A 457,620-nucleotide genomic window follows, 5' to 3' on the forward strand; every position below is an offset into this window, starting at 1 on the left:
CGCCTACAAGATCATCGACCATACTTATGACGCCGTCGTCGTCGGCGCGGGCGGATCGGGCCTGCGCGCGACGATGGGCATTGCCGAAGCGGGCCTTAAGACCGCCTGCATCACCAAGGTGTTCCCGACCCGCAGCCATACCGTGGCGGCGCAGGGCGGCATCGCCGCGTCGCTCGGCAATATGGGGCCGGATCACTGGACCTGGCACATGTACGATACCGTGAAGGGTTCGGACTGGCTGGGCGATCAGGACGCGATCGAATATCTGTGCCGCGAAGCACCGCAGGCGGTGTACGAACTGGAACATGCCGGCGTGCCGTTCAGCCGCACCCAGGAAGGCAAGATCTACCAGCGCCCGTTCGGCGGAATGATGCAGAATATGGGCGAAGGGCCGCCCGCGCAGCGCACCTGCGCCGCTGCCGACCGAACCGGCCACGCGATGCTCCACGCGCTCTATCAACAGAGCCTGAAATACGACGCCGATTTCTTCATCGAATATTTCGCGCTCGATCTGATCATGGAAAATGGTCAGTGCCGCGGCGTCATCGCCTTGTGCATGGAAGACGGGTCGATCCACCGTTTCCGTTCGCACTCGGTGGTGCTGGCGACCGGCGGCTATGGACGCGTCTATCAGTCGGCGACTTCGGCGCACACCTGCACCGGCGACGGCAACGCGATGGTGCTGCGCGCGGGCCTGCCCTTGCAGGACATGGAATTCGTTCAGTTTCACCCGACCGGCATCTATGGCGCAGGCGTGCTGATTACCGAAGGTGCACGCGGCGAAGGCGGTTACCTGACCAATTCCGAGGGCGAGCGGTTCATGGAACGCTACGCCCCGTCGGCCAAGGATCTCGCCAGCCGCGACGTCGTGTCGCGTTCGATGGCGATGGAAATCCGCGAAGGCCGCGGCGTCGGCAAGGAATCCGACCACATCTACCTCCACCTCGATCATATCGATCCCAAGGTGCTGGCAGAGCGGCTTCCGGGCATTACCGAGACCGGCAAGGTGTTCGCAGGCGTCGATCTGACGCGCCAGCCGTTACCCGTCGTCCCCACCGTCCACTATAATATGGGCGGCATCCCGACCAATTATCACGGCGAAGTCGTCCATCTGAAGGACGGCAATCCCGATACCGTCGTCCCCGGTCTCTACGCGGTCGGCGAAGCGGCGTGCGTGAGCGTCCATGGCGCCAACCGCTTGGGCTCGAACAGCCTGATCGATCTGGTGGTATTCGGCCGCGCAACGGGTCTGCGAATCAAGGAAACGTTGAAACCCGGCACCAGCCACAACCCGCTGCCCAAGGGCTCGGAAGAATTGTCGCTGGATCGCCTCGACCATTTCCGCAATGCCAATGGCGCAACGCCGACCGCGCAACTGCGTGACCGCATGCAGAAGACGATGCAGAAGCACGCTGCCGTGTTCCGCACCGACGAGCTGATGCAGGAGGGCATCCGCCAGATGGACGCCACCTACGCGGGGCTCCAAGACGTTCACGTCACCGACAAATCGCTGATCTGGAACACCGATTTGGTCGAGACGCTCGAACTCGACAATCTGATGGGCCAGGCGTTGGTGACGATCCGTTCGGCTGCCAACCGCAAGGAATCGCGCGGCGCACACATGCACGAGGATTTCCCCGATCGTCACGACGACGAATGGATGAAGCACACCATTTCGACCTTCGACGGCTGGGGCGGCAAGGGCGGCACGACCAAGATCGACTATCGCCCGGTGCATGAATACACGCTCACCGACGATATCGACTATATCAAGCCGAAGAAGCGGGTTTACTGAGCCGAGGGGGCGTTCGCCGACGCCGCGTTCTGCCCCACGGGTGCGCCTCGACACTCGGCTGGCGGTGTTCGTTGCGGGTGGGTTGCGGCACAACATGCCCTCCGCCCGCCGCGAACCACTGGCAGCCGCGATAAATCCTGCTAAACACCGACCGTTATGGCCGATGTCGATGCGTCTTCGTATAATCTCAAACTGCAACGCGGACTGAGCGGATGGGGTGCCCGCTGGGCAACCGTCGAGCAGCGCTTTGCCGTCCTCAACACGCGCTGGTGGTTCCGCACCTTCGCCTGGTTGGCGCTCATCGCGGGGGTCGGCTTCGTCGTCACCTACACGCTGCTGACGCGTGACTTGCCTTCGGCCGAGGCGCTCAAGGAATATGAGCCGCCGCTGCCGACCAATGTGCGCGCCGCGGACGGCATGCCGATCTACAGCTATGCGCGCGAGCGGCGGGTCGAACTCTCTTACGACGAATATCCTCAGGTCATGATCGATGCGATCTTGGCGGCCGAGGATCGTAATTTCTTCGAGCATTCGGGTGTCGATTACCTGTCGATCGTCGGCGCGGTCATCAACAATATGCGCAGTGATGGGCGTCCGGTGGGCGCCTCCACCATCACGCAGCAGGTGGCGAAGAATCTGCTGCTGACCAACGAGGTCAGCTATATCCGCAAGGCCCGCGAGGCGATCCTGGCGTTCAGGATCGAGGATTCGCTGACCAAGCAGCAGATTCTGGAACTCTACCTCAATCAGATCGCGCTCGGGCGGAACGCGTTCGGCGTCGAATCGGCGGCGCAGGCCTATTTCGGGAAGAGCGTGCGCGATCTCGCGCTGCATGAGGCTGCCTATCTGGCGATCCTGCCCAAGGGGCCGTCCAACTACATGCCCGAGCGCCACAACGCGCGCGCGATCGAGCGGCGCAACTGGGTGCTGGGCCAGATGCTGCGCAACGAATTCATTTCGCAAGGCGAGCATGACGCCGCGGTGCGGATGCCGCTGGGGGCGATCCCCCGCCAGACGCCGCGACAGGAAAGCCTGGGCGGCTATTTTATCGAGGAAGTCCGGCGCGAATTGATGGAGCGCTTTGGCGAAACCGACGAAGCGGGACCGCATAGCGTCTATGCGGGTGGGCTATGGGTGCGCACATCGCTGGTGCCCGAAGTTCAGCGCCATACCACCAAGGCGCTGCGTGACGGGCTGCTCCGGTTTGACCGCGCGCGTGGTTGGTCAGGGCCAATCCGCGAAGCCGAGTTCGAAGGCGATGGCTGGGAGAGCGCGCTGCTCAACACCAACATCGCGCTGGATTACGAGGATTGGCGCGCGGCGATCGTGATTTCCAAGGATAGCGGCGATGCGGCGATCGGCTTTTCCGACGGTTCGCAATCGACGCTGCCGCGTGGGTCCGCCCAGATGCCAGTACGCGGCGAGGGGGGCAATGCGTTCGCGAAACTGAAGCCAGGCGACATCATCGCGGTCGCACCCGATGGCAGCGATTACGCGCTGCGATCCATTCCACGCGTGTCGGGCGGTATGGTGGTGCAGGATCCGCGCACCGGTCGCGTGCTGGCGATGCAGGGCGGCTTCGACGCCAGCGTTCAGGCGTTCAACCGCGCGACGCAAGCCCAGCGCCAGCCGGGATCGACGATCAAACCGATCGTCTATACCGCCGCACTCGAGCGCGGGATGACGCCCGCCAGCCTGATCAACGACGGCACCTTCTGCGTCGATCAGGGGGCCGGGCTGGGGCGCAAATGCTTCCAGAATTTCAACAACCAGCGCGGTGCCGGGATGCGCACGATGCGCTGGGGCATCGAACAGTCGCGCAACTTGATGACCATTCAGGCGGCGAACACGACGGGTATGAACCACGTCACCGACCTAATGCACGAAATCGGCGCGAGTGCGGAGAATTTTCCGAATTACCTCAGCTATGCGCTGGGTGCGGGTGAATCGACCGTGCTGCGGATGACCAACGCCTATTCGGTACTGGTCAATCATGGCCGCGCGCTGAATCCGACATTGGTCGATTTCGTTCAGAACCGGCACGGCAAGGTGATCTGGCCGGAAAACTGGCGCGCGTGCGAGCGCTGCAATATGCGCGACTATGACGGTCAGGCGATGCCGCGTCCGAAATCGCGAAGCCGCCAGGTCGTCGATCCGATGAGCGCCTATCAGATGGTCCATGTCCTGGAAGGAGTCGTGCAGCGCGGCACCGCGACGACGTTGCGCGACCTGAAACGCCCGATCATGGGCAAGACCGGCACGTCGTCCGGCCCGCGCGACGTGTGGTTCATCGGCGGCACGCCGCAAATGATCGCCGGGCTCTATCTGGGCCATGACACCCCCACAAACCTGGGCAATGCGCAGGGCGGGACGATCGCCGCGCCGATCTTCAAACAATTTGCGACCGCCGCCTATGAAGGGATGGAGGTGCTGCCGTTCCGTGCGCCCGCGGGCACGCGGATGGTGCGGATCGACCGGATGTCGGGACGTCCGGTCTATGGCACATGGCCGACCGACGATCCGCGTGCCAGCGTGATCTGGGAAGCGTTTAAACCCGAAAGCGAACCCCGCCGCACGGCCCAAACCACCGGCAACGAGCGCGAGGAAGCGCCCAAGGTCGAGGCCAAGGCCGTGACGCGACAGGTCGAAGCGCAGCCCCGCGACAGCGATTTCTTGCAAAGACAGGGCGGAATCTACTAGCCGCTGTTCAAGTGGTTCGTCCTTCCCGCGGAGGCGGGAATCCATAACCTCGAACGCATGAGAATATGGGTTCCCGCCTCCGCGGGAAGGACGTCTTTAATACCGGAGTCAATTATGCGCGCCGAAGCGCAATCTCACGTCGATACGATCAAGGAAGCGCTCGCGCTGCTGCGCCGTTCGCTCGATTGGGACCGGGCGCTGCGCCGCCTCGACGAACTGAACGCGCGTGTCGAAGACCCGAGCTTGTGGAACGACGCCAAGGCCGCGCAGGACGTGATGCGCGAACGCCGTCGTCTGGACGAGGCGATCACCGCGACCCGTTCGATCGAGCAGGAACTCTCCGATACCGCCGAACTGATCGAAATGGCCGAAGCCGAAGGCGACGAAGCGATGGCGGTCGAGGGGACGCAGGCGCTCGGCGAACTGGCCGCGCGCGCGGATCGCGACAAGGTGATGGCGCTGCTGTCGGGCGAGGCGGATGCCAACGACACCTATATCGAGATCAATTCGGGCGCGGGCGGCACCGAATCGAACGACTGGGCAGGCATGTTGCTGCGCATGTACACCCGCTGGGCCGAGCGCGGCGGGATGAAGGTCGAATTGATCGACCATCATTCGGGCGAGCAGGCCGGGATCAAATCGGCGACTCTGCTGGTCAAGGGCGAGAATGCATACGGCTATGCCAAGACCGAAAGCGGCGTCCACCGGCTGGTTCGTATTTCGCCCTATGACAGCGCGGCCCGGCGGCACACCAGCTTTTCCAGCGTCTGGGTCTATCCGGTCATCGACGACAATATTGAGATCGAGATCAACGAGAGCGAACTGCGCATCGACACCTATCGCGCATCCGGCGCGGGCGGACAGCACATCAATACGACCGATTCCGCGGTCCGCATCACCCACATCCCGACCAACATCGTCGTTCAGTGTCAGAACCAGCGTTCGCAGCACAAGAACAAGGCGGAGGCGATGAACCAGCTTCGCGCCCGCCTGTACGAACGCGAACTGGCCGAGCGCGAAGCAGTGGCAGACGCGGAGAACGCGACCAAGACCGATATCGGCTGGGGTCACCAGATCCGCTCCTATGTCCTTCAGCCCTATCAGATGGTGAAGGATCTTCGCACCGGTGTGACCTCGACCGCGCCCGGCGATGTGCTAGACGGTGATCTCGAAGCTTTTATGGCCGCTGCCCTGTCGCAGCGCGTGACCGGCGAAAGCGTCGAGGTGGAGGACGTCGATTGAGCCTGACGCGCGTTGCACTGTTGACCCTGCCGATCGCGCTGACGCTGTCGGCGTGCGAGGTCAATCCGCCGCGCGCGCAAGGCAATAACGAGAGCGAGGATGTCGGCACCTTCCCCCCCGCCGACCGGCCCGTCGCCACCATCGTCTCCAGCCGCTGGTCGACGGAGGAAGCGCGCGACCGGCTGAACGAGGCCGAAACCGTCATGGACCGCGCCGGCATCCGCCCCGGCATGACCGTCGCCGATATCGGCGCGGGCGAAGGCTATTACACAACGCGCCTCGCGGCCCGCGTCGGCGAGGATGGCCGCGTGCTGGCGCAGGACATCATTCCCGAAGTCCGCGATACGCTCGCCCAGCGCGTGGCGCGCGAACGGCTCGACAATGTCAGCGTGCGCCTGGGCGTACCCGAAGACCCGCGCCTGCCCGAGGCGAGCTTCGACCGTGTGTTCATGGTCCATATGTACCACGAGATCGCCGAACCCTATGAATTCCTGTGGCGGATGCGCCCGTCTCTGCGCCCGAACGGCGAAGTCATCGTCGTCGACGCCGACCGGCTGACCCAGAATCACGGGACGCCGCCCGATCTGCTCGAATGCGAATTCGCGGCGGTCGGGTATCGGCTCGTCTCGACCCAATCGATGCCCTCGGCGGGTGGCTATATGGCGGTTTTCCGTGCGGTAGGTCCGCGGCCCGAGCCGTCCGATATCGCGTCGTGCCGCTACACGCCCAATGCCGAACGGCTGGAGCGCGAACAACCCGGCCGCGACGCGCGCCTTACATCAGACCGAGCGCGCGTAGGCTGACCCACCGGTCGCGGGTGACGATCCAGTGATCGACCAGCCGCACGTCGAACATCGCCAGTGCCCGCGACAGTCGCCGCGTCGTGTCGATGTCGGCGCGCGACGGTGCCGCGATCCCGCTGGGGTGATTATGCGCCATCACCAGCCGGTCGGCGTCGAGCAGGATCGCATGACGCACGATTTGCCGAATCGGCAGCGCGACCAGATCGGGCAGCGATGATCCGATCGTTCGCGTACCGAGCAGCGTTCCGGTGCGCGATAGATAGGCGAAGGCGGCAATTTCGTGCGGCGCATCCGCCAGCGCGTCGCCCAGCGGCATGGGCAGATTGGCCGACAAAGCGGCTGCGTCCATCGCAAAGGCTGCGGTCACCCCCATGATAAGGCAAGAGTTTTTCGGCTAACGACCGCCCCGTCGATCCCCAGACTGGTCGGCTTTGGCGGCAAAAACATCCACATCGGATGCATTGCACCCGCTTGGCGACCCGCCGCGCACGCGCTACGCCGTCACCCATGCGGCAATATCTCGACCTGATGCAGCGTGCGCTCGACGACGGCGCGATCCAGCATGACCGGACCGGCGTCGGCACGCGCAGCGTGTTCGGGGCGCAGATGCGTTTCGACCTGTCGAAGGGCTTCCCGGTGCTGACCACCAAGAAATTGCACCTCAGGTCGATCATCGTCGAATTGCTGTGGTTCCTGCGCGGCGACACCAATGTCGGCTGGCTGCGCGACCGCAAGGTCAGCATCTGGGACGAATGGGCCGACGAAAATGGCGATCTCGGGCCGGTTTACGGCAAGCAATGGCGTGCTTGGGAAACCGCCGACGGCCGCCATATCGATCAGATCGCCGACTTGCTGGAGACAATCCGCAGCCAGCCCGCCTCGCGGCGCCAGATCGTCACCGCGTGGAACCCCGGCGAACTCCACGCCATGGCGCTCTCTCCGTGCCATTGCCTGTTCCAGACGCATGTCGCGAATGGCAAACTGTCGTTGCAACTCTATCAGCGCTCGGCGGACATTTTTCTCGGCGTGCCGTTCAACATCGCCAGCTATGCGCTGCTGACGCATATGCTTGCGCAGCAGGCTGGGCTGGAAGTCGGCGACTTCATCTGGACCGGCGGCGACTGCCACCTGTACGAGAACCATCTGGAACAGGCGCAGACTCAGTTGGCGCGCGAACCGGGACCGCTCCCGCGGCTCGTTATCAAGCGCAAGCCGTTGTCCATCGACGCCTATGACTATGAAGATTTCGCACTGACCGACTATGTCGCGCAGGCGCATATCAAGGCGCCGGTCGCGATATGATCGTCTTCGTCCTCGCCCGCGCGCGCAACGGCGTGATCGGCGTCGACGGCAAACTTCCCTGGCATCTGCCCGCCGATCTCAAACGGTTCAAGGCACTGACGATGGGCAAGCCGATGATGATGGGTCGCAGGACCTTCGACAGCTTTCCCAGTCCCCTGCCCGGCCGCCGCCACATCGTCCTTACCCGCGACCGCGACTGGTCTGCGCCGGGTGCCGAAGTCGCGCACACCCCCGATGACGCACTCGCGCTGGCCGGTAACGGCGAGATCGCAGTCATCGGCGGAGCGGAAATCTTTTTGCTCTTTCTGGACCGCGCCGACCGGATCGAGCTGACCGAGATCGACCTCACCCCGGACGGCGATGCGACCGTTCCCGAATTTGGGGCCGAATGGCGCGAAGTGGCGCGAGAGGATCATGCGGCGGAGGGCGTCCGGCCGGCCTACAGCTTCGTCACACTGGCGCGAGCCAGCGGTTAGACGGGTCGGTCTGCCATCGCTTCCGCCGCGATCGTCAGACTGCGCTTGCGGGCGTCATGGTCATAGATCGAACTGACGAGGACGATTTCATCGACACCGGTACGATCGATGAAGCGCGAAAGACCTTCCCTCACCTTGGCAGGGCCACCGATCGCGGAACAGGACAGGACGCCGTCGAGCATCATCCGCGCCTGCGCAGGTAGCGTATCGAGATAACCGCGAATGGGTGGCTTCATCTTGCCGGGCTGGCCGGTGCGCAGCGCGACGAAGCTTTGCTGCATCGACGTGGCGAGCAGCTCGCCCTGCTCGTCGGTGTCGGCGGCGAAGACGTTGAACCCGGCCATCGCATAGGGCTTGTCGAGCGCCGCGCTGGGACGGAAGTCGCGACGGTAGATGGCCAGCGCATCGTCGAGCATCTGTGGCGCAAAATGTGAGGCGAAGGCATAAGGCAGGCCGAGCGCCGCCGCGAGTTGCGCGCCGAACGTGCTGGAACCCAGAATGTAGAGCGGCACATTCGCCCCTGCCCCCGGTGTGGCGCGGATGCCGGTCTGGCCGTCATCCGCAAAATAGCTCTGCAACTCCATCACGTCGCGCGGGAAGGCGTTGGGATCGGTGTCGAGATTACGGCGCATCGCCTGCGCCACGCGTTGATCCGATCCGGGGGCGCGACCCAGCCCCAAGTCGATCCGTCCCGGATAGAGCGCGTCCAGCGTTCCGAACTGTTCGGCGATCGTCAGTGGTGCGTGGTTGGGCAGCATGATTCCGCCCGCCCCGACGCGGATCGTCGACGTCCTGCCTGCGACATGGCCGATCACGACAGCGGTTGCGGCACTCGCAATCCCCTCCATCCCGTGATGTTCGGCCATCCAGTAGCGGGTGTAGCCCAAGCTTTCCGCATGGGCGGCAAGATCGGCGGCGCGCGCCATTGCGTCGGGGACGTCCGATCCTTCGAGGACGGGAACCAAGTCGAGCAGGGAATATGCTGTCATGATCTAAAGATAGGAAGTCGGTTTCGGATCGAAACCCTGTTGCTCACCTACCCCTCCGTTTGTTTCGAGCAAAGTTGAGAAACGTGATCTTGGCGCTTCGGTCGGGTTTCTCGACTTCGCTCGAAACAAACGGGCGGGGGCGTCGTTAGACCCGCTCGACCCACACTTGCTGGTTGACGAATTCCGACGTGCCGTAAGCGGTCATGAACGCGACGTCCGCGGCGTCGCGCCCTACGCCGATCTTGGCGATGGTATCGGGACTGGCCATGCCGGTTGCATCGACGAGGTTCCACTGCCCGCCCAGGAACACTTCGGCCACCGCATGGAAATCCTGCGGGGTCACGTCGGGCGCATAAACGCTGGCAATGCGCGCGGGGATGCCGCACGCGCGGGTCAGCGTCACCACGACATGCGCGAAATCGCGGCACACGCCTTTGCGCTGAACGAAGGTTTCGAGCGCGGTGGTGGACCCGGTGCTGGAGCCAGAGACATAGGCGATGTTGTCGGCAACGAATTGGCGGATTGCCTCTACCCGGTGCCCGCCTTCCAACCCGGCGAATTCGGTTTCGACGAAGCTTTCGAAGAAATCGCTGGGGCAGTAGCGCGACGGCATCAGATATTCGATCGTCTCGCCGGGCAGCAGATGCGGCTCGACCCGCGCCAGATCGGTCAGGTCGGCCAGCACGCGGCACACCTCGACTGTTGCCTGGTAATCCACCGTCAGACGGTCGGCGACGCGCAGCCAGATACGGTCGCCGATCTGGTCATGCCCCGCCACGCGCGCGAACGACTGATTGACCGATAGATCGATATGCGCCGATTCGACCCGCTGTTCGGGGATCATCGCCGCCTCAACCTGAAGCAGGACGTCGGTCGGCTGGTCGAACTTGTAATCGAGCCGGGTGTGGATGCTGAGTTTCATCGCCCCCGAACGAAGCCGGATACCGCGGGGTCCATGGTGAAGAAAAGAAAGATCGGGCTTGTCCCGACCTCCACATAATCGCCATCCTAGCGCGGAACCTCGCGCGCTTAACAAGGGTTAGCCTTTCATGACCGACAGCCTGCCGATCGCCCCGCCCAACCGCCCGATTCCCGATCCTACTCGCGGCTCGTCGCGAGAAGGACCGGCCAAACCGATGCGAGGCGATTCCAACCCAACCGACAGCGACAGCACCGATCCACGCGCCTATCCCTTGCTCGCCAACCCGCATGTCGTCCTGTCGGGAACGGTCGATTACGCGATGTACCAGAGTTTTCGCGATCAGCTTCGCGATGCACCTGAGGAAGGAACGCTGGTTCTGACCCTCTCGTCGTTGGGTGGCGATCCGGAAGTCGCACGGCTGATGGGTGACGAGGTGCGATTGCTCGCCGAATATGACGGGCGCGAGATTTTGTTCTTGGGCAAGGCCGTCATCTATTCTGCCGCCGCGACCTTCATGGCCAATTTCCCCGCCGACAAACGCTTCCTGACGCGCGGGACGCGCATCATGATTCACGAGCGTCAGATGACGAAGACGATCAACTTGTCGGGGCCGCTCAAAACCCTAACCGCCACCCTCAAAGCGACGCTTCACGAGATCGAACATTCCATCAAGATCGAGGAAGAAGGGTTCGCCAAGCTGGTCGAGGGAACCCGCATCGACTTGGACGAGGTTCGCCGCCGCGCGCCGGAAAACTGGTATATCGATGCCGAGGAAGCCCGAGATCTGGGGTTGGTGCTGGACGTAATTTGACACCCGCACGCTTGCGACGACCGGCCAACCGTGTAACTGGCCTTTGCAAAGCTTGACTGGCAGCGGAATCGCGCCAAATCGGCTGTACGACGAAGGACGGAACCCAAAAAATGGCCGAATTCACCCTGCCGAAGAACAGCGTCATCAAGAAGGGCAAGGCGCATGCCGCCCCCGCCGACGCCAAGCGGGTGAAGAAGTTCAAAATCTATCGCTACGATCCCGATACCGGCGAGAACCCTCGCTACGACAATTTCGAGGTCGATCTCGACGATTGCGGGCCGATGGTGCTCGACGCGCTCATCAAGATCAAATCGGACGTCGACCCCTCGCTGACCTTTCGCCGCTCGTGCCGCGAAGGGATTTGCGGATCGTGCTCGATGAACATGGGCGGCAAGAACGGTCTGGCCTGCACCACCGCGATCGAGGATATCTCGGGCGAGGTTCAGGTGACCCCGCTGCCGCACATGGCGGTGGTCAAGGATCTGGTCCCCGACTTCACCCATTTCTACGCGCAATATTCGTCGATCCAGCCCTGGCTGAAGACCGAGACGCCGACCCCGTCGGGCAAGGAACGGCTGCAATCGCCCGAGGATCGCGCCAAGCTCGACGGTCTCTACGAATGCATTCTGTGCGCCTGCTGCTCGACCTCGTGCCCCAGCTATTGGTGGAACAGCGACAAGTTTCTCGGCCCCGCGATCCTGCTCCAGGCGTATCGCTGGCTCGCCGACAGCCGTGACGAACATACCGGCGAGCGGCTTGACGAGCTGGAGGATCCCTTTCGCCTCTATCGCTGCCACACGATCATGAACTGTGCGAACGCATGCCCCAAGGGCCTGAACCCGGCCAAGGCAATCGCCGAGACCAAGAAGATGATGGTCGAGCGCCAGGGTTGAGCGGCAAGGCGTTGAGCGACGACAGCACGCCCAAGCGGTTTCGCTTCGCCGCGGATCCCGACCTCCCCGGCTGGAACCGCTGGCAATTTGCGGACGAAACGCGGTTCAATGAATTCCTTGGGCCGCTGCACGTCAAGGTGGAGGGCGGCATCGCGCGAGTGCGAATGGTCCCGCAGCGCATTCATTCGAACCTGGCCGACAACGTCCATGGCGGTGCGATATTGGGATTCATCGACGTCGCGTTGTTCGGTGCCGCGCGCGGATTGGGCGTGCTGGTCGCGGGCGGCGCGCAGACGCTCGACCTGTCCACCCAGTTCATCGCCGGTGCGCGGTTCGATGCGCCGATTGAGGCCCATGTCGAGCTGCTCCGCGAGACCGGCCGGTTCCTCTTCATGCGCGGACTGGTGAAGCAGAACGAGACGGTGATCGCGAGCTTCACCGCGACCGTGCGGAAACCTTCCAGGCCATGACCTCGATACCGCTCGCGCGGATCCGATGAGTAGTATCGCCACCACCTACGACGCGCTGGTCGCCGCCGGCGAACTGCGTCCCGACCCCGAGCAAATGGCGGCCGCCACCCGCCTTGATCAACTCGCCGCTCAACTGGAGGCGACGCCCAAGCGTGGTTCGGTCCTGTGGCGGATGCTCGGCAAGGCACCCGACGTACCACGCGGCCTGTATCTGTGGGGCGATGTCGGGCGCGGCAAATCGATGCTGATGGATCTGTTCTACGACCAAGTTCAGGTCCGCCGAAAACGGCGGGTCCATTTCCACGCCTTCATGCTCGAGGTGCATCAACGCATCGCCGAGGAGCGGTCGAAGGAAGTCGGCAACCCGATCCCCCCGGTCGCCGAGGCAATGGTCGAGGATGCACGGCTGCTCGCGTTCGACGAACTCGTCGTCAATAACATGGCCGATGCGGCAATCCTGTCGCGCCTGTTCGCCGAACTGTTCGACCGCGGCGTGACGATCGTCGCGACATCGAACCGGCCGCCGGTCGATCTCTATAAGGACGGATTGAACCGCGCGCTGTTCCTGCCGTTCATCGATCTGTTGGCCGAAAAGATGGACGTGCTCGCGCTGAACGGCCCGGTCGATTACCGGCTCGATCGGCTGGGGCGGATGGACACCTGGCTCGTACCCAATGGACCGGAGGCGACTGCCGAGCTGTCCGCCGCCTTCTTCCGCCTGACCGATTATCCGCCCGAAGACCGCGCGCACGTCCCATCATTGGAACTGGAAGTTGGCAAGGCACGTACGCTCACCGTGCCAAAGGCGCTGAAGGGCGTGGCGGTGTTCAGCTTCAAGAAATTGTGCGGAGAGGCGCGGGGCGCGCCGGATTACCTTGCCATCGCGAGGCGGTTCCACACCGTCATCCTCGTCGGCATCCCCAAGCTAGGCCCCGAAAACCGAAACGAAGCCGCGCGGTTCGTGACGCTGATCGACGCACTGTACGAACATAAAGTCAAATTGCTGGCGGCTGCCGACGCCCCACCGGAGACGCTGTACGAAGCAGGCGACGGCCGCTTCGAATTTCAACGGACCGTAAGCCGGTTGAACGAAATGCGCTCCGAAGGCTATCTGGCGAAGGGACACGGGGCGATCTGACCAACCCTAAACGCACTTGCGAATTAGTTGCAAAGATAAAGTTTAACCCCTCCCCTTCTACGGTTGTCTCCGGACGCGAAAACGCTTAAGTCGCGGCCCGAACGCGGTGGCCGCGCCCGGCAATGCCGCTCTTGTGCGCGCACGAATTGCGCAGTTGAGGAGACATGATGGCCCGCAAGAAGATTGCCCTTATCGGTTCCGGGATGATCGGCGGCACGCTCGCCCACCTCGCCGCCATTCGCGAACTAGGCGACATCGTCCTGTTCGACATCGCCGAGGGCATCCCGCAGGGCAAGGCGCTCGATCTGGCGCAATCGGGTCCGGTCGAAGGCTTCGACGTCGAGCTGAAGGGCGCGAACTCCTACAAAGATATTGCGCGCGCGGACGTGTGCATCGTCACCGCCGGCATCCCGCGCAAGCCAGGCATGAGCCGCGACGACCTGCTCAAGACCAATCTCAACGTCATGAAGGCGGTCGGCGAAGGCATTGCGCAGCATGCGCCCGACGCCTTCGTGATCTGCATCACCAATCCGCTCGACGCGATGGTTTGGGCGCTGCGCGAATTCTCCGGCCTGCCCCACCAGAAGGTGGTCGGCATGGCGGGTGTGCTCGACAGCGCGCGTTTCCAGCATTTCCTGGCCGAGGAATTCGACGTTTCGGTGCAGGACGTGACGGCCTTCGTGCTCGGCGGCCACGGCGACACGATGGTCCCGGTGATCGAATATTCGACCGTTGCGGGCATCCCGGTACCCGACCTGATCAAGATGGGCTGGTCGACGCAGGAGCGCATCGACGCGATCGTCCAGCGCACCCGTTCGGGCGGCGGCGAAATCGTCGGACTGCTCAAGACCGGTTCGGCCTTCTACGCACCCGCGACCAGCGCAATCGCGATGGCCGAGAGCTATCTCAAGGACAAGAAGCGCCTGTTGCCCTGCGCGGCGCATCTGACCGGCCAGTACGGCGTCGATGACCTCTATGTCGGCGTCCCGATCGTGATCGGCGCACAAGGCGTCGAGCGCATCGTCGAAATCGAGCTGAACGACGCAGCAAGCGCGAATTTCAAAACCTCGGTCGACGCGGTCAAGGAACTGGTCAAGGCCTGCAAGGACATCGACAACTCGCTGGCATAACTGCTTGTACCCCGGCGAAGGCCGGGGTCCAGTTGGGATAGGCCGTCGATGGATCGCACCGCTTATGTCTATCTCGTCGCAAGCGGACGCAACGGCACGACCTACATCGGCTCGACGACCAATCTGGTGAAGCGCATCTGGGAGCATCGCAACGCGGTAGTCGATGGCTTCACCAAGGAACGGAACTGCCACCGCCTCGTCTGGTACGAGGTGCATAACGATCTCGAGGCCGCCCGCACCCGCGAACGGCAAATGAAGGAATGGAAGCGAGGCTGGAGACTGCGGGAAATCGAAGGGCCGAACCCGGAATGGGACGACCTTTTCGATCGTATCGCAAGACCATGATCGCCTCCCCAACTGGACCCCGGCTTTCGCCGGGGTACGATGGAGCGAATAACGGATGAGCATTCTCGTCAACAAGAACACCAAGGTCATCACCCAGGGGATGACGGGTGAAACCGGCAGCTTCCACACTCAGGCGGCGCTCGATTACGGCACGCAGATGGTCGGCGGCGTCACGCCGGGCAAGGGCGGGACGACGCATCTTAGCCTGCCGGTGTACAATACCGTTGCCGAAGCCAAGTCGAAGACTGGCGCGGATGCGTCGGTGATCTATGTGCCGCCGCCCTTCGCCGCGGACTCGATCCTGGAAGCGATCGACGCGGAAATCCCGCTGATCGTCTGCATCACCGAAGGCATTCCGGTGCTCGACATGGTCAAGGTGAAGCGCGCGCTTTCGGGTTCGAAGTCGCGGCTGATCGGGCCGAACTGCCCCGGCGTGCTAACGCCCGGCGAGTGCAAGATCGGCATCATGCCGGGATCGATCTTTTCCAAGGGTTCGGTCGGCGTCGTGTCGCGTTCAGGCACTTTGACCTATGAGGCGGTGTTCCAGACCACGAATGCGGGCCTGGGTCAGACGACGGCGGTCGGCATCGGCGGCGATCCGGTCAACGGCACCAACTTCATCGACGTGCTTGAACTGTTCCTGGCCGACGACGCAACCGAATCGATCATCATGATCGGCGAAATCGGCGGCGACGCCGAGGAACAGGCTGCACAGTTCCTGATCGACGAAGCCAAGCGCGGTCGCAAGAAGCCGATGGCCGGCTTCATCGCAGGCCGCACCGCGCCTCCGGGTCGCCGCATGGGCCATGCCGGCGCGATCGTTTCTGGCGGCAAGGGCGATGCGGAAAGCAAGATCGCGGCGATGGAAGCGGCAGGCATCAAGGTGTCGGAATCGCCGAGCCTGTTGGGCGAGACGCTGGTGAGCGTGTTGAAGGGTTAAAAGCCCTAACAAGCCGTCGCCCCAGCGACCCGAAAGGGCGACCGAAAGGTCAACGCTGGGGCATTATGCGGCTTGATATCCCAGCTTGCGGGCGCCCATCAAAGTAATACTTTGATGGGACCCGTCACGGGGATGACGGAGTAGTCAGATGGGTTACGAAGGCCAGGATTTTGCCGAGATCGCAGGCGGGGTGAGCCCCGCCTTCGTCGAGACGCTGTACGCACGCTACAAGGCCGATCCGTCCTCGGTCGAGGCGGGTTGGCGCGAGTGGTTCGACGGGCTGGAGGGCGCGGTCACCGGTCCGAGCTGGGCGAACAAGCACTGGCCGCTGACCGATACCGATGCGCTGACCGCCGCACTCGACCCAACCCAGATGGAGCCCGCGCCCAAGCCTGCGAAGCCCGGCGCTCCGGCGAAGGCGACGGCCCCTGCCCCATCAACCGATGACATCGCCAAGGCAGCGGGCGATTCGATCCGCGCGATGATGCTGATCCGCACCTACCGTGTGCGTGGGCATCTGGCGGCCAATCTCGATCCGCTGGGCCTGTCCAAGCGGGAGATGCCAGAGGATCTGAAGACCGAATATCACGGCTTTCCCGACAGCGATATCGACCGCCCGGTCTATCTGGGCGGCGCGATGGGCCTCCAGACCGCGACGATACGCGAGCTCGTCAACATCCTGCGCAAGAATTACTGCGGCAATGTCGGCCTGGAATATATGCACATCGCCGATGTCGATGAGCGGCGGTTCCTGCAGGACCGGATCGAGGGGCAAGACAAGGCCATCGACTTCACGCCCGAGGGCAAGAAGGCGATCCTGAACAAGGTCATCGAAGCCGAGCAGTGGGAAAAATTCCTCGGCAAGAAATTCGTCGGTACCAAGCGGTTCGGCCTGGACGGCGGCGAAGCGATGATCCCCGCGCTCGAAGCCGTCATTAAATATGGCGGCGCGATGGGCGTGCGAGAGATCGTGTACGGCATGGCGCATCGCGGTCGCCTGAACGTGCTGGCAAACGTGATGGCCAAACCGTTCAAGGTCATCTTCCACGAATTCGCGGGCGGCTCTGCCAACCCGGACGATATCGGAGGGTCGGGCGACGTCAAATATCATCTCGGCACCAGTACCGACCGTGAGTTCGACGGCGTCAACGTCCACATGTCGCTGGTCGCCAACCCCTCGCACCTTGAAGCCGTCAACCCGGTGGTGCTCGGCAAGGTCCGCGCGATCCAGACGTTCCGCGACGATTTGAAGGATCACGATCAGGCGCTGCCCGTGCTGATCCACGGCGACGCTGCGTTCGCAGGACAAGGCATCGTGTGGGAATGCCTCGGCTTCTCGGGCATCCGCGGCTATAATACCGGCGGCTGCATCCATTTCGTCATCAACAACCAGGTCGGCTTCACCACCTCGCCCCAATTCGCGCGCTCCTCGCCCTATCCGTCGGACGTGGCAAAGGGGGTTCAGGCGCCGATCCTGCACGTCAATGGCGACGATCCCGAAGCGGTGACCTTTGCCTGCAAGATGGCGATCGAATTCCGCCAGAAATTCCACCGCGACATCGTCATCGACATGTGGTGTTACCGCCGCTTCGGCCATAACGAAGGCGACGAACCGAGCTTCACCCAGCCGCTGATGTACAAGGCGATCCGTCAGCATCCGCCGGTCAGCGCGGTCTATGGCAAGACTCTCGTCGAGAAGGGTGTGATCGACGACAGCTTTGTCGCCGCGCACGAAAAAGCGTTCAACGAGACTCTGGAGGCCGATTTCAAGGCAGCCGAAAGCTACAAGGCGAACAAAGCGGACTGGTTCGCCGGGCGCTGGTCAGGGCTGTCGGCGCCGATGGAAGACGAAACCGCGCGCCGCAACATGGAAACCGGGATCGAACGCAAGCTGTTCGATTCGCTCGGTCGCACGCTGACGACGGTTCCCGACGACCTGAACATCCACAAGACTCTGGGCCGGGTGATCGACGCCAAGCGGGCGATGTTTGAAACGGGCGAGAATTTCGACTGGGCGACCGGGGAGGCACTCGCCTTTGGTTCGCTGCTGTCCGAAGGGTACGGCGTCCGTTTGTCGGGGCAGGATTCGGGTCGCGGTACGTTCAGCCAGCGCCACGCGGTCTGGGTCGATCAGGAAAGCGAGCGCAAATATGTGCCGCTCAATGAAATCCCGCATGGCCGGTTCGAGGTGCTCGATTCGCCCCTGAGCGAATATGGCGTGCTCGGGTTCGAATATGGCTATGCCCTCGCCGACCCCAAGGCGCTGATATTGTGGGAAGCGCAGTTCGGCGATTTCGTCAACGGCGCGCAGATCATGATCGACCAGTTCATCGCCAGCGGCGAAGCCAAATGGCTGCGCGCCAACGGCCTCGTCATGCTGCTGCCCCACGGATATGAGGGGCAAGGGCCAGAGCATAGCTCTGCGCGGCCCGAACGGATGCTGCAATTGTGCGCGCAGGACAATATGCAGGTCGCCAACTGCACCACGCCCGCCAATTTCTTCCACCTGTTGCGCCGCCAGATGCACCGCAATTTCCGCAAACCCCTGGTGGTAATGACGCCCAAATCGCTGCTGCGGCACAAGATGGCGGTGTCGAAGGCGGCGGATTTCACGGGCGACAGCCATTTCATGCGCATCCTGTCGGACACCAATGGTGCCGCCGACGCCGACACGAAGCGGCTGGTGCTGTGTTCGGGCAAAGTCGCGTACGACCTGATCGAAGCGCGCAATGCGGCGGGCGACCGGCATACCCAGATCGTCCGCCTCGAACAGCTTTATCCCTTCCCCGGCGATCCGTTGACCGTGCGTCTGAAGCGCATGCCCAACCTCGAGGAAGTGGTATGGGCTCAGGAAGAGCCGAAGAATAACGGCGCGTGGTTCTTCGTCGAGCCACTGATCGAGGAATCGCTGACCGACGCGGGCGGCGCGGTGAAGCGCGCGCGCTATGCGGGCCGCGCGGCGTCCGCGTCGCCCGCGACCGGCCTGATGAAGCGCCACCAGGCCGAACAGGGCGCGCTGATCGCCGATGCGCTGGGCCATAATGTGCGCGAGGAAATCCGCCGCGCGCGCCATACCGAAGACAATAAGACCGCAGGCAAGACGTCAGCCTGACAGGAGCACAATAATGGCAACCGAAGTCAAAGTCCCCGTATTGGGCGAATCGATCACCGAAGCGACGCTGGGCGAATGGCTCAAGCAGCCGGGCGACGCGGTCGCGGCCGACGAGCCGATCGCGAGCCTCGAGACCGACAAGGTTGCGGTCGAAGTCCCCTCGCCCGTTGCGGGCGTGATGGGCGCGCACGCGGTCCAGCCGGGCGACACGGTGTCGGTCGGCGCGATGATCGCGACGATCGAGGAAGGGGATGGTGCCACCGCTTCGCCAGCGCCTGCTCCCGCCGCTGCACCCGCCGAAGCAGAAAAGCCCGCCGACACGGCACAACAGGCCCCGGCTCAACCCGCCGACTCGGGCAGCAGCAACGAACCCGCCGCGCTGTCGCCGTCGGTTCGCCGCGCGATCCTCGAGCACGGCGTCGATCCGGCGACGATCAAGGGTTCGGGCAAGGATGGCCGCATCACGCGCGAGGATGTCGTCGCCGCCGCCTCGACCAAATCGAGCGCACCCGCGCCCGCCCCGGCCCCCAGCGCCGCACCTGCCGCCGCTGCGACCGGCGATGGTCGCAGCGAGGAGCGCGTCCGCATGACGCGCCTGCGCCAGACGATCGCGCGTCGCCTGAAGGAAGCGCAGGACACGGCCGCGCTGCTCACCACATTCAACGATGTCGACATGACCGCGGTCATCGAAGCGCGGACCAAGTACAAGGACTTGTTCGAAAAGAAGCATGGCGTGCGCCTCGGCTTCATGGGCTTTTTCGTGAAGGCCGCGACGATGGCGTTGAAGGACATTCCGTCCGTCAACGCGCAGATCGACCGCGACGAAATCGTCTATCACGACTATGCCGACATCTCCGTCGCGGTCAGCGCGCCGCAAGGCCTGGTCGTCCCCGTCATCCGCAACGCCGACAAATTGTCGGTAGCAGAGGTCGAAAAGACGATCGGCGATTTCGGCAAGCGCGCCAAGGACGGCACGCTGAAGATGGACGAGATGAAGGGCGGCACCTTCACCATTTCGAACGGCGGCGTGTTCGGCTCGCTGATGTCGACCCCGATCATCAACCCACCGCAGTCGGCAGTGCTGGGCCTTCACCGCATCGAGGATCGCGCGGTCGTGCGCGATGGTCAGATCGTGATCCGTCCGATGATGTATCTGGCGCTCAGCTACGACCACCGCCTGATCGACGGTCGCGAAGCGGTGACCTTCCTGGTCGCGCTGAAGAATGCGATCGAAGACCCGACGCGAATTTTGATCGACCTTTGAGCTGACAGTAACCGTTTGTCCTGAGTAGCCATTGAGCGAAGCCGAAATGGCGTATCGAAGGATGCTTCGATACGGGTCTTCGACAAGCTCAGCCCCTACTCAGCACGAACGGATCGGGTAGAATATCCCGCCTGGGAGAGAGTAAGATGGCTGACTACGACTTCGACGTTCTGGTAATCGGTGCAGGCCCCGGCGGCTATGTCGCGGCGATCCGCGCGGCTCAACTGGGTCTCAACGTCGCGTGCGCCGAAAGCCGCGAAACGCTGGGTGGCACCTGCCTCAACGTTGGCTGCATTCCGTCCAAGGCCATGCTCCACGCGTCGGAATATTTCGATGCAGCCGCGAACGGCGCGATGGCCAAGATGGGGATCAAGGTCACGCCCGAACTCGATCTGGACGCGATGCATGCGCAGCGGCTCGACGCGGTCAAGGGACTGACCGGCGGCATCGAATTCCTGTTCAAGAAGAACAAGGTCGAATGGCTGAAGGGCCGCGCGGCGTTCGTCGATGCGACGACGGTTCAAGTCGGCGACCGCACGGTCACCGCCAAGGACATCGTCATCGCCACCGGTTCGTCGGTGACCCCACTACCGAGCGTCGAGATCGACCAGAAGGTCGTCGTCGATTCGACCGGCGCGCTCGAGCTGCCAAAGGTGCCCGAACATCTCGTCGTCATCGGCGGCGGCGTGATCGGGCTTGAGATGGGCAGCATCTGGCGGCGGCTTGGCGCGAAGGTGACCGTGGTCGAGTATCTCGACCAGATCCTCCCCGGCTTCGACGGCGACGTCCGCAAGGAAGCGGCCAAGATCTTCAAAAAGCAGGGCATCGAATTCAAGACCGGCATGAAGGTTACCGGCGTCGCGGTCAGCGGCGACAAGGCGACCATCACGCTGGAACCCGCCAAGGGCGGCGAAGCGCAGACGATCGAGGCGGACAATGTCCTCGTCTCGATCGGTCGGCGTCCGAACACCGACGGGCTGGCGCTCGACAAGGCGGGGCTGAAGACCAACGACCGTGGCCAGATCGAAACCGATCATGATTTCGCGACCTCGGTCGACGGCATCTGGGCGATCGGCGACGTGGTTCCCGGCCCGATGCTTGCGCACAAGGCCGAGGACGAAGGCATCGCGGTCGCCGAAAATATCGCCGGGCAAACCGGCATCGTGAACCACGACCTGATCCCGTCGGTCGTCTATACCTTCCCCGAAATCGCGGGCGTCGGACTGACCGAAGAAGCCGCCAAGGAGCGCGGCGAAATCAATGTCGGCAAGTTCCCGATGGCGGGCAACAGCCGCGCCAAGACCAATCACGAGGATGGCGGCTTCGTGAAGATCATCTCCGACGCGAAAACCGACCGCGTGCTGGGCGTGTGGGCGATCGCATCGGTCGCAGGCACGATGATCGCGCAGGCGACCCAGGCGATGGAATTCGGCGCGACGAGCGAAGACATCGCCTATACCTGCCACGCGCATCCGACGCACAGCGAGGCGATCAAGGAAGCGGCGATGGCGGTCCGGGGCAAGCCGATCCACGTCTGAGCCGGCGACGGGATTAGCGAACGCTAATCCCGAGCGATCGAGGCTCAGACCGGCCAGCGGCGCTACTGCGCCGACCGACGACACGGGCTTGGCCCGTGTCGGGCAAGACAGGTTATGATCCGATTTTCGATGTCGGTCTATTCTTGACGCTTCAGCGAAATCACATCATCCACAATCATCGCGTGGTCGAAAACGCCAAGGTGACCGTGGTGTCCCGGTCGCAACGTGCGGCGCCCGATAAACTCCACCGCATATACCGCACCCGCGCGAGTGCTTGTTGGGGCTGCCACATCTCGATTGAAAGTGATCCAAACCCGTTCGCCGGGCGTGTCGAAAGAGCACTCATTCGCGGGCGAAGGGCAAAAACGCTGTTCTTCGAATTCATCATGCCACAATCCAACCCAGCGGCGAGAAGGCATCATCTGAAAGCACTTATCGGTTTCAATAGGCACCGCGTCGATGCCGCCCATTCGAATGATATCCAGGCATTTTTCAGTGATGCCGGGCAATTCTTTCCGGAATTCCGCTATCTCCTGCTCTGACATAACTGGCTCTGGCTGATCGCATGCCACTAGCAAAATCGACATGGCGATAACGGCGACGCTGGAAGAGCCACTTTTCATTGCACGATTATGCGAGCCGAAGCTCGGGTAGGCAATTCTCCTCTGCTCATCACCCCCCCTTTCCCCCGCCCCTACCCTCGCCTATCCCCACTCCCATGCAACCCGCCTGGCAATTCGGTCCCTTCCTTCCCTGGCTCGACTGGTTCGGGATCGGGGTGTTCGCCGTCACCGGCGCGCTGGCGGCGGTGCGGCGGCAGCAGACGTTCGTGACCGCGGCGTTCTTCGCGCTCGTCACGGGGGTCGGCGGCGGCACGATCCGTGACCTGCTCATCGATGCGCCGGTGTTCTGGGTACAGGATCGCAATTTCGCGGCGATCTGTCTCGGCGCCGCGCTGCTTGTCTGGATGACGCCCGAACGCTGGTGGTCGGACAAGGTGTTCGACTGGCTCGATGCGTTCGGGCTCGCCGCTTATGCGGTGTTCGGCGCGGCCAAGTCGTACAGCTACGGCATCCCGCCCGTGCCCGCCGCGATGATGGGCGTCATCACCGCGTGTGCAGGCGGGATCATCCGCGACATGATGGCGAACGAACCGTCAATCCTGATGCGGCCCGAACTGTACGTGACGGCGGCGGCGCTGGCCGCGTTCAGCTATATCGGGCTGCGCGAACTGGGCGTCGCAGCGCTCTATGCGGGGCCGATTGCGGCGGTGGCGGGGTTCGCGCTACGCGGGACCGCGATCCATTACCGGTTGGCGCTCCCCGCCTATCGCGGGCGGCGGGATGAGGAGGAGCCAACTCTCTAACTCCGTTTGTTTCGAGCGGGCGTAACGCTTAACCCCGCACCACACCAACCGCGCTGAACGGCTTGGGCTCGACCGGCGGCACCTTGCTGTCGTTCAGTTCGCACTGCCAAAAGCCGACATCGATCCAGCGGCCCTGTTTGTACCCGATTTCGCGGTACACGCCCGCGCGCCGAAACCCGACCGATTCATGCAGCGAAATCGACGCATCATTGGGTAGCGTGATCGCACCGATCGCCTGGGTGAAGCCCTGCGCACGGAGCGTGTCGATCAGCGCTTCGTAGAGCAGCCGCCCCACCCCGCCACGCTGTTGGTCGCCCGCGACATAGATCGAGGTTTCGACCACATATTTATACGCCGGACGGTCGCGGAACTTGGTGGCATAGGCATAGCCGACCACACCGCCCTCCTCGCCACCATTGGTAACGACCATCCACGGATAGAGCCCTTCGCTCGCCGCCATCCGTCCGCGCATCGCCCGTGCGTCCGGCGGGTCGATCTCGAACGAGACCGTCCCGCCGATCACGAACGGGGCATAGATCGCGGCGATGCGCGCCGCATCATCGGGCGTCGCCGCGCGGATACCGATCACTGCCATTGCCTCATAGGGCGAACCGGGCGATCAGCGCGTCCATGATCCGGTAATCTTCCGCGCTTGCCTGTGCCGGACCGAACCCGCCGCATTCGAGGCAGCGGACCTGAACCGACGTGCCGCGCGTCAAGCGGCGCATGTCGCCCACCGCCTGGGCGAACGTCGCCCGGCGCGTTTCACCCATCTTCGCGAACAGGTCGGCGGCGGGTTCGGACGCGTCGTCCTCGCCACTCGACGCCATCGACGCGATGAACTGGGCGAACGCGCTCGGCTCCTTTTCGAGATAGACCGCGCGGACCGTTGCGGGGTCGAGGTTGGCGCGGCGCGCGGCCTCCGCCATCGCATCGTCGATGCCGCCCAGCCGGTCGACCAGCCCCAGCTGGCGCGCGGTGCCGCCGTCCCAGACGCGACCCTGGCCGATCTGATCGACGCGTTCGCGGCTAAGCCCGCGGCTGTTCGCGACCAGCCCGACGAAGCGGCGATAGCCATTTTCGATATTGGCCTGGAGGATCGCATCGACCTCTGCATTGGTGCCGCCCAATATGTCGGGCTGGCCCGACAGCGGCGTCGTCTGGATGCCGTCGGTGGTGACCCCGATCTTGGCCAGCGTGCCCTCGAACGTCGGGATCAAACCGAAAATACCGATCGACCCAGTGATGGTGTTGGGTTCGGCAAAGATCACGTCGCCCGGTGCCGACACCCAATAGCCACCCGATGCAGCAAGCCCGCCCATCGACACGACCACGGGCAGTCCGCGACGCTTGGCCTCCAGGATCGCCTGACGGATGCGCTCGGACGCAGTGACCGATCCGCCGGGTGAATCGACGCGGACGACCAGCGCCTTCAACTCATGCTTGGCCATGCCCTCAAGCAGTGCGTTGGCGATGGTGTCGCCCGCGGCCACGCCCGGCCCCGCATTGCCGTCGACGATTTCGCCCGCGACCGTCAGCACGCCGATCTTGTCGCCGGTGGTCGGCAACGGATTGGCGGCGATGTAGCGGCTGAGCGCAATCTCCTTGAAACTGCCCGCTGGCTTGCGGCGCTCGACGCCCGCGATCTCCGCGACGCGCTTTCCGAACGCGACACGGTCGCCGATCCGGTCGATCAGCCCGGCGTTCAGATTGGCCTGGGCAATGTTGCCCTGGGTCGCGGCGATCACCTGCGCAGGCTGGGTCAGATAGGGGCCGACCTGTGCCTTGGGCCGCGCGGCGGCGACATTGGTGCGCCAGGTTTCGAAGATCGAACCGTAGAGCGCCTGATTGGCTTCGCGTGCCTCGGGCGACTGGTCTTCGCGGGTGAAGGGCTCGACCGCCGCCTTGTAGGTGCCGACGCGGTAGACATGCGCGTTGACGCCGAGCCGGTCGATCAGCCCCTTGTAATAAAGCTGGCTGCCGCCCGGCCCGGCGATCAGCACGCCGCCGAACGGATTGGTCCAGATTTCGCTGGCATTGGCCGCCAGCGTATAGGCGCTGTCCGAATAGGCGGTGGCATAGGCCAGCACCGGCTTGTCGGCATCGCGCACCCGCTTGATCGCTTCGCCCACCACCGCGACATCGGCGGGGTAGCCGCCCATGAACCGGTCGAGATCGAGCACTACCGCTTTTACGCGGGTATCGGTTGCAGCCTTGTCGAGCGCGCGAACGACGTCGCGGACACGGTATTGCTGGGGCACATCGCCGCCCGCGAGCGATGCGAACGGGTCGGCCTCGGCAGGCTGTTCGGACAGCGTGCCGTTGAGCGCGATAACCAGCGCGCCGTCCTTGATCGTGGTATTGGGACGCGCCGAAAGCGCCGCGAAGATCAGTCCGAAAAACAACAGCATGAAGATCAGGACCAACCCATCCTTGATCCCCACCAGCAATTTCCAAGCGCCTTTGACCAGCTTCACGTCATGCTCCTTCGTGTCGCGCGTCGTTTGCCCTCGACGTGCTTCATGAACGGGTTAGCCGATCTGTGTTATCGCGGCAATACAGTTGTGCGGCCTGTCCTCATCACGCCTTGTCGAAAAAGACTCGCTTACACCGCTTGACGGTGGTTGGCCTCCTCCACATATGCGCCCTGCTGGCACTCGCCTCGGGTGAGTGCCAAGAGCATTCGACATCTGGGAGAGCATCATGAACTTTCGTCCCTTGCACGACCGCGTACTGGTCCGCCGCGTAGAAGCCGAAGAAAAGACGGCTGGCGGGATCATCATCCCCGACACCGCCAAGGAAAAGCCGCAAGAAGGCGAAGTCGTCGCCGCAGGTGCCGGCGCCAAGAACGACAAGGGCGAAGTGTCGCCTTTGGACGTCAAGGCGGGCGACAAGATCCTGTTCGGCAAATGGTCGGGCACCGAGGTCAAGGTCAACGGCGAAGACCTGTTGATCATGAAGGAATCGGACATCCTCGGCATCGTCGAGGCGTAAATCCCATTACCGTCACCCCAGCGAAAGCTGGGGTATCAAGCCAATCGAGCGGCACGCCTGCCGCACCATATCCCGGCCTTCGCCGGGATGACGGACAGATAGAGGAATTAGCCACATGGCATCCAAAGACGTAAAATTCGGCCGCGACGCGCGTGAGCGCATCCTCAAGGGCGTCGACATCCTGGCCGACGCGGTCAAGGTCACGCTTGGCCCCAAGGGTCGCAACGTCGTCATCGACAAGTCGTTCGGCGCACCGCGCATCACCAAGGACGGCGTCACCGTCGCCAAGGAAATCGAACTGAAGGACAAGTTCGAGAATATGGGCGCGCAGATGGTCCGCGAAGTCGCTTCGAAGACCAACGACATCGCAGGCGACGGCACCACCACCGCGACCGTGCTGGCTCAGGCCATCGTTCGCGAAGGCATGAAGTCGGTTGCAGCGGGCATGAACCCGATGGATCTGAAGCGCGGTGTCGATCTGGCGGTGACCAAGGTCGTTGCTGATCTCCAGTCGCGTTCGAAGCCCGTCTCGGGCTCGAGCGAAATCGCTCAGGTCGGCATCATTTCGGCAAACGGCGACAAGGAAGTCGGCGAAAAGATTGCCGAAGCGATGGAAAAGGTCGGCAAGGAAGGCGTCATCACCGTCGAGGAAGCCAAGGGACTCGAGTTCGAACTCGACGTCGTCGAAGGCATGCAGTTCGACCGTGGTTACCTGTCGCCCTACTTCATCACCAATCCTGAAAAGATGGCGGTCGAACTCAACGATCCGTACATCCTGATCCACGAAAAGAAGCTGTCGAACCTGCAGGCGATGCTCCCGATCCTGGAAGCCGTCGTTCAGTCGGGCCGTCCGCTGCTGATCATCGCCGAAGACATCGAAGGCGAAGCGCTCGCGACGCTCGTCGTCAACAAGCTCCGCGGCGGCCTGAAGGTCGCAGCGGTCAAGGCACCGGGCTTTGGCGATCGTCGCAAGGCGATGCTCGAAGACATCGCCGTCCTGACCAAGGGCGAAGTGATCTCGGAAGACCTCGGCATCAAGCTGGAAACCGTGACGCTCGGTATGCTCGGCACTGCCAAGCGCGTGTCGATCGACAAGGACAACACCACGATTGTCGACGGTGCGGGCGAGCATGACGCGATCAAGGGTCGCACCGATGCGATCCGTCAGCAGATCGAAGTCACCACCAGCGATTACGACCGCGAGAAGCTCCAGGAACGCCTGGCCAAGCTTGCAGGCGGCGTCGCGGTGATCAAGGTCGGCGGCGCTTCGGAAGTCGAAGTGAAGGAACGCAAGGACCGCGTCGACGATGCCCTGCACGCAACCCGCGCAGCCGTCGAAGAAGGCATCGTCCCCGGTGGCGGCACCGCGCTCCTCTATGCGACCAAGGCACTTGAGGGCATCAACGGCGAAAACGAAGACCAGACGCGCGGCGTGGACATCGTCCGCAAGGCGCTGACCTCGCTGGTTCGCCAGATCGCAGCGAATGCGGGCCATGACGGCGCGGTCGTATCGGGCAAGCTGCTCGACCAGAGCGACACGTCGTTCGGCTTCAACGCGGCAACCGACACCTATGAAAACCTGGTGTCGGCAGGCGTGATCGATCCGACCAAGGTCGTTCGCACCGCGCTTCAGAACGCAGCCTCGGTCGCGGGTCTGCTCATCACCACCGAAGCGGCGGTGAGCGAGCTTCCCGAAGACAAGCCCGCCATGCCCATGGGCGGCGGCGGCATGGGCGGCATGGGCGGTATGGACTTCTAATCGGCACGCAGTCGGCGACGACCGACTGCACCAGTGCCGGTTCGGACGGCGGACGGTCGGGAAACCGACCGATCCGACCGACGGCGGCGGCTTTGCCGTCGCCGATCCAGACCGATCAGGTTACCCAAAAAAGATCAGGGCCGGTGGGACACCCCACCGGCCCTTTTCTTATGCGCAGTCGATCCACACCGTAATGCCATGAGCCGAAACGCCTTTACGACGGGGCGAAGGACGTTACGTTCACACACAATCGATCGAGACAAAGGATGAGGCCGTTGCGTAATTTCCGTCAATCCCCTGTGCGTTTCATGTTGCATTGCTCCACCGTGATCGGCCTTGCCGCGCTTCCCGCGATCGCGTCCGCCCAGAATGTGACGATCGTCCAGCCGGGCGCCCCGGGCGAAGCGCCGCGCGCGCTGACCCCGCAACAGGCCTCGCAGATCGCCGACACGCGCTATGCGGCGGCCGACGTCCAGTTCATGCAGGACATGATCGTCCACCACGGCCAGGCGGTCGAGATGGTCGCGCTGATCGACGGGCGAACCAACACCAAGGCGATCCGTGACATCGGCGGGCGCATCACGGCATCGCAGGCCGACGAAATGAAGTTCATGCGCGGGTGGCTGACCGAACGTCGCCAGCCGGTCGCCAATCCGCATGCCGGGCATCAGGGCATGGACCATGGTGGCATGGGCGGTCACATGGGCATGGCCGGCATGGCGACGCCCGAACAGATGAAGGCACTGGCCGCTGCCAAGGGTGCGGCGTTCGACCGGATGTTCCTGGAACTGATGATAGCGCATCACGAAGGTGCTGTGACCATGGTCGATCAATTGCTGGCCCAGCCCGGCTCCGCCTATGACCCCGTCCTCTACGAATTCACCAGCGAAGTGACCAACGAGCAACAGGGCGAGATCAAGCGGATGAGCGCCCTGCTCGCCACGCAATCGACCGATCCGCGCTCGACGCTCAAGGCCGGGTTGCGCGATGCGGGGGTGGCGATCAGCAACATGCGGCTGATTGCGGCGATGCCAAAGCCGACCGGCTTTTTCGATCCCGCCAATCCGGGCAGCCTTCCCCTCGAATTGCCTGCCGACGAAAAAGCCGCCGCAGCACCACAGGACGGCGAAAGCACCACGCGCTTTGCCGAGCGTTCGCCGCTGCTCAGCTTTGCCCAGACCGATATGGCCTTTTCGGGCGATCTGCTCGCGACCGGCAATTATCACGGGTTCAACCTGTACCGCGTCGATCCGGCGGGCGGCGCGCCGACCCTGGTCAGTTCGGTCGTGTGTCCCGGTGGTCAGGGTGACGTGTCGATCGTCGGCGACCTGCTCATCATGTCGGTCGAACAGACCCGCGCGCGGGTCGATTGCGGGCGTCAGGGCGTGAGCGAGGATGTCAGCGCCGAGCGGTTCCGCGGCATCCGCATCTTCAACATTTCCAACCCCGCGCAACCGCGTCAGGTCGGCGCGGTACAGACCTGTCGCGGATCGCATACCCATTCGGTGGTGTCGGGCGACGGGCGCACCGGCAGCGTCATCGTCTATAATTCGGGCACGGCAGGTATTCGCGACGCGCGCGAACTCGAAGGATGCGTGGGGGCGATCGCAGGCGATAATCGCACCGCACTGTTCCGCATCGATGTCATCGAAATCCCCACCGCCGATCCGTCCAAATCGCGGATCATCGACCGCCCGACGGTGTTCGCCGACGAGAGCACGGGCAATATTTCGGGGCTGTGGCAGGGCGGCGACCATGGGCGCGGGACGCAGGACACCAACCGCACCGACCATTGCCATGACATCACCGTGTTCCCAACCGCAAAGATCGCGGCGGGCGCGTGTTCAGGCAACGGCGTGATCTTCGACATCAGCAACCCGCGCAAGCCGCAGCGGATCGACGCGGTGGTCGATCCGACCTTTGCCTATTGGCATTCGGCAACGTTCAACAATGACGGCACCAAAGTCCTGTTCACCGACGAATGGGGCGGTGGCGGTCGTCCGCGTTGCCGGACGCAGGATCCGCGTAACTGGGGTGCCAATGCGGTCTATGATATCGTCGACAAGAAGCTGAAATTCCGCAGTCATTACAAGCTGCCTGCCGCTCAGACCGACCTGGAAAACTGTGTCGCCCACAATGGATCGATCGTGCCGGTGCCGGGGCGCGATATCTTCGTCCAGGCCTGGTATCAGGGGGGCATGTCGGTGATCGATTTCACCGACAGCGCCAATCCGGTCGAAATCGCCTATTTCGATCGCGGGCCGGTCGATCCGCGAACGATGGTGATGGGCGGTTACTGGTCGGCCTATTATTATAACGGGCGCATTTATGGGACCGAGATTGCGCGCGGGCTCGACGTCCTGGCGCTAGCGCCGAGCGCACACTTGAGCGAAGCCGAAATCGCCGCCGCCGCACTCGCCGATCAAGGTCAAAGGTTTAACCCGCAACAGCAGTTCCCGGTCAGTTGGCCCGCGCACCCGACGATCGCGCGCGCCTATGTCGACCAGTTGCGGCGGAGCAATACGCTGACCCCCGCGGTCGCGACCGAACTGACGCAGGCGCTGAGCCAAGCGGCGGGACCGATCGAAGCGAATGCCAAGGATACGGCGCTTGCCGGGCGATTGCAGGCGTTGTCCAGGAACCTCGGCAATGCTCGCGTGGATGCAGTGGCGAGCAAGCGCAGGACCGCGCTTCAGGAAAGCTTGAAGGCGATCGCGCAGCGGCTGCGGTAAACGCCCTGTCCTCTCACCGCTCATGTTGAGCTTGTCGAAACATTATCCTTTTCTTCCGAAGGAAGAAGGACAGTGCTTCGACAAGCTCAGCACGAACGGGCTTAGGGTTAAGGCACGATCCGCACCGGCACCGACTTCCCCGCCGGCACATGGCTTTCCTCGGCATGATGCTCGACCGGCATCAGCACGTTCGCTTCCGGATAATAGGCACCCAGGCAGCCGCGCGGAATGTTGTAGGGGGTGACGATCAGCCCCTCGCGCCGCCGTCGCCGATTGTCGTCGGCATCGCTTTCGAGCGCGACGCGCTGGCCTTGGCTCAGCCCCGCCGTTTCCATGTCCGCGCGGTTGATGAACAGGACGTCGCGCGTGCCCTTCACGCCGCGAAACCGGTCGTGATAGCCATAGATGGTGGTGTTGAACTGGTCGTTTGAGCGCAGCGTCATCAACCGATATCGCCCGTCGCGATCGTCGAACCCGGTCGTCGACAGGGTTTTGGGCACCAGAAACTCCGCCTTGCCGCTAGGCGTCTGCCAGATGCGTTCCGATGCCTTGTTGCCCTTCCAAAATCCACCGGGGGTGAACAGCCGCTTGTTGAAATCACCGAAGAAGTGCGGATAGGTCGCCTCGATCGCATCGCGGACCCGGCCATAATCGGCGACCCATTCGTCCCAGGGGACACGCGGGTTGGGCGGCGTAATGCGCTTGGCGATTTCCGCGATGATCGCGGGCTCGGATTTGAGGAACGGGCTGGCGGGCGTCGCCTTCCCCCGCGATCCGTGAATACAACTCGACGAGTCCTCGACCGAGACGGCTTGCGGTCCCGTCGCCTGCACGTCGCGCTCGATCCGACCAAGACAGGGCAGCAGGTAGGTGACCTTGCCTGCGAACAGGTGATTGCGGTTCAGCTTGGTCGCGATCTGCACCGACAGTTCGAGCCGCGGCCAAGCCTCTTCCATCGCCTCGGTCTCCGGCACCGCGCGCAGGAAATTGCCGCCCAGTGCGACGACTGCCTTCACTTGCCCATCGATGACGCCGCGGCAGGTCTCGACCGTATCCAGCCCCTTTTCGGTCGGCGGATCGAAACCATAGAGTTCGCGCAGCTTGTCGACGGGCGCGAGTTCGGTCTTTTCGGTGATCCCCACCGTTCGCTGGCCCTGGACATTGGAATGCCCGCGCACCGGGCACAGCCCCGCGCCGGGCTTGCCGATATTGCCGCGCAGCAACAGCAGGTTGACGATCATGCGGACATTGTCGACGCCCTTCACATGCTGGGTCAGGCCCATGCCGTAAATCGCCATCACCGCGTTGGATTTGACATAGACTCGCGCCGCCGCCTCAAGATCGCGGCGCTTCAGGCCGGATTCACGTTCGATCGCGTCCCAGTCGGTGCCGCGCACTGCCGCCAGAAAAGCGTCGGCGTCGTGGCAATGCTGATCGAGGAAGTCGTGATCGAGGGCGACGACTGCACCATCCGCCAGCGCTGCATCGTCCCATTCGACCAGCCATTTGGCGATGCCCATCATCGCAGCGATGTCGCCACCCGCCTTCACCTGATGATATTGGGTGGCGATGCGCGTTTCGCCGCCGGTTGCCATTTCGACCGGGTTCTGGGGATTGGTGAACCGCTCCAGCCCGCGTTCGCGCAGCGGGTTGAACACCACGATCTCGGCCCCGCGCTTGCGACATTTCTTGAGGTCGTGGAGCATCCGCGGCGCGTTCGACCCTGGATTCTGGCCAAAGAAGAAGATCGCGTCGGTATGGTCGAAATCGCTAAGGCGCGTTGTGCCGACGGGCACCCCGATCGCCGCCTTCAGCCCGACCGAGGTCGATTCATGGCACATGTTCGAACTGTCGGGCAGGTTCTGGTTGCCGTACATCCGCGCCATCAATGCCCACATGTACGAGGATTCGAGGCTCGCGCGCCCTGAGGCATAGAACACCGCGGCCTTGGGCTCGATTGCGTTCAGCGATGCGCCAATCTCGTCGAATGCCACATCCCAATCCACCGCCTCATATTTATCCGTCGCGGGGTCGTAGCGCATCGGGTGCGTCAGTCGACCATGTTCCTCCAGCCGGTAATCGGTCCACCCGCGCAATTCGGTGAGCGTGTGGGTCGCGAAGAATTCAGGCGTCGTTCGGTGCGCGGTCAGTTCCCAAGCGGTCGCCTTTGCGCCCTCTTCGCAGAATTCGACCGGGTGGTGGTCGGCGGGCTTGGGCCAGGCGCAACTGACGCAGGCAAAGCCGTCGGGCTTGTTCTGGCGGGTGAGTTCGCGAAGCCCCTCCGGTCCGATCTTTTCACGCGGCAGGATGTCGGCAAGCGATTTGACCGACCCCCAGCCACCGGCAGGGCCGGGATAGGGCGTAACCTCTGGCCGGTCGTCATGCTGTTTCGCCATGGTCATCGCCTCTCAACCGGGATCGCATGCCATCATGCGCGTGTCGAACCAACGGGTCGATCCCCGATTGGTTCAGCCGCAAGCACACCCGTTTGCCCGGAGCACCACCGCCGCGCTATGTCCGACCGCGATGGACTCCCCTGCCCCCAGCATCGCTATCGCGTTCCGGTCGATTTCGCCCGATGGGAGCGCGCGCGTAGTCGAGCGCGGCGTCGCGGTCGAACGACCGTTGGCGATCGAGTTCAACGGCATCGGCTATGCGGTGATGATGGCGACCCCTGCTGACCTTCAGGATTTCGCGACCGGGTTCGCGCTCAGCGAACGATTGATCGAAGCCACAGGCGACCTCGTCGATTTCGAATCCATCGCCACGCCCCATGGCGATTTGCTCCGCGTGACGCTTTCCGCGCCGTGCGTGCCACTGATGCATCAGCGCGTTCGGCATCGTGTTTCGGAATCCTCGTGCGGCATGTGCGGCATCGAGAATCTCGATCAAGCGCTGCGCCCGCTGCCGCAAGTGCCGCGTGCAGGCGCATTGGAACCCGACGCGGTCTTTCGCGCGCTGGGCGCACTCCGCGATCACCAGCCGCTCAACCGCGCAACCGGTGCGGTTCACGCCGCGGCGCTGTGCGACGTCGATGGCGGCATCCGGCTGGTGCGCGAAGATGTCGGGCGGCACAATGCGTTCGACAAGCTGATCGGAGCGATGGCGCGCGCCGGGCTCGGCTGGGATGGCGGGTTTGCATTGCTCAGTTCGCGCTGCTCCTACGAACTGGTCGAAAAGGCGGCCTTGGCGGGCTGTTCGCGGCTGGTGACGATCTCGGCACCCACCGATCTAGCGCTGGCGCGGGCGGCAGACGCGGGAATCGACCTGATCGTCCTTGCGCGCAGCGACGCGGTGCTGGCCGCGATAACCGAATGAGCCTGGTCGGCGTGGTATTGGCGGGCGGCGCGGCACGTCGGTTCGGCAGCGACAAGGCATTGGCCATATGGCGCGGCCGGACGCTGATCGACCATAGCGCCACCGCGCTGCGCCCCTTCGTCGATCGCATCGTCGTGGCGGGGCGCGACGGCGGACCGCTGGGGATGGAGGGGGTTGCCGATTGGCCGCGCACCGGGTTGGGACCGCTTGGCGGGTTGTGCGGTGCGCTGCGTCTGGCAGTCGCAGAAGGACATCGCGGGGTACTGAGCATCCCCTGCGACATGCCATTGGTCCCCGAAGAGGTGATTGCCGAACTCGCGGCGGGGCATGGCGCGTTCTATCTCGATCAGGCGCCGGTGCTGGGGTTCTGGCCAGCTGCTTTGGCGGATGCACTGACGACATTTCTGGAGCAATCGGACGATCGATCGATCGTCGCATGGGCGCGTAGTGTGGGTGCGCGGTTGCTGCGTGGGGTCAGTGCCATTCCCAACATCAACCGTCCGGGCGACCTCGACGCGCTGGATCGCTAGCGACGGCGGTGGCGCAAGGGTCAGGCGAGAATGGCCAGCCCTTGCGCGTGGGTGCCGAGGATCAGCAGGATCGTGGTCGAAAAGGATCCGATACCGATCAGGACAGGGCGAAGCGCGGTGCGCGCCGCCGGGTTACGGAGCTTCACCGGGTTACGCCAGCGGCAGGCCGGGTGCCGATGCAGCGACGAGGATCGCGGTGAAGAAGACCGAGCCGACCAGAGCGACGGCATTGCGCGAGACGTTTTCGATACGGACGAACATAGTGGAAACTCCCTGAGTATCGGCGGTGTCGGACCATCCGTCCGCCGTTGCTGAGGGATTTGCAGGGAGCGTGCCAGTTTTGCCGTAACGCCGAAATCCCGGGCCTTTTGACCGTTGCTCGAAGGTCATTTGGTTATTTACACCAGATGAACGGAGCGAAATCTGCCGTTCACCTGGTGTATTTTGCGAAATCGGTCATGATTGCGGGCTTAGTTCGCCGTCGCGGCGCGAGCCTGTCGTGGGCCGCTGACCCGCCAGATGACGTTGCCGACATCGTCCGCGACGAGCAGCGCCCCCAATTGATCGGTGATGACGCCAACCGGACGCCCCATCGCCTGCCCATCTTCGTTCAGAAAGCCGCTGAGGACGTCGATCGGCAATTGCCCGCGAACCGGAAAGCCATTGTCACCGAACGGCACGAACACGACCTTGTAGCCAGAGGGCGGCACGCGGTTCCAAGATCCGTGCTGGCCGATAAAGGCGCCGCGCGCGAACGGCCCACCCAGCCGCGCATCGCCCGCGAACGTCAGGCCAAGCGATGCGGTATGCGGCCCCAGCGCATAATCGGGACGCGCGGCATATTCGCGCAGGTCAGGGCGCTTGGGCTCCACCCGCTCATCGACATAACCGCCGAAATAGCTGTGCGGCCATCCGTAATAATTGCCGAACTGAACCCGCGTCAGATAATCGGGCGGCCCGTCCGACCCCAGCATGTCGCGTTCGTTGACGACGGTCCAGATCGCCCCCGTCTGCGGTTCGATTGCCATGCCGACGGGGTTGCGGATGCCGGTGACATAGGGGCGGAAGCGTTTGGCGGCGATATCGACTTCGAGGATCGCGGCGCGGTTGGTTTCGCGGTCCATGCCCTTTTCACCGATGTTCGAATCCGATCCGACCGCGACATAGATGAAGCGGCCATCTTCGCTGGCGAGGATGTTGCGCGTCCAGTGATTGCCCGCCGCGGGCAGATCGACGATCTTTTCCGCAGGCGCAGTGATCCGGGTCTGGCCGACCTGAAACGGGAAACGCACCAGCGCGTCGGTGTTGCCGACATAGAGGTGCTCTCCGACGAGTGCCATGCCGAAGGGCGAGTTCAGCCCGTCGAGTAGCACCGACCGCGCCTCCGCCACGCCGTCGCCATTCGCGTCGCGCAGCAGCGTGATGCGGTTGGCCGACGCCACGCCTGCGCCTGCGCGGCCCATCAGCTTCTTCATTACCCAGTTCTGGATACCGCCTTCTTCTCGCGGCGGGCTGTTGGTTTCCGCGACCAGCACATCGCCATTGGGCAAACGGTACATCCAGCGCGGATGATCAAGCCCGGAAGCGAAGGGCTGAACGGTCAGCCCCTGTGCGGCGCTCGGCATCCGCCCTGCGGGCCAGCCGATCGCCTCTGCCACCTGGACCGTCGGAATGGTCTGGGTGCGAGGCGCGGCGATCTTGGGCGCCTGCCCCATCACCGCTTCCACCTCGTAACGGGCGCGGTCGGGGCGAGTCATGTAGAACAGGATGGCGGCGGCGATCAGGACAAGGATGCCGCCGAAGATCAGGATATGTTTGCGCATATCGTCCACGTTAGGCGGGGAGCGTCACCGCGCCAAGCCGGAAATGGCCTCCGGTGAAGCAGGCTCAGCGCGCGGTAGGGGCCTGTGCGATCTGGACCGGGGCGGCGGTATCGGCCTCTCCACTATCGGGCAGGACGACGATGCCGAGCAGTACGACCATGCCGATCGCCGCCATGACCCCTGCGCCGCGCCAATGCACCTTGGCACCGGTCAGGCGGCTCCGTTCGAAAGGAAGATTGGCGGACGCACGATGGCTACAGCTACGGATACAACGCATTTCTGATGGCTGCGACGGCGAAGCTGACTGCCAGATGTACGGAACAGTGGCTGTGCGACAGTCCGGGCGGCAATGACGCCATGTCGTTCCAGCGCGCTGTTCTGCCAAAAAAAACATGGCCGCCGACGAAAGGGTAAGTCGGCGACCACGAGTGACGCTTCAACCTTGTGACCGGGCGCAAAGGGGGCTGGCGTCCGGTCTCGGCGCTTCGGTCAGCACGGAAGCGACCATCCCGTGCATTTGCCTTGCGCGACATGCCGGGCGCGTTCCTTGAAGCAGGAAGGACATCGCATATCGCGCCAGGGGCGGTTCGGATCGATGCCCGATACGGCATCGCTCTCAAACCGCGTTCCGAAAACTCTCACGGATGCACGCCGGGGTCCAACGCATCGCGTCACTTTCCGTGATCGCTTCGGTCGATGGTCCATCAGTCCTCTGCGATTTCCAACTTCTTCGGCGGATGCAGCCGCAACCGCGATACGCGCTTGGCGTCGGCGGCAAGCACTTCCAGCCGCCAACCCGACGGATGGTCGAGGATGTCGCCCACGCTCGGTACTTCGCCTGCCAAGACGAAGGCGAGACCACCCAGCGTGTCGATATCTTCCTCGACCTCGGCCAGTCGCGGGTCGATCGCCTCGGCCACGTCTTCCAATTCGGCGCGGGCATCGGCGTCCCAGCCGCCGCCGTCCAGGGGCACGAACAAAGCGGTGGGCGCATCGTCATGCTCATCGTCGATTTCGCCGACGATTTCTTCGATCAGATCCTCGATCGTCACCAGTCCCTCGGTGCCCGAATATTCGTCGAACACCACCGCGAGGTGCGTGCGTTTCGCCTGCATCGTCGCAAGCAAATCGAGCGTCCCCATCGATTGCGGCACGAAAATCGGCTGACGGACCAGTGAGGTCAGATTTTCGGGCGGGGTCTGGCCGGTCGCCAGGATGTTGAACACATCCTTGATGTGGATCATGCCGGTGATCGTATCAAGCTTTTCGCGAAACACCGGAATGCGGCTGTGCCCGGCCTCGGCAAACAGCGCGACCAGATCGGCGAAGGGCGACGATTCTTCGATCGCAATGATGTCCGCGCGCGGCACCCCGACATCGCCCGCATCTCGCTCGCCGAAATGAAGCAGGTTTTTGAGCATCTTGCGCTCGATCGGCGACAGATCGCCCTTGACCGCATTGTGCCCATCCTCGCGCGCTTCGCTTTCGTGATCGGAAATCGCTTCCTCGATCCGGTTGCGCAGCGTGTCCGCGCTTTCGTCGCCGAAGATCAGGGTGCGCAACCCCCGCCATATGCCGCCGCCGTCGGGCGGCGTGCTACTGTCGCCCCCCCCGGCGCTGCTGCCGTTGTTACCGTTGCTACTCGGGCCGTCGGCCATTGTCGTCTTCGTCCTCTAAAATGGGGTACGGATCGGCAATGCCGAGGCTGGCGAGCGCATCGCGCTCGATTGCCTCCATGCCTTCCGCTTCCGCATCCCCCTGATGATCATATCCTAGCAAGTGCAGCACGCCATGCACAATCAGGTGCTGGGCATGATGTTCCACCGAAATCTTTCGCTCCGCCGCTTCGCGCATGCAAACGCCATGCGCGAGGACGATATCGCCGAGCAGCACTTCGCCATCGTCGCTGTTCGCGGTCACGGTATCGATCAGGTCAGGCTGGATCATGGGGAACGACAGCACGTTGGTCGGCTTGTCCTTTTGCCGGTAATCGCGGTTGAGCACCCGCACTTCGTCGTCGTCGGTCATCCGCACCGCGATTTCGATCGACGCAGCGGTGGTTGCGAGGGCCGCATAGGGCGTGCGCGCGATCGCCGCCGCTGCGCAAGCACTAGCCAGCGCTTCCCAATCGGCATCGGGCCAACCGGCTTGGGTCTGCACGGCGACGTCGATCATGCGAGGTCCGTCAGGGCGAAATCATCGCCCTTGTACAGTAATGCCGCATCGTTGGTGCGGGCACAGGCATAGGCAAAGCAATCGCCCATGTTGAGGCGCGCAGGGTGGCGGCCTTTGCCGAAACGATGATAGGCATCAAGCGCGATCCGCCGTTCCTGCTCGTCAATCGACACCAGTCGAAAGGGTCGTGACCTTGCGAATGCCTCCACTTCAGTGCGGGCTTCGTCGAGCGAGTAGAGCTTCGCGTGTCGCAACCCTGCAATGGCTTCCCAGCAAGACATCGCCGACCATATCGGGTCAGGGCTGGCGATTACGCGCTCGGCTAGCGCCGGCCCATCCGCTTCGCCTGCGATAATTGCAACCAAGGCGGATGCATCGACGAACAGGGTCAATCCTCGCCCCAAAGTTCATCGAAGAACGCTTTGTCGGCAAGCTTGCCGGTCGGCGGTGGTAACGGATGTTCGGCGCGATAACGCCTCATCCAGACCAGCCAGTCTTCTTTTGGCTCGCTCGCCACGAGTTCGGCTTTCCGGCGCAACAGGCTGTCACGGACTGCCTCGGTCTTGGTGGTGCCGAGCCGCGCGGCGAGTTCTGCCGCCAGCGCTGCGGTTTCACTGTCCTTGATGTAGAGCGACGCCATATCGGCCTCCTAGGGGATATCCCGATATAGCGCGGGATATCCCCGTTCACAATCAAGTCCAAAGGATTCAAGCATTGTCGCCCTCATACGCCTGGACGATGCGGCCAACGATCGGGTGGCGCACGACGTCGGCGGTGGTGAACCGGACGACCGAGAGCGATTCGATCCCCTCCAGCTTGCCGACCGCGTCGTTCAGGCCTGATGCGGTCACGCCGCCGGGAAGATCGGTCTGGTTGGGATCGCCGCAGATCACCATCCTGCTGTTCTGGCCGAAGCGCGTCAGGAACATCTTCATCTGCATCGGCGTGGTGTTCTGCGCTTCGTCGAGGATGATGAACGAGTCCGCCAGCGTGCGGCCGCGCATGAAGGCGATTGGCGCAATCTCTATCTCGCCCGACGCCAGCCGCCGCTCGACCTGTTCGGGCGGCATGCAGTCGTAAAGCGCGTCGTACAGGGGACGCAGATAGGGATCGACCTTTTCCTTCATGTCGCCGGGCAGGAAGCCGAGCTTTTCCCCCGCCTCGACCGCGGGGCGCGACAGGATCAGGCGCTGGACGCTGCCGGTGATGAGCTGCGCGACGGCCTGGGCAACCGCGAGATAGGTCTTGCCCGTGCCTGCTGGCCCCAGCGCGAAGATCATGTCGTTCGACACCAGTTGCCGCATGTAATGCGCCTGATTGAGCGAGCGCGGCACAATCGTTTTGCGTCTGGTACGGATCATGATCGGCGGTGCGCCGTCGCTTTCCTGGCGGACGATGCCGTCGAGCGTTGGTTCGCTGGACATCGCGATCACCGCGTCGATGAGCCCGGTGTCGATGTCCTCACCGCGGATGACGCGCGCGTGAAGGTCGTTCAGCACTTCGCGGGCATGAGCCACGGCCTCTGCCGTCCCCTCCACCTGAACCCGGTCGCCGCGGGCGGTGATGTACACGCCCAGCCGCTCTTCAAGCGCTAGCAGGTTCGAATCGAATTCGCCGAACAGGCGCGGCAGGAGCTGGGGCTTGTCGAAGCTGAGTTCGGCACGGGAACGCTCGCCCGGACGGGCGGGGACAGGCTTGCGGCTCATGCAGTCCTTTCGGGGGTGCGAAGATGAACAAGTTGACAAGGTTTACACGATCGCACGGTTCGGGCGCGGACAGCCGCCAACCGAAGGGCGTGCTGGAGGTCGGCAAGAATCGCGGCGCGGCGCATCGTGCGAGGATGGCAGATGGCAGGGGTGTAGGACAGGGGGAAAGTGGGTGGCGTCGTCGCTCGATTTGCGAGTGTTGAGTTTTTAGGCACGGTGGACCCCGGCACTTCGGCCGGGGTGACGGTTGTCACATCCAAATCGTCATGCCGGGCTTGTCCCGGCATCCACCACGCGGCAATCTCCACCCGGATGCGAATGCGCGAACCCTGCGTCTATATATTGGCCAGCGGCTTCAACGGCACGCTTTACACGGGCGTCACATCGAACCTTGTGCAGCGGCTACATCAGCATCGAAGCGGCGATGTGTCGGGCTTCACCTCCACAAAAGGCATCAAGCGGCTGATGTGGTTCGAAATGCATGAAACCATGGAAACTGCGATCCAGCGCGAAAAGTCGATCAAGCGTTGGAAGCGGGAGTATAAGATGAACCTTATCGAGCGGGACAATTCGCGGTGGGACGATTTGGCGATCGGGCTGGGGTTTGACGCGTTGGACGACCGATCGCGGTGATGTTTCCAACGATCGCTGAGTGAAGGAGCGGCTGCACGGTGGACCCCGGCACTTCGGCCGGGGTGACGGTTGTTGAATCCGCTCTCTGCTGTCCCGATGCCGGAAAATGCTGTATAAATCGCATGTCCGTGCGCGACTCGAGGAGATACGCGATGGGTGATTTTACCGATGGTTCGACTCATGAAGCCTGGCTGGATGGCCGGGGTGGCGTGCGCATTTTTGCGCGACTTTGGGAAGCGCGAGGCATCCCGCGCGCTTCGCTGGTCATCTGTCACGGGGTCAATTCGCATAGCGGCCAATATATCCGCGCAGCCGAGGAATTCGCGGCGCATGGGTATGCGGTCACCGCGCTCGACCTGCGTGGACGCGGACGGTCCGAGGGCGAGCGCTTCTATGTCGAGAGCATAGACGATTACGTGTCCGACCTGTCGCAGACGATCGAGCTGGCGCGGTCGCGGCACCCCGATCTGCCGCTCTACCTGTTGGGGCACAGTGCGGGCGGGGTCGTGTCCTGTACCTATGCGCTGGACCATCAACACCTGTTGTCGGGGCTGATCTGCGAGAGTTTCGCGCTGCATGTCTATGCCCCCGACGTCGCGCTAAAACTGGTCGAGGGCGCCAGCCACGTCATCCCGCACATCCATATGCTGAAGCTGAAAAACCGCGACTTTTCACGTGATCCCGACTGGGTGGCGACGCTCGATGCCGATCCGCTGACGCAGGGCGAGGTCCAGCCGGTGCAGACCGTCGCCGCACTGGCGCGCGCGGGCGAGCGGCTGGAGCGCGAATTCGTGCGGTTGATCCTACCGCTGCTGATCCTGCACGGCACCGCGGACAAGGCGACGCGCCCCGACGGCAGCCAGCTGATGGTCGATAGCGTCGGATCACCCGATCGCGCATTGAAGCTGTACGAGGGATATTATCACGACCTGCTCAACGATCTGGGACGCGAGCAGGTGATGGCGGACATCATCGACTGGATCGATGCGCGGCTGCCCCAGGCGCAGCGGATGGAAATGCCGGTCGCGACCTGACGGGTTTAGCGGCTCGGCTTACGCCGCGACCTTGACACGCTCGACTCCCGACAGGCTGTTGGGGCCTGCCTCGACCACCTCGACCTCGACCAGAGCGCCGATCGGGGCGTCCGTCATCAGGTGGATCGATTGCAGCCAGGGGGATTTGCCGAGCATCTGGCCGGGACGCTTGCCCTTGCGTTCGATCAGCACGGCGCAGGTTCGGCCAACGGTCGCGGCGTTGAACGCGGCCTGGTCGCGGTTGAGGTGCGCTTGCAGGCGCTGGAGGCGCTCGTCCATCACATCGTCGGGGATCGCGACGTCCATTTCGGCTGCCGGGGTGCCGGGGCGCGGTGAGTATTTGAAGCTGAAGCACTGGGCATAGCCGACCGCATCGACCAGGCTGAGCGTGTCCTCGAACTCGGCGTCACTCTCGCCGGGAAAGCCGACGATGAAATCGCCCGACAGCGCGATGTCGGGGCGCACCGCGCGAACGCGGTCGAGGATGCGGAGATAGCTGTCGCGGCTGTGGCTGCGGTTCATCGCCTTCAGCACGCGGTCGCTGCCCGCCTGCACCGGCAGATGGAGGAACGGCATCAGCTTTTCGACGTCGCGGTGCGCCTGGATCAGGCCTTCGCGCATGTCGTTGGGGTGGCTGGTGGTGTAGCGGATGCGGGCTAGATCGGGGATTTTGTCGAGCGTCACGATCAGGTCGTGCAGACCGCGACCGTCGCCATCGACGCTGTCGCCCCAGGCATTGACGTTCTGGCCCAGCAGCGTGATCTCGCGTGCGCCTGCATCGACCAGCGCCTTTGCCTCATCGACGATCGCATCGAACGGACGGCTGATTTCCGCGCCGCGGGTATAGGGCACCACGCAATAGGTGCAGAATTTGTCGCAGCCTTCCTGCACCGTCAGGAACGCCGATGGCGCGACGCGGCGGCGCGCGGGGAGCGCACCGAATTTGGAAAGCACCGGCATGTCGGTGTCGAGTGCGGGCGTACCCGACGCGGCCTTCGCCACGAGATCGGGGAGGTTGTGATAGGCCTGCGGGCCGACCACGACATCGACCTTGGCACGGCGCGCGATCTCATCGCCCTCGGCCTGGGCGACGCAGCCTGCGACCGCGATCATCGGCGCGCGGCCCTGCTTTCCGGCATGTTTGCGCACGCGACCGATTTCGGAATAGACCTTCTCGGTCGCTTTCTCGCGAATGTGGCAGGTGTTTAGGATCACCAGATCGGCATCCGCGGCGTCGGCGGCAATCATGCCCTCAGCCGCCATCAACTCGCTCATCCGATCGCCGTCATAGACGTTCATCTGGCAGCCGAATGATTTGACGTGGAAGGTCTTGGGATTGGGCTTGGTCATGGCGGGGCGGGCTATAGGGGAATTGGCTGGGGGATGCCACCGTGGAGCAGGGGAGCCGCAGTTGACCTTGTGAGTGGTCCAAAGTTAGGCTTCGCAGCAAGGGGACACATTATGTCATTGCTTTCGATCGCGCTTTTGATGCTTGGCCAATCCGCCACCGCGAGCGAACCGCTCAAGCCTTCGGCGCAATGGGTGGTCGACTATGCGGAGAGCATGTGCACGCTCGGTCGCGAGTTCGGACCTGGGGCGGTCACCTTCGGCATACGACCGAGCGGACTCAGCACTGGCGGGGGGCTGGCCATCGCGATGATTCCGGGGGCTCAGGCGATTCGCAACCACAGAACGCCAGCGACGTTCGTTCTTGATGACGGCAGCGCGATTGAAGTCGACGCAAACGTCTATTGGTTGCCGGAAAAGAAAATGCGCGTCGTGACTGCGGGCCTGGATGCCGAAGCGATGGCGAAGGTCATGTCAGGTCGCCCGTTCGGTTTTCCTACCAATAGACGCGAGCACATCTGGTTTGAACCCGAGGGCGTCGCCAGCGCGCTAAAGGTTCTGAAGAATTGCGAAGACGATCTGCTGGTGTCCTTCGGCGTGCCCGCCAACGAACTTGCACAGATCGTCGAAGGGCCGAGGGGCGACGTGTCACGCTATTTCGGCAGTGCAGCCTATCCGTCCAACGCGTTGTTTGTCGGAAAAGGCGGACAGACCTCTGCCCTGCTGGAAATCAACGCTCTGGGCAACGTCACCGATTGCAGGATCACCGCCAACTCGGGACATGAGGCATTTCGCAAGAGCACTTGCGATTCCCTGATGCGAGCGCAGTTCGAACCGGCGAAGAACGCGGCAGGCGAGCCGGTTCGGTCCTGGTACCCGGTCAGGGTTACTTGGCAGGTCGACTAAATCCCGGGAGGCGAAGAATTCGGGCCGGGAATTACGTGGAGCATTCGCGCCCTAGCCTCCGCCGCGATCGCCTTGCGGTCGCCTACGTCGCCTGGCGCGAAGGGTTCGAGGAAGTGTAGCGTCACATCCATCGTTCCAGGGTTGGACAGGATGCGGAGCGCGTTTTCCTTGCCGTGTTCGGTGCCCCAGAACACCGTGTCAGCATGGCGACCGTAATCGATCCACACCGGCTGGACCATGAGGCCGGGCGGCGGCGGATCGAGGACGGCGAGGAGCGGTGCTTTGAACGGGAGCAGCGATTTGCCGTCGCCCGTCGTGCCTTCGGGAAAGATCGCGAGGCTCCAGCCGTCGGCCAGGGCCTGCGCGACGCGCGCGATCTGGACCGCGATCGACTTGCGGTCGCCGCGCGCGACATAGACCGTGTTGTTGAGCCCGCACATCCAGCCGACGAACGGGACGTGTTCCAGATCGTCCTTGGCGATGAACGCGGTGCCGGTCGCGCCTGCCAGCAACGGAATGTCGAGCCAACTTACGTGATTGGCGACGAAGAACGCGTTCTTTTTGAGCGGCGTCCCCACTGTTCGCCGCCGCGCCCCTGCGATGCGACCGAGCGCGCTTAGGAACAGTCGCGGCCACGGCGATGGCAGGCGGAACAGTCGCCACAAGCCATGCAACGGCACGGCAACAACGACGGCCAGCATAAATCCGGCAATCCGGGCATAGGCGCGGGGATGAACCGTTTGGCTAGCCGACATGACGCTCACATCGTCCCTGGCCGGTTGCGGATCAATCTTTCCGCATGATGGAGACGCCGTACAGCTCCATCCGGTGATCGACGAGGCGGAAGCCCAGGCGTTCGGCGATCTGCTTTTGCAGCAGTTCAAGCTCGGGATCGACGAATTCGATGACCTTGCCGGTCTCGACATCGATCAAATGATCGTGATGCGCCTCGGGCGCGGGTTCGTAGCGGGCGCGGCCATCGCCGAAATCGTGACGGTCGAGGATGCCCGCTTCTTCGAACAGGCGCACGGTGCGATAGACGGTGGCGATCGATATGCCGGGGTCGATCGCGGAGGCGCGGGCATAGACCTTTTCCACATCGGGATGGTCTTCGGCCTCGGAAAGCACGCGGGCGATCACGCGGCGCTGCTCGGTGATGCGCAGGCCCTTTTCGTGGCAGAGTGCTTCGAGGTCGATCTTGCGGGCCATCACGTCTCCTTAGGGGTGCCTTTCGCGGACCTTTATGTAGGGCGCGATGCACGCGAAAGGAAGCCCGAACGGCGGTGCGACACGACCTTGCCCGCTCACCGGATACGCGCGTGAGCGGGCGATACAGATCGTCGTTATTTTTTGGCGCGGTTCCGCGGCTTGGTGCCGAGGCCGATCTTCTTGGCCAGCGTCCGGCGCTGTTCGGCGTAATTCGGCGCGACCATCGGATAATCGGCAGGCAGGTTCCACTTGGCGCGGTAATCGTCCGGCGTCATCTGGTAATGTGTCATCAGATGGCGCTTGAGCATTTTCAGCTTCTTGCCGTCTTCCAGACAGACCACGTAATCGGGTTTGATCGACGAACGGATCGAAACTGCTGGTTCCTGTTTTACTTCGGGTTCGGCGACCGGGGTGCCCAAACCGGTTAGCGCAGAATGTACGTTTTGAATGATCAGCGGCAAATCGGACACGGCAACGCTGTTGTTGCTGACATGTGCCGCGACGATATCCGCGGTAAGCGTGATCAGCGTTTCCGCCATCTCGTTCTGGTTATCCATTTCCATCCCTTCGACCCAATGGAAGCGGACGAATACCTGTCCGCACGCGCGCTATCGCTAAAGATCATACTTAGCGCAAGTCCCGCAGTCACGGCTTTACGTAAACTTACGGAATTATTTTCTGGATGGTCACCGCATCGAACAGTTCGTCGCAAGAACCGCGATAATAGTCGCGTCGCTCTCCAACCTTTGTAAATCCTTCGGAAAGGTAGAGATTCATCGCGGGATTGTTGCTGCGTACTTCCAGGTTGAAGCGACGTACGCCGCGGGCATGGGCCTGAGCCACGACCGCACGCAGAAGCGCCCGCCCCGCGCCCGTTCCGCGATGGGGCGGGTCGATGGCGATCAGCAGCAGCTCGCCTTCGTCGAGCGTCGCGCGGGCGAGCGCGAAGCCGATCGGGGCACCGCCGCGCTCGGCGATGGTGAGCCACGACCCCGGCAGCGCGAGCATTCCCATGCACTGCGCCGAGGTCCACGCCTCACCATAACGCGGGTCGAAGCTAGTCTGCATCAACGGCGCGATGCGCGGCAAATCGGCTGGTCCACCGTCGCGAATGTCGGTGGTGCGCAGCCTGCGCGTCATGCCGGTACGATCCCGCCGGGCAGCTTGGCATCGGGCGCGCGCAGATAAAGCGGGTGGGGCTCAAGCGAACGAAGCGCAGGCGGCAAGCGCATGATGTGGCGCGCATCGGGAAGCGCGTCGTGCACCGCCACATCGGCCAGCCGCCGCGCGGCGTTGCCGACGATCGGACGCCCTGCGATGCGCGCGAGCGCCGCGTCGGGCGGAAGCGAGATGGGATCGCTGAGAATCGCGAACGGGTTTCGTCCGAAAAGCTGGACGAACACTTCGCCATGCCCGCCTTCGATTGCAACCGCGAGTTCGGGGGCGTCGATCCGGTCCCCCTGCCCGACCGCGATCAGGGGCAGCGACGAAAAACCACGTACTGTCACGCCCCACCCGATCCCCAGTCCGATGGCGGCGGCGATCCCGACCCTAAGCCCGGTAAAACTTCCCGGCCCGACATCGACGAGGATCTGTTCGGCGCGCCCGTGATCGGGCAGTTCCCCGATCATCGGCACCAGCAACTCGGCATGGCCGCGCCCGACGACTTGATGCCGCGTGTCGATCAGCGTGTCGCCGTCGAACAGCGCGACCGAGCAGGCGGCGGTTGCCGTTTCGATCACCAGCGTTCGTATCGGGGCGGCATCGTTCATTCCCTCCGCCGCTAACGCCCGCGTCCGTGCAAGTCGAGTAGGCTAATCGGTCTGCGCCGCCATAGCCTGGACACGGGCATGGTGTTCGTCCTTGCCGAAGGGAAACCGGCCGAACAGCCACGCGCCAAGCGACGCGACAGTCAGATAGATGCCGATATAGATCGTCGTCAGCCGGTCGATCACTTCTACCGGGACTTCGGCCGGGTTGGCGCCAGTCGGGAAGGACGCGAACGCCAGGATCGATCCGGCGATGAAGATACCGACGCCGCTGGTGCATTTCTGGACGAAGAACGCGCCCGAATAAAAGACGCCTTCGCTGCGCCTGCCGGTCTGCTCCTCCGAATGTTCGACGACATCGGCCATCATCGACGCTGACAACATGAAGGTCGAGACGAGGAACCCCGTCTGGAGCGTGAAGATCGCGAACAGCACGTAAAGGATCATCGGATCGTCATAGGCCGGGAACAGGCCCAGCAGCCGGAGCGCGTAGGGCGAGCACATCAGGATTGCGCCGATGACGATGAACAGCCGCGCAGTCAGTGGCTTGCCGATGCGCTTGGCGACGCGCGGGGCGATCAGGAACGAGATGATGACGCCCAGGAACAGGCTGATGGGCAGAATCGCGAAGGTCGCGCCTTCGAACCGCCAGACATAGGAATAGAGGTAATTGGACAGTGCGTAGCTGATCCCCTGACACGTATAGGCGCACAGACCCGCGAGCATGAGGATCGCGAACGCGCGGTTGTTGACCGATTCCGTGAGCTCGCGCAGTGCCTGGGCGAGCGTCGATTTTTCCAACGGCACTTTGGGCAACCGCTCGATCTCGTGATGGGTGCCGATCGCCGAGGTCAGGATGGCGACGAACATCAACGCCGCGCCTGCAATCCCGAACCAGACATAACCATCCGCATTGAGCAGACCGTTGGGCTGTTCGGGCGTCGGCGTCAGGAACAAGGTATAGGCAGCCCCCAGCATCAGCAGCCCCCCTGCCCAGCCGAACAGATAGCGATACGCGGTGATCCGCGTGCGCTCGTCATAATCAGCGGTCAGTTCGGGGGTCAGCGCCTGGCTGGGGACTTCATAGGCGGATACCGCCGTGCGGACGAGCACCGCGCTCAGAAATAACCAGACCAGGGTCCAGGTCTGCGACATGGCGGGGGGATTCCATAGTGCGATCCAGCCCAGCGCGATCGGCAACGCAGCGGCGTACATCCACGGATGTCGCCTGCCCCAGCGGCTGCGCGTCCGATCCGACGCCACCCCGATGCCCAGATCGAAGAACGCGTCGAGCACCAGCGCGCACATGATGACAAGGCCGACGGTGCTGGCGGGAATCCCCACGACCTGATTGTAATAGAGCAGCAGGAACGTGCCGAAGCCCGAATCCTTTACCCCGTACGCAGCAGCGCCAAAGCCGTAAGCCATGGTCGTGCGCCGCGAAACACGTGCTTCGGGCGGGACGACATGCGTTTCGCTTACGGTCATGCGCGCGCCTGACTTTCCTTCGTGATCCCTGCGTCAAGCATAGGTGCGGGCGACGCTGCGTCAATCGCGGCCGCATTGCGAGTTCGAATATCGAGTATGGCATTCAGCCCCTTGTCGCGTCAGCGTCCGTGGCTATAGCGAGGGGATCGGCTAAAAGACGGGCACGCGGTTCGAAATCGCGGGACGGCGACCGATAAAGAACAACCGACAATAGGTGAGGATATGGCACTCGATCCCGAAACCTTCGATGCACTGATCGACATGGTGCGACGCTTCGTGACCGAACGGCTGCGCCCGCTGGAAGGCGACGTCGAGGCGGCGGACGCGATTCCCGACGATGTGGTGCGCGAGATGCGCGAGATGGGGTTGTTCGGGCTGTCGATCGCGGAAGAATATGGCGGGCTGGGCCTCACCATGGCCGAGGAATGCCGCGTCGCGATCGAACTGGGACGGACGACCCCTGCGTTTCGGTCGACATTCGGAACCAATGTCGGGATCGGGTCGCAAGGCCTGGTGATGGCCGGGTCCGATGCGCAGAAGGCCGAGTGGCTGCCGCGGATCGCCAGCGGCGAGATCGTCACCAGCTTTGCCCTGACCGAGCCGGACGTCGGATCGGATTCGGGTGCGGTAAAGACGCGGGCGGTGAAGGACGGCGATACGTACCGGCTGTCGGGGACCAAACGCTACATCACCAATGCCGACAAGGCCGATCTGTTTACGGTCATGGCGCGCACCGGCGACGAGCCGGGCGGGCGCGGTGTCTCCGCCTTCCTGGTTCCGCGCGACTTGCCCGGCGTGTCGGTCGGCGAGCCCGAAAAGAAGATGGGGCAAAAGGGCGCGAAGGTCGCTGATCTCAATCTCGACGACGTGCCCGTTCCCGCCGCCAACCGGCTGGGCGAAGAGGGTCAGGGGTTCAAGATCGCGATGCAGGTGCTCGATCGCGGGCGATTGCACATTTCGGCGGTGTGCGTGGGCGTGGCGGAGCGGCTGATCGCGGATTGCGTCGCCTATGCCAGTGAGCGAAAGCAGTTCGGCAAGCCCATCGCCGAGCATCAGTTGATCCAAGCGATGATCGCCGATTCCAAGACCGAGGCGCTGGCGGCGCGCGCGCTGGTGCTGGAGACGGCGGGACGAAAAGATGCGGGCGATAACGTGGTGATGGAATCGGCGGCGGCAAAATATTTCGCGAGCGAGATGGTCGGGCGGGTCGCCGATCGCGCGGTGCAGATCTTCGGCGGCGCGGGTTATATCAGCGATTACGGGATCGAACGGCTGTACCGCGATGTGCGGCTGTTCCGCATCTACGAAGGCACGAGCCAGATCCAGCAACTCATCATCGCGCGCGAGACGTTGAAACGCGGGGGATGACCTGTTCCCCTCCCGCTTGCGGGAGGGGTTAGGGGAGGGCATGTCGGCGAGCGCGACGCCCTCCATGACACGCCCTCCCCCGCCCCTCCCGCAAGCGGGAGGGGAGAAATAGAAGGAGCACTCACATGGACACCACCAATCTCTTCCGCCTCGACGGTCGCGTCGCCCTCGTCACCGGGGGGTCGCGCGGGATCGGCAAGATGATTGCGGCGGGCTTCATCGCGCAGGGGGCAAAGGTCTATATCTCGTCGCGCAAGGCCGATGCGTGCTTCGCCACCGCTGAGGAACTGGGCGAGAATTGCATCGCACTGCCCCAGGACGTGTCATCCGTCGCGGGCTGCAAGGCGCTGGCGGCGCAGTTCGCCGAACAGGAAAGCAAGCTCGATATCCTGGTCAACAACGCGGGCGCGGCGTGGGGCGAGCCGTTCGAAGTCTTCCCGGAAATCGGCTGGGACAAGGTGATGGACCTGAACGTCAAATCGCCGTTCTTCCTGACCCAATCCCTGTTCGAGCCGTTGAAGGCCGCAGCCTCTCGGACACGCCCCGCCAAGGTCATCAACATCACCTCGATCGACGGCCAGCGGCTGAATCCGTGGGACACCTATAGCTATCACGCGTCGAAATCGGCGCTGATCTATCTGACCAAGCGGATGGCGGCGCGGCTGATCCGCGACAGCATCAACGTCACCTCGATCGCTCCGGGCGCGTTCGGCAGCGAAATGAACCGCGCCGCGCGCGATCACGGCGACGCAGTGGCGCAGGCGATCCCGGCGAAACGCATCGGCATGGACGAGGACATGGCGGGTGCCGCGATCTATCTCGCCAGCCGCGCGGGGGATTATGTGGTGGGCGACACGATCACCGTCGATGGCGGACTGGTCAATGCTTCGCTGGGGTCGAGCATCGACGGTTGACGCGGTCCGTTACAGAACCGTGCTATCCTCATACCGGGAAATCCGTTTCATTTGGACATCCCCACCCGTGGATTGCTCGTCGATCCAGACATCCTTGTTGGTCCAACTATTGGATGCCGGTTCAAACACCGACACGGTAAGGCGCAATCCCTGGCGGGTGATCTTGCCCGTTCTGAGCGCGACAAGCGCAACCGCGTTTCGCCCGCCGACGTCCGTCGCCCCGAGCACAGTCGGTAAATCGACCGCTTCCGTCTGGCCGCCATCGAGTGCATCGGCGGTCACGCATGCGCCAGACGTCTTGCAGCTAGCCTCTGCGTCGGCAAGATCTGCAATTACGAACGGGCCGCCGAGCCGGTAGCGCAGTCCTGTCAGAAGCGCCCAGCGATCCTCGCTGGTCAGTGTAATCTCTGCGGGTGGTGCTTGCGGCGAGGCTACCGAAGCGAGCGTGAGGGCGAGCGCGGAAAGAAACATCGAACGTCTCCTGTCAGGCATCCATGCCGACAAAGTCCGTCATCATTCGCCCGCTGTCAAACTGGCGGCGATACCGGCGTGGATGATTCCGAGCATTCAGGGACAAAGATTTCGCGCCCAACCCATCACCTCACGCCGCGTCACGATCACCGCCAACACCGCTGCTGCGCCGATATGCGCTGCGTTCGCCGCTGCGCGGAGCCCCCATCGGCGGCGCGACATGCTCATTCCGACCGGTCCTGCCGCCAGCAGCGCCCATCGCGCCCAGAACCAGCGACGCGGTCCGAGCAGCGCGAACAGCAGGATCGGATAGGCTAAGAGGCTGAAGGTGAACGGCGTCACCACATCGCGGAACGGCCAACCGCTGTGATCGACGCGCAGCACATGGTCGATGTGGTGGAGAATGCCGAGCACGAAGGCCGCCAGAAGCAGCCCCCGCGTATCCTGCTTAGCCCGCGATCATCGGCCCGTCGTGCCATCTGCACGCTCTCCTGCAACAGGATTACCGCGCAATCCCCCCCGCTGCGAACACCGCCAGCGTCACCAGATCCCCCGCCGTGCTGGTCATCGGAGCAATCTGGACTGGCTTTTCCATGCTCCCTTAACGGGCGCGTTGATCGTCTATTTCAACGTTGTCGAGCTTTGCTTCGGCGTTCCACGCCGCCTGTGTCAGACATCGACGTTTAGGGTTGAGGCGCGATTCGGTGCGGAATTGGGTTTTGCAGATTAGTCGCTCCTTCTTCGGCTTCGCTTCGCTGGATGCATCACCGACATCCTGGGCCGGGGCCGGGGCCGGGGCCGGGGTCGGGGCTGGGACCGAAAGCGCGAGAGCAATGGCGACGCTCGACAAACTGTTCAACATGGAGATCTCCTTACAGGAAATGCTTGCACATTAATGGGTTGGACTCAATAGCGGCTGGCACAACGAAAGCTTCGTCAACGCGCAATCCCCCCCGCCGCCAATACCGCGAGCGTCACAAGATCCCCGGCCGTGCTCGTCATCGGCGCGATCTGGACGGGCTTTTCCATACCGATCAGCATCGGGCCGATCATCGTGTCGCCGCCCAGTTCGCGCAGCAATTTGGCCGAGATGTTGGCTGATTGCAGGCCGGGCATGATCAGCACATTGGCCGGACCGGACAGGCGCGCGAACGGGAATTTCGCCATCTGCTTCGGGTTGAGCGCGACGTCGGGGGCCATTTCGCCTTCATATTCGAAGCCGACCTGACGCCCATCGAGCACCTCCACCGCGCCGCGCAGATTGTCGAGCCAGCGGCCTTCGGGGTTGCCGAAGGTCGAATAGGACAGGAACGCGACGCGCGGTTCGTGGCCCATGCGCTTGGCGACCTGAGCGGTCTGTTCGGCGATGTCGGCAAGTTCCTCTGCCGTGGGGCGTTCGTTGACCGTGGTGTCGGCGATGAAAACCGTGTGGCTTTGCCCGACCATGACATGGATACCGAACGGTGTGCGGCCCGCCGCCGGATCGATCACCCGGCGCACTTCGCGCAGCGTCTGGGCATAGGTGCGGGTGATGCCGGTGATCATCGTATCGGCTTCGCCAAGCTGAAGCATCAGCCCGGCGAAGATGTTGCGATCCTGATTGACCATGCGTTCGCAATCGCGGCGCAGATAGCCGCGCCGCTGAAGCCGCGAGTAGAGGAAATCGACCATTTTCGGCACCAGCGGCGAGACGCGGCTGTTGTGAACCTCGAAACTTTCGGGATCGTCGACCCCCAGCGCCCGCAGCCGGTCATGCACGTCGTCGCGCCCGACCAGCACCGGGATGCCGTAGCCGCCGTCGCGGAACTGGATCGCGGCGCGCAGCACGACTTCTTCTTCGCCCTCGGCAAACACCACGCGCTTGGGATGCGCGCGTGCGCCTTCATGCGCGAGGGTGAGGATCGAAGTGGTGGGGTTGAGGCGAGCGCGCAAGGACTGGCGATAGGCCGCCATGTCGAGGATCGGTTTGGTCGCAACGCCCGAATCCATCGCGGCTTGCGCGACCGCGGCCGACACCAGTTCCATCAACCGCGGGTCGAACGGTGCGGGGATGATATAGTCGGGGCCGAAGCTGTGCTGGACGCCGTACGCCAACGCCACTTCCTCGGGCACGCGTTCGCGCGCCAGGTCGGCGATGGCGTTGGCGGCCGCGATCTTCATCTCGTCGTTGATGCCGGTCGCGCGCACGTCGAGCGCGCCGCGGAAGATGAAGGGGAAGCCCAGCACGTTGTTGACCTGGTTCGGATAGTCCGAACGGCCCGTGGCGATGATCGCATCCGGGCGCGCGGCCTTTGCCAGTTCGGGGCGGATTTCGGGTTCGGGATTGGCCATCGCGAAGATGATCGGCGCAGGGGCCATGTCCTTGACCATTTCGGGCTTCAGCGCACCCGCCGCAGACAGGCCCAGGAACACGTCGGCCCCGACCAGCGCATCGGTCAATTCACGGCGATCGGTCTTGACCGCGTGCGCCGATTGCCACTGATTCACCTTTTCGCGGCCCTGATAAATCACGCCCGACCGGTCGCAGATCAGGACGTTGTCGTGGCGCACGCCCATCGCCTTGATCAGTTCGGTGCACGCGATCGCCGCCGCGCCCGCACCGTTGACCACGACCTTGATCTCCTCAAGCTTGCGGCCCGTCAGGCGGCAGGCATTGATGAGGCCCGCGGCAGTGATGATCGCAGTGCCGTGCTGGTCGTCGTGGAACACCGGGATGTTCATCCGCTCGCGCAGCGTCTGTTCGATGATGAAGCATTCGGGCGCCTTGATATCTTCAAGGTTGATGCCGCCGAAGGTCGGCTCCATCAGTTCGACCGCGTCGATGAAGCGATCCACATCCTCGGTCTTCAATTCGATATCGATCGAATCGACGTCGGCGAAGCGTTTGAACAGCACCGCCTTGCCCTCCATCACCGGCTTCGACGCCAGCGCGCCGAGATTACCCATGCCGAGGATGGCGGTACCGTTGGAGATGACCGCGACCAGATTGCCCTTGGCGGTATAGTCATATGCGGTGGCCGGATCGTCGTAGATCGCCTTGACCGGGACCGCGACGCCGGGGGAGTAGGCGAGCGCCAGGTCGCGCTGGGTGGCCATTGGTTTCGACGCGATGATCTCGATCTTGCCGGGGCGACCTTCGGAATGGAACAGCAGCGCTTCGCGTTCGGAAAACTGGTTGTTCGGTTCATCGGTCATGGGGAGTTCCGGCGCTGTTGATCGGTGATGGTCAAAGTCCTTACGCGGCGTGTGCCGACTCGTCACCCCGTGACGCGAACGTCAACCAACGGGAGTTGATCGCGCCTGCCGATCCGCTAGGCATCGCGCGATGAGCGCGTCCGCCCCCACCCCGATGATGCAGCAATATCTGGTGCTGAAGGCAGAGGCCGAGGATTGCCTGCTCTTCTACCGGATGGGCGATTTCTTCGAACTGTTCTTCGACGATGCCAAGGTGGCGAGCGCGGTGCTGGACATCGCGCTGACCGCGCGGGGGAGCCATGACGGCGACCGCATCCCGATGTGCGGCGTGCCGGTGCATTCCTCCACCGCCTATCTCGAACGGCTGATCAAGGCCGGACACCGCGTCGCGATTGCCGAACAGACGGAGAGCCCGGAGGAGGCGAAGAAGGCGCGTGGGTCCAAGGCGCTGGTCAATCGCGCGATCGTGCGGGTGGTGACGGCAGGGACGCTGACAGAGGAAGCGCTGCTGGATGCGCGCGCGGCCAATTGGTGCGCGGCGATCGGCGAGGCGGGCGGCGGCGTGGCGATTGCCGCCGCCGACGTATCGACGGGACGTTTCGAGGTGATCGAGTGCGACGCGGCCTCGCTGGGGGCGGAACTCGCGCGGTTGAACCCGGCAGAGGTGGTCGCGGCGGAAGGGTCGAGCCAGGCGCTTGCTGCCTCTGTCGAGCGACCCAAGGCCGGGTTCGACAGCGCGAAGGGCGAGGAAGGGCTGAAGGCGTTGTTCGGGGTCGCGACGCTGGACGGGTTCGGATCGTTCAGCCGCGCGGCGCTGTCGGCGGCGGGCGGGCTGGTCGCCTATCTCGATCATACGGCCAAGGGGTCGTTGCCATTCCTGCGCCCGCCCCGCGTGCGGCATTCGGGCGCAACGATGGCGATCGATGCAGCGACGCGCGAGAGTTTGGAGCTGACGGTTTCGCAAGCGGGCACTCGCAAGGGAAGCCTGCTCGATGCGGTCGATCGCACGGTGACCGGCGCGGGCGCGCGGTTGCTTGGCCAGGATATCGCCGCGCCGTTGATGGACCGCGCGGCAATCGATGCGCGATTGGAATGCGTGCGCTTTTTCCACGACGATGCGAAGTTGCGTGAGGGGCTGCGCGGCTCGTTGCGCACGCTGCCCGATATCGGGCGGGCGATCGGGCGTATCGCGGCGGGTCGGGGAAGCCCGCGCGATCTGGGGCAGTTGCGCGACGGGCTGGACGCGGCATGGATGTTGGGCGACCGAATCGACAAGCTGGCGGACGCGCCCGAGTTGCTCGAGCGCCTCGCGCCGCGACTGCGCGGGCATGGCAGCCTGATCGACCTGCTCAAACGCGCGCTGGTGCCCGAGCCGCCGATCGATGCCGACAAGGGCGGGTACATCGCCGAGGGGTTTGATGCCGCGCTCGATGATCTGCGCGTGACCGGGGCGGGCGGGCGCAAGTCGATCGCAGCGCTGGAGGCGCGGTATCGCGACGAGACGAAAACGCCTGCGCTCAAGATCCGGCACAATAATGTGCTTGGTTACCATATCGAGGTGCCCGCCAAACATGGCGACGCGCTGATGAAGCCCGAGAGCGGGTTCACGCATCGCCAGACATTGGCAGGCGTCGTGCGGTTCAACGCGCCGGAATTGCACGAGCTGGCGCTGCGCGTCGGGCAAGCGGGGGCACACTCGCTGGCGGCAGAAGCCGCACATCTGGAGGAACTCACCGAAACCGCGCTTGCCAGCCGCGAACCGATTGCGGCGACCGCCGATGCGCTCGCGCGTATCGACGTGGCCGCCGGGCTGGCCGAGCGGGCGGCCGAAGGCGGCTGGGCGCGGCCTTCGTTGGTCGAACATCCCTGCTTCGAAATCGTCGGCGGGCGGCATCCGGTGGTCGAGGATGCGCTGGCGAAACGCGGCGAGCGCTTCGTGGCGAACGATTGCGGATTGTCGGAATCGAACCGGCTGTGGCTGGTGACAGGGCCGAACATGGGCGGCAAATCGACCTTTTTGCGCCAGAATGCGCTGATCGCGGTGTTGGCGCAGGCGGGAAGCTATGTCCCCGCGACTAGCGCCAAACTCGGGCTGGTCGATCGGCTGTTCAGCCGCGTCGGCGCGTCGGACAATCTGGCGCGCGGGCGATCGACCTTCATGGTCGAGATGGTGGAAACAGCCGCGATCCTGGCAGCAGCGACGCCGCGAAGCTTCGTCATCCTGGACGAAGTTGGGCGCGGGACCAGCACCTATGATGGCCTCGCCATCGCCTGGGCCGTGGTCGAGGCGATCCATGAGGATAATCGCTGCCGCTGCCTGTTCGCCACGCATTATCACGAGCTGACGCGGCTGGCCGAACGCTGCGACGCGCTGAGCCTCCACCATGTCCGCGCGCGCGAATGGAAGGGTGATCTGGTGCTGCTGCATGAAGTGTCGGAAGGCCCGGCGGATCGCAGCTATGGTCTGGCCGTGGCGCGGCTGGCGGGGCTTCCCCCGGCGACCATCGCACGCGCCAAATCGGTGCTGGCGAAGCTGGAGGCGGGGCGTGCCAAGACCGGCGGGATCGCGGCGGGGCTGGACGACCTGCCGCTGTTCGCCGCCGCGCAGGAAGCCGAGGTCGAGGCGGTCGATGCATTGCGCGCCGAACTCGCCACCCTGGATATCGACGCGCTTTCCCCCCGTGATGCGCTCGACGCCTTGTATCGATTGAAGAGTCTGTCCGATGGCTGACATCCGCGTCGCCGCCCTTTACCGCTTCACCCGGTTTGACGATCCCGCGGCGTTGCAAAAGCCGCTGCTGGCGGCGTGCAATGCGAACGGTGTGCGCGGGACTGTATTGCTCGCGCAAGAGGGTATCAACGGCACCATCGCCGGGCCGCCCGAGGGGATTGAGGCGGTGCTGGCGCACATCCGCGCCCTGCCCGGCTGCGCCGAACTCGACGTCAAATTCTCACACGGCGAAGCGATGCCGTTCCACCGCACCAAGGTCCGGCTGAAGCGCGAGATCGTGACGATGGGGGTCGATGGGATCGACCCCACGCGCGAGGTGGGCAGCTATGTCGCGCCCGCCGACTGGAACGCGCTGATCGACGATCCCGACACCGTCGTCATCGACACGCGCAACGATTACGAAGTGGCGATCGGGAGTTTCGCGGGCGCGGTCGATCCACGTACCCAGAGCTTCCGCGACTTTCCCGCCTGGTTTCGCGACCACCGCGACGAGGTGCTGGCGGGCAAGAAAAAGGTCGCGATGTTCTGCACCGGCGGCATCCGCTGCGAGAAATCGACCGCGTTCCTGAAATCCGAAGGGGTTGAGGACGTCTATCACCTCGACGGCGGCATCCTGCGCTATCTGGAGGAAGTGCCCGCCGAGGACAGCCGTTGGCAAGGCGAATGCTTCGTGTTCGACGAGCGGGTGGCGGTGACGCACGGGCTCGACCTGGGCAGCCACAGCCTATGCCGCGCGTGCCGGATGCCGTTGTCGGAGGCCGACCGCGCGTCGGACCGGTTCGAGGAGGGCGTGGCGTGTCCGCATTGCCACGACGCGCGCACCGACGAACAACGTGCGAATTACGCCGAGCGGCACCGGCAGGCGTCGCTCGCGGAGAAGCGGGGGAAGACGCATATCGGGGCGGTGCTGGGGGATAAGGGCGGCGACACCCCGTAGACTTACGAACGACCGCTTTCGGCATTAGGGTTGGACGGCTGCAACTGGGTGGGTAGCGGACGCGATCACTTCCTGCGCGCTGCCTCGGGCAGCAGCATGAGTATGCAGCTTCCAAAAACAATAATTGGCAGGAACAATGACAGGATACCCCACCCGATGTTAGCGCCTCCACCAGGGTCAACCGCTTCGGGAAGGTATAGCCATGCCCAGAAGAACAACGTCACGACTACTCCCGCGATCCACGCCCTGACCACTTGAATGCCGCACAACGCGAGGACAAGAAACGGCGCTGCAACCTGCGCAATCTGCGCAAGGCTGTAGTCATTCCATGCTCCGAAAGGTCGAAGGCCTTGCCCCGCCTCGATAGCAGCGTTGCATCCTCCGACAACGGCAAGTCCTATAAATACCACTGCCGACATGCCGACTACGGCATTCTCGATATAACGGCGCAGCAATATTCTCATGATCCGAAAATAACCGCCAATCGATGGCATGCAATGGGGTAGGTCGCCGCCCGACCGGTTCCAGTACGTCGAAGCGGCTTGTCCTACGCCTCGAACTGGGTGGGAAGCTGCATGCTGAAAGTCAGCAGGGTCCGTGCCAGTAGACATTATATTCCAAGTGCGACCAACACTCTGGAAGCATTGTCAGGCTCTGCTTGTCAGCAACAAAGCCATATCCCCACCCGCCGTCAAAATGGTTCTTGGTAGTGATTTCGAGCATGTCACTCCGGACAGTTACGGAATACGGTTCGAGACTGGCTATCGCCGAAGGCCAATTATCCTTCGCTATCTCGACTGCCTGTGTGCCCGGACCAATTGGGTTGGTCGCTATCAATCGCTGCGCTTCGATTGCTACGGCTCGGAGCGTGGCACGATCATGGCTCGGATGGGGGTAAGCGCAAAATATACCGGTCGCGATCAAGATCGCGATTGGTGGCGCAACACGTAGCCATTCTCGCATGTTAGTTTCTCCAGCACCTTCTCGCGAATGCTGGACAGGTTAAACCTACTTTCAGTGTCCGCAACGGATCGATGTCGGCACAGCAGCTATCGGGATTGTCGACCTACCGCCCTATGCCTCGAACTGGGTGGTTTCCGGACTTGGGCACAAGATCAGTCCAATGCCTCTACGTCTTGCCCAATCTCCTGCCATTCCAACGCCGAAAGGTTTAGCCCACATGCCGATTGCAGGGCTGAGTTGGCTTTTTCCATTGCCCGTAACGCTGGCGGAAAAGACGCTTGGGGTAGCTCCGCACCTATCCCGGTGAACTCGTGCGAAACCCGAACCTCGTCGCCTACGGCGCCGACATGGAACTTGACCCGCCCAACTCCACCATCCCACTTCTGATAGGCCATCTGCGCAACGGCTGTCCCGGCGGGAAACATACCTCCGTCACTAACGTAGTCCCATCGTTCCAAGCTGCCAAAGGTCGAGCGTAAGGTCTGGTCAACGCATGCCACGTCAACTTGCGAAGCCAAGTCTCTGCTGGCCCGAATGCCACGCTCCGGTTCACATCCAGCCAGCAGCGGCAGGCAAAGCAACATACACGGCGAGGTGCGCATCGCAGACATTGTATCGCCAGTTTCCAACGTTCGCTATGGGGTCGATTGCCGACGGGCTGCTTTCCCTCAGTTGGCACCTTCGTCACCGCAGAAGGCTAGCAACACAGCGTCAGGCGTGACGCGCGGCACCCGCTTGCGTTAAGCCCTCCCCATGACCGACGAATTCGCCTTTATCGACCGGCTCCGCGCGCTGGCGACGCATGACGCCGCGCGTGGTCTAGCCGACGATGCGGCGGTGTTGGCGGTGGGGGGTGCGAAGCTCGTCCTTACCAGCGACACGCTAGTCGAGGGGGTGCATTTTCGTCGTGACGATCCCGCCGACAGCGTGGGGTGGAAGCTGGCGGCGGTGAACCTGTCGGACCTGGCCGCCAAGGGCTCCAAGCCGGTCGCTTGCCTGATGAATTACGCGCTGTCGGGCGATGATGGGTGGGACGCGCGGTTCGTCGAGGGGTTGGGCGCGATCTTGGGCGAGAACGGATGCGCGCTGATCGGCGGCGATACGGTGCGGATGCCAGCGGGAGCCCCACGCAGTTTCACGCTGACCGCGATCGGCGAGGCGAGCGCCCGTGTGCCTGCGCGCAGCGGGATGTTTTCGGGTGATGTGCTGTGGGTGACGGGCGCGGTCGGCGATGCGGGTGCCGGGCTGGCGTTGTTGGACGAAGGCCGGACAAGCCCGGCGGTTCTGATCGACGCCTATCGCCGTCCGCAGCCGCTGCTGGCGCTGGGTCAGGCACTCGCCCCTGTGGTTGCGGCGATGATGGACGTGTCCGACGGTTTGCTGATTGATGCCGAGCGGATGGCAAAGGCGAGCCGGGTGGCGATCGAGATCGACCTCGAGCGGGTGCCGTTGTCGAGCACGTTCGTCTCGGTGCGCGGGGATGGCGAAGCGGCGCGGTTGTTCGCGGCGACGGCGGGGGACGACTATCAATTGCTGTTCACGTTACCTGCCGGCGTGAAGCCGCCGGTCGCCGCCACCGCGATCGGGACGTGCCGGGCGGGTAGCGGGTTGACGGTGGCCGCGGGGGGACGGCAGGTCGCGCTTCCCGCTTCGCTAGGATGGAAGCACTAACCCCGCCCGTTTGTTTCGAGCGAAGTCGAGAAACTTGAGCTTGGCGCGCGTGGGCGTTTCTCCACTTCGCTCGAAACGAACGGGATCTGAAGGGGCAGTGATCTCCCACCTATCACGCCGCTTGCGCTTTCCTGCCAGCCCGATAGGTTCGCCCGCCTAACGTGTTGCGACCGGTGAACAGGGCGCACAGACCCTGACCGGTCCCGCACCAACGGGGAGGACCGAAGGGGTATGGAGATCGTTTATCTCGCCTTGATCTGCGGCGTATTGGCCGTGGTCTATGGCATCGTCACCAGTCAGCAAATCCTGGCGAAGCCCGCGGGCAACGCAAAGATGCAGGATATCGCCGCCGCAATTCAGGAAGGGGCAAAGGCCTATCTGACGCGGCAATATACCGCGATCGCAGTCGTCGGCGCGGTCGTCGCGGTCGTGCTGGCACTGACGCTGGGGACGGTTTCCACCGTCAGCTTTCTGATCGGCGCGGTGCTATCGGGCGTCGCCGGGTTCGTCGGCATGAACATCTCGGTTCGCGCCAACGTCCGCACCGCAGAGGCCGCACGCACCTCGCTTCAGGGTGGCCTGACCATCGCGTTCCGATCGGGTGCGGTCACCGGCATGCTGGTCGCCGGGCTGGGCCTGATGTCGATGGCGCTGATCTTCTGGTATCTGGTCGGTATCAAGGGCGATCCGGCGAGCAGCCGCGAAGTGATCGAGGCGCTGACTTCGCTCGCGTTCGGCGCGTCACTGATTTCGATCTTCGCGCGGCTGGGCGGCGGTATCTTTACCAAGGCAGCGGACGTCGGCGCCGATCTGGTGGGCAAGGTCGAAGCGGGCATTCCCGAGGACGATCCCCGCAACCCTGCGGTCATTGCCGATAACGTCGGCGACAATGTCGGCGACTGTGCGGGCATGGCAGCCGATCTGTTCGAAACCTATGTCGTCACCATTGGCCTGACGATGGTGTCGATTGCGCTGCTGGTGTCGGGAAGCGATGCCGAACTGACCGCGCTTATGTCGCTCCCGCTTCTCATTGGGGGCGTGTGCATCATCACCTCGATCATTGGCACCTACATGGTCCGGCTCGGCAAGGGCAGCATCATGGGAGCGCTGTACAAGGGGTTCTGGACCACCGCGATCCTGTCGGTACCCGCCATCTATCTTGCCAGCCAATATGTGCTGGGCGACATGAATGCGGTGATCGGCGGGGCGGGTTTCCTCGATCCGATGACCGACACCGTGTTGTCGAGCGCAGAAGGCTCTCCGTCAGCGGGCGAAAGCTTCACCGGCATGGACCTGTTCTGGTGCATGTTGATCGGCCTCGGCCTGACCGGCGCGCTGGTGTGGATCACCGAATATTATACCGGCACCAATTATCGCCCGGTGAAGTCCATTGCCAAGGCCAGCGTCACCGGCCACGGTACCAACGTCATCCAGGGTCTGGCGATCAGCCTGGAGGCAACCGCGCTTCCCACCATCGTCATCCTGATCGCGTTCGTCGGCGCGTATCAGCTCGCCGGGATCATCGGCATTGCCTTTGCCGCCACCTCGCTGATCGCACTCACCGGCATGGTCGTGGCGCTCGATGCTTACGGCCCGGTCACGGACAATGCCGGGGGCATTGCCGAGATGGCGGGGCTTCCCGACGAAGTCCGCGAGCGCACCGACGCGCTCGACGCGGTGGGCAACACCACCAAGGCGGTGACCAAGGGCTATGCGATCGGATCGGCGGGTCTGGCGGCACTCGTGCTGTTCGGGGCGTACACCACCGACCTGACCGAGTTCTTCCCCGACATCACCGTCGATTTCAGCCTGTCCAATCCGTATGTCGTCGTCGGGCTGCTGCTCGGCGCGCTGCTCCCCTATCTGTTCGGGGCGTTCGGCATGACTGCGGTGGGCCGCGCGGCAGGGCATGTGGTGCAGGACGTGCGCGATCAGTTCGCCAACGATCCCGGCATCATGGCGGGGACCAGCCGTCCCAACTATGCCCGCACGGTCGACATCGTGACCAAGGCGGCGATCAAGGAGATGATTATCCCGTCGCTGCTACCGGTGGTGACGCCGATTGCGGTCTATTTCCTGATCACCGCAGTGGCGGGTCAGGCCAACGGCTTTGCGGCACTGGGCGCGTTGCTATTGGGCGTGATCGTCTCGGGGCTGTTCGTCGCGATTTCGATGACGAGCGGCGGCGGCGCATGGGACAATGCCAAGAAATATATCGAAGACGGCAATCACGGCGGCAAGGGGTCCGAGGCGCACAAGGCCGCAGTGACTGGCGACACCGTTGGCGATCCGTACAAGGATACGGCAGGCCCGGCGGTCAATCCGATGATCAAGATCACCAATATCGTGGCGCTGCTGCTGTTGTCGGCATTGGCGGTCGCGTAAGCATTAACTTAGTAAGAAATCGCCTTCGTCCGGTGTCGGGCGGAGGCGATTTCGGGTTGCGCACCGCCGGTCGAGCATGAACAATAACGCGCGACAATCACCTGTCCCGGGGGACGTTTACCGTGCTTTCACAACGCTTTCTGCTAGGTTTTGCTGCTGTCGCGACGATGGCAGTAGCCGGACCGGCTGCAAATGCCCAGCCCGCCCCCTTTGGCGGTTGGGAGAGCAAAGTGGTTCCGCTGGAACAATTTGCCAAGTTCCCAACCCTGTCCGAGCCGCAATTGTCGCCGAATGGCCGGATCCTCGCGGTCAAGGTCGGCGCGGATAATGTCCAGGCACTGGCGCTGGTGTCGATCGGCGACCCCCAGGCTAAGGCGCGGATCATCGCGCGCGATGCCGATTTCGGCGATCCCAAGCTCGGCGATCGCGAAATCTATGCCTGGCGCTGGATCGACGACGACAACCTCATCATCAACATCCGTTCGCGCGACAATCAGTTCGGCCAGTGGTTTGATGTCACGCGGGTCGCCGCCTACAATCTCGAAAGCGGCAAGATCAGACCGCTGGGCTGGGACAATGCCGCCGCGTCGGCGGGCAACATCCTGTGGATGTCGCCTCCCGGTGACCCCCGTCCCCGGGTCATGATCGGACGACAAAGCAACCGCGATGGGACCGAACGGTGGTTCAACCAGGAGGTGATCGAGGTCGATGTCGCCACCGGTAGAATTTCGCTGGTTCAGGGCACCAACCCGCTCGTAACAAGCTGGATCGCCGATAATGACGGGGTGGTTCGAATGGGGTCCAGCCGGGATCGCAGAACCGGCAAGGTCCGCGTGCTGTACCGCGCCGACGCGCGTTCGAATTTTGCGACCATCTCCAACGAAGCAGTCAATCTGTACGATGACATGACGCTGCCTTCGATGATTCTGGCGGGATCGAACAAGGCGTATTCGTTGTCGAACCACGAAGGATATCGCGCGCTTTACGAATATGATCTCGACGCAATGAAGGTCGGCGCAAAGATATTCGGCGCCCCCGGCTACGACCTGAGGAGCGCTAGCCTGACCCCGGATCGGACGGCGTTGCAGGGATATCACTGGACCGACACGCGTCAGCGCACCCATTATGTCGAACCACGAATGCGCGAAATTCAGGAATTGCTCGACCAAAGCTTCGGCAAGGGCAATGTCCTGATCACGAGCACCGATCTCAAGCGGGAGAAAATTCTCTTCACGGTGGCCGAACTTGGTCAGGTCCCCGCCTATCATCTGTTCGACACGGTGACCGGCAATATCGGGCGCGTCGCATGGGTGAACGACGCGCTGCAAAATGCGCGACTGAACCCGGTTTCGACCATCCGGTACAAGGCCAGTGACGGCAAGGAGATCGAAGCGATCCTGACTCTGCCGCGCCACAAGAAGGGCGAGAAGAACCTGCCGGCGGTCGTCATGCCGCATGGTGGCCCCTGGGCGCGCGACGACGCCGACTGGGATCCGACCAACTGGGCTCAGGCAATGGCCGAGAACGGCTATGTCGTGATTCAGCCCAATTATCGCGGATCGACGGGATATGGTGCGGAGTTCGGCAGGGCGGCCGACGGAAACTGGGGCGAGCGCATGCAGGACGACCTGAACGACGCGGTTGCGTGGATGGCGTCGCGCGGGATCGCCGATGCCAAACGTGTATGCATGATGGGCTGGTCCTATGGCGGCTATGCCGCCAGCCGCGCGGCGCAACGCGACGGCGACAAATATCGGTGTGCGATCTCGGGCGCGGGCGTCCATGACCTGCCCGCAATGGTGCGCTACGACCGGAGTTATCTGGGTCCCTATATGGCACGAACCGCACTCGGTGCGGCCGGCGCAGATTTAGGAGCGATTTCCCCCGCGCATCACGCCGCGGATTTCTCGACCCCAATTCTGATCGTCCACGGTGCCAAGGACCAGCGTGTGCCCGTCGCGCAATCGCGCAGTCTGGTGTCACGCCTGAAAAGTGCAGGAAAAGTCGAGGGCCGGGATTTCCGGTATGTCGAGCAGCCGCTCAACACCCATCACTTATTGCGCGAAAAGGACCGGCTCGAATATCTGACCGAGACGCTCGAGTGGCTGAAAAAGCATAACCCCGCCTGATCGGTCGACGGAGCCGTGAGAAGCCCTGTCCGGTGTGATCCGGACGAGGGTTTTCGTTGCCTTCTTCTCTACGCGCGCTAGAGGCTCGGCCCATGCGGGGCGGCATCGAGACGAACGGACTGGGCAGGCGCGTTGCGCTGGCGTTGATCGCGTGCGCGCTGTTGCTGCGGATCGCGGTGCCCGGCGGATGGATGCCGTCCGATCAGGGACGCTGGATCGAGCTGTGTACCGGCGACGGCATGGTCACCGCGTTCGTCGATGCCAACAACCGGCTGCACCACAGCGATCCGGGTGAGGCCCATGCCGCCAAACAGCATTGCGCCTTTGCCGGGCTGACCGCGCCGTTCGATCCGCCGATCGCGATCAAACCCGAATTGCTGTCCTTAGCCAGCGAACCAGCACCCGCTTCGCACCAGTTCTCGGTCGCCATCGGCCAGGGACTGGCCGCACCCCCGCCGCCGTCCACCGGCCCGCCCACCTTCACGATCGCCTGAATTTCATTTGCCGCGCGCAACAAGCGCGGTGCGATCGATGCTGTCGCGTGCTGCCTGAAGGCCACGCGGCTATGAAGGGTTTTCCATGTCCAGTTTCACGCTGCGGGCCGCATTGTCGGTCGGCATTTCCGCATCCGCGCTTCTTTGCGCGTTCCCCGCCCTTGCTCGCGATGACGAGCTGCCACGTGACGAACAGCAGGTCACCGTCATTGGCCAGCGCGCTACCGATCCCGAACAGCGCCGCGGCGGGGCCGACCGGGTCGAGGCCGGGCAATTCGAAGACAAGGTCGCGGTCTCGCTCGCCGATGCGCTTGCTTTCTCGCCCGGCGTCTATGCCCAGCCCCGCTTCGGTCAGGAAACCCGGCTGTCGATTCGCGGGTCGGGGATCAGCCGCGGCTTTCACATGCGTGGGCTGACGCTGCTCCAGGACGGCATCCCCATCAACATGGCCGACGACAATGGCGATTTTCAAGAACTGGACCCGCAAGTGTTCGAGGCGATCGAAGTGTATCGCGGCGCCAATGCGCTGCGGTTCGGCGGATCGACATTGGGCGGCGCGATCAACGCGATCACGCCGACCGGGCGGAGCGCACCGGGCATCGAATTACGCGCCGATGGCGGCAGTTTCGACACGCTGCGCGGCAAGATCGCTTACGGCACGTCGGATGCGGTGGGCGATGTGTTCGTGGCGTTGACCGGCGATACGTCGTCGGGCGATCGCCAGCAATCGGATCGCCGGTCGCTGCGGCTGAATGGCAATGTCGGGCTGAGGCTGGGCGTGGGGGCGGAAACGCGCTTCTATGCGTCGATCAACCATATCCGTCAGGAGTCGCCCGGCAACCTCAACCTGACCGACACGCTGGACAATCCGGGCAAGGCGCGCGCGGTATTGATCGCCAATAATTATGGCCGCGACATCGATTCGATCCGGTTGCAGAACCGCACGCGCTTCGCGATCGGCAGCGGGGAAGCGAGCGTCGGCGCGTTCTACAGCACCAAGCAGCTCTACCACCCGATCTTTCAGGTCATCGACCACAAGTCGGACACCTATGGCGCGTTCGCCAGTCTGGATTATGCCGGGCGCGTGAACGACGCGATCGGCTGGGAACTCACGCTGGGCAGCCAGGCGCGGTTCGGCACGACCGATGCCAAACAGTTCGTCAATGTCGCGGGCAAGCGCGGCGCGTTGACCGCCAGCATCGTCCAGCGGGCACATACCATTAACAGCCATGTCGAGGGTCGCCTGCTGCTCGGCGACACGCTCAGCCTGATCGCGGGCGGGGTCCACACGCTGGGCGAGCGCGAGGTCGACAATCTGATCGCCCCCGCCAACAGCGACGGCGGCCGTTTCAACGGATTCTCGCCCAAATTCGGGGTCCTGTGGACGCCGGTGCCGGGGGTGCAGCTTTACGCCCACCGGTCGCGCAGCCTTGAACTGCCTGGCTTCTCCGAACTGGTGCAGGCCCCAACGGTGGGCTTCGTCGCGGTCTATCCGCAGCGCGCCTGGACGACCGAGATCGGCACGCGCGGACAGCTGGGCATCGCAAGCTGGGACATCAGCCTCTACCGCGCCGGCCTTCGCGGGGAGATTCTGCAATTCGTGGTCGGTCCGGACATTCCGGCATCCACCTTCAACGCCGATCGCACCTTGCATCAGGGGGTCGAGGCGGGGCTGACGCTGGCCATCGCGCCTTGGCTGGCGCTGACCCAGGTTTATCAATTCAACGATTTCCGCTTCGTCGATGATGCGCGTTATGGCGACAACCGGCTGCCGGTGGTGCCCGAGCATCTCTACCGTGCCGAACTGCGGCTGGGGACGGAAGCGATGAGCGTTTCACCGCGGGTCGAATGGATTCCGCAGGGCGCGTGGGCGGATTATCGCAACACGCTGCGGGTGGAGGGCTATGCGACGATCGGTCTGGGCGCCAAGGCGCGACTGTCCGAATCGCTCAGCGTCTTCCTCGATGCACGCAACCTGACCGCGAAAAAGGCGGTGGGCGACATCTCCGCCGTCGTCGCGGCGACGCCTGCGTCGGAGATCTTCTATCCGATCGAACGGCGCGGCATTTACGGCGGCGTGCGCGCGAATTTTTGACGTTGTTTGGGGATGCGCCGCAAAGCGGCGCATCCCGGCGGCACCCGCCCACTCCCCCACCCGACCTCCCATAGAATATGCTGACTGGGAGGTCGGGTGGGGGAGTGGGCCGGTGCCGCAATCCAAAGCTCTCGCGCCCCGCTTCCCTTTTGTCGCCGCCCGGAGTAAGGAGCCGCGACTTTCGCTCATATAAAGAGGCATTTTTTGGCCAAGGAAGAACTGCTTGAGATGCGCGGACAGGTGGTTGAGCTGTTGCCCAACGCCATGTTCCGTGTCCGGTTAGAGAATGACCACGAGATTCTCGGCCACACCGCCGGCAAGATGCGTAAGAACCGCATCCGCGTGCTGGTGGGCGACGAAGTGCTCGTCGAACTGACGCCCTACGACCTGACCAAGGGTCGGATCACCTATCGCTTCAAATAAGGCGTGGCCGGGGAGCCGGACACGGATGTCCGCATGAACCTCGTCCTCGCCTCCACCTCGCCGCGGCGGCTATCGCTGGTCGAGCGGCTTGGGGTGACGCCTGCCCGCGTCGCCGCGCCCGACATCGATGAAAACCCGCTGAAGGACGAAAGCCCCCGCGCCTATGCGCTGCGGCTTGCCGAGCAAAAGGCGCGTGCGGTGTCGCGCAATGCCGGCGAGATCATATTGGCGGGCGACACCACGATCGCGCTGGGCCGCCGCATCCTGCCACCCGCCGATACGCCCGATATCCAGCGCGACTTGCTGAACAAGCTTTCAGGAAGACGCCACCATTGTCTGTCTGCGGTGTGTGTGATCAACGCGGCGGGCAACGCGCGGGTCAAGCTGGCCGACACGGTCGTCGCATTCAAGCGCCTGCACCCGGACGAAATCGAAGCCTACATCGCGTGCGGAGAGGGCCTGGGCAAAGCGGGCGGCTATGCCATTCAGGGCCGTGCCGAGGCGTTCGTGCGCTTCCTGTCGGGCAGCCATTCGGGCGTCATCGGACTACCGCTGTTCGAGACCCGCGCGCTGCTGAAATCCGCCGGACTAGACCTTGTCTGAATGGCTCTACGAAGCCGGGATCGGTGAAAACCGCGCCGCGCTGATCGAGGGTGGCGAGATCGTGGAGGCGTATATCGAGCCCGACGATGGCGGGCTGTCGCTGGGCACCGTCGCCGAAGCGCGGTTGATCGAGCGCCCCGGTGCCGCCCGCGCCGCCCGCATCGCCTTTGCCGACGGCAGCGAAGCCCTGCTCGACGCGATTCCCACGGGGTTGAGCGAAGGCCGCAGCCTGAGGGTCGAAATCGTCCGCGAAGCCATTCCCGAGGCCGGACGCCCCAAAGCGCCGCGCGCGCGGATCGCCGCCGAAGGCGCGACAATCGCGCCCGGCCCCGATCTGCTCGCGCGCATCGCCGCGACCGGCATCGCCGTCCGGCACGGCCATCCGCACCAGCCCGACGATCTGGAAGCCGCTGGCTGGTCCGAACTACTGGAAGAGGCGGCAAGCGGAGAGATCGGCTTTTCCGGCGGCCAGCTCCGCATGAGCGTGACACCCGCGATGACCCTGTTCGACATCGACGGCACGCCACCGCTGGAACCGCTGGCAATCGCGGGCGCGCGGGCCGCCGCGCATGCAATCCGGCGGTTCGGCATCGGTGGGTCGACCGGCGTGGATTTCCCTACCCTGCCCGACAAGTCCGCCCGCAACCGCGTGGTCGAGGCCTTTGACGCCGCCATGCCCCAACCGTTCGAGCGTACTGCGATCAACGGGTTCGGGTTCCTGCACGTCGTGCGCCGTCGCCCGCGCGCATCGCTGCCCGAATGGCTCGCGCTTGCGCCCGATGCCGCCGAACTGCGCGCGCTGCTTCGCCGAATCGAACGCGAGGGTCCAACCGATCCGACCGATCACCGTATTTCGTTGCAGCTGATGGCGGCGCTCGACCAGCGCCCCGATTGGCTGACGACCCTTCACCGCCGCACCGGTCGACCCCATCTGTTCAGGACCGTCTGAAGGAAACCCATGCCCCGCCGCAAACCTTGCCCGATCTGTGCCAACCCCGTCGATCCTGCCTACAGCCCGTTTTGCAGCCGCGGCTGCCGCGACCGCGATCTGCTCAAATGGCTGGGCGACGGATACCGCATTCCGGCCGGCCCGGCAGACATCGATCCAGAAGGCGAAACTGGCGCTGCGGGGCTGGACACGCCCGTGCGCGCCGACTAATGAGCGCCCTCCCCGGTCGTTCGACCGGTGTGCCCGGATAGCTCAGTTGGTAGAGCATGCGACTGAAAATCGCAGTGTCGGCGGTTCGAATCCGTCTCCGGGCACCACTTCCTCGATAATGTGATTAATCGGACCCGTTAGATATGTCGGCTTGCCCCGCTAACGTGCCTGCAGATGCTATTAAGACAATAAAGTCTCATTTCGCCGATCGCCTGTCGTTTCTCGAAAATGTGGTCGGTGCCGTAAGTCTTTGAGCGGCAGAATCACGCTGCGAAAGATTTGACCTGACTAAGCAACGCCTTCGCTGAACGAAGCTCGTTGCACGGGGTATCAGCGAATGCGTCGCGCCCGATCCTAGCCCGGCAGCAATCAACAGATTTATCGTCGCTCTACTCAGTGCGTCAGGGGTGGTGTTCGACGGTATATGCCGCGAGCGGTCAGAGCGCTAGCGCGGGCCCGCTCCGCGCCGCAGTGACCACTGTGCCCTATGCAAAGCTCCTGGCGCAGCGGTTGCTGGGATGGTGCACCCATGAAAAATCAACCGGAACGAGCGCGACGTCGACGCCCCGCCCGACGGCGGCCCGGGCCTGCCTCCGGTACCGCAGGACTTTCACAGCACCGGACCGTTCAACCGGTTGTCCGGTGGCTGTCGGGTCAACGTGGCAAACGCGAGCTTCTAGGCAGTTTGAAGTGAAGCACCACGACGTAAGGTTCTAAGTTCCTTGGCAACTGCCCCGACGAGCGCAATACAGTCGGCAGTAAGAATATCGCGGTGCAGGGGGTACGATGACCACGACCTACCACATGGTTCACTATCGCCGCTTTGAGGCGGATGGCAAACAGTTGAAGGGCAAAACCTTGGAGGTCCTTTGTCGCGAGGCTTTGAATAGCCAAAAGGACACCTCAGCGTTGTGGGCGCGACCCGAGGATCGTGTGTTCGACGTCACCAACGGCGACGGGCGGAAGATTTTTCTAAACAAGGTCGCGGACCTCTCCAGCGCGGTTTTTGGGGAGATGTGCTTGGCACAGGCGAAAGATTTGCAGGCGCTCCTCAAAATGGAGCCCTCTGAGGTCGAGCTTTCGGACCTGACCACCGCAACCGTTTATGATCTCAACGAGCGCGAGGCCCCCGCGGGCTCGCAGTTCATTCGTGGGCTCGCGTACTGGATAGCCATAGGGAACCACGTGCTGTTTGTTAAGACGCACTCTATGACCCCCGAGCTGGTCAGGCTCTACCTTGATTGGCTCCTCAAGAAGGGCGGCGCGGTCGTCGACCCATCGCTTGCGTTCGCGCTGAATGCTGAGTTCGACAACACAATGACAGCGGGCGACATTGGCGAAATCCGCAACCTTCGTGTGACGGGTAAGTCTGCCCCCCAGGCCGTGTCAGTCCCGGTGGAACCGAAGGAGCGCGAGGTTAAAACTTCACGGCGCATCGCCGACAAGTTCGCGGAGATGCAACAGGCGGTTCCCATCGTTGAGGCTATCTTCGGCAAGCCGAAGACGGCGTCCCTTGTTGATAGTCTCGGCCCGGAGGAGTATCTAGCTGTCGAGGCGTCGGTTAAGGTTCGGGGACGCAGGACCGAAAAATCGCGTAAGCAGTTCCAGGCCATCGCAAACGATCTAGCCGACGCTTCGGACGCGAAGGTCGAGATCGAGGGCAAGGACGGCAAGGTCGTCGATGGGGACGCCATTTTGCGGACCCGGATGCCATTTATCGTGCCGCACGAGGGCAGCAATCTGTTGGAGTTCGACAATGTCGCGGACCAGCTCCAAGAGGTATATTCTCGGTTCGTGAAGGATGGGAAGATCAAGGCCTGATGGCCCGAACGATTGCCATCGTTGTTACCGCGGTAGCGGCCGGGCTCTTCGCTTGGGCGGTTCCGCTGGCGCGCCTGTTCGATGCGTTTACACCGTTGATTACGGCCCTTTCGATCATGGTTGCCGCGGTTTTCGTCCGTCTCAATCGCGGGATGCCGTCCTTGGAGTGGAAAAGCCTTGATCCTGGGGAGCGGCAGGGCCTCACTACGGCGATATTGCACGTAACGACCGAGTACGGCTGGATTATCGGCATTATCGCCACCGTGCTTGTCGGGTTGGTCACGCTCACAGTGATCGGCAAGGCCGACGCTGCCATCTGGCCCGAATGGATCCGTCGGACAACCTCAGGGGCAGTGGGCAGCTTTATCAGTCTCTGCGCAGCGCGGATGGGCTACGTCGTCTGGCGGGATATCGACGTCGTGCGGCTGCAGAAGCGGCTCATAGATGGCGCAGGTTCGCGCGAGTCATTTGAGCAGCAGGAGAATTTGGCGGATGGTAAAGTGGCGAACATCCGGGCCGCGAACGTGCGAGCAGTGGCGGTGCAGCCGCCGAAGGCTTGGGGCGAATAGGAAGTGGCCGAATCTCGCCGACCCCATAGGACATCCGTGAACGGAGCCCAACTGTCCTGGTTCGCGATTACCTTTACCTTGAATGCCGCTTAACAGTCACATGCCACTTGAAACGCCACGTGTGATCGGTGCCCCCAGACCTCAGCGTCCGGTAGCACAGTCCGCAGGCGTCTGGTCGGCTTGTTTGATATGTCTTGCGGATCCGCTCATCTGGGTCTCGAAAGACAAGAAGATGAGTGCGGACACGCAACGTTACCAAGGTGGCGCTTTGATCGGTCCAACTCTCAAGTGACCAATTTGGAGACCGGCACGCGGCTGTCAGTCCAACAAAAGCCTTCATCCGCCACGGCGCGCAACGAGCAATCTAGCAAAAAAGAGCAGACCCATCGGTCGATATGGTCGGAACGACTAGCGCACGGTCGAGGTACAGGTTGCGTTGCTCGCAACTTGTTTCGGCTACCAAAAGGCAACTATGGCAGGCCGCGCCAGCGAGCCCGCGCTCGTCAGTGTGACTGGCGGGGCGATGTTCGGCGCAAATCGGGTCGCTTGAGCACAGACCAAGTTTGTCGAGCGCTGCATTGATAATTGCACTCAGCCGCGGCAAAACGGCAAGTAGGCCGCCGAGGGTACCCTGCGCACCAGCAGTCGCCGTATAGATCAGCAGTCCGAATCGACCTCGCCCCGCCTCGTCGTAAAGCGGATATATCCGCTCTTTAAGTGCGGTGGACGGGTAACCGCACTCGAGCGCGATTTCGTTCATGAGAGCATGGCTCAGGCTATGGATCATATAATAAGGGCTGCCCGGAAAGCGCAATCGGTCGGCATGGGCGTGCTGGGCGCGCCATCCGTCATGACCTGCAGCCAATTCGTGCTCACGTTCGCGAACGCCATCTAGATCGAGCCAAGCGGCGATCGCGGCATCGTCGAACCGTAGGAAGATGCCCTCGCCAAGCTGCTCAATAGCCGGCAGCCATTCCAGCTCGCTAGCCAACGCGGCACCTTCGACTGCGATATACAGCTCTTCTAGATCCCCATCGATAGCCGTCGGCGCTGCTTCGAATCGAGTGAACCCGTAGAGCGTGGCGACTTCCCGCAGCCGATGAACCGCGACTACGGAAGCAATCGGCGCCAGTCGCGAACCTTGGCCACCCCAAGCCTCGCGCGACAATGTTTCGGCGAATAGTTTGGAATTCGGCGTATTGGCACCAATCGTGGGGAGACCGGAAGCCAGCAAGTCGAATTCGGCTACCTTCGGTGTTTTTGCCAAATTTTGCTGCTGAACCGTCTGCAACTGCTGCACGCGTGCGAAGACCTCTTCGTCGGAATAACCTTCCAGCGCGGCGCGAACCCCGTCGTTGTATTTTCGCGCCATCGCCACGTCCGCTGCGCTATCCGCTTGGGCAAGCGTCGCGAGATGTGCTTCGACCAGACGCGTCAGTTCATCTTCGGCTGCCGGCAGCGAGATGACCGTCAAAACCTGTGGAAAATATGCGTTAGTCGCAGTGCGAGTAAGAAAGCGCAGTTGTTCGTCGCATCCCTCTGGCTCACGTTCGTCGAGCCAGGGCCTCGCGCCACGACAACGACCGAAACGACCAGGCGCCTGCGCATCGTGAAGCGAAAGCGAAGCGCCGCATCCGCAGACGATTCGGGTCGATCGGGGATCGCCGGAGGTGCCGCGTTCTTCCAGCGACAACGCCTCGGTGCACGTTTTGCCCGCACCATGCACGGCATGAGTCCAATCGATGTCTTGAATATGACCTTTCTTGCAGGCGGCCACGAAGCGGATCGGAGTGATTGCGGTCTTCTTGCCATCGTCTCCGGTAAAGTCAGCGCGACCACCCTTCGGGTTGAGATCCCGCCAGCGGACGAGCCGACGCCGCCGCGCCCCGCCACCTGCATCGACCGAATCGCGCGTTACGAACCAGGCCGGAAAAATCTTCGCCTCTATCCCAGGCGGTTCACGATGATCGTTGCGCCCCCAATCAACGGGCGGCGAACGCAGCGACAGGTGCACACCTTCTTTCAACCTGCCGTTCTCGGCTAACAGCTTTTCGAGAATTGCCACGGCACGCGGTTCCTGGATCGTCTGCCAGCTACCCTTCTCTCGCATATGCCAAAGGTCGAGACCGCCGATGATAACTGAACGAGTTGGCAGATCGACCATCGCGCCGGGGCCGAAGGTGGTGATGAGCTGCGACTGGCGCAGGGTGACACGTTTGGATGTGGCCTTCACAGGTCTGCTGCTCCGCTGATCGGGTGTCCGTAAGGATCGCGCGGCTTAACCAGCACTCCGGGCTCGACATCGCGCATGCTCCACCCGGCCTGGAAGCGATCATGCGGCGAAATCAGATTTTCGATCGCTGGATCCAGTGGCGCGTGGAGCAATTTTTGCGCACCGATGTCGTAGGTAAAGCTGCCACCAGCCGTGGTCTGCTCGGCGGCTATGCTAATCCAATCATCAAAGAGGCCTGCGATCAAAGCCGCCAAAGCTTGCTTCCCGCCAACAACATCGTTCGGCGCGCGGGCGACGAGGTACTCGATCACGGTGGCACGCACATCCGGACAGCTGCCGAGCTGAGCAACTGCGGCCGACGGCGTTAGCGCTGGGTCGAGGTGGCGCGCAATTGCTACTACGACTGCGGCGAGAGCGCGGTCGAGGGCGCGCGACGACCAGGGAGTTACGCTCGTCGCCTCAACGGCACGATAGAACGTCGTGTGGAAATGGCAGAACTGCTCATAATGCAGACGGTCGCGCGGCTTGTGAACATTTAGAACGGCCACGACGAGACCGGGTCGTTCATGATCACGGCCGACGCGGCTCGTCGCCTGAATATATTCGGCTGCCGTCTTCGGCTGTCCCTGAACCAGCATCAGCCCCAGCCGCGTAATGTCGAGGCCGACTGAGATCATGTTGGTTGCCAACGCCACGTCGACCGGCTCACCGTCTGCGTCGCGGAACAGCGTCTCGAGCCGGGCCTTGGCGGCGGCCACCGCGTCGGTGGAAACGCGCGATGTAAGTTCGATCGGCTCACCGATCGAGCGGTCCCCGAAAGGTGCGTCGCTGGGGTCGCTGCGTCGCCGCTCGCTGCCATAGCTCGTCACGCGGGTCGCAACCTCGTCCTCGACAATGCGCCGAGCGCCGCCGAGTTCGCGCAGCGCGTTAAAATAGCACAGTGCGGTCAGGTATGGGTCGGCCGCGCCACCCTCATTCGCCAGACCTTGCGCTCCGGACAGCAGCGTGACCAGCGCCTGGAGGAAGACGAGCTTCGGACCGCGCCCACCTGCGGCGAGGCCGACATACCACCGCGCGGCACTTTTGGACTCAGGCTCGGTCAGCGCGAAGAAACTATCTCGCCGATCGATGCCGGGTGCCGGGAAGATGTCCGTCCGGGCGCGATCGAATAGCGCCTGTATCTGCTTGTCTGCGCGGCGCACGGTGGCGGTCGAGGCGACAATTTTAGGGCGAACGCGAACACCGTTGGCCTCGCGGCTGGCGAGGCGGTCGATCGCGGCTTCGTAAAGCCCTGCGACCGTGCCGAGCGGTCCGGAGATCAGATGAAGCTCGTCTTGAATGATGAGATCCGGCGGGTCGAGCCGGTGGCCGTTGTCGAGCGGGCGCCCATCGCGCGGCCGACTCGCACCGTAAAAGCCAGTCTCATCGCTACGGTCGACGTGACCAAAAAACGCGCCCGCATCGCCGCGCCACGGTAGTGAGGCAAACTTGTCGACCGTCGCAATCATGAAGGCGGGCAACCGGCGATAGATCGCTTCGTCCACGGTAATGATCGGAAGCGGCCGGTCGCCGGTGAAGGCGCAATCGATGTTGACGCAGCGCAGTTCGAGGTTGGTCGGCGCTGCGGTATTGGGCACGCAGCGAAAGCTTTGCGGTGCAAAGGCGTGTCCGCACCACGGGCAATTTTTAATGGGCGCGGGCGCGCGACTGTCTCGACCGCTCTGATATTTTCGCACTCGCGTGACGGCGGTGTCGTCGCCAGTATTACCCGTTCCGCCTAGCCGGTTAGGCGAAGCATCCGATCCAACCCACAACCCAATCTCGATCGGCCAGTCGCCGAGCATCCTGCGACCGTTTGCGCCGATATACCGCTCGCCGGTACGCAGCAGTTCGAGCGCGCAAACTACACCAGCCGCACGACCGAGCTGGTCGAGCGTCAGCAGACGCAGCGTATAACGCATGATTACCGACACCCCCGCGCCGAGCAGGCCCGACGCCCCAAGCCGACGGTGCGCGATGGTGAACGCAGCAAGGCCGAGATAGGCCTCGGTCTTGCCACCGCCAGTGGGGAAGAAAAGTAGATCAACGATCTCGCGATCAGCGTGCGTCTTGTCGGCCTGACCGACGAGGTTGAGCAGGATGAACGCTAGCTGGAACGGCCGCCACTTTGGAAGCACATCCTCCGGTCGGCGCGCGCGCGCCGCCTCGGCGATAGCGTGGTTGGCAATCTCGAAGGCGCGGCGCGCTCTGTCATCGTTGGCAAGCAGATCTATCGCGGCGGCAATTCGGCGACGCGCCTCCGCCTGTCCAGCTATCAGCGTTGCGGCCGTGGCCCGGCGTTGCGGGGCATCGGCTATACCAGCGACACCCGCATCCTTTTCCTGTGCCGCGCTCCAGTTTTCATAGGCGTCAACCAGTCCGTGCAAGCGCGCCGCCAGTGCCGCGCCACCGGTCGCGGCGAGCTCAGCTAGCGCTTCGATGCCGAGTTCGACATCACCGACCGCTGTTGACGCGACGGTCCGTTCGACGCTGGCGCGCGGCATTGCGGTGGTGTGGACCAGCCGCACAACTTCATCTTCATCGGCTCGATGCCCGGTCGCGCAGCCCAGGCCTACCGCATAAGCGGCGGCATCACGGTAATGGAGATCGGCGAGTTGATCGTCCCAGTCGGTGCGGTCGACGCGCGAGAGGTCATGCTGTGGTTCGAAGCCGGTCGGGCAATGCAGGTCAAGCCGCACTTGATACGCGTAGGTCAGATCCTGATAGCGCCGCCCAGTACCGGTGTCGCGCTTGTTGACGAGGAACACGGTGACGACGCGCACCGTCTTTCGCCCGCCGTTTGGCAACGTCATAGTAAAAGGCCGCGCCCGAATACCCAGCTCGAGCGCGCCGCCGCGCCGCGCGGTCGCTCCGCTCGATGGCACAAGTACCTTTGACATCCCCGCGTTCTGGTCCGGTATGTCCAGCGTCACCCGTTCTGCGCGTGGCACGCGTCGCCATTCAACCGACTGCTTCGTGTCGACATCCCCGGACAGAACCTCGGGGGGCAGCGGCGGTTCAGGATTGTAATCCCCCCAGCGGATTTCCACGTCGATCGTGGTGACGGCCGGATCGAGCATAGTGGTGATGCCGATCGACGAGGGCAGGAAACGGCGCTTGGCAACCGGCGGCTCGGGATCCGCGTCGTCGCCCGCAGCTCCGCCGGCGCCCTGGCCGCCGGGTTCGAGCTGGAGCTGTTCCTCCTCTTCCTCCGCATCTTCCTGCGGATGCGCGACCTCGTCACCCATCGGCGCGATGAAACCGGTGAGGTACCATCGCGATGGGCTTTCCCCGGCGGGAAGCTTTTCGGTCGCGAGATCGTCGTCGTGCGGGAAATCGCTCGGCCCGACGAGATTGCGGCGCAGGCGGTGGACGAGCTCGGCGCGCACCTCGATGGCGTTGCGTGCTGCAACGGAGCCCTCTGCGACGTGAACGGGAAGGCCGGTTTCGTCCTTACTCATGCAATTCCCTCTAGGCGCTCCTCGGCCGCGCGTTCTTCGTTGAGCTTGAGCAACCGCGCGAGCACTTCGTCGCGGAACGCTGCAGGCCAGAAAAGGCGACCCTGATAAGTGTGATCGTCTTCAGTGTCTTCGGTTAGGAAGGCTGGCGCCGCCCGATCGGCGAGGTCGTCCCAGCCGTAGGCCCGCAGCACCGCATCGTCCATTGCGGCATGAAGGTCCCGCAATTCGACAATGTCTTCGGAGGCGTCGCGTGAGTTATGAAAACGGTTGTAGGTGGGAGTCATGCCCTGATCGCGGGTCTGCATTAGCGCACCGCGCCGATCGTGATAGCACCGTCCCTTCGCTTCTAGACCTTCTGCGTCGTCATAGTGGGGAGGCATCGGGAAAGTCTCAAAACAGTCCGAGGGGGTATAGCGTAGATCATCCTTCATCGACGAGCCAAAGAACCGCGCCCATACCTCATGTACCCGACACTGCAGGGTAGCGAACGCGCCAAAACTATGAAATGCAAATACAGCTGCCGTATGAGAAAAAACGGAACTGTTCTCCAACATTGCGAGCGACATGTGCGGCGTAGCTCCGCAATTAATCGCTATAACTCGAGGTAAATTCTCAATTGTACGATATAGGCCGGGTCGTTTTTCTGCAAATTGCCACCAACGATCACGTAACGCATCGCGAGTTTGCGAGTCCCGCTCAGGCTTTACTTTCGTACGTACAATGTCGATAAGCTCCGGCCAATCTTCTGCAACTTCGCCCCGGTAGTCATGCGCGACTACGCCGACGCGTAATTTTGCGCGTCGGCTTTCTTCGCTTAACGAAGCCCATTCCACGCCTTCGTGCTCACGCCGGAGAGGTCGATCGAAAAAGTCGATGGTATAGCGATGGTGCGAAAACGTAGGTGAGTTATTAATTTCTTCTCCACCTAGGAACGGCTTAATTATTTCCGCATTGTGTGGGTCCGTCTCAATCAACCTAGACATCTCAGCGAGAGGCGTCGCCTTACCTTTCGCGGCATGAACTTCGTCAAATGTGAAACCCATGCCGAGCAAGAACGAACCGATGAAAGACTTATTGGAATTGGAATCGAGCCTCTCAGGCGAGCTATCTAGATCGCCCTCTACCAAATAAGCTGAGATTCGACGTGCAGGCCTGCCATCCAATACTGCTCGTTCTCGTGCGTCTTTGACGACAAACACCATCGCGACAACGACCGCGGCTTCACCTTCCCATTTGTGCCGCCGGACCGCGCGGTATATCGAGCCGCCTGACTCAATTATTCGGCGTAGGCCGCTGTCACGCGTGTCCCCTTGCCGAATTGTGTTGGTCGCGATCAGTCCGAAGGCGCCACTCTCCCTCAGCGCCGCGAACGCCCGCCGATAAAAATGAGCCGAAAGATCCGCATTGCCGTGTGCGTCGCTGTGGAGAGCATGCAGCCAATCCAGATAACGCTCGCGGTTTCCTGCGATGATCGTGTTTTTGCCCGCGAACGGCGGATTCCCGACAATGCTATCGAACCCGGGATTATCGCGCGCGAACACCTCGGGAAATTCTATCTCCCAGTGGAACGGGCGCACCGGGTGCACTCCTCCAGCGAGGCCCAGCGCACGCTGACGCAGCCAGGCCCAATCGCCGCTGCCTGCCCGGTCACCCACTTCGGCAAGCGCATCGCGGCGCGCCTTGGCTTTGCCGTGCGCGAAGAAGGTCGCGATCACTGCGTCGCCGATCAGCCGCACATTGGCCAAGCCGCGCTCAACGCGTTCATGCTGCGCCTCCTGCATCGCCAGCGCGACTTCGTCGGGCGCGTTCCGGATCGCGTCGCGATGCGCCAGCGCCTCCGACACGTCCTGCCGCACGCGGGTGCGCCACAGGCCGGGCGCGGCGTTGATCTCCCAGCTCGCGCCCTCGATCTGATCTCGCGTCAACCCGACAAGGCTGTCACCGCTCTTCAGGGCGTGATCGAGGAAGCTAAACTCGTGATCGCGCGCCAGCGTCACGAGCCACAGCGACAGCTTGGCAAGATCGAGGGCCATCGGATTGCGATCGACTCCGTAGAGACAGCGCTGTGCGACGAGACGTCTGGCGTGGAGCTCGTCATCCTCATCGGGCGGGATAGGTGGCTTGAGCTGGGGGTGCGCTTCCCATGCCTCTACAAGCCGGGCGCCAAGCTGTCGGCATGCCTCGACTAAGAACGCACCCGACCCGACAGCTGGGTCGCACAGCTTGAGATCGAGAACGGATTGGGGAGTGGCATCGATCCCGATCCGCTCGAAGGCCGGCTCCAACGCGTGGGTAACGATCGGGGCGGTCAACGAACGCGGGGTATAGTGACTGCCGGTCCGGCGGCGCTCATCGGTCGGCTGCAGGATCGGCGTGCCTTCACCCGCCGCCTCCGAACGTGGACTGCCCCGGGGATCGATCGCGGTGCTGCGCGCTGCACCCGCACCGTCGAACGCAGCAACCAGATCCGCAATTGTCTCGGCATCGCGAATGGCCTGTTCGGCCGCGCGACCGAACTTGTCGCGATCAGCCGCCGCTTTCAAAAACTTAAGGCGATCGCCCGGCGCCGTGGCGAGCAGCACGGCGAGGTTCACAAACACTGGCACCTTGTTGTTCTTGCCCGCGCGGATCGCCAGCACGGGACCCGTCGCGACGTCGACGGTGAACCCCATCACCGTTTCATAAACCGAGCCAATCTGCTCTACGTCGAGCGTGCGATACGACAGCCGCTCGCGCTCATGCGTACGCGCGTTGGGCAGAGTCATGAGCGCCCCAAGCACGCGCTGGATGCAGCCGTCTGATACGTTCAACACGCGTTCGGCGTCGTCAGCGCCATGCTTACCAAGCATGAAGGGGAAAGCTGCCTCGTCGAACAATTTGCCGCCACGTGCTTGCATGAAGCCCGATGGATGGCCGCGCTCGATCAGCCGGAAGAGCGCAAGCAGACGGCCCCATGCACCGCGTCGCTCATCCATCGTGTCGGGATAGAGTGCCTCATCGTCACTCAGCTTCACAAACAACCCTCCGACCGAATAGCCTCGCTCATAAAGCTCGGCGCCACCATGCGCGGTTACCGACGGCATCAGGCCGCGATCCTCGGCATAGAGGATGAAGATCAGCCGCATCAGGATCGTCAGCAGCCCCTCATAGAGCTGATGTGGATCGCGATCGGCGAGCGCCCGGACTAGTGCGGGATCGGAGGCATCAAACCCACGAAGCAATTCGTGCAGCGCGGCGAGCACCTGCCCAGATAAGCGGGTTGAAACATCGGCCTGTGCGGCGCGACTTTCTGCCAGCACGTTAGGCAAGCGCAACTGCGGTGCGCCGGTCCACAACGCGTCGCGATCGAGCAGCATTTTGAGGCCGCCCAGCATCCCCCGCCCGGCGACAGTGGCGAGGCTGGCGATCGGCCAAGCGATCCAGCCCGACGTCTCGCCCTTAGGCGCTACGATTAGCCGCAGTTCTGGTTCAGTGGGGTCGTCGTCCTGTCGCCCGGTAGCGCGCGCGCCGATCAAGACCCCGGCTCCGACGCCGGTTTCCCGCAGCAAACGTTCGAAACGCTGATGGGGCGTTGCTTCCCAGCCATCGAGCGCACCACGTTTATCCAGCACCACGTCGGCTGCCTCGACACGGACGAGCAATTGCCACCCCTCGCCATTTGGGGTTGGCACCGCGTGTGTCGCCGCGAGCACCGTCTCGCCGTCCCGAAGCGAGATCGTAAGGTCCTCGGGCAGTTCGAGGCCGCCCGGTGCTCCGGCCACGCGGTCAGCAGGCCAGCCTAACACGCAGTGAAGAAACGCCCACGCGTCCGCCAGCGTCCGCTCGTCCTCGCCGAGCAGCGCTTTGACCGCGTCACTATCGCTCTGATGTTGCGGAAGCGGGGCAAGGCCGAGCTCGTCTAGCTTCGCCGTCGCCACCACCAAACCAGTCGGCTGGACATGGCCTAGCCAGTCATGCCGGTCGTCGCTCACGCCGCAATGTCCGATGATGAATGGTCTGGCCAAAGATAGACAATACCAACGGGTTCGATGCGTTGCGCTTTCACGGCATAAGAGGCGCGAAGACGTGCAGGTTCGCGCACAAGTTCGTCGTCGAGAAGGGTTGCGGCTTTCTCCCATGACCGCCTATCGGCGATGCGTTGACGCCGCTCGTTGTCGTCGAAATCGAGGGCAAGCTGGCGATCGTCCTTACCAACCTCCTGGCGGATGCGGTCGATACGCTTCTGGAGTAGTTGTTCGAGGCTCCGAGCTTCCCCTTCGCCCCGCTTAAGCAGCTCAACAGCGACACGTTCACCTCGGGCGGCGGCGCGTTGATCGAGGACCGAACGCAGGTCACCGACGTCGGCCGAAGTTCCCGGGCCGACGCGCTCGAGAATGGATGCGTCGGCATTCGACGCATCGCTCAGATTGGCGAATAACTGGTCGAGGATGCGCGCATCGGCGTCGCCACTTTCGGCAAGTGGGCGCAGGGAACCCGGCGAGCGAGTTCGATCGCGCCAGTCAGCGGTGACGGTCACAAGCTCTTCGTGCAGTCGTTGTGCTCCCTCCGCATAAAGCGCTAACCGACCGATCAGCACTACGCGTGGCGGACCGGGCGTACGCGTCTTCAAGATGCAGGCTCGGGTCAGTCCCTGCTGAAAGCCAACCGACAGGAACCGTGACAACAGCCGCCGCACCAAACGGTGCTCGAGATGCACCTGAACAACATCGGCTGCATCTCGACCGTCGGACAGAATGGCGGGCGCGAAACTGATCCTACGTACCTTCGCGTCGCCTGCGGCGCGCCATTGCGCCGGGCGCTCACCGCGCTTCGCTGGCCGAGCACGCAATTCATCGAGCAAAGGTCGCCAACTTGGCTCCTGCGCGAAAGCCGGATCATCCGGATCGAGCGCGAGGACCGGCACGTCGCCGATCAATTCCTGACCGTCCCAGTGGCCTCCCGCGCGCTGAAGCGCGAGACTGACGACCTCCATCAGCTCGTCCGGGGCAACTCCAACCCGTGCACGGGCCCGTTCCAAGGCTTGTGTCAGCTCTTCTTGTTCGCGCCTCAAACGTGCGAAGCGTTTTTCTTCGCCATCGTCGAGGTCGCGCACCGCAGCACGTACGCGCTCATCAGCTTCTTCGTCGCGGATCCGGTCCGCCATGGCAGAAATATCTTCGCGCGCGATGCCTTTCCGCCCGAGCCGCTCAGCGATCCTCTTTTCGAGCACTTGGCCGGCGGAGCCGAGCTGGCGATGTATCCGATCGGTTTTTCGCACCAGTGCATCGAGGACGACATCTTCAGGGCGCTGAGCATAAATAAAATAACGGCACGTGACGACAGGACTAGGCTGAAGCTTGCGATCGATGCGTCCGTTTCGCTGTTCGAGGCGCGAGGGGTTCCAGGGGAGATCGATATGAAAGAGGTCATGGCATTGCGCTTGGAGGTTGATGCCCTCGCGCGCAGCATCCGTACAGATCAGAATGCGGAGCGGCGAAGTGGCATCGTTAAATGCGCGTTTAATCGCTTCACGACGCTCTGCGGACGTAATCCCAGTGAAACTATCGATCCGGTTGTCACCGTCCGGGTCGCGATCCAGCACCTCGCCAAGCAGCGCCGACAGCTGACGCTCGACGTAGCGGCGGGTGTCTTCATATTCTGTGAAAAGCAGTAACCGTCGGCCGCCCCATTGGCCGTCCGTTGTAAGAAGGTTGTCACGGATCCAGCGGTGTAGCCAGGTGATACGCGCGTCAGACTTCCCCCGCGCTGCCTCGGCGATCGCGAGCATTTCTACGGCAGCGGTCCGTTCTACGCGCAATTGTTCTAGTGCGCCGCGCTCCAAGCTGAGCGTTGCTGCTGCTTCTGTGGCACGATCATCCTCTTCATTGATAATCGTGAGTACAGCTTCTTCCTCCTCCGCGGAGACCGGGGAGAGATCACGCTCCTCCGGCTCGATCGCAGCCGTCGCCGCGGCATGGCCGGCGATAAAGCGATCGAGCGAGGCAAGATGCACGGCAAGGGTGCGCGCGAACGCCGGAATCGAAGAGAGCAAGCGTTGCTGCAAACCCACAAATGCCAGTCGCGCCTGCGCTGCTTTGCCACGGGTGAGTGTACCGATGCGTTGCTCCCGCAGGTGACCATAGTTGGCCAGCATCTCCGCTAGCCGAAGCTCAGGCGCTGTTGCCTCGAGCTCATCGAGTGTTACCGGCTCAATGATGCGCTCTGGAAAAGCTTCACCGAGCGCGCGAAGATCCGACTTAAGACGTCGGACCATGACCGGATCGAGGTCATCCGGTCGAATATCCATTCCGCGTGTAAAACGTTGGGGGTCGAGCAATTCCAGCAGCGTGGCGAAACTGTTGGAGTGCCCGTTATGGGGCGTGGCTGACAGGAACAAGCGATGCTCGAACCGACCTGCGAGGTCGCGCAAATCTTTGGTGAACTGACTCTCGATAGCGTAACGCCCCCCTCCTGCAGGGGCCGCGTGATGTGCCTCGTCAAGAATCAGAAGCGAGCGTGCGCGGAAATCCTCCAGCACATCGCGCAGTCCCCCAACGTAACTCTCATCGCTGATCAAGCTGTGGGAGAGGATGAAGCGCGAGCCCGTTGCCCAGGGATTAGCGCCAAAACCTCGGCGGCGTCTCAGTTCCTCGAGGAAGCCACGATCAACGATTTCGAACGCCAGCCCGAACTTCGAAGCCAGTTCTTCTTTCCATTGCTGCGTCATGGCCGCCGGAGCCACCACAACAGCGAGATCGACGCGGCGCCGAAGAAGAAGTTCTCGCAAAATCAGGCCGGCCTCGACGGTCTTGCCCAGACCAACGTCATCCGCGATGAGCAAATTGACCCGCGGCAGCCGCAATGCCTTGCGTAGCGGCAACAGTTGATAGGCATCCAGACGAATGCCTGCGCGAAATGGGGCCTGAAAAAGGTCCCGATCAGCAGCGGTTGCCGTTCTCCAACCAATGGTACGCAGGTACGCGGCAAAAGCGGCCGCGTCGTCGCTTCCGCGCGCGCCGAGGTTCGCCCAGCTTTCCTCATCTCGAAGAGTTGCATCGATCTCGGCCCCCCACAAAAGGTCAACCGTCTCGCCCTGCGCATCGTCATCGACACACGATAGCCGGTAGCGCCCCAATGGGCTCTGCGCCGCGGGCACTTCATCCACCAACCAAGTGCGTCCGCGCGCAGCCACGAAGCTGCCGATTTGTGGAAACTCATTTTTCATTGATGGTCTAACAGCTTGGAGCTCGTAACTGATTGAGAGACGTCAGCATTCCCATGCCCCTCCACATTTCGGGTGGCTCTGGTACCCCATATATCGCGTAGCTTTCATATCGCCTGTTTGAGGCAGAGCCCGCGATCATTCAATGGCAACATACGTGCGAGGCATCGCCACGCCGGTGATGCAGCAATGGGCTTGGCAAGCGTATGGCGCATAATAAACTAATGTTGGAGCCAAGGATGCCCCGCACCTTCACACGTGAACAATTCCATGATCTTGTATGGTCCAAACCATTGACGCACCTTGCGAAGGAATTCGCGCTGTCCGACGTCGCACTCCATAAAATCTGCAAGAAGCACGGCATCCCTAATCCTCCGCTGGGCTGGTGGGCCAAAAAGGCGGCAGGCAAGGCAGTCAAGCAGACGCCGCTGCCCAAAACGAGGGACGGCGGCGCCGACCGCATTACAATAGCAAGTGGAGAGTTACGGGCCGAGTCGGAGCTGATCGCGGAGGCTCGCGAGAAAGCTCGTGTGCTGGCCTCGACAATCGAAGGAATCGATAAGCCTTTCTCCAACCCGATTGTTGACCGCACAATTGCCAAGCTTCGGAAAGAGAAACCCGCACCCATCACGGGCCTGGTTGCCGTCGCTCAGTCGGGCCTGATTAAAGTTGAGGTTGCTCCAGATTCTGTCGAGCGTCTTCAACTGATTTTGAACCGTATCGCGGCTGCGGCCGCGGTAATGGACATCAGGATTATAAAGACTGAGAGATCGACGGCGTTCGAATGCGACGGTGAGACCATCGGATTCTCTATCACCGAGACTACCAAGCGAGAAAAGCACGCCCTAACTGAAAAAGAAAAAGCCGAAGAACTAACCCACCAAAAAAAGCGGGAAAGATATTGGAGCAAACCTCGTTCCTGGGGGGATGACAATTTTGATATCTTCCCGCTCCGGTTTCCTGAGTGGGATTATGTCCCGACTGGCCAGCTCTCGTTTGAACTCGAGCAGTTCTATCTTAGCGGCAGCAGTCCACGACGATCTTACCGAGACGCCAAGGTGCAACGTCTGGAGAAGATGGCAGTTGATATCGCAGTTGGCATTAAGGTGCTCACGGCCGCCCGAAGGGACGATCGTTTACGGCGAGAGGATGATGCGCGTCGCCGAGAAGAAGAGCGCCTACGTCGCGAAATCGTTATGCGCCGGAAGCATATTGAGGAGCGCCGCTCCGAGGCTCTTGACACCTTACTGAAGGAGGTCGCCGATCTCGACCGGCTGAGGCGCCTCGTTTCTTCGTTACGTAGTGAACTGGATACTGGTCAGCTTGGAAGGGTCGCGGGACTTATCAGTTTTGCCGAGGAAACCCTTTCACGACGTCAGGACGCACTATCCGCAGGTCCGCTCGAACAGCGATTGGCAAGTGATCGACTTTTTTCCGACGATGATGATTACGGTTTCAGACCGTCTTCATTCTAATAAGCCGTCGGCGATCTGCTATTTCGACCATCGTGATGCTTAGGACAAAACGCTGCGACGACAGCCTTCTGCTGATTTAGTTACAAGGTCTCCCCGGGCGGGTGTAGTTTAGCCCAATCATCAGATCATTCCGTTAGCATCAAAAAATCAGCGACTCTAACTTAGCTTGTCGTGATTTTCCGCTCTAGTTTCCGGGAGGAGATGATGTTCCGCAAAGTCGGAATTGCGATGCCGGCATTCGCCGCAACAATCGCAAGAGATGAACGACCTTCTAAAAGCGAATGCGAAATAAATTCGATCAGTTCTGCTCGGCTATTAAATCGGCCTTTCACGGACATAGATTCTCGATAATACGCCTTTTGTGCAATCAGCAGCTCGGCAACGATCTCCTTGGCGGGCGGTTGGGGACGAACTTCGATTAGTTTGAGACGGCCCGGATCGTCCCTGAGACGCTGTAACTTGGCATTCATACGTAGTATTTTCTCCGTTGCTCTCGCTGGCACGTTGTCATGATCAAAGTGACCCCGCCTCCACCAAAACGACAGCTAGCTTCCGATTATGAACAGGGGATCAGGCGAATAGGCGCGGATCTGGTTTGCAAGGGCCGAAGCACTGATGATTAACAGAGCCGCTGCGTCGTCGCGGCCGAGGACCTCCGCAACGTCATCGCAAGCGAATGGAACCTTCGCGCCCTTGAGAACGAGAAACCGGTGGGCCGTGCGCTCTTGAATGCCCAACAGCTCTTGCACCCGGCGCCTGAAGGCTGGTCCTTCCACTTTGGTCATCCACTCGCGAAACTGCAGATTATCGTCCGCCGCCCCCGAAATGCGCCAGCGCAGAGGATCAGATCCTAGGATTGTGAGTCCCTCATTCACAAGCGGGCTAAGGTGCTTTATGACTATTTGAGTCGGAAATCCGGCTTTCAAGCATTCCGAAAGTGCAAGAGTTCCGAAGACTGCGTTGAGATCAAGATCGCGTCCGGGTTTTGTGCGTACAAAATTGTACAGGCTGTGCAACTTTCGGTGTTCGCTCGGCGGTAGACCAGTGAGTTTTGTAACGCCAGCTACGGTAAATTGCATCATATTTACTTCATAATTATTCATTTGTTAACCCTTATTTTTAGAATACTTCAGTAACAAATTGGATCCGGTGAACTGCAAGGAGAACCTCGCAAGGTTCAGCCTGCGCCTCCATCTCGACAAGCCTTCCGAGAATGAAACGGGATCGTTTCATTAATTCAGATAGCATGTGCAAATCGCTAGCTTCGACCTCTAGCACTGGCGTCTGCGAAGCGCCGATCATGTTAAATTGAAATTGTGCCAAATCACTCCTCCTGAACGCAACCAGTTACCTCGCTCTGTTGAGCGCCGGGTGGCCGATAGTTATGGAAATTGGGAGCGTCAAGTACATAATGCTGCCTGCGCAAGTTAATGACGGACAGTAAAAGAGTACATATAGTCTAGTTTAGGTAACAGTCAGGTTGATTTTTCAGAAAGTTCCATCTCTATTTTCTGAAAGACTTGACGCGTACAAGGGTTTGAGCGATATGGCCGCTATCCGGGCTGCCAGAATGCACTGACCGAGTTGCTAGCTTAGCAGGTTATTGCGTCGCCACCGACAATGAGGCCCCAATCTAATTGACTGCGATATGGCATCGCAGAAAAGCGATCGGAGATACTTAGTGAAGCAGAGTTTTAACCGGGACCTAGCCACTACTTCGGCGAGTGTTGCCACCTTCAGCGCAGCTAATGTGCGCCGGGCGCGTTTACGCCACCCCGGCCTTCCGATTCACAAGGTCGTGATCGTACGCTCAACGGACCGCGATCAACTACGCGATCAGATCACCGGCAGGAAGGCCATCCGCACTGGTGCTTATCCCTCAAGGAAGATGCAACGCGGTCGTTTCGGCGAGGCTGCGGCCGAACTCGCCCGCATCATACAGGAGGAGGTCGATGTTGGTGTGGTCGATGCGATCGCTCAGCCATGTCGTGGCGAGGTGCTGCTCGACGACGGGTGGCATGTTCACCTGCCAGACTTCGCTAACCTACGTTCAGATGGGCGCCGCGTACTGATTGATGCAAAGCGGGACTGGAGCGATTTTCGGACTGCAAATGGCCGGCGCCAGACGTTCCTTGGTCAGATTATCGCTGAGGCGATGGGCTACGACTATGAGCACTACGTCCTTGCGCACGCCGGTACGGCTCGGCGCCGAGAAAATGTCGATACAGTCCAGGCCGCTCGTTTTGTCAGCGTCCCTGACCATCTCGTGGCGCTTGCCGCAGCTACTGTTGGCAAAGGTCCGATCGCACTTCGCAATCTCGCGGCCATCCTACACCCCGTTTACGGCCGGTCGATGGCATACGCGCTCATGGTGCGGCGCGTTGTCGAGATCGACCTTGACGGAAAGCTCGGCGATCACAGCGAATGCCGCGCTGTTCCGCCCCTACCAGTGGCGATGCCGAGCATCCGCCAGTGATGATTGAGCGATCTCTAAGATAGGGAGGGTTCGCCGATCCCAAAATCGCCGGACGTCGTATGTATTCTCTCCAGCCCCTTCGGCACAGCAATACCTTGCCTTTTAAAACTCTGCCAAGCGCGACCGTAACAGACTGATACCTTTATGAAGAACTTCAGACGCTCAGAAATAAACGGTGTCCTTGGATCTACCTTCATTACCTCAGGCGGCGTAAAACTGCTGATCGAGCGTGATCTGGGGGACGACCTGCTACACGTTATTACGCTACCCGGGGGTGCCACCTATCGCGTCGAAGATCCCCAGACCGGCGAGATGACGCTGCCAGATAAGGGATGGTTGGAGCGCGAGCTTGCTGAAGGAATGCGGAAGGTTGGCGACGCCAATGGGCCGGTCGCTCCTGTTCGAGCGGCCGCCGCCCTGCACGATCCTGAGGAGATCCTTTCCAAGGACCCTTATGCTGCTGCCCGCCTGCGCCTGATGCTTACGCTTCTGGAGCACGGGGTGGATGCCAGCGACCCACGCCTAAGCCAAGCCATCGACAGCATTTGGGACGCCAGCATGGTCGAGAAGTTCGGAAGGCGACCTCCCACGTCAACCGTACGTACTTGGTTTAGCCGCTGTCGCGAGGAGTCGGTGGAGCTAGCCGATATGATGAGCATGTCCGGCCGTGTGCCGCGGCGGACCCGCCTTAACCCGTTTGTCGAAGAGATTATTGAGCAAGAACGCCCGCGCTATTGGGCCAACCGCGGCACCAAGCAAGTGGACGTGCTGGCGGCTGTTGTCGCGCGCCTTGTTGCAGAGAACCTTCGCCGGAAAGTAGCCGGCGAGTCTGAGTTGGACATGCCCGGTAAGGAGACAGTCCGCCGCCGCATCACTGAGATGGAATGCCGCGAAACCTACGCCGAGAAGTTCGGAGAGAAGGCAGCACGCCGCAAATATGACGGTTCCGGCCGCGGGCTCCATACCTCGCGCATTCTTCAAGTCGCGCTGATGGATGACACGGTCGTCGACATGGTGACCTGCTTGGATGCGGACCGCGCGATGGTGGCCGGGCGACCCCACCTGTGCGTCATTATGGACGCACACAGCCGGGTTATCCTTGGGCTGGTGGCAGGGTTCGAGCCGCCTACTGTCCACACCGCAGCACAATGCCTGCGCCTGGCAAACGCGCCCAAGCTCGATGTGCGCCCCGATCGCCGCGCCCGCTATCCCGCTCTTTGCACGATTAATGGTAAGCCGGCGAAGATCGTCACAGACAATGGGGCAAATTATGCGGCGCCAGGCTTTACTGAGATGTTGCTTGACCTCGGCATCGCGCACGAACTCACGCCCGTCGGCGCTCCTCGCCACAAGGCGACCATTGAGCGCTTCTTCCGCACCTTCAACACCTTTCTCATCGACAAGCTGCCTGGAGCAACGCTCGACCCCAGCGTCCTGCGCAAGCTCGGCATTGATCCCACTTCCGAAGCCGTGGTCACCATTACCGAGCTGAAGGAGCTGATTGGCGAATTCCTGTATTTATATCATATCACCCACCATTCGGGTATCGACGCCGCCCCACTTGATAAGTGGCACCGCGGCACGCTCGCGCATGGTCGCGACCTGATCCTGGACACTCGCAAACTCGAAATCGTCACCGGTGTGACTGTGCACAGAAAGCGTGTGACGGCTAACGGTGGCGTCCGCATGTTCGGAATGCAGTGGAAGGGCGAGAACCTGCCCGATGTGGTCAACAAACTCGTGGCAAAAGAACCACACTCAACGCGTCTGGACGCTACTGTCGCGGTGACAACCAAGGTGAAATACAACCCTGAAGACATGCTTTATGTCCACGTTTTCGTGGGCGACGATTGGCTGCGTCTCGAAAATACCCAGCCTGACTATTCCGCCGGACTTAGCCTTTGGCAGCATCGCCAGATCAAGGAGTGGGCCCAGCGCCAATCGATGCAGTTTAGCACGGTTGCCGAACGCCTCGTGGCGCGCGACGAGCTCAATCGCACGATCCGGGAGACCTTCCCAGACATGAACAACCGCGAGCGTCGCGCGATGGCACGCATGGTCGGCGCTGATCCGACCGCCCGGCCTGCCTTCGACGTGAGCTGGGCCGAAGCCGAACATCGCCATGATGGTCTTGGCCCCGTCATCGAGCACCAGGTGCCGGCCGAGGATCGCCCAGACGCTTACCGCGTTCCGAGCCGTCCGGGATTCGCGAAGTCTGTAATAGACGACGAGCACGACGAAGATCTGGATGCTGACGATGGCGACGCAGATACAGCGGCATCCGTCTTTCGACCTGCCCGCCCCATTATCGAGCCCTCGCAGATCGACGACGACGAATTTGGCGACGAGGAGTACCGCTGATGCCCCCGAAGATCACATCTTCGGGGGCATTCGCGCCTGAAGAGCTTCTCCCGCGATCGGGCAGCCCTATGCAGCGGGAAACCCCCGAAAAACTAACAGCGTTGCATCAGCGGCACGCTGCAATCAGGTCCATCTTCATTCACAACCCCAACCACGTTGGCGTCTTCAAGTCCCTAGATATGGTTATCGCTCTTGGCTCCAAAGGCATTTACCAGACGGGCGTCAGGAATGCCGCGGAGAGCTACGCTGGCAAGAGTTCCTCTGCAGATGAATTTGCCCGCATCATCGGTCGGCGGGGTACCTATCCTGCTGAAGCACGACCGATCGTGCGTGTGGAGCTGGAGCAGGCCTGTACACCAAAGCGTTTCTGGCTGGCCATTCTTGCGGCTTACGGGGACGGTTTCGCCTCGTCGAAGGACGAGGAGCAGCTACGTCGAAGTGCCTATGAGGCGTTCGAGAAGCATAGCACCGTCCTGCTCATCATCGACGAGGTCCAGCACTCAGGTTACCGTTCAAAAGGGTTCTCCGCCCCCACGGATGTTATCAAGCGCTTTATCTCTGACGCGCAGGTCGGGCTCGGCTTGTTTGGAAATGAAAAGGCTAAGGAGCTTCTCGAGTCCAACAACCAGCTCAGTCACCGCCTTCTGCCGCCTTGTGATATCCAGCCGCTGGACTTGGCCGACCCCGCCGAGCAGGAGCGCTTCCGCAGTTTCGTACGGAAATACGACAAGGCGTTGGAGGATCAAAAACTGTTTACCACCTCAGCCGACTTGCACGACGAGCGTGCGTTGAATTGTCTGATGGCGGTTTCTAGAGGATATCTCGGTCGTTTTGTGACGCTGGCGCAAGTCGCGGCACGCCATGCATTCCTGCGTGATGCGGATGCCATCGAGTTCTGCGACTTGTCGTTCGCTTGTACGACCTGGGCCGTCGGGCAGAAGCTTACATCGCACGATCCCTTCCGCTTTGGCGTAGGAGGGATCAATGCCTGATCAGGCAGCCGCGCGCTCCACGCAGCAGGCCGAACTCGATCGTCTCGCCGACGCCTGTGAATGTCAGACGTGTCGCGCAAGTGCAGCGGATAGGAAGGGTCCGCGGGTCATGTCCGCAATTGCCGGTAAGCCCGGCGAAAGCCTCATCGGGCTCGTCGGTCGCGCAGCGCGGCGCAATCACTTACCGCGGCTCCGTGCACTCCTTGGGGCTTGCACTCCGACGTGGCACGCGCACTTAAATCTCGCCTCGCGCGACGATATTGATTTCAACCAATTGGCGCATGCTGCTCGTTTAGCGCCGCACGAGCTCGAAGACCGTCGGTATCGATCGGTAGCACTGACGCCAGATCTGCCGGGCGTCGAGTACCATGGTGCAGCCATCCCAGCCTATGATCTGCAACTCCGGCCCCGGCGCCTCGCCACATCATGGCTTGTCGACGAGCCAATTCACTGTGCGCTGGGGCATCACGCGCTCGCAACACATTGCCCGATCAGCGGGAACCTGCTCATCGATCGCTGCGCGCGCTGCAAGGCCAGGTTGAACTGGTCTGGACTCGACCTGGTGCACTGCAGTCAGTGCGGCTTTGACCTCAGGACCGCCGAGGTTCAGCGGGTCACAGAGCGCGAGCTACGTGCGACCCGCCCGATGCTTGACCTCATTCATCCCGACCCTGCTCGGAATCGGGCCGCTGCAAATCGCCTGCCCCACCTCCTCTCCGGATTGAATCGCGGAACCTTATTTGAACTCGGCTGGCGTTGTGGAAATCTAATGTCTGACGGGAGTAACGGTCCCAGGATTGCCGCGAGGCACCTCTCGGTTGCGACCCGTCTCCGCATCCTCGAGATCGGTTCGACAGTCCTGGCATCTTGGCCCGAAAGTGTTCGATCGGCGATGCAAGGGCGTGCCCCCGGTCGCGCCGGCATCGACCCAAAATTGCCGAACGCAGTGCGATCTGTCGCTAAGGCGAGGAATGCGTGGCCAGCGATTCGGGAAGCCATTTTTGCGGGGGTTCCGGGACTAGCGACTTCGGCGCGGACGGGTGTCAGATCAGTGCTGACGAACGCCGCAAATGGTGCCGAGCTCACCCGCAGCCTTGGAGTCAGCCAGCGCGTATTTGAACGCATGCGCGCTGCCGACACGTTCACGCCAGTGTCCTCCACCGGTGCCGAAAACATCCATCAGATATTCGACGCCAATCAGGCAGAGCACTTTCGCTCGCTCCTATCAGATCGTATCCCTCTGGCGTCCGCGTCGGAACGTCTCGACATCAGTGCGCACGGCGCCGAGCAGCTTTGTTGCCTCGGCGAACTCCATCTGCTGAACGACGACGCCGTGCTCGCCGCATTGAAGTGGCGGCAGATCACAAAGTCTAGCTTGGAAACGCTGTGCAATCGACTGGAGGAGATGGGCACCAGCCCGGATGAGATGCTCGAAACCGACTTACTGCCGATCCGTCGCGCGTTGCGCTCCTTTGGCGGGCAGGAGAAGCCGTGGGGTCCGATTGTTGCGGCAATGCTCGCTGGGAAACTGCCCTTCATGATCCGTGCTGACAAGACGGGGCGGCTCATGGATCGTGTGTCGATCCCGGCGAGCGACGTTCACCTTCTTGCAGCGATGCGCTTTGATGCGGAGGCCTTTCCGGCCTTCAACTTCCATCCTCGTATCAATCGTCGCGATGCCGAAGAATTGCTCAACATCGACGCGCCGACTTTTTCTCGGGCCATCAAAAATTCTGACGCTCCGGCGAGTGACGGCCTGACGTACGATCGCCAGGAGGTGCTCAAGATTGCGTCCAAGACCCTTTCAGTAAGCGAGGCTCTGGTGCGATGGGGCTGTGGGGGGAAGGCTTTGCCCACTCCCCTGAAGGGACGACATGCGCCCATCCGTATCGGCAAACTTGGCTGGAACCGCGCAGAGGCGGAGCGGGCAATGGCACAATATGGAGCTACGGACCCAGCTAGGATCAAAGCACGACGAGTACGTCTCTTGTCATGAACCGGTCAGATGGTCTTCAACCTTAGGCATTGAAATCAACTGCGTCAGTTGCTGGATGACTCCAACATCGCCCAACAAGAGATCCAAACTGGCAATCCTTAGCCGTTCTTTGCCCTCGATAATCGTATAGCCTGCCTGCAGCGGCTCAGCACCGAGAGCCATATGATGAGGGTAAAGCAAAACGAGCTCCTGACACCTGTAAAGACGCGCGTACGCCATCATTTGATAAACGTCGGATTGCGAGACCCCTCGCTTCTTATCCTCCGGGTTTTTGCCAATCAGCTTCCATTTGGTGTCGATTATGAAAGCAACGTCGTCACCTCGTTTCACGAGAATATCGGGTGTTGTCTGGAAGCGCTTTTTGCCGTCGCTGCCATCTTCTTGCAGGCAGTAGCGTAAACCACCTTGGGCACGGACCGACAGATTCCCACCTCGAACGGCCCGTTTGGCGAGGCCTGCAACATACGCTTCAAACAGATCGTTCATTGCGAACAAAAGGGTGATGCCCTGGCTCGCTTTGGCATCGTGATCAGTTCGCTGCCATTCTCGTTTCAAGAACAGCTTGGCCAGTTGATAGAGTGACTCCCAACGCTGATTGGTTCGATCGATACGAACCTCAGACCATGGCAACAACTGAAGAGGCAAATCACTTACATCGGCAAAGTGAAACCGTAGCTCGTCGAGGCGACGCTGCGTTTCAAGAGCACGCGCATGACGGCGCAAGAACGACACGCAAGCCTTCATGATGCGAAGCAATGGAATATCGGACATTAACGTGTCGAAGCGGCAGGCCAGCCGGTCCGGACGAACGGCGTGATGAGTGAACTGCCGCACGATATTTAATCGCCCACGCAACGCAGAGAGATCCTCGTCTTGGGCACGATAAGTACGGGGTAACCCGCGACGAACTTCAGCAAGCAGACGATCGGCAAAAATACGGATCAGTATGTCGAGCAGCGTTTGCTTCTGGCGCGCCATCGCCAGTATTTGCCCCTCCCCAAGTTTCAGTCCCAACGCCACGTCGAGCATGGAGACTAGGCGCGAACGGATTTCCTCGTCGGATTCGACCACGGCGGCATCAATTTTAGGTAGAATCTCGAGGCTACACCCTGGGGCAGCAATGACGCCGACGACCTGTTGCGCGATGATCTCGCTATGCCGATCGACGAGAATATTGGTCCCCGAGCGGTTCGCCAAAGGATGAGACCTCGCTGCTAGCAGTAAGGAGTTTGCCTCGGAACGAGTGAAAGTCTTCTCGGGCTTTTGGCCAACGCCGTTGTAGACCCCACGTCGTCCCCATTCGTGGACAGTCAAATCGGTCACGGGCGAGCCGACCCGATCATGCGCCCGCAACCTCGACATCGGGCGCAACTTTGCCAGTCAACCGATCATACGCATTATCGGCAAAGGGTTTGCGCACGGACCAGGACGACAGCTGGTCGCCGTCGATGCCCGGCGGCGGATCGAGTTTGTCTTCTCGAATGAACCCGGCGCCGAGCACGGCGTGAATGCGGCTCCAATCTTCGAAGAAATACTCCTGCAAGAGCGGAATGACCTTGTCGCGCATGGCCGCATGAACCTCCTCGTCAGTCTCACATCCAATGAAAAATGCGTGGCCGATACGGTGTTCCCGGTCGATCAGGTATTCAATGCGCCGGTTGATCGTATCCAGAGCGCGGACGAGGTCGATTCCCGTTCGATGGGTAGCTTCCTCGAGTAAGCCAGAATCGGGAGCCATCTCCCGAAATTTGAACCGACGCCGCAACGCAGTGTCCAGCAGCGCAATCGACCGGTCGGCTGTGTTCATTGTGCCGATAATGTGCAGGTTCGCTGGAACCCCAAAATCCCTCTTCTTCGAATACGGCAACGTTAGGGTCAGCTCATTCGGCATCCCGAGCCGCTTATCGGGTTCAATAAGCGTTATGAGTTCGCCGAAAACCTTGGAGATATTGGCGCGGTTTATCTCGTCGATAATCAGGACAAATTGGTCGGTCGGTCCTTTAGCGGGGCCCTCGGAACCGCTGCTTTTACCAGCGATCAGACGACCGAGCGCAGGCAGATTCACCCGCCTTGCCTGAAGCGGATAAAGCGTACGCATCGTGAAATTGCCGTCGAGAATGGTATCGAGCGGCAGCGGCTCATCCAGTGTCAGGAGCCAGCGGACATCTCGGCGATGAGCGTAATAGCCTTCTGCCGACGGCTCAAAACGATAGTCGCCCGTCACTTCGGCGATCGCCCGGAAGGCAGTATTGCCATAGGGCACGATCACAATATCGCCGACCTTCATCTCGCTTCGGAACGGCCAGGTCTGCGTCCAATTGCTCGGTGTTGTGTCGTCTGGATTCTGCTTGAGCCATTCAGCTTTGATCGCGTCAAACGTAGAGAACTGCGTCGGGCTCCAGTCGATCGTCCCACCCCATCCCAGCGTTATGTAGCTGTTTGCAACCGCAGCCTCGTAGACATCGTCTTCGGTACCAATCGCTCCTTGCCCCATCTTCCAGAAGCGACGACCGGTGAAGTCGTAGCCGGGAGAGGTAGCCGAAGGCGAGATCCGCGTGCGCGCCTGATCGGCCAAGGCACAAATCTCACGAAAGATTCCGGCGCGCGCCTCGAGCCTAAAACCTGCTGAGCTGCTTTCGCCTTCGCCCGTTTCAGGCCGCAAGCCTTCGACGAACGTCTCGTAGTCGTAGTTCTGATGAAACGTGACAAAACCGATCCGCTTCTCAACCACAAGTTCGTTGTAGCGCTTCATCAGGTCCAGCCGACCCTCCCGCGTAGGCGGATAGTCAGCGTTGCCATCACAGAGGGAAACTGCTTCCAAAGCCGTATTGTAGGTCTTTCCGGTTCCTGGCGGTCCGTAGAGTATAAGATTGGTCGGCATGGTCATGGCATCATTCCCGCTGTGTGCTGTATCGCCTCGACCATATTCATCCGGCCATTTCCCGAGGCGGTGGGAAGAGTTGGGCTGCCAATCCTTGATCGCTTCGATAGCCCCGGCGATTGCGGCTTCGAACTGATCGGCTTGCTGCTCAACGAAAGCGTAATTCCCCGCCAGACCGAGGTTCTCGCTCTGATGGCTGAACGTAAGGAATGGCCCACTTGCTCTGAACTGCAACGAGCCCAAGGTGCCTTCTGCTCGGCTGAGTAGTGATGATTTCCGTCCGAACCGGATCTGGGGAATGTCGGTGTGGTACCAGTCAAGGCCAGCGGCGTGAACAGCACGTGCCATCTTGCAAAAGGCCGCGCGCTGGTAGCCTGTCCATTCAGAACGCCGCGATCGAAAGTCAGGATTGCCCTCAAACCGCTTCAGAACTTGCTCATCGTTGAGCGAGTCAGAGTTGATAACAAACCGGTAAACCACATTGCTGCCACGCCCGCTCGCCGGACCCGAAACGACCTCAGGCTTGTCCAGTCCGGCTACCTCGCGAAGCTTTTCACCTTCGATCGCTTGGCACACATTTGGTAGCTGAGCTGACAGCCCCAATTCCTTATGTACGTCTCCCGCCCGGATCGTAACCGTTGCGTCCCCGCGAGATTTGGCGGGTTCGATATAGTGCGCAAGCACGTACTCTCGGATGCGATTGGCCACGATTTCTTTGCCAGCATTCCGACGATTTTCGATCAAATAACCGAGCCGGCGAAGCTCGGTATGGATTGGACCACCCTCCGCATCCCGAAACGTGTCGCGCTGCCCTTTAGCCGCTATGTCAGGATTGCCAGGGATCGAGCTGTAGGCGACCAGGAACACGGCCTTGGCCGGATACTGTTGCGCTTGACCAGGACGGCAGACAACATAATCGAAGTTCGTGGCGAAGCCATATTTTCGCGCGAATCCGGATGCGCCCTTATCATATTCCTGCATGACAGCTTCAACCGCGTCTTTCGTCAAACCAAGCGCGTCGTCGCTCTCAGGCAGATCGTCGCTAGAACCATAGTTCGGATCGCGGCCGTCGAGAAAATACCCATACTGCAATGTTGCAGCGACCAAGTTGCCAAGTTGGCTCGCCGGATCCTTTGCCTCAGGCACAACAGCGCGAGCGGCGGCGGAATCTGCACCAGGATTTTCTCGCAGTGCCTTCAGGCGCAGCAGCAGATCCTCCCACTGGCCAGCGTCAAACAGGGCTTCGAGTGTTTGCTGAAAAAAGCCCAGGCCCGGGAGCCCGCGCTCCACCCGCTGCATCCGGCGAAAGCGACCGTCCTTTGCCTTCTTCGTCAGCGGAACTCCGCGCCAAATACGCTGGTCCAACCACGATCGAAACTCCGCCTCACGCACTCAATCACGCTCCCTCCGACCATGTTACGCTACTAAGCAGCTCTCGCGAGCCATTTATTTCCGATGTCTAGCCGCTTGGCTATGTCTAATGACGACATCATTCTGGGTGGCACGACAAGAAAAAAAGCGAAGGTAGACTCGACTCATGAGGGGGCAGAAGAGAAAGCATCGCGACGGGTATCCTCCCGTAAAATATTACGGCGTCGTCGAGGAAGTCGTCGAAGCTGATCCGCAGAACGGTCGTACGCGCTCCTTCATCTTGATCGATGCTGTCCGTGCCGATCGTTTCGACGAATTTGGACAGGCGGTTCTTGAGGATCGCAGTGCCTTGGCGCTTGTTCGCGCGATGTCGACGCCGAAGCGCTGGGAAGATCAGTTCGGTCTCGGTAATGTCAGCAAGGGCGACTGGCTAGCCTTCACGCTCGACGATAGTGGTAGCGTCCCCCGGGCGTGGGAACTCAGCGCCGAGAACAATTATGGGTCCGGCCCGTCGCGTTCGATCCGATCGATGCGCCGAATTAGCGGGCCGCCGGCGCTAACTCAACCTGGCGACACCGCATTGGTGATGAAACTGATGGCAACTAGCAGTGGTGCGCTGAAACAGCAGCGGCGCGTTAGCGCAAATGTCGCGGCTAGGCGCCTAGGAGCCGGCGGCAAGATCGAGATTATTGTTCTCGACGTCGGCCAAGCGTCTGCGGCGCTAATCAAGCGTGATGGCAAGCCGATCGGGTTCTTCGACATCGGCGCGCCAATCTGGTTCAATAAGGGCTCGCTTCCGAAACCCATGTTTGTCCCGTCGATTTCAAAGGGATTTGTCATCCTTTCGCACTGGGACTTCGATCATTTTGATCTCGGTCGCAGGCACAAACCTTATCAAGGATTGGATTGGTATGCACCTGACCAACCTGTCGGTCCGAACACCGCACGTTTCCAAGCAGATCTTGGAAACGCCCTCACTTTTATCGATGGCGCCGCAACAAACGGAGGATTCTCTCTCGCTCGCGGCACTTCGGCTAAGGCCAATGACCGCAATGGCTCAGGCTATCAGCTACGTTATGAAGAAGGCGGCCAAGCAGTTATTCTGACGGGCGATACGGGCTATGAGTTTATCCAGCCTCACATGCTTCTCGCCCTCGGAGCTCTCTCGGTTCCTCACCACGCCGGACGTTCGGACGCAAATCCGCCGGTCTCCAATCCTCCGGGGCGAGCGATCGCATCCTACGGCATCCCGAACTCGTACCGCCATCCCCACGGAAAGACTCTCAGTGACCATATCACGCAAGGCTGGAAGATCGCTCCGACCGCGGCCACGCCGGTGTATAAGCGCGGCCACCGAAGGCTTTTTCCATGAAACCCGACCATGACGCTGACGAACAGGGTGATAGGGAGTGAAACGGTTCTTAAAATCGCAATGGCCGATGTAGCGTAACCGAGTGAGTTTATGGCGAGGCTACTGAAATTTGTTGACCCTCGTGCAACCGAAGGGATCATATAGGATCTCGCAGTTCGAACTAGTTTATAACTCCGAACGCAAGTTTCGAAACGAAAAACCTGGAAATGATGGTGGTAGGCGCACCGTTTGAACCAGGAGCGGGTATTAGCTGCACGCGTCGCACGTGCCAGATGGGTTGGTCATTGTCCGAAGTTGCTATTGTAAAGTTGGGTAAAGTTGGGTGTTGCAGAGCGTAAATCGCTGATGGCGATGGACAAGTTGCGCTCGCCCATGCTCAATGCCGGCATTGGGGGGAGTATGCGTTGTCTATGAAGAAGTTGCCTTTCATCTCGTCTGTAAACCTGGTCCCAATTGACGGACGGAATGTTGTACCGACGACCATGTTCTACGATTCCGAAAAGCGCGCCCACATTGGCTTCGACGCTCGCGAGAAATGCACCTCTCCAGAGCAACTGCTCGAGGATTTTAAAGTTCAACTCGGCCAACACGATCCAGACGCCGTGACGAAGCGATCCTCCGGAACGGCTCATGCCCCTCGAACCACTGTAGCTGGGATTACGCAGGACTTTTTTCGTGGTCTGTTAGCAAAAGTTAATGCCGCCCTGGAGCGCCAGGGCCGCCCGCTACCGAAAAGTCTTCTTGTAGCCGAACCGCTCGCGCTTAGCGGCATCAACATGGCGGAGGAAAACTGGCTTTCGAACTATCGCCGCGCGATCCGAAGAATATTACACGGTCGCTTTGAGCAGATCGACTTTCTTCCTGAACCCTTCGCAGTATTTCAGTATTATCGCTACGGTCTGCGGCATCCAATCATTGCGGAGAACCGAAAACACGTCGCTCTCGTCCTCGATTTTGGCGGCGGTACATTCGACATTTCAGTCATTGAAACGACCAAGACCGGAGATGTGAGTCAGTCTGGCGTGAACAGTCGCCCTCTCAGTGCAAAATCAGTTCAAGTGGGCGGCTTCGCTATAAACCGGCTAATCGCAGCAGACTTAATGATGCAGGCTGTCGAGAAGGACATCCGGGCAGACGTCAGGAAGTCGATCGAACGGGCAGACCGAGTTAAGACGCCAGACGACTTGGCGGAATTGGCTGACAGGCAGCAGACATTTTATAGACATTACCGACGCCTCCTCCAGACAGTGGAATCGGCAAAGTTATCGGTTTGCAATTTGATCGCGAACTGGAATCTCCATGCTGATCTCTCCGGCGTCACTCCATTTCCGATGCAAGTTGCCGTTGACCCGTACGATCCAGCATCTCGGATGGCGACGCTTAAGTTTGATGCCAGCATGCTGCGCCACGCCTTCGAGGAGAATGTTTGGAAAGCGAAGTTGCGGGATGCTGTGAAGAAAACGCTTGAACGCGCATCAAAGGAGCTGAAGGGTCAGGAGATCTCAGTTGTCCTCCTATCGGGCGGGTCTTCGAACATCCGCTGGCTCTCCAAGCTGCTCGAAAGGGACCTGGGAAAAGCCGAACTGGCGCACGCAGAAATTCTGCAACTCAGCGAGAACTTCCAGGAGATTGTTGCGAAGGGTCTTGCGACAGAGTGCGCCCGGCGCTTCTATACGGAGGGACGAGGCGATTTTCGTGCCGTCACCTACAATAGACTTTGCCTTGCCTTGCGCCCGGACGACGGCGAACTCGAGATCCGGCGGGCCAGGCCGCTTGCTTCAGAACTCGCAGGGGGCGCGGCCGACGGGTTTGACGCGGGTGTGCTTCTACCTTCTGCGAGCAGCCTGCGCGGTCTTGTCGGCACGCCCCTTCTTTGGAAAGTCCGATTAAACAGCCCGCCGAAACGCCTTCTCGAATATTTTTTCATGAGGTCGTCCTTTGATCCAGAGGATCTTGAGGCACGTCACAACATCGTCGAAACGCGAGCGTATACGCCCAAGAATGCGCGTTTTGCTGGTTCTATCGAGGTCGAACTGACCGTAAGGGAGGACGGAACGGCTATCCCGAGGTTCATATACGGTCGTAACGATCGCTTTGAAGGTTTCATCGCGGATGGAAGACCTTTCCACATCGACATGACCTTTGCTTCCGATGAGGATGGCGGCTCGACTTATCTCGGCCTTGATTTCGGCACTAGCGCGTCTGCCTGCTCGATTGTTGACAGCTCCGACGTCCAGATGATTCAAGAAAGGGCGCGCTCTCCCGGGTGGCGCGAACTCTCCGAGCTACTTTCGGAATTGCCATATCCAGTGGCGGCACCGCTGGCACGCTTCGTGTCCGAACGTGATGCCGACAAACGCGTTCAGAAGGGCCGCGACGCCGCGGACTCGCTTCTGACTTTAGCAGCGTTTCTAGCTTATACGGATCTGTGCGCCACAAAGGTAGGCGGGAACGTGTTCAAGGGTTTCGCTCAACGATCCGCCGGACCGTTGTGGGGTCTCTTGAAGAACGTCGTCGGCGGCAATCATGCTAAGCTCGACTTCGCGACTCCGCTTGCCGCTCTCGTTAAACCGGAAAACATGGAGCAGATCGACGGCTGGATTTCAGGCCTAAATGCAGAAAAGCACGGTCGGCGCCAGGCCGTTGATTGGATCGGCTTTCTCAGTCTCCTTGGCAACCATGTTGCGCGAGCGTTCGAAACGAACCGACTAGGAATCTTTGAAGGTGTGGTTCCCAAGCGGTTCCACCCCGGCTGCTACGTGGGGGTTTTCCGAGTATTGCACGGCTCCTCCCAGACGTTTGTAGATGTGCTGGATTACGAAGGTACTGAACCGTTCTCTGACGAGCTTGTCTACCTGGTTGATCCTGTCCGTGGTCGCGCTCTGCCCCTTAGTCCGCTCTACTTGTGGGGTCTTGAGCGTGAGGCACTCGATCCGGGGGCAGTCGACATGTACGAGTACGACACGGAGCGACGCGGCGATTTCAGTTTCAAAACCACCCAACCGTCGGCCGGGCTTCAGGTTGGGTCGGGCGGCGAATGGGCCGGCCTTCATGCGCAGTTAACGGCAATGCGCGCTAACGATCAGCGCTGCGCCGTTGTCGAGGGGCTGTCGCTGACTCAATACGAGAGTTAACCTCGACCAGTAGCAACTGCCAAAGTTCACGCTTTGCCGGGTGCTACCTACCGTAGCCATTCCGCGAGATCGGGCCGGTTATCGAGTATCTACCGGGAAGATGCGGTCGTAAGCGGGTTTCGCGCTACGGGTTTTTTTCGGAGTCGCCTTGGTTTCACGAGCGGAGCGGGCAAGACTTTTAGTGGGTCCGATTAGTGATCCCACACATTAAAGCGGGGCCATACGCGCGCTAAGGGCGGTCCAAACCACACTAAGGCGGCTCCAAGGCCAGAGTCGGCTCGTGGATAAGCGCCTGCGCCTCTTGAACGCTTTGTTCAAAATAAATGCTTGATCTGCTTCGGGTGCGACCCACGGCGGCTTTGCGCCCTCTAATCGGCTGTTCGAGACGCTTCGCATGGATCCCGAAAGCTGCCGCTCAAACATGACGCTTTTCGTGAGAGCCGACGCACCGGGCCCGCTAGGAAAAAGGGTATCGACGATGGTTGGGGCCAAGGGTGAGACCGCCCCAGCCCCAGATTGAGTGACGATTGCCAACAGCGGTGAATTAGAAACACATCGATCAACGCTTGTTTTTGACGATGGTCGCCGTGAAATCCGGATCCTTGCTCGCTACCCAATCGACGAATTTGCGCACCTTCGGATCGGCCAGCAATCCCGCCACATCCGTGCCATGACGTTGTAGTTCGGAGTTGGTGAAATTGGCGGTCAGCGTTTGTTGGCAAATGGGGTGCATGGGCACGACGTCGCGCCCGCCGCGGCTTTTGGGTATGGGATGGTGCCAGACAATGGTCTTGCCAGTGGGCCGGCTACAGAGCCAGCATATCACTGCCTCTACCGGAGTATCTTCCTGGACGGGTAGGTGTCCGTAGGGGTCACGTTTCGATTGTTTGCGGGCCATGCGTGTATCTGAATGCCTAAATTGCGCTGCCCCGCCTATAGCCACGCGGTTGGCATTAACCCATCAGCATCTCCTTTGGACGTCATGGAAAGCGGCTCTATCCGCCAATGTAGCGAAAGCGGACAGGGTTCGTCGTACGGGAAAAGCGCTTGTCGGCTCGGAGAGAACGACGCAACTGAGGCCGTATGAACCCTGATGATGCGACACTGGAAGAACTTGGCTGGAATTCACATTTCGGCGATCAGATTTCGGTTGAGGAAGCTCGGCAATGCCGCCCCGTCCGGGTAATGGCAGTTCATCGCGGTGAGATTGCGGTCGCGGGCGAAGGATCGCACCATTCGATCACTCCTTATATTCCGGGCGCCCTCCCGTCTGACGATCACCCCACGGTCGGCGACTGGGTGCTGATCGACCAGGGTACGCTGCTACCGACGCGGGTCCTTCGCCGTCGCAACCTGTTCAAACGGCGTGCACCAGGCGATCCGCGCAAGGAACAAATGATCGCCGCAAATATCGACACGGTGTTCATCGTCGCCTCCTGCAACCAGGATTTCAGCGTTGCGCGGCTGGAGCGCTATCTTGTGCTGGCGCGTGAGGTGGGGGTGAATGCGGTCGTGGTCCTTACCAAGACCGACCTTACGGACACACCGGATGTTTTCGCTGCCGCGGTGCGCGCGATCGAGCCCGGATTGCACGTCGAAACCGTCGACGGGCGCGATCCCGAAAGCGTAGCCCACCTCGCCAAATGGTGCGGCAAAGGAAAAACCGTGGCGCTGATGGGTTCCTCTGGCGTCGGCAAATCGACGCTCGTCAATACGATGCGCAGCTCGGACAGCATCGCAACCCAAGAAGTCCGCACAAGCGACGATACGGGGCGCCACACGACCACCGTGCGCCAGATGCACAGGCTCGACCGGGGCGGATGGCTGCTCGACATGCCGGGTATGCGCGAATTGCAACTGCCAGACGCGACCACGGGGATATCCGAGGTATTCGACGACTTTATCTTGGCGGCACAGCGTTGCCGCTTTTCGGACTGCGCACATGGGGTTGAGCCCGGCTGCGCGGTTCAGGCAGCGCTCGCGGACGGCACGCTGACGTCGGCGCGTTTCGATCGTTGGCGGCGACTGGAGGCAGAGGGCATCGTCGCGCCGGCACATCTGGGAAGGCGCCGACGGTAACGAGGTGGGTGGGTGACTTGGTAGCCGCGATCGGACCGCGCGCCCTGTGCCTTAAACCCGCAAGAGACTTTGTTTCCGCGGATCGTCGCCCCGCGCCACAGCCGATGGGCAATTACGAGCCGCATCCCTGCGATCAAGCTACACGCGCGGTTTGGGCATTTGGCCCGACGCATGCGGATAGGTGCTTTCGCGCAACTTGGCGGCATAGCCCCGTGCCAGTCCCGCATGCGCAATACGCGCTTCTATGCTCCGGGCAGACTTGGCACGCAGAAGCGAGACTTGCTCCCGCTTGAGCAGATAATTAATGTCCACGACCAACCCTTTCGCATAGCGAGGGTGCAATGCCCCTCAGTCACAAGATGCTCGAGCGGGCCTGGTGATGACCCGCTCATAACACAGATGACGTTGGATTGCGCGACGTCTCGCGCCCTATCGTCTCGGGCTCGCGCAAGTCGCTTAGTTCCACTTGCACCGGGACGACGCGCCTTAGTCGTGCTTTTCTTCCTCGAATGTCACCGCAACGTCTCCGTTTGCCGATAAGCGGACGCGGTCGCCTTCGATTGTGGCGACGAGCCCCGTCGAGATATAATGGTGATGTCCGGCATGATGGCCTTCGCCGCTGTCCTTCTTGGTCAGTTTGATCCGATCGCCCTTCACCTTGTCGACCGTGCCGACATGCACGCCGTCGGCGCCGATGACTTCCATATGCTCGCGGATTTTCGTGAGGTCGGTCATGATAAGCTCCTGCTGTTGAACTGTTCGGGGATTAAACGCTTCAAGTGGTTAATCAGGCTCGCTTGCGCCTAGAAATGGCGAAAGCCGGCTCATGCATTCATCCGGATATCGGTGGCGTGGTCCGGATACGCTGCAGCGAGCGCTTGATCGACAGGATCGCCATTGAGCTTGCTGGCGTATCCATGATTGACGTCGCGATGGTGCGCCTCGTCCGCCCGAACCAACAGGACCACATCGCGTAGCGTCGCATTGTCGGCCATCTTCCAATAATGCTTGGCGATCGCGGGTGCAGGCACGTTGAGCGAACGGCCTTCGTCGATCTCCTGAAGGTATAGCGTGTAGCTAGTCACCGCCTCCTCCTCGAAATAACCGACGACGCGGTGGGCAGTGCGTGGCGAGAACAGATAGAGCAGCGAAAAGCCGATGAGGAAAATTCCCTGGACAAGCAGAATCGTCATGCGCTCGAACCAGGTCGGCTTGGCGATCTCGATGAAGGTCATGAGATGCATCCGCTCGTTTTCGGCTTCCTCCATCAAAGTGCGGATCCAGCCTTCATCGCCTTTCATCCAACGCAGACAATTGAGGTGGGTGAACATCGCGCCGACCATGCCCGGCACCGCCGCCACGGTTTCAAGAACGATCGCGCGGTGTCCGTACCGCTTGGCGAAAAAGGTATCGGCACTGAACCGCAGCAGCTTCGTAAAACCAAGCGCGAAATGGTCCGAGAAACCCTGTGGATCATGGTGAACCGCGGGCTGTGCTTCGCGTTCGTCGGCGAGTGCGCGTTCATCGGGGACAAGAATCGAATTTGTCATAGTGGCCCTTTCAGGAATGGATCGATAAAGCGGCAGAAACCGCCGATCAGGCGTCGACGGGCAAGGGCAGTTTGCGTTCGACCAGCATCAGCGTGGGATCGTCCGGATAGCTGCGCACGGTGAACCCCATGTCGCGCTCCAGTTCGATCGCGGCGTGGTTCGCGTAGCTTTCGATCGATTGCAGCGTCTTGACGCCCACAGCCTCGGCAAAATGCGCGATATGCTCGAGCAATTCCCAGCTGACGCCGCGTCCCTTGTGATCGGAGCGGATACTGATCGCGACCTCGCCGACGTCCATTGCCGCGTCGCACGCGAGCATCGCGGCAGCGATGATCGTGGTGCCGTCCGCAGCGATTGCCAGAAAACTCTCCTTCTGGCGGTGATCGACGTCGATCATGGCGGCGATCCGATCGTGGCCGACGACGTTCAGCCCGGTCAGAAAACGGAACCTCAGGTCGTCGAGCGACACGTTGGAGAAGAATTCGGCAAGCGCCGGTTTGTCGTCAAGACGTACGGCACGAACATGGAAGCTGAACCCTGTCCGGGTCGTCAAATCGCGGCTCCAGTTGTCGGTCATACTCTCGCATCCTTTCGATGCGGATCGGCTGGTTGCCGGTTGCATCATGGGCCTTTTGAACTGGAGCGGGAGAACGCCGTATCCGTAGATGTCCTTATTCCGCGCACCGACGTGGCGGTCGATGACCGTGGCAGCCATCCGATGAGGAAGACGCCATGTTCGCAACGACCAGTTCAAATACAGGCTTCACACTCGTCGAGCGCGCGCGCCTGAAAATCGGGTCTGCGCTGCTCGCGCTGGTCATCCTGGGGATGACGAGTATAGCCATTACCAATGGCCAGCTTTCTGGACTCCAGTGACATTGACGGTTCCGAGCCCTCCGGCGCTCAATCGATAGCCGGGATGCGTGACGAACTGGCGCTGCTGATCGATGGCGCGACCAACTATGCGATCTATCTGCTTGATCCCGACGGGCGCGTAACCATCTGGAATCGCGGTGCCGAGCGGATAAAGGGCTGGACTGCCGCGGAGATCGTTGGTCACGACTTCGCAATCTTCTATCCAGCCGACGAGGTGGCGGCCGGGAAGCCCCAAAGCGATCTCGCACGCGCCACTGCGCTCGGCCGGTTCGAAGAGGAGAGCTGGCGGCTACGCAAGGACGGCTCGGAATTTCTCGCCAGCGTCACGATGACGGCCTTGCGAGACGAAGCCGGGGCGCTACGCGGTTTCGGCAAGGTCGTGCGCGACATCACAGACCAGAAGGCAGCCGAAGCGGCACTCGAACGCCGGGAAAGTCATCTCCGCTCGATCCTGGAGACCGTACCCGACGCGATGGTCGTCATTGCCGATGACGGAACGATCTGTTCGTTCAGCGCGGCGGCAGAGCGGCTATTCGGCTTTGCCGAGGCCGACGTGATGGGGCGTAACGTCAGCATGCTGATGCCCGAACCCGACCGGGGACGGCATGACGGATATCTGACCCGTTACCTGACAACGGGCGAACGCCGGGTGATCGGGCATACCCGATTGGTGACGGGCCTGAAGCAAGACGGCACGACTTTCCCGATGGAGCTGGCGGTTGGGGAGACCGTCAGCGGCGGCCAGCGGCTGTTTACCGGCTTTGTCCGCGACCTCACCGATCGCCGCCTCACCGAGTTGCGTTTGCAGGAACTTCAATCCGAACTCATCCATGTATCCCGCCTGAGCGCGATGGGGACGATGGCATCGACACTTGCACATGAACTCAATCAGCCGTTGACCGCGATCGCCAATTATCTGGAGGCGACGCGCGACATGCTTGCCGATCCCGATCCACAGACGCTGGCGCTGGTACGCGAAGCGCTGGACGATGCTGCCGGGCAATCGCTGCGCGCGGGACAGATTGTGCGGCGCCTGCGCGCATTCGTCGCGCGCGGCGATGTCGATCGCCAAGTCACCAGCTTGCGGCAAGTGATCGAAGAAGCCGTCGCGCTCGGGCTGGTGGGCGCGGCACAAAAGGGAATCCGCGCGACGTTCGCCCTCGATCCCGCGACGGACTGGGTGCTGGTCGAGAATGTCCAGATTCAGCAAGTCCTGATCAACTTGATCCACAATGCGGTGCACGCCATGGCGGACGGCCCGCGGCGCGAACTGCACATCTCAAGCGCACCCGAAGAGGCTAACCTAGTTCGGGTAACCGTTGCCGATACCGGTACAGGAATTGCCCCCGATATGCTGCCCCGGCTGTTTCAGGCTTTCGAAACGAGCAAGGAGGAAGGGCTTGGCCTGGGTCTTTCGATCTGCCGCACCATCATCGAGGCGCATAGTGGGCGGATCTGGGCAAACCCTCGACCGGACGGCGGTACGGCCTTCCACTTCACCTTGATGCTGGCCGAACCGGAGGAGACCGCAAGTGACTGAGCGTACCGTCCATCTGGTCGATGACGACGACGCGATCCGCAGGTCGGCGGGATTCCTGTTGAAGACTTCGGGCTTTCTGGTCGTCCCTTACGCATCTGGCGACGCATTTCTGGCGCAGGCCAAATCGGCGGTGCCGGGCTGCGTCCTGCTCGACATCCGAATGCCTGGCATGGACGGGTTGGAGGTTCAGCAGGCGATGATCGATCGCGGCATTGCCCTGCCTGTCGTTATGCTCACGGGTCACGGCGACATTACCCTCGCTGTCCGGGCGATGAAGGCGGGTGCGGTCGATTTTCTGGAAAAGCCATTCGAAAAGACGGCGTTGCTCGGCGCCGTCGATAAAGCGTTCAATCGGCTACGGCAGGGGGACCGGCTGCAAATGAGCGCGGCAGACGCGACCCTTCAGTTGGCGTCGCTGACCGGGCGAGAGCGGGACGTGGTTGCCGGGCTGATTCAAGGCCATCCCAACAAGACGATTGCTTTCGATCTGGGAATCTCGTCGCGCACGGTCGAGATCCACCGCGCCAATCTGATGCGCAAGCTGGGAGCGACGAGCCTGTCCGATGTGCTGCAAATTGCGTTTGCGGCGAAACTGGGCGCTGACGACTGATCCCCATTTATGGGAACACTACCTAACGACGTGGTCTGCTGACTGGTCGATCCTCGGGAATGGACTTCAACGAGGATATGCTGATGTCGGCCCAAGCCGCGCCGAATTCCAACCAACGAATTCCAATCTCACTTGTCGACGACGACATGATAGTGCGGCGGAAGCTGCAACTCTTGCTTCATGCCAGCGATTACGACGTTCGTGCTTACGCCCATCCCGATATGCTGCTCGCCGATCCCGCATCGCAGATCAGCGCATGCCTGGTATCCGATCTCAACATGCCGGCGATGGACGGGTTCGCGTTGCTGCGCCGGTTGCGGTCGGGCGGGTGGTCGGGGCCAGCGATCTTGATTACGTCGTCCACGGATCACGATCTCGCAGCACGAGCGGCGGACGAGGGGTTTCACGCAGTGCTTAAAAAGCCGCTGGCAGATCGGGTCGTACTGGCTGTGGTTCGGGATGCGCTGGCGGCGCGATAATCGAGAGCGCCCCATAGACGATCGGCAAATACCGGGAGCGTCCGATCTCAGTCTCCATCCGCCAGGATCACGATCGGCGCGCCGGTGCTTCCTGCGCTCAGCGTATCCGGCGTGATGACCACGGTGGTGCCCGGCGATAGAAGCTTAACCAGTCCCTGCTTGAACGCGTCGTCCACGACGATGCGGTCTTTCGGAGGTACTTCATCGGGCACGGCGGCAGTGGATTTGTCCCACGGCAATGCGACCGACAGCCAGTGCAATCCCGCCTCATCCACCGCGCGCACCATATAGGCTGCCGGCCGCAGTACGGCGTGTCGCAATGCGATGGGGGCGGACCCGATCTGTTTGCCGTTGCGCAGCACGACCAACCGCTGATCGGCAGCGCTGATGATGATGGAGATCGGGCCCGCAGGCGCCAACTCGGGCTGCCAGAGTACCGCCTCTGCCCGCGATGGCGGATCCTCATTCGCGGTCAACATGCCAGGCGATGGGGCGACCCTTGGCACCGGCGCATCGTCGCTGATGATGACTGTCATGCCCCGCACCGTGACGCCGTACAGCATCTTGGCGAATTCGGTTGGCAGGCGAATACAGCCGTGTGAGGCCGGAAAGCCCGGAACCTTGCCCGCGTGCATCGCGATGCCGTCCCAGGTCAGCCGTTGCATGAACGGCATCGGCGCGTCGTCATACAGGTTCGACTTATGGTCGATATCCTTTTGCAGAACGGTGAAGATGCCGGTCGGCGTTTCGCGCCCCTCGCTGCCTGTCGACACGGTGGACACGCCGATGATCACCCCGTTGCGATAGACATAAGCGCGTTGCCGTTGAAGGCTGACGACGATCATCATCGGCCCTTCTGGCGCGACTTGCGGCGCCCAAATGAATTCGCCCGGTTTCAGTTTTTCCACGGCGTCGGACACTGTGATTGGCGGAGCCGACGATTGGGCGAGCGCTGAAATCGGCACTGCGACGCTCCCGACCATCAATAAGACGGCGAGGACGCTGCTCATGTTCTGACGAGCGGCGATGGTGGTGCGGAATGGAGCCGGCGGGCGTGGGATCAAGATGTTCATGAGCCGGAAGCTAGCAGCGACGCGGGGTGTGCGAATTACGCGCTTGTGCGTAGTCCGCGATCGCGGCCGTTGCCCAACATATCGGTAGTATCCCTTATTATATCTCGCTCTCGCCGCCGATAACTTTGCCCGATGGCGAAGACGGAAATTGCGAACGGCACGGCGATCTGGCACGCGATGCCGTCGGCGGAAGCGCTTGTACGCCTCGATGCGTCGATGGCCGGACTAACCAGCACAACCGCCAGCAAGCGGTCGGCCAAGTACGGCGCGAACAGACTCCCCCGTGCGAAACCAATCCGGGCTTCGGCGCTGTTTATCGGTCAGTTTCGGAGCCCATTAATCTACCTGCTGCTCGTCGCCAGCGTGATCGCAATGGCGATGCGGGATTGGGTGGACGCCGGCTTCATCCTGGGCGTGCTCTTGCTCAATGCGGTGATTGGGACGACGCAGGAAGCCAAGGCGGGTTCGAGCGCCGATGCCCTGCACCAGATGATTCAACATATCGCACATGTTCGCCGCGACGGCACGCTAACCCAGATATCTGCGGACGCCATCGTGCCGGGCGATATCGTCGAGTTGGAAAGCGGGATGCAGGTTCCCGCCGACATTCGACTGGTCGAGAGCAATGTGCTGACTGTGGACGAAAGCCTGCTGACCGGAGAGGCGGCTGCCGTCGGCAAGGATAGCGGCGCAACCGTGGCGTCGGATGCGCCCACGGGTGACCGGTCGACGCTTGCGCACGCCGGAACCACGATCACCAGCGGACGTGGCGTCGGCGTGGTCGTAGCGATTGGTAAGGACACCGCACTTGGTGCCGTCGCAGGGTCTCTGTCGGCCGCCCCTGCAACCGCCTCTCCACTGGTGCTGCAAATGAAGCGGCTCAGCCGCCAAATCGCGATCGGCGCTGTGGTGGTGATCCTAATGTTCGGACTGGCGCTGGCCTGGCGGGGCGCACCGCCCCAGGACATCTTCCTGCTCGCGGTCGCGCTGGCGGTGTCGGCGATCCCCGAAGGACTGCCGATCGCAGTTACCGTCGCGCTCGCCGCCGCGAGCTGGCGCATGGCGCAGCGCCACGTGATCGTGCGGTCGCTACCCGCGGTCGAGGGGCTGGGCGCCTGTACCATCATTGCAACCGACAAGACCGGGACGCTTACCCTCAATCGCCTTTCGGTCGAGCATGTTCTGTTGCCCGATGGCCGAAATCTCGATGCTCCCGCTTGGCGCGGTATCGCCGCCGATGATGCGATGACTGCCCTGGCTCGATCTGGAGCGCTGGGTAATGAGGCAACCGAGACCCCGGATGGCGCAGTTGGCGACGCAGTCGACGTCGCCCTGCTGGCCTTTGCGCGTGAGATCGGCATCGACGTCGGCAAGCTGCGCGAGGAGTCGCAGTTGCTGGCACGCCAGCCCTACGAGCCCGCGCTTAAATTTGCTGCGGCACTAGTTCGCCGCGCCGGGTGTGACGTTCTGCACGCAAAGGGCGCGGTCGAGACCATCTTGCCGATGTGCGTTGACGTGCCGTCTGGTATCGCCGCCGAAGCAATCCGACTGGCAGCAGCGGGATATCGTGTGCTTGCGGTCGCGAGCGGAAGCGCATCTCCCGATCCTGCGCACCCGGTAAAGCTTACGCTCCGCGGCCTCATATGCCTGTCCGATCCGGTGCGCTCCGAAGTTCCGGCTGCAATCGCCGCGTGCCGCGATGCCGGGATCGGCGTACGAATGGTGACTGGCGACCATCCTGCCACTGCGCTCGCCATCGCTCGAACCCTCGGCATCGCGGATCGTGAAGATCAGGTCGCAACTGGGGCGCAGATCGCGGCGCTGTCAGGTGGCGATCTTCGCGATCGTCTGGCAACGGCAAGGGTGCTCGCCCGGTTCGAACCCGCGCAGAAACTGGCGTTGGTCCAGGCGCTTCAAGCGAACGGGCATCTCGTCGCGGTGACGGGCGACGGGGTGAACGACGCACCGGCGCTGAAGGCTGCCCATATCGGCGTTGCGATGGGCAAGGGTGGCACCGATGTCGCGCGTGGGGTCGCGGATCTAGTGCTTACCGACGACAATTTCGCATCGATCGTCAGTGGCATCGGGGAAGGGCGTACGACCTACGACAATGTCCGCAGGATCGTGATCGTGCTGGTCAGCACTGGATTGAGCGAAGTTGTGATGTTCGCTGCGGCGCTGATGCTTGGGCTACCGATGCCGCTCGCAGCCGTGCAACTGTTGTGGTTAAATGTCGTCACCAACGGCATGCAGGACGTGACGCTCGGCTTCGAACGCGGCACCGGAGATTCCCTGAAACGACCGCCTCGCCCACCAAGTCAACCGCTGATCGATCGTACGGCGTTGATGATGATCGTTCCGCCCGCACTTTACATGGCGGCGACGGCGATTGCGCTGTTCGCGTGGCAACTGGAACGGGGCGCCTCGGTCGAGGCTGCACGAAACTTCGTCCTGTTTACCACCGTGCTGTTCCAGAACGCTTATGTGCTGGGCATGCGATCGGAGCGGACCGCGCTGTTCCGGCTCCCACTGTTCGGCAATCCGTGGTTGCTGGTCGGTGTTGGAAGTGCGCTTATGTTGCAGCTCGTCGTTCAATATCTGCCGATCGCGGGCAGCGTACTTGGAACCGCGCCGATGGAGGGGGCGGACTATCTGCGCGCGATAGCAGCAGCAGGCGGATTGCTCGTCGTCACGGAGATCACAAAGGTTTTCGTTTCTCGACAAGGAAAAGCTCGCGAAGTCAGTTATGCCCCGTTGATCCATGCGGAGTTGACCGCATGACCGTCGGCAAACGGCATCTGGAAGGACATCGGGTCGCTCGTGTCGGCTGGCTGCGTGCTGCCGTCCTCGGTGCCAATGACGGCATCGTATCGACCGCCAGCCTGGTCCTTGGCATCGCGGCAGCATCGGGGGGACGCGGCGATATTCTGCTTGCTGGTTCGGCGGGCCTGGTCGCCGGCGCGATGTCGATGGCGGCGGGCGAATATGTCTCGGTAAGTTCCCAATCCGATACCGAACGCGGAGAACTGGCGCGCGAAAGGATCGAACTCGCCGGCGATATTGACGCTGAACGTGCCGAGCTTGCGGCCATCTACATGCGGCGGGGCGTCGATCGCGATACCGCGCAAAAGGTCGCAGTCCAGATGATGGCGCAGGATGCGTTGGGCGCACATGCGCGCGACGAGCTTGGCATTTCGGAACTGACGACAGCGCGTCCGCTTCAGGCGGCATTGACCTCGGCGGCCACCTTTACCGGGGGGGCTGCACTGCCGCTGATGACGGTCATACTGACGCCGGTTGCTCAGCTCATACCAATTGTCGCCATCGCCTCGTTGTTGTTTCTTGCCCTTCTTGGCACGCTCGGCGCTGTAGCGGGGGGAGCGAATATTGGCCGCGCGACTGGCCGAGTTGCGTTTTGGGGTGCGCTCGCAATGGCGCTCACTGCAGGGATCGGTCGGATCGTCGGGACTTCGGTCTGATGCGCGCGCGTGGCAGCATGGACATCGTCCGCATCACCCTGATCGTGGTCGGTGTGGTGTGCTCGATATTGATTGTTTGGCAACTACGCTCGTTCATCCTCATGGTGTTTGCAGCGGTTCTGTTCGCGGTGATATTTCAGGCGGCGGCGGCCCCGGTATCCCGGTGGACGAAGCTTCCTCATGGGGTCAGTCTCACGCTTGCCGTGGCATTGCTGCTCGCAGCTGTCGGCTTCATCCTGCTCCTGTTCGGCAGCCAGTTCAGCGTCCAGATGCAAAGCCTCTTCTCGCAACTGCCTGCGGCATGGTCACTGTTCAAAACTCGAACCGGATTGCTGGATCTGGACCGCCAGATCCTGGTGCAGTTGCAAGAGATGGCACCGAACGGCGGCGCCGTATTGAGCGCGGTCGGGAGCCTGCTCGGCGGGATTGGCGCTGCGCTTTCCGGTCTTTTGCTTTCACTGGTGGCCGGGATTTACATCGCGGCTCAGCCGCAGCGTTATCTCGATGGGCTGGTGGCGTCATTCCCCTATCGCCATCGTGCCAATGTCCGCGAAGCGTTGATCGCTGCCGGAACCGCGTTGCGCAAGTGGCTGGTCGGACAGTTGGTAGCGATGACCCTTGTCGGGTTACTGGCCGGGGTCGGGCTCTGGCTGCTGGATGTCCCCTCGCCGCTGGCGCTGGGGCTTATCGCCGGACTTCTCGAATTCGTGCCGGTCGCGGGGCCATTCGCATCGGCAGTGCCGGCCATCCTGCTGGCACTTGCGGTGGGATGGGAGAAGGCCGCGATGGTCGCGCTGCTGTACTTCGGCATCCAGCAGATTGAGGGGAATTTGATAACCACGCTCGTGCAACAGCAATCAGTCGATCTACCGCCGGCGCTCACGCTGTTTGCGCTGGTGGCGTTCGGATTGCTGTTCGGATTACTGGGGGTGTTGCTGGCAGCGCCGCTGACCGTGTGTCTCTATGTCTGGGTCAAGAAGCTTTACGCACGCGATACGCTCGCTTCCTCGACAGCCTGAAAGCGCGCACGCTAATCGATCCGTCGAATGGTTTCGCTGAGTGTGGCCACCCGGACGCCCAACCGCTTGAACGTCATATGGTTGGCGATCGAGCCGTCGGCTTGCTTGGTCAACCACTGCTCGGCCGTCGTTCCCCCGGACTTCAGGGTGTAGCGGATCTGGAGACGGTCGCCTCGGATATCGAGCAACACTGGCCCGGCTGCATCGGTTAGGGTTCCAGCATAATGACCGGGCGCCACTTCATTGATCCGCCATGTACGTAGTACGCTTCGCTTGCCTGCTTGCTCGACCAATTGTTGTAGGACGAGCGTGCCGTCGTCTTCCAGCCGGCCTTGTCCGCGAACGTGCATTGAGCGTCTAGGAGCGAACATTATTTTAAGGGAGCCGACCCCCTCCGTTCGCCCCAGGAAGGCTGCTTCGACATCGAAGGTTTCATTGTGTGGAACCAGTGAGATCTGGCCCCGAAGTGGTGTGCAGCCGACAGTCAATAAAGCTGCCAGGATCAGGGTGGTGCGCGAATTGCGGGTCGCCCTGCTAATCATCAATTCGCATTCTCCAATTCGCGTTCGAGCAGCTTCATCCGATCCACGACGGCGAAGAAGAACGCGGTGGACCATCCGAGCAAAATGATTCCATTCGCGCCCTCAATGGCACCGATAAGTCGACTGTTGGCCGGAAGGACCAGGTCTCCGTACCCGATCGTCGCATATGTAGAGGTGGAGAAGTAGAGCGCCGCTTCGAAGGTCTGGATGGCCGAGGTGCTCCAGTACAGCAGCGCATAGCTCCAGATCTCAATTCCGTGCAGTGCGAACAAGCCGAAAGCCGCAGCGAGAATTGCCGCTGCATCGCTCATGATGCTCCGCGTGCGACCGGCGCTGGGGCGATATCGACCGATCAGCGCGAGCAATCCGGATAGCCCGATGAAATGGACCAGCACGGTCACCGAAACCATCAAGGTCGCAATTGCAAGCTGCTTCAGGACGTCCATGAAGGCGGCCACTGTGGAGAAGCCACTCTGCGCAAGTGTCTGTGCGCCATCTCAATTATGATTTTCATTGTCGTGTCCCGCAACGTTGCAACCGGGATTTGGGCGCGATGGAGCGCGGCGCCTATCAGGGATGATACGGATGTCGGGCGGCTCACCACCAGCGCATTGGATGGAGCAATCACGTTCCAGATCAAGGAAGCATCATTGAGCCAACTCCATCGTATTGCGATCATCGGGGCCGGTCACGTCGGAGCCACGGCGGCTTACGCGCTTATGTTACGCGCATTGGTTCACGAAATCGTCTTGCTGGACGAAGACATGGCACTCGCGTCAGCCGAGGCGGCTGATTTGTCGGATGCCAACGCACTCGCCCGGCCCGCGCGCATCTGGGCAGGAACCTACGAAGATGCCGCCAGAGCGCAGGTCGTCGTCGTCACCGCTGGCGCAGCAACCCATGGTAGCGAGACCAGATTGTCGGTCGCTGCGCGGAGCGCTGAGATCATGACAGCATGCATTGGTTCTCTCATGGATGCCGGTTTTTCTGGTGTATTGGTGATTGCTGCCAACCCGGTGGATTTGATGGCGCAAATCGCGCTGCGTGCATCGGGGCTGAAGTCGGCACAGGTGATTGGAACCGGAACACTGTTGGATTCTGCCCGTATGCGACAGGCGCTAGCCGCGCTGGTGAATGTGGCACCCGTTTCGATCGATGGCTTCGTGCTGGGCGAACACGGAGATAGCGAGGTAGCTGCGCTATCGACGGTACGCATTGGCGGCTTGCCGCTTGCCACTTTTGCGAGTGCAGGGACTGAGCCGGATTTTGCGACACTCGCTACCGACGTGCGGGACGCTGGCTATACGATCATTGCAGGCAAGGGTTACACGTCGTTTGGCATCGCGACCGCGATCGTGCGCATCTGCGAGGCGATCGTGCGCGATGAACAGGCGGTCTTGCCCGTTTCCACCCTGATGACGGGAGAACTCGGGATTTCCGACGTATATCTAAGCTTGCCGTGCGTCATCGGTGCCAGCGGCGTGGAACGAATTTTACCGCTGGATCTGCCGCCAATGGAATTGGCTGCGCTTCGGGGATCTGCTGAGGTGCTGCGCGAGGCGTTCACGCAGATCGCACCTACCGCGTACCCGCCTTCCTGATGTTTTCGTGGGGTCAGACGATCTGACGAAGCGGCTGCGGCATCGCACCCAAGCGGAATAACCGGTCCACTTCCTCGCGGTGGCACAAATCGGTGCCCGGCGTCTGGACCGCGGCCGCGCCCGCCGCCATACCGTATCGAAATGCTGCTAGTGGGTCTTCACGCGCCGCAAAGGCGTGGACCATCGCCCCCAGGAAGCTGTCGCCTGCGCCGACCGCGCTTTTCGCCTCCACAGCCAGTGCGGGAGCGAAGAAAACGCCTGATTGCCCCGCAAACAGAGCGCCTTCATGCCCCATCGTGACGGCGACATATTCACTTTTGCGGCTGCGGACGATTTCCATTGCAGTGTGGGCGATCGCGTCGATGCCATCGAGGGGAAGCCCAACCAGTTTCCGAAGCTCTCCAAGACTGGGCTTGATCAAGAAAATGCTGCCGCCGTCCAAGCCATGTTTAAAGGCGGAACCCGACGTATCGAGCACGAATTTGATCTCGCGCTGCCGCGCGACGGCACATGCCTGACGATAGAAATCGTCTGGCGCACCCAGCGGTAATGAACCGCTGGCGACTAGATAGCCGCACGATAATCGGTTCAGACGATCGATGACCTTGCGGCACTCGTCAGGCGTCACGGTAGGCCCTGAAGGCACGAATCGATATTTCTGGCCGCTTTCGCGCTCGTAAACCGATGTGCTGATCCGCGTGTTGCCGACGATATCGATGCGAGAGCGTTCCATCGGGTGAAGATCGAGCAATCCATCGAGCGCGTCACCGGTGGCTCCGCCGGCGAGATAATACGCGTGGACCTTGCCACCCAACCGACCGATGACGCGGGCAACATTGATACCGCCGCCGCCCGGATCATAATGTTCTTCGTGGGAGCGGACCTTATGCATGGGCATCACGCGGTCCGCCTCATAAGCTACATCGATTGCCGGGTTCATCGTAAGCGTCGCGATTGATGTCATCGCTGTCCGTACCGCGCCGCACCGAGACGTCGGAATAGGTAGTTGTCACGGGGGTAAGGACGATCCTCAGTCCCGCTTGCCCATCCGGGCGGCAACCACTGCTCTGGTGAACTTGGCGTGTCTTGCGCGCGACGCTTCGGCTGCGATGGCATAGGCTTTCTCGCGCACGCGCGCGAGTGCTTCGTTGACGAAGCGCCCGGATAAGGCGGGCACGATGGCATCGAAGTGGACGTGTTCGGTCCCGGCTAACGTGAATATGTCGGTCAGATAATTGTCGAACGCCTGTGTCAGCGCGCTCCACTGACCCTTCTCTTCCAGCCAGGGCCGGGTGGTGGCCGACGACGAGAAGAGAACCATGCGCTTGCCCGCCAGGAACGGATTGGCGGTAGCGTCCTTGATGTTGCGTGCACTGAACCCGGCACCCAGTACGCGATCGACATAGCCTTTGACGATGGCCGGTGGCATCCCGAACCAGATGGGATAGACCATCGTGACGATGTCGGCATCCGTCACATACTCTAGCTCGGGTTGCAGGTCGGGCGAAGCCACATAGTCGCTGCCCGGGCGTTCAGATGCCTTCAATAACGGATCGAAGCCGAGCGCGTAGAGGTCGCGAATTATGCAATCATGCCCGCATTCGGCGACCGTGTCGGCATAAGCCCGAGCGACCGCATGGTTGAAGCTCCCGGGGGCCGGGTGACCCAGGATGACGAGGTGCCGTGGCTGACTGGCGGTTTCATGCACGGCAACGCTCCCGCGAAAGACGATGGGTCAACGCCGATGCACGATGCGGATCGACTGGCCATTACCGGACTTATTGCAGCGCGCGGGTAGCGAATATCAGGGACTCTACGGATGTCGGAATGCTGCCCAGGGTCCCACTGATCACGAGTCGAGGTGCTGCGCGGGCCGCAGGGAACGCTGTGGGGACGCAACGCCACCGGCGGGGTGATTTCATGGATCACCCGGCGACCGACAAGCGATTTCGAAGGTCGTCTGACGGCAAGCTATGGCACTTGGGACGATGTGAAGGTGCAGGACATCCTGTCGGGACCGCTGACCAAAGGTTTGCGCGCCCGCGTCGCCGCCTCGTTCAACCGGCGCGGGGGCACCACCGACAATCTGTTCGCGGCCGGTCGCGACGAGTATGGCGACATTCAAGAAAATACGGTGCTGCGCGCGACGGTCGAGGCCGATGTCTCGCCCAGCTTCCTGGTCACCGCCAATGTCCATTACGGCCGATATCTGGCGCAGAGCCCGCCGCGCGGCTTCTTCGGAGCGCTTGATGCGACGGGCGCGCGCTGTCCGGTCGATCGGATTTTCGCGGGCGAATGCCAGGGCGGTCCCGGTGCGGGCAATTTCCGCAATCCCGACCCCAATCCGCACGAAGCCTATTCGGAATTGGGCTCGGCCGAGATCGACAACAAGAACTGGGGCGGCTGGCTGCGCGGCGAGTGGGACATGGGCGATGGCTGGTCCTTGTTATCGCTGACCAGCCATGACGAGGTCCGCCGCATCCAGAATATCGACGTCGATGGCTCCGGCACGCCAGGACAGCACGTCCAGTTCTTCATCGAACACAAACAGACGACGCAGGAACTGCGCGCCGCCTATAGCTCGGACAAGTTCGACGGGACGATCGGCGCCTATTACTACAAGGACGATCGGATTTTCACGGTCACCATCCCGACGCTTCGTATCGGCAGCTATGCCGAGCGCGACGGCGAAAGCTATGCGGTGTTCGGTCAGGGCACCTATGCCATCACGCCGGCGATCAACCTGACTGCGGGTCTGCGCTACACCAAGGACGATATCCAGTATCCCAACATCGCGTTCGGGCAAAATGGTCGCCCGCGCGAGGATTTCGCCACCCCGGTATTCCGCACCTCGCGCAGCACGCGCGGATCGAAGCTGACCTGGCGCGCCGCCGCCGACTGGCATTTCGATCCCGACCATATGGTGTTCGGCAGCATATCGACCGGATACAAGAGCGCCGCGGTCAACAGCGCGCTACCGACCAGCAACGCCGCGGTCACCACCACCGAGCCCGAAAATCTGACCGCCTACGAACTTGGATTGAAAGGCTCGTTCGGCGCGCCCAGCGGGTTGCGCTATTCGATCACCGCGTTCCACAACGACTATAAAAACATCCAAGTGGGTGCGACGTCGAGTTCGGCGACGGTCATCGTCACCCAGTTGCTCAACATCGATTCGGCGAAGATCAGCGGGTTCGAAGCAGAATTGTCGGCGACCCCGATCCGCGGCCTGTCGCTTGACCTCGGGCTCGGCTATCTCGACGGCGAATATTCGGCCCCGGCAACACTGCGGATCGGCAACGTGCCGTTGGACGGCAAGCGCCCCGTGCTGATGCCGCAATTCACCATCAGTGGCGCGGTACGCTACGAACACGATCTGGGCGGTAGCGCGATCTATGTCGGTGCCGATGGCCGCTGGCAGGACCAGGTATTTTTCGGTCCCGACAATCTGCCGACCGAATCTCAGGACGCCTACGCCCTTTTCAACGCGCGCATCGGATGGAAATTGGCGGACGACAGCTTGTCGGTCGAAGCGTACGTCAAGAACCTGACCGATAAGGAATATTTCGCGCACATCGTCGACAATGGCGCGTTGGGGACGGTCAACGTCACCTGGGGCCAGCCGCGCACCTTCGGCGTACAATTGACGAAGCGCTTCTGAAGCCGGGAAAAGAAGAAGGGGGAGCGACGGTTCGACACCGTCGCTCCCCCTATTCGTTACTGCAAGATCATCGCGTTTATGGCCCCATGTAAAGCCCGCCATGCACATCGATCGTCGTACCGGTGACGTAATCGGCGGCATCGGACACCAGATAACGTACGGCACCCGCGATGTCGTCGGGCACCCCGGAACGTCGGCGCGGAATGCGGTCGAGATATTCGCTCGACCGCTTGACCGCCGCTCCGGTCGGTGTCTCGATCCGGCCGGGTGCCACCGCATTGACGGTGATGCCATGTGGCCCCAGATCGCTGGCCATGCCCCAGGTCAGTGCGGCCACACCGGCCTTGGTCGCCGAATAGGCACCCGAGGCGAGCGGGACGAACGTCCGCCCGGCCGCCGACGAAATGTTGACGATCCGCCCCCAGCCCTGATCGATCATTCCCGGCGCAAAGGCGCGCGCCATGTAGAACGGTCCGGAAAGGTTGATCGCGACGCAGCGTTCCCATTCGACCTGTGTGGTTTCGTGAAGCGGCACCTTCGCTCCGTCGCGCAATCCTGAAATCGCCGCGTTGTTGACGAGGATATCGACCACCCCGGCTTCCCGCCGCGACCAGCCCAGCAGATCATCCACCTCGTGCGGGTCGCCGATGTCCAGACACCGGAAATGAACTTTGGTGCCGGTCGCACGCAACGCATCGGCGCGCTCTGCCAGCAAATCGCGTTGGATGTCCGCAAGAATGATCGCGGTCACATCGCCTGCCAATGCCTGGGCGATGCCCCAGCCGATGCCCTGCGCCGCACCGGTTACGAGCGCGATTTTATCCATGGCTTCATCCCTTGTTTGCGGCATCGACGTGCGGTGCACGGGGCCATGCCGAACCTGAAGGCCCATGGCGTTGCGGACAACTATCGATTTGGTATCGTCGCATTCGCGATCGGTTATCGTCGCGCTTCAATCGATCGCGATCGTGCGTCCGCCCTCTGCCTTTTCCATTGCCCGGCGATAGGCAGGACGGGCGCCGATCCGCGCTAGATATTCGCGCGTGGCGGGCATGTCGCTGAGCGAACCGCCGGTAAAGCCGCGCATCGTCGTCAGGCAGAATAGCATCATGATATCCGCGGTACTCAGCGCGCTTCCGCCGAAATACGGCGCGCCGCTCGGCCGATTTTCGATCAACATCTGGCTCCGTCGAACCCGATCGACGATAAAGGCCGGTGCCGAGCCCCCCGTCATCGCCAGCACACGCTCAATCGACAGCGCCGCCATGTATGACGCGTTGCTCCAATGAAACCAAAACAGGTGGTCGGGATAATCGGCATGGGAAGCATTCGGAGCAAGGGCACCGCCGCCGTAACGGTAATTCAAATAGTCGCAGATCGCACCGCTTTCCGCGATGACGAACCCATCGTCAACGACGACCGGCGCCGTACCAACACCGTGCAAGGCCTTGTAGTCATTGGGCGCCAAGCGGTTGTCTGACCGACGCTCGTGGATTTTTAGCCTGTAATCGAGATTCAACTCCTCACACAGCCAGACCACGCGTTCGGACTGGGAATTTCTGAGATGGTGGACGGTGATCACGCGTGCAGCCTAACCGAGATGCTGGACCAGAGAATTCAGAAAATGCGCTAATCGCTATAGGCTTCTCGAATGGCTTCGGTCAGCGACCGTGAAGACTTTGTCTATCAAGCGATCGGCTAACGGTTCAGGGCGAGCCGCACGCCATCGATATTCTCCGCACACATCCCATGGTGATCATCGGGGGCGTGCTGGTCGAAAACAGCTTCTTCACCCGCCCGCAGGAATTCATACGCGAGGTCCAGTCTCGAACCGGGCCGACCCAACCATATCGGGGATAGCTGGAACGGAGCGCCAGGCTGTGCTTGGTTCGGTACGTTCATAGGTCAGTTCTTTTACGGTCCCTTTAAGCCTTCGAGGTGGCCTAATGAGCCCCCGTGTACATTTGAGCGCCGCGATTCTCACGCCGCCGATCCAGGACCGGCTGAGATTTGATCCGGCACGTCCTGCCGATCATCGGCACACATCGCGCGCCGCCACGTCAGAAAATTCCTCGAAAGCGCCGGACAATTCCGGCTTCCTCGGGCTAGCCTGTTCCAGTCAGACCGATTGACCAGTTCGAATTGAATCGTTATTTCTGGATATATGGAATCGAATCTCGCGATCGACGCATTGTCCGCGCTGGCCCAAACGACGCGGCTGGAAGCGTTTCGCCTCTTGGTGCGCCACGAGCCCGGCGGGCTACCCGCAGGCGATGTAGCCGAGGCACTCGAGACCCCGCAGAATACGATGTCCGCGCATCTCGCGATCCTGGCGCGTGCCGGGTTGGTACGGGGCGAGCGTCGGGGACGTTCGATCATCTACCGCGCCGACCTCGACGGATTTCGCGCGCTCAATCTGTTTTTGTTGAAAGACTGCTGCGCCGGTTCGCCAGCGGTCTGCGCGCCACTGATCGCCGAACTCGCGCCCTGCTGCTGAAAGCCGTCCCCATGCCGACCGATATCGTCATCTATCACAATCCCGAATGCGGCACGTCGCGCAACGCGCTGGCGATGATCCGCAATGCCGGAATCGAACCGCATGTGGTCGAGTATCTGAAGACGCCACCGTCGCGCGCGATGCTGATCGGCCTGATCGAACGCGCAGGCATCACCCCGCGCGCTCTGCTCCGCGAAAAGGGGACGCCGTTCGCCGAACTCCGCCTCGACGACGCCACATTGTCCGATGACGCGCTGGTCGATGCGATGATGGCCCACCCGATGCTGATCAACCGGCCGCTGGTGGTATCGCCGCTGGGCGTAAAGCTGTGTCGTCCGTCGGAAGCGGTACTCGACCTGATCCCCGCTGCGCAACGTGGCGGCTTTGTGAAGGAAGATGGTGAAAAGGTGATCGACGCCGATGGCCAGCGCGTCTCGGGATGAGCAGCGCCGCTTCGCCCGGACGACTGTCCTTCCTCGACCGCTATCTGACGCTGTGGATTTTCGCGGCGATGGCGTTGGGCGTGCTGCTCGGCACGATCTTCACCGGCCTGCCCGACGCGCTCGACGCGATGTCGGTGGGCACGACCAACATCCCCATCGCCATTGGCCTGATCCTGATGATGTATCCGCCGCTCGCGCGCGTTCGTTATGCCGAATTGCCGCGCCTATTCGACGATCGGCGCGTGCTGGCGCTTTCGCTCGTCCAGAACTGGCTGATCGGCCCGGTGCTGATGTTCGCGCTGGCGGTGATCTTCCTGCGCGATACGCCGGAATACATGACCGGGGTGATCCTGATCGGGCTGGCGCGCTGCATCGCGATGGTGCTGGTGTGGAACCAGCTCGCACGGGGCGACAATCAGTATGTTGCGGGTCTGGTCGCCTTCAATTCGGTATTCCAGCTGCTGTTCTTCAGCGTCTATGCCTGGTTCTTCCTGGCCTATCTGCCGCCGCTGTTCGGGCTTGAGGGCAGCGTACTCGACGTCGATTTCTGGACGATTGCGCAGGCCGTCCTGATCTATCTCGGCATTCCGTTTCTGGCCGGTTACCTGACGCGCCGTCTTCTCGTCGCGCGGCGGGGAGAGGCGTGGTACGAGCAAATATTCCTGCCGCGCATCGGCCCGCTGACGCTCGCTGCGCTCCTGTTCACCATCGTCGCGATGTTCGGCCTGAAGGGTGGCGATGTGGTGCGGCTGCCGCTCGACGCATTGCGTATCGCGATCCCGCTCGGCATCTATTTCCTGATCATGTTTCTGGTCAGTTTCTGGATGGGCAAGATATGCGTCGGCGATTATCCGCGCACCACCGCCATCGCCTTCACCGCATCGGGCAATAATTTCGAGCTTGCCATCGCGGTCGCGATTGCCGCGTTCGGGCTTGCATCCCCGGTCGCGTTCGCCGCGGTCATCGGTCCCTTGGTAGAGGTGCCGGTGCTCATTCTGCTGGTCCATGTCGCGCTTCGCCTGGGCAAGCGCTGGTTTCCTGAAAACGCACCCGCATGACGATGATCCTCATCCACGCCGCCGATCTCGTCACGACGCAGGACACCTGATGCCGCTACGCACCCTTGCCGATCCCGACCATCTCCCCGCATTGACCCTCGATCACGCGCATCGACGTCCCGCAACCGGGCTCGGCAACGATCACGCGCCGCCGCGTATCCTGCTGCTCTACGGGTCGCTACGCGAGCGGTCCTTCTCTCGCCTGTGTGTCGAGGAAGCCGCGCGGTTGCTCCACTATTTCGGAGCGGAGACGCGGATTTTCGACCCTTCGAACCTGCCTTTGCCGGACCAGGTCGCAGGCGACGACCACCCCGCCGTCCACGAACTGCGCGAATTGTCGCTGTGGTCCGAGGGACAAGTGTGGTGCAGCCCCGAACGCCACGGCCAGATCACCGGGATCATGAAAACCCAGATCGACCATCTGCCGCTCAACATCGGCGGGATGCGCCCGACCCAGGGCCGCACGTTGGCGGTCATGCAGGTATCGGCGGGATCGCAGTCGTTCAATAGCGTCAACACGCTGCGCCTGCTGGGTCGCTGGATGCGGATGTTCACCATCCCCAACCAGTCGAGCGTCGCCAAAGCCTATCAGGAGTTCGACGAGGCGGGACGGATGAAGCCGTCGGCCTATTACGACCGGATCGTCGATGTCATGGAGGAACTGGTGCGCTTTACGGTGTTGATGCGTCCGCACGCCGCGGCGCTGGTCGATCGTTATTCGGAGCGGAAGGAGCGCGGCACCCCCGTTCGAATGGCGGCTTCGCTGGCGAGCATCGGCCAGACGACCAACCCACCGTCCGATTGAGCACGGTCAGTCCCTAAAAGCGGAACCACGTTTCGAAATTACCACGCGGGTCGCGATCCCTGTCGATCGGCACGCCCAATTCCAGCCCGAACCCGAACCGGCGCGTCACCCGCGCGCGCAGGCCCGCGCCTGCGGTCGCCAGATCGTGGGTTTCGCCACCGCGCAGGTTCCACAACCGCGCGGCGTCGCCATACCCATAAACCTGGAACCCCTCCAGCAGACTGCCGACCCGCGGTCCATCGACGCGCAGTTCGACTGCACCGGCCACGACATTGTCACCCGATTCCTCGCGGAAATAATAGCCGCGCCCGAAATTCGGGCCACCAAAGCCCAGTTCGTCGCCGGCCAATAGCGGACGCGAGGCGAATTGCGCCTTCGCGTCGGTACGGACGCTCAATGGCCCGGCGAGCGGCGTGATGACCGATCCCGACAGTTCGACCAGGGTGAAGCGGGCATCGCCGTCGTCGCGCGATGCCTCTGCATCGCCCTGACGTGTCGATCCAAACCAGCCGGTGCCGTGTGTCAGCTCGATGCGCCCGAAGCTGCGCGTATCGTCTAGCCGGAACGATCCGTTGAGCCGCGCGGTCAGTGCCGCCACGCGTTCGTCGCGCGACAAATCGCCGTCCGCGAACTGGCGGGTATCGCGAAACGAGAAACCGACCGCCGCACCGATTGTGGCATCCGGTGTCAACACCACCGGATGTTCCACCCATAATTTGGCCCGTTCGCCTTCGCCTTCGAGGTTGCGACCGGTATTGGCACCGATCGCATCGATCCGCGCGACGCTGCCTGAAAATCCGACCCGCGTCCCGTTGGCATCGACGGGCACGCTATAGCCCAGCGAGGCATAGACATATTCCGCCGGATCGGCTGGCGTGGTCACGGCATAGGCACGGACTTCGTCGCCGTCGGTCAGTGCGCCGCGATGTTCGACGCGGCCACGCAGTTTGACGGGGCCGATCGTATCGCTGCCCCAATTGTCGACTTCGACCCGGCCTTCGGTTTTCGTTTCGCGCAACCGGACGACCAATATGTTGAGCGCGCCCTGTTGCTCCAGTTGCGCACGAACGACGCGGACGCCCGGCACGACTTCGGCCAGCAGGATGGCGCGCTCGAGCGCATTCCCTCGCACCGGACGCCCCGTCGCCAGCGGCGCGAACATACGGTCGACCAGCGCGTTTTCGTCGCCTTCGACGCGTACGGCATCGATCCGCCCTTCATCGACGCGGATACCGAGGATACCGGCGGACAGTGATTGCGGCTCGATCACCGCATTGCCGAGCGGATAGCCCAGGGCATGGAGCCGCGCCGCGACGCTGCGAACCAGATCGCGCTGTCCCGCGGCATCGAGCGTCGTGCCCAACACCGGTTCGATCACGGGCATGAAATCGGCCTGCGACAGGGTTTCGAGTCCCAGCAGCCGAACCGCCCCCACCTGAACCGCTTCATTGGCCGATGCCGCCACCGGAGCAGCAGGCGGTGTCGCGATTGCCTCGCCGCTCGGGGGCTCGGGATCGTCGCGTTCGGTCGTCTCCGATTCGACGATCAGCGGGTCGGCACGGTCGAGCGCATCCTGCGCGGATGCGGTTCCGGCGGCGAGAACGACGATTGCAGCGGCGGCGCTGCTCAAGAACAAGGAACTCTTCATGGCTCAAAGCCTAGGCCGCGATGCCTAAAAACCTGTTAACCCTGGGAACTTAACCCTTCGGAAACAGCAATTTGCGATTTTCATGGTGGGGATGTGCCGCCGAGGTTCGGCGAGTCGCGTGCCCACGATGAAAAGGACGCGACATGACGAAGTGGACCGCGATCAAGGCCGCCGCCATCCTGATGCTCTCGGGCAGCAGCGAAATGGCGCTGGCGGCGAGCGAAGGCTGGCGGATCAGCGAAGCGAGCGGCAAGGTGAGCGTGCTGCGCGGCGGGCGACAAACGGTTGCCGCACGCGGCGGCGCGCTGATGGCCGGCGATATCGTTCAGACGGGTGCCGGTGGGCGCGCGGTGATGGCCCGCGACGAAGAATTCGTCGTGGTCGCCCCCAATTCACGGCTTCAAATCCCCGGCGAGGATCGCACGGGCTTCACGCGCTTCGTCCAGGAAGTCGGCAACGCGATCTTCAAAGTGCGCAAACGCGCGACCCAGCATTTCTCGGTCCAGACGCCCTATCTGGCCGCCGTGGTCAAAGGGACCACGTTCAGCGTCACCGTCGACGAGAACGGCTCAAGCGTCCAGGTCGTCGAAGGCATGGTCGAGGTCTCGACCCTGGACGGTGCATCGCGCGAGCTGCTTGGCGCGGGCGATATCGCCGCGGTTGACGGCGGCGACATGGGCCGATTGATGACCGACGACATCGTGCAATCGAACGTGCCCGCATCGGTGGATACGCCGCAGATCGTCAATGCGGTCGCGGTCGATATGGCACCGCTCGAGGATCGTACCGGCGGGCTGGTCAGCGGCGAACTCAACACGCTGGCGCTGCTCGCCATCGCCGATGTCGAGGAAGAGGACGAACCTCGGCCGGCTTCGCCTCCCGAACAGCCGGCTCTACCGAACGAAGACCCGGAGCCAGAACCCACGCCCGAGCCCGAACCTACGCCGGAGCCCGAGCCAGCACCTGAGCCCGAACCTGAGCCGGAGCCTGAGCCTGAGCCTGAGCCTGAGCCTGAGCCTGAGCCGGAACCCGAGCCCGAGCCGGAACCCGAGCCTGAGCCCGAACCGGAACCCGAGCCTGAGCCTGAACCCGAGCCTGAGCCTGAGCCCGAACCGGAACCCGAGCCTGAGCCCGAACCGGAACCGGAACCGGAACCCGAGCCCGAACCCGATCCTGAGGATCCGGGTGACGATGATGACGACGACGACGATGATGATGACGACGATGACGACGATGACGACGATGACGACGATGACGACGATGACGATGACGACGATGACGACGATGACGATGACGATGACGATGATGACGATGATGACGACGATGACGACGATGACGATGATGACGACTGATCTTCTGTCGCTGATCGGCGGGTGATCCGTTGGTGGCGAGGACATCTTCCCCGGCGGTTCGACCGCGAACGGGTCGGGGAATCGTCCTCGTCATCGCTGCTGCGATCGGTGCGCTGGGCCTGGTCGGCGCGCTGGCCCCGGTCGAACATGGCCTGCGCACGATGCGCGACGCGGTGCGCGACAAGCCTGCGAGTGGCGAGCTTCACATCGTCGAAATCGATGCGCGCAGCCTGAAATCGGTCGATCGCTGGCCGTGGCCGCGTAGTGAACACGCGCGGCTGATCGATGCGCTGACCCATGCCGGCGCGCGAACCATCGCATTCGACGTCGATTTTTCGAGCCGATCGACACCCGCTGAGGACACAGCGCTTGCCAAGGCGCTGGCGCGTGCAGGCGGGGGCGTGATCCTTCCGACGCTTCGTCAGGCAGGCAGCGCGCGACGCAGCGACCTGATCGAATCGCTTCCCATCGCTCCCTTGCGAGAACATAGTTTTCTGGGTGCCGTCAGTATCCTGCCCGACGCGGACGGCTATGTGCGTAGCGCACCACTGGGCATCATTACGGCCGGCACGCCACGCCCGTCACTTTCCACCATGCTCGCCAATCGCGCAGGCACGGCCTTCGTTGATTTCCCGATCGATTTCGCCATCGACCCCGCCACCATTCCTCGCTACAGCTTCGTCGACGTCAGCCGCGGCGGTCAGGCATCGGCATTGGCCGGCAAGGACGTGCTGATTGGCGCAACCGCAGTCGAAATGGGCGATCGTTATGCCGTGCCGCGCTATGGCGTGATCCCCGGCGTGGTGATCCAGGCACTGGCCGCCGAAACGCTGAGGAACGGCATTCCGCGTCGCATCCCCGCCCTGCTGTTTCTGATCGTCGGACTGATCGGTGCGTGGTGGGCGATTGGTGCGGCCCGACTGCGTCAGATCGCCCTGCGCGCCGCGACCGTGACCATCGTCGGCCTGGCGACGCTGACCGCGCTTGAAGAATTTGCGGCACTGACCGGGGCGATCACGCCTGCGCTGCTCGCCTTGTGGTCGGCGGCAATGTTGCGGATGATGGTCGTGCTGCTGGCCGACCGACGTGCCGCAGCACGGATCGACGCCGAAAGCGGCCTTGCCAACCGCGTGGCACTGCGCGAGGCGGAACGGGGCGCCGCAGTCATCGCCGGCGTCATCGATCGCTATGACGAAATCGCAGCGACGCTGGGGTCGGACCGGATGGGCGGTTTCATGGCGCGCCTGGGCGAACGATTGGCCCCCGCAGTCGGTGCTACCATTCACCGGATCGAGGAACGGGTGATCGCCTGGTCTTCGGCGGATGGCCCCGGCGAAGAGGCGATGGACCGGCTGCGCACGCTGTTGCTGCACCCCATCGAAATCGACGGTCGGCGGATCGACGTTCGTATCGCACTCGGGGTCGCACGCCACGATACCGGGGGTTCGACCACGGCGATCGATGCCGCCGCCGCGGCCGCCAGCAAGGCATTGGAACGCGGCGTGTTCTGGGCCGATGCAATGGTCGATGCCGACGATGGCGGGCTCGACACCCTGTCGCTGATGGGCGAACTCGACACCGCGATCGACCGCGGCGACATCGCGGTTCATTACCAACCCAAATTGGCGCTGGCGAGCGGACGCATCGAAAGCGCGGAGGCGCTGGTGCGCTGGACGCACCCGTTGCGGGGGCCGATCCGTCCCGACCTGTTCATTCCGCTGGCCGAACGCCACGATCGCATCGACCGCCTGACGCTGGCGGTCACGCGCGCCGCGCTCGACACGCTGCAAAAGGCGACCGCGGTGTCGATCGCGGTCAACCTGTCGGCGAAACTGCTCGCCGATGCCCGCTTCAATCGCGCGCTCGACGATTTGCTCGGCGACTATGGGCCGCAGGTCGATCGGCTGATCTTCGAGGTGACCGAATCGGCAGCAATGGCCGATATGGACGCCGCCGTCGCCGCGCTTGAGGCGTATCGCGCCCGCGGGATCACGATTTCGATGGACGATTACGGCACCGGGCAATCGACGCTCAGCTATCTGCGCCGACTTCCGATCGCCGAGTTGAAGATCGACCGGATGTTCGTCCAGCACGCGCATGTCAACGCCGACGATGCAGTGCTGGTCCGATCGACCATCGAACTGGCGCATCAACTCGGCATCCGCGTCGTTGCCGAAGGCGTCGAAGACCAGGGCTGCCTGGATTTCCTGCGCGATTGCGGCTGCGACTATGTTCAGGGATGGCTGGTCGGCAAACCCGTGCCCCAGGCCGATTTCCTGGCCGCGATCCCGCCCGCACAACAGGCTGCCTGATACGCCCAAGCGGCATCGCCGTTCGATTATTGGGGCGCGTCCGGCGCGTCGGCTGATTGGCTCCAATCTTCTACGACTTGACTCTTGCCCTGCGGATGCAAGATTAGAACATATGATGAACATTCTCCCGCTCGAGTCGGTGGATGCGCTGCGCGTCTTGCGAAGGAAAGCCGCTTGGATCGACGAACACAGGATGACGAGGGCGTCAGCGTCGCTTGGCCATGCGCCGCTCGACGCCGTGATGGGCGGCGGGTTGATGCGCGGGCGGCTGCACGAATTGTTCGCAGCGGAGCCGACCGACAATGGCAGTGCGGCAGGCTTCACCGCGATGCTGGCATGCCTCGCCAGCCAGCCGGGTGCCCCGTTATTCTGGCTGCGCGAGGAAACGGTGGAACGGCAGGGGCATCTTCATGCGCCGGGATTGGCGGAAATCGGGATCGATCCGGCACGACTGGTGCTGATCGTGCTGCCCGATCCGGTGGCGCTGCTTCGCGCGGCGGTGGACGTGGTTCGCTGTACGTCTGTCGGCGCAGCGGTGATCGAGCTGTGGCGCAACCCCCGCGCGCTCGATCTGACCGCGAGCAGGCGGCTGGCGCTGGCGGCGGAGACGTCGGGCGTAACCCCCTTGCTACTGCGTGCCGATGCACAGCCCGGCCCCAGCGCCGCCCAGACACGCTGGAGCATTCACGCCGCACCCTCCACTGCGCTGGAGGCGGGTGCTCCTGGCGGGCCAGCCTTCATGGTCGAGTTGTTGCGCCAACGCGGTCGCCCCGGCGGCGGATGCTGGCATCTGGAATGGGATCGTGACCGGGGGTGCTTCCGCGAACCGCCGCTATCTGGCGCTGTGGTTTCCGATGCTGACCAGCGATCGCTGGCACGCGAGGCACAGCGCAGCGCCGGATGACGCGCCGCTCGGCTTTGTCGAGAAACAGGGTGGCGCGGTACGGATCGTGGCCCTCGATCCACACGCGTTGCGGCTTGGCCTGACCCCCGGCCTGACGCTGGCCGATGCGCGCGCGCGGGTTCCCGAACTCGCCGCAGTCGAGCATGATCCGCATGCCGACCGCCTCTGGCTGGAGCGGATTGCCGATGGCTGCGACCGCTGGACGCCGATGGTCGCGCTCGACCCGCCCGACGGGGTGACGCTCGACATTACCGGCTGCGCGCATCTGGCCGGTGGCGAAACGGCGCTGGCAGCACAGATCGAGCAGCGGTTGGGCGCGGGCCGACTTCACCTGCGCCATGCCCTGGCTGGAACGCCAGAAGCCGGCCAGGCGCTGGCGCGTTTCCAAACTGCGCCTGCCGCCGACGAACATCACGCCGTCCGCCGTCTTTCCATCGCCGCACTGCGGCTGGAAGTGGAGGTTGAAACGGCGCTCCGCCGCGCAGGGCTCAAAACGCTCGGTGATCTCGCGGCGCGACCCACGGCTCCGCTCGCCGCGCGGTTCGGGGCAGAAATGGTCGCCACGCTCCACCGGGTGCTGGGCCATGCCGACAGCCGCATCTCCCCTCGCCGGGCCCCCCCTGCATTGGTGTTCGAGCGACGTTTTGCCGAACCGATCGCGCGAACCGAGGATGCGCTGGCGGTGCTCGACGCACTCGTCCTTGAAGCGGCGCAGAGGCTGGAAGAACGGCACGAAGGGGGCCGGCGCTTTATCGGATGCTTCTATCGCAGCGACGGCGCAGTGCGAGAGGTTGCCGTGGAGACAGGGCTGCCGACGCGCGATTTTGCAGTGACGTCACGCCTGTTCCGGGAACGGATCGACGCATTGTCCGATCCGATCGACCCCGGTTTCGGCTTTGACCTGGTGCGGCTGGCAGTGCCGGTGGCCGAGCCGGTCGGCCCCTCTCAACTCCGGCTGGAAGGCGGTCGCCTGAACGAGGAAGCAACCGCGGCCCTTGTCGACCGGCTGAGCACGAGGCTGGGGCGCGGTCGCGTTCGCCGTTTCGCACCGCGCGACACGCATATTCCCGAACAACAGGTGCTGACCCTGCCCGCGGTCGATGCGGCAGATCCCCTGCCCTGGCCACCGCGACGCGCAGGCGAACCACCATTGCGTCCGCTCCATCTGTTCGATCCGCCCCAACCGGTCGAGGTACTGGCCGAAGTCCCCGACGGACCGCCCCGGCGCTTTCGCTGGCAGCGCGCGATGCACGAAGTGACGCGCTTCGAAGGACCGGAGCGGATCGCCGGCGAATGGTGGCGCGTGGCCATCGAACGCCTGCCCGATCCCGAACCCTCCGTCGCGCACCGGCGTCCCGACGAAGAGGCTCACTCGCTCGCCCCCCTTCCCGCCCGTCCGCTGCTCACACGCGATTATTTCCGGGTGGAGGATGCACGCGGTCGCCGGTTCTGGCTGTTTCGGCAAGGGCTTTACGAGCGCGAAACGAACCGCCCCGCCTGGTATGTCCACGGCCTGTTCGCATGACCGACACCCCTTCTCTGCCCTTTGCCGAATTGGTGACGGCAACCAGCTATTCCTTCCTGCACGGCGCATCGCATCCCGCCGACATGGTGCTGAAGGCGATCGAGCTCGGGCATAGTGGCATCGGCATCGCCGATCGCAACACCGTGGCGGGGGTGGTACGCGCCTATGCCACGCTCAAGGACTTCCGCGTTCAGATGCAGCAGAACGGGTGCGAGGCTCCCGATTTCCGGCTGGTGGTCGGCGCGCGGCTGGTGTTCGCCGACGGCACGCCGGACATCATCGCCTATCCGGTCGATCGTGCAGCCTGGGGTCGGCTCACGCGCCTACTGACGCTCGGCAATCGTCGGGCCGACAAGGGTGAATGCACGCTATATCTCGCCGATCTCATCGAACATGCCAACGGGCTGTTGCTGATCGCGATTGCCGATGAGGCACAGGAATTCGTGCTGCGTCGTCTTGCCCGATGCGCGCCCTTGTGGATTGCCGCGACCATGACGCGGCGGGGCGACGATCAGCGCCGCCTCGCTCGCCTTCAGGCATTATCGCAGCGCACCGGCATCCCGTTGCTCGCCACCTGCGACGCGCTCTACGCAATGCCCGAACATCGCCCGCTCCATGATGTGATGACGTGTATCCGTGAAGGCACCACATTGGCCGAGGCCGGAACGCGCCTGCTCGCCAATGCCGAGCGCCATCTGAAATCCGGCGACGAAATGGCACGCCTGTTCCACGGAGCGCCGCAAGCGATCGGCGCATCCACCGACATCCTGTCGCGCATCCGCTTCACGCTCGACGACCTCAAATATGAATATCCACACGAACCGGTACCCATGGGGTGGGAACCGCAGGCGTGGCTGGAACACGAGACCTGGCGCCTGACGCAGGAGAAATATCCGGACGGCATACCCGACAAGATCAGGCGTACGCTGGAGGACGAGTTCCGGATCATCGCCGATCGGAACTACGCCTGTTATTTCCTGACCGTTTACGAACTGGTACAATTCGCCCGCTCGCTCGACCCGCCGATATTGTGTCAGGGGCGGGGTTCGGCGGCCAATTCGGCGGTCTGCTATTTCCTGGGCATCACCTCTGTCGATCCGGGCCAGTTCAACCTGCTCTTCTCGCGCTTCGTGTCGGCCGAGCGCGACGAGCCGCCCGACATCGATGTCGATTTCGAGCATGAACGCCGCGAAGAGGTGATCCAGCACATCTACGAACGCTATGGCCGCAGCCGGGCAGGGATCGCCGCCACCGTCATCCATTATCGCCCGCGAAGCGCGGTGCGCGAGGTGGGCAAGGTGCTGGGCCTGTCGGAAGATGTCACCGCGCGGCTGAACAGCACGGTCTGGGGCAGTTTTTCGCGGACCATGGAAGCAGAACGCATCGCCAATGCCGGGTTCGATCCGCACGCGCCCGATCTCGCGCGGTTGCGGTGGATCGTCGATCAGTTGCTCGATACGCCGCGCCACTTGTCGCAGCATGTCGGCGGCTTCGTGCTGACGCAGGGGCGGCTGGACGATCTGGTGCCGATCCACAATGCGGCGATGCCGGACCGCACCTTCATCGAGTGGGACAAGGACGATATCGACACTCTCGGCCTGATGAAGGTCGATGTCCTGGCGCTCGGCATGCTGAGCTGCATCCGCAAGGCGTTCGAGACGATGCGCACGCACGGGCTAGGCGATCTGACCCTCGCCAGCGTGCCGCAGGAGGCCCCCGCTGTGTACGATATGCTGTGCACGGGCGACAGCATCGGCACCTTCCAGGTGGAAAGCCGCGCCCAGATCAACATGCTGCCGCGCCTGAAACCGCGGAAATTCTACGACCTTGCCGTGCAGGTGGCGATCGTGCGTCCCGGCCCGATCGAGGGCGACATGGTCCACCCCTATCTCAAGCGGCGAGCGGGGAAGGAGGCGGTGGACTATCCCTCGCCCGCACCGCCGCACGATCCCGACGAACTGCGCGGCGTGCTGGGGGAAACCTTCGGTGTTCCGCTGTTCCAGGAACAGGTGATGAAGCTTGCCATCACCGCAGCGGATTTCTCACCCGATGAAGCCAACAAACTGCGCCGTGCGATGGCGACGTTCCGCAATGTCGGGACGATGCACAATTTCGAGGCCAAGATGGTCGAGGGGATGGTCCGGCGCGGATATGAGCGCGACTTCGCCCAGCGCTGCTACAATCAGATCAAGGGGTTCGGCAGTTACGGCTTTCCCGAAAGCCATGCGATTTCCTTCGCGCTGCTGGTCTATGTCTCGTCCTGGCTCAAATGCACGCACCCTGCGGTGTTCGCCGCCGCTTTGCTCAATTCGCAGCCGATGGGCTTTTATGCGCCGGCGCAGATCGTCCGCGATGCGCAGGAACATGGCGTCGATGTTCGTGCGGCCGATATCAACCACAGCGACTGGGACAATCATCTGGAGCCCGGCGCGACCGATGGCACAGTGCATCCACGCTGGGGTTGGGACGTTGCCGGGAATCGACTGGACAAGCGTCATGCGCTGCGGATCGGTTTTCGCCAGATCGACGGGTTTCGACAGGCATGGGGCCACGCCATCGCCGCCGAGCGCGAGAGGGGCGGACCGTTTGCCAGCATCGAGGAACTGGCGCGGCGGGTACGCGTGCCGCAGGCCGATGACGACGCCCAACATCGTGCCGCGCCGCTTCCGCCGCGGGCGCTGCGCTTGCTGGCGGATGCCGATGCTTGCCGGTCGATCGGCCTAGAACGGCGCCCTGCGGCCTGGGAAGTAAGGCGGATGCCGGGCGGCGGCGAGCTTCCGCTATTTGCCGCCGCGGACGCCCGCGAACTGGCCGCCGAACCCGATTCCGCGCTGCCCGCCATGCCGTTGTCGGAGGAAGTGACGGCCGATTACCAGACCATCCGGCTTTCGCTGAAAGAACATCCGATGCATTTCCTGCGCAAGACGCTGCGGGCCGAAGGCATCTTGTCCAGCACAGAAATGCTCAGCCTGCCCGATGGCCGCCGGGCGAAGGTCGCCGGACTGGTGCTGGTCCGCCAGCGTCCGGGCAAGGGCAACGCCATCTTCGCCACACTGGAGGACGAAAGCGGCATCGTGAACATCCTGCTCTGGGCGCGACTGTTCGAACAATATCGCCGCCCGCTCATGGCCTCACGCTTGATGGAGGTGCATGGGAAAGTGCAAAGGAGCGCGGAGGACGTCGTTCACCTGATGGCCGATCGCATCGTCGATCGTACCACCTTGCTCGACCGGCTGGGCGAAGCGGACGTGCCCCCGCCTCGCCCCAATTCATCCCATGCCCGCCATCCCCGCGACGTGCGCATTATTCCGAAATCCCGCGATTTCCATTGATCGCTTCAGCGGGCAGCAAGGCCCGCATCCATGCCCCTTGCAGACCGCACTATGCAATATGGCGCCGGGACACACGGTCGCGCTGCGCATCGGCCTCTGCCTGGGCGCGCTCTATCAGGTCCAGCCGGGTCGCTTCCAGCAAATCCGCCGTGACGCGCGACAGATGCGCGCGCATCGCGTCGCGCGCGGCGGGCGCATCGCCATCGCGCAGCGCATCGACGATCCGGCGATGCTCGTCGACCCGCGGGGTGACGCCTTCGCGCCGCGCACGCGCGAACATGTTGACGCATAATGGCGACCGTTCTCTCACGTCCCACAGCGTCTCGATCGTCGATCGGATCAGGCTGTTCCCGGTTGCCTCGGCGATCGTCAGGTGGAAGTCGCGATCGGCAGCGAACGCCGTGTCCGATGTCGCATCGTGCATGCGTTCAAGCAGATCGTCGAGCGTCCGGAGCGTCGCCATGTCGATCGTCGTCGCAGCCAGGGCGGCGGCTTCGCCTTCGAACAGCGTCCGCGCCTCGATCAACTCGAACGCGCCGACATCCAGCTCGGGCGCGATGTCCGCCGCGCGCGGCGCGTGGATGACATAGACGCCGGACCCGTGGCGTGCCTCAACCAGCCCGCGAATTTCGAGCGCGATCATCGCCTCGCGGATCGTTGGGCGGCTGACCGCATGCTCCTCGGCAAGCTCGCGCTCGCTGGGCAGCCGCGCACCGGGCGGATATCGCCCGTCGGCGATCGTCGCCGCGATCCGTTCGGCGATGGATTGGTAGAGTTTGCGCGGTGTCGCTTCGATCACGATCATATCCGTGGGAAAAAATGGCCTGACCATCCGAGCCCAGCCTTCGCCGCTCGACAAGCCGTTCGTCAACCCCATCCCGATCAAAATCCGCCCGATAAGCCAATTGGCTTGACAGAGGCGCTCAAAGTGGGCGACCACTTCGTCCCATTGATCCTTATGTTCATCATGTGAGATTTCATGTCGAAGATCGTCGATGCCCGCGTGATCGTCACCTGTCCGGGGCGGAACTTCGTCACGCTCAGGATCGAAACCGAGGACGGCGTCCACGGCGTCGGCGACGCGACGCTCAACGGTCGCGAACTCGCGGTTGCCAGCTATTTGAGCGATCATGTCGTCCCGCTGCTGATCGGGCGCGACGCGCACCGGATCGAGGATATCTGGCAGTATCTCTATCGCGGCGCGTACTGGCGTCGCGGACCCGTCACCATGACCGCCAGCGCGGCGGTGGACATGGCGCTGTGGGACATCAAGGGAAAGGTCGCCGGGCTGCCGGTCTATCAGTTGCTCGGCGGCGCAGCGCGCGAAGGGTGCATGGTGTACGGCCATGCCAACGGCACGACGATCGAGGAAACGATCGAAGCGGCACTGGATTACCAGCAGCAGGGATATCGCGCGATCCGACTGCAATCGGGCGTGCCCGGCCTTCCATCGACCTATGGCGTGTCGAAAGACCGTTATTTCTACGAGCCCGCCGATGCCGACCTGCCGACCGAGAATCTCTGGTCGACCGAGAAATATCTGCGCTCGGTCCCGCCACTGTTCGAAGCGGGACGCGAGGCGCTGGGCTGGGACGTGCATCTGCTCCATGACGTCCACCACCGGCTGACCCCGATCGAGGCCGGTCGGCTGGGCAAGGATCTGGAACCATACCGCCTGTTCTGGCTCGAGGACGCGACACCTGCCGAAAACCAGGAAGCGTTCCGCCTCATCCGTCAGCACACCACCACACCACTGGCGGTCGGCGAGATCTTCTCATCGGTCCATGACTGCCGAGAGCTGATCCAGAACCAGCTGATCGATTATATCCGCGCAACCGTGGTGCATGCCGGCGGCATTACCCATCTGCGCCGGATCGCCGCGCTCGCCGATCTGTATCAGGTCCGCACCGGGTGCCACGGGGCGACGGACCTGTCGCCCGTCAGCATGGCGGCCGCGCTCCATTTCGGCCTGTCGATCCCCAATTTCGGGGTCCAGGAATATATGCGCCACACGGCCGAGACCGACGCCGTGTTCCCGCATCATTACAGCCTGACCGACGGGTTGATGCACCCCGGCCACGCGCCCGGACTGGGCGTCGATATCGATGAAAAACTGGCGGCGGGATACGAATATAGCCGCGCCTATCTGCCCGTAAATCGGCTGGAGGACGGCACGCTCTACAACTGGTGATCGACCGCGACAGACGGTTCGACCCAATCATTCTCAGGGAAAGACGAGGGGATTTTGCGATGCGGATACTGGCTCTGCTGATGGCGACGGCTGCGAGTATCGGGGCGACCGCCACGCCCGTCGCGGCGCACGACGCCTCTACCATCGTCGCGTCGCCGCGCACGACCTACAACCTCAACCCCGGCTGGCGCATGACCAGCGGCGAGCAGGCAGGCGCCGAACAACCCGGCTTCGACGATGCGAAATGGCAAACGGTAACGCTGCCCAACGCATTCAACGAGCGCGAGGCGTTTGCCCGCGACATTCGCGAACTGTCCACCGGCATCACTTGGTATCGCAAGAACATCACGCTGCCGCGCGGCCATGATGGCAAGGCGTTCCTGGAATTCGAAGGCGTGCGCCAGGCGGCCGAAGTCTGGGTCAATGGGACATCGGTGGCACTGTCGGAAAGCGGCGCGATGGCGTTGGGCGCGGACATCACCGCGTATCTTCGGCGCGGCGAAAACGTGATCGCGGTGCGCGTCGACAACGACTGGCGCTACAAGGAGCGCGCGACCGGCAGCGGCTATCAATGGAACGACCGCAACTTCAACGTCAATTACGGCGGCATCACCAAGAATGTCCGGCTGCATCTGACCGACAAGCTGCACCAGACGTTACCGCTCTACGCGGGGCTGGGCACCACTGGCCAATATGTCTGGGCAGGCGATTTCGACCTGCCCACCCGCGCCGCGACGATCCACGCCGAGACGCAGGTCCGAAACGACGACATTGTGCCGCGGCGCATCGGCCTTCGCGTCGAGGTTCGCGACCGCGAGGGTAAGGTAGTCGGCCAGTTCGATGCCACACCCACCACTGTCCATCCCGGCAGCTTCGCGACGCTGAGCGCCGCCGAACGACTGTCCGGCCTCAATTTCTGGAGCTGGGGTTACGGCTATCTCTACACCGTCACCACTAGCCTGATCGAAGACGGGAAGGCGATCGACAGCGTCGATACCGTCACCGGATTCCGCCAGACCAAATTCGCCGACGGGATGATCGAACTCAATGGCCGCGTCATTCAGGTCCACGGCTATGCCCAACGCACCTCGAACGAATGGCCCGCGATCGGGGTTTCGATGCCGCCCTGGCTCAGCGATTTCTCCAACGCGATGATGGTGGAGTCCGGCGGCAATCTGGTGCGCTGGATGCACATCACCCCGTCGAAACAGGACGTCGAATCCGCCGACCGCGTCGGTTTGATCCAGGCGATGCCCGCGGGCGACGCGGAGCATGATGTGGATGGCCGCCGCTGGGAACAGCGGGTGGAATTGATGCGTCAGGCGATCATCTACAACCGCAACAATCCGTCGATCCTGTTCTACGAAGGCGGCAACGAAAGCATCAGCGAAGCGCATATGGCCGAGCTGAAGGCGATCCGCGACGTGTACGATCCGGACGGCGGTCGCGCGATCGGATCGCGCGAGATGCTCGACGGCAACACCGCCGAATATGGTGGAGAAATGCTCTACATCAACAAGAGTTCGGACATCCCGCTCTGGTCGATGGAATATTCTCGCGATGAGGGTGCGCGGGCCTATTGGGATCAATTCTCGCCGCCCTTCCACAAGGACGCACCCGCCTATAACCGCAACCAGGACAGTCACGCGGTGGAAAATGTTCGCGCCTGGTGGGATTATTACCGCGTCCGCCCGGGGACCGGAGAACGCGTGTCGTCGGGCGGCGTCAACATCATCTGGTCCGACAGCAACACGCATTTCCGCGGCGACAACAACTACCGCCGGTCGGGCGAAGTCGACGCGATGCGACTGCCCAAGGACGGGTTTTTCGCGCACAAGGTGATGTGGAACGGCTGGGTCGAACCAGAGGCCGCCGCCAGCCACATCGTCGGCCACTGGAACTACCCCGCTGGCACGGTGAAGGACCAGATGGTCGTGTCGAACGGCGAGCGGGTCGAGCTGTTCCTGAACGACCGGTCGCTGGGCGAGGGAAAGCGCGACTATGGCTTCCTATTCACCTGGCCGAAGGTCGCCTACGAGCCCGGCACACTGCGCGCGGTCGCCACCCATGCCGATGGCAGCCGCTCCGAATATAAGCTTGAGACCACCGGCGAGCCCGCCGCGATCCGTCTGACCCCGCGAACTTCCCCGCGCGGCTTCGTGATGGACGGCGCCGACGTTGCGTTGGTCGATGTCGAAGTGGTTGATGCGCAGGGCCGCCGCGTGCCCGTCGCTAGCGATAAGATCTCTTTCGACCTGAGTGGTCCCGCCGAATGGCGCGGCGGCATCGCACAGGGAGATTCGACCGGCAAGGCACGCGCCGACGCGCCGGTCGCTCAGCAATCGATCCCCGGCACCACCAGCTACGCCGGAACCGCGCGACATCAGGACAATTACGTCCTCTCCCGCAACCTTCCGGTCGAAAACGGCGTCAACCGCGTGCTGCTGCGCGCGGGCACCAAGGCAGGCCGGGTCCGCGTCACCGCAACCGCACCCGGTCTTCGCCGCGCCAGCGTGACCATCCCAGCGGTGATGCCGAGGCGGGTTGTAAACGGCCTGTCGTCGGACTTCCCGGAACAGCATCAGCCCGGATTGCTGACGCGCGGCCCCACCCCGGCCACGCCGTCCTATCGCATAACCCGCACGACGTTGCTTCCGTCGAAGATCGTCACCGCCGTCAATCAGGGCGATGCGTGGAAAAGCGTCGACAGCAACGAACTGTCCCGCTGGATGAACGACGGCAAGCAAGCGACCGCCTGGATCGAATATCATTTCGATTCCCCCGTCACGCTCAGCGAGGTCGAACTCAAACTCGCGGGCTGGCGCACCCGCGCGTACCCCTTGCGCCTGACGCTCGACGGCAAGACGATCTGGGAAGGCACGACCGAGCGTAACCTCGGCTATGTCGGTCTGCCTTTCGCGCCCGCACGCGGGCGCGTGCTCCGCATCGCCCAGACCGGTCCGGTCGCCGATCGCGACGCGTTCGGCAACATCGTCGAACTCAGCACTTCGCGGCAGGCGGGCGATACCGGCGCAAACGAAATCCCCACCGGATGGGGCATCGGCGTCGTCGAGGCCGATTTCCACGGGCCGGTGACCACCGACTGACACGACCAGAGTGGCGACGCGGAACAACCGCGCGCCCGAAACGAGAGGATGTAACGATGGCGACCAGCGTTCCGGGTGCAGGCGAAACGATGACGCGCAACCGCTGGACGGTGTGCGCGCTGCTCTTCTTCGCGACGACGATCAATTATATCGATCGTCAGGTCATCGGCATTCTGAAACCCGTGCTGGAGACCGAATTCGGGTGGAGCGAACTCGATTATGCCGACATCGTCTTCTGGTTTCAGGCGGCCTATGCGATCGGGCTGCTGACGGTCGGGCGACTGATCGATTGGGTCGGGGTCCGCTGGGGCTATGCCATCGCCGTGATCGTGTGGAGCATCGCAGGGATGGCCCATGCCGGTGCGCGAACGGTTGCGGGCTTCGCCATCGCCCGCTTCGCACTGGGACTGGGGGAAGCCGGGAATTTCCCCGCCGCGGTCAAGGCGACGGGTGAGTGGTTCCCCAAGAAGGAGCGCGCCTTTGCAACCGGCATCTTCAATGCAGGGTCCAATGTCGGCGCGATCATCACCCCGCTTGCAGTGCCGCCGATCGTCATGGCCTGGGGCTGGGAAGCGGCGTTCCTGATCACCGGCTCGCTTGGCTTCGTCTGGCTGATCGCCTGGCTGTTGGTCTATCGCACGCCCGAGGAGCATCCCAAGGTTTCGGCGTCTGAACTCGCGCATATCCGCAGCGATCCGGCAGAGAGCACTGCGAAAATTCCGTGGCTGACGCTGCTGCGCTATCGCCAGACCTGGGTGTTTGCGGTCGCCAAACTCATGACCGACCCGATCTGGTGGTTCTTCCTGTTCTGGCTGCCGGATTTCTTCGCCAAGACCTATGACCTCAACCTCGTCACGTTCGGACCGCCGTTGATCGCGGTCTATCTGCTCGCCGATGTCGGCAGCGTCGGCGGGGGCTGGCTGTCCTCGCGGCTCATCGCACGCGGCTGGACCGTCAATGCGGGGCGAAAGACCGCGATGCTGGTCTGCGCGCTCTGCGTGGTGCCCGTCAGCCTGGCGATCTATGTCGACAACCTGATCTTCGCGGTCGCGATCATCGGGCTGGCGGCGGCGGGACATCAGGGGTGGTCGGCCAATGTCTTCACGCTTGCCTCGGACCTCATGCCGCGGCGCGCGACCGCATCGGTGGTCGGGATCGGCGGCATGGCGGGCGCGATCGGCGGCATGTTGATGGCAAAATATGTCGGCGGCGTGCTCGAAGAGGTCGGGAATTACACGCCGATCTTCGTACTGATCGGGTCGATCTACCTCATCGCGCTGCTAATCGTGCACCTGATCTCGCCCCGACTCGAACCGGCAGATATCGGCTAGCGACGAAGGGGCGCCGCACCCCAGCAATAGGGCGCGCCTGTTCGATAACGGCACGATCTTCAAGATTCTTGCAATGTTATGACGCCTATTGCGTCGCTTCAAAAATATGATAATACTATAAGTTGATAGAGCGTCCCAAATAATGGGAGTTCTTGACCGGGGTTAGGAAGCAGGGGGTGAAGTTCCCCTTTGCAAGATTCCCGGATGAAAACAGGAGGGGGAATTATGCTGAAGGAATCCGCCGGGCGCGCTCGGATCATGACCACCGCCTCATGGGGTGTGATGGGTCTGCTGCTGGCATTCGGGGGCGAAGCCGCAGCGCAAACTACCACTGGCCAGAATGCCGAAATCCCTCAGACTTCGCAGGTCGAGGATCTGGGTCAGGAAGAGGGCGAAGTCGTCGTCACCGGATCGCGCGCCAGCCAGCAATCGTCGAACAACCGCAAGCGCAACGCGCGCACCGCAACCGATTCGATCGTCGCCGACGATATCGGCTCTTTCCCCGATCGCAACGTTAACGAAGCGATCTCTCGCATTCCCGGCGTCGCCCTGGGTCGCAACGAATTCGGCGAAGGCGAAAGCGTCGCGGTGCGCGGCAACGGACCCGACCTGACACGCGTCGAGTTGGACGGCATCGGCGTGCAGAGCACGACCGCGCTGGCGCTGGGCACCGACGGCGCGCGCAGCGCCGACCTTCGCGAACTCCCCGCCGAACTCATCAAGAGCGTCGATGTGGTCAAGGGTTCGACCGCCGACATGACCGAAGGGTCGCTGGGCGGCACCATCAAGATCCAGACCCGCACCGGCCTCGATTTCGCCAAGCCCTATTTCTCGTTCCGCGCAGGCGCACAGCAAAATTCGCTGGGACGCGACTGGACGCCCGATTTCAACGCTGTCGCGTCGCGCAAATTCTTTGGCGACCGGTTGGGCGTGATCGTCAGCGGCAATTACAGCAAGATCCAGAACGACGGCCACGGCTACGAAAACACCACCAGCGGCAACCGCGGCTATTCGCGTTTGTTCGATTTCGACCAGTCGCCGGACAAGACTTTCCAGTATAATCTCGACACGCTGAATGGCGATCTGGCCGATGTGCTTTATGCCAACAGCGCGGAGACTCCGCGCACCCTACTGACCAAGGCGGCAGGGGCGCAGACCAAAGCACAATGTTTCGACCTGTTTCCGCACAATCCGACGGCATCGACCGCGCAGCGCGGCCAGCGCATCCTGGAACAGCAAAGCTGCCTCAACCAGTGGAACGACTACACGCCGTCGCTGATCCGCAATTTCATGAACACCCAGACCGACGAGCGTTATTCGGGCGACATCCGCTTCGATTACCGCCTGACCGATCAGATCACGCTGTTCGCGAAGGGCGCATTCGCCAATCGGTACGTGCAAGACCAGAACCGCAGCCGCACGCCGATCACCTTGTTCAGCCAGAATGCAGCCGGAACGTTCGTCGACAGCCTGGCACCCGAATATCCCCGGCGTCGCACCGTCGCGCCTAACTCACCCGCTGGCTATTTCCTGTTCGATCCAAATTTCGGTCTGAACAATGTCGGCAACAATGCAACGCTGGGCAACGTGTTGAACGTGGTACCGGGCAGCGTCGTCGTCGATGCCGCGCACAATGTGACGGCGATGACGCTGACCAACAACTCGGTCAGCATCGACCAGATCGAGAACATCATCGATTCGAAGACCTATTATCTTCAGGGCGGTGGCGAATATCGCGGTGACCGTATCGATATCGATGCGATGGTCGGCATGACGCGGGCGACGTCGACCCGCGGCGACATGCGTACCTCGCGCACCTATAATTATGGGAACGCCGATCTGGTGCTGCAGCCTAATGGGCTGTGGGACATTCAGTTGCCCGACAACTACGACGATTCAAATCCCGACAACTTCGTCCAATTGACCGCCCCGCGGTGCCTCGACGCGCGGCTGTCGCCGCCAACCTGTATCGGCCAAAATGCGGTGCTTGCGGGTCCGAACGGGCCGGCAACGCCCGCCTATACCGTTGGCCAGATGCCACTGACGACCCCGACCGTGGCGGTGCAATATTCCCCCCGCGCCGGCGAATCGTCGGAACGCCTTGCCAAGCTCGACTTCACTTATCGCACCGACGACTTGTTGCCCTTTATCACGCGGGTGAAGGTCGGCGCGCAGTATCGCAATGCCAAGACCGCATCCTGGGGTGCAGGCGGTTACACCGTCAGCGGCGCGGTGGGCACATTTGGTCAGCCCGGTTACATCCCGGCAGTGATCGTCCCGACTGCAAACGTCCGGGGGTCGCTGCGCGCGTGCCAACCAACCGCAGGATCGTCGGCACCTGGTGGTCTAAGCTGTAACTATGGGTTCGTCCCCAGCACCAACCCGCTAAACGCGCGTTCCGGGGTCGATACGCTGACACCTGAAGAGCTTCGTGCTCTGCTGGCGAAAACGATTGAACCCAGCCAGTCCGAATATTTTGGCGATCTTCCCAATCGCGGGTCGCTGCCTCCGGCGTGGAACGGCATCCGCACCGACCAATTGTTCGCGGAACTCGGCGCGTCGCAATTCATGAATTTCGACTGTCTGAAAACCTGCGTCGGCAGCGATGGTCAGACCTACGACCAGCCGGTGGGGCGGACCAACGAGACGATCTTCAACCTCTACGGCATGGTCGATTTCGAACAGCAACTGCCCTACGGCCTGTTGTTTAACGGCAATGCGGGCGTGCGTGCAGTACACACCAAGGTCGATGCCAGCGCGCTGCTGACGATCACCAACATCCGCACGACTGCGACCTTCAACCCGCTCGATCCCAACAACCCTTCTGGCATTTCGTCTCAAGCGTTCAGCGACAACACTTCGGTCAAGGCTGATTCGACCGATTTCCTCCCCAGCGTGAACCTGAACTTGTGGGCATTCGACGAAGCGGTCGTGCTGCGCCTTTATGGCGCAAAGACTGTCGCACGGCCTCGCGTCACTCAGTTGATCCCGGCCGGCAGTTGCACGATCGACGAACGCGATCTGCTGGATGGCGGCGAAGAAAATTTCGGCTGCGGTGGGCGCGTCGGCAATCCCGGTCTCGATCCCTATACGGCGTGGAGCTACAACGCGAGTTTGGAATGGTATCCGAACCCGGACACCGTTTTCTCTGCGGCTTATGGCAAGCTAGACGTGAAGATCGGTGCACCGATCGGGGTGACGATCACCGGCACGCCGTTTGGCGGCAGCGACCGAACCGATCCACTCACCGGACGCCCGTTGTCGGAACTTGAGTTTAACTATCCAACATTTGAAAACGGTCCCGGCTACAAGCGCGACATCTTCGAATTCCAAGCCAAGACCGCGTTCACCTTCCTGCCTTCGTTTCTCCAATATACCGGCATCGACGGCAATCTTTCGGTAATCCAGTCGTCGGCCACTCAAGGAACGCAAGATCCGTTGACCGGCGACGTAATGCTGCCACCCGACGAGTCGAAATATTATATGAACGCCTCGCTCTGGTACGATGACGGCAAGCTTAACATGCGCGTTGCCTATCAAAAGCGAACCGCGACCTTCAACTGCATCACGCCGTGCGGGGGCAATACGACCGACATCAACTATCCAAGCGAAGGACTGACTAACGTTCGCCTCGTCGGTCCAGGCTATAATCCTGGCGTTCCGCGCTTTACCGATGGCTCGACCTTCATCGACGCGAAAATCTCGTACAACATCAACCGCAATTTCCAGGTCTATGTCGAAGGGCGCAATGTGAGGCGCGAATTCCAGACGGCATCGACCGGGGGTTACACCGACTTCGCCGATGGCACGCCCAAGATCATGCGCCTGAACTATGGCGGTCGCCGCATCCTGGTCGGCGCGCGGGTCCAGTTCGGCGGTACGCGCTGATCGGATAAGGGCTGCCCCTTCCCATCGGAGGGGGCAGCCGGTTAGACTGCGGGGCGAAAGGAGACGTGCGATGCATCAGACCGGATGGACGCTACTCCCGCTTGCCCTGCTGGCCGCTTGCACGAGCGAGCTGCCCGCAGCGGGCGTAGCGGGCGCGCAGCAATGTTTCTGGAACAGCCAGGTCACCGGCTTCAGCGATGCCGGTGCCGACCGCGCGATCGTCAATATCGGTTCGCGCGAAAGCTGGGAACTGGAACTCTCGCCCGGTTGCCCCGACGTCGATTACGCGCAGCGGATTGGCATCGTCTCGCGCGGCGGCAGCCGCATCTGCACCGGTGCCAATGTCGAACTGGTGGTGCCGGATGCGAGCGGCAGCAACACGCGACGCTGCCTGGTTCGTGGCGTCCGGCAGCTGTCACCGGAAGAAGCAGCGGCGGTGCGCGGACGGGTGCCGCCGCGCTGATGCCTCGGGCAAGCCACCCGGCGCCCGCTGCGTGACCGACGCCTCAAGAATAGAAACGGTCGCGATCGAGGGCGGCGGGGCTGCCGCCCGCAGCGCACTCGACCATTCGCCGCTCGGCACGATCCAGATCGCTCGACCGCCGGTCGCGGAATTGGCTTATCGCACGTTGGTCAAAGCGTTGCTCGGCGTTCGCGGGTTCCGGCTCGACTTCAACCGAATGCCGCCTGACGCCGCGATCGATCTTGTCGCCGACCGGCTATTCGGACCCGATGCCTACCGCGCGGAACGCGCCGGGCTTTCCGCCGACATCACCGCGCTGGCCGATTTTGCGGGGGATTTGACGGGTGGTGCGCCGTCGATCTCGCTGCGCAGCTATTTCGCGCCGGGCGATCTCGTCTGGCATGTCGATCGCGTGTTGGAGGGGCCAGCGTTTCGCCTGCTCTGGCCGATCGGTCGGGTCGCGGGGATGCGGGTGACGCCCGCCGACACGATCGATGCAGGGCTCTACCGCGCCTATATGCAGCGCGAATATCCGCTGCTCGGCCAACTCGACAGCCGCGTGCTGCACCAGGGCGGCGATGTCGCGGCGCTATGGGCACACCGGCCAGTGCAGCTCGCGGCGATGCAGACGGGCGAATATCCGTTCGTGATCGATCGCACGCGCGAGGTTCAGGTCGCGGCGGGCGCGGCGAGCATCCACCGGGTCGAGACACCAGCGCAGACGGGCGTCTTCCACCGATCCGACTGGGCCAATCGCACCGCGCCCGGATTGCAGGTGGTCGTCAATGTGGCCGACCCGCAATGATGCGCCGACGCCTGGGTCGTACCGGCCTGTCGGTATCCGAGCTGAGCTTCGGGACCGGCGCGATGGCAGGTGCGGCAATCGACGGGGCGGCGCTGTCGGACGCCTTTGCCGCCGCGTTTTCGCTCGGGATCGACACTGTCGAGTTGGAAGCGGGCGACAGACCGGTGGTCGACATCCTGGCCGCTGCGTTGAAGCGCGCCCCGCTGACGACTGGCGTCCAAATCCTGTGCCGAATTTCCCCGCTGATCCCGCTGGATTTGCCTGCGCCGCATCTGCCCATCGACCGTGTTTATCCGGGTGCCCATATCCGCGCGCAAGTCGAAGACTTGCTTGCGCGGTTGGGGATCGAACGCCTCGCGCTGGTGCATTTGCCAGTCTGGGCATCCGAATGGCTGAACGAAGGCGATTGGCGCCAGACGCTCATCGCGTTGCAGGACGAAGGCAAGATCGCCGGGTTCGGGATCGCATTGTTCGACCATGACGTCGATGCCGCGAGCGATGCGATCATGAGCGGGCTGATCGCATCGGTGCAGGCGATGTACAATGTGTTCGACCGCGGGGCCGAGCGACGGTTGCTGGCGCTCTGTGCCAAGCACGACGTAGCGATGATCGCGCGATCATCGCTCTATTATGGAGCGCTGGCCGGGCAGACGGCGTGGACCGACTGGCGCAACGCCTATTTCTATCCGCAGCACCGGGCCGAGACGGTGGCGAGAGTGGCGGCGTTCGAACAGGACTGCGAAGGTGATCCGCGTGCAATTGCATTGCGCCTCTGCCTGACACCCGCCGCAGTCTGTTCGGTCGCGGTCGGGATGCGCAATCGCGCGCAGGTCGTGGCGAATGTCGCGGCGGCGGAAGTCGGGCCACTGGACGCAGAACGCTTTAAGGCACTGGCGAAGCATCGCTGGCTGTGCTGATTATCGATCCACTATGTGGATCGCCCTTCCAATAGTCGGGATTGATCGCTATGGTCGGGTGATCGAGTTTCAGGAGAGCCCGCATGTACGACCGCACTTATTACGCCACGCATCCGGACATGATGGAGGTGGTGTCGAACGAGGAGTTGCGGGATCGCTATCTGATCCAGGGTTTGTTTCGCGAGGGCGAGTGCGTGCTGAACTACACCCATGCCGACCGCTTCGTGATCGGCGGGGTAGCGGTGGCGGGGGCGGACGTGGCCTTGCCCGCGCAGGAAGAGCCGGCCTCGGCCAAGGGTCATCCGTTTCTGGAGCGCCGCGAGATGGCGGTGGTGAACGTGGGCTCGGTCGAGGGTGTGGTGACCGTCGATGGCGAGGCGTTTACGCTGGGTAACAAGGACTGCCTGTACGTGACGATGGGTGCGAAGGACGTTGTGTTCTCCGGTGAGGGCGCGCGCTTCTATCTGGCGTCGTGTCCGGCGCATCAGGGGTTCAAGACCAGGAAGCTCGGTATCTCCGACGCCAATGCGCTCGAGCGCGGCAGTCTTGAAGAAAGCAACGAGCGGACGATCTTTCAGCTCGTCATTCCCGGCGTGTGCGACAGCGCGCAGTTGGTGATGGGCCTGACCGTGCTCAAGCCCGGAAGCGTGTGGAACACCATGCCGCCGCATATCCATGAGCGGCGCTCGGAAATTTATTTCTACTTNCGGGGTGACGAGTTGGGTTACTCAAACCCCCGCGGCGCTGGCGACACCGTAACCGTGCTGCCGCCGCGAATCTCATGCACCTCCAGCGCGCGTTCGGCGATACCGTTGCGTCCGAACCGGAATGCGCCGTCCAGTCCCACGAACCCGTCGCTCGCGCGCAGGCGGCTTTGGGGGAAGGTCGTTCCCACGCGCCAGTCCTGCGCGATGCGCACCGTCAGCAGCACCGAATCATATCCCATGCTCGACAGGCGGAACGGCGCGCGTCCGAACCGCGCGCGATATTTGGTCGCGTACTGGCGGTAAAAACCATTGGGCACGCTGGCGAACCACGCGCCGTTCAGCGCCGCATTGCCGCCCACCGACGAATCGGTGTTCCACAATTCGGTCCCCAGAATCTTGGCGTTGGCACCGCCCGCGCGCCGAACGGCAGGCACCGCGATCGTCGCGGTTCCGGCGCTGTCGGCGATCAGCAGCGCTTGATAGGAACTTGAGGACTTCAACCGCGCGACCGCGCTAGTGATCGACGCGTTGCTGCGGTCGAAGGTCTGGATGCCGGTGACTTGCCCCCCCGCCTGTTTGACCGCACCCAGAAACGCCGCCGATGCGCGGTCGCCATACACGCCGCGCGGGACGAGGCCGGCAAAGCTGCGCATTCCGGCCCGCGCAGCGTGCGCGACGACGCGCTCGATCGACTGGTCGGGCTGGTAACCCAGCAGATAGATACCATTGCCAGCAACCGACGAATCGTTCGAAAAGCTGATGACCGGCACATCGGCACGGCGCGCGATCGGCCCGACGGCGCGGGCATCCTCCGCGAGCAGCGGCCCCAGGATGAGCTGATTGCCATCGGCGATAGCGCGGTTGGCGGCGGCAGCGGCCCCTTGCGCGGTATCGTAATTGGTGATGCGGATGCGTTCCGACTTGGTGTCGAGCAGCGCCAGCATCGTCGCATTGGCGATCGACTGGCCCACGCCTGCATTCTGGCCCGACATCGGCACCAGCAGCGCGACGCGGTGGCGTTCGCTGTCCTGCGGGATGCCGGGGCCGATCGGGCCGGGACGATCGACGGGGCGTTCGGGCGGACGCTCCGAGGGCGCAGGCCCGCGCGGAACCAGCGTGGCGCACCCGCTCATCAGCAGCGCGAGCGTCGCGGCCGTGCCGATCCGCATCCAGCCACGCTTCGTTTGCGGTTCCGCTCGAACTTCTGCCATGACTGCTCCCGTGAATAACGCCCAACTACAACCCGGTCTCTACATCGTCGCGACGCCGATCGGCAATCTCGGTGATTTGTCCGCGCGCGCCGCCCATATTCTCTCCCACGCGGACGTCATCGCGGTGGAGGACAGCCGGGTGACCGCCAAGCTGCTGCACCATATCGGCGTTAAGCGGCCGATGGTCCCTTATCACGACCATTCGACCGAATCGGTGCGCGCGGGGTTGATTGCACGGATGGCGACCGAGGCGGTGGCTTTGGTATCTGATGCGGGCACGCCGCTGATTTCGGACCCAGGGTACAAGCTGGTGCGCGATGCGCGGGCGGCGGGTCATGTGGTGGTCACCATCCCCGGTCCCAGCGCTGCGATCTCCGCACTGACTTTGGCAGGGCTGCCGACCGACCGCTTCCTGTTCATGGGATTCCTGCCGTCCAAGGCTCAGGCGCGCGCCACGACAATTGCGGAGGTCGCGGGCATCCGCGCGACCCTGGTGTTCTACGAATCCGGCCCTCGGCTGTCGGCAGCACTCGCCGCGCTAGCCGAAGGACTGGGCGACCGCGAGGCGGCGGTGGCACGCGAGCTGACCAAGAAATTCGAGGAATGCGTGACGGGAACGCTGACCGCCCTCTCCACCCGCTATGCCGATGCGCCCCCCAAGGGCGAAATCGTCATCGTCGTCGCGCCGCCCGGCGACGCCCCGCTCCCCAGCGAGGAGGACGCCGACGCGGCGCTGACCGAAGCCCTGACCCGCCTCCCCGTGTCGAAAGCCGCAGGCGAAGTGGCCAAGCGATTCGGTCTCGACCGAAAGCTGCTTTATGCGCGCGCGATGGAGATGAAGCGATGATCGGCCTGATCCTTGGCCTGCTGATGCAAACCGTCAGTCTCGAAAAGCCCGATCCCGTTGCCACCGCCCCCACTGCCGATTGGCTCGCTGGCGTCTGGCTGCTCTCTGCTGATCGCACCGATCTGGACAGATCCGCCTGCAACAGCGGGACGCCCCTTACCTATCTTGCCGATGGCACCACCAGCGCATGGGGGGAGTCGGGACGGTGGTCGCTGGTCGATGATGCGCCCACCGAAACCTTGATCGAAGTGTTGCCCGATACAGGCGATCCTGATCGACTGCCGATGGTCGGCAAACAAATTACGCAACAGTTGGTCCGAATGGGCCCCGACGAGGGCGTTCTGGTGGATGATGCCGGAGCGCGAATGCAAATGCTGCGTTGTCGCGCCCATGACTTCGCCCAATAGGCGCCGGGTCGCCGAGGCGTCCGGCCGCACAGGCGAGACGATTGCCGCCTGGTATCTGCGCATCAAAGGCTGGCGGATACTCGCAACGCGCGTCCGAACGTCGGCGGGCGAAGTCGATCTGGTCGCCAAACGCGGAAAGCTGATCGCGTTCGTCGAGGTCAAATCGCGCGCGACCGCAGGAGAACTCGACTTCGCGATCGACGAGCGACGGTTGGCGCGAGTCGCGGCTGCGGCCGAAATCCTCGGTACGCGCTATGCGACCGCTGGCGAGGATATTCGGATCGACGTGATCCTGATCTCACCCGGCATGAGACCGCGCCATATCGAGAATGCGTGGATCGGGTGACTTTCAACACGCGCGTCCCTAAATCCACCTCACCTCCACCGTCATGCCAGCACAGGCTGGCATCTCAGGCGGCAGGCGCGCGTCCGATGCGGCATGAGACCCTTGCTTTCGCAGGGGTGACGCAATTGGGGCAAAGGGAGCCGCGAAACTAAATGATCCTGACCGTCGCCGTCCAGATGGACCCGCTCGCCACCATCAACATCGCTGGCGATTCGAGCTTCGCGCTGATGCTGACCGCCCAGGATCGCGGCCACCGGCTGTTCCATTACGCCCCCGAAGACCTGAACTATGCGAACGGCCGCGTCTGGGCGAAGGCGCATCCGGTGACGGTCCAGCGCGTCGAGGGCGATCATTTCAGCTTCGGCCCGCCCATCCCGCTCGACCTTGGGAATGAGGCCGATGTCGTGCTGATGCGCCAGGATCCGCCGTTCGATCTGGGCTATATCACCGCGACGCATCTGCTGGAGCGGATCGCAGACCGCACGTTGGTCGTGAACGACCCCCGCGAAGTCCGCAACGCGCCCGAGAAAGTCTGGGTGCTCGACTATGCCCGCTACATGCCCCCAACGCTAATCACCCGTTCGATCGACGAGGCGCGCGCATTCCTGGCCGAACACGGATCGATCGTGGTCAAACCGCTGCACGGCAATGGCGGCAAGGCGATCTTCAAGGTCGATACGGGCGGGCAAAATCTGTCCTCGCTGATCGAGGTGTTCAACACCGCTTATCGCGAACCCCACATGGTCCAGGCGTTCCTTCCCGAAATCGCGCAAGGCGACAAGCGCATCGTGCTGGTCGATGGCGAAGTCGCGGGCGCGATCAACCGGTTGCCGGGTGAAGGCGAAATCCGGTCAAACCTGGCCGTCGGCGGCCGCGCGGAAAAGACCGAACTGACGCCGCGCGAACTCGAAATCTGCGCAGCGCTTGCCCCCGAACTCAAACGCCGCGGGCTGATCTTTGTCGGTATCGACGTGATCGGCGGCCAGTGGCTGACCGAAATCAACGTCACCTCCCCCACCGGCATAGTCGCGATCGACACGCTCAACGGCACCGATACCGCGGCGAAAATCTGGGACGCGATCGACGTGCGCCTTGCCGCCCGTGCGCCACGCGCGTAACCGGCGCGCGACATGACCGAATTCATCCTCGATCTCATCGAAGCCTGGGGTTACCTGGGCATCGCCATTCTCATGCTTCTCGAAAACGTGTTCCCGCCAATCCCGTCTGAGGTGATCATGGGGCTGGGCGGCATCATGGTCGCGCAGGGGCGCTTCGAATTTTGGCCGCTGGTTGCGGTCGCGGTCGCGGGCACCACGCTAGGCAACTGGGTCTGGTACGGCATCGGGCGCTGGTTCGGATACCAGCGCCTGAAACCGTTGATCGACCGCCATGGCCGCTGGCTGACGCTCGACTGGGACGAGGTCGAAAAACTCCACCGCTGGTTCGTCAAATATGGCTCTGGCATCGTGTTCTTCATGCGCTTCATGCCGATCGCGCGCACGATGGTCTCGCTGCCTGCGGGCATGGTTCAGATGTCGCAGATCAAATTCCTGATTTGGACTGCCGCAGGCTCGACGATCTGGATCACGGCACTGGCGGGGGCAGGTAGCTGGTTCGGCAAGCAGTTCGAAAATCTCGACCGGTTCGTCGGGCCGCTCGCGCTGGTCGCGATCGGATCGATCGTGCTGCTTTATTTGTACCGCGTCTTTACGTGGAAGCCGAAAGCGACCGAGGATGTTTAGGCCCGCGGATGGGCGTTGCGGTACACGTCCATAAGATGCGCCGCATCGACCGCGGTATAGACTTGGGTCGATGAAAGGCTGGCATGGCCAAGCAATTCCTGAAGCGAGCGCAGGTCCGCACCACGTCCCAACAAATGTGTCGCGAAACTATGGCGCAACGCATGTGGTGTGGTGCGGTCGCCCAACCCCAGTTGCGCACGCGCCTTGCGGACGTTGGCACGGATCACCGACGCTGCGACCGGCCCGCCCTTCGCACCGCGAAACAACGGTTCGGAGCGCGATATCCCCCAGGGATTCTGGGCGACATAGGCCTCTATCGCGTCGCGCACCTGCGGCAACAGCGGGACGATCCGGGTCTTGTCGCGCTTGCCGGTAACGACCAGCGTTTCACCCAGCGGCAGGATCGCGCCCGTCAGGCCCGCCGCTTCGCCAATGCGCAGCCCCGCGCCATACAGCAGCAGCAGCACCGCCCAGTCGCGCGCGCCGATCCACGGCTCGCACGCGTCCTCCGCCACCGTTTCGGCCAGTGCGATGACTTCATCCGGCGCGATCGGGCGCGGCACACCCTTTTTGACGCGCGGCCCTTTCAGGCGTGGCACCCGAGCCCCCTCGCCGCCCGACCAGATCAGGAACGAACGCACCGCGGACAATTCGCGTGCGGCCGACGCATTGGTCAATCCATGCGAGCGCCGATCAGCCAGAAAGGCGCGCAGATCGGTCGCCGATACCCCCGACAGCGCGGGCCGATCGACCGCACCGCCCCAATGATCCTGAAGAAACGCGATCAACCGTTCCGCCGTCGCCTGATAGGCGCGTACCGTGTGCACCGACCGCCGCCGGTCGCGGGTCAGATGCTGGGCGTAGAGCAGGGGAAGCGGCGGCGCGGTCACGCCAGCGATGCTAGCCCATCGCCCGCTCGTCGCCAATCTTCCCGATGCGTGTCGAGGGCGATCGGCTGGACGCGGCGGCGGGCGTCCCTATGATCGCACGCGACCGGGAGAAGTTTGCCATGCCGCTGTACGAAATCGACGGAAACCAGCCAATGATTGGCACCGACGCCTGGGTCGCGCCCGATGCGTCGCTGATCGGCGACGTGCGGCTGGGGGATCAGGCGAGTTTCTGGTTCGGTGCGGTCGCGCGTGGAGACAACACCCCGATCCTGGTGGGTGCGCGCAGCAATGTGCAGGAGGGGTCGATGCTCCACAGCGATCCCGGCGCACCGCTGACCATCGGCGCGGACTGCACGATCGGCCACCACGCGGTCCTGCACGGCTGCACATTGGGCGACCGCGTGCTGATCGGCATGGGCGCGATCATCCTCAACCGCGCGGTGATCGGCGATGATTGCGTGGTCGGCGCAGGCGCGCTGGTGACAGAGGGTAAGGAATTTCCCGCCGGATCGTTGATCGTCGGTTCCCCTGCGCGCGCTATCCGGCAACTCGACGACGCGGCAAAGGCGGGGCTAAAATGGTCGGCCACGCACTATGTCGAGCGCGCCAAGCAGTTCGCCAGCGGGCTGAAACGGGTGGGCGATTAGCGGTCAGACATAGGGTTCGACCACGCCTGAGACGATCAGAAAACCACAGATCGCTACCAGCATCGCCACGTTCCAACGTCGTGACTTGACGGCCATCAAGGCAATGAACAGGCCAAGGATCGAAAATCCGCTGATCAGGTAAAGTGCATCGATCGTTGGATTGACCGCGCCTGCTGCCGCCTCCGGCGAAGGGTGCATCGCTTCCAATATACCCAGTCCGATCCAGCTTGTGACGTTGGCCGTCAGCAGCCCGCCGATCACCAGCCGGTGCTGCCGGTCGTACCAATCGTCGAAATCGGGCCATTCCTCTGGCGTGTCGGGAAAGATGAGGGTGGCCGCGAGGTAATAGATACCGACCATCACAAGCACGCCAACCAGCGTCGCGTAATTGGCGCCGATCTGTTCTCGCGCATCCCAAGCAACCAGCCAGAAATTGGACAGATCGAGCGTCACCAAAAGGCCGAGCAAGGGTGTCAGCCAGCCGATCCGCACCGCGCGCGTGCCGCGCTTCAGCTTGAGGGCGCGCGAGAATCCGCCCAACACTTCCGAAATCGCCAGCCCCAGCAACAGGCCATAGACCGCGAACACCAGCTCGAACGGGCTCATTGCGCTTCCCCCTTGTCAGCACCGATGACGCGCCCCCGCACATCGACGGATTTTCAAAGTCGGCCAACAGCGCGGCCTTGGTCAAGCCGCAATGCGGAGGCACTTGCCCTCCATTTCGGTTGCGCTATGAAACTAACATGGCGCTTCCCCCTCTTTTCGATCGTTTGCGGCTTCCGGTCATCGGCTCGCCGCTGTTCATCATCTCGTGCCCCGAGCTGGTCATCGCCCAGTGCAAGGCAGGGATTGTGGGGTCGTTCCCGGCGCTGAACGCGCGTCCGCAGAGCCAGCTCGACGAATGGCTGCATCAGATCACCGAGGAATTGTCGGCCTGGAATCGCGACAATCCGGACGCACCCGCCGCGCCCTATGCGGTCAATCAGATCGTCCACAAATCGAACGAGCGGCTGGAGGCGGACCTTCACACCTGCGCCAAATGGCAGGTGCCGATCACCATCACGTCGCTGGGCGCGCGAGAGGAACTGAACACCGCGGTCCATTCATGGGGCGGGATCACGCTGCACGACGTGATCGACGACCGCTATGCACACAAGGCGATCGAAAAGGGCGCGGACGGCCTGATCCTGGTGTGCGCGGGCGCGGGCGGCCATGCAGGGAAACTCAACCCCTTCGCCTTCACCCAGGAAGTGCGCCAGTGGTTCGACGGTCCCGTCGCGCTGTCGGGAGCGATCGCCAATGGTGGCGCGGTGCTGGCAGCACAAGCGGCGGGTGCTGACCTCGCCTATATCGGATCACCCTTCATCGCCACCGTCGAGGGCAAGGCGGATGACGCCTACAAGGCGGGGATCGTCGAGGGTCGCGCGTCGGACATCATCTACACCAATTTGTTCACCGGGGTTCACGGCAACTATCTGCGCGCCTCGATCGAGGCGGCCGGGCTGGATGCCGATGCGCTCCCCGAAAGCGACCCGTCCAAAATGAACTTCGGGTCGGGCGGCAATTCCAAGGCAAAGGCGTGGAAGGACATCTGGGGATCGGGCCAGGGCATCGGCGCGGTGTCCAAGGTGGAGCCCGCCGCCGACCTGATCGCGCGATTGGACGCGGAATATGCGGCGGCAAAGGCGAGGTTGCTGGGGTAAGCGCCCCTCCCCGTTCGTTTCGAGCGAAGTCGAGAAACGCTTCGGAAAACGCCGCGTAGCACGTTTCTCGACTTCGCTCGAAGCAAGCGGGCTAAGGAGAACTCGCTTAAATCAAAAAGCGTAGGCGAGCCGGGCCTGTAAACCCGCCACCGGGTTGGCGCGGGGTCGCGCTTCCGCATTGGCATTGTCGATCAATGCCACCCGCCGATGCAAATCGATGCTCGCGTCCACCAGCGCACGTGCCGGTTTGGGAAGTTTCGCGACTCCATCGCCATCGCTGACCGGCTGATCCCCCAACCGCCGCGACGGATCGAGCGCATCGCGCGGGCGCAACTCGCCGGCATCCACCGCACGCTGGGTCAGCAGCCAGGCGACGACATGCATCAGCCGTGTCGTGACCTTTAGCGACTCGCAGGCGAACAGCACGCGTTGGAGCGGATCAAGCGAGGCGCGCTCGTCGCTGCATTCGAGGTCGAAATAACCGCGCGCATCGTCGGCAAGCAGCATTGCTTCGACATAGAGCTGGTCGATCAGACGACGATGTAGTTCGGGCGCGGTGCGATCCATCGGTCGTTACGATGCCAGAAGCGAATCGCGATGTGAATCGGCAATTGCGCGATTCGTCGCATTGTTTCGGGGCAGTCTGCCGTAAATTCGCTCAAGCGATGATATCGGGCACCAACTCATCTTCGACGAGGGCGATTTCGTCGCGCAGTTTCAGCTTCCGGCGCTTAAGGCGGGCAAGCTGCAACTGGTCGGCCTGGATACCCTGGCCAAGTGCCTGAATCGCATCGTCAAGGTCGCGATGTTCGAGGCGGAGGATTTCCAGCCGCGCACGCAATTCGCCGTCATCGCCCATGTCGATCGTCACCTTCGCGTCCGCACCGCTCGTCGCCGCAATCTGCCCGATGATCGATTGCACCGAATCCAAATGGCGACAAGCGCGTTGATGTGTGATCTATTCATTTTCCCCCAAACTTCAGTCAGGAGGAATGCTTCCATGTACAGCGCGCATCAGACCGCTCTGGAGACAAAGCACGCCAATCTCGATCAACGGATTTCGGACGAGCTGCATCGCCCGCTCCCGAACCAGACGGTTCTGGCCGAACTGAAGAAACAAAAGCTTCGTGTGAAAGAGGAGCTGACCACGGCCTGATGCCGTGCCCGTCCGACCCGGTGTCGCTTAGCGCCGGGTCTGGATGGGTTTGACAAACGACGGGGTTTTTGCGCCCCCACCCACCGGTTTACGCGCAGCCATCGGATCGACTTCGCGGTCGAACGCAACGCCCAGCCGCCCATCGGTCGCCCAGGCGATCCGCCCCTTCACCCAACCGATATTGCGCACATCGACTTGAATGCGGGCACCGATTTCGACGTCCTCGGCGAATTCCGCCATCAAGCCGCCCGACGACAAGTTGCGCACGCGGACCTGATGGATTTCTGGATCACCGTCGAAGCGCAACTGCGCTGCCAGCAACAAACTGTCGCGCGACCCGTGACGCCCTGCGGCCGCGGCTTCGTCCTCTTCGGACACCGCGCTGTTTGGAAATTGCTCCATGTGACGATATTACCCGAATTGCGATCCAAGTCGAATAAAAGCAGCATAGCCTGACGAAAGCGTTAAGCGGCCTTTGATGTCGGCGCCGCCATCGCAAGGCACGCGGCGCGGTAACCGTAAAACATCAGCGGCTTGGCGATCGAAAGCGATCAGTCCTCGCGAGAAACTTTCTCGTTACGCTCGTGCTTTTCCTGCGCCTCGACGGTCATCGTCGCAATCGGGCGCGCTTCCAGCCGGGCCAAGCTGATCGGCTCGCCGGTCACTTCGCAATAGCCATATTCGCCCTCGTCGATTCGGCGCAGCGCCGCGTCGATCTTGGCGATCAGCTTGCGCTGACGATCGCGGGTGCGCAGTTCGATCGACCAGTCGGTTTCGCTCGATGCCCGATCGGTCAAGTCCGCCTCGCGCAGCGAATCGCTTTGCAGCTGGGACAACGTCCCCTTCGCCTCGCGGTGGATCGCTTCCTTCCACGCGTGCAGCTTGGCACCGAAATAGGCCTGCTGCCTGTCGTTCATAAAGGGTTCGTCCGCGCTGGGACGATAGTCGCCTAACGCGTCGTTCGCGGCGCCGGGCCGCAGATTTTCCGGTTCGTCCAGATGGTTCAAGACCGTCGCCATCCTACTCTCCACTCGACCCTTCCGCCGGTCTGATGCCGGTCGGTGGTCGCCCCACAAGGGCGCCTATAGGGCCGCTTTACGCATCAAACAAGCGCACAGATGCACGCCTAAGCCCAAGTGACATGTGGGGAATTTACGTGCGGTGAACCGATTCGCGGCAACGACGAACCGAAGTGAGGTCGAAATCGGCGGACGGTGGAGAATCGTTAACGCAAACCGTCCCACGATCGGACGTTAACCATGAACCCGCGCATCGGAATCCCGAAATTCCAAATCGGGACGGCAGATATGTGGTTAAGCCGATTGCACTTAATCCTTTGTTTCGCACTTTAGATGACAGGAAGAAGCCGACGCTGCCACGGGGGCAGTCGAGGTTTCGGTCCCGCAAACTCGAAAGTGTGAGCCTATGTCGGTTCGAATGGCCCTAGCAAAACTCGCAGCCTGCACCGCCGGTGGCGCGGTGATGGGTGGCGGCGCGGTATATGCCGTCGAGCAGAACAACCAGCGCCCCGGGATTGAGCGCAAGCTGGTGCAGAAGCAGCGCGCGGTGAAACGCACCGCAGGCGGCAAGGACAAACTGGCGACGAAGCAGATCGTGCGCCGAACCGTGACCGAAAAGGGCATGGTGTGCGAACCCAAGGTGGTGACCGTCACCACGCAGGGCGCACCCATCCCGCTTCCCCCGGCCTATGGCGGTGGCGAAATGCCGATCATCTCGTCCAGCGGGGGCTCGGGCGGTATATTGGTCGGCGGGTCGGGCGGCTTCGGCGGCGGCGGATTCTTCGCCGGCGGCTTCTTCGGCGGATCGGGCGGCGGGTCGAGCGGGATCGTGATCTCGTCCACCTCATCGGGCGGATCGACTTCGACGTCGAGCGGGGGCTCGGGCGGGTCGTCGACATCGACCTCGTCGGGCGGCAGCTCGGGTGACGTGTCGTCCTCGACCTCGACCGGCGGCAGCTCGACTTCGACCGGCGGTAGTTCGACCTCGACCTCCACCGGGGGGTCGTCGACCAGTTCGTCGGGGGACGTGTCGTCGTCCTCGTCGGGCGATGTGTCTTCGTCCACGTCGACCTCGTCCTCGGGCGACGTATCCTCTTCGACCTCGACCAGCTCGTCGGGGGACGTGTCTTCGTCAACCTCGACATCCAGTTCGACCAGCACGTCTTCCTCGACGTCGAGCGGCTGGTCCACCTCGTCGGGCTGGAAGCCACCTTCGAGCTCGGGCAGCTCGGGATCGAGCGGCACGCCGCCGACGCCGGTCCCCGCCCCGCCGATGCTGCTGCTGTTCGGCGCGGCCGCGGGCGCGCTGGTGGTGCGCAAGCGGTTCATGAAGAAAAAGACGGACTGAACCCAGCCCGTCTCCTTCGGTTTCGAAATCGTCTAGCGGCCCGCCGGTTATTCCCTTCCGGCGGGCCGTTTCTTGTCAGGCCGCCTGAAGCGCGCTTTCGATATCCTCGACCGAATGACCGGTCAGCGTCTTGTCGATCTCACCGATCAGGCGGCTTTCGACTTCCTTGTGATAATGTTTGCGCAGCTCGCCCAGCGTCTTGGGCGGGGCGACGATGATCAGCTTTTCGAAATCGTTGTTCAGCGCGCGTTTCTTGAGCAAATCCGCAGTCTCCGCCGCGAAGCGATCCTCTTCCAACTGGTGGAAATCGGTTTCCTCGTACGCGCTCCGCCCTGCGCCGACGCTGGAAAAGCTGCGTCCCGGCGCGTCGGTCCGCTGATCGATATTGTCGGGATTGTCCTGCACCCGCTTGCGCTCGACCACCAGATTGGGGTTCTGCGCGTCGCCGTCGTTGCGGAAAAACAGCATCTTGCGGCCATCGGCGACGACGACGAAGGCATCGTTGGGGATCAGCATGGGGATTGGTTCCTCTCTTTGGTTGGGGTTGCGGGCTGAACGCGGGGGGCATCGCCAAGGTTGCGCCTTGCGCCGCGAAACCGCGCTGGGCATAGCCTGACGACATGCACGACATCCGCCTGATCCGGGAAAACCCGACCGCCTTCGACGCCGCCCTTGCCCGCCGTGGAAGCCCGGCTTGCGCATCGGAACTGGTCGCGCTCGACGAACGTCGCCGCGCGGTCGCGACCGAGGCACAGACCGCACAGGCACGCCGAAACGAGGCGTCGAAAGCGATCGGCGCGGCCAAGGCGTCGAAGGACGAGGCGACCGCGACCGCGCTGATGGCCGAAGTCGGGGCGCTCAAGGAAAGGCTGCCCGCGCTGGAGGCGGAGGAACGCAGCCTGACCGAGCAGCTCGACACGCTTCTCGCGGGCATCCCCAACCTGCCCGCCGACGACGTGCCCGAAGGCACCGACGAAAGCGGCAATGTCGAGGAGAAGCGGTGGGGCACACCGCGCGCCTTCGATTTCGAGGCGAGGGAGCATGCCGATTTCGGCCCCGCGATCGGCATGGATTTCGCCGCCGCCGCCGCGATTTCCGGCGCGCGCTTTACCGCGCTTAAAGGCTCGATGGCGCGCCTCCACCGCGCGCTCGGCCAATATATGATCGACCGGCAAACCAGCATCGGCGGCTATACCGAAGTTATGCCGCCGCTGCTGGTCCGCGACGAGGCGATATTCGGCACCGGACAATTGCCCAAATTCGCGGAAGACCTGTTTCAGACCACCGATGGGCGCTGGCTCATCCCGACCGCCGAGGTCAGCCTCACCAATCTGGTGCGCGATCAAATCCTCGACCCGAGCGACCTCCCTATTCGCTTCACCGCGCTGACCCCGTGCTTCCGCTCCGAAGCCGGATCGGCGGGCCGCGACACGCGCGGCTTCATCCGCCAGCACCAGTTCGAAAAGGTCGAGCTGGTCGCGATCGTCGCGCCCGAGGACTCCGAAGCCGAGCATATCAAGATGCTCGAGGATGCCGAGGCGATTTTGGAAGCGCTAGAGATTCCCTATCGCCGGATGTTGCTCTGCACGGGCGACATGGGCTTTGGCGCGCGCAAGACCTGGGATCTGGAAGTCTGGCTGCCCGGCCAGAACGCCTATCGTGAAATCTCCAGCATTTCGAACACCGGCGACTTCCAGGCGCGCCGCATGAACGCGCGCTATCGGCCCGAGGGGGAGAAGGGCACGCGGTTCGTGCATACGCTGAACGGATCGGGCCTCGCGGTCGGGCGGACGTTGGTGGCCGTGCTGGAGAATTACCAGCAGGCCGACGGTTCGGTCACCGTGCCTGAGGTGCTGAAGCCGTATATGGCTGGGATCAAACGGCTGGAGGTGGTGTCGTGATCCTCCCCGGCACGGGGAGGTGGCAGTGCCAAGCACTGACGGAGGGGGCAGGCCACGAAGCGCAGCATTGCGAGGCACCCCCCCTCCACCGCTTCGCGGTCCCCCTCCCCGTGCCGGGGAGGATTTGAGAAATGCGCATCCTCGTCACCAACGACGATGGCTATCACGCGCCGGGGCTCAAAATCCTGGAGGCGATCGCCGCGCGATTCTCCGACGACGTCTGGGTGGTCGCGCCGACTGAAGAGCAATCGGGCGCGGGCCATTCGCTGACCCTGACGCGCCCCTTGCGAATCCGCCGCCACGGCGAAAAACGGTTCGCCGTTTCCGGCACGCCGACCGACGCCGTGATGATGGCGTTGGCCAAGATCATGAAGGTTTGCCCGCCCGACCTGATCCTGTCGGGCGTCAATCGCGGGGCCAATCTGGCCGAGGACGTGACCTATTCGGGCACCGTATCCGCGGCGATGGAAGGCGCGCTGGCCAGCGTCCGTTCGATTGCGTTCAGTCAGGTCTATGCCCGGCAGGGCATGGGCGACGCCGTCCCGTTCGAGGCGGCGAGCGCCTGGGGAGAACGCGTGCTGCGTCCGTTGATCGACCTCGAATGGACGCCACGCACCCTCATCAACATCAACTTTCCAGCGCTGCCAGCCGACGAGGTAAAGGGTGTGCGCGTCGTGACGCAGGGGCTGCGCGATTATGGCCGGCTTCAGATCGTCGCCAATCGCGATCCGCGCGGTTACGAGTATTTCTGGTTCGGCCTTGGCCCCACGGTAGAGACACCGGCGCATTCGACCGACTTGGAAGCGATCCGGGACGGCTATATTTCGGTCACCCCGCTGCATCTGGACCTGACGCACCGCGAATCCCTCGATATGCTGAGTGCAGCTTATCGTTAAGGGGGACGAGCGGATGGGGGCACGGGCGCGCTACGCAGCGAGGATCGGACTCGTGGGATTGGGGGGCGCAAGCCTTGCCGCCTGTATTCCGCAAGGTGCCGGGCCACGCGCGGTCGAGCCGCGTTACGCCGCGCCAGCTGCGCAGCCGGGCGGACCGGATCAGGTTCGCGAAGTCGCCGCCCCGCCCCCCGCCTGGGAAGCGCGCCGCGTCAGCGCAGCGGCGCGCACGATCGCAAGCACCCGTTACACCGTCCAGCCGGGTGATACGCTCGCGCGCATCGCCGAGCGCAATGGTGCCAGCGCTCGGGCGATTGCGCGGGCCAATGCCATGGTATCGCCCTTCATGGTGCATCCCGGTCAGCAATTGACCATTCCCGGCGGACGCTATCATCTGGTGCGTGGTGGAGAGACCGGCATCGCCATCGCCCGCGCCTACGGCGTGCCGTGGCAACAGGTGTTGGCCGCCAATGCGCTCACCGATCCCTATATTCTTCGCACCGGCCAGCGCATCCTGATCCCCGGCGACCCCGCGCCGGTGACCTACGCATCGGGCGGCCCCAGCAACGCTGCGACCCGCGCCGCGCGTTTCAGCTTGAATATCGAAGATATCGTCACTGGCGGCGAACCCGCCGTCGCCGCGAACGCGCAGCCCGCCCGCACGCAGCCGACGCCGACCCGTCCGCTCGCGTCGACCGCTGCGGTTGCCGCCCCGCCCCCGGTTCGCGGTGGGTTCCAGTGGCCCGCGACCGGCAATCTGCTCGCGCGCTTCGGCAAGGGGCAAAGCGGCGAGCGCAATGACGGGATCAAGATCGCGCTGCCCATGGGCACCCCGGTCCTCGCCGCAAATGACGGCGTCGTCATCTATGCGGGCAGCGAAGTTCCTGCGCTTGGCGGGCTCGTCATGTTGCGCCACTCGAACGGCCTCATCACCGTGTATGGCCATGCCAGCGAATTGCTGGTCCAGCGCGGCCAAACGGTGAAGCGCGGTCAGGCGGTGGCCTTTTCGGGCGATAGCGGTTTCGCCCCGCGTCCCCAGCTTCATTTCGAAATGCGCCAGGGCCGTGACCCGATCGACCCGCTCACGCGTTTACCCCAGATCTGATGGCCCGCCGACCCGTTCTCACCCATGCGACGATCAGCCGCAAATCCGGAATCCCGCCCTGGGTTTCGATCAGTTGGCGCGTGGGTGCGGTGCTGGGCCTCTATGCCTTTGCCGTCGCCTTTCACTGGTTCGATCGCGAAGGGCTGCGTGACAATCTCGACGATCAGATCAGCTTTCTCGACGTCATCTATTTCACGATGATTTCGATCACGACGACGGGTTATGGCGACATCGTGCCGGTATCGACGGGCGCGCGTATGTTCGACGCGCTGGTGGTAACCCCGATCCGTATCTTCGTGATCCTGCTGTTCATCGGTACCACCTATCAATTCATCCTCAAACGCAGTTGGGACAAGTGGCGCATGGCGCAGATCCAGAAAACGCTGACCGATCACATCGTCGTGGCGGGATTCGGTAAAACAGGGTCGGATGCGGTCAACGAACTGATCGCACGCGGCACCGATCCGGCCTGTATCGTCGTCGTTGATGGTGGTGCAGAGGCATTGAAACGTGCCGAGGATTTGGGCTGCAATATCCTGGTCGGCGATGCCACCCGCGACCAGACGTTGAAGGATGTGCGCGTCGAACGTGCGCGGACGATCATCGTCGCGACCGGGCGCGACGACACGTCAATCCTGGTGACGCTGACCGCCCGCCACCTGGCCGCCGACGTGCCGATTTCGATCATCATCAAGGCCGACGACAACGAATTTCCGGCGCGCGCGGCAGGGGCCAATACCGTCATCAATCCGGTCAGTTTCGCCGGCCTGTTGCTCGCCGGATCGGTAGAGGGCGCGCATGTCGCCGATTACATGCTCGATCTGGCCTCGGTCGATGGCCGCGTCCATCTCGCCGAACGAAAAATCACGATCGCAGAGGTGAACCAGCCACTGTCCGAAGTGACAACGGGACTGGGCGTCCGCCTTTACCGCGATGGCAAACCCTACGGCTTTTTCGAGCCCGAAGCGCTGTCGCTCCACGAAGGCGACGTGATCGTCGAGATCGTACCCGGCAACGGCAAGGATGCGCACCGCTAGCTTTTCCCGCGAAAATCGCTATGTGCGCGCATCAATCATGGCAACCAAACTCCCCGAACCACCGCGCATCGGCATGGTGTCGCTCGGCTGTCCCAAGAATCTGGTCGACAGCGAACGCATCCTGACGAAACTGCGCTCCGACGGTTACGAAATGTCCCCCGATTATGCGGGCGCGGACGTCGTGCTGGTCAACACCTGCGGCTTTCTCGATTCGGCGAAGGAAGAATCGCTGGAGGCGATCGGTGAGGCGATCAGCGAGAATGGCCGCGTGATCGTGACCGGCTGCATGGGCAAGGAAGCCGATGTCATCCGCGCGCGCTTCCCCAACGTCTTGGCCGTCACCGGCGCGCATCAGTACGAAGAAGTCGTCGGCGCCGTGCATGACGCCGCTCCGATGCCGCCCAGCGCGTTCCTCAACCTTGTCCCCGAAAGCGGGCTGAAACTGACGCCGCGGCATTACAGCTATCTGAAGATTTCAGAAGGCTGCAACCATCGCTGCGCCTTCTGCATCATTCCTTCGCTGCGCGGCGATCTGGTCAGCCGCCGTCCCGACGCGATTCTGCGCGAGGCGGAAAAGCTGATCGCGGCGGGCACGAAGGAATTGCTGGTCATCAGCCAGGACACCTCGGCCTATGGCGTCGATATCCGCAAGGAACCGCGTGCCTGGAAAGGGCGTGAGGTCGTACCGCACATGACCGATCTGGCGCGCGAACTGGGCCAGTTAGGCGGGTGGGTGCGGCTGCATTATGTGTACCCCTATCCGCATGTCGATCAGGTCATTCCGCTGATGGCAGAGGGGTTGATCCTCCCCTATCTCGACATCCCGTTCCAGCATGCCAGCCGCAGTGTGCTGCGCGCGATGCGGCGCCCTGCGAACGAGGCCAAGGTGCTCGAGCGCATCAAGGGCTGGCGCGAGATCGCACCCGACATCGCCATCCGATCGACCTTCGTCGTCGGCTTCCCCGGCGAAACCGAGGATGATTTCGAATATCTGATGGATTGGCTCCAGGAAGCGCAGCTTGACCGCGTCGGCGCATTCCGGTTCGAGCCCGTCGAGGGCGCAGCGGCGAACGATCTTCCCAATCCGGTGCCGGAGGCGGTCAAGGAAGAACGCTACGCCCGCCTGATGGAACTGACCGCGCGCATCTCCGCTGAAAAGCTCGGCGCCAAGGTGGGTCGCACGCTCGACGTCATCATCGACGCGGTGGACGCGGAGAGCGGCGGCGCGACCGGTCGATCGAAAGCCGACGCGCCAGAGATCGACGGCGAAGTCCATCTGCGCGACGCGGGGCATCTGGCACAGGGCGACATCGTCCGCGTCGAAATCGAGGACGCCGACGAGCATGACCTGTTCGGGGTGCCCCATGGCCTCCCCGGCGACCGACAGCAGCCCCGCCCTCCCCGTCTCCATCGACGATGTGTATGCGGCGGCGATGCGGATTGAGGGCGCGGTGGTCCGCACGCCGACGCTGATCTCGAAGACGCTGTCCGACCTGACCGGCGCCACCGTTTATCTGAAGTTCGAAAACCTTCAGTTCACCGCGGCGTACAAGGAACGCGGCGCGCTCAACACCCTGCTCCAGCTCGACGAGGCCGCACGCAGCAAGGGCGTCATCGCGGCTTCGGCGGGCAATCATGCCCAGGGCCTGGCCTATCACGCGACCCGGCTCGGCATTCCTTCGACAATCGTGATGCCGACCCACACACCAACGATCAAAGTTACCCAGACCGAAGGCCATGGTGCCAACGTCGTGCTGTTCGGCGAGACCTTCGACGACGCCTATGCCCATGCCCGCAAGCTTGAGGGCGAGTGCGGTTACACGTTCGTTCATCCCTTCGACGATCCCCGCGTCGTCGCAGGCCAGGGTACGGTCGCGCTCGAAATGCTCGAAGACGTGCCCGAAATCGACACCTTGGTCGTACCGCTGGGCGGCGGCGGGCTGATCTCGGGCATAGCCACTGTCGCCAAGGCGCAGGGCCGCCCAATCGAGGTGATCGGGGTCGAGGCCGAGCTTTATCCGTCGATGTACAACCGCATTAACGGCACCGACCTGCCGTGTCAGGGCGATACGCTGGCAGAGGGGATCGCGGTCAAGGAACCAGGCGTCATCACTGCAGAGATCGTCCGCGCGCTGGTTGACGACATCGTGCTGGTCAGCGAGCGCCGACTAGAGGAAGCGGTCAGTCTGCTCCTCCAGATCGAAAAGACCGTAGTCGAAGGCGCCGGATCGGCAGGGCTCGCCGCGCTGCTTGCCCATCCGGAGAAGTTCAGGGGCAAGATCGTCGGCACCGTGCTGTGCGGCGGCAATATCGACACCCGCCTGCTCGCCAACGTGCTGCTGCGCGACCTCGCGCGTTCGGGCCGCCTCGCCCGCCTCCGCATCCGGCTTCAGGACCGCCCCGGCGCGCTGTTCAACGTCGCCAAAATCTTCCACGAACAGGGCGTCAACATCATCGAGGTTTATCACCAGCGCGTCTTCACCACGCTGCCTGCCAAGGGCCTGATCACCGACATCGAATGCGAAACCCGCGACCGCAATCACCTCGACCGCCTGATCGCGGCTCTGAAGGACGCGCATTACGAAGTCGGATTGGTGGAACTGGCGTAAGAAATTCCTCCCCCCGGAGGGGGAGGGGGACCATCCGAAGGATGGTGGAGGGGTACCCACACCATCGATAGCGCAATACCCCTCCATCAGTCGCTACGCGACCGCCACCTCCCCTCCGAGGGGAGGAATTTCGATGGCCCCACCCCACCCAATCACAAATCCTTACCCGTTAACTTTCTTTGTTGGTAAACGCCCTTTTCACGACGGACCCAGTGATTCATAGTCGGCGTTAAGAAATTGACGCCGCGTCTGAAAAGGACCACCTCCAGGTGACCGCACCGTTCCGCTTTCCCCGCTTCTTCGTGACCTCGCCGTCACCCTGCCCCTATTTGCCGGGACGGCAGGAGCGGAAGGTCTTTACCGAACTGAACGGCCCGCACGCGGGCGAACTGAATGACGCACTCGGTCGCATCGGTTTCCGTCGCAGCCAGTCGGTCGCCTATCGCCCCAGCTGCGCGGGCTGCAACGCGTGCATGTCGGTGCGCGTCGTCACCGACGAATTCAAACCCAATGCCAGCCAGCGTAAATTGCTCAAACGCTATGCCGATATCGAGGTCACCGCGTGCCGCCCCTGGGCGACCGACGAGCAATACCGCCTGCTGCGCCGCTATCTCTCGACCCGGCACCCCACCGGCGGCATGTCGAACATGGACGATGCCGATTATGCCGACATGGTCGAACAGTCGCCGGTATCCTCTTACGTCATCGAATATCGCGAACCCCGTAACGCCGACGGCAAGCTCGGCAAGCTGATCGGTGCGTGCATCACCGATCAACAGCTCGACGGCCTGTCGATGATCTACAGCTTCTTTGCAGCCGACGACGAAACCCGCCCCGGCCTCGGGAATTTCATCATCCTCGACCATATCCAGCGCGCCCACTGCGCGGGGCTTCCCTATGTCTATCTCGGCTATTGGGTGAAGGGGTCGGCGCGGATGGAATACAAGATTCGCTACCGCCCGATTGAAGCGCTCGGCCCCAACGGCTGGATGCGCCTGGGCGATGATGACGAGCCGACGGTGGTCATGGCCCCGCGCGAAACGGTTCAGGCCTGATCGAGCTTCCCCTCCCGTTCGTTTCGAGCGAAGTCGAGAAACGTTAGCTAGGCGCTTGGAGGGGTTTCTCGACTTCGCTCGAAACGGACGGTGGTGATGCGGAACCGCAACAGCCGCTTCCCTTCGCCGACCACCCCCGCTAATCCCGCGCGCAAATGGGGACGCTCCGCACCTTCATCACCAGTCACAGCGCATCGATCGCGCTGCTATTGGCGTGCGTACTCGCGCTCAAACTGCTCATCCCCACGGGATACATGCCCGCGCCCGGCCAATTGGCGATCCAGCTCTGCACCGGCGAAGACGTCCGCACCGTCCTGATCGATCGGGACGGCCAGCGCATTCCGGATGGCCAACCGCATCAGGCCTCGGCCGCGATGCCCTGCGCCTATGCCGGACTCGTCGCGCCGCTGCTGTCGGCCACGCCGCCCGCGCTGCTGGTCGTCGCCATCCTGTTCATGCTGGCGACCGGGATCCGTCTAGCCAGCGTGCCGACAAGGCAACGTGCCGTCCCGCCGCGCCCGCCCGGTCGTGCGCCACCGCTTACAATCCTGACCTGATCCGACGGACGCGCCCACGCGCGTCCCCGTTTCCCGGCGTGCAGCCTCGCGCGCCCACAGGATGAACCGTTCGACATGCATGCACCCTCGACCGGAGGCGGTACTCAGCGCGCCTCGCTTCTGCATCGCGCCGTGTGGCGCTGGCACTTCTTTGCCGGATTGGTGATCCTGCCCTTTCTCGCCTGGCTGGCGATCACCGGCGGGCTTTATCTCTACAAGCCTGAGATCGAGCGTGCGGTCTATGCCGACTGGATCGCGGCCTCGCCTGGCGAGACGCTTGCGCCAACTCGACTTATTGCCGAGGCCCAACGCCAGACGGGCGGTCGCGTCGTCGATCTGACCAGCGCACCGCGGGGCGATAGCTGGCGCATGACCATCGACCGGTCGGGTGAGCGCCGTACCGCGTTCGTCGATCCCGCCACTGGCCGCGTGCTCGGCACCACGGCGCAAGGCGGCGTGATGGAGACGATCAAGACCCTTCACAGCCTGTCGATCACCGGTCCGATCGGCAACGCGATGATCGAAATCGTTGCGGGATGGGCAATCGCGCTGGTGCTGACCGGGTTCGTCCTGTGGTGGCCACGCCGCGAAACGGCTGCGTTCCGGACTGGCGGGGCGCGCGGCAAATGGCGGCGTGTCCACGCCTGGACCGGGGCGACCGTTGGCGTGGTCCTGCTGTTCCAGGCGGCAAGCGGCATGTCCTGGTCGGTCGTCTGGGGCTCTCTCATGCAAACCGTCATCGCCAAGACCGAAAGCGGCCGCCCGCGCCCAGGCGGCGTAGCGCCAGCCGACCACCACGCCCCCGCTCGCGCAGCAGGGACGGACGACCCCGCTCTCCCCTGGTCGATGCAGCGCGCCGCCGTGCCGCACGCCGCCCACCATCAGCGCATCGACGCGGACGACGCGCTCGCCATCGCCAATGCGCGCGGCATCGGTGCGCCGTTCACGCTCCGCCCGCCGGGCGAGCCGGGCCAGCCCTGGCTCGCCTCGGCAGCCGTTACCAATTCGCGTGACGCCCATGTCGTCTATATCGATCCGCAGGACGGCGCGGTGCTGCTGGACGCCAAATCGAAGGATTTCGGCCTCGGTGCGCGGACATTCGAATGGGGGCTCTATACCCATATGGGTCAACAATATGGCGAGGCGAACCGGCTGCTCATGCTGGCGGGTGCGATGGGCACGCTGCTGTTATGCGTCACGGCACCGATCCTCTGGTGGAAACGCCGCGGTGGGCGCCGCTTCGCACCTGCGCCGATCGCCGATCCTGCAACGTCGCGGCGCGTGGCGGCGGTGATGCTGATCGTGGGAATGGCGCTACCGCTAACCGGTTTGACGATGCTCGCCGCGCTCGCAGGCGAATGGCTGTGGGGGAAGCGCTAAGCTAGGCCGACCGACGGCGCATCATGGCGCGCGGTAACCCCAGCCGCGCTCCATGACAAAAGCCACCAGAAGCGAAATGGGCAGGGAGAAGAACGAATACAGTGCCGCCGCGCCCACCAGGACGATCTGCCATCCGGCCTCAGTAGGTGGCTCGCCGAGCCACGGCGACGTCTGGATTGCGAATATCGCAATAATCGGAAACAACATGGTCGCTACGAAGCGTCCCGGCACTTGTCGCCGTACGACAAACGCGCCGAACAGCCACCCCAGAATTGCGGTGGCTAGCGACACGATGATCAATCCGCCCAACGTCATCCGCCGATGCTATCCGATCACGCGCCCTCGACATACCCCGCGGCGACCACCAGTCGCTCGGCATTCCATTCCGGAACCGCCTCAGCGCGCATCGGCACCATGAAACGCTTGCCGCCTTTTCCGTTTTCGGACGGTGGGCGTTCGATCTCGATCACGTCGCCCGCACCGAAATTCTCGATGGCAACGACCTGGCCGATCGCCACGCCTGTGTCGTCGACCACCGGCAATCCGATCAGGTCGGCATGATAATATTCGCCGTCGTCCAGCGCAGGCAATTCCGAACGCGGCACCGACAATTCGGTCCCCCGCATCGCCTCTGCCGCGTTGCGATCCGCAATTTCGGCAAAGCGCGCAATCGCGCCGTTATTCCCGGCGCGTAGCGATTTGAGGGTTAGTTTGCCGCCGTTGAACGACCGATAGTTCGCCAGCCCGTCGGCAAAGCTCTTCAGACGCACTTCGCCCGCCACGCCATGCGCGCCGATGATGACGGCAAGGGTGACGGCAGAGTCTCCCCTCCCACTTGTGGGAGGGGTCGGGGGAGGGCTTGTTTCTTCGGTCATCTTGGCCGCACAGGCCCTCCCCTAGCCCCTCGCGCAAACGGGAGGGGAGTTTTGGCTTACTCGGCCTTGGCTTCTTCGGTCGAAGCTTCGTCGGCCTTGGCTTCTTCCGTCGGTGCTTCGGCAGCGGCTTCTTCGGCTGCCGGTGCTTCTTCAACGGGTGCTTCTTCAGCCACGGGCTCTTCCTTCGGCGCTGCTGCTGCTGCCTTGGCTTCCGCTTCGGCTTCTTCCGCAGCCTTCAGCTTCTCGGCACGCTCTTCTGCGCGTTCGGTAGCCTTTTCGCCGGGCTTCGCCTTGTTCGGGTTGCTGCGGGCCGCACGCTCGCGCACGCCTGCTGCGTCCAGGAAGCGAGCAACGCGGTCGGTCGGCTGCGCGCCGACGCTCAGCCAATGCTTGGCGCGATCGCCATCCAGCACGACGCGCTTTTCGTCGTCCTTGCCGAGTAGCGGGTTGTACGTGCCGATCTTCTCGATGAACTTGCCGTCACGCGGTGCGCGCGCGTCAGCGACGACGATACGGTAATAAGGGCGCTTCTTCGAGCCGCCACGCGACAGGCGAATGCTGGTTGCCATGTTAATCTAGTCCTTCTTCTCAAATATCGTCATCCCAGCGAAAGCTGGGATATCTCGGTTATCGTTCCGCTCCCTCACCCCGATGCCCCTGCTTTCGCAGCGGCGACGAAGAGGGGAAGCGTCTCACTTCTTCTTCAACATATTCTCGAACCCCGGCGGCAGTTGCGGCATCCCGCCCTTGCCACCCGGTCCGCCAAGTCCGGGGAGCCCGCCCCCGGCCTGCTTCATCATCTCGCCCATTTGCGGGCCGCCCAACGCATTGCCCAGGCCACCCATGCCGCCCTTGCCAAGCATTCCGAGCATGCCTTTCAGGCCGCCCATCTTCTTGATCTTCTTCATGGCGTTCTGCATTTCCTGATGCATCTTCATCAGCTTGTTGACGTCCTGAACGGTCGTTCCGCTGCCCTTGGCCACCCGGATCTTGCGCTTGGCGTTCAGCAGCGCGGGGTTGGCGCGCTCCTTGGGGGTCATCGACGTGATCATCGCGTCCATGCGCAGCAGGATGCGTTCATCGACATTGCCCGATGCCATCGCGGCCTGCGCCTTCTTCATGCCCGGCATCATGCCGGCCAGCGCGCCGATGCCGCCCATGCGGCGCATCTGAGCCAACTGCCCGCGCAGATCGTTCATGTCGAACTTGCCCTTGGCCAGCCGCTCGGCCATGCGCTCGGCATCGTCGGCCTCGATCGCCTGCGCGGCCTTTTCGACCAGCGAGACGACGTCGCCCATACCCAGGATGCGCCCCGCGACGCGTTTGGGATGGAACGGCTCGATCGCGTCGAGTTTCTCGCCCATGCCGGCGAACTTGATCGGCTTGCCGGTCACCGCGCGCATCGACAGCGCCGCACCACCGCGGGCATCGCCGTCCATCCGGGTCAGGATCACACCCGTCAGCGGCACCTGATCCGAGAAGTTCTGTGCGACGTTGACCGCGTCCTGACCGGTCAGCGAGTCGACCACGAGCAGGATTTCCTGCGGAGTGGCGATGTCGGCGACCGCCTTCATCTCGTCCATCAACGCCTGATCGACGTGGAGGCGACCCGCGGTGTCGAGCATCAGGACATCATGGCCCTGCAACTTCGCCGATTGCAGCGCACGCCGCGCAATATCGACCGGCGCCTGACCCTTGACGATCGGCAGCGTCGCGACTTCGGTCTGGGTGCCCAGCACCGCGAGCTGTTCCTGCGCAGCCGGGCGATTGACGTCGAGCGACGCCATCATCACCTTCTTGCCCTGCTTCTTTAGGAGCTTGGCGAGCTTGGCGGTGGTCGTCGTCTTGCCCGAGCCCTGAAGGCCGACCAGCATGATGACCGCAGGCGGCGTCGTGTCGATCTCAAGCTCGGCCGTATCCGGCCCCAGCATATCGACCAGCGCGTCGTGGACGATCTTGACGACTTGCTGCCCCGGCGTGATCGACCGCAGCACTTCATGCCCGACCGCCCGCTCGGTGACCTTTTCGACGAATTCGCGCGCGACGGGCAGCGCGACATCGGCCTCCAGCAGCGCGATCCGCACTTCGCGCATCGCGGTCCGCACATCGGCTTCGGTCAGCGCACCGCGACCGCGCAGACGGTCGAATACGCCGCCCAACCGATCGCTAAGACTCTCGAACATCGTCACTCCAATCCCGTATCCAGACCCCAAACGCAAAACGAGCCGGCGGACGAAACCTCGTCGGCCGGCCTACCCCATGGGGCTTCGCCTTGTCGTTCGTCTGGAACGAATATGGGTGCCCGTTACCCGCGATGCACCGCAATGGCAAGAGTTTCGCGCCTTAACCGATCGGCAACCCCCCGCATGCGACGATGCTCGCCCAGCCCTGATCGGACGTAACGGGCGAGCGAAAGGCGCATCATGCCAGCGGACCTACTCAAAGATTTGCCGGAACAGGGCAGCATCGCACCCCGCAGCCTGTTGACCGCAGGGATCAGCGCGGCGGCGATCATCCTGTTCGTCGGCACCGGTGGCGCCGTGCTGGTCGGTGTTTCCGACTGGTGGCGATATGGCGGGACGCCGGTCGAACCGTTGCTGGTCACGGCATTGCTTCTGAATATCGCGCTCATCCTGCTTGGCTGGCGCCGTCATCAGGCTTTGCGCCATGAAATCACCGTCCGCACCGCCGCCGAGCAGCGCGCGCACCTGCTCGCCAGTCGCGATTCGCTCACCGGCTTTCTCAATCGTCGCTCGATCGCCGACGAAGGGGCGGCGATGTACGTCCATGCCGAACGCCGGGGCAAGGCGATGGCGTTGATGCTGATCGACCTGGATCATTTCAAGACCGTCAACGACATGCACGGCCATGCGGTGGGTGACGCCCTGCTGCGCGCCGCCGCTGACAAGATCGCCGCGGCATTGCCCGACAATGCCGTCGTCGCACGGCTGGGCGGAGACGAATTCGCGTGCGGCATGGTCTTCGACCCGTCGCATCCGGAAGCCGTCGAATGGGTCGCACAGGCGCTCGTCTCCCACCTCGCCCAACCCCTCGATGCCGAAGGGGTTCGCTGCCACGTCAGCGCGTCGATCGGCATCGCACGATCGGACTTCGAATGCCCGTCGATGGACGCGCTGCTGCGTTCCGCCGACATCGCGATGTATGCCGCCAAGAAAGCGGGCAAGAATCGCTATGCCTGGTTCGACGCGTCGATGGAGCGTGAACTGAAGGCGCGCAACGACCTCGAACTCGGCCTTCGCACCGCGATTCCCAAGGGCCAGATCGTCCCCTATTTCGAACAACAGGTCGATCTCGACACCGGCAAGCTGACTGGCTTCGAAGTGCTGGCACGCTGGGAACATCCCTTGCGCGGACTGATCCAGCCCGACGCCTTCATCGGGATTGCGGAGGAAACCGGCATGATCGGCGACCTGTCGCTGTCGATCATGCGCCAGTCCTTTGCCGCTGCGCGCGACTGGGACCCGTCGCTGTCGCTTTCGGTCAATATCTCGCCTACCCAGCTTCGCGATCCCTGGCTCGCGCAAAAGATCATCAAAGCGCTGGTCGAGACCGGCTTCCCTGCCAACCGGCTGGAAATCGAGATTACCGAAAGCGCGCTTTTCGAAAATCTCGCGCTCGCACAATCGATCGTCGGCAGCCTCAAGAATCAGGGCATCGCCGTCGCGCTCGACGATTTCGGCACCGGCTATTCCAGCCTCGCGCATCTGCGCGCGTTGCCGTTCGACCGGATCAAGGTCGACAAGAGCTTCATCACCTCGATCAACGACAGCGCCGACTCGGCCGCGATCGTCACCGCCATCGTCCGCCTGGGCGAGAGCCTGAACCTTCCCGTCACCGCAGAGGGCGTCGAGGATGCAGAGGTTCAGGAGCGGCTACGCTCGATCGGCTGCATGAAGGGTCAGGGTTGGTATTACGGCAAGCCCGTATCGGTCGCAGGCGCACGCCGTCTGCTCGCCGAACGCGGGTTGATCCGCGTCGGCGCGCCGGATGCGCCGCGCCCACAGACCGACGACGTCACCAGCCAGCGTCAGGTCGGCTGAGATATTCCTTTTCGGCTGGGGTGCTCTTGCGCCCGAGCGCCTTGTTGCGTGACGGGAACCGGCCATGGTCCGCGATGACGGCGGCATGGTCGCGCGCGAATTTGACCTGCACGTCGAGCCCCGCCTCGGCAAACAGCGCGATCGCATAGTTTTGCAGCCCCATATTCTCGGCGTGCATCAACGGCATGTAGAAAAAGGCGCGCTTCTCCGGCGTCACCTCCAGGTCGAACCCGGCGCGAATGCCCTCCAGCGTCAACTGCACGGCCAGCGGATCGGCGGCATAGGCTTCCGCCGATCCCCGGTTCAAATTGCGCGAAAACTGGTCGAGTACGATGATCGCCGCCAGCATCCGTTCGGCATCGCCGCGCCACCCATCGGCATCGGTCGCCAACAGATGATCGCGCAAGGCACCGAAGCGCTTGGCGATCTTGGCGTCCAATTTGTCGTCCTTGGCGAATTGCTGTTCGGTGGTCAGCGCGAACCAGAATTCGATCACCTCGCGTGCGCTCGCCACCGGGCTTGCGTGGACTTCGCGCTCGCTCGCCCCTAAGTCAGCCGCCATGTCGTCCCCCTCTTCGTCATTGCCAGCGGCCGAAATCGTCAGCCTGGGCTGTCGATTGAACATCGCCGAAAGCGAAACGATCCGTGCGCTGGTTGGACACCGCGACATGGTGGTCGTCAATAGCTGTGCGGTGACCAACGAAGCGGTGCGCTCGACACGCCAGGCAATCCGCCGCGCCAAGCGCGCGCGTCCGGGCGCAGAGATCGTCGTGACCGGCTGCGCAGCGCAGATCGATCCCGCCAGCTTCGCGGCGATGCCAGAGGTTGCGCGTGTCGTCGGCAATGCCGAAAAGCTCGACCCCGCCGTTTGGGCCGCGAACGACCGGATGGCAGTCAGCGACATCATGGCCGTCCGCGAAACCGCCCCGCACCTCGCCCATGCCTTTACCGGACATGCCCGCGCATTCGTCGAAGTCCAGAATGGCTGCGACCATCGCTGCACTTTTTGCGCGATTCCCTATGGCCGCGGCAACAGCCGCTCGGTCCCGGCTGGCGCAGTCATCGACCATATCGCGGCGGTTGTGGCGCAGGGCCATAGCGAGGTCGTCCTCACCGGCGTCGATCTCACCAGCTACGGCCATGATCTGCCCGGCAAACCCGATCTCGGCGCACTCGTCGAACGTATCCTGCGCCACATCCCCGCAATCCAACGCCTGCGCCTGTCCTCGCTCGATTCGATCGAGATCGACGACCGCCTGTTCGCGCTGCTGACGCAGGAACCCCGCGTCATGCCGCACGTCCATCTCTCGCTTCAGGCAGGCGACGACATGATCCTCAAGCGTATGAAACGCCGCCACTCGCGTGCAGAAGCAGTGGCATTGGTGGAACGCCTGAAAACGGCTCGCCCCGAAATCGCGATCGGCGCCGACATCATTGCTGGCTTCCCGACGGAAACGCCCGAAATGTTCGCCAACAGCCTCTCGCTGATCGCCGATTGCGACATCGTCCACGCCCACATTTTCCCCTTCAGCCCCCGCACCGGCACGCCTGCCGCCCGAATGCCGCAGGTCGCCCCGCCAGAGGTAAAGGCCCGCGCCGCCACCTTGCGCGCCCGTGCCGCCGAACATCGCGCCGCGTGGCTCCGCTCGCTGATCGGGACCGAACAGGACGTGCTTGTCGAACGCCCCGGCGACCGCGGCCATGCAGGCAACTTCGCCGAGGTCCGATTGACCGAGACCCATCCCGTCGGCAGCGTCATCCGCACCACCATCACCAGATTAGAAGGCACCACCCTCACCGCCCGCTCAACCCATACCCGGGCGAAGGCCGGGGCCCAGTTGGGCGGCGCCCGTGATCTTCCCCAATCTCCCCCAACTGGACCCCGGCCTTCGCCGGGGTACGGCGCGACGTTCAACGAGAAAATCCCCGCATGAACTCCTGGCACGACCGCCTCCTCGGCGGCTTCAAGAAGACCTCCGACCGCCTGATCGGCAACCTCGCCGGGCTCGGCGCGGCACGGCTCGACGACGATCAGCTCGACGAGATCGAAGAAGCGTTGATCGCCTCCGATCTCGGCCCCGACACCGCCGCGCGTGTCCGCAAACGGCTGTCCGAGGGACAATATGAGCGCAATATGGAGGAGCTCGGCATCCGCCTGGTGGTCGCCGAGGAAATCGAGAAAAGCCTGGCCAAAGTCGCCAAACCGCTCGAGATCGAGGCCTTTCCCCGCCCCCAGGTCATCCTGGTCATCGGCGTCAACGGATCGGGCAAGACCACCACGATCGCCAAGCTCGCCCACAGCCTGGTGGAGCAGGATTACGGCGTGATGCTGGCGGCAGGCGACACCTTCCGCGCCGCTGCCATCGGTCAGCTGAAGACCTGGGCCGACCGCATCGGCGTACCCATCGTCTCCGGTCCCGAAGGCGGCGACGCGGCGGGTATTGTCTATGAAGCGGTGAAACAGGCGACCGCAACCGGCATCGACGTCCTCATCGTCGACACCGCCGGGCGGCTTCAGAACAAGCGCGAGTTGATGGACGAGCTGGCGAAGATCCGCCGCGTCCTCGGCCGCATCAACCCGGCCAGCCCGCACGACGTCGTCCTCGTCCTCGACGCCACCACCGGCCAGAATGCGCTGTCTCAGATCGAGGTGTTCAAGGAAGTGGCTGGCGTCACCGGCCTCGTCATGACCAAGCTCGACGGCACAGCCCGTGGCGGCGTGCTGGTCGCGGCCGCCGAGAAATTCGGCCTACCCATCCACGCGATCGGCGTCGGCGAGACGATCGACGACCTGCGCGGCTTCGACGCTAGCGAAGTGTCCCGCATCATCGCTGGCGTGGAAAGCGCTCGGAAATAACAGGCTCCTGCCCCCCAAACCGTTTGTCCCGAGTAGCCGTCGAGCTTGTCGAGAAGGCGTATCGAGGGAGGCTCAACCCAAACGCATCTCGATACGGGTTCTCGACTTCGCTCGAACCCTACTCGATACCAACGTTTGAGATGCGCTGGGACTGAAGCAAATTTGGAAATGAAATGACCGACGCCACCACCCCACCAACCAACACCCCCAAAACCGGCCCGGGTTTCCGAATGCTGGTCGATTTCGGCCCGCTCGCCGTCTTCTTCCTCGTCAACACCTTCGCCCCTGGCCCGCAGCTAAGCCGCGTGCTCGCCGCGACCGCCGCCTTCATGGTCGCCATTGCCGTCGCGATGATCGCCTCGCGGGTAAAGACCGGCCATATCTCTCCGATGCTGTGGGTGTCGGGCGTGCTCGTCCTCCTGTTCGGTGCGCTGACGCTCTATTTCCACAACGACACCTTCATCAAGGTGAAGCCGACCATCGTCTATTCGATGTTCGCCGCGGTGCTCGCGTTCGGCCTAATCACCAAACGCCCGATGCTGCAAATGGTGCTGGAGACTGCTTATCCCGGCCTGTCCCCACGCGGCTGGCACCTGCTGACCATCAACTGGACGATCTTCTTCGTCGTGATGGCGGTCATCAACGAAGCGGTCTGGCGCACCCAGACCTGGGACTTCTGGGTCGGGTTCAAGCTTTGGGGCGTGGTGCCGCTGACCTTCGTCTTTGCGATGCTCAACGTGCCGATGCTAATGAAGCACGGCCTAAACGCTGAAAAACCCATTGACGCGCCGTTGCCGCCGGAGGGCTGACACGAAAAAGGGCGCCGGGATCATTCCCGACGCCCTTTCGATTCTCATAAGGTCACTCAGCCTTGATCAGCCCGGCTAACGCCTTCACCGTCCAGGTTCTGCGCGACAAAATCCCAGTTGATAAGGTTCGCCGTCACCGCATCCAGATAGTTCGGACGTGAGTTACGATAATCGATGTAGTAGGCGTGCTCCCACACGTCGATCGTCAGCAGCGGGCGCATGCCCTCGTACACCACCGGCGTGTCGGCATCGTGCAGCGACGTCACCTTAAGCTTGCTGCCGTCGAGCACCAGCCAGCCCCAACCGTTGGAGAAATGCGCGGTCGATTCCTCGACGATCTTCTTCACCAGCGCATCGGCCGATCCGAATTCTTCGGTAATCATATCGCCCAGCTTGCCAGTCGGCTTCTGGCCATCGGGTGAGAGGCCCTGCCAGAAAAAGCTGTGGTTCCAGATCTGGGCCGAGTTGTTGAACAGCCCCTTGTCGCCCTTATCCTTCGCCGCCTGAATGACTTCGGTCAGCTTGCGCCCCTCAAGCCCCTTGTCGCCAAGCATTCCATTTGTCTTGTCGACATAAGCCTTGTGGTGCTTGCCATGATGGAATTCGAGCGTCTCTGCCGACATGTGCGGCGCGAGCGCGTTCTTGTCGAAAGGAAGGGCGGGAAGTTCGAAAGCCATGTCGGCGTCCTCCTGTTTGGATGATCGGATACGCTTCGCCTAACGCATCACCCGCCGAAAAGCGCCATGAGAATCGTTCGCGTAACGAGTTCGGCAACAGCGATCAGCGCGTCTTGAGCGTCGCCCCGAACAGCAGCACTTCGCTATCGGCGGGCGAGACCTGCAACGATCCACCCCCCTGCGCGACCAGCGCATGGACCAGATGTGCCGCCGCCGCGCGCGGGGTCATGCCTGCATCGCCACGCGCGCCAGACAGCGCGTCGCGTAGCTCGGAATCAAGCACGATCCGCGGCCCGTCTGCGCGGATGACGATTTCGATCGCATCGCCGACCTGTTCCGCACCGATATCGAGCTGCCCGCCGCGCACCAGCGCATCGCCGCCGATCAGCGCCAGGTTGAGCAGGACCTTGATCGCCTGTTTTGGCAGCACCGACTCGGCAACCATCCAACCGATGGTCAGCCGGCTATTGTCCGAAAACAGCCCTTCGATCGCATTCTTCGCTTCGCGGGTGTCAACCGTTTCGCCGAAACCGCCCGCCGCACCGAATGCCAGGCGAAAGAATTTCAGCTTGTTTGCCGATGCACGTGCGCTGTCCGCCAGCAATTCCAGGCAGCGTTTGCGCATTTCCGGATCCTGCTCATCGGCCAGCAATTCCAGCCCATTGTTCAGCGCGCCCACCGGGCTCAACAGGTCATGGCACAGGCGCGAGCATAGCAGGCTGGCGAAATCGGTCGGTTCAATCGTCAAAAGTCAGGCTCCAGGATTCCGCGCGCAACGGGTCGTTGTTTCGGGCCAGCGACACGGTACGAACGCCGGATTCCAATCGATTACCAGTGATACAGTCGAAAGCAACCGCATCGAACCGCCCATGCACGCCTCCATGCGGCACAGCGCGCCACAGGCGTGCCCGGGCGCGCGTCACGATCAGCCACAGCGATCCGTCTGGCACCGCATCCGCGGCGTCCGCCCGCGATGGGTCGGGATCGCCGCTGGGATGCGAGTGATAATGCCCGATTATTGCCTGCCCCCCCTCGCGTACCGCCCGGTGCGCAGCGATCAACGCAACGGGATCGATCTCGAAAAAACGCGTGGGATCGGCGGCGACATTGTTGGTGGGGCGCGACATCATCTCTCCCTCTCCTGCCAGCAACAGCCCGCAAATCTCCGCATCCGGCGATGCATTCGCGGCTGCAAAAAGATCAATCAGGGTCTCGCTTGAAAGCCGGGGCGTCATCCCCATTTCTGTTAGCCAATGAACCGGGGGGTTTCCACCATAGTGGCGCAGGTTGCCGACACCGCCAAGGGCTGGCGGCTGGACCGTGCGCTCGCCGACGCCGTGCCGACCATGTCGCGCGAGCGGTTAAAGGCATTGATCTCCACCGGCCAGGTTACCGGGCCGGACGGCCTGATCCGCGATCCGTCGAAGAAGCTGGCAGGCGGCGGCACTTATCATGTGCTCGTCCCCGACCCCACGCCTGCGCATAATGTGCCGCAAGATATCCCACTGGTCATCGCTTATGAGGACGAGCATCTGATCGTGATCGACAAGCCGGCCGGGCTGGTCGTTCATCCCGCTGCGGGCAATCTGGACGGGACGCTGGTCAATGCGCTGCTGCATCATTGCCAGGGATCGCTGTCGGGGATTGGCGGGGTTGCGCGCCCCGGCATCGTTCACCGGATCGACAAGGATACGTCGGGCCTGCTGGTGGTCGCAAAGACCGACCGCGCGCATGAAGGGCTCGCCCGACAGTTCAAGGCGCATAGTGTGGACAGACGCTATCAGGCGATCGTGTCTGGCCGCGTCTTGATTGGCGGCGGCAGCATCGATGCGCCACTCGCGCGAAGCCCGCACAATCGCAAGAAAGTGGCGATCGTCGCATCCGGCAAGCGTGCGGTAACGCACTGGACACTGACCAAAGTGTTGAAGGACGCAGCGCTCGTCGAATGTCGGCTGGAAACCGGGCGCACGCATCAGGTGCGCGTACATATGGCGTCGATCGGGCATCCTTTGGTCGGCGACCCGGTTTACGGCAAAGTCCGCCCGTCCCACCGCCAGATGCTGGAAACGATCGGTTTCCGGCGCCAGGCCTTGCACGCGGCGCGGCTGGGGTTCATTCATCCGATCCAAAGTAACGCTTTGTCGTTCGATAGCGAAATGCCCGACGACATGCAGGAACTGTTCAAGCAGCTTAACGGTTAAATTATCGGTGCTGCGACCGCGAAGGGCGCGCATCCAATCAAGGGAGACACGATCATGGCCAGCGGCAACGTCCCCGCAACAATCCCCGCCCTCGGTAACGAGGCGAGCCTCAACCGCTATCTGGCGGAGATCAAGAAATTCCCGATCCTGGCGCCCGAGCAGGAATATATGCTCGCAAAGCGGTTTCAGGAGCATGGCGATCCCGATGCGGCCGCGCAGTTGGTGACGTCGCATCTGCGGCTCGTGGCAAAGATCGCGATGGGCTATCGCGGCTACGGCCTTCCCGTCAGCGAGCTGATTTCGGAAGGCAATATCGGCCTGATGCAGGGCGTGAAGAAGTTCGAGCCCGATCGGGGTTTCCGTCTTGCCACTTACGCGATGTGGTGGATCCGCGCGTCGATCCAGGAATTCATCCTGCGCTCGTGGAGCCTGGTGAAGATGGGCACCACCGCTGCGCAGAAGAAGCTGTTCTTCAACCTGCGCCGGATGAAGGCCAAACTCGACGCGTTCGAGGATGGCGATCTGCGTCCCGAGCATCTCTCCAAGATCGCAACCGACCTGGGCGTGACCGAGGCCGAAGTCACCAGCATGAACCGTCGAATGGCGATGGGTGGCGACACGTCGCTCAACGTATCCGTGCGCGAGGATGGCGAAGGACAGTGGCAGGACTGGTTGCAGGACGATGCGCCCCTGCAAGATCAGGTCGTCGCCGAGGAACAGGAAGCCGATGTCCGCCACGGGATGCTGGTCGAGGCGATGGACGATCTGAACGATCGCGAACGCCATATCCTGACCGAGCGCCGGTTGACCGACGATCCCAAAACGCTTGAGGAACTGTCGCAGGTCTATGGTGTCTCGCGCGAGCGTGTCCGCCAGATCGAGGTGCGGGCGTTCGAGAAGCTGCAAAAGGCGATGATGCGTCTGGCAGGCGACCGGCGGTTGCTTCCGGCCTAAGCAGCCCGTCTCTACGGCATTGGGTTGGGCATGATCGAGACCGGCGAAACCGTCTCCACGCTGCTGGCCAGGCCCGGGGTACGCGTCGAACGCATCGAGTCTCGCGGGCACGTAACCCCGGACGGTGAAACTTACGACCAATCCGAGGATGAGTGGGTCTACATCGCTGCGGGCGCCGCGCGATTATGGTTGGAGGATGGCGGAGAAATCTCGCTGAACGCGGGCGATCACCTGCTCATCCCCGCGCATTGCCGTCACCGGGTGGTCTGGACCGATCCCGATGTCGCCACCGTGTGGATCGCGCTGTTCCTCAGTAAATAAGCGCGATTCGACCCGTCATCGCGAGCGTAGCGAAGCAAACCAGTTACACGCTCGACTCTGGATTGCTTCGCTACGCTCGCACTGACGGTGGAATTCCAAACTTTACCCGCTGACTGGTCCACGCCCGCGCAGTGCCATCAGCACCGCCTTCACTAATGTTTTCAGCCGTTCCCCACCCTGACCGTTGCGAGACAGGTCGTCGAGGTCCATTTCCGCCGACAGGTCCAGCATCAATCGCGTAATGTCCGCATCCAGCGTGTCGTGGTTGTCCGCATCGAACGTCTGGGCGAGGATCTGGGCGATCCTTGCCGTGTCCTCATCCTGCCCGGTCGGGGCGGTTTCTAATGCCGGTTCGTCGGTCATGCCATTGGAGTAACGACCGAAATGGTTATGAAGACTGAACCCGATTGGCAGGCTGCGTTCAGCCGCGCGGAGAACGCGTCAGGCGGACGATAATTCGGAGCCTCGCTTTAGCACCTTCATGCCGTCGTCCTGCTCGATCAGATAGGCGGGATTGTCGGCGGTGCCGTTCTTGACCACCTTTGCGCCCTTCAACGTGCGTTGGACGCGGCGATCGAACCGCTCTTCCACCTTCCCCGTGGCGGTTCCGCTGCCCCAGTTCCACGATACGTTCGATCCCTTGCGATAACTGTTCGACATCGGACCCGGCTTCCTTTCGATTCGGTGCTGCGCTCAATGCCGCCCCGCGCGCTTCGTTCCGATGGCGTTTCGCGAACGCGTCGGCTATGGCCGCGCCCCATGAAGCCGACCGACCTCCGCGTAGCCATGTTCAGCGGCAACTATAATTACGTCCGTGACGGCGCGAACCAGGCGCTCAACATGTTGGCGCGGCACCTGCTCGACGCGGGCGTGACCTTGCGCGTCTATTCGCCGACGATCGCCGAGCCCGCGTTCGAGCCGACCGGCGACTTGGTCGATGTACCCGCATTCGCCCTGCCCGCCGGACGCGGCGAATATCGGCTGGGCAAGGGCCTTCCCCGGATCGTTCGCGACGACCTTGCGGCGTACAAGCCCAACCTCATCCATGTCTCCGCCCCCGATGTGACTGGCCACCGCGCGGTCAGCTACGCCCGCGATAATGGCATTCCCTGCCTGGCATCGCTCCACACGCGGTTCGAAACCTATCCGCGCTATTACGGGATCGGCTTTCTGGAGCCGCTGGCAGTCTATCTGTCGAAGCGCTTCTACAACCGCGTCGATCACGTCGTCGTGCCGGGACGCGGGATGAAGGAATTGGTACGCGAATGGGGGGTCGAGACCCCGATCAGCATCTGGTCGCGCGGCGTGAATCACGACCGATTCACGCCCGCGCGCCGCAGCCTGGAATGGCGACGCTCGCTGGGCATCGCCGACGACGAGGTCGCGGTGTCGTTCCTGGGTCGGCTGGTGCTGGAAAAGGGGCTCGATATCTTTTCCGAAGTCGCCGCCGAATTGAAGGCGCGCGGCGTTCGCCACAAAATCCTGGTGATCGGTGACGGCCCTGCGCGCGACTGGTTTGCCGAGCGCGTGCCCGATGCGGTGTTCGCGGGCTTCCAGACCGGCGACCATCTGGGCCGTGCCGTCGCGTCGATGGATATCTTCTTCAACCCATCGGTGACCGAAACCTTCGGCAACGTCACGCTGGAGGCGATGGCGTGCGGCGTGCCCGTGGTCGCGGCCCACGCAAGCGGTGCGGTGGGCCTTGTCGATGAAGGCGAAACCGGTTTCCTGGTCGGTCCGCGCGACGTGAAGGCTTATGCCGACGCGATCCAGAAATTGTGCGAGAACGACGAGGTGCGCCACCGGCTCGGCACGAACGGCCATGCCAAGGCGAAAGGCTTTGTATGGGACCGCATCAATCAGGCGGTGCTTGACGCGTATTTGGGGATCGCGAAGCCCTGAGAGGAATCGTCACCCCAGCAAAAACTGGGGTCTCAGGCCGCTTGAGATGCCAGCCTGCGCTGGCAAGACGCTTTGTAATGAAGTCACCGCCAATCGAACGTGAGCGGTGCTTCACGAAACGCAAACCGGTCAAGATGGCGTTCGAGCACGCCCTTCAATCCGTCTAACTGCTCCGCAGACGTCGCATCGATCCGCACCGTCAGCGTATCGCCGTCTGAGGTCATCGTTGCGACGCCGTCGCCTGAATAATCCGCCCCGCGGGCATCTTTCGGAAACACCACCCGGCCTTGCTCCGTATCGAACTCCACGCTCAGAGTGTGCGCCCAATGCTTGCAGAGTTGCTGGAGATACCGGCTGCCGTTGGCCGTCGGCACCGCCGCAGTCGCGGTGAAACCGCTCACAGACGCTCGATCCGCTGCGCCGCCTCGTCGAGGATCGCCGCAATCTGGTGCAACCGCTCGGCGTCGTCGCCGTCCTCGCCCATGCGGTGATGGAGCACGGTCTTCAGATTATGCATCGCGCGGCGGACGGGGCGCGCTTCGTGACGATCGCGATGCGCGCCCAATGAGGCGAGCCGGGCCATCAGCGCCTCGACTTCCTCGACCCTTTCGGCGAGATGCGCCGTTCCGTCGGGGGTGATGCCATAGACTTTCTTGGCACCGTCAGCCTGTGTTTCCGCGATCAGGCCCATATCGTCGAGCAACGTCAGCGTTGGATAGACGACGCCCGGCGACGGCGCATAACCGCCGCTGGTCCGCGTTTCAATCTCGCGAATCAGATCATATCCGTGACGCGGGGCGTCCTCGATCAGCTTCAGTAGCACCAGCCGCAATTCTCCGCCGTCGAACATCCGCCGCCGCCCACGACCGCGCGGACCGGATGCCGCGTCGCCGTCGATTTCCCAGCGCACCTCGAACGGTCCCCAGCGCCGCGAACCGCTGGTCGCGCCAAAGTGCCGATGCCCGCGGCCATTGCCATGCATTCCGAACATAAATCTCATCCTGTGCGAGTCGTGATGGCTCTAAGATATATCTAGGAAGGTTTTGGCAAGGGTGGGGCGACCGACCCTGTCGGCATTTACCTCGTCACCCCGGCCAAGGTGCCGGGTAAACGGGTGAGGATTTGGCACCGGCCCGAACGCCCCCTATCTACCGTCGCATGGCCGATCTCTTCGCGGGACACGAACCGCCGCCCACCCCCGACACGCCGATCGATGGCCCGCTCGCCGATCAACTGCGTCCGCGCGTGCTGGGGGAAGTTGTCGGTCAGGAGCACCTGACCGGTGCCGAAGGCGCGATCGGGCGGATGGTTGCGGCGGGCAAGCTGACCTCGATCATCCTGTGGGGACCGCCGGGCACGGGCAAGACCACGATCGCGCGGTTGCTCGCCGACGCGGTGGGGTTACGCTATGCCCAGATTTCAGCGGTGTTCTCGGGCGTCGCCGACCTCAAGAAAGTGTTCGCCGAAGCCAAGGAACACGCGCGGACCGGCAAGAAGACCTTGCTGTTCGTGGACGAGATCCACCGCTTCAATCGCGCGCAGCAGGACGGATTCCTGCCCTTCGTCGAGGATGGCACGGTGACCTTGGTCGGCGCGACGACCGAGAATCCGTCGTTCGAGTTGAACGCTGCGTTGCTCAGCCGCGCGCAGGTATTGATCCTCCACCGGCTCGATGCGACGGCGCTCGAAACGCTGATCGCACGGGGGGAGCAAGCGGAAGGCCGTCCGCTCCCGCTCGACGGCCCTGCGCGCGCCGCGCTGATCGCCAGTGCCGATGGCGACGGAAGGTTCTTGCTCAACCAGGCCGAGACGTTGTTTTCAGTCGGGCTCGACGCGCCGCTCGATCCCGCGGGCCTGTCCGCGCTGCTCCAGCGCCGCGTCGCGGTGTACGACAAGGATCGCGAGGGGCATTACAACCTGATCTCCGCGCTGCACAAATCGCTGCGTGGATCGGACCCGCAGGCGTCGCTCTACTACCTCGCAAGGATGCTGACCGCGGGCGAACAGCCGCTTTACGTGCTGCGTCGGTTGGTGCGGTTCGCGAGCGAAGATATCGGCCTGGCCGATCCGCAGGCGCTGGTCCAGTGCCTCGCCGCGAAGGACGCCTATGATTTCCTGGGGTCGCCGGAGGGCGAACTGGCGATCGTGCAAGCCTGCCTCTACCTTGCCACCGCCCCCAAATCGAATGCCGCGTACAAGGCGCAGAAGGCCGCATTCCGGACCGCGAAGGAAACCGGATCGCTGATGCCGCCGCAAAACATCCTCAACGCGCCGACCAAGCTGATGAAGGAGATCGGCTATGGCAGCGGCTATACATATGACCACGACACCGAGGGCGGGTTCAGCGGCGACAATTACTGGCCGGAGGAAATGACGCCGCAGAGCTTCTACGTCCCCACCGATCGCGGGATGGAGAAACGCATCGCCGAGCGCATGGCGTGGTGGGACGAACGGCGGGGAGAGGGGGAGTAAACATTGCACTTGGTCACCCCGGCCGGAGTGCCGGGGTCCACCAAGCCGCGCATATTCCGCTTGAGGTTCAAGCCGTAAACCATGCCTCCCGGTGGCCCCCGGCACTTCGGCCGGGGTGACGAAGGGGGGTGGCAAAGCGGAGTAATGATTTGATGAGGCCTTATCCGGTCGTCACGCCCGGTTTCGTTTTGTCCGCTCGCCGTTGCTCCTGCAAAAGCAGTAGCCCTGGCCACAAGCGGTGGACGCGCCTGCCAACGCTCCTGCTTGCGCAGGAGCACATGCCCCCCTTCCCATCCCACGGCCCGTCTGCTTAGCTTCGCCCATGCCAAGCACCCACCCCGTCGCCGCGCTCGCCGCCGCATTGTTCGCCCTCGCCCTCCCCGCCTCCGCGCAAACCCCCACGCCGCGCGAGCCGACGGCCCACGACCGCGCGATCGCTGCGGGGTACAAGGCGTTGATGCTGTGCGGCGCGCTCAACAGTGCAGAGGTCGCGGGCGGCAAGCGCAGCGTTGCCAGCGTCGAGGCGAACGAGCTTCGCGGCACCTATCCCGATTACGACGCGCTGCTGCCGGCGTTGAAGGCGGAAGTGAGCGATGCCAGGGTCGCGGTTCCCTACGACCCTGCCATGCCGCCGCGTTTTGCGCGCGATGCGGCCGCGGACGGCTGCGTACTCGCCCCGATCGGCACCGCAACCATGCCACGCAGCAACGTCGGAGCGGGCACCGGGCCGCTGCGCGAGCGCCCCTGGCCGGTCGGCAATCCGGAGCGCATCATGCCCTCGTCACGCGTGTTGGCCCCCGTTACCGATGCGGCGTTCGACGGCAGCTACGGCCAGGGCAGCAACACGACCGCCGTCCTGGTCCTTGACGCAAACGGCGCGATCGTGTCGGAACGCTATGCCGACGGCTTCGGTCCCGATGTCCCCAATCGCACTTGGTCGGTCGCCAAAAGTATCGCGGGCACGATGATCGGTGCCGCCGTTTACAAGGGACTGCTCGATCCTCAAGCACCCGCGCCCGTCCCGGAATGGCAGACACCGGGCGATCCGCGCGCGGGGATTACGCTCGACCAGTTGCTGCGAATGGCGAGCGGGCTGCACAGCGACACCGCGGGCAACCGCACCGACGCGATCTATTTCGGCGGCACTGCGGTGACGGAGGAAACCGTCGCGTGGCCGCTGGCGGTCAAACCCGGCAGCCGGTTTCGCTATGCCAACAACGACACGCTTCTCGCGATCCGCGCGTTGAGGTCGAAGGTCGGGAAGGACGATTTCGCGCGCGAATTACTGTTCGGGCCAATCGGCATGCGATCGACAATCGCCGAGCAGGATTGGCAGGGCAATTACATTCTCTCCAGTCAGGTGTGGTCGACACCGCGTGACTTCGCCCGGCTGGGGTTGCTGTGGCTGGACGACGGCGTGTGGCAGGGCAAGCGACTGCTGCCCGAAGGCTGGATGCGCTACATGACGACGCCCAGCGGACCTCAGCCCGCCAGCGGTCCCGGCTATGGCGCGACATTGTGGTTGTTCGGACCCGAACAGGGCCTGCCCGCGGGCAGCTATGCCGCTCAGGGCAATCGTGGCCAGTATATCATGGTGATCCCGTCGCGCCGGATCGTCGTGGTTCGCCGGGGCGAAGACCCGACAGGCGCGCGGTTCGACATCGCGAAGTTTGCGAGCGACGTGTTGAAAGCGATGCCGTGATATTGCCCCGTCGGGGGAGGGATTAGTGCCGCGCTTCGCCCATTACGCGGCCATCGATTGGTCCGGCGCAAAGGGCGAGCGCCACCGCGGCCTCGCGCTCGCCCTGTGCGCGCCCGGCGCCGCCGCACCAGAACTCGTTCGCCCCGCCCACCGCTGGTCGCGCGCCGAGGTCCTCGACTGGCTGCGCAGCGACATGCCCCCCGACACGCTCGTCGGCCTCGACCTCGGCACCGCGCTCCCCTTCGTCGATCGCGGCGCGTTCTTCCCCGGCTGGTCCGAGAGCCCTGCCGACGCCCGCGCGTTGTGGGCGCTGGTCGATGCAATGTGCGACGCCAATCCGCATCTCTCCACCTGCGATTTCGTCGATCACCCTCCAGCCGCAGAGCATTTTCGTCGCCACGGCAACCGCAAGGGCGCGCAGTTCGAGGGGCGCGGGCGGCTGCGCGTAACCGAACAGGCGCAGCGCGAACAGGGCCTCAACCCCTATAGCAACCTCAACCTCGTGGGCGCGGCACAGGTCGGAAAATCGAGCCTGACGGGAATGCGCGTTCTCCACCGGCTGGGCGGGCATGTGCCGGTCTGGCCATTCGATCCGCTGTCCGATCGCGGATCGGTGATCGTCGAAATCTACACCAGCCTGGCCGCCATCGCCGCGGGCCGCGCGAAGGGCCGCACCAAGATTCGTACCCATGTCGAACTCGATATCGCGCTGGCACAACTCGGCAGCGCGGCGATCGGTGGCTCAGGCCCGATCGACGATCACCGGAGCGACGCGATCCTGACCGCCGCCTGGCTACGCGCCAATGCCGACCGCCCCGATTTATGGAACCCCCGCGCGCTCACCCCCGAAATCGCCGCAACCGAGGGCTGGACCTTTGGCATCGTCTGACGCAATAGGCGCACCCAGTGCCGGTTTAGCTCAGTTGGTAGAGCAGCGGTTTTGTAAACCGAAGGTCGCGGGTTCGACTCCTGCAACCGGCACCACAGGTTCCCGATGCACGACCGCCAGACCCTGACCGCGCAACTGAAGGCGCTGAACCTGCCCAGCGATCGACCGCTAATGGTCCATGCCGGGTTGCGATCGATCGGCGCGATCGACGGTGGCGCGGATACGCTGATCGACGCGCTGCTGGACGCGATTGCGCCCGGCGGCACGATGCTGATGATGGTCGCGGAAATGGGCGACGTGCCGTTCGACCCGCTGACTACGCCTGCCGATCCCGAAAACGGCATGCTTGCCGAAATCTTTCGCCGCCGCGCAGGAAATGGCGTCAGCGATCATCCCGCGTCGCGTTTCGCGGCCATCGGGCCGGATGCCCCTGCCCTGCTGTCGCCGGTGCCTCTGCACGATTATTACGGGCCGGGATCACCGCTGGAGCGGTTCGTGGCGAAGCGCGGTCAGGTGCTGCGACTGGGCGCGTCGCCCGATACGGTGACGGTGACGCATTATGCCGAGTATCTGGCCGACCTGCCGGTAAAACGTCGCGTGCGCCGCGATTACTTCCGCGCCGACACCGGGCCGTTGACGATCGACAGCCTGGACGACAGCGATGGCATCGCGGTCTGGCCGGGCGGCGACTATTTCGCGCAGATTCTGCGCGATTTCGTGGGCAACGGCCATGCGCGGACCGGCCCGGTCGGCAATTGCACGGCGGAACTGCTCGACGGCCCCGGCTTCGTCGCCTTTGCCACCGAATGGATGGAAAGGGAGCTGGGTTGAGCTTGCCAGCCCCGCCCGCGCGCGCCATCGTCCGGCGCATGATCCTTCCCATCCCGAGCACGACCCGATGATCGACCGCCTGTTCCGCAAGCACCCCCGCAGCATCGGCGAAACCTATGTCGAGCACGCCACCACCGCTGGGCGATTCGGCGCGGAAATGCTGGTCGGCGGCCTCGCTTGCGTCGTTCATGCCGTCGTCCCCGCACTTTTCGAACGCACCGCGAGCGAGACGGTCAAGCGCCTCTACGGACGCATGAAGGCTCGCCAGCCCGCATTCTCGCAGCAACGCCCGGCGTTTGAGGAGCCGCAATGGCAGCTCGAATATGAAATCTGAGTTCGTAGCGACTGCATGACCCATCATGTCGCGATCGTGGGGGCGGGCTTTTCGGGCACACTTCAGGCGATCAACCTGCTCCGCCACGACGGCCCGCGCGCGACGCTGATCGAGCGCGCCGAAACGCCGGGCTTGGGCCTGGCCTACGGCGCGGCGCGGCCCGACCATATTCTGAACGTGCGCGCCGGGAACATGAGCGCGCTGCCAGACGATCCCGGCCATTTCGTCCGCTGGTTGGAGAAGGAAGGCGTTGCCGATGCCGCACGACAATTCGCGCCGCGCAAGACGTTCGGACGCTATCTGAAAGCAATGCTCGACGACGCGGTGGCGAATTGTGGCGGGCGGCTGAACATCGTGCGCGGCGAGGTGACGCAAGTCGATCACAGCGGCGGCGGTGCGCGGATTTCGCTGGCTGACGGACAATCGATCGATGCCGACGCAGCGGTGTTGGCAGTGGGCAATTTGCCACCGCACACGCCTCCGGGGATCGATCCCGATGCGCTCACGCCGCCGCGTTATTTCGGCGATCCCTGGGCAGCCGATGTCACCGATGGTCTATCGGATGAAGACGCCGTGCTCATAATCGGCACCGGGCTGACGATGATCGATTCCGCGCTTAGCCTGGACGCCGCAGGGTTTCGCGGACGAATCATCGCCTTGTCGCGGCGGGGACTGCTGCCACGCGCGCACGAAGCACCGGGCGCAAGCTGGGAGCGGATCGCCGAGCGACCGGAGACGGTGGCGTCCGAACTGGTCGGCTCGCTTCGCCAGCGCTCCGCCGCCATCGGCTGGCGCAATGCGGTCGATGAACTCCGCCCCTTCACCCAATTCATGTGGGGCAATGCCAGCGAAGCCGAGCGCAGCCGCTTTCTGCGTCACCTGCGCCCGTGGTGGGACGTGCATCGCCACCGGCTTGCGCCGGAAGTGGCGGCCCGGATCGAAGCGTTGCGCGCGAACGGACGGCTGACCATCGTGTCGGGCAAGACGATGGATGCGCGCGAGCACGACGATGGCGTGGCGGTCGAATGGCGTCCGCGCGGGCACGACAAGGCCGAAACGCTGGTCGTCCAGAGGATCATCAACTGTACCGGGCCGCTCGGCGACCTGGACCGCACGACCGATCCACTGCTTCGCGACCTGACCGCACGCGGGCTGATCCGCGCCGACGCGCACCGGATCGGGATCGACGTCGACAATCAGGCGCGGACGATTGCTGCGACTGGCCAGCCCAATGACTGGCTCTATGCGCTGGGGCCGATGACACGCGGCGCGTTCTGGGAAATCGTCGCGGTGCCCGATATCCGGCAACAGACCTGGGCGCTCGCCCGCCGCTTGTCGAACGCGCATTGGGTGGGCGGCGAAGGACTGTGATTGCACGGACACGCGGTTTGCGCGAAGGCGCGATCCCGAACTGAGGAACTCATCGATGTCGATTGCGCGTTCGCCACTGGCCCCCGAGCATTTTCCTGCCCTGCCGCGAGTCGATGGCGTCACGCTGAGGATCGCGCGGGCGGCTTACAAGCAATGGGACCGCTGCGACCTCACCTATGTCGAGCTGTCGCCGGGAACGACGGTTGCGGGCGTGACGACGCAGAGCAAATGCGCATCCCCCGAAGTCGAATGGTGCCGCAAGGCATTGGTTCTGGGCGAAGCGCGCGCGTTGGTGGTCAATGCGGGGAATTCCAACGCTTTCACCGGCGATCGCGGGCGCGAGGCGGTAGAGGGGCTGGTCGCCGGGGTGGCACGCCACCTCGATTGCAAGCCGTCAGATGTGTTCGTCGCCTCGACCGGGGTGATCGGCGTCCCTCTCCCCCTCGACAAATCGGTTGCCGGGCTGAACGCCGCCTTTGCCGCCGATCCGTGTGGGTGGGAAGAAGCGGCGGCGGCGATCACGACCACCGATACCTTCGCCAAGGCCGCGGTGACGACTGCGGTGGTCGACGGGCGCACCGTGCAACTTGTCGGCATCGTCAAGGGTTCGGGCATGATCGCGCCCGACATGGCGACGATGCTGGGGTTCGTCTTCACCGATTGCGCCGTCGATCCGACGATCCTGCACGGCGCGCTGGCCGATGCCAACCGCGCCAGCTTTTCGTGCATCACGGTCGATAGCGACACATCGACCAGCGACACGGTGCTGGCGTTCGCGACGGGCAAAGCAGGGAACGCGCCGATCGTCGATGCCGACAGCATCGGCGCGGATGCGTTTCGCGCAGCGATGGCCGATTTGTGCCTGCAACTCGCGCATCTGGTGGTGCGCGACGGCGAAGGCGCGACCAAATTCATCCGCATCGACGTCGAGGGCGCGGAGGATGACGGAAGCGCACGGCGGATTGGCCTGTCGATCGCCAATTCACCACTGGTGAAGACCGCGATCGCTGGCGAAGACGCCAATTGGGGGCGCGTGGTAATGGCCGTCGGCAAGGCAGGCGAGCCCGCCGACCGCGACAAATTGTGTATCCGCTTCGGCGCGACGCAGGTCGCGAGGAACGGCTTGGCGGTCGAGGGATATGACGAAGCGCCAGTCGCCGCGCATCTGAAAGGCAGCGAGATCGACATCGGCGTCGATCTCGGCCTGGGAGAGGGTCGCGCGACAGTCTGGACTTGCGACCTGACCCACGGCTACATCTCGATCAACGCCGATTACCGAAGCTGATCGAAGCGAAAGTCGCGGTCGCCCCCTTGCGCCCGCCACCCCCCATCCGGCACAGGCTCACCCGATGACGGTGCAAGTGGACATGGGGGTCGATTCCGCCGGGCGGATGGTGGCGATGGACCTGGAGGAATTGCTCGCGACCCGCTTGCTCGTCCAGGGCAATTCAGGGTCGGGCAAATCGCATCTGCTGCGCCGCCTGCTGGAGAAAAGCGCCGGCCGCGTGCAGCAAGTGATTATCGACCCAGAAGGTGATTTCGTCACGCTGTCGGATGCCTACGGCCATGTCTCGATCGACGCGGTCGATTATTCCGAGCGTGAGATCGTCGCCTTCGCGCGCCGCATCCGCGAGCATCGCGCATCGGTCGTGCTCAGTCTCGAGGGGCTCGAAGCCGAGGGCCAGATGCGCTGTGCGGCGGTGTTCCTGTCGGCGCTGTTCGATGCGCCGCGCGAGCATTGGTATCCGGCGCTGGTGGTGGTGGACGAGGCGCAATTGTTCGCCCCTGCATCGGGCGGCGAAGTTGCGGAAGAGGTGCGCCGCGCATCGCTGTCTGCGATGACCAATCTGATGTGCCGCGGCCGCAAGCGCGGGCTGGCGGGCGTGATCGCCACGCAGCGTCTGGCGAAGCTGGCGAAGAATGTCGCGGCGGAGGCGTCCAACTTCCTGATGGGGCGCACCTTCCTTGACATCGACATGGCACGCGCCGCCGATCTGCTGGGCATGGAGCGGCGGCAGGCCGAACAAATCCGCGATTTGCAGAGGGGCACGTTCCTCGCGCTCGGCCCCGCCGTGTCGCGCCGACCGATCGGCGTGACGATCGGCACGGTGGAGACGTCAGCGCGTAGCGGCAGCCCCAAGCTAGTGCCGCTTCCTCAAGCCCCCGACGGCGACTTCAAGGATATGCTGCTCGCGCCGATCGCCGACACCACGCCGCTGTACGTGCCGCCCCCGCCGCCGCCGAAACCGGTGGAGGAGTTGCTGTCCGACATCCGACCGCCCGAAGACGCGACGGCGCCGCCACCGGAATTGTTCGATGCGATGGACGCCGAACCGATCGTCGCCGACGTGATGCGCGCGATCGTCGAGGAACCGGATTCGGCGATGCGGCAGAGCGCGGTTCTGTTTCAGGATTTCCAGGTCCGCTGCCGGATGCAGGGCCTCGCCCGCCCACCCCTGGACCTCGCCAAGTTCGTGCGGCGTCTGTCGGCGGCGCGTGCCGGCATCATCGACGGGATCGACGACGAATGGGCGCCTGCATTCGATGTGGCCAAGGAATTGCCCGACGACATGCTCGGCCCCTTCTTGCTGGTCGCGCGCGCTGCCAAGGAATGCGAGCCGACGCCGACCGATGCGGAGATCGCAGCGGTGTACGGAACGAGTTCGCTGGGCCGCGCGCGGCGACTGATCAGCTATATCGAAGGCCGCGAGTTGATCGTCACGCGGACTGATCTGGCGGGCAAGCGGTCGATAGCGATCCCAAGACTGGGGTGGACGACCCGGCCAGCCGAAGCGAGCTAGAAAAATCCTCCCCGGCACGGGGACGAACTTGAGCTTTGCTTCACCCAAAACACCCCTTGCTTGCTTGTGCGCCGCATCGCGCCTAGCGCCACCCTCAAATCACATCGGAGCGCATCATGGGTTATCGGGTCGTCGTCGCGGGTGCCACGGGCAATGTCGGGCGCGAAATGCTCAACATTCTGGCCGAGCGCGAATTTCCGATTGCTGAACTGGCGGTGCTCGCGTCTTCGCGCTCGACCGGCGAGGAAGTCGATTTCGGCGAAACCGGCCGCAAGTATAAAATCCAGAATATCGAGCATTTCGATCCCACCGGATGGGACATGGCGCTGTTCGCAATCGGGTCAGAGGCGACCAAGGTCCACGCGCCGCGCTTCGCCGCTGCGGGCTGCACGGTGATCGACAATTCGTCGCTCTACCGGATGGACCCGGACGTGCCGCTGATCGTGCCTGAGGTGAATCCGGAAGCGATCGACGGGTACAAGGCGCGCAACATCATCGCCAACCCCAATTGCTCGACCGCGCAGATGGTGGTCGCGCTGAAGCCCATCCACGACGCCGCGACGATCAAACGCGTCGTCGTCGCGACCTATCAATCGGTGTCCGGCGCAGGCAAGCAGGGGATGGACGAACTGTTCGAACAGTCGCGCAACATCTTCGTGGGCGACCCCGCGCTCCCTACCAAATTCACCAAGCAGATCGCATTCAACGTGATCCCGCACATCGACAGCTTCCTGGACGACGGATCGACCAAGGAAGAATGGAAGATGGTGGTCGAAACGAAGAAAATCCTGGGTGCGAAGATCAAGGTCGTCGCGACCTGCGTCCGCGTGCCGGTGTTCGTCGGGCATTCGGAAGCGATCAACATCGAAATGGAAAACGAGCTGTCGGCTGAGGACGCACAGAAGATCCTGCGCGAGGCCCCCGGCATCATGCTGATCGATAAGCGCGAGGATGGCGGTTACGTCACGCCCGTCGAGTGCGTCGGCGAATATGCGACTTTCGTCAGCCGGGTTCGCGACGATTCGACCGTGGAGAACGGGCTAGCACTATGGTGCGTGTCCGACAATCTGCGGAAAGGCGCGGCGCTGAACGCGGTGCAGATCGCCGAATTGCTTGGACGACGGCACCTCAAAAAAGCGGATTGATGGTCATGCTCACCCCGGACCGCTCCGGGGTGAGTGCCTCATCCGGCCTTAAAGCTCGCTCTCAAGCCATGCCTTGAGCTGGCTCTTGGGCGCGGCCCCGACCTTGGTCGCGGCGGGCTGGCCGTTCTTGAACAAGATCATCGTCGGAATACCGCGCACGCCGTATTTGCCGGGTGCGTCGGGATTTTCGTCGATATTGATCTTGGTGATCGTCACCCGTTCGCCCAATTCCTCGGACAATTCCTCAAGGCTCGGGCCGATCATCTTGCACGGGCCGCACCATTCCGCCCAGAAATCGACGAGCACGGGCTTGTCGGCATTGATGACGTCGGTGTCGAAGCTCGTATCGCTGATCGCCTTGGTGGCCATGGGGTAATCTCCTGGAATAAGGGGTTGGAATATATCTATGGAGCGCGGTCGCCGGTCTCAACCATTATCGGGCAAGCTTTGCTCCACGGGCGCGAAGCCCGGCTTCGCGGCGGTGAGGCGGTCGGAGGGGATCACGAACAGGCTGGGGCCAGCGGTGTAGAGCAACGCGGCCTCCACCACCCGCCCCGGAAACACCACCTGCAACGCCGCGACATAGGCCGCCATCTGGCGAATATGCGCGTCGGGCACCGCGTCCTGCGAAGACGGTGCGCGGCGCATCGTCTTGAAATCGACCACGCGGACGCGAGCGTCTTCGACCAACAGGCGATCGACCGTGCCGGCCACGACCAGCCCGTCGACCACCGCGGCGATCGGCGCTTCGGCCAACGCATCGGGGCCGAACAGATCGGCGAAACGCGGGTCTTCAATCACAGCCAGCGCATCATTGGCCAGTGCGCTTCGGACAACCGCATCCTCCACCCCGCACGCGCGCTCCAGCCAGCGGACCGCGACATCGCGACGGTCGGGGGCGGACACGGCCGGTAGCCGCTCGAACAAGCGGTGGAGCAAGCGTCCGCGCTCCGCCGCCGCGCGCATCGCGGGGCCGGGGGGCGGATCGCTGACCATGTCTTCGGTTATCGCCGAGGGTGCCAGCGGCCGCGGCGGGCGAGCTTCCTGCGGCGCAGCCTGACGCAGCCAGTCGGGCAACGCGGAGGCATCGATCTGCGCCGGCCTTTCCGCCAAACGTCGCGACATAGCCGGTTGGGGTGCCGTCCCTTCGAAAGTCCGGGTGTCGGGTTCCTCGGGCTTCGTAATGCCAAGCCCGTCGAAGCCCGCCGCCGCCACGGCGTACCAGCTTCGCTCGGGAATCTTGCCGTCCTGCCTCGGAGTAAGCCATCCACTGACAACAAGCTGCTCTTCAGCCCGAGTGGTTGCCACATAAAATAGCCGCCAGTGTTCCTCTAACTCGCGTCGTTCGGCCTCGGCTACCAGCACTTCCAGCGCCTCGGATTTCTCTCCACCGCGCGGGCGAAAAATCGGGAAAGCTGGCCCCTCAAAATCCGCGGGCTTCCAAGCAAGGACAGCGCGCTCCGTATTGTCCGGATCAATAGTCGCGTCGGCCAGGATGACGAGCGGCGCCTGCAATCCCTTTGCCCCATGCGCGGTCATCACCCGCACCGCGTCGGCCCCTTGCGAAGGATCGCGCTTGATCTCCACCTCACCGCGGTCGAACCAGTCGAGGAAGCGTTGCAGCGAAGGCGTCGCCAGCTTTTCGAAATTCAGCGCGGCGCTCAGCAATTCCTCGATCGGATCGCGTGCTTCCTCGCCCAGCCGTTCGAGCAATTTGCGCCGTCCATCAAGATCGCCCGACAACATCGCCTCGAGAAAAACATAGGGCGTGTCGAAATCGGCGCGGTTGAGGATGGCGTGCAAGGGTGCGAGCCGTTCGGGCGGCTGCGTCTGGCGCAAATGCCGCCAGAGACTTCCGCGCGCGCGTGGTGCGGCCAGCATCAGTTCGTCCTGCGTCCAGCCGATCAGCGGGGAGACCAGCAGGCTCGCAAGGCTCAGGTCATCCTCTGGCTGGAGCGCAAAGCGTACCGCCGCCAGCAGATCCTGCACCGCGAGCGGCGCGTTCAATCGCAACCGATCGACCCCTGCGACCGGCACACCCTCCGCATAGAGCCGCGCGACGATCAGCGAGGCGAGTTCGCCGCGCCGTTTGACCAGCACCATGATATCGCCCGGCGCCAGTGCCCTGCCCTTCGCGCCCAGCACCGCGCCGCCATCGATCAGGCCGCGGATATGCCGCGCGATGCGTTTGGCATGCGCGCGAACGGCATCGTCGACCCAGCCCTCTTCGTCCTCCGGATCAGCCGCGATCGGCATGGTCGGCGTCCAGAGCGTCACACTGCCCGGCCCCTTCACCTCGCTCGCGTGGACCTGGGCGTCCGAATAGCTGCCCATCCCGCCCTCGGGCATCGCCGCGACGGCGGCATCCACGAATTCGAGGATCGGGCGAGTCGAACGAAAGCTGTGCGTCAGCGACAGCGTAGAAAGCCGCGGCATCTCCGCCTCGATCGGCACCGCCTCCGACATCCGCACGAACCTCTGGTGCGCGGCGTCGTAAAAGAGCGGGTCGGTGCCCTGAAAGCCGAAGATCGCCTGTTTGTAATCGCCCACCGTAAACAGCGTACGGTGGCGATCACCACGCGCGCCCTCGCCTGCGAAATACTCATCGGCCATGGCCGCCACGATCATCCACTGGTCGAGATTGGTGTCCTGCGCTTCGTCGATCAGGACATGGTCGGTGACCTGATCAAGCTTGAACCGCACCCATTCGCCGATGCCGGGCTGCGTGAGCAGTTTCACCGCTTCACGGATCAGGTCGCCGAAATCGACCGCGCCTGCGCGGCGTTTGGCCTGGCCATAGCTGTCGGCATAGGCACGCCCCGCCGCCAGCGCCTGCGCGAGCAGGTCAGCGAACCCCGCGCGGGCGCGGATCGAGGCCAGCTTGGCACAGGCGTCGCCCAGATCGCCCGCAAGTTCGGCATAGTCGGGATCGGCGGCGACCAGTTTCGGCGAATATTTGCGCGCTTCGCCTTTTGCCGTGTGAGCGATGCCGCGCACGTCGTCGATCATCACGGCACGGTCTTCCGACGAGGCGGCGAACCAGCGCGCCGCGATCTCGGCATGGGCTGCTCCCGTCGCAGTGCCCCAAATGTGGTTGGCATCGGCAATCCGCCGTAGCGACGCCGTATCGAACACATCGTCTGCGCACGCCGCCGCGAGCGCCGCCTCGACATCGCCGGATGGCAAGTCGAGCGCGCGGCGAAGGAATGGCCGGATACCGCTCGGCAGCGCGGCCATCGCGTCGGGGGCACGGGCGCAAGCCAGCAGGAAGGCTTCTGCCGCCCCCTCCCCCAATCGCAGGCTCAGCGCGCCGATCGCGTCGGCATTGGTCGTGCGTCCGATCGCCGCTTCATCGACCAGCATCGCGGCCAGCGCCTCGCGCGCCATCACCGCTTCCTCGCGCGCCTCAAGCGGGCGGAAACCGGGGACAAGCCCCGCCTCCATCGGGAAGGACGAAAGCAGCGTCTGACAAAAGCCATGGATCGTCTGGATGCGGATGCCCCCGCCCGGTGCGTCCAGCACCCTCGCGAACAGCGTCCGCGCGCGTGCCAGCATCGCGGGTTCGGGGTCTTCGCCCAGCGCGATCAGATCGGCCTTCAAATCGCGCTCGGCCATCCTTACCCAGCGCGCCAGCCGGTCGTTGATCCGGTCGGCCATTTCCGCCGCGCCCGCTTTGGTGAAGGTCACGCACAGGATCGCACCCGGATCCACCCCGCGCAGGAGCAGGCGATAGACGCGCGCCGACAGCACCTGCGTCTTGCCCGTACCCGCCGAAGCCGCGAGCCAGACGTGCGACGCGGGATCGCTGGCGGCGGCCTGATTGCCGATCAGCGTGGGGAGCGGCCTTGTCGGCTTATGGGCGTCAGTCACGGCCATACCATTCGTCGCGGCGCATCAACTGGTCGTAGTCGGACCAGGGCGCATATTCGGGCTTCAGCTTGGCGGTGAACGCTTCGCTGCCCGTCAACCAGCGACCGACCGCGTCGGCGAAATGCTCGGTCGCGGTGGGAATGAATTCGTGCGGCAGCAGCTTGTCGTATTTGCCCGCGGGATCGACCGGAGAGACGATCCTTCCGAAACCGTCCTTGTGCTTGGCAAGCGACCAATATTCGAACGCGGCCACTTTTCCGGTGACGGGCACAAACCCGCCGCGCTCGGCAATCAGTCCGAGCAGCCCGAGCTGCAGCGTGAATCCCGCCTTTGCGGCCTTTGGCGACGGCGCTTGTCCAGTCTTGTAATCGACGACGGCGAGCGTGCCGTCGGGCATCCGGTCGATCCGGTCATACTTCCCGCGCAGTTCCACGCCCGCGATCGGGATCACGCCTTCGCGCTCGACATCCAGCACGACGCGCCCCTCGCCTTCCTGTTCGACGATCCTGGTCGCGATCCAGTCGATCGCCTCGAACAGGCGCGGTGCCCATAACGCCCGCAGCATCGGGTGAGTGCGCTCATCATGCAGCATTGCCAGCGCGCGGGGACGCAGCTTGGCCGGATCGCAGCCATCTTCGCGCGCCCAATGCTCCAGTACGTCATGCACCGCCGTCCCGCGCCACGCCGGGCTGGGATCGGCGTCGACGGGATCAAGCGACATCAGGCCAAGGATGCGGCGGGCGTAGAAGGCGTAGGGATCGGCCTTCAACCGATCGACTTCGGTCACCGAAATCTTTTTGGGGCGCAACATCGCAGGCGGCACCGGCGCGGGGCGGTCGGCGGGGATATGCTCCGCCGCGCGATCGATCGCCGCCGCCCAGTTTTCGACATCGCCTGCCCGTTTCAATCCGCCCGATAGCGCGGTCAGCCGCAACAAGAAGCGCGACGCAATCGTCGGCGCGGTCGAATCGCGGCGCGCCCGCGTCAGCATCACTTCGGGTGCGCCAAGCGCGCCCGCAAAATCATGCGCCGACAGCCCGATGCGCCGCTCAAGCCCCGGCAAGCCAAGCTCGCTGCGGATGCGCGGTGCAAGCCAGGGATCGGGCGCGGCGAGCGGCGGCCACACCCCTTCGTTCAATCCGCCCAGGATCATCCGGTCGGCGGTCTGCAACCGTGCTTCGAGCAAACCATAGATGGCCAGCCGGGGATGCCCACCTTGCGGCGGGCGCACCGCGAGCTCGTCCATCAGGGTTCGCAACATCGAGGGCAGGCTGGCGGGATCGACCAACGACGGGCCATGTGCCCCCTCGGTCTCGAGCGCGTCGATCAGTTCCGCCGCCGACCGTCCTTCGGGTCGCGCCCAGACCGCATCCCCGGCCAGCGCACTCGCCGCCTCGCGCAGCATCGCGATCAGATCGGGGAGCGGTTGCGGCCCCCGCGCGACTGCCGCCTCGATCGGCGCCAGCAATTCGCGCGCATCGCGCCACCAGCCCGACGCCGCCTGTCGCAACCCCAGCGTACGCGCATCGCCCTCCGCCAGATGCCGGTCGATCGCGCGCAAGCCCGCTGCCGGACGCGGCCCGCGCAATACGCGGTCTAGTGCGCGGACCCCTTCCAACCACGCAGGGCGTCGCTCGCCCGCCATGACCAGTGGGTGTTTGAGCAACGTCAGCAACGCGAGGGGCGAAAATCGCTGCGCTGCTGCCTCGGCGATGGCCAGCAACAGCGTGCCCGGCGGCAATGCCGATAGCGGCTGCCCTGCGGAATCGTCGATCGTCAGTCCCCAGCGCGCGCAGTGGGCCGCCACCCGCCTTGCGAGCGCCCGGTCGGGCGTCACCAGCGCCGCGGTTCGCCCGGGCGTCTCCAATGCCTCGCGAAGCGCGATGGCAATCGTCTGGGCTTCGGCGGCAGGCGTCGGCGCCTCGACCACCGATACGTCCTTCAACTGACGCTCACCCGATGGCAGGTCGGTCCAATGATGGGTGAATTCGGCGGGTGCCAGTGCATTGGCGATGGCCCGCCCACGCGCAGGCGGCGCGTCATGCTCGCTGCCGTCGCGCCAGCGTTTGAACTCGCCCCGCGCCACGCCCATCCGGTCGAGCAGCAGCTTCATATGGAACTGTGCGTGCGTTTCGATCGACCGCTTGGCAAACCCTGAAACCGGGTCCGGCGCGTGTGGCCCCAGCGCCTCCCATTGATCGTCGGGCATCTCGATCGACAGACCGGGCAGCATGACCATGCCGTCGCGCAGCTCTGAAATGCTGCGCAGCAATTTGGCCACTGCAGGCGAAGAGGTTGCGATCCCTGCGGCGCAGACGAAACCCGCAGGCGGTGTCTCACGCCAACGCTGCGCGACCTTTGCCAGCAACCGCGAGCGCCGGGTGGCGAGATCGATCCGTCCCAGCCGCTTGAGTTCGCGCGGCCACGCATCCAGCACGATACCGAACAACTCTAGCGCACGCTGCCAATGTTCGGACAATTCCGGGGTCAGCTCGATCTCACGCAGTCGGTCAGGCGCGACTTCCTCGGCCAGCAACTGGTCGAGCGTGCGCGCCAGGTCGCCCGCCAGCCGCACCGCTTCGCCCGCATCGACCGGGGTGCCCGATCGCACACGCGCTTCGCTCACCAGCCGCGCCAGGATCATCCGTCGCTGAAGCGGATCGACCGCGGGCGGCACCGGGTCGACATCGTCCGCCGCATCGAGCAAAGAGCCGACGCTTTCATCCAGTTCGGGATCGCCGATCGCCACCAGCCGCGGCAGCAACAACCCACCCCCGCTCGCACGCACGAACGCATCGCTGATGCTGCGCCGCGCGCGGTTGTTGGGCAGCAGTACCAGACCGCGGGCCAGCGCCATCGGGTCGCTGCCGAAGCGTCGGATCAGGCCGTTCGCCAGCGCGTCGCCGAACGCCCGGTGGCTCGGAATGGTGTAGAGCGCAGGATGCCTGCGTTCACCCATCGGCCAGCATCGCCTCGGTCGCTTTGATCGCGGGCGGCGACCCGACGTCGAACCACAGGCCGCTATGCGCGACGCCGTATGCGCGGCCGGCGTCGATCGCGCGCTGCCAGAACAAATTGGTGGAGAACGGCCCCTCTGGCCAGTCCGCGATCACCCGCGGCGACAATATCTGAACGCCGGTGAACACGAATGGCGCGAGCCGTCCGGGCGCGCGGCGCTTGACGATCCGGCCATGCGCGTCGAGGTGGAAATCGCCCTGCCCGCCATGACAATGCGCGCGCGCGTGGGGCACCAACAGCAACAGCGCGTCCATCGCCTGATCGTCCCAATGCTGCGCCAGTTGCACGATCGCGTCGATCGGTCCGTCCACCCACAAATTGTCGCTGTTGACGCACAGGAACGGCCGGTCGCCGATCATCTCGCGTGCCTGGACCAGTCCGCCGCCCGTTTCCATCAATTGCGCGCGTTCGTCGGAGACGACGACATCGATGTCCTTCACCCGCGCCTTCAGATGCGCTTCCATCGCGTCGGCCAGATAATGGACGTTGACGATCGCACGTTTCACCCCCGCACCGCGCAGCCGGTCGAACACATGGTCGATCAGCGCCTTGCCCGCCACTTCGACCAGCGGCTTGGGCCGGGTCGCGGTCAGCGGGCGCATCCGCTTGCCCAGCCCCGCCGCCATCACCATCGCGGTTTCGGGCACCGGGACCTTCGGATTGGGGCGCAGGCGACGGATCATTTCGCGGCAATCGCCATCGGATCGCCGCGCATGTCGGCGGGAATATTGGCGTCGAACCAGGCCTTTACGCGACCGAGCGCCGGATGCGCCAGATCGCGTTCCAGATATCCCCAGACGCGCGGGCACAGGGTCGGATAGCGCGGCTTGCCGTCGCGCCGCCAAAGCCGGGTGAAGATACCGATGATCTTCGCATTCCGCTGCGCGCCCAGCACATGATAGGCGGCGGTAAACGCGTCCCCCTCTCCGGTCGCGGTGCGATAGCGATCCAGCATCGCCGTCTCGACGCCCTCGGGCACATCGCGCCGCGCGTCCTGCAACAGCGACACCAGGTCGTAAGCGGGATGCCCCGCCAGCGCGTCCTGAAAATCGAGCAGACCGATCGCACCATCGTCCAGCAGCATGATGTTTTCCGCATGATAATCACGCAGCACCATCACATCGCGCACGCTGTCCACGCCTTCGAGGACCGCGTCCCACGCCGCCTCATAACCTGCGAGATCGACGTCGAGTCCGATCGCCGGACAATACCATTCGGTCATGAGCCCGGCCTCGCGCTGGCAGGTCGCACGGTCATACGGATCGACCGCCGCGGCGGGATGCGCGCGGAGCGCCACCAGCAGGTCGATCGCCTGCGCATAGAGCGCATCCTCTCGCGCCGGTTCGGCATCGACGGTCTCGCGCATCCGCGCATCGCCAAAGTCCTCGATCAGGACCAAGCCATGCGACAAGTCTTCGGCATGGATCGTCGGCGCGCGAAAGCCCCGCTCGCCCAACCAGCGCGCGATCGAGATGTACGGACGCGGGTCTTCGTGCGGCGGCGGCGCGTCCATCAGGATCGCCACGCGCTCGCCATCGCGCACCCGAAAATAGCGGCGGAACGACGCATCGCCCGCGACCGGCTCGATCAGAGCGTCGTGCCAACCATTTTCATCGAGGAAATCGTACGCCGCATCGGGCGGAATCATGTCAAAGGCCATCGGTCCTTCCATGACGCGGGCACTTGCGCTGTCAAGCCACGCCCCCCGTCTTCGCGTAGCGCCAGCGACAGGATGAGCGCTTCGGGCCACCGGTCGACGCCGCCCAATTCGGGCCATTCGACGATCAGCAGCGAGTCCTCGCGCGCCTCGTCCAGTCCCAGTTCGGCCAGTTCCGACACATCCTCGATCCGGTAGAGATCGACGTGCAGCACTGGGAAGGCGACTTCCGGCGGTGCATAGGGCTGCACGATCGCGAACGACGGCGACGGCGCTTCTTCTTCGAGGCCCAGCGCCGCGAGCAGCCCGCGCGCAATGCTGGTCTTGCCCGCGCCCAATGGCCCCGAAAGCGCGATCAGGTCGCCGGGTCGCGCAACCGACGCCAGTGCCGCGCCGAAGTCATGCGACGCCTGTCCATCCACAAGCGTCAGCGCGCTCATCCGCGCGGCACCGTGATCGACACCATCGTCCCCTGTCCCGGTTCGGACAGCATCTCGATGCGCCCGCCATGCGCCTCGACGAAGCGTCGCGCGAGCGGCAGTCCCAACCCCAGAGGTCGTTCGTCGTCGCGCGCGATGTCGTGCCGCGCGAACCGGTCGAACGCGCGATCGACCTCGGTCTTCGACAGGCCGGGGCCGTTGTCCGACACGATGATCCGCGCCTCCGCATCGGTGCCGTCGATGTGAAGCAATACCCGGCCGCCAAACGGCGTACCGATCACCGCATGGCTGACGACATGCTCGACAGCCTGGCGCAACCGGCGCTGATCGCCCGCCACTGCACCCGCACTGCCGTCGATCTCGACCGCCAGGTCGATCCGCTTGGCCTTGATCCGTTCGGCCACCGGTTCGATCGCGGCATGGGCCAGCCGTTCCAGATCGACCGGGCGTTTGTCGGGGATCGAATCCTCGTTCTGGGTCAGATCGAGCACGTCGTCTATCAACGCCGCCAGCCGGATGACCGAATTCAGGATCGCCTCGATATAGTCGCGTCCGCTCTCGCTCAGCGTGCCCGCATAGCCGCCATGGATCATCTCGGCGAACCCCTGGATCGAGGTGAGCGGCGTGCGCAATTCATAGCTCATATTGGCGACGAATGCGGTTTTGACCTGATCTGCGGCTTCCAGCGCCTCGTTGCGGTCGCGCAGCGCGCGCTCCATCCGACGGCTGTCGGTGACGTCGAGCATCGTGAACAGCGCGTTGCCGTCGGGAAGTGGCACTGCGGCGAAATCGAAATGGCGGCCATCGCCGAACTGTACACGCCCACCGCGCTGCATCCGTTCGGCGGTCGCAAAGCGCACCAGCTCGCCGATCAGCGTCGATCGCCGCGGATCGGCCAATTGCCGCGCCGCCTTCTTTGCCAGCGTATCGACATGCGGATGCCCGGCCAGAAACTCTTCCTCGAATCCCCAAACGGTGCGGAATTTGTTGTTCCAGATCAACAAGCGCCCATCGGCCCCGAACACCCCGATCGACTCGTTCAGATTGTCGAAAGTCGCGCTCCGCGTTCGCAGCAATGTGTCACGCGCGGAGGCAAGCTGGACCTGCTCAGTCCGGTCCTCGAAAATCAGCAACAAACCACCTTCGGGAAGCGGCTGCGCGACGACGCGCAAATGAATGCCGCCGGGCAAATGCCACGCCTCTTCGATCGCGCCCTCGCCCGCCAGGAACCATTGACGGCGTTCTTCCTTCCACCCTGGAAAATCACGCACCTCCGGCACGCGCTTGGCTTCGCGCATCCGTTCCAGCACCCGGTCGAATTCGGGGCGATCCGCCAACCACTCGGTCCGCATCGCGAACATCCGCCGAAACGGCTGATTGCAAAAGGTCAGCGTGCGATCGGGACTGAACTGCGCCACGCCCGACGACAACAGGTCGAGCATCGATCGCTGCGCCTTCGCGAACCGTTTCAGCCCGCCCATCGCCTGTTCGAGTTCGTCGATATCGACCGCGAAGCCCGCCGTACCGCCACCGGGCAATGGCACGTCATGGATGCGCATCATCCGGCGCGCGCCGTCGATCGTCGCGGGCATATGGCTGACCAGCGGCTGGCTGGCTTCGCGTGCCTTTGACGGCTGGGCCAGCGGCCCGCCCACCCCTTCGCCTTCGATCAGTTCGAGTTGACGGCGCACCACATCACCCGCGCTTTCCGCCTCGACCGCGCGGACATAAGCGGAATTGACCATCGCCAGTTTCAGGTCGCGGTCCCGATACCACATCGGCAGCGGCGCGACCTCGATCAGTCCGGCGAGCGCGTCGAACGCCGAATGAAGATCGCGCAATTCGCCATCGAGGCGGATCACTTCTCCCTGCACCTCGGTCGCATCGAAGAACCAGACGAGCACCCCGCCCGGCGCATTCAACGCCGATGGCGCACGGTCACCGACCGCGAGCAAGGCACGCTTAGCCCCCTGCACCCGAACCTGACGCCGGAACGGCCGCGCCGCCCGTTGCGCGGCGGCAACATCGCTCGTCAATGCAGCGATGTCGTCGCGTTCGATGCCATCGTCGTCGCGTGAAAGATCGCTCAACGTCTCAGGTGGAAACGGCAGCCCCAGCCATCCGACCAGCGCCGATCCCGCATCGATGCGCCCATCGGCACGCACCAGCATTGCCCGCGCAGGCGACGCATCGCTTTGTACCTTCAGCCGGAGCGCGGTGTCGCGAATTTCGGCCGCATCACGCCGCGCGCGCAGGCCCTTGGCGAGCGCGACGACGGACACCGCCACAAGCAGTGCGAGCACGATCCCTGCGCCCAACGCGACACTGGTCGATACCGCGATCACCGCCGTCTCTCGTCCGTCCGTTCAGGCACCCATGCTGGTCGCAACATCGCTTCGCTCTAGGCGAAAGATCGGGATGGCGGAATGGGATGGACAAAAAAAGCGCGCGGGAAGTTCGCCTTCCCGCGCGCCGTTTTTGAATGGCCGATTGCGGCTTATTTGAAGCTGACGCGTGCGCCTGCGTAGAAATAGCGACCGATCGCACCGAAGGGATAGGCGGCAGAGCCGATATCACCCTGTTCGTTGGTGAAGTTGTTGACGCCACCATAGAAGCGGAACTGCTCGTTCACGTCGATCGCCGCCTGGAAATCATGCTCGAACCGCTCGCGGAAGAACAGGAACTCGGGGTCGGAGATATCCGGGTTCGCGCGCACCTGATCCGCCGTGAAGCGACGCGTCTTGCTGAAATAGTTGAGACCATAATTCAGCGACAACGTTCCATTCGACCAAGCCAGATCGAGCTGACCCGAATATTCGGGCGAGAGCCGTTCCAGCTTGTCGCTTTCGGCCTCCGCACCGGGCGTCGGCACGAAAGTCAGCTTGTCGAGATAATTGCCCTTCAGCGAGAAGCTGAAGTCTCCGACGTTATCGACATTGAACAGGTAATTGACCTGGACGTCGAGACCGGCGGTTTCGAACGCGGCAACGTTTTGAGGACCGACAAGATAATCGCTGACATAGCCGGTCGTCGAACTACGTGTGATGCTGTCGCAGAACACATTGTTCAGGTCGGGCTGATCAACGCAGAGATCAACGATTTCCTGAGCGGTTGCGGTGCGAACCGCATCCTCCAGCTTGATGTCGTACCAGTCCGCCGTGATGGTCAGTCCTGGAACAAAGCGCGGCTGGAGCACCGCCCCCACCGTCCAGGTCCGTGCGGTTTCCTCATTCAGGTCACGGTTGCCGCCAACACGACCTGGCAGGCTGACCGTTGCGGTCGGATCGCTTGTGGGACTGAACGTTGTCGGATTGATGCCGAGCGCCGTCAGAGCTGCAGTGCAGTTGGCCTGACGGAACTGTGTGCCTTCGGGGATGTTCACCGGGTCACACGGATCGTCAATGAACGAGAAGGTGCCGTTAGTCGGCGAGAACAGTTCCGAGATGTTGGGTGCGCGGACTGCCTGCGAATAGGTACCACGAACGCGGAAGTCCCGCACCGGCGCATAGACACCGCCAAAGGCATATGTCGTTGTGCCACCCACTGTCGAATAATCGGACAGGCGCAGCGCAGCGTTGAATTCGAGCAGTTCGGCGAAGGGCTGATTGCGGAACAGCGGCACGCGCAATTCGGCAAAGCCTTCGATTACGTCAAATTCGCCGCTTTCGGGCGCGATCTGCGCGATATCGAGCAACGCGCCCTGCTGAAGGAAGGGATCGGAGACATAGTCGCTGATCTCTTTGCGATATTCACCGCCTAGCGCAAAGGCGATCGGGCCACCCGGCAATTCGAAGAACTGACCGAAATCGCCCGAGATCGAGCCCGACACGACATGCTGCTGAACCTTCACCCGGTTGAGCAGATCGACGTTGATGAAATCAAGCGCCGCTTGGCTGCGGACGTTTTCACCCAGGATGTTGAGCGGCACGCATTCGCCGGGATTGAACGTAGTCGGCGGCGCGTCCCAGTTGTTTGGATCGATATTCGCCGTCGGATCGAGGGCAATGCGGCACACGATCTGACCTGTCGCCGGATCGCGCACTGCGTCCAGCGCCGCGAAATAACGATCCCCAAGACGATAGTTGGTGCTGAAGAACGTGCTATCTGTCACGCCATAGGTGTAGGACAGGTCATAGCGCGCATTTTCGCTGATCTCACCATCTGCACCGATCACGCCGCGCCAGGTTTCGCGAGTCGTGGTTTCGCCGCGTACGCCCAGATCGAAGTTATCGCGGGAAATGAAGGCACCGTCCGTCGTGTTCGCAGCGCCGAATCGATCCTGCAGATATGCATTGTCGGATGCCAGATAAGTGTAAAAATCGAAGCTTGGCTGAGCGACGGTGAAGCTTTCGATATTCGTGTATTTGCCCTGCGCGTAAATACGCAGAGCCGGGGAAACTTCGAAGCTGCTCAAGACATTAATATTGTGGATGCGGTTTTGGGGCTGAAGGTCACCTTGATAACCTGCCAATGGCGTGCTGCTGCCGCCCTGGGTTAAGCCTCCGGAACTCGGAAGCAACCGCCCCCGGTCGTACACGCCGCCGGAACCCGTGAAATCAGGTGCGAAATCCAAATCTAGATCGACGGCACCATCACGCGAACTATCGGCGTAACGCAGGTTGTTGAGCAGGATCCGATCGAACACGCTGGGGTTGTCGGCACCTGGCAAGTCATCCGGATTCTGGACGAAGCCGAACGTGCGAAGCGGATCGCCGGTGCGCGCGCGATTGAACGAATTGACGCGGTCGTCTTCGGTGAATTCATAGTTGATTGCGACGTTGCCGCGGTCGCCCGCGAAATTCTGACCCGCCGTGATCGACACGAACCGGTTGCCTGCGTCACCCTCTTCCGAGATGCCCGCCTGACCGCTGGCTTCGATGCCTTCGAAGTTGCGCTTCAGGATGAAATTGACAACGCCCGACACGCCATCGGCACCGTAGACGGCCGAAGCACCGCCGGTCTGAACGTCGATCCGCTCAACGAGCGCCTTCGGGATCGTATTGATGTCGACCGATGCCGAACCCGGCAAGCCCGCGACATGACGACGCCCATCGACCAGTACCAGCGTACGCGCCGTACCCAGATTGCGAAGGTTGAGCAGGTTGACGCCGGTCGCGCCGAAATCGCCGGTAGAACCGGATTGATCCGCACTGGTGCTCGATCCAAGAAGCGCCGGATTCTGAACCAGGAAATCGGTCAGGTTGGTCCGGCCCGACTGGGCCAGCGATTCAGCGCCATAGGATACGACAGGATTGGGGTTGTCGATTTCGGGACGCGGAATGCGCGAACCAGTAACGACAATCTCGCCGCCACTGGTCTGATCATCGGCTTCCTGATCGGGCAGCGCGGTTTCGGTCTGCGACGTCGAATCCTGCGCCATAGCCGCCGACGTCAGGCCAACCGATCCCAGCGCCATGGCGGACAACGCAACGCCAACACGCAAACGCGACGAGAAAAGCAACATAACAACCCTTTGCAATTAGACTTTGGTCTGAATGCTTCCAAAGCACCGCGCGCGCACACGCGCAACCAAGCCCCATCGTTTTATTCAACGCCTGTTGACTTTATGCCACACGAAACGGGCCGCGCTCGCCGGATGGCGGGCGCGGCCCGGATGACGTTACGGAAACGCTACGAAAATCAGTAGCGATAATGATCCGGCTTAAACGGCCCTTCGACCGGCACGCCGATATAGCCGGCCTGCTTCGGCGTCAGCTTGGACAGCTGCACGCCCAGCTTTTCGAGGTGGAGCGCCGCAACCTTTTCATCGAGGTGCTTCGGCAGGACATACACTTCGTTCTTGTATGCATCGCCATTGGTCCACAGCTCGATCTGCGCCAGCGTCTGGTTGGTGAACGATGCCGACATCACGAACGACGGGTGACCGGTCGCGCAGCCCAGGTTCACCAGGCGGCCCTTGGCGAGGATGATGATCTGCTTGCCGTCGGGGAATTTCACCAGGTCGGTGCCGGGTTTCACTTCGTCCCACTCATAGTTGCTGAGCGCCGCGATCTGAATTTCGCTGTCGAAATGGCCGATGTTGCAGACGATCGCCATGGGCTTCATCGCCTTCATGTGATCGGCGGTGATGACATCGGCATTGCCGGTCGCGGTGCAGAAAATGTCGGCGCGCTTCACGCCCTCTTCCATCGTCACGACTTCGAAGCCTTCCATCGCCGCCTGCAACGCGCAGATCGGATCGACTTCGGTGACCATCACGCGCGCGCCGCCATTGCGCAGCGACTGGGCCGAACCCTTGCCGACATCGCCAAAGCCCGCGACGAGCGCGACCTTGCCTGCCAGCATCACGTCGGTTGCGCGACGGATGGCGTCGACCAGCGATTCCTTACAGCCATAAAGATTGTCGAACTTCGACTTGGTGACGCTGTCGTTGACGTTGATCGCGGGGAAAGGCAGCTCGCCCTTCTTAGAGATTTCGTACAGGCGGTGGACGCCGGTCGTCGTTTCTTCCGACACGCCCTTCAGATTCTTGACGGTTTCGGTCAGATAGCCGGGCTTCCTGGCGATGAACGCCTTCAACGCGCGCTGCATTTCGACTTCTTCTTCGTTTTCGGGCTCGGGCATGGTGTGCCCTGCTTCGAGTTTCGCGCCCCACAGCGCGAACATCGTGGCGTCGCCGCCATCGTCGAGGATGATGTTGGCGGTCTGGCCGTCCACGTCATGATCCCAGGAGAAGATGTCGCCGACATAGTTCCAATACTCGGCCAGGCTCTCACCCTTTACCGCGAACACCGGCACGCCGGTCGCAGCGATCGCGGCGGCGGCGTGATCCTGGGTCGAGAAGATGTTGCAGGTCGCCCAGCGCACATCGGCACCCAGTGCCGTCAGCGTTTCGATCAAAACCGCGGTCTGGATCGTCATATGCAGCGAACCGGTGATGCGTGCGCCCTTTAACGGCTGCTTCGCGCCATATTCCTCGCGCAGCGCCATCAGGCCCGGCATTTCGGTTTCGGCGATGTCGATTTCCTTGCGGCCGAATTCGGCGAGGCTGATGTCACGGATGACATAGTCCTGCGTGTCGATGGCGGGTGCGGTTGCCACGGGCAAACTCCTGAAGCTTTTGAATGTTGGCGGCGGGCCGTATGCCCAGCCGAATGACCGGCGCTTTACAGAAGCAAGGTGCGGATTGCAAATTCGATATAAAGATATCTTTATATCTCCCTTTCAATTCCTCCCCCCTCGGGGGAGGTGGCAGTCGCGAAGCGGCTGACGGAGGGGGTGCCACGCAAGATAGCGCTCGCGGCGGGCCCCCTCCGTCAGCGCTGCGCGCTGCCACCTCCCCCGGTGGGAGGAGGAATTTAGGCCGTGCCCGCGCTTACCGCCAGCAACCTCGGATCGATTCCTGCGCCTTCGAACCCGGCTTCCCACCGCGCCGCCACGGCAATATCGAATATCAGGCTCTCCGCACCGTGCACATTGAACCAGCCATGCCGGGTCATTTCCTCATCGAGCTGCGCCTCTCCCCAGCCGGTATAGCCGAGCGCGACCAGCNTCACCCCTCCCCCTCAGGGGAGGGGCCGGGGGTGGGGCGGTCCCGCGATGCGCGGCTGGTGGAGAAGCCCCACCCCAACCCCTCCCCTGAAGGGGAGGGGCTTAGGAAGGAACTAAAATGAACACCCCCCGTCAGACCCTGCTCGCCGAGGCGGCCAAGCGCATCCTGATCACCGACGGCGCATTCGGCACCGAAATCCAGAACTGGAAGCTGGCCGAGGCCGATTATGCGGGCGATCTGGGCCTGGGCCACGACCAGAAAGGCAACAACGACATTCTGGCGCTGACCAAGCCTGAGGTGCCTGAGACGATCACCCGCGCCTATCTCGACGCCGGTTCGGATATCGTGTCGACCAACACATTCAGCGCGAACCTCATCAGCCAGGCCGATTATGGTGCCGAACATCTCGTGCGCGATATCAACATCGCCTCGGCCCAGATTGCGCGGCGGCTGGCGGACGAATACGCTGCGAAGGACGGGCGTCCACGCTTCGTCGCAGGCGCGATCGGGCCGACCAACAAGACGCTGTCGCTGTCGCCCGACGTCAACGATCCCGGTTTTCGCGAGATCGATTTCGATTACCTGAAGAACGTGTACCGCGAGCAGGCCGATGCGCTGCTGGAGGGGGGCGCCGACTTCATCCTCATCGAAACCGTGTTCGACACGCTGAATGCCAAGGCGGGCGTGATGGCGGTGATCGAGGCCGCCGAAGCGCTGGGCCGCGACGTGCCGATCATGATGTCGATGACGCTGACCGACCTGTCGGGCCGCAACCTGTCGGGGCATACGGTTGAGGCGTTCTGGCATGCGGTGCGCCACGCCAAGCCGATAACGATCGGGCTCAACTGCTCGTTCGGGGCCGAACAGCTTCGTCCGCATGTGAAGGTGTTGTCGGCGATCTGCGATACCCTCATCATGGTCTATCCCAATGCCGGGCTGCCCAACGAACTGGGTGAGTATGACGAGGAGCCGCACACGACCGCCGGGCTTGTGCGCGAATGGGCGGATCAGGGGCAGGTCAATGTGCTGGGCGGATGCTGTGGATCGACGCCTGCGCATATCAAGGCAATTGCCGATGCCGTGAACGGGCTTTCCCCGCGCGCGCTGCCCAAGCCGCCGGTTCAGACGCGGCTGGCCGGGTTGGAGCCGTTCACGATGGCGGCCTAAATTCCCCTCACGCTTGCGGGAGGGGCTAGGGGAGGGCCTGTTATCCTCTCCAGAAACTTTTTCGATTGCTGACACGCCCTCCCCCGACCCCTCCCGCAAGCGGGAGGGGAGAAGGACTGAAATGACCACCAATTCCTCGACCAATTTCGTCAATATCGGTGAGCGCACCAACGTCACCGGCTCGGCGCGCTTCAAGAAACTCGTGATGGCCGACGACTATGCCGCCGCGGTCGAGGTCGCGCGACAGCAGGTCGAAAACGGCGCTCAGGTGATCGACGTCAACATGGACGAAGGGCTGCTCGACGCGCATCACGCGATGACGACGTTCCTCAAATTGATCGCGGCCGAACCCGATATCGCGCGCGTGCCAGTAATGATCGACAGTTCCAAATGGGACGTAATCGAGGCGGGCCTCAAATGCGTGTCCGGCAAGCCGATCGTCAATTCGATCAGCATGAAGGAAGGCGAGGCGCCGTTCCTCAACCAGGCCCGCAAGTGCATGGCGTACGGCGCGGCGGTCGTCGTCATGGCGTTCGACGAAGTGGGTCAGGCGGACACTCAGGCGCGCAAGGTCGAGATTTGCGAACGCGCCTACAAGCTGCTGACCGGCATCGGCTTTCCGCCCGAAGACATCATCTTCGACCCCAACGTCTTCGCAGTCGCGACGGGGATCGAGGAGCATAATAATTACGGCGTCGATTTCATCGAGGCGGTGAAGGAGATCAAGGCGCGCTGCCCGCACGTCCACATCTCGGGCGGGCTGTCCAACCTGTCGTTCAGTTTTCGCGGCAACGAACCCGTCCGCCGCGCGATGCACTCCGTTTTTCTGTATCACGCCATCCCGGCGGGGATGGACATGGCGATCGTCAATGCCGGGCAGCTCGACGTGTACGATACGATCGACCCCGAACTGCGTCAGGCGTGCGAGGACGTCATCCTCAACCGCGATGCGGACGCGGGCGAGCGGCTGGTGGCGCTGGCCGAGAAATATCGCGGTACCGACGCGGTTGCCGAAAAAGCCGCCGAGGAATGGCGCGGCTGGCCGGTCGCGCGGCGGCTGGAACACGCCCTCGTCAAGGGTATCGACGCGCATGTCGTCGACGATACCGAGGAAGCGCGGCTGCAATTCGCCAAGCCGATCGAAGTGATCGAAGGCCCGCTGATGGACGGGATGAACGTCGTCGGCGACCTGTTCGGATCGGGCAAGATGTTCCTGCCGCAAGTCGTCAAATCGGCGCGCGTGATGAAGAAAGCGGTCGCCCATCTGCTCCCCTATATCGAGGCGGCAAAGGAGCCGGGATCGAAGGGCAAGGGCAAGATCATCATGGCGACGGTCAAGGGCGACGTCCACGACATCGGCAAGAACATCGTCGGCGTCGTGCTCCAGTGCAACGGGTTCGAGGTCGTCGATCTGGGCGTGATGGTGCCGTGGTCGAAAATCCTGGAAGCCGCGAACGAGAACGACGCCGACATGATCGGGCTGTCGGGCCTGATCACACCGTCGCTCGACGAGATGGTGACGGTGGCAGAGGAGATGAAGCGGGCGGGGATGACGATGCCGCTGCTGATCGGCGGGGCGACCACATCGAAAGTCCACACCGCGCTGCGTATCTCACCCGCTTATGACGGGCCGATCGTCCATGTCCTCGACGCGAGCCGCGCGGTCGGGGTGGCGACGACGCTCGTCTCCACCACGATCCGCAACGATTATGTCGCGAAGATCGCGGACGAGTACGAAGCCGTTCGCGTTGCGCGCGCCAACAAGGGGCAGTCGGCGCTGGTCCCGCTGGAACGCGCGCGCGACAATGCGTTCGATGCGAAGATGAGCCAGAAGCCGCCGATGCCCAACGAGCCCGGCGTGCATATCTATCGCGACTGGGATCTGGCTGAACTGCGCGACTATATCGACTGGACGCCGTTTTTCCGCGCTTGGGAGTTGGCGGGCAATTACCCTGCGATCCTCGACGATGCGGTGGTGGGCGAAAGCGCGCGGTCGCTGTTCGCCGACGCTCAGGCGATGCTCGACAAGATCGTGGCGGAGAAGTGGCTGACCGCGCGTGGTGTGGTGGGCCTGTGGCCGTGCCGACGCGAAGGCGACGATGTCGTCGTGCATATCGACCGCAAGGCCGAACCGCGTCAGGGCCGCGACCCCGCATTCGATTGCGACCTCAACGACGAGCAGCGCCACGACCTCGAAGTGCGCGGGCGCGAGAACGAGAATTACGAGCACATCCGCATCCCATTCCTGCGCCAACAGATTCAAAAGCGCGAGGGACGGGCGAATATGTGCCTGGCCGATTTCATCGACCATCAGGGCGACTGGATCGGCGGCTTCGCCGTGTCGATCCACGGGATCGAACCGCATCTCGCGCGGTTCAAGGCGGGGATCGACGATTATTCGGACATCCTGCTGAAGGCGCTCGCCGACCGTTTCGCCGAAGCCTTCGCCGAACGCCTTCACCAGCATGTCCGCACGACATTGTGGGGCTATGCAGAAGGCGAGCAACTGACCAACGAGGCGCTGGTGAAGGAGCAATATCGGGGTATCCGCCCCGCGCCGGGCTATCCGGCGTGTCCCGACCACAGCCTGAAGCCGATCCTGTTCGACCTGCTCGACGCGCACCACGCGACCGGGATTTCGCTGACCGAAAGCTTCGCGATGCTCCCGACCGCGGCGGTCAGCGGTTTCTATTTCGGGCACCCCGACAGCGAATATTTCGGCGTTGCGCGCGTCGGTCGCGATCAGGTCGAGGAATATGCGGCGCGGCGCGGGGTAGATTTGCCGAACACCGAACGCTGGCTGCGGCCCAACCTGGATTGAACCCATGCCGTCGGGCGATGTGCTGGCGCACGGATCGGACTACCCGGCGCGCGCGCGATGGGGTAGCGGGCGGAGGTGACCTATCTGCCGCCCGCTCCGCTCCGCCTGCGTCTCGATGGGGATGCGCTTGTCGCCAATTGGCGGATGCTGGACCACGCGAGCGGCGCGGCGGCGTGCGGTGCTGCAGTCAAGGCCGACGGCTATGGTTTAGGTGCGCGCGGTGTCGTTACCCGACTGAGCGAGGCGGGCTGCCGCGATTTCTTTGTCTCCAACTGGGCGGAAGCCAAGGCGATTGCCGATCTGGGTGTGACCGTCAGCGTATTGCACGGTGTTCGGTCCGAAGATATGGGCTTGGCCAAGAGCGGCATCGCACGCCCGGTCCTGAATACCGCGCGCCAGGTCCAGCGCTGGCGCGAGGCGGGTGGAGGCATATGCGACGTGATGGTCGATACCGGCATGAACCGGCTGGGTCTGAGCATTGAAGAGGCGCGATCGGGTCTGCTCGACGGGCTGGAAATTCAGACGTTGATGAGCCATCTGGCTTGCGCAGACGAGGTCCATCCCCTCAACCGGCTCCAACTCAATCGGTTTGCGCTGGTCAAAGAACGTGTAAACGCATGCCGGTATAGCCTGGCGAACAGCGCTGGGGTTCTGCTTGGCCGCGACTATGCCTTCGATCTCACTAGACCCGGGCTGGCGCTATATGGCGGCGTGCCGTCGCCTGCGGCCGAAGAACGAGTTCGCCAAGTCGTGTTTCCAGAAGCTCAGGTGATCCAGCGCCGACGACTGCATGCGGGCGACGTCGTCGGCTACAACGCGACCTGGAGCGCCGTCGAAGACACAGAGTTGGCTGTGCTCAATATTGGTTACGCCGATGGGTATCTGCGCGGGTTTTCGGGCGTCGGCTGCGCGCGGTCGGGCGACAATGTCTTTCCAGTGCGTGGGCGAGTATCAATGGACTTGCTTATCGTCGATGTCGGGACGACATCAGCGGTGGCGGAAGGTGACTGGTTGAGGGTCGAATATTCTCTGTATGATTCTGCTTTGCGCTCTGGAGTGTCTCAATATGAGCTTCTTACCGGTCTCGGGAAGCGGTTCAGCCGAATGTGGCAATAGGCGCCGATCACCGCCGTCCGTCGTAGTTGAATGTTTCAATAATCGATCGGGGCGGCGGAAACTTAAACGCATTCGCCCTTATCCATCGGCTAGCAATCAGCTTCGTTCCGTTGCTCACCGGCGCGCCCGCATGAAGAGCCATGTTGTCGGCCCGCCCGTCCGCGTCAACATTGTCGAACATCAGCGCGTCGCCTGTCTTGCCAGCCCAGCTTAGGTCGACTTTGGGAAAGCGCGTTTCGCCACCCCGATAATCTTGATTGAGATAAAGAATGACCGTTTTAATGCGTTGGTTTGGCTCGCCTGGGAGGGCGTCGAGATGCGGCCGATATTCGCCACCGCGGTGGTAGCGGAGCAATTGCAATGGCTCGCCCTGTTCGTATTGCGTGTCCGTTAGGCGAGCAACGCGACGATTGATCGCGGCCACAACCAGGTCTTCCAAGAAAACGCCGAACGCAGCGCCGTCAGACAAGCGAATAGGGTGGGGGATTGCCCTGCCGTTAGAAGGATCGACTACAACCGATGGCTGGAGAAATGGTCCACCCAAGTCGGAGAGATAGTTGCATTCGGCGGGTTGTAGAAATTCTCGACATAGCTGAATGGCGGGTCGCCCGCACAACGGGAGAGCGGCGTAACCACCCGCTGGAAAGCCGTTGCTGTCGAGATTCATCCGGTCAACGATGTTGAGCTGCGCGCGCGCACGCGCCGAGCGATGTTCCAGCTGCCTTAGTTGAGCGACAGCGGAGGGCCAATCAGCCGGTCCGCCAGTTCCGCTGGCCAGAAATGATGCATGAAGCAGCCCCGCTGCCTCGTCGCCGCCATTTCCCGCCTGAGCAAGCAGGCTCCGGGCTGCACCCAAGTTCCGTGGAATGATATTACCCGCGATAGACCAACTGGCCAGCTCTACGATTGCCGCGAGGTCACCCTGTTGCGATGCATCGGCAAGCATAAATGCTGCGTCCGCATACCGCTTGCTTTCGAGCTTCTGACGAACATTATCGATTATCGAACTCATCGAAATCTAACTATATGAATGCCATTCTAAAAAGAAGGGTGCAGAATCGCCCATATCGCCCATATCGCCCATATCGCCCATATCGCGCTTAGAGCACGCACGCCTTCGGGCTCTTGCAACCGGCGCAAACCCATCCTAACCGCGTAGGATGCAGGTTATCGGTAATTACGACGAAAACGGGTATGCGCATGTGCAGGGTCTGATCCCGCAGGAGATTGCACAGGCGTTTATTCAAAGCGTCAAAGAGGATTTGGCAAACGCTCCCATTCCATTGAGTGGAGTGAGACAGCATCCAAATTTACTGAAGCGTGCTGCCTTCGAAGTCTACGGTCATCATTATAAACCGATGCTCTTCTTTCTGTGGGGTATAACCCCATTAATTTCGAGTATTGTTGGCCGTGATTTGCTTCCAACCTATGACTATTTGAGGTTGTATCGGGAAGGCGATGTCTGCCGGGTTCATCACGATCGCCTCTCGTGCGAACACAGCTTGTCACTTGTTCTCGATTATAGTGATGGCGAGATTTGGGATTTGCAGGTTGGCTCGGTCGCAACGGAACCTTCCGCGCGGGTCGAGGAAGACTTCGGTTCCGAACCATTTGCTTCGATTGCAATGAGGGTGGGGGACGCGGTGCTGTATCGGGGAGTTAATCATCGCCATGGCCGAATGGCCCCCAACCCAAACGCGTGGTCCGCCCACCTATTTCTTCATTGGGTTGATAAAGACGGGCCGCACCGCGACCACGCATTTGACGGAAAACTGGTGCCCAGACCGGTCAATTTCAGCTTCACTTAGTTATCTCGATCGAGATTTGCTCCGAGGCGAATAGCGCACCGATCTCCTGCTTGTCCTGCTCGCTCAATTCCGGGCGCCAGATGTCGAAGATTAGCACGACCCGATCTCGGTCGCTGTTGTTCCAAGCTTCATGTTCGATCGTATCGTCAAAGATCAGCAACTTGCCTTCCTGCCATTGTCGAACCTCGCTGCCGACGCGAAAGAAGCAATCGGGCGGCACGATCAACGGCAGATGGCAGGTGAGGCGGGTGTTGTGCGTTCCGGTGTGGGGAGTGATATGTGCGCCTGCACGCAAAAGCGAAAACATGACCGTTGGTGAGTTTGCAATGATCGGAAGAGGGGCGTTTTGAACAGCATTCCATGTGTTTGGGCACCGCGCTATGGTGTCCTCGAACCGCCGCCCATTCTCACAAAGGAAAAGCGCGCTCCAATCGCGATTATCGAGCAGTATGTTGTCGTCGAGCCTTGGCAAATTAGGGTCGGATCTGATGTAAGGTAAGAAATCATCCGTCCCTTTGTTCAACAATACCTGGATCTCTTTACGAATTTCATTGGCTGCCGCCTCGACTTGGGCCGCCCAGCGGAAAGAGGTCGGATCGAAATATGGGATCTGCGGCAATTCAGGATAATAGTAGGCCGTAGGTTCCTGAACAAAGATTTGTTCGCGACCTGAAAGGATGTTGAGCGACCTTTGGAACCGCGAACTGCGATTGCCGCGGTCCAATCCCTGCGCATTCAGGGCAATTTCTCGTTGTGCCTCGAAATGTGCGGCTAACTCCGTCGATGCGGTGTCCACACGCCGTAGCTCGGCAGCCAGTTCGTTGGGGAGATTCTGGCCGGCCGCAATTCGCAACGCACTTTTGTACAGGCCCAATGCGGCACTCTTGTCCCCGGCGTCGTTGCGGCAGTCTCCTTTCATGATGTGCCCGCGAATCGCACGTGGTTCCAACGCGAGCAAAGAATCCACAGCGCGTTCCTCAGCATCGCGATCCCCGATCGCTCGACAGGCTGTCGCTAACAGGAGCCAAATCTGACTGTTCGCTCTTCCAGTCGCGGTCACCCGCTCGAAACGCTCCCGCGCTTCGGCCGCCCGACCCTGGCCGAGCGCTTCAACGCCGTCCCGGACAAGCCGTTCTGCCTCTTGGTTACTCAGTTGCATCACGTCCCCCGTTTACCGTGCCCTCAAAGGCCAATCGATGTCGAACTCGAGATGGTGGCTCATCCCGACCTATTTTCGCTCTGGGAAGCACTTCGGCGAACTCCGTTGTTCGATACCAAGCGTGTCGGATAAAAAAAGGGGGCCGGGACATGGTCCCGACCCCCCCAAAGAATTCCAGGCTCGCTTTAGAAGCGTGCGCGGAAGCCGCTGTAATATGCGCGGCCACGGTAATCGAAAATTGCAGTCCCGCCACCGGTTGCTGTCGTACCAAGAGGAGGCAGCTTGTTGAAGACGTTATCGACGCCGACGTAGAACTGCAGCTCTTTGCCAAGGCCTGCCGCATCCTCGATGTCCCATTCGAAACGAAGGTCCGAATAGGTGATGTCAGGATATTTGGTTGGCGAGAACGCATCCAAGTTACCTGCGGGTTGCCCGTTCAATTCGTTGAAGCTCTCATACGTCGTGAGCAACTGCGAACCAATGTAACGCAGGCGATAGCCAAGCGTGAACTCACGGAAACCGACGTCGATATCAAGTCGGAATTCATCAGTTGGGAACCCGGTTTCACCAAGAATGCGGTTTTCGAAGTTCGGGTCGGTCGCGCTCTCGAAATTGCTGTTCTTGAGGTTGTGCGTGTAAACCAAGTTGGCGCCCAAACGAACATCATCCGAGATGTTTGTGCGGTACGCTGCGTTAACGTCGATACCCTCGCGTTCGCGCTTTGCAAAGTTGAGCGGTGCCTGGATCAACGTGTTACCAAGGATATCGCCCGCGACTTCATTGTTCGGTCCAGGTCCGGTGCCACGATAGCGCTGGAACTGCGTACAGAACACGTTGTTGAGGGTCGGCTGGTCGTAGCAGCTATTTGCGATGGTCTGTGCTGCGAGCGACACGATGACGCCATTCACGGTGATGTTGTAGTAATCGACCGAAAGCGACAGGCCAGGAATGGCTGCCGGGGTGAACACCGCACCAACCGTGTACGAATCCGACGTTTCGGCTTCGAGGTTCGGGTTGCTGCCGCTCAGGACCGGCAGAGAGTAGGTGACCTGGTCGATGTTGGCCAGAAGCCCGCCAAGGTCTGCCTGACAGTTCGCCGCGCGATTTGCGCTGGTGTTGATCTGGTTCGGTGCGCAGGGATCGGTGAACCCTGGCGCGAAGTTTGGAACCAGCGACGACCCGGTTTCGGCGACCGTCGGCGCGCGCACGGCGCGACCGTAATTGCCGCGAAGGCGCAGACCGCGGATCGGCGACCAGATAACGCCTGCGTTGTATGCCCACACCGTGCCGGTGCTTCCCGAATAGTCGGAAACGCGCGCCGCGCCGCTGAGGGTCAGCTCTTCAAAGAACGGCGTGTTGGCGAGAAGCGGGATTTGCAATTCGCCATAAGCTTCCTTCACGTCGAACCCGACAGGGCCGATCTGTGGGATCGACACACCGTTGGTGAAGCCGTCGACGACGAACTGGTCCTGTTTGTAGAAAGCTTCTTCTTCCCGATATTCTGCACCGACCGAGAAGCGGATTGGACCACCCGGCAGCTCGAACAGACGACCAAGGCTGCCCGACACGAAGCCTTGCACAACCTTCTGTTCGATCGAAGCGTTCGCGGTGAACGAGTTCGCGAAATAGTTGACCGATGCCGAGTTATCCGCCTGACCGAACGGGTTGTAGGGAACACAGGCTGCGATATCGGCGGCGAGACGTGCTTGGTTGGCCGCTGCGGGAGCCGCGAAGCCATTCAAACGTACTGCCGATGCCGGGTCGAACTGCGACCGGCACTGGATCTGGCCGGTAACGGGATTGCGGCCTGCATCCATTGCCAATGCGAAGCGCTGGCGATCGATGAACCCGTCGGTGATCGTTTCCTGTTCAAACTTGCCGTAGTTGCCGGAGATTTCGTAGCTGAAATCGTCCCAGAACGTGCCGCGCAAGCCAGCCACCACACGATAGGTATCGCGCTGGAAACGTTCGTCGCGGATACCGACGTCGAGCAGGCTGCGCGCGACAGAGAAACGATAGCTTCCGTCGGCGATTGCCGCGCGATCAGCAGCCGTCAGCGGCGTCGATCCGACAAGTACGGCTGTTTGGCCCGAAGCGAGGATCGCCTGGGTCAGGACACCGCGTGCCTGTGCGCTAAGGAACGGGTTGTCGAGGCGGGCGCGTTCACGAATGTCGGTCGTACCCAGTGTGCCCTGAATGAAGGACGGACCGGCATTGTTGCCAAGCGCGTTCACGCGGGCAAACTTCGCCTCGACGAACGCTTCGGCGGCTTCGCTGAATTCGAAACGGCCAAGCAAATTGGCATTGTAACGCTCGAGGAAAGGCAGGACCGAGAGGGTCTGGCCTTCACGTCCGGTCGTGCCGTTGCCGCCGAGGAAGGTGCCCAGCGGACCCGAACCCACGCGGGTGCCGGTCTGGGGGACCAACGTGCCGTCCGGGTTGAAGACAAAATTACAGTTGAAGGCGGCGCCGGCATTGTTCGGTGCACCGGCATTGGGTGTCGTGCCGCGTCCGCAAGCCGCGTTTGCTGTCGATTGTCCGACAGCAACCAGACCGAAGGGGCTGATTGTGCCCTGACGAATGTCGCGCAGGAAGATAGCGTCGGGAAACCCGTCGCTGTTATTGGCAAGTCCCCCGGAATCGGCATCGACCGTGACGAATCCATCATTACGACGGAACCACGGAACGTCCGAGGCGAACACGCGATCCTGCCGGTTGTACTCGCCGTGCACGGTGATGTTGCCACGACCGTCGGCGAAATTCTTGCCGAACATTGCCGAAACATACTGGTTACCGCCAAATCCGGCTTCCGCAATGTTTGCGGTGCCGCGAACCTGGAGGCCTTCGAAATCCGTACGAAGCACGAAATTGACCACGCCGGCGATGGCGTCCGAACCGTAAACGGCCGAGTTGCCGCCGGTTACGATGTCGACGCTCTGGATGAGATCGTTCGGGATGGTCGAGATGTCGGGCGAAGACGCGTTGTTCAGGATGTCGGCGGGGACGTGACGACGCCCGTTAACCAGCACCAGGGTGCGAACGGTGCCAAGGCCACGCAGGTCGAGCAGGTTGAGACCCGCGATACCAATGCCGAGACCAGGATTCTGTTGCGAGAACGTGCTGGACAGCTGCGGCAGATCGTTCAGCGTGTCACCGATGTTGGTGCCCGCTGACTGGAAGATGGTTTCGCCACCGATCGACGTGATCGGGTTGACCGAGGTCAGGTTGGGCGCGCGAATGCGGCTGCCGGTAACAACGATCGAACCAGCCGAGTCCTGTTCATCAGGTTCACCCGACTGAATCTCGGTTTCTGTGGTTAGTTCTTCGGTATTCTGCGCGTCCGTCGTGGTTTGCGCCCAAGCGACTTGCGGCAGTGCGAAAGCCGCGCTCGCCAGCGCGGTTGCCGATAGCAACTTCGAAATTCTCATTGGAGTGCCCCATTTTACGCCGGCGTCTTGCACGGCTTAAGGGCAGGAGAGCCCATTTCTGGGGAAACAGGCAAGGTGAAGCGGTGGGTTTGAGCGATTTACTGCGGTCGCTGTGGCGAGAATGTCACGATTTTGCAACGCAGCAAATCACTTCGTTCTTCGGAGGGCAGTTTGGGGTAATATTGTTACTATCGGTCGCGTAATTAAATATTAGTCACCGCTCCACACATATCGCGATCCCCATTCCACCGCCGATGCAAAGAGTCGCCAGCCCCTTCTTCGCATTGCGGCGCCCCATTTCGTAGATCAGCGTGGTCAGCACCCGCGCCCCCGATGCGCCTATAGGGTGGCCGATAGCGATGGCACCGCCGTTGACGTTGACCTTGTCCGCGTCCCAGCCGAGTTCCTTGCCGACGGCCAGCGCCTGTGCGGCGAAGGCCTCATTGGCTTCGATCAGGTCGAGATCGGCGATGGTCCAGCCGGCTTTTTCCAGCGCCTTTTTCGATGCGGGGACCGGGCCGATGCCCATGATCGACGGGTCGACACCAGCCGAGGCCCAGCTCTTGATCGTGGCGAGCGGCTTGATACCGCGCTTGGCGGCTTCTTCGGCGCTCATCAACACCAGCGCGGCGGCACCGTCGTTCAGGCCGCTGGCGTTGGCTGCCGTCACCGTGCCGTCTTTCTTGAACGCGGGACGCAGGCCGTTGACGCCGTCGATGGTGGCCCCGGCGCGGATATATTCGTCCTGATCGACTACAGTATCGCCCTTGCGTCCTTTGATCGTCACGGGTGCGATCTCGTCCTTGAATCTGCCCGCGGTGCGCGCGGCTTCGGCCTTGTTTTGCGACGCGACGGCGAATTCGTCCTGTTCGACGCGGGCGATCTGATATTGCTCGGCCAGGTTCTCGGCGGTGATCCCCATGTGATAGCCGTTGAACACGTCGGTCAGGCCATCCTTGATCATCGTGTCGACCAGGGACACGTCGCCCATTTTGGTGCCGGGACGCATCGACTGGGCGTGCGCGGACATCGACATCGATTCCTGACCGCCTGCAACGACAATGGTCGCGTCGCCATTCGCGATCGCCTGCATGCCCAGCGCGACGGTGCGCAGGCCCGATCCGCAGACCTGATTGACGCCCCAAGCGGGGACTTCCTTTGGAATGCCGGCTGCCATCGACGCCTGGCGCGCGGGGTTCTGACCCTGCGCAGCGGTCAACACCTGACCCAGGATGACTTCAGACACGTCCTCGCCCTTGACGCCTGCCTGTTCGAGCGCGGCTTCGATCGCGATGCGACCCAGTTCGTGCGCGGGCACGCTGGCAAACGCGCCGAGGAAGCTTCCGACGGGGGTGCGCTTGGCGGCGACGATGACGATGTCGGTCATGAGGTGCTCTCTCCTAAAGGGCGTAGATTCGACGTTGCGGGCTATTTAGGGGCTGGGAGCGCGGTTAGCCAGTCCGCGAGCGGTTGCCACAGCGCATCGCGTGCCCGGCTGCCCACGATCATCCCGACATGGCCCAGCGTCAGCGGGCGCAGATCGGCGAGCCCCGCGGCGCTGGCGGCGGGGACGATGCGGTCGGTGGTTGAGACGAATTCGACCGCCGGGCAGAGCAGGTCGGCGGGGCGCACGCGCTCCGCCCCCACCCACCATTCGCCGCGTCCGGTCAGGTCGTCCCCGAAGAAGTCCTCGAACATCTGGCGGCCGGCGGCGTAGGTCAGCGGCGCGCCCGCATTGGCCCAATCCTCCAGCGCGACGAAAGCGGCAAAGGCGGGGCTGGCGGGATCGGTGTCTGCCAGTCGCTCGAACTTGGCGACGGTGCGCGCAGGGTCCATCCGCCAAAAGCCCGACTGCAGCACCTCCATCGGAACGAGGCCCAGTGTCTCGCAGGCAGGCTGCGCCGACTGCCACAAGTCGGCGATCTCTGCGCGCGCGACATCGGGAAAGCCGCCGAAATGCCATGGCGCGGCAATGGTGGCGACCGCGGGGCTGTCCACCGTGCGCGCGGCGGCCAGCGCGATCGTGCCGCCCAGGCAATAGCCGACCAGTACCGGCGCCGGGTCGAGCGTTTGCAACAGCGGCAGCAGCAATTGGTCGATATGCGCGGTCACGTCCTGGTCGCGATCGTCGGGTATGGGCGTTCCCCAATCGACCAGCAGCGGACGGACGCCTTGTCCGCTCAACCATTCGAGCAGCGAATTGCCCTCTGCCAGATCGAGCACGAAGGGCGGATTGATGAGCGAGGGGACGAACGCGACCGGGCGACCGTCGCCGCCATAATCGCGCAGGGCCGCACGGCCTGCGGTGGCGACGACTGGTCTGGGCGTGCGCGCAGTAGGTCGCGGTGCGACCTGATAGCGCTTAAGTCCCGCCAGTGCACGCGCGCGGGCATCGGGATTTGCTGCGGTGCTTTCGCGCAACAAGGTGAGGAAAAGCGGGAGTGGCCGCGGTCCGTGTTGCGGTGCGTCAAGAAAGGGTGTTAGGGTCGGGTCGATCATTTCAGGGGGCACCCATGCGCAAGACTGCGACCACCGACGGTCCCGTTATCATTAAGAAATACGCCAATCGTCGGCTCTATAATACCGAAAGCTCGTCTTACATCACGCTCGAACATCTTGCCGCGATGACGCGCGAGGGGCGCGATTTCAAGGTTATCGACGCAAAGAGCGAAGACGACATCACCCACACGGTGCTGACCCAGATCATCATGGATGAGGAAGCGCGGGGCGGCCACAATATGCTTCCCGTCAATTTTCTGCGTCAGTTGATCAGCCTCTATGGCGATTCGATGCAGACGATGGTGCCGGGTTATCTGGAGGCGTCGATGGACAGTTTTCGCCGCAACCACGAACAGTTCAAGACCGCCGTCGAGGGCGCGTTCGCCAACACGCCGTTCGCGGAAATCGCCAAGCGCAACATGGCGATGTTCGAGGCCGCAGCCCAGGCGTTCAAGCCGGGCGAGGGCGGGGCTGCTGCGCCGCTCAACGGCAGCAAGGACGACGAGATCGCTGCGCTGAGGGCGGAATTGTCGAAATTGCAGGACAAGGTCGAAAAGCTGGGGAAGTGAGTGGAGGGTGCAATCACCTCGCTCTTTGTCTCCGATCGCCCCGCACCTCCGTTCGTTTCGAGCGAAAACGAGAAACGCTGGCTAAGCGCTCGGATCAGGTTTCTCGACTTCGCTCGAAGCAAACGGGGTAGGTGAGGGTCAGAGCGGTCTAACCGAGCAGGCGCGTTAGCGTTTTTCGGTAACGCGCCTCGACCGCCCCGCGCGCGCGGTGCCTGCCGCTTTCGACGACACTGGCACCATGCCGCCACACCCGATCAATCGCGGCGCGTCCTCCTGCAAAGATCAGCGCGTCGATCCAGCCGTCGCGGGTGCGACCCGTCATCGCGATGTGATCGGGGTCCAAGCTTATCAGGTCGGCGCTGGCACCGACCGAAATGCCGCCTGCGACGCCCAACGCCTGTGCGCCTCCCGATACGCTCGCGCCGAACAGGGTCGTGCCGGTCGACGCACCGCTCGCCGCGAGAATGTTGCGCCCGTGCTGCGTCAGCCGCTGGCCATATTCGAGCAGTCGTAATTCCTCCGCCATGTCGATCAGGACGTTGGAGTCCGATCCCACGCCGAACTGCCCGCCCGCGTCCCAAAACGCGCGCGCAGGAAAGATGCCGTCGCCCAGATTGGCTTCCGTGATTGGGCATAGGCCGACGACTGCACCGCTGGCAGCGATACCTGCCAACTCTCCGGGTTCGACATGGGTAGCGTGGACCAAGCACCAGCGCCGATCGACATCGTTGTGGTCGAACAGCCATTCGACCGGGCGCTGGCCGCTCCACGCGACGCAATCCTCTACCTCACGCAATTGCTCGGCGATGTGGATGTGGATCGGGGCGGCAGGGCGCATCGCAGCGAGCGTGCTCAACGCTTCGGGTGTGACGGCACGCAAGCTATGCGGAGCAACGCCGACTACGGCATCCGGCAGCGACGCGACAGCGCGTTCGCTGGCGTCGAGCAGGTGCGCAAAGCCGTCCAGATCGGTGACGAAGCGGCGTTGGCCTTCGCCCGGCGCGCTGCCGCCGAACCCGGAATGCGCGTAGAAGACGGGAAGCAAGGTCAGGCCGATGCCGGTTTCATCCGCCGCGCGCGCCAGCGCCGCACCCATCTCCGCCGGGTCGGCATAGGCACTGCCGTCGGGCGCATGGTGAAGGTAATGGAACTCGCCGACGCGGGTGAAGCCCGATTCCAGCATCTCGACCTGCGCCATGGCCGCGATCGCGGTCAGGTCCTCGGGGGTGATACGCTCGACGAAGCGGTACATCGCCTCCCGCCACGTCCAGAAAGTGTCGTCGCTTGTCCCGCGCACCTCGGCCAACCCCGCCATTGCGCGTTGGAATGCATGGCTGTGGAGATTGGGCATGCCGGGAAGCGCGACTGCGTGTCGCGCGTCGCGGTGGTTCGATGAAACGCCGGTCTCGACCGAAGCAATCCGACCGCTTGTGATGGTCAACCGCACGTCTGCCGCCCAGCCGGTGGGCAACAGCGCGTGATCGAAATGGAGCGTCGTGTCGGCCATGCGTTTCGTCCGGCGAGGGGATGCCTGACCCTACACATCGACGTCCATCCGTGCCAACAAGTACCTTACAAGATTTCAGGGAGTCGAACTTATCTTGCGCTGCGATACGCTGTGGACCGATGCACGACTGGCAACCCTGACGGGTGACGGATTGGGTGTCGTCGAGCGCGGGTGCGTCGCGGCGACGGACGGTGCGATCGTCTATGCCGGGCCGGTCGCGGATGCGCCTGCGTTCGATGCGGCGGACACGGTGCAATGCGATGGGCGCTGGATCACGCCTGGGCTGATCGATTGCCACACTCACCTGATCCACGGCGGCGACCGCGCGCATGAATTCGAACTGCGGCTGGCGGGCGCTTCCTATGAGGAAATCGCACGCGCAGGCGGCGGGATCGTATCGACGATGAAGGCGACACGGGAAGCGGACGAGGCGGGGCTGGTCGCCAGCGCGCTCCCCCGGCTCGACGTGCTGATTGCCGAAGGGGGGACGACGATCGAGGTCAAGTCGGGATATGGCCTTGCGCTCGATCACGAGGCCAAAATGCTGCGCGCGGGCAGGGCGCTGGGGCAGGAGCGCGCGGTGCGGGTCGCGACGACGTTCCTCGGTGCGCACGCCTTGCCCCCCGAATATGCCGACAACGCCGATGGCTATATCGACCTGGTCTGCGACACGATGCTGCCTGCCATTGCCGCCGAAGGGCTGGCCGATGCGGTCGATGCCTTTTGCGAGGGGATCGGGTTCACGCCTGAGCAGACCGAGCGGGTGTTCCAGGCGGCGGTGAAACACGGCCTGCCGGTGAAGCTCCATGCCGAGCAATTGTCCAACCAACACGGATCGGCGCTTGCCGCGCGATATGGGGCACTGTCGGCGGATCACCTCGAATATCTCGATGACGAAGGCATCGCGGCGATGGCGGCGACGGGGACGGTCGCGACCCTGTTGCCCGGCGCCTATTATTTCGTACGCGAGACGAAGCTGCCGCCGGTGGACGCCTTGCGCGCGTCGGGCGTCCCCATCGCGCTGGCGACCGATTGCAATCCGGGGACGTCGCCGCTGACCTCTCTGTTGCTGGTCATGAACATGGGCGCGACGCTGTTCCGGTTGACCGTGGACGAATGCATTGCGGGCGTTACGTGCGAGGCGGCGCGCGCGCTGGGGATGCAGGACCGCATCGGCACGCTTGAGGCGGGCAAGGCGTGCGACCTCGCCATCTGGGACATCGAGCGACCGGCGGAACTCGTCTATCGCATGGGGTTCAACCCGCTCCATCAACGGATATTCGGAGGACAGACAGCGTGATCGTGTTGGAGCCGAGCGCAGTTAGCTTGGGGGATTGGCGGAGTATCTGGCGCGGTGCGCCCGCACGCCTGGCGGACGGCGCGCACGCCGCGATTGCCGAGAGCGCTGCGGCGGTCGAACGCATCATCGCGCGCGGCGAGCCAGTGTACGGGATCAACACCGGCTTCGGGAAACTCGCCAGCGTGCGGATCGACGATGCCGACCTCGCGACGCTCCAGCGCAACATCGTGTTGAGCCACGCCGCAGGCGTCGGCGCGCCGTCGCCTGCGGGTGTCGTCCGGCTGATGATGGCGCTGAAGCTCGCCAGTTTGGGGCAGGGCGCATCGGGGGTGAAGCCCGCGACGATCGCGCTGCTCGAAGCGATGCTGGGCCAAGGGCTGGTGCCGGTGATACCATGTCAGGGATCGGTCGGTGCATCGGGCGACCTCGCGCCGCTATCGCACCTTGCCGCGACGATGATCGGGGTGGGGGAGATCGTGCTGGACGGCGAGACGTTGCCCGCCGCCGATGCGCTCGCGAAAGCCGGATTGGGGCCGCTGACGCTGGGCGCGAAGGAAGGGCTCGCGCTGCTCAACGGCACGCAATTCTCGTGCGCCAATGCACTGGCCGGGCTGTTCCAGGCAGAGGATTTGTTCCGCGCGGCGCTCGTCACCGGCGCGTTGTCGGTGGAGGCGGCAAAGGGTTCGGATACGCCGTTCGATCCGCGCATCCACGCGCTGCGTCGCCACGCCGGTCAGATCGCGGTGGCCGATGCCTTGCGTGGCCTGATGGCGGGCAGCGCGATCCGCGCCAGCCACGCGGTCGATGATCCGCGCGTCCAAGACCCCTATTGCCTGCGTTGCCAGCCTCAGGTGATGGGCGCGTGCCTCGATCTGCTGCGCCAGGCGGCGACGACGCTTTCGACCGAGGCGAACTGCGTCAGCGACAACCCGCTGATCTTTCCTGGGGCGAATGGCGCTGACGATGAAGCATTGTCGGGCGGCAATTTCCACGCCGAACCCGTCGCCTTCGCCGCCGACATGATCGCGATGGCAATTTGCGAGATCGGGTCGATTTCCGAACGCCGGATCGCGATGCTGGTCGATCCGGCATTGTCCGGGCTGCCCGCATTTCTGACGCCCAAGCCCGGCCTCAATTCGGGCTTCATGATCCCGCAGGTGACCGCAGCGGCGCTCGTGTCCGAAAACAAGCAGCGCGCCTATCCCGCCAGCGTCGATTCGATCCCGACCAGCGCCAATCAGGAGGATCATGTGTCGATGGCCGCGCATGGTGCCCGCCGCCTGCTCGACATGGCCGAAAACCTGCGCGGGGTGATCGCGATCGAATGGCTGGCGGCGGCGCAGGGCTGCGATTTCCACGCACCGCTCACATCGTCCGCCGCGCTTGAGGCTGCACGCGCGATGCTGCGGGCCAAGGTGCCCACCCTGACCGACGACCGCCATTTTCATCCCGACATCGCTGCTGCTGCTGCACTAGTCGACCGGCTGGGTGAGGGGCGGGGGCTGCCGGGGGTCGAGGCATGAACGACTGGCTCCACGTCCGGCGCGGCGACGCGCCACTGATCGTCAGCGTGCCGCACGCCGGGACAACCATCCCCGACGATCTGGTGCCGCACCTGCGATCGTCCTGGCTGGCGAAACGCGATGCCGACTGGTGGGTGGACCGGCTTTACGACTTCGCTGGCCAGATGGGCGCGACGACGATCCGCACCGACATCTCGCGCACGGTGATCGACATGAACCGTGATCCGAGCGGCGCTTCGCTTTATCCGGGGCAGGCGACGACGGGATTGTGCCCGACCGAGACGTTCGACGACGATCCGTTGTGGTTGGAGGGGCACGTGCCCGATGCCGCCGAGATCGACCGTCGCCGCATCACATATTTCGATCCCTATCACGCCGCGATCCGCGCCGAGATCGACCGGTTGAGTAGGGAGCATCCGACGGTCGTCCTCTATGACGCGCATTCGATCCGCAGCATCGTGCCGCGCCTGTTCGACGGCGAATTGCCGGTGTTCAATATCGGCACCGATGGCGGGCGGACCTGCGCGGTGGCGTTGGCGTCCGCGGTGGAGCAGCTTTGTACCGCGACCGGCCTGCCGACAACCAGCAACGGGCGGTTCCGAGGCGGCTGGATCACGCGGCATTATGGGGCACCGGAACAGGGCGTCCACGCGATCCAGATGGAGTTGGCGATGCGCGGCTATCTGCGCGAGCCTGCGGGAGCGTCCACGCCTGAGAATTGGCCGGTGGCGTATGATCCCGATATCGCAAAGCCGATGCGCGGGCATTTGCGTGGCGTGCTGGAGGCTTGCCTGGACTTCGCCTCTTCCACCCCCGTTGGTGTCGAGTAGGGTTCGAGCTTGTCGAGAACCCGTATCGAGACCGCCTGTTTTGCGGAACACTCCCTCGATACGCCTTCTCGACTTCGCTCGAAGGCTACTCGGGACAAACGGTGTAGAGTGAAAGAAAGACCCTTATGAACCGCCGCGACAACAGCCGTATCATCCGCAGCCCAACTGGCACTGACCTCTCCGCCAGAAGCTGGCTGACCGAAGCGCCGTTGCGGATGCTGATGAACAATCTCGACCCCGACGTGGCGGAGAACCCGCAGGAACTCGTCGTCTATGGCGGCATAGGTCGCGCCGCGCGTGACTGGAACGCCTATGACCGGATTATCGAAACCCTCAAACGGCTCGAGGACGACCAGACCCTCCTGATCCAGTCGGGAAAGCCCGTCGGCGTGTTCACCACCCATGTAGACGCGCCGCGTGTGCTCCTCGCCAATTCGAACCTCGTGCCGCACTGGGCGACATGGGAGCATTTCGCCGAACTTGATGCGAAAGGACTGGCCATGTACGGCCAGATGACTGCCGGATCGTGGATCTATATCGGCAGCCAGGGCATCATTCAGGGCACGTACGAAACCTTCGTCGAAATGGGCCGCCAGCACTATGGCAGCAGCCTGGCCGGGCGGTGGCTGCTGACCGCGGGCCTTGGCGGGATGGGCGGCGCGCAGCCTTTGGCGAGCGTTATGGCGGGCGCGTCCTGCCTGGCGATCGAATGCCAGCCGAGCCGGATCGAGATGCGGTTGAAGACTGGTTACCTCGATCACGCCGCGACGACGGTTGACGAAGCGATGGCGATTATCGACGCCGCGACCAAAGACCAGCGCGCGGTATCGGTCGGCTTGCTTGGCAACGCTGCCGAATTGCTACCCGACATGTTCGCACGCGGCATCCGCCCCGACATGCTGACCGACCAGACCAGTGCGCACGACCCGGTCAACGGATATCTGCCCTCCGGGTGGACCCTTGGAGAATGGGCGGAGCGTCGCGAGCGTGACCCGGCCAGTGTCGCTGCGGCTGCCAAGGCGTCGATGGCCACGCATGTCCGCGCGATGCTCGATTTCCAGAGCGCGGGCGTGCCGACCGTCGATTACGGCAACAACATCCGCCAGGTCGCGCTGGACGAGGGCGTCGCGAACGCGTTCGACTTCCCCGGCTTCGTTCCCGCCTATATCCGCCCGCTCTTCTGCCGCGGCGTTGGGCCGTTTCGCTGGGTCGCGCTGTCGGGCGATCCCGAGGATATCGCGAAAACCGATGCCAAGGTGAAGGAACTGATCCCCGACGACGCGCACCTCCACAACTGGCTCGACATGGCCGCCGCGCGCGTCCACTTCCAGGGGCTGCCCGCACGCATCTGCTGGGTCGGGCTGGGTGATCGCCACCGTCTGGGCCTGGCGTTCAACGAGATGGTCGCGAGCGGCGAATTGAGGGCCCCGATCGTCATCGGTCGCGACCATCTCGATTCAGGCTCCGTCGCCTCTCCCAACCGCGAGACGGAGGCGATGGCGGACGGCAGCGACGCGGTAAGCGACTGGCCGCTGCTCAATGCCCTCCTCAACACCGCCAGCGGCGCGACCTGGGTCTCGCTCCACCACGGCGGCGGCGTCGGCATGGGCTATTCGCAGCATTCGGGCATGGTGATCGTCGCCGACGGCACGCCCGCCGCGGCAAAACGCCTCGCCCGCGTGTTGTGGAACGACCCAGCGACCGGGGTAATGCGCCACGCCGATGCGGGGTATGCAATCGCGCAAGATTGGGCGCGGGAGAAAGGGCTGGATTTGCCGGGAATTTGATCCGGTTCCAATACCGCCGCACAGTAAAATTCCCCAGACAGCGTCGCAGCGTACGCGGTCAAAATTGTCACGGAATCAGTGCAACGGTGACAATATCCTAGTTCGTGCGACGAACCCGAATTGCGGTTTGGCCATTCACATTTGCCAAAAACGACCCGAGTGCCGCGCTTCGGATTTGAATTTTGTGGCCAGCACGGGGATAGATTGCGAGCTTTCGGTCGTCGATCTGGGTCCAAGTCGCCCCATCCTCCAGAACGATCAACCACCGACCGCGGGGCAATTGGCGAGCCGATTTAATCACGCTGTCGATCCGGTCGACCTGCTCCTGCTCGGCATCGGGCCGATCTTTGCGACCCGAAAACAGACGAACGGCCGGCAACGAAAATCCGAACAACGATCGCTTGGTCTTGCTGACTTCTTCACGGTCGAGTGCGACAAGATCTCCCGAGGCGATGGCCTGTTCGATCGCAGCAGCTTCGCGGTCGTAGCAGATCAGTCGTTCCTGCGCCGTGGCAATCTCGCGACAGGCCGCCAGCGCGCGAAGCCCTTGTCCGTCCGACTGCGGCGTAACCGCTTGTCCGCTTGCCGGCGAAGACGCGCTTGCAAGCACCAAGGCAATCGTAGCGATCATCAACATGTCTCCCTCAACTGCGTTTATGCACATGCATGTTTCCAATGGGCAAATTGGATTCGGGAGCCGTTCGCCATGCAACAGTATTGTGGCAATTTTGCTACATTGGAGGTGTGAAACGCCGCGGTTCTGCCGCCGTGCATTGCGGGAACGAAGCTAGTTTGGCAATCAAGCCGCCAGAGCGGCCGGTCCAGAGCTGCCAAATTTTTATGCCGTCGCGCAAATGCGTTCGGATACAAGGGGATAGATTGATCATGCGGTCCACTTTACGCTACAAGCTGCTGGCGTCTGCAGTTCTGCTTGGCACCACAGTCGCAACGCCCGCACTCGCGCAAGATACGCCAGCGACGAGCGGTACGGTTCTCGCTGATGAGCAAGACGTAGCTCAGGACGAAGGCTCCATCGTGGTTACCGGTTCGCGCATCCGTCGCGCTGACATCACGTCGACGAGCCCGCTGGCCGTTGTCGCCAGCGAAGAGTTCGAGCTTTCGGGTACGGTCAACGTCGAGAACGTGATCAACACCTTGCCCCAGGTTATTCCGGGCTCCACGTCCTTCTCGAACAACCCGGGTGGCGGCGTATCGACGCTAAACCTGCGCGGTCTCGGCGATCAGCGCACCCTGGTTCTCGTCAACGACCGCCGTTACATGTTCTACAGCACCGATCAGGTGGTCGATCTCAACACCATCCCCAGCTTCCTGCTGAGCGGTGTCGAAGTCGTAACCGGCGGCGGTTCGGCTGTTTACGGTTCGGACGCACTCGCCGGCGTTGTCAACTTCCGTCTGCGCGACGACCTTGAAGGTTTGCAGGTTGGCGCGCAGTATAACATCACCGAACGTGGTGATGGCCGCCGCTTCAACGTAAATATGGCGATGGGCACGCAATTTGCCGATAACCGCGGTCACATCACGGTTTACGGCGAATACTATAACCGCGGGTCGGTTTTTGCCGGTCAGCGCGACTTTTCGCGCTTCGCCCTTGGTGATGGTGCGAATGGCTTGGTTCCGCAAGGCTCGGCAGGCGTTCCCCAGGGTCGTTTCGTTGCCTCTTCCACCATCAACGTCGCAGGCGTAACGCGGCCGATCGGTCAGGGTACCAACTACGCCGGCGCGGGCGCGTTTTTCGGCAATCCCGGCACCAGCACGCCGTACAATGCCGCAACGGACAGCTACAACTTTGCTCCGGTGAACTATCTGATGGTTCCTCAAGAGCGCTGGATGCTCGGCGGCTACGGCGAATATGAAGTTAGCGACAACGTTACGGCCTACACCGAAGTCAGCTTCATCAATAACCGCGTTCAGAACGAATTGGCAGCGACGCCAATCACACAGAACGTGGATTTCCAACTTGGAGCAATCCAGGGCCTGGTTTCGGCAGCTGATTTCGCCCAGCTTCAGACCATCGCCGGACGTCAGCAGGCTGCGATCGCAGCCGCAGCCGCAGCAGGCGTTGCCAATCCGTTCGGCGCGTTCACGGCGGGCACTGGTCAGTTCGGTGCGCTGCAGCCCGGATCGGTCCGTCTGCAGGTCAATACCCGCACCACGGCGATCAACGCACGTAACGTCGAAGATGACCGCAATGCATATCGCGTTTTGGGTGGCCTGCGCGGTAACATCACCGGGGACATCAACTACGACGCATATTATATGTATTCGCGTACGCGGAACTCGTCGATCCAGCTCGGTAACGTATCGCGCAGCGCCTTCACGCGTCTCGCCGCGAATGGCACCTGCAACGTCTTCGGCGAGAATCAGCTGAGCGACAATTGTATCAACCAGATCTCGATCCTTGCCCAAAACGGCAACGTTTCGGAGCTGGAAGTTGCGCAGGCGAGCGTCAACGGCCCGCTGTTCACGCTGCCGACCTCGGACGTCCCGGTCCAGTTCGCAGCTGGTGTCGAATGGCGTCGCATGGGTAGCCGGTTCATTCCGGACACCGCGCTCTCGTCGGGCGACGTGGTTGGCTTCAATGCCGGTCAGCCGACAGAAGGATCGTACACCGCACGCGAAGTGTTCGGCGAATTGAACGTGCCGCTGGTTCGCGACAACTTCATCCATAGCCTGGAACTCGACGGGTCGTTCCGTTACTCGGATTACTCGCTCGACGCGGTTGGTGGGGTTTGGGCCTATGCAGGCGGTGTCCGCTTTGCACCGATCCAGGACATCACGTTCCGCGGTCAGTATCAGCGTGCAATTCGCGCACCGAACGTCGGTGAATTGTTCGGTGGTCAGTCGGTGGGCTTCCCGCCAGCGACCGATCCCTGCGCCACGCCGGCGGCCGCTGCTGGTGGCACGCTGCGAGATCTCTGTCTCGCAACGGGCGTTCCGGCGTCGAACGTTGGCCAGGCCTTCCTTCAGCCTAACGCTCAGATCCAGGGCTCATTTGGCGGCAACCCGAACCTGACCGAAGAAACGGCTGATACATGGACCGCAGGCGTAATCCTGCAGCCACGCTTCATTCCCGGACTGACGGTTCAGGTCGATTACTATAACATCCAGATCGACGACGCGATTGCCGTCGCCGGTGGCGGTGTCGATAACATTCTGAACCTCTGCTATAACACCATTCAGGACGCCAATAGCGCGCTCTGCGGTCTGATCTCGCGCGATACGCAGGGGATCATCTCAGGCCCGCCGTTCGTTGTTCAGGCAACCAACGCCAACCTCGCCTCGCTCGAAGTCGAAGGCATCGACTTCACGGTCGACTATTCGCGGCAGCTTGGTTTCGGCCTGATGGGCGAAGACTCGCGGGTGAGCTTCAACTTCCTCGGTACCTACACGATGAAGAACAACTTCACGCCGCTGGTGGACCTGCCGGACGATGTGGTCGAGTGCGCCGGGCTGTATGGCCTGACCTGTGGGAACCCGACGCCTGAATGGAAGTGGACGAGCCGCTTGTCCTGGTTGGATGGCCCGCTGACGACTAGCATCCGCTGGCGCCATGTTGGGGCGGTCGAAGCCGACGGAAACTACTTCATCAGTGAACTTGACTCCTATGACCTGTTCGATCTTACCTTTGGCTTTAATGTCACTGACAATTTCAGCATGAATGTGGGTGTCAACAACATCTTCGACAAGCAGCCGTTCATCATTGGTGCGGGTGCAGAACAGAGCAATACTTACCCAGGCACGTATGATGTGCTGGGCCGTGATTTCTTCGTATCGGCACAGCTGCGTTTCTGATCGAAACAGTTAGAATGAAAATCGAAACGGCGGGTCGAAAGGCCCGCCGTTTTCATGTGTACCCCGGGGAAATTGGATCGTTGCCGCAGCGCCGCAATTCAAATGCGGGACGATCAGGACCGGCGCGCCGCCCTCTCAGGCTAGGGCGACATCGAATGCCAAGCTCAATCGCTTTCCACCGTCGAAACGCTGCGTGCCATGGTAAAGCGTGCTGGGAAAAAACACGCAATGCCCTGGGGTTGGCACGATACGGGCCATCGGCGGAAGGTCGAGACGAAGGTCCGGTGGCGAACGGCCAAGTTCCAGCACACCGGCAGAAGGATTGCTGGCGTCATGTCGCGGCACAATCAGATGGGCCGCCGAGGACACAAGGCCAAGGGGATGGATGTGTTCGGTATGGCGTCCGTGACCCGTCAATCGGATCGACCAACTTCCCACCACGCGCCAAAGGTCATCGCGATGTCGAAGCAGAGGGTGGGCGATGTCGGTCGGCGGGAGCGCAGTGCGATAGCGCGCGATTGCTGCCTCGATGCTTTTGGAAAGCAATGCGATTTGGCGTTCGGTGCGATCGAACAAGCCGCCCCAGGTCTGTGTCCCGTCGCGCACCGATTGCCCCACCGGCAGGTTGGCATGGTCGTGCAACCGGTCCAGCAGCCCGACAATGTCATTATAATCCGCTGCATCGATCGATAAGGGCTGGATGCCGATCAAGCCCTGTTGCCCATGCAACCATGTATGACGCGGGTCTTCCAGCAGTCGCCAGGTCAAGTCACGAAGTGCCCATGCCGAGATATTGCCAGGCTGGCTTCTCAACACGGTGTCGAGGAGCGCGTCGGCATCGGCAGGCTGTCGAAGCCGTAATCGGTGCCGCGCTTCTTGCAGGCGACGATGATCCGTATCGAGCGACAGGGTAGCAAAAATGGCATCGGCGCGCTCGTCGTCGCCTGCTTCACCTGCGTGGACAGCTTCGATCAATGCGAAGTCCGGATTCTCTGGAAATCTTAGCCGGGCCGCAGCCGCTATTTGGGCGGCATCGATGAATCGATCGACACCGGCCAGCATGCGGCACCAGGATCGGTATATTTCAGGCTCACCGCTTTGTCGGCGGACGGATTCGGTATAATGGTCGCAGAACGTCGCTCGTTCGCCTGCCGACCATCGTTGTTGTGCCAATAGTTCCAGAGCGGCAACCCAGCCAGGCACCTGATCAACCAATGATTGAGTAATGGATCTGGCTCCCGCCGCATCCCCCTCGATCTCCATGGCTTGCGACTGACCTAGCCAGATCTCTGCGTTGTTTGCTTCGACCGATAGCGCGTGTCGATATCGTGCGACCGTTCCAGGCTCGCCACGTTCAAGCGCCATTCGAGCGCGCCCATGCAGGGCTCGGGAATGCTGAGGCTGGATCGCGAGACAGCGATCGTAGCTCTGGGCTGCAGCGGCCAGATTTCCACTATCGCGTTCGATCCCCGCACGTGTCGACCAGTAGCGGGCATCCTTGGACAGCAGCGTCTCGCTCGATTGCAGCGACTTGAGCGCCTCCGAGCCACGACCAAGCGCAGACAGGCTGACCGCCCGGTTGACGATCGCTTCGCCGTAGGCTTGCGACTGTCCAACGGCGCGATCGAAATAGCCAAGTGCGACGATATGATCGCGCCGACGGGCATGGAAACTGCCCGCGCTGTTCGAAAGCGCTGCATCGTTCGGATGCGCATCGACCGCGTTACGAAAAAGCGCCGCCGCATCATCGAAGCGACTCGCACGTTCCGCTGCAATCGCTGCCTCCCGCATGGTTGCAGCCGACATCGTCACCGATCGCGAAACCAGCCGGTGATCGCAAACCGGCCCATCGGTGCGAACGGGGGAACGTAGCTGACATTGTGAAGCTGGGGTACGCGCAACAGGTTGAGCGCGTTGAACCGCGGACGCCAGCCCTGAACGATGTCGCCATCCTGATCGAAGAAATTGAGGTAGCCTCCCCAGTCGGGCTTCCATTCGGGATCGGCGAAGTTGAGGACATAGGCGACCTGCCACCCTTCTGCGACATGGCTGTCGTTATGGATGGACAGGAAGTCGCCTGGCGCGAAGCAGGTGGCCTGCGCATCCGCCTTGATCAGGTTCGGCAACCCCGTGATACCTCGCACTAGATCCAGAAACGGCTCGGCATTGATATATTCGAGCAGCAGGTCGTGCGGGCCATCGGGTGCCCAGCGTTCGAGATAGGCGTCGAGGATCGGATACTGACTGAAACGCACGCCATACTCCCCGGCTGCGGCCGTGCGGTGTATCTCGGTCGCTATATCGCGGCGCTGGTCGAGGGGGGCGATCCGCAATGCCTCTTGTCGCATTTTGACGGGTGATTGACCTTCGACCTTATAGGCAAAACCCCACGGGGTTTCGCGTTGCAGGATTCCACGGATGGTGTTTGCGGTTTCGTTGGTCAGCACGTCGCGCACCTGCACGCGACCGTAGCGTGCGAAACCCGCGGCCAAGGTAGGACGATCGAGTGCCGGATTGATCTCGAAAAGTTTCTGGCTCATCCGTCGAACTCGATCCGCAGTGATTAGGCGTGCTCTTTCGCAGCATAACGAAAAGTGCAATGGGTGAACGCTGTGAAGCGAACCGACTTTGCCCTGAATCCATCACTCGATGCAAATGCGCTGGCCCGGCGATATGCCGAAAATGGCCGCGTCCGGATTGCCGATTTTCTGTGCGCGGACGTCGTCACTCGGCTCGCGTGCAATCTTCGGGAGCGCACCGACTGGCATTGGGTGATGAACAGCGGCGACAAGGTGTTCGAAGTGACGCGCGATGCGCGGGCGGCCCTTTCGGGCGATCAGCTCCGCGCGCTCGACGATGCAACCTATGCGACGGCGCGGTCGGGGTTCCAGTATCGGTTCGAGACGCTTCGCGTGCCCGATGATGATGCCGAGCGGGCGACGAGCGATGACATGCTGGCCGCGTTCGCCGCTTGGCTGTCTTCACCCGAACCGCTGGCGTTGTTGAGACGAATCACGGGCGCCGACGCGATTGATTTCGCCGATATGCAGGCGACGGCCTACGGCCCCGGCGATTTCCTGACCGCGCATGACGACGCGGTGGCGGGCAAGCGGCGTCATGCCGCTTATGTGCTGGGCCTCAATTCGACCTGGCGGACCGAATGGGGTGGGTTGCTGCTGTTCCACGAGCCAGATGACAGCATTCAGGGCCGGGTGCCCGCGTTCAACACGCTCGACCTGTTTTCAGTGCCCCAGTTGCATAGCGTGTCCGAGGTGACGCGCGCCGCCGCCAACCGGCGATATTCGATCACCGGATGGTTGCGGTCGCGCTGACGTTGGTCAGGTGACAGCGAACGCCAACGCCCCGTCGCCTTCATCCACATTGACCACCGCGCCGTCCTTTACCTCGCCGCGCAGGATCAAATCCGCCAGCGGGTCCTGGAGATAGCGCTGCACCGCGCGCTTTAACGGACGCGCGCCATAGACCGGATCATAACCGACGCGGCCTAGCCATGCCTTTGCGGCGTCCGACAATTCGACGCTGATCTTGCGATCTGCCAGCAATTTGCCCAGCCGTGCGACCTGGATGTCGACGATCGGGGCCATGTGATCCGCCGCGAGGCGGTGGAAGAGGATGATTTCGTCGAGGCGGTTGAGGAATTCGGGGCGGAAATGGCCACGGACGATCTCCATGACCTGGGGCTCGACGCTCTCCACGCTTTCGCCGTCGGACAGGTTGGCGAGATATTGGCTGCCGAGGTTGCTCGTCAGGATGACCAGCGTGTTCGAGAAATCGACCGTGCGGCCCTGGCCATCGGTCAGGCGACCGTCGTCGAGCATCTGGAGCAGGACGTTGAATACGTCCGGATGTGCCTTTTCAACCTCGTCGAACAGGATGACCTGATAGGGACGGCGGCGGACGGCTTCGGTCAGGACGCCGCCCTCCTCATAACCGACATAGCCCGGAGGCGCGCCGAGCAGGCGGGCGACCGAATGCTTCTCCATGAACTCGCTCATGTCGATACGCACCATCGCGGACGCGTCGTCGAACAGGAATTCGGCGAGTGCCTTGGTCAGCTCGGTCTTGCCGACGCCGGTTGGGCCCAAAAACAGGAATGAGCCGAGCGGGCGTCCGGGGTCTTGCAATCCGGCGCGTGCGCGGCGGACGGCGGTGGCGACGGCCTTGACCGCCTGGGCCTGGCCGATGACGCGCTTGCCGATCGCTTCTTCCATGTTGAGCAGTTTCTGGCGCTCGCCCTCCAGCATCCGGTCGACCGGAATACCGGTCCAGCGGCTGACGACGCCGGCGATATCGTCGGCGGTAACCTCCTCGCGTAGCATCGCGCCTTCGGAGGCGTTGGCGGCTTCGGATAGCTGCTTTTCGAGCGTCGGGATGGTGCCGTAGGTCAGCTCAGACATTTTCGCGAGATCGCCGGAGCGCTGGGCCTGTTCGAGCTCGAGGCGCGCGGCGTCGAGCTGTTCCTTCAATCGCGATTCGGCGTTGATCTTGTCCTTCTCACCCTGCCAGCGTGCGGTAAGCGTCGCCGACTGTTCCTCCAGATTGCCGAGTTCCGCCGTGATCCGTTGCAGTCGGTCGCGCGACCCCTCGTCGCTTTCCTTTTTCAGCGCTTCCGCCTCGATCTTCATCTGGATGATGCGGCGGTCAAGCGCCTCGATCTCCTCGGGCTTGGACTCCACTTCCATGCGGATGCGGCTGGCGGCCTCATCCATCAGGTCGATCGCCTTGTCGGGGAGGAAGCGGTCGGTGATGTAGCGATGCGAGAGGGTGGAGGCCGCGACCAGCGCGCCGTCGGTGATGCGGATGCCGTGATGGAGTTCGTATTTCTCCTTCAATCCGCGCAGGATCGAAATCGTGTCCTCGACCGTCGGTTCGCCGACGAACACCGGCTGAAATCGCCGCTGGAGCGCGGGGTCTTTTTCGACATGCTTCCTGTATTCATCCAGCGTGGTCGCGCCGATGCAATGGAGTTCGCCGCGAGCGAGCGCGGGTTTCAGCAAGTTCGACGCATCCATCGCGCCCTCCGATTTGCCCGCGCCGATCAGCGTGTGCATCTCGTCGATGAACAGGACGATCTGGCCTTCCGCGCCCTTCACCTCGTCGAGCACGCCTTTCAGCCGCTCCTCGAACTCGCCGCGATATTTCGCGCCCGCAATCAGGCTGCCCATGTCGAGCGCCATCAGGGTGCGGTCCTTGAGCGTGTCGGGCACGTCGCCATTGGCGATGCGTAGCGCCAGTCCCTCTGCGATCGCCGTCTTGCCGACGCCTGGTTCGCCGATCAGCACGGGGTTGTTCTTGGTGCGGCGTGCGAGGATTTGCATCGTGCGGCGGATTTCCTCGTCGCGGCCGATTACGGGATCAAGCTTGCCGTCGCGCGCTGCCTGGGTCAGGTCGCGCGCGAATTTCTTGAGCGCATCGTAGCGATCTTCGGCCCCCGCTGTGTCAGCGGTACGACCACCGCGCAGCGAATTGATCGCGGCGTTCAGCCCTTCCGCGGTGACGCCCGCAGCCGCCAGTGCCTTGCCCGCCGAGGTGGTGGACGAGAGTGCGAGCGCAAGCAGCATCCGTTCGACGGTGACGAAGCTGTCACCCGCCTTTTTCGCAACCTGCTCGGCGGTGTCGAGCACCCGCACCGCATCATTGTCGAGGCCGGGGGTCGCTTGCGCGCCGCCGCCCGATACGGCAGCGATCTTCGCCAGTGCCACGTCGGTATCGGCCAGCGCGCGGGCCGGGTCGCCGCCCGCGGTGCGGATCAGGCCCGACGCCATGCCCTCCTTGTCCTCGAGCAACGCCTTCAACAGATGCTCTGGCGCGATACGCTGGTGGCTGTTGCGAATGGCGACCGTCTGCGCGGCCTGAAGGAAGCCCTTGGCGCGGTCGGTGAATTGTTCGAGGTTCATGATCCACCCTGTTTGAGAGCGACTGCATTTAATGTTGCAATCCTGCAACACAAGTGCGGCAGAGATGTTCAGATTCGCAGCCGGCGAACGACCGCTTCGATGGGGGGCAGATTGTCGCGCGGCACCGCTCCGTCAAGCGCCAGTCTGGCATAGCCGTGAACGATCGACCAGGCGGCAACGATGTCGGTCGGATCGGGCGGCGTGCCGGTGATGCGACCCACTGCCTGCGCCAGGGGATCGAACGCGCGATCGGCAACGGCTAGAAATCCGGGTGCTTCGCGGTCCAGCATGGGGCGCCGCCACATCAGGTCGAACAACGCCGGACGGGCAAAGGCGAACGCGACATAGGCCGCGCCCATCGCCTGAAGGTCGGCGACCGGGTCGTCGCTGGGGGCTAGGTGTTCCATCGCCTCTGCCAGCCCGGCAAAGCCCCGCGCGGCTAGCGCCGTCAATAGTCCGCGCGCATCGCCGAAATGATGGGCGGGTGCCGCCGGAGAAACGCCTGCCCGCCGCGCGCATTCGCGTAATGAAAAGCCGTCCAGTCCGCGCTCGCCGATCACTGCTTCGGCTGCGTCGAGCAATGCGTCGCGTAGCGCCCCATGATGATAGCGCGGCTTCGTCTTGACACTGTTTAGATCGTCGTTCATCTTCAATCTATACATCGTCAAGATGAGAGTAGAAAGATGGATATGTGGTTTTCGATCGCCAACTTGGCCACGCTGTGCGGCTGGGCGTTGCTGATCGCGACGGTGTTTTCCGAACGCCTGCGCGCGCCAGGCTGGGCGATTGCCGGTCGCTGGTTGCCCGCCGCCTTTGCTGTCACCTATCTGGCGCTGATCGCGACGAGCCTGTGGGGTGGGGACGGCGACGGTGGCGGCGGGTTCGATTCGCTAGGATCGGTTCGCGCCCTGTTTGGCGACGACCGGGCGTTGATGGCGGGCTGGCTCCATTACCTAGCCTTCGATCTCTTTGTCGGACGCTGGATCGCCGAGCGCGGCGTGGCGCGGGGTCGGTCGCCCGTCCTGCTGATCCCGGCGATGCTGCTGACCTTTTTGCTCGGCCCGGTCGGGCTGCTCGCGGCCTTGCTGCTGGGACTGTTCAAGCGTGGGGAGGCAGGGTGATGATTGGCGCGTCGCTTGCGGCGTTGGATCGACGCCAGCCGTTGCTTACGCGGTTCGGGCTGCTCCTGCTCGGCCTGTCGCTGGTCACCGCGATGCTCCAATGGGTCGATCCGCGGTTGTTCATGGGACAGCCGACTTGGGCAAAGCCGACGCGCTTCCTTCTTTCGGTGGGCTTCTTCGCGTCGACTGCGGCTTGGTTCATTGGCGATGTGTGCGAAGACTTGCGGCAGGGGCGATTGCTGCGCGCGACCGCATGGGCGCTGGTGGCAACGGGCGCGTACGAAGTCTTCTACATCGCCTATCGCGCTGCGCTTGGGCAGGCGTCGCATTTCAATTTCGACACGCCCTGGACGGCGCTGGGCTATGCGCTGATGGGGATCGGCGCGGTGGTGCTGGTCGCAACGTCGCTGCCGATCGCGTGGCGCGTCTGGCACCAGCCACGCCCCGGCCTGTCACCGCATTATCGCCTGGCGGTGGTGATGGGGCTGGTACTGACGGTTTTGCTGGGGGGCGTGCTCGGTGGCTATATGAGCGCGACCGGCGCGCATGACGTCGGCGCGCGTGGGGGGACTCTGGCGATGACGGGCTGGAACCGGACGGGCGGCGATCTGCGCGTCGCCCATTTTCTGGGGTTGCACGCGTCGCAGATCCTGCCCGTCGCCGCGATCGTGATCGGGGTGGTTCTGCCGCGCGGGCGACAAATGGCGGTGGCGGTCGTCGCCGCGCTGGTCGTCGCGGCGACGCTGTTCGCCTTCACGCAGGCCGTGTCCGGCCGCCCGTTCCTGCCGTCAATCGGCTGAGTCGGGCCGCGCCGCGGTCGGCATGTCCGGTGCCGTCTTTGCGAACGGGCTGTCGGCGTACCAGCGCGGGGCCTGGTCCACGTCCGCCATTTCCCTCGCGATCGCGTAATTCACCCGCGCGAACTTGGCCGCGGCGTTCCAGTCGAAGGCCAGGTCGGTCTGGTCGCTCGGCTGGTGGTAATGCGTCTTCAGGAAGTCGCGGAACTTGGCCTCTCCGCCATTGGCGAAACCGGTCATCAGGAACACCGAGGGTACGCCTGCCTGGACGAAGCTGTAATGGTCCGATCGCATGAACAGCCCTTCCTCCGGCATCGGATCGGGGGACAGTTTGACGCCTTCGGTCGCCGCTGCGCTCGCGACGATCGGCCCCATCGTCGAATGTTCGGCACCGAACGCGACGACATCGGTGAAGTCGTAGAGCAGGACCGGCATATCGAGATTGACCACCGACACGATTTTCTGCCCAGCGATCACCGGGGTCTTTGCCAGCCATTGCGAGCCGAGCAGCCCGTGTTCCTCGCCCGTCACGGCCGCGATCAAGATGGTACGGCGGGGCGGTTTGCCCGATTGCTGGAAGGCACGTGCGACCTCCAGCATCGACGCGATGCCGCTGGCATTGTCCATCGCGCCGTTGAAGATCTTGTCGTCCCCCTCGGCCGATTGCTTGATTCCGACATGATCGAGATGCGCCATCAGCAGCACCGCTTCGCCCTTCAGCGCGGGGTCGCTGCCGGGGATCATGCCGATGACGTTGGGGCTGCTGAAGTCGCGCGCCTGAACCGCGCCGTCGAATGCGACGCGTTGCTCAAGTGCGAACGGCTTTACCGCGCGGCTGCGGTCGATGTCGCGCAATACGCTGGCGAAATCGCGTGACGATCCGGCAAACAGCGCGGCGGCACCATCATGGTTGATCAGCGCGAGCGGGATGGTTTCGCCCGGCGTCGGTTCCTTCTTTTCGCCCAATACAATCTGTCCGCCCGACAATTGGTTGCGCACCGCGGCGAAGGGAATCTGCTCGGTCTGTTCGCTGTCGAACAGGTTGACGACCGCCACCGCGCCGCGATCGATCGCAGCCTTGGACTTGCCCATCATCAATTCCTGCGCGCGGTTCTCTGCGATGCCATCGGGCAGGCCATAGAACATGACGACGGTCTTGCCGCGCACATCGACGCCCGCATAATCGTCGCGCTTGGTTGCAGGATCGACCAAGCCGTGGCCGACGAAAACCGCATCACTCGCCACCGGTTTGGCGGCAGCGGGCATCCGGACGATGGTATTGTCGCCAAGTGCAGCGCCACCTGGCAGTGTCATGCGTGGAGCATTGTCGGCAGCCGCCAGCGTCTGGCTAAACGGCACCTGCTGATACCAGCCGCCATCGACCGCGGGTTCGAGCCCGAGCGCGCGATACTGGGTCGCGACATAGCGCGCGGCGATCTCGTAGCCGGGCGTGCCGGTATCGCGTCCCTCCAACAGGTCGTCCGACAGGAAAGTGACGTGCGCCTCCATCGCTGCGGGCGTAATGACGCTGCGCGCTGGATCGACAGTCTGCGCAGAGGCGACCGTGGCGGTGGAGAGAAGCAGGGCAGTCGCGAAAGTCAGGGCGCGCATTAGGTCTGGGCTTTCCAATCGGTTGCGAGTTGCCCATGGTCTAACGCAACCGCGCGCTGTCGCAAGCGCATAACACACCGGGTAAAAACCGGAGCGATTGGGGGACGGCGTGATCCTACTAGTATTAATATTGCTGCAGACGTCCAGTCCGCCAGTCATGCACCTCCAACTCTCGGCTGTCGAAGGGAGTTGTGCATATCGTTTGGCAGGTTCCCGCATTTCCGCGGAACAGTTGGAAGCGGTGATCAGAAAGGTTGAACCGGCAACCGTGCTGATGCTGAGCAACGTCTCAGATGTGCCATATCGCTGCGTCGGTGGGGTCATCTACCAAGCACAAACGCGAAAGCTCGCAATTAAGCTCGTGACCGAGGCGGCACCGCAATGAAGTGGCTGCGGCGTGTCGGGATCGGGCTAGTCCTGTTGGTGGTGGTCGTCGCGATCAGCCTGGCGGTGTGGGAGCCGCTGGCATCGCAATCGGCAGAGGCACCGCCGCCGCGCGACTATGACGTGGTGATCGTCCGCGACGATTTCGGCGTCCCCTATATCTATGGCGCGACCGATGCCGATGTCGCGCACGGTATCGCCTATGCCCATTCGGAGGATGATTTCGCGACCCTGCAGGAAGCGATCGCGATGACGCGCGGGCGGCTTGGGGCGATGACCGGTGCGGACGGGGCAAAGACCGATTATGCGCTCCACCTGCTGCGCGCGCGCGATACGGTTGCGCGCGATTACGATGCCCAGCCTGCCGACGTGAGGGCGTTGCTTGATGGGTATGCTGCAGGGCTCAACCTTTATGCTGCGCGGCATCCGGGCGATGTCCGTCTGGCTAAACTGTTCCCGGTCAACGGGCGCGATGTGGCTGCCGGGTTCGTGTTGCGATCGCCATTCTTCTTCGGGCTGGACAGCGTGCTGGGGGCACTGACCGCGAACGAGGCACTGCCGCTGGAGGCCAGCGGGCGGCTGCCCAATGCGCCCAACGTCACGCCCGCCGGACCGAGCGAAATCGAGAAGGGGTCGAACGCCTTTGCCGTTGCGCCGTCGCGATCGACCGACGGCGCGACGCGGCTGGTGTCCAATTCGCACCAGCCGTGGCGCGGCGGAGTGGCGTGGTACGAGCTCGTCGTGAAATCGGGCGAAGGCTGGCATTTTGCGGGCGCGACTTTTCCCGGCGTGCCCTATCCGTTGCTGGGGCATAACCGCACGCTGGGGTGGACCAACACGGTCAACCGGCCCGATCTGATCGATATCTACAAGCTCGAACTGGACGAGAGCGGCGACCGCTATCGGCTGGATGGTCAGTGGCGGACGCTGGAGAAGCATCGCGTGTGGCTGCGTGCCAAGGTCGGGCCGTTCGTGCTGCCGGTGCCGCAGACGCTGTATCGGTCGGTGCATGGTCCGGTGATCGTCAACGATCAGGGCGCGTTCGCGGTGCGCTATGCGGGCATCGACCAGATGCGGATGGTCGAGCAATATTACCGGCTGAACAAGGCGCGCGACTGGGCCGAATGGGAAGCGGCGATGCGCATACGCGGCGTGCCTGCGACCAATTTCATCTATGCCGACGATAGCGGGCGGATCGCCATGATCTATAACGCGATGTTCCCCGACCGACGGCCCGGTTTCGATTATTCGAAGGTGTTGCCGGGCAACACCTCCCGCGCGATCTGGCCACGTGAGGTGCCGTGGAAGCGAACGCCGATGGTAATGGCCCCGGCGTCCGGCTTCGTCATCAACGCCAATCATACGCCCTTCTGGGCAGCGGGGCCGGGGTCGGAGATGAACCCGGCGGATTACTCGCCGTTACTGGGGATCGAGCGCAACGTCACCAATCGCGGCACACGATCAATCGAGTTGATGGCGGCGGACTCGTCGATCAGCCGCGCGGAGTTGGAGGCAATCAAGTACGACACCGCGGTCAGCCGCCAGAGCTGGGCGGGCGGCTGGTTCGACAACCTGTTGAAGGTCGACGATCAGGGTGACGATCAGGTCCGCGCGGCCAAGGCGTTGCTGGCGCGCTGGGACTGGAATTACGACGGGCAGGGGCCAGCCGATGCGATTGCGGTGCTGCTGCTGCGCGAAGGGAATCGCTGCCATTACCGCAACAAGGAATGCGTGCTGCCCTTCGACGGATTGAAGCGCTCCGCCGAGCATTTGGCCGAGCATTTCGGGCGGCTCGATCCGCCGCTGGGCGAGGTGCTTCGGTTGCGGCAGGGGGATGTGGACTTGCCGCTGGACGGTGGGCCGGACGTGCTGCGGGCCATGGCATTGTGGGACGTGCATGACGACGGGCGGCTCGCGGTGCGGCATGGCGACAGCTATCTGATGTTCGCAGAATGGGACCGGGCGGGGCGAGTGTCGTCGCAGTCGATCCAACCGTTCGGTGCCGCCACGACGCGGCCTGCATCCCCGCATTATGCGGACCAAGCGCCTTTGTTCGTGCGCAAGGAATTGAAGCCGGTGCATTTCTGGCCGAGCGATCTACGGACCAATGCGAAGCGAGCGTATCGGCCTTAGTTGAAGCCGTCATCCCAGCTTTCGCTGGGGTGACGATTATAGGGGGAGCCAGCTTTTCTCACGCAGGTTGAGGTGGGTCAGCTTGCGGCGCGCCAGCCTCGGGCCGAGGAAGCGATAGAAATACCAGTCCTTCAGCGCGAACGGCGTGGCGTGGTAAAGCAGCCGCTCGGCGAGCGTCCAGCGCACCCGGCGGCGGTCGGAACGGCGTGGCGAGGGGATGCACCAGAAGTCATAGGGATAGACCGCGCGACCGAGTTTCAGCAGCCGCTGCATCACCTCGTGATCCATCAGCACATAGGGCCAGTGCTTTTCCGAATAGCCGCCGGCGCGGACCAACGCATCGGTGCGAAAACTCTGGCCGAAGCCGCCGGTGTGGGTCTGGCGCGGCCATAGCCGACTGGCGATCCGCGACCGGATGAAGCGCTTTTGCCGCGCCTCCGGGCCATTGGGCGGGGCGGGAACATCGACTGCCATCACGGCCACTACTCCCGAGCCGCCCGCATCAAATGCAGCTTGCGCGGTGGCGAGATAATCGGGCGGGTAGAAGGTGTCGGCATCGCCGAACGCGACCAGTTCGGTCGTGATGTGCGGCATGGCGGCTTCCAGCGCGTGAACCTTGCCGGGACGCTGCTCGGATAGGTGGACCGTCTCGACTCCCGTCATCTCGGCGGTGGCCTCACGCGCCAGCGCGGCGGAGGTGTCGGTCGATCCATTATCGACCAGCACCAGCCGGAACGGTCGCGCGGTCTGTGCGGCGAGCGACGCCAGGGTGGCCGGCAGGTAATCGGCTTCGTTGAAATAGGCGATGACGAAGGTCCAGCGGGGTGCGGTCACCGGCTTGCCTCGATGGGCTGGGCGACTTCGATCAGTTTGCGGCACGCGGCTTCGCTCGATCGCGGGCCGTGGGTGGCGACGACGTGCTCGCGTGCCGACCGCGCCTTTGCGGCCAGCGTGCCGGGCGCGCCGAGCAACTGCGCGACTTCGGCGCGGAAATTGCTATCGTTCACCAATATGCCGGTCGAGGGCGGCACGACATCGGCACCGATGCGGTCGTCGAGCGCTGCGACCGGCAGCCCGCATGCCATCGCCTCGGGAATGGCGCGCGGGAACCAGTCCTTGCGCCCCGCATGAAAGAACAACCGCGCCTTGACCAGCGTCGCGGGCAGGTCGGTATGGGCGACATGGCCCAGCCAGTCGATCCGCGGAAAGCGCCGCCGCAGGTCGAACCGCATCGGACCGTCGCCCGCGACCGCGACGCGGTGCGTTTGCGAGAGGGCTCCGATCTCGTCGAAAGATTTGTAAGGGATCAGGCGGCTGACCGCGATCACATCCCAGCGGTTGCGCACAGTCGGAATCGGCGCGAAGCGGTCGGTGTCGATCGTCTTGGGAAGCCGAACCATGCGCTCAAGCGCGATCGGTTTGCGCCAGAAGCGCCATTCGGGCTGCATCAACAGCATCTCCTGTCGCGAGGATTCGGTCAGGATCAGATGTGCGTCGGTCAGAATGGCGTTCCACACCGTGCCGCCGATGATGACGGCATAGCCGCGTTCGTCGGGGGCCAGCACGCGTGCGTGCAGGTCGAGCCCAGCCGCGCCGTCGCTACCGATCAGCACGAACAGGTCCGCGCGGTCCTTCCGCGTTGCCTCGCACATCGCATCGCTGATCTGCGCGCGGGGAGGCGCTTCGGGGTTGCTCGCCGCGAACAATCTTACTTTCAGCGTGCCGATATCCGCGACCGCGATTTCGGTATCGAGCGCTGCGTCGCGGACGCCCCACAACTCGACATCGACTCCCATCGCCTTTAACAGCGCAGGCATACGGCGATCGCGATTGTCCCAGGCCAGCCATTCCGACAGGTCGGGCGTCGCATAATGCGTTGGATAGGTCAGCACGAACACGATGCGCATGTCGTCCGCTAACAAGAAGCCCTTGGACTGGCTAGCCGCATGATCTGGTCCGATGTCGGTGCACGCATCTCGTGCGTGATGGTCACTGCCAACCGCGCGGCCATGGCGCGCCGTGCAGTGCGCTGTTTCCTCGACCAGAGCTGGTCGAACCGAGAACTGGTGATCGTAGATGACGGAGCGGAGGATTATTCGGCCATCCTGTCGGCGATCCCCGCCGACCGGCTGATCTATCATCGAATCGCAAAGAGCACCGACAACAATCTGGGAAGGCTCAGAAACCTGTCGCTTGATCTGGCGCGGGGCGATTTGGTCGCACAATGGGACGATGACGATTGGTATCATCCCGAACGGCTTAAGCGTCAGGCAGGTGCAATCACGGGCGATAAGCGGGCCTGCGTGCTGGCCGCGACGCTGATGCATCTCGACGCGCCCGAATGGATGGACCGACCCTATATCGGCAGCCTCAATCCCGGCGTGCCCGGCACGATCCTCCACCGCGCTGATCCCAGCGCGCGTTACCCCGAAGAGCGTCGCGGCGAGGACACCGTCTTTCTCGATCATTGGCCGCGCGATCAACTGGCGGTGCTCGATGCGTCGCATCTGTTCCTGCGCGCCTTTCACGGATCGAACACCTGGGAACGCGCGCATTTCGAACGCCGCGTCCGCAACAGTGTGGCAAGCGCGATCGAATATGCCCTGCGCAAGGCGACCGGTATGTTGTCGGGCCATAGTCGCTTCCGGCTGCCGCCCGACGCGCAGCGCGCATTCGAAGCCTATCGCGGGCAATCGCGCGCTCTGGGACTGCTGCCGTGAATGCCCGGCTGGAAGCGCTTCAGGCGTGGACCGAAACGCCCGCGGGCAAATGGACGGGGCGCGGGTTTCGCTGGGCTTTCTTTGCGGGCGTGATCGGTTGGCTGGTGCTGAAGGTCAGCGCGATCGGCTGGCGAGAGGTGCTGGGGTCGCTGCCAACCACGCCCTGGTTCTACATCCTGTTCGTCGTGATGTTCGTCGCGCTACCCGTCACCGAGACGCTGATCTTTCGGCTGCTGCTCGACCGGCGCATCGGCATTCGCGACGTAGGCGTGTTCATTCGAAAGCGTGTCTTCAATTCGGCATTCGTGGGCTATTCGGGCGAGCTTTACCTGTTCGTCTGGGCGAAGCGGCATCTGGGGCTGCCTGCCAAGCGCGCTGCACACGGGGTGAAGGACAATGCGGTGCTGTCGGCGCTGGCGTCGGCGGCGGTAACGGCAGGGTTGCTCGCGGCATTCTGGATGACGGGGCAGGCGGCGCTGGTCGCGAGTTGGCTCGATTCGGGGGCGGGAAAGTTCGCGGCGACGGCGTTGGCGCTCGCCTTCCTCCTCCCCGTGCTGCTGCGCTTTCGAAAGAGCATCATCGCGGTCCCCGGTCGAATCGCCGCGACGGTGTGGGGCATCCATATGGTGCGCATCACCGGCGTGCTGCTGCTCCAGGCGGTGCAATGGTGGGTGGTGCTGCCGAACCAGAGCTGGACAACCTGGCTGATCTTCCTGACTGCCCAGATGGTCATTTCGCGCCTGCCCTTCATTCCCAATCGCGACCTGCTGTTCCTGTCGGCAGGGCTGGAGATGAGCAACGTGATCGACGGTCCCCGCGCGGCTATGGCGGCGGTGTTGCTGGCGGGTGGCGCGCTGACCCAGGGGGCAAACCTGTTGTTTTTCATCGCGACTTCTTTTGGTCAACGCGCCCCCGCGGAACTGGCTGAGGGCGATGGAATGACATCCAACGACGACGAAGCGACTGAATCGGTTGCGAAAGAGGATGGTGTCGTATAGCCCTATGGCACTTACCTCGGGGAGAGAGATTACATCATGTTCGCACGGATCGCGCTTGCCCTAGCCAGCACCACCGCCCTTGCCGGTGGCGCACTGGCCCCCGCTTATGCCCAGACCGCCGCACCCGCGCCTGCCCAGGCCGCGCCGCTGTCCGAACTCGTCACCGCCATCGACATTCCGTACGAGGAATTCACGTTGTCGAACGGCTTGCGCGTGATCGTGCATACCGATCGCAAGGCACCGATCGTCGGCACCTCGATCTGGTACGATGTCGGCTCTAAGCACGAGCCCAAAGGCAAGACGGGATTCGCGCATCTGTTCGAACATCTGATGTTCAACGGATCGGAAAACGCGCCTGGCGACTTTTTCGAACCGCTGCGTTCGATCGGCGCGACCGACCTGAACGGCACCACCAATTTCGACCGCACCAATTATTTCCAGACGGTGCCCAAAGCGGCACTCGACCGGTTGCTGTTCCTCGAATCGGATCGCATGGGCTATCTGCTCGGTGCCATCACCCAGGGTGTGCTCGACGAGCAGCGCGGCGTGGTTCAGAACGAAAAGCGCCAGGGCGACAACCGTCCTTATGGCTTGCTCTATTACAGCGTCCTCGAAGGACTTTATGGAGAAGGCCACCCCTATTCGCACTCGCCGATCGGATCGATGGCCGACCTTCAGGCCGCCAGCCTTGAGGATGTAAAGACCTGGTTCCGCTCCTATTACGGCCCCAACAACGCAGTGCTGGTGCTTGCGGGCGACATCGACGCCCGCGAAGCGCGGCCCTTGGTCGAGAAATATTTCGGCAAGATTCCGCGTGGCCCCGAAACCGTCACGCCCGCTATCAATGTTCCGACGCTTTCGGCCCCCAAAACCGATACGCTGAAGGACACGGTTGCCGCCACGCTCATCTATCGCGCGTGGAGCGGCCCCGGCCTTAACGATCCAGAATCCACCGCGCTTGAGGTCGCAGCGTCGGTGCTGGGCGGCTTGGCCAGTTCGCGGATGAACAATATCCTGGTGCGCGACGAAAAGCTGGCGGTGCAGGTCAGCGCGTCCATGCAGACGCTGGCCAACGGCAGCATCTTCGGCGTTCAGGCAGTCGCACGCCCCGGCGTCGATCCCAAGGTGTTGAGCGCGCGGATCGATGCGATCGTCGCCGATTTCCTGGCAAAGGGGCCGACCGCTGACGAGGTCGCGCGTGTCGCGACCAACACGGTGTCGGGTCGCCTGTCGGGACTGGAGGCGGTCGGCGGATTCGGCGGCAAAGCGGTGACGCTGGCGTCGGGCGCGCTCTATTCGGACAATCCCGCATTCTACAAAACGCAGCTCGAGCGGCTGGCCAAGGTGACCCCCGATCAGGTGCGCGCGGCATCCAACAAATGGTTGAAACGCCCCGCCTATACCGCGATCGTCGAACCCGGTGAACGCGAAGCTTACGTCGAGGCCCAATCGGTTGCGGCCGCGGGCGGTGGGGCGGCTCCCGCTGCGGTTGCCGCTCCGGCGGCACCGACGCAGGCGGCGGCCACCGGTCCGGTTCAGGGCACGCGCGGCGCGCTGCCTGCGGTCGGCGACGTCAGCGACATCGACTTCCCTGAAGTCGAGCGGACGAAGCTGTCGAACGGGATCGAGGTGATCTATGCCCAGCGCGACGCGGTGCCGATCACCCAGATGGTGGTAAGCTTCGATGCCGGACAGGTCGCCGACCCCGCCAACCGCCTGGGCACCCAGAGCCTGGCACTGCAAGTGATGAGCGAAGCGACCACCAGCTTGGACGCCAATGCGCTGTCGCAGGCCAAGGAGCGGCTGGGCGCGCGGATCGGTGGCGGATCGAGTTCGGATCGCACCTTCACGACGCTCTACACCCCCAGCGCCAATCTGGCGGGCTCCACCCAGTTGCTGGCGGACGTGACGCGCAATCCGGCATTCTCGGCGACCGAAGTCGATCGCATCCGCGTCCAGTTGCTGACCGCCATCCAGCAGGAACTGCGCGACCCCCAGGGCCTCGCTAACCGCGCGGTGCTCAAATCGCTCTATCCCGCCAATTCGCCCTATGCGAAACTGGCGGCGGGTGCCGGCGACCCGGCGGTGGTCCAGACGCTGACCCGCGACGAACTGGCGGCGTTCCACCAGGCATGGATTCGCCCCGAAAAGGCGAAGATCTTCGTCGTCTCGGATCGGCCGCTGGCCGAAATCCGAAACGCGCTCGACGCCAATTTCGGCAATTGGCGCGCGCAGGGCACGGCTGGCACCAAGCAGTTCGGACCGCTGGCGCCCACCGCCCAGTCGAAAATCATTCTGGTCGATCGTCCCAATTCGCCGCAATCGGTGATCGTCGGTGCGCAGATCACCGAACTCGCGCCGAAGGGCGAATTGCTGGCGGAATTGACGGCCAACGAAGTGCTGGGGTCGGGCTTCCTCAGCCGCATCAACATGGACTTGCGCGAGGCCAAGGGCTGGTCATACGGCGCGCGAGGCGGCTTCAACCGGCTCGAAAACGCAGTGTCCTATGTGATTTCGGCACCGGTTCAAGCGGACCGGACCGGAGAGGCGATTGCATCGACCCGGGAACAGGTCGACCAGTTCCTGTCCACTAACGGCGTGACCCAGGTCGAGTTCGATCGCACCGTGACCGGCAACATTCGCGGGCTGGCGGGCAATTTCGAGACCGCGGGCAACGTGCTCAGCGCGATGCAAGCGAACGACCTGTACGGGCGTCCCGACGATTATCAGGACACGATCGCACAAAAATATCGTGCGTTGGATGCAGCGCAGCTTGACGCTGCGGCACGCGGGGCGCTCGACCCCGAAAACTTCGTCTGGGTGGTTGTGGGCGACGCGAAACAGGTCCGCCCACAGCTTGACAGCCTTGGGCTCCCGGTGGAGGTCATGACCCTGACGCCGACTGCTCCGGCCGCGCCTGCGGCCGCTGCGACCGGCGCGGAATGACGATTTCAGATCAGGAGAGACAGAACATGGCCAATGTGGATGGAAGCTGGGAAACGGTCACCAAGTCGCCGATGGGCGACCAGACGGCGACGCTGACCGTGAACAGCGCGGGCGACAGCTTCACCGGCACCCAGTCGGGCGCGATGGGCACGACCGAGATCAAGAATGGCAAGGTCGATGGCGACACGCTGTCCTGGCAGATCGACATGACCATCCCGATGCCGATGACGCTGACCTGCGAAGCGACCGTCGATGGCGATGCCATCAACGGCACCGTGACCGCGGGCGCATTCGGCAGTTTCCCGATGTCGGGTACGCGCAAGGGCTGATCCTTATTCGGGGTTGAAATGACGGGGCCGGGTCCGGTGAGCGCCAGACCCGGCCCTTGTCATGTCTTGTACGTCCGACGGGACGTTGTGGCAGGCGGGTCGGACCGGGACCGTAAGGGAACCAAGCAGCGGGTGAAGCGTCCACGCATCTGACGAACACGCCGCCCGACAGGCGGGATGCGAGAGGAAGCGACATGGCCAAGAAGTCCAGCGATCAGGCAGCCGATGCCGCCAAGCAGTCGGGTGAAGCGATGACCGACCAGATGCGCGCGGCCGCCGAACGGATGCAGGCAACCGGGAGCGCCGTCGCCGACAGCTCTTCCCAGCTCGGAACCAAGATGCTCGACCAGGCCGAGGCCAACACCCAGGAAGCGTTTCGGGCGATGCGCGCCGCCGCCCAGGCCAATGACGTGTCCGAGGTGATGCGCATTCAGGCCGAATATCTGCGCGATCAAGGCAGCCGATCGGTCACTCAGGCGCGTGAGATCGGAGAGCTGATCGCCAGTTTCGGGCGCAACGCGATCGGATCAATGACCAGGAAGGACTGACTTGTACCCGGCACGGACGGGGCGGCTTACAGTTTGAGACGTTTACCGCCACATCCGTTTCGCGCATGACGGGCCGATGAGACGGATAACGATCGGTCTGATGGCGGCATTGCTGATCACCGGCCTTGGATGGTGGTTGGCGAGCGAGCGCGATCCCATGCCGCAAGGCCCGCTGGTGCTTGCGGCGGCGAGTATGCAGAGCGCGCTGGACGAGGTCGCGGCCATCTGGACCGCACAGGGTCATCCGCCGCCGGTTCTGTCCTATGCCGCATCCTCCGCGATCGCGCGTCAGGCGATGGCGGGTGCGCGTGCCGATTTGCTCATCACTGCCGACCGCGACTGGATGGACCGGGCTGAAGCGGCAGGCGTCGTGATCGAGGGCAGTCGCGCCGATCTCGTCGCCAACCGCATCGTGCTGGTCGCGCCGCGTGGATCCACGATCGCGCTCGACCTCGTGCCGGGTGCCCCGTTGGCATCGGCGTTGGGGGAGGGGAGATTGGCGATGGCCGATCCCGACGCGGTGCCCGCCGGACGCTATGGCAAGGCGGCGTTGACGCGGCTCAATCTGTGGCAGGCGGTGGAACTGCGTGTTGCACGTGCCGAAAATGTCCGAGCGGCGCTGGCGCTGGTCGAACGCGGCGCCGCGCCGCTCGGGGTCGTCTATGCCACCGATGCCGCGCAGTCGGATGCCGTGCGCGTGGTCGCGACGTTCGACGCATCGTTGCATCCTCCCATCCGCTATCCAGTCGCGCTGCTGACCGCGGGCGAGCGTGAAGGGGCGGCCTTCCGCAAATTTCTGACCGAGCCGCAAGCGCAGGCGGTCTTTGCACGTCACGGTTTCGCACGACCATGATTTCCGACGCTGAATGGCAGGTCGTCGCCTTATCGTTGCGCGTCGGGCTGGTCGCGGTCGGGGCGACGCTGCCGTTGGCCTATGCGCTGGCCTGGCTGCTCGCGCGACGCGAGTTTCCGGGCAAGCTGCTGCTCGACGGGGCGATCCATTTGCCGCTGGTGGTGCCACCCGTCGTGACCGGCTGGCTGTTGTTGCTGGCCTTCGCGCCCGCCGGTCCCCTGGGGCGCATCATCGAGGCGATAACGGGGGGCACCGTGTTGTTCCGCTGGACCGGAGCGGCGATCGCGGCGGGCGTCATGGCGCTACCGCTGATGGTACGCGCCATGCGGCTGGGGATCGAAGCCGTCGACGTGCGGATGGAGGGAGTGGCGCGGACGCTGGGAGCAGGGCGCTGGCGCAGCTTTTCCCGCGTCACATTGCCGCTTAGCCTGCCTGGCATCCTTGCGGGTGTCGTTCTTGGCTTTGCGCGGGCGCTTGGCGAATTCGGCGCGACGATCACCTTCGTCTCGAACGTACCGGGAGAAACCCGGACGCTGCCGATCGCCATCTATTCGCTGCTCCAGACGCCGGGTGGAGAGGGGGCGGTCTTGCGATTGGCGATTATTTCGGTGGTGCTGTCACTGGGGGCGCTGGTGATGAGCGAATGGATCGCGCGGCGCGGGTCCCGAAACCGCAATGCCGCGATGCAACGAACCGGCTCCGTTACGGGTTGATCCTTGCGACAGCGCAATCACGGAGCTTACCCCATGACTATTTCAACCCGCGTCATCGCCATGACCGGTGCCGCCCTGCTCGTCACCGCGTGCAACAACGACGAACCCACTCCGCCGCCTGCCAACGACATGGCCACCCAGGCCAGCATGGGCACGACCCCCGGCGATACCAACATGATGGTCGCAGCACCGGTCGATGCCGTCGCGTTCGGTTTGACCGAGCAGCAACTGCTCGACGCCGATTTCAAGGATTGGCGCGGCGACGATCTTGGCGACGTAGAGGCGCTGGAGCGCGACACCGGCGGCACCGTCACGCACCTGATCGTCGAGATCGAGGAGACCGATCCCGACCGCTACGTGCGCGTGCCGGTGGACGGGTTGCAGCGCGTCGCCGACGGAGACGATTGGGACGTGCGCGGCCAATACACGCACGACCAGTTGATGGCACTGCCCCAGATACCCGCCCAACCGGGCTGGTAACGCACGAAGCTGACGGAGTCGTCTGGCGAGCGGCAGGGCAGTGTCGCCTTGATCCAAACCGGGCGCACGCAAGCAATTTGTCGTTACGTTGGCTCGGTTCGTCGCGAATGAGGGCAGATTTTGCTGGCATTCAGGCGTGAATGGCTCGTTGAGGGTGGCGATGCCCATTTCCCGATCCGTTCGATTCCCCGTGTTGCGTGCCGTCCTCATGACGATGGCGTCGGTGCTCGCCTTGGCGAGTGACCCCGCGCTTGCCCAGAACACCCAGGAAAGCTTCGTCCCCCCGATGGGGAACTGGTCGCTGCCGCCCTCTGGTCAGCAGGCACCCGAGCCGACACCGACACCCGCACCGCAGCAAACCCAAACGCCGGCTCAGCCGCCGGTCGTGGTCCCGACGATCACCCCGCGGCCTGCGCCCGCCACCCAACCTCGAGCGACGACCCCGCAATCGACTCCGACGCCCGCGCCGCGACAGGCGACACCCGCGCCGACCCCTGCGATCGAGACGCAGCCACAGGGTCAGGCACCCACCGACACCATCCCGGTGCCGCTGCCCGACGTTGCCGAGCCGACCCCGCAACCGCTGCCCGATGCGACTCCGGTGCCCGGCACGATCGACCAGCCATCGGGCGGATTGCCGCGCTGGCTGGTCGCGCTCGTCGCGCTGGCACTGGCGGGCGGGGCCGGTTGGTTCCTGTTCCGTCGCCGCCGTCGCACCGCCGATGAGGCCTATGCGGACGAGACGCACGAGGTTCTGCAACCGGTAGCCGATGTCGAGCCCGTCGTGCCGCGCGCAGAACCGCGTGCGCCAATTGCGCCGGTCCCTGTACGTCGCGTGCCGGGCGAAGTCACGAGTCCGGCAGTCCGCCGCGCGGTGCCCGGTGCGCCGACGCCGCCCAAGCCCGCCGCAGCCTCAATTCCGGTCCCTGCTCCGGCGGCGAGCGATGCTACGCTGCCAAAGGGGTTGATCACCACGCGCATCCCTGCACTCGGTCGTGCCAGCCCGCCCCCTTCGCCTGATCCGTTGGCGACCAAGCCGACCGCCGCACCCGTGGTGCCGCTGCCGCCGCCGATGCCACGTCCACGCGCCAATGGCGGCGGGCTGGGTTTCATCCTCAATGCCCAGCGCATCACGATCAGCATGACGCAGTTGATGCTCGAATTCGAACTGATCGCGGAAAACCATACCGACTTTGCGGTTTCCTCGCTCGACGTCGCGACCGCGATGCTCACCGCGCATGCCGATCAGGACGCCCAGATCGCGCGTTTCTTTGCCGAACGCCCGGAGTCGCCCGCGACCGCGCTGGACGTCGGCCCGCAAATGGCACGCGGCCTGAATGGAAAGCTGTCGATGCCACTCGGCCAAGTGAATCCGGTCGAAACGGGCGGGCGCAGCTATTGCGTACCGATCATGATGATCGATGCGCGCTACACATGGGCGGACGGGCGCGAAGAACGTAAATCGGTCGCGTTCGTGCTGGGGAAGGGCGCACAGGATGCAAACAAGCTAGGCCCGATCTTCCTCGACCGCGGCCCCGGCGTAACGCGAGAGGTTGGCGCGCGCCTTCACACGCCTCTGCGCAAGGCGAGTTGAGGCCGACCGCTTCCGCTTGCAACTTTGCCTGGCACCGTCATGCTGCGCATATTCGATCGGGAGAGTGGCGTTGAGAATTCCGGCAGTACTGGTTGCGGCGGCGCTTGCGGCTCCGCTCCCTGCGGCGGCGCAGGAAATATGGGGCGGCATCGCCGCGCATGGCGTGGAGACTCCTTTCACAAAGGATATCGGCGAGCGCGGGATCGACCTTCAGGCTGGATACCGGTTCGCGCCGGTGGAGGCCTTGTCGGCGATCGGTTCGCCTGAGCCCTATGTCGTCGCCGTCGTGAATCTCGACGGTGAGACCAAGCTGCTTGCTGCCGGGCTAAGCTGGAAGCTGGGCGACCGCGTCTATGTCCGCCCCGGCATCGGTATCGCCATTCACGACGGCCCCGATTTCCGAGTCGATCCGGCGACCAACCTGCGTACCGACCTGGGCAGCCGCGTGCTGTTCGAACCCGAACTCGCGGTCGGCTTTCAGGCAAGCGAACGCCTGTCGATCGAGGCGAGCTGGATCCATGTCAGCCACGCACAATTGTTCGGCGGCCAGAATCCGGGGCTGGATATCATCGGCGTGCGTGCGAACTTGCGGCTTTGAGGAAGCATGTGCGATTGTTGAAATGCGAAAAGTGTCTCTGACATCCAGTTGCCGGGGGTTGCAATACGGCTTCAGTTTGATTTTCGTTGACCTTGCGTCAACGACGCCAACCAAAAAAAAGCGAGATCGCTGTAAGGCCCGCCCCCCGGTCGTGTCGCCGCAGCGCGGAACGTGGCTTCGGCCTCTGCTTTCCGACCAGCGCGCAACTCCGACATGCCCAGTCTAATTTGTGTCCCGACATTGTCCGGCGTCGCCGATCTTGTCGGTGATACACTTCGGATCGACATCGCCCGGTCCACTTCGGCGATTATCTCGCGTGTCGGCGATTTTCCTGCATCCAGCAGGCCCCGCGTTATGCCCTCGTCGAGCACCGCCTTTGCCTCGCTCGGCTCCCCAGATTGGTTGAGAAGTTGGGCCATACGCTGATATTCGGCCGCTTGAGCAAACGCGTTTACATGGCGGGTAAGGCGTAGCAGATCGATTTCCAGCGCACCCTCAGGCGCGGTCAATTCCCGGTAAACGACCAATGCGGCGCGCCAGTTGGCTGGCGTCGGATAAGCGGTGACGAGCGTCCGTGCGGCGTCGATGCCCGGTGTTTCCAGACTGGCTTGCTGAGCAATGCTAAGTTGCTGTCGATACCATCCCTCCGGTGCTGCCTGACCGAGGCCTTTGCGCGTGACGATGGCGCGCTGCAGCAAATCGATTGCACCAAGCGCGTCCTTCTGCGCCAGCCGGACCTGCGCTAGATTGGCGAACACATCGGGGTCGGACGGCGTCAATTCGGCCAATCGTGCCCAGTGTTTTCCCGCCGTGTCAAAATCGCCTGTTTGATATGCGATTTGCCCGCGCGCCGCCAAGTGACCGGGCAGCCTGTCGGGCCTGGTGAGTTGGCTTGCGACCAGCACGTCAAGCGCTTGCGCGCGCATCGCATCGTCGTCGCGCCGCCTGCCGATCTCCAGCTCATAAAGCGCCAGGGCATAGCGCGCGTCACGACCGCTCGCGACACGACGCGCCTCTGCCAACGCACGCTCCTGAGAAGCACTCTGCCCGCTGCGGACTAAATTGCCCAGTTTTGACAGCGCCTTCATTTCCTGAGGCGAGACTGCAATCTTGCTCCCGCCGATCTCCATGACGGCGCTGACCTGCTGGCGCGTGGCGGCGACCGAACAGGCTGTGCCGCCGACACCGGCGACGACCATCGTAACGACAGCTAATCGGTTGAACGCCACTCCCCACATCAGGTTCATGGGCCGAGCGTGTTCGTGACCTAGTTTGCCAAGCTTCCCGGCTGGCCTGTTCGGAGCTGCCACCTGCGGGCCTTTCTTCGCATATTCAAGCTTTCTTCGGCATGTCTAGCGTCGTAATCTTTTGCTACCGAGGGGCTTTGCATGTTCAGACTGCCTGCCCCTCGGCAGCGCCGCAATGGGCGAGTGCGGTGCCGTTACGTTCAAAACCAAAAGAGGGGCGGCTCATTGCTGGACCGCCCCTCTTTTGGTTTTGAACGTAGCCAACTCGCCACGGCCGTCACGGGAGTGAATCCCGTGCCGTCGGACAGCTTCGCTGCCGGCCGGCCTTGGCGGGGGCGGACCCTTGGGTCCGCGTCCCGCCTGCGGCTTACTTGACTTCGACGGTGCCGCCGGCTGCTTCGATCTGAGCCTTGATCTTGTCGGCTTCGTCCTTGTTGACGCCTTCCTTGATCGGCTTCGGCGCGCCTTCGACGAGCGCCTTTGCTTCGGTCAGACCCAGGCCGGTCAGGGCGCGGACTTCCTTGATGACGTTGATCTTCTTGCCACCATCGCCGGTCAAGATCACGTCGAATTCGGTCTTTTCTTCGGCTGCGGGTGCTGCTGCACCGCCGCCTGCTGCAGGTGCTGCAACCGCTGCTGCGGCCGAGACGCCCCACTTTTCTTCGAGCAGCTTCGAAAGCTCTGCTGCTTCGAGGACGGTCAGTTCGGAAAGCTGGTCAACCAGCTTGTTCAGGTCTGCCATGGTATAAATCCTATCAAATCAATCGGTTGATAAAGTATCTGGTGTTCCGCAAGCCGCTTATGCGGCTTCCTTCTCGCTGTACGCCGCCAAAACGCGGGCAAGCTGTGCCGCCGGTGCCTGAGTGATCGTCGCGATCTTGGTTGCAGGTGCAACCAGCAGACCCACGAGCTTCGCACGCAGTTCGTCCAGCGATGGCAGCGATGCCAGCGCCTTCACACCGTCCGCGTCGAGTACGGTCTTGCCCATCGCGCCGCCGACGATCTCGATACGATCGTTGGTCTTGGCGAATTCGACCACTGCCTTGGCGGCAGCCACCGGATCGGTCGAGGTGGCAAGCGCCGTGGGACCGGTCAGCAGGTCGGCGAGCGACCCGTAATCGGTTCCTTCGAGCGCGATGATGGCAAGGCGGTTCTTTGCGACCTTATAGCTCGCACCGGCGTCGCGCATCTTGTTGCGGAGGTCCGTCGATTGCTTGACGGTCATCCCGAGGTTGCGGGTGACGACCACCACGCCGACCTCATTGAAGGTGCGGTTCAGCTCGGCGACGGCGTCGGTCTTCTGGGAACGATCCATGCCGGTCTCCTTACGAATGAACCGGCTCCCCATGAGCCGGCTCGGGTAACGCCGAACGGCCAGGCGCAAGGCCCGGTCGATCGGTAGTTGTCCAAGGGGGCATGGTCGTCGCGGCCAGGATAGTGGCACATGACCCGAACGCTCAGGGGTAACCCGGCATCGGAAAAAACGCATTCCCCGTCTAGGCGAGAGATCAAGGCTGGCAAATCCAGCCACTCGCTGTCTCGGACGGCGTCGCGAGCGGGCGAACCCGAACACGACAAGCCGCGCGCAATAGCGGGATGGGCGGGGGAGTCAAGGGCGGTGGCTCATTAGACGCATGCCCGCGCACTCACCGTCACCCCGGCCGAAGTGCCGGGGTCCACCGGGCGGCAAGCGTGAACGCCGCAGACGATGCGGTGCGCAAGTGGCTTAGTGGACCCCGGCACTTCGGCCGGGGTGACGGTTGATGGTGGCGAACTCCGTTAACCAAAATACCCTTTACGCCCACCAAACCTGTTCCATTCACGGACAGTCGAAATCAGCCCCTGCCCGAATCGCTGCAAGATGCGTTATGAAGCGTATCAGAACAGGAGGCAGGGGCGATGCAGTTGGTTAATGCGAAGGGGTTGTTTGAAAGCGGATGGAAACTGGCGATTGCGCTGTTTCTGTTGTCGTTCTCGCCTCAGGTTTCCGCAAACACTGCCGCCACCAGCGCGAACAACGTCCGCGTGGTGATGGAATTGCCGTCGCCGCTGGAGCCCGGCGAGTTCGCCTGGGATACCGAAGGCGCCACCAGCGGGCCTCTCTGGGTCGTCGTCGATCTGGAGGTGTCGCGCATCTATGTGTATCGCGGCGGGGTCGAGATCGGGCGCGCGGCGGTCAACCTCGGCACCGATCGCAAGCCGACGCCCACCGGCACTTTTCCGATCTTGCAGAAGAAGGTCGATCACACCTCGAACATCTATGTCGGCGCACCAATGCCCTACATGATGCGCCTGACCTGGACCGGCATCGCCATCCACGGCAGCAATGTCGATCCCGGCGCAGTGACGCGCGGATGCGTTGGCGTGCCGGTCGATTTCGCCGAGAAGCTCTATCCGCTGGCCGGGTTGGGAACAAAGGTCACTGTGACGCGCAACTGGATGCCGCATATCTATCGCCGGGCATGAGGCGTCGCGCTGCGAGTTCAGGCAGCGACGAAAGTGAGCGCTTCGATCTTGTTGCCGTCCGGATCGCGGACGAACGCGGCGTAGTAGTTCGCATCATATTCGGGACGCAGGCCCGGTTCGCCGTCGCTTATCCCGCCATGTTCGATCGCGGTGCGATAGAAGGCGTCGACCGCCACGCGCTTTTCCACCTCGAACGCGATATGGACACCGTTTCCCGGCGTCGCGGGCGCGCCGTCTGTCGGCAGATTGAGGCTAAAGACCGTTATCCCCGCGCCATAGCCAACCGCCTCTTCGGCGTCGAAGGTGCGTCGCATCCCCAGTTCGCCCATTACCGCGTCATAGAAGGCGCGTGCGCGCGACATGTTACTTGTGCCGAGGGAGACATGGTGGATCATAACCTTAAAAACGTGCTGACTTGACGTCAGGTTCCGGCCTCTTACGGCCTACGCGCGTCAATCGACGGTCGCGGCGCCCGTGAGCGGGCCGGGTCCATCGCGCGGTCCGGGGGCGGGCGAAGCCGTGGCCAGCCCGTCGTCGTCCGAACGCCCAGGACGGTTCGGCGGCGGCAGTCCGAGACGCCGGTAAATTGCCGAAATCAACGCCCGCTCATCTCCGGTGGGCTTTGGCCGGCCGAGCAGGTCTTTGACGGGCATGACCGATGTCACCCTTGCTCAGGCCGTCGCCAAGCGTTCGCGGCGCTAATCCTGAACCGGCTCCACCGGCGCATCCTCGGGCGGTGCATTGCGATCGACCCGTGCGGTCATCCCCGCTGCCTCCGCATCGAATTGGATCTGCGCCTCGTCTGGCAGAGGTTCGGGTGTCGGGGTGGGCGTGGGGGTCGGCGTTTCGATCGGCAGGGGAGCCGGCTCGATCATTGGATCGGGACCGTTGAGAACCGGCTCCTCGATTTCGAACTCGGCGATATTCTCCTCGACCGGCGCGGGCTCGGGCTCATCCGAACAGGCGACCAGCATCAGTGCGGGGAGGGCGAGGGCGACAAGCGCGCGGGTGTTCAAGGTCATCTCTCCTGATATCAGCGGGCAGCGATCTGGCGGGCCTGGCGCGCCTCGATCTTGTCGGCCAGCTTGGTGTCCCAATTATAGGGATCGGCCCGGAAATTGATGTCGCCATTACCGCTGGCGAATGCGGTCCAATACAACAGATACACCTCGGCAGGTGTGGTCAGCTGCGCTCGCACGGTCTTGCCGCTGTCGAGCGTTTCCTGCACCTTGGTATCGTCCCATTCACTCGAGGTGCGAAGCAGGTAATTGGCAAGTTCGTGCGGCTTTTCCAAACGGATACAGCCATGACTTGCCAGCCGGTCGAAGCGGCTGAACCCGGCCTTGGCGGGGGTATCGTGCAGATAGACCGCGAACGGATTGTCGAAATCGAACTTGAAGCGCCCAAGCGCCGCCTTTGGTCCGGCAATCTGCTGCAACCGCCGGTTAGGACCTTCGCCGATGATACGGAAATCATTGGCCTTCAGATACGCATTGCCCTTGGGAAACAGTTCCTCGCGCGCAATGCTGGCGGGGACGTTCCACGGCGGGTTGAGCACGATGGAATGGATGGTCGATGACAGCATCGGCGTCTCGTCGCCGGGCTTGCCCGTGACGCCACGCATCGACATTACTGGTTTGTCACCTTCGAAGACGGTGACGACCGCGGCGGCGATGTTTACCTGGATTCGGTTGGCGGGCAGTTCGTGCGGCATCCAGCGCCAGCGTTCCATGTTCGCCATGATCTGGCGCACGCGGGCCTGTGCGGGCACGTTGAGCGCGGCGAGCGTCTGGGTCGATACTAGGCCGCTGGGGTTGAGGCCGTAGCGGCGCTGCGCGCGGATCACCGCGTCCTTGAGCGCAGCGTCGAAGCCGTCGCCGTCGGCCGATACCGTCGAATCCTCGACCGCCAGCCGCTTGCGCAGTGCCGCGACGCGCGCACCCTTGCTGCCAACGGTCAGGTCCGGCCCGGCGGGGACGCTGCTCCAGCCGCCATCGGCGACGATCTGGCGGTACCGGGTCAAGCCGGATTTCAGGCCGTCATAGCCCGCCCAGGGCGGTGGCAGGGTGGCGAACCACTGGCCGATCCGGTTTTCCTGCACGGCCTTGGCAAAGCCGGGGCGCGGGTCGAAATAGGCGGGGCGTAGCGCCCAATCCTCCTGAAAATCCTCTTCGGCCAACCGTCCGGCGTGAACCGCGCGGGCATGGTCAAGCGCGGCCGAAACCAGTGCGTCCTGCGCCGTGGAAATCGGCTGCAACCGCGTTTCGTTCGCCGCCCGCAATCCTTCGGCACGGGCATTGTTCGCGAGCAATTCGCGAAGCTCGGTCGCCTGCGCATCCGACAGCGGCGGGATCTGAACGGGGGCGGGGACGGCCTGCACCATTCGCGGCTGGTTCGTGGGCGCAGTGGCGCGCGGTGCCTGCACCTGCGGCGCGGCCTGTTGTGCAAATGCAGGGCCAGCCAGACCCGCAACCGAAACCAACCAGAGCGCCTTTGAACCGATCATCAAACTCTTTCCCTTGTCACGTCGCCCCGTTACGCCGGACGACGCTTCGTCCGTCCCTACATAGCGGGTTGTCGTCGCCAGCACAAAAGGCGGAGCAACAACATTTCATTTCTCCGGTCGTTTCGAGCCAACTCTAGAAACGCGACCGGCGTACCCAGCCCGCGTTTCTAGAGTTGGCTCGAAACGAACGGGGTGTGTGAGGCGTCAACACCCAACCCAGGCTGAACGCACAAAAAAGGGCCGGGAGACTGGCTCCCGACCCTTTGATGGTTCTGCGCGAATGGCGTCAGGTTCAGGCGATCGCGACTTCCGCGGTATCGACCTTCACGCCCGGGCCCATCGAGCTCGAAAGCGCGATCTTGCGGACATACTTGCCCTTGGCGCCCGATGGCTTGGCCTTGACCACTGCATCGACCAGCGCGTCGAAGTTCGCGCGCAGGTCTTCCGCCGGGAACGACGCCTTGCCGATGCCCGAATGGATGATCCCGGCCTTTTCGACGCGATATTCGACCTGGCCGCCCTTGGCAGCCTTGACCGCTTCGGCGACGTTCATGGTGACGGTGCCGAGCTTGGGGTTTGGCATCAGGCCCTTGGGACCCAGCACCTTACCCAGACGACCAACGACACCCATCATGTCCGGGGTCGCGATGCAGCGATCGAACTCGATCTTGCCACCCTGAATGGTTTCCATCAGGTCTTCGGCACCGACCACGTCCGCACCCGCTTCGCGTGCTTCGTCGGCCTTTGCGCCCTTGGCGAATACGCCAACGCGAACGGTCTTGCCCGTACCCTTGGGCAGGGTGACGACGCCGCGGACCATCTGGTCTGCGTGGCGGGGATCGACGCCAAGGTTCAGGGCGATTTCGACGGTTTCGTCGAATTTCGACGTCGCGTTGTCCTTCACCAGTTTGATGGCTTCGTCGATGCCGTGCAGCTTTTCGCCGTCGATCGACCAGTTCTTCTGCTTCTTGCTAATCTTGGCCATGATCTCAGCCCTCCACCACTTCGAGGCCCATTGCGCGGGCGGAGCCTTCGATGATCTTGGTCGCAGCCTCGATGTCGTTGGCGTTCAGGTCCTTCATCTTGGTCTCGGCGATCTGGGTCAGCGCCGAACGCTTGATCTTGCCAGCCGAAATCTTGCCCGGCTCCTTCGAGCCCGACTTCAGGTTCGCGGCCTTTTTGATCAGGAAGGATGCCGGCGGCGTCTTCGTTTCGAACGAGAAGGAACGGTCGGCATAGACGGTGATGACGGTCGGGATCGGCGAACCCTTTTCAAGATCGCCGGTCGACGCGTTGAACGCCTTACAGAATTCCATGATGTTGACGCCGCGCTGACCCAGCGCAGGGCCGATCGGGGGCGACGGATTTGCAGCGCCCGCGGGCACCTGCAGCTTGATATAGCCGGTAATCTTTTTTGCCATGTTTCTCACTCTGTTACGGGGTATACCGCCTGAAAGGCCGCGCCCGGTGCAAGTTTAGCGGTTCAGTCGGGTCCGTCTGGCGACGCGCCCTCCCGCAAGGTTTCCATTGAACGATCGCTGGAAGCGCGGGCTCTTATGATAAAAAGTGGTAGTCTGCAACCTGTCGTGACGGCGCGCGCGATCATCGCTTGCCTCCGTCCCGCAAACGCCCGAGCATTGCCGCCGACAAGTCGCGCGCGAATGGCGCGGGCGGCGGGAGGTTGATTGCCATGATTGCGTTGATGATGCTGACCGCCGCGCTGATGCCCGTTCAGGCCGTGGCCGCGACGACGCCCACCGCTGCGCCGGTGCCGGTTCAGTGCGCTGCGGTGCCGACGCCGGGGACGGTGACGGTCGAGCCGCTGGCCGAGGATGCCGGACCCGCCGAGGTGCGGACGGTGTTTGCCGAAGCGGTCGAACGCGCGCTGATCGATGCGAACTTCATAGCGCTGCCGGGGGCGGCGGGACAGGCGCGCTATATCGCGCGGATTGCGGTGTCGCGGCGCGCACAGGGCGAGGTGGCGGCCGATGGGCAGGAAGCGGGTGCGGCGACGCAGTTTGGCAATTAGGGCGCGGGGTTGCGGGTCACCTTGCCCTCTACCAAGTCGCAGCTTCGTGCGCTGGTGATGACCGAACTGACGATCGAACTGGTGTCGCGCGCCGAGGGCCGCGTGGTGTGGCGCGGCAGCGCGCTGACGGCGCAGGCGGATGGCACGCCGGACGATGCACCGGGGGCAGTGGCGGCAAAGCTGGCCGGGGCGGTGATGCGGGGGTTTCCGGAAGTGCGGGAGGGGGCGGTTTCGGTGCCTTGAGGGGTGCTGCGTTGACTAGCCCTTATGGTGGGCACATATTCGAACTTCGTTGAACCCCTTGGAAGGGAGGAACTCATGGCAACCGTGCGAATCCCGCTGGAGGATCAGCCTAGCTTCAAAGCGAAGCCGCAGCCCGACCTCGATCGAAAGGAACTGCGCAAGGCGCTCAACAAACAGTATAAGAACAGCCTGACCTATCTTGGTCGCTGAGCCGATCTGGCTGAGCGCGGACGATGTTCGCGAAATTCATGACGATCAAATCGCGGTGTTCGGCGGGTTGCCGGGCGAGAAGGATTTCGGGCTGATCGAAAGCGCAGTCCATGCGCCGGTCAATCTTTATCTCTATCAGGGCGAAAGTGACGTGCTGCGACTTGGCGTGCATCTCTGTCACGCGCTGGTGCGCAATCACGGGTTTCTGGATGGGAACAAGCGGACGGCGGCGGTCGCGATGATCGAATTCGTCGCGATCAACGGCTATTTGCTGATGGTGCCTGACGATGACGCCGAACAGCCAATTTTGGGGCGGTGGGTTGAGGCGATTACGGCTGGCGATTTAAGTGAGGCGCAGCTTTATGCGCGGCTGGCTGGATTTATGCGGGCGATTGCGGGGTGAATTACAGAACCGTCACGTAAGCTAAAGCCCTGCATCCAGTTGACGATCGTCCAGCCTTCTTAACAGCACTGACGCAAACGAAAGGTGATCTAAGCAGCGACCAATGGGGTCGATGTTAATCTCGTGTCCGCGTGGATTACGGATAGCCGACATGGCACCGGCGAAGATAAAGCGATATCCACCCTGTTCATCAATTTCACTAGCAGTAACTAGCCGCGTCAATTTTATCTTTGGGTTGCTGTCGGAAAACGCAGCCATCATGAGTTTATGGCCACTTTCGTTGACACCCGAAACTCGTTTTACCTCCAAGTCTATAAATTTAAACGCTTCGAACGTTGCTTGAGAATAGTGTCCGTCATCGAAGAGCTTCATCGATACACTTGCGATCTCAGGATGAATGTTTCGCTCTTCGAAGGGGTGCGCTTCGGCATCATTGACGTCCGAAGCGACACACAAATCCGAGGCTATGCGAACTAACCTTTCGAAATGTGCGAATGACTTACTCATCAATGAGATTCGCGCGGATGCTCTTGAAGATGGCGTCATAGGTTTCTTGAGAGCCGTTAGCCGGAAGGTTGATCTCGATCCTAACCGTCATGGCCATATCTCGACGACTGGGCCCCGCCGCCTCTTGGATTAGTGGTTTATCAATTTTAACTTTTGTTTCCGCATTTTTCTTTGGTGAGGCTGCGCGGGGCTTCGTTTGTCGAGGTTTAGATGAACTATTTTTAGTCGGGTTCTCATTTGCCTGAGCGTACCCCGCCAATGAACGGAATGCTTGAAAAAGCCCGGCCTGTCTTCCGCCAATGACTTCGCTGGTTTTATCGGTGGTACGAAAGTAGGAAATTAGCTCACCCCGACTGAGGGTCCACGCATCATCGCCCCGAATCTCGAAGAGATCGCTGTAAGAATCTTTGATAAGCCCTTCGAAAGACTTAGGGAAAGCATCATCACCGAGAACAAATATATCATGGCCGGTTTTGGTCCGTTTGCCCTCCCCGTCGAGCACACCGATGAACTGTAATGCGTTTATTACATAGCTCTCATTATTTGGAGCAAGAGAGAACTTTTTGACTGTTTCTGAAGTGACAGAGGATGGAAAATTTTTCCGAAGATAACCGATCATTTGGATGACGCTGCCCGGACCGGAAATATATGGGTGTGATGCCAACTCGATGCCCCCTCAAATCTCGCGCGACCCCCGTCGCTGGAACATAAGGAGTAGCTCTAATTGCTCAAACTCGCGATAAGTGCTCCGATAGCGCTTTGATCATCATGACATCTTTGAGGAAGATGCTGAACGACCAGCATTCATCTCTGTAAAATTCTATCTACCCGGCACAGGGAGCCACAACGCGATTTTACTCACCACGGGATTTCAGATCATACCGACGGTCAAGATTAGCGGCGTTGCCCTGTCGACTTTAAAGGCTCGATAAATAACATAGCAGAAGGGCAGACATTGGCCGTGGGAGTAAATCCCGCGCCGTCGGCCGGGTCGGTGCGACGCACCACCCGCCGTCCGCGCGTTCGCGTCGCCGTTGGCGAGCGGCGATTAGCTGGCGCTAATCGCCTCGCTCACTTCGACCGTTCGACCTGTTCGAAATCCAGCTCGACCGGCGTAGCGCGCCCGAAGATCGACACCGACACCTTCACCTTCGACTTGTCGAAGTCCAGTTCCTCGACCACGCCGTTGAACGACGCGAACGGGCCGTCCAGCACCTTGACCGAATCGCCGATTTCGTAATCGACCTTGATCTGCTGCTTGGGCGCGGCGGCGGCTTCTTCCTTGGTGTTCAGGATGCGCGCGGCTTCGGCTTCGGTGATCGGCTGGGGCTTGCCCGACGATCCGAGGAAGCCGGTGACCTTGGGCGTATTTTTGACGAGGTGATAGACGTCGTCGTTCATCTCAAGCTTTGCCAGCACATAGCCGGGGAAGAACTTGCGCTCCGACTGAACCTTCTTGCCGCGGCGGACTTCGGTGATGGTTTCGGTGGGCACTTCCACGCTTTCGACCAGGGCATCGAGGCCCATGCGGGTCGCGTCGGCGAGGATCTGTTCCCGCACCTTGTTCTCGAAGCCCGAATAGGCGTGAATGATGTACCAGCGCGCCATGTGATCCCGTTTCGTCTGTTCGTGTGCGTGTGAAGGCAGTGCGTGTCGGCGGGGTTTAGCCCGCGAGGCTCAGCAGATACTGAACGATCGCGTCGAAGATCGAATCCACCCCGAAGAAGAAGATGCCGAGCAGACTGGCCATGATGACGACCATCACCGCGGTCATCACCGTTTCCTTGCGGGTCGGCCAGACGACCTTTGCGGTCTCAGCCTTTACCTGGTTGATGAATTCGACGGGAGAGGTCTTTGCCACCGCAGCTGTCCTTCGCGAAATTGCGTGTCGTTCACCGGGCATAAGGCCGCTGCCCGTTTCTTCGTTGGAAGAAGTCGGTGCGGCCCATCCACGATGTCGGATTGGGGCCGGTATCTAGCGATGTGCGGGGGGAGTGACAAGGCAAAAAGGCGGCGCGCCGGTCCGGGTAAGGGGGAGGGGACCGGGCGCGCCGCCTTTATATCGTTGCCGGTTCGACCCGCGGCAGGCGGAAAAGGGGGGACAAAGCCGCCCGCCGCGGGGAACCGGTGGTATGCGTGCTCGGGCTTATTGTGCCGGAGCGGGGGCAGGCGCCGCGGTTGCGGGCGCAGGTGCCTTTGCCTGAATCGCAGCTCCGACCTTTGCCTGAAGCGCGGAATCGGCGTTCATGGCGGTGGCGATCGAATTGAAGCGTTCCGGCGTCAGGCCCGATGCGGTGACGGCGGAGGCCATCTGCGTCTGCTTCGCATCGGCGGCGACGGTCGTGTCCTTGTTGATCTTGTCGACCGCGACGACGGCGGTCGCGAACTGATCGACTTCGGCGTCGCTGACGGTTGCGCTGGTCTGTGCGGTCGCGCCAGCCGAGGGGGCTGCGGGGGCTGCGTCCTGAGCGGGGGCCGTGGTGGTGGCTTCCTGCGCCAGCGCAGGCGTTGCGGCCAGCGCCGCGGCAGTTGCGAAGATCGAGAGCGTGGTTGCTCGCATGGGATATTCTCCAAATATTGCCCTGTTGGGAGCGCGGAACATTGGGATTCGATCCCTCAGCGCAACGAAAAGGGTGACGCGCCGTGGTTTTCGCACGACGACTTGTCGGCAATATTGGATTTTTCTACGCGGCGGGGCGGAGCGTGGCGGTGCTTTCGCGCAGGATTCGGGCGCGGGTCGCGGCCCAATCGGGGATCGCGAGGCGCTCGGCATATTCGACCGCGATGATCGATTTTCCCGCGCGATCGATACGCAAGGGGGTCAGCGCACGCTTGCTGCCAGCATCCATGAACACCATCACCGGCGGGTCGAGCGGATCGCCTTGCCCCGCATCGAGGACAATGCCCAGCCGGTCGCCGGCGACACGCACCAACGATCCGCAGGGAAAGGCACCGACGGTCTTGGCAAAGGCGTTCATCACCGCGCGGTCGAAATGCCCCTCGGTCCCGCGCATCCATTCCAGCGCTTCGCCGGGCGACCAGGCGGCCTTGTAGCTGCGGGCGGAGGTGACGGCGTCATATACGTCGCACACCGCGCCCATGCGGGCGTGGATCGATAGCGCGGTGCCGGGCTTCCTGGCGGGATAGCCGCGGCCGTCGATCCGCTCGTGATGGTTGAGCACGACGTCGAGCACGAGGTCGGAGACGCCGCCTGCGTCGCACAGGATTTCGTGCCCGCGCACGGTGTGTTCGCGGATCAGCGCGAATTCCTTGTCGTCGAGTGGGCCGGGCTTGTTGAGCAGGGCGTTGGGGATGCGCGCCTTGCCGATGTCGTGGAGCAGCCCGGCCAACCCGATCTGGTGCATTTCGGCTTCGTCGAGGCGCAGGACGCGCGCGAGACCGACCATCAGGCCGCAAACCGCGACCGAGTGGTAGAAGGTGTATTCGTGACGCAGCTTCAGCCGGGTGACACTGGGGATTGCGGTCGGATCGCGTTGGATCGACGCGGAAATCGCCTCGACCACCGGATCGAGTGACCGTGGATCGATCCGCTCGCCGTTCGCGACGCCTTCGTGAATGCCCTTCACCAGCCCGCGGGCTTCGGTCATGATGGCGCGCGCACGCACGCATTCCTGGGCGTGATTGCCCGCTTTGGCGCGAATCAGCCATTTGGCGGCGTCCGACACCGCACGGCGCACGGGTGCGTCGGGCTTTGGAACGAGGTGCTGAGTCGCACGCCAGTCCTTCGCCTCGAACCCTGTCCCGAATCTCTCCTGCAAGCCCCCCGGCCCGCTCACTTCCGACATGCAACGCCCCATTCTTCACGCGCAATATCGACCCGGCGACGTTGTGCACCCGGAATGACTTAGATTTCGTAAAGGGAGAGGCGGCTGGCACGAGTGCACGGACTCGAACCGTGGGCCCTCGGTTTTGGAGACCGATGCTCTACCAACTGAGCTACACTCGTATGCCGTGCGAATTTCCCTAGCGTCGCGGGTTGGCGCGCGCAAGCGGGTGTTTCGCGGACGTTAGCCGACTGCCCAGGCACCGGGGCGGCGGGTGACGGCCAGCGTACGCGCTTCCTCGACGGGCAGCGGACGCCCGAAATAATAGCCCTGAACCTTGGTACAGCCGAGTTCGCGGACCATCTGATGTTCCTGCTCGGTCTCGACGCCTTCCGCCGTGGTCGCCATGCCCAGCGACTGTGCCAGCGCCACGACGGCGCGGATGATCGCGACCGCCTCTCGTTCACCCTTCGACGCGCTTTGGACGAACGAGCGGTCGATCTTGATCGAAGAGAAGCGCGTGCGCGACAGATAACCGAGCGAGGAATAGCCGGTGCCGAAATCGTCGAGGCTGAGGCGGACGCCCAGATCCAGCAATTTTTCGAGCACGCCGACCGCGCTGGTGCCTTCGCGCAGAAACACGCTTTCGGTGACTTCGAGTTCCAACCGGCTGGGATGCAGCCCGCTATGCGCCAGTGCCTGCGTCACGAGCGTCACAAAGCTGGCGCTGTGAAGCTGTTCGGCGCTGACGTTGACCGCGATGCGTATATGATCGTCCCAGGTCGCAGCTTCTGCACAGGCATTGCGCAGCACCCATTCGCCGATCGGCGCGATCAGCCGCGCATCCTCTGCCAGCGGCACGAATTTCGCCGGAGAGATCGCTCCCAGCTCGGGATGCGTCCAGCGGAGCAGCGTTTCGAACCCGGTAAGCGCGCCGGTATCGGCATCGACCACCGGCTGATAGGTCAGGTGCAGTTCGTCGTTTTCGAGTGCCCCGCGCAGCGCAATCTCCAGCACGCGGCGCTCTTCGGCTTCGACGTGGAGTTGCGGTTCATACATGTGGACATGCCCGCCGCCCGCATCCTTTGAGCGATAAAGCGCGAGGTCGGCCGATCGGATCAGCATTTCGGCGGTTCGCCCGTCGCGCGGGCCGAAGGCGATGCCGATGCTGGCGCCGATATACAGCGTGTGGTGATCGATTTCGTAGGGCCGCGACAGCGTATCGACGATGGTCTGCGCCAGCCGCACGACGCGGTGCTGGTCGCCGCCGTCGCGCACCACGACCGCGAATTCGTCACCGCCCAGCCGGCCGATCATCTCGTTCTCGGTCATCAGTTGCGCGAGCCGTTCGGACACGCGCCCGAGCAGGCGGTCGCCGATCGGATGGCCGAGCGTATCGTTCACCGCCTTGAACCGGTCGAGGTCGATCATCATGAACGCGCAGCGCGCCGCCCATTTTTCGGCATCGGCCATGGCCCGCGCCAGCGATTCGTTGATCAGCAGGCGGTTGGGCAGCCCGGTCAACGTGTCGTAGCGCGCCATCCGGCTGATCTTGTCCGCCGATTGCCGCGCTTCCGTCACGTCCGATCCGACCCCACGAAAGCCCAGGAATTTGCCGTCGTCGCCGAAGCGCGGCGATGCGGTCATTTCCCACCAGCGTTCCTCGCCATCGACGTAAACGGGCAGCAACAGGTCGCGAAACGCCTCGCGGCGCTTCAGGTGGTCGGCCAGCCCGCGCAACGCGGTTGAAAAATTGCCATCGGCCCAGGTCGGTCCCGCGAGGATTTCGAGGAAACCCATGCCGTTGATCGATTTGGGGTCGACCCCCATCGACGTCGCGAATTTGGGCGAGGCACGCACCACGCGGCGCTGCGCATCGATTTCCCACAGCCAGTCGCCATCATCCTCTTCGAATTCGCGCAGCAGCATCGATACCGTTTCGTCGCGTTCGGCCAGCGCGATGCGGTTGGCGCGGATCATCACCAGTGCGCGACCGCGAGAATAGCAGACGTTGACCAGCAGCGCGGTGTAGAGCAGCGCGGCGGCGGCGAGCGCCGGCACGCCCATCACGAAGATCGTGGAAGAAACCGCAAATCCGAGCAGCACCAGAAAGGTGATGGTGGCAAGTGGCAGCGCCGCCATCGAAACTGCGGCAGCCAGCATCAGCGTCGACACCGTCACCCAGAAGGCGAGCCCCGACTCGGCATTGGAATGGATGGCAAAGGCGACGCATGCGATCGCCCAGACGGATGCGAGCGCGACTCCGTCGATCGCGGTGCCGCGCACTTCGGCGACGCTGGCGGTGATTGCTTCGCGATGCCGTTTGTGAAGGCGGCGAAATGCGACCCCAGTTGCGGTGACGCCGACCAATATACCCCAGGCGATCAGTTGCCAGGTCGGCATGACCGCGCGAAACGTCATCACGACGAATGCCGCGCCCATCAGATTGGTGGCGAGCAGGAACAGTGCGAACTGGCTGCCCGCGTTCAGTTGCGCGGCGCGAATCGGTCCCCAGTCGGACGTATCCGCAGGATCGTACAGCCCCAGCAGGGCGCGCGTGTCTACGCGGTGCTGCGTAAATTGGGTTTTGGTGTCGCTGGTCACCGGTCGATCATATCCGCCGTTGGTTACCGATCGGTTGATATGCCGGGGGGTGGGGAACGAAAAGATGCCGTAAAAAGAGATGGTTCGCGTTGAGGCGCAGAGGCGCGAAGACAGCGGAAAAAAGGGTTGTTCGCGCACCGGCACACAGAACGCGAAGTAGGTGCGAAGGCGTACATTTCGACTCGTCGGGCGGTGCCAGCAATGGTGACGCCCGCTCCGAGAGCTCGTCTCCCCGGCCGAAGCGCCGGGGTCCACCCGGCGGCAGTCGAATCCCTCAAAGCTCGACCGATCGCAATCGGCTCAGTGGACCCCGGTACTTCGGCCGGGGTGACGGGGTGATCGTGGTGAGGGCTTGGCCGGGACGGCGACAGCGCTTCAGACGCCAACTCGGCCCATAACTGTTATGCCGCCATCGGATAGGGTTTGATGTCGCCGCTGAGGTACAGGTTGCGCGCTTTTGCCCGGCTCAGCTTACCCGACGAGGTGCGGGGCAGGGTGCGCGGGGGGACCAGTTCGACGACGCAGTTCATGCCGGTAACCGAACGCACGCGTTCCTTGATCTCGTCATGCAGCTTCTTGCGTTCGACCTCGTCCGAGGTGCGGCACTGAACGAGGACGGCGGGGGTTTCCTCTCCGCCCGGTGTGGTGATCGCGAAGGCGGCGATGTCGCCCGCCTTGAAGCCGGGAAGCTGTTCGACCGCCCATTCGATGTCCTGCGGCCAGTGATTCTTGCCGTTGACGATGATCATGTCCTTGGCGCGGCCGACGATATAGACATAGCCGTCCGACAGATATCCCATGTCGCCGGTGTCGAGCCAGCCGTCCGCCATGCAGGCGTCGGTTGCTTCAGGATCGCGGAAATAGCCGACCATGACGCTTGGCCCCTTGCACCAGACCTTGCCGATCGCGCGTTCGGGCAGGACATTGCCGTCCGATTCGCGGATTTCGACGACCATGTCCTTTACCGGCTTTCCGCAATTGACGATCGCGCGGTAGCGTTGCGGGCGGTCGCCATGCGCTTCCATGCCGGACAGTTCGGTTTCCTCGACCAGCTCGACGATGATGCCTTCGCCCGGCGGCATGATCGAGACGGCGAGGGTGGCTTCTGCCAGGCCGTAGCTGGGGAGGAAGGCCGATGCCTTGAACCCCGCGTCGGCGAAGGCATCCACGAAGCTCTGCATCACGTCGGGGCGAATCATGTCGGCGCCGTTGCCCGCCACCCGCCAGCGCGACAGGTCGAAGCGGTCGCTGGCCTTGGTCTGCGACGACATGCGGCGCGCGCAGATGTCGTAGCCGAAGGTGGGAGAATAGGAGAGGGTGGTGCCGGTGTTGCGGCTGATCAGGTCGAGCCAGGCGAGCGGACGCCGGGCGAAATCCTCGGTCTTCAGATAATCGGTCGAAACCTGATTGGCGATCGGCGACAGGAAACAGCCGACCAGACCCATGTCGTGATACCAGGGCAGCCAGGAAACGCAGCGGTCGGTCGGTTCGACCTCCATCCCGTGGCTGTGCGCCGACAGATTGTTGAGCAGCGCGTGGTGGGTGATCGCAACCCCGTGCGGAAAGCGGGTCGAGCCGCTGGAATATTGCAGATAGGCGATGTCGTCGCCCTTTGCCTGAGGCAGCGCGACGTCGGGGGCATCGCGGGTCGAAAAGCTTTCCCAATCGATGCCTTCGACATTTCGCTGGCGCGCGGCTTCGTCGGCCATCGTGGCCAACTCGGCCGGATAGAACAGCATTTTGGGATCGCAGCTCGAAAGCTGTACCGACAATTGGTCGATATAATGCTGGCTGCCGCCGAAGCTGGTCGGCAGCGGCAGCGGCACCGGCCAGGCACCGGCATAGACGACGCCGAAGAATAGCGACGCGAATTCGGGGCCGGTTTCGGCGATCAGTGCGATGCGGTCTTCTGGCTTTACGCCCGCGGCGATCAGGCGGCGTGCCTGAGCCATCGCTTCCTCGCGCATTTCCGAGAAAGGATAGGGTCGCACCAGCGTCCCGCGCGCGTCGTGGAAGTTCAGGCCGCGCGTGCCGGTTGCGGCATAATCGAGCGCCGCACCCAGCGTGTCGAAATCCGCCCAGCGGCGTTCGAGCGAATCCTGCGTGGGTGTCGGCATCAACGCCGCCCCTGCATCGCTCGCATTGACCGTATCGCTATCGTTCATTCGTAACCCTTGCGCCCCATGTTGCGGCCCATCGTCGCGCTATTGCACGACAGCTACGTGCAAAAGCGGCGGAGCGATGCACTACGCCATCGTTCAAATTCGGTTGCCACTGTGGCACAATCATGGCCGATGGCCCGATCCGACCGCCCTGCACGCCCGCTGGATGCCGCGGCGCTCGACCGTTTGGCGCTCCGCTATGTCGAACGCTTCGCCACGACAAGGGCGAAATTGGCGCAGTATCTGAACCGAAAGATCCGCGAGCGGGGTTGGGAAGGGGAATCGGCCGACCCGGTGGCGCTGGCCGAGCGCTTTGCCGAACTAGGCTATATCGACGATCGCGCGTTCGGAGAGGCGCGGGCGCGGTCGCTGACGCGGCGGGGGCTGGGGATGCGGCGGGTGGCGATGGCGCTCCATCAGGCGGGTGTGGCGGGCGAGGATCGCGAGGAGATTCTGCCGGAGGTCGCCGAGCAGGCCGTCGATACCGCGCTGCGTTTTGCCCAGCGACGTCGATTCGGGCCGTTCGGGGCGGTCGAAGTCGATCGCCCTGTTCAGGAAAAGCAGGTCGGGGCGATGGTGCGCGCTGGCCATGCTTCCGATCTGGCACGGCGGATCGTGCGGCTTGCTCCCGGCGACGATACCGCGTTTCTTTTCGAAACGGACTGATGCGAAAGTTTTTCGCCTTTTCGGATCGCGCATGATAATAGCGTGACGGGGGTATGAACAATATGCGTGCCGAAATGCAGCACGCGCCGCACGATTATGACGCGGCCGTGCAGTCCAGTACCGAGCGAAGCGAACCCGCCGGCGTGCCGGTTTCGGGCGTGGTGAAGTGGTTCGACGTGACGCGCGGCTTCGGCTTCGTGGTGTCCGACGATCCCGATCATGGCGACGTGCTCGTCCATTTTTCCGTGCTTCAGGCGCATGGGCGGCGCAGCCTGCCAGAGGGCGCGCGGGTCGATTGCATCGCGATCCAGCGCAACCGCGGGATGCAGGCGCGCGAAATCGTCGCGATCGACTTGTCGAACGCCGTCGAAATCCCGCGCGAACGCCAGGGCGACCGGCCAGAACGCCTGCAACTGGTCGAGGACGCCGGGCCGTTCGAGGGTGTCACCGTCAAATGGTTCAACCGGCTGAAGGGATACGGATTCCTGGTCCGCGATTCGGCCGATGGCGACGTGTTCGTGCACATGGAAACGCTGCGCCGTGCAGGCGTCGAGACGGTCGAACCCGACGACCGCTTGCAGGCGCGCATCTTTGAAGGTGACAAGGGGCCGCTGGCGGTGGCCGTCGAAAGGGAATTCTGACGCGTATGATGTCGGTGAAATTGCTGGGCGCGGCGCTTGCCGCGATGACGATGCCGCTGGTCGGTGGCTGCACGAGCGAAAGCGGGACGGCGGCGTCGAACGCGACGACGCAGGACAAGCTGGTCGCGGTGACCGTGCAGACCAAGGCGGGACCGAAGACGTTTCGTGTCGAGACGGCACGCACGCGCGAGGAACAGGATCGCGGGCTGATGTTCCGCACCGACATACCCGAGGATGGCGGCATGATCTTCCACCCCTATCCGGCCGAAGGCGGCCCGCCGCGCGAAGCTGCGTTCTGGATGAAGAACACGCCCACCTCGCTCGACATCATCTTCATCCGCGAAGACCAGACGATCGCGCGGATCGCGGAGAACACCATTCCTTTCGATGAAGGCAATGTGCGCTCGTTCGAACCGGTCGCAGCGGTGCTGGAGTTGAAAGCGGGCAAGGCTGCCGAGCATGGCATCGCGGTCGGCGACAAGGTGAGTTGGGAGGGACTTTAAGTCCCGCTCCACCTTCGATACGCTTCATGTCCCCATGGAGAGCGGTGAAGGGAAAGCCGATGTCGATCCGTATCTGGGCGTTGCCGCTGGTCCTCGTGGTGTCACCACTGACCGCCTGTTCGAGCGGAAGCGTCGATGCCAATGCGGCGGCTGCCGAACGGTTGGTCGATGTAACGATCGCCACGCAGCAAGGTCCGCGAACTTTCCGCGTCGAGGTTGCCAGCACCGCCGAAGCGCAGGATCGCGGGCTGATGTTTCGCACCGACATTCCACAGGACGGCGGGATGCTATTCTATCCCTATCCCGGCGACGGTGGCCCGCCGCGCGAATCGGGTATCTGGATGAAGAACACGCCGACCGCGCTCGACATCATCTTCATTCGTGAGGACCGGACGATCGCGCGCATTGCGGAAAATGCCGTGCCCTTCGACGAAACCACGCTGCGATCGGGCGGGCCGGTCGCCGCGGTGCTGGAGGTTCATGCGGGGAAAGCGGCGGAACTCGGGATTGCGGCGGGGGACAAGGTGAGTTGGGAAGGGCTGTAAGGCGTCAAACCCTCGACAGCTTTCGACCCCATTCCGGACATCAATAATCTTTTCACACCGCTGTACCAAGAGGGGTAGTAGATAGAGGTCACTGGGGCTGCCGATGACAAGTGTAATAGGAATTTTCCCCATCATCTTGATGGTTTGGATGATCGGGTTCTCTGGAGATAGTCGCGGTCTGCGTATGGGCGGCTTCATTGCGTTGACCGTCCAATGGCTCTGGCCGAGAATACTTCATGCATTATCGACGCCCCTAACGCTTACATCCATTGAAACTGCTAGAGTTTCAACCATAAGCGACGCGATCATCTCAATGCTTGTGGGAGTATATCTCTTTTTTTGGTCAGTGAAAACTTCACAATCCACCCTCGCGCGCGTAGCTCTGGCGATTGCAGGCGTCATTTCTCTACATATAGTCTACGTAGTTGGCGTAATGGCGCTTGCTAGTTCCGGCAGATAACCAACCAACAGCCGCCACCACCTCCAACCCAGTTGCCCCGCCTGCGCCCGCGCTGTAAGCGCGTCTTATGGGCATCAATCTCAATCCATTTACCTGGTGGAACGGCGCGTCGTGGGGGACCATGATCGGACTTCGCGGCAAGAAGCAGGTCGGGACCGACGGGCTGGGCAACGTCTATTACGAAGGCGGCAGCGACACGGCGGGCAATCCGCGGCGCTGGGTGATCTATGACGGCTCGAACGATGCCAGCCGGGTGCCGCCCGAATGGTTTTCGTGGTTGCACCATCAGGTCGATTCGGCGCCCGATCAATCCATGCCGCCTGCGCGCCGCTGGGAGCAGCCTGCGGTGCCCAACATGACCGGATCGGCGCTTGCCTATCGTCCGCCCGGTGCGCTGGAGGCGGGCGGCAAGCGGGTCGCGGCGACCGGCGATTACGAGGCATGGAGCCCCGAGGCGTGAATTCGCGCCGGGCGGGGATCGCCCTGCTGATCGCATTGGTGGTCGGCATCGCAGGCTGGTTCGGCTGGCGCGCGTGGCAGGACCGCGCCGCGCCTGAACCGGCGCCTGCGACGAGCGTGACTTTGCCCGTGCCCGGCGGTGCGGCTGACAACGCGAGCGGCGACGAGGTTCAGTTCGACACCGGACCCGTCGAAGTGGTGGTCGAAGGCGCGACGCCGATGGCAGAGCGGGTTGCGGTGCTGGGGCTGCTCAACAAGCGCAACAGCGAGACTTGGGAATTGAAGATGCGGCCCGGCGACGTGCTGCGCTATGGCGACGCGGTGGTGCATCTGCGCGCGTGCGAACGCACCGCGCCGTGGGAGCCCGACCAGTTGACCGGCGCTTTCGTCCAGCTCGACGTGCGGCAGGCCGATGGGCGCTGGCAACGCGTGTTCTCGGGCTGGCTCTATGCCGAACAGCCCGCGCTGAACGTGGTTCAGCATCCGTTGTTCGACATATTCCCCAAAAGCTGTGCGATGACCTTCCCCGAAGGCGGCGAGGAACTGGGCGGCGGCGCGAGCGGGTCTTCGGCCCCGAGGCGGTCGAGCGCGGCCCAATCGCCATCGACCGAGGGCGAGCCCGAGGAAAGCCCCGCCGAACAGGCGCCAAGCGCGGAACCCAGCAACGCGACATAATCGTCGCGACTGATTTCGACCGCGCCGAGCGAGGTCAGGTGATCGGTCTGGAACTGGCAATCGAGCAGGGTGAAGCCGCCGGCGCGTAGTCGCGCGACGAGCCAGGCAAACGCGACTTTGGATGCATCCGTTCGGCGGCTGACCATCGATTCACCGAAGAATGCGTGGCCGAGCGCTAGCCCGTACAGCCCGCCCACCAACCGGTCGCCGTCCCAGCATTCGACCGAATGTGCGAAGCCCGCGGCGTGGAGGTCGATAAAGGCGCGCTCGATGGCGTCGTTGATCCAGGTGTTGGGACGATCCGCCGCGCTTTCGGCGCAGAGTGCGATGATATCGGCAAAGGCGCGGTCGGTGGTGATCCGAAACCGGTCGCGGGCGATGGTCTTGCGCAAGGATCGCGACAGATGAAAGCCGTCGAGCGGCATCACCGCGCGCCATTTGGGCTCCACCCAATACACACTCGCGGCATCGCGATCGTCCGCCATCGGAAACACGCCCATCGCATAGGCGCGCAACAGCAGTTCGGGATCGAGCGGATCGGCGCGGCTCATGGGTGGGAGTGTGGCGGGGTTTGGATGTCGGGGCAACGGAGATGGGCGTCGCACACAGCATCGCGATCCGTTTGAACCGCTATCCGGCCCACGTTAGCGTCGGCACATGAAAGCGCAGTGTCAGTGCGGCCAGCTTATCGTCACGATGCCAGGTCCGACAGTCGCGGTGGTCGCTTGTCATTGCATCGCGTGTCAGCGGCGTACCGGATCGCCAGTTGGGGTCGCGGCCTATTACCCGGATAGTCAGGTCATCGTGTCCGGACAATCGAAGCGGTTCGAACGACCGACTGCGCTTGGCGCGACGCTGGAGAATTTCTTTTGTCCCGATTGCGGTTCGACCGTCTATTTCAGGGGATCGAAGAATGCCGGGGTGACGGGAATCCCGATCGGCGCATTCGTCGATCCAAACGCGATGGTCCCGATCCGCTCCGTGGGAGCAGAGTCGACATTCCTGGGTTTCGGTGCCCACCGCGACGCAGAATTTCGAGCAAGGGCGTCCGTAACCGCCTTCGTCCGCAACCCTAATCCGTCATGCCAGCGGACGCTGGCATATCAGGCCGCAGGCGATAGGCTGCAAAGATGGCAGGCGGTTGGGTCTACATCGTGGCGAACAAACCCGGCGGCATGATCTATACCGGCGTAACCGCTAATCTGGCCGAACGGATCAACCAGCACCGCGAAGATTGCGGTTCTGCCTATTGCCGGAAGTTCGGAATCGAGATGTTGGTCTATGCCGAATGGCATGAGGACATCCACGCTGCGATCGTGCGCGAGAAGCGCATCAAGGCGTGGACGCGCGAATGGCGGGTGGCGCTGATCGAGAAGGGAAATCCGACTTGGAGCGACCTTTACGACACGCTCGCTTGAGGCATGATACCCCAGCTTTCGCTGGGGTGACGGTTATGGTGGGGGAGATGCGACACCAAAAGAAAAGGGCCGGCGATGGGGATCGCCGGCCCTGCTTTGTCGGGAAGGTGAAGACCGTCAGGCCTTGCAGTTGAGCGTCGATCCGCCGCGGGTCACGCTGACCTGTTGGGCGTTGCCTTCGACGGTGATTTCGCCGTTGGTATAGGGCTGACCGACGGCTTCCGCCTCGAGCGGGATCGGGGCGTCGCCCTCTTCCGCGCGGAAGTTGACGAGTTCTTCGCCCTGGAAGAAATCGACATAGACCAAGCTGTTGTCGCCGCAACGCATCGTTGCGCGCGCAGCGATCGCGGGCGGCAGTTCGACCGCAGGCGCATTCGCGATCTGCGATGCCAGCGGATCGGGTGCACGGCTGTCGAGCACCTCTGGTTCCTTGGAGCCGCCACAGGCGGAAAGCGACAGCATGGCGGTCGCGGCGAAAATCGAAAGGGAGGTTTTGTGCATAGCGATCGGGTGCTTCGCGCACGCGAAGGGAATCGTCAAGACCCGCGTGGCCGCGACGTTATTTTCTGTTGCAGCGCGCAAATATAATCGATGTTTCAGTATGGGTTCATGCTGGCGGCAACCGATGCTTGCGCGCTGATGGCTTTTGCGCCTTACTCCGCCCCAACAAAGGGGCAGGATCACATGACAATTGGTACGGGGACGCGCTGTTCGCGCTTGAAAATGGCGTTGTTCGTAGGCGCAGGGGTCGCGATGGGGACGCTGCTTGCGGGCGCGACTCGGGCGCAGACGCTGCCCGCCGCGACCGCGACCAGCACGGTCAGCTATATCCATGCCGGGCAATTGCTCGACCGGCCGGGCGAGCGCCCGCGCGGGGCGTCCACGATCATCGTCCGCGACGGGCGGGTGGTCGAGATTCGCGACGGCCATGTCGCGCCCGAAGGTGGGGCGGCGCTGGTCGATCTTTCGGACAAGTTCGTGCTGCCCGGCCTGATCGACCTGCACGTCCACCTCTGGGGCTTTCGCGGCGAACCGCTCCAGCGGCGTGCCACGGCGATGAGCCGCGAGGATGTCGACGACCTGATCTACGCCATTGGCAATGCGCGCGACACGTTGATGGCGGGGTTCACCACGGTCCGCGATCTGGGCGGCAATGCGCGCGGGATGCGGGCGCTGCGCGACGGGATCGCTCGCGGCGACGTCGACGGGCCGACCATCGTCAATGCGGGGCAGGGCATCTCTGTCACGGGCGGGCATGGCGACGGCACCAACGGGCTGCGCGAAGACATTGCCGACATGGTCCACCAGCATCAGATCAACACCTGCGACGGGGTCGAGGATTGCAGGCGTGCGGTGCGCCAACAGGTCGGGCTGGGCGCGCAGGTCATCAAGTTCATGGCGACGGGCGGCGTGTTGTCCAACGTGTCGGGCGGGCTTGGTCGCGCGATGGAGCCCGACGAGATGAAGGTGATCATCGACACCGCGCACGGTCTGGGCCGTAAGGTCGCGGCGCACAGCCATGCGGCGGAGGGTACGCGTGCGGCAGTCGAGGCAGGCGTCGATACGATCGACCACGGCACGTTCCTGGATGCCGCCACAATCAACGCGATGAAGGCAAAGGGCACCTGGCTGGTCCCCACCATGCTCGCGCCGCGCGCGGCGCTGGCTCAGGCACGCGCCGGGCAATTGCCGCCCGCGACTATCCCCAAGGCGGAGGAAGCCGCCACCGCCGCGCTCGAAAGCCATCGGCGGGCGATCGCATCGGGGGTGAAGATCGCGTTCGGGACCGATGCGGGGGTTTCTCCCCACGGCGAAAATGCCCAGGAATTTGCGCTGATGGTGGAGGCGGGGATGACGCCCGCCCGCGCAATCCGCGCTGCGACGGTCGATGCCGCCGATGCGCTGGGGATGAGCGATTCGCTGGGGGTGATCGCGCCGGGACGCGCCGCGGACATCATCGCCGTCACCGGCAGTCCGCTCGACGATGTGCGTCGGCTGGAGGCGGTCGATTTCGTCATGCGCCGCGGGGTTGTCCACAAATCGATGCGGTAAGCCGCGTGCATCGTGGTTGCGCCGAGCGCGGGCCTTGCCCTAGACGCGCGCCTCAACGCTATTCATTTGGAGTTTTCGCATGAGCGAGATTGTCGCCGCCGACCAGTTGCGCCTGTTGATCGAGCGCATCGAGCGGCTGGAAGAAGAAAAGAAGGGCATCGCCGACGACATCAAGGATGTGTACGGCGAAGCCAAGGCGACGGGGTTCGACACCAAGGCGATGCGGAGCATCATTCGTTTGCGGAAGATGGAAAAGCATCATCGCGAAGAAGCCGAGATGATCCTCGAAACCTATATGCAAGCACTTGGGATGGCGTGAGCCACCGATAGCGAGAGACCCATGGCAGGCCATTCCAAATTCAAGAACATCATGCACCGCAAGGGTGCCCAGGATAAGAAGCGTTCGTCGCTTTTTTCCAAGCTCAGCCGCGAAATCACGGTTGCTGCCAAAATGGGGATGCCCGATCCGGACATGAACCCGCGCCTGCGCGCTGCGGTCAATGCGGCCAAGGCGCAGTCGGTGCCCAAGGACAATATCCAGCGCGCGATCGACAAGGCGTCGACCGGCGATACCGAGAATTACGAGGAAATCCGCTATGAGGGCTTTGGTCCCGGCGGCGTCTCGCTGATCATCGAGACGCTGACCGACAATCGCAATCGCACGGTGACCAACGTGCGCACCGCGATGGCCAAGAATGGCGGCAATCTGGGCGCGCCGAATTCTGTCAGCCATGGGTTCGACCGGATGGGGCTCATCACCTATCCGGCCAGCGTCGGCGATGGCGACAAGGTGTTCGAGGCGGCGCTGGAAGCGGGCGCGGAGGATGTGTCTTCGTCCGAGGACGGCCACGAAATCTGGACCGCGGTGGAATCGCTGCACGAAGTCGCCAGAGGATTGGAGCCGGTGCTGGGCGAAGCCGAGGGCGCGAAGCTTGCCTGGCGGCCGCAATTGACGGTGTCGGTCGAAGAGGGCGATGCGGCGACGTTGTTCAAGCTGATCGACGTGCTCGACGATGATGACGACGTGCAGACGGTGTGGGGCAATTACGATGTCTCCGACGACGTGATGGAGAAACTGGGGTGAGCAAGCTCCTCCCCCATCGGGGGAGGTGGCATCGCGTAGCGATGACGGAGGGGGTTTCGACGTTCGATAGCGGCGAACCCCCTCCACCAGTTTCGCTGGTCCGTCTCCCCCGATGGGGGAGGACTTTCCCATGATCATCCTCGGTCTCGATCCCGGTCTTGGCACCACTGGCTGGGGGCTGATCCGCGCCGAGGGCAACCGCCTGACGCATATCGCCAATGGGCGGTTGAAGACCGATGCGCAGGCGGCGTTGCCGCGTCGCCTCGCGCATCTCGACGCGATGCTCTCCGCGCTGATCGTCGACCACGCGCCGCAAGCAGCCGCGGTCGAGGAAGTGTTCGTCAACGCCAACCCGCAATCGACGTTGAAGCTGGGGCAGGCACGCGGCGTCATCCTGTGCGCGGCGGCGCGCACGGGGATCGAGGTCGGCGAATATGCCGCGCGGCTGGTCAAGAAATCGGTGGTCGGCGTGGGCAATGCCGACAAGACGCAGGTCCATGCGATGGTCGGGCGTTTGCTGCCGGGGGTGAAGATCGACGGGCCGGATGCGGCCGATGCGCTGGCAGTCGCAATCTGCCACGCGCATCACGCCGCGAGTGCGCGGATGGGGATGCGGTAACCGGTTCCAAATATACTACGTCACCCCGGACTTGTTCCGGGGTCCACTGTGCTGCTTGCGCAGCGTGTGAAAGTGAAGCGCTGCGCAAGCGGCTTGGTGGACCCCGGAACAAGTCCGGGGTGACGGAGAGATTGGCGCTAGGCTGCGTAACCCCTTCCCCCACCCGGCGCTTTCGTTCTAAGTCCGTTCCATGATCGCGCACCTCAAAGGCATCCTCGCATCGACCGCGTCAGACCATGCGGTGATCGATGTCGGTGGGGTTGGGTATCTGGTCGGCGCGTCGGCCAAGACGCTCGATGCGCTGGGGATCACCGGTGACATCGTGACGATCCATACCGAAATGCTGGTGGCGGAGGATTTCATCCGGTTGGTCGGTTTTGCGACTGGCGAAGAGCGCGACTGGTTCCGGTTGTTGACAAGCGTTCAGGGCGTTGGCGCGCGGGTGGCGCTGGCGATCCAGTCGGTGCTGTCGCCCGACGAACTGAACACCGCGGTCGCGCGTCAGGACAAGGCGATGGTGGCGCGCGCTAATGGCGTCGGGCCGAAGCTCGCCGAGCGCATCGTGCGCGAATTGAAGGACAAGGCGGGCGGTATCGTGCTGGGTGGTGCGAGTCCGGGGGCAGCGCCTGCGGGTGGCGCATCGGCGGACGCGGTGTCGGCGCTGCTCAATCTGGGGTTTCGACCTGCCGAGGCGAGTGCCGCTGTCGGCGCGGCGAGCGATGAACTCGGAGCGGGTGCAGGGCTCGATGCGCTGGTGCGACTGGCGCTTCGGAAGGCGGCGAAATGATCGCGGCGGTATATTCGATGAAGGGTGGCGTCGGGAAGACGACGCTGGCGGTCAACCTCGCCTGGGCCAGCGCGACCTTGTCGTCGCGGCGGACGTTGCTGTGGGACTTGGACGGGCAGGGGGCGGCGACCTTCATGCTGGGGCATGACCCCAAGGGTGCGAAGGCAGAGGACGGCATCACTGGCGACCGCGATCCGGCGAAGCTGATCCGCCCCACCGCCTATGACCGGCTCGACCTTTTGCCCGCCGACGAATCGCTGCGCGATCTCGACGTGACGTTTCACGGCCTGGGCAAGCGCAAGCGGCTTGCCAAGATCGCCGAGAAGCTGTCCAAGGATTACGACCGTATCCTGATCGATTGCCCGCCGGGCCTGACCGACACGTCGGACCAGATTTTGCGCGCTGCCGATCTGGTGGTCGTCCCCGTCATCCCTGCGGCATTGTCGCGTCGTGCGCTTGACGTGATCGCCGACCATGTCGCGGGAAAGAAGGGGCCGAAGGTGCACCTCGCCCCCGTCTTCTCGATGGTCGATCGCAGGCGTGCGCTGCACCGGGCCGAACTGGAAAAACATCCCGGCTGGCCAGTGATCCCGATGGCCAGCGCCTATGAACGGATGAGCGAAGCGCGCGCGCCGGTGGGGGCGCTGATGGGGCGCTCGGCCATGCCGGTCGAGGCGGTTGCGGAGCTGTGGCAGCGGCTGGAGAAGGTGATGGCGAGGTGAGTGTCCGCCGACTAACGAACATCGACAGGGGGCCATCGTGCAGGTGACCGCGATTTTAACCCATGCGGAGGCGGGCGGATTTACTGCCTATAATCCGGACACGGGAACGACCAGCGAAGGTGAAACCATTGACGAGGCGCTGGGCAACCTGCGCGAGGCGGTTGAGCTGTATCAGGAGGAATTTGCGACATCGACCGGCAATTAGCCGATGCATAGCCTGCGCGTGGACGAGCCGCGGCGCCAGAGAAATGGTGACTAAGTGATCGGGTTGGCTGAGAAAGCGGTATAAATGTGGCCATTTAGAAAGCGGAGATCGCCAGTGGATCGCGCGTTGGAAGCAATGCCTCAAGCCATTGATGTAGCAGCACAAAAGTGGCTCGATTTTCAGCAGCTCAAATTTATTGATGATGATCTTGCTCAGCAGGTTGCATTTTTCTTAGTGCCGCTTGAGCAGGGGCTTTCCAAATGGGAAGCTTTCGAAAGCGCTCCCGATGGCTTTTTCTTGATCATTGCGGTGAAGGCGATTGAGCAATCCGGAACTCACTCTAGGAGAGAACTAGAAAATGCCTTGGGTGTGAGGATCCCGGATAAATGACCGACACCGACCGCATCATCGCGCCCGCGCGGAAGGCCGAGGACATCGACGCTGCGCTGCGGCCCAAGCAGCTTGACGAATTCGTCGGGCAGCGGGCGGCGCGGGAGAATTTGCGCGTTTTTATCGAGGCGGCAAAAGGCCGGGGCGAGGCGCTGGACCATGTGTTGTTCTTCGGGCCGCCGGGGCTGGGCAAGACGACGCTGGCGCAGATCGTCGCGCGGGAGATGGGGGTGGGGTTTCGCGCCACGTCCGGGCCGGTCATCGCAAAGTCGGGCGATCTGGCGGCGTTGCTGACCAATCTCGAGGATGGCGACGTGCTGTTCATCGACGAGATTCACCGGCTCGCGCCTGCGGTCGAGGAAGTGCTGTATCCGGCGATGGAGGACCGCGCGCTCGACCTGATGATCGGGGAGGGACCGTCGGCGCGGTCGGTGCGGATCGATTTGCCGCGCTTCACCCTGGTGGGCGCGACGACGCGGCAGGGCTTGCTGACCACGCCTTTGCGCGACCGGTTCGGGATTCCCATTCGCCTGCAATTCTACACCGTCGACGAGTTGCAGCGGGTGATTACGCGGGCGGCTGGTCTGCTCGATCTGGCGGTGTCGCCCGATGGGGCGGAGGAGATTGCGCGGCGCGCGCGCGGCACGCCGCGGATTGCCGGTCGGTTGCTGCGGCGGGTGCGCGACTTCGCCAATGTCGCGGGCGCGAGCATCGTCGATGCGAAGACCGCCGATGCGGCGCTCAACCGGCTGGAAGTGGACGGGCTGGGGCTCGACGCGATGGACCGGCGGTATTTGACAATGATCGCGGACATTTATCGCGGCGGGCCGGTTGGGGTGGAGACGCTGGCGGCGGGGCTTTCGGAGCCGCGCGACACGGTCGAGGAAGTGATCGAGCCCTATCTGATCCAGATCGGCCTGATTGCGCGGACGGCGCGGGGGCGGTGCCTGAACGGGGCGGCGTGGAAGCATTTGGGGATCGAGCCACCATCCACCGTGCAGGACGGGCTATTCGACTGAGGAAATTACGCGGAACGCTACGGAATGCCTTCCTTCCGCCACTTCACGGGGCTAGGCCCCGCCCCAAACCCGCTCAGCCTGAGCTTGTCGAAAGGTTGTCCTTTCTTCGTGCCAAGAAGGACAGTGCTTCGACAAGCTCAGCACGAACGGGGTGGGGTCAGGATTTGAATGGCAAGGTGTGACGGCAGACAATCTTCTCGACAAACCGCAATCGGGCCGCGTCGCCGACGGGGAGCATCGATTTCCGGTGCGCGTGTTCTTCGAGGACACCGACCTGTCGGGCATCGTCTATCACGCCAATTATCTGCGCTACATGGAACGCGCGCGTTCCGATTTCCTGCGCGTGCTGGGGGTCGATCAGCGCAGCGCATACGAAGCGGGTGACGGCGTCTATGCGGTGCGCGATCTCGCCATCCGCTACAACGCCTCCGCGCGGCTCGACGACGAACTGGTGGTCGTCAGCCGCGTGACCAAAATCCGTGCTGCCAGCGTGCTCATTCATCAGAGAGTCATGCGCGGGATTACGATACTGACCGACGCATCGGTCGAGGCGGCTTTCGTCTCGCCCAGTGGGCGGCCAACGCGACAACCGGCTGCCTGGGTCCAGGCGTTTCAGCCGCTGATTTGGAAGGGGAACTGATCCGCAATGGATTTCATGGTCAATACCGAAGCCGCAACGCTGTCGCCGCTCGGGCTGTTTCTTCAGGCCGACTGGGTGGTGAAGGGCGTGATGATCGGGCTGCTGCTCGCCAGCATCTGGACCTGGGCGATCATCGTCAGCTTCTGGCGGCGGCTGGGCGGGGTCAAGAAATCGATCGTCAAGTTCGAGGATGATTTCAACAAGGCCGACGATGTCGATGCGTTCCACCGGATGCATTCGAACAGCGACCTGGTGATCGCGCGGGTATTCACCGCGGGCGTGTCCGAATGGCGGCGATCGACCACCACCAAGCCGATCGACCGCGACGGCGTTCGCGATCGGCTGGCGACGACGATGGGGTCTGCGGTTGCGAACGAGGTCGATAACCTCTCCGACCGGCTGAACGTGCTGGCGACGGTCGGATCGGTCGCGCCGTTCGTCGGGCTGTTCGGCACGGTGTGGGGCATCATGCGCAGCTTTACCGCGATCGCGGCCGAGCAGAATTCGTCGCTCGCGGTCGTCGCACCAGGTCTGGCGGAGGCATTGTTTGCCACTGCCATCGGCCTGTTCGCGGCGATCCCGGCGGTCATCGCCTACAACCGCTTCGGTCATTCGATCAACCGCATCGAATCGCGCCTCAATCGCTTTGCCGACGGGTTTCATTCGACGCTGAGCCGCCAGCTCGACGTCGCCGGGCGCTAGCTGCGATGGGGATGCAACTCCCTTCGGCCAAGGGGCGCAAGCGCGCGCAGCCGATGGCGGAAATCAACGTCACGCCGTTCGTCGACGTGATGCTGGTGCTGCTGATCATCTTCATGGTCACTGCGCCGCTGTTGACGGCAGGTGTGCCGGTGAACCTGCCCGACAGCCGCGCAAAGCCGCTCGATCAGGAGCAGCAGCCGGTTCAGGTTTCGCTGGATGAGGGCGGCGTGATCTATGTCGGCGAGCAGCAGGTGACCGAGGCTGGCCTTGCCGACGCGTTTGCCCAGATCGCGGCTGAGGGCGGAGAGACGTCGCCGCAGATCTTTCTGCGCGCCGATACCAGTCTGGATTACGGGCGCGTGATGCGGGTCATGGGCGAGCTGAATCGCGCAGGCCTGAACCGCGTCGCGCTGGTGACGGACGCGCAGGGCCAGTGATGCAGGGGCGGCGTCCATGAACCGGGGCGAAGGCACCGGATTGGCGGTCGCGATCATCGGCCATGCCGCACTGTTCGGCGTGTTGTCGGTCGGGTTTCTTGCGACGCCCAACGCCGACGAGCTGAAATCGCAGCCGATCGATATTTCGTTGATCGACGAGGTCGCTTTCGAGGCGGCGGCACCCGCGTCGGTCGAGGCACCGGCGGAATCGATGGCACCCGATCCGGGGCCGCTGGAGGATGCTGCACCGCCTGCGCCTGCGCCCGACGAAGCGCAGCCCGAGCCGCCCGCCCCGCAGCCCGAACCCGCCCCTGCGCCCGCACCCGTCCCCAAAGCCGCGCCCAAGGCTGCGCCGAAGCGGCCTGCGCCAGCACCCGAAAAGGCAGCACCCAAGGCGACACCGCGGCGCGAGGCCGCGCCCAAAACGCCGACGCGCACCGCGGAGAAGTCCAAGGCGACCGGCAGCAGCACCGCCGCCAAGGCGCGCCCGCGCAGTTCGCGGCTGGGCGACGATTTCCTGAAGGGCGTGGTCGCCAACGAAAGCAAGGGCAAGGCGCAGACGCCGCGCGCGCAGGCGGTGAGCGGCGCTGCGGTCGCCAGCCTCGCCGATGCCATTGCGCGTCAGGTTCAGCCCTGCGCGAACCGGATCGCCAGCCCGGGTCCGGGCGCGAACCAAATCCGCACCCGGCTTCGCATGCAGATGCAGCGCAACGGATCGCTTGCCGCGCGTCCTGAAATTCGTGGGCAGACCGGCGTCGACGACGACAATCGCCGTTATGCCGAGCGTGTCGGCGAACTTGCCCGCGCGGCAGTGATCCAGTGCGCGCCCTATGAACTGCCCGACGAACTCTATGAAGGCGGCTGGCAGGACATCATCATCAATTACCGACTGCCCGGCTGACGCAGATGAAGAGGAAAACCATGCCCAGCATCAAAACCCGGCTCGCCATTGCCATCGCCGCGCCCCTTGCGGTGCTGACCGCGACGCCTGCACTCGCCCAGGTCGAAGTCGATATCGTCGGCGGCGTCAACGACCCCGCGCCGATCGCCATCCCCGCCATGCCGACCCCGCGTGCTCAGGGCACCGCCGCCGGTTCTACCGACGCGCTGGGGCGTCAGGTGGCGGAAATCGTCGCCAACAATTTGCGCAATTCCGGCCTATTCAAACCCGTCGGCCCGAGCGGCATTTCCGCGCCGTCGATGGCGCAGGTTCAGGCCCCCGATTACGGCTATTGGACCGGCACGGGTGCGGCGACGCTGGTTCAGGGCTTCGTTCAGGCCAATGCGAACGGCACGCTGACCATCGGCTGTTACCTCTATGATACCTTTGCACGCACCGAATTGACGCGGCAAGGCTTCGTCGTTCAGCCCAGCGACTGGCGGCGTGGCGCGCATAAATGCGCCGACAGCGTCTATACTCGGCTGACCGGCGAGGGCGCCTATTTCGACAGCCGAATCGTCTATGTATCGGAAACCGGCCCCAAGGCGCGGCGGATCAAGCGGCTGGCGATCATGGATCAGGACGGGGCCAATCACCGTTTCCTAACCAATGGTCAGTCGATCGTGCTGACCCCGCGCATGTCGCCCGACGAGCGCCGCATTGCCTATATGAGCTATCAGAATGAGCGGCCTGCGCTGTACGTCTACGACCTCAACAACGGATCGCAGCGGGCGTTGGTGCAGAATGTCAGCCTGGCGTTCGCGCCGCGCTTTTCGCCCGATGGTCGCTGGATTTTGTTCTCGATGGCCAATGCCGGGAACACCGACATTTACCGGGTGTCGGCCAATGGCGGACAGCCGACGCGGCTGACGAATGCGCCGGGGATCGATACCGGCGCGAGCTTTTCCCCCGATGGCAGCCGGATCGTGTTCGAAAGCGATCGGTCGGGCCAGCAGCAGCTCTATGTGATGGGCGCGGACGGATCGAACCAGCAGCGGATCAGCTTTGGCGGCGGCCGTTATGCGACGCCGGTGTGGAGCCCGCGCGGAGACCTGATCGCGTTTACGCGCATGGGCGGCGGCGCGTTCCGCATCGGCACCATGACCCCCAGCGGCGGCGGCGAGCGACTGCTCACCAATGCCTGGGGCGACGAAGGGCCGAGCTGGGCGCCCAATGGCCGCGTGCTGACCTATTTCCGCGCGGCGCAAGGATCGGGTCGCGCCGAATTGTGGGCGGTCGATCTGACTGGACAGGCATCGCGCCGCATTCCGACGCCGATCGACGGGTCCGATCCGCATTGGGGACCGTTACGCCCCTGAACCTTTTCGTCGTTCGCGGCGTTACCCCTGGGTCGCCTCGCGCGGCCCCGAAATTTCTGAGGAGACACGATGATGGTCAGCAAGAAACTCATAATGGTGGTCGCCGCCGCCGTTGCGATCAGCGGTTGCGCGAAGAAGCGCCCCGACGTGCTGCCGCCTGCCGCTGGCGATACCGGCGCGCTGCCTGGCGATGGCGGGATGACCGATCCGAATGCTGGCATGGGGTCGCTTCAGGACCAGTTCCGTCAGGCAGTTGGAAACGACACGGTGAATTTCGCGCTCGACCGTTATGATGTCGATGGCACCGCGCGCCAGATCCTGGATGCGCAGGCGAATTGGCTGAGCCAGAACCCCAATGTCCGCGTATCGATCGAAGGCCATGCGGATGAGCGCGGCACTCGCGAATACAACCTCGCGCTGGGCGATCGTCGCGCCAATTCGGTGTCCAACTACCTGTCGGCACGCGGCGTGTCCGCGACGCGGATCACCACCGTCAGCTATGGCAAGGAACGCCCGATCGCGATGGGATCGGACGAAGGTAGCTGGGCGCAGAACCGCCGCGCGGTGACCGTCGTCATCCAGTAATTTTCGTATCCGCTGCGGGTCGCACACACGCAGTTGAGGAGGGCGTCGCCGGGCAACCGGCGGCGCCCTTTTTCGTGTTCGCGCCACCTGAATTCCTCCACCGGAGGAAGGGTGATGCCGCTGTTCCGATTCCCCTTGCCCGAATCATACATCCGATATTAAAGTGATATCACATTAAACGGAGGGCGAGATGACTGAGGTGGTGCGGGACAGGACAATGAAGGCGGGGCGCGAGCGGCCTGCGAACACGATGAGCGGTTATATCGCGTTGCTGTTGGTGGTGGTCGCACTGGCGGGGATCATCTTTGGGATCGCTCAGATCAACGATGCGCCATGGGCGATCGGGCTGGTGGTGGTCAGCGCGGTTGTAATGACCTTCATTGCGCCGGGCTTTTATCTGCTCCAGCCCAACCAGGCCGCGGCGATCCTGCTCTTCGGCGACTATCGCGGCACCGATCGCACCACCGGGCTACGCTGGACCTGGCCATGGATGACCAAGAAGAAAATCTCGGTCCGCATCCACAACATCACGTCCGACCGGCTGAAGGTGAACGACCTGCGCGGCAACCCGATCGAGATCGCGTCCAACGTCGTATGGCGTGTCGAGGACACCGCGCAGGCGCTGTTCGATGTCGATGATTATCGTGAGTTTGTGAACATCCAGATCGAGAGCGCGGTCCGCGCGGTCGGATCGCGCTATCCCTACGACGATTTCGAGGTCGATCGTATCACGCTGCGCGGCGACGGCGACGAGATTGCCACCGAACTGCAGCGCGAGTTGCAGGACCGGGTGGCGAATGCCGGCGTCTATATCGACGAGTGCCGGTTGATGCACCTCGCTTATGCGCAGGAAATCGCGCAGGCGATGCTGCGCCGCCAACAGGCGGAGGCGATCATTGCCGCTCGCGCCAAGCTGGTCGAAGGGGCGGTGTCGATGGTCGAACATGCGCTGGAGCAATTATCGGCGAAGAATGTCGTCGAACTGGATGACGAGCGCCGCGCGGCGATGGTCAGCAATTTGATGGTGGTGCTGTGCAGCGAGCGCGACACTCAGCCGATCGTCAATGCAGGGTCGCTTTACCAGTAACATGCCCGACACCGGCAACCCGACCAAGAAGGCGTTCCCGCTGCGGATCGATCCGGCACTCCACGCCGCGATCGAACGCAGCGCGGCGACCGACCTGCGCAGCGTCAACGCGCAGGTCGAATGCCTGCTGCGCGAGGCGCTGGCGCGGCGCGGGGTGAAACTGGCGGACCCGGTGCGCGCGAAACGGGGACGCCCGCCCAAAGAGGGGAATTGAGATGCGTTCGAACACTTGCTTGAAATGCGGATCGCCGATGGCCGAAGGGTTCGTGGTGGACAATGGCTATGGCACGAAGACGGTCAGCAACTGGGTCGAGGGGGCACCGGTCAAAAGTTTCTGGACCGGGGTAAAGCTGCGCGGCAGACGACAGGTTCCGATCCAGACCTGGCGCTGTGGCCGCTGCGGCTATCTCGAAAGCTATGCGCGTGGACAATAAAGGAGGATCGGGCGTGAGGCAGAACAGGATAAATTCCGACGATCGCAGCAACGAGCCGACGGACGGGAGCTGGTTCGTGCCGAAGCGATACGGCTATGGCGCGACGCCGGTGCGGTGGCAGGGATGGGCGCTGGTCGCGACCTATATCGCAGCGATGCTTGGCATTGGGAGAAGCGGATTGCCGCTGGTGGCGCTGGTCACGTTGCTCGCCGCGGCGACCGTTATCTTTATGGTGATTACCATTCACAACACGCGGGGCGGCTGGCGGTGGCGCTGGGGTGGGCGCGAGTGAACTGAATCGCGGTTCGAAGAATGCGACCCCGGCAATGACGCCGGGGTCTGCAAGACAGCTTAGCTCAGCGCCACACTCTCACGGTCGACCGGTGCCGGGACCGGCGTCGTCATCGGTCGCATCGCTTCGCGCTCGGCTGCATTCATCGGTGCCTGTGGATCGGGACGAAAGGCTTCCGGTGCACGGCTAGCCGGTTCGGCATCGGGGGCGAGGTCGGGCGCGGCATGCCCTTCACCCGGTGCCTTCATCATCCTGAAGGCAGTAAAGGCCGCTGCGCCTGCGCCGACAATCGTTCCCAGCGCCGCCAGTCCGATCGTCCGCTTGCTCATAGGTTTATCGTTCTTGCGCGCCATGATTTCCTCCGTGGTTCAATGCGTTGATCGACCAACGGGCGGGGAGGGCGCGCGTTCCAAATTCCGTTCGTTTCGAGCGAAGTCGAGAAACGCGGGCTGGGCGCGTCGCATGCGTTTCTCGACTTCCGCCTTTGGCGGAAGTTCATCCTGAGCGCCTGCCTTGCAGGCAGTCGAAGGGCTCGAAACGAACGGAGAGGGGGGCGATAAAAGCGGGGTGCTTACCTACCGCCGCCGACGTTCGCGCGAATCGAATACCTTGGCGGGGTCGAACGCCTCGTCGAGGCGGCGGGCGAGGCGCAGGCCGCCCTTCATCACCTGTTCGCGCGCGGTAGGGACGATCCTGGCGATCATCGCATCGTCATGCACCGCGCGGCCTTCGATTTCGGCGCACGGGTCGCCGCCCATCGCAGTGGCATAGGCGACGTCGCGGCTGGCCTGCCAGCTCTCGCGGCTCCAGTCCTCGACGGTGCCGCCCCACAGCGCTTCGCGTTCCTCAGCCGAATAGGCGCGGCGGATTTCGGGCGGCGTCGTGATCGCGCGCTCGGCCAGATACCCGTCCCACAGGCTGTGCAGGTTGAACCGCTCGGGCGCCCACAGACCGTAAGCGGCAGGCACGCGGTTGCCGCCCAGATCGCCGCGGTCGCCCGCATGCAGCGGCATGTGAAGGTCGCCGACGAAATGGATCAGGAACACCAGCGCCTGAAGCTTTTCGCTCTCCGGCACCGCTTCGTCCTGCAACAGCGCGGTCGCGCGGTCGATCTGTGCCGACACGCAATTGCCGTCGGGGCAGTTTGATTTCAGGTCGAACGGCTTGCACACGTTGACGTTCTGATAGTGCCAGTTGTTGGCATAGCTGAACCGCTGGCCCAGCGGCTTGACGCAATCCGCCCACACGCTCGCCGCCTCCATCGTGCCCGCGGGGCAGGTCGGGGTGTTGAGCAAGGATTGCTGGCGAAGCAGCGCGAATATCTTCGCCCGCGTCTCCGGCTTCACGTTCAGCCGCGCGATGGTGGCGACGGCCTCGTGCCCGAACTCCCAATAGGCAAGCGCCGGGGCGGGCAGGGCGAAAGTGACGGCCGCAGCGGCGGCGAGCAGGATGCGGCGGATCATGGATGGGCCTCTAGCGGTCAAGCGTGGCGGTTCCAAGTCGCCTTATGGCTCTGGTCAGGCTGGGCAGGCTGGAAACCGCGCGTTCATCCCGTCGATATAGTCGGCAAGCGAGCCAAGTGACATCTTTGCGCGCTCCGCTTCGGCATCGACGCCGTCTTCGAGCGGACGCGGCACTCGCTTGCCCCCGTCGCACGTCACCTGCGTCGCATAACGCTGCTTCCCGACGATCTTCAGCATCACGCGGTCGTAGAGATAGGCATAATTTGCCGGGCGCACTTCGCTCTTCGCGGCCAGCGGCTCCATCAGCCGAAGCGCGCGAAGTTGGAAGGCGGGGTCGTGGTCGGCGTGCTGCACCAGCAGCCAAGCTGAATGACTCGGCACCGCACCCACACGGCCGATCGTCGGCCAGCCCTGCTCAGCGACCAGCGCCTTAAGCATTTCGGTGTTCTTGCGATCCTCGACCGAGGTCGCATGACCGACCCGGCGGATCAGCGCGGACTTTACGTCGGGCTCCAGCGGTAGCGTGTCGGGCCAGTCGAGCGCGTTGCGATAGATTTGATCGCGAACGGTGGCGTGCATCAGTTTTCGGGCTTCTTCATTAGCCCATGCGGGATCGAATGGCGTGGATTCGAAACCTATCTTCGCGCCGTGAAGATAGGTATCCAGCATAGCTTTCGCACGCGCATCGGCGGCTTTGAACGATGCTTCGGTTGCTTCGAAAAAGGCGTACGGGCTGAGCGCTTTTGCGCTTTGGCAGGCATCGTCGCCTGCAACCTGGCCACTCAACCTCGGATCGGTGATGCCCTCTTTGGCCAAATTACGACGGATGCGGTTTAACCCGTCGGCACTGCATTGAGTGATCCAGGACTGAACCCGGCGCCAGTCGGCTTTCTGATCCGGCGTTGCATCGGCAAGGGCGCCGCGCATCCATGCCGACGCTTCGGGATCGACGGTGCCATTGGGTAACAAGGATGCGCGAACCGATGGCGGAACGGTGTCCTGCGCGCCAGCCGGAGCGGCGAGCGTCAATCCGAGGACCGCAACCAGCGCGCGCAGGCCACGCCTCACTCCTCATCCCCGTAAATCGCGGTCATGCGCTTGCCGCCTGCCGACACCTTGCCGCGGTACATGCCCGACGTGTTGTAGCTCCACGCCATTTCGCCGGTGGGGCCGGTCAGGATGACGCCGCCGGTGCCGCCCATTTCCTTCACCTCTGCCATCACCGCGTCGGCCGCGGCTTGCAGCGTTTCGCCCTTCATGCGGACACGCGCGCAGATTTCGTGGGTTACCCCTGCGCGGATGAAATATTCGCCCGCGCCCGTCGCCGACACCGCGCAGGCGCGATCGTCGGCATAGGTACCAGCACCAATGATGGGCGAATCGCCGATGCGGCTCCAGCGCTTGCCGGTGACGCCGCCGGTGGAGGTGGCGGCGGCGACATGGCCGTTCGCGTCGAGTGCGGCGGCGCCGACAGTGCCGTATTTCATGTCGACGTCGAACCAGCTTGCCGATCCGCCCTGATTGGCCTTCATCCGCTCCAACTGTTCGCGGCGTTCGGGGGTGGCGAACCAGCTCGGATCGACCTGTTCCAGCCCCTTTTCCCTGGAGAAGATGTTGGCGCCTTCGCCTGCGAGAAAGACGTGGGGGCTGTCCTCCATCACGCGGCGCGCGAGCGCGATCGGGCTTTTGGTATGCGTCACGCCCGCGACTGCGCCCGCCGCGCGCGTGCGTCCGTCCATGATCGAGGCGTCGAGTTCGTTGGTGCCTTCATATGTGAACACCGCGCCGCGCCCGGCGTTGAAATGGGGGTCTTCCTCCAGCACCGTCACCGCCGCCTGGACGGCGTCGAGCGCGCTTCCGCCCTTGGCCAGGATCGCCTCTCCCGCCGCCAGCGCGCGGTCGAGCCCGTCGCGTGCCGCCTTTTCGCGCTCGGCCGTCATATTCTCGCGCTCCAGCACGCCCGCGCCGCCATGGATGACCAGCGTCCATTGCGGTTTTGCAGGCGTCTGGGCGTGGGAGGGGGAAGGGGCGGTCATCGCAAAGGCTCCGGCAATGGCAAGGGTCAGGGTCAGGCGCATCGGGCTGCTCCTAGAAATGGGATGGCGTGGCAATATCAGATTGTGGCGCGGTCGCTAGCCGGTGCGGTCGGGTGCCCATCAACGACCGCTTTCGGCGCGATGGCGGAATGGCTCGAAATGGATGGAAAACGGACATGCGGCGTGCGGTTTGGCCTGCTGATCGCTACAGGTTTGCTGCCCATCCCCGCCGGAGACGGGCAGCGCGTTCAGGCCGGCTCGGCATATTCGCGATTACTTGGGGAAATGGATCCCACAGAGCTTGTTGCCGTCGGGATCACGAAAATAGGCGAGCTCAATCGTTCCCAGCGAGGCAGTTTCGCGCGGTCCGGGCGGGGCTTCGATCGAGGTGCCGCCAGCGGCAACAGCTGTATCGTGAAGCTGCTTCACCTGCGCGGGCGAGTCGCAGGAAAAGGCGACGGTGCTGCCGTTGGCAACGCTTGCCGGTTCGTCGTTGATCGGCTGGCTGACAATGAAGTTGGTTCCGCTGCCGTTATTATAGATCAGACGGGTATGGCCGCTGTCGGCGATGTTCCGCGCCCCTTCGCTTGCGCCTAGGGTGCCCAGCACGGTGTCGTAGAAGCGCTTTGACCGTTCGATGTCGTTCGATCCGACCATTGTGTGAAATAGCATTCTCATTCTCCTACTCGTGACAGTGTTAGAGTGCGATTGAGGCATGCAAACTACATGCGCGATCTGCCCGGTCCGGAACGCTAGCACGGTTCCGCCGCGACTAAATTGCGAGCCGCCAGAACCTTCTTGCCCACAACGTATGCTCGATGAACAAGATTGAACGGTAACCTGGTTGATTCAGGTTGACCATCCGTCGGCGACTTTGGGGTCGCTTCCAGCCAGACCGCATTTTCCACGCGCCTACGCAATAGCCCGAAAGCATGACTCCGCGCTTCGGCAAATCTGCGGTATCATGCGCTAACTTGGGGAGGGCGGTGCCATGCGATCATTGTTGTGCGCGATACTCGGTCTGACGTTGCTGTGGTCGCCGCCTGCCGAGGCGCAGATCGTCAAGGCGTTGCAGATCATGCGCAACAATCGCCCGCCCGATTTCGCCTTCGATCCCGCACGCGCCGCGCCCGCGCCCGATTATCGCAGCGACGATGCCTGGGCGGCACTGCCCGAGCGGCGCGATGCGGCCGATCTCGCGCCGCTCAACCTCCAGCCGATCGACCCGAAATCCGCGCAGGTCGACGTGTTCTTCGTCTATCCCACCGTGTTCATGTCGCGCGACGCGTGGAATGCCGATTGGCGCGACGCGGGGTATCGCGATCAGGTGTCGGATGGTCCGCTCCGGGGACAGGCGAGCGTGTTCAATGGGTGCTGCCGCGTGTTTGCGCCCCATTATCGCCAGATGACGCTGGGCGGCTTCGTCAAATGGTCGGAGAACTCGGACGCCGCGATGGCGCTTGCCTATAGAGATGTAGAGCGTGCGTTCGACGAGTTCGTCAGCCGCCGGGCGAGGGGTCGGCCCTTCATCCTCGCCGGGCATAGCCAGGGCAGCCGCTTGCTTCGCACGCTGATCGAACGGCGGATCGAGGGGACGACCCACGCCAACCGGCTGGTCGCGGCCTATCTGGTCGGGCACTGGATGGAGGCCGAATGGTTCGAACGGCCCGGTGCGCTGCGGGCGTGCAGATCGGCTTACGATACCGGCTGCGTCATCACCTGGTCGAGCTTTGCCGAGGGGCGCAACGCAACGGCACAGCGGCTGACGCTGGGCCGCTCATCAGGCTATGCGCCCGAACGCGAGCGCCGCCCCTATGTCTGCATCAATCCGTTGAGCTGGAGCACCGATGGCGCGGTCGCGCCCGCGCGGCTCAATCGCGGGGCGTGGTTGCATGGCGGGGGGGCGACCCCGCGCGCGTTCGAACCCGGTCTGGTATCGGCGCGGTGTCGCGACGGGGCGCTCTATGTGTCGTCCCCGCGGCAAAAGATTTATACCGATCTGGTGATCCCGTTCGGCAACTTTCATAATCTCGACTACAACATGGTCTATATGAATGTCCGCGATAACCTTCCGGTGCGCATCGGCGCCTTCTGGAAGCGGTGAGCGGAAACGGCTAAGAGGCCGGTGAACAGCGAGTAACGGTCCCCATGTCCCTTCGTCCCTGGCGCGATATCACGCGCCGCCAAAGCCGCCAGATCATGGTCGGCAACGTCCCCGTCGGTGGCGATGCGCCGGTCACGGTCCAGACCATGACCAACACCCCCACGTCGGACCCGGTGGCGACGATCGATCAGATCCGCCGCTGCGAGGAGGCGGGCGTGGACATCATCCGCGTGTCGTGCCCCGATGTGGAATCGACCGCGGCGCTGAAACAGATCGTCCGCGCATCCCGCGTGCCGATCGTCGCCGACATCCATTTCCACTACAAACGCGCGCTGGAAGCCGCCGACGCGGGCGCCGCGTGCCTGCGGATCAATCCCGGCAATATCGGCTCTGCTGAGCGCGTGCGCGAGGTCGTCAACGCCGCCAAGGCCAATGGCTGCGCGATCCGCATCGGCGTCAACGGCGGTTCGCTCGAGAAAGACCTGCTCGAAAAATATGGCGAGCCCTGTCCCGAGGCGCTGGTCGAATCCGCGCTCGACCATATCAAGCTGCTCCAAGACCACGACTTCCACGAATTCAAGGTGGCGGTAAAGGCATCCGACCTGTTCCTCGCGGTTGCCGCCTATCAGCAGCTATCGGAAGCCGTCGATTGCCCACTGCATCTGGGGATTACAGAGGCGGGCGGTTTCGTCGGCGGCACGGTGAAGAGCGCGATCGGGATCGGCAGCCTGCTGTGGTACGGCATCGGCGACACGATCCGCGTTTCGCTCTCGGCCGAGCCGGAGGAAGAGGTGCGCGTCGGCTTCGAAATCCTGAAAGCGCTCGGCATCCGCAACCGCGGCGTCCGCGTCGTGTCGTGCCCCAGTTGCGCGCGCCAAGGCTTTGACGTGATCCGCACCGTTCAGACGCTCGAAGAACGCCTCCAGCACATCCGCACGCCGATGAGCCTGTCGGTGCTCGGCTGCGTCGTCAACGGCCCCGGTGAAGCACGCGAAACCGATATCGGCATCACCGGCGGCGGCAACGGCAAGCACATGGTCTATCTGTCGGGCGTCACCGACCACCATGTCCAGGACGAAGGCATGGTCGACCACATCGTCCGGCTGGTCGAGGCGAAAGCCGCGCAGATCGAGGCGGAGGATGCAGCGAAGGCGGTGGCCGCCGCCTGAAACGGCTGGCTGGTGGCGGCGGTCGTGCCGTTATCCGGCGGTGCGCCACTCGGCACGTTTTGCCAGCACCTCACGATCATGCTTGATCGTCATCGCTTCGTTCGCGCGGGTGACCGCGCGTTCCGATTGTCGCCGCGCGGCGTCTGCGAACAGGTCCGGCGCGTTTTCGGCGAGTGCCTCCAGCGCGAACTGGATGCGCATCTGTACCTCGATCAACGCCGCCCCGTCGCGGGCGATCGGATTGAAGAACGCGTTGAAAAGGTCGTCCATGTCCAGGTTCGGGCCGTGCAGGCGGTCGAAGCGGTTCTCGGCGCGCTCGTCGCACGCCTCGGCATAGGCCAGCAACGCGCGAAGCCCCGCGCCGACGACTTCGATCGCGGTGCCCGGGTCGTTGACCGCAGGCGATAGCGCACGCGACGCGATTTCTGACAGCACGATCAGGCCGAACCGAGGGTCCTGGTCATATTCGCGGTCGGTGCCGGTCGAAAAACACGCCATGATCGTGTCGCACCGCTCATCATCGACGCGCCCCTCCACGAATGCCATCGGGCGTCGCGCATGAATATAGGCGCCGGGCAGTGCGACGATGTGGATGGTCAGGTCGTGCGCGTCGGCGATCTTGGCCAGCTTCTCCATATCGATGTGCTGGATGTGACCGACGGTCTTGGCGGTGATGGGGCGTGCCGTATCGGGGACGGGCACCGCAGGCTGCGCGCCCAGCCGGTGGGTGCGGCCCCATTGACGCAGCGGCGGCGTCGTTGCCGCCTCGACCCGGTCGATCGTGTCGCCGACGCGCCCGAACTTGCCGAGCTGCTCGATCCAGCGCAGCAAGGCCGCAGTGATGATCAGGATGACGACCAGGGTCGCCAGGAACAGGATGATCCGCCCCGAATCGGAATAGAGCCCGGCGGCCAGCCCGATGATCCCGACGATGCTGAACAGGAAGCTGCCGATAAAGGTCGCCAGCGTGTTCTGTGCGACCGAATCGCTCAGCAACAGCTTGGTCGAATGCGGTGTGACGTTGGACGTGGCAGAGGAGTAGGCGGACACCATGATCGACAGCGAAAAAGTGGTCACGGCCAACATGCTGGATGCGAGGATATTGAGGATGCCGCCGACCGAATCTGCGGCGAGCTTGATCTCCAGATCGGCCGGAATATAGGGTGCCGCCAGCGCCGAAAACACCGCGATCGCCACCGCCGCCACGCTGAACAGGCTGGCGCGCACCCATATCTGGCGACTCCATTTGCGAAGCAACCACGCCCCGCGCCCGATCAGCGATGTCGATAACAGGTCCACGATGGGGTTCCTCGGCGTTCGTTGGGTGACGGTCGTGGAGCTATGGCACAGCAGTTTGATGTCGACAGATGAAGGTTATCGGTTTCCCGCGCCAGCCCCCTCCGCCGGTCGCATGGCGCATTTTTGATGGGGACGGCGGCGTTAGCGCACCGGTGGCGGGCGACTTGCCGCCATGCGCTGCGCCATGATCGGCTGTCCGGCACGGACGCATCCGGTCATTTCCTCGATCTTCGTGGCGGTCTTCGCGCAATCGAGCATGATGTCGCAGAAGATACGGTCGAACGCCTTGTCGCCGCTCGACCGGCGAATGCGGCACGTCTTTTCGCCGGTTTTACGGTTGGTGCGGGTGGATGCGCGGATGTTTCGTATCCGGTGGCCGATCACCACGATTTCTTCTGGCACCTCTTCCACGATGGGTGGCGTCTGGATGGCGGCAAGCGCGGCGAACAGGAATAGGGACACGGGTAGTCTCCCTTCAAAACCGGATCGGCACCCCGATGAGCAAATGGTTCATCGAATTGTCGAGGTGGCGGAAATCCAGGCGTATCGCGGCGCGGTCCGACAGCCGGTGCTCGACGCCCGCGCCGATCGTGAAGCTGCTGCCCCAAGAATGGGCGCCCAGCACATTGGCGCGGTTGTCGATGCGGTAACGATGGCCGCCATAGCCGAGCGTTCCGTACGCCAGCGTGCGGTCGCCGATCAGATATCCGGCCCTTGCCGTCGCCCGGTATCCCCATTGCGGGTGCTGGGTGTAGGTGCCGGTCGGCAGGCGCGCGACCGGACTGGCACCGCCCAGGCTGATGCCGACTTCGCCGCCGACGCGAATGCGCGGCGCAACCGCAATGTCGTATCCGGCGAATGCGCCGCCGCCCGCGCCCCACGACCGGTAATAGCGACCCTGGGTCCGGCCCGTCGCCGCGTCGGTCTGCTCGATATAGAAATGATGCTCGTGCACCCCGGCCTCGACCCCGCCATAGCCGCCGGTAAAGGCCGTTGTGGAATGGTCGGTCTGCGCCGATGCCATTGCCGGTAACGTGACGGCCACAAGCGCCAGCATTTTTCCACCCGCGGTCCGCATTACCGGCTCCCCCGATTCGACTTGAACGTCCATATACCCTAAAAGGAAAACATATTTCTGTAAAACAGAAAGAAATATATGCAAACCGGATATTCCCTTTCCGTCAATCAACGGCGCATCTGTCGATTGTCGGCGGCATTGTTTCTGCTGGTTGCGCTGACCCAGATCGTCGCTGTGGCGATTTCTTGGACGGTGCCCGGCGCCCAGTATAATATGCGATGTTCGGACGCAGGGTGTGTTACCACCAATACGCCGGAAGTAGGTTTGCCCGACGATTTGCGTGCCCAAATGCAGGCGTCGCCCGAGCGTGTGCAGCAGTTCGAACGACATGTCCGAAAGCCGCACATCTGGGCGGGGCTCGGCCTGGTCAATTTGGTCCAGGTTGCGCCGATGATGGCGTTGCTGATCCTTGTCTCAACTGCAATTCGGCGACTGGGGCGAGACCAGTCGGATGCAATGGCGGCAGCGCTTCCCTGGATCAAGCGCGCGTCGATCGCGGCGCTGGCGCTGGCGATCGTCCCGCCGTTTGCGGCGGCAGCGCGAGTGATGATCCTGATGCCGGGCACACCGCACGGGCCGGGCATTTACTTTTCGCTCGACGGCGGACCGCTGCTCATCAATCTGTTGATTGCCTTTGCCGCGTTCGTCGTTGCCTGGGCGCTGGAAGCAGGCAGTCGCGCAGCGCGCGATGTCGGTGGGTTCGTCTGATGCCGGTGATCGTCAATCTCGACGTGATGCTGGCGCGGCGAAAGATGCGCTCGAACGAATTGGCGCGCGCGGTGGGGATTACCGAATCGAACCTGTCCCTGCTCAAATCGGGCAAGGTGAAGGGGGTGCGGTTTTCGACGCTGGCAGCGATCTGTCACGTGCTGGAATGCGAGCCGGGCGATCTGTTGGGCTATGAGCGTTCGGACGAGGATTTGAACGCGGGCGAAGGCGACTAGCCCCCCGCCCGAACCCCGGCTAAGCGCGGCTTCATGTCCCGCCCGACGCCCGCCATCGCTGCCTTCCTCGTCGCGTGTCTGGGCGTGGCGATGTATTCGGTCATGGATGTGGTGATGAAGGGGCTGGTGCTGGGCATCGGCGTCTATTCGGCGGTTGCTTGGCGCAATCTGGCGGGCGCGGTGATTGCGGGCACGATCTGGGGCTTGTCGCGCCCGACGATGCCGAGCCGGGCGGCGCTCAGGTTACACCTGTGGCGTGGGGTGATCGTCACTTTCATGTCGCTGCTGTTCTTCTATTCGATCGCCGTGCTGCCGATTGCGGAGGCGATCGCGCTGTCCTTCATTGCGCCGCTGATTGCGCTGTATCTTGCCGCGATTCTGCTGGGGGAGACGATCGGGCGGGCGGCGATCCTGTCTTCGGTGGTGGGGCTGGTCGGGGTCGCGGTGATCTTGGCCGGGCGGCTCTCAGGGGATTACGACGAGCGTGCGGTGTGGGGTGTCGTAGCGGTGCTGATTTCCGCGGTGCTGTTCGCCTACAACCTCATCCTCGCGCGGCGGCAGGCGTTGATCGCCAAGCCGCTGGAGATCGGATTTTTCCAGACGCTGACGGTGTTGACGATGCTATCGCTCGCCGCACCGTGGTTCCTCGATGCGCCGCGCGCAGGCGACTGGCCCGCGATTGTCGGTGCGGGCGTACTGGCGGTGATTTCGCTGATCGCGATGGGTTGGGCCTATGCGCGGGCGGAGGCCCAGTTGCTGATCCCGGTCGAATATACCGCGTTCGTGTGGGCGGCGGTGCTGGGCTGGGTGGTGTTCGACGAGGCGGTGACGTGGACGACGCTGGCGGGCACTGCGCTGATCGTGGCGGGGTGTATATTGGCAGCGCGGGCCAAACCGCCGATCGCCGAGCCGGTGGTCGAAAGCGCCGTCGCATGATCCATATCCGCCCCGCGGCTCCTGCCGATGTGCCGGTCATCCTGCGTTTCGTCCACGAACTCGCCGCGTTCGAGCGCGAGCCCGATGCCGTGAAAGCGACCGAACCCATGCTCAATGTTGCGCTGTTCGGCGCGCATCCGGCGGCGGAGGCGGTGATCGCGGAAAGCGACGGCATGGCGGTCGGTCATGCGATCTTCTTCCACAATTTCTCGACCTGGGAAGGGAGGCGAGGACTGTATCTCGAGGATCTCTACGTCACGCCGTCCGCGCGGGGTGGCGGGATCGGGCGCGCGCTGCTGCGGCATCTCGCGCGGCTGGCGGTCGAGCGCGACTGCGCGCGGTTCGAATGGTCGGTGCTCGATTGGAACGAAGGCGCGATTGCGCTTTACCGCTCGCTCGGGGCAAAGGGGCTCGACGATTGGACAATTCAACGCCTCGACGGCGATGCGCTGCTGCGGCTGGCGGAATGAAACATCCCCACTAGGACAAGGGCTATAAGAAAACCCCGCCGACACCTTTGCGCCGACGGGGTTCGTGATCCTCGAAACCGAAAAACTCAGTCGTCGCGACCGGCGACCTCGTGGTTCATCGGCTCTTCGCCCTGCGCCTTGGCGGCTTCATAGCGTTCGATCGCCTCGATCGTGATGCGGCGCGCTTCGTCGGCGTCGCCCCAGGTGCCGACGCGCACCCACTTCATCTTTTCCAGATCTTTGTAATGGGTGAAGAAATGCTCGATTTGTTCGAACACGATCGCGGGCAGATCGTCCTTGCCCTCGACCTTCGAATAATAGGGGAAGGTGTCGTTGACCGGTACGCAGATCAGCTTTTCGTCGCCGCCGGCTTCGTCTTCCAAATTCAACACCGCGATCGGGCGCGCGCGCACGACGCAGCCCGGAATGAAGGGCGAGCGCGCGACGACCAGCGCGTCGAGCGGATCGCCGTCGGGGCTGAGCGTGTGGGGGACGAAGCCGTAATTGGCCGGATAGCGCATCGGCGTGTGCAGGATGCGATCGACGAACAGCGCGCCCGATGCCTTGTCGAATTCGTATTTCACGGGCTCGCCGCCGGTGGGAACTTCGATGATGACGTTCAGGTCTTCCGGCGGGTTCTTGCCGACCGGCACCATGTCGATACGCATTGGTTCAGGGCTTCCTGTTGTTGAGCGGCAGCGCCGCGTGGATGGCGGCGCGAATAGGGATGCCGCGCGGATAGTGCAACGCAGCAGTTTAGTCGATGGGGCAGCGGGATCGCAGCGGGCGATGCTTCACCGCTTGCTTACCATTGCCGCGCTATGCCGCGTTGGATGTATCACGACGCCAACCTCTCGAAACAGGGTGAAGCCGATCCGCGGCCGAAGTCCGCAGTGTCGGGCGCGTGCGGTGCGATGGGGATGGTCGGGCTGATCGGCTGGGTCGTCGTTGCGCGGCATTATGGCATGGACGGCCCCTATGCGGCGCTGGTTGCCGTGGTCGCGTGCGGCCTGCCGATGATCGCCTGGTCGCTGCTGGTGGACAAGGTTCACCTGAACGCCTCGACCGGGATCGATTGGTCGAACCCCAAGCCTTTGAAGCAAACGATCGACGTCAGTCTGGTCAAACTCGCCGGTCTATGGGCGACCTGGGCGGGGATTGCGGCAGTCTATGCGGTGTGCCGGTTTTATTGGGAGGGCAATTACCGGCTGGCGATGGAGTGGCTGATGGTGGCCGCGCCGGTCCTGGTCGCACTGTCGGTGCCTTACGTTTTTTGGCTCGACCGTTATCTGCGCGAACCGAAGGACGGCGCCTGGGCGCTCGGCACCTGGTTGCTGAGCCTTGAGGGGGAATATGACCGCGAGGACATTTTCCACCATCTGCGCGCCTGGGCGGTGAAGGGGTTTTTCCTGGCCTTCATGCTGTCGATCGTTCCCGGCGCGTTCGGCGCTTTCGTGCGCTGGGATTTGAGTGGCATCTTGGGCGATCCGGTGGCGCTGGCGATGTGGCTCATCACGTTCATGTTCGTGGTCGACATCGCCTTTGCGACCGTCGGCTACACGCTGACGATGAAGCCGCTCGACGCACATATCCGCACCGCCAATCCCTATGCCGCTGGCTGGCTGGCGGCGCTCGCCTGTTACCCGCCCTTTGCGCTGATGGCGGGGCCGCTCGACTATCATCCGGGCACGCATGGCGATGCCGGTTGGTCGATCTGGTTTGCGGGCTATCCGGTGCTGTTGTGGGGCGTCGGCGCGCTGCTGGTGGTGCTGACCGGCATCTATGCCTGGGCGACGGTGGCGTTCGGCTTGCGGTTCTCGAACCTGACGCATCGCGGCATCCTGACCCATGGACCCTATGCCTGGTCGAAACATCCCGCCTATCTCGCCAAGAACTGTTTCTGGTGGGTTGCGACGGTGCCGATCTTTGCGACGACGGGATCGATCGCCGACGCCGCGCGCAACTGCGTGCTGATGGCGGCGGTGTCGGGCATCTATTACTGGCGGGCGCGGACCGAGGAGCGCCATCTGGGCGCGGACCCGGCGTACCGCGCCTATGCCGAATGGATGGCGCGCAACGGTTCCGTGCCGAGGCTGTTCGCGTGGATCAGGGGTGAGAAGCGCGTCGCGGCGCCGATGCAGCGGTTATAGGAACCGGTCTGTCGGCTAGCGACCCCGTAGCTGTCATTCATCGCTTTCGTTGGAGCTGCTAGATGACAAGCGATGTTTTGCGGCCAGGCGACCGGATTGAACTTAGCGGTGGCTATGATTTCGAGCCTGCTTGGCTCGATGGGCGCTCCTCATTGCTGGGTAAGGTAACCTCCTTCATTCCCGGCCAAAATGACCTGCCTGCGGCTGTGGTGGCGCTCGACGATCCTGTCAGGGTTTATGGGATCAGCGGTTCTACGGTTGTCATTGAGCAGCGATACGTAGGTGCCACGTGGACTGCGACGGGAGTTGTCCATGTGGAACTTTGCGACTTTGAGCCGGACCCGTCGCGTTGGCAGGATCGCCGCCAAGGCAAATGGGTAGAAAGTCATGCTCAATACAAAAAGGTAGATTGACTACGATCGGCGTCCGCTCCCCACCCAAACGCGGTCGTTCAATGTCGGCAGCGATTCCGGTCGCTCACCCACCTTAGCGTCAGAAGCGCGAACCTTCGTACAATTGGCACACATCGCCCTCCCATGGACCCGCATAGCGGTCGAGCAGCAATTGCGCGGGCACCTTGCCGCTGCGCACAATCTCTCGCAGCGGGTCGAGGAAGCCGCTTTCATTGTCGCCGGACGCATTGGTGCGCGCCCGCGCGCTGAGCCCGGCACCGGCAATGTCGAGCACGTCGCCCGCAATGTCGCGCAGGCGCCCGCCACCGGGTAGCGGCGCGTCCAATGCGAGTTTGGGCACCGCGTTCCGTAGTGCCTCGCGCTCGTCCATCGACCAGCCTCTGACCAGATCCCACGCCGCATCGAGCGCTTGGCTGTCGTAGAGCAGCCCGACCCACAAGGCGGGCAGCGCGCAAATCTGGCCCCATGGCCCGCCATCGGCGCCGCGCATCTCCAGAAAAGTCTTCAGCCGTACCTCGGGAAAGGCGGTGGACAGATGATCGGCCCAATCGTCCATCGTCGGCTTTTCGCCCGGCAACACCGACAATTCGCCGCGCAGGAAGTCGCGGAAACTGAGGCCCGCTGCGTCGATATAGCGGCCCTCGCGGTAAACGAAGTACATCGGCACATCGAGCGCGTAGTCGGTGTAGCGCTCGTAGCCGAAGCCGTCCTCAAACACGAAAGGCAGCATGCCCGTGCGGTGCGGGTCGGTGTCCGACCAGATGTGGCTGCGATAGGAGAGGAAGCCGTTGGGCCTTTTCTCCGTAAACGGCGAATTGGCGAAAAGGGCAGTGGCGAGCGGTTGAAGCGCCAATCCGACCCGAAACTTCTTCACCATATCGGCTTCAGAGGCGTAATCCAGATTAACCTGAATGGTACAGGTGCGAAGCATCATATCGAGGCCCAGCGACCCGACGCGCGGCATATGGTTGAGCATGATGCCGTAGCGACCCTTGGGCATGATCGACAGGTCGCTGCGCGCCTTGTCGGGCCACATGCCCAAGCCCAGGAAGCCGAGGCCGAGCCGCTCGCCGACCGCCTTCACCTGTTCCAGATGGCGCCCGGTCTCGGCGCAGGTCTGGTGCAGGTTTTCGAGCGGCGCGCCCGACAGCTCCAGCTGCCCGGCGGGCTCAAGGCTGACGGTGCCGTCGGGGCCGGACAGCGCGATGACGTTGCCGCCTTCCTCGACCGGGGTCCATCCGAACTCGGTCAGCGCCATCAACAGGTCGCGGATGCCGCCGGGTTCGTCATAGCTGGGGGCGTGGCAATCGGCGGTCGAATACACGAATTTCTCGTGCTCCGTCCCGATCCGCCAACGGTCCTTGGGCTTTTCCCCGGACGCGAAATAGTCGATCAGTTGCGCGCCGTTTTCGATCACGGGTGCGTTGCTGTTCGAAACGGTCTTGGTGCTCATTTTCGCGCCTTACGCTTGTCGAATGAGGGTGGCAATCTCGCGTCTCGATCCTCCCCGGCACGGGGAGGGGGACCGCCGCAAAGCGGTGGTGGAGGGGGCGGGCCACCAACGCCGCGTTCAGATGCGCGCCCCCTCCGTCAGCACTTCGTGCTGCCACCTCCCCATGAATGGGGAGGAAAGACAATTCACCAATCCCCGGATGCGGCCATCCACAATCCCACCGCCGCCACTGCCGCCGTCTCCGCGCGCAGTATCCGCGGGCCCAGCGCAATGCCGACCGCTTGGGGCAACGCGCGGATCGCCTCGCGCTCCTCTGCATCGAAGCCGCCTTCAGGGCCGACTAGGATCGCTGCCGGACCGGAATGCGCGCGCATTGCCGCCAGCGCGTTCACGCCGCCGGTCTCGTCGGCAAAGAACAAGGCCCGCTCGCTCGGCCAGTCGCGCAGCAACGCTGCCAGCTTCACCGGCTCGGCCAGCTGAGGCAGCGCGGTGCGGCCGCATTGCTCGGCCGCCTCGATCGCATGCGCGCGCAGCCGGTCGAGGTTGAGGCGATCGACCACCGCGCGGCGGGTGAAGACGGGGATGATCCGATCGACGCCCAGCTCGCACGCCTTTTCGATCACCCAGTCGATCCGCGCCTTTTTGATGGGGGCGGCGCACAGCCACAGGTCGGGCACGGCTTCGCGCGGGCGCAGCAAATCGGTCACTTCGACATCCATCGCCCGTTTGCCGACGTCGCGCGCGACGGCGAGCCATTCGCCCGACACGTCGTCGAACAATTTGACCGGATCGCCGGACTTCATCCGCATCACCGAGCCGAGATAATGCGCGTGCGGGCCATCCAGCCGCAGCATCGCACCCGCGCTGAGCGGCGTGTCGACGAACAAACGCGGGGTCGATTGCGGCGGCCAAGCGGGGGTAGCGATCATCGCCCCCATCTGCCGCGCGCCCGCGCTCAAGTCGAGTGCTGGCGCGCCGCCGCATAGGCCGCACGCTCGCCATCGGTCAGCGAGAGCGCGACCACGCGGCCCTCGCGCGCCGATCGCGCCGCCGCCTCGATCACCGCCATCACCGCCAGCGCCTCTACAGGGGCGACGGGGTTGGGCGCCCGGCCAAGGATCGCGTCGCGCACGCCTGCGTAATAGCGCGTCTGGTCACCACGTTCGGCAGCTTCGTTCCGCGCCACGCCGTCGCCGTCGATCACCACCAGCGGGTCGTCATCGACGCCCCACGCATCACTGCCGGGCGCGACGCCGCTGAGCAGTTGCGCCTCTTGCTGGTCGATCCGCGCCTTGACCAGCGATCCGGCGTCGCCGTGGACGGTGAACCGGTTGCTGCCGCCAGCGACCAGCATCGATGCGTGTAGCACCGCGCGCACCTCGCCGAAATGCAAAACGACATGCGCCCAATCGTCGATCTGGCCGCCTGCACGCTGTACCGCGAGATCGCCGCTCACTGCGTCGGGAAGTCCGAACAGGCACAAAGCCTGATCGACCAGATGTGGGCCGAGATCGAACCAGATGCCGCCGCCTGCTACGGCCTTTTCGCGCCAGCGGTCGCGGACTTCCGGACGGAACCGGTCGAAATGCGATTCGAAATGCCTCGGCACCCCGATCCGACCTTCGCGGATTGCCCGCGTCACCGACAGGAAATCGCTGTCGTAGCGGCGGTTGTGGAACACGCTGAGCAGCAGGGCGCGTTTCTCGGCAAGCGCGATCAGTTCGCGCGCTTCGTCCAGCGTGACCGTGAACGGCTTGTCGATCACGACATGCTTGCCCGCGTTCAGCGCCGCCCGCGCGACCGGCGCGTGGGTTTCGTTGGGAGAAGCGATGACGACCAGGTCGATGTCGTCGGCGATCAGATCATGGGGCGCGGCATGGACGCGCGCATCGGGCAGGACCGTCGCGACCTTGGCTGCATCCGAGGATGCGACCGCGACGATCTGGAGCCCATCAACCGGACGGATCAGCGGGACGTGGAACGTCTGCGCGGCAAAGCCGAAACCGACAATCCCGATGCGAAGGGGGGCAGGGGGCATGCCTAATCTCCGAAATGGTCAATCTCCGTTCGTTTCGAGCGAAGTCGAGAAACGTGACCGAAGCGCGCGCGAGCGTTTCTCGACTTCGCTCGAAACGAACGGGGTGTGTGGGTCGGGGTTTAGGAGGCCCGGCGGAGGATTGCCAGAACGCCAAATCTGGCATTAATCCGCAAAAATCCCTGTCCTTGCCGCCCCCCGCTGTGGCAGCAGCACGCCCATGGAAATCGTCCCCGACACCGAACATCGCGGCCTGGTCGGTCGCCTGCCGCCGACGCTGCGCGCCTTCGCCCTGCTCGCGCGGTTCGATCGGCCGATCGGCTGGTGGCTGTTGTTCTGGCCTGGCGCCTGGGGAATCGCGCTGGCCGGTGGCGCGGTCGAGCGGTGGGATCTGATCGCTTGGTTTCTGCTCGGGGCGATCGCGATGCGCGGCGCGGGCTGCGTTTATAACGACATCGTCGACCGCGATCTCGACAAGCAGGTCGCACGCACCGCCAGCCGACCGCTGGCAAGCGGGGCGGTGTCTCTGAAGGCGGCGTGGGTGTGGCTGGTGTTCCTCTGCCTGATCGGGCTGGTCGTGCTGGTCCAGCTCAACATGATCGCCGGGGTCATCGCATTGGGCAGCCTGGCGCTGGTCGCCGCCTATCCGTTCATGAAGCGCATCACCTGGTGGCCGCAGGCGTGGCTGGGCCTCGTCTTTTCCTGGGCCGCGCCCACCGGCTGGGCGGCGGTGACCGGCTGGGCCGGGTGGGGAGAGGTGATCGTCCTTCCCATGATGCTGCTCTATGCGGGCTGCATCGCTTGGGTGATCGGGTATGACACCATCTATGCGCTGCAAGACCGCGAGGACGATGCGCTGGTCGGGGTGCGCTCCTCGGCAATTGCGTTGGGGGCGAAGGTGAAGCCGGGGGTCGCGGTGTTTTACCTCGCGGCGATCCTGTTTTGGGCAGGGGCGATCTGGAGCGTGCGGCCCGACTGGCTGGCGCTGCTGACGCTCGCCCCGACCGCGCTGCATCTCGGCTGGCAGGTCGCGACACTGGACGTGGACGATGGCGGCAATGCGCTTGGACGGTTCCGCTCGAACCGCGATCTCGGCTTCCTGATGTTCGCGGCGTGTTTCGTGGTGGCGACGGCTTAGAAGAAAGATGTTCACGCGAAGGCGCAAAGGCGCGAAGAGAAAAAGGTAAAAGGGGTTCGCGCAGAGGCGCAGATGACGCGCAGAGAGAGATTTGATCTTCGCGCGTTAGCGAACATTCGGCAAGCCGGTGACGATTCAATGCCGATGCGCGGCGGGAATGACATCTCGGCGTCTCCGCGCGAACCCGGATTTCCTTCGCGCCTTTGCGCCTTTGCGTGAACCAATTTTCGTCTTCCAGACCGACATGACTGGATCGCCGCCCCCCGGCTTCCTAAGTGGCAGCGATGCAGACAGTCGAACAGGCGCTCGATCGGGCGCAAGCGGCGGTGGACGCCGCGATGAAGGCCGGGGCCGATGCCGCCGATGCGCGCTTTTCGGACGGCGCGTCGCTTGGCGTGTCGGTGCGGCTGGGCAAGCTTGAGGATGTCGGCCGGTCGGAAGATGCCGACCTGTCCCTGCGGGTATTCGTCGGCCAGCGATCGGCGAGCATCAACACGTCCGACTTCTCCCCCGCGGCAATGGCCGATTCCGCCGCGCGTGCGGTGGCGATGGCGCGCGCCGCGCCCGAGGACAAATGGGCGGGCCTCGCCCCGGCCGAGCGCCTGATGAAGGGCGCAGCCCCCGACCTCGACCTTGACGATCATGCCGATCCCGATCCGCAGCATTTGCGCGATCTGGCGCTGGCGGCGGAAGATGCGGCGCGATCGGTCGCGGGCGTCACCAACAGCGAAGGCGGCGAGGCGTCCGCCCGGCGCGGCGTCTCTGCGCTTGCCACCAGTCATGGCTTTGCAGGCGCGACCTCGGCCAGCGGCTATTCGATTTCGGCTAGCGTGTTGGCGGGCACCGGCGACGCAATGCAGCGCGACTATGCCTGGCATTCGGCGCGGCATTTCGATGCGCTGGAGGATGCCGACGAGATTGGCCGCATCGCGGGCGAACGCGCGGTCGCGCGGCTGAACCCGGCGCGGGTGGCATCAGGCGCGATGCCCATCGTGTTCGACCCGCGCGTCGGCGGGCATTTGCTCGGCGCGCTGATTGGTGCGATTTCGGGCAGCCGGATTGCGCGCAAGACGAGCTTCCTTCAGGACATGCTCGGCAAGCAGATATTCGCGCGGGGGGTGTCGATCCACGACGATCCGCACCGCCCGCGCGGCCTCGGCTCGCGACCCTTTGATGGCGAGGGCCTGCCGGTATCGCCTACCGTGCTGGTCGATCACGGAATGCTCGAGACGTGGATGCTCGACAGCGCGTCGGCGCGGCAATTGGGGATGACGCCGACCGGCCATGCATCGGGCGGGGGTGGGACCACGGGATCGAACCTTTATATGGCGCCGGGTACGGAGCCGCCCGCGACGCTGATCGGCGGCGTCGACCACGGCGTCTATATCACCGGGCTGATCGGGCAGGGCGTCAATCCGGTGACCGGCGATTACAGCCGCGGCGCATCGGGTTTTCTGATCGAGGGCGGCGAATTGACGCGTCCAATTGCGGGGATCACGCTGGCGGGCAATCTGAAGGCGATGTTCCTGGAAATGACGCCCGCCAATGACCTGGCGTTCCGCTATGCGACCAATGTGCCGACGATCCGCGTGGACGGCATGACGGTGGCCGGTGATTGATCCAGGGCTCGCCCTGGCGGTCGGCGACATTGCACGCGAGGGTGGGCAGTTGGCGCTCGCCAAATTCCGGACCGAAGTCGAGAAGTGGGAGAAGTCGCCCAATAACTTCGTTTGCGAAGTCGATCTGGCGGTCAACGACCTGTTGCACCATCGGCTAAGCGCGCTGGTTCCCGACGCGGGCTGGCTGTCGGAAGAGACGGTCGATAACGAACGCCGCCTTGCGCATGAGCGGATCTGGGTGGTCGATCCGATCGACGGCACCCGCGACTATCTGCGCGGACGCGAGGGCTGGGCGGTGTCGATCGCGCTCGTCGAACGGGGAAAGCCCGTGATCGCGGTGCTCGATGCGCCCGCGCGCGACGAGCATTGGAGCGCGATTGCGGGGCAGGGGGCATGGCGCGGCGGCGTGGCGCTCAAGGCGAGCGCGCTTGTGACCCTTGCCGGTGCGCGCACGCCCGCGGACGCGCTACCGCGTTCGGATCGCGACATGGTGACGGTGTTCAAACCCAACTCGATCGCCTTGCGCATCGCGATGGTAGCGGCGGGCGAGGCCGATCTGCTCGCGACCATCCGATGGGGCAATGAATGGGACATCGCCGCCGCCGCGCTGATCGCGTGCGAAGCCGGCGCCGTGGTGTCGGACGCGTTGGGCAAGCCGCTGCGCTTCAACACCCCGCGCGGGCAGGCATTCGGGGTGCTGGCGACGGCGCCCGGCATACACGAGGCGGCGGTCATGCGGCTGCGGGATCGGGCGGTCGCGGCGTTGGGGCGGCGTTAAGCCCATCTCGTCACCCCGGACTTGTTCCGGGGTCCACTAAGCCGCTTGCGCAGCGCATCGATAGTGGCGGTTTGCCTGCCGCCCGGTGGACCCCGGAACAAGTCTGGGGTGACAACCGGGTTTTATGCCGGCCCACCAATCTCGTCATCGCCGCGATAGCGGATCTGCAGATACCGCCCGCGCGTCGCGAGCAGGTCCAGATCGCCCTGCGCCAGTTGCGCCGTCATCTGGCCGATCTCTTCCTCGATCAGCTTCAGTCCCTGCACCAGTTGCGCATCGGGGGTTACTCCGTGGCGATCGACGCGGCGCAGGGGTTCGGGCACGCGCTTATAGCCATTGATGAGTTCGGGCAGTTCCTCGCCCACCAGCTTGCGGATTTCGGCGGCCGCGGGCTCGCGCTCGTCGAGATTGGCGATCTGTAGCCCCAACGTGTCCAGCCGCACCCCGATCGAATCGATCAGATTGGCGGCGGGCGCGGGGAGCGCCGGGCGCTGACGCTCAAGCCAGCTTTCGGTCTGGCGCGGCAACGCCTTTAGCGGGGTTTCGTGGAATTTTTCGGGTTGGACCTCAGCCTCCACCGGAAAGATCGCGAAGAACAACGTCGCCGCGATCAGCGCCGCCATTACTGCCAGCGCGCCGAACATCCCCAGCGGCACGATCCAGCCGATGACGATCGCCGCGACGATGATCGCGGTGTCCGCGATCGCGATCCGCACGATGCGCTTGCCGATCTGTTGCTGGCGCCGCTTGCGCGATCGGTGCGCGCGCTCGCCGCTGCGCTCGCGCATCCGGTCGAGCGTCCCTTGCGCCCGCGCAATCGTCTGATCGACTTCGCTCATCACGGAACCTTACAGCGCCTCCAGCTTGAATGCATCGTTGGTGGCCGGCCCCGACACCCGGTTCTGCGACGCGCCCTCAGCACGCGCGATATAGCCGCGCGACTTCTCGACCTCGGACGACAGCGTGTTGACCGTGGTCTTCATGCTGTCGAGCGCCTTCAGCTTGAACGTGTCGATCGCATCCATCGTGTCATAGACATTCTGGAACGCGCGCTGCAGCGTCTCCACAGGAATGGTCGACGATGCCGCCTGCTCGTGGATCGTCGCCGTCTGCGTCTTGAGCAATTTGCCCGTCGAGTCGATCATGTTGGCGGTGGTGGTGTTGAGCGCGGTGATCTGTTCCAGCACCAGCTTCTGCGCGCCCAGCGCCTGCGCCACCGTCACTGCGGTGCGCAGCGCGCCGACCGTGGTGGTGGACGCGCGATCGACGCCTTTCACCAGCTCGACATTGTTCTTCTTGACCAGATCGAGCGCCAGATAGCCCTGCACGGTCACCGCCATCTGGGTCAGCAGATCCTGCGTCCGCTGGCGGGCATAGAATAGCGCAGTCTCACGGATCGCCTTGGCTTTTGCTGGGTCGCTGTGATCGAGCTCGGCGGCCTTGTCTTCCAGCCGCTGATCCATCGTCTTGGAGATGTGGATCATCTGTTCCAGCCGACCCATGGCGGCCCACAGATTCTGCCGCTCGACGTCGATCGCGGCATTATCCATCAGCAGCTCGTCCTTGCCGGATTGCAGCCGTTTCAGGATCGAGGCGATGTGGCCTTGCGCGGATTTATACCCGTCGAAATAATTACGCAGCTTGTTGCCGAACGGGATGATCCCGAACAGCTTCTTGGGCTGCATCAGATTGCCTTGCTTGCCGGGATCGAGATCCTCGATCGTGCGGCGCAGTTCGGCCAGGTCGGTGCCGACGCTCGAATCCTTGTCCATCGCCTTGACGGGTCGGTCGAGGAAGCGGTTCGACTGGCCCGCCGCGTCGCGGATTTCCTTTTGACCCATCGCCGTGATCTGATCGACGCGCTTGCCGAATTCGGGCGAGTTCACGTCCTGCGCGACCAGATCGGTGATGAAGCCGTCGACCTTTTCCTCAAGCTTCGACTTCTTCTCGGCATCGACGGGCACCAGCCCCATCGCTTTTTCCGCCGCGACGACGGGCACCGGCTCGGGCGCGTCGAGCTTGATGACGGGTTCTTCCGTTGCGGTCGTGGTGGTCGTCGCCATGCGTCTCAGCCCTTTTTGTCGAGCATTCTAGATGCAGAGGTTGGCGCGCGGGTTCAAGTGTGTCGTCAAAATAATACACCCGCACGCCTGTCTGCCACGGCCGGATGTCTCCGCGTTGCGGCTATTCACGCCCGCGCAGGGGTGGCATCCGGTTCAATTCGCGCCGTTTGTCGATGAACTGGTGCTTCAGCGCCGCGCCGACGTGGAGGATGATCATGGCATAAGTGATTTTGACCAGGATTTCGTGCGCTTCCTCGAACCCGTCATGCGCGGCGCGGGGCAGGCCGGGAATGATCGGCCAGTTGTCGATCCCGAAAAGCGTCATTGCCCCGGTTTCTGCCGCGCCGCTGCCCGTCGACAGATAGGCCCAGCCCGTCAGCGGCAGGCCGAGCAGCACGACATAGAAGAGCAGATGACTGATCCGCGCCGCCATGCGCTCCCATGCCGGCATCGCGTCGGGGAAGGGCGGCGGCGGATTCATCAGCCGCCACACGAGCCGCAGGATGCTGAGCGCCAGGATCGTGAAGCCCAGCGCCTTGTGCCAGTCGAACCACAGGGTTCTGCCCGGACCGCGATCCATGTCGCCAAAGGTCCAGCCGACATAGATTTGCGCGATGACCAGCGCGGCGATCAGCCAGTGCAGCGCAACGGCGACGTTATTGTATCGCAGTGCGATCGACCCAGACGGCTGGTTCATGTCGAAACTCCCAATCGCCATGACGTTAGCGCATTCACCGCCGAACGACACACATATCTCAAAGCTGGACGGCACGTGAGGCGTAGCGCCTCATGCCACGCCGTCCCCCCTTTCGCGTTCGCAGCAATTGCGCTATGCGCCCGCCCGAACACCTATTCCCGGGAAAATGTAATGAACCTTCGCAACGTGGCGATCATCGCCCACGTCGATCACGGCAAGACCACGCTCGTCGATCAGCTCTTTCGCCAATCGGGCACGTTCCGCGACAATCAGCGCGTCGAGGAACGCGCGATGGATTCGAACGACCTCGAAAAGGAACGCGGCATCACCATCCTTGCAAAGCCGACTTCGGTCGACTGGGCACCCGAGGGCGGCGAACCGGTTCGCATCAACATCGTCGATACCCCCGGTCACGCCGATTTCGGCGGTGAAGTGGAACGCATCTTGTCGATGGTCGATGGCGTGATCCTGCTGGTCGATTCGGCCGAAGGCGCGATGCCGCAGACCAAGTTCGTGACCGGCAAGGCGCTGGCGCTGGGCCTGCGTCCGATCGTGGTGGTCAACAAGGTCGACCGCTCCGACGCGCGCATTCAGGAAGTGTTGGACGAAGTGTTCGACCTGTTCGTCAGCCTCGAAGCCTCCGACGAACAGCTCGATTTCCCCGTGCTCTATGCCTCGGGTCGCAACGGCTATGCCTCGACCGACATGGATGCGCGCGAAGGCACGCTGATCCCGATGTTCGAGACGATCGTTAGCCACGTCCCGCCGCCAAAGCTGAATGAGGATGCGCCCTTCACCTTCCTGGTGACGCTGCTCGACCGCGACAACTTCCTGGGCCGCATCCTGACGGGTCGCGTCAATTCGGGCGTGGTGAAGCTCAACCAGCCGATCCACGCGCTCGATAATGACGGCAAGATCGTCGAAACCGGCCGTGCGTCGAAAATCCTGGCGTTCCGCGGACTAGAGCGTGTTCCGGTCGAGGAAGCGCGGGCGGGCGACATCATCTCGATGGCGGGCCTTGCGGTCGCAACCGTGTCGAACACCATCGCCGATACATCGGTCAGCGAGCCGCTGCACGCGCAGCCGATCGATCCGCCGACGCTGTCGATGCGCTTTGCCGTGAACGATTCGCCGATGGCGGGGCGTGAAGGGTCGAAGGTCACCAGCCGCATGATCCGCGACCGCCTGTTCCGCGAAGCCGAATCGAACGTCGCGATCAAGGTGACCGAAGCATCGGACCGCGACAGCTACGAAGTCGCAGGCCGCGGCGAGCTTCAGCTCGGCGTTCTGATCGAAACGATGCGCCGCGAAGGCTTCGAACTCGGCATCAGCCGCCCGCGCGTGCTGTTCGGCGAAGACGAGAACGGCAAGAAGACCGAGCCGTACGAAACCGTCATCATCGACGTGGACGAAGAACATTCGGGCACGGTCGTCGAAAAGATGAACCTGCGTAAGGCGGAAATGACCGACATGCGTCCGTCGGGTGGTGGCAAGACGCGCATCACGTTCAGCGCACCGTCGCGCGGGATGATCGGCTATCACGGCGAATTCCTGTCCGACACGCGCGGCACCGGGATCATGAACCGGCTGTTCGAGAAATACGGTCCGCACAAGGGCAATATCGATGGCCGCAAAAACGGCGTGCTGATCTCGAACGGCGCAGGCGAAGCGCAAGGCTATGCGCTGGGTCCGCTCGAGGAACGCGGCATCCTGTTCGTTGGGCATGGCGAAACGCTGTACGAAGGCATGATCATCGGTGAGAACGCCAAGACGGATGACCTGGAGGTCAATCCGATGAAGGCGAAGCAGCTGACCAACTTTCGCGCGAGCGGAGGCAAGGACGACGCGATCCGCCTGACCCCGCCCAAGAAGATGACGCTGGAACAGGCCATCGCCTATATCGACGACGACGAAATGGTCGAAGTCACGCCAAAGACGATCCGGCTGCGCAAACGCTTCCTCGATCCGAACGAGCGCAAGCGCGCGAGCCGCGCGAAGGCTGCGGCGTAAGGACGGGCGGCGACGCGGGCAGCAAAGCTGCCCGCACGCGCACTAGCCCGGCCCGGCCGGCGGGGCCAAAAGCCCCGACCGACGACGCGGCTTCGCCGCGGCGTGGAATGCTAAACGAGAAAAGAAACTCAGGGCTGCCGAGCAATCGGCGGCCCTTCTCCTTATGCGCATCACCGGACCACACACCCCGTCACCCCGGACTTGTTCCGGGGTCCACTAAGCCGCTCGCGCATCGTTCACACTTTAGCATTGCGTTTGGCCGCTAGGTGGACCCGAAACAAGTCCGCGGTGGCGGGGTGATCAAACCAGCGTCGGGTTTTCCAATCTCAGCAACAGCCGTTTCGCCTCGATCCCACCCGCAAAGCCCGTCAGCGAACCATTCGACCCGATCACCCTGTGGCAGGGGGCAATGATCGAGATCGGATTACGCCCGTTCGCCGCGCCCACTGCGCGCGATGCGGTCGGCTGGCCGATCTGGCGTGCAATTTCGCCGTAGCTTCTCGTCTCGCCGAATGGGATGGTCAGTAGCGCGGCCCACACGTGTTTCTGAAAATCGGTGCCCCGAAAATCGAGCGCTAGGTCGAACGCGGTGCGCTTGCCTGCGAAATACTCGCCGAGTTGCGCGGCAGCGGCGACCAATACCGGATGATCGTCGGCCTCGACCATCGCGCCCAGCCTCACCCGGTCGAAATCGTCATGCTCCCACAACACCGCGACCAGCCCCGCATCGCTCGCAACAAGCGTGAGTTCGCCCACTGGGGAGGGGATGTGAGTGCTGGATAGCGACATGGACCGAACTTTCGAATTTGGACACACCCCCTAATCCGTTCGGATTGAGCTTGTCGAAATGCTGTCGTTCTTGGCTGGGCAAGAAAGGACAGTGCTTCGACAGGCTCAGCACGAACGGGGGAGGGGTAGCGCATTGACTCAAATCGATGCGCCACGCATCCCGCCGCTTGCGCTCAACCTTTCGCCATTTCCATCAGCACCGCCCACTCCTCGTCGCGCACCGGCGTCACCGACAGCCGCGACTGGCGGACCATTTCCAGCTTTTCCAGCCGCTTCTCCGCCTTGATGTCGGACAGCGGCACCGGATTGGCGAGTTTCTCGCGCGGCTCCACCCGGACGCTGGCCCATTTGCCGTCCTCGCCATCGGGCTGCCACGCGCGGGTGATCTCCATTACGCCGACGGCAGCCTTTTCCTTGTTCGAATGGTAGAAGATCGACAGATCGCCCACTTTCATGTCCTTCAGGAAATTGCGCGCGGTATAGTTGCGCACCCCATCCCATTCGGTGCCCTTGTCCGCGACCAGATGGTCCCAGCCATAGACATCGGGTTCGGACCGCATCAGCCAATAGGCCATAGGTGAAATCTCCGTTGGAAAGCGCAACTCATCCGCTCCCCATATCCGTTTGTTTCGAGCGAAGTCGAGAAACGTCCACAAGCGTGCGAACCACGTTTCTCGACTACGCTCGAAACAAACGGGGGCGGGGCAAGAATATCCAACTGAACCCCAGCTAAACGCCCAATTCCGCAATCGTTCAGCCGCTGGCGCGTAATTTAACCCTCAAGCGCACGACTCGCGTCACGCGAAAGCTTTTGCGGCGCTGGATTAATGAGGAGGTTTGTCATGAACACCGTACTGACTAAGGTTGGGCTCGGCGTCGCACTCGCCGCCACGTCGCTCACCGTCGCGGCACCGGCCGAAGCGCAGCGTTATCGCCATTACGACCGTTACGACCGCGGCAGCGATGCCGGGACCGCCATCGTGGCGGGCATCGCCGGGCTGGCGATCGGCGCCGCCATCGCGTCGAGCAATAACGACCGTTATTATGACGATCGCCGCTATTACGACCGCGGCCCGCGCTACGATTACGCGCCCCGCTACAATTATTACCAGCCGCGCTACAATTACCGACAGCAGTGCCGCACCCAGCGCGTTTGGGATGGCTATGCCCGTCGCTATGTTCGCGTGCGTCACTGCCGATAAGCTCCCGGCAGGCTGGCACACGCCACTGACGGCGCGGTTCCCCAAACGGAGCCGCGCCGTTTTTCATGTCGGCTCTGGAAATCGCGCCCGATTTGCGTCAGAGGCGCTGGGATGAGCGATACTCCCCCCGACCGGCTGTCGATCAACCCGCGCAGCCCGCATTTCGACCAGTCCGCCCTCGAACGCGGCGTCGGCATCAACTTCAAAGGCGCAGAGCGTAACGACGTCGAGGAATATTCGATGTCCGAAGGCTGGATCTGCGTCGCGCTTGGCAAGAAAGTCGACCGCCACGGCCAGCCTCTGACCATCAAGCTGTCGGGCGAAACCAGCGCCTGGTACCGCGATGCCGAGGGTGGCGAAGACGCCGCTACCGAAGCCGCTACCGAAGAAGGCGAGCAGACGGACAAGTGACCGCGACGCCGCTCAGCTTCCAGCGCATGATCCTGACGCTCCATGATTATTGGAGCGAGCGGGGCTGCGTGATCCTCCAGCCTTATGACATGAGGATGGGCGCGGGTACTTTCCACCCCGCGACCACGCTTCGCGCACTGGGGCCGGAGCCCTGGAACGCGGCGTTCGTCCAGCCCTGTCGTCGTCCGACCGATGGCCGTTACGGTGAGAACCCGAACCGGCTCCAGCATTATTACCAGTATCAGGTGATATTGAAGCCGAGCCCGCCGGACCTGCAGGAACTCTATCTGGGGTCGCTGAGCGCGATCGGCATCGACACGACCGTCCACGACATCCGCTTTGTCGAGGACGATTGGGAATCGCCGACGCTTGGCGCTTGGGGCCTTGGCTGGGAAGTGTGGTGCGACGGGATGGAAGTCACCCAGTTCACCTATTTCCAGCAGATGGGCGGCTTCGACTGCAAACCCGTTGCGGGCGAACTGACCTACGGGCTCGAGCGCCTCGCCATGTACATCCAGAATGTCGACAGCGTGTACGACCTGGCGTTCAACGACGCCGGCGTGTCTTACGGTGACGTGTTCCTCGAGAACGAACGGCAGATGTCGAAATGGAATTTCGAGGTCGCCGACACCGACACGCTGTTCGATCAGTTCAAAAAGGCTGCCGCCGAGTGCGAGAACAGCCTCGCCAATGACGTGCCCCTGGCGGCGTATGAGCAAGCGATCGAGGCAAGCCACGTCTTCAACCTGCTCCAGGCCCGCGGCGTGATCTCCGTTGCCGAACGCCAGGCCTATATCGGCCGCGTCCGCGATCTGGCGAAGGCGTCTTGCGAGAAATGGATCGAAACGCAGACCCCAAAATGGCAGGCCGCGTTTCCCGGGTGGACGGCGTGATCGCGCTACAAAATCCTCCCCGGGACGGGGAGGGGGACCGCCGCGCAACGCGCGGGGGTGGAGGGGGTTCGCCCTCACTCCGCCGCCCCGAAATCTACGAAGCCCGCCGCGCGCGTCGCGAACTCAGCATTCCCGAAGCCCTGCTCTGGCAACGCCTGAAAGGCGCGCCGAATGGCATCCGCTTCCGCAAGCAACATCCTATCGGTGCTTACCGCGCCGATTTCTACTGCGCGGCAGCGCGACTGGTGATCGAGGTCGACGGCGTGGCGCACGATATGGGCGATCGCCCACAGCGAGATGCGGTTCGTAACGCGTCTCTAGAACAATCAGGATACCGGGTTTTGCGGATTTCGGCTGTGGACGTGCTTCTGGATATCGATGCCGTGGCAGACGCAATCGTGTCGAGTGCGGCGAGCCCCCTCCACCCCGCCTTCGGCGCGGTCCCCCTCCCCGTAAACGGGGAGGATTTTTGATGACCGACTTCCTCCTCGAACTACGCTCCGAAGAAATCCCCGCGCGGATGCAGGACAAGGCGCGCGCCGATCTCGAACGGCTGTTCGTCGAACAGATCGCAGCGGCGGGCCTCAAGGCCGAAGGCATCGTCACCTATGCGACCCCGCGCCGCCTCGCGTTGATCGCGAAGGGACTCCCGACCGCCACGCAAGCCGTCAGCGAAGAACTCAAAGGCCCGCCCGCCGACGCCCCCGATGCCGCGATCGACGGCTTCCTGCGCAAGGCGGGCCTGACTCGCGACGCGCTTGAGACCCGCGAGGTAAAGGGCCGCGCGACCCTGTTCGCGGTCATCGACAAGCCCGGTCGCGCGACCGCCGATGTGTTGGCGTCCGCGATCCCCGCGATCGTTCGCGGCTTTCCATGGCCCAAATCGATGCGTTGGGGCGCTCCGTCGCTCACCCCCGAAAGCCCGCGCTGGGTGCGCCCGTTGCAGGGCATCGTCGCGATCTTCGGCGAAGAGCTGGTGCCCTGCGAAATCGCGGGCGTGACCAGCGGCTATGCCACGGTCGGCCACCGCTTCCACCATCCGGGCGCGATCACCATCGGCGGCGCGCACGACTATGTCGAAAAGCTGCGCGCCTGCCACGTCATCGTCGATCAGGGCGAGCGGCGCGGGATCATCGCGCTCGGGGCCAAGATGGCCGCACAGGGGGCGGGGCTGTCGCTGATCGAGGACGACGGGCTGCTCAACGAAAATGCGGGGCTGACCGAATGGCCGGTGCCGCTGCTGGGCCGCTTCGACGCGGAATTTCTCAGCGTCCCGCCCGAGGTGATCCAGCTTACCGCGCGGGTGAACCAGAAATATTTCGTCTGCAACGACGCGGCAGGAACGCTCGCCAACGCCTTCATCTGCGTCGCGAATATCGATGCCGAGGATGGCGGCGACCGGATCGTCGAGGGCAACCGCAAGGTGCTTGCCGCACGGCTGAGCGATGCGCGCTTCTTCTACGACACCGATCTGAAGACCAGCCTCGAAGATCAGGTCGAGAAGTTGAAGAAGATCGTCTTCCACGAGAAACTCGGCACCGTTCATGACAAGGTCGAACGCGTTGCGAAGCTGGCAAGGTGGCTGGTCGAGGAAGAAATCATCAAGCCCCTCCCCTTCAGGGGAGGGGGCGGGGGTGGGGCCTCTCCACCAACGTCATCGCTTGAGGATAAGCCCCACCCCAACCCCTCCCCTGAAGGGGAGGGGCTCAGTAAAGCCCAACTCGCCACTATGGCCGAACGCGCCGCGCGTCTGGCAAAGGCCGATCTCGTCACCGGCATGGTCGGCGAATTCCCCGAACTCCAGGGCCTGATGGGCGGCTATTACGCCGCGGCGCAAGGGGAACCCCGCGAAGTGTGGGAAGCGGTCCGCGACCATTACAAGCCGGTCGGTCAGGGCGATGATGTGCCCACCGCACCGGTGACGGTCGCGGTGTCGCTGGCGGACAAGCTGGATACGATTGCGAGCTTTTTCTCAATCGGAGAACTGCCAACGGGCTCAAAAGACCCGTTTGCCTTGCGTCGAGCCGCTCTAGGGGTTGGCCGGATTATTCTTTCTAATGGTATCCGGCTAAATCTGGTTCCGGTTCTCGCGCACCGACTTGAGTTGAGCAATACGGACGCGCAAACCATTATCGAAAATGGAATTGTTGAAGCGACGTTGCCAGCGATGCGTCGGATAGCGACGCAGGCATCGTTGCTGCCGCTAGCAATTAATAACCTCGCCAAGAATTTAGCGAGCGGTGCTGAGAAAATTGAATCATCCATCCAGTCCTTGCCGGAACGGATGAGTGCGGCTGTTTCAACGATCAACCTTTCGCTTAACTTCTTCGCCGACCGTCTCAAAGTCCAGCAACGCGAAGCGGGCGTTCGGCACGACCTGATCGACGCGGTGTTCGCTTTGGGGGGCGAGGACGATCTCGTCCGCCTGCTCGCGCGTGTTCATGCGTTGCAGGCCTTTGTCGGCACCCCCGACGGCGCGAACCTGCTCGCCGGGTACAAGCGCGCGGCGAATATTTTGAAGAAGGAAGGCTACACACCCACCGTCACCCCGGCCGAAGTGCGGGGGTCCACCGACCCGCACGCGCAAACCCCGGAGGCACAGTGGACCCCGGAACAGGTCCGGGGTGACGATGTGGGTGGGGTGAGCGGCTCCGCACAGAAACCCCTTCCCTATACGCCCGAAACCGAGGAAGCTGCCCTCATCGCCGCACTCGACGCTGCCGAGCCCAAGGCCGCGGCAGCGATCGAAGCGGAGGATTTCGAAGGTGCGATGGCGGCACTCGCCAGCCTGCGTGCGCCGATCGATGCGTTCTTTGACAAGGTGACGGTCAACGACCCCGACGCGACCAAGCGCGAAGCGCGCCTCGCGCTCCTCGCCCGGATGCGCGCAGCGGTGCATCGGGTTGCGGATTTCTCGAAGATCGACGGATAGGGGGCTCGTCCTCGTTTGCTCCAAGCCCCCACACCCGTTTGTTTCGAGCGAAGTCGAGAAACACTTGGGCCAGCACCCAACACACGTTTCTCGACTTCGCTCGAAACGAACGGGGAGGGATATGGAATGGACAGGGCCAACCGGAAATCGGCCCCACTAGACCAACTTTCGACTAACCTTCCGCCCGATCTCGCACGAAGCAAAACTGGCACAGGCCAAACCCCCACACCCCTTTCCCCCCGTTCGCACCTGCGGTAGGGCGCATCGCAAAGGCCGGTGCCGCGCGCCGCGTGAGGGAAGGGGTTGCAATGACTCAATATGTGTACCGGTTCGGCGGCGACGTGTCGGACGGCGGGAAGGGCGACAAGAACCTGCTCGGCGGCAAGGGCGCGAACCTCGACGGCATGGCATCGATCGGCTTGCCGGTGCCCCCCGGCTTCACCATCTCGACCGAGATGTGCACCCGCTATTACGAGGAAGGCGAAACCTTTCCCGACAGCGTCCGCGCCGAAGTCGCCAACGGCATCGCCCATATCGAGGGGATCACGGGCAAGAAATTCGGTGACCCGTCCGACCCGCTACTCGTCTCCGTGCGGAGCGGCGCGCGCGTCTCGATGCCCGGCATGATGGACACCGTCCTCAACCTCGGCCTCAACGACGATACCGTTGCGGGGCTCGCGGCGAAATCGGGCGACGATCGCTTCGCCTGGGACAGCTATCGCCGCTTCATCCAGATGTATTCGGACGTCGTGCTCGGCCTCGACCATGATCGGTTCGAGGAAGCGTTGGAGGTCGCCAAGGAAGATCGCGGCTTTCACCTCGACACCGAACTCAGCGCTACCGACCTTCAGGCGCTGGTCGCCGAATACAAGGCGCTGGTGGACGAGATGTGGGGAAAGCCCTTTCCGCAGGATGTCCATGATCAGCTCTGGGGCGCGACGGCTGCCGTCTTCGGATCGTGGCAGTCCGAACGCGCCAAAGTCTATCGCCGCCTGAATTCGATTCCCGGCCATTGGGGCACCGCGGTCAATATCCAGGCGATGGTGTTCGGCAATATGGGCGATACATCGGCCACCGGCGTTGCTTTTACCCGCGATCCGTCGAAGGGCGACCGCGCCTATTACGGCGAATTCCTGATCAACGCGCAAGGCGAAGACGTGGTCGCGGGCATCCGCACCCCGCAATATCTGACCAAGGCGGCGCGCGAAGCGGCAGGGGCCAAGCCGTTGTCGATGGAAGAGGCGATGCCCGAGGTCTATGGCGAGCTCGCCAAGGTCTTCGACACGCTCGAGACGCATTACCGCGACATGCAGGACATCGAGTTCACCGTCGAGCGCGGCAAATTGTGGATGCTCCAGACGCGGAGCGGCAAGCGCACCGCCAAGGCCGCGCTCAAGATGGCGGTCGATATGGCAAACGAAGGGCTGATCTCCGAGGAGGAAGCGGTTGCTCGCGTCGATGCCGCCGCGCTTGACCAGTTGCTCCACCCGACGCTCGACCCGTCGGCGACCCGCGACGTGCTGACCAAGGGGCTTCCCGCATCGCCCGGCGCAGCGTCCGGCAAGGTGGTGTTCGATGCCGATGCGGCGGAGAAGGCGGCGGCGAACGGCGAGGACGTGATCCTCGTTCGCGTCGAAACCAGCCCCGAAGACATTCACGGCATGCACGCGGCCAAGGGCATCCTGACCGCGCGCGGCGGCATGACCAGCCACGCGGCGGTCGTCGCGCGCGGCATGGGCCGCCCCTGCGTCTCGGGGGCGGGCACGCTGTCGATCAAGGCGGCCGAAGGCGTGATGCGCGTGGGGCAACGCGAGGTGCGCGCAGGCGACATCGTCACCATCGATGGCTCCACCGGCGAAGTCATGGTCGGCGCTGTGCCCACCGTGCAGCCCGAACTTGCGGGCGATTTCGGCGTGCTGATGGAATGGGCCGACAAGGTCCGCCGCCTGCGCGTCCGCACCAATGCGGAAACGCCCAATGACTGCCGCACCGCGCGTGAATTCGGCGCGGAGGGGATTGGCCTCTGCCGCACCGAGCACATGTTCTTCGACAGCGCGCGGATCACCTCGGTCCGCCAGATGATTCTGGCAGAGGACGAAGCCGGTCGCCGCGCTGCACTCGACAAATTGCTGCCCGAACAGCGCAAGGACTTTACCGAGATTTTCGAGGTGATGGCGGGCCTGCCCTGCACGATCCGCCTGCTCGATCCGCCGCTGCACGAATTCCTGCCGCATGAGGACGCGGAATTCGCCGAAGTCGCGAAAGCGACCAGTGTCGAGGTCGAAACGCTCAAGCGCCGGGCTGCCGAACTCCATGAATTCAACCCGATGCTCGGCCATCGCGGGTGTCGGTTGGGTGTCACCTATCCCGAAATCTACGAGATGCAGGCACGCGCGATTTTCGAGGCGGCGTGCGATGTCGCGGCGTCATCGGGCGAAGCGCCGATCCCCGAAGTCATGATCCCGCTGGTCGCGACCAAGCGCGAACTCGAACTGATGAAGGCGGTTGTCGACAAGGCCGCTAAGGACGTTTTCGCCGAGAAGGGCCGCACCATCGAATATCTGGTCGGCACGATGATCGAACTGCCGCGCGCGGCGCTCAGGGCAGGGGACATTGCCGAGGCGGCGGAATTCTTCTCCTTCGGCACCAACGACCTCACCCAGACCGCGCTTGGCGTCAGCCGCGACGACGCCGCGCGCTTCCTGCAAATATATGTCGAAAAGGGCATTTACGACCGCGACCCGTTCGTCTCGATCGACGTCGAGGGCGTCGGCGAGCTGATCTCGATCGCCGCCGAACGTGGTCGGGCGACCCGGCCCGACATCAAGCTGGGCATCTGTGGCGAACATGGCGGCGACCCGTCGTCGATCGACTTCTGCGAAAGCGTAGGATTGGATTACATTTCGGCGTCGCCGTACCGCGTGCCGATCGCGCGCTTGGCGGCGGCGCAGGCGGCGTTGAAGGCGCGCAACGGGTAAGCTGCCCCCAATACCGTCACCCCAGCGAAAGCTGGGGCATCAGGCGTCGTGCGATACGGCCTGATATGCCAGCTTGCGCTGGCATGACGGATTTTTGGGCGACCCTTAAGCCCGCGCGATCCCGTGGTCGCGGTCGTGGTTTTCCATCATCAACCGCGCCTGTTCGCGCCATTGCTGCTGGTCGATCCGGTCGCGTCCGAAGCCTAATTTGTCCTCAAGCGCGTGCGCTTCGGCGTCGCTCAACGATGCGATCTGTTCGAAGCTCTTGAAGCCATCGGCGACCAGCGCCTTTTCGGTCGCCTCATCGACGCCGTTGATGCGGGAGAGATTATCGCGGTCCCAGCCGAAAAAGCCTCGGATACCGCCGCCGCTACGCGTACCCGTCGCCGCCGTTCCCGCCGCAACTCCGGTCGCACCCGCCACTGCCGCGGTCGTCGCGGTGCCGTGCGGCCTGCTGCGATCCAGTTCGCGGGTCAGCCGGGCATTCTCCGCCTCCAGCTCCTTCACGCGCGCATCGCGTTCGGCGAACACGCCTTCGCGTTCTTTCATGACGGCGGCGTGCGTGGCCTGTTCGTCGCGATATTTCTGCTTCCACTTCTTGCCGCCTGGATGGCTGGCAAGCCCGAAGAACCAGCCCGCGATCAGCGCGAGCGCCAGGACCGCGAACTGCGTCGGCGTTTCGAACAACATGTGATTTCCTCCCGAAGGTTACGGGAGTTCAACGACCGATATGCGCCTCGCGTTCCGTGATCGGTCGAAGCGTGGCGGCGACCTGCAATTGCAGCATCGCCACACGCACCCGCCGTTCGGTCGAAGCGGATACCAGCGGCACCGCGATGAGACGATGCGCGCTCATTTGATCAGCGAGTCGCTGATGTCGCAGGCTGCCGGACCCAGGATGACGATGAACAGCACCGGCAGGATGAAGCAGATCAGCGGGATGGTCATGATCGCGGGCAAACGCGCGGCCTTTTCCTCCGCACGCATCATGCGGTCGTTGCGGAATTCCGCCGACAGCACGCGCAACGCCGACGCCAGGGGAGTACCGTATTTTTCGGTCTGGATCATCGTGGTCACCACGCCCTTCACCGCATCCAGGTCGATCCGGGTCGCAAGGTTTTCGAAGGCTTGGCGACGATCGGTCAGGAAGCCCAGTTCGATCGCGGTCAGCGAAAATTCCTCGCCCAGTTCGGGATAGGCGCGACCCAGTTCCTTCGCCACGCGGTGGAATGCCGCGTCGACGGTCAGACCGGCCTCGGCGCAGATGACGAGCAGATCGAGTGCGTCGGGCAAGCCCTTGCGGATCGCGTCGCTGCGCTTGCTGATCTTGTTCTTCAACCAGATATCGGGCGCTTTGTAGGAGAAGATGAACCCGGCTGCGACCGCCCCGTATTTCTTGAGCGGACCCCAATGCGCGAAACTGTCGGTGCCGTACACCCAATACAGAATCGGCAGGCCGATCACGATCGGCAGGACCAGGCGACCGAAGATGACTGCGGGTGCCCATTCCTTTTGCCGGATACCGGCCTGCATCAGCTTGACCTGTGCCGCCTTTACCTGCTCGTCCTGAAGCACCTTCATCGACGACAACATTCCGCGGATGCGGTCGGCGGTGGCGTGCTTTTGAACCAGCTTCGCGCGCCGTTTGCTGGTCGATGCGGTGATGCCCGCCTTCAACTGCTCGCGGCGATCGTTGAGCGCCTTGACGCGCTTGGCCATCGGATCGCGCACGCTGAGCGCGGCATAGATGGCGAACATCACTGCCATTGCGGCGATGCCCGACAGGACCGTGCCGACCCAGATGACGTCGAAGCCGAGGATGGTGGGGGCGGTTTGCATGGTTTCGATACCCCCTTAAATCTCGAAGCTGACCATTTTGGCCATGATGAAGGCACCCAGCGACATCCAGATTATCCCGCCGATCCCTGCGACCATCAGTCGTTCGTCGGTGAAGAATTTGGCCATATAGGGCTGGTTGATCATCCAGATCATGCCGAAGACGATGAACGGCAGCGCTCCGACGATATAGGCCGATGCCTTGGATTCGGACGACATCGCGCGAATTTTGAGCTTCATCTGACCGCGCTTGCGCAGCACGTCCGCAAGGTTCGCCAGCGTCTCTGCCAGGTTGCCGCCGGTTTCGCGCTGGATCGCGATTGTGATGACGAAGAACTGGAATTCGGGCGTACCCAGGCGCTCGGCGGTTTCCTGCAATGCCTGGTCTAGCGTCTTGCCGATCTTCATCTTGTCGGACACCGAACGGAACTCCTCACCGACCGGTCCGTCGACTTCGGCTCCGACGACGCTCATCGTCTCGGTGATCGGAAGACCCGATCGCAGGCCGCGGACGAGGAGTTCGATCGCATCTGGAAATTTCGAGGTGAACTTGCCGACGCGCCGCTTGATCATAAAGCTGACGACCTTGTGCGGTACGCCTGCGCCCATGAAGAGCCCGAACAGCACCGCGAACAGGAACGGCATTCCCTGAATCATCATGAATATGGCCACGAAGGCAAAGATGCCGACCGTGGCAATCCCGTAACGTCCGACGGTCCAGTTTTCCTTGCCCGTCATCGCCAGGCGTTTCTTGAGCTGGGCGGGATTGGGCAGGAACCGGGTCGCAGCCAAATCCATGCGCGTCGCGCGGCCGGCCGATACCTTGCGGATCTGCGCTTCCATCGACGCGGTGCTTGCAGCCCCCGAATGGCGGACGCGGACATCGACCAGCCGTCGCGAACTGGCCTTTGCAGCGGACGGCCTCGAAAAGGCGAGCAGAACGAGCACCAGCATCAGCGATGCGCCGCCTGCCAAGATGATCATCGGCATCAATGTCACGCCGTTCCTGCCTTCCTACATCATACGGAGCCGGTGATTGGCCCGTTGCGGCTCGCCCTCGCCCAAAGGCGCGGCGAACCGGTTATTTCTTGGCGGTCTTGCCAGGGAATTTCGCGGTCAGGCCGGACAATTTACCCAACAGCGATCCGCCGGTCGCGGTGCCCTTCGGCTTCTTGCCCGTCGCGGCATCCTCGGTGGCGGTATCGTTCGCCTCGACGATGTCGGTCGCCAGTTCGATCAGCGGCAGGACCGTCTTCGACCCCTTGCCCGCATCTGCGATCGGCTTGCCCAGCTTGGCGGCTTGAGCCGTCAGCTTGGCGTCGTAGGGGATCACATAGTCCACCGCGCGTTCGATCGAGCCTTCGAAATCCTTGCGGCTGATCTCCAGTTGCGCTGCGGGCTGGACCCGGTTGGCGACGACGATCACGCGCGTCTGCGGCGCGTTCGATTTGAACCACGACAGGATACGGATCGCATCGCGCGCGGCCGCCAGCGTGAATTCCACCGTCAAAACGGCGGTCTGCACATCGGCGACCAGGTGCGGATGCTGGACCAGCATATTGCGCGGCAGATCGATGACGGTGCATTCGAACGCTCCGCGCATTTCCTCTTGAAGCTGGAAGAAGGCCGATCCGTCGGTGACTACCGGCGAATGGATCGGCGCTTCGGCCGACAGCACCGCCAGGCGTTCGGACGCCCGCACCATCGCGCGTTCGATGAACAGTCCGTCGATACGGCTGGGATTTTCGATCGCATCGGTCAGCCCGCGGCCCGGTTCCAGATCGAGGGCGAGCGCACCCGTGCCGAAATGCACGTCGAGATCGAGCAATGCGGTTGCCCGCGCGTTCTTTTCCGACAACAGCCAGGCCAGCGAAGTCGCCAGCGTCGATGCGCCGACACCGCCGCGCGCGCCAATGACCGCAACCGCGCAATGCGGGCGATCGGGGCCGGCCTCGACCGTTTTCGGCGCGTTCAGCATCGCATGGGCGCTGGTGAAGGCTTCGCGCATCACGTCGGGGTTGAGCGGTTTGAGCAGATAATCCTGAATGCCGCTGGCGACAAGATCGCGGTACAGCCGCACGTCGTTCACCTGGCCCGCCGCGATCACGACCGTTCCAGGCTCGCACACTTCGGCAAGCGCGTTGATGTCGTTGAGCGGATCGCCGCTTTCCGAGAGATCGACGAACAGGATGTTGGGGCTGGCGGATACCGACAGCGTCTGCACAGCATTGCGCAGCCCGCCCTTGTTCACCTTTTCGGGTGCCCATCCCATTTCGACCGTGATCGGCCGCAGCGCTTCGGCGGTCGCCTCGTCGCAGACGAAGGCGGCGAACGGCTCTCGCGTGGTGGCGGCGCGGCCGGGGGTCCAAGGTGCGTTCATATCAATTGCTCCCCGTGGATTCGCTTTTCAGCCCTGCAGCGCCGGTCGGTGCCGCGCGGCGATAGGTGCCGATCGCCTTGGTCGACGTGCCTGGATCGCTACCACTGACCGACCCCGGCTGGCCGCGGACCAGATCGTCCGGATTGGCGATCATCGCGGCCAAATTGGAGTTGTGCGCGCAACCGAAATTCGCACCCGCCGCACCATTGAAATTGGGTTTGTAAACGTCGGAAAAATCGGGGCAGGACGGCACCGCCGCGCTCGAACGGCTCAGGACCACGCGGACCGTGCCCGGCTGGACCTGGCCCGTCGTCACCGGCGGGGTGTCGACCAGCAACAGCCCGTAACGGGCAGCTTCGGCGGCGACATCGTCACGTGCGCCTGCGGCATAGCGCGACGGATCGTCGACGCTGATCCGGTCGCCATAAGCGACGCGCATCGCCTCCATCCACCCGCCGAGGCGATTGGATTCACCGGGGGCGAGACGATCGCCAGCGGTCTGAAGGTCGATCGTGTAGTCGGTCCGCTGAACCACCGGCTGGTGCACGGTTTCCAACCCGCGGCGCGGATCGGCGGGGCCGCAGGCGGCCAGCAGGGTCAGCGGCATTGCGATGGCCAGGACCGGATGAAACTTTGTCATCATATATTCCCTTCGATCCCTTAATTGCTGAAGCCGGGTGTAGCGACCGGGCGACCCGGCACGGCACGGGCTTCCTGACGCGCAGGCGGCAAAGTCGGCCCCGACGGCAGCGGCAATGCCGCGCCGGTCATGCCGGGTGCGGCATTGGGGGCCGCGACGCTCGGCTTGGGACGATCCATGCCGTCGCCCGACTGAAGCTGGCCCATGAACACGCGGCCCGGATCGGTCGGCGCAAGATAGCCGTCGGTCGGCAGGACGATGCTGTTGGCATCGACCGGACGCACCAGATAGGGGGTGACGACGATCACGAGTTCGGTTTCCTGACGGCGAAAGCCGTTGGAACGGAACAGCGACCCCAGGATCGGCACATCGCCCAGACCCGGTGTCTTGTTGATCGAATTGTCGTGGTTGTTCTGAAGCAGGCCACCGATGACCAGGCTTTCGCCCGACCCCAGTTCGACGGTCGTTTCGGCACGGCGGGTAATCAGCGCCGGGATCTGGTTGTCGTTCAGCGTGACGGCACCTGCGCTCGACAATTGCGAGACTTCGGGGCGGACGCGCAGTGAGATGCGGCCATCCGCCAGGACAACCGGCGTATAGGCCAGGCTGACGCCATATTGTTTGTATTCGACCGACACGGCGCCCAGACCCTGACTGACCAGGATCGGGATTTCACCACCCGCGAGGAACGTCGCGGTCTCACCCGAAAGCGCGGTCAGCGTCGGATTGGCGAGCGTCGAGACTTGACCTTGGCTTTCACCCGCGTCGAGCGATCCGAGAATGTCGAGCCCGAACAGCCGACCAAAGCCGCCGATCGTCGATCCGATCTCCTTTGCGCCGGGGAACGAATAGAGTGTGTCGCCGGGGCGTGCACCCGCAGCATCGACTTCGGTTGATCCCGGCGTGCCGGGCCGCGTCGTGATCGTCCCCTGACGTCCCGATGCCAGACCGAACTGGAAACCGCCGGTGCGGTCGCGCGTCGTCAGGTTGACGCCGATATCCTTGACGAAGGTCCGGCTGACCTCGGCGATCCGCACATGCAGATTGACCTGAAGCGGCGTTGCGATGCGCAGCCGGTTGACCACCGCCATTTTCAGGGATGCGGCGGGATCCGACGTGTTGACGCCGGGATTGAGCAGCGCGGTCGCCAGGCGCTCGGCCTCTGCCGAGGCTTCGGGCGATGCGACGACGCCGTTGAGCACCGCGAGCTGGCCAACCGTCACGACCTTTACGTCCGCCTCCGGCATTGCCGCGCGCATCATCTTGTCGATCGAGGTCAGGTTCTGGCTGACGCGAATGTTGGACGAGTAGACGACCGTGCCCGTGGCGTTGGTCGCAAAGATCGTCGCTTCGCCGAATGCCTTGCCGAACAGATGGATCTGGCGCGGGTTGGCGACATAAACGTCGGCGACTTCCGGATTGGAGGTCCACACACTCGTCACGGTCGCCGGCAGCGTCACCAGTTCGCCTTCGCCTACCGACAATAGTCGTTCGGTGGTCGGGCGCTGGGCACCTGTCGGTTCGCCGACGCGCGCACGTGGTGCGTTCTGCGCCGGTGCGATCCCCGGCACCGACAGCGCGACCGCGGTCGCGACCGTCGCGGCCAGCGCGCGGCGGAGTTCATGCTTCATACGCATTTCAATTCTTCCCCCCAACCGGAACGTCGGTGACGGTGTTGCCACGTGCCACCCGAACCATCGGTCCCTGAACCACGGGGGCGGCACCCCCGGGATAGCTTGTCGTCTGCGGTGCGCCGTTCATCGGAGCGGCAGTTTCAATGGGCTTGCCGGGCACGGTGCGGCGTTGATAGCGCGACACGTCGGCACCGGTGGATACGCTGGTCGCGCCGACCACCGGACGGGTGGAAACACCGGCCAACATCGCACGTTCCGCATTCGGATCGTCGCTGACTTCGACATCGCCCGATGCGATCGCCTCTTCGAGTTCGCCGGCGTTGTCGGCGATCGAACGCAGCGACAGCGACAGCGAACCGACCGTGCGGGCAACCGCGATCTGTTCGGCGATCGTCGGCGTCGCTTCGATCGTGACGGTTGAATAGGTGACGACTTCGGTATTGCCCGCTTCATCGAGCTTTTTGTCGGTCCGCTGATCGGTGGCGAGCACGCGCAGGTTGCGCAGGATCGTCTCGGATGCCTTCAGGGGCGGGCCATCGCCGCCGCCTGCGACTTCCTGGGTCAGGATCAGGTCGATGCGATCGCCCGGAAACACGAAGCCCGCGACGGACGATTCGGTCGAGACCGGTACGGTCACTGCGCGCATACCGGCACCCAGTGCGGCGGCCAGGAAGCCCCGGTCGCCCGGTTTCACCAGCGCCCCTTGGGTGATCGGCTGACCGGCGGGGATCGCGAAGCGAACCACGGTGCCGACCATCGCCTGAACGTCGGTCGCATCCTTCAGATAATAGGCGCCCTCGACCAGTTCTTTCGGCCAGGGCTGGAACCGCAGCGAATCGGCGGTCAGGATGGTGCCCACGGGCAACGCTTTGGTCGCGACCAGCACTTGCGGGCCATCGACGGGGACATTGCTGCCCGCGACATTGGCACCCGCCACCGGAGCCGAGGCCCCCATGATCATGCTCCGCGCCATGAACGCGGTGACGGCGGCGACGATCAGCGCGCCCACCAGCAAAATGATCTTTTTTCCATCCATGACGCTTCTGGCCTTTTCTGAAGCCGGGTTCGGTTCAATCCCCGGTCATCACCCAAAATGGTTAAGGTTCGGTTGGTGAAACACGATAATTGCGGCGATCGCGATCGCGACGCCGTACGGAATCTCAAGCGGGCTTTCCGATTTCTTCCAGCGATGCTCGATCATCATGATGACGGTCAGCACCCCGCCGATCAGCGACATCAGGATCAGCAGCCAGACCAGCGGTTGCAGCGGCAGCCACAGCGCCAGCGCGCCGAGCATCTTCACATCGCCGCCGCCCATCATTCCGAAATGAAAGGCGAGCGCGAACAGCGCGAAGACCACCACGCCCGACAGCAGTAGCAACGCCATGTCGGGCCAGGGGCTCAGCCCGTTCGCGATCCACCACAACGGGGCGAGGCCCGCGATGGCGGCATTCTTCCAGTTCGCGATCTCGCGCTTGTGCGCGTCCTCGATACCGGCGGAAACCAGCAACAGGCCGAGCGCGACCAGCAAAACGGTTGTGAAAACATCCCCCATGACGCGTTAAGCCTAGACGGCGTGGCTTACGAAAACGTAACCAGCGATGATGTTGTCGCCCGCCCCCCTTCGCCGAGCGCTGCCCGACGGCGCAGTCGTCTCGACTTGGACCGCGCCCGATGGCTGGAGGTTGCGCCGGTTCGACTGGGCGGCACCGACGGGCAAAGTGCGCGGGTCGATCCTGTTTCAGGGCGGGCGCGGCGATATTTTCGAGAAATATCTTGAGGTGTTCGGCCACTGGCACGCCGCGGGCTGGGCGATCACCAGCATCGACTGGCGCGGACAGGCGGGGTCGGGGCGAACCACTGATCACGCACGTTGCGGCGACATTCCCGATTTCGCGATGTTCATCGACGATCTGCGCGGCTTCGGGGCTGAATGGCTGGCAAACGGCGCGGGTCCGCATGTCGCGATCGGCCATTCGATGGGCGGGCACCTGTTGCTGCGCGCGATGGCGGAGCGCGTATTCGTGCCCGATGCGGCGGTGCTGGTCGCGCCGATGCTCGGGCTCAAAGGACCGGGCGGCGCAGGCGTCGGGGAAGCGTTGGCGAAATTCATGTCGCGCTTCGGCCCGGTCAGGCGGCCTGCGTGGAAAGGAAATGAGCGCCCGCACACGCTGCAATCGCGCCAGAAGCTGCTGACGCACGACGCCTCGCGCTACGCCGACGAGCTGTTCTGGCATGAAGCGAAGCCGGAGATCGTCACCGGACCGCCGAGCTGGCGCTGGGTGCTGAACGCGTTTCGATCGACGCGTGAATTGCGACAAAGCGGCAAGGTCGCCAGCGTGCGCGTCCCGATCCTGGGACTGGTCGCCGAAGCCGACGGACTGGTCGATCCGCAAGCGGCGCTTGCGCAACTCGCCGGACCGCCCGACGCGCAAGTGATCCGCTTCGGCAGCGAATCGGCGCACGAAATCCTGCGCGAAGCAGATCCCGTCCGCGACCGCGCCATCGCCGCGATTGACGCGTTTCTGGATGCGAGAGCGCCTGCAAAGTGAGCTACGACATCGCGATTGTCGGTGCCGGGATCGCGGGTGCCAGCCTGGCCGCCGAAGTCGCGCCCCATGCGCGCGTGGTGCTGTTGGAGGCAGAGGATCAGGCGGGCTATCACGCCACCGGGCGATCGGCGGCCTTCTGGTCCGAAACCTATGGCGGGGCAGGGGTCCAGCCGCTGACCACCGCATCGGGACCGGCACTTCGCGACGGCGGTTTCCTAGAGCCGCTGGGCTCGCTCCATATCGGGCGCGAGGGGGACCGCGCAGCCTATGACGCCTTCCTCTCCGAATTCGCGGATACGCCGATCGCACTCAAAGCAGTCGATCCGCACGCGCACATCGCAGGATTGCTGCCCGAATGGACGCTCGGCATCTGGGAACCGAGTTGCGCCTATATCGACGTCGCCGCACTCCACGCCAATTGCCTGTCGCGCGCACGCCGTGCGGGCGCCGAGGTCCGGACCCGCGCCGCACTGCGTCAGGCGGAACGGGTGAGCGGACGCTGGCGCATCACCACGGAAGACGGCGTGATCGAGGCTGATATCCTGGTCGATGCGGCAGGCGCGTGGGCCGACGAAGTCGCGCGGATTGCAGGCGCAAACCCCATCGGCATCGCCGCCTATCGCCGCACGCTCGTCCAGCTCCGCATCGATCCGCCGACCACGCCCGCCATGCCGCACGTCGCCGCGATCGACGGCAGTTTCTACTGGAAGCCGGAAGCGGGCGGAAAATTGTGGCTCAGCCCGCACGATGAAATCCCGACCGACCCGTGCGACGCGCAACCCGAGGAACTCGACGTCGCCATCGCCATCGACCGGCTGGAACACGCCGTCGATTGGCGGATCATGGGCGTTGAGCGTAAATGGGCAGGCCTGCGAAGCTTCGCGCCCGACCGCCTGCCGGTGTACGGATTCGCGGCGGACACCCCCGGCTTTTTCTGGTTCGCAGGGCAGGGCGGCTTCGGCATCCAGACCGCGCCTGCCGCCGCGATGATCGGGGCCAGCCTGTTGCTGGGGCGCACGCCGGACGCGGCGGTCGCGGGAATCGACGCCGAACGCTATGCGCCCACGCGCTTCGGCTAGTATCCAGCCTGCTCATCCCGATCCGTTCGTTTCGAGCGAAGTCGAGAAACGTGAAATTGGTGTTTGGGTCGCGTTTCTCGACTTCGCTCGAAACGAACGGTTGAGGGAGAGCGGGACTAACTGCTCGACAGCTTCATCAGCACGATGCCGCTGGCGATCAGCAGCGCCGCCGTGATCCGCATCGGCGTCGCGGCTTCGCCCAGAAAGGCGATCCCGACCAGGAACGCCCCCATCGCGCCGATGCCGGTCCAAATCATATAGCTGGTCCCCAGCGGCAGCGAACGCATCGCCCAGGCGAGCAGCCCGAAACTGACGAACATCGCCGCAAAGGTGATGAGTGTCGGTACCGGGCGGGTGAATCCTTCGGACAATTTCATCGAATAGGCCCAGGCCACTTCGAACAATCCGGCGATAAACAATGCAATCCAGGCCATGATGATCGGCCCTCCTTTCGCAAAAAGGGCCGGGCCGTCCCGGACTTGATACCCATTTAGGGGGAGGACGTGGCCTCGCGAGCGGCTATCTAGGACCCGGACTGCGCGGGGGCAAGCGTCAGGCTACTGCGCCACCGCCGCGTCACTCGCGAGCTTGTCCGCACGCTCGTTGTCGGGGTGCCCGGCATGGCCCTTCACCCACACCCAGTCGATGCGGTGCGGTTTCGCCGCGGCCCATAATGCCTGCCACAGATCGGCATTCTTGACCGGTTTCTTGTCCGCGGTCCGCCAGCTATTCTTCAGCCAGCCGTGCATCCACTTCGTCATGCCGTCCATCACGTAGCGACTGTCGGTGGACAGGGTGACGTGGCAGGGGCGCTTCAACGCCTCAAGCGCGCAGATCACCGCCATCATTTCCATGCGGTTGTTGGTGGTGTGCGCTTCGCAGCCGGAAAGCTCTTTTTCATGCGCGCCCGACCGCACGATCGCGCCCCATCCGCCGCGCCCCGGATTGCCCTTGCACGCGCCATCGGTCGCGATTTCCACGCGGGTCAACTCGGTTGCATCGGCATCGCTCATGCGAACGCGCTGTGACCGTTTTCGCCGTACCAGTCGAGCCGCTTGAGATAGGCAATTGGGTCTTTTCGCGTCACCATCGCGTCCGCAGGCGTATTCAGCCAGTCCCAGGCGCGGGTCAGCAGGAAGCGGATGCACGCGCCCTCCGCCAGCACCGGCAGTGCGGCGCGCTCCGCATCGCTCAGCCCAAAGCTCGCCGCATAGCCATCAACGATCCCGCGCCCGACTTCCGGCGCCAAGGCCACGCCCTTCGCATCGAATGCCCAGGAGGTGTGCATCACCGCCACATCATAGGCGCGGACGTCGGAACAGGCGAAGTAGAAGTCGATCAGGCCCGTTACCCGGTCGCCCAGCATCAGCACATTGTCGGGAAACAGATCGGCATGGATCGGTGCGGTCGCCAGGTCGCGCGGCCAGTCATGTTCCACCCGGTCGAGCGCGCTCGACACCTGCGCGAACAGGCCGGCCGTGATCGCGTCCATCGCGGCCCCGCAGCGGTCGAGCAGCGGTCGCCACGCTTCGACGCCCAGGCTGTTCGAGCGGACGCCCGAAAAGTCGGCCAGCGCCGCGTGCAACCCGCCCAGCGCCTTGCCACCGTTCATCGCCTGCGCAGGGGTGGGATGCGACAGCGACACGCCCGGCAGGAATTCGATCAGGCACGCCGGGCGGCCTTCGAGTTCGTGGATCAGCGCGCCCGAGCGATCGGCAATCGCACCCGGCACCGGCTGCCCCGCCGCTGCCGCATGGCCGAGCAGCGCCATGAAATAGGGAAGATCGTCCGCCGCGACACGCTTTTCGTAAAGGGTCAGGATGAAGCGGTCGCGGGTGGTTTCGATCAGGTAATTACTGTTCTCGACACCTTCCGCGATGCCCTTGGCGGACACGAGGTCACCGACGTCGAATTTGGCGAGGAAGGCGGATAACGCTTCGGCGGAGACTTGGGTGTAGACAGCCATGAGCTTGGACTAGCCAATCGCGCAATCCCTGTCGAAGGCGGGTTTTCTTTCATGCCGCCAAGCCAATTCCGCAGTGCTCCTGCGAACGCAGGAGCGATGACGGCATGGGCCGCGCTCGCTTCTCCAGCGCTCCTGCGTTCGCAGGAGCACGATTACGCCGCCTCCAACCCACGCGGCAATTTGAACACGATGGTCTCTTCCGCGGTTTTCACCTCGCGCTCGTGTACCTCGAATCGGGTGGCGATGTGATCGACGACTTCGCGTACCAATGCTTCGGGCGCCGACGCACCTGCGGTGATCCCCAGCGTGCCGACGCCGGCCAGCCATTCCCAATCGAGTTCGTCGCCCCGCTGGATCAGATACGCGTCGGTGCCCTCGCGCTTGGCAACCTCGACCAGCCGCAGCGAATTCGACGAATTGGGCGCGCCGATCACCAGCACCAGGTCGCAGGACGATGCCATCGCCTTCACCGCTTCCTGCCGGTTGGAGGTCGCGTAGCAAATGTCGTCCGCCTTTGGCGCGACGATGGCCGGGAAACGACGGTTGAGCACTTCCAGAATTGCGGCGGTATCGTCCACCGACAGCGTGGTCTGGGTCAGAAACGCAAGCTTTTCGGGCTCGGCGACCTGAACCGCCTCCGCATCCTCGACCGTTTCGATCAGCGTCATGCTGCCCTCGGGCACCTGACCGAACGTGCCGATGACTTCCGGATGGCCTTCATGCCCGACGAACAGGATGTGCTGGCCCGCCGCGACCAGGCGTTCGGACTGACGATGGACCTTGGACACGAGCGGGCAGGTCGCGTCGAGATAGGCAAGGCCGCGACTGGTCGCCTCCGCGGGCACCGATTTGGGCACGCCATGTGCGGAAAACACGACCGGCACGCCGTCGGGCACCTGGTCCAGTTCGTCGACGAACACCGCGCCCTTCGCCCGCAGGCTATCGACGACATATTTGTTGTGGACGATCTCGTGCCGGACATAGACCGGCGCGCCGTGACGCTCCAATGCGACTTCGACGATCTGGATCGCCCGGTCCACCCCGGCGCAAAACCCGCGCGGCGCGGCGATCAACAGTTCGAGGCTCGGCTTTTCGGACTGGGTCATGGGGTGGGCACTTACGCGATTGCTTGCTTGTGCGAAAGCCGGTTCCTATGAAGTCCACCGCGCCCGCGCTGCCAAGCGCTGGTCCCGTATCGAAAGGTTGAGTGCCTCGTGAAGCTGACCCGTATCGCCGCCCCCGCCATCGCCCTAGCCGTGCTTGCCGGTTGTGCACGCGAAGGCGACCTCAATCTCGAAGGCGGAGTCGGCATCTCGGCAGTGCGCAGCGCGTGCCCGATCGTTGGCGTGCCGCAGTATCTGGGCGACATCACGCTGTTCACGGGCGCTCAGCAGACCGCGAACGCGATCGACGTGACCGCGACGATCACCAATGTCCGCGCGACCTGCACCGAGAACGAAACCGATATCGTCACCGAAATCACGTTCGACGTGCTCGCGCGCCGGACCCAGACGGCGCAGGCACGCCAGGTGGTGCTCCCCTATTTCGTGACCACCGTTCAGGGTGGGACCGCGGTGACGGCCAAGCGCGTCAGCCGCGTCGCGGTCGATTTCGCCGCGGGCGCAGAGCGCGCGCAGACCCGCGGTGGTGGTACTGCCGTCGTCAGCCGCGCGGCGGCGACGATTCCTGCCGACATCCGCGAACAGCTTACCCGCCGCCGCCGCGCAGGCGACACCGACGCAGCGGTCGATCCGCTGACCGTACCCGCCGTGCGCGAAGCGGTGCAGCGCGCGACATTCGAGGCGCTGGTCGGCTTCCAGCTCACCGACGAGCAGCTCAAGTATAACGCCACGCGTTAAAGCGGACACGGTCGATCGGTTTGACGATTGACTAGGCGGAGGCGCGCCGCCAAGGCTCGCCTTAGTCGTCGAGCAAGTTCGCTTGCTCGGAGTCGCGCGGGAGAGGCCCTGGATTCGATCCGGGGCGCCGAAGGAGCAACCGCCCCGGAATCTCTCAGGCAAAAGGACCGCGCGGGTCATGACGCTCTGGAAAGCGTCGCTGTGCGAACGGCGACCACCGAAGGGGTAAGCCGGGTCTTCCAAGCCCCGGTCAAAGCTCTCAGGTTCCCGTGACAGAGGGGGCGATGGACCATTGCCGCGCGTGCGCGCGTTGATCCGTCGTCTTTCATGCCGGGAGCCGATGATTTTGAGCGATATTGAGACCGAAATTCCCGACGCCGACGCGATCGACACCGAATCGCTACCGCTCGACGCCTGGCATCGCGCCAAGGGTGGCCGGATGGTCCCGTTCGCGGGCTACGAAATGCCTGTGCAGTACGAGGGCATCATGGCCGAGCATCTCTGGACGCGTGAATCGGCGGGCCTGTTCGACGTCAGCCATATGGGCCAGCTCGTATTTTCGGGCGACGGCGCGGCCAAAGCGCTGGAGGCATTGCTTCCGGGCGACATTACCGGGCTGAAGCCTGCAAAGATGCGCTATTCGCTGCTGCTTGCCGACAATGGTGGCATTCTCGACGATCTGATGATCTCCAACCTGACCACCGCCAACCCGTTCGAAGCGGGCGAGGGCGATCTGTACATGGTCGTCAACGGCGCGACCAAGTGGGACGATCTCGGCTATCTGCGCGAGCATCTCGCCGATGAGATCACGATCAACCACCTGGACGAACGCGCGTTGCTGGCGTTGCAGGGGCCAAAGGCCGTCGACGCGCTCGGTCGCCTCGTGCCGGGCGTCGCCGCGCTGACCTTCATGACCGCAGGCGCGTTCGACTGGCAGGGCAATGCGCTGTGGATCAGCCGTTCGGGTTATACCGGCGAGGACGGGTTCGAGATTTCGGTGGACGCATCGGCGGTAGAGGCACTTGCCGACGCGCTGGTCGACCAACCCGAGGTCAAGCCGATCGGGCTTGGCGCACGCGATTCGCTGCGGCTGGAGGCCGGATTGCCGCTCTACGGCCACGATCTGGACGATGACACGACTCCGGTGATGGCCGATCTAGGCTTCGCGCTGTCGAAGCGCCGTCGCGAGGAAGGCGGCTTCATGGGTGCGGAGCGCATTTTGCTCGAACGCGAACAAGGCCCGATTGCCAAGCGCGTCGGCCTGATCGTCGAAGGTCGCCAGCCGGTCCGCGAAGGCGCGATGGTGGTGGACGCCGACGGCAACGAAGTCGGCAAGGTCACCAGCGGCGGGTTCGCCCCCTCGGTCGGGAAACCGATCGCGATGGCCTATGTCCCCGCCGCCTCCGCCGCGCCCGGCACCACCATCCAGCTTGCGCAACGCGGCAAGGTCCACAGCGCGACCGTCACCGCCATGCCCTTCATTCCCCATAATTATGTTCGTGCAGGAGCTTCGAAATGAGCCGTTATTTCACCGAAGATCATGAATGGGTCGATGTCGATGGCGATATCGGCACCGTCGGCATTACCGATTATGCGCAGGGCCAGCTTGGCGACATCGTGTTCGTCGACGTCCCCGAAGAGGGCAAGGCACTGACCAAGGGCGACGAGGCCGCGGTGGTCGAATCGGTCAAGGCTGCGTCGGACGTTTACACGCCGGTCTCGGGCGTGGTGCTGGAAGGCAATTCGGCGCTCGAGGACAATTCGGGCCTCGTCAACGAAGATGCCGAGGGCGAGGGCTGGTTCTTCAAACTGACGATCAGCGACATGAGCGAACTCGACGGCCTGATGGACGACGCCAAATACGCGGATTTCGTCGCTAAGCTTTGATGGATAGTCGCCCCTCCCCTTCAGGGGAGGGGTTGGGGTGGGGATTCTCGTCAGGCGCTGCGCTTGTGGCGAGGCCCCACCCCCCGGCCCCTCCCCTGAAGGGGAGGGGGGAAGGAATATAATGCGCTACCTGCCCCTGACCGACACCGACCGTTCGGAAATGCTCAGCCTCATCGGCGCGGCATCGATCGACGATCTGTTTATCGATGTGCCAGAGGCCGCGCGCCTCGACGGCCCTATCCACGGCCTGCCGAACCACGCCAGCGAACTCAGCGTTGAGCGCCACATGACGAAGCTGGCGCGGCAGAACATGGTCGCGGGCGAAGTGCCGTTCTTCCTCGGTTGCGGCGCGTATCGCCATCATGTGCCCGCCAGCGTCGATCATCTGATCCAGCGCGGCGAGTTCCTGACCGCCTACACGCCGTATCAGCCCGAAATCGCGCAGGGCACGCTGCAGATGCTGTTCGAGTTCCAGACGCAGGTGGCGCGCCTGCTCGGCACCGATGTCGCCAACGCATCGATGTACGACGGCTCGACCGCATGCTGGGAAGCGGTGACGATGGCGCGCCGCGTGACCAAGCGGGCGAAGGCGATCTTCTCGGGCGGCGTCCATCCGCATTACGTTTCCGTCGCAACGACGATGGCCAAATATACCGGCGATGTGGTCGAGACGCGACTGCCGACGCTGACTGCGGAGCCCGATACCGCCGATCTGATCGCCGCGATTGACGGCGAGACTTCCTGCGTAGTCGTCCAATATCCCGACATTTTGGGCCGCATCGGCGACCTGTCGGAACTCGCCGCCGCGTGTCAGGCGAACAAGGCGCTGTTGATCGCGGTCGTCACCGAGCCGGTGGCGCTGGGCGCGATCAAGTCGCCGGGAGAGATGGGCGCTGACATCGTCGTCGGCGAAGGCCAGTCGATCGGCGTCGGCCTGCAATTCGGCGGGCCTTATGTCGGGCTGTTCGGCTGCAAGGAGAAATATGTCCGCCAGATGCCGGGCCGCCTGTGCGGCGAGACGGTGGATGCGGAAGGAAAACGCGGCTTCGTCCTGACGCTGTCCACCCGTGAACAGCATATCCGCCGCGAAAAGGCGACGTCCAACATCTGCACCAACAGCGGCCTGTGCGCGCTGGCTTTTTCGATCCACATGACGTTGCTTGGCGAAAAGGGCCTGCGCGAGCTGGCGGCGATCAACCATGCAAAGGCGTGCTCCGCCGCCGACCGGTTGGCGAAGGTGCCGGGCATAGAGATCGTGACGGGCGCGTTCTTCAATGAATTCACCTTGAAGCTGCCCAAGGAAGCTCGCCCGATCGTCCGCGATCTCGCCGATAAGGGCGTGCTGGCGGGCGTGTCGCTCGGGCGGCTCTATCCAGGCGTCGAGGCATTGGAGAGCGGGCTGGTCGTCGCGGTCACCGAAACCGTCACCGATGAGGATATCGAAGCGCTGGCGACGGCGCTTGAGGAGGAACTGGCATGAACCTCTCCCACACTCTTCGTTCGTCCCGAGTAGCCTTCGAGCTTGTCGAGAAGGCGTATCGAGGGATGGTCACGGAGGGCTGTCTCGATACGGGTTCTCGACAAGCTCGAACCCCACTCGACACGAACGGATTTGGCTTGGAGGTTTCGGCATGAGCGCGGTCAATCAGAGCGGCTGGCGTCCCGAGATGGGCGATGCGGACGGCGCAGGTACGAAGACCTTCACCGGCAACCGCGCGCTGATGCTGGAAGAAGCGCTGATCTTCGAGATCGGATCGACCGACACGACGGGTGTCGATTTCGATCAAGCCCCTCCCCTTCAGGGGAGGGGCTTAAAAACCGCCTCGGCAGTCTCGCGCGCACTGCGCCGATCGGGCTCCCCGGTCTGTCCGAACCCGAAACTGTGCGCCACTATACGCGCCTGTCGCGCCAGAACTACGCCATCGACCTTGGCCTGTTCCCGCTCGGCTCTTGCACGATGAAGCACAACCCGCGCCTCAACGAGCGCATGGCGCGGCTCCCCGGCTTCGCGGACGTCCACCCTTTGCAGCCTGTCGATACGGTGCAGGGCGCGCTCGGCGTCATCAACGAACTCGCTTTCTGGCTGATCGAGCTGACCGGCATGTACGGCGTGGCGATGAGCCCCAAGGCGGGGGCACATGGCGAATTGTGCGGCATTTTGTGCATCAAGGCGGCGTTGGAGAAACGCGGCGAAGGGCACCGCAAGGTTATCCTGTGCCCGACCAGCGCCCACGGCACGAATCCTGCGACGGCGGCGTTTGCCGGCTTCACCGTCGAGGATATTCCCGCGACCGCCGAAGGCCGCGTCGATCTGGAAGCGCTCAAGGCACGCCTCGGACCCGATGTGGCGGGCGTGATGATCACCAACCCCAACACCTGCGGCCTGTTCGAACGCGATATGAAGGCAATTTCGGACGCGGTGCATGCGGCGGGCGGCTACGTCTATTGCGACGGCGCGAACTTCAACGCGATCGTCGGGCGCGTGCGCCCCGGCGACCTCGGCGTCGATGCGATGCACATCAACCTGCACAAGACCTTTTCCACCCCGCATGGCGGCGGCGGACCCGGCTCCGGCCCGGTAGTCCTGTCGGAGGCACTCGCGCCGTTCGGCCCGCTGCCCTTCACTGCGCGGATGGCCGATGGGCATATCCAGTTGATCGAGGAAGAGACGGCGGGCGACGACCATCCCGACACGTTCGGGCGGATGACGGCGTTTCACGGCCAGATGGGCATGTTCACCCGCGCGCTGACCTACATCCTCAGCCACGGTGCCGATGGCCTGAAACAGGTTGCCGAGGATGCGGTGCTCAATGCCAATTACGTGTTGCGCAGCCTTGAAGGCGTGCTCGACGCGCCGTTCGCCGCTTCGGGGCCGTGCATGCACGAGGCGCTGTTCAGTGACAAAAGCTTGGCCGAGGGCTTCTCGACGCTGGACGTCGCCAAGGGGCTGATCGACGAGGGTTATCACCCGATGACAGTCTATTTCCCATTGGTCGTCCACGGCGCAATGCTGGTCGAGCCGACCGAAACCGAGAGCAAGGCTGCGCTCGACCAGTTCATCGGCGCGCTGCGCAGCGTGGCGGAACGGGCGAAGGCGGGGGATGCGTCGCTCAAATCGGCACCGCATTTCGCACCGCGTCGTCGCCTCGACGAAACGCTGGCCGCCAGGAAGCCGGTGCTGGTGTGGAAAGACCCAGAGCTGGCGAAGGCGGCGGAGTGAGGCTGGCGATATTCGATCCGTTTGTCCTGAGTAGCCCCTGAGCAAGGTCGAAGGGGCGTATCGAAGGATGCTTCGATACAGGGCTTCGGCTTCGCTCAGCCCTTACTCAGCACGAACGGTATCACGTGTTTCTTACCGCGCGCTGCTCCGCACGAACGCCGTATTCACCCAGCCCGCCACGCACGGCCCCTCATAAGCACGCGGCGACGACACCCGCACGCCGACCCCGCAATCGCTCTCGGGCGCATCGGCGGGGGGCACGATGACCCCCATCCAGCGCTGGTCGATCGTCTGCGTGCACACGATCAGGCGGCTTCCCTCGGCAAGGCCGTTCCCGACCTGCGCGCCATTGGCGAATGGCGCGGTCCGCACCGGCAGCAACGGTTCGCCCCCGGTATTCACCACCGTCCCCCGTGTCGCGCAGGCCGCGAAGTTCGGACCAGCCTCGCCGATCCGGACGGGGCGGGGCGTTGGTGCCATATCGGTCGCAGCTCCGGTTTCTGCCGGGGCGGGCGCATTCGCCGGAGTATCGAGCGGGTCGCGCGCGTCGCAGGCGGCGAGGGGAAGCAGGAGCAGCACGAGCCAAATTCGCATGTCGACCAAGCTAAACGCCCAACGCGCGAAAGGCGAGCCCGTTCATTTGCCATTTTCGTATCCGCCGTTACGTTCGCCGCCATTCCATCCCCGGTATAGAGTATTCCGTTCCATGCAGATCAGATTGACCGCCGCGCTCGCCGCCGCCGCCCTCGGGCTTGGTGCCTGTTCCAGCGAGCCCGCCGCCGACAATCAAGCACAGGCCCCCGCGGCGGGGGCCGAACGCATGGTCGCCAATGTCCTGCTGACCCCCGATGCCCGCGACGTCCACAGCTATGCGGTGCCGGCGGAAGCGCGGGTGACCCATGTCTCGCTCGATCTGGAGGCGGATTTCGCGGCGAAGGTCATGCGCGGGTCGGCCACGCTCGACGTGCTGGCAGCAGAGGGCGCGCAGCAAGCGATCCTCGACACCCGCGACCTGAACATCGCGTCGGTCACCAACGCCGCCGGCCAACCGCTGCAATGGCAGATAGGCGAAGCGCGCGACCAGCTTCACGGCGCGCCGCTGATCGTGCAACTGAACGGGGCGAAGCAGATCAAGGTCAACTACGCCAGCGCGCCGGGTGCCGCCGCGCTGCAATGGCTGAGCCCCGAACAGACGTCGGACAAGCGCCAGCCCTTCCTGTTCAGCCAGGGGCAGGCGATCCTCAACCGCACGTGGATTCCGACGCAGGACAGCCCCGGCATCCGCCAGACCTGGGACGCGCGAATCGTCGTACCTGACGGCATCACCGCGACGATGAGCGGAGAGGGCAATGTCGTGAACGGCGGTGCCGCGCGCGGCGAACCGGCAGGCGAGGGTAAGCGCGCCTTCGCCTTCCGCATGGACAAGCCCGTCGCGCCCTATCTGATCGCGATCGCCGCGGGCGACATCGCTTTCAAGCCGACCGGGCCGCGATCGGGGGTGTGGGCAGAGCCCTCGCAACTCGATCGCGTCGCCAACGAATTCAGCGAAACCGAAGCGATGATCAAGGCGGCGGAGGGACTGTACGGACCCTATGAATGGGGCCGCTACGACGTTCTTGTCCTGCCGCCCAGCTTTCCGTTCGGCGGCATGGAAAACCCGTTGCTGACCTTTGCGACGCCGACCGTGGTTGCGGGCGACAAGAGCCTGACTAGCCTGGTCGCGCACGAACTGGCGCATAGCTGGTCGGGCAATCTCGTCACCAACGCGACGTGGAACGACTTCTGGTTGAACGAAGGCTTCACCAGCTATTTCGAGAACCGGATCATGGAGGCGATCTATGGTCGCGAACGCGCGGCGATGGAGGCCGATCTCGCCTGGACGTCGATGCAGGAATCGATCGCCGATGTCGGCGGGCTGGAGTCCGCGGATACCCAGCTCCAGCTCAATCTGGGCGCCGAACGCGACCCCGACGAAGGAATGACGCAGGTCGCCTATGACAAGGGCGCGACCTTCCTGCGCACCATCGAGCGTGCGGTCGGTCGCGAGCGGTTCGACGCCTATCTGAAAGGCTATTTCGCCCGCCATGCGTTTCAGCCGATGACCAGTGCCGGGTTCCTGGCCGATATCCGCCAGAACCTGTTCGCCGATGATCCCCAGACCGCGCAGGCGATCGGCCTCGACGCCTGGGTTTATCAGCCGGGGCTGCCCGCCAATGCGGTGCATGTCCAGTCGCCTGCGTTCCCGGCAGTCGATGCCGCGGCAAAGACGTTTGCGGCGGGTGGTCAGGCAGCGGCGATCCCCAACTGGGGAACGACATGGGAAATGGTCCGATTCCTCGACCAATTGCCGCGCGAGATGACTGCTGATCAATTGGCCGCGCTCGACCAGCGTTTCTCGCTCAACGCGGCCGGCAACAGCGAAATCCGCTTCGCCTGGCTCAAACTCGCGCTGGCGAACCAGTACGCGCCCGCGACGCGCTCTGCCGAACAGTTCCTGACCAGCATGGGACGGCGCAAATTCGTCCAACCGCTGTTCCAGATCCTGATGGAACAGGGCAGTTGGGGCCAGACGCTGGCAACGCGGATCTACCGCACGGCGCGACCCGGATATCACTCGGTGACGACCGGCACCGTCGACCCGATCGTCGGATATCAGGCGGGTTCCGTCTAACCACCGCTGCGATCAAACGACTCGTCGGAAAAGGGGGCGGACCAGCCGGTCGGCCCCTTTTTTTGTTAACCCAACCCTGCCAGCACCCTCCTCAAGCAAAGAGTTTGAGGACCAGGGGGTCGCATGACAATTCAACGGTTTGCAGCGCGTTTCGCGCTGGTGGTGGCGTGTTGCCTGGCGTTTGCCGCTCCCGCCCAAGCCCGTTTCTGGCAGTGCGTTCCCTATGCCCGCGAAATCTCCGGCGTTCAGATTTTCGGCAATGCCCACACCTGGTGGGGTCAGGCCGCTGGCAAATACGAACGCGGATCGACCCCGAAACAGGGCGCCGTCCTCTCGCTCAAGTCCAGCCGCCGGATGCCGCTCGGCCATGTCGCGATGGTCTCCGAAGTCGTCAGCGACCGCGAAGTCCTGCTCACCCACGCCAACTGGTCGCGTCGCGGCGGCATCGAACGCGATGTCCGCGCGATCGACGTGTCGGAAGCCGGTGACTGGAGCCAGGTTCGCCTTTGGTGGGGTCCGCTAGGTGATCTCGGCACTTCGGCCAACGCCGCCAACGGCTTCATCTATGCTGGCGAAGCGCCCGCCGCGGTCGGTAGCGACAACAACGCATTCGGTCCGGTCATCATCGCGGGCATGAACATCCCGCAAAGCTCGGTCCGGCTGCTGACGAACTGATCGTTCCACAAACCACTCGTCACCCCGGCCAACGTGCCGGGGTCCACCGTGCGGCAAGCGATTTTCTGAAGTTTGTTGAGGTTAGCCCAAGCGGCTTAGTGGACCCCGGAACAAGTCCGGGGTGACCAGTGGCGAGGGCGGCTCACGAATCTATGCCCGCCCCGGCCTAAACACCATCGCCACCCCGTTCATGCAGTAACGCTTACCCGTAGGCTTCGGACCGTCGTCGAACACATGGCCCAGATGCCCCCCGCACCGCCGACAATGCACCTCGGTTCGCGGCAGGCCGATCTTGTAATCGGTCTTGGTCCCCACCGCATTGCTCATCGGCGCATAGAAGCTCGGCCAGCCGGTCTTGCTGTCATACTTGGTCCGCGATGAGAATAGCGGCAGGCCGCATCCCGCGCACGCGAACACGCCCGCACGCTTCTCGGCGTCCAGCGGGCTAGAATAGGGGCGCTCGGTCCCTTCCTTGCGAAGCACATTGAACGCGGCGGGCGACAATTTCTTGCGCCACTCCGCTTCGGTCATCCGTACTTCGAACCGCTGTGCCGCCTCGCTCTCGCTCGAACAGCCGATCGTCAGCGCGAATATTCCGCCTGCGGACAGGGTCATGAATTGGCGGCGGTCGGGGGTCATGTCGATCTCCATTGTCTTGCCCTTCTTATACGGTTTGGGTCACCCGATGGATGCATCGTTGCGACCGGAACCTTTGGGGTTCGTGACGATTGGAGCGTTCGATACAAAGGATATTTTCCGATGGCGTTCCAACAACTTGATCCACCTTTGCCCGTTCACGTGATCGACAAGGGCCCCGGCTACGCTTTCGCCGTAATCGATTACGGCCAGGAACATAATCTTATCTGGGTCACCGCGCTCGACGCGAACGGCGAAATCTGGTGTGCCCCAAATCCGCGGGTGCGGATGCAGGGCAACTGGACGATGGGGCGCGCGCGGCCCGCGGTCGACGCTGATGGAAAAAATTGTGCTGGCCCGGCGATCATGGCCGAGCCAGTGGTCAGTAACGGCTAAGTTCCACCGGCATCTTCTTGTATCCATGGACGAAACACGCCGCGACGCGCTCGACTTCACCGGTCGGGTTTACCCGCAAACGGCGCTTGGCCATTTCCTCGAGCAGAATCCCGATCTGAAGTTCGGCTAGCCGCGCGCCGACGCAGCGGTGGATGCCGTGCCCGAACGCCAGATGCCGCCGCGCATTGGGGCGATCGACGCGGATGCTGTCCGCATCCTCGAACACGCTCTCGTCGCGATTGGCCGAGACGTACCAGAGCGCCAGCTTGTCGCCCGCCTTGATGCTATGCCCCTGCAACTCGGTATCCTGGAGCGCGGTGCGTCGCATGTGCGATAGCGGCGTCTGCCAACGGATGATTTCCTGCGTCGCATTCTGGATCAGCGACGGATCGGCCTCCAGCTTGGCGCGCTCGTCGGGGAACTGCGCCAGCCCCCAGGCATAGGCCGACATCGAATTGCGCGTCGTGTCGTTGCCGCCGACGATCAGCAGGATCAAATTGCCCAGGAATTCCTGCTGATCCATGTGGCTCATCGCTTCCGAATGGATCATCATCGAAATCAGGTCGGGGGTCGGTTCCTTGTGGACCTTTTGATTCCACAAAGTCTGGAAATAGGTCGCGCATTCGAACAGGTGCATCAGCCGCTCCTGCTTCTTCACCGGATCGCGCGCGATTTCGATATCGCCCGCCCAGTCGGACCAGAAGGTCAGCTTGCGCCGGTCCGCCCAAGGAAAATCGAACAGGATCGCCAGCATCTGGGTGGTCAATTCGACCGACACGGTGTCCACCCAGTCAAAGGTTTCGCCGACCGGCAGCGCGTCGAGAATCTCGGTCGTGCGGGTGCGGATATGTTCGGTCATCCGCACCATTTCGCTGGGGGTGAAAGCGGGGGCGACGGTGCGCCGCTGGCCGGTATGTTTGGGCCGGTCCATCGCGATGAACATCGGCATCCGCACATCGACGCCTTCCTGAAAATCCGCCAGCGTGATGCCGCCGCTTTCCGACGAATAGAGATCGGGGAGCGATTCGACCTCAACCAGTGGCTTATAGGTCGCGATCGACCAGTATGGCCCGAACGCGGAATGTTCGGTGCGGTGAATGCCGCCCTTGGCGCGGATTTCCGCGAACGGCGCCTGCCAAGTGTCGTCGCGATATAATTCCGCGCGGCTCACATCGAGCGGGTCGACCGCGGGTGCCACTGCCGTATCGGTTGCGAGCGTCGCCATTGGTGTCTCTCCCTAATTGGGGAGAGAATGCCCTAGCTGACAGAGGTGTCAATAAGTAATCCTCCCCGCACGCGGGGAGGTGGCAGCACGAAGTGCTGACGGAGGGGGAAGGCGACGAAGCGCAACATTTGCCGCCCGCCCCCTCCACCGCTTCGCGGTCCCCCTCGAATTATCTGCCTACCAATGACGCCCAGCGGAACTTCGGCCCTGCCGATTGCAGCACGCCCCTGCGGAACAGCCGCGCGCCGATCGACACGGTGATCGCAACCCACAGCAATTGCCACGCCAGCGCCGCGAAATGCGGCCACAGCGCGGGATCGTTCGCCGCCTTCGCTCCCATCGCAAAGGGTGACGAGAACGGAAATACCTCGGCAAAGGTCGCGAACCAGCTATCCGGGCTCCCCGCCGCTGCCGCCGACAGGCCGAACATCGCCACCTGGAACACGGTAATCGGCAGCGACAGCATCTGGATCTCGCGCGGCGTCGAAGCCTGCGCCCCGATCCCCAGGAACACTGCGCCGAGCAGCATGTAGGCCATGGTGAAATAGGCCAGGAACAACAACGCGAACGGGAATAGCCCCACCGCCGGGCCGATTTCGGCAAAGGCACCTGCGAAGTCGGCGGGCATGACGGCGGTGAAATTGAGCGCGATCGCCCCCCAGAAGGCGAGGAACAGCAGTGCGACCCCGAACATCCCGATCAGCTTGCCCAGGAACACGCTTTCCAGCGGCACCGCGGCAGCGAGGATTTCGATGACCTTGTTCGATCGTTCCTCCGCCATCGTCCCCACCGCCTGTCCAGCCAGCAGCAACGTCAGGAAAAACAGCCCGAATACGGTGAAGAACGCCGCCTGGCCGCGCCCGCCGATCGACGACCCCTGACGCTCGAACGGCTCCTTCGTCGCCTCGCTCATCGGCCCCGGCGATCCCGCCGCGCGGTCGCGCAGCACGTCGCTCGCCAGCGTCGCCATATAGCCGGCGGTGCGGTCGCCGCGTGGACCATAAAGGATCGTGGGTGATTCGAGCGGCCCGTACATCACCGCCGACACGTCGATCTCGTCACCCTCGATCAAACTGCGGGCCTGCGCTTCGCCTTCGCCCGCGGGTGTATCGACTCGCAAGGGGGGCGGGGCGTCTAGTTCGCGAAACACCGTGCGGACGCGTTTGTCCGCCTCGATCAGGGCGCCTCGATCGGCATCGCTGGCGATTGCGACGATCCGCACCTGCTTGTCGCTCGAATCGGCCATGCTGGCGGCACCCATCCCGCCGATTGCGCCAAAGCCCAGCATGATGAGCGGCGCGAGCAGGAAGATCAGGAAGGTCGGGGTGAAGACGGTCGCCACGAAATCGCGACGCGCGACCGTCATCGTCTGGCGGACGGTGCGGCGGAAATTGCTCATGCCGCGTCCTCCCTCAAAGCCGCTTCGCCGACAATGCGGACAAACGCGTCGTGCAGGCCGGGTCGTTCGATCGACAGGCCCGAAATACCGTACCCAGCGTTGATGAGCTTCAACAACAGATCCTCGATCCCGCCTTCGGGCATGGTGAAGCGCCAGCCATCACCTTCGCGCCGCGCATCGGCGGGCAGCGTCGCGGCGATGCCGTCATTGGGAAAATGCGGCACATAATGCGCAGTATAGGGCAGGGTGGCGCGCGCATCGGCGACCGTTCCTTCGAAACGCCTTTTGCCCTTGGCGATGATCGCGAGGCGATCACACAGCCGCTCAGCATGGGCCATGACGTGCGTCGAAAACAGCACCGTCGCGCCGCGATCGCGCTCCGCCAGGATCAGCCCTTCCAGCCGCTCCTGATTGACCGGGTCCAGCCCGGAAAAGGGCTCGTCCAGCACCAGGAATTTGGGCTGATGCACCACCGAACCCAGCAACTGAACCAGCTGCGCCATCCCCTTGGACAATTTGCGGATTTTCTCGTCCGCCGCATGGCCCAGGCCAGCCGCCTCCAGCAATTCCACTGCGCGTGCGCGCCCTGTCTTCCAGTCGAGCCCGCGTAGCGCGCCCATGAAGGCGATCGCTTCCTTGGCCTTCATGCTGGGGTACAGCCCGCGTTCTTCGGGTAGATAGCCGACCAGATCGCTGGCATCGCGCGGGGATTTGCGGCCCAGCAATTCCCGCGTTCCCTCATCGGGCTCGATAATGCCCAGCAACATGCGCAATGTCGTGGTCTTGCCCGCGCCGTTGGGGCCGAGCACGCCATAGATCGAGCCCGTCGGCACCGCGATGTCCACGCCGTCGACCACGCGCTTTCCGCCGTACAGCTTGACCAGCCCGGAGGCCGTCAGCGCATATTCCTGTGTCAAACGACCCCCGATGCAAAACGCGTTGATGCGTGGTAGCGGGTGGTGGTGCACGAACACAAGACACTCGAACAGCAAATCCGCGAAAAAGCCGCCGAACTCGGGTTCGCCGCAGTCGGCTTCGCGCGCGCCGACGCCGCACCTCGCGCGGGCGAGCGATTGCGCGAGTGGCTGAACGAGGGCCGCCACGGCGACATGATCTGGATGGAGGAACGCGCGCACCACCGCGTTTCGCCCACGGGGCTATGGCCCGAGGTTCGATCGGTGATCGCGCTCGGCATGAGCTATGCCCCCGGCCACGATCCGTTGGCGCTGGAGGGGCAGGGGGACCGCGGTCGCATCTCGGTCTATGCGCAAGGCAGCGACTATCACGATGTCGTGAAAAAGGCGCTGAAGGCCCTTGGCCGCTGGTTGGCACAAGAGGCGGGCTGCGACCTCAAGGTGTTCGTCGACACCGCCCCCGTCATGGAAAAACCGCTGGCGGAGGCCGCTGGGCTGGGCTGGCAGGGCAAGCACACCAATTTGGTGAGCCGGACGCAAGGGAGCTGGCTGTTCCTGGGCGCGATCTACACCACGCTCGACCTGGTGCCCGACACGCCGGGCCGCGATCGTTGCGGTTCATGCGACGCCTGCCAGCGGGCGTGCCCGACCGACGCTTTCCCTGCGCCCTACACGCTCGATGCGCGGCGCTGCATCTCCTACCTGACGATCGAGCATAAAGGCCCGATCCCGCACGAATTTCGCGAGGGGCTGGGCAACCGCATCTATGGCTGCGACGATTGCCTGGCGGTCTGCCCGTGGAACAAGTTTGCGGCCACCGCCGCCGCCCACAAGGCCTTCGCCCCCCGCGCCGAACTCACCGCACCCGCACTCGCCGACCTGCTCGCGCTCGACGATGCGGGGTTTCGGCAAGTGTTCGCAGGCTCCCCGATCAAACGCATCGGCCGCGACCGAATGATCCGAAACTGCCTGATCGCGGCGGGGAATAGCGGAGAGGCCGAGTTGGCCGACCCGGTACGCGCACTGCTCGACGACCCCGACCCGGTGGTCCGCGACGCGGCGGAATGGGCAATGGCGCGGCTGGAAACGTCGACCAGCATCGCACCAGCCTGACGATTTCGGGCAACCGCACCACACCCACCACTGTCACCCCGGCTGCAATGGGGGGTCCACCAAGCCGCTCGCGCTGTCTTCGGTTGTGACCTAAGCATTGCCACCGCGCAGAGCTTACGACGGCTAACGACCCCATAGCCGCCGTTGCGAAGGCACGGTCCGATGGTTAAGCCAGAAGGCGATGACCGAAGATGCGGCTAATGACTTCGCGGCTTATGGTGCGCAGCTTTTTAAAGGCGAGTTGAAGTCATGCCTCGACACCTTGGAGGCGGCATTGTCCACGCTCCGGCAAAGCGAGGCTGGCTTGCGGCTGCACGGCATCGAAGCGCTCCGACCATTGCTAGTGCATGATGGCTGTGTCGGTGCCGTTGCCGCTTCGGTCCTCGGTGCGTTCGCCAAACCTGTCAGGGCGATCCTGTTCAACAAGTCGGAGGAAACGAACTGGTCCCTCGCTTGGCATCAAGACCGGACAATCTGCGTAAAGGACAGGCGCGAGATCCCTGGTTTTGGTCCCTGGACCATCAAGAGCGGCTTGAACCATGTTGCTCCACCATTCGACTTGTTGACGCGGATGGTCACCTTGCGTGCGCACCTTGATGACGTTCCAGCCACCAATGCACCGCTCCTTATCGCGCCCGGCTCCCATTTGTATGGGCGGGTCGCGGTCAACGATACCGACAAGATCATCGCGCTTTGTGGCACTGCGGTGTGTGTTGCCGAGGCTGGAGACATCTGGCTCTATGCGACGCCGATCCTTCATGCATCAGAGAAAGCAGCTATCCCGGCGAGCAGGCGAGTGCTCCAGGTCGATTATGCGGCAGAAGAACTTCCGGGCGGTCTGGAATGGCTCGGCGTGTAGTGGCAGAAATCCACCCAGTTTGAGGCGTGGGACAGACCGTGCCGCATCCCCATTTTCTGTCTTTCGATGATTGACCGATTGGCGACATTAAGGTTCGCGCGAGGTAATAGTACGATATGCGGATCATGTGGATTGCAGCAGCTTTAATCTCGCTCGTTGGAACCGTAATTGTCTGGGGATTTGTTGCTGGCTGGGCGGGCAGGATTGTCGCCTATCCTGACCTTGAGCTGCTTAGATCGGGCGAGTGGCTGAGTTGGATAGTTGGCGCTCTGCTCATGTACGGCCCGCTCTTCTTCACAGGCTGGATGCTAATGAAGGCGTTTCGGGATGACGACAGCTAACCACCCAATTTCAGGCGTGAGCGGTTTCTGACCGCAATCCCGCTAGCTGCCGGACGATGATCGACACCGTTGCGGACCCTCGCTGGTGATGCCAAACCGCGTCGATGCCTGAAGGACGCTTCTCAACTTGGTTTAGAAACGAGTTCAGTTGGACCTTTTGGTCCATTATCGCTGTCGTCGGCGCCGTGTGGCTAGCGACACTGTTAGATTTCGTGTTTGGACTGGGGTGGGGCTGGGACATTCGAGGCCTCGTAGCAGCGCCGTTGATACTGCTGATCGCAGTGATCATTCGCTTCTGGCATGTAGCGATCAACAAACTCATGAAGTGCCTGTCCAACGGCAAATAACCACCCAAGACCAGACATCCGGCTGGAAATGTAGGATTTGCTTTGCTCTACCCTGAGCGATGACACGCCCAATTCCACACGCGAACCCTCAAAACACGGCCCCGCGCAAAAGGTACGATCGTGTAAACCTTGTAAACTTGTTCAGGTTCGCTGAGCCCCAAACGCGCCTATCTCCCACCCTCTCGCCGGGTCAGTGCTGCCACGCAACTGGCGCGGTCGATGGGGCGGCCATCGGGCTGGCGGGCATCGACATGGGTGACCACCGCCGACCCGCGCGGGTTGTTCGCGGGCGGATAGAGATAGGCGTCGAGCACGCAGATGCCGCTGCCGAATTGCAGCTTGCGCCCCGTTCCCTCGATCAAATCGGCGTCGGGCTTGCCGAGCAGGCGCGTGACCGCGGCGGCATCCTCGCCCAGCACGCGTTCCAATCCGGCGGTGCCATAGGATACGGGGGCAGGGATCGCGACGCCGGGCGTCGAGATCGGTGCCGCGACGCATGCCGTGAGCGCCAGCGCGCCCAGTCCCACTGCCAGCCACTGCCTCATGCGCGTGTCGCCTTTCGTCCGTGATAGAGATGCGTCGCCATCGCGGCGCCCAGCACGGGGGCCACGAAATTGACGCCGGGGATGACCAGCAATCCGGTGCCGCCCAGCCCGAGCAGCATCCGCCGCCCGCGCCCCGCGGTGCGCGCCGCCTTCATCGCGCTCGCATCCATGTGACGCGCGGCTACCATGTCCGACAGGTCGCGCCCGAGCAGCCAGCCATTGGCGATGAAGAACAGTGCCGCCGTCCCCACACCGGTCACCAGCAGGATCAGGTACAGCGGCAACAGCAGCAGATTGACCAGGATCGCGCGACTTGCTGAGCCCAGCCCCATCGAAATCGACCGGCTGAGCGGAACTGGCCGCGCGGTGGCGATCGCATGAGGATAATGTTTGGCCTCGACCGCCTCGACCACCTCGTCGGCGAAAATCCCGATCACCGCGACCGCGACCGCGCGAAACAGCAGCCAGACGCCGACAAACGCGATCAGCAGCGCGGCGGCACCCGCCAGATCGGCGCTCCCGCCACTCAGCCCGAACCAGCTTCCGGCCAGTGCCCGCACCCCGAACACCAGCCCCGCCGCCAGCACCGCGAACACCGCCAGCGTCAGCAGCAGCGACTTGGCCAGCACGGTCAGCACCGCCCGGTCGCCCAGTTGCTGAATCGAAAGGAGGAACGCGCGCACCATCGCGGATGGTGGTGCCCGGTTGTGGGGCAGGGGGTCAACAGGGGATGCGACGAAGTTCTGCTGACGGTCTTTCCTTTCCACCGTCACCCCGGCCGTAGTGCCGGGGTCCACCGGGCGGCCAACCCGACGCACTTGGATCCGGACGATGGCCATGCGGCACCGTGGACCCCGGCACTGCGGCCGGGGTGACGGCGATTCTGCGGTTGGGCGCGGTGTGCCCCAAGGCCCCCACAACTTGCATCGTCCACCGCACCCCTCTACCCGCGCCAGCAATTCACGCTTTCCGGAGACCCTAGTTGACCGCACCCACCCATCATGTCGTCGCGATCGGCAATGCCATCGTCGACATCCTTGCCAAGACCGACGACGCCTTCATCGCCGAACAGGGCATGACCAAGGGCTCGATGCAGCTCATCTTCTCGCCCGAAGAGGCCGACGCGCTCTACGCCAAGATGGGGCCGGGCCGCGAAGTCTCCGGTGGATCGGCAGCCAACACCGTTGCGGGCATCGCCGCACTGGGCGGCAAATGCGGGTTCATCGGCCAGGTCGCCGACGACCAGTTGGGCCAGGTCTTCGCGCACGATATCCGTGCGGGCGGCATCACCTTCACGACTGAAGTCCGTGAGGGCGACCCCACCACCGCGCGCTGCCTGATCTTCGTGACTCCCGACGGACAGCGGACGATGAACACCTTTCTGGGCGCGTCGCAGTTTCTGCCCGCCGCCGCACTCGACCTCGACCTGATCCGCGACGCGGCGATCCTCTATCTCGAAGGCTATCTCTGGGATCCGGAAGAACCGCGCGCGGCGATGCGCCAGGCGATCGACGTGGCACGCGGTGCCGGGCGCAAGGTTGCCTTCACGCTCAGCGACATCTTCTGCATCTCACGTCACGGCGACGATTTCCGTGCGCTGATGGCGGACGGCCTGATCGACATCCTGTTCGCCAATGAAAACGAGCTGTTGGCGCTGTGCCAGACCGACGATTTCGAAGCAGCGGTTGCCGATGCGTCGGCCAAGGTGCCGGTGCTGGTGGTAACCCGGTCCGAACATGGCGCGATCGCGGTGTGCGGCGGTGAGCGCGTGGCGTGCCCGGCGGAACCGATCGACGCAGTGGTCGATACCACCGGCGCGGGCGATCTGTTCGCGGCAGGCTTTCTCCACGGCCAGGCGGTCGGGCGCAGCGTCGCCGATTCGCTGCGTATGGGCGCGATCTGCGCAGCCGAAGTCATCTCGCATTACGGCGCGCGGCCAGAGGCCGATCTCAAGGCGCTGGTCGCCGCAAAGCTCGGCTGATCTGGCCTCAACCAGACAAACGAAAAGGGGCCGGGAGATCGCTCTCCCGGCCCCTTTTTTCGTCCGGCCCTAAAACCCCAGCGCTTAATGCGCGCCGGGAACTTCGGGTTCTGCCTCATCCAGCTCATGAACCTCTACCCGGCCCTGGCCCAGATGGCTGTGGCGATAGCCGTAGAGGAAATAGATCACGAAGCCGATTGCCGCCCAGACGGGCAGAACGATCATCGCTTCGAATGGCAGGTTGAAGAACAAGAACAGGCACCCGACCACGGTTGCCGGACCGACAAGCCACAACAAAGGCGTGCGGAACGGACGTGGACGATTGGGGTCGCGCTTGCGCAGCAGCATGACCGCGATCGCGACCATCATGAACGCGTAGAGCGTGCCCGCATTGGCGATGTCCGCCAATTGCCCGACCGGCAGGAACGCCGCGGCCAGTGCCACGACCGAACCGGTGATGGCGGTCACGACATAGGGGGTCTTCCACTTGGGGTGGATCTTCGACAGGCCTTCCGGCAGCAGACCGTCACGCGACATCACGAAGAAGATGCGCGTCTGGCCGAACAGCAGGATCAGGATAACCGAAGGCAGCGCGACGAATGCCGCGATGCCCAGCATGTCGCCCACGCCCGAGAAGCCGATCTGACGCAGGACGTGCGCCAGTGCTTCGTTCGAACACACCAGCATGTCGGCATATTGCGGCATCGCGCACTGACGCGCGAGTTCTTCGGAACCCGCCGGGAACGGGATGCCGTTCGGCCCCATGATCGGCTGGCCACCGATGGTGCCGACGGCGCCTGCGGCCACCAGCATGTAGAAGACGGTGCAGAACAGCAGCGATCCGATCAGGCCGATCGGCACGTTGCGCTGCGGGTTTTTGGTTTCCTCGGCTGCGGTCGAGACCGCGTCGAAGCCGACATAGGCGAAGAAGATCGTCGCCGCCGCACCCAGCACGCCGACCCCCGAGCCAAAGCCGCCGAACACGCCGGCGGGCAGCAGCGGGTTGAAATTCTCCATCTCGGCGGCAGGCAGCGTCAGAAAGATGAACGCGGTCAGTGCCGTCACCTTGATCGCGACCAGCACCGCATTGACCTTAGCCGATTCGCTGGTGCCGATCATCAGCAGCCAGGTCACGAGCAGGGCGATGACCACGGCTGGCAGATTGATCAAACCGCCGGGAATGCCACCGAACGCCAGCGGACCGCCAGCAAGCCATGTGGGCAGCTGTATGCCCATCAATTCGTTCAATATCGTGCCTGAGAAGTAGCCGGACCACCCGACCGACACCGCGGAAGCCGCGACTGCATATTCGAGGACAAGCGCCCAGCCGACCGACCAGGCGAGAATTTCGCCCATGACCGAATAGGTATAGGTGTAAGCGGACCCCGCAACCGGGATCATCGCCGCGATTTCGGCATAGCAGAGGGCCGCGACGATGCAGATGCCACCAGCGATGGCGAACGACAGCATCAGACCCGGCCCGGCCTTTTGCGCGCCGGCCGACGTCAGCACGAAAATGCCGGTGCCGATGACGCAGCCGATGCCGAACAAGGTAAGCTGGAACCAGCCCAGCGTGCGTTCGAGTGATTTCTTCTTCGCGGTCGCCAAAATGGCGTCCAAAGGCTTTACGCGCCCAAATATCATGACAAAACTTCCCCCGAATGGCGGCGCTACCGGCCGCCTTGGTCCGAAGCGCGCGAGCCTAGTGGGAAAAGTTGTGGGCGCAAGCCTTCATCGCGCGAGCATCGGTCCCAATTTTCGTCCGCCGAAAATATGGACGTGGAGATGCGGCACTTCCTGATGCGCATCCATGCCGGTGTTGGCGAGCAGGCGGTAACCCGGTTCGACCAGCCCCGCTTCGCGCGCGACATGCCCCACCGCGCGGATAAAGCCAGATATTTCGGCATCTGAGGCGTTGGCGGTGAAATCGTCCCACGACACATATCGCCCGCGCGGAATCACCAGGATGTGGGTCGGTGCCTGGGCGTTGATGTCGTGGAAGGCGACGGCGTAATCGTCTTCATAGACGCGCTTCGACGGGATTTCGTCGCGGAGGATCTTCGCAAAGATGTTGTCGTCGTCATAGGGTTGGGTGGCGTCGATCGGCATCTTTCCCTCGCGCAAATCCGTCGCCCCAGCGAAGGCTGGGGCATCAATCGATGGAGCCTAGCGCGTGCGGCACGATATGCCAGCCTGTGCTGGCATGACGATCATTGATTGGAGCGCCCAGCCTTTTCATCGATCCCCGACACGCCCTCGCGCCGCGTCAGTTCTGCGCGGACATCTTCCAGCGACAGGCCGCGATCGGCGAGCAAGACGAGTAGATGAAAGATGAGGTCGGCCGCCTCGGACGTCAGCTTGTCGGGCGCCGTCAGCGCCGCGATTACCGTCTCGGTCGCCTCTTCACCCACCTTTTGCGCGATATGCGCAGTACCCTTCGACGCCAGACGCGCGACATAGGAGGAGGCCGGATCGCCGTTCAGGCGGTCGCGGATCGTGGCTTCCAGAATATCGAGCGGATCGGTTGGCGCGGTCATGACGGTGGCGTGGCGCGGACGTCGGCTTGCGTCAATCCTCGGATTTGCGCTTTCGCCGACGCATCGCCGCGCGTGCGAACCAGACGCCGCCTGCCGCGACGACGAACATTGCGAGGTCCGACAGTTCGAACCCGCTGCGTTCGATCACATGCGGCGCGCTGGCATGGACGGGCGCGACGACAAGGGCGATGGCGGCCAGGACGGGCGGACGAAACATCCAGCCGTTCTGGCACGCCTATGGTCGCCAAAAGGTTAAGGCGTCAGTCGTCGCGGCGACGCGTGCGCATCCTGCGTGCGATGTAGAGCCCGCCGATACCGGCTGCGAACAGCCCGATCATGCCGGGTTCGGGCACCGGGGTCGGCGCCCCCTGACCCGGCGATCCGCCACTACCGGGATGGCTGGGCGGCTTGTCGAGCGCGTGGGCGGTGGCGGGCAGGGCAGCGACTGCCAAAGCGAGGGCAAGTTTGGTGATCGGACGCATCGAGCGTTCCCCTTCGTTCGTTGTTGGTCCGGCGAAGGCGATGCAGGGGGCGTGCCGGGATGGCGTTCGCCGCGACTGGTGGGGAACGGCATGGTTAACGGCGATGTCCAGGCATTGGTAACTGTCAAATTTACCGACAGCGCGTGCGGACGGGAATTCCCGCCTTTGCCAGTGCCGCATGGGCATCGGCCACGGTCGCCTCGCCGAAGTGGAAGATCGAGGCCGCGAGGACGGCGCTGGCATGGCCGTCGCGAATGCCCTCAACCAGATGCGTCAGATTGCCGACGCCGCCGCTGGCGATCACCGGCACACCCACTTGGTCGGCGATGGTGCGGACGAGCGCCAGGTCATAGCCGTCGCGCGTGCCGTCGCGGTCCATCGAGGTGACCAGCAATTCGCCTGCGCCAAGTTTGGTCAGGTTGAGTGCGTGTTCGATGGCGTCGATCCCGGTCGCGCGCCTGCCGCCATGGGTAAAGATCTCCCATTTGCCGGGCGCGACGCTGCGCGCATCGATCGAGCCGACGATGCACTGGCTACCCATCCGCTGTGCGATGTCGGCGACGACTTGCGGGTTGGTGACCGCCGCCGAATTGACCGCGACCTTGTCCGCGCCCGCGAGCAGTAGCGCGCGCGCGTCATCCACGGTGCGGACGCCGCCGCCCACGGTCAGCGGCATGAAGCAGACCTGCGCGGTGCGACGCACCAGATCGATCAGCGTCCCGCGCCCTTCGTGGCTGGCGGAGATGTCGAGGAAGCAGAGTTCGTCCGCAACAGCCGCGTCATAGGCTCGGGCGATTTCCACCGGATCGCCTGCGTCGCGCAGATTGACGAAATTTACGCCCTTCACCACGCGGCCATCGGCGACATCGAGACAGGGGATGACGCGCGCGCGGACGGTCATGGGCGGGCCTTCCGTATCCGTTCGTTTCGAGCGAAGTCGAGAAACGTGACGCAAACGTCCGGTTCACGTTTCTCGACTTCGCTGGAAACGAACGGGGGAGGGGTAAAGCGTGTGGAGATCACCCTCGCGCCACCCGAACCGCTTCGGCCAGATCGAGCCGTCCGTCGTACAGCGCCCGCCCAGTAATCACGCCTTCTATCCCGTCGTCGACATGCGGGACGAGCGCATGAATATCCTCGATCCCCGCAACGCCGCCGCTGGCGATCACCGGGATCGCGATCGCGCGGGCGAGCGCGACCGTCGCTTCGACGTTGCAGCCCTTGAGCAGCCCGTCGCGCCCGACATCTGTGAACAGGAGCGCCGCCACGCCCGCATCCTCGAACCGCCTGGCCAGTTCGATCGCGGAGACGTCCGACACGTCCGCCCAACCCTGGGTTGCGACGAACCCGTCGCGCGCATCGACCGCGACAACGATCTGGCCGGGATAAGCCGCTGCCGCCTCGCGGACGAAATCGGGATCGGTCAACGCTGCGGTGCCGATCACCACGCGCGCCACGCCCAATTCGAGCCAGCGTTCGACCTGATCGCGATTCCGGATGCCGCCGCCGACCTGGATGCGCCCCGGAAAGGCGTGGATCGCGGCGGCGACCGCATCGCCATTCACCGACTGGCCGGCAAACGCCCCGTCGAGATCGACGACGTGCAGATGATCCGCGCCCGCCGCTGCGAAGGCCGCCGCCTGTGCCGCCGGATCGTCGCCATAAACGGTTGCGCGATCCATATCGCCCTCTGCCAACCGGACGACCTGACCCTGTTTCAGGTCGATCGCGGGGAAGATGGTCAGCGCCGCCATGCCAGGAACCTTTCGAGCAGCGCGATCCCGTAGCGCTGACTTTTTTCGGGGTGGAACTGGACGCCCAAGATGTTGTCGCGGCCGACCGCGGCCACGACCGGACCGCCATGATCAGTGGTCGCGATGACCTGAGCCGGATCGGCAGCGTCGAAATGGTAGCTGTGGAGGAAATACGCTTCGCCCGGTTCGACCTGCGCGTGCGGCGCGGTGGGCACCACGTCGTTCCAGCCCATGTGCGGGACGCGCGCGGTTGGGTCGGCGGGAGTAAGCGCCACGACTTTGCCCGGAATCCAGCCCAGGCCGGGGGTCACGCCATGCTCATGGCCTTCGTCGGCTAGCAACTGCATCCCCACGCACACCCCCAGAAACGGCACGCCATCGGCGAGCACGCGGGCGCGCAACGCCTCCACCATGCCGGGGATAGCCGACAGCCCCGCCATGCACGCGGCAAACGCGCCGACGCCGGGAAGGACGATGCGGTCCGCGCGCGCGACCAGATCCGCATCGGCGGTGATCGTCGCGTCCCCGCCCGCCGCCTTCAGCGCGTTGTGGACCGAATGAAGATTGCCCGCGCCGTAATCGATCAGCGCCAGGGTCACTCGAACAGCCCGTCCATCGCATCGGCGGCAAAGCTTGCGGTGAAGGAGACGAGTTCCATCGTCGCCGCGCCTTCGACCACGAACGGATCGGATTTGGCCACCGGCTCGACCATGTCGGGGATGCCGCGGAACAGCAGCACGCCGCCGGTCGGGGGCGTGCGCCGCCCGGCGAGCAGCATCACGCCCTCGTCCATCGCGCGTTCGATCCATTCGACATGCGCGGGGCGAAGGCGATCGATTTCCTCGATCGGCTTTATATAGGTCAGCAGCACCAGCGTGCAGGGCGCCATCGGGCGGATCGACATTACAGCACGCCTTTGGTCGACGGGATCGCATCGGCCTTGCGCGCGTCGATCTCGACGGCGGTGCGAAGCGACCGGGCCAGGCCCTTATACGCCGCCTCGGCAATATGGTGGTTGTTGCTGCCGTGGAGCGTTTCGACGTGCAGCGTCAGCCCGGCGGTCTGCGCGAAACTGTGGAACCAGTGTTCGAACATCTCGGTATCCATCTCGCCCAATCGGGGCTGGCTGAATTCGACGTCGAAGACGAGGTAAGGCCGACCCGAAATGTCGAGCGCGACGCGCGTCAGCGTCTCGTCCATCGGCGATAGGGCGTCGCCGTAGCGGCGAATGCCGCGCTTGTCGCCGAGCGCTTTCGCCACAGCCTCGCCCAGCGCGAGCGCCGAATCCTCCACCGTGTGATGCTGGTCGATATGCAGGTCGCCCTCGACCTTCATCTCGATGTCGATCAGCGAGTGACGCGACAATTGTTCGACCATGTGATCGAGAAAGCCGATGCCGGTCGAAATCGAATATTGGCCGGTCCCGTCAATGTTGACGGTGACGTCGATCGCCGTTTCGGCGGTATTGCGGGTGACGGTGGCGGTGCGCATGTGCCCCACATAGCGTGGACGCCGGGCGGCGCAATGAAGCGTTGCTTGGTTGGGAGTCATTCGAGAATGCGTTGAGACGCATTCTGGCGGCACCGGCCCAGCAGCAGGTGAACAGCGCCCCGCGCTGTTCAGGCCATGCCGGGGGCATGGCCGACCGGCCGCTCCCACCCGACCACCCACAGCGTATCCTGATTGGGTGGTCGGGTGGGGGAGCGGGCCGGTGCCGCTTGCTGCCAAGCATTACGGCATCTGCACAGCTTGACGCGCGGCGTGCAGTCTTTAGCTACGGGGGCATGAGCGAAAACCTGCCCGACAGCCTGATTCCCTATGACGAGATCGTGCAGGAGGCATTGCGCGCCGTCGTCGGCCGCGTGCTGCGACAGATCGAATCCGCAGGCGCGCTGCCCGGCACGCATCATTTCTACATCACGTTCAAGACGCAGGCAGTCGGGGTCGATATCCCCGAGCGCCTGATCGAACGGTTTCCCGACGAAATGACGATCGTCATCCAGCACCGCTATTGGGATTTGAAGGTCGAAGAAGCCAAATTCTCGGTGGGATTGAGCTTCAACCAAGTGCCGTCGATGTTGAACATCCCGTTTTCCGCGATTACCGGTTTCCACGATCCGGCGGTGAACTTCGAGCTGCGTTTTCAGGCGAACGACGCCGAGGAAGAACCCCATCACGATGCGGCCGAAAATGACGAGCCGATTGCCAAAAGTGAGGATGGCTCCAACGTGGTGGCTGTCGATTTTAAGCGGAAGAAATAGACGCTTCTTTCTGTCATTCCCGCGTAGGCGGGAATCCATATTGTCCGGACCATCGAATATAGTGTCGCCACGTTGCGTCTATGGATTCCCGCCTGCGCGGGAATGACGCTTGGGGCTTGCGTTGTCGGAAGAATATCCCAGCTTTGGTTTCGCCGCCCAGCTTGCGCCGGGATGACGAGGAGCCGCAAAATGACCACCCGCACCGAAACCGACTCGATCGGCCCGATCGACGTCCCGTCCGACGCCTATTGGGGCGCTCAGACCCAGCGCTCGATCGCCAACTTCCCCTTTCCCCCGCACGAACGCATGCCGATCGGCATCGTCCACGGCCTGGCGCTGGTGAAACAGGCGGCGGCGCGCGTGAACCGTCGGCACGGGCTGGATGCGGGAAAGGCCGACGCGATCGAGGCGGCGGCGGCAGAGATCGTGGCGGGTAAGCTCGACGACCAGTTCCCGCTCGTCATCTGGCAAACGGGCAGCGGCACCCAGACCAACATGAATGTGAACGAGGTGATCGCGGGGCGCGCCAATGAAATCCTGACCGGCACCCGCGGCGGCAAGTCGCCGGTCCACCCCAATGACGATGTCAACCGCGCGCAATCGTCGAACGACAGTTTCCCGACCGCGATCCACGTCGCCACCGCCATCGCGCTGGAACGCACGCTGTTCCCGGCGATCGAGCGGCTGGCGGGCGCTTTGCTCGACAAGAGCATTGCATGGGAGCACATCGTCAAGATCGGGCGCACCCATTTGCAGGACGCCACGCCGCTGACGCTGGGGCAGGAATTTTCCGCATTCGAGCGGCAATTGTCCGATTGCCTGGTGCGGCTGGAAGTGATTGAGGACGATGTGCTGGAATTGGCGCAGGGCGGCACCGCGGTCGGCACTGGGCTGAACGCGCCGGACGGGTTCGACGTCGATGTCGCGGCCGAGCTGGCGGCGCTGGCCGGCATCGCGTTCGTGCCTGCGCAGAATAAATTCGCGGCGCTTGCCGGGCATGAGGCGCTGGTCGAATTGTCGGGATCGCTCAACACGCTGGCGGTCGCGCTGACCAAGACCGCTAACGATATTCGCCTGCTCGCCTCCGGCCCGCGGTCGGGACTGGGCGAGATCGACTTGCCTGCCAACGAACCCGGCAGCTCGATCATGCCGGGTAAGGTCAACCCGACCCAGTGCGAGATGCTGACGATGGTCGCAGCGCAAGTGATGGGCAACCATGTCGCCGTGACGATCGCCGGCTTGCAGGGCCATTTGCAGCTCAATGTCTTCAAGCCGCTGATCGGCGCGAATGTGCTGCGTTCGATCGAATTGCTGAGCATCGGCATCGACAGTTTTGCCGAGCGCTGTGTCGAGGGGATCGAACCCAACCGCGCGCGTATCGCCGAGTTGGTCGATCGCTCGCTGATGCTGGTTACGGCGCTTGCACCCGAAATAGGGTACGATAACGCAGCGAAGATCGCGAAACATGCGCATGAAAAAGGGCTGACGCTCAAACAGGCGGGGATTGCGCTGGGGCTGGTCGATGAGGCGACGTTCGACCGGTTGGTGCGCCCGGAAGCGATGGTCGGGAAAGAGGCGGCCGGGAACTAAGCGGCGCGCGCTTCGCTTCTCGGTCAAACCAATCGGGGAGTTTTAATCATGGTCGGAATCAAATGGGGCGCGCTGCTGGGCGGCGCGCTGGATGCATCGAGCGGCGACGATTCAGCTGCGGATGGCGCGATCAAGGGCGCGATCGTCGGCGGGTTGATCAAGGTCGTGGCCCCCATCGCGTTTACCTATGCGGTCGGCTGGCTGGTGCTAAAAGGGATCAGCGAAGGTGCCGACCGGCTGGGCGATGCGGTGACCGGCGGCGATGAGCCGAGACCTGCGCGCGACGAATGATTGCGCGCTGACGCCATGACCTCTACCCTTCCCAAATCAACGCATTTCGGGAGGTTTTTTCTTGTTCGACCGCAGGCAGTTCATCGCATCCTCGCTAGGCGCAACCGCACTGGCCGCGCTTCCTTCGCGTGCATTTGCCTACGGCGCGCAAGGATCGTTGGAAGCGCAATTCGCGGTACTGGCCGAACAGGTTCTGCAAGTGAATCCGACGGGCGCGACCGGACGCGGGCTCGATACTGGCGCGCGCGCGGCGCTCAAATCACAGATTGCGGACGGGTCGCCTGCCGGGCGGTTCAACGTGCTGAGCGTATTCGCCAAGGCTCAGCCGACCTTTGCCGGGTTCGATGCCGACGGGCTCGATCCTTCGTCGCGCGAGCAACTCCAGACCATTCAGTGGACCACCGACGTCGCGTCGCGGCTCGTTCGCAACCGATACGGCGGCTATGGCGGGTTTGGCTATCCGGTGCCCTATGTCGTCAGCCAGCTTACCGGTGCCTATCAGTCGGTGCCCAACACGCTGATCGATTCGCACACCATCGCTAACGCGAAGGATGCCGAGGCCTATGTGGCGCGGCTCGATGGGTTTGCGCGGCTGGTCGAGCAGGAATGCGACCGGATCGCGGGCGATGCCGGAACGGGCGTGGCACCGCCCGATTTCATCCTCGACAAGACGATTCAGCAGACCAGTAGTTTGGCCGAGCAACGCGGCGATCAGTCGCGGCTCGTGCAGGCGCTGGTCGAAAAGACCGCCAAGGCCGGGGTGGCAGGCGACTGGGGCACCCGCGCTTCTGCGATCGTCGATGGTCGGCTGATGCGGGCGCTGGCCCGGCAAAGCGAGTTGCTGGTGGCGCTCAAAGCCAAGCCGGGCGGGACCGGCGTCTCCACGCTACCCGATGGCGCGCGCTTCTATGACGATTGCCTGGCGTGGCACACGACGACTTCGCTCAATGCAGAGGCCGCGCACGCGGTCGGCCTGGAACAGGTCGCCGAACTCAGTGCGCAGGCCGACGCGCTGCTCAAGGCGCAGGGACTGACCAAGGGCAGCGTCGGGGCGCGGCTGATGGTGCTGGGGAAAGACCCGCAGCACCTCTATCCCAACACCGATGCCGGGCGGCAGCAGTGTCTCACCGATATCCGCGCGCGCATGACGCATCTGCGCGGTCGCATGGGGGAAGTGTTCAACCGCCCGCCCAAGAGCGCGATGACGGTCGAACGCGTGCCGGTCGAGACCCAACTCGGCGCACCGGGCGCCTATGCGCGCAGCGGGCGGATCGATGGCTCCACGCCCGGCACCTATTTCATCAACCTGTCGGACATGAACAACTGGCCCAAATGGAGCCTGGCGACGCTGACCCATCACGAAGGCGTGCCGGGGCATCTGCTTGCCGGGGCGACCGTTCAGGAACAGTCGGCGGGCACATCGCCGCTGCTATTCACGCTGATGGGCTTCTCCGCCTATAATGAGGGCTGGGCACTCTATGCCGAGCAACTGGGCGACGAGATCGGCGAATATGCCGACGATCCGCTGGGCAAGATCGGTTACCTTCAGGCGTTCCTGTGGCGCGCCGCGCGGATCGTCGTCGATACCGGGCTCCATGCAAAGGGCTGGGGACGGCAACAGGCGATCGATTACATGATCGACGTCACCGGCCAGGCGCCGGGCGAGACCGAACGAGAAATCGACCGCTACATCGTCTGGCCAGGCCAGGCGACCAGTTACAAATTGGGCCATACCGAGATTGCCCGGATGCGCGAGCAAGCGAAGGCGGCGATGGGGCCGCGCTTCGTGCTCAAGGATTTCCATGACGCGGTTTTGCTGGGGGGCTCTGCGCCGCTTGCGGTGGTGGAAAGCCGGGTGAAGGGCTGGGCGACGGGGGCGTAGGTCGCCACTTCAAACATTGCGTTCGTGCTGAGTAGAGATCGAGTAGCCCCATAAGGGACGTATCGAGGGCTCGTGTGAAGTACGGGTTTGGCGCTGTGCTTGGCCTCCTTCGATACGCCCTCTCGATACGCGGCTAACGCCGCTACTCGATGGCTACTCAGGACAAACGGTAGAGTGTGATCGCGGCGACTTCTCCTTGTGCGCGGGGGGGCGCTTGCGGGAACTTTCCCCCGATCCGCGCGCTATCGAGCCCAAGTCATTCTGAAAGGGAAACGAGCATGTTCGGACGGATCATCGGCGCATTGGTCGGACGCGAAATGGATCGCCGTGACGGATCGGGTGGGACCAAGGGTGCCGCACTGGGCTGGCTCGCCGGGAGCGCGATGCGCCGTATGGGGCCGCTCGGTCTGATCCTGGGCGGCGGCTATTTGGCCAAAAAGGCCTATGACCGTCGCAAGGGCAAGGGCCGCACGCCGCGGGTCTGATCTGCCGACCACGTTTCGGCTTCAATAATTCCGGACACCGCCCCTCGCGCTTGACGCGGGGGGCTTGGTCGCGCCACTAGCGCGGCATGGCCGCCATCCCCGAAACCGACCCGCACGGATTCAAACGCCGTGGGGTGTTGTTCATCCTTTCCTCGCCGTCGGGCGCGGGAAAATCGACCATCGCGCGAAAGCTGCTGGCGTCCGATCCGACGCTGGGCATGTCGGTTTCGGCGACGACACGGCCGATCCGGCCCGGCGAAGTCGATGGCAAGGATTACCAGTTCGTCGATCTGGAAACCTTCCGCGAATCGGTCGCCAATCACGAATTCCTCGAATGGGCGCATGTCTTCGACCACCGCTACGGCACGCCGCGCGCGCAGGTAGAGGAGATGCTGTCGGCGGGGCAGGACGTGTTGTTCGATATCGACTGGCAGGGCGCTCAGCAATTATTCCAGCTAAAGGGTGGCGACGTGGTCCGGGTGTTCATCCTGCCGCCGTCGATGCCGATCCTGCGTGAGCGGCTGGAAAAGCGCGCGACCGATTCGCAGGCCGTGATCGAAGCGCGGATGGCGCGCGCTGCGAACGAGGTCAGCCACTGGGACGGGTACGACTATGTGCTGGTCAACGACGATGTCGAAGAATGCTTCCAGAAGGTGAAGACCATTTTATCGTCGGAACGGTTGAAGCGATCGCGCCAGACCGGGCTGATCGGCTTCATTAGAGGCATGCTCAAGAGCTGAGCGCTTTACCCCAAACCCCGTTCGCGTTTCGAAAAGCGCGAACGGGGGAGGGTGTCGTTAAACCGCTTGCGCAACCGGGGGCAGGCGATTGCCCATATCCCCCAGCATCCCGACGACCGCACGCCGGATCGTCTGCCACAGCGCCGACAGCATCAGCAGTGCCGATCCGATCACGAGGCCGGTAAACGCCGCGCCCAACTCCAGCGCGCCTGCCTGCTGAAACAGCGCGTAGAGCGCGTAGAGCACGTAAGCGAGGCTCGAGACGAGCAACGCGCGCCGGTCGATCGCCAACGCGACTAACGCGAAGAATATGTAGAGCGCAAGCACCAGCACCGCGACTCCGCCGCCGATCTGCGCGTCGAATACGCCCAGCATCTGAAAGATCGGATGCGCGATCAGCGGGGCAGCTGCCAGATGCAGCCAGAAGGCGACGTCCGAGCGCCGCGTGCGCCGCTCCCGGTCCGACAAGTCCCAGCGCATCGCGAGTGCGAACACGCCGAGCCCGCCGAGCAGGACGATCGGCCAATTGCCCGACTCCAGCCCCGGCACCGCGAAATTGACCAGGCCGATCAGGACGCCGACCAGTGCGGCTGCGCCTGCGGCGACGGTAATCGGCACCATGAACCGCTTCCAGTGCAGCCAGGCCGCGCCCGCAGTGACGAGTGCGATCCCCGCCACGATGATGGCATCGACACGCTCGGGTAGGTCTGGATTGATCGCGACGATCGCCCCGACCAGCGTGCCCGCCACGCCACCGACGAAGCCGAGCAGCAACAGGATGGAAGGCAGCGCCATGCGGCGTTTGCGCGTGAAATATTCCGCCAGGAACCAGCTTGCCCCCGCAACGCCTGCCCCCGCCAGCGCTTCGGTGATCGAGCCGCCGACCTGCGCGATCGCGAACAACACCAGTGCCAGCGCAACCGCGACGAAGATGTCGTTGAAACCGGTCAGCAGTTTGAAATGTTCTTCGTCGACCGCAGGCGTGCTGCGCGACGCGGCGATGTGGTTTCGGAATGCATCGGCGGTCGCGGCGGGGATGACCCCCGCCTCCACCGCCGCATTCAGATCGCTTTCGCTATACATGATGTCCTCCCTGTGGAGGGCCGGTATAGCAGGGGTGGTTTATTCAGGCAATACACCCGGCGTAGCCCTATTCCCGTTCGTTTCGAGCGACGTCAAGAAACGCTGGGCAGGCTCTAAAATCACGTTTCTCGACTTTGCTCGAAACGAACGGGAGGGGAAGACGGAGAATCAGCCCTGCAAATGCCCGAAGATCACTTGGGCCTGTTCGCCGCCCGATTGAGGCACGATCTCTCCCGAACGGTCGGTGATCTGTTCCCAATGCGCGGCGATTCCTTCGGGTGTCAGGTCGTCGCCCGTGAGCCGCACGCCCTTGGTCATCGTCACATAGGTTGCGTGGAACACGCCTGCGCCCGCGCCGACGATGGCGTTGGTGGGGGAGTCCTCAGACACCAGATACAGTGCGGCGGGGGCGACCGATTCGGGGTTGAACAGCGCGAAAGCGGCTTCGGGGAAAATGTCCTCGGTCATGCGCGTGCCCGCGACCGGCGCGATCGTGTTGACGCGGACATTATATTTCGCGCCCTCAAGGTACAGCGTCTTGGTCAGCCCGGCGAGGCCGAGCTTGGCTGCGCCGTAATTCGCCTGGCCGAAATTGCCGAACAGGCCGGTCGAGGATGCGGTCATCAGGATGCGACCGTAATTCTGGTCGCGCATCGTGTCCCACACCGCCTTGGTGCAGTTCGCCGATCCGTTCAGATGAACGTCGACGACGAATTTGAAATCCTCGGGCTCCATCTTGGCGAAGCTCTTGTCGCGCAGCACGCCGGCATTGTTGATCAGGACATGGACGGTGCCGAAGCGCTCCTTGGCTTTGGCCACCATCTCGACCATCTGGCCGTAATCGGTGACGTTGCCGCCGTTCGCCATTGCTTCGCCGCCCAGCGTTTCGATCTCCTCGACGACTTTCAGTGCGGCATCCGAATGGCCGGTGCCGTCGCGCGATCCGCCCAGATCGTTGACCACGACCTTCGCGCCGCGCCGTGCCAGTTCGAGTGCATAGCCACGGCCCAGTCCGCCGCCTGCGCCAGTGATGATCGCGACGCGGTTGTCGAAACGGATGGACATAATGCTGGCGCTCCCAAAGATGTTTGGGGGCTTCCTAAGCGAGTTTCGCGCACAAAAAAAGCGGGGCACCTCTCCGGGCACCCCGCTGATCTATCGGCGCGCCGGTCGTGCGTTACTGACCGCCGCGATTGCGACACTTGTCGGTCTGACCCGGCTTGCACACCGGATATTCGGCGAGAGGCGCGGGGGCCGGATAGGCCTGGTCCGGCGAGGGGCCGGGCTGAAAGATAACCTGCTGACCTGCCATCGGCGTACCCGACAGCGGCGGGGTGGCGGGTTGATACCCCCCGACCGGGTCGCCTGCCGGGGCCGCGGCCATCGGCGCGGAAGCGGGCGGAGCGGCGGGTGCGGGCATCGCCGCATCGGCGGGAGACGCGGTCGGCGCATCCATCGGAGCGCCCGGTGCTGCAGGCGGTGGAGGCGCCGTCGTGCCGGGGGCCGGATTCATCGTCCCGTCCTGTTCGGTCATCGTGTCCTGTTCGGGCATATCCTGGGCGAGTGCGGGGGCGCCCATCGCGAGAACGGCGGCTAAAGCGAGCAATTTCATGGCGTAACTCCTGAATTCGTTACGGGGACAACGCAGTTGCGCTGGCCCCCTCAACGAGCGGAGCGACGAATCTTTCCCTCGGATGCGTAACGACTGGTCGCCGCCAGGCCTCAGTCCCCCGAATCCAGGGCGTATCCAGCCGATCGCACGGTGCGGATAATATCGCGCGTGCCGTCGATGTTGATGCCCTTTCGAAGCCGCCGGATATGGACGTCGACGGTGCGAAGCTCGATGTCCGAACCATGCCCCCAGACCGCGTCGAGCAGCCGTTCGCGCGAAAAGACCCAGCCGGGATGCTCGAGGAAATGCTTCAGCAGCCGAAACTCGGTGGGGCCGAGTTGCAGCGTCTTGCCGCCGCGCTTCACCTTATGCCCGACCGTGTCCATTTCGATGTCGGCATAGCTTAGCTGCTCGCCCGCCAGCGCCGGGCGCACACGCCGCAGCACCGCTTGGACGCGGGCGACCAGCTCGCGTGGCGAAAAGGGTTTGGTGACGTAATCGTCGGCACCCGTCTCCAGCCCGCGCACCCGATCCTCTTCCTCGCCGCGCGCGGTCAGCATGATGATCGGGATGTTGGCGGTCTCGGGCATCCGGCGCAGGCGACGACAGACTTCGAGGCCCGACAGCCCTTCCACCATCCAGTCGAGCAGGACGATGTCGGGGGTCGCTTCCTTGGCAAGCAACAACGCTTCCTCGCCGTCGGAGGTGTGGGTGACCGCGAATTCCTCGCGCTTGAAATGATAGGTGAGGAGTTCGGCGAGCGCCGCGTCATCCTCGACCAGCAACATTCTCGCCTGCATCTTCACTTACCTTTTTAAGGGATCGATGACATCGCCCTGGTCGCGGTCGCCCAGATGCTCGCCGGTCGCGGTGTAATAGACCATCTCGGCGACGTTGGTGGCGTGATCGCCGACGCGTTCCAGATTCTTGGCGATGAACAGCATGTGCGCCGCCTGGCTGATCGAGGCCGGGTTTTCCATCATGAAGGTGACGAGCGTGCGAAAGATCGAATTGTAGAAATCGTCGACCGCGCGGTCCTGTTCGCACACCCGGCGCGCCGCATCGGCATCGCGCGCGGCGAAGGCGTTCAGCACGTCGCGGACCATATCGTTGGCCATCGTCGCCATTGCGGGAAGCAGCGACAGCGGCTCGATCACGTTCCGGCCGTCGATCGCCTTGACTCGCTTGGCGATGTTCTTGGCATAATCGCCGATACGTTCGAGCACGCTGGCGATCTTGAGTGCGGCGACCACTTCGCGCAGATCGTCGGCCATCGGGGCGCGCAGTGCGATCAGGCGGACCGCAAGTCGTTCGACTTCGGCCTCCAGCACGTCGATCCGCTTGTCGCCCGCGACGACTGCGGCTGCCGCGTCGAGATCGTGGCGCTTCAACGCGTCCATCGCATTGTCGATCGCTTGTTCCGCGAGTCCGCCCATTTGCGCGAGCAGGCCACGCAGATGGCCGATATCCTCGTCGAACGCCTTTACCGTATGCTCGTTCATTATCTTGTCCCGATCCTCAGCCGTAACGGCCGGTGATGTAATCCTTGGTCCGCTCCTGGCGCGGATTGGTGAAAATCTCAGACGTGTCGCCATATTCGACCAGATGGCCGAGGTGGAAGAACGCGGTCTTCTGGCTGACGCGCGCCGCCTGCTGCATATTGTGGGTCACGATTACGATCGCATATTTGCCGCGCAGTTCGTGGATCAGTTCCTCGATCTTTGCGGTCGCGATCGGATCGAGCGCCGAGCAGGGTTCGTCCATTAGGATGACTTCGGGATCGACCGCGATGGCACGCGCGATGCACAGCCGCTGCTGTTGCCCGCCCGACAAGGCGGTGCCCGAATCCTCCAGCCGATCCTTCACTTCTTCCCACAGTCCGGCGCGGCGCAGCGACTGTTCGACGATGCGGTCGAGATCGCCTTTCGATCCCGCCAGCCCGTGGATGCGTGGGCCGTAGGCGACGTTTTCGAAGATCGACTTGGGAAACGGATTGGGTTTCTGGAACACCATGCCGACACGCGCGCGCAACTGGACCACGTCCATGTCGGACGAATAGATGTCCTCTCCGTCCAGGCTGATATCGCCTTCGACACGCGCGATCGGGATGGTGTCGTTCATGCGGTTGAGCGTGCGTAGGAAGGTCGATTTTCCGCAGCCGCTGGGTCCGATGAAGGCGACGACATTGTCCATGTCGACGTCGATCGACACGTCCTTGATCGCGCGCTTGTCGCCATAGAACACATTGACGCCGCGCGCCTGCATCTTGGGATGCGTCACCGGCTGGGGCGCTTCCGCGGCCGGCGGGTTGTGGATCATTTCATTCATTACCAGCGAGTCTCGAAGCGGTTGCGAAGATAGATGGCGACGGCATTCATCGCGAGCAGGAACACCAATAGCACGATGATCGCGGCAGAGGTCTTCTCGACGAATCCGCGGCTGACCTGATCGGACCAAAGGAAAATCTGGACCGGCAGCACGGTCGCAGGATCGAACACCCCGCCCGGCGGCGTCGCGATGAAAGCGCGCATCCCGATCATCAGCAGCGGTGCGGTCTCACCCAGTGCGCGCGCCATGCCGATGATCGTGCCGGTCAGGATGCCCGGTAGCGCCAGCGGCAGGACGTGATGGAATACCACCTGGATACGGCTGGCACCGATACCGAGTGCGGCGTCGCGGATCGACGGCGGCACCGATTTGATCGCGTTGCGCCCGGCGATGACGATGACGGGCATGATCATCAGCGCCAGCGTCATGCCGCCAACCAGAGGGGCCGAACGCGGTAGCCCCATAAAGGACAGAAATACCGCAAGCCCGAGCAGGCCGAAGATGATCGAAGGCACGGCCGCCAGGTTGTTGATCGACACCTCGATCAAGTCGGTCCAGCGGTTCTTGGGGGCATATTCCTCGAGATAGATGGCGGAGAACACGCCGATCGGGAACGCGATCAGCAGCGTGATCAGCATCGTCAGCAGCGATCCTTTGAGCGCACCCCAGATGCCAACCCCGGTCGGATCGGTGGCGTCGGAACCGGTCAGGAAATCCACGTTGAACCCGTTGCTCAGCACCCCTGCGGCATTCAGTCGTGCGGCGTCCTGCGTCGCTTGCGGATCGTTGCCGTCACCATCGGCGGCCAACGCGATCGCCGACGATGCGGGCACGTCGATCGACACCCGCTTCGTCAGGATCGAGGGATCGGATTTGATCGCCGAGCGCACGGCAATCCAGGCGCTTTCGGAGATATAGCTGGCACCCTCCGGCCCGAACGCGGCGACGGCGGCGACGCTGACCTGTTCCTGCAAACCCGCGCTCGCCAGCGCCAGATCGGCGCCGGCATCGTCAAGCTGGTCCGGCGACACTTCCAGCGCCAGCGCCGGGAAGTCGATCGGCAGCGCGATTTCGGTGCGCTGGAACCCGCCAATGCCCTGCCACAACATGGTGACGAGCAGGAATGCCAGGAACCCCGCCGACCCGACGACCGCGGCCAGCCCCCAGAAACGGAAGCGGCGTTCCTTGGCATAGCGCGCACGAATGCGCTTCTGCATAACGCCGGTCTTCCAGTCGGTCGGTGCGCGTGCCGTCGGCTCTTGCGGGCCGGTCGGCAGCTGCGGGACGATGCTCTCACTCATAAGCTTCGCGGTACTTCTTGACGACGCGCAGCGCGACGATGTTGAGGACGAAGGTGATCATGAACAGGGTCAGGCCCAGCGCGAACGCCGCCAGCGTCTTCGGGCTGTCGAACGCGGTTTCCCCGGTCAGCAGATCGACGATCTGTTTGGTGACGGTGGTCGCGCTTTCGAACGGATTGAGCGAAATCGTCGCCGCGCCGCTCGCGGCCATGACGACGATCATCGTCTCGCCGATCGCCCGGCTGACCGCGAGCAGAATGCCTGCGACCACGCCGGGAAGTGCCGCGGGCAGCAGCACTTTCTTGATCGTCTCCGACGTGGTGGCACCCATCGCCAGGCTCCCGTCGCGCATTGCGGTCGGCACTGCGGCGATCGAATCATCGGCCATCGACGACACGAACGGGATGATCATGATCCCCATCACGACCCCTGCCGCCAGCGCGCTTTCGCTTGATGCATAGGTATAGCCGAACGACACCGCGATATCGCGGATGAAGGGCGCCACGGTCAGCGCGGCGAAATAACCGTAAACCACCGTCGGCACGCCCGCCAGAATCTCCAGGATCGGCTTCATCCAGGTGCGGACGCGCGGTGGCGCATATTGCGTCAGATAGATCGCGCTCATCAACCCGAACGGGATCGCGACCAGCATCGCGATCACCGCGCCGATGAAGAAGGTGCCCCAGAACAAGGGCACCGCGCCCAGTGTCTCGCCCGGATCGTCGGCACGGATGACCTGAGGGGACCAGTTGGTCCCGAACAGGAAATCGGTGATCGGCACCATCTGGAAGAAGCGGAAGCTTTCGAACACCAGGCTCAGGAAGATGCCGAGCGTCGTCAGGATCGCGATCAGCGATGCGACCAGCAACAGAATCATCACCGCGCGTTCGAAGCGGGTGCGCGCACGGAAATCGGGTTTGACGCGGGTATAGGCGAACAGGCCGAATGCGAAGGCCAGGATCAGCGCGATCCCGGTTCCCATCCAGTTGTAGCGGCCGATCGCCGATTCATAGGCGGGCGCAAGCGCTTCGGATTCGGGATAAAAGGCGCCGTAGCTGCTACCCTCGGCAATGCTGCGTGCCTCGGCCAGGATGGTGTCGCGCTCGAAGCCGAAGGCGGGAAGCTGGGCCGCAGCCGGGCTCTGGAGCACCTGTTCGGTGACCAGCGACGGGCTGAGCGATCCCCAGACGACCAGAAAGATCAGCGCGGGCACGACTGCCCAGGTTGCGACGTACCAGCCGTGCTGGCCCGGCAGCGAATGCAGACGCTTGGCATTGCCGACGCGCGCGAAGCGGGCGGCGCGCGCCCGCGCCGTCAGCCACGCGATCAGGCCCAGGCCCAGGATCATAAAAAGAAGGGCGAAGATGTTCACGGCTTCGGTTCGATGCCTTTAATCGAAGGGGACGGGCGAAGGGACAAAGCGCCCCTTACTGCTCCAGATCGGCCTTCGTGATCACGGTCTGCGCATCTATAATGCCCTGCGAACGCTGGCGCGCCTCCGCACCGCTGGCGATCATCCCGCGCCGCGTCAGCAGCCCATCATCACCCCATGCACTGGCATAATCGGCCAGGAATTCAGGGATGCCGGGCACGGCCTTCATATGCTGTTTCTTGACATAGATGAACATCGGACGTGCGCCGGGATATTGACCGCCCGAAATCGTCTCATAGGTTGGCTGGACGCCATCGACGGTCACGCCCTTCAGGCGGCTGGCATTTTCCTCAAGATAGGAAAAGCCGAAGACGCCGACCGCGTTCGGGTTGGCGACGAGTTTCTGCACGATCAGGTTATCGTTCTCGCCCGAGTCGATATAGACGCCATCGTCGCGGACGCGGGTGCAGAGTTCCTCGGCACGGTCTTCGTTGGTCTTTTCGATTTCGAGCACTTCCGGATACGCCTCTTCGCAACCCGGGTGCATGATCAGTTCGGCGAGCGAATCGCGCGTGCCGCTGGTCGAGGGCGGCCCCATCACCGAGATCGGGATAGCGGGCAGCGACGGGTTGATGTCCGACCACATTTTGCTGGTATTGGGCTGGCCCATCGGTTCGGCGGCAAGCGCGCGGTAAACCTCGGCGCGAGTCAGGCTGAAGGTCGGGCCGCCGGTGGCGTTGGCCAACGCGATGCCGTCGAGGCCGACCTGGACCTCCATGATCTCGGTCACGCCATTCTGCGCGCACAGATCGAATTCGCTCGGCGTCATGCGGCGCGATGCGTTGGCCATATCGGGATGCTGCGGGCCGACGCCTGCGCAAAAGAAGCGGATACCGCCGCCGGTGCCGGTCGATTCGATCACCGGCGCCTTCAACCCGCGCGAATTGACGAATTGTTCGGCGACTGCGGTGGTGAAGGGATAGACGGTCGACGAGCCGACGACCTTCAACTGATCGCGCGATGCCTGGCTGCCGCCGCCTCCGCCGCAAGCGGTGAGGGTGAGCGTGGCGAGAGCGGCAAATGCCAGCGGTCGGAACATCGAAGCGATCCCCTGAAAAAGGCGTGTGAGACTCGAAACCGTCGGGGCACGCTGTGGCACCCGATCCGGCGCCCCTCTGTTGCAATCAGGTTACGTCTTGATGACAGTGGCTCCGGTGGACGCTTCCCGCGGCGCGATCAGGCGGCGGAATCGAGCGGCAACAGGATCGTCACCGTCGTGCCGGTTCCGGGGATCGAATGGATATCCATCCGCCCGCGATGGCGCTCGACGATATGCTTGACGATCGACAGGCCGAGCCCGGTCCCGCCCAGCGCGCGGCTACGCCCCGAATCGACGCGGTAGAAGCGTTCGGTCAGCCGGGGCAGGTGTTCGGGCGGGATGCCCTCGCCCTCGTCGGTGACCGCCAGCCGCGCCATCTGGCCGTCGCGGGTGAGCCGGATCGTGACTGGCGTCCCCGCACGGCCATATTTCAGCGCATTGCCGACGATGTTGTGGAGCAATTGCGACAGCCGGGGATAATCGCCCTTCACCGCAGGCACCGGATCAAGCCGGGTGACGACTTCGCTACCGCGCGCACCCTGGGTCGAGACGAATTCGGAGGCGAGCGCCGCAATCATTGCTCCCAGATCGACCGCCTGGTCGGGTTCGCGATATTTCTCCGCCTCGATTCGCGACAGGCTCATCAAATCATCGACCAGTCGCTGCATCCGGACCGCTTCGTCGTGCATGACTTTCAGGAACCGGGTGCGCGTCTCGGGATCGTCACCCGCCTCGTCACCCAGCGTCTCGATAAAGCCGAGCAACGAGGCGAGCGGCGTGCGCAGTTCGTGGCTGGCATTGGCGACGAAATCGATGCGGATCTTGTCGGTGGCATGGGCGCCGGTCTTGTCCGACAGATGGACGATCCGCCGCCCGCCCGGCAGCGCACGCATCCGCATTTCCCAACGCTGGTCGCGGGTGCCCAGCCCGACCAGGTGGACTGACGCATCGCCGTCGCCGTCGAGTGCGGTGACCAGCCGCTCGGCTGCCGCGGGGTGACGGATCGCCAGGCGTACATCCTCTCCGATGACGTGCCCGCCCAGCAGTGCGCGTGCGGGCATATTTGCAGCCAATACCCGGTTGTCGCCGACGATCAGCACGGGCTCTCCGATCGCCTCGATCGCATCCGCAATGCGCGGTTCGTTGCCGGGCGGGGTCGGCGCAGGCACCGGGGGCGGGGCGGCTTCCTCTTCGTCGCCGCGGGTGCCGGCGGCGAGCAGCACCGCCGCCGCGCCGCCGACCAGTGCGATCAGCACCGAATCGACATGCGCGCCGAGCAACAGCCCCGCCGCCGAACTGACCCCCACGAGCAGCAGCGCGATCATCGCGCGCAGGCCGAACAATTGCTTCATGGCCGCATCTGTTATCGCGAAGCGCGGGGCGGGGGTAGGGGGTGCGCGCGTGACGGCGGCGCTAACCATGATTCACGGTTGCGAAAGGCTTTGCGACCATGAAAGAAGGCGAACATGACCGAAATCCAGCCCGATGCCGTCGATCGATCAGGCGAAGCCCCCCAGATGGGGCGCCGCGCATTGATGCTGGGTGCGGTCAGCGCATCGGCGGTGGTATCGATCCGCCCGGCACTGGCACAGACTGCGGCATCGGTTTCGACGTGCGAGATTCCGGTTCCCGATCCGGGCCGCGCGGGCAATTACATTGCCGCGGACGGCACGTTGGTTCCGCCGGGCACCGCAGGCGCGGTGCCGCCCGCAGGCCGCGCGTTCAAGGGCGAGGAAGTGCGCGTCGCGCTCAATGGCGGCACGTTGCCCGGCACCGATTACGAACGCAGCCGAGCGTACACCAATTACATTCGGCGGCTCCAGTCGGGGACCAGCGGGTTCACCTGCTACGCATCGCTGCAAATGCCGCGCGGATAGCGATCGATACTGACTTTTCGCTACCGTTACGGCCCGTCTGGTTCCGCCGGATGATGGGGATGAAACCGTTCCTGTGCACGCTCGATCAGCGGGCGGATGCGGATGCCCAGCCATAGCATGGTCGGCCAGAACATCGTCGCCAGCACATCGTAAGGCGTGTCGTACCATCGCCATGATCCATAGACGAAACGGTCGGCCACTTCCTTGCCCAACGCGGCGATCAACACGATCGTGATCGGCAGCCAACTCCCCAGCGACCGCCCGCTGAGCACGCGCGCGATCAGGAAGATCGCCATTCCGGCGTGAAGGTGCAGGATCGTGTCGGGAAGGCCGGTGCCGTCGCCGATCCACAGGCTCCATTGCTGATAAGTGGCGCGCATCGTGCTCGCGCTAGCCCAAGCGGGATGCGATCTCAAACATCGGGCTTGGTTCTGCCCGCGGATCGATGCGCATTACGAGGGGTGGGCAATTCGCAGCGCTTGCGAAACGATGTCGTCGGCCCCACATTGAACGGATCGTGCCCCGTCCCCGATGAGCTGGCGCGCCTGAGAGACGATCCGCGCTCCCGCTCCGAAATTCGCAAAAGCCGACCTGTTTCGATGGGTTCGTTTTTTCGTTCTTCGATCCCGCTAGGAGGAAATCGTCCATGTCGCGCGCCATCAACGTCACCGCCACTCGTGAAGAAGTCGAGGCCCTGTCGGCCAAGCACAAGGCCGCGATCAGCGCGATCGAACCGCTGCATCCCAGTGGCACGCGCGTCGTTTATATGAACGGAGACGATGCCGCGACGCTGACCAAGGCGTTCGGCAAGCGCGTCCTGACCGGCGAAGTCGTGCGCACCAGCCTGCGCCCGCGCAGCGTGTCGGGCCGTTGAGCGAAGTCGCGGCGGACGAGACGGATCTGACCAAGCCGGTCAGGCGCCCGTTCCGCAAATCCTATACGAAGAACCTGATGCCTGCGGACGCGGTTGCGCGACAGGGACAAATCACCCGGATCGCCTGGGAAAAGATGCGCGAACCGGGCGAAGCGATCGCCTGGCTTAACGCGCATGACGATGCGCTGGGTGGGCGTCCCATCGATCTGGCCACTGCGAGCGTCGAGGGGTTTGCCGCTGTCGAAGCGGCGATCGGAGCGCGCGTCTAAAGCGCGACCGACGCTGCGATCAGCCGGCCGGGTGAGTTTTCCAGCACCCAGCTTTCGATGACTCGGTCCAGCCCCGTACCGATCAGGATGGCGACACCGAGCAGCAGCGCGCCCAGTACCCGCCGTCCGCCGCTGCCCGTAGCCATCAATCGCCCGCGCATCTTCATCAGCGCCTGACGACCGGCGAGCGCGATCAGCAGTAGCACGCTGGCGATGCCCAGCCCGAAGGCGAGCATCACGCCGGCCACCGCGCCCAGGCTCTGGCCTTGCGATGCGAGGATGGTGGCGGCGCCCAAAGTCGGCCCGACGCACGGGCTCCATACCAGACCGAGCAGCGCGCCGATGCCTGCGTGACCCCACAGGCCGTGACGCTCCAGCCCCTGCTGTTTCGCACCCGCCCAGCCCGCGACGGGGGCGGCGACGCGCTCGAAGGCGTGTTGGGCCTGGGGAAGCAGCAGCGCCAGCCCGGCTAGCGCCAGCGCTGCTGCCCCGATCATCCGCAACAGCTCTGCATCGAGCCCGACGGATGCCCCGGCGGTCGCGACCGCGAAACCGACCAGGGTGAACGATGCGACCAACCCGCCCGCCAGCGCGAACGGCCCCCAGCGACTGGCCTGCGCCGCGCTCCCCAGCACCAGAGGGACGAGCGGAAGGACGCAGGGCGACAGGATGGTCAGGACACCGGCTGCGTAACCCAGCAGCGGATTGAGCGCATCGGACACGGTTATGCGGTGGTTGCGAGCAGCGCGCGGATCTTCGCTTCGCTGGCGTCATAGGCCATGCGCCCGGTCTCCTTGCGGCCCTTATACGCGATCAGCGTCGATTGTTTCTGCGCGCCGAACTTCTTCCACACATCCTTCTGGCTGTCGAAATCGACACGAAGGATCAGCAGGTTCGGCATCGCGCCGCCTGCGGTGATCTTTTCCAGCGCCTTTTTCTGCGCGGCGCACACCGGGCACCAGTTCGCGGCGACGTCGATCAGGATCGGGCGACCCTGCGCTTGCGCCTTGGCAAAGGCTTGCGGGGTATAGTTCTGGAACTCGGCGGCCGCGGCAGGGGCGGCGATCACGAAGGGTGCGGCGAGCGCGGCGGCGAGACGAAGCGGGGACATGGGGGTTCTCCTGACAAGCGGACGTTGCTGTCCGGCGATCGGTTCGCGCAACGCGGCACCGGCGTTACAGCGCGACCGAAATGATTTTGCGCTGTAACCTGGGGCCGCGCTCGTCCGAATGCGTGCCGTCCGACGTCAGGAGTTGCCCCGCCGACCATGCGTGCCACCGAACCCGATCTGGCCCGGTTGATGGCATTGGCGCAGGGCGGCGACCGTGCGGCGTACCGCGCGGTGCTGGAAGCGTCGGGGACGTGGCTGGCGCGCTATTTCGCGCGTCGGATCGCACCGTCGGCGGTCGACGACCTGGTCCAGGACACGCTGGTGTCGGTCCACCGCAAACGCGCGACCTATGACCCCGCGCGACCCTATTTGCCGTGGCTGGCGGCGATCGCGCGCTATCGCTGGGTCGATCAGTTGCGGCGTACCTACCGTGCCGATGAAACGATGCTGGCCGACGACATCGCGGTGGCAAGCGGTGAGGAAGCGATTGCCGCGCGGATCAGCCTCGATCGGCTGTTCGCGCATCTGCCCTCCGGGCAGGCCGAGGCGATCCGGCTGGTGAAGATCGAAGGGCTGTCGGTCGCCGAGGCGTCGATGCGCTGTCACCAGTCCGAATCGCTGGTGAAAGTGAATGTGCATCGCGGGCTGAAACGGCTCGCGGCGATGATCGAGAGCGAATGAGGATGAGTGGCTTGCAACTGGATGCGATGATCGACGAGCTGACCCCGGTGCGGCGAATCGCGCCGATGCGCGGGCTGGCGATGGCGCTGGGCGTGGCGGCGGCGGTCACGCTGGCGGTGGCGGCCGGCGTCGGCCTGCGCCCCGATGTGGCGGGGTGGCGACCGGACGAAATGGTGTTGCTGCGCGGCGGTGCGCTGTTGTTGCTCGGTATCGCCACCATCGCGACGGTGGCGGCGAGCGCGCGGCCTGCGATCGGCCCACAGCGTACCGGCTGGCGCTGGGCACTGGCGGCTATGGCGTTGTTTCCGCTGAGCAGCGTTGCCTTGCTGATCGGCGGAGAGGCGTTCCCAGCAGCGGTGCTGACGGCCGAGACCGCGCGCTATTGCATCGGCATCAGCGTCGGTGGCGGTCTGGCGATCGGGGCTGCGTTGACCCTCTGGCTGCGGCAGGGCGCGGTGACCGACCTGCGTCGTGCAGGCTGGCTAGTCGGGCTGGGCGCGGGTGCGTTCGGGACCTTTGCCTATAGCCTCCACTGCCCCAGCGATTCGGTACATTATATCGCGCTGTGGTATTCGCTGGCGCTGGGCCTGTGCGCGGCGATCGGGCGGTTGAGCGTCCCGCGTTTGCTGCGGTGGTAAGCGACAGGATTCCCCTGGCACCCAGTTCCCCCTAAACCACTTGCACACGCATTGCCGCTAATCGGGGGCTGGCGCGTGATCAGGGGGACGGTGAATTGGCGGAGGGGAAGCAGAAGCGATACGCGCGCGTGCCCCTATCGACCCTGCGAATCGTTCCGCTCGATGCGATGACGCTGATCTATCACCGCGCGTCGGGCCAGACGCATGTCGTGGCCTCGCCGGTACCCGAACTGATCGAAATTCTGGATGAGACTCCGGGCGATGTCGCAACATTGCTTGCGCGGTTGGCCGAACGGTTCGATCTGGGCGATCCGGACCCGGAGGCGTTGACCGCGCGGCTCGACGAACTGGCCGATGTCGGCCTCGTGATCCGCGCATGAGATATTTCACCCGGCTACGCATCGGCCCCGTTGGCTTTCGCGTCGGTTCCGATTGGCGCGCGCCGATCGACCAGCTCGACGATCTCTACCGCGATTACCCCAAGCCCGATGACGGCATTGCCGATTTCAACGTGCGGCTGTTCGCCGCGCGGCCATGGCGGCGGTTCGTGCGGCCCGCGGTGATGATCGGAGGCGATTATACTATTCCTGACGCGCTGCCTTTGCCCGTCAACCTCGGCCTGCTGGCGGCGGAAATGGGGATGAATTTGCAGATGGCGCTGGCCCAGCGGCGTTATCTGCTGCTCCACGCATCGGCAGTTGAGAAGGACGGCAAGGCGCTGGTGATGACCGGGGTGTCGGGTGCGGGCAAATCGACGTTGGCGACGCTGCTGATGGCGCGCGGCTGGCGCTTCATGGGCGACGAATTCGCGCTTCTCGATCCCGAAACCGGGTTGATCCATGGCTTTCCCCGGCTGGTCAGTTTGAAGAACGAAAGCGTCGGTGTGGTCGAGCGATTGATGCCCAACGCGCGGTTCGGGCCGTTGCTGTCGGGGACACCAAAAGGGGATATCCGTCATGTCGTCCCCGACGCCCGGGCGATCGCGGCGATGGATGAGCCGGCAAAGCCCGCGCTGATCCTGTTCCCGCGATTCGGCTTTGCGAGTGAGGATCGCCCGGTGCTGCCGAGCGAGATTTTCGTGCGGCTGACCCAGGCGTCGACCAATTATGTTGCGATGGCCGAACGCGGTTTCGATGCGCTGAGGACGCTGGTGCAACGCGTGCCTGCGCGGGCGATCGATTACCCCGATACCGATGCGGCGGTTGCGCTGGTCGAGCGGTTGTGGAGGGAGTTGGCGTGACCCTTTTCCCACTCCGTCACCCCGGACTTGTTCCGGGGTCCACCGTGCAACAAGTACCGGCTTCTCAAATGGAGGAGTGGACCCTGGAACAAGTCCGGGGTGACGGTGGGTGGGTGGAATGACCGGTCTCCTCCTATCTAAAGTCCTGCGCGACCCGTCCATCGCCGCCACCCTCGACGCCGAGCATTGGTCCGGCCTGATCGCCGCGGCGCGTGCCGAGCAGATCGTCGGCACCCTCGCGCATCGTCTCGACGGCCTGTCGAAGCCCGACAGCGTCGCACGCATCCTCGCCGATCACCGCGCCTCCGCCGCTCAGGGCCGCACCGCGGCGTTTTGGGAGGCGGAGATGGCCCGCCGCGCGCTTCTTCCTCTCGGCGTGCCGGTCGTGCTGCTCAAGGGCACCGCTTATGTTGCCGCGGGATTGAAGGCCGGGCAGGGGCGGTCGATTGGCGACCTCGATATTCTGGTCCCGCGCGCGGCGATCGATGCGGTCGAGGTTGCGCTGCTGGCGGCGGGATGGGAATGGGTAAAGCCCGACCCGTATGACGATGCCTATTACCGCCAATGGATGCACGAATTGCCGCCGCTGATCCACCGCGAGCGGGATCGGATGATCGACGTGCACCATACCATATTGCCGCTGACCGCTCGGATTACACCCGATGCAAACGCGCTGATCGCCGACAGCGTGGCGCTGGAGAACGGGCTGCGCGTGCTGAACCCGGCGGACATGATCTGCCATTCGGTCGCGCATCTGTTCGCCGATGGCGATCTGGCGGGCGGATTACGGAATTTGTGGGATATCCACTGCCTGCTCGATGAATTTGCGGCTGAGGGGTTTGAGGCACGGCTGGCCGAACGTGCGCGGTTGCATGGGCTGGAGCGTGAGGTCGCCCGCGCGCTTCGATTGCGAGAAATGATGTATGGCAATGCCACAAGCCCGACGATGTTCGACCGCATCTTCCTGCGCCGCCTCACCGCTCGCGACGGCTGGGGGCGGCAGACGCGCAAGCTGACCGAACTGGCCTTTTATCTACGCTCGCACTGGTTGCGGATGCCGCCGGCGATGCTCGCGCGGCACCTGTGGACAAAGTGGCGTAAAGGCTATCGTCCGCCCGGTTGAAGCTATGGAAATCGCAAGCCAAACATGGCAGGGCGCTGCGAACGTCCGGGAGGAATAAGTGTCCACGCGTCCAGTCGCCGCCATCATCCTTGCCGCCGGCATGGGCACGCGGATGAAATCCGATCTGCACAAGGTGCTGCACCCGATCGCCGGGCGACCGATGCTGCTGCACCTGGTTGATACGGTGGCGTCGCTGTCGCCCGAGCGTACGGTGGTCGTGGTTGGCGCACGGCGCGAGCAAGTGGAGGCGGCGGTTGCCCCGCACGGCGCGCTGACCGCGCATCAGGCGGAGCAACTCGGCACCGGCCATGCGGTCGCGCAGGCAGAGGCGGCGCTGACAGGCTTCGACGGCGATGTTCTGATCCTCTATGGCGACGTGCCTTTGGTTTCGGCGGACACGATGCGGCGGATGCTCGACCGGCTGCACGACGGCGATGCGCCCGCCGCGGTGGTGTTGGGCTTCCGGCCAGCCGATCCCGGTGCTTATGGCCGGGTGATCGTCGATCCCGGTTCCGACCGCATCGCGCGCATGGTTGAATACAAGGACGCATCGGACGCCGAGCGTGCGGAGACGCTCTGCAATTCCGGTTTGATGGCAGTCGCTTCGCGCGATTTGTTCGCGCTGCTTGACAAAGTCGGTAACGATAATGCGGCGGGCGAATATTATCTGCCCGATATCGTCATGCTAGCAGTCGAAGCGGGCCGACATGCCGCCGTCATCAAAACGTCGGCCACCGAAGTCACCGGCGTCAACAGCCGCGGCGAACTCGCCGCGCTGGAGGGCGAATGGCAGGCCGCTCGCCGCGCGCGGGCGATGGCCGAGGGGGCAACCCTCGTCGCGCACGATACCGTATGGTTCGCGCATGATACGGTCGTCGGCCGCGACGTGGTGATTGAACCCAATGTCGTGTTTGGCCCTGGCGTGGCGATAGCCGATGGCGCGACGATCCGCGCCTTCTCACATCTCGAAGGCGCCACCGTTGGCGCGAATGCCGAAGTCGGTCCCTATGCGCGCCTGCGCCCCGGCGCGGTGCTGGCCGAGCAAGCGAAGGTCGGCAATTTCGTCGAGGTGAAGAAAGCCACGCTCGGCAAGGGAGCGAAGGCCAATCACCTGAGCTATATCGGCGATGCCGAGGTTGGCGCGGGCGCAAATATCGGAGCGGGGACGATCACCTGCAATTATGACGGCTTCTTCAAATACCAGACCGTGATCGGCGAGGGCGCGTTCATTGGATCGAACTCGGCATTGGTCGCACCGGTCAGCGTTGGCGCGGGTGCGATCGTTGCCGCCGGATCGGTGCTGACCAGGGATGTCGAGGCCGACGCGCTCGCGCTCGTCCGCCCCGAACAGAAATCGAAGCCCGGCTGGGCAAAGCGGTTCCGCGACGCGATGACCGCGAAGAAAAAGGGTAGCTAATCCATGTGCGGTATCGTTGGTATTCTCGGGCGCGAAGACGTAGCCGATCGGCTGCTCGACGGGTTGAAGCGGCTCGAATATCGCGGCTATGATTCAGCCGGGATCGCGACGATCCATGACGGCAGGGTCGAACGGCGCAGGGCGCCTGGAAAGCTTGCCAATCTCGCGAAAAAGCTGGCCGACGAACCATTGTCGGGCACGATCGGCATCGCGCATACCCGCTGGGCGACGCATGGCGCACCGACCGAGGACAATGCCCATCCGCACCAGGCTGGGCGGGTGGTGGTGATCCACAACGGCATCATCGAGAATTTCAAGGCGTTGCGCGATGAACTCGTCGCCGATGGCCGCACGTTCCATAGCCAGACCGATACCGAAGTCGTCGCCCATCTGATCGACCACGCCTATGACGAAACCGGCGATCCGGTTGCTGCGGTCCGCGATGTGTTGCCACGGCTTCACGGTGCGTTTGCATTTGCGATTCTGTTTGAGGATCAGCCCGAACTGCTGATCGGCGCGCGGCTCGGCTCGCCGCTAGTCGTCGGGCAGGGCGATGGCGAAAGCTATCTGGGGTCGGATGCGCTGTCGCTTGCACCGCTGACCCAACGCATCGCCTATCTCGACGAGGGCGACTGGGTGGTGATCCGCCCCGGCGAGACGCAGGTTTACGATGTCGAGAACAACCCCGTCGATCGCCCGATCACGCTGTCGGGCATCACCGGTGCGCTGATCGACAAGGGCAATCATCGCCATTTCATGCAGAAGGAAATCTACGAACAGCCGGTGGTCGTCGCCCAGACGCTGCGCTCGTATCTGCGTCCGCTCGAGGCGCAGGTCGCGCTGCCCGACATGGAATTCGATCTATCGACGGTCGAGCGCGTGGTGATCGTCGCGTGCGGCACCGCCAGCTATGTCGGGATGATCGGCAAATACTGGATCGAGCAGTTCGCGCGGCTGCCGGTCGAAGTCGATGTGGCGTCAGAATACCGCTACCGCGATCCCGTATTGCTGCCGAACACGCTGGGGGTGGTCGTCAGCCAGTCGGGTGAGACCGCGGACACGCTGGCAGCGTTGCGCCATATGAAGAATGGCGGCGTGACGACCGCGGGGATCATCAATGTGCCGACCAGCTCGATGGCGCGCGAAGTCGATCTGCTGATGCCCACCCATGCCGGGCCGGAAATCGGCGTTGCATCGACCAAGGCGTTCACTTGCCAGCTCGCGGTGATGGCCGCGCTTGCCGTCAATCTCGCCCGCGCGAAGGGTAAGCTGACGCGTGACGAGGAACGCGTGATCGTCGAGCATCTGACCGAAGTCCCCGCCGCGATCAACGCCGCGCTTCGCCACGACGACGATATCGCGGCGATGGCACACACCATCGCCGCCGCGCGCGACGTTCTGTATCTGGGGCGTGGGCCGGACTATCCACTGGCGTTGGAAGGCGCGCTGAAACTCAAGGAAATCAGTTATATCCACGCCGAAGGTTACGCATCGGGTGAAATGAAGCACGGACCGATCGCGCTGATCGACGAGCATGTCCCGCTGATCGTGATCGCGCCGTCGGGTCCGCTGTTCGACAAGACCGTATCGAACATGCAGGAAGCCCAGGCGCGCGGTGCGCAGGTCGTGCTGATCTCCGACGCGGAAGGGTTGGCGCAAGCGGGAGAGGATGCGGTCGCGACGATCGAGATGCCCAAAGTCCACCCGCTGATCGCGCCGATCGTCTATGCGATTCCGGTGCAGTTGTTGGCCTATCATGTCGCGGTCGCGAAGGGGACGGATGTCGACCAGCCGCGGAATTTGGCAAAGAGCGTGACGGTGGAGTGAGGGTCGCTAGCGCCTTGATCGCATTGATTTGGGCGGTGGCCGTTTTGTTAGGCTTCTATGGCTACGGATGGTCAGGCCTTCGCGCTAGCCTATTCGATTTCGACCGTGCTGAGATCGAGTCACAAATCGTCGCTTGGATCCTATTCCTCGGATCGCCGCTGCTCGCGGCTTACCTATGGCAAGCAGCGCCTAAGCAAACTTAGTTACCCCATCCGTTCGTTTCGAGCGAAGTTGAGAAACGCTGGCTCCGCGCTTGGATTACGTTTCTCGACTTCGCTCGAAACAAACGGGGTGGGGCAGGGGTGCCTATCCTCCCAATAACGCGATCAGAACCGGATCGCGGGTGCCGCGCGGGTCGGCGCGGATGCCCGCTTCCTCACGCCCGATCGCGCGAAAGATTGCGCTGCTCGCCGATCGGGCAGCGCTATCGGCGAGCCAGCGATAATCGAATCCGGTCTGTGCGCCGAGTGCCGCGCTCATGATCTCGAATGCGTCGGACCGCAGCCCGCCTGAGAATTCGGGAAACATCGCCTGAACCAGCGCGCCGCCGGTCTGGCGTTCAAGCAGGTCGGTCGCCGCGGTCGGCCCGCCGCGCAGTACCGATACCGCGTCGGCGATCGTCATCCGCCGGACCGAATCAAGTATGATCGGCGCAGCGTGGTCGGCGGCGTCCACCGCAACGTCGTTCAGCGCAATCGCGATCTGGCGACGCACCGCGCTGGTGCGCAGGATCGCGGACAGCACCGCGCCCGATCGGTCGCCTTCGAAATCGGGTATTTCGATCCGGGTAAGTTGATCGTCGTAAAAGCCGCCGGGCTGGATCAGTCGCTGAAACGCGCGCTGGCTGGAGACGATCATCAGACGGCGCACGCCTTCATCGAGCGTATAGCCACCCATCGGTGTCGCGCATGCGCTCAACCCAATGATCGGCGCAATTGCCGCGAATGCCATCAACCGGCGGCGATCGAGCCGCACCTGATCGACCTGTTCCATCGTCCACCTCACCTGATCTGTCCCTGGGATCGCGATGCCAAACACTCGCTTGCCCCGGCCTGAACGATCGGCAGCCCGGGCTTGTGCCACCCGACCCGTTGCCGCACACAAGTGTAAATCGGAACATAGGGGATGAGTATGAAGCGGTTGAAACTCGCAATCCTGGCGAGCGCGATGCTGGTGAGCCCGGTGATGGCGCAACAGGTGCCCGCGCCCGAGGTCCGACAGGTCGGCACCGCGCGGCTGGAGAATGTCCCCGAAATCCCCGCCGATGTGCGCGAGGCCGTGCAACGTTACCAGAACAGCCGCTCGGCCGAGTTCGAGGATTGGCTGGCCGACGGGACGATGCTGATTCGCACGCGTTTCGGCACCTCCAACCAGCTCCACCATGTCGCAGCACCGGGGGCGAGCCGGGAGCAATTGACCTTCTTCTCCAGTCCCGTCGCGGGCGCGACCACGATTCCCGGCACTCAGCGTTTCGTGATGACGCGCGACACCGACGGCGACGAGTGGTTCCAGCTTCATGTCCGCGGGCTGACCGGCGACTCCGTGCAGGTGACCCAGCCGGGCACACGCAACGGATCGCCGGTCGTCAGCGAAGACGGACGGATGCTGGTGTGGACCACCGCGACCAAGGGCAGCGCGGCCTATACGCTCAACGCCGTCGATCTGACCGCGATCACGCCTACGCCGCGCGTGCTATACAAATCCGATGGCGCGATCGGCGCGAGCGACCTGTCCGCAGACAAAGGCCGCGCGCTGTTCACACGCACCCTGTCGAACCGCGAAAGCCAGATTTTCGTGCTCGATACCGCGACCGGACGGGCAACCCGGATCGCGCCGAATGCGCCCGCCGCGCGCTACGACAGCCCGCGCTTCCTGGCCGACGGCAAGACGATCCTCGCCATTTCGGACCGCGACAGCGATGTCCGCCGCCTGGTCGAAATCGACATCGCGAGTGGCCGCGAACGCGTGCTGACCCTCGACCTGAGATGGAATGTCGAGGGCTATGATTTGTCGAAGGGCGGGCGCGTGCTCGCCTATGTCGTCAACGAGGACGGGTTTTCGCGTGTGGTGGCGCAGGACCGGATCACACGGCGAGCGCTGCCTCAGCCGGAGTTGCCGCGTGGCGTGGTATCCGCACTCAAATTCTCGCCCGAAGGCGACCGGCTGGCGATCGGCCTGTCCTCGGCGACTTCGGCGGGCGATGTCTGGGCATGGGATGTTGCGGGGGGGGACCTCACCCGCTGGACCATGTCGGAACTCGGCGATCTCGACCCGGCGGAACTGGCCGAGCCCGAACTGATCCGCTTCAAATCCTTCGACGGTCTGTCGGTCCCGGCCTTCGTCTATCGCCCCAAGAATATTCCGCCCGGCCAGAAGACGCCGGTCATCATGGACATTCATGGCGGCCCCGAAGCGCAGACGCTGCCGATCTGGAATTACGGCGCGCAATATTTCGCCGATGCACTTGGCGCGACCGTGATCCTGCCGAATGTTCGAGGGTCGGACGGCTACGGAAAACGCTATCTCAACCTCGACAATGCCGAAAAGCGCGAGGATTCGGTCAAGGATATCGGCGCATTGCTCGACTGGATCGAAAGCCAGCCGGGCCTCGATGCGTCGAAAGTCGCGGTCTATGGCCAATCCTATGGCGGCTATATGAGCCTGGCGGTCATGACCCATTATTCGGATCGGCTGGTCGGCGGGGTCAATCGCTATGGCATCAGTGATTTCGTGACGTTTCTGGAACGCACCGAAGCCTATCGTCGCGACAATCGCCGCGCCGAATATGGCGACGAACGCGATCCCGAAATGCGAAAGGTCTTCGCCCGCATCGCGCCGATGGCGAACATCGCCAAGATCACCAAACCGATGCTGGTGATGCAGGGCGCGACCGACCCGCGCGTGCCGCAATTCGAAAGCGATCAGGTCGTCGCCAAGCTGCGCGCGAACGGCATCGACACCTGGTATGTGCTGTTCGCCGATGAAGGACACGGGTTTCAGAAGAAGGAAAACAACGACCTTCGCCGCGAAGTCGAAACGGTGTTCCTGAGGAAGCTGTTCGCGGGGGGCGGGGAGTGACGCTCAACACCGCGCAGTGGCTATGGCTCATCGCGACATGTGCCGTGATGGCATCCATTTTCGCCGACCTGGCAGGCTTCGTTGAAATTCCGCCGATCTACTGGCTGACCGGATCGATCGGGCTGACCGTCATCGGCTGGCGCGTCATGCCGATGCGCGAGATCGAGGCGGCGTGGGAGAAGCAGCGCAGTCGTTAGCGCGGAATGGCCTTACCCAGGGGCAATGAAGCGCCACCATCCTCCGGCGACAACGACCCAATCGCATTTGCCCCAAACGAAAACCGCCGCCGGGATCGCTCCCGACGGCGGTTTTTTGTGTCACATCACCGGGCGGACCCGGCGAGGGGTTTATTCCTCGCCTTTGCCGTCCTGAACCGCCATTTCGGCGAGCGGGCTGTCGCCGATCGCGGCTTCCGGACCCTGGGCCAGTTCGGCCTCATGCTCTTCGGCCGCCGTGGCAGGGGCGATCATCGCTTCCTGCAACTTGCGCTGCTGGGCACGAAGCGCCGCATCGCGCGACGAAGCCGCGACGCGCAGGCGGTTCATGCCCGCACCCGTGCCCGCCGGGATCAGGCGCCCGACGATGACGTTTTCCTTCAGGCCGAGCAGGGTGTCCTGCTTGCCCTCTACCGCCGCCTGCGTGAGCACGCGGGTGGTTTCCTGGAACGACGCCGCCGAGATGAAGCTGCGGGTCTGCAACGACGCCTTGGTGATGCCGAGCAGAATGGGCTTGCCCTGTGCGGGTGCCTGGTTCTTCTCCAGCTTGGCGTTGATCGCGTCCATTTCCTCGCGATCGACCTGTTCGGCCGCCAGCAGCGTGGTGTCGCCGCCGTCGGTGATCTCGACCTTTTGCAGCATCTGACGAACGATCGTTTCGATGTGCTTGTCGTTGATCTTCACGCCCTGAAGTCGGTAGACTTCCTGGATTTCCGACACGAGATACTCGGCCAGAGGCTCGATGCCCATGACTTCGAGGATGTCGTGCGGATCGGGCGAGCCGCCGATCAGATTGTCGCCGCGCTTGACGTAATCGCCTTCCTGGACGTCGATCACCTTCGACTTGGGCACCAGATATTCGACGACGTCGCCGCCATCCTCGGGCTGGATGCCGATCTTGCGCTTTGCCTTATAGTCCTTGCCGAACACCACGCGGCCAGAGACCTTGGCGATGATCGCATTTTCCTTGGGCTTGCGCGCTTCGAACAGTTCCGCGACGCGCGGCAGACCACCGGTGATGTCGCGGGTCTTGGCCGATTCACGGGCCACACGGGCGACGACGTCGCCTGCCTGGACCACGGCATTGTCCTCGACCGAGAGCACCGCGCCGGGCTGAAGCATGTAACGTGCGGTTTCCCCGCTGGCATCGTCGAGCAGGGTGATGCGCGGACGCAGATCCTCCTTCGAACGGGCCGAGGCGCGGAATTCGATGACCACGCGCTGGGTGATGCCGGTGGCTTCGTCGGCCTGTTCGGTGAGCGTCTTGCCCTCGATCAGGTCCTGATACTTCACCGTACCGCCGGTTTCCGTGATCACCGGTGCGGTGAACGGATCCCATTCGGCCATCCGGTCGCCCTGGGTCACGATATGGCCGTCGTCGAACATGACATAGGCACCGTAGGGAATACGGTGAACCGCCTTTTCACGGCCATCCATGTCGACGATCGCCATCTCGCCCGAACGGCTGAGCACCACACGGCGACCGCGCTGGTCGACGATGATACGCAGGTCGCGGAATTCGACCTTGCCGTCCGACGATGCTTCCAGGTTCGACGTTTCGTTGAGCTGCGCCGCCCCGCCGATGTGGAAGGTCCGCATCGTCAACTGGGTGCCGGGCTCGCCGATCGACTGGGCGGCGATGACGCCGACGGCTTCACCGATGTTCACCGGGGTGCCGCGGGCCAGATCGCGACCATAGCATTTGCCACAGACGCCGATCTTCGATTCGCACACCAGCGGTGAGCGGATCTTCATGCCCTGAAGCCCGATGCCCTCGATCTGCACGATATGCGCCTCATCGAGCAACGTGCCGGTGGGGATCACAACCGCATTGGTCTTCGGATCGACGATATCCTCTGCCGTGGTGCGGCCCAAGATACGCTCGCCGAGCGACGCGATGGTCGTGCCGCCCTGAACGATCGCACGCATTTCCAGCGCGCGTTCGGTGCCGCAATCCTCTTCGACGATGACGCAATCCTGCGAAACATCGACCAGGCGGCGGGTCAGGTAACCCGAGTTCGCGGTTTTCAACGCCGTATCCGCAAGACCCTTCCGGGCGCCGTGGGTGGAGTTGAAGTATTCGAGGACGGTCAGGCCTTCCTTGAAGTTCGAGATGATCGGCGTCTCGATGATCTCGCCCGAAGGTTTGGCCATCAGTCCGCGCATACCCGCAAGCTGCTTGATCTGAGCCTGCGAACCACGCGCACCCGAATGCGCCATCATGTAGATCGAGTTGATCGGCAGTTCGCGACCCGTTTCGGGGTCGATCTTCACCGACTTGATCTGGTCCATCATGGCGTTCGCCACCTGGTCGCCGCAACGGCTCCAGGCGTCGATCACCTTGTTGTACTTTTCCTGCTGGGTGATCAGGCCGTCCTGATATTGCTGCTCGTAATCCTTCACCAGCGTGCGGGTTTCATCGACCAGAGCGATCTTGGCTTCGGGAATGATCATGTCGTCCTTGCCGAACGAAATGCCCGCCTTGAACGCGTGCTTGAAGCCCAGCGCCATGATCCCGTCTGCGAACAGCACGGTCTCTTTCTGGCCGGTGTGACGATATACTTCGTCGATCACGTCGCCCACGTCCTTCTTGGTGAGGAGGCGGTTGACGGTTTCGAACGGAACACGGTGTGCCTTGGGCAGCTTTTCGCCCAGCAACATGCGGCCCGGCGTGGTCTCAAAGCGCTTCAGATACTCGTTGCCATCGGCATCGACCTGCGGAACGCGCGCCGTGATCTTGGTGTGGAGCGTGACCGCCCCGGCGTCGAGTGCCTGATGCACTTCTTCCAGACCCGACATGATCATGCCTTCGCCGGGCTCGTTTTCCTTCATGATCGAAAGATAATAGAGGCCCAGCACCATGTCCTGCGACGGCACGATGATCGGCTTGCCGTTTGCGGGCGACAGGATGTTGTTGGTCGACATCATCAGCACGCGCGCTTCCAACTGAGCTTCGAGGCTCAGCGGAACGTGGACGGCCATCTGGTCGCCGTCGAAGTCGGCGTTGAATGCCGAGCAGACCAGCGGGTGAAGCTGGATCGCCTTGCCTTCGATCAGCACGGGTTCGAACGCCTGGATCCCCAGACGGTGAAGCGTCGGCGCACGGTTCAGGAGGACGGGATGCTCGCGGATGACTTCATCCAGGATATCCCAGACTTCCTTGCGCTCCTTCTCGACCCACTTCTTCGCTTGTTTCAGGGTCATCGAGAGACCCTTGGCGTCGAGGCGCGCATAAATGAACGGCTTGAACAGCTCGAGCGCCATCTTCTTCGGCAGGCCGCACTGGTGCAGCTTGAGTTCGGGACCGGTGACGATGACCGAACGACCCGAATAATCGACGCGCTTGCCGAGCAAGTTCTGGCGGAAGCGGCCCTGCTTGCCCTTGAGCATGTCGGACAGCGACTTCAGCGGACGCTTGTTGGCGCCCGTGATCGTGCGACCGCGACGGCCGTTATCGAACAGCGCGTCGACGGCTTCCTGCAACATGCGCTTTTCGTTGCGGACGATGATGTCCGGCGCGCGCAGTTCCATCAGGCGCTTCAGGCGGTTGTTGCGGTTGATGACGCGGCGATACAGATCGTTCAGATCCGACGTCGCGAAACGGCCGCCGTCGAGCGGCACTAGCGGGCGCAGTTCGGGCGGAATGACCGGCACGACGTCGAGGATCATCCATTCGGGGCGGTTGCCCGAATCGATGAACGATTCGACGACCTTCAGCCGCTTGATGATCTTCTTGGGCTTCAGTTCCGACTTGGTGACCGCGAGTTCGTCGAGCAGGTCCTTGCGCTCGCCCTCCAGGTCGAGGTCCATCAGCATCTGCTTGACGGCTTCCGCGCCGATCCCGGCGGTGAAGGCGTCTTCGCCATATTCGTCCTGCGCGCTGAGGAGTTCGTCCTCGGTCAGCAGCTGATAGCGCTCAAGCGCGGTAATGCCCGGCTCGATGACGATATAGGATTCGAAATACAGCACCCGCTCAAGTTGCTTCAACTGCATGTCGAGCAGCAGGCCGATGCGCGAAGGCAGCGATTTCAGGAACCAGATGTGCGCGACGGGTGCTGCGAGTTCGATATGGCCCATCCGCTCGCGGCGAACCTTCGACACGGTGACTTCGACGCCGCACTTTTCGCAGACGATGCCCTTGTACTTCATCCGCTTGTACTTGCCGCACAGGCATTCGTAATCCTTGATCGGACCGAAGATGCGCGCGCAGAACAGGCCGTCACGCTCGGGCTTGAACGTGCGGTAGTTGATGGTCTCGGGCTTCTTGATCTCGCCGAAGCTCCACGAGCGGATGCGGTCCGGGGACGCGATGCCGATCTGGATCTGGTCGAAGGTTTCCGGCTTTGCCACCGGGTTCGCGAAATTGGTCAGTTCGTTCATTTTCTCATTCCTCGCTGGGAGGGGAATTCATCAAACCCGTTCGTCTCGAGTAGGGATCGAGCTTGTCGAGAGCCCGTATCGAGAGATCCCTCGATACGCCTTCTCGACTTCGCTCGAAGGCTACTCGGGACGAACGGCAAGAAAGCTCATTCAGCCGCGATCGCTACGCCGTCGTCGTCGAGTTCCTCGATCGACTTCAGCTCGACGTTCAGGCCCAGCGAGCGCATTTCCTTGACGAGCACGTTGAAGCTCTCCGGAATGCCCGCCTCGAAGGTATCGTCGCCCTTGACGATCGCTTCATAGACCTTGGTGCGGCCGATCACGTCGTCCGACTTCACCGTCAGCATTTCCTGCAAGGTGTACGCCGCGCCGTAGGCCTGGAGTGCCCAGACCTCCATTTCGCCGAAGCGCTGGCCACCGAACTGCGCTTTACCACCGAGCGGCTGCTGAGTGACGAGCGAGTACGGCCCGATCGAACGCGCGTGGATCTTGTCGTCGACCAGATGGTGGAGCTTGAGCATGTAGATGATGCCCACGGTCACCTTGCGGTCGAACATCTCGCCGGTGCGTCCGTCGAACAGGTCCGACTGGCCCGACGTGTCGAGCCCGGCGAGTTCCAGCATGTCCGACACGTCGCTTTCGCGCGCGCCGTCGAACACCGGCGTGCCCATCGGGACGCCGTTTTTCAGATGCCCTGCCAGCTCGACGATCTGATCCGCCGAGCGCGAATCGATGTCGCCATGATAACGGTCGCCGTAGATGACCTTCAGACGATCCTTGACCGGCTCGGGCATGGTGCCCGGGGCGGCGTTCGGATTGTCCTCGCGCCATTTCTCCAGCGCTTGGGTCACCTGCTGGCCCAGACCGCGTGCGGCCCAGCCAAGATGGGTTTCGAAGATCTGACCGACGTTCATGCGCGACGGCACGCCCAGCGGGTTGAGCACCAGATCGACCGGCGTCCCGTCTTCGAGGAACGGCATGTCCTCGATCGGCAGGATGCGGCTGATGATGCCCTTGTTGCCGTGACGGCCGGCCATCTTGTCGCCCGGCTGCAGCTTGCGCTTCACCGCGACGAAGACCTTGACCATCTTGAGCACGCCTGGTGGCAGCTCGTCGCCACGTTCCAGCTTCTCGCGACGATCGTGGAACTTGTCCGTGATCTTCTTCGCCGCTTCGTCGTACTGGCCCTTCACGGCTTCCAGGTTCGACTGCATCTGGTCGTCGGCGACGCCGAACTTCCACCATTCGTGACGGTCGACCTGATCAAGCAGGTCTTCGGTGATTTCCGAACCCTTCTTGATGCCCTTGGGGGCCGAAGTCGCCGTCTGGCCGAGCAGCATTTCCTTCAGGCGCGACCAGGTCGCACGGTTCAGGATGCCGCGTTCGTCGTCCGAGTCCTTCTTAAGGCGCTCGATTTCCTCGCGCTCGATCGCCATCGCGCGCTCGTCCTTGTCGATGCCGTGGCGGTTGAACACGCGCACTTCGACGACCGTCCCGGCCACGCCCGGCGGCAGGCGAAGCGAGGTGTCGCGCACGTCGCTGGCCTTTTCACCGAAGATTGCACGAAGCAGCTTTTCTTCCGGCGTCATCGGCGATTCACCCTTGGGGGTGATCTTGCCGGCCAAAATATCGCCCGGTTCGACCTCTGCACCGATATAGACGATGCCCGCTTCGTCGAGGTTGCGAAGCGCTTCCTCGCCGACGTTCGGGATGTCGCGGGTGATGTCTTCCGGCCCGAGCTTGGTATCGCGCGCCGCAACTTCGAATTCCTCGATATGGATCGAGGTGAAGACATCGTCCTTGGCGATGCGCTCCGAGATCAGGATCGCGTCTTCGTAGTTATACCCGTTCCACGGCATGAACGCGACCAGGCTGTTGCGGCCGAGTGCGAGTTCGCCCAACTCGGTCGAGGGGCCGTCGGCAAGGACTTCGCCCGCCTTGACCACATCGCCCACCTTCACCAGCGGACGCTGGTTAATGCAGGTGTTCTGGTTCGAACGCTGGAACTTCATCAGCGTGTAGATGTCGACGCCGCTTTCATTGGCATCGACTTCGCCGGTGGCGCGGATGACGATACGGGTCGCATCGACCTGATCGACGACGCCAGCACGCTTGGCGGAAATCGCCGCGCCCGAATCGCGTGCGACGGTCGATTCCATGCCGGTGCCGACGAACGGTGCTTCGGCTTGGACCAATGGCACCGCCTGACGCTGCATGTTCGAACCCATCAGTGCGCGGTTGGCGTCATCGTTTTCCAGGAATGGAATGAGCGATGCCGCAACCGAAACGAGCTGTTTGGGGCTGACGTCCATCAGCGTGACCTGATCGCGCAGCGCCATCAGGAATTCACCCGCCTGACGTGCCGACACCAGATCTTCCGCGAACGAACCGTCCGCGTTCAGCTCTGCCGACGCCTGCGCGACGGTGTGCTTCTGTTCTTCCATCGCCGACAGATAGACGACGTCGTTGGTCACCTTGTTATCGATGACCTTGCGGTACGGCGTTTCGATGAAGCCGTATTTGTTGACGCGGCTGAACGTCGCGAGGCTGTTGATCAGGCCGATGTTCGGGCCTTCCGGCGTTTCGATCGGGCAGATGCGGCCATAATGCGTCGGGTGAACGTCGCGGACTTCGAAGCCCGCACGTTCGCGCGTCAGACCGCCTGGCCCAAGCGCCGAAACGCGACGCTTATGCGTCACTTCTGACAGTGGGTTGGTCTGATCCATGAACTGCGAAAGCTGCGACGAACCGAAGAATTCGCGCACCGCGGCAACCGCAGGCTTGGCGTTGATCAGGTCGTTCGGCATGACCGTCGAGACGTCGACCGACGACATGCGCTCCTTGACCGCACGTTCCATGCGGAGAAGACCGACGCGGTACTGGTTTTCGAGCAATTCGCCCACCGAACGCACGCGGCGGTTGCCGAGATTGTCGATGTCGTCAACTTCGCCCTTGCCGTCCTTCAGGTCCACGAGCGTCTTGACGACCGCGAGGATATCCTCGGTACGCAGCGTCGTGACCGTGTCTTCGGCATCGAGGTCTAGGCGCATGTTGAGCTTGACGCGACCCACGGCCGACAGGTCGTAGCGATCGGGATCGAAGAACAGGCCAGCGAACAGCGATTCCGCGGTTTCCAGCGTCGGCGGTTCGCCGGGACGCATGACGCGGTAGATGTCCGACAGCGCTTGCTGGCGCTCCTCGGCCTTGTCCACCTTCAGCGTGTTGCGAATCCAGGGACCGGTCGAGACATGGTCGATGTCGAGCAGTTCGATCCGGTCGATCCCAGCCTTGTCCAGCACTTCGAGATTTTCGGCCGAAACTTCGTCGCCTGCCTCGATATAGATCTGGCCGGTGGATTCGTTGATCAGGTCATAGGCGCTGTAGCGACCGAAGATTTCCTCGGTCGGGATCAGCAGGTCGGTCAGGCCGTCCTTGGCTGCCTTGTTGGCAGCACGCGGCGAAATCTTCTGACCCGCGGGGAATACAACTTCGCCCGACTTGGCATCGACGATGTCGAACATCGGCTTTTGCCCGCGCCAGTTTTCGGCGGCGAACGGAATTTGCCAGCCATCGGGACCGCGCACAAAGGTGACGGTGTTGTAGAAATGGCTGAGAATATCTTCCGACGACAGGCCCAGCGCGTAGAGCAGGCTGGTGACCGGCAGCTTGCGCTTGCGGTCGATGCGGACGTTGACGATGTCCTTGGCGTCGAACTCGAAGTCGAGCCACGAACCGCGATACGGGATCACGCGCGCGGCGAACAAATACTTGCCCGATGCGTGCGTCTTGCCGCGGTCATGGTCGAACAGCACACCCGGCGAGCGGTGCATCTGCGACACGATCACGCGTTCGGTGCCGTTGATGAAGAAGGTGCCGTTGCCCGTCATCAGGGGCATGTCGCCCATATAGACGTCCTGCTCCTTGATATCGAGGACCGAGCGGGCATCCGTATCGGGATCGACTTCGAACACGATCAGGCGAAGCGTGACGCGCATCGGCGCGGCATAGGTTATCCCGCGCTGGCGGCATTCTTCGACGTCGAACTTCGGCGGCTCGAGTTCGTAAGTGACGAAATCCAGCTCGGCGGTGCCGGCGAAATCGCGGATCGGGAAGACCGAGCGAAGCGTCTTTTCCAGACCCGACACGTAATTGATCGACGGGTCGCTGCGCAGGAACTGTTCGTAGGATTCGCGCTGAACCTCGATCAGGTTCGGCATCTGCACCACTTCGTGGATGTCGCCGAACACCTTGCGGATGCGGCGCTGATACGTGCCGCGATCGCCTGCGCGCGGCTGAACGCCGCTGTCGGTTGCCTTGGTCGCCATAGAGAATTTGCCTCGATCTTGATCGTGCGTAAATGTCATGCCCGGCCATACGGTCGGATTTCAGACGCAGGAAAAGACGCAAAAAGCCGCGGGCTTCCGTATCGGAAAGCCGCAGCTTTTCAGCGTCCTGAACCCGGCTGATCATCCGTAGGACACACTGCGCGACGGCGCATCCTGTCTCGATCCATGCTGGGGTGTGACGGGGATATAGGCGTGGGGAGGGGGTGTGTCAATTTTCAGCGTAGGGATTCGAGGCTTCAGTCGGTGTGATCGTTCACCGCCGCGAACACCCGGTCCGCCCATTCCATCCGGCAGATCAAAAGGTCGGGCACGCTGGTTGACCGCGCGTTATAGGTGAGCGGTGATCCATCGATGCGCGAGGCGTGCAACCCGGCTGCAAGGGCGACCGCGGCAGGCGCGCAATTGTCCCATTGATGCTGGCCGCCCGAATGGAGATAGATTTCGGCCTCTCCCAGCACCACTGCCATCGCTTTCGCGCCCGCCGATCCCATGGGGATCGTCTCCGCACCGATCACGTCGCGAACCGAGGCACAGAGTTGGCTGGGGCGGCTGCGGCTGACCAGCATTCGTGGGGGTAAAGCGGGCGAGGGCAGGGCAGGCGGCTTATCGCTCGCCAGCACGATCCCACGAGCGGGAAGCGCCACTGCGCCGATCGCGGGCACGCCACCGATCGACAGCGCGACATGCACCGCCCAGTCGCCACGCCCTTCGCCAAACTCCCGCGTGCCGTCCAATGGGTCGATAATCCAGACGCGCCGCGCCTCAAGCCGGGACAAGTCGTCCGCCGATTCCTCTGACAGGATCGCATCGTCGGGTCGGGCATCGTGCAGCCGGTCCAGGATCAGGCGATTGGCCTCGGCATCTCCGCGTGCGCCCGCATCCGCGCCGCCTTCACGCTGGATCGCAACAAGCAGCTTGCCCGCTTCTTCCGCGATGGCCGCGGCCAGCCGGGCGTCGCTCACAGGCTCGGCACCCAGGCGCCAACCAGCCGTTCGACGATAGCCTCGGCGGCATCCTCTGGCGTGGTCAGCGTCGTATCGATGCGAATATCGGGCCGTTCGGGCGCTTCATAGGGGCTGTCGATTCCGGTGAAGTTCTTGAGGCTGCCGGCACGCGCTTTCTTGTACAGCCCCTTCACGTCGCGGCGTTCGGCCTCCGCCAGCGGCGTATCGACGAAGATCTCGACGAACTCGCCCTCCGGCAGCATCGCGCGCACCATGTCGCGTTCGGCGCGGAACGGGCTGATAAAGGCGGTCAGCACGATCAGCCCGGCATCGGCCATCAGCTTCGCAACCTCGCCGACGCGGCGGATATTCTCCACCCGGTCGGCATCGGTAAAGCCCAAGTCGCGGTTCAGCCCGTGGCGAACATTGTCGCCGTCCAGCAGGACGGAATGTTTGCCCAGCGCGTGGAGCTTTTTTTCGACCAGATTGGCGATAGTTGATTTCCCCGATCCCGACAGGCCGGTGAACCACAGCACGGCAGGCCGCTGACCCTTTTGCGCGGCGTGGGCGTCACGGTTGATCTCGATCGCCTGCCAATGGACGTTTTGCGCGCGGCGCAGGCTGAAATTGACCATACCCGCCGCGACGGTCGAATTTGTCAGCTTGTCGATGAGGATGAAGCCGCCGAGATCGCGATTCTCTGCGTAAGGCGCGAACGGAATGGGGCGGTCGGTATAGACCTCGGTCACGCCGATATCGTTGAGGTCCAGCGTCTTTGCCGACAGCGTGGCCATGGTGTTGACGCACACCACATGCTTGGGCGGCTGGATCGTCGCGCTGACCGTGCGTGTCCCCGATTTAAGCCAGTATGCGCGGCCCGGCAGCAGCGCCTCGTCGGCCATCCATACGATCGTCGCTTCGAACTGGTCGGCGACTTGCGGCGGATCGTCGGCGGTCGCGATCACGTCGCCGCGCGAGCAATCGATTTCGTCGGCCAGGGTCAGCGTGACCGATTGGCCTGCGCCAGCCCGTTGCAGATCGCCATCGAACGTGACGATCCGGTCGATGGTCGATGTGCGTCCGGACGGCAGCACGCGGACGGCGTCGCCCGGCTTTACGGTGCCGCTGGCGATCAACCCCGCAAAACCTCGAAAATCTAGATTGGGGCGGTTGACCCATTGCACCGGCATTCGGAATGCGGCTTCGCGCGCGACGTCGCGCGCGACCTCGACCGTTTCCAGATGATCGAGCAGCGCCGGGCCATCGTACCAAGGCGTCGCATCGGACTTGGCGGTGATATTGTCGCCGCCCAGCCCGGAGATGGGAATGGCGGTGAATGCCTCGATCCCGATCGACGTGGCAAAGGCGCGGTAATCGGCGACGATCTCTTCGAACCGCGCTGAATCGTAACCGACAAGGTCCATCTTGTTCACCGCCAGCACGATGTTCCGAATGCCGATCAGGTGCGCGAGGTAGCTGTGCCGCCGCGTCTGGGTCAGCACGCCCTTTCGCGCATCGATCAGGATGACGGCCAAATCGGCGGTCGATGCGCCGGTCACCATGTTGCGGGTATATTGCTCGTGCCCCGGCGTGTCGGCGACGATGAACTTGCGTTTTTCGGTCGCGAAGAAGCGATAGGCGACGTCGATGGTGATGCCCTGCTCGCGCTCGGCGGTCAGCCCGTCGACGAGCAGGGCGAAGTCGATTGCCTGGCCTTGGGTGCCGACGCGCTTGCTGTCCGCCTCGAGCGCGGACAGTTGATCCTCGAAAATCTGCTTCGAATCGTAAAGGAGGCGGCCGATCAGCGTCGATTTGCCGTCATCGACCGAACCGCAGGTGATGAAGCGAAGCAGGGATTTTTGCGCATGCTGGGCGAGATAGGCGTCGATGTCTGACGCGATGAGGACGTCGGGGCGGTATGCTGTCACTGGATCCTCCCCGGTACGGGGAGGGGGACCATCCGCAGGTTGGTGGAGGGGGGTCGACGCAGACGTTGCGCTGCGTGGCGCTCCCCCTCCGTCAGCGCTGCGCGCTGCCACCTCCCCGTGCCGGGGAGGAACTTATGCTCGCCCATCAGAAGTATCCTTCCTGCTTTTTCTTCTCCATCGATCCGTCGCCGGCATCGCGGTCGATCGCGCGACCCTGACGTTCAGAGGTGGTCGTCAGCAGCATTTCCTGGATGACCTGGTTCAATGTCGCGGCTTCGCTCTCGACCGCGCCGGTCAGCGGATAGCAACCCAGCGTGCGAAAGCGGATCGAGCGCGTCTTCGGAACCTCGCCGGGCGCCAGACGGAACCGATCGTCATCAACCATCAGCAGCATCCCGTCGCGCTCCACGGTCGGGCGCGGCGCGGCGAAATAGAGGGGCACGATCTCGATCCCCTCGCGCAGGATATATTGCCAGATGTCGAGTTCGGTCCAGTTGGACAGCGGGAACACGCGGATGCTCTCACCTTTGGCCTTGCGTGCATTGTAGAGGTGCCAGAGTTCGGGCCGCTGCGCCTTGGGGTCCCATCGGTGGCTGGCGGAGCGGAACGAGAAGATGCGCTCCTTGGCGCGGCTTTTCTCCTCATCGCGCCGCGCGCCGCCGAACGCCGCGTCGAAGCTGTATTTGTCGAGTGCCTGCTTCAGGCCCTCGGTTTTCCAAAGGTCGGTATGCAGGCTGCCGTGATCGAACGGGTTGATGCCGCGCTCGATTGCTTCGGGGTTCTGGTGGACAATCAATTCCATACCCGCGTCCGCCGCGGCCTTATCCCGCAGATCGTACATCGCCCGGAACTTCCACGTCGTATCGACATGCATCAGCGGGAAGGGCGGGGGGGCCGGGAAGAACGCCTTCTTGGCCAGATGCAGCATGACGGCCGAATCCTTGCCGACCGAATAGAGCATTACCGGACGTTCGGCCTCGGCCACCACTTCGCGCAGGATGTGGATGCTTTCGGCTTCGAGATCGTCGAGATGCGTCGGCTGAGCGGCCAAGATATGCTCCGGTTCGCGTGGGCAGGGTTGCCGCACGCGTCCAAGAGCATATCGAGCCTCGGTGCCAAAGCCGCAAAAACTTTGGCGCGTCAAAGATGCGTTAGTTTGCGGTCGGCGCCACCGGATCGCCAGCGGTCCCGCGCCCGACGCTCGAATAGGCAAAGCCTGCGCGCGTCACTTCGTCCTCGCGGTATATGTTGCGCAAGTCCACCAGCACCGGCTGTTCCATTTTCGCCTTCAAACGCGACAGGTCGAGCGCGCGGAACGCGTTCCATTCGGTGACGATCACCACCGCCGACGCACCCTCGGCGACATCATAGGCACTCGCGCAATAGGTGATGTCGGGCATCACCGCCTTGGCCGCTTCCATGCCTTCCGGGTCGTAACCGCGCACGATTGCGCCCGCGTCCTGCAATGCCTGAACGATGGCGATAGCGGGCGAATCGCGCATATCGTCGGTATTGGGTTTGAAGGTGAGGCCGAGCACGCCGATCGTCTTGCCGCGCACGTCGCCGCCGACGGCTGTGATGACCTTGCGCGCCATCGCCCGCTTGCGCGTGTCGTTGACCGCGACCGTGGTCTCAATCAGGCGGATGGGCGCGCCATTGTCCTCGGCGGTCTTGACTAGCGCGAGGGTGTCCTTGGGAAAACAGGATCCGCCATAGCCGGGTCCGGCGTGCAGGAATTTCGACCCGATCCGGTTGTCGAGCCCAATGCCGCGCGAAACGTCCTGGACGTCGGCCCCGACCTTTTCGCACAGATCGGCGATCTCGTTGATGAAGGTGATCTTCATCGCGAGGAACGCGTTGGCGGCATATTTGATCAGCTCGCTGGTGCGACGGCGAGTAAACAAGAGCGGCGACTGGTTAAGGAATAGCGGACGGTACACTTCGGTCATCGGCCCGCGGGCGCGCTCGTCCTCGATGCCGATAACGATGCGGTCGGGGCGCTTGAAATCCTCGATCGCCGCGCCCTCGCGCAGGAATTCGGGGTTGGAGGCAACCGCAAAGTCCGCGTCCGGGTTGGACTCGGCGATAATCCGCTCGACCTCGTCGCCGGTGCCGACCGGCACGGTCGATTTGGTGACGATAACGGTGAAGCCTTTCAGCGCCGCGCCGATCTCACGCGCGGCGGCGTAGACATAGGACAGGTCGGCATGGCCATCGCCGCGCCGCGCCGGCGTGCCGACGCCGATGAACACCACTTCGGCTTCGCCCACCGGTCCGGCAAGCTCGGTCGTGAACGACAGCCGCCCCGCCGCGACATTGCGCGCGACCAGTTCGTCCAGCCCCGGCTCGTAAATCGGAATGCCGCCCGCGTTCAGCTTGTCGACTTTGGTCGCATCCTTGTCGACGCACACCACGTCATGTCCGAAATCGGCAAAGCACGCGCCCGATACCAGGCCCACATAGCCCGAGCCGATCATCACGATACGCATGGAGTCTCCTCGGGTGTCCGAATGTGCGGACCTTGTTTCACATCCGCTGTTCGTTATCCGCCCGACTGCGGTGCTGGCAAGCGAGCGACCCGTTGCAGACAAAATAAAACCGGCCGTAAAACGACCGGTTCACTGGCAGTAATTCGGGAAATGCGCCCGGGCATTAGACTGACGGCCCCTAAGACCGTGATGCCGTCCGCCCGGACGCTAAGGGATTACCAGGGACGAAGATCGTCGCCGTATTCCCGGAAAAGGAACGACATCATTATTTTTCTCCCAAGCGCGCTTTTTTGCGCAACGCCGTGTTTAATGGAATTTTAACTACGCCACAATCGTTTCGATAGCGGTGCGCCGTCCCATGGCGAAACGCGTCATGGTGAAGCTTAACCCTTCTTTCAGCGCCTAGCGGCTAGAGACGTCCAATGGTCGCGCGACGAGCAGCGGATTGCGGCGCGGAAGCGCGCGCTGAACGGGCCACGGCAGCCCCGCCTGGTTCTCTCGGCGCGCCTGCGTCCAATATCCGTGACAGGTCGGGCCAAGCCAGCCCGCCGAAAGCGAGACAGATAACGGGCTGCACGCTGCATGTCCCGCGGCGGGCGTGGAGCGCATCTATTTTCTGCGAAATCGCCAACTTTCAATTGTTCCGTCGACAATATGGTGTGGTGGACGCCGACGCAGTGCTCGCAATGGCTTGCGAGCAAGTGGTCGAGCGGATTGCCGGCGCACGCGTCGTAGTCGCGTCCCGATCGTCCCTCGAAATCATGTTCGAAGCGTCCGATTTCGATGCCTGCCTTGCTATCATGAAACGCGTCCGTGACGTCATCGGTGAGATTGGCTTCGCGATGCCGACCGCGCCGACGCTGGAAATCGTGATCGGCGGCGCGGCCGTGTCGGGCATCGATCATGACGAAGTCCGGCTTGTCGAAGCAGCTGAGGCAGCGCTCGAACTTGCCAGGGCAGAACGACGCGATATCCTCAGCAATGTCAGCGTCGACGGCGGCGGTATCGATGTGTTGATGCTGATGAGGGAGTTGCCATCGGCCATTCTTAGTGGCCAGATGACGCTTCATTATCAGCCAAAGGTCCATATCCGGCGCCAGGAAGTGGCGAGCGTGGAAGCGTTGGTGCGTTGGCAGCATCCCGAGCGCGGCCTGATTCTGCCAGGCGACTTCATCGCCATCGCCGAGCGTTCGGGTGCGATCGACGCCCTGACGCGGTGGACATTGCGCCAGGCGATCGCGGACCAGCGAATCCTCGCGAGCGACGGGCATATTATGACGGTATTCCTGAACATCTCAGGGATGCTGCTCGCGGATCGCGCCTTCATCGACGAAGCGTGCCGCCTGATCATCGGCAGCGGGGCAAAGATCGGGTTCGAGATTACCGAGACCGCGGTGATCCGCGAACCCGAAAAGGCGATCGCGCATCTGGAAATGCTCTCGCGTCTGGGTGTGCCGATTGCGATCGACGATTACGGAGCCGGATTGTCGAGCCTGGCCTATCTGAAAAAGTTGCCTGCGGGGGAATTGAAGATCGACAAGGGATTCGTGTTGCAACTGACCAGCAGCAACCGCGATCCGCTGATCGTACGATCGACCATCGATCTGGCGCATGCGCTCGACATGGAAGTGACGGCGGAAGGAGTCGAGACGCCCGCCGCACTTGCGCTGCTCAGCGTCATGGGCTGTGACATGGTCCAGGGTTATCTCTTGGGAAAACCCACTTCGCTTGACGTCTTTCGCAACTACCTTGCCGAGGAACGGCATCTCGGCGCGGTCGCAAATGGTCGTCCGACGTTCCACCGGCCCGAAGCCTTCTGGAAGCGCGCCTGAACTTTAGCGTCGGATTAACGCTTCGCATCTATGATCAAGGCGATGTCGTTCCGGCCAATCCTGACCTTGTTTGCGATCGCGCTTTTCGCCAGCACATTTGCGTCCGGCGCGAAAGCGCAGTCTGTCTCGTCCTACGATCAGGTGATCGAACGCGCCAATCGCGCGATGTTGACCGATCCGGCGACAGCCTTGTCGGCGGCTGAACACGCCGAACAGTTAGCCGGTCGCAATCCCGAGCATCGGGCGCGGGCGCTGTGGCTTCAATCCGAAGCGTCGCTGCGTATCGATAGGGCGCAACCCGCGCAGGCGCTGATCGAGCGGGCCTGGCGGCTAATCCGCGCCAAAGACGCTGCAGTCAGCCTCAAAGGCGATATCCTTCTTACGCGCGGAGGAATTTACGCCGAACTGGCTCAAGTCGGAAAGGCGCTGGAGGACTATCAACAAGCCTATCGTCTGTTCGTGTCGACAAGGGATCAGCGGAAACAGTCGATCGCGTTATCTACTCTCGCATCTCTTCACCGTCAGGGCGGGGACTTCGAAACAGCGCTGCGCTATTTCCAGCAAGCTGCAGAAGCATATCCTGGCGATGCAAACCTAGCGGTGGCGCTGGCGAATAACCGTGGAAACGTATTGATCGAACTGGGACGTCATGACGAAGCTGTGGCTGCGTTCAGGCGAGCACTCGCCGAAAGTGCCAAACTCAACAGCGAGTCCTGGACTGCGAGAATCTTGGCAAACCTTGCGCGCGCCCAGTTGCTTGCAGGTGATGTCGCAGACGCTCGTGTCGCGGTCGCTCGCGGGCGTGCTCTGATCCAAGGCGATCCCGATTCGTCGCGCGCGCTGGGAGAGCTCCAGGTGATTGCCTCGCTGGTGGCGCTTGAGCAAGCGGACGTCGGCACCGCCCAGCGCGAGATCGATGCGGCTTTTGCCGGAGTTGACCTCGCCACAACCACGCTTCAGGCGCGCGCCTCGCACCGTGCGGCATATATGGTTTATTCGCGCGCAGGACGGACGGAGCGCGCGCTTGCGCATCTCGAGGCGCTCCGTCGTCTTGACGAGCAGGCGACCCAGATCGCCACATCGACCCGCGCTGCACTTATGAGCGCGCGGTTCGATTTTGCCAATCAGGAACTGCGCATCGCCAACCTAAAGGCCGAGGAACTACGACGGAATATCGCGTTCGAACGGTCGCAGGCGCAATTTCAGCAGACGATCTTCATCGTGGCCGCGCTCGGCACGCTGCTGGTATTCGGGCTGCTTGCCTACAACCTGATCGCGACTCGCCGCAGCCGGAACGAAATCCAGGCCGCCCATGCCGAACTCGAAATTACCAATGTCCGGTTGGAAAAGGCGTTGGCCGCAAAAACCGAATTCCTGGCGACAACCAGCCACGAAATCCGCACCCCGCTCAACGGCATATTGGGGATGACCCAGGTGATGCTCGCCGACGGATCGGTCTCGGGCAAATTGAAGGACCGGATCGACATCGTCCATGGTGCCGGGCTGACGATGAAGGCGCTGGTCGACGACATCCTCGATGTCGCCAAGATGGAGACCGGGCATTTGTCGGTAACGCTGGAGCCAACCGATCTGCACGCGACGCTCGGCGAAGTGACGCGGATGTGGGAGGATCAGGCGCACGCGAAGGGGCTGGCGTTCATGCTCGATGCCAGCACCGCGCCGCGCTGGGTCGAAACCGACCCCGGCCGCTTGCGTCAGATCGCGTTCAACCTGCTCGCCAACGCGCTCAAATTCACCGAAAGCGGTGGCATCACCATGCGCGTCATGCAGCGCGGCGAGGGTGCCGACGCCCGATTGTTGATGGCCGTTCGTGACACCGGTATCGGCATCGCGGCGGATAAACAGGGCGATATTTTCGAATCGTTCAAACAGGTCGATTCAGGCACCACGCGCAAATATGGCGGTACCGGCCTGGGCCTCGCCATTTGCCGCAACCTGGCGCAGGCGCTGGGCGGCGATATCGGCGTGGAAAGCGTGGAAGGGGAGGGCGCGACTTTTACGCTCGACGTCCCGCTACGCCTTTCTGCCGCGCCCGACGGTATCGAACAGAATTCGGAAGGTGGCGTGCTGCTGATCTTCGACCGCAATCCGATCAATCGTTCGATGCTGCGCACATTGCTTGAGCCGCGCGCGGGCAACGTGCGGTTCGCCGCCAGTGTCGAGGACGCGGTGCGTGCCCTGCAATCGGGCGGGGTCAGCCATTTGCTGATCGACGACGCCAGCGTTCGTGGGGGAGAGGCCGATCCGATCGCGCTGATCGGCAAGGTGACGTCGGCTGCGGCAAGCGCCGGTGCGCGCAGCGCCATCTTGTGGAAAGCGCCAAGTGACGAGGATCGCTCGCGTTTGCGGGAAACCGCGCTCGACGTCGTCATACCCAAGCCGGTGGCGGGCGTCGCGATCGCCAACGCACTGTTCGGCGCAAACGGAAATCCGCCTCTTGTTTCGCAAGCGGCATAGCGCGATAGGCGAGGTGGGCGACCGCTTCGCAAGGTTCCGGCAAAGCTCTTTTGGAAGGCTTGGGCGTTGAATATCCTGTTCATCGAAGACGACCCGATGAACCGCCGCGTCGTCCGCGACATGCTCGACGTTGCGGGCGCGCAGATGACCGAGGCGGCAAGCGCCGAGGAGGGGCTGGCGCAGATCGACGCGAACGAATTCGACTTCGTGCTGGTCGATCTTCGGATGCCTGGGATGGACGGATTCGAGGCGATCGGCCGTATTCGCGCGCGCACCGACCTCAAAGCGGAAATCCCGATCGTGGTCGTCACGGCCGACGCCGCGGTCGACCTGAAGGAACGCTGCCTGAAATTGGGCGCGGACGAGGTGTTGTTCAAACCGGTCGCGATGGACCAGTTGTTCGACGCGATCGGGCGCATCCTGGCGCGCCGCGCAGGTGACGACGGCGTGATCGGCTGATCGCGGGGCACGCGATATCGAAGGCGGGGCGGACGCGGAATTGTCCCGTTCGGCCTTGAAATCCCGGTGACACGCTGTTAGGGCGCGACCAACGTCGTGGACCCTGTTCGCGCCGACCCCTATTCTATTGATTCGATCGTTCTACGAAAAAGACTGGAGCAGTACGGCTTTATGCAAATCATGGTTCGCGACAACAATGTCGACCAGGCGCTGCGGGCGCTCAAGAAGAAGCTGCAGCGTGAAGGCGTCTATCGCGAAATGAAGCTGCGCCGGCATTACGAAAAGCCGTCGGAAAAGCGTGCGCGTGAACGCGCCGCCGCGATCCGCCGTGCACGCAAGCTCGAGCGCAAGCGCGTCGAGCGCGACGGTGCGCGCTAAGTAAGATTGTCTGACCAGCGGGTGGTGCGCGGCATGGCCGCGGTCGCCTGCGGTCTTTCCCGACTCGGTTCGTACGGCGCGTCGTGCCGATGATGCCGAAGCGTTTCGGGATTCTTGCCCGGATCAGCCTACAGGATCGCCCATGTCCGTCACCGCCGTTCCGATTCCGCCGACCAAGCGATCGACCCTGACCTGGATCTGGGTCGGTGTGGTCGCAGCGTTGCTTGCGGCGCTGGCGCTCGCTTATTTCGGTACGCGTGGCCCGGTGGCGACCTCTGGCACCGAGGCGCAGTTCCTGGCGTATAACGCAGGGCAGTCTGGCGTGACGACGACGGGATCGGGCGTTCAGGTGCTTCAGATCGAAGCGGGTGAGGGCGGCGAGAAGCCGACCACCGAAGACGTCGTGCTGATCAACTATTCGGGCTCGCTTCGCGACGGCACGGTGTTCGATGCCTCGCAACAGCCGACGCCGATGCCGGTCTCGGGCGTAGTCCCGGGCTTTTCCGAAGGCCTGCAGGCGATGGAGAAGGGCGGCAAGTACCGCATCTGGATCCCGGCCGAGCAGGGCTATGGCGACGCCTCGCCCGATCCCGCGCGTATCCCCAATGGTTCGACGCTGATCTTTGACGTCGAACTGGTCGATTTCATCCCCGCTGCGGTGCTCCAGCAGCAGATGCAGATGCAGCAGATGCAACAGATGATGCAGGGCGGCGGCGCACCCGGTGCGCCGGGCGGCCCCGGCGGTCCGCCTCCGGGCGTCGCGCCGCAAGGGGAGTAATTGAAGTCCTCCCCCACCGGGAGAGGGGGACCATCCGCAGGATGGTGGAGGGGGTGCCGTAGGCGTTGCGCTGCGTGACATTCTCCCTCCGTCAGCGTTGCGCGCTGCCACCTCCCCATGTTGGGGAGGATTTCCCTTGAGCCGCACGCCATTCCGTCCCATATGCGCGACGTGCAGCCGGCAGCGGGGCGCGATCGATAGCGCGGAATAGAAAGGCCGGACTTGCGCGGGGATGCCCATTTTGAGGGCGCGACCGTTAGCGGAGTCCAACCATGTTCGACGGATTCGATCCGATCCTGCTCGCGCGAATCCAGTTCGCGTTCACCGTCAGCTTCCATTTCATCTTTCCCGCCTTTTCGATCGGGCTCGCCAGCTATCTCGCGGTGCTCGAGGCCTTGTGGCTTAAAACGGGAAAGCAGCTTTACCTCGACCTGTTCAAATATTGGGTGAAGATCTTTGCCGTGACGTTTGCGATGGGTGTCGTGTCGGGCATCGTCATGTCCTATCAGTTCGGCACAAACTGGGCGGTGTTCTCCGACAAGGCGGGGCCGATCATCGGGCCGTTGATGGCGTATGAAGTGCTCACCGCCTTTTTCCTCGAAGCCGGGTTCCTGGGCGTCATGCTGTTCGGAATGAACAAGGTGGGGAAGGGGCTGCACTTCGCCTCGACGCTCGCGGTCGCGGTCGGCACTTTCATCTCCGCTTTCTGGATCCTGTCGGTCAATAGCTGGATGCAGACGCCGCAGGGGTTCGAGATCAACGAAGTTGGCCAGTTCGTCCCCGGCGACAGCTGGTGGCCGATCGTCTTCAACCCCAGCTTTCCGTATCGCCTCACCCACACGCTGGTTGCAACCTATCTGACGACTGCGTTCATCGTCGGCGCGGTCGGCGCCTGGCATCTGCTAAAGGACAAGACCGACCGCCACGCACGCAAGATGTTTTCGATGGCGATGTGGATGGCGGCGATCGTCGCACCGGTTCAGATTTTCGTCGGGGACCTGCACGGGCTGAACACCCTCGAGCATCAGCCGCAAAAGGTGATGGCGATGGAGGGGCATTATGAAAGCCACCCCGACGGCGCACCGCTGATCCTGTTCGGCATCCCCAACTCAGCAGAGAAGCGCGTCGATTACGCCATCGAAATCCCGAAGGCATCGTCGCTGATCCTGAAGCATGATCTGAACGCACCGCTTGCAGGGTTGGACACGATTCCAGAGGAAGACCAGCCGCCGGTCGGCATCGTCTTCTGGTCGTTCCGCGTGATGGTCGGGATCGGCTTTCTGATGCTCGGGCTGGGTGCATGGAGCCTGTATGCGCGCTTCCGCGGCAAATTCTACGATTGGCGACTGTTCCACCGCGCGGCGCTCGTCATGGGGCCGTCGGGGCTAATCGCGGTGCTGGCGGGGTGGATCACGACCGAGGTCGGTCGACAGCCCTTCACCATCTATGGCTTGCTCCGCACGGTCGATAGCGCCTCGCCGCTTGCTGCGCCTGCCGTGGGCGCATCGCTGATTGCGTTCGTGGTCGTCTATTTCGCGGTGTTCGGTTTCGGCACCTGGTACATTCTCAAACTCATGGCCAAGGGCGCGCATTCGGGCGAGACCGACATCGCCGACAATGCGCCGATCCGCACGGCGGGGATCACGCCCGGCCCTGCGCAGAACACGGAGGGTCAGCCATGACCGGCGTGGATTTCGATCTCGCCACCGTATGGGCATTCATCATCGCATTCGCGGTCTTCGCCTATGTCGTCATGGACGGGTTCGATCTGGGCATCGGCATCCTGTTTCCGGTGTTCGAGGTCGGGCCGGAACGCGACAAGGCGATGAATTCGATCGCGCCGGTATGGGACGGGAACGAGACCTGGCTGGTGATGGGCGGCGGCGGGCTCTTCGCGGCATTTCCGCTGGCGTACGGCGTGGTGATGACCGCGCTCTATCCGCCGATCATCGCGATGCTGCTCGGGCTCGTCTTTCGCGGTGTCGCGTTCGAGGCGCGCTGGCGTGATCCGCGTCACCGGCGGTGGTGGGACGTGGCGTTCACCGGCGGGTCGATCGTCGCGGCCTTTTCGCAAGGGGTGATCCTGGGCGCGCTGCTCCAGGGGGTAACGATCGAGGGGCGCGCCTATGCCGGCGGATGGCTCGACTGGCTCAGCCCGTTCAGCCTGCTCACTGGGATCAGCGTCGTGTGCGGTTATGCGCTGTTGGGCGCGACCTGGCTGATCTGGAAAACCGATGGGGGAACGCAGAACCATGCGTTTCGGCTAGCGGGCCGCTTCGGCATCGCGACGTTGATCGCGATCGGCGCGGTCAGCTTGGCGACGCTCAACCTGGAATATGCGTACCGCGAGAAATGGCTCGGCTACCCCGCGATCCTGCTGACCGCGCAAGTGCCGATGCTGACCGCGATCATCGCTTTTGCCTTTTACCGGTCGATCAAGAAACGGCGCGATGCGCGGCCGTTCTTTCTGGCGCTGGCGCTGTTCCTGATGAGCTTCATCGGACTGGGGATCAGCATGTACCCCTATATCGTTCCCGCCAGCCTGACGATCTGGGACGCGGCCGCGCCCGCGTCTAGCCAATGGTTCATGCTGGTGGGTGCCGCGATCATGATCCCGATCATCCTGGCCTACACCGCCTTTTCCTACTGGGTATTTCGCGGAAAAGTCGCCGAGGACGGATATCATTGATGGGTGAGGGCGAAAATGTCGGACCGTGGTGGAAACGCATCGCATGGCTGGTCGCGATGTGGGCGATGAGCCTGGCGGTGCTCGGCACCGTGGCGATGATTATTCGGTTCTGGCTCAAGGGCTGACGGCTAGTCCTGCCGGCAGCGCTCATCGAGCGGGCTCGCTAAAAACGGCGAACAACGAAAAACGGCGGCCGATTGCTCGACCGCCGTTCTCTAACTCGAATTTCGAAATCGAAATTACGGGCTGGTCGGCTCGTCATCGCCATCGGCGATGATGATGATGCCGGCGATCACTGCTGCTGCAGCAAGAACGCCAACGATCGCGCCACCCGCGAGTTCGTTCGATTCGTCAGCCGACGACGCCGCACGGACGTTCGACGACTGGGCAACCGACAGCTTCGACGCAGTCGAAGCCGAAGCGGCCACCGGCATCGCAACCAGCGAAGCCGCCGCCGCAGCGGTAAGGAACTTGGCCAAGCGCATAGTACACTCCCTTTTTCTTCATCTCGTATCTTCGCACCCGAAAGCGCTAGTACACAAGCCAATTGCGCATCGCAACAATCATCGCGATGCGCGATCCCGTTTTCGCCAAAGTGTTGCTGCGATGCGACATATGCCCACCACACAACCATTTGGACCCAATTGGGGGCGCCCGACAATATTCGGCCGCCACCCGGTCCCTAGGGGAAATCGGACATAAGCTCAACCGGTTCGTGGTACAAATCGTTCCAAGCGAGCCGATTAAACGTCGGTTTGCAAAATCCAGCGTTCGGCATTCTCCAACCCCAACGCGGTCAGCGGTCCCCCGGCATAAGCCCCGGTATCGATGCCGATCCGATTGCGACCATAGGAAACCGTGTCGAAGATCGTGTGTCCATGAATGATGACGCCATCGATCCCGTACTCGTCGACTTCAAGAAACTCCTCGCGAATCCAACGCAGATCGGACGTTTTTTGATCGTCGAGCGCCACATCGGGTCGGATTCCGGCATGGACGAACACATAATCGCCGATCCGGATGATCTGCTCGAAAGAATCGATGAACGTCAAATGCGCTGGCGGAACCCGCTGTTGCGCGAGTGCCAACAGATCAGCGTAATCGGCGTCGCGATATTCCGCTTCGCTGATCCCGTAGCTTTTGAGCGTTGCGTCACCGCCGATGCGGATGAAGAAGCGCAAGGTCCGCAAATCGCCCGACAGCGCGCGGACGAAGACTTCTTCGTGATTGCCGCTCAGAAATCGGCAGTTGCCGCGCGTTTGCTGGAGGTCGATCAGCCGCTGGACGACCTGAGCCGATTTCGGGCCGCGATCGACGAGATCACCCAAAAAGACCAGCAGGGCAGGCGCACCGCCCCTCGCCTGGTCGTCGGCATCGATCCTGGCCAGCAAATCGGCGAGTTGATCGTCACACCCATGGATATCGCCGATGGCATAGACACGCTGGCCGTCGGGAATGGCTGCCGGATTGGCGCGGAGGCGAAGTCCGCGCGAAAAGAGACGTTTGAACATAATCTTGAGAGCTTTGGGGTGGGCGGCCTATATAAGGACGATCCTGATGAAACAAGTTATCCGAAAATTCCGATTGACCAGCCCGCTTTGTCGCGGCGCCATGGCAGCCGTCCTGATCTCTCTGTGCGCGACGCCGACGCGCGCGCAGGATGGGGACGCCGCCGCGGTATTCGAACGCGTCCGCGCGATCGACATGCGGATGGCGTCGATCGGCTTTCGCCTCGCCACGGCCAACGCGAAGTTGTGCCGCGACCTTGAGCCTGGAACGGGGGTTCAACTACACACGATCGATCAATATCCGTCGATCGACCGATCCATCCTGACGCGGCAATTCGGGTTCGACACCCGGATCGCGATCGCGGGGGTGGTCGAGGGTAGCCCGGCGGCCGAAGCGGGCGTGATCGCGAACGAATCGATTGCGTCTATCGGTGCCTACCGCACGCCGGCGATTGCCGAAGCGAAGGAACCGACCGAACTGGTCAATCGCATGTACGACCAAGTCGCTGCATTCGACCCGACCGCGCCGCTGGACTTTCGTCTTGTAGCCGATGGTCGATCGCGTGTCGTGACGGTACGACCCGTTGCTGCGTGCCGGTCGCGCTTCGAAGTCGATTTCGCGAACGGCTTCGGGGCCGAGGCCGATGGTCGGCTGGTCAAGATACGCGCGGCGTTCTTCGACACCTATCCCGACGATCGGGTCGCGGTCGTCATCGCGCATGAGCTGGCGCATAACGTCCTGGACCACCGAAAGCGGTTGAATGCGGTCGGTGTGGATCGCGGATTGCTGGCCGGATTCGGGCGCAACGTCCGCTATTTCCGCCAGACCGAGGTGGAAGCGGATATCCTGGCGGTCCATCTGCTTGCCAATGCCGGGTATGATCCGGCGCTCGCGGGCCAATTCTGGCGCGATTACGGCCCGAAATACGCGTCCAGCCTGTTCAACAGCCGCACCCACCCGGCATGGCGCGACCGCGCCGCGCGCAGCGACGCGGAGGCCGCGAGGATCGCGCAGGGGCAGGGCGGTGCGCTTGCTTCGGCATTCGTGCTCAGGCGCGACCAGCGGCTCGACGGCGACTGGCAGTCGCTGATCGCGGTGCCGACGGCGGGAACAGGCGGATAGCCCGACACGCGGCTGCATCGTTTGCGACCTTGCCCGCCAGCGCCTAGACGTCTGCCAACAGGGAGAAAATCATGTCGTTCAAACCGCTTCGCAAGGCCGTGTTTCCCGTGGGCGGGCTGGGCACGCGTTTCCTTCCCGCGACCAAGGCGATGCCCAAGGAAATGCTGCCAGTCGTCGATCGCCCGCTGATCCAATATGCGGTCGAAGAGGCGATGGAGGCCGGGATCGAGCAGATGATCTTCGTCACCGGGCGCGGGAAATCGGCGATCGAGGATCATTTCGACATCGCGTTCGAGCTTGAATCGACGATGACCGGGCGCGGCAAGTCGCTCGATATTCTCGACGCGACGCGCCTACAACCCGGCCAGATCGCCTATGTCCGCCAGCAGGAGCCGTTGGGGCTGGGTCATGCGGTGTGGTGCGCGCGCCATATCGTCGGCGACGAGCCGTTCGCGGTGCTGCTGGCCGACGACTTCATGCTGGGCACACCTGGATGCCTGAAACAGATGGTTCAGGCCTATAATCAGGTCGGCGGCAATTTGATCTGCGCGCAGGAAGTCGACGACGACCAGACCGACAAATATGGCGTGATCACGCCGGGCGCTCGTGATGGCGCGCTGACCGAGGTACGCGGGTTGGTCGAAAAGCCGAAAGCAGGCACTGCCCCCTCCAATCTGGCGGTCATCGGTCGCTATGTGCTCCAACCCGAAGTGATGCGCGTGCTGGAGACGCAGGAAGCGGGTGCGGGCGGCGAGATCCAGCTAACCGACGCGATGGCGCGGATGATCGGCGACCAGCCGTTCCACGGCGTGACGTTTGATGGCGTCCGCTATGACTGCGGCGACAAGGCGGGGTTCCTGCAAGCGAACCTGGCGGTCGCGGTCGAGCGTGAGGATATCGGCCCGGCGGTGCGTGCCTTTGCGCGCGAGATCGGGGCGTGCAGCTAGGCTGCGTTATAGCCGCGATACCAATCGACGAACGCGGCGATGCCGTCGTCCAGCGATGTCGGTGTGCGCTTGCCGGTCAGCGCTTCCAGCAAGCCGATATCGGCATAGGTCTGCTGCATGTCGCCGGGCTGCATCGGTAGCAGGTTGCGCACTGCCGGTCGCCCGATCGCGCGTTCCAGCGAATCGATGAAATCGCCCAGCTTCACCGGATTGCCGCCGCCGATATTGACCTTGCGGAACGGCGCAACGGGCGAAAGGCTGTCACCCGGGACCGCATCCGTCCCCGGAACGGCGTCGATCAGCGCAATGATCGCCGCGACAAGGTCGTCGATATAGGTGAAGTCGCGGACCATATCGCCGTGATTATACACGTCGATCGGCTGGCCGCTCAGGATCGCGCGGGCGAATTTGATCGGAGCCATGTCGGGTCTGCCCCACGGGCCATAGACGGTGAAGAAGCGAAAGAAGGTCGCCGGGATGCCGAACAAGTGGCTGTAGCTGTGCCCGATCAGTTCGGTCGCGCCCTTGGTCGCGGCATAGAGGCTGACGGGGTTTTGCGTTTTCTGGCTCTCTGCAAACGGCATGTCGGTGTTCGCACCGTAAACCGAGCTGGTCGAGGCGGCCAGAAGATGGTCGAGCGGGTTGTGGCGCGCGAGTTCGAGCAGGTTGAACGTGCCGGTAATGTTGGCGTCGATATAGCTCTGCGGATGGTCGATCGAATAGCGGACCCCGGCTTGCGCCGCGAGATGGATGACGACCTGAGGCCGGAAATCTCTCCATGCCGTGCCGAAGCTTTCGGCATCGGCGATGGACGTCCGCGCGAGCGTGAAGCCTGGATGGTTTTCTAACTGCGCATTGCGCGCTTCCTTCAGCCGCGGGTCGTAATAGGGCGTGAAATCGTCGATGCCGAGCACCTGCTCGCCTTGTTCGAGCAGCGCGCGCGCGACGTGAAAGCCGATGAAACCCGCCGATCCGGTCACGAGAATGCGGCGATTGGCCAGATCGGTCATTGATGGTCCCTTGAACCTGCGGGCGGACGCTGCCCGATTGCGATGCGCGCCCTATAGCGCGCGAAATCCGGACAGAAGGTAAAGTGCGACGGATGCTGTCGGCTTCGCGGTCATGCGACCACCAGTCGATCGTCGTCCAACGTCGCGAGCACACCCACCAGTCCGCCCGGTTCCACGCCGTCATAAAGGCGCTCGGGAATGAGCGCCGCCGCCGAAAGCCCTGTCTGGCAAACCATGAGGACGACGCCGACATCGTGCGCCGCAGCGATCAGGTCGGGGATCGTAGGCAGGCCGCGATCGATAAGCGTTGTTTGATCGAGGTCGGGCCGGTCGATCAGCAGCGACGCCGCCTCTTCCTGACAGAATAACCGAACGCGCCCGCCCAGCGCCGCTTGCGCACATGCCAGCGACAGCGCCGCGCGGAACCGCACGCGGTCGTCGGTGGGGACCAGGATGGTCAGGCCGCGCATCTGCACTCCGGGTCTTTGGGCAGGGCAAGGGTGCGGAAGCGCCAATCGAGCGTGTCGGCAATCAAAAGCTTGCCCGCCGGATCGGTGCCGAACGGAACGATGGCGCGGATCGCCTCCAGCGCGGCCAAGCTGCCGATCATGCCGGTGAGCGCGCCCATCACGCCCGTTTCCGCGCAACTCGCCTCCGCGCGATCGGGGGCGTCCCCGACCAGGCAACGATAGCAGGGCTTGTCCGCCTCCCAGCCGCGGAACACGCCGATTTGTCCTTCGAATTGCCCGACGGCGGCGGAGACCAGCGGGATATGCAGTTTGAGCGCCGCGTCCGCGACCGCCAGCCGGGTCGTGAAATTATCGCACCCGTCGAGAACCACGTCCGCACCGTCCAGCAGCGCAGTGGCATTGGCTGCGCCGATCCGGGTTTCGACCGGCATTACGTTCACATGCGGATTGAGGCGGTATAATGCGCGAGCGGCAGCATCGACTTTCGGGGCGCCCACATCGCCATCGCCGAACAATGTCTGCCGCTGGAGGTTCGACAGATCGACCCGATCGTCGTCGATCACGGTCAGCCGTCCGACGCCCGCTGCGGACAGATATTGCAGCGCGGGCGATCCGATCCCGCCTGCGCCGATCACCACGATATGCGCCGATTTCAGCCGCGCCTGTCCGCTGCCGCCGATTTCCCTGAGCACGATATGGCGGGCATAGCGCTCCAGCTCGTCATCGGTCAGTTCGGTCACGCTGGCCAGTCGAACGTCACGCTCGCGCGATACCAGCCGCTGCCGTCGCCCGCGCGGGCGAGCAGATTGTTGCGCGCGAAGCTCGATACCATGCCGGCGGCATATTGTTCGACCGTCGGGCAATCGATCGCGCGCGGGATCGATGCGCGCACGGTGCTTTCCGGCGAGATCAGCACGGCGACATCGACGCGCAAGCTGTGGCGACCGTTCACCGCGCGCGGCATGGGACATTTGCCGCGGGTCAACTCGCCTGCCACCCAGCGGCTCATCGCCGGAGAAATGGGCGGGGGCGTGCGATAGGGAAGGGGCGCCATTGCTTCCCAAACGATGGGAAAGGTCAGGCGCGGGGGGGCGACCGGCACGATCGCCTGCGGCTGAACCTGTGGCGGGGTCTGCGCGCCGAGTAGCGTCAGGGCGATCAGCAAACTCATCGTCCGGTCGATCCGAAACCGCCGCTCCCGCGCACCGTCGCATCGAGATCGTCGACCAGGTCGAGCGTCGCGTGCTGGACGGGGGCGGGCACGAGCTGGGCGATACGCTCGCCGCGCCTCACCTCGAACGGCTCGCTACCCAGATTGGCGAGGATCACCTTCACTTCGCCGCGATAATCCGAATCGATCGTGCCGGGCGTGTTGAGGCAGGTGATGCCGTGTTTGAGCGCGAGGCCGGAACGCGGGCGGACCTGCACTTCGAATCCGCCCGGAATCGCCATCGAAAATCCGGTCGCAACCGCATGACGTGCACCCGGAGCGAGCGTCACATCCTCTGCTGCGACAACATCCATGCCCGCGGCACCTTCGGTGGCATAGGCAGGGGGGGGCAGGCCGTCACCATGCGGCAGGCGTTTGAGCGCGATGCGGATGGGGGCGAGGGTCATCGGCGATCGGCTCGCTGGTGAAGTGGCAGGCTGGCGGCGAGTTTGCTCGTCGCCTCCAGCACTTGCGTGTCGAGCAGGATGTCGTCGGCCTTGCCCGGCAACACGCGGAAATCGGTGGCGATGCCACGCAGTGCCAAAGCTTCGGCATATTCGCGCGAGAATTTGGGCAACGCTCTTGGATCGTCGCTGCCCACCAGGATCACGGCCTTCAGCGACGCGCGAACCCCGCCTGCGGTCTGCAATGGATCGAGGCTGCGGACCGGTGCTTCCCAGGGCGATGCGCGGTCGCGGCGTTCCATGTGCGCGCGCCATTCGGGCAAGGTACACGGGCATGACACCAGCACCATCGCATCGAGCAGATTGGGGCGCAGTCCGGCGATATTGGCGGCGATGGCGGCTCCACCATTGTCGCCGACCAGCACGGTGCGCGCGCCCGGATATCTGACCCGCGCCGCATCGATTGCGGTCGCGATTTCGCCGAGATGCTCGAGGGTATAGGTGTCACCGGTGCTCGTCCCGCGGTCGCCGGGCGACTGACGGCCCGACGCGTCGGCATAGCCGGGGCGCAGGATCGCAACGGCGGCGGAATTGGGGATGGCTGCGGCCGCCGCTTTTGCAAAGGCGTCCTGCGCGCCCAGCCGCGCCGAATCCTGGTCCGCGTGCAGCACCACGACCAAAGTGCGGACGTCGCGCGCGCGCGTTTCGCCATAGAAATTGCTCACCAGCGGACTGACCGGCAGCGCCGCACGCGGTGCTTCCATCCCGGTGTTCGAACAGCCCGCAACCAGCAGCAACGCGGGCGCGAGCATCAGCGCATTACAGCGCATCGGCAATCCTTTCGGCGAGGCGGCTCGCCACCATTTCCTTTGGCATCCGGTCCCAATGATCCACCCCATTTGCGGTGACAATATGGACGGTGTTGGCATCGCCGCCCATCACGTCGCCAGACACGTCGTTGGCGACGATCCAGTCGGCCCCTTTTTTGAGGCGCTTGGCGGTGGCGTGATCGACGACATGCTCGGTTTCGGCTGCGAAGCCGACGATCAGGCGCGGGCGGTCTTCGCGCGCGACAAGACCAGCGAGGATGTCGGGGTTTTCGATCAGCGACAGGCCGGGTGCCGCGTCGCCCGATTTCTTGATCTTCTGCGATGCCGGATCGACGCGCCAGTCGGCGACGGCAGCGACCATGACGGCGGCATCGGCGGGCAGCGCGGCGTCTACCGCTTCGGCCATTTGCTGCGCGGTCTCGATGTCGATGCGGTCCACCCCGGCGGGGGTGGCGACGGCGACGGGGCCGGTGATCAGCGTCACGCGCGCGCCGAGTTCAGCAAGCGCGCCTGCAATGGCGAAGCCCTGACGGCCCGACGAGCGGTTGGCGATGTAGCGTACCGGGTCGATCGGCTCGTGCGTCGGCCCCGCGGTGACGATGATGTGTTTGCCGGTGAGCCGTTCCTCCCCCGCCGGGTGAGGGGGACCATCCAAAGGATGGTAGAGGGGTGTTTGCCCCAAGAGACCTACCCCTCCGTCATCGCTGCGCGATGCCACCTCCCCGTGCAGGGGAGAAGTTAGGTGCCGTTCGATCGCCGCGAAGATCGCTTCGGGTTCGGGCAAGCGGCCCGGTCCGTATTCGCCGCAGGCCATCGGACCTTCGTCCGGCTCCAACACCGTCACGCCATCGCTCCGCAACTGCGCGACGTTGCGCGCCGTCGCCGCGTGCCCCCACATCCGCACATTCATCGCAGGCGCGGCCAGCACCGGCTTGTCGGTCGCGAGCAGCAGCGTGGTCGCCAGATCATCGGCAATGCCCGCCGCCATCTTTGCCATCAAATCGGCAGTCGCGGGCGCAACGACGACCAGATCGGCTTCGCGGCTGAGCTGGATATGGCCCATCTCGGCCTCGTCCTTCAGATCCCACAGGCTGGTATGGACGGGATTTTCACTGAGCGCCGCCAGCGTCATCGGCGTCACGAACTGCGCGCCGCCATTGGTCAGCACGCAGCGCACGCCAATCCCGGCCTTTCGCAGGAGCCGGATCAGCTCGCAGGCCTTGTAGGCGGCGATCCCCCCGCCGACGATGAGTAGCACGCGCTTCATCGCGAAATCCTCTGCACCCGCACGCGCCGCCTGTCGAGTAGAGCCGCCGCCAGATCACGCACCGCGTCGGGTGCAAAGGCCAGACCGACGAGCAGTATGGGTGACACCAGCAATGCCATATCGACACCGGTCGGCTCGGCGAAGACTGCGATCGTCAGCGCATAGCCGGTGATCGTCGCAAGCACGCGTACCCCGCTCGGGTCCGCCCAGGATGCCCAGCCGACCAGCGCCAACGCGATGAGGATCGCGGATAGCGGCAAAGGCAGGAGTTGCAGCACGGTGGTCTGCGCGATGCTTTGGAGAAACAGGGCATAACCGCCGCCGTGCGGCGCGAACGCGACCGGCTGCGTCGCGCTTGCCAAGTCCGCGACCGCGCCGCCATGCGCGACGAACAATGCGATCGCGATGCCCGCCACGGCTGCCCAGCCAATGCCTTCGCGCCGCTCACCCTCGACCAACGCGAACACGCCCATCACCGCGACGTAGAACAATGCCGCGACGGAGAATGCGCAGGCCATCAGCGCGATCGCCGCGGCCTCGATCCAGCGCCCGGTACGCCACAAGCCCAGCGACAGCGCGATCAGCAACCCGGCCCAAAGGCTGTTCAGCGTGCCGAGCAACGGATCGATCGCCACCACCAGTCCGCCCGCAAGCAGCACGCCGATCGCCGCCATCGCCGCGATCCTCGCAAAGATCTTGCGCAGGCGCAGGAACCAGGTCGCAAATACCGCCAATACCAACAACGCCTGAAACACGAAGGCCATCAGCGGCGACAGCGCGCCGAGCAATGTCGCGAGGGCGGGGAGCGGGACATCGCCCCATGACTGGATTGCCGCCGGATCGACGCGGAACACGCTTTCGGCAACCGAATAATAATCGCCGCCTGCGCGTACGCCTTCGATCAGGCCGCGGCGCATCGCGGCTTCGCCGAACAGCGCGTCGGGTGCGACCGCGACCCCACGCCACAAGGCGACCAGCCCGCCAAGCATCAGCAGCAAGAGTAAGCCGATCGCGGCCACTGCGCGCGGCTTTGTGGCACCGGCAAAGCGGCTGGGAAGGGCGGTCCAGACCGGTGGCCGCGTGCGCGTCATATCAGATGAGCAGCAACGTCGCCGCGACGCCGGTGCCTGCCGCCAGTAGCGCGACCGCGACATAGCGCCAGCCGCCGCCGACGCGGATCACCTCGATCTCGCGCAGTGGCGGGGCGGGGGGCGCGCCGCCCGGCGTCGGATAGGCGAGCTCGATGTTGCGGATGAGCTGGGGCAGGCGCGCGAGCGTTCGGAAATCCTCGATCAGCCGGTCGGCGACGAAGGCTTCCGGGCCAAGCTCGGTCCGAATCCATTCGCTGACGAAGGGGGCGGCGGTTTCCCACAGATTGACGTCGGGATCGAGCGCGGTCGCGACGCCCTCGACCATCACCATCGTCTTTTGCAGCAGCAGCAGATGCGGCTGGGTCTGCATGTCGAAATCGCGGGTGATGTTGAACAGGCTGTCGAGCATCATGCCGATCGACATGTCCTTGACCGCCAGCCCGCGCATCGGTTCGCCCACCGCACGCAATGCCGTCGCGAACTCCGCGACATTATGGTGCGCGGGGACATAACCCGCCTCGAAATGAATCTCGGCGACACGCTTATAGTTGCCGGTGATCAGGCCGTAGAGAATTTCGGCCAGCCACACCCGCGCACGGCGGTCGATGCGTCCCATGATGCCGAAATCGATCGCGACGATCCGCCCGTCAGCCAGCGCGAACAGATTTCCCTGATGCATGTCGGCATGGAAGAACCCTTCGGCGATTGCCTGGCGAAGGAAAGCGCGCACAAGTTTCTGCGCGAGCGCGGGCAGATCATGGCCTGCCGCGATCAGCGCCTGACGGTCGCTCAATTTGATCCCGTCGACCCATTCGAGCGTCAGGATTTTGCCCGTGGTCCGTGCCCAATCGATCTGGGGGACGAGGAAATCGGGCTCGGCCTTCATCCCCTCGGCAAGCTCGGACGCCGATGCACCCTCGCGCCGCAGGTCGAGCTCGCGCGCGGTCCAGCGTTTGAAAGTTTCGATGACCAGCCGAGGGCGCAACCGGCGCGCTTCGCCGCCCATCCCCTCGACTTGCGCGGCCGCCCATTCATAGGTTTCGATGGCGCGCGCGAATTCGGCCTCGACACCGGGACGCAGAACCTTGACCGCGACCTTGCGCCCGTCGGTGGTGATCGCGGCATGGACCTGCGCGATCGAGGCAGCGCCGATCGGCACCTCGTCGATCGAGGCGAACAGGTCGCTGAGCGGGCGTTCGAAGCTGCGCTCCATCGCGTCGCGAATGACCGAAAAGGGCAAAGGCGGCAGCGCGTCCTGAAGGCGGAGCAGGTCGTGGGCGGCGACTTCGCCGACGATGTCGGGGCGGGTGGCGAGGGTCTGGCCGAGCTTGATCGCAGCCGGGCCGATCGCCTGGAAGGCGTCGGCATAGCGCGGCTGTTTCGGCACCCGCGCGCCAAGGCGTGCGATGCGGGCGAGGCGGCGCACAGGCGCAGGCGTGTTGGGATCGCGTTCGATTCCACTCAGCGCGCCATGCCGCGCGAGCGTACGGCCCCATTTCAGGAGCCGCCAGAGGTGCGTGACCGTGGTGGTCACAACAATAATCCTCCCCCGGCGGGGGAGGGGGACCGCCCGCAGGGCGGTGGAGGGGTAAGCGCCACACAAACGTCGCCGCGCGAGGGGCGATTACCCCTCCACCATACTCCGCATGGTCCCCCTCCCCTTCCAGGGGAGGATCGCCCGGTTTCTGCCATCAAATCTTCCAGCCGCTATGGATCGCGACCAGCCCGCCCAGCATCGGCTCGATGCGTGTCTGCACGAACCCCGCCTCTGCGATCATCGCCTCGAAGGTCGGCATGTCGGGAAAGCGACGGATCGATTCGATCAGATAGCGATAGCTGTCCTCGTCGTTCGCGATCAGCTTGCCCAGCTTGGGCACGACATGGTGCGAATAGGCGTCGTACACATCCGAGAAGCCAGGCCAGACGGTGGTCGAGAATTCCAGGCAATAGAAACGCCCGCCGCGCCGCAAGACCCGGTGCGCCTCGCGCAGCGCCGCCGGAATGTCGGTCACGTTACGGATGCCGAACGCGATCGTATAGGCGTCGAAGAACCGGTCGGGGAATTGCAGCGTTTCGGCATTCGCCTCGGTCCAGACCAGTCCGTCGATCCCGCGGCTCGCGGCGCGTTCCATGCCCGATGCCAGCATTTCCGGGTTGATGTCGGCGACGGTGATCTGCGCACCGCTGTCCACCATCCGAAACGCGATGTCGCCGGTGCCGCCCGCCATGTCGAGGATCGCCTCGCCCTTTTTGGGCTTCACGTGCCGCACGAAGCGGTCTTTCCACAGCCGGTGCATCCCCGCGGACATGGCGTCGTTCATGCGGTCGTAGCTGGCGGCGACGTTGGAGAAGACCGCGCCGACGCGGGCGGTCTTGTCGGTGGCGGGAATGTCTTCGTAGCCGAAGGAAACGGTGTCGGTCATGCGGCTCGCTCTAACGGGACGGCGCGTCCGACGCAAAGCTTTGCGTGTGGCGGCATTCGCCCCGATATAGAGCACCGATATGCCCGAACTTCCCGAAGTCGAAACCACCGTCCGCGGCCTGCGGCCCGTCCTCGAAGGACAGCGGATCGCGCTGGTGATTCTCAACCGTGCCGATCTGCGCCGTGCGATGCCGGTCGACCTTGGCCAGCGGCTGACGGGGGCGACCGTTACCGGGCTGGGGCGGCGGGCCAAATACGGGCTGATCGATACCGATCGCGGCGACACGATGATCTTTCATTTGGGCATGTCGGGTCGCTGGCGAGTCGATCCGTCCGAACCGCTGGCGCACGATCATTTGGTATTGGAGACGGGGGCGGGGCGGACATTGGCGCTCAACGATCCGAGGCGCTTCGGATCGGTCGATCTGTGGCCGACGGATGCAATCGACGACTGGCCCCCATTTGCTGCATTGGGACCGGAGCCGCTGGGACCGGATTTCACCGCCAACCATCTGGCGCGCGCCTTCAAAGGAAGGATCGCGTCGATTAAGTCGATGCTGCTCGACCAGCGCGTCGTTGCGGGGCTCGGCAATATCTATGTGTGCGAAGCGCTCAACATGGCGGGGATTGCCCCGCAGCGCGCAGCGGGACGGGTTGCGGCGAAGCGGTTGGGGCCTTTGGTCGATGCGATTCGCGCGGTGCTGACCTCCGCCATCGAAGCGGGTGGATCGACTCTGCGCGATTATGCGCGGCCCGACGGCGAACTGGGTTATTTCTCTAAGCAATGGCGCGTTTATGGGCGCGAGGGGGAGGCTTGTCCGTGCGGCGGGGTGGTCGAGCGACGAATCGATGGCGGGCGATCGACCTTCTGGTGTCAGAACTGCCAGCGATAACTATGCATTCTTGCTATCGTCACCCCGGCCGCAGTGCCGGGGTCCGCCAAGCCGCTTGCTTGGCGATATCATTATCACCGAAACTCGAGCTGCATGGTGGACCCCGGCACTGCGGCCGGGGTGACGTTCACTTGTGGCACCGAACGAACCGAGCCCTGGCGCTTGCATTCATCCTGAGCGCGGTTTGGTGGGGCAAACGAGTTGACCCGAATCGCATCCTTCGCTAAGCGCACCCCCTTTCCGGGTGTCGGCATGGCCGCAGCGCCCCCATCTGCAACGAACGGGATTCGAAGACACTATGGCGAACACGCCGCAAGCCAAGAAGCGCATCCGTCGCAACGATCGCCGCGCGGAAATCAACGGGGCGCGCGTGAGCCGCATCCGGACCCAGGTGAAGAAGGTCGAAGCGGCGCTCGCATCGGGCGACAAGGACGCAGCGGCGCTCGCGCTGATCGCGGTCCAGCCCGAACTCGCACGCGGCGTCGCCAAGGGCGTGATACACAAGAACACCGCATCGCGAAAGTTCTCGCGCCTCAACAAGGCGGTGACCGCGCTCGCCTGAACCACGCATTCGACCATGGTCGAAGCTTGAACGCCCGCTCGGCATGTCCTGGCGGGCGTTTTTGCGTGTCCGCAAAAGCCGTGCCGAATCATGGTGCTAATCAGGTGTAAGGATTCCTGACGAGTCGGTGCGCTTGGCGGCGCTGAATATTCCACAAGCCATTGAATAATAACGATAAACGCAATTATTCGACGCGTTTCCGCGGGTGGATCGGTGTCAATCCCGATTATTTCAGATTCTTTGCAGTCCGCACCCTTGATCGAATCTCCAAGACCTTCCTACACAGTCCCTCCGGACATGCTTTTCGAGTCCGGGATTTCGAGAACATCGCGCTGACAGGTGGAACCGGGTTCCGGCTGCGGGATGATTTGTGTCTGGCGTAAGGCCGAGGGCGGGGGCTCGCTCGGCAGTCACGGGTTTAGGGATGGGGGCGTGAACGAGTGACGGTGTCGGCTGGCCAGATGAAAACGGATCGAATCGGCGAAGCTTGGACCCGTGTGCGCGCCAATCTGCGCGCCTCGGCCGGCCAGCGTCTGTTCGACCAGTGGCTAAAGCCGATGACGCTGATCGAGGATGCGGACGAAGGTACCGAGCGCGTCCGCCTCGCGCTGCCCTCTGCATTCATGACCAACTGGGTCAAGAATCACTATTCCGACCGGCTGCTGCTCGAATTCCGCAATTTCCTCCCCGAAGTCCGCTCGGTCACGGTCGAGACGCAAAAGGCGAGCGCACCGCGCAAGTTGGCGACGGATGCCGTGCCCGATGCCGCGACCGCCGCACCCACCGCGCCGCGCCTCGCTTCGATCGTGCCGCTGCCGTCCAAGGCCAATATCGAGCGCCCCGTTTTCGATGAACGCTTCGGCTTCGATCGGTTCGTCACCGCGCCATCGAATCAGGTCGCGTTCAATGCCGCCATGGCGATGGCCGAACCCGGCGCGCCGCGGTTCACGCCGCTGTTCATCCATTCGGCGACGGGGCAGGGCAAGACGCATCTGATGCACGCGATCGGCCGCGCGTTTCTGGAAGCCGACCCGAACGCCTCGGCGATCTACATGCCCGCCGAACGCTTCATGTTCGAATTCGTACAAGCGATGCGCGCGCGCGATACCTTTGCGTTCAAGGCTCGGTTGCGCGGCGTCGACCTGTTGATGATCGACGACCTGCAATTCATCGCGGGCAAGGATTCCACGCAGGAAGAATTCTTCCACACGGTCAACGAGTTCATGAACGCAGGCAAGCGGCTGGTCATCGCCGCCGATCGCTGCCCCCAGGCGCTGGACGGGGTCGAGCCGCGCCTGGTGGGACGGTTGAGCGCAGGGCTGGTCGCGGATATCCGCGCGCCCGAACCCGAATTGCGCCGCGCGATCCTCAACGCCAAGCTCGCCGAGATGGACGCGAAGGTGCCCGCCGACGTGCTCGACATGCTGGCGAGCCGCATCACCTCGAGCGTCCGCGAGCTGGAAGGCGCGCTCAACCGCCTCGTCGCCTATGCCCAGTTGATCGGTGAGACGGTGACGGTCGAGTTCGCCGAACAGACACTGGGCGAGCTGCTGCGCGGCAGCCAGCGGCGCGTGACGATCGACGAAATCCAGCGCGCGGTCTCCAGCCATTTCGACGTCAAGCAGATCGATCTGATTTCCGAACGCCGCGCCGTCGCCATCGCCCGGCCGCGCCAGATCGCGATGTATCTGGCCAAACGCCTGACCACGCGTTCGCTTCCCGAAATCGGCCGCAAGTTCGGCAATCGCGATCATTCGACCGTAATCCACGCGGTGCGGCGGATCGAGGATCTGCGGACCAAGGACGGCGATATCGATGCCGCGGTACGCACGCTGACGCGGCAGTTGGAAGCGTAAACCAGCTCACACGCCAAGCAATGCCGTCATCCCAGCGAAGGCTGGGATATCATGCGGCTCCTGTTCCGCTTCATTTGCCTGATATCCCAGCCTTCGCTGAGATAACGTGCTTTTGGTAAGTCAGACCTGCAAGCCCACCGCTTCCTGCGCCGCACGCAGCGTAGGCGCCGCCAGCGCGCTCGCTTTCGCACCACCCGCCGCCAGGATCGCCGACACCGCGCCGCGATCCTCCAGCAGCGCATTCATGCGGTCGCGGATCGGGCCGAGCGTTGCCACTGCGAGGTCGGCCAGCGCAGGCTTGAACGCGCCGAAGCCCTGTCCCGCAAACTCGCCCAGCACCGCGTCCATGCTGACGTCCGACAGCGCGGCATAGATCGTCACGAGATTGCGCGCTTCCGCCCGCTCTGCCAAGTCAGCCGCGCTTTCCGGCAACGGCTCGGCATCGGTCCGCGCCTTGCGGAATTTCTGCGCGATTGCGTCGTCGCTGTCAGCCAGATTGATCCGCGACATGTCCGATTCCTCGGACTTCGACATTTTCTTCGTGCCATCGCGAAGGCTCATGATTCGCGGTGCGGCCTTGCTGACCAAGGGCTCTGGGGGCAGGAAGACGTCGCAGGCGAAATCATTGTTGAACTTGATCGCGACGTCGCGCGCCAGTTCGAGATGCTGTTTCTGGTCCTCGCCGACGGGGACATGCGTCGTCCGATATGCGAGCACGTCGGCGGCCATCAGCACCGGATAGGCGTAGAGGCCCACGCTTGCGCCTTCGCGGTTCTTTCCGGCCTTGTCCTTGAACTGGGTCATCTTGTTCAGCCAGCCGATCCGCGCGGTGCCGTTCAGGATCCAGGCCAGCTCGCTATGCGCGGGCGCGCGCGCCTGGTTGAAGACGATCGAGCGATCCGGGTCGATGCCCGATGCGATCAGCGCGGCCGCCATTTCTACCGTGTTGCGCGCCAGTTCGGCGGGCACCACCGGTTGGGTCAGCGCGTGGAGATCGGCGAGGAAGAACAGCGCGTCGCTGCCCGCGTCCAGGGCGTCCTGCATCGCCACCCATTGCTTAATCGCGCCGAGATAATTGCCGAGGTGCAGGTTACCGGTGGGCTGGATGCCCGAGACGACACGCATCAATTGCTCTCCGTGGGGGGGGCGGGTTTGCGGCGCATCAGCGCCTTGAGATCGGCAGGCGTGAACGCCCGCGTCGCGAAACAGGCGATGCCATAAAGCGCGCCGCCGCTGCCGACCAGCAGCGACAGGCCGAGTGCGCGCATCCACAGCGTTCCCGTGGTGTAATCGACCAGCAGCCGGTCGGCGAAGAACAGGGCCGCGCCCATCAGCAAGGCGGCGATGGCGAGCCGGGGCAGGCGGCGCTTCAACCGGGCATCGGCCTCGAAATGGCCGCGCTTCCTGAGCGTCAAGTAAAGCAACGCGACGTTGACGATCGCGGCGATCGCGGTGGCGAGCGGCGGGCCGATATGGCCGATCGTCGGGATCAGCGCGATGTTGAGCACCAGGTTCACCGCGACCGAAATCATCGCGAACCGCACCGGCGTCCGCGTGTCTTCGCGCGCGTAGAAACCGGGCGTTAGCACCTTGATCAGGATATATGCCGGAAGCCCGATCGCGAACATGCTGAGCGCCATGCCGGTCGCCTGGGTGTCGGCGGGGGTGAAGGCCCCGTGCTGAAAAATGCCGCGAATGATCGGCTCGGCGCAGATCAGAAACGCGATGGTCGCGGGCAGCGTCAGGAACAGCGCGAGTTCGATGCCGCGATTCTGCGTATCCATCGCGCCCTTGTCGTCCCCCGCACCGAGTTGGCGCGAGATGGTGGGAAGCAGGATCGTGGCGAGGCCGATGCCGATCAGGCCCAGCGGCAACTGGTTCAGCCGGTCGGCATAATAGATGTACGAGATCGAGCCCGCGGGCAGCAGGCTCCCCGCCATCGCAGTCGAGACAAGCAGGTTGATCTGCGTCGCGCCCGCGCCTGCCGCGGCGGGGACGATCAGCTTCATCAGCCGTTTCACGTCGGCGTCGATCTTCGGCATTTTGAGGCGCAGCTTCACGCCCGCCGCGCGGCACCCGATCATCAGCCACAGCAATTGCAGCACGCCGCCGACGGTCACCGCGACCGCCTGGGCCATCGCGGTGTCATAGGCATTGCCGCCGCGGAAAAACCACAGGGCCGCGATCATCGAAATATTCAGCAGGATCGGCGCGGCAGCGTTCACCCAATAGCGCCCAAGCGAATTGAGGATGCCGCCGAGCAGCGAGACGAGCGAGATCAGCAACAGATAGGGAATCGTGATCCGCGACAGCGTGACCGCATATTCGAACTGGCTGGGGGTGGGGTCGTTGAACCCGCCCGACAAGAGCCAGGTGACGGGCCATGCCGCGACCAGCATCGCGGCGGTAAACACCAGCAATATGGGGAACAGCACCGCCAGCGCGCGTTCGGCAAATACCAGTCCCGCATTCACCTCACCGCCCGCTTCGCCGACCTTGCGGTTGAACATCGGAATGAACGCTGCGTTGAACGCGCCCTCGGCAAACAGCGCGCGGAACATGTTGGGCAGGCGAAAGGCGACGAGAAACGCGTCGGACGCGAAACTCGCGCCGACAAAGGTCGCCTGAAGCGAGTCGCGGCCGAGTGCGAGGACGCGGCTGACAAGCGTGAGGCCGCCGACCGATCCCAGCGCGCGCGCCAGTTTCATCGCTCGGCGGCCTTCAATTCAAACGCGCGGTCAGGCGTTGCCGACGGTGCCGTCGACCTCACCGGGCAATGCGTCGCCGCTCTGCGCGGCCTGCATCTGCTGCTGGTAGTAGAGTCCCGAAAAATCGATCGGCTCCAGCATCAGCGGCGGGAACCCGCCGTCGCGCACGGCATCGGCCAGGATTCGGCGGGCGAAGGGGAAGAGCAGACGCGGTGCTTCGCCGAGCAGGAACGGCTGGAGATGTTCGGCAGGAATGTTACGAAGCGCGAATACGCCTGCATAGGACAGATCGACCAGGAACGCGGTCTTGCCGTCCATGTCGGCCTTCACTTCGATGCGCAGCACGACCTCGTGGACTTCGTCGCCGACTTGGCTAGCCGCGATGTTGAACTGGACGTCGACCGCGGGTGCGCTCTGGGTTTGATAGATCGCGGGCGAATTGGGGTTCTCGAACGAATAATCCTTCACATATTGGGTGACGACATTCGCCATCGGCGCGGTGTCTTCGCCATTACCGGGCGTGGTGCCCTGCGTGCCTGCGGCGTCCATCGCGCCTTCCTGTTCAGCCATATGTTCGAACCCCTGTGAAATGCTTGGCGAAAGACCGAAAATATCGGCTCGCGCCGTCCAGCGCCGCGCCTAGCAGGGGCGGGCAGGCGTTTCAACGGCGCAACATTTGAATCAGGCACGCGTTGAGCCTATGTAGCAGCTTGGTAACCCCCGGAGGTTTGGTGTTTTACGTTGTTCTCCTCGCCATGATCGCAGCATTTCTGGCGCTGCGACTCTATTCGGTGCTCGGCAAGCGCACCGGGCATGAACAGCCCTTGCCCAAGCCGGCGGAGGATCGCTCTGTCACGCCGCTACCCCGGACGGTCGATATGCCCGCCGAAATCAAGGAAGCGCGCAATCCCTCGATCGACAGCGGGGCGGAGAACGGCTTGCGCCAGGTCGTGGCGATCGACGGTGCGTTCGATTCGGCGCAATTCCTTGACGGTGCGAAATCGGCCTACAAGATGATCCTGGAAGCGTTCTGGAAGGGTGATCGCGAAACGCTCGAATGGCTGGTCGAGGGCGATGTCCGCGACGCGTTCGGCGATGTGATTACGGCGCGCGAGGAAGCCGGGCAGACGCTCGACAACCGACTGGTGCGGATCGAAAAGGCGGTGATTTCGGATGCCGAGGTCACTGGCGGCGTGGCGCGGATCACAGTGCGCTTCGATGCCGATATCGCGGCAGTGACGCGCGATGCCGACGGCACCGTGATTGCCGGTTCGCTGACCGATGCGGTCGATACGCATGACGTCTGGACCTTCGCGCGCACGCTGAAGAGCGACGATCCCAACTGGAAGCTTTCCGAAACCGACGAGGCCTGACGCCGATGCGCAACTGGGGGGTAGTGGCGCTGGCGACGGCGCTTGCGGCGTGCTCAGGCGGGATCGTCCCGCCCAATACGGGTTCGGAAGCCGTACCGGTTCGCCCGCCTGGCGAGCCTGTCCCTGTAACCATCGATCGCCCGGTTCCGGTGCGTCAGCCGACGGCGGCGACGCCGATGGCGGCGGTCGTGGCACCCCCTGCCGATGCAGCGGCGGTTACTGCGGTTCAAGCCGGGCTGCGCGCAGGCCCGCCGATTGCCTCGCTCAGGTTCGACGGCGACATGGCGTCACGCGCGCTCGATGCGTTCAAGATCAGTTGCCCGTCGCTTCAGCGGCGCACCGATGCCACCGGATTAACCCGTGGTTCCGATTGGCAAGCGGCATGTTCGACCGCGACGAACACACGCGCAGGCGATGCGAGGCGGTTCTTCGAAACCCATTTCGAAACCGTCCAGGTTGCCGATGGCCGTGCCTTTGCGACCGGCTATTACGAGCCCGAAATCCGTGGGTCGCGTGACCGTCGGCGAGGCTACGAAGTCCCCGTCTATGGCACTCCCGCCGACCTGGTAGAAGTCGATCTGACGCCGTTCGCAGACGATCTAAAAGGCAGGCGGATTCGCGGTCGTGTCGATGGCAGCGCCTTCGTCCCCTATTACGACCGCACCGAGATCGAGGAAGGCGCGCTGGCCGGACGCGGGCTCGAACTGGCATGGGCCGCCGATCCTGTCGAGCTGTTCTTCCTTCAAATCCAGGGATCGGGGCGGCTCCGGCTCCCCGACGGATCGGTGATGCGGATCGGCTATGCCAGCCAGAACGGGCGCGGATATACCGGCATCGGTGCGCTGATGAAGGAACGCGGGCTGCTCGGCCCCGGCCAAACCTCGATGCAAGGGATCATGGCGTATCTGCGCGCCAACAAGGCCGAGGGTCGCGCGATCATGCGCGAGAACAAGAGCTGGGTATTTTTTCAGGAATTGAAGGGTGCGGGTCCGCTCGGCGCAATGGGCTTGCCGGTGACCGGCTATGCCACGGTCGCAACCGATCCGCGCTTCGTGCCGCTGGGTGCGCCCGTCTTCCTGTCGATGGACCGTCAGGACGCCACCGGATTATGGGTGGCGCAGGACACCGGCGGCGCAATCCGGGGCACCAATCGCTTCGATACCTTCTGGGGCGCAGGCGACGAGGCGCGGGCGATTGCGGGTGGCATGTCGGCACGCGGCACGTCCTGGGTGTTCGTGCCGCGCGGGACGCTGGCGCGGCTCGGCGTCCGGTGAGGTGGCTGGCCGCCGCCTGACCCCTGAGGAAGCCGCGATCTGGCAGCGGGTTCGTGCCAGCGTGCGCCCGATCGAACGCCGCATCGTAGCCGAAGCCACAATGGCCGATCTGGTCGCGGTCGATCTGAAACCGATGAAGCGTGTGAAGGGCAGGGTGCCCGCGCCGCTTGTGCCGCCCGCGCCGCCCAAGCGTCCCGGTACGCCCGCCAACACGCTCGACGGCGGTTGGGACAAGCGCCTGTCGCGCGGGGCGATCGTGCCCGATCGGACGATCGACCTGCATGGCCATAATCTGGCGACGGCCTATGCCGCGCTCGACCACGGAATCGCGGCCGCCATTGCGTGCGGCGACCGCGTTATCCTTCTGGTGACGGGCAAGCCGCCCCGTCCGGAATCGGAACGACCCCATGCGCGCGGCGCGATCCGGGCGTCGATCGGCGACTGGCTGGCGGGATCGCGCCATTCGGACCGGATCGCCGCCGTCAGGGCCGCGCATCCGCGGCACGGCGGAGCGGGCGCGCTTTACGTTATTCTGCGACGTTCGCGGTGAGATTAGTTCGCACGGATCAAGGATTCTTAACCCTTCTCCCCTAGCGTTCGGGGCTGGACGTGGACTGCCCGACAGGGCCGGGAAGGGGCGACAACAGCGACAATGGACGATTTCTCGCTCAAATCGCGCGCGATCGTCTTTGCCCTGTGCGCAGGCGCCGTCGCCTTCATCCTGGCGTTGTTCGCGGGATCGAGCGGACGCGTCGATGCCGAAAGCGCAACCTACGCGGTCATCGCTGCGATCATCTGCGGGGTATTTTCATGGGCCTCGGCAGAACGGAGCATCGCTGCCACCGCCGGTGCCGTGGATGCAGCGATCGAGCGTATGGCAGAGGCGGCACGGGGCGATTTGCAAAGCCCGATTCCCGAAGACGTCGCCAAATGCGTGCCCCCACTCGCCACCGCGATGGAGGAGTTGTTCGGCCAGCTTCACAATAATCTTGCCAGCGTTCAACGGCTGGCGCTGTTCGACCCGGTAACCGGGTTGGCCAACCGTACTAATTTCCGGCGTTCCGCGGAGAGTGTGATCGACGCGCTACCCTCGTCGGCGAATGCGGCGCTGTTCTTCATCGATCTCGACCGGTTCAAGGCGGTGAACGACAATCTGGGCCACGCCGTCGGCGACGCGCTGCTCGCAATGGTGGCGGAAAGGTTGCGCGATGTCGCCGAGCGCGCGGTCGACCATGCGATGGATCACCGACCTCTGATCGGACGGTTGTCGGGTGACGAATTCACGATCCTGTTCCCGCAACTGAGCGATCCGGCCCAGGCGGACCGGATCGCCGACGGCATTCTCGCCGCACTGAACCGACCTTTCGACCTCGCCGACCAGCAAGTGTCGATCGGCGCATCGATCGGCGTCGCGTTCCGACTGCGTCACGGGTCGAGCCTGACCGAATTGATGCGCGCTGCCGACGCCGCCATGTATCACGCCAAGGCCAACGGACGCGGACGCGCCGAGCATTTCTCCGACCATCTCGCGTCGCGGCTGGTCGCACGCGTACGGCTCGAAAGCGAATTGCGCACCGCGATCGAGCGGGACGAATTCGAACTCGCCTTCCAGCCCCAGGTGGCATCGCGCACCGGGCGGATCGTCGGGGCGGAAGCGCTGTTGCGCTGGCATCACCGCGACGGGATGCGCTTCCCGGTCAATTTCATCCAGCGTGCCGAGGAAACCGGCCTGATCGTTGAGATCGGCGAATGGGTGGTGGGAACGGTCGCGGAAACCATTTCGCGCTGGGCGGAGTTGGGCGTCGAGCAGCGGCTGGCGGTCAATATCAGCCCGCGTCAATTGGACCATGCGACCTTTTTCCGGCGGCTTCATGATGCGCTGCGCAGACAGAATGCGCCCGCACGGTTGCTCGAACTTGAAATCACCGAGTCGCTGGCGATGCATTGTTCGGACGACGTGATCGCGGCGATCGCGGACTTGCGCGCCGAGGGCGCATCGGTTGCGATCGACGATTTCGGCACCGGTTATTCCAATCTCGCGCGGTTGCGCGACCTTCCGGTGGACCGGGTGAAGCTAGACCGCAGTCTGGTGGAAAACGTCGTCGTCCGGCACGAAGCGCGCACCATCGCGCAAGCCGTGATCGGCCTGATCCATGGCCTGAATTGCGAGGCAGTGGCGGAGGGGATCGAATCGCACGAACAGGCCGAAGTGCTGCGCGTCATCGGTTGCGACGTGCTTCAGGGCTATGCCATTGCCCAGCCGATGGCGGAGGAGGCGTTTCTCGACTGGATTCGCGACGAACGCGCCCGCGCGCTCAGGGCGTGAAGACGCGTGCCAGGATATCGCCGTATATTTCCGACAAGGTTTGAAGATCGGTCACGCTGACCGCTTCGTCCAATTTGTGCATGGTCGCGTTGAGCAGGCCGAATTCGACCACCGGACACAGCCTTGACAGGAAACGCGCGTCCGATGTGCCGCCGCTGGTCGACAGTTCCGGACGGATACCGGTCCGCGCCTCCACCGCGTCCGATACCAGCGATGACAGTGCGCCGGGCTCGGTCAGAAACGCCTCGCCGCTCACCCGGACATCGACGATCGCGCCGGGCGCATGGCGCTGGACTATGTCCGTGATGCGCGCGCCCAGTTCGTCGCCGCGGTGGAGGTCGTTGAAGCGGATCGACAGTCGCGCCGCAGCTCGCGCGGGGATGACGTTGGTCGCCGGGTTGCCCACATTCAGGTCGGTGACCTCGATATTCGACGGCTGGAACCAGTCGGTGCCTTCGTCCAGCTTGATCGCTTCGATTTCGGACAGCGCAGCAACCAATCGCGGGATCGGATTGTTGGCCAGATGCGGATAGGCGACATGCCCCTGACGCCCCTCGACAGTGATCCAGATATTGACCGATCCGCGCCGCCCGATCTTGAGCGTGTCGCCCAGCCGGTTGGCCGATGTCGGTTCCCCCACCAGGCACAAATCGGGCGCCAGCCCGCGCGCCACCATCCGGTCGATCAGCGCACGAGTGCCGTAGATCGCCGGACCTTCCTCGTCGCCGGTGATGATCAGGCTGAGCGTGCCGGGATGATCGCGATGGCGTGCGGCGGCGTGGGTGAAGGCGGCGATCGCCCCCTTCATGTCGACCGCCCCGCGTCCATAGAGCAGGTCGCCGCGTACCTCGGCCGCAAAGGGATCGCTTTCCCATCCGCTGCCCGGAGGGACGACGTCCAGGTGACCGGCAAAGGCGAAATGCGTACCCCCCGATCCTCGCGCCGCGAGCAGATTCTCCACTGGCCCGTCGGGGGCTTCGCCCGCCATGAAACGATCGACCTCGAAGCCCTGCGCGACCAATGCGGCTTCCATCACATCGAACACAGCGCCGCGTGCGGGCGTCACGCTTTCGGCGTCGATCAACGCCTTGGTCAGTTCGATCAGGTCGGGCATGATGGCGGGATGGCTCATCGGAGGATGCATTGCCCAAGCTGTCGCTCGACACAATCCCGCAGACCAATGCGACCGGATATCCGCCCAAATATGCGGGGGCGGTCGAAGGGCGGTTGTATCGCCGCCTTGCGCCGCCATCGGGACTGACCGATTTCGGCGTCAGCCACGTCACGCTGAAACCCGGCGCCTGGTCGTCGCACCGTCATTGGCATGAGGGCGAGGACGAATTCGTCGTGATGTTGGCGGGTGAAGCGGTATTGGTCGATGACCAGGGCGAACATCCGATGCGCCCCGGCGATTGCGCCACCTTTCCAAAGGGCGACGGTAACGGCCATATGCTTCAGAATCGGTCCGACGCGGATTGCGTCTTCATCGCCGTCGGCAGGTCGTCTGCCAGCGAATGCCATTATCCTGACATCGACATGCATCTGACGCCCGGCCGCGGCTTTCACCGCAAAGATGATACGGATTTCTGACCGATTAGTGGTGCGGTTCGAAGATGCGACGGCAAATCGCAAAGGGTTCGCTGGCGCCGAACAACTCGCTGCCCGATTGCATCGCTTCTACCGCTACAACTTCCAGATCGATCGGAGTGCCGCCCTGATCCAATGCCAGCCTACCGCCGACTTCGGGCAACACGCCCATTTCGACGGTATCCAGGAAACGGGCGTGATCGCCCCCCAGAATCAATCGCACTGCAGGCATGGTCTGCCCCCTCTAAACGCATACACAGCTCGACCCGAACGGCGGTCTAGACGGTCCGAAAAAGCCGGTCGATACCCGATCGTCGCAGGTGCTAGATGACCATAACTCATTGAGCGCGAAGCGGTTCCGCGTCGAGCGGCACTGCGCCGAGAGGTTAAGCAGGCGGGACCGGCCGGTTATCCGGCGGGCTGCTCATATTGTTCGAGCACCCATTCCTCTTCCTGCGCAGACCCGATCCAGTCCTGCATGAACGGGTGGGCGAGCACCGCCTGCATATAGGCGGGGGCGAATCGTGCGACGGGTAGCGAATAGGTAACGAGGCGGGTGATCACAGGCGCGTACATGATGTCCGCCGCGCCGAACTCGCCGAACAGGAAATCGCCGCCGCCGCCATAGCGCGCGCGCGCCTGTGCCCAGAGTTCCATGATCCGCTGTATATCGGCCATTACATCTGCGTCAGGGCGTTTGGGTTCGTAGACTTGGCGGATGTTCATCGGGCATCGACGGCGGAGTGCGGCAAAGCCGGAATGCATTTCGGCGGCCATCGACCGCGCCATTGCGCGTGCGCCTTCGTCGGCGGGCCAGAATTTATCGCCGCCTGATTTTTCGTTGAGATATTCGACGATCGCCAGGCTGTCCCACACGACCACGTCGCCGTCCCACAGGATCGGCACCTTGCCGCCGCCGGGCGCGAATTCGTCGCCTTCGCGGCGCTGGTCCCATTCGGCGTCGTAGAGCGGTACGACGACCTCTTCGAACTTCAGTCCCGATTGCTTGGCCGCGAGCCAGCCGCGCAGTGACCAGGAGGAATAGGCTTTGTTGCCGATGAAGAGCTTGAGCATGGGGGAGGGGATAGCGGCAGGCGCGTGCCTCTGTCGAGCGCAAGGAACCGCCGGATGGTCATTTCGTTGGCGGCATGATGGCCGATGATCCCCATAGCGTGACCGAAATCCTCTCTCGCCTGCGCGACGTGGGCGAAAACGCGCACCGCGATCCGGTCGAACTCGGCGAAGCGGTGGAAGCCTTCGGCAAACGCAGCGTCGGACCGTTCCTGCTGATCCCCGCGCTGATCGAGGTATCGCCGATCGGCGGGATCCCCGCAGTCCCGACCTTGCTCGCCATCATCATCGCGCTATCGGCGGCACAGATACTGTTCGGGCGCGACCATATCTGGCTTCCCGGCTTCCTCGAACGACGTCACGTCAAGGGTGACAAGGTGGTGAAAGCCGCCGACAAGCTGCGCGGCGTTGGACGGTGGATGGACCGCTGGTTCCACGGACGATTGAAATGGCTGACCGGCCCGCCGTTCGACCGGATTGCGGCGGGGATGTGCATCCTGCTGTGCGCCACCGTCCCGCCGCTCGAGTTGATCCCGTTTGCCAGCACGGCACCGATGGCAGCGATCGCAGCGTTCGGGCTGGCGCTGCTGGTCCGGGACGGCGCGTTGATGGTGCTGGCAATGGTGGCGTCGGTCGCGGCGCTGGGGTTCGCCGGGGTGGCGTTGCTGGGGCAGTAATTATGGATGCGATAGCGTAACCCCACCACCGTTTGTCCCGAGTAGCCTTCGAGTAGCGGCGTCAGCCGCGTATCGAGAAGGCGTATCGAGGGAGGGAGCCTGTCTCGATACGGGTTCCCGACAAGCTCGAACCCTACCCGACACCAACGGATTTGGGGCGGAGGGGAGCCTCTAACCGATCGCCTCGATTACCGCCGCACGCAACTCCGCGATCCCCATGCCCTTCTCGCTCGATGTCTGAAGAATCTCGGGATGGGCCGCAGGGCGTTTGCGGGCTTCGTTCGCGGTCGATTGCGCGACTGCTTCCAGTTCGCTCGCCTTGATCTTGTCGGCCTTAGTCAGGACCAGGCGGTAGCTGACGGCGGCCTTGTCGAGCATGTCCATGATCTCGCGATCGACATCCTTGATGCCGTGGCGGCTGTCGATCAGCACCAACGTCCGCTTCAACGCCTGACGCCCGCGCAGATAGTCGTTTACCAAGAAGCGCCATTTCTTGACGATGTCCTTGGGCGCCTTGGCAAAGCCGTATCCGGGCATATCGACCAGTCGGAAGTTGAGCGGCTCGCCCACGTCGAAGAAGTTCAGCTCCTGCGTGCGGCCCGGCGTATTCGACGTGCGCGCCAATCCGTTGCGCCCGGTCAACGCGTTGAGCAGCGACGATTTGCCGACGTTCGACCGGCCCGCAAACGCCACTTCCGGCGCATCGGCATCGGGAATGAATTGCAGGCTGGGTGCCGATTTCAGAAAGGCGATCGGACCGGCGAAGGTTTTTCGCGCGAACTCGATCGTTTCCTCGTCGAAACCGCTCATTTGCTCGGCTTCGCGGGCGCAGTCTTCAGGGCGGGATGCCGCGAATAGAGCCATTGCTGCTGCGCGATGGTCAGCAGGTTCGACGTGATCCAGTACACCTGAAGGCCGACCGCGAAAGGTGCCATCACGAACATCAGCACCCACGGCATCAGCGCGAACACCTGCTTCTGGATTTCGTCCATCGGCGCGGGGTTCAGTTTGAACTGGAAGTACATCGAAATGCCCAGCAGGATCGGGAACACGCCGATGTGCAGGAAGCTGGGCGGAGTGAACGCGAGCAGCCCGAACAGGTTGAGCGGGGTCAGCGGATCGGGCGCGGACAGATCCTGAATCCACAGAACGAACGGCTGGTGACGCATTTCGATCGTCAGCATCAGCACCTTGTACAGCGCATAGAAGATCGGAATCTGGAGCAAGGTCGGCAGGCAGCCCGCGAGCGGATTGACCTTTTCATCCTTGTACAGCTTCATCATTTCCTGCTGGAGGCGCGGCTTGTCTTCCTTGTGGCGCTCCTGGAGCGCCTTCATCTTCGGCTGGATTGCCCGCATCGACGCGAAGGACGCGAACTGCTTTTGCGCGATCGGGAACATGATCAGGCGGATGGTGAAGGTCAGCAGGATGATCGCAAGGCCGAAATTGCCAACCAGGCGAAACAGCCAGTCGAGATAGTGGAAGATCGGCTTTTCGACGATTTCGAACCAGCCCCAGTCGATCGCCTTGCCGAACAGCGGGATGCCCTCTGCCTCATATTGATCGAGCAGATCGACTTCCTTCGCGCCCGCAAAGAAGCGCGAGGTGGAGACGAGCGCCTGCCCAGGCTGGATGACCCGCGCCTGATTGGCCTGGTAGAAAGCCTGATAATTGCCGTTACCGGTCGGGCGGAATCGCAGATCGACCTGCGATCCCTGATCGGGGACCAGCGCCGCCAGCCAATAGATGTCGGTGAACCCGACCCAGCCGCCACGGCTGGCGAAGCTCAGCGGCTGTTCGTCGAGATCGTCATAGTCGTTGGTGTAATCGACACGACCGCCGTGCGAGACCATCGGTCCGGCATGGATCGTCCAGGTGTCGGTATCGGCCGAATCCTGATGGCGGTTGAGATAGGCATAGGGCGCGGCGCTGACGGCCTGAGCCCCGGTGTTTGCCGCGACCTGGCGGACCGAGAACATATAGCCCTTATCGACCGATATCTGCATCCGGAAGGTATGGCCATTGCTGACCGTGCTCAGCGTCACCGGTGTCTCCGGGGTCAGGCGGTTGCCGCTGGCGGTCCAGACGGTGTCCGGACCGGGCGCGCCGAGCCCGTCGCCCGACCAGCCGAAGCTGGCGAAATAGGCGTTTTCGGTGCCCGATGGCGACAAAAGCCGGATCGGATCGCTATTCTCGGCAATGGTCTCTGCATGACGGACCAGCACCAGATCGTCGATCCGCGCGCCGCGCAGGTTGAGCGAACCGCGCACGCGCGGGGTTTCGATCGCGATGCGCGGGCTTTCGCGCAGCACTGCGGTTCGGTCGCGAAGTTCGGTCGGCGTATCGGGCGTCGATACCGCGCGCGGATCGGGCTGGGCGACGGTTTTGCCACCCTCGATCGTGACGGGCGGGGGCGGTGTCGGGAAGAAGCGACCGACGATCGGCTCCCAGGCGAACAGGATGATCGCGGCAATCACCGCGAAGATCAGGAAATTCTTCTGTTCTTCTTTCACCAAACGTCCTTGAAATCAGTTCCGCCCGTCAGGGTACGGGATCATGTCCCGATCCACCCCAGGGATGGCAGCGCCCGATGCGTCGCGCGGCAAGCCAGCCCCCTTTGAGAGCCCCATAGCGGCGAAGTGCCTCGATTGCATAGGCCGAACAGGACGGCGAATAGCGGCAGGAGGGCGGCAGGATGACCGAGGGACCAAGTTGCCAGCCGCGCGCGATGAGGATGAGGAACTTTGCGATCATGGGGTTGCCACACAATAACCGTCACCCCGGCCGACGTGCCGGGGTCCACTCCGCCGCTTGCGCAGCGTCCGTGCTGTTAGCCGAAAACCATGCCGCCCGGTGGACCCCGGCACTACGGCCGGGGTGACGGAGGCGACGGTCGCGTGACTGGAGGCCCAAATCATCGCCGCACCTTTTTCAGCGCTTTCGACAACTCGGCCCGCAAGTCCGCGAAGTCGCGTTCGACGCCGCTCGCGCGCCCGATCAGCACATGGTCCGCGCCGGCGATCCCCTCGACCGGAAGCAGTTCACGCGCGAGTTCGCGCAGCCGGCGTTTCATCCGGTTGCGCGTCACCGCGTTGCCGACTTTTTTGGAAACCGTGTAACCGATTCGCATCGTGGGCGAATCGTCCGCGCGTTCGCGGACCAGCAGGACGAAGCCGGGCATCGGTGCCCGCCTTCCGCTGTTGGCGGCGAGGAAATCCCCCCGCCGCGTCAACTGGATCAGGCCGACAGCTTGTTGCGACCGCGTGCGCGCCGCGCCCGGATCACGTTGCGGCCGCCCGGAGTCGCCATGCGCGAGCGGAAGCCGTGACGGCGTGCGCGCACCAGGTTGCTCGGCTGAAAGGTCCGCTTCATCGGTCATTCCCTAAGGTATTCGTAAAACCAAAAAGCCGCCATAAGCGGCGGCCATGTGAGGGGTGCGCTTATGCCAAGGCGCCGCCCAAGTCAACGGGCCGGTTGCGCAATCCGGCCTTCCGCCCGCGACTTTTCCAGCCGGTGACGACGCAGCGCGCTTTTGCGCTGCAGGGCCTTATCCACAAACGCCTCGACTCGCGGCCAGCGTCGTTTGTGACGGACGAACAGCCGCCGCGCCTTGCACGAATTGCGCAGCACCAGCCACAGGCCGGCCGCGAACACGAAAATGCCGCCCGGACCCGGAATCACGCCGAGGATTGGCGACAGCGCGATCAGCACGAACCCAGTGACGAGTTCGACCATGCGGCGGATCGGCGGGCGTTCGTTCTGCGTCATGCGGTCCAGTTGATGCCGGTTTGTAGGTGAACAAGCGCTGGACGCGATGAACGGTTCCCTGGACGCGAAAAGCCGCTAAGCTTCGTCACCAATTGGGGTTTTGGGGGACATCGATGGTCGCGACCGTGGCCACGGCCGCCTATCTGGGGCTGGAAGCGCGCAACGTGGAGGTTCAGGTGCAGGTTGCGCCCGGCGTGCCCGCTTTCGTCGTGGTCGGGCTGCCCGATAAGGCGGTGGCCGAAAGTCGCGAGCGGGTGCGCGCCGCCATCGCCGCCATCGGCCTGGCGCTGCCGCCCAAAAGGATCACGGTCAACCTGTCGC

Annotated in this window: 434 protein-coding genes, 3 tRNA genes, 2 pseudogenes and 1 riboswitch (2 of these 440 only partly in view); of the genes and pseudogenes, 236 read left to right on the forward strand and 203 right to left on the reverse strand. The window is 63.4% G+C overall.

From position 1 onward, the window contains the following. The 4 genes from sdhA to ENHY17A_RS08250 all read left to right on the forward strand — a co-directional run. A protein-coding gene (gene sdhA, locus ENHY17A_RS08235) for a succinate dehydrogenase flavoprotein subunit (RefSeq protein WP_159711762.1) crosses the window boundary here: on the forward strand, window positions 1–1,795 show its 3' portion. It extends 8 nt beyond the left edge of the window; only the last 1,795 of its 1,803 coding nucleotides appear in the window; the start codon falls outside the window, past its left edge; it ends in the stop codon at window positions 1,793–1,795. Window positions 1,796–1,951: 156 nt separating this feature from the next. Then, window positions 1,952–4,495 (forward strand): penicillin-binding protein 1A, encoded by a 2,544-nt coding sequence (locus ENHY17A_RS08240; RefSeq protein WP_159711764.1) that lies wholly within the window; start codon window positions 1,952–1,954, stop codon window positions 4,493–4,495. A 114-nt stretch (window positions 4,496–4,609) separates the two neighbouring features. Then, complete coding sequence (gene prfB, locus ENHY17A_RS08245; protein WP_159711766.1) at window positions 4,610–5,737, forward strand: peptide chain release factor 2; 1,128 nt, start codon at window positions 4,610–4,612, stop codon at window positions 5,735–5,737. A 2-nt stretch (window positions 5,738–5,739) separates the two neighbouring features. Further along, window positions 5,740–6,540, forward strand: coding sequence for a class I SAM-dependent methyltransferase (locus ENHY17A_RS08250; protein ID WP_443018308.1), 801 nt, complete (start codon window positions 5,740–5,742; stop codon window positions 6,538–6,540). Here ENHY17A_RS08250 and ENHY17A_RS08255 read toward each other — a convergent pair. Further along, entirely contained in the window at window positions 6,512–6,913 is a 402-nt protein-coding gene (locus tag ENHY17A_RS08255) for a JAB domain-containing protein (protein ID WP_236547820.1), read from the reverse strand. The genes ENHY17A_RS08250 and ENHY17A_RS08255 overlap by 29 nt on opposite strands. 134 nt (window positions 6,914–7,047) lie before the next feature. Here ENHY17A_RS08255 and ENHY17A_RS08260 point away from each other — a divergent pair, with 134 nt between their 5' ends. Next, window positions 7,048–7,842, forward strand: a complete 795-nt coding sequence (locus tag ENHY17A_RS08260) for a thymidylate synthase (protein WP_159714356.1) — start codon at window positions 7,048–7,050, stop codon at window positions 7,840–7,842. Next, window positions 7,839–8,318 (forward strand): dihydrofolate reductase, encoded by a 480-nt coding sequence (locus tag ENHY17A_RS08265; RefSeq protein WP_159711772.1) that lies wholly within the window; start codon window positions 7,839–7,841, stop codon window positions 8,316–8,318. Before ENHY17A_RS08260 ends, ENHY17A_RS08265 begins: the two co-directional genes overlap by 4 nt. Here ENHY17A_RS08265 and ENHY17A_RS08270 read toward each other — a convergent pair. After that, window positions 8,315–9,307: an LLM class flavin-dependent oxidoreductase gene (locus ENHY17A_RS08270; protein ID WP_159711774.1), complete on the reverse strand. Its 993-nt coding sequence runs from the start codon at window positions 9,305–9,307 to the stop codon at window positions 8,315–8,317. The two genes, ENHY17A_RS08265 and ENHY17A_RS08270, sit on opposite strands and share 4 nt — an antisense overlap. Before the next feature lie 145 nt (window positions 9,308–9,452). Beyond that, entirely contained in the window at window positions 9,453–10,229 is a 777-nt protein-coding gene (locus ENHY17A_RS08275; RefSeq protein ID WP_159711776.1) for a transglutaminase-like domain-containing protein, read from the reverse strand. Window positions 10,230–10,443: 214 nt separating this feature from the next. On the opposite strand from ENHY17A_RS08275, the gene ENHY17A_RS08280 reads away from it, so the two are divergent. The 10 genes from ENHY17A_RS08280 (at window position 10,444) to lpdA (ending at window position 21,870) form a co-directional block, all read left to right on the forward strand. Then, window positions 10,444–11,040: an ATP-dependent Clp protease proteolytic subunit gene (locus ENHY17A_RS08280; RefSeq protein ID WP_159714359.1), complete on the forward strand. Its 597-nt coding sequence runs from the start codon at window positions 10,444–10,446 to the stop codon at window positions 11,038–11,040. 110 nt (window positions 11,041–11,150) lie between these two features. Further along, on the forward strand, window positions 11,151–11,933 hold the full coding sequence (locus ENHY17A_RS08285; RefSeq protein ID WP_159711778.1) for a succinate dehydrogenase iron-sulfur subunit: 783 nt from the start codon (window positions 11,151–11,153) through the stop codon (window positions 11,931–11,933). An 11-nt stretch (window positions 11,934–11,944) separates the two neighbouring features. Beyond that, the gene (locus ENHY17A_RS08290) at window positions 11,945–12,403 is read left to right on the forward strand and encodes a PaaI family thioesterase (RefSeq protein ID WP_236547821.1); all 459 of its coding nucleotides are present in this window, start codon (window positions 11,945–11,947) and stop codon (window positions 12,401–12,403) included. A gap of 25 nt (window positions 12,404–12,428) precedes the next feature. Continuing rightward, a complete protein-coding gene (gene zapE / locus ENHY17A_RS08295) occupies window positions 12,429–13,541 on the forward strand; it encodes a cell division protein ZapE (protein WP_159711782.1) in 1,113 nt (370 codons plus the stop codon). A 167-nt stretch (window positions 13,542–13,708) separates the two neighbouring features. Further along, the gene (gene mdh, locus ENHY17A_RS08300) at window positions 13,709–14,671 is read left to right on the forward strand and encodes a malate dehydrogenase (protein ID WP_159711784.1); all 963 of its coding nucleotides are present in this window, start codon (window positions 13,709–13,711) and stop codon (window positions 14,669–14,671) included. Between the two features lie 48 nt (window positions 14,672–14,719). After that, the gene (locus ENHY17A_RS08305; protein ID WP_159711786.1) at window positions 14,720–15,016 is read left to right on the forward strand and encodes a GIY-YIG nuclease family protein; all 297 of its coding nucleotides are present in this window, start codon (window positions 14,720–14,722) and stop codon (window positions 15,014–15,016) included. Between the two features lie 55 nt (window positions 15,017–15,071). Beyond that, window positions 15,072–15,956, forward strand: a complete 885-nt coding sequence (gene sucD / locus ENHY17A_RS08310) for a succinate--CoA ligase subunit alpha (RefSeq protein WP_159711788.1) — start codon at window positions 15,072–15,074, stop codon at window positions 15,954–15,956. A gap of 148 nt (window positions 15,957–16,104) precedes the next feature. After that, window positions 16,105–19,068 carry a 2-oxoglutarate dehydrogenase E1 component gene (locus ENHY17A_RS08315; RefSeq protein ID WP_159711790.1) on the forward strand — a complete coding sequence of 988 codons (2,964 nt, stop codon included), beginning with the start codon at window positions 16,105–16,107 and terminating at the stop codon, window positions 19,066–19,068. 13 nt (window positions 19,069–19,081) lie between these two features. Then, window positions 19,082–20,332, forward strand: coding sequence for a 2-oxoglutarate dehydrogenase complex dihydrolipoyllysine-residue succinyltransferase (odhB, locus tag ENHY17A_RS08320; RefSeq protein WP_159711792.1), 1,251 nt, complete (start codon window positions 19,082–19,084; stop codon window positions 20,330–20,332). Between the two features lie 146 nt (window positions 20,333–20,478). Next, window positions 20,479–21,870 (forward strand): dihydrolipoyl dehydrogenase, encoded by a 1,392-nt coding sequence (gene lpdA / locus ENHY17A_RS08325; RefSeq protein WP_159711794.1) that lies wholly within the window; start codon window positions 20,479–20,481, stop codon window positions 21,868–21,870. Window positions 21,871–22,007: 137 nt separating this feature from the next. Here lpdA and ENHY17A_RS14730 read toward each other — a convergent pair whose 3' ends face one another. Continuing rightward, a complete protein-coding gene (locus tag ENHY17A_RS14730) occupies window positions 22,008–22,493 on the reverse strand; it encodes a hypothetical protein (RefSeq protein ID WP_236547822.1) in 486 nt (161 codons plus the stop codon). Window positions 22,494–22,588: 95 nt separating this feature from the next. Here ENHY17A_RS14730 and ENHY17A_RS08335 point away from each other — a divergent pair, with 95 nt between their 5' ends. After that, entirely contained in the window at window positions 22,589–23,236 is a 648-nt protein-coding gene (locus ENHY17A_RS08335; protein ID WP_159711798.1) for a trimeric intracellular cation channel family protein, read from the forward strand. Between the two features lie 28 nt (window positions 23,237–23,264). On the opposite strand, the gene ENHY17A_RS08340 is transcribed toward ENHY17A_RS08335, so the two are convergent. Then, entirely contained in the window at window positions 23,265–23,825 is a 561-nt protein-coding gene (locus tag ENHY17A_RS08340) for a GNAT family N-acetyltransferase (RefSeq protein ID WP_159711800.1), read from the reverse strand. A 10-nt stretch (window positions 23,826–23,835) separates the two neighbouring features. After that, window positions 23,836–25,713, reverse strand: a complete 1,878-nt coding sequence (gene sppA, locus ENHY17A_RS08345) for a signal peptide peptidase SppA (protein ID WP_159711802.1) — start codon at window positions 25,711–25,713, stop codon at window positions 23,836–23,838. A gap of 226 nt (window positions 25,714–25,939) precedes the next feature. On the opposite strand from sppA, the gene groES reads away from it, so the two are divergent. From groES to ENHY17A_RS08360, 3 genes are all read left to right on the forward strand, one after another. Continuing rightward, on the forward strand, window positions 25,940–26,230 hold the full coding sequence (gene groES, locus ENHY17A_RS08350) for a co-chaperone GroES (protein ID WP_159711804.1): 291 nt from the start codon (window positions 25,940–25,942) through the stop codon (window positions 26,228–26,230). Window positions 26,231–26,345: 115 nt separating this feature from the next. Further along, window positions 26,346–27,989 (forward strand): chaperonin GroEL, encoded by a 1,644-nt coding sequence (gene groL, locus ENHY17A_RS08355; RefSeq protein WP_159711806.1) that lies wholly within the window; start codon window positions 26,346–26,348, stop codon window positions 27,987–27,989. 308 nt (window positions 27,990–28,297) lie between these two features. Then, window positions 28,298–30,721 carry a DUF305 domain-containing protein gene (locus tag ENHY17A_RS08360; RefSeq protein WP_159714362.1) on the forward strand — a complete coding sequence of 808 codons (2,424 nt, stop codon included), beginning with the start codon at window positions 28,298–28,300 and terminating at the stop codon, window positions 30,719–30,721. A 107-nt stretch (window positions 30,722–30,828) separates the two neighbouring features. Here the strand turns inward: ENHY17A_RS08360 and ENHY17A_RS08365 are convergent, their stop codons facing one another. Beyond that, on the reverse strand, window positions 30,829–33,117 hold the full coding sequence (locus tag ENHY17A_RS08365; protein WP_159711808.1) for an FdhF/YdeP family oxidoreductase: 2,289 nt from the start codon (window positions 33,115–33,117) through the stop codon (window positions 30,829–30,831). Window positions 33,118–33,247: 130 nt separating this feature from the next. Here ENHY17A_RS08365 and fdhD point away from each other — a divergent pair, with 130 nt between their 5' ends. Beyond that, a complete protein-coding gene (fdhD, locus tag ENHY17A_RS08370) occupies window positions 33,248–34,039 on the forward strand; it encodes a formate dehydrogenase accessory sulfurtransferase FdhD (protein ID WP_159714365.1) in 792 nt (263 codons plus the stop codon). After that, window positions 34,036–34,569 carry a molybdenum cofactor guanylyltransferase gene (gene mobA / locus ENHY17A_RS08375; RefSeq protein ID WP_159711810.1) on the forward strand — a complete coding sequence of 178 codons (534 nt, stop codon included), beginning with the start codon at window positions 34,036–34,038 and terminating at the stop codon, window positions 34,567–34,569. Before fdhD ends, mobA begins: the two co-directional genes overlap by 4 nt. A gap of 20 nt (window positions 34,570–34,589) precedes the next feature. On the opposite strand, the gene ENHY17A_RS14825 is transcribed toward mobA, so the two are convergent. The 8 genes from ENHY17A_RS14825 to ENHY17A_RS08410 all read right to left on the reverse strand — a co-directional run bounded on the left by ENHY17A_RS14825 (window position 34,590) and on the right by ENHY17A_RS08410 (window position 40,273). Further along, on the reverse strand, window positions 34,590–34,715 hold the full coding sequence (locus tag ENHY17A_RS14825; RefSeq protein WP_268893985.1) for a hypothetical protein: 126 nt from the start codon (window positions 34,713–34,715) through the stop codon (window positions 34,590–34,592). 324 nt (window positions 34,716–35,039) lie between these two features. Continuing rightward, entirely contained in the window at window positions 35,040–36,392 is a 1,353-nt protein-coding gene (locus ENHY17A_RS08380) for a PQQ-dependent sugar dehydrogenase (protein ID WP_159711812.1), read from the reverse strand. Window positions 36,393–36,456: 64 nt separating this feature from the next. Then, complete coding sequence (locus ENHY17A_RS08385) at window positions 36,457–36,669, reverse strand: hypothetical protein (protein WP_159711814.1); 213 nt, start codon at window positions 36,667–36,669, stop codon at window positions 36,457–36,459. A gap of 427 nt (window positions 36,670–37,096) precedes the next feature. After that, window positions 37,097–38,050 carry a hemolysin family protein gene (locus ENHY17A_RS08390; protein WP_159711816.1) on the reverse strand — a complete coding sequence of 318 codons (954 nt, stop codon included), beginning with the start codon at window positions 38,048–38,050 and terminating at the stop codon, window positions 37,097–37,099. After that, entirely contained in the window at window positions 38,031–38,567 is a 537-nt protein-coding gene (gene ybeY / locus ENHY17A_RS08395; RefSeq protein ID WP_159711818.1) for an rRNA maturation RNase YbeY, read from the reverse strand. Before ybeY ends, ENHY17A_RS08390 begins: the two co-directional genes overlap by 20 nt. Further along, window positions 38,564–38,959: a type II toxin-antitoxin system VapC family toxin gene (locus ENHY17A_RS08400; protein WP_159711820.1), complete on the reverse strand. Its 396-nt coding sequence runs from the start codon at window positions 38,957–38,959 to the stop codon at window positions 38,564–38,566. The genes ybeY and ENHY17A_RS08400 overlap by 4 nt, the downstream gene beginning before the upstream one ends. Continuing rightward, entirely contained in the window at window positions 38,956–39,207 is a 252-nt protein-coding gene (locus tag ENHY17A_RS08405) for a type II toxin-antitoxin system VapB family antitoxin (RefSeq protein ID WP_159711822.1), read from the reverse strand. Before ENHY17A_RS08405 ends, ENHY17A_RS08400 begins: the two co-directional genes overlap by 4 nt. A gap of 67 nt (window positions 39,208–39,274) precedes the next feature. Continuing rightward, window positions 39,275–40,273, reverse strand: coding sequence for a PhoH family protein (locus tag ENHY17A_RS08410; RefSeq protein WP_159711824.1), 999 nt, complete (start codon window positions 40,271–40,273; stop codon window positions 39,275–39,277). A gap of 168 nt (window positions 40,274–40,441) precedes the next feature. On the opposite strand from ENHY17A_RS08410, the gene ENHY17A_RS08415 reads away from it, so the two are divergent. Both ENHY17A_RS08415 and ENHY17A_RS08420 read left to right on the forward strand, forming a co-directional pair. Then, complete coding sequence (locus ENHY17A_RS08415) at window positions 40,442–40,906, forward strand: GIY-YIG nuclease family protein (RefSeq protein WP_328799132.1); 465 nt, start codon at window positions 40,442–40,444, stop codon at window positions 40,904–40,906. Between the two features lie 152 nt (window positions 40,907–41,058). Next, the gene (locus ENHY17A_RS08420) at window positions 41,059–41,940 is read left to right on the forward strand and encodes an alpha/beta hydrolase (protein ID WP_159711828.1); all 882 of its coding nucleotides are present in this window, start codon (window positions 41,059–41,061) and stop codon (window positions 41,938–41,940) included. An 18-nt stretch (window positions 41,941–41,958) separates the two neighbouring features. On the opposite strand, the gene miaB is transcribed toward ENHY17A_RS08420, so the two are convergent. Further along, window positions 41,959–43,290 (reverse strand): tRNA (N6-isopentenyl adenosine(37)-C2)-methylthiotransferase MiaB, encoded by a 1,332-nt coding sequence (miaB, locus tag ENHY17A_RS08425; protein ID WP_159711830.1) that lies wholly within the window; start codon window positions 43,288–43,290, stop codon window positions 41,959–41,961. Between the two features lie 111 nt (window positions 43,291–43,401). On the opposite strand from miaB, the gene ENHY17A_RS08430 reads away from it, so the two are divergent. After that, window positions 43,402–44,193, forward strand: a complete 792-nt coding sequence (locus ENHY17A_RS08430; RefSeq protein ID WP_159711832.1) for an energy transducer TonB — start codon at window positions 43,402–43,404, stop codon at window positions 44,191–44,193. On the opposite strand, the gene ENHY17A_RS08435 is transcribed toward ENHY17A_RS08430, so the two are convergent. The 6 genes from ENHY17A_RS08435 to ENHY17A_RS08460 all read right to left on the reverse strand — a co-directional run bounded on the left by ENHY17A_RS08435 (window position 44,190) and on the right by ENHY17A_RS08460 (window position 48,659). Next, entirely contained in the window at window positions 44,190–44,948 is a 759-nt protein-coding gene (locus ENHY17A_RS08435; protein ID WP_159711834.1) for a lysophospholipid acyltransferase family protein, read from the reverse strand. The two genes, ENHY17A_RS08430 and ENHY17A_RS08435, sit on opposite strands and share 4 nt — an antisense overlap. A gap of 31 nt (window positions 44,949–44,979) precedes the next feature. Continuing rightward, entirely contained in the window at window positions 44,980–45,402 is a 423-nt protein-coding gene (locus ENHY17A_RS08440) for a Fur family transcriptional regulator (RefSeq protein ID WP_159711836.1), read from the reverse strand. A gap of 134 nt (window positions 45,403–45,536) precedes the next feature. After that, window positions 45,537–45,959 (reverse strand): MucR family transcriptional regulator, encoded by a 423-nt coding sequence (locus tag ENHY17A_RS08445; protein WP_159711838.1) that lies wholly within the window; start codon window positions 45,957–45,959, stop codon window positions 45,537–45,539. A 106-nt stretch (window positions 45,960–46,065) separates the two neighbouring features. Further along, window positions 46,066–46,542, reverse strand: a complete 477-nt coding sequence (locus ENHY17A_RS08450; protein ID WP_159711840.1) for a GNAT family N-acetyltransferase — start codon at window positions 46,540–46,542, stop codon at window positions 46,066–46,068. Next, entirely contained in the window at window positions 46,539–47,174 is a 636-nt protein-coding gene (gene tsaB / locus ENHY17A_RS08455; protein WP_201296368.1) for a tRNA (adenosine(37)-N6)-threonylcarbamoyltransferase complex dimerization subunit type 1 TsaB, read from the reverse strand. Before tsaB ends, ENHY17A_RS08450 begins: the two co-directional genes overlap by 4 nt. Window positions 47,175–47,216: 42 nt before the next feature. Beyond that, window positions 47,217–48,659, reverse strand: a complete 1,443-nt coding sequence (locus tag ENHY17A_RS08460; RefSeq protein WP_201296369.1) for an MFS transporter — start codon at window positions 48,657–48,659, stop codon at window positions 47,217–47,219. Between the two features lie 222 nt (window positions 48,660–48,881). On the opposite strand from ENHY17A_RS08460, the gene ENHY17A_RS08465 reads away from it, so the two are divergent. Both ENHY17A_RS08465 and ENHY17A_RS08470 read left to right on the forward strand, forming a co-directional pair. After that, window positions 48,882–50,027, forward strand: coding sequence for an acyl-CoA dehydrogenase family protein (locus ENHY17A_RS08465; protein ID WP_159711842.1), 1,146 nt, complete (start codon window positions 48,882–48,884; stop codon window positions 50,025–50,027). 125 nt (window positions 50,028–50,152) lie between these two features. Continuing rightward, window positions 50,153–50,941, forward strand: a complete 789-nt coding sequence (locus ENHY17A_RS08470) for an SDR family oxidoreductase (RefSeq protein WP_159711844.1) — start codon at window positions 50,153–50,155, stop codon at window positions 50,939–50,941. Window positions 50,942–50,950: 9 nt separating this feature from the next. Here ENHY17A_RS08470 and ENHY17A_RS08475 read toward each other — a convergent pair whose 3' ends face one another. The 4 genes from ENHY17A_RS08475 to ENHY17A_RS08490 form a co-directional block, all read right to left on the reverse strand. Then, window positions 50,951–51,412, reverse strand: a complete 462-nt coding sequence (locus tag ENHY17A_RS08475) for a hypothetical protein (RefSeq protein WP_159711846.1) — start codon at window positions 51,410–51,412, stop codon at window positions 50,951–50,953. Between the two features lie 96 nt (window positions 51,413–51,508). Next, on the reverse strand, window positions 51,509–51,826 hold the full coding sequence (locus ENHY17A_RS08480; RefSeq protein WP_159711848.1) for a hypothetical protein: 318 nt from the start codon (window positions 51,824–51,826) through the stop codon (window positions 51,509–51,511). 187 nt (window positions 51,827–52,013) lie between these two features. Then, window positions 52,014–52,274, reverse strand: a complete 261-nt coding sequence (locus tag ENHY17A_RS08485; RefSeq protein WP_159711850.1) for a hypothetical protein — start codon at window positions 52,272–52,274, stop codon at window positions 52,014–52,016. Between the two features lie 74 nt (window positions 52,275–52,348). Continuing rightward, the gene (locus tag ENHY17A_RS08490) at window positions 52,349–54,607 is read right to left on the reverse strand and encodes an NADP-dependent malic enzyme (RefSeq protein WP_159711852.1); all 2,259 of its coding nucleotides are present in this window, start codon (window positions 54,605–54,607) and stop codon (window positions 52,349–52,351) included. A 154-nt stretch (window positions 54,608–54,761) separates the two neighbouring features. Here ENHY17A_RS08490 and mutS point away from each other — a divergent pair, with 154 nt between their 5' ends. Together mutS and trhO are read left to right on the forward strand one after the other, a co-directional pair. Next, window positions 54,762–57,338, forward strand: coding sequence for a DNA mismatch repair protein MutS (mutS, locus tag ENHY17A_RS08495; RefSeq protein ID WP_159714371.1), 2,577 nt, complete (start codon window positions 54,762–54,764; stop codon window positions 57,336–57,338). After that, window positions 57,331–58,275, forward strand: a complete 945-nt coding sequence (gene trhO, locus ENHY17A_RS08500) for an oxygen-dependent tRNA uridine(34) hydroxylase TrhO (RefSeq protein WP_159711854.1) — start codon at window positions 57,331–57,333, stop codon at window positions 58,273–58,275. The genes mutS and trhO overlap by 8 nt, the downstream gene beginning before the upstream one ends. Window positions 58,276–58,340: 65 nt before the next feature. Here the strand turns inward: trhO and ENHY17A_RS08505 are convergent, their stop codons facing one another. Next, a complete protein-coding gene (locus ENHY17A_RS08505) occupies window positions 58,341–58,739 on the reverse strand; it encodes a hypothetical protein (RefSeq protein WP_236547823.1) in 399 nt (132 codons plus the stop codon). A 1,252-nt stretch (window positions 58,740–59,991) separates the two neighbouring features. On the opposite strand from ENHY17A_RS08505, the gene thiL reads away from it, so the two are divergent. From thiL to ENHY17A_RS08565, 12 genes are all read left to right on the forward strand, one after another. Continuing rightward, window positions 59,992–60,909 (forward strand): thiamine-phosphate kinase, encoded by a 918-nt coding sequence (gene thiL / locus ENHY17A_RS08510; protein WP_159711858.1) that lies wholly within the window; start codon window positions 59,992–59,994, stop codon window positions 60,907–60,909. 231 nt (window positions 60,910–61,140) lie between these two features. Next, a complete protein-coding gene (locus ENHY17A_RS08515; protein ID WP_159711860.1) occupies window positions 61,141–63,294 on the forward strand; it encodes a sodium-translocating pyrophosphatase in 2,154 nt (717 codons plus the stop codon). 230 nt (window positions 63,295–63,524) lie between these two features. Next, window positions 63,525–65,423: a S9 family peptidase gene (locus tag ENHY17A_RS08520; protein ID WP_159711862.1), complete on the forward strand. Its 1,899-nt coding sequence runs from the start codon at window positions 63,525–63,527 to the stop codon at window positions 65,421–65,423. Window positions 65,424–65,515: 92 nt separating this feature from the next. After that, window positions 65,516–65,917 carry a DUF2946 family protein gene (locus tag ENHY17A_RS08525; RefSeq protein WP_159711864.1) on the forward strand — a complete coding sequence of 134 codons (402 nt, stop codon included), beginning with the start codon at window positions 65,516–65,518 and terminating at the stop codon, window positions 65,915–65,917. An 85-nt stretch (window positions 65,918–66,002) separates the two neighbouring features. Continuing rightward, window positions 66,003–68,012, forward strand: coding sequence for a TonB-dependent receptor family protein (locus ENHY17A_RS08530; RefSeq protein WP_159711866.1), 2,010 nt, complete (start codon window positions 66,003–66,005; stop codon window positions 68,010–68,012). A gap of 204 nt (window positions 68,013–68,216) precedes the next feature. Continuing rightward, entirely contained in the window at window positions 68,217–68,435 is a 219-nt protein-coding gene (gene infA, locus ENHY17A_RS08535) for a translation initiation factor IF-1 (protein ID WP_003049127.1), read from the forward strand. Between the two features lie 33 nt (window positions 68,436–68,468). Further along, a complete protein-coding gene (locus ENHY17A_RS08540) occupies window positions 68,469–69,038 on the forward strand; it encodes a Maf family protein (RefSeq protein WP_159711868.1) in 570 nt (189 codons plus the stop codon). Further along, window positions 69,031–69,987, forward strand: a complete 957-nt coding sequence (locus ENHY17A_RS08545; protein ID WP_159711870.1) for a ribonuclease — start codon at window positions 69,031–69,033, stop codon at window positions 69,985–69,987. The genes ENHY17A_RS08540 and ENHY17A_RS08545 overlap by 8 nt, the downstream gene beginning before the upstream one ends. Window positions 69,988–69,996: 9 nt before the next feature. Then, a complete protein-coding gene (locus ENHY17A_RS08550; RefSeq protein WP_159711872.1) occupies window positions 69,997–70,197 on the forward strand; it encodes a DNA gyrase inhibitor YacG in 201 nt (66 codons plus the stop codon). Between the two features lie 31 nt (window positions 70,198–70,228). Then, window positions 70,229–70,304, forward strand: a tRNA-Phe gene (locus tag ENHY17A_RS08555). A gap of 679 nt (window positions 70,305–70,983) precedes the next feature. After that, window positions 70,984–72,018: a hypothetical protein gene (locus ENHY17A_RS08560; protein WP_159711874.1), complete on the forward strand. Its 1,035-nt coding sequence runs from the start codon at window positions 70,984–70,986 to the stop codon at window positions 72,016–72,018. Continuing rightward, window positions 72,018–72,587, forward strand: coding sequence for a hypothetical protein (locus ENHY17A_RS08565; protein ID WP_159711876.1), 570 nt, complete (start codon window positions 72,018–72,020; stop codon window positions 72,585–72,587). Before ENHY17A_RS08560 ends, ENHY17A_RS08565 begins: the two co-directional genes overlap by 1 nt. 364 nt (window positions 72,588–72,951) lie before the next feature. Here the strand turns inward: ENHY17A_RS08565 and drmB are convergent, their stop codons facing one another. The 4 genes from drmB to drmD are packed head-to-tail and all read right to left on the reverse strand — an operon-like array spanning window position 72,952 to window position 85,524. Beyond that, window positions 72,952–74,820, reverse strand: coding sequence for a DUF1998 domain-containing protein (gene drmB / locus ENHY17A_RS08570; RefSeq protein WP_201296370.1), 1,869 nt, complete (start codon window positions 74,818–74,820; stop codon window positions 72,952–72,954). Then, window positions 74,817–78,320, reverse strand: a complete 3,504-nt coding sequence (gene drmA / locus ENHY17A_RS08575) for a DISARM system helicase DrmA (protein WP_159711878.1) — start codon at window positions 78,318–78,320, stop codon at window positions 74,817–74,819. Before drmA ends, drmB begins: the two co-directional genes overlap by 4 nt. Beyond that, window positions 78,317–82,291 carry an Eco57I restriction-modification methylase domain-containing protein gene (locus ENHY17A_RS08580; protein WP_236547824.1) on the reverse strand — a complete coding sequence of 1,325 codons (3,975 nt, stop codon included), beginning with the start codon at window positions 82,289–82,291 and terminating at the stop codon, window positions 78,317–78,319. Before ENHY17A_RS08580 ends, drmA begins: the two co-directional genes overlap by 4 nt. Then, window positions 82,288–85,524, reverse strand: coding sequence for a DISARM system SNF2-like helicase DrmD (drmD, locus tag ENHY17A_RS08585; RefSeq protein ID WP_159711880.1), 3,237 nt, complete (start codon window positions 85,522–85,524; stop codon window positions 82,288–82,290). The genes ENHY17A_RS08580 and drmD overlap by 4 nt, the downstream gene beginning before the upstream one ends. A 236-nt stretch (window positions 85,525–85,760) precedes the next feature. On the opposite strand from drmD, the gene ENHY17A_RS08590 reads away from it, so the two are divergent. Then, window positions 85,761–86,996 carry a hypothetical protein gene (locus ENHY17A_RS08590; RefSeq protein ID WP_159711882.1) on the forward strand — a complete coding sequence of 412 codons (1,236 nt, stop codon included), beginning with the start codon at window positions 85,761–85,763 and terminating at the stop codon, window positions 86,994–86,996. Window positions 86,997–87,157: 161 nt separating this feature from the next. Here ENHY17A_RS08590 and ENHY17A_RS08595 read toward each other — a convergent pair whose 3' ends face one another. Further along, entirely contained in the window at window positions 87,158–87,466 is a 309-nt protein-coding gene (locus tag ENHY17A_RS08595; RefSeq protein ID WP_159711884.1) for a hypothetical protein, read from the reverse strand. A 75-nt stretch (window positions 87,467–87,541) separates the two neighbouring features. Continuing rightward, complete coding sequence (locus ENHY17A_RS08600; protein WP_159711886.1) at window positions 87,542–88,099, reverse strand: hypothetical protein; 558 nt, start codon at window positions 88,097–88,099, stop codon at window positions 87,542–87,544. Between the two features lie 578 nt (window positions 88,100–88,677). On the opposite strand from ENHY17A_RS08600, the gene ENHY17A_RS08605 reads away from it, so the two are divergent. From ENHY17A_RS08605 to ENHY17A_RS08620, 4 genes are all read left to right on the forward strand, one after another. Continuing rightward, window positions 88,678–89,472 carry a hypothetical protein gene (locus ENHY17A_RS08605; protein ID WP_159711888.1) on the forward strand — a complete coding sequence of 265 codons (795 nt, stop codon included), beginning with the start codon at window positions 88,678–88,680 and terminating at the stop codon, window positions 89,470–89,472. Between the two features lie 144 nt (window positions 89,473–89,616). Beyond that, complete coding sequence (locus ENHY17A_RS08610) at window positions 89,617–91,833, forward strand: DDE-type integrase/transposase/recombinase (protein WP_159711890.1); 2,217 nt, start codon at window positions 89,617–89,619, stop codon at window positions 91,831–91,833. Further along, complete coding sequence (locus ENHY17A_RS08615; RefSeq protein WP_159711892.1) at window positions 91,833–92,825, forward strand: ATP-binding protein; 993 nt, start codon at window positions 91,833–91,835, stop codon at window positions 92,823–92,825. The genes ENHY17A_RS08610 and ENHY17A_RS08615 overlap by 1 nt, the downstream gene beginning before the upstream one ends. Before the next feature lie 109 nt (window positions 92,826–92,934). After that, window positions 92,935–94,821 carry a hypothetical protein gene (locus ENHY17A_RS08620; protein WP_159711894.1) on the forward strand — a complete coding sequence of 629 codons (1,887 nt, stop codon included), beginning with the start codon at window positions 92,935–92,937 and terminating at the stop codon, window positions 94,819–94,821. On the opposite strand, the gene ENHY17A_RS08625 is transcribed toward ENHY17A_RS08620, so the two are convergent. Further along, the gene (locus ENHY17A_RS08625) at window positions 94,816–96,144 is read right to left on the reverse strand and encodes an McrC family protein (protein ID WP_201296371.1); all 1,329 of its coding nucleotides are present in this window, start codon (window positions 96,142–96,144) and stop codon (window positions 94,816–94,818) included. The genes ENHY17A_RS08620 and ENHY17A_RS08625 overlap by 6 nt on opposite strands. 16 nt (window positions 96,145–96,160) lie before the next feature. Further along, entirely contained in the window at window positions 96,161–99,067 is a 2,907-nt protein-coding gene (locus tag ENHY17A_RS08630) for an AAA family ATPase (protein ID WP_236547825.1), read from the reverse strand. Window positions 99,068–99,239: 172 nt separating this feature from the next. Here ENHY17A_RS08630 and ENHY17A_RS08635 point away from each other — a divergent pair, with 172 nt between their 5' ends. Together ENHY17A_RS08635 and ENHY17A_RS08640 are read left to right on the forward strand one after the other, a co-directional pair. Beyond that, window positions 99,240–100,445 (forward strand): hypothetical protein, encoded by a 1,206-nt coding sequence (locus ENHY17A_RS08635; protein WP_159711898.1) that lies wholly within the window; start codon window positions 99,240–99,242, stop codon window positions 100,443–100,445. 482 nt (window positions 100,446–100,927) lie between these two features. Further along, entirely contained in the window at window positions 100,928–103,579 is a 2,652-nt protein-coding gene (locus tag ENHY17A_RS08640) for an Hsp70 family protein (protein WP_236547826.1), read from the forward strand. Between the two features lie 559 nt (window positions 103,580–104,138). Here the strand turns inward: ENHY17A_RS08640 and ENHY17A_RS08645 are convergent. Continuing rightward, window positions 104,139–104,477, reverse strand: coding sequence for a hypothetical protein (locus ENHY17A_RS08645; protein ID WP_159711902.1), 339 nt, complete (start codon window positions 104,475–104,477; stop codon window positions 104,139–104,141). 287 nt (window positions 104,478–104,764) lie between these two features. Between ENHY17A_RS08645 and rsgA the strand changes: the two genes are divergently transcribed. After that, window positions 104,765–105,658, forward strand: coding sequence for a ribosome small subunit-dependent GTPase A (gene rsgA, locus ENHY17A_RS08650; RefSeq protein ID WP_443018293.1), 894 nt, complete (start codon window positions 104,765–104,767; stop codon window positions 105,656–105,658). Window positions 105,659–106,144: 486 nt separating this feature from the next. On the opposite strand, the gene ENHY17A_RS08655 is transcribed toward rsgA, so the two are convergent. From ENHY17A_RS08655 to ENHY17A_RS08665, 3 genes are all read right to left on the reverse strand, one after another. Then, window positions 106,145–106,393 (reverse strand): DUF2171 domain-containing protein, encoded by a 249-nt coding sequence (locus ENHY17A_RS08655; RefSeq protein WP_159711906.1) that lies wholly within the window; start codon window positions 106,391–106,393, stop codon window positions 106,145–106,147. Window positions 106,394–106,482: 89 nt separating this feature from the next. Beyond that, a complete protein-coding gene (locus tag ENHY17A_RS08660) occupies window positions 106,483–107,208 on the reverse strand; it encodes an alternative oxidase (protein ID WP_159711908.1) in 726 nt (241 codons plus the stop codon). Between the two features lie 46 nt (window positions 107,209–107,254). Then, complete coding sequence (locus ENHY17A_RS08665; RefSeq protein WP_159711910.1) at window positions 107,255–107,785, reverse strand: GNAT family N-acetyltransferase; 531 nt, start codon at window positions 107,783–107,785, stop codon at window positions 107,255–107,257. Between the two features lie 155 nt (window positions 107,786–107,940). On the opposite strand from ENHY17A_RS08665, the gene ENHY17A_RS08670 reads away from it, so the two are divergent. From ENHY17A_RS08670 to ENHY17A_RS08685, 4 genes are all read left to right on the forward strand, one after another. After that, window positions 107,941–108,084, forward strand: coding sequence for a hypothetical protein (locus ENHY17A_RS08670; RefSeq protein ID WP_159711912.1), 144 nt, complete (start codon window positions 107,941–107,943; stop codon window positions 108,082–108,084). Between the two features lie 43 nt (window positions 108,085–108,127). Further along, entirely contained in the window at window positions 108,128–109,624 is a 1,497-nt protein-coding gene (locus tag ENHY17A_RS08675; RefSeq protein ID WP_159711914.1) for a PAS domain-containing sensor histidine kinase, read from the forward strand. Next, window positions 109,617–110,234, forward strand: coding sequence for a response regulator transcription factor (locus tag ENHY17A_RS08680; protein ID WP_159711916.1), 618 nt, complete (start codon window positions 109,617–109,619; stop codon window positions 110,232–110,234). Before ENHY17A_RS08675 ends, ENHY17A_RS08680 begins: the two co-directional genes overlap by 8 nt. Window positions 110,235–110,317: 83 nt before the next feature. Then, complete coding sequence (locus ENHY17A_RS08685) at window positions 110,318–110,713, forward strand: response regulator transcription factor (protein ID WP_159711918.1); 396 nt, start codon at window positions 110,318–110,320, stop codon at window positions 110,711–110,713. Window positions 110,714–110,760: 47 nt separating this feature from the next. Here ENHY17A_RS08685 and ENHY17A_RS08690 read toward each other — a convergent pair whose 3' ends face one another. Then, window positions 110,761–111,723, reverse strand: a complete 963-nt coding sequence (locus ENHY17A_RS08690; protein WP_159714379.1) for a L,D-transpeptidase — start codon at window positions 111,721–111,723, stop codon at window positions 110,761–110,763. A gap of 195 nt (window positions 111,724–111,918) precedes the next feature. On the opposite strand from ENHY17A_RS08690, the gene ENHY17A_RS08695 reads away from it, so the two are divergent. The 3 genes from ENHY17A_RS08695 to ENHY17A_RS08705 are packed head-to-tail and all read left to right on the forward strand — an operon-like array spanning window position 111,919 to window position 116,284. Next, complete coding sequence (locus ENHY17A_RS08695; protein ID WP_159711920.1) at window positions 111,919–114,567, forward strand: cation-translocating P-type ATPase; 2,649 nt, start codon at window positions 111,919–111,921, stop codon at window positions 114,565–114,567. Then, entirely contained in the window at window positions 114,564–115,265 is a 702-nt protein-coding gene (locus ENHY17A_RS08700) for a VIT1/CCC1 transporter family protein (RefSeq protein WP_159711922.1), read from the forward strand. Before ENHY17A_RS08695 ends, ENHY17A_RS08700 begins: the two co-directional genes overlap by 4 nt. Further along, a complete protein-coding gene (locus tag ENHY17A_RS08705; protein ID WP_236547828.1) occupies window positions 115,265–116,284 on the forward strand; it encodes an AI-2E family transporter in 1,020 nt (339 codons plus the stop codon). The genes ENHY17A_RS08700 and ENHY17A_RS08705 overlap by 1 nt, the downstream gene beginning before the upstream one ends. A gap of 11 nt (window positions 116,285–116,295) precedes the next feature. Here ENHY17A_RS08705 and ENHY17A_RS08710 read toward each other — a convergent pair whose 3' ends face one another. Together ENHY17A_RS08710 and ENHY17A_RS08715 are read right to left on the reverse strand one after the other, a co-directional pair. After that, window positions 116,296–116,826, reverse strand: a complete 531-nt coding sequence (locus tag ENHY17A_RS08710; protein WP_236548041.1) for a DUF3833 family protein — start codon at window positions 116,824–116,826, stop codon at window positions 116,296–116,298. Next, window positions 116,826–117,272: a potassium channel family protein gene (locus ENHY17A_RS08715; protein WP_159711928.1), complete on the reverse strand. Its 447-nt coding sequence runs from the start codon at window positions 117,270–117,272 to the stop codon at window positions 116,826–116,828. The genes ENHY17A_RS08710 and ENHY17A_RS08715 overlap by 1 nt, the downstream gene beginning before the upstream one ends. A 57-nt stretch (window positions 117,273–117,329) precedes the next feature. Between ENHY17A_RS08715 and ENHY17A_RS08720 the strand changes: the two genes are divergently transcribed. Next, entirely contained in the window at window positions 117,330–118,427 is a 1,098-nt protein-coding gene (locus tag ENHY17A_RS08720; RefSeq protein WP_159711930.1) for an L-lactate dehydrogenase, read from the forward strand. A 13-nt stretch (window positions 118,428–118,440) separates the two neighbouring features. On the opposite strand, the gene ENHY17A_RS08725 is transcribed toward ENHY17A_RS08720, so the two are convergent. Further along, window positions 118,441–119,391: a 1-phosphofructokinase family hexose kinase gene (locus tag ENHY17A_RS08725; RefSeq protein ID WP_159711932.1), complete on the reverse strand. Its 951-nt coding sequence runs from the start codon at window positions 119,389–119,391 to the stop codon at window positions 118,441–118,443. A 66-nt stretch (window positions 119,392–119,457) separates the two neighbouring features. Further along, window positions 119,458–120,135, reverse strand: a complete 678-nt coding sequence (locus ENHY17A_RS08730) for an NAD(P)H-dependent oxidoreductase (protein WP_159711934.1) — start codon at window positions 120,133–120,135, stop codon at window positions 119,458–119,460. Between the two features lie 153 nt (window positions 120,136–120,288). Between ENHY17A_RS08730 and ENHY17A_RS08735 the strand changes: the two genes are divergently transcribed. Beyond that, on the forward strand, window positions 120,289–122,088 hold the full coding sequence (locus ENHY17A_RS08735) for a TonB-dependent receptor (RefSeq protein ID WP_159711936.1): 1,800 nt from the start codon (window positions 120,289–120,291) through the stop codon (window positions 122,086–122,088). Window positions 122,089–122,164: 76 nt separating this feature from the next. Here the strand turns inward: ENHY17A_RS08735 and ENHY17A_RS08740 are convergent, their stop codons facing one another. Together ENHY17A_RS08740 and ENHY17A_RS08745 are read right to left on the reverse strand one after the other, a co-directional pair. Continuing rightward, window positions 122,165–122,914 carry an SDR family NAD(P)-dependent oxidoreductase gene (locus tag ENHY17A_RS08740; RefSeq protein WP_159711938.1) on the reverse strand — a complete coding sequence of 250 codons (750 nt, stop codon included), beginning with the start codon at window positions 122,912–122,914 and terminating at the stop codon, window positions 122,165–122,167. A 126-nt stretch (window positions 122,915–123,040) separates the two neighbouring features. Beyond that, a complete protein-coding gene (locus ENHY17A_RS08745; RefSeq protein ID WP_159711940.1) occupies window positions 123,041–123,670 on the reverse strand; it encodes a glutathione S-transferase family protein in 630 nt (209 codons plus the stop codon). A 582-nt stretch (window positions 123,671–124,252) separates the two neighbouring features. Between ENHY17A_RS08745 and ENHY17A_RS08750 the strand changes: the two genes are divergently transcribed. Genes ENHY17A_RS08750 through arsH form a run of 4 tightly spaced genes read left to right on the forward strand, consistent with a single transcriptional unit; the run spans window position 124,253 to window position 126,891 of the window. After that, the gene (locus ENHY17A_RS08750) at window positions 124,253–124,585 is read left to right on the forward strand and encodes an ArsR/SmtB family transcription factor (RefSeq protein ID WP_159711942.1); all 333 of its coding nucleotides are present in this window, start codon (window positions 124,253–124,255) and stop codon (window positions 124,583–124,585) included. Between the two features lie 11 nt (window positions 124,586–124,596). Further along, a complete protein-coding gene (gene arsC / locus ENHY17A_RS08755; protein ID WP_159711944.1) occupies window positions 124,597–125,028 on the forward strand; it encodes an arsenate reductase (glutaredoxin) in 432 nt (143 codons plus the stop codon). Continuing rightward, window positions 125,025–126,086, forward strand: coding sequence for an ACR3 family arsenite efflux transporter (arsB, locus tag ENHY17A_RS08760; protein WP_159711946.1), 1,062 nt, complete (start codon window positions 125,025–125,027; stop codon window positions 126,084–126,086). Before arsC ends, arsB begins: the two co-directional genes overlap by 4 nt. Window positions 126,087–126,135: 49 nt before the next feature. Next, on the forward strand, window positions 126,136–126,891 hold the full coding sequence (arsH, locus tag ENHY17A_RS08765; protein WP_159711948.1) for an arsenical resistance protein ArsH: 756 nt from the start codon (window positions 126,136–126,138) through the stop codon (window positions 126,889–126,891). Between the two features lie 13 nt (window positions 126,892–126,904). On the opposite strand, the gene ENHY17A_RS08770 is transcribed toward arsH, so the two are convergent. Next, window positions 126,905–128,539, reverse strand: coding sequence for a ShlB/FhaC/HecB family hemolysin secretion/activation protein (locus tag ENHY17A_RS08770; RefSeq protein WP_159711950.1), 1,635 nt, complete (start codon window positions 128,537–128,539; stop codon window positions 126,905–126,907). A gap of 143 nt (window positions 128,540–128,682) precedes the next feature. On the opposite strand from ENHY17A_RS08770, the gene ENHY17A_RS08775 reads away from it, so the two are divergent. From ENHY17A_RS08775 to ENHY17A_RS08795, 5 genes are all read left to right on the forward strand, one after another. Then, a complete protein-coding gene (locus ENHY17A_RS08775) occupies window positions 128,683–129,891 on the forward strand; it encodes a FecR domain-containing protein (RefSeq protein ID WP_159711952.1) in 1,209 nt (402 codons plus the stop codon). 32 nt (window positions 129,892–129,923) lie between these two features. Further along, window positions 129,924–132,203 (forward strand): GGDEF domain-containing phosphodiesterase, encoded by a 2,280-nt coding sequence (locus tag ENHY17A_RS08780; RefSeq protein ID WP_159711954.1) that lies wholly within the window; start codon window positions 129,924–129,926, stop codon window positions 132,201–132,203. A 193-nt stretch (window positions 132,204–132,396) separates the two neighbouring features. Further along, window positions 132,397–133,107, forward strand: coding sequence for an ImuA family protein (locus ENHY17A_RS08785; RefSeq protein WP_236547829.1), 711 nt, complete (start codon window positions 132,397–132,399; stop codon window positions 133,105–133,107). Further along, entirely contained in the window at window positions 133,058–134,632 is a 1,575-nt protein-coding gene (locus ENHY17A_RS08790) for a Y-family DNA polymerase (RefSeq protein ID WP_159714381.1), read from the forward strand. Before ENHY17A_RS08785 ends, ENHY17A_RS08790 begins: the two co-directional genes overlap by 50 nt. Continuing rightward, complete coding sequence (locus ENHY17A_RS08795; RefSeq protein ID WP_159711956.1) at window positions 134,629–137,964, forward strand: error-prone DNA polymerase; 3,336 nt, start codon at window positions 134,629–134,631, stop codon at window positions 137,962–137,964. The genes ENHY17A_RS08790 and ENHY17A_RS08795 overlap by 4 nt, the downstream gene beginning before the upstream one ends. Window positions 137,965–138,013: 49 nt before the next feature. Here the strand turns inward: ENHY17A_RS08795 and ENHY17A_RS08800 are convergent, their stop codons facing one another. Continuing rightward, on the reverse strand, window positions 138,014–138,769 hold the full coding sequence (locus ENHY17A_RS08800; protein ID WP_159711958.1) for a FadR/GntR family transcriptional regulator: 756 nt from the start codon (window positions 138,767–138,769) through the stop codon (window positions 138,014–138,016). A gap of 174 nt (window positions 138,770–138,943) precedes the next feature. Between ENHY17A_RS08800 and manD the strand changes: the two genes are divergently transcribed. From manD to ENHY17A_RS08840, 8 genes are all read left to right on the forward strand, one after another. After that, window positions 138,944–140,155, forward strand: a complete 1,212-nt coding sequence (gene manD, locus ENHY17A_RS08805) for a D-mannonate dehydratase ManD (RefSeq protein ID WP_159711960.1) — start codon at window positions 138,944–138,946, stop codon at window positions 140,153–140,155. A 59-nt stretch (window positions 140,156–140,214) separates the two neighbouring features. Next, on the forward strand, window positions 140,215–143,262 hold the full coding sequence (locus ENHY17A_RS08810) for a glycoside hydrolase family 2 protein (protein WP_159711962.1): 3,048 nt from the start codon (window positions 140,215–140,217) through the stop codon (window positions 143,260–143,262). A 56-nt stretch (window positions 143,263–143,318) separates the two neighbouring features. After that, window positions 143,319–144,593 carry an MFS transporter gene (locus tag ENHY17A_RS08815; protein WP_159711964.1) on the forward strand — a complete coding sequence of 425 codons (1,275 nt, stop codon included), beginning with the start codon at window positions 143,319–143,321 and terminating at the stop codon, window positions 144,591–144,593. Between the two features lie 225 nt (window positions 144,594–144,818). After that, the gene (locus ENHY17A_RS08820; RefSeq protein ID WP_236547830.1) at window positions 144,819–148,481 is read left to right on the forward strand and encodes a TonB-dependent receptor; all 3,663 of its coding nucleotides are present in this window, start codon (window positions 144,819–144,821) and stop codon (window positions 148,479–148,481) included. Window positions 148,482–148,551: 70 nt separating this feature from the next. Further along, window positions 148,552–148,944, forward strand: coding sequence for a DUF6491 family protein (locus ENHY17A_RS08825; protein WP_159711966.1), 393 nt, complete (start codon window positions 148,552–148,554; stop codon window positions 148,942–148,944). A 31-nt stretch (window positions 148,945–148,975) separates the two neighbouring features. Beyond that, entirely contained in the window at window positions 148,976–149,749 is a 774-nt protein-coding gene (locus tag ENHY17A_RS08830; protein ID WP_159711968.1) for a hypothetical protein, read from the forward strand. Next, on the forward strand, window positions 149,746–150,666 hold the full coding sequence (locus ENHY17A_RS08835; RefSeq protein WP_159711970.1) for an aldo/keto reductase: 921 nt from the start codon (window positions 149,746–149,748) through the stop codon (window positions 150,664–150,666). The genes ENHY17A_RS08830 and ENHY17A_RS08835 overlap by 4 nt, the downstream gene beginning before the upstream one ends. An 83-nt stretch (window positions 150,667–150,749) precedes the next feature. Further along, window positions 150,750–151,372, forward strand: a 623-nt coding sequence (locus ENHY17A_RS08840) for a 5-deoxy-glucuronate isomerase (protein WP_159714389.1), incomplete at its 3' end; no start/stop codon positions are given. Window positions 151,373–151,390: 18 nt separating this feature from the next. Here ENHY17A_RS08840 and ENHY17A_RS08845 read toward each other — a convergent pair. Then, window positions 151,391–152,584, reverse strand: a complete 1,194-nt coding sequence (locus ENHY17A_RS08845; protein ID WP_159711973.1) for a penicillin-binding protein activator — start codon at window positions 152,582–152,584, stop codon at window positions 151,391–151,393. On the opposite strand from ENHY17A_RS08845, the gene rsmI reads away from it, so the two are divergent. The 5 genes from rsmI to ENHY17A_RS08870 all read left to right on the forward strand — a co-directional run bounded on the left by rsmI (window position 152,583) and on the right by ENHY17A_RS08870 (window position 155,926). After that, window positions 152,583–153,431: a 16S rRNA (cytidine(1402)-2'-O)-methyltransferase gene (gene rsmI, locus ENHY17A_RS08850; RefSeq protein ID WP_159711975.1), complete on the forward strand. Its 849-nt coding sequence runs from the start codon at window positions 152,583–152,585 to the stop codon at window positions 153,429–153,431. The genes ENHY17A_RS08845 and rsmI overlap by 2 nt on opposite strands. Continuing rightward, complete coding sequence (locus ENHY17A_RS08855; protein ID WP_159711977.1) at window positions 153,428–153,838, forward strand: hypothetical protein; 411 nt, start codon at window positions 153,428–153,430, stop codon at window positions 153,836–153,838. Before rsmI ends, ENHY17A_RS08855 begins: the two co-directional genes overlap by 4 nt. Then, window positions 153,822–154,184, forward strand: coding sequence for a YraN family protein (locus ENHY17A_RS08860; protein ID WP_159711979.1), 363 nt, complete (start codon window positions 153,822–153,824; stop codon window positions 154,182–154,184). Before ENHY17A_RS08855 ends, ENHY17A_RS08860 begins: the two co-directional genes overlap by 17 nt. A 152-nt stretch (window positions 154,185–154,336) precedes the next feature. Next, complete coding sequence (gene gshB / locus ENHY17A_RS08865; protein WP_159711981.1) at window positions 154,337–155,302, forward strand: glutathione synthase; 966 nt, start codon at window positions 154,337–154,339, stop codon at window positions 155,300–155,302. A gap of 12 nt (window positions 155,303–155,314) precedes the next feature. Further along, complete coding sequence (locus ENHY17A_RS08870) at window positions 155,315–155,926, forward strand: DedA family protein (protein ID WP_159711983.1); 612 nt, start codon at window positions 155,315–155,317, stop codon at window positions 155,924–155,926. Here ENHY17A_RS08870 and ENHY17A_RS08875 read toward each other — a convergent pair. Then, window positions 155,923–156,816, reverse strand: coding sequence for a tyrosine recombinase XerC (locus tag ENHY17A_RS08875; RefSeq protein ID WP_236547831.1), 894 nt, complete (start codon window positions 156,814–156,816; stop codon window positions 155,923–155,925). The two genes, ENHY17A_RS08870 and ENHY17A_RS08875, sit on opposite strands and share 4 nt — an antisense overlap. 119 nt (window positions 156,817–156,935) lie before the next feature. On the opposite strand from ENHY17A_RS08875, the gene ENHY17A_RS08880 reads away from it, so the two are divergent. Continuing rightward, on the forward strand, window positions 156,936–157,463 hold the full coding sequence (locus tag ENHY17A_RS08880) for a gamma carbonic anhydrase family protein (RefSeq protein ID WP_159714395.1): 528 nt from the start codon (window positions 156,936–156,938) through the stop codon (window positions 157,461–157,463). 3 nt (window positions 157,464–157,466) lie between these two features. Here the strand turns inward: ENHY17A_RS08880 and ENHY17A_RS08885 are convergent, their stop codons facing one another. Further along, a complete protein-coding gene (locus ENHY17A_RS08885) occupies window positions 157,467–158,069 on the reverse strand; it encodes a hypothetical protein (protein ID WP_159711985.1) in 603 nt (200 codons plus the stop codon). Window positions 158,070–158,206: 137 nt separating this feature from the next. Between ENHY17A_RS08885 and ENHY17A_RS08890 the strand changes: the two genes are divergently transcribed. Then, window positions 158,207–159,166, forward strand: coding sequence for an NAD(P)H-dependent flavin oxidoreductase (locus tag ENHY17A_RS08890; RefSeq protein WP_159711987.1), 960 nt, complete (start codon window positions 158,207–158,209; stop codon window positions 159,164–159,166). Window positions 159,167–159,277: 111 nt separating this feature from the next. Here ENHY17A_RS08890 and ENHY17A_RS08895 read toward each other — a convergent pair whose 3' ends face one another. Together ENHY17A_RS08895 and ENHY17A_RS08900 are read right to left on the reverse strand one after the other, a co-directional pair. After that, window positions 159,278–159,733, reverse strand: a complete 456-nt coding sequence (locus tag ENHY17A_RS08895) for a DUF1465 family protein (protein ID WP_159711989.1) — start codon at window positions 159,731–159,733, stop codon at window positions 159,278–159,280. A gap of 91 nt (window positions 159,734–159,824) precedes the next feature. Further along, the gene (locus ENHY17A_RS08900) at window positions 159,825–160,025 is read right to left on the reverse strand and encodes a YdcH family protein (RefSeq protein WP_159714398.1); all 201 of its coding nucleotides are present in this window, start codon (window positions 160,023–160,025) and stop codon (window positions 159,825–159,827) included. Window positions 160,026–160,166: 141 nt separating this feature from the next. Here ENHY17A_RS08900 and ENHY17A_RS08905 point away from each other — a divergent pair, with 141 nt between their 5' ends. Next, complete coding sequence (locus ENHY17A_RS08905) at window positions 160,167–160,322, forward strand: YdcH family protein (protein WP_159711991.1); 156 nt, start codon at window positions 160,167–160,169, stop codon at window positions 160,320–160,322. 27 nt (window positions 160,323–160,349) lie between these two features. Here ENHY17A_RS08905 and ENHY17A_RS08910 read toward each other — a convergent pair whose 3' ends face one another. From ENHY17A_RS08910 to ENHY17A_RS08925, 4 genes are all read right to left on the reverse strand, one after another. Then, window positions 160,350–160,724 carry a PilZ domain-containing protein gene (locus ENHY17A_RS08910; protein WP_159711993.1) on the reverse strand — a complete coding sequence of 125 codons (375 nt, stop codon included), beginning with the start codon at window positions 160,722–160,724 and terminating at the stop codon, window positions 160,350–160,352. A 149-nt stretch (window positions 160,725–160,873) separates the two neighbouring features. Next, complete coding sequence (gene dksA / locus ENHY17A_RS08915; RefSeq protein ID WP_159711995.1) at window positions 160,874–161,341, reverse strand: RNA polymerase-binding protein DksA; 468 nt, start codon at window positions 161,339–161,341, stop codon at window positions 160,874–160,876. A gap of 687 nt (window positions 161,342–162,028) precedes the next feature. After that, entirely contained in the window at window positions 162,029–162,670 is a 642-nt protein-coding gene (locus ENHY17A_RS08920; RefSeq protein WP_159711997.1) for a hypothetical protein, read from the reverse strand. A gap of 94 nt (window positions 162,671–162,764) precedes the next feature. Next, window positions 162,765–163,205 carry a host attachment family protein gene (locus ENHY17A_RS08925; RefSeq protein WP_159711999.1) on the reverse strand — a complete coding sequence of 147 codons (441 nt, stop codon included), beginning with the start codon at window positions 163,203–163,205 and terminating at the stop codon, window positions 162,765–162,767. A 104-nt stretch (window positions 163,206–163,309) separates the two neighbouring features. Here ENHY17A_RS08925 and serS point away from each other — a divergent pair, with 104 nt between their 5' ends. The 9 genes from serS to ENHY17A_RS08970 all read left to right on the forward strand — a co-directional run bounded on the left by serS (window position 163,310) and on the right by ENHY17A_RS08970 (window position 173,226). After that, entirely contained in the window at window positions 163,310–164,590 is a 1,281-nt protein-coding gene (serS, locus tag ENHY17A_RS08930) for a serine--tRNA ligase (protein WP_159712001.1), read from the forward strand. A 131-nt stretch (window positions 164,591–164,721) separates the two neighbouring features. Continuing rightward, entirely contained in the window at window positions 164,722–165,486 is a 765-nt protein-coding gene (gene surE, locus ENHY17A_RS08935; protein ID WP_159712003.1) for a 5'/3'-nucleotidase SurE, read from the forward strand. Beyond that, window positions 165,470–166,588, forward strand: a complete 1,119-nt coding sequence (locus tag ENHY17A_RS08940; protein ID WP_236547832.1) for a peptidoglycan DD-metalloendopeptidase family protein — start codon at window positions 165,470–165,472, stop codon at window positions 166,586–166,588. Before surE ends, ENHY17A_RS08940 begins: the two co-directional genes overlap by 17 nt. Then, window positions 166,588–167,625: a potassium channel family protein gene (locus ENHY17A_RS08945; protein WP_159712007.1), complete on the forward strand. Its 1,038-nt coding sequence runs from the start codon at window positions 166,588–166,590 to the stop codon at window positions 167,623–167,625. Before ENHY17A_RS08940 ends, ENHY17A_RS08945 begins: the two co-directional genes overlap by 1 nt. Window positions 167,626–167,662: 37 nt before the next feature. Then, window positions 167,663–169,069, forward strand: coding sequence for a 30S ribosomal protein S12 methylthiotransferase RimO (gene rimO / locus ENHY17A_RS08950; protein WP_236547833.1), 1,407 nt, complete (start codon window positions 167,663–167,665; stop codon window positions 169,067–169,069). Further along, window positions 168,990–170,234 (forward strand): threonine ammonia-lyase, encoded by a 1,245-nt coding sequence (locus tag ENHY17A_RS08955; RefSeq protein WP_159712009.1) that lies wholly within the window; start codon window positions 168,990–168,992, stop codon window positions 170,232–170,234. The genes rimO and ENHY17A_RS08955 overlap by 80 nt, the downstream gene beginning before the upstream one ends. 269 nt (window positions 170,235–170,503) lie before the next feature. Further along, window positions 170,504–171,289, forward strand: coding sequence for an arginyltransferase (locus tag ENHY17A_RS08960; protein WP_159712011.1), 786 nt, complete (start codon window positions 170,504–170,506; stop codon window positions 171,287–171,289). A 155-nt stretch (window positions 171,290–171,444) separates the two neighbouring features. Next, window positions 171,445–171,846, forward strand: a complete 402-nt coding sequence (locus tag ENHY17A_RS08965) for a hypothetical protein (RefSeq protein ID WP_159712013.1) — start codon at window positions 171,445–171,447, stop codon at window positions 171,844–171,846. Window positions 171,847–171,921: 75 nt separating this feature from the next. Beyond that, entirely contained in the window at window positions 171,922–173,226 is a 1,305-nt protein-coding gene (locus ENHY17A_RS08970) for a PepSY-associated TM helix domain-containing protein (RefSeq protein ID WP_236547834.1), read from the forward strand. A 21-nt stretch (window positions 173,227–173,247) separates the two neighbouring features. Here the strand turns inward: ENHY17A_RS08970 and ENHY17A_RS08975 are convergent, their stop codons facing one another. From ENHY17A_RS08975 to ffh, 4 genes are all read right to left on the reverse strand, one after another. Continuing rightward, window positions 173,248–173,535 (reverse strand): hypothetical protein, encoded by a 288-nt coding sequence (locus ENHY17A_RS08975; RefSeq protein WP_159712015.1) that lies wholly within the window; start codon window positions 173,533–173,535, stop codon window positions 173,248–173,250. A 23-nt stretch (window positions 173,536–173,558) separates the two neighbouring features. Beyond that, window positions 173,559–174,101 (reverse strand): ribosome maturation factor RimM, encoded by a 543-nt coding sequence (gene rimM / locus ENHY17A_RS08980; RefSeq protein WP_159712017.1) that lies wholly within the window; start codon window positions 174,099–174,101, stop codon window positions 173,559–173,561. Between the two features lie 56 nt (window positions 174,102–174,157). Next, on the reverse strand, window positions 174,158–174,670 hold the full coding sequence (rpsP, locus tag ENHY17A_RS08985) for a 30S ribosomal protein S16 (protein ID WP_159712019.1): 513 nt from the start codon (window positions 174,668–174,670) through the stop codon (window positions 174,158–174,160). Between the two features lie 123 nt (window positions 174,671–174,793). Next, window positions 174,794–176,284: a signal recognition particle protein gene (gene ffh, locus ENHY17A_RS08990; protein WP_159712021.1), complete on the reverse strand. Its 1,491-nt coding sequence runs from the start codon at window positions 176,282–176,284 to the stop codon at window positions 174,794–174,796. Window positions 176,285–176,524: 240 nt separating this feature from the next. Between ffh and ENHY17A_RS08995 the strand changes: the two genes are divergently transcribed. Then, the gene (locus ENHY17A_RS08995; protein ID WP_159712023.1) at window positions 176,525–178,162 is read left to right on the forward strand and encodes a putative bifunctional diguanylate cyclase/phosphodiesterase; all 1,638 of its coding nucleotides are present in this window, start codon (window positions 176,525–176,527) and stop codon (window positions 178,160–178,162) included. On the opposite strand, the gene ENHY17A_RS09000 is transcribed toward ENHY17A_RS08995, so the two are convergent. After that, entirely contained in the window at window positions 178,137–178,724 is a 588-nt protein-coding gene (locus ENHY17A_RS09000) for a DUF924 family protein (RefSeq protein WP_159712025.1), read from the reverse strand. The genes ENHY17A_RS08995 and ENHY17A_RS09000 overlap by 26 nt on opposite strands. On the opposite strand from ENHY17A_RS09000, the gene mtaB reads away from it, so the two are divergent. From mtaB to ENHY17A_RS09015, 3 genes are all read left to right on the forward strand, one after another. Further along, window positions 178,723–180,096 carry a tRNA (N(6)-L-threonylcarbamoyladenosine(37)-C(2))-methylthiotransferase MtaB gene (gene mtaB / locus ENHY17A_RS09005; RefSeq protein WP_159712027.1) on the forward strand — a complete coding sequence of 458 codons (1,374 nt, stop codon included), beginning with the start codon at window positions 178,723–178,725 and terminating at the stop codon, window positions 180,094–180,096. The genes ENHY17A_RS09000 and mtaB overlap by 2 nt on opposite strands. Beyond that, a complete protein-coding gene (gene ftsY / locus ENHY17A_RS09010) occupies window positions 180,093–181,019 on the forward strand; it encodes a signal recognition particle-docking protein FtsY (protein WP_159712029.1) in 927 nt (308 codons plus the stop codon). The genes mtaB and ftsY overlap by 4 nt, the downstream gene beginning before the upstream one ends. Before the next feature lie 173 nt (window positions 181,020–181,192). Continuing rightward, window positions 181,193–181,828: a septation protein A gene (locus ENHY17A_RS09015; protein ID WP_159712031.1), complete on the forward strand. Its 636-nt coding sequence runs from the start codon at window positions 181,193–181,195 to the stop codon at window positions 181,826–181,828. A 56-nt stretch (window positions 181,829–181,884) separates the two neighbouring features. Here ENHY17A_RS09015 and ENHY17A_RS09020 read toward each other — a convergent pair whose 3' ends face one another. From ENHY17A_RS09020 to ENHY17A_RS09030, 3 genes are all read right to left on the reverse strand, one after another. Then, window positions 181,885–182,505 (reverse strand): superoxide dismutase, encoded by a 621-nt coding sequence (locus tag ENHY17A_RS09020; protein WP_159712033.1) that lies wholly within the window; start codon window positions 182,503–182,505, stop codon window positions 181,885–181,887. Between the two features lie 103 nt (window positions 182,506–182,608). Beyond that, a complete protein-coding gene (locus ENHY17A_RS09025; protein ID WP_159712035.1) occupies window positions 182,609–183,253 on the reverse strand; it encodes a histidine phosphotransferase family protein in 645 nt (214 codons plus the stop codon). Then, entirely contained in the window at window positions 183,243–183,746 is a 504-nt protein-coding gene (locus ENHY17A_RS09030) for a M67 family metallopeptidase (RefSeq protein ID WP_328799134.1), read from the reverse strand. The genes ENHY17A_RS09025 and ENHY17A_RS09030 overlap by 11 nt, the downstream gene beginning before the upstream one ends. A gap of 12 nt (window positions 183,747–183,758) precedes the next feature. Between ENHY17A_RS09030 and ENHY17A_RS09035 the strand changes: the two genes are divergently transcribed. Genes ENHY17A_RS09035 through ENHY17A_RS09045 form a run of 3 tightly spaced genes read left to right on the forward strand, consistent with a single transcriptional unit; the run spans window position 183,759 to window position 185,981 of the window. Next, window positions 183,759–184,706 (forward strand): RluA family pseudouridine synthase, encoded by a 948-nt coding sequence (locus tag ENHY17A_RS09035; RefSeq protein WP_159712037.1) that lies wholly within the window; start codon window positions 183,759–183,761, stop codon window positions 184,704–184,706. Between the two features lie 54 nt (window positions 184,707–184,760). Further along, window positions 184,761–185,660: an RNA polymerase sigma factor RpoH gene (gene rpoH / locus ENHY17A_RS09040; RefSeq protein WP_201296373.1), complete on the forward strand. Its 900-nt coding sequence runs from the start codon at window positions 184,761–184,763 to the stop codon at window positions 185,658–185,660. 30 nt (window positions 185,661–185,690) lie between these two features. Then, entirely contained in the window at window positions 185,691–185,981 is a 291-nt protein-coding gene (locus ENHY17A_RS09045; RefSeq protein ID WP_159712039.1) for a cupin domain-containing protein, read from the forward strand. Between the two features lie 102 nt (window positions 185,982–186,083). Here the strand turns inward: ENHY17A_RS09045 and ENHY17A_RS09050 are convergent, their stop codons facing one another. Next, complete coding sequence (locus tag ENHY17A_RS09050) at window positions 186,084–186,344, reverse strand: hypothetical protein (RefSeq protein WP_159712041.1); 261 nt, start codon at window positions 186,342–186,344, stop codon at window positions 186,084–186,086. Window positions 186,345–186,422: 78 nt separating this feature from the next. Beyond that, window positions 186,423–186,641 (reverse strand): DUF2945 domain-containing protein, encoded by a 219-nt coding sequence (locus ENHY17A_RS09055; protein ID WP_159712043.1) that lies wholly within the window; start codon window positions 186,639–186,641, stop codon window positions 186,423–186,425. A gap of 99 nt (window positions 186,642–186,740) precedes the next feature. Here ENHY17A_RS09055 and ENHY17A_RS09060 point away from each other — a divergent pair, with 99 nt between their 5' ends. Further along, complete coding sequence (locus ENHY17A_RS09060; protein WP_159712045.1) at window positions 186,741–187,883, forward strand: glycosyltransferase family 4 protein; 1,143 nt, start codon at window positions 186,741–186,743, stop codon at window positions 187,881–187,883. A gap of 83 nt (window positions 187,884–187,966) precedes the next feature. Here the strand turns inward: ENHY17A_RS09060 and ENHY17A_RS09065 are convergent, their stop codons facing one another. Together ENHY17A_RS09065 and ENHY17A_RS09070 are read right to left on the reverse strand one after the other, a co-directional pair. Beyond that, window positions 187,967–188,284, reverse strand: coding sequence for a DUF2218 domain-containing protein (locus ENHY17A_RS09065; protein WP_159712047.1), 318 nt, complete (start codon window positions 188,282–188,284; stop codon window positions 187,967–187,969). Further along, window positions 188,281–188,874, reverse strand: a complete 594-nt coding sequence (locus tag ENHY17A_RS09070) for a PadR family transcriptional regulator (protein ID WP_443018294.1) — start codon at window positions 188,872–188,874, stop codon at window positions 188,281–188,283. The genes ENHY17A_RS09065 and ENHY17A_RS09070 overlap by 4 nt, the downstream gene beginning before the upstream one ends. 167 nt (window positions 188,875–189,041) lie before the next feature. Here ENHY17A_RS09070 and ENHY17A_RS09075 point away from each other — a divergent pair, with 167 nt between their 5' ends. From ENHY17A_RS09075 to ENHY17A_RS09120, 10 genes are all read left to right on the forward strand, one after another. Next, window positions 189,042–190,355, forward strand: coding sequence for a replication-associated recombination protein A (locus ENHY17A_RS09075; RefSeq protein ID WP_159712051.1), 1,314 nt, complete (start codon window positions 189,042–189,044; stop codon window positions 190,353–190,355). Between the two features lie 322 nt (window positions 190,356–190,677). After that, a complete protein-coding gene (locus ENHY17A_RS09080) occupies window positions 190,678–192,057 on the forward strand; it encodes a serine hydrolase domain-containing protein (protein ID WP_159712053.1) in 1,380 nt (459 codons plus the stop codon). A 25-nt stretch (window positions 192,058–192,082) separates the two neighbouring features. Next, window positions 192,083–192,946 carry a hypothetical protein gene (locus tag ENHY17A_RS09085; RefSeq protein ID WP_159712055.1) on the forward strand — a complete coding sequence of 288 codons (864 nt, stop codon included), beginning with the start codon at window positions 192,083–192,085 and terminating at the stop codon, window positions 192,944–192,946. Window positions 192,947–192,965: 19 nt separating this feature from the next. Then, window positions 192,966–193,041 (forward strand) — tRNA-Thr (locus tag ENHY17A_RS09090). Window positions 193,042–193,051: 10 nt separating this feature from the next. Beyond that, window positions 193,052–193,777: an aminoglycoside N(3)-acetyltransferase gene (locus ENHY17A_RS09095; protein WP_159712057.1), complete on the forward strand. Its 726-nt coding sequence runs from the start codon at window positions 193,052–193,054 to the stop codon at window positions 193,775–193,777. Window positions 193,778–193,844: 67 nt separating this feature from the next. After that, the gene (locus ENHY17A_RS09100) at window positions 193,845–194,111 is read left to right on the forward strand and encodes a DUF6356 family protein (protein WP_159712059.1); all 267 of its coding nucleotides are present in this window, start codon (window positions 193,845–193,847) and stop codon (window positions 194,109–194,111) included. 15 nt (window positions 194,112–194,126) lie between these two features. Next, window positions 194,127–195,482: an FAD/NAD(P)-binding protein gene (locus tag ENHY17A_RS09105; protein WP_159712061.1), complete on the forward strand. Its 1,356-nt coding sequence runs from the start codon at window positions 194,127–194,129 to the stop codon at window positions 195,480–195,482. Between the two features lie 55 nt (window positions 195,483–195,537). After that, window positions 195,538–196,767 (forward strand): bifunctional glutamate N-acetyltransferase/amino-acid acetyltransferase ArgJ, encoded by a 1,230-nt coding sequence (gene argJ / locus ENHY17A_RS09110; RefSeq protein ID WP_159712063.1) that lies wholly within the window; start codon window positions 195,538–195,540, stop codon window positions 196,765–196,767. A 64-nt stretch (window positions 196,768–196,831) separates the two neighbouring features. After that, window positions 196,832–198,283 carry an ATP-binding protein gene (locus ENHY17A_RS09115; protein WP_159712065.1) on the forward strand — a complete coding sequence of 484 codons (1,452 nt, stop codon included), beginning with the start codon at window positions 196,832–196,834 and terminating at the stop codon, window positions 198,281–198,283. 116 nt (window positions 198,284–198,399) lie between these two features. Continuing rightward, window positions 198,400–199,428, forward strand: a complete 1,029-nt coding sequence (locus tag ENHY17A_RS09120; protein ID WP_159712067.1) for an aspartate-semialdehyde dehydrogenase — start codon at window positions 198,400–198,402, stop codon at window positions 199,426–199,428. Window positions 199,429–199,476: 48 nt separating this feature from the next. Here the strand turns inward: ENHY17A_RS09120 and trxA are convergent, their stop codons facing one another. The 10 genes from trxA to ENHY17A_RS09170 all read right to left on the reverse strand — a co-directional run. Further along, window positions 199,477–199,797, reverse strand: coding sequence for a thioredoxin TrxA (gene trxA / locus ENHY17A_RS09125; protein ID WP_159712069.1), 321 nt, complete (start codon window positions 199,795–199,797; stop codon window positions 199,477–199,479). A gap of 57 nt (window positions 199,798–199,854) precedes the next feature. After that, window positions 199,855–203,304, reverse strand: coding sequence for a double-strand break repair helicase AddA (addA, locus tag ENHY17A_RS09130; protein WP_159712071.1), 3,450 nt, complete (start codon window positions 203,302–203,304; stop codon window positions 199,855–199,857). Further along, entirely contained in the window at window positions 203,291–206,257 is a 2,967-nt protein-coding gene (gene addB, locus ENHY17A_RS09135; RefSeq protein ID WP_159712073.1) for a double-strand break repair protein AddB, read from the reverse strand. Before addB ends, addA begins: the two co-directional genes overlap by 14 nt. Continuing rightward, the gene (locus ENHY17A_RS09140; RefSeq protein WP_159712075.1) at window positions 206,250–206,999 is read right to left on the reverse strand and encodes a nucleotidyltransferase family protein; all 750 of its coding nucleotides are present in this window, start codon (window positions 206,997–206,999) and stop codon (window positions 206,250–206,252) included. Before ENHY17A_RS09140 ends, addB begins: the two co-directional genes overlap by 8 nt. Continuing rightward, window positions 206,996–207,964: an aminoglycoside phosphotransferase family protein gene (locus tag ENHY17A_RS09145; protein WP_201296440.1), complete on the reverse strand. Its 969-nt coding sequence runs from the start codon at window positions 207,962–207,964 to the stop codon at window positions 206,996–206,998. Before ENHY17A_RS09145 ends, ENHY17A_RS09140 begins: the two co-directional genes overlap by 4 nt. Beyond that, window positions 207,961–208,413, reverse strand: a complete 453-nt coding sequence (gene tsaE / locus ENHY17A_RS09150; RefSeq protein ID WP_159712079.1) for a tRNA (adenosine(37)-N6)-threonylcarbamoyltransferase complex ATPase subunit type 1 TsaE — start codon at window positions 208,411–208,413, stop codon at window positions 207,961–207,963. The genes ENHY17A_RS09145 and tsaE overlap by 4 nt, the downstream gene beginning before the upstream one ends. Beyond that, complete coding sequence (locus ENHY17A_RS09155) at window positions 208,410–210,758, reverse strand: sensor histidine kinase (RefSeq protein ID WP_159712081.1); 2,349 nt, start codon at window positions 210,756–210,758, stop codon at window positions 208,410–208,412. The genes tsaE and ENHY17A_RS09155 overlap by 4 nt, the downstream gene beginning before the upstream one ends. Before the next feature lie 152 nt (window positions 210,759–210,910). Beyond that, window positions 210,911–213,856, reverse strand: coding sequence for a TonB-dependent receptor domain-containing protein (locus ENHY17A_RS09160; RefSeq protein WP_236547835.1), 2,946 nt, complete (start codon window positions 213,854–213,856; stop codon window positions 210,911–210,913). Window positions 213,857–214,053: 197 nt separating this feature from the next. Beyond that, complete coding sequence (gene ahcY, locus ENHY17A_RS09165) at window positions 214,054–215,475, reverse strand: adenosylhomocysteinase (protein ID WP_159712085.1); 1,422 nt, start codon at window positions 215,473–215,475, stop codon at window positions 214,054–214,056. A 257-nt stretch (window positions 215,476–215,732) separates the two neighbouring features. Continuing rightward, window positions 215,733–215,925, reverse strand: a 193-nt coding sequence (locus ENHY17A_RS09170; protein WP_236547836.1) for a YqgE/AlgH family protein, incomplete at its 5' end; no start/stop codon positions are given. 118 nt (window positions 215,926–216,043) lie between these two features. Between ENHY17A_RS09170 and ENHY17A_RS09175 the strand changes: the two genes are divergently transcribed. From ENHY17A_RS09175 to ENHY17A_RS09185, 3 genes are all read left to right on the forward strand, one after another. After that, complete coding sequence (locus ENHY17A_RS09175; protein WP_159712087.1) at window positions 216,044–217,093, forward strand: homocysteine S-methyltransferase family protein; 1,050 nt, start codon at window positions 216,044–216,046, stop codon at window positions 217,091–217,093. Between the two features lie 121 nt (window positions 217,094–217,214). Continuing rightward, window positions 217,215–219,914, forward strand: a complete 2,700-nt coding sequence (metH, locus tag ENHY17A_RS09180) for a methionine synthase (protein ID WP_159712089.1) — start codon at window positions 217,215–217,217, stop codon at window positions 219,912–219,914. A gap of 84 nt (window positions 219,915–219,998) precedes the next feature. Then, window positions 219,999–221,030 (forward strand): alanine racemase, encoded by a 1,032-nt coding sequence (locus tag ENHY17A_RS09185; protein WP_201296441.1) that lies wholly within the window; start codon window positions 219,999–220,001, stop codon window positions 221,028–221,030. Between the two features lie 7 nt (window positions 221,031–221,037). Here ENHY17A_RS09185 and ENHY17A_RS09190 read toward each other — a convergent pair whose 3' ends face one another. Next, window positions 221,038–222,042 (reverse strand): 2OG-Fe(II) oxygenase, encoded by a 1,005-nt coding sequence (locus ENHY17A_RS09190; RefSeq protein WP_159712091.1) that lies wholly within the window; start codon window positions 222,040–222,042, stop codon window positions 221,038–221,040. A 148-nt stretch (window positions 222,043–222,190) separates the two neighbouring features. Here ENHY17A_RS09190 and ENHY17A_RS09195 point away from each other — a divergent pair, with 148 nt between their 5' ends. After that, window positions 222,191–222,838, forward strand: coding sequence for a hypothetical protein (locus ENHY17A_RS09195; protein ID WP_159712093.1), 648 nt, complete (start codon window positions 222,191–222,193; stop codon window positions 222,836–222,838). Here the strand turns inward: ENHY17A_RS09195 and ENHY17A_RS09200 are convergent. The 4 genes from ENHY17A_RS09200 to ENHY17A_RS09215 all read right to left on the reverse strand — a co-directional run bounded on the left by ENHY17A_RS09200 (window position 222,831) and on the right by ENHY17A_RS09215 (window position 229,924). Beyond that, complete coding sequence (locus tag ENHY17A_RS09200) at window positions 222,831–223,997, reverse strand: aspartyl/asparaginyl beta-hydroxylase domain-containing protein (protein WP_159712095.1); 1,167 nt, start codon at window positions 223,995–223,997, stop codon at window positions 222,831–222,833. The two genes, ENHY17A_RS09195 and ENHY17A_RS09200, sit on opposite strands and share 8 nt — an antisense overlap. A gap of 185 nt (window positions 223,998–224,182) precedes the next feature. Then, complete coding sequence (locus tag ENHY17A_RS09205) at window positions 224,183–227,425, reverse strand: TonB-dependent receptor domain-containing protein (protein WP_159712097.1); 3,243 nt, start codon at window positions 227,423–227,425, stop codon at window positions 224,183–224,185. Window positions 227,426–227,639: 214 nt separating this feature from the next. Then, entirely contained in the window at window positions 227,640–228,812 is a 1,173-nt protein-coding gene (locus ENHY17A_RS09210) for an acetyl-CoA C-acetyltransferase (RefSeq protein ID WP_159712099.1), read from the reverse strand. A gap of 41 nt (window positions 228,813–228,853) precedes the next feature. Next, window positions 228,854–229,924: an alpha/beta fold hydrolase gene (locus tag ENHY17A_RS09215; protein WP_159712101.1), complete on the reverse strand. Its 1,071-nt coding sequence runs from the start codon at window positions 229,922–229,924 to the stop codon at window positions 228,854–228,856. A 14-nt stretch (window positions 229,925–229,938) separates the two neighbouring features. Between ENHY17A_RS09215 and phaR the strand changes: the two genes are divergently transcribed. Further along, entirely contained in the window at window positions 229,939–230,493 is a 555-nt protein-coding gene (gene phaR, locus ENHY17A_RS09220; RefSeq protein ID WP_159712103.1) for a polyhydroxyalkanoate synthesis repressor PhaR, read from the forward strand. Window positions 230,494–230,641: 148 nt separating this feature from the next. Here phaR and ENHY17A_RS09225 read toward each other — a convergent pair whose 3' ends face one another. After that, window positions 230,642–232,000 (reverse strand): formimidoylglutamate deiminase, encoded by a 1,359-nt coding sequence (locus ENHY17A_RS09225; protein WP_159712105.1) that lies wholly within the window; start codon window positions 231,998–232,000, stop codon window positions 230,642–230,644. A gap of 94 nt (window positions 232,001–232,094) precedes the next feature. Here ENHY17A_RS09225 and hutI point away from each other — a divergent pair, with 94 nt between their 5' ends. The 4 genes from hutI (at window position 232,095) to hutU (ending at window position 237,440) form a co-directional block, all read left to right on the forward strand. Further along, the gene (gene hutI, locus ENHY17A_RS09230; RefSeq protein WP_159712107.1) at window positions 232,095–233,300 is read left to right on the forward strand and encodes an imidazolonepropionase; all 1,206 of its coding nucleotides are present in this window, start codon (window positions 232,095–232,097) and stop codon (window positions 233,298–233,300) included. After that, window positions 233,297–234,823: a histidine ammonia-lyase gene (hutH, locus tag ENHY17A_RS09235; protein ID WP_236547837.1), complete on the forward strand. Its 1,527-nt coding sequence runs from the start codon at window positions 233,297–233,299 to the stop codon at window positions 234,821–234,823. Before hutI ends, hutH begins: the two co-directional genes overlap by 4 nt. Continuing rightward, complete coding sequence (gene hutG, locus ENHY17A_RS09240) at window positions 234,820–235,653, forward strand: N-formylglutamate deformylase (protein ID WP_159712109.1); 834 nt, start codon at window positions 234,820–234,822, stop codon at window positions 235,651–235,653. Before hutH ends, hutG begins: the two co-directional genes overlap by 4 nt. A gap of 125 nt (window positions 235,654–235,778) precedes the next feature. Further along, window positions 235,779–237,440 (forward strand): urocanate hydratase, encoded by a 1,662-nt coding sequence (gene hutU, locus ENHY17A_RS09245; protein ID WP_159712111.1) that lies wholly within the window; start codon window positions 235,779–235,781, stop codon window positions 237,438–237,440. A gap of 97 nt (window positions 237,441–237,537) precedes the next feature. On the opposite strand, the gene ENHY17A_RS09250 is transcribed toward hutU, so the two are convergent. Next, complete coding sequence (locus ENHY17A_RS09250; protein ID WP_159712113.1) at window positions 237,538–238,152, reverse strand: hypothetical protein; 615 nt, start codon at window positions 238,150–238,152, stop codon at window positions 237,538–237,540. A 173-nt stretch (window positions 238,153–238,325) separates the two neighbouring features. Here ENHY17A_RS09250 and ENHY17A_RS09255 point away from each other — a divergent pair, with 173 nt between their 5' ends. Then, entirely contained in the window at window positions 238,326–241,253 is a 2,928-nt protein-coding gene (locus ENHY17A_RS09255; RefSeq protein WP_159714410.1) for a TonB-dependent receptor domain-containing protein, read from the forward strand. A 135-nt stretch (window positions 241,254–241,388) separates the two neighbouring features. Here the strand turns inward: ENHY17A_RS09255 and ENHY17A_RS14870 are convergent, their stop codons facing one another. Further along, the gene (locus ENHY17A_RS14870; RefSeq protein ID WP_328799152.1) at window positions 241,389–243,059 is read right to left on the reverse strand and encodes a 2OG-Fe(II) oxygenase family protein; all 1,671 of its coding nucleotides are present in this window, start codon (window positions 243,057–243,059) and stop codon (window positions 241,389–241,391) included. Window positions 243,060–243,061: 2 nt separating this feature from the next. After that, window positions 243,062–243,793: a 2OG-Fe(II) oxygenase gene (locus ENHY17A_RS09265; RefSeq protein ID WP_159712117.1), complete on the reverse strand. Its 732-nt coding sequence runs from the start codon at window positions 243,791–243,793 to the stop codon at window positions 243,062–243,064. Between the two features lie 72 nt (window positions 243,794–243,865). Between ENHY17A_RS09265 and ENHY17A_RS09270 the strand changes: the two genes are divergently transcribed. Further along, window positions 243,866–244,585 (forward strand): 2OG-Fe(II) oxygenase, encoded by a 720-nt coding sequence (locus ENHY17A_RS09270; protein WP_159712119.1) that lies wholly within the window; start codon window positions 243,866–243,868, stop codon window positions 244,583–244,585. Window positions 244,586–244,591: 6 nt separating this feature from the next. Here ENHY17A_RS09270 and clpB read toward each other — a convergent pair whose 3' ends face one another. Together clpB and ENHY17A_RS09280 are read right to left on the reverse strand one after the other, a co-directional pair. Next, complete coding sequence (gene clpB / locus ENHY17A_RS09275) at window positions 244,592–247,171, reverse strand: ATP-dependent chaperone ClpB (protein ID WP_159712121.1); 2,580 nt, start codon at window positions 247,169–247,171, stop codon at window positions 244,592–244,594. Window positions 247,172–247,239: 68 nt separating this feature from the next. Then, a complete protein-coding gene (locus ENHY17A_RS09280; RefSeq protein WP_159712123.1) occupies window positions 247,240–247,818 on the reverse strand; it encodes a TetR/AcrR family transcriptional regulator in 579 nt (192 codons plus the stop codon). 36 nt (window positions 247,819–247,854) lie between these two features. Between ENHY17A_RS09280 and ENHY17A_RS09285 the strand changes: the two genes are divergently transcribed. Both ENHY17A_RS09285 and ENHY17A_RS09290 read left to right on the forward strand, forming a co-directional pair. Then, window positions 247,855–248,292: an ABA4-like family protein gene (locus tag ENHY17A_RS09285; RefSeq protein WP_159712125.1), complete on the forward strand. Its 438-nt coding sequence runs from the start codon at window positions 247,855–247,857 to the stop codon at window positions 248,290–248,292. Further along, entirely contained in the window at window positions 248,292–249,092 is an 801-nt protein-coding gene (locus ENHY17A_RS09290; RefSeq protein ID WP_159712127.1) for a hypothetical protein, read from the forward strand. The genes ENHY17A_RS09285 and ENHY17A_RS09290 overlap by 1 nt, the downstream gene beginning before the upstream one ends. On the opposite strand, the gene ENHY17A_RS09295 is transcribed toward ENHY17A_RS09290, so the two are convergent. After that, window positions 249,081–250,700 carry a M20/M25/M40 family metallo-hydrolase gene (locus ENHY17A_RS09295; RefSeq protein ID WP_159712129.1) on the reverse strand — a complete coding sequence of 540 codons (1,620 nt, stop codon included), beginning with the start codon at window positions 250,698–250,700 and terminating at the stop codon, window positions 249,081–249,083. The two genes, ENHY17A_RS09290 and ENHY17A_RS09295, sit on opposite strands and share 12 nt — an antisense overlap. 381 nt (window positions 250,701–251,081) lie before the next feature. Between ENHY17A_RS09295 and ENHY17A_RS09300 the strand changes: the two genes are divergently transcribed. Further along, window positions 251,082–253,217 carry an acylase gene (locus ENHY17A_RS09300; protein WP_201296375.1) on the forward strand — a complete coding sequence of 712 codons (2,136 nt, stop codon included), beginning with the start codon at window positions 251,082–251,084 and terminating at the stop codon, window positions 253,215–253,217. A 36-nt stretch (window positions 253,218–253,253) separates the two neighbouring features. On the opposite strand, the gene ENHY17A_RS09305 is transcribed toward ENHY17A_RS09300, so the two are convergent. Together ENHY17A_RS09305 and ENHY17A_RS09310 are read right to left on the reverse strand one after the other, a co-directional pair. Next, the gene (locus ENHY17A_RS09305) at window positions 253,254–254,051 is read right to left on the reverse strand and encodes a glycosyltransferase family 2 protein (protein ID WP_159712131.1); all 798 of its coding nucleotides are present in this window, start codon (window positions 254,049–254,051) and stop codon (window positions 253,254–253,256) included. Further along, window positions 254,048–255,124 (reverse strand): glycosyltransferase, encoded by a 1,077-nt coding sequence (locus ENHY17A_RS09310; RefSeq protein ID WP_159712132.1) that lies wholly within the window; start codon window positions 255,122–255,124, stop codon window positions 254,048–254,050. The genes ENHY17A_RS09305 and ENHY17A_RS09310 overlap by 4 nt, the downstream gene beginning before the upstream one ends. Window positions 255,125–255,163: 39 nt before the next feature. On the opposite strand from ENHY17A_RS09310, the gene ENHY17A_RS09315 reads away from it, so the two are divergent. From ENHY17A_RS09315 to ENHY17A_RS09360, 10 genes are all read left to right on the forward strand, one after another. Beyond that, complete coding sequence (locus tag ENHY17A_RS09315; RefSeq protein WP_159712134.1) at window positions 255,164–255,937, forward strand: glycosyltransferase; 774 nt, start codon at window positions 255,164–255,166, stop codon at window positions 255,935–255,937. Next, window positions 255,934–256,935: a hypothetical protein gene (locus tag ENHY17A_RS09320; RefSeq protein WP_159712136.1), complete on the forward strand. Its 1,002-nt coding sequence runs from the start codon at window positions 255,934–255,936 to the stop codon at window positions 256,933–256,935. The genes ENHY17A_RS09315 and ENHY17A_RS09320 overlap by 4 nt, the downstream gene beginning before the upstream one ends. A gap of 36 nt (window positions 256,936–256,971) precedes the next feature. Next, entirely contained in the window at window positions 256,972–259,881 is a 2,910-nt protein-coding gene (locus tag ENHY17A_RS09325) for a M16 family metallopeptidase (protein WP_159712138.1), read from the forward strand. Window positions 259,882–259,907: 26 nt separating this feature from the next. Further along, the gene (locus ENHY17A_RS09330) at window positions 259,908–260,210 is read left to right on the forward strand and encodes a hypothetical protein (protein WP_159712140.1); all 303 of its coding nucleotides are present in this window, start codon (window positions 259,908–259,910) and stop codon (window positions 260,208–260,210) included. 194 nt (window positions 260,211–260,404) lie between these two features. Beyond that, complete coding sequence (locus ENHY17A_RS09335) at window positions 260,405–260,758, forward strand: phasin family protein (protein ID WP_159712142.1); 354 nt, start codon at window positions 260,405–260,407, stop codon at window positions 260,756–260,758. Between the two features lie 76 nt (window positions 260,759–260,834). Beyond that, a complete protein-coding gene (gene modA / locus ENHY17A_RS09340; RefSeq protein ID WP_159712144.1) occupies window positions 260,835–261,611 on the forward strand; it encodes a molybdate ABC transporter substrate-binding protein in 777 nt (258 codons plus the stop codon). Continuing rightward, the gene (gene modB, locus ENHY17A_RS09345) at window positions 261,608–262,324 is read left to right on the forward strand and encodes a molybdate ABC transporter permease subunit (RefSeq protein ID WP_159712145.1); all 717 of its coding nucleotides are present in this window, start codon (window positions 261,608–261,610) and stop codon (window positions 262,322–262,324) included. The genes modA and modB overlap by 4 nt, the downstream gene beginning before the upstream one ends. Window positions 262,325–262,357: 33 nt before the next feature. Then, window positions 262,358–262,804, forward strand: coding sequence for a PRC-barrel domain containing protein (locus ENHY17A_RS09350; protein WP_159712146.1), 447 nt, complete (start codon window positions 262,358–262,360; stop codon window positions 262,802–262,804). A gap of 190 nt (window positions 262,805–262,994) precedes the next feature. After that, window positions 262,995–264,398: a hypothetical protein gene (locus ENHY17A_RS09355; RefSeq protein WP_236547838.1), complete on the forward strand. Its 1,404-nt coding sequence runs from the start codon at window positions 262,995–262,997 to the stop codon at window positions 264,396–264,398. Between the two features lie 70 nt (window positions 264,399–264,468). Then, a complete protein-coding gene (locus tag ENHY17A_RS09360) occupies window positions 264,469–264,996 on the forward strand; it encodes an acyloxyacyl hydrolase (protein WP_159712148.1) in 528 nt (175 codons plus the stop codon). A gap of 71 nt (window positions 264,997–265,067) precedes the next feature. Here the strand turns inward: ENHY17A_RS09360 and ENHY17A_RS09365 are convergent, their stop codons facing one another. From ENHY17A_RS09365 to rplJ, 3 genes are all read right to left on the reverse strand, one after another. Then, a complete protein-coding gene (locus ENHY17A_RS09365; protein ID WP_159712149.1) occupies window positions 265,068–266,243 on the reverse strand; it encodes a tetratricopeptide repeat protein in 1,176 nt (391 codons plus the stop codon). 367 nt (window positions 266,244–266,610) lie between these two features. Beyond that, on the reverse strand, window positions 266,611–266,985 hold the full coding sequence (gene rplL, locus ENHY17A_RS09370) for a 50S ribosomal protein L7/L12 (RefSeq protein ID WP_159712150.1): 375 nt from the start codon (window positions 266,983–266,985) through the stop codon (window positions 266,611–266,613). Between the two features lie 57 nt (window positions 266,986–267,042). Further along, window positions 267,043–267,558: a 50S ribosomal protein L10 gene (gene rplJ / locus ENHY17A_RS09375; RefSeq protein WP_159712151.1), complete on the reverse strand. Its 516-nt coding sequence runs from the start codon at window positions 267,556–267,558 to the stop codon at window positions 267,043–267,045. A 584-nt stretch (window positions 267,559–268,142) separates the two neighbouring features. Between rplJ and ENHY17A_RS09380 the strand changes: the two genes are divergently transcribed. Beyond that, the gene (locus ENHY17A_RS09380) at window positions 268,143–268,709 is read left to right on the forward strand and encodes a L,D-transpeptidase family protein (protein WP_236547839.1); all 567 of its coding nucleotides are present in this window, start codon (window positions 268,143–268,145) and stop codon (window positions 268,707–268,709) included. Window positions 268,710–268,726: 17 nt separating this feature from the next. Here ENHY17A_RS09380 and ENHY17A_RS09385 read toward each other — a convergent pair whose 3' ends face one another. The 5 genes from ENHY17A_RS09385 to rplK all read right to left on the reverse strand — a co-directional run bounded on the left by ENHY17A_RS09385 (window position 268,727) and on the right by rplK (window position 272,636). Beyond that, window positions 268,727–269,104 carry a VOC family protein gene (locus tag ENHY17A_RS09385; RefSeq protein WP_159712152.1) on the reverse strand — a complete coding sequence of 126 codons (378 nt, stop codon included), beginning with the start codon at window positions 269,102–269,104 and terminating at the stop codon, window positions 268,727–268,729. Window positions 269,105–269,407: 303 nt separating this feature from the next. Then, window positions 269,408–269,725: a hypothetical protein gene (locus ENHY17A_RS09390; RefSeq protein WP_236547841.1), complete on the reverse strand. Its 318-nt coding sequence runs from the start codon at window positions 269,723–269,725 to the stop codon at window positions 269,408–269,410. Between the two features lie 17 nt (window positions 269,726–269,742). Further along, window positions 269,743–271,215 (reverse strand): L,D-transpeptidase family protein, encoded by a 1,473-nt coding sequence (locus ENHY17A_RS09395; protein WP_159712154.1) that lies wholly within the window; start codon window positions 271,213–271,215, stop codon window positions 269,743–269,745. 292 nt (window positions 271,216–271,507) lie between these two features. Further along, window positions 271,508–272,200, reverse strand: coding sequence for a 50S ribosomal protein L1 (rplA, locus tag ENHY17A_RS09400; protein ID WP_159712155.1), 693 nt, complete (start codon window positions 272,198–272,200; stop codon window positions 271,508–271,510). A gap of 4 nt (window positions 272,201–272,204) precedes the next feature. Then, window positions 272,205–272,636, reverse strand: coding sequence for a 50S ribosomal protein L11 (gene rplK, locus ENHY17A_RS09405; protein WP_159712156.1), 432 nt, complete (start codon window positions 272,634–272,636; stop codon window positions 272,205–272,207). A gap of 269 nt (window positions 272,637–272,905) precedes the next feature. Between rplK and ENHY17A_RS09410 the strand changes: the two genes are divergently transcribed. The 4 genes from ENHY17A_RS09410 (at window position 272,906) to ENHY17A_RS09420 (ending at window position 274,100) form a co-directional block, all read left to right on the forward strand. Next, window positions 272,906–273,244, forward strand: coding sequence for a hypothetical protein (locus ENHY17A_RS09410; RefSeq protein ID WP_159712157.1), 339 nt, complete (start codon window positions 272,906–272,908; stop codon window positions 273,242–273,244). Between the two features lie 57 nt (window positions 273,245–273,301). After that, complete coding sequence (locus ENHY17A_RS09415) at window positions 273,302–273,487, forward strand: DUF4136 domain-containing protein (RefSeq protein ID WP_236547842.1); 186 nt, start codon at window positions 273,302–273,304, stop codon at window positions 273,485–273,487. Between the two features lie 75 nt (window positions 273,488–273,562). Continuing rightward, window positions 273,563–273,697 carry a hypothetical protein gene (locus ENHY17A_RS14830; RefSeq protein WP_268893993.1) on the forward strand — a complete coding sequence of 45 codons (135 nt, stop codon included), beginning with the start codon at window positions 273,563–273,565 and terminating at the stop codon, window positions 273,695–273,697. Further along, window positions 273,687–274,100 (forward strand): type II toxin-antitoxin system death-on-curing family toxin, encoded by a 414-nt coding sequence (locus ENHY17A_RS09420; protein WP_159712159.1) that lies wholly within the window; start codon window positions 273,687–273,689, stop codon window positions 274,098–274,100. Before ENHY17A_RS14830 ends, ENHY17A_RS09420 begins: the two co-directional genes overlap by 11 nt. A gap of 21 nt (window positions 274,101–274,121) precedes the next feature. Here ENHY17A_RS09420 and ENHY17A_RS09425 read toward each other — a convergent pair whose 3' ends face one another. The 9 genes from ENHY17A_RS09425 to ENHY17A_RS09465 form a co-directional block, all read right to left on the reverse strand. Then, on the reverse strand, window positions 274,122–274,607 hold the full coding sequence (locus ENHY17A_RS09425; RefSeq protein ID WP_159712160.1) for a TIGR02391 family protein: 486 nt from the start codon (window positions 274,605–274,607) through the stop codon (window positions 274,122–274,124). Continuing rightward, window positions 274,600–275,226: a DUF5343 domain-containing protein gene (locus ENHY17A_RS09430; protein WP_201296376.1), complete on the reverse strand. Its 627-nt coding sequence runs from the start codon at window positions 275,224–275,226 to the stop codon at window positions 274,600–274,602. Before ENHY17A_RS09430 ends, ENHY17A_RS09425 begins: the two co-directional genes overlap by 8 nt. 452 nt (window positions 275,227–275,678) lie before the next feature. Then, window positions 275,679–276,215, reverse strand: coding sequence for a transcription termination/antitermination protein NusG (nusG, locus tag ENHY17A_RS09435; protein WP_159712164.1), 537 nt, complete (start codon window positions 276,213–276,215; stop codon window positions 275,679–275,681). A 55-nt stretch (window positions 276,216–276,270) separates the two neighbouring features. After that, the gene (gene secE / locus ENHY17A_RS09440) at window positions 276,271–276,468 is read right to left on the reverse strand and encodes a preprotein translocase subunit SecE (protein ID WP_159712166.1); all 198 of its coding nucleotides are present in this window, start codon (window positions 276,466–276,468) and stop codon (window positions 276,271–276,273) included. A gap of 285 nt (window positions 276,469–276,753) precedes the next feature. Further along, entirely contained in the window at window positions 276,754–277,167 is a 414-nt protein-coding gene (locus tag ENHY17A_RS09445; protein WP_159712168.1) for a DUF4168 domain-containing protein, read from the reverse strand. Window positions 277,168–277,291: 124 nt separating this feature from the next. After that, window positions 277,292–278,413, reverse strand: a complete 1,122-nt coding sequence (locus ENHY17A_RS09450; RefSeq protein WP_159712170.1) for an HD-GYP domain-containing protein — start codon at window positions 278,411–278,413, stop codon at window positions 277,292–277,294. Between the two features lie 85 nt (window positions 278,414–278,498). Continuing rightward, window positions 278,499–278,574 (reverse strand) — tRNA-Trp (locus ENHY17A_RS09455). Window positions 278,575–278,635: 61 nt separating this feature from the next. Beyond that, window positions 278,636–280,996, reverse strand: a complete 2,361-nt coding sequence (locus ENHY17A_RS09460; RefSeq protein WP_159712172.1) for a putative bifunctional diguanylate cyclase/phosphodiesterase — start codon at window positions 280,994–280,996, stop codon at window positions 278,636–278,638. 401 nt (window positions 280,997–281,397) lie between these two features. After that, window positions 281,398–283,161 (reverse strand): fatty acyl-AMP ligase, encoded by a 1,764-nt coding sequence (locus tag ENHY17A_RS09465; RefSeq protein WP_159712174.1) that lies wholly within the window; start codon window positions 283,159–283,161, stop codon window positions 281,398–281,400. 129 nt (window positions 283,162–283,290) lie between these two features. Here ENHY17A_RS09465 and ENHY17A_RS09470 point away from each other — a divergent pair, with 129 nt between their 5' ends. From ENHY17A_RS09470 to ENHY17A_RS14735, 6 genes and pseudogenes are all read left to right on the forward strand, one after another. Then, window positions 283,291–283,824: a regulatory protein RecX gene (locus ENHY17A_RS09470; RefSeq protein ID WP_159712176.1), complete on the forward strand. Its 534-nt coding sequence runs from the start codon at window positions 283,291–283,293 to the stop codon at window positions 283,822–283,824. Between the two features lie 62 nt (window positions 283,825–283,886). Continuing rightward, complete coding sequence (locus tag ENHY17A_RS09475) at window positions 283,887–284,465, forward strand: cold-shock protein (protein WP_443018309.1); 579 nt, start codon at window positions 283,887–283,889, stop codon at window positions 284,463–284,465. Window positions 284,466–284,470: 5 nt separating this feature from the next. Beyond that, complete coding sequence (locus ENHY17A_RS09480; protein WP_236547844.1) at window positions 284,471–284,968, forward strand: DUF192 domain-containing protein; 498 nt, start codon at window positions 284,471–284,473, stop codon at window positions 284,966–284,968. A 59-nt stretch (window positions 284,969–285,027) separates the two neighbouring features. Further along, window positions 285,028–285,513: a DUF192 domain-containing protein gene (locus ENHY17A_RS09485; protein ID WP_236547845.1), complete on the forward strand. Its 486-nt coding sequence runs from the start codon at window positions 285,028–285,030 to the stop codon at window positions 285,511–285,513. 527 nt (window positions 285,514–286,040) lie between these two features. Beyond that, on the forward strand, window positions 286,041–286,433 hold the full coding sequence (locus ENHY17A_RS09490) for an NADH:ubiquinone oxidoreductase subunit NDUFA12 (protein ID WP_159712180.1): 393 nt from the start codon (window positions 286,041–286,043) through the stop codon (window positions 286,431–286,433). A gap of 284 nt (window positions 286,434–286,717) precedes the next feature. After that, a pseudogene (locus tag ENHY17A_RS14735) lies at window positions 286,718–286,885 on the forward strand (DUF2155 domain-containing protein); the annotation flags it as partial. A 23-nt stretch (window positions 286,886–286,908) separates the two neighbouring features. Here the strand turns inward: ENHY17A_RS14735 and aat are convergent. Next, the gene (gene aat, locus ENHY17A_RS09500; RefSeq protein WP_159712182.1) at window positions 286,909–287,658 is read right to left on the reverse strand and encodes a leucyl/phenylalanyl-tRNA--protein transferase; all 750 of its coding nucleotides are present in this window, start codon (window positions 287,656–287,658) and stop codon (window positions 286,909–286,911) included. A 106-nt stretch (window positions 287,659–287,764) separates the two neighbouring features. Between aat and ENHY17A_RS14900 the strand changes: the two genes are divergently transcribed. Further along, window positions 287,765–288,286 (forward strand): GFA family protein, encoded by a 522-nt coding sequence (locus ENHY17A_RS14900; RefSeq protein ID WP_159712184.1) that lies wholly within the window; start codon window positions 287,765–287,767, stop codon window positions 288,284–288,286. Beyond that, on the forward strand, window positions 288,238–288,525 hold the full coding sequence (locus ENHY17A_RS09510; RefSeq protein WP_159712186.1) for a GIY-YIG nuclease family protein: 288 nt from the start codon (window positions 288,238–288,240) through the stop codon (window positions 288,523–288,525). Before ENHY17A_RS14900 ends, ENHY17A_RS09510 begins: the two co-directional genes overlap by 49 nt. 117 nt (window positions 288,526–288,642) lie before the next feature. Here ENHY17A_RS09510 and ENHY17A_RS09515 read toward each other — a convergent pair whose 3' ends face one another. Next, window positions 288,643–289,026 (reverse strand): hypothetical protein, encoded by a 384-nt coding sequence (locus ENHY17A_RS09515; protein ID WP_159712188.1) that lies wholly within the window; start codon window positions 289,024–289,026, stop codon window positions 288,643–288,645. A 183-nt stretch (window positions 289,027–289,209) separates the two neighbouring features. Between ENHY17A_RS09515 and ENHY17A_RS09520 the strand changes: the two genes are divergently transcribed. From ENHY17A_RS09520 to ENHY17A_RS09610, 19 genes are all read left to right on the forward strand, one after another. Beyond that, window positions 289,210–290,577 carry a metal-dependent hydrolase family protein gene (locus tag ENHY17A_RS09520; RefSeq protein ID WP_236547847.1) on the forward strand — a complete coding sequence of 456 codons (1,368 nt, stop codon included), beginning with the start codon at window positions 289,210–289,212 and terminating at the stop codon, window positions 290,575–290,577. 79 nt (window positions 290,578–290,656) lie between these two features. Next, window positions 290,657–290,896 carry a DUF2312 domain-containing protein gene (locus tag ENHY17A_RS09525; RefSeq protein ID WP_159712190.1) on the forward strand — a complete coding sequence of 80 codons (240 nt, stop codon included), beginning with the start codon at window positions 290,657–290,659 and terminating at the stop codon, window positions 290,894–290,896. A 21-nt stretch (window positions 290,897–290,917) separates the two neighbouring features. After that, window positions 290,918–291,661 (forward strand): YebC/PmpR family DNA-binding transcriptional regulator, encoded by a 744-nt coding sequence (locus ENHY17A_RS09530; protein ID WP_159712192.1) that lies wholly within the window; start codon window positions 290,918–290,920, stop codon window positions 291,659–291,661. A gap of 130 nt (window positions 291,662–291,791) precedes the next feature. Next, a complete protein-coding gene (gene ruvC, locus ENHY17A_RS09535) occupies window positions 291,792–292,280 on the forward strand; it encodes a crossover junction endodeoxyribonuclease RuvC (protein ID WP_159712194.1) in 489 nt (162 codons plus the stop codon). A 190-nt stretch (window positions 292,281–292,470) separates the two neighbouring features. After that, window positions 292,471–293,067: a Holliday junction branch migration protein RuvA gene (ruvA, locus tag ENHY17A_RS09540; protein ID WP_159712196.1), complete on the forward strand. Its 597-nt coding sequence runs from the start codon at window positions 292,471–292,473 to the stop codon at window positions 293,065–293,067. Continuing rightward, on the forward strand, window positions 293,064–293,789 hold the full coding sequence (locus ENHY17A_RS09545; RefSeq protein ID WP_159712198.1) for a ParA family protein: 726 nt from the start codon (window positions 293,064–293,066) through the stop codon (window positions 293,787–293,789). Before ruvA ends, ENHY17A_RS09545 begins: the two co-directional genes overlap by 4 nt. A gap of 43 nt (window positions 293,790–293,832) precedes the next feature. Further along, the gene (locus tag ENHY17A_RS09550) at window positions 293,833–293,994 is read left to right on the forward strand and encodes a type II toxin-antitoxin system HicB family antitoxin (RefSeq protein ID WP_201296377.1); all 162 of its coding nucleotides are present in this window, start codon (window positions 293,833–293,835) and stop codon (window positions 293,992–293,994) included. 114 nt (window positions 293,995–294,108) lie between these two features. Beyond that, window positions 294,109–294,384: a hypothetical protein gene (locus tag ENHY17A_RS09555; protein ID WP_159712202.1), complete on the forward strand. Its 276-nt coding sequence runs from the start codon at window positions 294,109–294,111 to the stop codon at window positions 294,382–294,384. Then, window positions 294,381–295,403: a Holliday junction branch migration DNA helicase RuvB gene (gene ruvB, locus ENHY17A_RS09560; RefSeq protein WP_159712204.1), complete on the forward strand. Its 1,023-nt coding sequence runs from the start codon at window positions 294,381–294,383 to the stop codon at window positions 295,401–295,403. Before ENHY17A_RS09555 ends, ruvB begins: the two co-directional genes overlap by 4 nt. Window positions 295,404–295,581: 178 nt before the next feature. Beyond that, window positions 295,582–296,043, forward strand: coding sequence for a YbgC/FadM family acyl-CoA thioesterase (locus tag ENHY17A_RS09565; RefSeq protein WP_159712206.1), 462 nt, complete (start codon window positions 295,582–295,584; stop codon window positions 296,041–296,043). 6 nt (window positions 296,044–296,049) lie between these two features. Beyond that, entirely contained in the window at window positions 296,050–296,745 is a 696-nt protein-coding gene (tolQ, locus tag ENHY17A_RS09570; protein ID WP_159712208.1) for a protein TolQ, read from the forward strand. Between the two features lie 5 nt (window positions 296,746–296,750). After that, entirely contained in the window at window positions 296,751–297,182 is a 432-nt protein-coding gene (tolR, locus tag ENHY17A_RS09575; protein ID WP_159712210.1) for a protein TolR, read from the forward strand. 16 nt (window positions 297,183–297,198) lie between these two features. Continuing rightward, window positions 297,199–298,083, forward strand: a complete 885-nt coding sequence (locus ENHY17A_RS09580; protein ID WP_159712212.1) for a cell envelope biogenesis protein TolA — start codon at window positions 297,199–297,201, stop codon at window positions 298,081–298,083. 20 nt (window positions 298,084–298,103) lie between these two features. Continuing rightward, window positions 298,104–299,441, forward strand: coding sequence for a Tol-Pal system protein TolB (tolB, locus tag ENHY17A_RS09585; protein ID WP_443018295.1), 1,338 nt, complete (start codon window positions 298,104–298,106; stop codon window positions 299,439–299,441). A gap of 69 nt (window positions 299,442–299,510) precedes the next feature. Next, entirely contained in the window at window positions 299,511–300,026 is a 516-nt protein-coding gene (gene pal / locus ENHY17A_RS09590; RefSeq protein WP_159712214.1) for a peptidoglycan-associated lipoprotein Pal, read from the forward strand. 190 nt (window positions 300,027–300,216) lie between these two features. Next, window positions 300,217–301,113: an SPFH domain-containing protein gene (locus ENHY17A_RS09595; protein ID WP_159712216.1), complete on the forward strand. Its 897-nt coding sequence runs from the start codon at window positions 300,217–300,219 to the stop codon at window positions 301,111–301,113. A gap of 1 nt (window position 301,114) precedes the next feature. Continuing rightward, window positions 301,115–301,327 carry a toxin-antitoxin system HicB family antitoxin gene (locus ENHY17A_RS09600; RefSeq protein WP_159712218.1) on the forward strand — a complete coding sequence of 71 codons (213 nt, stop codon included), beginning with the start codon at window positions 301,115–301,117 and terminating at the stop codon, window positions 301,325–301,327. Between the two features lie 37 nt (window positions 301,328–301,364). Then, complete coding sequence (locus ENHY17A_RS09605; RefSeq protein ID WP_236547849.1) at window positions 301,365–301,547, forward strand: hypothetical protein; 183 nt, start codon at window positions 301,365–301,367, stop codon at window positions 301,545–301,547. A gap of 13 nt (window positions 301,548–301,560) precedes the next feature. After that, window positions 301,561–301,839 (forward strand): hypothetical protein, encoded by a 279-nt coding sequence (locus ENHY17A_RS09610; protein WP_236547850.1) that lies wholly within the window; start codon window positions 301,561–301,563, stop codon window positions 301,837–301,839. A gap of 59 nt (window positions 301,840–301,898) precedes the next feature. Here the strand turns inward: ENHY17A_RS09610 and ENHY17A_RS09615 are convergent, their stop codons facing one another. The 5 genes from ENHY17A_RS09615 to ENHY17A_RS09635 form a co-directional block, all read right to left on the reverse strand. After that, a complete protein-coding gene (locus ENHY17A_RS09615) occupies window positions 301,899–302,192 on the reverse strand; it encodes a hypothetical protein (protein ID WP_236547852.1) in 294 nt (97 codons plus the stop codon). A gap of 222 nt (window positions 302,193–302,414) precedes the next feature. Continuing rightward, entirely contained in the window at window positions 302,415–303,299 is an 885-nt protein-coding gene (locus ENHY17A_RS09620) for a S1/P1 nuclease (protein ID WP_443018310.1), read from the reverse strand. A 57-nt stretch (window positions 303,300–303,356) separates the two neighbouring features. Further along, complete coding sequence (locus ENHY17A_RS09625) at window positions 303,357–304,370, reverse strand: DUF6624 domain-containing protein (RefSeq protein WP_159712226.1); 1,014 nt, start codon at window positions 304,368–304,370, stop codon at window positions 303,357–303,359. Continuing rightward, window positions 304,367–305,380, reverse strand: coding sequence for an isoaspartyl peptidase/L-asparaginase family protein (locus ENHY17A_RS09630; RefSeq protein ID WP_159712228.1), 1,014 nt, complete (start codon window positions 305,378–305,380; stop codon window positions 304,367–304,369). The genes ENHY17A_RS09625 and ENHY17A_RS09630 overlap by 4 nt, the downstream gene beginning before the upstream one ends. A gap of 231 nt (window positions 305,381–305,611) precedes the next feature. Beyond that, window positions 305,612–306,010, reverse strand: a complete 399-nt coding sequence (locus ENHY17A_RS09635; RefSeq protein ID WP_159712230.1) for a VOC family protein — start codon at window positions 306,008–306,010, stop codon at window positions 305,612–305,614. Between the two features lie 319 nt (window positions 306,011–306,329). On the opposite strand from ENHY17A_RS09635, the gene ENHY17A_RS09640 reads away from it, so the two are divergent. Both ENHY17A_RS09640 and ispG read left to right on the forward strand, forming a co-directional pair. Further along, entirely contained in the window at window positions 306,330–307,442 is a 1,113-nt protein-coding gene (locus ENHY17A_RS09640) for a DUF3089 domain-containing protein (RefSeq protein ID WP_159712232.1), read from the forward strand. 44 nt (window positions 307,443–307,486) lie between these two features. Beyond that, the gene (gene ispG / locus ENHY17A_RS09645) at window positions 307,487–308,611 is read left to right on the forward strand and encodes a flavodoxin-dependent (E)-4-hydroxy-3-methylbut-2-enyl-diphosphate synthase (protein WP_159712235.1); all 1,125 of its coding nucleotides are present in this window, start codon (window positions 307,487–307,489) and stop codon (window positions 308,609–308,611) included. 30 nt (window positions 308,612–308,641) lie between these two features. Here ispG and ENHY17A_RS09650 read toward each other — a convergent pair whose 3' ends face one another. From ENHY17A_RS09650 to ENHY17A_RS09660, 3 genes are all read right to left on the reverse strand, one after another. Then, complete coding sequence (locus ENHY17A_RS09650; protein ID WP_201296378.1) at window positions 308,642–309,910, reverse strand: DUF2254 domain-containing protein; 1,269 nt, start codon at window positions 309,908–309,910, stop codon at window positions 308,642–308,644. A gap of 141 nt (window positions 309,911–310,051) precedes the next feature. Then, window positions 310,052–310,372, reverse strand: coding sequence for a hypothetical protein (locus ENHY17A_RS09655; protein WP_159712237.1), 321 nt, complete (start codon window positions 310,370–310,372; stop codon window positions 310,052–310,054). A gap of 13 nt (window positions 310,373–310,385) precedes the next feature. Beyond that, window positions 310,386–310,988 carry an outer membrane protein gene (locus ENHY17A_RS09660; RefSeq protein ID WP_159712239.1) on the reverse strand — a complete coding sequence of 201 codons (603 nt, stop codon included), beginning with the start codon at window positions 310,986–310,988 and terminating at the stop codon, window positions 310,386–310,388. 78 nt (window positions 310,989–311,066) lie between these two features. Here ENHY17A_RS09660 and ENHY17A_RS09665 point away from each other — a divergent pair, with 78 nt between their 5' ends. The 4 genes from ENHY17A_RS09665 to ENHY17A_RS09680 are packed head-to-tail and all read left to right on the forward strand — an operon-like array spanning window position 311,067 to window position 313,338. Then, window positions 311,067–311,696 carry a hypothetical protein gene (locus tag ENHY17A_RS09665; RefSeq protein WP_159712241.1) on the forward strand — a complete coding sequence of 210 codons (630 nt, stop codon included), beginning with the start codon at window positions 311,067–311,069 and terminating at the stop codon, window positions 311,694–311,696. After that, window positions 311,696–311,932 (forward strand): helix-turn-helix domain-containing protein, encoded by a 237-nt coding sequence (locus ENHY17A_RS09670; protein ID WP_159712243.1) that lies wholly within the window; start codon window positions 311,696–311,698, stop codon window positions 311,930–311,932. Before ENHY17A_RS09665 ends, ENHY17A_RS09670 begins: the two co-directional genes overlap by 1 nt. A 33-nt stretch (window positions 311,933–311,965) precedes the next feature. Continuing rightward, window positions 311,966–312,868 (forward strand): DMT family transporter, encoded by a 903-nt coding sequence (locus ENHY17A_RS09675; protein WP_159712245.1) that lies wholly within the window; start codon window positions 311,966–311,968, stop codon window positions 312,866–312,868. Next, window positions 312,865–313,338 (forward strand): GNAT family N-acetyltransferase, encoded by a 474-nt coding sequence (locus ENHY17A_RS09680; protein ID WP_159712247.1) that lies wholly within the window; start codon window positions 312,865–312,867, stop codon window positions 313,336–313,338. Before ENHY17A_RS09675 ends, ENHY17A_RS09680 begins: the two co-directional genes overlap by 4 nt. 86 nt (window positions 313,339–313,424) lie before the next feature. Here ENHY17A_RS09680 and ppa read toward each other — a convergent pair whose 3' ends face one another. Further along, window positions 313,425–314,006 carry an inorganic diphosphatase gene (gene ppa, locus ENHY17A_RS09685; RefSeq protein WP_159712249.1) on the reverse strand — a complete coding sequence of 194 codons (582 nt, stop codon included), beginning with the start codon at window positions 314,004–314,006 and terminating at the stop codon, window positions 313,425–313,427. A gap of 153 nt (window positions 314,007–314,159) precedes the next feature. On the opposite strand from ppa, the gene ENHY17A_RS09690 reads away from it, so the two are divergent. Together ENHY17A_RS09690 and ENHY17A_RS09695 are read left to right on the forward strand one after the other, a co-directional pair. Then, window positions 314,160–315,488 (forward strand): methyltransferase family protein, encoded by a 1,329-nt coding sequence (locus ENHY17A_RS09690; RefSeq protein ID WP_236547854.1) that lies wholly within the window; start codon window positions 314,160–314,162, stop codon window positions 315,486–315,488. 62 nt (window positions 315,489–315,550) lie between these two features. Beyond that, the gene (locus tag ENHY17A_RS09695; protein WP_159712253.1) at window positions 315,551–315,901 is read left to right on the forward strand and encodes a hypothetical protein; all 351 of its coding nucleotides are present in this window, start codon (window positions 315,551–315,553) and stop codon (window positions 315,899–315,901) included. 79 nt (window positions 315,902–315,980) lie between these two features. Here ENHY17A_RS09695 and ENHY17A_RS09700 read toward each other — a convergent pair whose 3' ends face one another. The 3 genes from ENHY17A_RS09700 to ENHY17A_RS09710 all read right to left on the reverse strand — a co-directional run bounded on the left by ENHY17A_RS09700 (window position 315,981) and on the right by ENHY17A_RS09710 (window position 319,392). Next, complete coding sequence (locus ENHY17A_RS09700; protein ID WP_159712255.1) at window positions 315,981–317,354, reverse strand: glutamate--cysteine ligase; 1,374 nt, start codon at window positions 317,352–317,354, stop codon at window positions 315,981–315,983. A gap of 185 nt (window positions 317,355–317,539) precedes the next feature. Next, complete coding sequence (locus ENHY17A_RS09705; protein WP_159712257.1) at window positions 317,540–318,283, reverse strand: 16S rRNA (uracil(1498)-N(3))-methyltransferase; 744 nt, start codon at window positions 318,281–318,283, stop codon at window positions 317,540–317,542. Window positions 318,284–318,309: 26 nt separating this feature from the next. Beyond that, a complete protein-coding gene (locus ENHY17A_RS09710) occupies window positions 318,310–319,392 on the reverse strand; it encodes an oxidoreductase (RefSeq protein ID WP_159712259.1) in 1,083 nt (360 codons plus the stop codon). Window positions 319,393–319,609: 217 nt separating this feature from the next. Between ENHY17A_RS09710 and ubiA the strand changes: the two genes are divergently transcribed. The 3 genes from ubiA to ENHY17A_RS09725 all read left to right on the forward strand — a co-directional run bounded on the left by ubiA (window position 319,610) and on the right by ENHY17A_RS09725 (window position 322,924). Beyond that, window positions 319,610–320,527, forward strand: coding sequence for a 4-hydroxybenzoate octaprenyltransferase (gene ubiA, locus ENHY17A_RS09715; RefSeq protein WP_159712261.1), 918 nt, complete (start codon window positions 319,610–319,612; stop codon window positions 320,525–320,527). 284 nt (window positions 320,528–320,811) lie between these two features. Continuing rightward, window positions 320,812–322,146, forward strand: a complete 1,335-nt coding sequence (locus ENHY17A_RS09720; RefSeq protein WP_159712263.1) for a TldD/PmbA family protein — start codon at window positions 320,812–320,814, stop codon at window positions 322,144–322,146. Next, window positions 322,139–322,924 carry a 3'(2'),5'-bisphosphate nucleotidase CysQ gene (locus tag ENHY17A_RS09725; RefSeq protein ID WP_159712265.1) on the forward strand — a complete coding sequence of 262 codons (786 nt, stop codon included), beginning with the start codon at window positions 322,139–322,141 and terminating at the stop codon, window positions 322,922–322,924. The genes ENHY17A_RS09720 and ENHY17A_RS09725 overlap by 8 nt, the downstream gene beginning before the upstream one ends. Window positions 322,925–323,046: 122 nt before the next feature. On the opposite strand, the gene ENHY17A_RS09730 is transcribed toward ENHY17A_RS09725, so the two are convergent. The 3 genes from ENHY17A_RS09730 to ENHY17A_RS09740 form a co-directional block, all read right to left on the reverse strand. Further along, window positions 323,047–323,763 (reverse strand): hypothetical protein, encoded by a 717-nt coding sequence (locus ENHY17A_RS09730; protein WP_159712267.1) that lies wholly within the window; start codon window positions 323,761–323,763, stop codon window positions 323,047–323,049. 9 nt (window positions 323,764–323,772) lie between these two features. After that, complete coding sequence (locus ENHY17A_RS09735) at window positions 323,773–324,987, reverse strand: toxic anion resistance protein (protein WP_159712269.1); 1,215 nt, start codon at window positions 324,985–324,987, stop codon at window positions 323,773–323,775. Window positions 324,988–325,108: 121 nt separating this feature from the next. Then, complete coding sequence (locus tag ENHY17A_RS09740; protein WP_159712271.1) at window positions 325,109–325,684, reverse strand: cytochrome b; 576 nt, start codon at window positions 325,682–325,684, stop codon at window positions 325,109–325,111. Between the two features lie 171 nt (window positions 325,685–325,855). Between ENHY17A_RS09740 and typA the strand changes: the two genes are divergently transcribed. Continuing rightward, entirely contained in the window at window positions 325,856–327,694 is a 1,839-nt protein-coding gene (gene typA, locus ENHY17A_RS09745) for a translational GTPase TypA (protein ID WP_159712273.1), read from the forward strand. A gap of 300 nt (window positions 327,695–327,994) precedes the next feature. Here the strand turns inward: typA and ENHY17A_RS09750 are convergent, their stop codons facing one another. Together ENHY17A_RS09750 and ENHY17A_RS09755 are read right to left on the reverse strand one after the other, a co-directional pair. Then, window positions 327,995–328,483 carry a methylated-DNA--[protein]-cysteine S-methyltransferase gene (locus ENHY17A_RS09750; RefSeq protein WP_159712275.1) on the reverse strand — a complete coding sequence of 163 codons (489 nt, stop codon included), beginning with the start codon at window positions 328,481–328,483 and terminating at the stop codon, window positions 327,995–327,997. 173 nt (window positions 328,484–328,656) lie between these two features. Next, entirely contained in the window at window positions 328,657–329,058 is a 402-nt protein-coding gene (locus ENHY17A_RS09755; protein ID WP_159712277.1) for an EVE domain-containing protein, read from the reverse strand. 267 nt (window positions 329,059–329,325) lie between these two features. Between ENHY17A_RS09755 and ENHY17A_RS09760 the strand changes: the two genes are divergently transcribed. The 6 genes from ENHY17A_RS09760 to ppdK all read left to right on the forward strand — a co-directional run bounded on the left by ENHY17A_RS09760 (window position 329,326) and on the right by ppdK (window position 336,899). Beyond that, complete coding sequence (locus ENHY17A_RS09760; protein WP_159712279.1) at window positions 329,326–329,685, forward strand: hypothetical protein; 360 nt, start codon at window positions 329,326–329,328, stop codon at window positions 329,683–329,685. A gap of 111 nt (window positions 329,686–329,796) precedes the next feature. After that, the gene (locus ENHY17A_RS09765; protein WP_159712281.1) at window positions 329,797–330,096 is read left to right on the forward strand and encodes a DUF3297 family protein; all 300 of its coding nucleotides are present in this window, start codon (window positions 329,797–329,799) and stop codon (window positions 330,094–330,096) included. 26 nt (window positions 330,097–330,122) lie between these two features. After that, on the forward strand, window positions 330,123–330,989 hold the full coding sequence (locus ENHY17A_RS09770; RefSeq protein WP_159714433.1) for a glycine--tRNA ligase subunit alpha: 867 nt from the start codon (window positions 330,123–330,125) through the stop codon (window positions 330,987–330,989). Next, window positions 330,956–331,462, forward strand: a complete 507-nt coding sequence (locus tag ENHY17A_RS09775; RefSeq protein WP_159712283.1) for an endonuclease domain-containing protein — start codon at window positions 330,956–330,958, stop codon at window positions 331,460–331,462. Before ENHY17A_RS09770 ends, ENHY17A_RS09775 begins: the two co-directional genes overlap by 34 nt. Further along, window positions 331,462–333,921, forward strand: a complete 2,460-nt coding sequence (gene glyS / locus ENHY17A_RS09780; RefSeq protein ID WP_159712285.1) for a glycine--tRNA ligase subunit beta — start codon at window positions 331,462–331,464, stop codon at window positions 333,919–333,921. Before ENHY17A_RS09775 ends, glyS begins: the two co-directional genes overlap by 1 nt. A 308-nt stretch (window positions 333,922–334,229) precedes the next feature. Next, window positions 334,230–336,899, forward strand: a complete 2,670-nt coding sequence (gene ppdK / locus ENHY17A_RS09785) for a pyruvate, phosphate dikinase (protein WP_159712287.1) — start codon at window positions 334,230–334,232, stop codon at window positions 336,897–336,899. A gap of 105 nt (window positions 336,900–337,004) precedes the next feature. Here the strand turns inward: ppdK and ENHY17A_RS09790 are convergent, their stop codons facing one another. From ENHY17A_RS09790 to ENHY17A_RS09830, 9 genes are all read right to left on the reverse strand, one after another. After that, window positions 337,005–337,589, reverse strand: coding sequence for a hypothetical protein (locus ENHY17A_RS09790; protein WP_159712289.1), 585 nt, complete (start codon window positions 337,587–337,589; stop codon window positions 337,005–337,007). A 28-nt stretch (window positions 337,590–337,617) separates the two neighbouring features. Then, window positions 337,618–337,755 (reverse strand): hypothetical protein, encoded by a 138-nt coding sequence (locus ENHY17A_RS09795; RefSeq protein ID WP_159712291.1) that lies wholly within the window; start codon window positions 337,753–337,755, stop codon window positions 337,618–337,620. Further along, window positions 337,752–338,738, reverse strand: a complete 987-nt coding sequence (locus ENHY17A_RS09800) for a type II secretion system F family protein (protein ID WP_159712293.1) — start codon at window positions 338,736–338,738, stop codon at window positions 337,752–337,754. The genes ENHY17A_RS09795 and ENHY17A_RS09800 overlap by 4 nt, the downstream gene beginning before the upstream one ends. 15 nt (window positions 338,739–338,753) lie before the next feature. Continuing rightward, window positions 338,754–339,734, reverse strand: coding sequence for a type II secretion system F family protein (locus ENHY17A_RS09805; protein WP_159712295.1), 981 nt, complete (start codon window positions 339,732–339,734; stop codon window positions 338,754–338,756). Between the two features lie 82 nt (window positions 339,735–339,816). Next, entirely contained in the window at window positions 339,817–341,115 is a 1,299-nt protein-coding gene (locus ENHY17A_RS09810) for a nucleotide-binding protein (protein ID WP_159712297.1), read from the reverse strand. Window position 341,116: 1 nt separating this feature from the next. Beyond that, a complete protein-coding gene (locus tag ENHY17A_RS09815; protein ID WP_328799135.1) occupies window positions 341,117–341,758 on the reverse strand; it encodes a CpaD family pilus assembly protein in 642 nt (213 codons plus the stop codon). Between the two features lie 17 nt (window positions 341,759–341,775). Further along, window positions 341,776–343,392 (reverse strand): type II and III secretion system protein family protein, encoded by a 1,617-nt coding sequence (locus ENHY17A_RS09820; RefSeq protein ID WP_159712301.1) that lies wholly within the window; start codon window positions 343,390–343,392, stop codon window positions 341,776–341,778. A 1-nt stretch (window position 343,393) separates the two neighbouring features. After that, window positions 343,394–344,425 (reverse strand): Flp pilus assembly protein CpaB, encoded by a 1,032-nt coding sequence (gene cpaB, locus ENHY17A_RS09825; RefSeq protein ID WP_159712303.1) that lies wholly within the window; start codon window positions 344,423–344,425, stop codon window positions 343,394–343,396. A 48-nt stretch (window positions 344,426–344,473) separates the two neighbouring features. Next, on the reverse strand, window positions 344,474–344,944 hold the full coding sequence (locus ENHY17A_RS09830) for an A24 family peptidase (RefSeq protein WP_159712305.1): 471 nt from the start codon (window positions 344,942–344,944) through the stop codon (window positions 344,474–344,476). Window positions 344,945–344,990: 46 nt separating this feature from the next. Here ENHY17A_RS09830 and ENHY17A_RS09835 point away from each other — a divergent pair, with 46 nt between their 5' ends. Beyond that, window positions 344,991–345,941 carry an alpha/beta fold hydrolase gene (locus tag ENHY17A_RS09835; protein ID WP_328799136.1) on the forward strand — a complete coding sequence of 317 codons (951 nt, stop codon included), beginning with the start codon at window positions 344,991–344,993 and terminating at the stop codon, window positions 345,939–345,941. Beyond that, window positions 345,938–347,020: an NAD(P)/FAD-dependent oxidoreductase gene (locus tag ENHY17A_RS09840; RefSeq protein ID WP_159712307.1), complete on the forward strand. Its 1,083-nt coding sequence runs from the start codon at window positions 345,938–345,940 to the stop codon at window positions 347,018–347,020. The genes ENHY17A_RS09835 and ENHY17A_RS09840 overlap by 4 nt, the downstream gene beginning before the upstream one ends. 116 nt (window positions 347,021–347,136) lie before the next feature. Here the strand turns inward: ENHY17A_RS09840 and ENHY17A_RS09845 are convergent, their stop codons facing one another. The 4 genes from ENHY17A_RS09845 to ispH form a co-directional block, all read right to left on the reverse strand. Continuing rightward, entirely contained in the window at window positions 347,137–347,454 is a 318-nt protein-coding gene (locus ENHY17A_RS09845) for a DMT family transporter (protein ID WP_159712309.1), read from the reverse strand. Window positions 347,455–347,577: 123 nt separating this feature from the next. Further along, window positions 347,578–348,033, reverse strand: a complete 456-nt coding sequence (gene rnhA / locus ENHY17A_RS09850; RefSeq protein ID WP_159712311.1) for a ribonuclease HI — start codon at window positions 348,031–348,033, stop codon at window positions 347,578–347,580. Further along, window positions 348,030–348,986, reverse strand: coding sequence for a homoserine kinase (gene thrB / locus ENHY17A_RS09855; protein WP_159712313.1), 957 nt, complete (start codon window positions 348,984–348,986; stop codon window positions 348,030–348,032). The genes rnhA and thrB overlap by 4 nt, the downstream gene beginning before the upstream one ends. A 152-nt stretch (window positions 348,987–349,138) precedes the next feature. Further along, on the reverse strand, window positions 349,139–350,092 hold the full coding sequence (ispH, locus tag ENHY17A_RS09860; protein ID WP_159712315.1) for a 4-hydroxy-3-methylbut-2-enyl diphosphate reductase: 954 nt from the start codon (window positions 350,090–350,092) through the stop codon (window positions 349,139–349,141). Window positions 350,093–350,200: 108 nt separating this feature from the next. On the opposite strand from ispH, the gene ENHY17A_RS09865 reads away from it, so the two are divergent. The 5 genes and pseudogenes from ENHY17A_RS09865 to gcvPB all read left to right on the forward strand — a co-directional run bounded on the left by ENHY17A_RS09865 (window position 350,201) and on the right by gcvPB (window position 355,952). After that, window positions 350,201–350,845 (forward strand): hypothetical protein, encoded by a 645-nt coding sequence (locus ENHY17A_RS09865; RefSeq protein ID WP_159712317.1) that lies wholly within the window; start codon window positions 350,201–350,203, stop codon window positions 350,843–350,845. An 87-nt stretch (window positions 350,846–350,932) separates the two neighbouring features. After that, a riboswitch (glycine riboswitch) is annotated at window positions 350,933–351,025 on the forward strand. 160 nt (window positions 351,026–351,185) lie between these two features. Beyond that, a complete protein-coding gene (gene gcvT, locus ENHY17A_RS09870) occupies window positions 351,186–352,364 on the forward strand; it encodes a glycine cleavage system aminomethyltransferase GcvT (RefSeq protein ID WP_159712319.1) in 1,179 nt (392 codons plus the stop codon). Continuing rightward, window positions 352,361–352,732 carry a glycine cleavage system protein GcvH gene (gcvH, locus tag ENHY17A_RS09875; RefSeq protein ID WP_159712321.1) on the forward strand — a complete coding sequence of 124 codons (372 nt, stop codon included), beginning with the start codon at window positions 352,361–352,363 and terminating at the stop codon, window positions 352,730–352,732. Before gcvT ends, gcvH begins: the two co-directional genes overlap by 4 nt. A gap of 121 nt (window positions 352,733–352,853) precedes the next feature. Then, on the forward strand, window positions 352,854–354,212 hold the full coding sequence (gcvPA, locus tag ENHY17A_RS09880) for an aminomethyl-transferring glycine dehydrogenase subunit GcvPA (protein ID WP_159712323.1): 1,359 nt from the start codon (window positions 352,854–352,856) through the stop codon (window positions 354,210–354,212). Between the two features lie 151 nt (window positions 354,213–354,363). Then, window positions 354,364–355,952 (forward strand): annotated as a pseudogene (gene gcvPB / locus ENHY17A_RS09885) (aminomethyl-transferring glycine dehydrogenase subunit GcvPB). 132 nt (window positions 355,953–356,084) lie between these two features. On the opposite strand, the gene ENHY17A_RS09890 reads toward gcvPB, so the two are convergent. Further along, window positions 356,085–356,546 (reverse strand): hypothetical protein, encoded by a 462-nt coding sequence (locus ENHY17A_RS09890; RefSeq protein WP_159712325.1) that lies wholly within the window; start codon window positions 356,544–356,546, stop codon window positions 356,085–356,087. A 112-nt stretch (window positions 356,547–356,658) separates the two neighbouring features. On the opposite strand from ENHY17A_RS09890, the gene ENHY17A_RS09895 reads away from it, so the two are divergent. Further along, a complete protein-coding gene (locus ENHY17A_RS09895) occupies window positions 356,659–358,623 on the forward strand; it encodes a M1 family metallopeptidase (RefSeq protein WP_159712327.1) in 1,965 nt (654 codons plus the stop codon). A gap of 123 nt (window positions 358,624–358,746) precedes the next feature. Beyond that, window positions 358,747–359,298 carry a CHAP domain-containing protein gene (locus ENHY17A_RS09900; RefSeq protein WP_159712329.1) on the forward strand — a complete coding sequence of 184 codons (552 nt, stop codon included), beginning with the start codon at window positions 358,747–358,749 and terminating at the stop codon, window positions 359,296–359,298. Between the two features lie 150 nt (window positions 359,299–359,448). Here the strand turns inward: ENHY17A_RS09900 and msrB are convergent, their stop codons facing one another. Continuing rightward, complete coding sequence (msrB, locus tag ENHY17A_RS09905; protein WP_201296379.1) at window positions 359,449–359,937, reverse strand: peptide-methionine (R)-S-oxide reductase MsrB; 489 nt, start codon at window positions 359,935–359,937, stop codon at window positions 359,449–359,451. A gap of 120 nt (window positions 359,938–360,057) precedes the next feature. Here msrB and ENHY17A_RS09910 point away from each other — a divergent pair, with 120 nt between their 5' ends. Continuing rightward, window positions 360,058–360,330 carry a hypothetical protein gene (locus ENHY17A_RS09910; protein ID WP_159712334.1) on the forward strand — a complete coding sequence of 91 codons (273 nt, stop codon included), beginning with the start codon at window positions 360,058–360,060 and terminating at the stop codon, window positions 360,328–360,330. Here the strand turns inward: ENHY17A_RS09910 and ENHY17A_RS09915 are convergent. The 3 genes from ENHY17A_RS09915 to ENHY17A_RS09925 form a co-directional block, all read right to left on the reverse strand. Further along, window positions 360,317–361,555 (reverse strand): cytochrome P450, encoded by a 1,239-nt coding sequence (locus ENHY17A_RS09915; RefSeq protein WP_159712336.1) that lies wholly within the window; start codon window positions 361,553–361,555, stop codon window positions 360,317–360,319. The two genes, ENHY17A_RS09910 and ENHY17A_RS09915, sit on opposite strands and share 14 nt — an antisense overlap. A gap of 169 nt (window positions 361,556–361,724) precedes the next feature. Next, a complete protein-coding gene (locus ENHY17A_RS09920; RefSeq protein ID WP_159712338.1) occupies window positions 361,725–362,954 on the reverse strand; it encodes an ABC transporter permease in 1,230 nt (409 codons plus the stop codon). Then, window positions 362,951–363,871, reverse strand: a complete 921-nt coding sequence (locus ENHY17A_RS09925) for an ABC transporter ATP-binding protein (protein ID WP_159712340.1) — start codon at window positions 363,869–363,871, stop codon at window positions 362,951–362,953. The genes ENHY17A_RS09920 and ENHY17A_RS09925 overlap by 4 nt, the downstream gene beginning before the upstream one ends. Before the next feature lie 45 nt (window positions 363,872–363,916). On the opposite strand from ENHY17A_RS09925, the gene queG reads away from it, so the two are divergent. The 3 genes from queG to ENHY17A_RS14740 all read left to right on the forward strand — a co-directional run bounded on the left by queG (window position 363,917) and on the right by ENHY17A_RS14740 (window position 366,528). Then, complete coding sequence (gene queG, locus ENHY17A_RS09930) at window positions 363,917–364,981, forward strand: tRNA epoxyqueuosine(34) reductase QueG (RefSeq protein ID WP_443018296.1); 1,065 nt, start codon at window positions 363,917–363,919, stop codon at window positions 364,979–364,981. Between the two features lie 181 nt (window positions 364,982–365,162). Further along, the gene (locus ENHY17A_RS09935; protein ID WP_159712344.1) at window positions 365,163–365,840 is read left to right on the forward strand and encodes a phytanoyl-CoA dioxygenase family protein; all 678 of its coding nucleotides are present in this window, start codon (window positions 365,163–365,165) and stop codon (window positions 365,838–365,840) included. A gap of 445 nt (window positions 365,841–366,285) precedes the next feature. Continuing rightward, entirely contained in the window at window positions 366,286–366,528 is a 243-nt protein-coding gene (locus ENHY17A_RS14740; protein WP_236547857.1) for a hypothetical protein, read from the forward strand. Between the two features lie 167 nt (window positions 366,529–366,695). On the opposite strand, the gene ENHY17A_RS09940 is transcribed toward ENHY17A_RS14740, so the two are convergent. Both ENHY17A_RS09940 and ENHY17A_RS09945 read right to left on the reverse strand, forming a co-directional pair. Beyond that, a complete protein-coding gene (locus ENHY17A_RS09940) occupies window positions 366,696–367,073 on the reverse strand; it encodes a hypothetical protein (RefSeq protein WP_159712346.1) in 378 nt (125 codons plus the stop codon). Continuing rightward, window positions 367,070–367,912: an EI24 domain-containing protein gene (locus ENHY17A_RS09945; protein WP_328799137.1), complete on the reverse strand. Its 843-nt coding sequence runs from the start codon at window positions 367,910–367,912 to the stop codon at window positions 367,070–367,072. Before ENHY17A_RS09945 ends, ENHY17A_RS09940 begins: the two co-directional genes overlap by 4 nt. A 143-nt stretch (window positions 367,913–368,055) precedes the next feature. Here ENHY17A_RS09945 and ENHY17A_RS09950 point away from each other — a divergent pair, with 143 nt between their 5' ends. After that, the gene (locus ENHY17A_RS09950; RefSeq protein ID WP_159712348.1) at window positions 368,056–369,054 is read left to right on the forward strand and encodes an adenosine kinase; all 999 of its coding nucleotides are present in this window, start codon (window positions 368,056–368,058) and stop codon (window positions 369,052–369,054) included. An 84-nt stretch (window positions 369,055–369,138) separates the two neighbouring features. Here ENHY17A_RS09950 and ENHY17A_RS09955 read toward each other — a convergent pair whose 3' ends face one another. The 10 genes from ENHY17A_RS09955 to hisB all read right to left on the reverse strand — a co-directional run bounded on the left by ENHY17A_RS09955 (window position 369,139) and on the right by hisB (window position 375,318). Beyond that, complete coding sequence (locus ENHY17A_RS09955) at window positions 369,139–370,698, reverse strand: amino acid permease (RefSeq protein WP_159712350.1); 1,560 nt, start codon at window positions 370,696–370,698, stop codon at window positions 369,139–369,141. Between the two features lie 87 nt (window positions 370,699–370,785). Beyond that, window positions 370,786–371,163 carry a histidine triad nucleotide-binding protein gene (locus tag ENHY17A_RS09960; protein WP_159712352.1) on the reverse strand — a complete coding sequence of 126 codons (378 nt, stop codon included), beginning with the start codon at window positions 371,161–371,163 and terminating at the stop codon, window positions 370,786–370,788. A 101-nt stretch (window positions 371,164–371,264) separates the two neighbouring features. After that, entirely contained in the window at window positions 371,265–371,591 is a 327-nt protein-coding gene (locus ENHY17A_RS09965) for a phosphoribosyl-ATP diphosphatase (RefSeq protein ID WP_159712354.1), read from the reverse strand. A gap of 31 nt (window positions 371,592–371,622) precedes the next feature. Further along, window positions 371,623–371,808, reverse strand: a complete 186-nt coding sequence (locus ENHY17A_RS09970; RefSeq protein ID WP_159712356.1) for a hypothetical protein — start codon at window positions 371,806–371,808, stop codon at window positions 371,623–371,625. 43 nt (window positions 371,809–371,851) lie between these two features. Further along, on the reverse strand, window positions 371,852–372,073 hold the full coding sequence (locus tag ENHY17A_RS14745; protein WP_236547858.1) for a PEP-CTERM sorting domain-containing protein: 222 nt from the start codon (window positions 372,071–372,073) through the stop codon (window positions 371,852–371,854). A gap of 130 nt (window positions 372,074–372,203) precedes the next feature. Next, entirely contained in the window at window positions 372,204–372,974 is a 771-nt protein-coding gene (gene hisF, locus ENHY17A_RS09980) for an imidazole glycerol phosphate synthase subunit HisF (protein WP_159712360.1), read from the reverse strand. Between the two features lie 118 nt (window positions 372,975–373,092). Continuing rightward, the gene (gene hisA / locus ENHY17A_RS09985; protein WP_159712362.1) at window positions 373,093–373,827 is read right to left on the reverse strand and encodes a 1-(5-phosphoribosyl)-5-[(5-phosphoribosylamino)methylideneamino]imidazole-4-carboxamide isomerase; all 735 of its coding nucleotides are present in this window, start codon (window positions 373,825–373,827) and stop codon (window positions 373,093–373,095) included. After that, the gene (gene hisH, locus ENHY17A_RS09990; RefSeq protein WP_159712364.1) at window positions 373,815–374,426 is read right to left on the reverse strand and encodes an imidazole glycerol phosphate synthase subunit HisH; all 612 of its coding nucleotides are present in this window, start codon (window positions 374,424–374,426) and stop codon (window positions 373,815–373,817) included. Before hisH ends, hisA begins: the two co-directional genes overlap by 13 nt. After that, window positions 374,423–374,731: a YciI family protein gene (locus tag ENHY17A_RS09995; protein WP_159712366.1), complete on the reverse strand. Its 309-nt coding sequence runs from the start codon at window positions 374,729–374,731 to the stop codon at window positions 374,423–374,425. The genes hisH and ENHY17A_RS09995 overlap by 4 nt, the downstream gene beginning before the upstream one ends. Then, complete coding sequence (gene hisB, locus ENHY17A_RS10000; protein ID WP_159714442.1) at window positions 374,731–375,318, reverse strand: imidazoleglycerol-phosphate dehydratase HisB; 588 nt, start codon at window positions 375,316–375,318, stop codon at window positions 374,731–374,733. The genes ENHY17A_RS09995 and hisB overlap by 1 nt, the downstream gene beginning before the upstream one ends. A gap of 293 nt (window positions 375,319–375,611) precedes the next feature. Between hisB and ENHY17A_RS10005 the strand changes: the two genes are divergently transcribed. The 6 genes from ENHY17A_RS10005 to gmk all read left to right on the forward strand — a co-directional run bounded on the left by ENHY17A_RS10005 (window position 375,612) and on the right by gmk (window position 381,076). After that, window positions 375,612–376,088, forward strand: a complete 477-nt coding sequence (locus ENHY17A_RS10005; protein ID WP_159712368.1) for an SspB family protein — start codon at window positions 375,612–375,614, stop codon at window positions 376,086–376,088. A 189-nt stretch (window positions 376,089–376,277) separates the two neighbouring features. Next, a complete protein-coding gene (gene fumC, locus ENHY17A_RS10010; protein ID WP_159712370.1) occupies window positions 376,278–377,678 on the forward strand; it encodes a class II fumarate hydratase in 1,401 nt (466 codons plus the stop codon). Window positions 377,679–377,726: 48 nt separating this feature from the next. Next, window positions 377,727–377,969 carry a hypothetical protein gene (locus ENHY17A_RS10015; protein WP_159712372.1) on the forward strand — a complete coding sequence of 81 codons (243 nt, stop codon included), beginning with the start codon at window positions 377,727–377,729 and terminating at the stop codon, window positions 377,967–377,969. Window positions 377,970–378,030: 61 nt separating this feature from the next. Beyond that, window positions 378,031–379,851 (forward strand): DUF885 domain-containing protein, encoded by a 1,821-nt coding sequence (locus tag ENHY17A_RS10020; RefSeq protein ID WP_159712374.1) that lies wholly within the window; start codon window positions 378,031–378,033, stop codon window positions 379,849–379,851. A gap of 278 nt (window positions 379,852–380,129) precedes the next feature. After that, complete coding sequence (locus ENHY17A_RS10025; RefSeq protein ID WP_159712376.1) at window positions 380,130–380,336, forward strand: hypothetical protein; 207 nt, start codon at window positions 380,130–380,132, stop codon at window positions 380,334–380,336. A gap of 86 nt (window positions 380,337–380,422) precedes the next feature. Then, entirely contained in the window at window positions 380,423–381,076 is a 654-nt protein-coding gene (gene gmk, locus ENHY17A_RS10030) for a guanylate kinase (RefSeq protein WP_159712378.1), read from the forward strand. Between the two features lie 57 nt (window positions 381,077–381,133). Here gmk and ENHY17A_RS10035 read toward each other — a convergent pair whose 3' ends face one another. From ENHY17A_RS10035 to ENHY17A_RS10080, 10 genes are all read right to left on the reverse strand, one after another. Further along, window positions 381,134–382,159 carry a hypothetical protein gene (locus tag ENHY17A_RS10035; RefSeq protein ID WP_159712380.1) on the reverse strand — a complete coding sequence of 342 codons (1,026 nt, stop codon included), beginning with the start codon at window positions 382,157–382,159 and terminating at the stop codon, window positions 381,134–381,136. Between the two features lie 168 nt (window positions 382,160–382,327). After that, window positions 382,328–383,224 (reverse strand): SDR family NAD(P)-dependent oxidoreductase, encoded by an 897-nt coding sequence (locus ENHY17A_RS10040; protein WP_159712382.1) that lies wholly within the window; start codon window positions 383,222–383,224, stop codon window positions 382,328–382,330. Between the two features lie 112 nt (window positions 383,225–383,336). Further along, window positions 383,337–383,771, reverse strand: a complete 435-nt coding sequence (locus tag ENHY17A_RS10045) for a hypothetical protein (RefSeq protein ID WP_159712384.1) — start codon at window positions 383,769–383,771, stop codon at window positions 383,337–383,339. A 110-nt stretch (window positions 383,772–383,881) separates the two neighbouring features. Next, complete coding sequence (gene phoB, locus ENHY17A_RS10050) at window positions 383,882–384,571, reverse strand: phosphate regulon transcriptional regulator PhoB (protein ID WP_159712386.1); 690 nt, start codon at window positions 384,569–384,571, stop codon at window positions 383,882–383,884. 6 nt (window positions 384,572–384,577) lie between these two features. After that, entirely contained in the window at window positions 384,578–385,273 is a 696-nt protein-coding gene (gene phoU, locus ENHY17A_RS10055) for a phosphate signaling complex protein PhoU (RefSeq protein WP_159712388.1), read from the reverse strand. 16 nt (window positions 385,274–385,289) lie between these two features. After that, on the reverse strand, window positions 385,290–386,099 hold the full coding sequence (pstB, locus tag ENHY17A_RS10060; RefSeq protein ID WP_201296381.1) for a phosphate ABC transporter ATP-binding protein PstB: 810 nt from the start codon (window positions 386,097–386,099) through the stop codon (window positions 385,290–385,292). Next, window positions 386,099–387,400 (reverse strand): phosphate ABC transporter permease PstA, encoded by a 1,302-nt coding sequence (gene pstA, locus ENHY17A_RS10065; protein WP_159712390.1) that lies wholly within the window; start codon window positions 387,398–387,400, stop codon window positions 386,099–386,101. The genes pstB and pstA overlap by 1 nt, the downstream gene beginning before the upstream one ends. Next, a complete protein-coding gene (pstC, locus tag ENHY17A_RS10070; RefSeq protein ID WP_443018297.1) occupies window positions 387,393–388,748 on the reverse strand; it encodes a PstC family ABC transporter permease in 1,356 nt (451 codons plus the stop codon). The genes pstA and pstC overlap by 8 nt, the downstream gene beginning before the upstream one ends. Window positions 388,749–388,827: 79 nt before the next feature. Further along, complete coding sequence (locus ENHY17A_RS10075; RefSeq protein WP_159712394.1) at window positions 388,828–389,871, reverse strand: substrate-binding domain-containing protein; 1,044 nt, start codon at window positions 389,869–389,871, stop codon at window positions 388,828–388,830. A 137-nt stretch (window positions 389,872–390,008) separates the two neighbouring features. Continuing rightward, window positions 390,009–391,223: an ATP-binding protein gene (locus ENHY17A_RS10080; protein ID WP_159712396.1), complete on the reverse strand. Its 1,215-nt coding sequence runs from the start codon at window positions 391,221–391,223 to the stop codon at window positions 390,009–390,011. 114 nt (window positions 391,224–391,337) lie between these two features. On the opposite strand from ENHY17A_RS10080, the gene ENHY17A_RS10085 reads away from it, so the two are divergent. Continuing rightward, window positions 391,338–391,748, forward strand: coding sequence for a hypothetical protein (locus ENHY17A_RS10085; protein WP_201296382.1), 411 nt, complete (start codon window positions 391,338–391,340; stop codon window positions 391,746–391,748). Window positions 391,749–391,774: 26 nt separating this feature from the next. Here ENHY17A_RS10085 and ENHY17A_RS10090 read toward each other — a convergent pair whose 3' ends face one another. Next, window positions 391,775–392,128: a hypothetical protein gene (locus ENHY17A_RS10090; RefSeq protein ID WP_159712398.1), complete on the reverse strand. Its 354-nt coding sequence runs from the start codon at window positions 392,126–392,128 to the stop codon at window positions 391,775–391,777. A gap of 266 nt (window positions 392,129–392,394) precedes the next feature. Here ENHY17A_RS10090 and ENHY17A_RS10095 point away from each other — a divergent pair, with 266 nt between their 5' ends. Together ENHY17A_RS10095 and ENHY17A_RS10100 are read left to right on the forward strand one after the other, a co-directional pair. Continuing rightward, window positions 392,395–392,622 carry a hypothetical protein gene (locus ENHY17A_RS10095; RefSeq protein ID WP_159712400.1) on the forward strand — a complete coding sequence of 76 codons (228 nt, stop codon included), beginning with the start codon at window positions 392,395–392,397 and terminating at the stop codon, window positions 392,620–392,622. Next, the gene (locus tag ENHY17A_RS10100) at window positions 392,619–392,891 is read left to right on the forward strand and encodes an antitoxin Xre/MbcA/ParS toxin-binding domain-containing protein (protein ID WP_236547860.1); all 273 of its coding nucleotides are present in this window, start codon (window positions 392,619–392,621) and stop codon (window positions 392,889–392,891) included. The genes ENHY17A_RS10095 and ENHY17A_RS10100 overlap by 4 nt, the downstream gene beginning before the upstream one ends. Here the strand turns inward: ENHY17A_RS10100 and ENHY17A_RS10105 are convergent. Then, entirely contained in the window at window positions 392,888–393,613 is a 726-nt protein-coding gene (locus ENHY17A_RS10105; protein ID WP_159712401.1) for a cytochrome c biogenesis CcdA family protein, read from the reverse strand. The genes ENHY17A_RS10100 and ENHY17A_RS10105 overlap by 4 nt on opposite strands. 2 nt (window positions 393,614–393,615) lie before the next feature. Further along, window positions 393,616–394,002 (reverse strand): thioredoxin family protein, encoded by a 387-nt coding sequence (locus ENHY17A_RS10110; protein WP_159712402.1) that lies wholly within the window; start codon window positions 394,000–394,002, stop codon window positions 393,616–393,618. A 156-nt stretch (window positions 394,003–394,158) separates the two neighbouring features. Between ENHY17A_RS10110 and ENHY17A_RS10115 the strand changes: the two genes are divergently transcribed. The 7 genes from ENHY17A_RS10115 to glmS all read left to right on the forward strand — a co-directional run bounded on the left by ENHY17A_RS10115 (window position 394,159) and on the right by glmS (window position 400,928). Beyond that, window positions 394,159–394,683, forward strand: coding sequence for a sigma-70 family RNA polymerase sigma factor (locus ENHY17A_RS10115; protein ID WP_159712403.1), 525 nt, complete (start codon window positions 394,159–394,161; stop codon window positions 394,681–394,683). 2 nt (window positions 394,684–394,685) lie between these two features. Next, entirely contained in the window at window positions 394,686–395,321 is a 636-nt protein-coding gene (locus tag ENHY17A_RS10120; RefSeq protein ID WP_159712404.1) for an NrsF family protein, read from the forward strand. A gap of 128 nt (window positions 395,322–395,449) precedes the next feature. Then, window positions 395,450–395,701, forward strand: coding sequence for an HPr-rel-A system PqqD family peptide chaperone (locus tag ENHY17A_RS10125; protein WP_236547861.1), 252 nt, complete (start codon window positions 395,450–395,452; stop codon window positions 395,699–395,701). Continuing rightward, window positions 395,698–396,561: an HprK-related kinase A gene (locus ENHY17A_RS10130; protein ID WP_159712405.1), complete on the forward strand. Its 864-nt coding sequence runs from the start codon at window positions 395,698–395,700 to the stop codon at window positions 396,559–396,561. Before ENHY17A_RS10125 ends, ENHY17A_RS10130 begins: the two co-directional genes overlap by 4 nt. Before the next feature lie 118 nt (window positions 396,562–396,679). Further along, window positions 396,680–397,684 (forward strand): nucleotidyltransferase domain-containing protein, encoded by a 1,005-nt coding sequence (locus ENHY17A_RS10135; protein ID WP_159712406.1) that lies wholly within the window; start codon window positions 396,680–396,682, stop codon window positions 397,682–397,684. Between the two features lie 58 nt (window positions 397,685–397,742). After that, window positions 397,743–399,101 carry a bifunctional UDP-N-acetylglucosamine diphosphorylase/glucosamine-1-phosphate N-acetyltransferase GlmU gene (gene glmU / locus ENHY17A_RS10140; RefSeq protein WP_159712407.1) on the forward strand — a complete coding sequence of 453 codons (1,359 nt, stop codon included), beginning with the start codon at window positions 397,743–397,745 and terminating at the stop codon, window positions 399,099–399,101. Between the two features lie 3 nt (window positions 399,102–399,104). Then, window positions 399,105–400,928: a glutamine--fructose-6-phosphate transaminase (isomerizing) gene (glmS, locus tag ENHY17A_RS10145; RefSeq protein ID WP_159712408.1), complete on the forward strand. Its 1,824-nt coding sequence runs from the start codon at window positions 399,105–399,107 to the stop codon at window positions 400,926–400,928. A 306-nt stretch (window positions 400,929–401,234) separates the two neighbouring features. Here the strand turns inward: glmS and ENHY17A_RS10150 are convergent, their stop codons facing one another. Beyond that, complete coding sequence (locus ENHY17A_RS10150; protein WP_236547862.1) at window positions 401,235–401,921, reverse strand: DUF4197 family protein; 687 nt, start codon at window positions 401,919–401,921, stop codon at window positions 401,235–401,237. Window positions 401,922–402,053: 132 nt separating this feature from the next. Here ENHY17A_RS10150 and ENHY17A_RS10155 point away from each other — a divergent pair, with 132 nt between their 5' ends. Further along, window positions 402,054–404,006: a S9 family peptidase gene (locus ENHY17A_RS10155; protein WP_236547863.1), complete on the forward strand. Its 1,953-nt coding sequence runs from the start codon at window positions 402,054–402,056 to the stop codon at window positions 404,004–404,006. Between the two features lie 47 nt (window positions 404,007–404,053). Then, on the forward strand, window positions 404,054–404,203 hold the full coding sequence (locus ENHY17A_RS10160) for a hypothetical protein (RefSeq protein WP_236547864.1): 150 nt from the start codon (window positions 404,054–404,056) through the stop codon (window positions 404,201–404,203). 150 nt (window positions 404,204–404,353) lie between these two features. Here the strand turns inward: ENHY17A_RS10160 and rpoC are convergent, their stop codons facing one another. The 6 genes from rpoC to ENHY17A_RS10190 form a co-directional block, all read right to left on the reverse strand. After that, on the reverse strand, window positions 404,354–408,601 hold the full coding sequence (gene rpoC / locus ENHY17A_RS10165) for a DNA-directed RNA polymerase subunit beta' (RefSeq protein WP_159712413.1): 4,248 nt from the start codon (window positions 408,599–408,601) through the stop codon (window positions 404,354–404,356). Window positions 408,602–408,747: 146 nt separating this feature from the next. Continuing rightward, a complete protein-coding gene (gene rpoB, locus ENHY17A_RS10170) occupies window positions 408,748–412,926 on the reverse strand; it encodes a DNA-directed RNA polymerase subunit beta (RefSeq protein WP_159712415.1) in 4,179 nt (1,392 codons plus the stop codon). A 257-nt stretch (window positions 412,927–413,183) separates the two neighbouring features. Further along, on the reverse strand, window positions 413,184–413,909 hold the full coding sequence (locus ENHY17A_RS10175; RefSeq protein WP_159712417.1) for a 3'(2'),5'-bisphosphate nucleotidase CysQ: 726 nt from the start codon (window positions 413,907–413,909) through the stop codon (window positions 413,184–413,186). Then, complete coding sequence (gene cysN / locus ENHY17A_RS10180) at window positions 413,906–415,819, reverse strand: sulfate adenylyltransferase subunit CysN (protein WP_159712419.1); 1,914 nt, start codon at window positions 415,817–415,819, stop codon at window positions 413,906–413,908. Before cysN ends, ENHY17A_RS10175 begins: the two co-directional genes overlap by 4 nt. A 145-nt stretch (window positions 415,820–415,964) precedes the next feature. After that, window positions 415,965–416,870: a sulfate adenylyltransferase subunit CysD gene (gene cysD, locus ENHY17A_RS10185; protein ID WP_159712421.1), complete on the reverse strand. Its 906-nt coding sequence runs from the start codon at window positions 416,868–416,870 to the stop codon at window positions 415,965–415,967. Window positions 416,871–416,970: 100 nt separating this feature from the next. Then, on the reverse strand, window positions 416,971–418,308 hold the full coding sequence (locus ENHY17A_RS10190) for a UDP-glucose dehydrogenase family protein (RefSeq protein WP_159712423.1): 1,338 nt from the start codon (window positions 418,306–418,308) through the stop codon (window positions 416,971–416,973). 800 nt (window positions 418,309–419,108) lie between these two features. Here ENHY17A_RS10190 and ENHY17A_RS10195 point away from each other — a divergent pair. From ENHY17A_RS10195 to ENHY17A_RS10230, 8 genes are all read left to right on the forward strand, one after another. Beyond that, a complete protein-coding gene (locus tag ENHY17A_RS10195) occupies window positions 419,109–420,140 on the forward strand; it encodes an EAL domain-containing protein (RefSeq protein WP_236547865.1) in 1,032 nt (343 codons plus the stop codon). Between the two features lie 42 nt (window positions 420,141–420,182). Next, window positions 420,183–422,618, forward strand: coding sequence for an ATP-binding protein (locus ENHY17A_RS10200; RefSeq protein ID WP_236547867.1), 2,436 nt, complete (start codon window positions 420,183–420,185; stop codon window positions 422,616–422,618). 66 nt (window positions 422,619–422,684) lie between these two features. Next, window positions 422,685–423,077: a response regulator gene (locus ENHY17A_RS10205; protein WP_159712427.1), complete on the forward strand. Its 393-nt coding sequence runs from the start codon at window positions 422,685–422,687 to the stop codon at window positions 423,075–423,077. Window positions 423,078–423,248: 171 nt separating this feature from the next. Continuing rightward, complete coding sequence (gene rpsU / locus ENHY17A_RS10210) at window positions 423,249–423,455, forward strand: 30S ribosomal protein S21 (RefSeq protein ID WP_159714463.1); 207 nt, start codon at window positions 423,249–423,251, stop codon at window positions 423,453–423,455. Between the two features lie 142 nt (window positions 423,456–423,597). Continuing rightward, window positions 423,598–424,233, forward strand: coding sequence for an FKBP-type peptidyl-prolyl cis-trans isomerase (locus ENHY17A_RS10215; RefSeq protein ID WP_159712429.1), 636 nt, complete (start codon window positions 423,598–423,600; stop codon window positions 424,231–424,233). A 272-nt stretch (window positions 424,234–424,505) separates the two neighbouring features. Next, a complete protein-coding gene (locus ENHY17A_RS10220) occupies window positions 424,506–425,915 on the forward strand; it encodes a cytochrome ubiquinol oxidase subunit I (RefSeq protein ID WP_159712431.1) in 1,410 nt (469 codons plus the stop codon). Then, the gene (gene cydB, locus ENHY17A_RS10225) at window positions 425,912–426,922 is read left to right on the forward strand and encodes a cytochrome d ubiquinol oxidase subunit II (RefSeq protein WP_159712433.1); all 1,011 of its coding nucleotides are present in this window, start codon (window positions 425,912–425,914) and stop codon (window positions 426,920–426,922) included. Before ENHY17A_RS10220 ends, cydB begins: the two co-directional genes overlap by 4 nt. Continuing rightward, window positions 426,922–427,047 carry a DUF2474 family protein gene (locus tag ENHY17A_RS10230; RefSeq protein ID WP_159712435.1) on the forward strand — a complete coding sequence of 42 codons (126 nt, stop codon included), beginning with the start codon at window positions 426,922–426,924 and terminating at the stop codon, window positions 427,045–427,047. The genes cydB and ENHY17A_RS10230 overlap by 1 nt, the downstream gene beginning before the upstream one ends. Window positions 427,048–427,161: 114 nt before the next feature. Here the strand turns inward: ENHY17A_RS10230 and ENHY17A_RS10235 are convergent, their stop codons facing one another. Beyond that, window positions 427,162–427,407, reverse strand: coding sequence for a hypothetical protein (locus ENHY17A_RS10235; RefSeq protein WP_159712437.1), 246 nt, complete (start codon window positions 427,405–427,407; stop codon window positions 427,162–427,164). Window positions 427,408–427,665: 258 nt separating this feature from the next. Next, the gene (locus tag ENHY17A_RS10240) at window positions 427,666–428,433 is read right to left on the reverse strand and encodes a metallophosphoesterase family protein (RefSeq protein ID WP_159712439.1); all 768 of its coding nucleotides are present in this window, start codon (window positions 428,431–428,433) and stop codon (window positions 427,666–427,668) included. 100 nt (window positions 428,434–428,533) lie between these two features. On the opposite strand from ENHY17A_RS10240, the gene ENHY17A_RS10245 reads away from it, so the two are divergent. Continuing rightward, window positions 428,534–429,553: a M48 family metallopeptidase gene (locus tag ENHY17A_RS10245; protein WP_236547868.1), complete on the forward strand. Its 1,020-nt coding sequence runs from the start codon at window positions 428,534–428,536 to the stop codon at window positions 429,551–429,553. A 71-nt stretch (window positions 429,554–429,624) separates the two neighbouring features. After that, the gene (gene galU, locus ENHY17A_RS10250) at window positions 429,625–430,500 is read left to right on the forward strand and encodes a UTP--glucose-1-phosphate uridylyltransferase GalU (RefSeq protein ID WP_159712443.1); all 876 of its coding nucleotides are present in this window, start codon (window positions 429,625–429,627) and stop codon (window positions 430,498–430,500) included. On the opposite strand, the gene ENHY17A_RS10255 is transcribed toward galU, so the two are convergent. The 10 genes from ENHY17A_RS10255 to ENHY17A_RS10300 all read right to left on the reverse strand — a co-directional run bounded on the left by ENHY17A_RS10255 (window position 430,497) and on the right by ENHY17A_RS10300 (window position 439,205). Further along, window positions 430,497–431,510, reverse strand: a complete 1,014-nt coding sequence (locus tag ENHY17A_RS10255) for an NAD-dependent epimerase/dehydratase family protein (RefSeq protein ID WP_201296383.1) — start codon at window positions 431,508–431,510, stop codon at window positions 430,497–430,499. The two genes, galU and ENHY17A_RS10255, sit on opposite strands and share 4 nt — an antisense overlap. A 110-nt stretch (window positions 431,511–431,620) precedes the next feature. Then, the gene (locus ENHY17A_RS10260; protein ID WP_159712445.1) at window positions 431,621–431,980 is read right to left on the reverse strand and encodes a DsrE family protein; all 360 of its coding nucleotides are present in this window, start codon (window positions 431,978–431,980) and stop codon (window positions 431,621–431,623) included. Further along, window positions 431,968–432,711 (reverse strand): HesA/MoeB/ThiF family protein, encoded by a 744-nt coding sequence (locus ENHY17A_RS10265; protein WP_443018311.1) that lies wholly within the window; start codon window positions 432,709–432,711, stop codon window positions 431,968–431,970. The genes ENHY17A_RS10260 and ENHY17A_RS10265 overlap by 13 nt, the downstream gene beginning before the upstream one ends. Window positions 432,712–432,716: 5 nt before the next feature. Continuing rightward, window positions 432,717–433,151: a hypothetical protein gene (locus tag ENHY17A_RS10270; protein WP_236547870.1), complete on the reverse strand. Its 435-nt coding sequence runs from the start codon at window positions 433,149–433,151 to the stop codon at window positions 432,717–432,719. After that, entirely contained in the window at window positions 433,148–433,597 is a 450-nt protein-coding gene (gene dut, locus ENHY17A_RS10275; protein WP_159712449.1) for a dUTP diphosphatase, read from the reverse strand. The genes ENHY17A_RS10270 and dut overlap by 4 nt, the downstream gene beginning before the upstream one ends. Next, entirely contained in the window at window positions 433,594–434,424 is an 831-nt protein-coding gene (locus ENHY17A_RS10280; protein ID WP_236547872.1) for an alpha/beta hydrolase family protein, read from the reverse strand. The genes dut and ENHY17A_RS10280 overlap by 4 nt, the downstream gene beginning before the upstream one ends. After that, on the reverse strand, window positions 434,414–435,691 hold the full coding sequence (locus ENHY17A_RS10285; RefSeq protein ID WP_159712451.1) for a bifunctional phosphopantothenoylcysteine decarboxylase/phosphopantothenate synthase: 1,278 nt from the start codon (window positions 435,689–435,691) through the stop codon (window positions 434,414–434,416). The genes ENHY17A_RS10280 and ENHY17A_RS10285 overlap by 11 nt, the downstream gene beginning before the upstream one ends. After that, window positions 435,688–436,782: a hypothetical protein gene (locus ENHY17A_RS10290; RefSeq protein WP_159712453.1), complete on the reverse strand. Its 1,095-nt coding sequence runs from the start codon at window positions 436,780–436,782 to the stop codon at window positions 435,688–435,690. Before ENHY17A_RS10290 ends, ENHY17A_RS10285 begins: the two co-directional genes overlap by 4 nt. 1 nt (window position 436,783) lies before the next feature. Continuing rightward, window positions 436,784–438,316 carry a 2-polyprenylphenol 6-hydroxylase gene (ubiB, locus tag ENHY17A_RS10295; RefSeq protein ID WP_159712455.1) on the reverse strand — a complete coding sequence of 511 codons (1,533 nt, stop codon included), beginning with the start codon at window positions 438,314–438,316 and terminating at the stop codon, window positions 436,784–436,786. A 157-nt stretch (window positions 438,317–438,473) separates the two neighbouring features. Beyond that, complete coding sequence (locus ENHY17A_RS10300) at window positions 438,474–439,205, reverse strand: class I SAM-dependent methyltransferase (RefSeq protein ID WP_159712457.1); 732 nt, start codon at window positions 439,203–439,205, stop codon at window positions 438,474–438,476. A gap of 79 nt (window positions 439,206–439,284) precedes the next feature. Between ENHY17A_RS10300 and mutM the strand changes: the two genes are divergently transcribed. The 3 genes from mutM (at window position 439,285) to dnaA (ending at window position 442,515) form a co-directional block, all read left to right on the forward strand. Next, a complete protein-coding gene (gene mutM, locus ENHY17A_RS10305; protein WP_159712458.1) occupies window positions 439,285–440,097 on the forward strand; it encodes a bifunctional DNA-formamidopyrimidine glycosylase/DNA-(apurinic or apyrimidinic site) lyase in 813 nt (270 codons plus the stop codon). 298 nt (window positions 440,098–440,395) lie between these two features. After that, complete coding sequence (gene rpsT, locus ENHY17A_RS10310) at window positions 440,396–440,659, forward strand: 30S ribosomal protein S20 (RefSeq protein WP_159712459.1); 264 nt, start codon at window positions 440,396–440,398, stop codon at window positions 440,657–440,659. Window positions 440,660–441,120: 461 nt separating this feature from the next. Further along, entirely contained in the window at window positions 441,121–442,515 is a 1,395-nt protein-coding gene (dnaA, locus tag ENHY17A_RS10315) for a chromosomal replication initiator protein DnaA (RefSeq protein ID WP_159712460.1), read from the forward strand. A gap of 120 nt (window positions 442,516–442,635) precedes the next feature. Here dnaA and trpS read toward each other — a convergent pair whose 3' ends face one another. The 3 genes from trpS to secB are packed head-to-tail and all read right to left on the reverse strand — an operon-like array spanning window position 442,636 to window position 445,793. Then, a complete protein-coding gene (gene trpS / locus ENHY17A_RS10320) occupies window positions 442,636–443,640 on the reverse strand; it encodes a tryptophan--tRNA ligase (RefSeq protein ID WP_159712461.1) in 1,005 nt (334 codons plus the stop codon). Further along, window positions 443,640–445,223: a murein biosynthesis integral membrane protein MurJ gene (gene murJ / locus ENHY17A_RS10325; RefSeq protein WP_159712462.1), complete on the reverse strand. Its 1,584-nt coding sequence runs from the start codon at window positions 445,221–445,223 to the stop codon at window positions 443,640–443,642. Before murJ ends, trpS begins: the two co-directional genes overlap by 1 nt. Before the next feature lie 30 nt (window positions 445,224–445,253). Then, window positions 445,254–445,793 (reverse strand): protein-export chaperone SecB, encoded by a 540-nt coding sequence (secB, locus tag ENHY17A_RS10330; protein WP_159712463.1) that lies wholly within the window; start codon window positions 445,791–445,793, stop codon window positions 445,254–445,256. A gap of 161 nt (window positions 445,794–445,954) precedes the next feature. On the opposite strand from secB, the gene ENHY17A_RS10335 reads away from it, so the two are divergent. From ENHY17A_RS10335 to ENHY17A_RS10350, 4 genes are all read left to right on the forward strand, one after another. After that, window positions 445,955–446,596 (forward strand): Tim44/TimA family putative adaptor protein, encoded by a 642-nt coding sequence (locus ENHY17A_RS10335; RefSeq protein WP_159712464.1) that lies wholly within the window; start codon window positions 445,955–445,957, stop codon window positions 446,594–446,596. A 5-nt stretch (window positions 446,597–446,601) separates the two neighbouring features. After that, a complete protein-coding gene (mltA, locus tag ENHY17A_RS10340) occupies window positions 446,602–447,870 on the forward strand; it encodes a murein transglycosylase A (RefSeq protein ID WP_159712465.1) in 1,269 nt (422 codons plus the stop codon). Between the two features lies 1 nt (window position 447,871). Continuing rightward, window positions 447,872–448,420 carry a Smr/MutS family protein gene (locus ENHY17A_RS10345; protein ID WP_236547874.1) on the forward strand — a complete coding sequence of 183 codons (549 nt, stop codon included), beginning with the start codon at window positions 447,872–447,874 and terminating at the stop codon, window positions 448,418–448,420. 102 nt (window positions 448,421–448,522) lie between these two features. Further along, complete coding sequence (locus ENHY17A_RS10350) at window positions 448,523–450,196, forward strand: putative bifunctional diguanylate cyclase/phosphodiesterase (protein WP_159712467.1); 1,674 nt, start codon at window positions 448,523–448,525, stop codon at window positions 450,194–450,196. On the opposite strand, the gene dapE is transcribed toward ENHY17A_RS10350, so the two are convergent. Next, window positions 450,186–451,328: a succinyl-diaminopimelate desuccinylase gene (dapE, locus tag ENHY17A_RS10355; RefSeq protein WP_159712468.1), complete on the reverse strand. Its 1,143-nt coding sequence runs from the start codon at window positions 451,326–451,328 to the stop codon at window positions 450,186–450,188. The genes ENHY17A_RS10350 and dapE overlap by 11 nt on opposite strands. A gap of 11 nt (window positions 451,329–451,339) precedes the next feature. Here dapE and ENHY17A_RS10360 point away from each other — a divergent pair, with 11 nt between their 5' ends. Beyond that, a complete protein-coding gene (locus ENHY17A_RS10360; RefSeq protein ID WP_159712469.1) occupies window positions 451,340–451,786 on the forward strand; it encodes a cupin domain-containing protein in 447 nt (148 codons plus the stop codon). Between the two features lie 4 nt (window positions 451,787–451,790). Here the strand turns inward: ENHY17A_RS10360 and ENHY17A_RS10365 are convergent, their stop codons facing one another. Both ENHY17A_RS10365 and ENHY17A_RS10370 read right to left on the reverse strand, forming a co-directional pair. Then, complete coding sequence (locus ENHY17A_RS10365; RefSeq protein ID WP_159712470.1) at window positions 451,791–452,015, reverse strand: hypothetical protein; 225 nt, start codon at window positions 452,013–452,015, stop codon at window positions 451,791–451,793. Between the two features lie 176 nt (window positions 452,016–452,191). After that, window positions 452,192–452,857 (reverse strand): glutathione S-transferase family protein, encoded by a 666-nt coding sequence (locus ENHY17A_RS10370; RefSeq protein WP_159712471.1) that lies wholly within the window; start codon window positions 452,855–452,857, stop codon window positions 452,192–452,194. Between the two features lie 98 nt (window positions 452,858–452,955). Between ENHY17A_RS10370 and ENHY17A_RS10375 the strand changes: the two genes are divergently transcribed. After that, window positions 452,956–453,531 carry an exopolysaccharide biosynthesis protein gene (locus ENHY17A_RS10375; protein WP_236547876.1) on the forward strand — a complete coding sequence of 192 codons (576 nt, stop codon included), beginning with the start codon at window positions 452,956–452,958 and terminating at the stop codon, window positions 453,529–453,531. Between the two features lie 171 nt (window positions 453,532–453,702). Here ENHY17A_RS10375 and yihA read toward each other — a convergent pair whose 3' ends face one another. The 6 genes from yihA to ENHY17A_RS10405 all read right to left on the reverse strand — a co-directional run bounded on the left by yihA (window position 453,703) and on the right by ENHY17A_RS10405 (window position 457,266). After that, complete coding sequence (yihA, locus tag ENHY17A_RS10380) at window positions 453,703–454,341, reverse strand: ribosome biogenesis GTP-binding protein YihA/YsxC (RefSeq protein WP_159712473.1); 639 nt, start codon at window positions 454,339–454,341, stop codon at window positions 453,703–453,705. After that, window positions 454,338–456,044, reverse strand: coding sequence for a membrane protein insertase YidC (gene yidC / locus ENHY17A_RS10385; RefSeq protein WP_159712474.1), 1,707 nt, complete (start codon window positions 456,042–456,044; stop codon window positions 454,338–454,340). Before yidC ends, yihA begins: the two co-directional genes overlap by 4 nt. Before the next feature lie 28 nt (window positions 456,045–456,072). Beyond that, a complete protein-coding gene (yidD, locus tag ENHY17A_RS10390; protein ID WP_159712475.1) occupies window positions 456,073–456,285 on the reverse strand; it encodes a membrane protein insertion efficiency factor YidD in 213 nt (70 codons plus the stop codon). Between the two features lie 160 nt (window positions 456,286–456,445). Continuing rightward, a complete protein-coding gene (gene rnpA / locus ENHY17A_RS10395) occupies window positions 456,446–456,763 on the reverse strand; it encodes a ribonuclease P protein component (protein ID WP_159712477.1) in 318 nt (105 codons plus the stop codon). Between the two features lie 5 nt (window positions 456,764–456,768). After that, a complete protein-coding gene (gene rpmH, locus ENHY17A_RS10400) occupies window positions 456,769–456,903 on the reverse strand; it encodes a 50S ribosomal protein L34 (RefSeq protein WP_086128886.1) in 135 nt (44 codons plus the stop codon). Window positions 456,904–456,993: 90 nt separating this feature from the next. Further along, complete coding sequence (locus ENHY17A_RS10405; RefSeq protein ID WP_159712479.1) at window positions 456,994–457,266, reverse strand: hypothetical protein; 273 nt, start codon at window positions 457,264–457,266, stop codon at window positions 456,994–456,996. Between the two features lie 146 nt (window positions 457,267–457,412). On the opposite strand from ENHY17A_RS10405, the gene ENHY17A_RS10410 reads away from it, so the two are divergent. Further along, a protein-coding gene (locus ENHY17A_RS10410; protein WP_159712481.1) for a YifB family Mg chelatase-like AAA ATPase crosses the window boundary here: on the forward strand, window positions 457,413–457,620 show its start. It continues 1,298 nt past the right edge of the window; 208 of the gene's 1,506 nt are visible here — the first part of the coding sequence; the start codon lies at window positions 457,413–457,415; the stop codon falls past the right edge of the window.

The organism is Sphingomonas sp. AX6, assembly GCF_902506605.1.
In the GTDB taxonomy this organism is placed as follows: Bacteria; Pseudomonadota; Alphaproteobacteria; order Sphingomonadales; family Sphingomonadaceae; genus Sphingomonas.

Bases quoted from the DNA above. Each gene is read 5' to 3' on its own strand.
- ENHY17A_RS08240 (WP_159711764.1), top strand. From the start codon at position 1,952: ATGGCCGATGTCGATGCGTCTTCGTATAATCTCAAACTGCAACGCGGA.
- prfB (WP_159711766.1), top strand. From the start codon at position 4,610: ATGCGCGCCGAAGCGCAATCTCACGTCGATACGATCAAGGAAGCGCTC.
- ENHY17A_RS08255 (WP_236547820.1), bottom strand. From the start codon at position 6,913: ATGGGGGTGACCGCAGCCTTTGCGATGGACGCAGCCGCTTTGTCGGCC.
- ENHY17A_RS08260 (WP_159714356.1), top strand. From the start codon at position 7,048: ATGCGGCAATATCTCGACCTGATGCAGCGTGCGCTCGACGACGGCGCG.
- ENHY17A_RS08265 (WP_159711772.1), top strand. From the start codon at position 7,839: ATGATCGTCTTCGTCCTCGCCCGCGCGCGCAACGGCGTGATCGGCGTC.
- ENHY17A_RS08270 (WP_159711774.1), bottom strand. From the start codon at position 9,307: ATGACAGCATATTCCCTGCTCGACTTGGTTCCCGTCCTCGAAGGATCG.
- ENHY17A_RS08275 (WP_159711776.1), bottom strand. From the start codon at position 10,229: ATGAAACTCAGCATCCACACCCGGCTCGATTACAAGTTCGACCAGCCG.
- ENHY17A_RS08280 (WP_159714359.1), top strand. From the start codon at position 10,444: ATGCGAGGCGATTCCAACCCAACCGACAGCGACAGCACCGATCCACGC.
- ENHY17A_RS08285 (WP_159711778.1), top strand. From the start codon at position 11,151: ATGGCCGAATTCACCCTGCCGAAGAACAGCGTCATCAAGAAGGGCAAG.
- zapE (WP_159711782.1), top strand. From the start codon at position 12,429: ATGAGTAGTATCGCCACCACCTACGACGCGCTGGTCGCCGCCGGCGAA.
- mdh (WP_159711784.1), top strand. From the start codon at position 13,709: ATGGCCCGCAAGAAGATTGCCCTTATCGGTTCCGGGATGATCGGCGGC.
- ENHY17A_RS08305 (WP_159711786.1), top strand. From the start codon at position 14,720: ATGGATCGCACCGCTTATGTCTATCTCGTCGCAAGCGGACGCAACGGC.
- sucD (WP_159711788.1), top strand. From the start codon at position 15,072: ATGAGCATTCTCGTCAACAAGAACACCAAGGTCATCACCCAGGGGATG.
- ENHY17A_RS08315 (WP_159711790.1), top strand. From the start codon at position 16,105: ATGGGTTACGAAGGCCAGGATTTTGCCGAGATCGCAGGCGGGGTGAGC.
- odhB (WP_159711792.1), top strand. From the start codon at position 19,082: ATGGCAACCGAAGTCAAAGTCCCCGTATTGGGCGAATCGATCACCGAA.
- lpdA (WP_159711794.1), top strand. From the start codon at position 20,479: ATGGCTGACTACGACTTCGACGTTCTGGTAATCGGTGCAGGCCCCGGC.
- ENHY17A_RS14730 (WP_236547822.1), bottom strand. From the start codon at position 22,493: ATGAAAAGTGGCTCTTCCAGCGTCGCCGTTATCGCCATGTCGATTTTG.
- ENHY17A_RS08335 (WP_159711798.1), top strand. From the start codon at position 22,589: ATGCAACCCGCCTGGCAATTCGGTCCCTTCCTTCCCTGGCTCGACTGG.
- groES (WP_159711804.1), top strand. From the start codon at position 25,940: ATGAACTTTCGTCCCTTGCACGACCGCGTACTGGTCCGCCGCGTAGAA.
- groL (WP_159711806.1), top strand. From the start codon at position 26,346: ATGGCATCCAAAGACGTAAAATTCGGCCGCGACGCGCGTGAGCGCATC.
- ENHY17A_RS08360 (WP_159714362.1), top strand. From the start codon at position 28,298: ATGTTGCATTGCTCCACCGTGATCGGCCTTGCCGCGCTTCCCGCGATC.
- ENHY17A_RS08365 (WP_159711808.1), bottom strand. From the start codon at position 33,117: ATGGCGAAACAGCATGACGACCGGCCAGAGGTTACGCCCTATCCCGGC.
- fdhD (WP_159714365.1), top strand. From the start codon at position 33,248: ATGGACTCCCCTGCCCCCAGCATCGCTATCGCGTTCCGGTCGATTTCG.
- mobA (WP_159711810.1), top strand. From the start codon at position 34,036: ATGAGCCTGGTCGGCGTGGTATTGGCGGGCGGCGCGGCACGTCGGTTC.
- ENHY17A_RS08380 (WP_159711812.1), bottom strand. From the start codon at position 36,392: ATGCGCAAACATATCCTGATCTTCGGCGGCATCCTTGTCCTGATCGCC.
- ENHY17A_RS08385 (WP_159711814.1), bottom strand. From the start codon at position 36,669: ATGCGTTGTATCCGTAGCTGTAGCCATCGTGCGTCCGCCAATCTTCCT.
- ENHY17A_RS08390 (WP_159711816.1), bottom strand. From the start codon at position 38,050: ATGGCCGACGGCCCGAGTAGCAACGGTAACAACGGCAGCAGCGCCGGG.
- ybeY (WP_159711818.1), bottom strand. From the start codon at position 38,567: ATGATCGACGTCGCCGTGCAGACCCAAGCCGGTTGGCCCGATGCCGAT.
- ENHY17A_RS08405 (WP_159711822.1), bottom strand. From the start codon at position 39,207: ATGGCGTCGCTCTACATCAAGGACAGTGAAACCGCAGCGCTGGCGGCA.
- ENHY17A_RS08410 (WP_159711824.1), bottom strand. From the start codon at position 40,273: ATGAGCCGCAAGCCTGTCCCCGCCCGTCCGGGCGAGCGTTCCCGTGCC.
- ENHY17A_RS08420 (WP_159711828.1), top strand. From the start codon at position 41,059: ATGGGTGATTTTACCGATGGTTCGACTCATGAAGCCTGGCTGGATGGC.
- miaB (WP_159711830.1), bottom strand. From the start codon at position 43,290: ATGACCAAGCCCAATCCCAAGACCTTCCACGTCAAATCATTCGGCTGC.
- ENHY17A_RS08430 (WP_159711832.1), top strand. From the start codon at position 43,402: ATGTCATTGCTTTCGATCGCGCTTTTGATGCTTGGCCAATCCGCCACC.
- ENHY17A_RS08435 (WP_159711834.1), bottom strand. From the start codon at position 44,948: ATGTCGGCTAGCCAAACGGTTCATCCCCGCGCCTATGCCCGGATTGCC.
- ENHY17A_RS08440 (WP_159711836.1), bottom strand. From the start codon at position 45,402: ATGGCCCGCAAGATCGACCTCGAAGCACTCTGCCACGAAAAGGGCCTG.
- ENHY17A_RS08445 (WP_159711838.1), bottom strand. From the start codon at position 45,959: ATGGATAACCAGAACGAGATGGCGGAAACGCTGATCACGCTTACCGCG.
- ENHY17A_RS08450 (WP_159711840.1), bottom strand. From the start codon at position 46,542: ATGACGCGCAGGCTGCGCACCACCGACATTCGCGACGGTGGACCAGCC.
- tsaB (WP_201296368.1), bottom strand. From the start codon at position 47,174: ATGAACGATGCCGCCCCGATACGAACGCTGGTGATCGAAACGGCAACC.
- ENHY17A_RS08460 (WP_201296369.1), bottom strand. From the start codon at position 48,659: ATGACCGTAAGCGAAACGCATGTCGTCCCGCCCGAAGCACGTGTTTCG.
- ENHY17A_RS08465 (WP_159711842.1), top strand. From the start codon at position 48,882: ATGGCACTCGATCCCGAAACCTTCGATGCACTGATCGACATGGTGCGA.
- ENHY17A_RS08470 (WP_159711844.1), top strand. From the start codon at position 50,153: ATGGACACCACCAATCTCTTCCGCCTCGACGGTCGCGTCGCCCTCGTC.
- ENHY17A_RS08475 (WP_159711846.1), bottom strand. From the start codon at position 51,412: ATGTTTCTTTCCGCGCTCGCCCTCACGCTCGCTTCGGTAGCCTCGCCG.
- ENHY17A_RS08485 (WP_159711850.1), bottom strand. From the start codon at position 52,274: ATGTTGAACAGTTTGTCGAGCGTCGCCATTGCTCTCGCGCTTTCGGTC.
- ENHY17A_RS08490 (WP_159711852.1), bottom strand. From the start codon at position 54,607: ATGACCGATGAACCGAACAACCAGTTTTCCGAACGCGAAGCGCTGCTG.
- mutS (WP_159714371.1), top strand. From the start codon at position 54,762: ATGATGCAGCAATATCTGGTGCTGAAGGCAGAGGCCGAGGATTGCCTG.
- trhO (WP_159711854.1), top strand. From the start codon at position 57,331: ATGGCTGACATCCGCGTCGCCGCCCTTTACCGCTTCACCCGGTTTGAC.
- ENHY17A_RS08505 (WP_236547823.1), bottom strand. From the start codon at position 58,739: ATGAGAATATTGCTGCGCCGTTATATCGAGAATGCCGTAGTCGGCATG.
- thiL (WP_159711858.1), top strand. From the start codon at position 59,992: ATGACCGACGAATTCGCCTTTATCGACCGGCTCCGCGCGCTGGCGACG.
- ENHY17A_RS08515 (WP_159711860.1), top strand. From the start codon at position 61,141: ATGGAGATCGTTTATCTCGCCTTGATCTGCGGCGTATTGGCCGTGGTC.
- ENHY17A_RS08525 (WP_159711864.1), top strand. From the start codon at position 65,516: ATGCGGGGCGGCATCGAGACGAACGGACTGGGCAGGCGCGTTGCGCTG.
- ENHY17A_RS08530 (WP_159711866.1), top strand. From the start codon at position 66,003: ATGTCCAGTTTCACGCTGCGGGCCGCATTGTCGGTCGGCATTTCCGCA.
- ENHY17A_RS08540 (WP_159711868.1), top strand. From the start codon at position 68,469: ATGAACCTCGTCCTCGCCTCCACCTCGCCGCGGCGGCTATCGCTGGTC.
- ENHY17A_RS08550 (WP_159711872.1), top strand. From the start codon at position 69,997: ATGCCCCGCCGCAAACCTTGCCCGATCTGTGCCAACCCCGTCGATCCT.
- ENHY17A_RS08560 (WP_159711874.1), top strand. From the start codon at position 70,984: ATGACCACGACCTACCACATGGTTCACTATCGCCGCTTTGAGGCGGAT.
- ENHY17A_RS08565 (WP_159711876.1), top strand. From the start codon at position 72,018: ATGGCCCGAACGATTGCCATCGTTGTTACCGCGGTAGCGGCCGGGCTC.
- drmA (WP_159711878.1), bottom strand. From the start codon at position 78,320: ATGAGTAAGGACGAAACCGGCCTTCCCGTTCACGTCGCAGAGGGCTCC.
- drmD (WP_159711880.1), bottom strand. From the start codon at position 85,524: ATGAAAAATGAGTTTCCACAAATCGGCAGCTTCGTGGCTGCGCGCGGA.
- ENHY17A_RS08590 (WP_159711882.1), top strand. From the start codon at position 85,761: ATGCCCCGCACCTTCACACGTGAACAATTCCATGATCTTGTATGGTCC.
- ENHY17A_RS08595 (WP_159711884.1), bottom strand. From the start codon at position 87,466: ATGAATGCCAAGTTACAGCGTCTCAGGGACGATCCGGGCCGTCTCAAA.
- ENHY17A_RS08600 (WP_159711886.1), bottom strand. From the start codon at position 88,099: ATGAATAATTATGAAGTAAATATGATGCAATTTACCGTAGCTGGCGTT.
- ENHY17A_RS08610 (WP_159711890.1), top strand. From the start codon at position 89,617: ATGAAGAACTTCAGACGCTCAGAAATAAACGGTGTCCTTGGATCTACC.
- ENHY17A_RS08615 (WP_159711892.1), top strand. From the start codon at position 91,833: ATGCCCCCGAAGATCACATCTTCGGGGGCATTCGCGCCTGAAGAGCTT.
- ENHY17A_RS08620 (WP_159711894.1), top strand. From the start codon at position 92,935: ATGTCCGCAATTGCCGGTAAGCCCGGCGAAAGCCTCATCGGGCTCGTC.
- ENHY17A_RS08635 (WP_159711898.1), top strand. From the start codon at position 99,240: ATGAGGGGGCAGAAGAGAAAGCATCGCGACGGGTATCCTCCCGTAAAA.
- ENHY17A_RS08640 (WP_236547826.1), top strand. From the start codon at position 100,928: ATGTTCTACGATTCCGAAAAGCGCGCCCACATTGGCTTCGACGCTCGC.
- ENHY17A_RS08645 (WP_159711902.1), bottom strand. From the start codon at position 104,477: ATGGCCCGCAAACAATCGAAACGTGACCCCTACGGACACCTACCCGTC.
- rsgA (WP_443018293.1), top strand. From the start codon at position 104,765: ATGGCAGTTCATCGCGGTGAGATTGCGGTCGCGGGCGAAGGATCGCAC.
- ENHY17A_RS08655 (WP_159711906.1), bottom strand. From the start codon at position 106,393: ATGACCGACCTCACGAAAATCCGCGAGCATATGGAAGTCATCGGCGCC.
- ENHY17A_RS08660 (WP_159711908.1), bottom strand. From the start codon at position 107,208: ATGACAAATTCGATTCTTGTCCCCGATGAACGCGCACTCGCCGACGAA.
- ENHY17A_RS08665 (WP_159711910.1), bottom strand. From the start codon at position 107,785: ATGACCGACAACTGGAGCCGCGATTTGACGACCCGGACAGGGTTCAGC.
- ENHY17A_RS08670 (WP_159711912.1), top strand. From the start codon at position 107,941: ATGTTCGCAACGACCAGTTCAAATACAGGCTTCACACTCGTCGAGCGC.
- ENHY17A_RS08675 (WP_159711914.1), top strand. From the start codon at position 108,128: ATGCGTGACGAACTGGCGCTGCTGATCGATGGCGCGACCAACTATGCG.
- ENHY17A_RS08685 (WP_159711918.1), top strand. From the start codon at position 110,318: ATGTCGGCCCAAGCCGCGCCGAATTCCAACCAACGAATTCCAATCTCA.
- ENHY17A_RS08690 (WP_159714379.1), bottom strand. From the start codon at position 111,723: ATGAGCAGCGTCCTCGCCGTCTTATTGATGGTCGGGAGCGTCGCAGTG.
- ENHY17A_RS08695 (WP_159711920.1), top strand. From the start codon at position 111,919: ATGGCGAAGACGGAAATTGCGAACGGCACGGCGATCTGGCACGCGATG.
- ENHY17A_RS08700 (WP_159711922.1), top strand. From the start codon at position 114,564: ATGACCGTCGGCAAACGGCATCTGGAAGGACATCGGGTCGCTCGTGTC.
- ENHY17A_RS08705 (WP_236547828.1), top strand. From the start codon at position 115,265: ATGCGCGCGCGTGGCAGCATGGACATCGTCCGCATCACCCTGATCGTG.
- ENHY17A_RS08710 (WP_236548041.1), bottom strand. From the start codon at position 116,826: ATGATTAGCAGGGCGACCCGCAATTCGCGCACCACCCTGATCCTGGCA.
- ENHY17A_RS08715 (WP_159711928.1), bottom strand. From the start codon at position 117,272: ATGGACGTCCTGAAGCAGCTTGCAATTGCGACCTTGATGGTTTCGGTG.
- ENHY17A_RS08720 (WP_159711930.1), top strand. From the start codon at position 117,330: ATGATTTTCATTGTCGTGTCCCGCAACGTTGCAACCGGGATTTGGGCG.
- ENHY17A_RS08725 (WP_159711932.1), bottom strand. From the start codon at position 119,391: ATGACATCAATCGCGACGCTTACGATGAACCCGGCAATCGATGTAGCT.
- ENHY17A_RS08740 (WP_159711938.1), bottom strand. From the start codon at position 122,914: ATGGATAAAATCGCGCTCGTAACCGGTGCGGCGCAGGGCATCGGCTGG.
- ENHY17A_RS08750 (WP_159711942.1), top strand. From the start codon at position 124,253: ATGGAATCGAATCTCGCGATCGACGCATTGTCCGCGCTGGCCCAAACG.
- arsC (WP_159711944.1), top strand. From the start codon at position 124,597: ATGCCGACCGATATCGTCATCTATCACAATCCCGAATGCGGCACGTCG.
- arsB (WP_159711946.1), top strand. From the start codon at position 125,025: ATGAGCAGCGCCGCTTCGCCCGGACGACTGTCCTTCCTCGACCGCTAT.
- arsH (WP_159711948.1), top strand. From the start codon at position 126,136: ATGCCGCTACGCACCCTTGCCGATCCCGACCATCTCCCCGCATTGACC.
- ENHY17A_RS08770 (WP_159711950.1), bottom strand. From the start codon at position 128,539: ATGAAGAGTTCCTTGTTCTTGAGCAGCGCCGCCGCTGCAATCGTCGTT.
- ENHY17A_RS08775 (WP_159711952.1), top strand. From the start codon at position 128,683: ATGACGAAGTGGACCGCGATCAAGGCCGCCGCCATCCTGATGCTCTCG.
- ENHY17A_RS08785 (WP_236547829.1), top strand. From the start codon at position 132,397: ATGACGAGGGCGTCAGCGTCGCTTGGCCATGCGCCGCTCGACGCCGTG.
- ENHY17A_RS08790 (WP_159714381.1), top strand. From the start codon at position 133,058: ATGCTGACCAGCGATCGCTGGCACGCGAGGCACAGCGCAGCGCCGGAT.
- ENHY17A_RS08795 (WP_159711956.1), top strand. From the start codon at position 134,629: ATGACCGACACCCCTTCTCTGCCCTTTGCCGAATTGGTGACGGCAACC.
- ENHY17A_RS08800 (WP_159711958.1), bottom strand. From the start codon at position 138,769: ATGATCGTGATCGAAGCGACACCGCGCAAACTCTACCAATCCATCGCC.
- manD (WP_159711960.1), top strand. From the start codon at position 138,944: ATGTCGAAGATCGTCGATGCCCGCGTGATCGTCACCTGTCCGGGGCGG.
- ENHY17A_RS08810 (WP_159711962.1), top strand. From the start codon at position 140,215: ATGCGGATACTGGCTCTGCTGATGGCGACGGCTGCGAGTATCGGGGCG.
- ENHY17A_RS08815 (WP_159711964.1), top strand. From the start codon at position 143,319: ATGGCGACCAGCGTTCCGGGTGCAGGCGAAACGATGACGCGCAACCGC.
- ENHY17A_RS08820 (WP_236547830.1), top strand. From the start codon at position 144,819: ATGCTGAAGGAATCCGCCGGGCGCGCTCGGATCATGACCACCGCCTCA.
- ENHY17A_RS08825 (WP_159711966.1), top strand. From the start codon at position 148,552: ATGCATCAGACCGGATGGACGCTACTCCCGCTTGCCCTGCTGGCCGCT.
- ENHY17A_RS08835 (WP_159711970.1), top strand. From the start codon at position 149,746: ATGATGCGCCGACGCCTGGGTCGTACCGGCCTGTCGGTATCCGAGCTG.
- rsmI (WP_159711975.1), top strand. From the start codon at position 152,583: ATGACTGCTCCCGTGAATAACGCCCAACTACAACCCGGTCTCTACATC.
- ENHY17A_RS08845 (WP_159711973.1), bottom strand. From the start codon at position 152,584: ATGGCAGAAGTTCGAGCGGAACCGCAAACGAAGCGTGGCTGGATGCGG.
- ENHY17A_RS08855 (WP_159711977.1), top strand. From the start codon at position 153,428: ATGATCGGCCTGATCCTTGGCCTGCTGATGCAAACCGTCAGTCTCGAA.
- ENHY17A_RS08860 (WP_159711979.1), top strand. From the start codon at position 153,822: ATGACTTCGCCCAATAGGCGCCGGGTCGCCGAGGCGTCCGGCCGCACA.
- gshB (WP_159711981.1), top strand. From the start codon at position 154,337: ATGATCCTGACCGTCGCCGTCCAGATGGACCCGCTCGCCACCATCAAC.
- ENHY17A_RS08870 (WP_159711983.1), top strand. From the start codon at position 155,315: ATGACCGAATTCATCCTCGATCTCATCGAAGCCTGGGGTTACCTGGGC.
- ENHY17A_RS08880 (WP_159714395.1), top strand. From the start codon at position 156,936: ATGCCGCTGTACGAAATCGACGGAAACCAGCCAATGATTGGCACCGAC.
- ENHY17A_RS08885 (WP_159711985.1), bottom strand. From the start codon at position 158,069: ATGAGCCCGTTCGAGCTGGTGTTCGCGGTCTATGGCCTGTTGCTGGGG.
- ENHY17A_RS08890 (WP_159711987.1), top strand. From the start codon at position 158,207: ATGGCGCTTCCCCCTCTTTTCGATCGTTTGCGGCTTCCGGTCATCGGC.
- ENHY17A_RS08895 (WP_159711989.1), bottom strand. From the start codon at position 159,733: ATGGATCGCACCGCGCCCGAACTACATCGTCGTCTGATCGACCAGCTC.
- ENHY17A_RS08900 (WP_159714398.1), bottom strand. From the start codon at position 160,025: ATGGGCGATGACGGCGAATTGCGTGCGCGGCTGGAAATCCTCCGCCTC.
- ENHY17A_RS08905 (WP_159711991.1), top strand. From the start codon at position 160,167: ATGTACAGCGCGCATCAGACCGCTCTGGAGACAAAGCACGCCAATCTC.
- ENHY17A_RS08910 (WP_159711993.1), bottom strand. From the start codon at position 160,724: ATGGAGCAATTTCCAAACAGCGCGGTGTCCGAAGAGGACGAAGCCGCG.
- dksA (WP_159711995.1), bottom strand. From the start codon at position 161,341: ATGGCGACGGTCTTGAACCATCTGGACGAACCGGAAAATCTGCGGCCC.
- ENHY17A_RS08920 (WP_159711997.1), bottom strand. From the start codon at position 162,670: ATGAACCGCTTGCGCACCACCAGCGCGCCCGCGGCCGCGCCGAACAGC.
- ENHY17A_RS08925 (WP_159711999.1), bottom strand. From the start codon at position 163,205: ATGCTGATCCCCAACGATGCCTTCGTCGTCGTCGCCGATGGCCGCAAG.
- serS (WP_159712001.1), top strand. From the start codon at position 163,310: ATGCACGACATCCGCCTGATCCGGGAAAACCCGACCGCCTTCGACGCC.
- surE (WP_159712003.1), top strand. From the start codon at position 164,722: ATGCGCATCCTCGTCACCAACGACGATGGCTATCACGCGCCGGGGCTC.
- ENHY17A_RS08945 (WP_159712007.1), top strand. From the start codon at position 166,588: ATGGCCCGCCGACCCGTTCTCACCCATGCGACGATCAGCCGCAAATCC.
- rimO (WP_236547833.1), top strand. From the start codon at position 167,663: ATGGCAACCAAACTCCCCGAACCACCGCGCATCGGCATGGTGTCGCTC.
- ENHY17A_RS08955 (WP_159712009.1), top strand. From the start codon at position 168,990: ATGGCCTCCCCGGCGACCGACAGCAGCCCCGCCCTCCCCGTCTCCATC.
- ENHY17A_RS08965 (WP_159712013.1), top strand. From the start codon at position 171,445: ATGGGGACGCTCCGCACCTTCATCACCAGTCACAGCGCATCGATCGCG.
- ENHY17A_RS08970 (WP_236547834.1), top strand. From the start codon at position 171,922: ATGCATGCACCCTCGACCGGAGGCGGTACTCAGCGCGCCTCGCTTCTG.
- rimM (WP_159712017.1), bottom strand. From the start codon at position 174,101: ATGACCGAAGAAACAAGCCCTCCCCCGACCCCTCCCACAAGTGGGAGG.
- rpsP (WP_159712019.1), bottom strand. From the start codon at position 174,670: ATGGCAACCAGCATTCGCCTGTCGCGTGGCGGCTCGAAGAAGCGCCCT.
- ffh (WP_159712021.1), bottom strand. From the start codon at position 176,284: ATGTTCGAGAGTCTTAGCGATCGGTTGGGCGGCGTATTCGACCGTCTG.
- ENHY17A_RS08995 (WP_159712023.1), top strand. From the start codon at position 176,525: ATGCCAGCGGACCTACTCAAAGATTTGCCGGAACAGGGCAGCATCGCA.
- mtaB (WP_159712027.1), top strand. From the start codon at position 178,723: ATGTCGTCCCCCTCTTCGTCATTGCCAGCGGCCGAAATCGTCAGCCTG.
- ENHY17A_RS09000 (WP_159712025.1), bottom strand. From the start codon at position 178,724: ATGGCGGCTGACTTAGGGGCGAGCGAGCGCGAAGTCCACGCAAGCCCG.
- ftsY (WP_159712029.1), top strand. From the start codon at position 180,093: ATGAACTCCTGGCACGACCGCCTCCTCGGCGGCTTCAAGAAGACCTCC.
- ENHY17A_RS09015 (WP_159712031.1), top strand. From the start codon at position 181,193: ATGACCGACGCCACCACCCCACCAACCAACACCCCCAAAACCGGCCCG.
- ENHY17A_RS09020 (WP_159712033.1), bottom strand. From the start codon at position 182,505: ATGGCTTTCGAACTTCCCGCCCTTCCTTTCGACAAGAACGCGCTCGCG.
- ENHY17A_RS09030 (WP_328799134.1), bottom strand. From the start codon at position 183,746: ATGGGGATGACGCCCCGGCTTTCAAGCGAGACCCTGATTGATCTTTTT.
- ENHY17A_RS09035 (WP_159712037.1), top strand. From the start codon at position 183,759: ATGAACCGGGGGGTTTCCACCATAGTGGCGCAGGTTGCCGACACCGCC.
- rpoH (WP_201296373.1), top strand. From the start codon at position 184,761: ATGGCCAGCGGCAACGTCCCCGCAACAATCCCCGCCCTCGGTAACGAG.
- ENHY17A_RS09045 (WP_159712039.1), top strand. From the start codon at position 185,691: ATGATCGAGACCGGCGAAACCGTCTCCACGCTGCTGGCCAGGCCCGGG.
- ENHY17A_RS09050 (WP_159712041.1), bottom strand. From the start codon at position 186,344: ATGACCGACGAACCGGCATTAGAAACCGCCCCGACCGGGCAGGATGAG.
- ENHY17A_RS09055 (WP_159712043.1), bottom strand. From the start codon at position 186,641: ATGTCGAACAGTTATCGCAAGGGATCGAACGTATCGTGGAACTGGGGC.
- ENHY17A_RS09060 (WP_159712045.1), top strand. From the start codon at position 186,741: ATGAAGCCGACCGACCTCCGCGTAGCCATGTTCAGCGGCAACTATAAT.
- ENHY17A_RS09070 (WP_443018294.1), bottom strand. From the start codon at position 188,874: ATGTTCGGAATGCATGGCAATGGCCGCGGGCATCGGCACTTTGGCGCG.
- ENHY17A_RS09075 (WP_159712051.1), top strand. From the start codon at position 189,042: ATGGCCGATCTCTTCGCGGGACACGAACCGCCGCCCACCCCCGACACG.
- ENHY17A_RS09080 (WP_159712053.1), top strand. From the start codon at position 190,678: ATGCCAAGCACCCACCCCGTCGCCGCGCTCGCCGCCGCATTGTTCGCC.
- ENHY17A_RS09095 (WP_159712057.1), top strand. From the start codon at position 193,052: ATGCACGACCGCCAGACCCTGACCGCGCAACTGAAGGCGCTGAACCTG.
- ENHY17A_RS09100 (WP_159712059.1), top strand. From the start codon at position 193,845: ATGATCGACCGCCTGTTCCGCAAGCACCCCCGCAGCATCGGCGAAACC.
- ENHY17A_RS09105 (WP_159712061.1), top strand. From the start codon at position 194,127: ATGACCCATCATGTCGCGATCGTGGGGGCGGGCTTTTCGGGCACACTT.
- argJ (WP_159712063.1), top strand. From the start codon at position 195,538: ATGTCGATTGCGCGTTCGCCACTGGCCCCCGAGCATTTTCCTGCCCTG.
- ENHY17A_RS09115 (WP_159712065.1), top strand. From the start codon at position 196,832: ATGACGGTGCAAGTGGACATGGGGGTCGATTCCGCCGGGCGGATGGTG.
- ENHY17A_RS09120 (WP_159712067.1), top strand. From the start codon at position 198,400: ATGGGTTATCGGGTCGTCGTCGCGGGTGCCACGGGCAATGTCGGGCGC.
- trxA (WP_159712069.1), bottom strand. From the start codon at position 199,797: ATGGCCACCAAGGCGATCAGCGATACGAGCTTCGACACCGACGTCATC.
- addA (WP_159712071.1), bottom strand. From the start codon at position 203,304: ATGGCCGTGACTGACGCCCATAAGCCGACAAGGCCGCTCCCCACGCTG.
- addB (WP_159712073.1), bottom strand. From the start codon at position 206,257: ATGGGTGAACGCAGGCATCCTGCGCTCTACACCATTCCGAGCCACCGG.
- ENHY17A_RS09140 (WP_159712075.1), bottom strand. From the start codon at position 206,999: ATGATCCGTCGCCTGCGCCCCAATCCGAAGGTCCCGGTGCCCGAAACC.
- ENHY17A_RS09145 (WP_201296440.1), bottom strand. From the start codon at position 207,964: ATGATTCCGCCCGATGCGGCGTACGATTTCCTCGATGAAAATGGTTGG.
- tsaE (WP_159712079.1), bottom strand. From the start codon at position 208,413: ATGAGCGCGCTGACGCTTGTGGATGGACAGGCGTCGCATGACTTCGGC.
- ENHY17A_RS09175 (WP_159712087.1), top strand. From the start codon at position 216,044: ATGAACACCCCCCGTCAGACCCTGCTCGCCGAGGCGGCCAAGCGCATC.
- metH (WP_159712089.1), top strand. From the start codon at position 217,215: ATGACCACCAATTCCTCGACCAATTTCGTCAATATCGGTGAGCGCACC.
- ENHY17A_RS09190 (WP_159712091.1), bottom strand. From the start codon at position 222,042: ATGAGTTCGATAATCGATAATGTTCGTCAGAAGCTCGAAAGCAAGCGG.
- ENHY17A_RS09195 (WP_159712093.1), top strand. From the start codon at position 222,191: ATGCAGGTTATCGGTAATTACGACGAAAACGGGTATGCGCATGTGCAG.
- ENHY17A_RS09200 (WP_159712095.1), bottom strand. From the start codon at position 223,997: ATGCAACTGAGTAACCAAGAGGCAGAACGGCTTGTCCGGGACGGCGTT.
- ENHY17A_RS09205 (WP_159712097.1), bottom strand. From the start codon at position 227,425: ATGAGAATTTCGAAGTTGCTATCGGCAACCGCGCTGGCGAGCGCGGCT.
- ENHY17A_RS09210 (WP_159712099.1), bottom strand. From the start codon at position 228,812: ATGACCGACATCGTCATCGTCGCCGCCAAGCGCACCCCCGTCGGAAGC.
- ENHY17A_RS09215 (WP_159712101.1), bottom strand. From the start codon at position 229,924: ATGATCGACCCGACCCTAACACCCTTTCTTGACGCACCGCAACACGGA.
- phaR (WP_159712103.1), top strand. From the start codon at position 229,939: ATGCGCAAGACTGCGACCACCGACGGTCCCGTTATCATTAAGAAATAC.
- ENHY17A_RS09225 (WP_159712105.1), bottom strand. From the start codon at position 232,000: ATGGCCGACACGACGCTCCATTTCGATCACGCGCTGTTGCCCACCGGC.
- hutG (WP_159712109.1), top strand. From the start codon at position 234,820: ATGAACGACTGGCTCCACGTCCGGCGCGGCGACGCGCCACTGATCGTC.
- hutU (WP_159712111.1), top strand. From the start codon at position 235,779: ATGAACCGCCGCGACAACAGCCGTATCATCCGCAGCCCAACTGGCACT.
- ENHY17A_RS09255 (WP_159714410.1), top strand. From the start codon at position 238,326: ATGCGGTCCACTTTACGCTACAAGCTGCTGGCGTCTGCAGTTCTGCTT.
- ENHY17A_RS14870 (WP_328799152.1), bottom strand. From the start codon at position 243,059: ATGTCGGCTGCAACCATGCGGGAGGCAGCGATTGCAGCGGAACGTGCG.
- ENHY17A_RS09265 (WP_159712117.1), bottom strand. From the start codon at position 243,793: ATGAGCCAGAAACTTTTCGAGATCAATCCGGCACTCGATCGTCCTACC.
- clpB (WP_159712121.1), bottom strand. From the start codon at position 247,171: ATGAACCTCGAACAATTCACCGACCGCGCCAAGGGCTTCCTTCAGGCC.
- ENHY17A_RS09280 (WP_159712123.1), bottom strand. From the start codon at position 247,818: ATGAACGACGATCTAAACAGTGTCAAGACGAAGCCGCGCTATCATCAT.
- ENHY17A_RS09285 (WP_159712125.1), top strand. From the start codon at position 247,855: ATGGATATGTGGTTTTCGATCGCCAACTTGGCCACGCTGTGCGGCTGG.
- ENHY17A_RS09290 (WP_159712127.1), top strand. From the start codon at position 248,292: ATGATTGGCGCGTCGCTTGCGGCGTTGGATCGACGCCAGCCGTTGCTT.
- ENHY17A_RS09295 (WP_159712129.1), bottom strand. From the start codon at position 250,700: ATGCGCGCCCTGACTTTCGCGACTGCCCTGCTTCTCTCCACCGCCACG.
- ENHY17A_RS09300 (WP_201296375.1), top strand. From the start codon at position 251,082: ATGAAGTGGCTGCGGCGTGTCGGGATCGGGCTAGTCCTGTTGGTGGTG.
- ENHY17A_RS09310 (WP_159712132.1), bottom strand. From the start codon at position 255,124: ATGCGCATCGTGTTCGTGCTGACCTATCCAACGCATTATGCGACGCCC.
- ENHY17A_RS09315 (WP_159712134.1), top strand. From the start codon at position 255,164: ATGATCTGGTCCGATGTCGGTGCACGCATCTCGTGCGTGATGGTCACT.
- ENHY17A_RS09325 (WP_159712138.1), top strand. From the start codon at position 256,972: ATGTTCGCACGGATCGCGCTTGCCCTAGCCAGCACCACCGCCCTTGCC.
- ENHY17A_RS09330 (WP_159712140.1), top strand. From the start codon at position 259,908: ATGGCCAATGTGGATGGAAGCTGGGAAACGGTCACCAAGTCGCCGATG.
- ENHY17A_RS09335 (WP_159712142.1), top strand. From the start codon at position 260,405: ATGGCCAAGAAGTCCAGCGATCAGGCAGCCGATGCCGCCAAGCAGTCG.
- modA (WP_159712144.1), top strand. From the start codon at position 260,835: ATGAGACGGATAACGATCGGTCTGATGGCGGCATTGCTGATCACCGGC.
- modB (WP_159712145.1), top strand. From the start codon at position 261,608: ATGATTTCCGACGCTGAATGGCAGGTCGTCGCCTTATCGTTGCGCGTC.
- ENHY17A_RS09350 (WP_159712146.1), top strand. From the start codon at position 262,358: ATGACTATTTCAACCCGCGTCATCGCCATGACCGGTGCCGCCCTGCTC.
- ENHY17A_RS09365 (WP_159712149.1), bottom strand. From the start codon at position 266,243: ATGAACCTGATGTGGGGAGTGGCGTTCAACCGATTAGCTGTCGTTACG.
- rplL (WP_159712150.1), bottom strand. From the start codon at position 266,985: ATGGCAGACCTGAACAAGCTGGTTGACCAGCTTTCCGAACTGACCGTC.
- rplJ (WP_159712151.1), bottom strand. From the start codon at position 267,558: ATGGATCGTTCCCAGAAGACCGACGCCGTCGCCGAGCTGAACCGCACC.
- ENHY17A_RS09380 (WP_236547839.1), top strand. From the start codon at position 268,143: ATGCAGTTGGTTAATGCGAAGGGGTTGTTTGAAAGCGGATGGAAACTG.
- ENHY17A_RS09385 (WP_159712152.1), bottom strand. From the start codon at position 269,104: ATGATCCACCATGTCTCCCTCGGCACAAGTAACATGTCGCGCGCACGC.
- ENHY17A_RS09395 (WP_159712154.1), bottom strand. From the start codon at position 271,215: ATGATCGGTTCAAAGGCGCTCTGGTTGGTTTCGGTTGCGGGTCTGGCT.
- rplA (WP_159712155.1), bottom strand. From the start codon at position 272,200: ATGGCCAAGATTAGCAAGAAGCAGAAGAACTGGTCGATCGACGGCGAA.
- rplK (WP_159712156.1), bottom strand. From the start codon at position 272,636: ATGGCAAAAAAGATTACCGGCTATATCAAGCTGCAGGTGCCCGCGGGC.
- ENHY17A_RS09410 (WP_159712157.1), top strand. From the start codon at position 272,906: ATGATTGCGTTGATGATGCTGACCGCCGCGCTGATGCCCGTTCAGGCC.
- ENHY17A_RS09415 (WP_236547842.1), top strand. From the start codon at position 273,302: ATGACCGAACTGACGATCGAACTGGTGTCGCGCGCCGAGGGCCGCGTG.
- ENHY17A_RS14830 (WP_268893993.1), top strand. From the start codon at position 273,563: ATGGCAACCGTGCGAATCCCGCTGGAGGATCAGCCTAGCTTCAAAGCG.
- ENHY17A_RS09425 (WP_159712160.1), bottom strand. From the start codon at position 274,607: ATGAGTAAGTCATTCGCACATTTCGAAAGGTTAGTTCGCATAGCCTCG.
- ENHY17A_RS09430 (WP_201296376.1), bottom strand. From the start codon at position 275,226: ATGATCGGTTATCTTCGGAAAAATTTTCCATCCTCTGTCACTTCAGAA.
- nusG (WP_159712164.1), bottom strand. From the start codon at position 276,215: ATGGCGCGCTGGTACATCATTCACGCCTATTCGGGCTTCGAGAACAAG.
- ENHY17A_RS09445 (WP_159712168.1), bottom strand. From the start codon at position 277,167: ATGCGAGCAACCACGCTCTCGATCTTCGCAACTGCCGCGGCGCTGGCC.
- ENHY17A_RS09450 (WP_159712170.1), bottom strand. From the start codon at position 278,413: ATGTCGGAAGTGAGCGGGCCGGGGGGCTTGCAGGAGAGATTCGGGACA.
- ENHY17A_RS09465 (WP_159712174.1), bottom strand. From the start codon at position 283,161: ATGAACGATAGCGATACGGTCAATGCGAGCGATGCAGGGGCGGCGTTG.
- ENHY17A_RS09470 (WP_159712176.1), top strand. From the start codon at position 283,291: ATGGCCCGATCCGACCGCCCTGCACGCCCGCTGGATGCCGCGGCGCTC.
- ENHY17A_RS09475 (WP_443018309.1), top strand. From the start codon at position 283,887: ATGCGTGCCGAAATGCAGCACGCGCCGCACGATTATGACGCGGCCGTG.
- ENHY17A_RS09480 (WP_236547844.1), top strand. From the start codon at position 284,471: ATGATGTCGGTGAAATTGCTGGGCGCGGCGCTTGCCGCGATGACGATG.
- ENHY17A_RS09485 (WP_236547845.1), top strand. From the start codon at position 285,028: ATGTCGATCCGTATCTGGGCGTTGCCGCTGGTCCTCGTGGTGTCACCA.
- ENHY17A_RS09490 (WP_159712180.1), top strand. From the start codon at position 286,041: ATGGGCATCAATCTCAATCCATTTACCTGGTGGAACGGCGCGTCGTGG.
- aat (WP_159712182.1), bottom strand. From the start codon at position 287,658: ATGAGCCGCGCCGATCCGCTCGATCCCGAACTGCTGTTGCGCGCCTAT.
- ENHY17A_RS14900 (WP_159712184.1), top strand. From the start codon at position 287,765: ATGAAAGCGCAGTGTCAGTGCGGCCAGCTTATCGTCACGATGCCAGGT.
- ENHY17A_RS09510 (WP_159712186.1), top strand. From the start codon at position 288,238: ATGGCAGGCGGTTGGGTCTACATCGTGGCGAACAAACCCGGCGGCATG.
- ENHY17A_RS09515 (WP_159712188.1), bottom strand. From the start codon at position 289,026: ATGCACAAAACCTCCCTTTCGATTTTCGCCGCGACCGCCATGCTGTCG.
- ENHY17A_RS09520 (WP_236547847.1), top strand. From the start codon at position 289,210: ATGACAATTGGTACGGGGACGCGCTGTTCGCGCTTGAAAATGGCGTTG.
- ENHY17A_RS09525 (WP_159712190.1), top strand. From the start codon at position 290,657: ATGAGCGAGATTGTCGCCGCCGACCAGTTGCGCCTGTTGATCGAGCGC.
- ENHY17A_RS09530 (WP_159712192.1), top strand. From the start codon at position 290,918: ATGGCAGGCCATTCCAAATTCAAGAACATCATGCACCGCAAGGGTGCC.
- ruvC (WP_159712194.1), top strand. From the start codon at position 291,792: ATGATCATCCTCGGTCTCGATCCCGGTCTTGGCACCACTGGCTGGGGG.
- ruvA (WP_159712196.1), top strand. From the start codon at position 292,471: ATGATCGCGCACCTCAAAGGCATCCTCGCATCGACCGCGTCAGACCAT.
- ENHY17A_RS09545 (WP_159712198.1), top strand. From the start codon at position 293,064: ATGATCGCGGCGGTATATTCGATGAAGGGTGGCGTCGGGAAGACGACG.
- ruvB (WP_159712204.1), top strand. From the start codon at position 294,381: ATGACCGACACCGACCGCATCATCGCGCCCGCGCGGAAGGCCGAGGAC.
- tolQ (WP_159712208.1), top strand. From the start codon at position 296,050: ATGGATTTCATGGTCAATACCGAAGCCGCAACGCTGTCGCCGCTCGGG.
- tolR (WP_159712210.1), top strand. From the start codon at position 296,751: ATGGGGATGCAACTCCCTTCGGCCAAGGGGCGCAAGCGCGCGCAGCCG.
- ENHY17A_RS09580 (WP_159712212.1), top strand. From the start codon at position 297,199: ATGAACCGGGGCGAAGGCACCGGATTGGCGGTCGCGATCATCGGCCAT.
- tolB (WP_443018295.1), top strand. From the start codon at position 298,104: ATGCCCAGCATCAAAACCCGGCTCGCCATTGCCATCGCCGCGCCCCTT.
- pal (WP_159712214.1), top strand. From the start codon at position 299,511: ATGATGGTCAGCAAGAAACTCATAATGGTGGTCGCCGCCGCCGTTGCG.
- ENHY17A_RS09595 (WP_159712216.1), top strand. From the start codon at position 300,217: ATGACTGAGGTGGTGCGGGACAGGACAATGAAGGCGGGGCGCGAGCGG.
- ENHY17A_RS09600 (WP_159712218.1), top strand. From the start codon at position 301,115: ATGCCCGACACCGGCAACCCGACCAAGAAGGCGTTCCCGCTGCGGATC.
- ENHY17A_RS09605 (WP_236547849.1), top strand. From the start codon at position 301,365: ATGGCCGAAGGGTTCGTGGTGGACAATGGCTATGGCACGAAGACGGTC.
- ENHY17A_RS09615 (WP_236547852.1), bottom strand. From the start codon at position 302,192: ATGGCGCGCAAGAACGATAAACCTATGAGCAAGCGGACGATCGGACTG.
- ENHY17A_RS09630 (WP_159712228.1), bottom strand. From the start codon at position 305,380: ATGCGCCTGACCCTGACCCTTGCCATTGCCGGAGCCTTTGCGATGACC.
- ENHY17A_RS09635 (WP_159712230.1), bottom strand. From the start codon at position 306,010: ATGCTATTTCACACAATGGTCGGATCGAACGACATCGAACGGTCAAAG.
- ENHY17A_RS09640 (WP_159712232.1), top strand. From the start codon at position 306,330: ATGCGATCATTGTTGTGCGCGATACTCGGTCTGACGTTGCTGTGGTCG.
- ispG (WP_159712235.1), top strand. From the start codon at position 307,487: ATGTCCCTTCGTCCCTGGCGCGATATCACGCGCCGCCAAAGCCGCCAG.
- ENHY17A_RS09660 (WP_159712239.1), bottom strand. From the start codon at position 310,988: ATGCGGACCGCGGGTGGAAAAATGCTGGCGCTTGTGGCCGTCACGTTA.
- ENHY17A_RS09665 (WP_159712241.1), top strand. From the start codon at position 311,067: ATGCAAACCGGATATTCCCTTTCCGTCAATCAACGGCGCATCTGTCGA.
- ENHY17A_RS09670 (WP_159712243.1), top strand. From the start codon at position 311,696: ATGCCGGTGATCGTCAATCTCGACGTGATGCTGGCGCGGCGAAAGATG.
- ENHY17A_RS09675 (WP_159712245.1), top strand. From the start codon at position 311,966: ATGTCCCGCCCGACGCCCGCCATCGCTGCCTTCCTCGTCGCGTGTCTG.
- ENHY17A_RS09680 (WP_159712247.1), top strand. From the start codon at position 312,865: ATGATCCATATCCGCCCCGCGGCTCCTGCCGATGTGCCGGTCATCCTG.
- ppa (WP_159712249.1), bottom strand. From the start codon at position 314,006: ATGCGTATCGACATGGTGCCGGTCGGCAAGAACCCGCCGGAAGACCTG.
- ENHY17A_RS09690 (WP_236547854.1), top strand. From the start codon at position 314,160: ATGCCGCGTTGGATGTATCACGACGCCAACCTCTCGAAACAGGGTGAA.
- ENHY17A_RS09695 (WP_159712253.1), top strand. From the start codon at position 315,551: ATGACAAGCGATGTTTTGCGGCCAGGCGACCGGATTGAACTTAGCGGT.
- ENHY17A_RS09700 (WP_159712255.1), bottom strand. From the start codon at position 317,354: ATGAGCACCAAGACCGTTTCGAACAGCAACGCACCCGTGATCGAAAAC.
- ENHY17A_RS09705 (WP_159712257.1), bottom strand. From the start codon at position 318,283: ATGATCGCTACCCCCGCTTGGCCGCCGCAATCGACCCCGCGTTTGTTC.
- ENHY17A_RS09710 (WP_159712259.1), bottom strand. From the start codon at position 319,392: ATGCCCCCTGCCCCCCTTCGCATCGGGATTGTCGGTTTCGGCTTTGCC.
- ubiA (WP_159712261.1), top strand. From the start codon at position 319,610: ATGGAAATCGTCCCCGACACCGAACATCGCGGCCTGGTCGGTCGCCTG.
- ENHY17A_RS09720 (WP_159712263.1), top strand. From the start codon at position 320,812: ATGCAGACAGTCGAACAGGCGCTCGATCGGGCGCAAGCGGCGGTGGAC.
- ENHY17A_RS09730 (WP_159712267.1), bottom strand. From the start codon at position 323,763: ATGAGCGAAGTCGATCAGACGATTGCGCGGGCGCAAGGGACGCTCGAC.
- ENHY17A_RS09735 (WP_159712269.1), bottom strand. From the start codon at position 324,987: ATGGCGACGACCACCACGACCGCAACGGAAGAACCCGTCATCAAGCTC.
- ENHY17A_RS09740 (WP_159712271.1), bottom strand. From the start codon at position 325,684: ATGAACCAGCCGTCTGGGTCGATCGCACTGCGATACAATAACGTCGCC.
- typA (WP_159712273.1), top strand. From the start codon at position 325,856: ATGAACCTTCGCAACGTGGCGATCATCGCCCACGTCGATCACGGCAAG.
- ENHY17A_RS09750 (WP_159712275.1), bottom strand. From the start codon at position 328,483: ATGTCGCTATCCAGCACTCACATCCCCTCCCCAGTGGGCGAACTCACG.
- ENHY17A_RS09755 (WP_159712277.1), bottom strand. From the start codon at position 329,058: ATGGCCTATTGGCTGATGCGGTCCGAACCCGATGTCTATGGCTGGGAC.
- ENHY17A_RS09760 (WP_159712279.1), top strand. From the start codon at position 329,326: ATGAACACCGTACTGACTAAGGTTGGGCTCGGCGTCGCACTCGCCGCC.
- ENHY17A_RS09765 (WP_159712281.1), top strand. From the start codon at position 329,797: ATGAGCGATACTCCCCCCGACCGGCTGTCGATCAACCCGCGCAGCCCG.
- ENHY17A_RS09770 (WP_159714433.1), top strand. From the start codon at position 330,123: ATGATCCTGACGCTCCATGATTATTGGAGCGAGCGGGGCTGCGTGATC.
- ENHY17A_RS09775 (WP_159712283.1), top strand. From the start codon at position 330,956: ATGGCAGGCCGCGTTTCCCGGGTGGACGGCGTGATCGCGCTACAAAAT.
- glyS (WP_159712285.1), top strand. From the start codon at position 331,462: ATGACCGACTTCCTCCTCGAACTACGCTCCGAAGAAATCCCCGCGCGG.
- ppdK (WP_159712287.1), top strand. From the start codon at position 334,230: ATGACTCAATATGTGTACCGGTTCGGCGGCGACGTGTCGGACGGCGGG.
- ENHY17A_RS09790 (WP_159712289.1), bottom strand. From the start codon at position 337,589: ATGTTGTTCGAAACGCCGACGCAGTTCGCGGTCCTGGCGCTCGCGCTG.
- ENHY17A_RS09795 (WP_159712291.1), bottom strand. From the start codon at position 337,755: ATGAGCGCGCATCGTCTCATCGCGGTGCCGCTGGTATCCGCTTCGACC.
- ENHY17A_RS09800 (WP_159712293.1), bottom strand. From the start codon at position 338,738: ATGCAAACCGCCCCCACCATCCTCGGCTTCGACGTCATCTGGGTCGGC.
- ENHY17A_RS09810 (WP_159712297.1), bottom strand. From the start codon at position 341,115: ATGAACGCACCTTGGACCCCCGGCCGCGCCGCCACCACGCGAGAGCCG.
- ENHY17A_RS09815 (WP_328799135.1), bottom strand. From the start codon at position 341,758: ATGATGACAAAGTTTCATCCGGTCCTGGCCATCGCAATGCCGCTGACC.
- ENHY17A_RS09820 (WP_159712301.1), bottom strand. From the start codon at position 343,392: ATGCGTATGAAGCATGAACTCCGCCGCGCGCTGGCCGCGACGGTCGCG.
- cpaB (WP_159712303.1), bottom strand. From the start codon at position 344,425: ATGGATGGAAAAAAGATCATTTTGCTGGTGGGCGCGCTGATCGTCGCC.
- ENHY17A_RS09830 (WP_159712305.1), bottom strand. From the start codon at position 344,944: ATGGGGGATGTTTTCACAACCGTTTTGCTGGTCGCGCTCGGCCTGTTG.
- ENHY17A_RS09835 (WP_328799136.1), top strand. From the start codon at position 344,991: ATGATGTTGTCGCCCGCCCCCCTTCGCCGAGCGCTGCCCGACGGCGCA.
- ENHY17A_RS09845 (WP_159712309.1), bottom strand. From the start codon at position 347,454: ATGGCCTGGATTGCATTGTTTATCGCCGGATTGTTCGAAGTGGCCTGG.
- rnhA (WP_159712311.1), bottom strand. From the start codon at position 348,033: ATGAGCGATGCCGATGCAACCGAGTTGACCCGCGTGGAAATCGCGACC.
- thrB (WP_159712313.1), bottom strand. From the start codon at position 348,986: ATGGCTGTCTACACCCAAGTCTCCGCCGAAGCGTTATCCGCCTTCCTC.
- ispH (WP_159712315.1), bottom strand. From the start codon at position 350,092: ATGACCCAGTCCGAAAAGCCGAGCCTCGAACTGTTGATCGCCGCGCCG.
- gcvT (WP_159712319.1), top strand. From the start codon at position 351,186: ATGATTTTGAGCGATATTGAGACCGAAATTCCCGACGCCGACGCGATC.
- gcvH (WP_159712321.1), top strand. From the start codon at position 352,361: ATGAGCCGTTATTTCACCGAAGATCATGAATGGGTCGATGTCGATGGC.
- gcvPA (WP_159712323.1), top strand. From the start codon at position 352,854: ATGCGCTACCTGCCCCTGACCGACACCGACCGTTCGGAAATGCTCAGC.
- ENHY17A_RS09890 (WP_159712325.1), bottom strand. From the start codon at position 356,546: ATGCGAATTTGGCTCGTGCTGCTCCTGCTTCCCCTCGCCGCCTGCGAC.
- ENHY17A_RS09895 (WP_159712327.1), top strand. From the start codon at position 356,659: ATGCAGATCAGATTGACCGCCGCGCTCGCCGCCGCCGCCCTCGGGCTT.
- ENHY17A_RS09900 (WP_159712329.1), top strand. From the start codon at position 358,747: ATGACAATTCAACGGTTTGCAGCGCGTTTCGCGCTGGTGGTGGCGTGT.
- msrB (WP_201296379.1), bottom strand. From the start codon at position 359,937: ATGACCCCCGACCGCCGCCAATTCATGACCCTGTCCGCAGGCGGAATA.
- ENHY17A_RS09910 (WP_159712334.1), top strand. From the start codon at position 360,058: ATGGCGTTCCAACAACTTGATCCACCTTTGCCCGTTCACGTGATCGAC.
- ENHY17A_RS09915 (WP_159712336.1), bottom strand. From the start codon at position 361,555: ATGGCGACGCTCGCAACCGATACGGCAGTGGCACCCGCGGTCGACCCG.
- ENHY17A_RS09920 (WP_159712338.1), bottom strand. From the start codon at position 362,954: ATGAGCAATTTCCGCCGCACCGTCCGCCAGACGATGACGGTCGCGCGT.
- ENHY17A_RS09935 (WP_159712344.1), top strand. From the start codon at position 365,163: ATGACCGAAGATGCGGCTAATGACTTCGCGGCTTATGGTGCGCAGCTT.
- ENHY17A_RS14740 (WP_236547857.1), top strand. From the start codon at position 366,286: ATGCCTGAAGGACGCTTCTCAACTTGGTTTAGAAACGAGTTCAGTTGG.
- ENHY17A_RS09940 (WP_159712346.1), bottom strand. From the start codon at position 367,073: ATGAGGCAGTGGCTGGCAGTGGGACTGGGCGCGCTGGCGCTCACGGCA.
- ENHY17A_RS09945 (WP_328799137.1), bottom strand. From the start codon at position 367,912: ATGGCCATCGTCCGGATCCAAGTGCGTCGGGTTGGCCGCCCGGTGGAC.
- ENHY17A_RS09955 (WP_159712350.1), bottom strand. From the start codon at position 370,698: ATGATATTTGGGCGCGTAAAGCCTTTGGACGCCATTTTGGCGACCGCG.
- ENHY17A_RS09960 (WP_159712352.1), bottom strand. From the start codon at position 371,163: ATGCCGATCGACGCCACCCAACCCTATGACGACGACAACATCTTTGCG.
- ENHY17A_RS09965 (WP_159712354.1), bottom strand. From the start codon at position 371,591: ATGACCGCGCCAACCGATCCGCTCGATATTCTGGAAGCCACGATCCGC.
- ENHY17A_RS09970 (WP_159712356.1), bottom strand. From the start codon at position 371,808: ATGTTTCGTCCGCCCGTCCTGGCCGCCATCGCCCTTGTCGTCGCGCCC.
- ENHY17A_RS14745 (WP_236547858.1), bottom strand. From the start codon at position 372,073: ATGCGTCCGATCACCAAACTTGCCCTCGCTTTGGCAGTCGCTGCCCTG.
- hisF (WP_159712360.1), bottom strand. From the start codon at position 372,974: ATGACCGTCCGCGCGCGCGTCATCCCCTGTCTCGATGTCGCCGATGGC.
- hisA (WP_159712362.1), bottom strand. From the start codon at position 373,827: ATGGCGGCGCTGACCATCTTCCCCGCGATCGACCTGAAACAGGGTCAG.
- ENHY17A_RS09995 (WP_159712366.1), bottom strand. From the start codon at position 374,731: ATGTCGATCCGCCCGATGGCGCCCTGCACGCTGGTGCTGCTGACCTAT.
- hisB (WP_159714442.1), bottom strand. From the start codon at position 375,318: ATGCGCACCGCCACCGTCACCCGCAATACCGCCGAAACGGCGATCGAC.
- ENHY17A_RS10005 (WP_159712368.1), top strand. From the start codon at position 375,612: ATGAGCGAAAACCTGCCCGACAGCCTGATTCCCTATGACGAGATCGTG.
- fumC (WP_159712370.1), top strand. From the start codon at position 376,278: ATGACCACCCGCACCGAAACCGACTCGATCGGCCCGATCGACGTCCCG.
- ENHY17A_RS10015 (WP_159712372.1), top strand. From the start codon at position 377,727: ATGGTCGGAATCAAATGGGGCGCGCTGCTGGGCGGCGCGCTGGATGCA.
- ENHY17A_RS10025 (WP_159712376.1), top strand. From the start codon at position 380,130: ATGTTCGGACGGATCATCGGCGCATTGGTCGGACGCGAAATGGATCGC.
- gmk (WP_159712378.1), top strand. From the start codon at position 380,423: ATGGCCGCCATCCCCGAAACCGACCCGCACGGATTCAAACGCCGTGGG.
- ENHY17A_RS10035 (WP_159712380.1), bottom strand. From the start codon at position 382,159: ATGTATAGCGAAAGCGATCTGAATGCGGCGGTGGAGGCGGGGGTCATC.
- ENHY17A_RS10040 (WP_159712382.1), bottom strand. From the start codon at position 383,224: ATGTCCATCCGTTTCGACAACCGCGTCGCGATCATCACTGGCGCAGGC.
- ENHY17A_RS10045 (WP_159712384.1), bottom strand. From the start codon at position 383,771: ATGAAATTGCTCGCTTTAGCCGCCGTTCTCGCGATGGGCGCCCCCGCA.
- phoB (WP_159712386.1), bottom strand. From the start codon at position 384,571: ATGCAGGCGAGAATGTTGCTGGTCGAGGATGACGCGGCGCTCGCCGAA.
- phoU (WP_159712388.1), bottom strand. From the start codon at position 385,273: ATGAACGAGCATACGGTAAAGGCGTTCGACGAGGATATCGGCCATCTG.
- pstB (WP_201296381.1), bottom strand. From the start codon at position 386,099: ATGAATGAAATGATCCACAACCCGCCGGCCGCGGAAGCGCCCCAGCCG.
- pstA (WP_159712390.1), bottom strand. From the start codon at position 387,400: ATGAGTGAGAGCATCGTCCCGCAGCTGCCGACCGGCCCGCAAGAGCCG.
- pstC (WP_443018297.1), bottom strand. From the start codon at position 388,748: ATGATCCTGGGCCTGGGCCTGATCGCGTGGCTGACGGCGCGGGCGCGC.
- ENHY17A_RS10075 (WP_159712394.1), bottom strand. From the start codon at position 389,871: ATGTTCCGACCGCTGGCATTTGCCGCTCTCGCCACGCTCACCCTCACC.
- ENHY17A_RS10080 (WP_159712396.1), bottom strand. From the start codon at position 391,223: ATGAAGCAATTGTTCGGCCTGCGCGCGATGATCGCGCTGCTGCTCGTG.
- ENHY17A_RS10085 (WP_201296382.1), top strand. From the start codon at position 391,338: ATGACCGAAATCCAGCCCGATGCCGTCGATCGATCAGGCGAAGCCCCC.
- ENHY17A_RS10090 (WP_159712398.1), bottom strand. From the start codon at position 392,128: ATGCGCGCCACTTATCAGCAATGGAGCCTGTGGATCGGCGACGGCACC.
- ENHY17A_RS10095 (WP_159712400.1), top strand. From the start codon at position 392,395: ATGTCGCGCGCCATCAACGTCACCGCCACTCGTGAAGAAGTCGAGGCC.
- ENHY17A_RS10110 (WP_159712402.1), bottom strand. From the start codon at position 394,002: ATGTCCCCGCTTCGTCTCGCCGCCGCGCTCGCCGCACCCTTCGTGATC.
- ENHY17A_RS10115 (WP_159712403.1), top strand. From the start codon at position 394,159: ATGCGTGCCACCGAACCCGATCTGGCCCGGTTGATGGCATTGGCGCAG.
- ENHY17A_RS10120 (WP_159712404.1), top strand. From the start codon at position 394,686: ATGAGTGGCTTGCAACTGGATGCGATGATCGACGAGCTGACCCCGGTG.
- ENHY17A_RS10130 (WP_159712405.1), top strand. From the start codon at position 395,698: ATGAGATATTTCACCCGGCTACGCATCGGCCCCGTTGGCTTTCGCGTC.
- ENHY17A_RS10135 (WP_159712406.1), top strand. From the start codon at position 396,680: ATGACCGGTCTCCTCCTATCTAAAGTCCTGCGCGACCCGTCCATCGCC.
- glmS (WP_159712408.1), top strand. From the start codon at position 399,105: ATGTGCGGTATCGTTGGTATTCTCGGGCGCGAAGACGTAGCCGATCGG.
- ENHY17A_RS10150 (WP_236547862.1), bottom strand. From the start codon at position 401,921: ATGGAACAGGTCGATCAGGTGCGGCTCGATCGCCGCCGGTTGATGGCA.
- ENHY17A_RS10155 (WP_236547863.1), top strand. From the start codon at position 402,054: ATGAGTATGAAGCGGTTGAAACTCGCAATCCTGGCGAGCGCGATGCTG.
- ENHY17A_RS10160 (WP_236547864.1), top strand. From the start codon at position 404,054: ATGGCATCCATTTTCGCCGACCTGGCAGGCTTCGTTGAAATTCCGCCG.
- rpoC (WP_159712413.1), bottom strand. From the start codon at position 408,601: ATGAACGAACTGACCAATTTCGCGAACCCGGTGGCAAAGCCGGAAACC.
- rpoB (WP_159712415.1), bottom strand. From the start codon at position 412,926: ATGGCGACCAAGGCAACCGACAGCGGCGTTCAGCCGCGCGCAGGCGAT.
- ENHY17A_RS10190 (WP_159712423.1), bottom strand. From the start codon at position 418,308: ATGCGTATCGTGATGATCGGCTCGGGCTATGTGGGCCTGGTATCGGGC.
- ENHY17A_RS10195 (WP_236547865.1), top strand. From the start codon at position 419,109: ATGAAACGCGTCCGTGACGTCATCGGTGAGATTGGCTTCGCGATGCCG.
- ENHY17A_RS10200 (WP_236547867.1), top strand. From the start codon at position 420,183: ATGTCGTTCCGGCCAATCCTGACCTTGTTTGCGATCGCGCTTTTCGCC.
- rpsU (WP_159714463.1), top strand. From the start codon at position 423,249: ATGCAAATCATGGTTCGCGACAACAATGTCGACCAGGCGCTGCGGGCG.
- ENHY17A_RS10215 (WP_159712429.1), top strand. From the start codon at position 423,598: ATGTCCGTCACCGCCGTTCCGATTCCGCCGACCAAGCGATCGACCCTG.
- ENHY17A_RS10220 (WP_159712431.1), top strand. From the start codon at position 424,506: ATGTTCGACGGATTCGATCCGATCCTGCTCGCGCGAATCCAGTTCGCG.
- cydB (WP_159712433.1), top strand. From the start codon at position 425,912: ATGACCGGCGTGGATTTCGATCTCGCCACCGTATGGGCATTCATCATC.
- ENHY17A_RS10230 (WP_159712435.1), top strand. From the start codon at position 426,922: ATGGGTGAGGGCGAAAATGTCGGACCGTGGTGGAAACGCATCGCATGG.
- ENHY17A_RS10235 (WP_159712437.1), bottom strand. From the start codon at position 427,407: ATGCGCTTGGCCAAGTTCCTTACCGCTGCGGCGGCGGCTTCGCTGGTT.
- ENHY17A_RS10240 (WP_159712439.1), bottom strand. From the start codon at position 428,433: ATGTTCAAACGTCTCTTTTCGCGCGGACTTCGCCTCCGCGCCAATCCG.
- ENHY17A_RS10245 (WP_236547868.1), top strand. From the start codon at position 428,534: ATGGCAGCCGTCCTGATCTCTCTGTGCGCGACGCCGACGCGCGCGCAG.
- galU (WP_159712443.1), top strand. From the start codon at position 429,625: ATGTCGTTCAAACCGCTTCGCAAGGCCGTGTTTCCCGTGGGCGGGCTG.
- ENHY17A_RS10255 (WP_201296383.1), bottom strand. From the start codon at position 431,510: ATGACCGATCTGGCCAATCGCCGCATTCTCGTGACCGGATCGGCGGGT.
- ENHY17A_RS10260 (WP_159712445.1), bottom strand. From the start codon at position 431,980: ATGCGCGGCCTGACCATCCTGGTCCCCACCGACGACCGCGTGCGGTTC.
- ENHY17A_RS10270 (WP_236547870.1), bottom strand. From the start codon at position 433,151: ATGAGTTTGCTGATCGCCCTGACGCTACTCGGCGCGCAGACCCCGCCA.
- dut (WP_159712449.1), bottom strand. From the start codon at position 433,597: ATGACCCTCGCCCCCATCCGCATCGCGCTCAAACGCCTGCCGCATGGT.
- ENHY17A_RS10280 (WP_236547872.1), bottom strand. From the start codon at position 434,424: ATGCGCTGTAATGCGCTGATGCTCGCGCCCGCGTTGCTGCTGGTTGCG.
- ENHY17A_RS10285 (WP_159712451.1), bottom strand. From the start codon at position 435,691: ATGAAGCGCGTGCTACTCATCGTCGGCGGGGGGATCGCCGCCTACAAG.
- ENHY17A_RS10290 (WP_159712453.1), bottom strand. From the start codon at position 436,782: ATGACGCGCACGCGGCCACCGGTCTGGACCGCCCTTCCCAGCCGCTTT.
- ENHY17A_RS10300 (WP_159712457.1), bottom strand. From the start codon at position 439,205: ATGACCGACACCGTTTCCTTCGGCTACGAAGACATTCCCGCCACCGAC.
- mutM (WP_159712458.1), top strand. From the start codon at position 439,285: ATGCCCGAACTTCCCGAAGTCGAAACCACCGTCCGCGGCCTGCGGCCC.
- rpsT (WP_159712459.1), top strand. From the start codon at position 440,396: ATGGCGAACACGCCGCAAGCCAAGAAGCGCATCCGTCGCAACGATCGC.
- dnaA (WP_159712460.1), top strand. From the start codon at position 441,121: ATGAAAACGGATCGAATCGGCGAAGCTTGGACCCGTGTGCGCGCCAAT.
- trpS (WP_159712461.1), bottom strand. From the start codon at position 443,640: ATGCGTGTCGTCTCGGGCATCCAGCCCACCGGTAACCTGCACCTCGGC.
- murJ (WP_159712462.1), bottom strand. From the start codon at position 445,223: ATGAAACTGGCGCGCGCGCTGGGATCGGTCGGCGGCCTCACGCTTGTC.
- secB (WP_159712463.1), bottom strand. From the start codon at position 445,793: ATGGCTGAACAGGAAGGCGCGATGGACGCCGCAGGCACGCAGGGCACC.
- mltA (WP_159712465.1), top strand. From the start codon at position 446,602: ATGCGCAACTGGGGGGTAGTGGCGCTGGCGACGGCGCTTGCGGCGTGC.
- ENHY17A_RS10350 (WP_159712467.1), top strand. From the start codon at position 448,523: ATGGACGATTTCTCGCTCAAATCGCGCGCGATCGTCTTTGCCCTGTGC.
- dapE (WP_159712468.1), bottom strand. From the start codon at position 451,328: ATGAGCCATCCCGCCATCATGCCCGACCTGATCGAACTGACCAAGGCG.
- ENHY17A_RS10365 (WP_159712470.1), bottom strand. From the start codon at position 452,015: ATGCCTGCAGTGCGATTGATTCTGGGGGGCGATCACGCCCGTTTCCTG.
- ENHY17A_RS10370 (WP_159712471.1), bottom strand. From the start codon at position 452,857: ATGCTCAAGCTCTTCATCGGCAACAAAGCCTATTCCTCCTGGTCACTG.
- yihA (WP_159712473.1), bottom strand. From the start codon at position 454,341: ATGAGCGGTTTCGACGAGGAAACGATCGAGTTCGCGCGAAAAACCTTC.
- yidD (WP_159712475.1), bottom strand. From the start codon at position 456,285: ATGATCGCAAAGTTCCTCATCCTCATCGCGCGCGGCTGGCAACTTGGT.
- rpmH (WP_086128886.1), bottom strand. From the start codon at position 456,903: ATGAAGCGGACCTTTCAGCCGAGCAACCTGGTGCGCGCACGCCGTCAC.
- ENHY17A_RS10405 (WP_159712479.1), bottom strand. From the start codon at position 457,266: ATGGTCGAACTCGTCACTGGGTTCGTGCTGATCGCGCTGTCGCCAATC.